427 protein-coding genes, 7 tRNA genes and 1 riboswitch (2 of these 435 running past the window's edge) are annotated in these 460,316 nt (G+C 68.6%); of the genes, 274 read left to right on the top strand and 160 right to left on the bottom strand.

Going from position 1 to position 460,316, the window contains the following annotated elements:
- Positions 1–62, top strand: partial view of an ABC transporter transmembrane domain-containing protein gene (locus HD599_RS01165; RefSeq protein ID WP_184232875.1) — the 3' portion only. It extends 1,753 nt beyond the left edge of the window; only the last 62 of its 1,815 coding nucleotides appear in the window; the start codon falls outside the window, past its left edge; the stop codon is at positions 60–62.
- A 65-nt stretch (positions 63–127) separates the two neighbouring features.
- Here the strand turns inward: HD599_RS01165 and HD599_RS01170 are convergent, their stop codons facing one another.
- From HD599_RS01170 to HD599_RS01180, 3 genes are all read right to left on the bottom strand, one after another.
- Positions 128–538, bottom strand: a complete 411-nt coding sequence (locus tag HD599_RS01170; protein ID WP_184232877.1) for a hypothetical protein — start codon at positions 536–538, stop codon at positions 128–130.
- 189 nt (positions 539–727) lie between these two features.
- A complete protein-coding gene (locus HD599_RS01175; protein WP_184232880.1) occupies positions 728–1,045 on the bottom strand; it encodes an MGMT family protein in 318 nt (105 codons plus the stop codon).
- A 12-nt stretch (positions 1,046–1,057) separates the two neighbouring features.
- The gene (locus HD599_RS01180) at positions 1,058–1,510 is read right to left on the bottom strand and encodes a GNAT family N-acetyltransferase (RefSeq protein WP_184232881.1); all 453 of its coding nucleotides are present in this window, start codon (positions 1,508–1,510) and stop codon (positions 1,058–1,060) included.
- Positions 1,511–1,620: 110 nt separating this feature from the next.
- Between HD599_RS01180 and fabG the strand changes: the two genes are divergently transcribed.
- The 3 genes from fabG to HD599_RS01195 all read left to right on the top strand — a co-directional run bounded on the left by fabG (position 1,621) and on the right by HD599_RS01195 (position 4,778).
- Entirely contained in the window at positions 1,621–2,385 is a 765-nt protein-coding gene (gene fabG, locus HD599_RS01185) for a 3-oxoacyl-ACP reductase FabG (RefSeq protein ID WP_184232884.1), read from the top strand.
- Between the two features lie 114 nt (positions 2,386–2,499).
- Entirely contained in the window at positions 2,500–3,714 is a 1,215-nt protein-coding gene (locus HD599_RS01190) for an NADP-dependent isocitrate dehydrogenase (protein ID WP_184232886.1), read from the top strand.
- Positions 3,715–3,812: 98 nt separating this feature from the next.
- A complete protein-coding gene (locus tag HD599_RS01195; RefSeq protein ID WP_184232888.1) occupies positions 3,813–4,778 on the top strand; it encodes a malate dehydrogenase in 966 nt (321 codons plus the stop codon).
- Between the two features lie 190 nt (positions 4,779–4,968).
- On the opposite strand, the gene HD599_RS01200 is transcribed toward HD599_RS01195, so the two are convergent.
- The gene (locus tag HD599_RS01200) at positions 4,969–5,799 is read right to left on the bottom strand and encodes an SDR family NAD(P)-dependent oxidoreductase (RefSeq protein WP_184232890.1); all 831 of its coding nucleotides are present in this window, start codon (positions 5,797–5,799) and stop codon (positions 4,969–4,971) included.
- A 73-nt stretch (positions 5,800–5,872) separates the two neighbouring features.
- On the opposite strand from HD599_RS01200, the gene HD599_RS01205 reads away from it, so the two are divergent.
- Positions 5,873–6,460: a TetR/AcrR family transcriptional regulator gene (locus HD599_RS01205; RefSeq protein ID WP_184232892.1), complete on the top strand. Its 588-nt coding sequence runs from the start codon at positions 5,873–5,875 to the stop codon at positions 6,458–6,460.
- A 50-nt stretch (positions 6,461–6,510) separates the two neighbouring features.
- Here the strand turns inward: HD599_RS01205 and HD599_RS01210 are convergent, their stop codons facing one another.
- The gene (locus HD599_RS01210; protein ID WP_184232894.1) at positions 6,511–7,143 is read right to left on the bottom strand and encodes a DUF1345 domain-containing protein; all 633 of its coding nucleotides are present in this window, start codon (positions 7,141–7,143) and stop codon (positions 6,511–6,513) included.
- A gap of 80 nt (positions 7,144–7,223) precedes the next feature.
- On the opposite strand from HD599_RS01210, the gene HD599_RS01215 reads away from it, so the two are divergent.
- A complete protein-coding gene (locus HD599_RS01215; protein WP_184232896.1) occupies positions 7,224–7,922 on the top strand; it encodes a ribonuclease H family protein in 699 nt (232 codons plus the stop codon).
- A 56-nt stretch (positions 7,923–7,978) separates the two neighbouring features.
- Here HD599_RS01215 and HD599_RS01220 read toward each other — a convergent pair whose 3' ends face one another.
- The 4 genes from HD599_RS01220 to HD599_RS01235 all read right to left on the bottom strand — a co-directional run bounded on the left by HD599_RS01220 (position 7,979) and on the right by HD599_RS01235 (position 11,371).
- The gene (locus HD599_RS01220; RefSeq protein ID WP_184232898.1) at positions 7,979–8,464 is read right to left on the bottom strand and encodes a hypothetical protein; all 486 of its coding nucleotides are present in this window, start codon (positions 8,462–8,464) and stop codon (positions 7,979–7,981) included.
- A gap of 87 nt (positions 8,465–8,551) precedes the next feature.
- A complete protein-coding gene (locus tag HD599_RS01225; protein ID WP_184232900.1) occupies positions 8,552–10,057 on the bottom strand; it encodes an FAD-dependent oxidoreductase in 1,506 nt (501 codons plus the stop codon).
- The gene (locus HD599_RS01230) at positions 10,054–11,010 is read right to left on the bottom strand and encodes an FAD:protein FMN transferase (protein WP_343061819.1); all 957 of its coding nucleotides are present in this window, start codon (positions 11,008–11,010) and stop codon (positions 10,054–10,056) included. The genes HD599_RS01225 and HD599_RS01230 overlap by 4 nt, the downstream gene beginning before the upstream one ends.
- Positions 10,904–11,371 carry an FMN-binding protein gene (locus tag HD599_RS01235; RefSeq protein WP_184232902.1) on the bottom strand — a complete coding sequence of 156 codons (468 nt, stop codon included), beginning with the start codon at positions 11,369–11,371 and terminating at the stop codon, positions 10,904–10,906. The genes HD599_RS01230 and HD599_RS01235 overlap by 107 nt, the downstream gene beginning before the upstream one ends.
- Positions 11,372–11,572: 201 nt before the next feature.
- Here HD599_RS01235 and HD599_RS01240 point away from each other — a divergent pair, with 201 nt between their 5' ends.
- The 11 genes from HD599_RS01240 to HD599_RS01290 all read left to right on the top strand — a co-directional run bounded on the left by HD599_RS01240 (position 11,573) and on the right by HD599_RS01290 (position 26,153).
- A complete protein-coding gene (locus HD599_RS01240; RefSeq protein WP_221420412.1) occupies positions 11,573–15,202 on the top strand; it encodes a S8 family serine peptidase in 3,630 nt (1,209 codons plus the stop codon).
- A gap of 322 nt (positions 15,203–15,524) precedes the next feature.
- Positions 15,525–16,769, top strand: a complete 1,245-nt coding sequence (locus HD599_RS01245; protein ID WP_184232904.1) for an extracellular solute-binding protein — start codon at positions 15,525–15,527, stop codon at positions 16,767–16,769.
- A 52-nt stretch (positions 16,770–16,821) separates the two neighbouring features.
- Positions 16,822–17,757, top strand: a complete 936-nt coding sequence (locus tag HD599_RS01250; RefSeq protein ID WP_184232906.1) for a carbohydrate ABC transporter permease — start codon at positions 16,822–16,824, stop codon at positions 17,755–17,757.
- A 1-nt stretch (position 17,758) separates the two neighbouring features.
- The gene (locus tag HD599_RS01255; protein ID WP_221420413.1) at positions 17,759–18,634 is read left to right on the top strand and encodes a carbohydrate ABC transporter permease; all 876 of its coding nucleotides are present in this window, start codon (positions 17,759–17,761) and stop codon (positions 18,632–18,634) included.
- On the top strand, positions 18,635–19,807 hold the full coding sequence (locus tag HD599_RS01260; protein ID WP_184232908.1) for an ROK family transcriptional regulator: 1,173 nt from the start codon (positions 18,635–18,637) through the stop codon (positions 19,805–19,807). It begins immediately after the preceding gene.
- A gap of 71 nt (positions 19,808–19,878) precedes the next feature.
- The gene (locus tag HD599_RS01265; RefSeq protein WP_184232910.1) at positions 19,879–21,168 is read left to right on the top strand and encodes an extracellular solute-binding protein; all 1,290 of its coding nucleotides are present in this window, start codon (positions 19,879–19,881) and stop codon (positions 21,166–21,168) included.
- 123 nt (positions 21,169–21,291) lie between these two features.
- The gene (locus HD599_RS01270; RefSeq protein WP_184232912.1) at positions 21,292–22,200 is read left to right on the top strand and encodes a carbohydrate ABC transporter permease; all 909 of its coding nucleotides are present in this window, start codon (positions 21,292–21,294) and stop codon (positions 22,198–22,200) included.
- Positions 22,197–23,033, top strand: coding sequence for a carbohydrate ABC transporter permease (locus tag HD599_RS01275; RefSeq protein WP_184232913.1), 837 nt, complete (start codon positions 22,197–22,199; stop codon positions 23,031–23,033). The genes HD599_RS01270 and HD599_RS01275 overlap by 4 nt, the downstream gene beginning before the upstream one ends.
- Complete coding sequence (locus HD599_RS01280) at positions 23,030–24,490, top strand: glycoside hydrolase family 3 protein (protein ID WP_184232915.1); 1,461 nt, start codon at positions 23,030–23,032, stop codon at positions 24,488–24,490. Before HD599_RS01275 ends, HD599_RS01280 begins: the two co-directional genes overlap by 4 nt.
- The gene (locus HD599_RS01285; RefSeq protein ID WP_184232917.1) at positions 24,487–25,395 is read left to right on the top strand and encodes an ROK family protein; all 909 of its coding nucleotides are present in this window, start codon (positions 24,487–24,489) and stop codon (positions 25,393–25,395) included. Before HD599_RS01280 ends, HD599_RS01285 begins: the two co-directional genes overlap by 4 nt.
- Positions 25,383–26,153, top strand: a complete 771-nt coding sequence (locus HD599_RS01290) for a glucosamine-6-phosphate deaminase (RefSeq protein ID WP_184232919.1) — start codon at positions 25,383–25,385, stop codon at positions 26,151–26,153. The genes HD599_RS01285 and HD599_RS01290 overlap by 13 nt, the downstream gene beginning before the upstream one ends.
- A 13-nt stretch (positions 26,154–26,166) precedes the next feature.
- Here the strand turns inward: HD599_RS01290 and nagA are convergent, their stop codons facing one another.
- Together nagA and purU are read right to left on the bottom strand one after the other, a co-directional pair.
- Positions 26,167–27,309 (bottom strand): N-acetylglucosamine-6-phosphate deacetylase, encoded by a 1,143-nt coding sequence (gene nagA, locus HD599_RS01295; protein WP_184232921.1) that lies wholly within the window; start codon positions 27,307–27,309, stop codon positions 26,167–26,169.
- Positions 27,310–27,342: 33 nt separating this feature from the next.
- On the bottom strand, positions 27,343–28,200 hold the full coding sequence (gene purU, locus HD599_RS01300) for a formyltetrahydrofolate deformylase (protein WP_184232923.1): 858 nt from the start codon (positions 28,198–28,200) through the stop codon (positions 27,343–27,345).
- A gap of 94 nt (positions 28,201–28,294) precedes the next feature.
- Here purU and HD599_RS01305 point away from each other — a divergent pair, with 94 nt between their 5' ends.
- Positions 28,295–29,518, top strand: coding sequence for an MFS transporter (locus tag HD599_RS01305; protein ID WP_184232925.1), 1,224 nt, complete (start codon positions 28,295–28,297; stop codon positions 29,516–29,518).
- 305 nt (positions 29,519–29,823) lie between these two features.
- Here the strand turns inward: HD599_RS01305 and HD599_RS01310 are convergent, their stop codons facing one another.
- Positions 29,824–31,293: an MFS transporter gene (locus tag HD599_RS01310; protein ID WP_184232927.1), complete on the bottom strand. Its 1,470-nt coding sequence runs from the start codon at positions 31,291–31,293 to the stop codon at positions 29,824–29,826.
- Between the two features lie 58 nt (positions 31,294–31,351).
- Between HD599_RS01310 and HD599_RS01315 the strand changes: the two genes are divergently transcribed.
- The 5 genes from HD599_RS01315 (at position 31,352) to HD599_RS18140 (ending at position 34,946) form a co-directional block, all read left to right on the top strand.
- Positions 31,352–31,924, top strand: coding sequence for a TetR/AcrR family transcriptional regulator (locus tag HD599_RS01315; protein ID WP_246376062.1), 573 nt, complete (start codon positions 31,352–31,354; stop codon positions 31,922–31,924).
- A gap of 5 nt (positions 31,925–31,929) precedes the next feature.
- Positions 31,930–32,010: riboswitch (ZMP/ZTP riboswitch) on the top strand.
- A gap of 44 nt (positions 32,011–32,054) precedes the next feature.
- The gene (glyA, locus tag HD599_RS01320; protein WP_184232931.1) at positions 32,055–33,341 is read left to right on the top strand and encodes a serine hydroxymethyltransferase; all 1,287 of its coding nucleotides are present in this window, start codon (positions 32,055–32,057) and stop codon (positions 33,339–33,341) included.
- A 91-nt stretch (positions 33,342–33,432) separates the two neighbouring features.
- Positions 33,433–34,308, top strand: a complete 876-nt coding sequence (locus HD599_RS01325; protein ID WP_184232933.1) for a bifunctional methylenetetrahydrofolate dehydrogenase/methenyltetrahydrofolate cyclohydrolase — start codon at positions 33,433–33,435, stop codon at positions 34,306–34,308.
- The gene (locus HD599_RS01330) at positions 34,301–34,789 is read left to right on the top strand and encodes a YbaK/EbsC family protein (protein ID WP_184232935.1); all 489 of its coding nucleotides are present in this window, start codon (positions 34,301–34,303) and stop codon (positions 34,787–34,789) included. Before HD599_RS01325 ends, HD599_RS01330 begins: the two co-directional genes overlap by 8 nt.
- A gap of 34 nt (positions 34,790–34,823) precedes the next feature.
- On the top strand, positions 34,824–34,946 hold the full coding sequence (locus HD599_RS18140; RefSeq protein ID WP_281381779.1) for a hypothetical protein: 123 nt from the start codon (positions 34,824–34,826) through the stop codon (positions 34,944–34,946).
- 133 nt (positions 34,947–35,079) lie between these two features.
- On the opposite strand, the gene galK is transcribed toward HD599_RS18140, so the two are convergent.
- Both galK and galT read right to left on the bottom strand, forming a co-directional pair.
- Positions 35,080–36,240, bottom strand: a complete 1,161-nt coding sequence (galK, locus tag HD599_RS01335) for a galactokinase (protein ID WP_184232937.1) — start codon at positions 36,238–36,240, stop codon at positions 35,080–35,082.
- Complete coding sequence (gene galT / locus HD599_RS01340; RefSeq protein ID WP_184232939.1) at positions 36,237–37,337, bottom strand: galactose-1-phosphate uridylyltransferase; 1,101 nt, start codon at positions 37,335–37,337, stop codon at positions 36,237–36,239. Before galT ends, galK begins: the two co-directional genes overlap by 4 nt.
- A gap of 62 nt (positions 37,338–37,399) precedes the next feature.
- On the opposite strand from galT, the gene HD599_RS01345 reads away from it, so the two are divergent.
- The 4 genes from HD599_RS01345 to HD599_RS01360 are packed head-to-tail and all read left to right on the top strand — an operon-like array spanning position 37,400 to position 40,612.
- The gene (locus HD599_RS01345; protein ID WP_184232942.1) at positions 37,400–38,215 is read left to right on the top strand and encodes a DeoR/GlpR family DNA-binding transcription regulator; all 816 of its coding nucleotides are present in this window, start codon (positions 37,400–37,402) and stop codon (positions 38,213–38,215) included.
- A gap of 9 nt (positions 38,216–38,224) precedes the next feature.
- The gene (locus HD599_RS01350; protein ID WP_184232944.1) at positions 38,225–39,148 is read left to right on the top strand and encodes an aldose 1-epimerase family protein; all 924 of its coding nucleotides are present in this window, start codon (positions 38,225–38,227) and stop codon (positions 39,146–39,148) included.
- A 4-nt stretch (positions 39,149–39,152) separates the two neighbouring features.
- Positions 39,153–40,211: a VIT1/CCC1 transporter family protein gene (locus HD599_RS01355; protein ID WP_184232946.1), complete on the top strand. Its 1,059-nt coding sequence runs from the start codon at positions 39,153–39,155 to the stop codon at positions 40,209–40,211.
- Between the two features lie 5 nt (positions 40,212–40,216).
- Positions 40,217–40,612 carry a hypothetical protein gene (locus HD599_RS01360; protein WP_221420574.1) on the top strand — a complete coding sequence of 132 codons (396 nt, stop codon included), beginning with the start codon at positions 40,217–40,219 and terminating at the stop codon, positions 40,610–40,612.
- A 9-nt stretch (positions 40,613–40,621) separates the two neighbouring features.
- On the opposite strand, the gene HD599_RS01365 is transcribed toward HD599_RS01360, so the two are convergent.
- From HD599_RS01365 to HD599_RS01395, 7 genes are all read right to left on the bottom strand, one after another.
- The gene (locus tag HD599_RS01365) at positions 40,622–41,992 is read right to left on the bottom strand and encodes a hypothetical protein (protein WP_184232950.1); all 1,371 of its coding nucleotides are present in this window, start codon (positions 41,990–41,992) and stop codon (positions 40,622–40,624) included.
- 204 nt (positions 41,993–42,196) lie between these two features.
- A complete protein-coding gene (locus tag HD599_RS01370; RefSeq protein WP_343061820.1) occupies positions 42,197–43,504 on the bottom strand; it encodes a M20/M25/M40 family metallo-hydrolase in 1,308 nt (435 codons plus the stop codon).
- On the bottom strand, positions 43,501–44,232 hold the full coding sequence (locus HD599_RS01375; protein WP_184232952.1) for an HpcH/HpaI aldolase family protein: 732 nt from the start codon (positions 44,230–44,232) through the stop codon (positions 43,501–43,503). The genes HD599_RS01370 and HD599_RS01375 overlap by 4 nt, the downstream gene beginning before the upstream one ends.
- Before the next feature lie 3 nt (positions 44,233–44,235).
- The gene (locus HD599_RS01380; RefSeq protein ID WP_184232954.1) at positions 44,236–44,940 is read right to left on the bottom strand and encodes an RraA family protein; all 705 of its coding nucleotides are present in this window, start codon (positions 44,938–44,940) and stop codon (positions 44,236–44,238) included.
- The gene (locus tag HD599_RS01385) at positions 44,937–45,713 is read right to left on the bottom strand and encodes an amino acid ABC transporter ATP-binding protein (protein ID WP_343061821.1); all 777 of its coding nucleotides are present in this window, start codon (positions 45,711–45,713) and stop codon (positions 44,937–44,939) included. The genes HD599_RS01380 and HD599_RS01385 overlap by 4 nt, the downstream gene beginning before the upstream one ends.
- Positions 45,710–46,654 carry an amino acid ABC transporter permease gene (locus tag HD599_RS01390; protein ID WP_184232956.1) on the bottom strand — a complete coding sequence of 315 codons (945 nt, stop codon included), beginning with the start codon at positions 46,652–46,654 and terminating at the stop codon, positions 45,710–45,712. The genes HD599_RS01385 and HD599_RS01390 overlap by 4 nt, the downstream gene beginning before the upstream one ends.
- A 43-nt stretch (positions 46,655–46,697) precedes the next feature.
- Positions 46,698–47,624: a transporter substrate-binding domain-containing protein gene (locus tag HD599_RS01395; RefSeq protein WP_184232958.1), complete on the bottom strand. Its 927-nt coding sequence runs from the start codon at positions 47,622–47,624 to the stop codon at positions 46,698–46,700.
- 156 nt (positions 47,625–47,780) lie between these two features.
- Here HD599_RS01395 and HD599_RS01400 point away from each other — a divergent pair, with 156 nt between their 5' ends.
- Complete coding sequence (locus HD599_RS01400) at positions 47,781–48,704, top strand: amidohydrolase family protein (protein ID WP_184232960.1); 924 nt, start codon at positions 47,781–47,783, stop codon at positions 48,702–48,704.
- Here HD599_RS01400 and HD599_RS01405 read toward each other — a convergent pair.
- Entirely contained in the window at positions 48,701–49,258 is a 558-nt protein-coding gene (locus HD599_RS01405) for an Lrp/AsnC family transcriptional regulator (RefSeq protein WP_184232962.1), read from the bottom strand. The genes HD599_RS01400 and HD599_RS01405 overlap by 4 nt on opposite strands.
- Before the next feature lie 98 nt (positions 49,259–49,356).
- On the opposite strand from HD599_RS01405, the gene HD599_RS01410 reads away from it, so the two are divergent.
- Positions 49,357–50,082, top strand: coding sequence for an HpcH/HpaI aldolase family protein (locus HD599_RS01410; protein ID WP_184232964.1), 726 nt, complete (start codon positions 49,357–49,359; stop codon positions 50,080–50,082).
- 38 nt (positions 50,083–50,120) lie between these two features.
- On the opposite strand, the gene HD599_RS01415 is transcribed toward HD599_RS01410, so the two are convergent.
- Positions 50,121–51,320: an MFS transporter gene (locus tag HD599_RS01415; RefSeq protein WP_184232966.1), complete on the bottom strand. Its 1,200-nt coding sequence runs from the start codon at positions 51,318–51,320 to the stop codon at positions 50,121–50,123.
- Positions 51,321–51,412: 92 nt separating this feature from the next.
- Here HD599_RS01415 and HD599_RS01420 point away from each other — a divergent pair, with 92 nt between their 5' ends.
- Together HD599_RS01420 and HD599_RS01425 are read left to right on the top strand one after the other, a co-directional pair.
- Positions 51,413–52,606 (top strand): aminotransferase-like domain-containing protein, encoded by a 1,194-nt coding sequence (locus HD599_RS01420; protein ID WP_184232968.1) that lies wholly within the window; start codon positions 51,413–51,415, stop codon positions 52,604–52,606.
- A 12-nt stretch (positions 52,607–52,618) separates the two neighbouring features.
- Positions 52,619–53,755 carry an amidohydrolase family protein gene (locus tag HD599_RS01425; RefSeq protein ID WP_184232970.1) on the top strand — a complete coding sequence of 379 codons (1,137 nt, stop codon included), beginning with the start codon at positions 52,619–52,621 and terminating at the stop codon, positions 53,753–53,755.
- Positions 53,756–53,836: 81 nt separating this feature from the next.
- Here the strand turns inward: HD599_RS01425 and HD599_RS01430 are convergent, their stop codons facing one another.
- Positions 53,837–54,265 (bottom strand): BLUF domain-containing protein, encoded by a 429-nt coding sequence (locus tag HD599_RS01430; protein WP_184232972.1) that lies wholly within the window; start codon positions 54,263–54,265, stop codon positions 53,837–53,839.
- Between the two features lie 275 nt (positions 54,266–54,540).
- On the opposite strand from HD599_RS01430, the gene HD599_RS01435 reads away from it, so the two are divergent.
- Positions 54,541–56,466, top strand: coding sequence for a SpoIIE family protein phosphatase (locus tag HD599_RS01435; protein ID WP_343061822.1), 1,926 nt, complete (start codon positions 54,541–54,543; stop codon positions 56,464–56,466).
- Positions 56,467–56,503: 37 nt separating this feature from the next.
- Here the strand turns inward: HD599_RS01435 and HD599_RS01440 are convergent.
- Positions 56,504–56,576: transfer RNA gene (locus HD599_RS01440), tRNA-Lys, on the bottom strand.
- 24 nt (positions 56,577–56,600) lie between these two features.
- Between HD599_RS01440 and HD599_RS01445 the strand changes: the two genes are divergently transcribed.
- The 3 genes from HD599_RS01445 to HD599_RS01455 all read left to right on the top strand — a co-directional run bounded on the left by HD599_RS01445 (position 56,601) and on the right by HD599_RS01455 (position 58,941).
- Positions 56,601–57,230 (top strand): DNA-directed RNA polymerase subunit beta, encoded by a 630-nt coding sequence (locus HD599_RS01445; RefSeq protein WP_184232976.1) that lies wholly within the window; start codon positions 56,601–56,603, stop codon positions 57,228–57,230.
- A gap of 320 nt (positions 57,231–57,550) precedes the next feature.
- Positions 57,551–58,108, top strand: coding sequence for a sigma-70 family RNA polymerase sigma factor (locus HD599_RS01450; protein ID WP_184240166.1), 558 nt, complete (start codon positions 57,551–57,553; stop codon positions 58,106–58,108).
- Complete coding sequence (locus tag HD599_RS01455; protein WP_184232978.1) at positions 58,105–58,941, top strand: anti-sigma factor; 837 nt, start codon at positions 58,105–58,107, stop codon at positions 58,939–58,941. The genes HD599_RS01450 and HD599_RS01455 overlap by 4 nt, the downstream gene beginning before the upstream one ends.
- Before the next feature lie 529 nt (positions 58,942–59,470).
- On the opposite strand, the gene pstB is transcribed toward HD599_RS01455, so the two are convergent.
- The 8 genes from pstB to HD599_RS01495 all read right to left on the bottom strand — a co-directional run bounded on the left by pstB (position 59,471) and on the right by HD599_RS01495 (position 68,497).
- Complete coding sequence (pstB, locus tag HD599_RS01460) at positions 59,471–60,250, bottom strand: phosphate ABC transporter ATP-binding protein PstB (RefSeq protein ID WP_184232980.1); 780 nt, start codon at positions 60,248–60,250, stop codon at positions 59,471–59,473.
- Positions 60,251–60,278: 28 nt separating this feature from the next.
- Entirely contained in the window at positions 60,279–61,364 is a 1,086-nt protein-coding gene (gene pstA / locus HD599_RS01465) for a phosphate ABC transporter permease PstA (RefSeq protein ID WP_184232982.1), read from the bottom strand.
- Positions 61,364–62,302, bottom strand: a complete 939-nt coding sequence (gene pstC / locus HD599_RS01470) for a phosphate ABC transporter permease subunit PstC (RefSeq protein ID WP_184232984.1) — start codon at positions 62,300–62,302, stop codon at positions 61,364–61,366. The genes pstA and pstC overlap by 1 nt, the downstream gene beginning before the upstream one ends.
- A 134-nt stretch (positions 62,303–62,436) precedes the next feature.
- Positions 62,437–63,483 (bottom strand): phosphate ABC transporter substrate-binding protein PstS, encoded by a 1,047-nt coding sequence (locus HD599_RS01475; RefSeq protein ID WP_184240168.1) that lies wholly within the window; start codon positions 63,481–63,483, stop codon positions 62,437–62,439.
- A gap of 195 nt (positions 63,484–63,678) precedes the next feature.
- Positions 63,679–64,659 (bottom strand): NUDIX hydrolase, encoded by a 981-nt coding sequence (locus HD599_RS01480; RefSeq protein ID WP_246376064.1) that lies wholly within the window; start codon positions 64,657–64,659, stop codon positions 63,679–63,681.
- Positions 64,660–64,706: 47 nt separating this feature from the next.
- A complete protein-coding gene (locus tag HD599_RS01485) occupies positions 64,707–66,884 on the bottom strand; it encodes an RNA degradosome polyphosphate kinase (RefSeq protein ID WP_184232986.1) in 2,178 nt (725 codons plus the stop codon).
- Between the two features lie 49 nt (positions 66,885–66,933).
- Positions 66,934–67,791 carry a mycothiol synthase gene (mshD, locus tag HD599_RS01490; protein WP_184232988.1) on the bottom strand — a complete coding sequence of 286 codons (858 nt, stop codon included), beginning with the start codon at positions 67,789–67,791 and terminating at the stop codon, positions 66,934–66,936.
- 13 nt (positions 67,792–67,804) lie between these two features.
- Positions 67,805–68,497 (bottom strand): winged helix-turn-helix domain-containing protein, encoded by a 693-nt coding sequence (locus tag HD599_RS01495; protein WP_184232990.1) that lies wholly within the window; start codon positions 68,495–68,497, stop codon positions 67,805–67,807.
- A gap of 51 nt (positions 68,498–68,548) precedes the next feature.
- Here HD599_RS01495 and HD599_RS01500 point away from each other — a divergent pair, with 51 nt between their 5' ends.
- From HD599_RS01500 to HD599_RS01515, 4 genes are all read left to right on the top strand, one after another.
- Complete coding sequence (locus tag HD599_RS01500) at positions 68,549–68,806, top strand: hypothetical protein (protein WP_184232992.1); 258 nt, start codon at positions 68,549–68,551, stop codon at positions 68,804–68,806.
- A gap of 162 nt (positions 68,807–68,968) precedes the next feature.
- Entirely contained in the window at positions 68,969–69,565 is a 597-nt protein-coding gene (locus HD599_RS01505) for a heme-binding beta-barrel domain-containing protein (RefSeq protein ID WP_184232994.1), read from the top strand.
- Positions 69,558–70,646 (top strand): CAF17-like 4Fe-4S cluster assembly/insertion protein YgfZ, encoded by a 1,089-nt coding sequence (gene ygfZ, locus HD599_RS01510; RefSeq protein ID WP_184232995.1) that lies wholly within the window; start codon positions 69,558–69,560, stop codon positions 70,644–70,646. Before HD599_RS01505 ends, ygfZ begins: the two co-directional genes overlap by 8 nt.
- Positions 70,647–70,650: 4 nt before the next feature.
- Positions 70,651–71,763, top strand: coding sequence for an FUSC family protein (locus HD599_RS01515; protein ID WP_343061823.1), 1,113 nt, complete (start codon positions 70,651–70,653; stop codon positions 71,761–71,763).
- Positions 71,764–71,835: 72 nt separating this feature from the next.
- Here HD599_RS01515 and HD599_RS01520 read toward each other — a convergent pair whose 3' ends face one another.
- Complete coding sequence (locus HD599_RS01520) at positions 71,836–72,303, bottom strand: GNAT family N-acetyltransferase (RefSeq protein WP_184232998.1); 468 nt, start codon at positions 72,301–72,303, stop codon at positions 71,836–71,838.
- Entirely contained in the window at positions 72,303–73,094 is a 792-nt protein-coding gene (locus HD599_RS01525) for a class I SAM-dependent methyltransferase (protein ID WP_184233000.1), read from the bottom strand. Before HD599_RS01525 ends, HD599_RS01520 begins: the two co-directional genes overlap by 1 nt.
- Before the next feature lie 59 nt (positions 73,095–73,153).
- On the opposite strand from HD599_RS01525, the gene HD599_RS01530 reads away from it, so the two are divergent.
- The 3 genes from HD599_RS01530 to HD599_RS01540 all read left to right on the top strand — a co-directional run bounded on the left by HD599_RS01530 (position 73,154) and on the right by HD599_RS01540 (position 78,368).
- A complete protein-coding gene (locus tag HD599_RS01530; protein ID WP_184233002.1) occupies positions 73,154–73,897 on the top strand; it encodes a phosphoglyceromutase in 744 nt (247 codons plus the stop codon).
- 253 nt (positions 73,898–74,150) lie between these two features.
- Positions 74,151–76,205 carry an acyltransferase family protein gene (locus tag HD599_RS01535; protein ID WP_184233004.1) on the top strand — a complete coding sequence of 685 codons (2,055 nt, stop codon included), beginning with the start codon at positions 74,151–74,153 and terminating at the stop codon, positions 76,203–76,205.
- A gap of 87 nt (positions 76,206–76,292) precedes the next feature.
- Positions 76,293–78,368 (top strand): acyltransferase family protein, encoded by a 2,076-nt coding sequence (locus HD599_RS01540; protein ID WP_184233006.1) that lies wholly within the window; start codon positions 76,293–76,295, stop codon positions 78,366–78,368.
- A 103-nt stretch (positions 78,369–78,471) separates the two neighbouring features.
- Here HD599_RS01540 and phoU read toward each other — a convergent pair whose 3' ends face one another.
- Positions 78,472–79,125 carry a phosphate signaling complex protein PhoU gene (phoU, locus tag HD599_RS01545; RefSeq protein WP_184233008.1) on the bottom strand — a complete coding sequence of 218 codons (654 nt, stop codon included), beginning with the start codon at positions 79,123–79,125 and terminating at the stop codon, positions 78,472–78,474.
- Positions 79,126–79,291: 166 nt separating this feature from the next.
- On the opposite strand from phoU, the gene HD599_RS01550 reads away from it, so the two are divergent.
- Together HD599_RS01550 and HD599_RS01555 are read left to right on the top strand one after the other, a co-directional pair.
- Complete coding sequence (locus HD599_RS01550; RefSeq protein WP_184233010.1) at positions 79,292–80,446, top strand: sensor histidine kinase; 1,155 nt, start codon at positions 79,292–79,294, stop codon at positions 80,444–80,446.
- The gene (locus HD599_RS01555) at positions 80,443–81,123 is read left to right on the top strand and encodes a response regulator transcription factor (RefSeq protein WP_184233012.1); all 681 of its coding nucleotides are present in this window, start codon (positions 80,443–80,445) and stop codon (positions 81,121–81,123) included. The genes HD599_RS01550 and HD599_RS01555 overlap by 4 nt, the downstream gene beginning before the upstream one ends.
- Positions 81,124–81,173: 50 nt before the next feature.
- Here the strand turns inward: HD599_RS01555 and HD599_RS01560 are convergent, their stop codons facing one another.
- Entirely contained in the window at positions 81,174–81,740 is a 567-nt protein-coding gene (locus HD599_RS01560) for a DNA modification methylase (RefSeq protein ID WP_184233014.1), read from the bottom strand.
- Between the two features lie 201 nt (positions 81,741–81,941).
- Here HD599_RS01560 and ispD point away from each other — a divergent pair, with 201 nt between their 5' ends.
- Genes ispD through rlmB form a run of 3 tightly spaced genes read left to right on the top strand, consistent with a single transcriptional unit; the run spans position 81,942 to position 85,615 of the window.
- Positions 81,942–83,117: a 2-C-methyl-D-erythritol 4-phosphate cytidylyltransferase gene (gene ispD, locus HD599_RS01565; protein WP_184240175.1), complete on the top strand. Its 1,176-nt coding sequence runs from the start codon at positions 81,942–81,944 to the stop codon at positions 83,115–83,117.
- Positions 83,118–83,174: 57 nt separating this feature from the next.
- Positions 83,175–84,593, top strand: coding sequence for a cysteine--tRNA ligase (cysS, locus tag HD599_RS01570; RefSeq protein ID WP_184233016.1), 1,419 nt, complete (start codon positions 83,175–83,177; stop codon positions 84,591–84,593).
- A complete protein-coding gene (rlmB, locus tag HD599_RS01575) occupies positions 84,590–85,615 on the top strand; it encodes a 23S rRNA (guanosine(2251)-2'-O)-methyltransferase RlmB (protein ID WP_184233017.1) in 1,026 nt (341 codons plus the stop codon). Before cysS ends, rlmB begins: the two co-directional genes overlap by 4 nt.
- A gap of 299 nt (positions 85,616–85,914) precedes the next feature.
- Here rlmB and HD599_RS01580 read toward each other — a convergent pair whose 3' ends face one another.
- Both HD599_RS01580 and HD599_RS01585 read right to left on the bottom strand, forming a co-directional pair.
- Complete coding sequence (locus HD599_RS01580; protein ID WP_184233019.1) at positions 85,915–87,189, bottom strand: DUF4032 domain-containing protein; 1,275 nt, start codon at positions 87,187–87,189, stop codon at positions 85,915–85,917.
- A 91-nt stretch (positions 87,190–87,280) separates the two neighbouring features.
- A complete protein-coding gene (locus HD599_RS01585; RefSeq protein ID WP_184233021.1) occupies positions 87,281–88,381 on the bottom strand; it encodes an ABC transporter ATP-binding protein in 1,101 nt (366 codons plus the stop codon).
- Positions 88,382–88,675: 294 nt separating this feature from the next.
- Between HD599_RS01585 and HD599_RS01590 the strand changes: the two genes are divergently transcribed.
- The 4 genes from HD599_RS01590 to HD599_RS01605 all read left to right on the top strand — a co-directional run bounded on the left by HD599_RS01590 (position 88,676) and on the right by HD599_RS01605 (position 92,661).
- Positions 88,676–89,545: a DsbA family protein gene (locus HD599_RS01590; RefSeq protein ID WP_343061824.1), complete on the top strand. Its 870-nt coding sequence runs from the start codon at positions 88,676–88,678 to the stop codon at positions 89,543–89,545.
- Positions 89,546–89,591: 46 nt separating this feature from the next.
- Complete coding sequence (gene nadE / locus HD599_RS01595) at positions 89,592–90,416, top strand: ammonia-dependent NAD(+) synthetase (protein WP_184233025.1); 825 nt, start codon at positions 89,592–89,594, stop codon at positions 90,414–90,416.
- Positions 90,417–90,587: 171 nt separating this feature from the next.
- Positions 90,588–92,213: an MDR family MFS transporter gene (locus tag HD599_RS01600; protein ID WP_184233028.1), complete on the top strand. Its 1,626-nt coding sequence runs from the start codon at positions 90,588–90,590 to the stop codon at positions 92,211–92,213.
- On the top strand, positions 92,206–92,661 hold the full coding sequence (locus HD599_RS01605) for a MarR family winged helix-turn-helix transcriptional regulator (RefSeq protein WP_184233030.1): 456 nt from the start codon (positions 92,206–92,208) through the stop codon (positions 92,659–92,661). Before HD599_RS01600 ends, HD599_RS01605 begins: the two co-directional genes overlap by 8 nt.
- A gap of 3 nt (positions 92,662–92,664) precedes the next feature.
- Here the strand turns inward: HD599_RS01605 and HD599_RS01610 are convergent, their stop codons facing one another.
- Together HD599_RS01610 and HD599_RS01615 are read right to left on the bottom strand one after the other, a co-directional pair.
- The gene (locus HD599_RS01610) at positions 92,665–93,876 is read right to left on the bottom strand and encodes a polysaccharide pyruvyl transferase family protein (RefSeq protein WP_184233032.1); all 1,212 of its coding nucleotides are present in this window, start codon (positions 93,874–93,876) and stop codon (positions 92,665–92,667) included.
- 54 nt (positions 93,877–93,930) lie between these two features.
- Positions 93,931–95,268, bottom strand: coding sequence for an aminotransferase class III-fold pyridoxal phosphate-dependent enzyme (locus HD599_RS01615; RefSeq protein ID WP_184233034.1), 1,338 nt, complete (start codon positions 95,266–95,268; stop codon positions 93,931–93,933).
- A gap of 98 nt (positions 95,269–95,366) precedes the next feature.
- On the opposite strand from HD599_RS01615, the gene pnuC reads away from it, so the two are divergent.
- From pnuC to sufU, 3 genes are all read left to right on the top strand, one after another.
- Entirely contained in the window at positions 95,367–96,047 is a 681-nt protein-coding gene (gene pnuC, locus HD599_RS01620) for a nicotinamide riboside transporter PnuC (protein ID WP_184233036.1), read from the top strand.
- A gap of 99 nt (positions 96,048–96,146) precedes the next feature.
- On the top strand, positions 96,147–97,454 hold the full coding sequence (locus HD599_RS01625; protein ID WP_184233038.1) for a SufS family cysteine desulfurase: 1,308 nt from the start codon (positions 96,147–96,149) through the stop codon (positions 97,452–97,454).
- Positions 97,451–97,903, top strand: coding sequence for a Fe-S cluster assembly sulfur transfer protein SufU (gene sufU / locus HD599_RS01630; protein WP_184233040.1), 453 nt, complete (start codon positions 97,451–97,453; stop codon positions 97,901–97,903). Before HD599_RS01625 ends, sufU begins: the two co-directional genes overlap by 4 nt.
- A 1-nt stretch (position 97,904) precedes the next feature.
- Here the strand turns inward: sufU and HD599_RS01635 are convergent, their stop codons facing one another.
- Together HD599_RS01635 and HD599_RS01640 are read right to left on the bottom strand one after the other, a co-directional pair.
- The gene (locus HD599_RS01635; RefSeq protein ID WP_184233042.1) at positions 97,905–98,087 is read right to left on the bottom strand and encodes a hypothetical protein; all 183 of its coding nucleotides are present in this window, start codon (positions 98,085–98,087) and stop codon (positions 97,905–97,907) included.
- Positions 98,088–98,145: 58 nt separating this feature from the next.
- Positions 98,146–98,913, bottom strand: a complete 768-nt coding sequence (locus tag HD599_RS01640; RefSeq protein ID WP_184233044.1) for an EAL domain-containing protein — start codon at positions 98,911–98,913, stop codon at positions 98,146–98,148.
- A 208-nt stretch (positions 98,914–99,121) separates the two neighbouring features.
- On the opposite strand from HD599_RS01640, the gene HD599_RS01645 reads away from it, so the two are divergent.
- Both HD599_RS01645 and HD599_RS18250 read left to right on the top strand, forming a co-directional pair.
- Positions 99,122–99,937: an alpha/beta fold hydrolase gene (locus HD599_RS01645; protein ID WP_184233046.1), complete on the top strand. Its 816-nt coding sequence runs from the start codon at positions 99,122–99,124 to the stop codon at positions 99,935–99,937.
- Positions 99,934–101,322 carry a diguanylate cyclase gene (locus HD599_RS18250; RefSeq protein ID WP_184233048.1) on the top strand — a complete coding sequence of 463 codons (1,389 nt, stop codon included), beginning with the start codon at positions 99,934–99,936 and terminating at the stop codon, positions 101,320–101,322. The genes HD599_RS01645 and HD599_RS18250 overlap by 4 nt, the downstream gene beginning before the upstream one ends.
- On the opposite strand, the gene HD599_RS01655 is transcribed toward HD599_RS18250, so the two are convergent.
- Positions 101,319–102,209: a serine/threonine-protein kinase gene (locus HD599_RS01655; protein ID WP_184233050.1), complete on the bottom strand. Its 891-nt coding sequence runs from the start codon at positions 102,207–102,209 to the stop codon at positions 101,319–101,321. The two genes, HD599_RS18250 and HD599_RS01655, sit on opposite strands and share 4 nt — an antisense overlap.
- A 55-nt stretch (positions 102,210–102,264) precedes the next feature.
- Between HD599_RS01655 and HD599_RS01660 the strand changes: the two genes are divergently transcribed.
- Positions 102,265–102,696: a hypothetical protein gene (locus HD599_RS01660; protein WP_184233052.1), complete on the top strand. Its 432-nt coding sequence runs from the start codon at positions 102,265–102,267 to the stop codon at positions 102,694–102,696.
- An 88-nt stretch (positions 102,697–102,784) separates the two neighbouring features.
- Positions 102,785–103,774, top strand: coding sequence for a zinc-binding dehydrogenase (locus HD599_RS01665; protein ID WP_184233053.1), 990 nt, complete (start codon positions 102,785–102,787; stop codon positions 103,772–103,774).
- A 6-nt stretch (positions 103,775–103,780) separates the two neighbouring features.
- On the opposite strand, the gene HD599_RS01670 is transcribed toward HD599_RS01665, so the two are convergent.
- From HD599_RS01670 to HD599_RS01685, 4 genes are all read right to left on the bottom strand, one after another.
- On the bottom strand, positions 103,781–104,710 hold the full coding sequence (locus HD599_RS01670; protein WP_184233055.1) for a hypothetical protein: 930 nt from the start codon (positions 104,708–104,710) through the stop codon (positions 103,781–103,783).
- Between the two features lie 108 nt (positions 104,711–104,818).
- Positions 104,819–105,379: a cysteine hydrolase family protein gene (locus tag HD599_RS01675; protein WP_184233057.1), complete on the bottom strand. Its 561-nt coding sequence runs from the start codon at positions 105,377–105,379 to the stop codon at positions 104,819–104,821.
- Positions 105,380–105,410: 31 nt separating this feature from the next.
- Positions 105,411–106,427 carry a zinc-dependent alcohol dehydrogenase gene (locus HD599_RS01680; RefSeq protein ID WP_184233059.1) on the bottom strand — a complete coding sequence of 339 codons (1,017 nt, stop codon included), beginning with the start codon at positions 106,425–106,427 and terminating at the stop codon, positions 105,411–105,413.
- The gene (locus tag HD599_RS01685) at positions 106,427–107,491 is read right to left on the bottom strand and encodes an SDR family NAD(P)-dependent oxidoreductase (protein WP_184233061.1); all 1,065 of its coding nucleotides are present in this window, start codon (positions 107,489–107,491) and stop codon (positions 106,427–106,429) included. The genes HD599_RS01680 and HD599_RS01685 overlap by 1 nt, the downstream gene beginning before the upstream one ends.
- Before the next feature lie 88 nt (positions 107,492–107,579).
- On the opposite strand from HD599_RS01685, the gene HD599_RS01690 reads away from it, so the two are divergent.
- From HD599_RS01690 to HD599_RS01705, 4 genes are all read left to right on the top strand, one after another.
- The gene (locus HD599_RS01690) at positions 107,580–108,134 is read left to right on the top strand and encodes a TetR/AcrR family transcriptional regulator (protein WP_184233063.1); all 555 of its coding nucleotides are present in this window, start codon (positions 107,580–107,582) and stop codon (positions 108,132–108,134) included.
- A gap of 40 nt (positions 108,135–108,174) precedes the next feature.
- The gene (locus HD599_RS01695; RefSeq protein WP_184233065.1) at positions 108,175–108,600 is read left to right on the top strand and encodes a PGPGW domain-containing protein; all 426 of its coding nucleotides are present in this window, start codon (positions 108,175–108,177) and stop codon (positions 108,598–108,600) included.
- Between the two features lie 155 nt (positions 108,601–108,755).
- The gene (locus HD599_RS01700) at positions 108,756–110,489 is read left to right on the top strand and encodes an ABC transporter ATP-binding protein (RefSeq protein ID WP_184233067.1); all 1,734 of its coding nucleotides are present in this window, start codon (positions 108,756–108,758) and stop codon (positions 110,487–110,489) included.
- Positions 110,486–112,537, top strand: a complete 2,052-nt coding sequence (locus tag HD599_RS01705) for an ABC transporter ATP-binding protein (protein ID WP_184233069.1) — start codon at positions 110,486–110,488, stop codon at positions 112,535–112,537. Before HD599_RS01700 ends, HD599_RS01705 begins: the two co-directional genes overlap by 4 nt.
- Before the next feature lie 238 nt (positions 112,538–112,775).
- Here the strand turns inward: HD599_RS01705 and HD599_RS01710 are convergent, their stop codons facing one another.
- Both HD599_RS01710 and HD599_RS01715 read right to left on the bottom strand, forming a co-directional pair.
- The gene (locus tag HD599_RS01710) at positions 112,776–113,216 is read right to left on the bottom strand and encodes an EVE domain-containing protein (protein WP_184233071.1); all 441 of its coding nucleotides are present in this window, start codon (positions 113,214–113,216) and stop codon (positions 112,776–112,778) included.
- Positions 113,203–113,571 carry a VOC family protein gene (locus HD599_RS01715; RefSeq protein ID WP_184233073.1) on the bottom strand — a complete coding sequence of 123 codons (369 nt, stop codon included), beginning with the start codon at positions 113,569–113,571 and terminating at the stop codon, positions 113,203–113,205. Before HD599_RS01715 ends, HD599_RS01710 begins: the two co-directional genes overlap by 14 nt.
- A 63-nt stretch (positions 113,572–113,634) precedes the next feature.
- On the opposite strand from HD599_RS01715, the gene HD599_RS01720 reads away from it, so the two are divergent.
- Positions 113,635–114,069, top strand: a complete 435-nt coding sequence (locus HD599_RS01720; RefSeq protein WP_184233075.1) for a MarR family winged helix-turn-helix transcriptional regulator — start codon at positions 113,635–113,637, stop codon at positions 114,067–114,069.
- Positions 114,070–114,163: 94 nt separating this feature from the next.
- Here the strand turns inward: HD599_RS01720 and HD599_RS01725 are convergent, their stop codons facing one another.
- The 8 genes from HD599_RS01725 to HD599_RS01760 all read right to left on the bottom strand — a co-directional run bounded on the left by HD599_RS01725 (position 114,164) and on the right by HD599_RS01760 (position 126,394).
- A complete protein-coding gene (locus tag HD599_RS01725; protein WP_184233077.1) occupies positions 114,164–116,503 on the bottom strand; it encodes a sulfatase-like hydrolase/transferase in 2,340 nt (779 codons plus the stop codon).
- Between the two features lie 96 nt (positions 116,504–116,599).
- Entirely contained in the window at positions 116,600–117,562 is a 963-nt protein-coding gene (locus tag HD599_RS01730) for a hypothetical protein (protein WP_184233079.1), read from the bottom strand.
- Positions 117,563–117,599: 37 nt separating this feature from the next.
- Entirely contained in the window at positions 117,600–121,232 is a 3,633-nt protein-coding gene (locus HD599_RS01735) for an OmpA family protein (protein WP_184240699.1), read from the bottom strand.
- Between the two features lie 136 nt (positions 121,233–121,368).
- Positions 121,369–122,343, bottom strand: coding sequence for a class 1b ribonucleoside-diphosphate reductase subunit beta (gene nrdF / locus HD599_RS01740; RefSeq protein ID WP_184233081.1), 975 nt, complete (start codon positions 122,341–122,343; stop codon positions 121,369–121,371).
- A gap of 31 nt (positions 122,344–122,374) precedes the next feature.
- Positions 122,375–124,480, bottom strand: a complete 2,106-nt coding sequence (gene nrdE, locus HD599_RS01745; protein ID WP_184240177.1) for a class 1b ribonucleoside-diphosphate reductase subunit alpha — start codon at positions 124,478–124,480, stop codon at positions 122,375–122,377.
- A gap of 23 nt (positions 124,481–124,503) precedes the next feature.
- Positions 124,504–124,920: a class Ib ribonucleoside-diphosphate reductase assembly flavoprotein NrdI gene (gene nrdI / locus HD599_RS01750; protein ID WP_184233083.1), complete on the bottom strand. Its 417-nt coding sequence runs from the start codon at positions 124,918–124,920 to the stop codon at positions 124,504–124,506.
- A gap of 19 nt (positions 124,921–124,939) precedes the next feature.
- Positions 124,940–125,161, bottom strand: a complete 222-nt coding sequence (nrdH, locus tag HD599_RS01755) for a glutaredoxin-like protein NrdH (protein ID WP_184233085.1) — start codon at positions 125,159–125,161, stop codon at positions 124,940–124,942.
- Between the two features lie 114 nt (positions 125,162–125,275).
- Positions 125,276–126,394: a zinc-binding alcohol dehydrogenase family protein gene (locus HD599_RS01760; protein WP_184233087.1), complete on the bottom strand. Its 1,119-nt coding sequence runs from the start codon at positions 126,392–126,394 to the stop codon at positions 125,276–125,278.
- Positions 126,395–126,512: 118 nt separating this feature from the next.
- Here HD599_RS01760 and HD599_RS01765 point away from each other — a divergent pair, with 118 nt between their 5' ends.
- The 5 genes from HD599_RS01765 to HD599_RS01785 all read left to right on the top strand — a co-directional run bounded on the left by HD599_RS01765 (position 126,513) and on the right by HD599_RS01785 (position 132,225).
- Positions 126,513–127,028: a TetR/AcrR family transcriptional regulator gene (locus tag HD599_RS01765; protein ID WP_184233089.1), complete on the top strand. Its 516-nt coding sequence runs from the start codon at positions 126,513–126,515 to the stop codon at positions 127,026–127,028.
- Positions 127,029–127,157: 129 nt separating this feature from the next.
- Entirely contained in the window at positions 127,158–127,733 is a 576-nt protein-coding gene (locus HD599_RS01770; protein WP_184233091.1) for an RNA polymerase sigma factor, read from the top strand.
- Positions 127,730–128,677, top strand: coding sequence for a CU044_5270 family protein (locus HD599_RS01775; protein ID WP_184233093.1), 948 nt, complete (start codon positions 127,730–127,732; stop codon positions 128,675–128,677). The genes HD599_RS01770 and HD599_RS01775 overlap by 4 nt, the downstream gene beginning before the upstream one ends.
- Positions 128,677–129,591, top strand: coding sequence for a class A beta-lactamase (gene bla, locus HD599_RS01780; protein WP_184240179.1), 915 nt, complete (start codon positions 128,677–128,679; stop codon positions 129,589–129,591). The genes HD599_RS01775 and bla overlap by 1 nt, the downstream gene beginning before the upstream one ends.
- A 69-nt stretch (positions 129,592–129,660) precedes the next feature.
- Positions 129,661–132,225, top strand: a complete 2,565-nt coding sequence (locus HD599_RS01785; protein ID WP_184233095.1) for a transglycosylase domain-containing protein — start codon at positions 129,661–129,663, stop codon at positions 132,223–132,225.
- Position 132,226: 1 nt separating this feature from the next.
- Here the strand turns inward: HD599_RS01785 and HD599_RS01790 are convergent, their stop codons facing one another.
- Both HD599_RS01790 and HD599_RS01795 read right to left on the bottom strand, forming a co-directional pair.
- The gene (locus HD599_RS01790; RefSeq protein WP_184233097.1) at positions 132,227–133,372 is read right to left on the bottom strand and encodes an SGNH/GDSL hydrolase family protein; all 1,146 of its coding nucleotides are present in this window, start codon (positions 133,370–133,372) and stop codon (positions 132,227–132,229) included.
- Complete coding sequence (locus HD599_RS01795; protein WP_184233098.1) at positions 133,369–133,950, bottom strand: TetR/AcrR family transcriptional regulator; 582 nt, start codon at positions 133,948–133,950, stop codon at positions 133,369–133,371. The genes HD599_RS01790 and HD599_RS01795 overlap by 4 nt, the downstream gene beginning before the upstream one ends.
- Positions 133,951–134,012: 62 nt before the next feature.
- Between HD599_RS01795 and HD599_RS01800 the strand changes: the two genes are divergently transcribed.
- The 6 genes from HD599_RS01800 (at position 134,013) to HD599_RS01825 (ending at position 140,841) form a co-directional block, all read left to right on the top strand.
- Positions 134,013–134,576 (top strand): GNAT family N-acetyltransferase, encoded by a 564-nt coding sequence (locus HD599_RS01800; protein ID WP_184233100.1) that lies wholly within the window; start codon positions 134,013–134,015, stop codon positions 134,574–134,576.
- A 22-nt stretch (positions 134,577–134,598) separates the two neighbouring features.
- Complete coding sequence (locus HD599_RS01805; protein ID WP_184233102.1) at positions 134,599–134,958, top strand: VOC family protein; 360 nt, start codon at positions 134,599–134,601, stop codon at positions 134,956–134,958.
- Between the two features lie 10 nt (positions 134,959–134,968).
- Positions 134,969–135,607 carry a dihydrofolate reductase family protein gene (locus HD599_RS01810; RefSeq protein ID WP_184233103.1) on the top strand — a complete coding sequence of 213 codons (639 nt, stop codon included), beginning with the start codon at positions 134,969–134,971 and terminating at the stop codon, positions 135,605–135,607.
- A gap of 683 nt (positions 135,608–136,290) precedes the next feature.
- Positions 136,291–136,953 (top strand): hypothetical protein, encoded by a 663-nt coding sequence (locus HD599_RS01815; RefSeq protein ID WP_184233105.1) that lies wholly within the window; start codon positions 136,291–136,293, stop codon positions 136,951–136,953.
- Positions 136,954–136,982: 29 nt separating this feature from the next.
- Positions 136,983–138,116, top strand: coding sequence for a hypothetical protein (locus HD599_RS01820; protein WP_184233107.1), 1,134 nt, complete (start codon positions 136,983–136,985; stop codon positions 138,114–138,116).
- A gap of 55 nt (positions 138,117–138,171) precedes the next feature.
- Positions 138,172–140,841 carry a phosphoenolpyruvate carboxylase gene (locus tag HD599_RS01825; protein WP_184233109.1) on the top strand — a complete coding sequence of 890 codons (2,670 nt, stop codon included), beginning with the start codon at positions 138,172–138,174 and terminating at the stop codon, positions 140,839–140,841.
- 3 nt (positions 140,842–140,844) lie between these two features.
- Here HD599_RS01825 and HD599_RS01830 read toward each other — a convergent pair whose 3' ends face one another.
- Both HD599_RS01830 and HD599_RS01835 read right to left on the bottom strand, forming a co-directional pair.
- Complete coding sequence (locus HD599_RS01830; protein ID WP_425489149.1) at positions 140,845–141,171, bottom strand: helix-turn-helix domain-containing protein; 327 nt, start codon at positions 141,169–141,171, stop codon at positions 140,845–140,847.
- 46 nt (positions 141,172–141,217) lie between these two features.
- Positions 141,218–141,907: an alpha/beta hydrolase gene (locus HD599_RS01835; RefSeq protein WP_184233112.1), complete on the bottom strand. Its 690-nt coding sequence runs from the start codon at positions 141,905–141,907 to the stop codon at positions 141,218–141,220.
- A gap of 95 nt (positions 141,908–142,002) precedes the next feature.
- On the opposite strand from HD599_RS01835, the gene arfB reads away from it, so the two are divergent.
- Positions 142,003–142,425, top strand: a complete 423-nt coding sequence (arfB, locus tag HD599_RS01840; protein ID WP_184233114.1) for an alternative ribosome rescue aminoacyl-tRNA hydrolase ArfB — start codon at positions 142,003–142,005, stop codon at positions 142,423–142,425.
- 51 nt (positions 142,426–142,476) lie between these two features.
- Positions 142,477–142,944, top strand: a complete 468-nt coding sequence (locus HD599_RS01845) for a hypothetical protein (protein WP_184233116.1) — start codon at positions 142,477–142,479, stop codon at positions 142,942–142,944.
- Positions 142,945–142,976: 32 nt separating this feature from the next.
- Here the strand turns inward: HD599_RS01845 and HD599_RS01850 are convergent, their stop codons facing one another.
- Positions 142,977–143,426, bottom strand: a complete 450-nt coding sequence (locus tag HD599_RS01850; RefSeq protein WP_184233118.1) for a GNAT family N-acetyltransferase — start codon at positions 143,424–143,426, stop codon at positions 142,977–142,979.
- A 55-nt stretch (positions 143,427–143,481) separates the two neighbouring features.
- Here HD599_RS01850 and HD599_RS01855 point away from each other — a divergent pair, with 55 nt between their 5' ends.
- From HD599_RS01855 to HD599_RS01880, 6 genes are all read left to right on the top strand, one after another.
- A complete protein-coding gene (locus HD599_RS01855) occupies positions 143,482–143,838 on the top strand; it encodes a hypothetical protein (RefSeq protein ID WP_184233120.1) in 357 nt (118 codons plus the stop codon).
- A 290-nt stretch (positions 143,839–144,128) separates the two neighbouring features.
- Positions 144,129–144,752, top strand: a complete 624-nt coding sequence (locus HD599_RS01860; protein ID WP_184233122.1) for an MSMEG_1061 family FMN-dependent PPOX-type flavoprotein — start codon at positions 144,129–144,131, stop codon at positions 144,750–144,752.
- Positions 144,753–144,769: 17 nt separating this feature from the next.
- Entirely contained in the window at positions 144,770–145,699 is a 930-nt protein-coding gene (locus HD599_RS01865) for a PDR/VanB family oxidoreductase (protein WP_184233124.1), read from the top strand.
- 82 nt (positions 145,700–145,781) lie between these two features.
- The gene (locus HD599_RS01870; protein WP_184233126.1) at positions 145,782–147,164 is read left to right on the top strand and encodes an NAD-dependent succinate-semialdehyde dehydrogenase; all 1,383 of its coding nucleotides are present in this window, start codon (positions 145,782–145,784) and stop codon (positions 147,162–147,164) included.
- A 34-nt stretch (positions 147,165–147,198) separates the two neighbouring features.
- Positions 147,199–147,603 (top strand): DUF1801 domain-containing protein, encoded by a 405-nt coding sequence (locus HD599_RS01875; protein WP_184233128.1) that lies wholly within the window; start codon positions 147,199–147,201, stop codon positions 147,601–147,603.
- A 130-nt stretch (positions 147,604–147,733) separates the two neighbouring features.
- Positions 147,734–149,014 carry a serine/threonine-protein kinase gene (locus tag HD599_RS01880; protein WP_184233130.1) on the top strand — a complete coding sequence of 427 codons (1,281 nt, stop codon included), beginning with the start codon at positions 147,734–147,736 and terminating at the stop codon, positions 149,012–149,014.
- 8 nt (positions 149,015–149,022) lie between these two features.
- On the opposite strand, the gene HD599_RS01885 is transcribed toward HD599_RS01880, so the two are convergent.
- The 3 genes from HD599_RS01885 to HD599_RS01895 form a co-directional block, all read right to left on the bottom strand.
- Entirely contained in the window at positions 149,023–149,685 is a 663-nt protein-coding gene (locus tag HD599_RS01885; RefSeq protein ID WP_184233132.1) for a hypothetical protein, read from the bottom strand.
- 135 nt (positions 149,686–149,820) lie between these two features.
- Positions 149,821–151,548: a glucose-6-phosphate isomerase gene (gene pgi / locus HD599_RS01890; protein WP_184233134.1), complete on the bottom strand. Its 1,728-nt coding sequence runs from the start codon at positions 151,546–151,548 to the stop codon at positions 149,821–149,823.
- A 105-nt stretch (positions 151,549–151,653) separates the two neighbouring features.
- The gene (locus tag HD599_RS01895) at positions 151,654–152,154 is read right to left on the bottom strand and encodes a MarR family winged helix-turn-helix transcriptional regulator (RefSeq protein WP_184233136.1); all 501 of its coding nucleotides are present in this window, start codon (positions 152,152–152,154) and stop codon (positions 151,654–151,656) included.
- 112 nt (positions 152,155–152,266) lie between these two features.
- Here HD599_RS01895 and HD599_RS01900 point away from each other — a divergent pair, with 112 nt between their 5' ends.
- Positions 152,267–153,202: an NADP-dependent oxidoreductase gene (locus tag HD599_RS01900; protein WP_184233138.1), complete on the top strand. Its 936-nt coding sequence runs from the start codon at positions 152,267–152,269 to the stop codon at positions 153,200–153,202.
- On the opposite strand, the gene HD599_RS01905 is transcribed toward HD599_RS01900, so the two are convergent.
- Complete coding sequence (locus HD599_RS01905; protein WP_184233140.1) at positions 153,199–154,062, bottom strand: alanyl-tRNA editing protein; 864 nt, start codon at positions 154,060–154,062, stop codon at positions 153,199–153,201. The genes HD599_RS01900 and HD599_RS01905 overlap by 4 nt on opposite strands.
- A 118-nt stretch (positions 154,063–154,180) precedes the next feature.
- Between HD599_RS01905 and HD599_RS01910 the strand changes: the two genes are divergently transcribed.
- Genes HD599_RS01910 through HD599_RS01925 form a run of 4 tightly spaced genes read left to right on the top strand, consistent with a single transcriptional unit; the run spans position 154,181 to position 156,596 of the window.
- Positions 154,181–155,473, top strand: coding sequence for a DUF4407 domain-containing protein (locus tag HD599_RS01910; protein ID WP_184233142.1), 1,293 nt, complete (start codon positions 154,181–154,183; stop codon positions 155,471–155,473).
- 38 nt (positions 155,474–155,511) lie between these two features.
- Positions 155,512–155,730, top strand: coding sequence for a hypothetical protein (locus HD599_RS01915; RefSeq protein WP_184233144.1), 219 nt, complete (start codon positions 155,512–155,514; stop codon positions 155,728–155,730).
- Positions 155,731–155,746: 16 nt separating this feature from the next.
- Positions 155,747–156,184 carry a VOC family protein gene (locus HD599_RS01920; protein ID WP_184233146.1) on the top strand — a complete coding sequence of 146 codons (438 nt, stop codon included), beginning with the start codon at positions 155,747–155,749 and terminating at the stop codon, positions 156,182–156,184.
- 49 nt (positions 156,185–156,233) lie between these two features.
- Positions 156,234–156,596 carry a DUF2200 family protein gene (locus tag HD599_RS01925; RefSeq protein ID WP_184233148.1) on the top strand — a complete coding sequence of 121 codons (363 nt, stop codon included), beginning with the start codon at positions 156,234–156,236 and terminating at the stop codon, positions 156,594–156,596.
- Between the two features lie 28 nt (positions 156,597–156,624).
- Here the strand turns inward: HD599_RS01925 and HD599_RS01930 are convergent, their stop codons facing one another.
- The gene (locus tag HD599_RS01930) at positions 156,625–157,191 is read right to left on the bottom strand and encodes a small multidrug efflux protein (protein WP_184233150.1); all 567 of its coding nucleotides are present in this window, start codon (positions 157,189–157,191) and stop codon (positions 156,625–156,627) included.
- Between the two features lie 161 nt (positions 157,192–157,352).
- Here HD599_RS01930 and HD599_RS01935 point away from each other — a divergent pair, with 161 nt between their 5' ends.
- Both HD599_RS01935 and HD599_RS01940 read left to right on the top strand, forming a co-directional pair.
- Entirely contained in the window at positions 157,353–158,576 is a 1,224-nt protein-coding gene (locus tag HD599_RS01935) for a sensor histidine kinase (protein ID WP_343061827.1), read from the top strand.
- Positions 158,573–159,175 carry a response regulator transcription factor gene (locus tag HD599_RS01940; RefSeq protein WP_184233154.1) on the top strand — a complete coding sequence of 201 codons (603 nt, stop codon included), beginning with the start codon at positions 158,573–158,575 and terminating at the stop codon, positions 159,173–159,175. Before HD599_RS01935 ends, HD599_RS01940 begins: the two co-directional genes overlap by 4 nt.
- 395 nt (positions 159,176–159,570) lie before the next feature.
- On the opposite strand, the gene HD599_RS01945 is transcribed toward HD599_RS01940, so the two are convergent.
- The 6 genes from HD599_RS01945 to msrB all read right to left on the bottom strand — a co-directional run bounded on the left by HD599_RS01945 (position 159,571) and on the right by msrB (position 166,100).
- Positions 159,571–163,428: a YobI family P-loop NTPase gene (locus HD599_RS01945; protein ID WP_184233156.1), complete on the bottom strand. Its 3,858-nt coding sequence runs from the start codon at positions 163,426–163,428 to the stop codon at positions 159,571–159,573.
- A 523-nt stretch (positions 163,429–163,951) separates the two neighbouring features.
- Positions 163,952–164,025, bottom strand: a tRNA-Thr gene (locus HD599_RS01950).
- A gap of 68 nt (positions 164,026–164,093) precedes the next feature.
- Positions 164,094–164,498 carry an SRPBCC family protein gene (locus tag HD599_RS01955; RefSeq protein ID WP_184233158.1) on the bottom strand — a complete coding sequence of 135 codons (405 nt, stop codon included), beginning with the start codon at positions 164,496–164,498 and terminating at the stop codon, positions 164,094–164,096.
- Between the two features lie 16 nt (positions 164,499–164,514).
- The gene (locus tag HD599_RS01960; RefSeq protein ID WP_184233160.1) at positions 164,515–165,156 is read right to left on the bottom strand and encodes a LysE family translocator; all 642 of its coding nucleotides are present in this window, start codon (positions 165,154–165,156) and stop codon (positions 164,515–164,517) included.
- On the bottom strand, positions 165,153–165,701 hold the full coding sequence (locus tag HD599_RS01965; protein ID WP_246376066.1) for a nitroreductase family protein: 549 nt from the start codon (positions 165,699–165,701) through the stop codon (positions 165,153–165,155). Before HD599_RS01965 ends, HD599_RS01960 begins: the two co-directional genes overlap by 4 nt.
- Positions 165,702–166,100 (bottom strand): peptide-methionine (R)-S-oxide reductase MsrB, encoded by a 399-nt coding sequence (gene msrB / locus HD599_RS01970; protein ID WP_184233162.1) that lies wholly within the window; start codon positions 166,098–166,100, stop codon positions 165,702–165,704.
- A 56-nt stretch (positions 166,101–166,156) separates the two neighbouring features.
- On the opposite strand from msrB, the gene HD599_RS01975 reads away from it, so the two are divergent.
- The 3 genes from HD599_RS01975 to HD599_RS01985 all read left to right on the top strand — a co-directional run bounded on the left by HD599_RS01975 (position 166,157) and on the right by HD599_RS01985 (position 174,017).
- Positions 166,157–166,627, top strand: coding sequence for a GNAT family N-acetyltransferase (locus HD599_RS01975; RefSeq protein ID WP_221420417.1), 471 nt, complete (start codon positions 166,157–166,159; stop codon positions 166,625–166,627).
- A 163-nt stretch (positions 166,628–166,790) separates the two neighbouring features.
- On the top strand, positions 166,791–172,940 hold the full coding sequence (locus tag HD599_RS01980; RefSeq protein ID WP_184233164.1) for an HtaA domain-containing protein: 6,150 nt from the start codon (positions 166,791–166,793) through the stop codon (positions 172,938–172,940).
- Between the two features lie 81 nt (positions 172,941–173,021).
- The gene (locus HD599_RS01985) at positions 173,022–174,017 is read left to right on the top strand and encodes a DUF2332 family protein (RefSeq protein ID WP_184233166.1); all 996 of its coding nucleotides are present in this window, start codon (positions 173,022–173,024) and stop codon (positions 174,015–174,017) included.
- Between the two features lie 10 nt (positions 174,018–174,027).
- Here the strand turns inward: HD599_RS01985 and HD599_RS01990 are convergent, their stop codons facing one another.
- The gene (locus HD599_RS01990) at positions 174,028–175,134 is read right to left on the bottom strand and encodes a heme/hemin ABC transporter substrate-binding protein (RefSeq protein ID WP_184233168.1); all 1,107 of its coding nucleotides are present in this window, start codon (positions 175,132–175,134) and stop codon (positions 174,028–174,030) included.
- Positions 175,135–175,309: 175 nt separating this feature from the next.
- Between HD599_RS01990 and HD599_RS01995 the strand changes: the two genes are divergently transcribed.
- The 5 genes from HD599_RS01995 to HD599_RS02015 all read left to right on the top strand — a co-directional run bounded on the left by HD599_RS01995 (position 175,310) and on the right by HD599_RS02015 (position 179,145).
- Complete coding sequence (locus HD599_RS01995; RefSeq protein ID WP_425489172.1) at positions 175,310–175,645, top strand: DUF3263 domain-containing protein; 336 nt, start codon at positions 175,310–175,312, stop codon at positions 175,643–175,645.
- 4 nt (positions 175,646–175,649) lie between these two features.
- The gene (locus tag HD599_RS02000; protein ID WP_184233172.1) at positions 175,650–176,222 is read left to right on the top strand and encodes a LytR C-terminal domain-containing protein; all 573 of its coding nucleotides are present in this window, start codon (positions 175,650–175,652) and stop codon (positions 176,220–176,222) included.
- 236 nt (positions 176,223–176,458) lie between these two features.
- Positions 176,459–176,665, top strand: a complete 207-nt coding sequence (locus HD599_RS02005; RefSeq protein ID WP_184233174.1) for a cold-shock protein — start codon at positions 176,459–176,461, stop codon at positions 176,663–176,665.
- Between the two features lie 241 nt (positions 176,666–176,906).
- Positions 176,907–178,535 carry a chaperonin GroEL gene (gene groL, locus HD599_RS02010; RefSeq protein WP_184233176.1) on the top strand — a complete coding sequence of 543 codons (1,629 nt, stop codon included), beginning with the start codon at positions 176,907–176,909 and terminating at the stop codon, positions 178,533–178,535.
- Positions 178,536–178,650: 115 nt separating this feature from the next.
- Positions 178,651–179,145 carry a hypothetical protein gene (locus HD599_RS02015; protein ID WP_184233178.1) on the top strand — a complete coding sequence of 165 codons (495 nt, stop codon included), beginning with the start codon at positions 178,651–178,653 and terminating at the stop codon, positions 179,143–179,145.
- Positions 179,146–179,191: 46 nt separating this feature from the next.
- Here HD599_RS02015 and HD599_RS02020 read toward each other — a convergent pair whose 3' ends face one another.
- The 3 genes from HD599_RS02020 to HD599_RS02030 all read right to left on the bottom strand — a co-directional run bounded on the left by HD599_RS02020 (position 179,192) and on the right by HD599_RS02030 (position 181,898).
- Positions 179,192–179,482 carry a WXG100 family type VII secretion target gene (locus HD599_RS02020; protein ID WP_184233180.1) on the bottom strand — a complete coding sequence of 97 codons (291 nt, stop codon included), beginning with the start codon at positions 179,480–179,482 and terminating at the stop codon, positions 179,192–179,194.
- Positions 179,483–179,526: 44 nt separating this feature from the next.
- Positions 179,527–181,137, bottom strand: coding sequence for a sensor histidine kinase (locus HD599_RS02025; protein ID WP_184240187.1), 1,611 nt, complete (start codon positions 181,135–181,137; stop codon positions 179,527–179,529).
- A gap of 68 nt (positions 181,138–181,205) precedes the next feature.
- Positions 181,206–181,898, bottom strand: a complete 693-nt coding sequence (locus HD599_RS02030; protein ID WP_184233182.1) for a response regulator transcription factor — start codon at positions 181,896–181,898, stop codon at positions 181,206–181,208.
- A gap of 154 nt (positions 181,899–182,052) precedes the next feature.
- Here HD599_RS02030 and folP point away from each other — a divergent pair, with 154 nt between their 5' ends.
- Together folP and HD599_RS02040 are read left to right on the top strand one after the other, a co-directional pair.
- The gene (folP, locus tag HD599_RS02035; protein ID WP_184240189.1) at positions 182,053–182,859 is read left to right on the top strand and encodes a dihydropteroate synthase; all 807 of its coding nucleotides are present in this window, start codon (positions 182,053–182,055) and stop codon (positions 182,857–182,859) included.
- Positions 182,859–183,623, top strand: coding sequence for a pyrimidine reductase family protein (locus HD599_RS02040; protein WP_184233184.1), 765 nt, complete (start codon positions 182,859–182,861; stop codon positions 183,621–183,623). The genes folP and HD599_RS02040 overlap by 1 nt, the downstream gene beginning before the upstream one ends.
- A gap of 40 nt (positions 183,624–183,663) precedes the next feature.
- On the opposite strand, the gene HD599_RS02045 is transcribed toward HD599_RS02040, so the two are convergent.
- From HD599_RS02045 to HD599_RS02055, 3 genes are read right to left on the bottom strand one after another with little or no spacing between them, the layout of a single operon-like run.
- On the bottom strand, positions 183,664–185,325 hold the full coding sequence (locus HD599_RS02045; protein WP_343061830.1) for a DNA repair helicase XPB: 1,662 nt from the start codon (positions 185,323–185,325) through the stop codon (positions 183,664–183,666).
- A gap of 9 nt (positions 185,326–185,334) precedes the next feature.
- Positions 185,335–187,200, bottom strand: coding sequence for a helicase-associated domain-containing protein (locus HD599_RS02050; protein ID WP_184233186.1), 1,866 nt, complete (start codon positions 187,198–187,200; stop codon positions 185,335–185,337).
- Positions 187,187–187,453 carry a multidrug ABC transporter ATPase gene (locus HD599_RS02055; protein WP_184233188.1) on the bottom strand — a complete coding sequence of 89 codons (267 nt, stop codon included), beginning with the start codon at positions 187,451–187,453 and terminating at the stop codon, positions 187,187–187,189. The genes HD599_RS02050 and HD599_RS02055 overlap by 14 nt, the downstream gene beginning before the upstream one ends.
- A 67-nt stretch (positions 187,454–187,520) precedes the next feature.
- On the opposite strand from HD599_RS02055, the gene HD599_RS02060 reads away from it, so the two are divergent.
- Complete coding sequence (locus tag HD599_RS02060) at positions 187,521–187,904, top strand: cold-shock protein (protein ID WP_184233190.1); 384 nt, start codon at positions 187,521–187,523, stop codon at positions 187,902–187,904.
- Positions 187,897–188,433, top strand: coding sequence for a DUF3027 domain-containing protein (locus HD599_RS02065; protein ID WP_184233191.1), 537 nt, complete (start codon positions 187,897–187,899; stop codon positions 188,431–188,433). The genes HD599_RS02060 and HD599_RS02065 overlap by 8 nt, the downstream gene beginning before the upstream one ends.
- Here HD599_RS02065 and HD599_RS02070 read toward each other — a convergent pair.
- Positions 188,430–188,651: a DUF2530 domain-containing protein gene (locus HD599_RS02070; RefSeq protein ID WP_184233193.1), complete on the bottom strand. Its 222-nt coding sequence runs from the start codon at positions 188,649–188,651 to the stop codon at positions 188,430–188,432. The two genes, HD599_RS02065 and HD599_RS02070, sit on opposite strands and share 4 nt — an antisense overlap.
- 144 nt (positions 188,652–188,795) lie before the next feature.
- Entirely contained in the window at positions 188,796–189,905 is a 1,110-nt protein-coding gene (serC, locus tag HD599_RS02075; protein ID WP_184233195.1) for a phosphoserine transaminase, read from the bottom strand.
- 122 nt (positions 189,906–190,027) lie between these two features.
- Here serC and HD599_RS02080 point away from each other — a divergent pair, with 122 nt between their 5' ends.
- From HD599_RS02080 to HD599_RS02105, 6 genes are all read left to right on the top strand, one after another.
- On the top strand, positions 190,028–190,720 hold the full coding sequence (locus HD599_RS02080) for an iron-dependent transcriptional repressor DtxR (RefSeq protein ID WP_184233197.1): 693 nt from the start codon (positions 190,028–190,030) through the stop codon (positions 190,718–190,720).
- A gap of 244 nt (positions 190,721–190,964) precedes the next feature.
- The gene (locus HD599_RS02085; protein ID WP_184233199.1) at positions 190,965–191,828 is read left to right on the top strand and encodes a C40 family peptidase; all 864 of its coding nucleotides are present in this window, start codon (positions 190,965–190,967) and stop codon (positions 191,826–191,828) included.
- 333 nt (positions 191,829–192,161) lie between these two features.
- Positions 192,162–192,659 carry an HNH endonuclease gene (locus HD599_RS02090; RefSeq protein ID WP_184233201.1) on the top strand — a complete coding sequence of 166 codons (498 nt, stop codon included), beginning with the start codon at positions 192,162–192,164 and terminating at the stop codon, positions 192,657–192,659.
- 301 nt (positions 192,660–192,960) lie between these two features.
- Entirely contained in the window at positions 192,961–193,656 is a 696-nt protein-coding gene (locus HD599_RS02095; protein ID WP_184233203.1) for a CHAP domain-containing protein, read from the top strand.
- 441 nt (positions 193,657–194,097) lie between these two features.
- Complete coding sequence (locus HD599_RS02100) at positions 194,098–196,632, top strand: rhamnogalacturonan lyase (protein ID WP_246376067.1); 2,535 nt, start codon at positions 194,098–194,100, stop codon at positions 196,630–196,632.
- Between the two features lie 68 nt (positions 196,633–196,700).
- Positions 196,701–196,775 (top strand) — tRNA-Arg (locus HD599_RS02105).
- Between the two features lie 17 nt (positions 196,776–196,792).
- On the opposite strand, the gene HD599_RS02110 is transcribed toward HD599_RS02105, so the two are convergent.
- Both HD599_RS02110 and HD599_RS02115 read right to left on the bottom strand, forming a co-directional pair.
- A complete protein-coding gene (locus HD599_RS02110) occupies positions 196,793–197,230 on the bottom strand; it encodes a DUF488 domain-containing protein (protein WP_184233205.1) in 438 nt (145 codons plus the stop codon).
- A 17-nt stretch (positions 197,231–197,247) separates the two neighbouring features.
- On the bottom strand, positions 197,248–197,790 hold the full coding sequence (locus HD599_RS02115) for a DUF488 domain-containing protein (RefSeq protein WP_221420418.1): 543 nt from the start codon (positions 197,788–197,790) through the stop codon (positions 197,248–197,250).
- 198 nt (positions 197,791–197,988) lie between these two features.
- Between HD599_RS02115 and HD599_RS02120 the strand changes: the two genes are divergently transcribed.
- Both HD599_RS02120 and glsA read left to right on the top strand, forming a co-directional pair.
- On the top strand, positions 197,989–198,633 hold the full coding sequence (locus tag HD599_RS02120; protein ID WP_184233209.1) for a dual OB domain-containing protein: 645 nt from the start codon (positions 197,989–197,991) through the stop codon (positions 198,631–198,633).
- Positions 198,634–198,771: 138 nt separating this feature from the next.
- Positions 198,772–199,701, top strand: coding sequence for a glutaminase A (glsA, locus tag HD599_RS02125; protein WP_184233211.1), 930 nt, complete (start codon positions 198,772–198,774; stop codon positions 199,699–199,701).
- Positions 199,702–199,855: 154 nt separating this feature from the next.
- Here glsA and HD599_RS02130 read toward each other — a convergent pair whose 3' ends face one another.
- Complete coding sequence (locus tag HD599_RS02130; RefSeq protein WP_184233213.1) at positions 199,856–200,098, bottom strand: DUF3072 domain-containing protein; 243 nt, start codon at positions 200,096–200,098, stop codon at positions 199,856–199,858.
- A gap of 185 nt (positions 200,099–200,283) precedes the next feature.
- On the opposite strand from HD599_RS02130, the gene HD599_RS02135 reads away from it, so the two are divergent.
- The 3 genes from HD599_RS02135 to HD599_RS02145 all read left to right on the top strand — a co-directional run bounded on the left by HD599_RS02135 (position 200,284) and on the right by HD599_RS02145 (position 202,019).
- Entirely contained in the window at positions 200,284–201,330 is a 1,047-nt protein-coding gene (locus tag HD599_RS02135) for an alcohol dehydrogenase catalytic domain-containing protein (RefSeq protein ID WP_184233215.1), read from the top strand.
- Between the two features lie 138 nt (positions 201,331–201,468).
- Entirely contained in the window at positions 201,469–201,744 is a 276-nt protein-coding gene (locus HD599_RS02140; protein WP_184233217.1) for a DUF2277 domain-containing protein, read from the top strand.
- The gene (locus HD599_RS02145; RefSeq protein ID WP_184233219.1) at positions 201,741–202,019 is read left to right on the top strand and encodes a DUF1905 domain-containing protein; all 279 of its coding nucleotides are present in this window, start codon (positions 201,741–201,743) and stop codon (positions 202,017–202,019) included. The genes HD599_RS02140 and HD599_RS02145 overlap by 4 nt, the downstream gene beginning before the upstream one ends.
- A gap of 85 nt (positions 202,020–202,104) precedes the next feature.
- On the opposite strand, the gene HD599_RS02150 is transcribed toward HD599_RS02145, so the two are convergent.
- The gene (locus HD599_RS02150) at positions 202,105–202,512 is read right to left on the bottom strand and encodes a VOC family protein (RefSeq protein ID WP_184233220.1); all 408 of its coding nucleotides are present in this window, start codon (positions 202,510–202,512) and stop codon (positions 202,105–202,107) included.
- Positions 202,513–202,529: 17 nt separating this feature from the next.
- Between HD599_RS02150 and HD599_RS02155 the strand changes: the two genes are divergently transcribed.
- The 11 genes from HD599_RS02155 to HD599_RS02205 all read left to right on the top strand — a co-directional run bounded on the left by HD599_RS02155 (position 202,530) and on the right by HD599_RS02205 (position 213,692).
- Positions 202,530–203,219, top strand: a complete 690-nt coding sequence (locus HD599_RS02155) for a GntR family transcriptional regulator (protein ID WP_184233222.1) — start codon at positions 202,530–202,532, stop codon at positions 203,217–203,219.
- 97 nt (positions 203,220–203,316) lie between these two features.
- Positions 203,317–204,288: a sugar phosphate isomerase/epimerase family protein gene (locus tag HD599_RS02160; protein ID WP_184233224.1), complete on the top strand. Its 972-nt coding sequence runs from the start codon at positions 203,317–203,319 to the stop codon at positions 204,286–204,288.
- Complete coding sequence (locus HD599_RS02165) at positions 204,285–206,018, top strand: dihydroxyacetone kinase family protein (protein ID WP_184233226.1); 1,734 nt, start codon at positions 204,285–204,287, stop codon at positions 206,016–206,018. The genes HD599_RS02160 and HD599_RS02165 overlap by 4 nt, the downstream gene beginning before the upstream one ends.
- A complete protein-coding gene (locus HD599_RS02170; RefSeq protein ID WP_184233228.1) occupies positions 206,015–206,500 on the top strand; it encodes a ribose-5-phosphate isomerase in 486 nt (161 codons plus the stop codon). Before HD599_RS02165 ends, HD599_RS02170 begins: the two co-directional genes overlap by 4 nt.
- A complete protein-coding gene (locus tag HD599_RS02175) occupies positions 206,500–207,501 on the top strand; it encodes a 4-hydroxythreonine-4-phosphate dehydrogenase PdxA (protein WP_184233230.1) in 1,002 nt (333 codons plus the stop codon). Before HD599_RS02170 ends, HD599_RS02175 begins: the two co-directional genes overlap by 1 nt.
- Positions 207,502–207,534: 33 nt before the next feature.
- Positions 207,535–208,866, top strand: coding sequence for an MFS transporter (locus HD599_RS02180; protein WP_184233232.1), 1,332 nt, complete (start codon positions 207,535–207,537; stop codon positions 208,864–208,866).
- Entirely contained in the window at positions 208,863–209,780 is a 918-nt protein-coding gene (locus HD599_RS02185; protein ID WP_184233234.1) for an amidohydrolase family protein, read from the top strand. The genes HD599_RS02180 and HD599_RS02185 overlap by 4 nt, the downstream gene beginning before the upstream one ends.
- Positions 209,777–210,517: a triose-phosphate isomerase gene (locus tag HD599_RS02190; RefSeq protein ID WP_184233235.1), complete on the top strand. Its 741-nt coding sequence runs from the start codon at positions 209,777–209,779 to the stop codon at positions 210,515–210,517. The genes HD599_RS02185 and HD599_RS02190 overlap by 4 nt, the downstream gene beginning before the upstream one ends.
- A gap of 133 nt (positions 210,518–210,650) precedes the next feature.
- On the top strand, positions 210,651–211,622 hold the full coding sequence (locus HD599_RS02195) for a tripartite tricarboxylate transporter substrate binding protein (RefSeq protein WP_184233237.1): 972 nt from the start codon (positions 210,651–210,653) through the stop codon (positions 211,620–211,622).
- Positions 211,619–212,164 (top strand): tripartite tricarboxylate transporter TctB family protein, encoded by a 546-nt coding sequence (locus tag HD599_RS02200; RefSeq protein ID WP_184233239.1) that lies wholly within the window; start codon positions 211,619–211,621, stop codon positions 212,162–212,164. Before HD599_RS02195 ends, HD599_RS02200 begins: the two co-directional genes overlap by 4 nt.
- Before the next feature lie 10 nt (positions 212,165–212,174).
- The gene (locus HD599_RS02205; protein WP_184233241.1) at positions 212,175–213,692 is read left to right on the top strand and encodes a tripartite tricarboxylate transporter permease; all 1,518 of its coding nucleotides are present in this window, start codon (positions 212,175–212,177) and stop codon (positions 213,690–213,692) included.
- A 65-nt stretch (positions 213,693–213,757) separates the two neighbouring features.
- On the opposite strand, the gene HD599_RS02210 is transcribed toward HD599_RS02205, so the two are convergent.
- Positions 213,758–214,552, bottom strand: a complete 795-nt coding sequence (locus HD599_RS02210) for a siderophore-interacting protein (protein WP_184233243.1) — start codon at positions 214,550–214,552, stop codon at positions 213,758–213,760.
- A 207-nt stretch (positions 214,553–214,759) separates the two neighbouring features.
- On the opposite strand from HD599_RS02210, the gene HD599_RS02215 reads away from it, so the two are divergent.
- The 4 genes from HD599_RS02215 (at position 214,760) to pstS (ending at position 224,561) form a co-directional block, all read left to right on the top strand.
- On the top strand, positions 214,760–222,076 hold the full coding sequence (locus tag HD599_RS02215) for an Ig-like domain-containing protein (RefSeq protein WP_184233245.1): 7,317 nt from the start codon (positions 214,760–214,762) through the stop codon (positions 222,074–222,076).
- 28 nt (positions 222,077–222,104) lie between these two features.
- On the top strand, positions 222,105–222,743 hold the full coding sequence (locus tag HD599_RS02220; RefSeq protein WP_343061832.1) for an S-ribosylhomocysteine lyase: 639 nt from the start codon (positions 222,105–222,107) through the stop codon (positions 222,741–222,743).
- The gene (gene mtnN, locus HD599_RS02225) at positions 222,740–223,444 is read left to right on the top strand and encodes a 5'-methylthioadenosine/S-adenosylhomocysteine nucleosidase (RefSeq protein WP_184233247.1); all 705 of its coding nucleotides are present in this window, start codon (positions 222,740–222,742) and stop codon (positions 223,442–223,444) included. The genes HD599_RS02220 and mtnN overlap by 4 nt, the downstream gene beginning before the upstream one ends.
- Positions 223,445–223,529: 85 nt before the next feature.
- A complete protein-coding gene (gene pstS / locus HD599_RS02230) occupies positions 223,530–224,561 on the top strand; it encodes a phosphate ABC transporter substrate-binding protein PstS (RefSeq protein WP_343061833.1) in 1,032 nt (343 codons plus the stop codon).
- 44 nt (positions 224,562–224,605) lie between these two features.
- Here the strand turns inward: pstS and HD599_RS02235 are convergent, their stop codons facing one another.
- Entirely contained in the window at positions 224,606–224,872 is a 267-nt protein-coding gene (locus HD599_RS02235; RefSeq protein ID WP_184233251.1) for a hypothetical protein, read from the bottom strand.
- A 616-nt stretch (positions 224,873–225,488) separates the two neighbouring features.
- Between HD599_RS02235 and HD599_RS02240 the strand changes: the two genes are divergently transcribed.
- A complete protein-coding gene (locus tag HD599_RS02240) occupies positions 225,489–225,707 on the top strand; it encodes a hypothetical protein (RefSeq protein ID WP_184233253.1) in 219 nt (72 codons plus the stop codon).
- Here the strand turns inward: HD599_RS02240 and HD599_RS02245 are convergent, their stop codons facing one another.
- Positions 225,708–226,082: a PLD nuclease N-terminal domain-containing protein gene (locus HD599_RS02245; protein ID WP_184233255.1), complete on the bottom strand. Its 375-nt coding sequence runs from the start codon at positions 226,080–226,082 to the stop codon at positions 225,708–225,710. It lies immediately after the preceding gene.
- Positions 226,083–226,285: 203 nt separating this feature from the next.
- On the opposite strand from HD599_RS02245, the gene HD599_RS02250 reads away from it, so the two are divergent.
- A complete protein-coding gene (locus HD599_RS02250; protein WP_184233257.1) occupies positions 226,286–226,717 on the top strand; it encodes a helix-turn-helix transcriptional regulator in 432 nt (143 codons plus the stop codon).
- A gap of 59 nt (positions 226,718–226,776) precedes the next feature.
- Positions 226,777–227,451 carry a lysophospholipid acyltransferase family protein gene (locus tag HD599_RS02255; RefSeq protein ID WP_184233258.1) on the top strand — a complete coding sequence of 225 codons (675 nt, stop codon included), beginning with the start codon at positions 226,777–226,779 and terminating at the stop codon, positions 227,449–227,451.
- Here HD599_RS02255 and HD599_RS02260 read toward each other — a convergent pair.
- The gene (locus tag HD599_RS02260; protein WP_184233260.1) at positions 227,448–228,002 is read right to left on the bottom strand and encodes a dihydrofolate reductase family protein; all 555 of its coding nucleotides are present in this window, start codon (positions 228,000–228,002) and stop codon (positions 227,448–227,450) included. The genes HD599_RS02255 and HD599_RS02260 overlap by 4 nt on opposite strands.
- Positions 228,003–228,167: 165 nt before the next feature.
- On the opposite strand from HD599_RS02260, the gene HD599_RS02265 reads away from it, so the two are divergent.
- Positions 228,168–231,590 carry a lamin tail domain-containing protein gene (locus tag HD599_RS02265; RefSeq protein WP_184233262.1) on the top strand — a complete coding sequence of 1,141 codons (3,423 nt, stop codon included), beginning with the start codon at positions 228,168–228,170 and terminating at the stop codon, positions 231,588–231,590.
- 221 nt (positions 231,591–231,811) lie between these two features.
- On the opposite strand, the gene HD599_RS02270 is transcribed toward HD599_RS02265, so the two are convergent.
- A complete protein-coding gene (locus HD599_RS02270; RefSeq protein WP_184233264.1) occupies positions 231,812–232,354 on the bottom strand; it encodes a hypothetical protein in 543 nt (180 codons plus the stop codon).
- 92 nt (positions 232,355–232,446) lie between these two features.
- Here HD599_RS02270 and HD599_RS02275 point away from each other — a divergent pair, with 92 nt between their 5' ends.
- On the top strand, positions 232,447–232,797 hold the full coding sequence (locus HD599_RS02275; RefSeq protein ID WP_184233266.1) for an iron chaperone: 351 nt from the start codon (positions 232,447–232,449) through the stop codon (positions 232,795–232,797).
- 63 nt (positions 232,798–232,860) lie between these two features.
- On the opposite strand, the gene HD599_RS02280 is transcribed toward HD599_RS02275, so the two are convergent.
- Positions 232,861–234,630 (bottom strand): glycosyl hydrolase family 18 protein, encoded by a 1,770-nt coding sequence (locus HD599_RS02280; protein ID WP_343061835.1) that lies wholly within the window; start codon positions 234,628–234,630, stop codon positions 232,861–232,863.
- Positions 234,631–234,897: 267 nt separating this feature from the next.
- On the opposite strand from HD599_RS02280, the gene HD599_RS02285 reads away from it, so the two are divergent.
- The 3 genes from HD599_RS02285 to HD599_RS02295 all read left to right on the top strand — a co-directional run bounded on the left by HD599_RS02285 (position 234,898) and on the right by HD599_RS02295 (position 241,404).
- Positions 234,898–235,893 carry a YeiH family protein gene (locus tag HD599_RS02285; protein WP_184233268.1) on the top strand — a complete coding sequence of 332 codons (996 nt, stop codon included), beginning with the start codon at positions 234,898–234,900 and terminating at the stop codon, positions 235,891–235,893.
- A 214-nt stretch (positions 235,894–236,107) separates the two neighbouring features.
- The gene (locus HD599_RS02290; RefSeq protein WP_184240197.1) at positions 236,108–240,061 is read left to right on the top strand and encodes a Pls/PosA family non-ribosomal peptide synthetase; all 3,954 of its coding nucleotides are present in this window, start codon (positions 236,108–236,110) and stop codon (positions 240,059–240,061) included.
- An 8-nt stretch (positions 240,062–240,069) separates the two neighbouring features.
- Complete coding sequence (locus HD599_RS02295; protein WP_184233270.1) at positions 240,070–241,404, top strand: M1 family metallopeptidase; 1,335 nt, start codon at positions 240,070–240,072, stop codon at positions 241,402–241,404.
- Here HD599_RS02295 and HD599_RS02300 read toward each other — a convergent pair.
- Positions 241,374–241,913, bottom strand: coding sequence for a 4'-phosphopantetheinyl transferase family protein (locus tag HD599_RS02300; RefSeq protein WP_184233272.1), 540 nt, complete (start codon positions 241,911–241,913; stop codon positions 241,374–241,376). The genes HD599_RS02295 and HD599_RS02300 overlap by 31 nt on opposite strands.
- A 5-nt stretch (positions 241,914–241,918) precedes the next feature.
- Positions 241,919–243,253 carry a coiled-coil domain-containing protein gene (locus HD599_RS02305; RefSeq protein ID WP_184233274.1) on the bottom strand — a complete coding sequence of 445 codons (1,335 nt, stop codon included), beginning with the start codon at positions 243,251–243,253 and terminating at the stop codon, positions 241,919–241,921.
- Between the two features lie 82 nt (positions 243,254–243,335).
- Between HD599_RS02305 and HD599_RS02310 the strand changes: the two genes are divergently transcribed.
- Together HD599_RS02310 and HD599_RS02315 are read left to right on the top strand one after the other, a co-directional pair.
- A complete protein-coding gene (locus tag HD599_RS02310) occupies positions 243,336–247,085 on the top strand; it encodes a DEAD/DEAH box helicase (protein ID WP_425489150.1) in 3,750 nt (1,249 codons plus the stop codon).
- Entirely contained in the window at positions 247,085–247,246 is a 162-nt protein-coding gene (locus tag HD599_RS02315; protein WP_184233279.1) for a hypothetical protein, read from the top strand. The genes HD599_RS02310 and HD599_RS02315 overlap by 1 nt, the downstream gene beginning before the upstream one ends.
- Before the next feature lie 431 nt (positions 247,247–247,677).
- On the opposite strand, the gene mscL is transcribed toward HD599_RS02315, so the two are convergent.
- From mscL to HD599_RS02330, 3 genes are read right to left on the bottom strand one after another with little or no spacing between them, the layout of a single operon-like run.
- Complete coding sequence (gene mscL / locus HD599_RS02320; RefSeq protein WP_184233281.1) at positions 247,678–248,151, bottom strand: large conductance mechanosensitive channel protein MscL; 474 nt, start codon at positions 248,149–248,151, stop codon at positions 247,678–247,680.
- 55 nt (positions 248,152–248,206) lie between these two features.
- The gene (locus tag HD599_RS02325) at positions 248,207–248,539 is read right to left on the bottom strand and encodes an FmdB family zinc ribbon protein (protein ID WP_184233282.1); all 333 of its coding nucleotides are present in this window, start codon (positions 248,537–248,539) and stop codon (positions 248,207–248,209) included.
- 28 nt (positions 248,540–248,567) lie between these two features.
- A complete protein-coding gene (locus HD599_RS02330) occupies positions 248,568–249,146 on the bottom strand; it encodes a 5-formyltetrahydrofolate cyclo-ligase (RefSeq protein ID WP_184233284.1) in 579 nt (192 codons plus the stop codon).
- Positions 249,147–249,184: 38 nt separating this feature from the next.
- Between HD599_RS02330 and galU the strand changes: the two genes are divergently transcribed.
- From galU to HD599_RS02350, 4 genes are all read left to right on the top strand, one after another.
- Positions 249,185–250,075, top strand: coding sequence for a UTP--glucose-1-phosphate uridylyltransferase GalU (galU, locus tag HD599_RS02335; RefSeq protein ID WP_184233286.1), 891 nt, complete (start codon positions 249,185–249,187; stop codon positions 250,073–250,075).
- Positions 250,076–250,077: 2 nt separating this feature from the next.
- On the top strand, positions 250,078–250,731 hold the full coding sequence (locus tag HD599_RS02340; RefSeq protein ID WP_184233287.1) for a GNAT family N-acetyltransferase: 654 nt from the start codon (positions 250,078–250,080) through the stop codon (positions 250,729–250,731).
- Between the two features lie 76 nt (positions 250,732–250,807).
- Positions 250,808–251,728 (top strand): hypothetical protein, encoded by a 921-nt coding sequence (locus HD599_RS02345; protein WP_184233289.1) that lies wholly within the window; start codon positions 250,808–250,810, stop codon positions 251,726–251,728.
- 50 nt (positions 251,729–251,778) lie between these two features.
- Positions 251,779–251,851: transfer RNA gene (locus HD599_RS02350), tRNA-Ala, on the top strand.
- 52 nt (positions 251,852–251,903) lie between these two features.
- On the opposite strand, the gene HD599_RS02355 is transcribed toward HD599_RS02350, so the two are convergent.
- Positions 251,904–252,812, bottom strand: coding sequence for a DUF4349 domain-containing protein (locus HD599_RS02355; protein WP_246376069.1), 909 nt, complete (start codon positions 252,810–252,812; stop codon positions 251,904–251,906).
- 169 nt (positions 252,813–252,981) lie between these two features.
- On the opposite strand from HD599_RS02355, the gene HD599_RS02360 reads away from it, so the two are divergent.
- Both HD599_RS02360 and HD599_RS02365 read left to right on the top strand, forming a co-directional pair.
- On the top strand, positions 252,982–253,197 hold the full coding sequence (locus HD599_RS02360; RefSeq protein ID WP_184233291.1) for a hypothetical protein: 216 nt from the start codon (positions 252,982–252,984) through the stop codon (positions 253,195–253,197).
- Between the two features lie 63 nt (positions 253,198–253,260).
- A complete protein-coding gene (locus tag HD599_RS02365) occupies positions 253,261–254,247 on the top strand; it encodes an aldo/keto reductase (RefSeq protein WP_184233293.1) in 987 nt (328 codons plus the stop codon).
- Positions 254,248–254,265: 18 nt separating this feature from the next.
- On the opposite strand, the gene HD599_RS02370 is transcribed toward HD599_RS02365, so the two are convergent.
- From HD599_RS02370 to HD599_RS02380, 3 genes are all read right to left on the bottom strand, one after another.
- Positions 254,266–255,747, bottom strand: coding sequence for a hypothetical protein (locus HD599_RS02370; protein ID WP_184233295.1), 1,482 nt, complete (start codon positions 255,745–255,747; stop codon positions 254,266–254,268).
- 122 nt (positions 255,748–255,869) lie between these two features.
- On the bottom strand, positions 255,870–256,601 hold the full coding sequence (locus HD599_RS02375; protein ID WP_184233297.1) for an alpha/beta fold hydrolase: 732 nt from the start codon (positions 256,599–256,601) through the stop codon (positions 255,870–255,872).
- Positions 256,602–256,812: 211 nt separating this feature from the next.
- The gene (locus HD599_RS02380) at positions 256,813–257,673 is read right to left on the bottom strand and encodes an SIS domain-containing protein (RefSeq protein WP_184233298.1); all 861 of its coding nucleotides are present in this window, start codon (positions 257,671–257,673) and stop codon (positions 256,813–256,815) included.
- A gap of 184 nt (positions 257,674–257,857) precedes the next feature.
- Between HD599_RS02380 and HD599_RS02385 the strand changes: the two genes are divergently transcribed.
- From HD599_RS02385 to HD599_RS02435, 11 genes are all read left to right on the top strand, one after another.
- A complete protein-coding gene (locus HD599_RS02385; RefSeq protein WP_184233300.1) occupies positions 257,858–258,769 on the top strand; it encodes an isoaspartyl peptidase/L-asparaginase in 912 nt (303 codons plus the stop codon).
- Positions 258,770–258,791: 22 nt separating this feature from the next.
- Positions 258,792–259,610 (top strand): SDR family NAD(P)-dependent oxidoreductase, encoded by an 819-nt coding sequence (locus HD599_RS02390; protein WP_184233302.1) that lies wholly within the window; start codon positions 258,792–258,794, stop codon positions 259,608–259,610.
- Positions 259,603–260,709: a membrane dipeptidase gene (locus tag HD599_RS02395; RefSeq protein ID WP_184233304.1), complete on the top strand. Its 1,107-nt coding sequence runs from the start codon at positions 259,603–259,605 to the stop codon at positions 260,707–260,709. The genes HD599_RS02390 and HD599_RS02395 overlap by 8 nt, the downstream gene beginning before the upstream one ends.
- Positions 260,706–261,893, top strand: coding sequence for an amidohydrolase (locus HD599_RS02400; protein ID WP_184233306.1), 1,188 nt, complete (start codon positions 260,706–260,708; stop codon positions 261,891–261,893). The genes HD599_RS02395 and HD599_RS02400 overlap by 4 nt, the downstream gene beginning before the upstream one ends.
- Entirely contained in the window at positions 261,890–262,921 is a 1,032-nt protein-coding gene (locus tag HD599_RS02405) for a ketopantoate reductase family protein (protein WP_184233308.1), read from the top strand. The genes HD599_RS02400 and HD599_RS02405 overlap by 4 nt, the downstream gene beginning before the upstream one ends.
- Before the next feature lie 100 nt (positions 262,922–263,021).
- Positions 263,022–264,281 (top strand): aminotransferase class I/II-fold pyridoxal phosphate-dependent enzyme, encoded by a 1,260-nt coding sequence (locus HD599_RS02410; protein ID WP_221420421.1) that lies wholly within the window; start codon positions 263,022–263,024, stop codon positions 264,279–264,281.
- On the top strand, positions 264,278–264,658 hold the full coding sequence (locus tag HD599_RS02415; protein WP_221420422.1) for a Rid family hydrolase: 381 nt from the start codon (positions 264,278–264,280) through the stop codon (positions 264,656–264,658). Before HD599_RS02410 ends, HD599_RS02415 begins: the two co-directional genes overlap by 4 nt.
- A gap of 53 nt (positions 264,659–264,711) precedes the next feature.
- Positions 264,712–266,289, top strand: a complete 1,578-nt coding sequence (locus HD599_RS02420; protein ID WP_184233312.1) for an ABC transporter substrate-binding protein — start codon at positions 264,712–264,714, stop codon at positions 266,287–266,289.
- Between the two features lie 109 nt (positions 266,290–266,398).
- On the top strand, positions 266,399–267,349 hold the full coding sequence (locus tag HD599_RS02425) for an ABC transporter permease (protein ID WP_184233314.1): 951 nt from the start codon (positions 266,399–266,401) through the stop codon (positions 267,347–267,349).
- Positions 267,346–268,308, top strand: a complete 963-nt coding sequence (locus tag HD599_RS02430) for an ABC transporter permease (protein WP_184233316.1) — start codon at positions 267,346–267,348, stop codon at positions 268,306–268,308. The genes HD599_RS02425 and HD599_RS02430 overlap by 4 nt, the downstream gene beginning before the upstream one ends.
- A complete protein-coding gene (locus HD599_RS02435) occupies positions 268,305–269,984 on the top strand; it encodes a dipeptide ABC transporter ATP-binding protein (protein ID WP_184233317.1) in 1,680 nt (559 codons plus the stop codon). Before HD599_RS02430 ends, HD599_RS02435 begins: the two co-directional genes overlap by 4 nt.
- A gap of 256 nt (positions 269,985–270,240) precedes the next feature.
- Here the strand turns inward: HD599_RS02435 and HD599_RS02440 are convergent, their stop codons facing one another.
- The 5 genes from HD599_RS02440 to HD599_RS02460 all read right to left on the bottom strand — a co-directional run bounded on the left by HD599_RS02440 (position 270,241) and on the right by HD599_RS02460 (position 276,228).
- Positions 270,241–271,677 (bottom strand): amidase, encoded by a 1,437-nt coding sequence (locus HD599_RS02440; protein WP_184233319.1) that lies wholly within the window; start codon positions 271,675–271,677, stop codon positions 270,241–270,243.
- A gap of 21 nt (positions 271,678–271,698) precedes the next feature.
- Entirely contained in the window at positions 271,699–272,736 is a 1,038-nt protein-coding gene (locus tag HD599_RS02445) for an NAD(P)-dependent oxidoreductase (RefSeq protein ID WP_184233321.1), read from the bottom strand.
- Between the two features lie 29 nt (positions 272,737–272,765).
- Positions 272,766–274,001 (bottom strand): amidohydrolase family protein, encoded by a 1,236-nt coding sequence (locus HD599_RS02450; RefSeq protein ID WP_184233323.1) that lies wholly within the window; start codon positions 273,999–274,001, stop codon positions 272,766–272,768.
- A complete protein-coding gene (locus HD599_RS02455; RefSeq protein ID WP_184233325.1) occupies positions 273,998–274,732 on the bottom strand; it encodes an FCD domain-containing protein in 735 nt (244 codons plus the stop codon). Before HD599_RS02455 ends, HD599_RS02450 begins: the two co-directional genes overlap by 4 nt.
- 287 nt (positions 274,733–275,019) lie before the next feature.
- Positions 275,020–276,228 (bottom strand): MFS transporter, encoded by a 1,209-nt coding sequence (locus tag HD599_RS02460; protein ID WP_184233327.1) that lies wholly within the window; start codon positions 276,226–276,228, stop codon positions 275,020–275,022.
- Between the two features lie 234 nt (positions 276,229–276,462).
- Here HD599_RS02460 and HD599_RS02465 point away from each other — a divergent pair, with 234 nt between their 5' ends.
- Positions 276,463–278,913, top strand: a complete 2,451-nt coding sequence (locus HD599_RS02465; protein ID WP_184233329.1) for a ribonucleoside-diphosphate reductase subunit alpha — start codon at positions 276,463–276,465, stop codon at positions 278,911–278,913.
- A 141-nt stretch (positions 278,914–279,054) separates the two neighbouring features.
- Positions 279,055–280,053 (top strand): ribonucleotide-diphosphate reductase subunit beta, encoded by a 999-nt coding sequence (locus tag HD599_RS02470; RefSeq protein ID WP_184233331.1) that lies wholly within the window; start codon positions 279,055–279,057, stop codon positions 280,051–280,053.
- Between the two features lie 908 nt (positions 280,054–280,961).
- Here the strand turns inward: HD599_RS02470 and HD599_RS02475 are convergent.
- Positions 280,962–281,035, bottom strand: a tRNA-Met gene (locus tag HD599_RS02475).
- 138 nt (positions 281,036–281,173) lie between these two features.
- Between HD599_RS02475 and HD599_RS02480 the strand changes: the two genes are divergently transcribed.
- Entirely contained in the window at positions 281,174–282,202 is a 1,029-nt protein-coding gene (locus HD599_RS02480; RefSeq protein WP_184233333.1) for a hypothetical protein, read from the top strand.
- A 105-nt stretch (positions 282,203–282,307) separates the two neighbouring features.
- On the opposite strand, the gene HD599_RS02485 is transcribed toward HD599_RS02480, so the two are convergent.
- On the bottom strand, positions 282,308–283,462 hold the full coding sequence (locus HD599_RS02485; protein ID WP_184233335.1) for a thiolase family protein: 1,155 nt from the start codon (positions 283,460–283,462) through the stop codon (positions 282,308–282,310).
- Positions 283,463–283,843: 381 nt separating this feature from the next.
- Between HD599_RS02485 and HD599_RS02490 the strand changes: the two genes are divergently transcribed.
- From HD599_RS02490 to HD599_RS02560, 15 genes are all read left to right on the top strand, one after another.
- Positions 283,844–285,574, top strand: a complete 1,731-nt coding sequence (locus HD599_RS02490; RefSeq protein ID WP_184233337.1) for a carbon-nitrogen hydrolase family protein — start codon at positions 283,844–283,846, stop codon at positions 285,572–285,574.
- Entirely contained in the window at positions 285,571–286,440 is an 870-nt protein-coding gene (locus tag HD599_RS02495) for an ABC transporter permease subunit (RefSeq protein WP_184233339.1), read from the top strand. The genes HD599_RS02490 and HD599_RS02495 overlap by 4 nt, the downstream gene beginning before the upstream one ends.
- Positions 286,437–287,468, top strand: coding sequence for an ABC transporter permease subunit (locus HD599_RS02500; protein WP_184233341.1), 1,032 nt, complete (start codon positions 286,437–286,439; stop codon positions 287,466–287,468). Before HD599_RS02495 ends, HD599_RS02500 begins: the two co-directional genes overlap by 4 nt.
- Entirely contained in the window at positions 287,465–288,238 is a 774-nt protein-coding gene (locus tag HD599_RS02505; protein WP_184233343.1) for an ABC transporter ATP-binding protein, read from the top strand. Before HD599_RS02500 ends, HD599_RS02505 begins: the two co-directional genes overlap by 4 nt.
- Positions 288,235–288,954 carry an ABC transporter ATP-binding protein gene (locus HD599_RS02510; protein ID WP_221420423.1) on the top strand — a complete coding sequence of 240 codons (720 nt, stop codon included), beginning with the start codon at positions 288,235–288,237 and terminating at the stop codon, positions 288,952–288,954. Before HD599_RS02505 ends, HD599_RS02510 begins: the two co-directional genes overlap by 4 nt.
- Positions 288,955–289,033: 79 nt before the next feature.
- Positions 289,034–290,200 carry an ABC transporter substrate-binding protein gene (locus tag HD599_RS02515; RefSeq protein ID WP_184233345.1) on the top strand — a complete coding sequence of 389 codons (1,167 nt, stop codon included), beginning with the start codon at positions 289,034–289,036 and terminating at the stop codon, positions 290,198–290,200.
- Positions 290,197–291,006: an SDR family oxidoreductase gene (locus HD599_RS02520; protein WP_184233347.1), complete on the top strand. Its 810-nt coding sequence runs from the start codon at positions 290,197–290,199 to the stop codon at positions 291,004–291,006. The genes HD599_RS02515 and HD599_RS02520 overlap by 4 nt, the downstream gene beginning before the upstream one ends.
- Positions 291,003–291,779 (top strand): SDR family oxidoreductase, encoded by a 777-nt coding sequence (locus HD599_RS02525; protein ID WP_184233349.1) that lies wholly within the window; start codon positions 291,003–291,005, stop codon positions 291,777–291,779. The genes HD599_RS02520 and HD599_RS02525 overlap by 4 nt, the downstream gene beginning before the upstream one ends.
- 57 nt (positions 291,780–291,836) lie before the next feature.
- On the top strand, positions 291,837–293,696 hold the full coding sequence (locus HD599_RS18255; RefSeq protein WP_184233351.1) for an FAD-dependent monooxygenase: 1,860 nt from the start codon (positions 291,837–291,839) through the stop codon (positions 293,694–293,696).
- 27 nt (positions 293,697–293,723) lie between these two features.
- Positions 293,724–294,467: a maleate cis-trans isomerase family protein gene (locus tag HD599_RS02535; protein ID WP_184233353.1), complete on the top strand. Its 744-nt coding sequence runs from the start codon at positions 293,724–293,726 to the stop codon at positions 294,465–294,467.
- 13 nt (positions 294,468–294,480) lie between these two features.
- Positions 294,481–294,783: a Dabb family protein gene (locus tag HD599_RS02540; RefSeq protein ID WP_184233355.1), complete on the top strand. Its 303-nt coding sequence runs from the start codon at positions 294,481–294,483 to the stop codon at positions 294,781–294,783.
- On the top strand, positions 294,780–295,406 hold the full coding sequence (locus tag HD599_RS02545) for an isochorismatase family protein (protein WP_184233357.1): 627 nt from the start codon (positions 294,780–294,782) through the stop codon (positions 295,404–295,406). Before HD599_RS02540 ends, HD599_RS02545 begins: the two co-directional genes overlap by 4 nt.
- Complete coding sequence (locus HD599_RS02550; RefSeq protein WP_184233359.1) at positions 295,403–296,107, top strand: SDR family oxidoreductase; 705 nt, start codon at positions 295,403–295,405, stop codon at positions 296,105–296,107. Before HD599_RS02545 ends, HD599_RS02550 begins: the two co-directional genes overlap by 4 nt.
- Positions 296,107–296,985: an alpha/beta fold hydrolase gene (locus tag HD599_RS02555; RefSeq protein WP_184233361.1), complete on the top strand. Its 879-nt coding sequence runs from the start codon at positions 296,107–296,109 to the stop codon at positions 296,983–296,985. The genes HD599_RS02550 and HD599_RS02555 overlap by 1 nt, the downstream gene beginning before the upstream one ends.
- Complete coding sequence (locus HD599_RS02560; RefSeq protein WP_184233363.1) at positions 296,978–298,195, top strand: MFS transporter; 1,218 nt, start codon at positions 296,978–296,980, stop codon at positions 298,193–298,195. The genes HD599_RS02555 and HD599_RS02560 overlap by 8 nt, the downstream gene beginning before the upstream one ends.
- Here the strand turns inward: HD599_RS02560 and HD599_RS02565 are convergent.
- Positions 298,140–298,940, bottom strand: a complete 801-nt coding sequence (locus tag HD599_RS02565; protein WP_184233365.1) for an IclR family transcriptional regulator — start codon at positions 298,938–298,940, stop codon at positions 298,140–298,142. The two genes, HD599_RS02560 and HD599_RS02565, sit on opposite strands and share 56 nt — an antisense overlap.
- A gap of 231 nt (positions 298,941–299,171) precedes the next feature.
- Between HD599_RS02565 and HD599_RS02570 the strand changes: the two genes are divergently transcribed.
- From HD599_RS02570 to HD599_RS02585, 4 genes are all read left to right on the top strand, one after another.
- Positions 299,172–300,755 carry a long-chain-fatty-acid--CoA ligase gene (locus HD599_RS02570; protein WP_184233367.1) on the top strand — a complete coding sequence of 528 codons (1,584 nt, stop codon included), beginning with the start codon at positions 299,172–299,174 and terminating at the stop codon, positions 300,753–300,755.
- 73 nt (positions 300,756–300,828) lie between these two features.
- On the top strand, positions 300,829–301,869 hold the full coding sequence (locus tag HD599_RS02575; RefSeq protein WP_184233369.1) for a PLP-dependent cysteine synthase family protein: 1,041 nt from the start codon (positions 300,829–300,831) through the stop codon (positions 301,867–301,869).
- Positions 301,869–303,170: an NtaA/DmoA family FMN-dependent monooxygenase gene (locus HD599_RS02580; RefSeq protein WP_184233371.1), complete on the top strand. Its 1,302-nt coding sequence runs from the start codon at positions 301,869–301,871 to the stop codon at positions 303,168–303,170. Before HD599_RS02575 ends, HD599_RS02580 begins: the two co-directional genes overlap by 1 nt.
- A 2-nt stretch (positions 303,171–303,172) precedes the next feature.
- Positions 303,173–304,633, top strand: coding sequence for an aromatic amino acid lyase (locus HD599_RS02585; RefSeq protein WP_184233373.1), 1,461 nt, complete (start codon positions 303,173–303,175; stop codon positions 304,631–304,633).
- A 22-nt stretch (positions 304,634–304,655) separates the two neighbouring features.
- Here the strand turns inward: HD599_RS02585 and HD599_RS02590 are convergent, their stop codons facing one another.
- The 3 genes from HD599_RS02590 to HD599_RS02600 form a co-directional block, all read right to left on the bottom strand.
- Positions 304,656–305,138 carry a GNAT family N-acetyltransferase gene (locus HD599_RS02590; RefSeq protein WP_184233375.1) on the bottom strand — a complete coding sequence of 161 codons (483 nt, stop codon included), beginning with the start codon at positions 305,136–305,138 and terminating at the stop codon, positions 304,656–304,658.
- Positions 305,139–305,295: 157 nt separating this feature from the next.
- Entirely contained in the window at positions 305,296–309,093 is a 3,798-nt protein-coding gene (gene hrpA, locus HD599_RS02595; protein ID WP_184233377.1) for an ATP-dependent RNA helicase HrpA, read from the bottom strand.
- A gap of 12 nt (positions 309,094–309,105) precedes the next feature.
- The gene (locus HD599_RS02600) at positions 309,106–309,531 is read right to left on the bottom strand and encodes a cyclophilin-like fold protein (protein ID WP_184233379.1); all 426 of its coding nucleotides are present in this window, start codon (positions 309,529–309,531) and stop codon (positions 309,106–309,108) included.
- A 100-nt stretch (positions 309,532–309,631) separates the two neighbouring features.
- On the opposite strand from HD599_RS02600, the gene HD599_RS02605 reads away from it, so the two are divergent.
- From HD599_RS02605 to HD599_RS02660, 12 genes are all read left to right on the top strand, one after another.
- Positions 309,632–310,519, top strand: a complete 888-nt coding sequence (locus HD599_RS02605) for a helix-turn-helix transcriptional regulator (protein ID WP_184233381.1) — start codon at positions 309,632–309,634, stop codon at positions 310,517–310,519.
- 24 nt (positions 310,520–310,543) lie between these two features.
- Entirely contained in the window at positions 310,544–311,110 is a 567-nt protein-coding gene (locus tag HD599_RS02610) for a DapH/DapD/GlmU-related protein (protein ID WP_184233383.1), read from the top strand.
- 209 nt (positions 311,111–311,319) lie between these two features.
- Complete coding sequence (locus HD599_RS02615) at positions 311,320–312,033, top strand: hypothetical protein (RefSeq protein WP_184233385.1); 714 nt, start codon at positions 311,320–311,322, stop codon at positions 312,031–312,033.
- Positions 312,026–312,322 carry a transcriptional regulator gene (locus tag HD599_RS02620; RefSeq protein WP_184233387.1) on the top strand — a complete coding sequence of 99 codons (297 nt, stop codon included), beginning with the start codon at positions 312,026–312,028 and terminating at the stop codon, positions 312,320–312,322. Before HD599_RS02615 ends, HD599_RS02620 begins: the two co-directional genes overlap by 8 nt.
- A gap of 17 nt (positions 312,323–312,339) precedes the next feature.
- A complete protein-coding gene (locus tag HD599_RS02625) occupies positions 312,340–313,245 on the top strand; it encodes an ABC transporter ATP-binding protein (RefSeq protein WP_343061840.1) in 906 nt (301 codons plus the stop codon).
- Positions 313,245–313,997, top strand: coding sequence for an ABC transporter permease (locus tag HD599_RS02630; RefSeq protein ID WP_184233389.1), 753 nt, complete (start codon positions 313,245–313,247; stop codon positions 313,995–313,997). Before HD599_RS02625 ends, HD599_RS02630 begins: the two co-directional genes overlap by 1 nt.
- A gap of 213 nt (positions 313,998–314,210) precedes the next feature.
- Entirely contained in the window at positions 314,211–315,635 is a 1,425-nt protein-coding gene (locus HD599_RS02635) for an NtaA/DmoA family FMN-dependent monooxygenase (RefSeq protein ID WP_184233391.1), read from the top strand.
- Positions 315,636–315,702: 67 nt separating this feature from the next.
- The gene (gene msuE, locus HD599_RS02640) at positions 315,703–316,275 is read left to right on the top strand and encodes an FMN reductase (protein ID WP_184233393.1); all 573 of its coding nucleotides are present in this window, start codon (positions 315,703–315,705) and stop codon (positions 316,273–316,275) included.
- Between the two features lie 8 nt (positions 316,276–316,283).
- The gene (locus HD599_RS02645; protein WP_184233395.1) at positions 316,284–316,592 is read left to right on the top strand and encodes a rhodanese-like domain-containing protein; all 309 of its coding nucleotides are present in this window, start codon (positions 316,284–316,286) and stop codon (positions 316,590–316,592) included.
- Positions 316,589–317,734, top strand: a complete 1,146-nt coding sequence (locus HD599_RS02650; protein WP_343061841.1) for an FAD-dependent oxidoreductase — start codon at positions 316,589–316,591, stop codon at positions 317,732–317,734. The genes HD599_RS02645 and HD599_RS02650 overlap by 4 nt, the downstream gene beginning before the upstream one ends.
- A gap of 69 nt (positions 317,735–317,803) precedes the next feature.
- Positions 317,804–319,120 (top strand): aminotransferase class V-fold PLP-dependent enzyme, encoded by a 1,317-nt coding sequence (locus tag HD599_RS02655; RefSeq protein WP_184233397.1) that lies wholly within the window; start codon positions 317,804–317,806, stop codon positions 319,118–319,120.
- An 89-nt stretch (positions 319,121–319,209) separates the two neighbouring features.
- The gene (locus tag HD599_RS02660; RefSeq protein ID WP_184233399.1) at positions 319,210–319,770 is read left to right on the top strand and encodes a GrpB family protein; all 561 of its coding nucleotides are present in this window, start codon (positions 319,210–319,212) and stop codon (positions 319,768–319,770) included.
- Between the two features lie 91 nt (positions 319,771–319,861).
- Here the strand turns inward: HD599_RS02660 and HD599_RS02665 are convergent, their stop codons facing one another.
- The 3 genes from HD599_RS02665 to HD599_RS02675 are packed head-to-tail and all read right to left on the bottom strand — an operon-like array spanning position 319,862 to position 322,699.
- Positions 319,862–320,860, bottom strand: coding sequence for an ABC transporter substrate-binding protein (locus tag HD599_RS02665; RefSeq protein ID WP_184233401.1), 999 nt, complete (start codon positions 320,858–320,860; stop codon positions 319,862–319,864).
- A 31-nt stretch (positions 320,861–320,891) separates the two neighbouring features.
- Positions 320,892–321,671: an amino acid ABC transporter ATP-binding protein gene (locus HD599_RS02670; RefSeq protein WP_184233403.1), complete on the bottom strand. Its 780-nt coding sequence runs from the start codon at positions 321,669–321,671 to the stop codon at positions 320,892–320,894.
- Entirely contained in the window at positions 321,668–322,699 is a 1,032-nt protein-coding gene (locus HD599_RS02675; RefSeq protein WP_184233405.1) for an amino acid ABC transporter permease, read from the bottom strand. Before HD599_RS02675 ends, HD599_RS02670 begins: the two co-directional genes overlap by 4 nt.
- Before the next feature lie 173 nt (positions 322,700–322,872).
- Between HD599_RS02675 and HD599_RS02680 the strand changes: the two genes are divergently transcribed.
- Positions 322,873–324,795 (top strand): FAD/NAD(P)-binding protein, encoded by a 1,923-nt coding sequence (locus tag HD599_RS02680; RefSeq protein WP_184233407.1) that lies wholly within the window; start codon positions 322,873–322,875, stop codon positions 324,793–324,795.
- Between the two features lie 60 nt (positions 324,796–324,855).
- Here HD599_RS02680 and HD599_RS02685 read toward each other — a convergent pair whose 3' ends face one another.
- Positions 324,856–326,244, bottom strand: a complete 1,389-nt coding sequence (locus tag HD599_RS02685; RefSeq protein WP_184233409.1) for an FAD-binding oxidoreductase — start codon at positions 326,242–326,244, stop codon at positions 324,856–324,858.
- A gap of 120 nt (positions 326,245–326,364) precedes the next feature.
- Here HD599_RS02685 and HD599_RS02690 point away from each other — a divergent pair, with 120 nt between their 5' ends.
- The 7 genes from HD599_RS02690 to HD599_RS02720 all read left to right on the top strand — a co-directional run bounded on the left by HD599_RS02690 (position 326,365) and on the right by HD599_RS02720 (position 333,517).
- Positions 326,365–327,012 (top strand): GntR family transcriptional regulator, encoded by a 648-nt coding sequence (locus HD599_RS02690; protein ID WP_184233410.1) that lies wholly within the window; start codon positions 326,365–326,367, stop codon positions 327,010–327,012.
- Entirely contained in the window at positions 327,009–328,529 is a 1,521-nt protein-coding gene (locus HD599_RS02695) for an MmgE/PrpD family protein (protein WP_184233411.1), read from the top strand. Before HD599_RS02690 ends, HD599_RS02695 begins: the two co-directional genes overlap by 4 nt.
- Before the next feature lie 80 nt (positions 328,530–328,609).
- Positions 328,610–329,518, top strand: a complete 909-nt coding sequence (gene prpB / locus HD599_RS02700) for a methylisocitrate lyase (RefSeq protein ID WP_184233413.1) — start codon at positions 328,610–328,612, stop codon at positions 329,516–329,518.
- A 33-nt stretch (positions 329,519–329,551) separates the two neighbouring features.
- Complete coding sequence (locus tag HD599_RS02705; protein ID WP_184233415.1) at positions 329,552–330,676, top strand: bifunctional 2-methylcitrate synthase/citrate synthase; 1,125 nt, start codon at positions 329,552–329,554, stop codon at positions 330,674–330,676.
- A gap of 114 nt (positions 330,677–330,790) precedes the next feature.
- The gene (locus HD599_RS02710; RefSeq protein ID WP_184233417.1) at positions 330,791–331,732 is read left to right on the top strand and encodes a MetQ/NlpA family ABC transporter substrate-binding protein; all 942 of its coding nucleotides are present in this window, start codon (positions 330,791–330,793) and stop codon (positions 331,730–331,732) included.
- A 97-nt stretch (positions 331,733–331,829) separates the two neighbouring features.
- Positions 331,830–332,858, top strand: a complete 1,029-nt coding sequence (locus HD599_RS02715) for a methionine ABC transporter ATP-binding protein (RefSeq protein ID WP_184233419.1) — start codon at positions 331,830–331,832, stop codon at positions 332,856–332,858.
- A complete protein-coding gene (locus tag HD599_RS02720) occupies positions 332,858–333,517 on the top strand; it encodes a methionine ABC transporter permease (protein ID WP_184233421.1) in 660 nt (219 codons plus the stop codon). The genes HD599_RS02715 and HD599_RS02720 overlap by 1 nt, the downstream gene beginning before the upstream one ends.
- Before the next feature lie 48 nt (positions 333,518–333,565).
- Here HD599_RS02720 and HD599_RS02725 read toward each other — a convergent pair whose 3' ends face one another.
- The gene (locus HD599_RS02725; protein WP_184233423.1) at positions 333,566–334,321 is read right to left on the bottom strand and encodes an MBL fold metallo-hydrolase; all 756 of its coding nucleotides are present in this window, start codon (positions 334,319–334,321) and stop codon (positions 333,566–333,568) included.
- 22 nt (positions 334,322–334,343) lie between these two features.
- Between HD599_RS02725 and HD599_RS02730 the strand changes: the two genes are divergently transcribed.
- Positions 334,344–336,227, top strand: a complete 1,884-nt coding sequence (locus HD599_RS02730) for a thioredoxin domain-containing protein (RefSeq protein WP_184233425.1) — start codon at positions 334,344–334,346, stop codon at positions 336,225–336,227.
- A 7-nt stretch (positions 336,228–336,234) separates the two neighbouring features.
- Here HD599_RS02730 and HD599_RS02735 read toward each other — a convergent pair whose 3' ends face one another.
- The 5 genes from HD599_RS02735 to HD599_RS02755 all read right to left on the bottom strand — a co-directional run bounded on the left by HD599_RS02735 (position 336,235) and on the right by HD599_RS02755 (position 341,419).
- Positions 336,235–337,113, bottom strand: a complete 879-nt coding sequence (locus HD599_RS02735) for a sulfurtransferase (RefSeq protein ID WP_184233427.1) — start codon at positions 337,111–337,113, stop codon at positions 336,235–336,237.
- Positions 337,114–337,122: 9 nt separating this feature from the next.
- A complete protein-coding gene (locus HD599_RS02740) occupies positions 337,123–337,737 on the bottom strand; it encodes a hypothetical protein (RefSeq protein ID WP_184233429.1) in 615 nt (204 codons plus the stop codon).
- Between the two features lie 101 nt (positions 337,738–337,838).
- Complete coding sequence (locus HD599_RS02745; RefSeq protein WP_184233431.1) at positions 337,839–338,420, bottom strand: CoA-binding protein; 582 nt, start codon at positions 338,418–338,420, stop codon at positions 337,839–337,841.
- Positions 338,421–339,713, bottom strand: a complete 1,293-nt coding sequence (locus tag HD599_RS02750; RefSeq protein ID WP_184233433.1) for an O-acetylhomoserine aminocarboxypropyltransferase/cysteine synthase family protein — start codon at positions 339,711–339,713, stop codon at positions 338,421–338,423.
- 65 nt (positions 339,714–339,778) lie between these two features.
- Positions 339,779–341,419 carry a dolichyl-phosphate-mannose--protein mannosyltransferase gene (locus HD599_RS02755; RefSeq protein ID WP_343061844.1) on the bottom strand — a complete coding sequence of 547 codons (1,641 nt, stop codon included), beginning with the start codon at positions 341,417–341,419 and terminating at the stop codon, positions 339,779–339,781.
- Positions 341,420–341,458: 39 nt separating this feature from the next.
- Here HD599_RS02755 and rsmI point away from each other — a divergent pair, with 39 nt between their 5' ends.
- From rsmI to HD599_RS02785, 6 genes are read left to right on the top strand one after another with little or no spacing between them, the layout of a single operon-like run.
- A complete protein-coding gene (rsmI, locus tag HD599_RS02760; RefSeq protein WP_184233434.1) occupies positions 341,459–342,274 on the top strand; it encodes a 16S rRNA (cytidine(1402)-2'-O)-methyltransferase in 816 nt (271 codons plus the stop codon).
- A 30-nt stretch (positions 342,275–342,304) separates the two neighbouring features.
- Positions 342,305–343,894, top strand: a complete 1,590-nt coding sequence (metG, locus tag HD599_RS02765; protein ID WP_184233436.1) for a methionine--tRNA ligase — start codon at positions 342,305–342,307, stop codon at positions 343,892–343,894.
- A gap of 16 nt (positions 343,895–343,910) precedes the next feature.
- Positions 343,911–344,864 (top strand): TatD family hydrolase, encoded by a 954-nt coding sequence (locus HD599_RS02770; protein WP_184233438.1) that lies wholly within the window; start codon positions 343,911–343,913, stop codon positions 344,862–344,864.
- The gene (gene rsmA, locus HD599_RS02775; RefSeq protein ID WP_184233440.1) at positions 344,864–345,715 is read left to right on the top strand and encodes a 16S rRNA (adenine(1518)-N(6)/adenine(1519)-N(6))-dimethyltransferase RsmA; all 852 of its coding nucleotides are present in this window, start codon (positions 344,864–344,866) and stop codon (positions 345,713–345,715) included. Before HD599_RS02770 ends, rsmA begins: the two co-directional genes overlap by 1 nt.
- 9 nt (positions 345,716–345,724) lie before the next feature.
- Positions 345,725–346,660, top strand: a complete 936-nt coding sequence (locus tag HD599_RS02780; protein ID WP_184233442.1) for a 4-(cytidine 5'-diphospho)-2-C-methyl-D-erythritol kinase — start codon at positions 345,725–345,727, stop codon at positions 346,658–346,660.
- Between the two features lie 41 nt (positions 346,661–346,701).
- Positions 346,702–348,276 carry a molybdopterin-dependent oxidoreductase gene (locus tag HD599_RS02785; RefSeq protein WP_184233444.1) on the top strand — a complete coding sequence of 525 codons (1,575 nt, stop codon included), beginning with the start codon at positions 346,702–346,704 and terminating at the stop codon, positions 348,274–348,276.
- Here HD599_RS02785 and HD599_RS02790 read toward each other — a convergent pair.
- The 3 genes from HD599_RS02790 to HD599_RS02800 form a co-directional block, all read right to left on the bottom strand.
- Complete coding sequence (locus tag HD599_RS02790; RefSeq protein ID WP_184233446.1) at positions 348,273–349,787, bottom strand: glycosyltransferase family 39 protein; 1,515 nt, start codon at positions 349,785–349,787, stop codon at positions 348,273–348,275. The genes HD599_RS02785 and HD599_RS02790 overlap by 4 nt on opposite strands.
- Positions 349,788–349,895: 108 nt before the next feature.
- The gene (locus tag HD599_RS02795) at positions 349,896–350,588 is read right to left on the bottom strand and encodes a hypothetical protein (RefSeq protein WP_184233448.1); all 693 of its coding nucleotides are present in this window, start codon (positions 350,586–350,588) and stop codon (positions 349,896–349,898) included.
- Positions 350,589–350,685: 97 nt separating this feature from the next.
- Positions 350,686–352,077, bottom strand: coding sequence for a glycosyltransferase family 87 protein (locus tag HD599_RS02800; RefSeq protein ID WP_184233450.1), 1,392 nt, complete (start codon positions 352,075–352,077; stop codon positions 350,686–350,688).
- Positions 352,078–352,241: 164 nt separating this feature from the next.
- Here HD599_RS02800 and HD599_RS02805 point away from each other — a divergent pair, with 164 nt between their 5' ends.
- Both HD599_RS02805 and HD599_RS02810 read left to right on the top strand, forming a co-directional pair.
- Positions 352,242–353,483 (top strand): molybdopterin-dependent oxidoreductase, encoded by a 1,242-nt coding sequence (locus tag HD599_RS02805; RefSeq protein WP_246376073.1) that lies wholly within the window; start codon positions 352,242–352,244, stop codon positions 353,481–353,483.
- The gene (locus tag HD599_RS02810) at positions 353,480–353,923 is read left to right on the top strand and encodes a hypothetical protein (protein WP_184233454.1); all 444 of its coding nucleotides are present in this window, start codon (positions 353,480–353,482) and stop codon (positions 353,921–353,923) included. Before HD599_RS02805 ends, HD599_RS02810 begins: the two co-directional genes overlap by 4 nt.
- A 749-nt stretch (positions 353,924–354,672) precedes the next feature.
- Here HD599_RS02810 and HD599_RS02815 read toward each other — a convergent pair.
- From HD599_RS02815 to HD599_RS02845, 7 genes are all read right to left on the bottom strand, one after another.
- Positions 354,673–355,347 carry a class I SAM-dependent methyltransferase gene (locus HD599_RS02815; RefSeq protein WP_184233456.1) on the bottom strand — a complete coding sequence of 225 codons (675 nt, stop codon included), beginning with the start codon at positions 355,345–355,347 and terminating at the stop codon, positions 354,673–354,675.
- Positions 355,344–356,024, bottom strand: a complete 681-nt coding sequence (locus HD599_RS02820; RefSeq protein WP_343061845.1) for a TIGR04282 family arsenosugar biosynthesis glycosyltransferase — start codon at positions 356,022–356,024, stop codon at positions 355,344–355,346. Before HD599_RS02820 ends, HD599_RS02815 begins: the two co-directional genes overlap by 4 nt.
- Before the next feature lie 48 nt (positions 356,025–356,072).
- Entirely contained in the window at positions 356,073–356,729 is a 657-nt protein-coding gene (locus tag HD599_RS02825; RefSeq protein WP_343061846.1) for a glycosyltransferase family 2 protein, read from the bottom strand.
- Entirely contained in the window at positions 356,726–357,775 is a 1,050-nt protein-coding gene (locus HD599_RS02830; RefSeq protein ID WP_184233458.1) for an NAD-dependent epimerase/dehydratase family protein, read from the bottom strand. The genes HD599_RS02825 and HD599_RS02830 overlap by 4 nt, the downstream gene beginning before the upstream one ends.
- Entirely contained in the window at positions 357,772–358,590 is an 819-nt protein-coding gene (locus HD599_RS17860) for an MTAP family purine nucleoside phosphorylase (protein ID WP_184233460.1), read from the bottom strand. Before HD599_RS17860 ends, HD599_RS02830 begins: the two co-directional genes overlap by 4 nt.
- 85 nt (positions 358,591–358,675) lie before the next feature.
- Complete coding sequence (locus HD599_RS02840; protein ID WP_184233462.1) at positions 358,676–359,596, bottom strand: hypothetical protein; 921 nt, start codon at positions 359,594–359,596, stop codon at positions 358,676–358,678.
- 114 nt (positions 359,597–359,710) lie between these two features.
- On the bottom strand, positions 359,711–360,223 hold the full coding sequence (locus tag HD599_RS02845) for a molybdenum cofactor biosysynthesis protein (RefSeq protein WP_343061847.1): 513 nt from the start codon (positions 360,221–360,223) through the stop codon (positions 359,711–359,713).
- Positions 360,224–360,261: 38 nt separating this feature from the next.
- Between HD599_RS02845 and HD599_RS02850 the strand changes: the two genes are divergently transcribed.
- Both HD599_RS02850 and HD599_RS02855 read left to right on the top strand, forming a co-directional pair.
- A complete protein-coding gene (locus HD599_RS02850) occupies positions 360,262–362,067 on the top strand; it encodes an ABC-F family ATP-binding cassette domain-containing protein (RefSeq protein ID WP_184233464.1) in 1,806 nt (601 codons plus the stop codon).
- Between the two features lie 121 nt (positions 362,068–362,188).
- Positions 362,189–362,680: a hypothetical protein gene (locus tag HD599_RS02855; RefSeq protein WP_184233466.1), complete on the top strand. Its 492-nt coding sequence runs from the start codon at positions 362,189–362,191 to the stop codon at positions 362,678–362,680.
- On the opposite strand, the gene HD599_RS02860 is transcribed toward HD599_RS02855, so the two are convergent.
- Positions 362,661–363,152, bottom strand: a complete 492-nt coding sequence (locus HD599_RS02860; protein ID WP_184233468.1) for a MarR family winged helix-turn-helix transcriptional regulator — start codon at positions 363,150–363,152, stop codon at positions 362,661–362,663. The genes HD599_RS02855 and HD599_RS02860 overlap by 20 nt on opposite strands.
- A gap of 80 nt (positions 363,153–363,232) precedes the next feature.
- Here HD599_RS02860 and HD599_RS02865 point away from each other — a divergent pair.
- The 3 genes from HD599_RS02865 to HD599_RS02875 all read left to right on the top strand — a co-directional run bounded on the left by HD599_RS02865 (position 363,233) and on the right by HD599_RS02875 (position 365,997).
- Positions 363,233–363,304 (top strand) — tRNA-Gln (locus tag HD599_RS02865).
- A gap of 237 nt (positions 363,305–363,541) precedes the next feature.
- The gene (glmU, locus tag HD599_RS02870; protein WP_184233470.1) at positions 363,542–364,975 is read left to right on the top strand and encodes a bifunctional UDP-N-acetylglucosamine diphosphorylase/glucosamine-1-phosphate N-acetyltransferase GlmU; all 1,434 of its coding nucleotides are present in this window, start codon (positions 363,542–363,544) and stop codon (positions 364,973–364,975) included.
- 47 nt (positions 364,976–365,022) lie between these two features.
- Positions 365,023–365,997: a ribose-phosphate diphosphokinase gene (locus HD599_RS02875; RefSeq protein WP_184233472.1), complete on the top strand. Its 975-nt coding sequence runs from the start codon at positions 365,023–365,025 to the stop codon at positions 365,995–365,997.
- 3 nt (positions 365,998–366,000) lie between these two features.
- Here the strand turns inward: HD599_RS02875 and HD599_RS02880 are convergent, their stop codons facing one another.
- Positions 366,001–366,366: a hypothetical protein gene (locus tag HD599_RS02880; protein ID WP_184233473.1), complete on the bottom strand. Its 366-nt coding sequence runs from the start codon at positions 366,364–366,366 to the stop codon at positions 366,001–366,003.
- Positions 366,367–366,417: 51 nt separating this feature from the next.
- Between HD599_RS02880 and HD599_RS02885 the strand changes: the two genes are divergently transcribed.
- The gene (locus HD599_RS02885; RefSeq protein ID WP_184233475.1) at positions 366,418–367,782 is read left to right on the top strand and encodes a CoA transferase; all 1,365 of its coding nucleotides are present in this window, start codon (positions 366,418–366,420) and stop codon (positions 367,780–367,782) included.
- Positions 367,783–367,846: 64 nt separating this feature from the next.
- Here HD599_RS02885 and gndA read toward each other — a convergent pair whose 3' ends face one another.
- Positions 367,847–369,301 carry an NADP-dependent phosphogluconate dehydrogenase gene (gene gndA / locus HD599_RS02890; RefSeq protein WP_184233477.1) on the bottom strand — a complete coding sequence of 485 codons (1,455 nt, stop codon included), beginning with the start codon at positions 369,299–369,301 and terminating at the stop codon, positions 367,847–367,849.
- 247 nt (positions 369,302–369,548) lie between these two features.
- Between gndA and HD599_RS02895 the strand changes: the two genes are divergently transcribed.
- Genes HD599_RS02895 through HD599_RS02910 form a run of 4 tightly spaced genes read left to right on the top strand, consistent with a single transcriptional unit; the run spans position 369,549 to position 373,325 of the window.
- Complete coding sequence (locus HD599_RS02895) at positions 369,549–370,070, top strand: gluconokinase (RefSeq protein ID WP_221420426.1); 522 nt, start codon at positions 369,549–369,551, stop codon at positions 370,068–370,070.
- Between the two features lie 30 nt (positions 370,071–370,100).
- Positions 370,101–371,510 carry a GntP family permease gene (locus HD599_RS02900; protein WP_184233479.1) on the top strand — a complete coding sequence of 470 codons (1,410 nt, stop codon included), beginning with the start codon at positions 370,101–370,103 and terminating at the stop codon, positions 371,508–371,510.
- Positions 371,511–371,514: 4 nt separating this feature from the next.
- Entirely contained in the window at positions 371,515–372,288 is a 774-nt protein-coding gene (locus HD599_RS02905; protein ID WP_184233481.1) for an SDR family oxidoreductase, read from the top strand.
- Positions 372,288–373,325: an L-idonate 5-dehydrogenase gene (locus HD599_RS02910; RefSeq protein ID WP_184240226.1), complete on the top strand. Its 1,038-nt coding sequence runs from the start codon at positions 372,288–372,290 to the stop codon at positions 373,323–373,325. The genes HD599_RS02905 and HD599_RS02910 overlap by 1 nt, the downstream gene beginning before the upstream one ends.
- Before the next feature lie 3 nt (positions 373,326–373,328).
- Here the strand turns inward: HD599_RS02910 and HD599_RS02915 are convergent, their stop codons facing one another.
- Entirely contained in the window at positions 373,329–374,042 is a 714-nt protein-coding gene (locus tag HD599_RS02915; RefSeq protein WP_184233483.1) for a FadR/GntR family transcriptional regulator, read from the bottom strand.
- A gap of 226 nt (positions 374,043–374,268) precedes the next feature.
- On the opposite strand from HD599_RS02915, the gene HD599_RS02920 reads away from it, so the two are divergent.
- The 7 genes from HD599_RS02920 to HD599_RS02950 all read left to right on the top strand — a co-directional run bounded on the left by HD599_RS02920 (position 374,269) and on the right by HD599_RS02950 (position 384,392).
- A complete protein-coding gene (locus HD599_RS02920) occupies positions 374,269–374,883 on the top strand; it encodes a 50S ribosomal protein L25/general stress protein Ctc (RefSeq protein WP_184233485.1) in 615 nt (204 codons plus the stop codon).
- 20 nt (positions 374,884–374,903) lie between these two features.
- A complete protein-coding gene (gene pth / locus HD599_RS02925) occupies positions 374,904–375,497 on the top strand; it encodes an aminoacyl-tRNA hydrolase (RefSeq protein ID WP_184240228.1) in 594 nt (197 codons plus the stop codon).
- A 79-nt stretch (positions 375,498–375,576) separates the two neighbouring features.
- Entirely contained in the window at positions 375,577–376,521 is a 945-nt protein-coding gene (locus tag HD599_RS02930; RefSeq protein WP_184233487.1) for an NAD-dependent epimerase/dehydratase family protein, read from the top strand.
- 55 nt (positions 376,522–376,576) lie between these two features.
- Positions 376,577–380,221 carry a transcription-repair coupling factor gene (gene mfd / locus HD599_RS02935; RefSeq protein ID WP_184233488.1) on the top strand — a complete coding sequence of 1,215 codons (3,645 nt, stop codon included), beginning with the start codon at positions 376,577–376,579 and terminating at the stop codon, positions 380,219–380,221.
- Between the two features lie 84 nt (positions 380,222–380,305).
- Entirely contained in the window at positions 380,306–380,971 is a 666-nt protein-coding gene (locus HD599_RS02940) for a pentapeptide repeat-containing protein (RefSeq protein WP_184233490.1), read from the top strand.
- Between the two features lie 285 nt (positions 380,972–381,256).
- Positions 381,257–381,790, top strand: a complete 534-nt coding sequence (locus HD599_RS02945) for a hypothetical protein (protein ID WP_184233492.1) — start codon at positions 381,257–381,259, stop codon at positions 381,788–381,790.
- 160 nt (positions 381,791–381,950) lie between these two features.
- Entirely contained in the window at positions 381,951–384,392 is a 2,442-nt protein-coding gene (locus tag HD599_RS02950) for a phosphoketolase family protein (RefSeq protein ID WP_184233494.1), read from the top strand.
- An 11-nt stretch (positions 384,393–384,403) separates the two neighbouring features.
- Here the strand turns inward: HD599_RS02950 and HD599_RS02955 are convergent, their stop codons facing one another.
- Positions 384,404–385,150, bottom strand: coding sequence for a hypothetical protein (locus HD599_RS02955; protein ID WP_184233496.1), 747 nt, complete (start codon positions 385,148–385,150; stop codon positions 384,404–384,406).
- A gap of 206 nt (positions 385,151–385,356) precedes the next feature.
- On the opposite strand from HD599_RS02955, the gene arfA reads away from it, so the two are divergent.
- Positions 385,357–386,862 (top strand): arabinosylfuranosidase ArfA, encoded by a 1,506-nt coding sequence (gene arfA, locus HD599_RS02960; RefSeq protein WP_184233498.1) that lies wholly within the window; start codon positions 385,357–385,359, stop codon positions 386,860–386,862.
- A gap of 37 nt (positions 386,863–386,899) precedes the next feature.
- On the opposite strand, the gene HD599_RS18260 is transcribed toward arfA, so the two are convergent.
- On the bottom strand, positions 386,900–387,736 hold the full coding sequence (locus tag HD599_RS18260; RefSeq protein WP_184233500.1) for a CPBP family glutamic-type intramembrane protease: 837 nt from the start codon (positions 387,734–387,736) through the stop codon (positions 386,900–386,902).
- Positions 387,737–387,807: 71 nt separating this feature from the next.
- Here HD599_RS18260 and HD599_RS02970 point away from each other — a divergent pair, with 71 nt between their 5' ends.
- On the top strand, positions 387,808–388,935 hold the full coding sequence (locus HD599_RS02970) for an MrcB family domain-containing protein (RefSeq protein WP_184233502.1): 1,128 nt from the start codon (positions 387,808–387,810) through the stop codon (positions 388,933–388,935).
- Between the two features lie 94 nt (positions 388,936–389,029).
- On the opposite strand, the gene HD599_RS02975 is transcribed toward HD599_RS02970, so the two are convergent.
- Complete coding sequence (locus HD599_RS02975; RefSeq protein ID WP_184233504.1) at positions 389,030–389,308, bottom strand: hypothetical protein; 279 nt, start codon at positions 389,306–389,308, stop codon at positions 389,030–389,032.
- A gap of 122 nt (positions 389,309–389,430) precedes the next feature.
- On the opposite strand from HD599_RS02975, the gene HD599_RS02980 reads away from it, so the two are divergent.
- The 4 genes from HD599_RS02980 (at position 389,431) to HD599_RS02995 (ending at position 393,867) form a co-directional block, all read left to right on the top strand.
- The gene (locus HD599_RS02980) at positions 389,431–389,976 is read left to right on the top strand and encodes a hypothetical protein (RefSeq protein ID WP_184233506.1); all 546 of its coding nucleotides are present in this window, start codon (positions 389,431–389,433) and stop codon (positions 389,974–389,976) included.
- A 120-nt stretch (positions 389,977–390,096) separates the two neighbouring features.
- Positions 390,097–391,377 (top strand): FAD-binding oxidoreductase, encoded by a 1,281-nt coding sequence (locus HD599_RS02985; protein ID WP_184233508.1) that lies wholly within the window; start codon positions 390,097–390,099, stop codon positions 391,375–391,377.
- A 43-nt stretch (positions 391,378–391,420) separates the two neighbouring features.
- A complete protein-coding gene (locus HD599_RS02990) occupies positions 391,421–392,179 on the top strand; it encodes a nucleoside triphosphate pyrophosphohydrolase (RefSeq protein ID WP_184233510.1) in 759 nt (252 codons plus the stop codon).
- 251 nt (positions 392,180–392,430) lie between these two features.
- On the top strand, positions 392,431–393,867 hold the full coding sequence (locus HD599_RS02995) for an HNH endonuclease signature motif containing protein (protein WP_184233512.1): 1,437 nt from the start codon (positions 392,431–392,433) through the stop codon (positions 393,865–393,867).
- Between the two features lie 264 nt (positions 393,868–394,131).
- On the opposite strand, the gene HD599_RS03000 is transcribed toward HD599_RS02995, so the two are convergent.
- The gene (locus HD599_RS03000; RefSeq protein ID WP_184233514.1) at positions 394,132–395,187 is read right to left on the bottom strand and encodes an ABC transporter permease; all 1,056 of its coding nucleotides are present in this window, start codon (positions 395,185–395,187) and stop codon (positions 394,132–394,134) included.
- Positions 395,184–396,113: an ABC transporter ATP-binding protein gene (locus tag HD599_RS03005; RefSeq protein WP_184233516.1), complete on the bottom strand. Its 930-nt coding sequence runs from the start codon at positions 396,111–396,113 to the stop codon at positions 395,184–395,186. Before HD599_RS03005 ends, HD599_RS03000 begins: the two co-directional genes overlap by 4 nt.
- A gap of 82 nt (positions 396,114–396,195) precedes the next feature.
- Between HD599_RS03005 and hisS the strand changes: the two genes are divergently transcribed.
- The 18 genes from hisS to HD599_RS03090 all read left to right on the top strand — a co-directional run bounded on the left by hisS (position 396,196) and on the right by HD599_RS03090 (position 414,622).
- Positions 396,196–397,491 (top strand): histidine--tRNA ligase, encoded by a 1,296-nt coding sequence (gene hisS, locus HD599_RS03010; RefSeq protein ID WP_184233518.1) that lies wholly within the window; start codon positions 396,196–396,198, stop codon positions 397,489–397,491.
- A gap of 182 nt (positions 397,492–397,673) precedes the next feature.
- The gene (locus HD599_RS03015; protein ID WP_184233520.1) at positions 397,674–398,573 is read left to right on the top strand and encodes a hypothetical protein; all 900 of its coding nucleotides are present in this window, start codon (positions 397,674–397,676) and stop codon (positions 398,571–398,573) included.
- A gap of 223 nt (positions 398,574–398,796) precedes the next feature.
- Positions 398,797–400,077, top strand: coding sequence for a phosphopyruvate hydratase (gene eno, locus HD599_RS03020; protein ID WP_184233522.1), 1,281 nt, complete (start codon positions 398,797–398,799; stop codon positions 400,075–400,077).
- 10 nt (positions 400,078–400,087) lie between these two features.
- Positions 400,088–400,594 (top strand): FtsB family cell division protein, encoded by a 507-nt coding sequence (locus tag HD599_RS03025; protein ID WP_184233524.1) that lies wholly within the window; start codon positions 400,088–400,090, stop codon positions 400,592–400,594.
- Positions 400,591–401,088 carry a DUF501 domain-containing protein gene (locus HD599_RS03030; RefSeq protein WP_184233526.1) on the top strand — a complete coding sequence of 166 codons (498 nt, stop codon included), beginning with the start codon at positions 400,591–400,593 and terminating at the stop codon, positions 401,086–401,088. Before HD599_RS03025 ends, HD599_RS03030 begins: the two co-directional genes overlap by 4 nt.
- Positions 401,073–402,371: a S8 family peptidase gene (locus HD599_RS03035; protein WP_425489151.1), complete on the top strand. Its 1,299-nt coding sequence runs from the start codon at positions 401,073–401,075 to the stop codon at positions 402,369–402,371. The genes HD599_RS03030 and HD599_RS03035 overlap by 16 nt, the downstream gene beginning before the upstream one ends.
- 63 nt (positions 402,372–402,434) lie before the next feature.
- Positions 402,435–403,757 carry an FAD-dependent oxidoreductase gene (locus HD599_RS03040; protein WP_184233528.1) on the top strand — a complete coding sequence of 441 codons (1,323 nt, stop codon included), beginning with the start codon at positions 402,435–402,437 and terminating at the stop codon, positions 403,755–403,757.
- 55 nt (positions 403,758–403,812) lie between these two features.
- Positions 403,813–403,885, top strand: a tRNA-Leu gene (locus tag HD599_RS03045).
- A 357-nt stretch (positions 403,886–404,242) separates the two neighbouring features.
- Positions 404,243–404,707: a DUF7882 family protein gene (locus HD599_RS03050; RefSeq protein WP_184233530.1), complete on the top strand. Its 465-nt coding sequence runs from the start codon at positions 404,243–404,245 to the stop codon at positions 404,705–404,707.
- 127 nt (positions 404,708–404,834) lie between these two features.
- The gene (locus HD599_RS03055) at positions 404,835–405,476 is read left to right on the top strand and encodes a TetR family transcriptional regulator C-terminal domain-containing protein (RefSeq protein WP_184233532.1); all 642 of its coding nucleotides are present in this window, start codon (positions 404,835–404,837) and stop codon (positions 405,474–405,476) included.
- A 12-nt stretch (positions 405,477–405,488) separates the two neighbouring features.
- On the top strand, positions 405,489–406,823 hold the full coding sequence (locus HD599_RS03060) for an MFS transporter (protein ID WP_184233534.1): 1,335 nt from the start codon (positions 405,489–405,491) through the stop codon (positions 406,821–406,823).
- The gene (locus tag HD599_RS17775; protein ID WP_343061849.1) at positions 406,823–408,067 is read left to right on the top strand and encodes an amino acid deaminase/aldolase; all 1,245 of its coding nucleotides are present in this window, start codon (positions 406,823–406,825) and stop codon (positions 408,065–408,067) included. The genes HD599_RS03060 and HD599_RS17775 overlap by 1 nt, the downstream gene beginning before the upstream one ends.
- Before the next feature lie 5 nt (positions 408,068–408,072).
- A complete protein-coding gene (locus HD599_RS03065; protein WP_221420603.1) occupies positions 408,073–409,380 on the top strand; it encodes a D-arabinono-1,4-lactone oxidase in 1,308 nt (435 codons plus the stop codon).
- Positions 409,377–410,825, top strand: a complete 1,449-nt coding sequence (locus HD599_RS03070; RefSeq protein ID WP_425489152.1) for a GH1 family beta-glucosidase — start codon at positions 409,377–409,379, stop codon at positions 410,823–410,825. Before HD599_RS03065 ends, HD599_RS03070 begins: the two co-directional genes overlap by 4 nt.
- 182 nt (positions 410,826–411,007) lie before the next feature.
- Entirely contained in the window at positions 411,008–412,072 is a 1,065-nt protein-coding gene (locus tag HD599_RS03075; protein ID WP_184233538.1) for an ABC transporter substrate-binding protein, read from the top strand.
- Positions 412,073–412,207: 135 nt separating this feature from the next.
- A complete protein-coding gene (locus HD599_RS03080) occupies positions 412,208–412,942 on the top strand; it encodes an ABC transporter ATP-binding protein (protein WP_184240234.1) in 735 nt (244 codons plus the stop codon).
- Entirely contained in the window at positions 412,939–413,748 is an 810-nt protein-coding gene (locus tag HD599_RS03085) for an ABC transporter permease (RefSeq protein WP_184233540.1), read from the top strand. Before HD599_RS03080 ends, HD599_RS03085 begins: the two co-directional genes overlap by 4 nt.
- A 1-nt stretch (position 413,749) precedes the next feature.
- Entirely contained in the window at positions 413,750–414,622 is an 873-nt protein-coding gene (locus HD599_RS03090; RefSeq protein WP_343061852.1) for an ABC transporter permease, read from the top strand.
- A 5-nt stretch (positions 414,623–414,627) separates the two neighbouring features.
- Here HD599_RS03090 and HD599_RS03095 read toward each other — a convergent pair whose 3' ends face one another.
- The 4 genes from HD599_RS03095 to HD599_RS03110 all read right to left on the bottom strand — a co-directional run bounded on the left by HD599_RS03095 (position 414,628) and on the right by HD599_RS03110 (position 417,401).
- The gene (locus HD599_RS03095; protein WP_184233542.1) at positions 414,628–415,158 is read right to left on the bottom strand and encodes an adenine phosphoribosyltransferase; all 531 of its coding nucleotides are present in this window, start codon (positions 415,156–415,158) and stop codon (positions 414,628–414,630) included.
- A 100-nt stretch (positions 415,159–415,258) separates the two neighbouring features.
- The gene (locus HD599_RS03100) at positions 415,259–415,993 is read right to left on the bottom strand and encodes an ABC transporter permease (protein WP_184233544.1); all 735 of its coding nucleotides are present in this window, start codon (positions 415,991–415,993) and stop codon (positions 415,259–415,261) included.
- The gene (locus tag HD599_RS03105; protein WP_184233546.1) at positions 415,990–416,733 is read right to left on the bottom strand and encodes an ABC transporter ATP-binding protein; all 744 of its coding nucleotides are present in this window, start codon (positions 416,731–416,733) and stop codon (positions 415,990–415,992) included. Before HD599_RS03105 ends, HD599_RS03100 begins: the two co-directional genes overlap by 4 nt.
- An 8-nt stretch (positions 416,734–416,741) precedes the next feature.
- Complete coding sequence (locus tag HD599_RS03110) at positions 416,742–417,401, bottom strand: TetR/AcrR family transcriptional regulator (RefSeq protein ID WP_184233548.1); 660 nt, start codon at positions 417,399–417,401, stop codon at positions 416,742–416,744.
- Positions 417,402–417,503: 102 nt separating this feature from the next.
- Between HD599_RS03110 and HD599_RS03115 the strand changes: the two genes are divergently transcribed.
- On the top strand, positions 417,504–418,070 hold the full coding sequence (locus tag HD599_RS03115) for a LemA family protein (protein ID WP_184233550.1): 567 nt from the start codon (positions 417,504–417,506) through the stop codon (positions 418,068–418,070).
- Positions 418,071–418,104: 34 nt separating this feature from the next.
- Positions 418,105–418,998 carry a M48 family metalloprotease gene (locus HD599_RS03120; protein ID WP_184233552.1) on the top strand — a complete coding sequence of 298 codons (894 nt, stop codon included), beginning with the start codon at positions 418,105–418,107 and terminating at the stop codon, positions 418,996–418,998.
- A 110-nt stretch (positions 418,999–419,108) separates the two neighbouring features.
- Here the strand turns inward: HD599_RS03120 and HD599_RS03125 are convergent, their stop codons facing one another.
- Both HD599_RS03125 and HD599_RS03130 read right to left on the bottom strand, forming a co-directional pair.
- The gene (locus HD599_RS03125; RefSeq protein WP_184233554.1) at positions 419,109–419,687 is read right to left on the bottom strand and encodes a dienelactone hydrolase family protein; all 579 of its coding nucleotides are present in this window, start codon (positions 419,685–419,687) and stop codon (positions 419,109–419,111) included.
- Positions 419,688–419,740: 53 nt separating this feature from the next.
- On the bottom strand, positions 419,741–420,970 hold the full coding sequence (locus HD599_RS03130; protein WP_343061853.1) for a winged helix-turn-helix domain-containing protein: 1,230 nt from the start codon (positions 420,968–420,970) through the stop codon (positions 419,741–419,743).
- Between the two features lie 228 nt (positions 420,971–421,198).
- On the opposite strand from HD599_RS03130, the gene HD599_RS03135 reads away from it, so the two are divergent.
- The 6 genes from HD599_RS03135 to ilvA are packed head-to-tail and all read left to right on the top strand — an operon-like array spanning position 421,199 to position 427,603.
- The gene (locus HD599_RS03135) at positions 421,199–422,317 is read left to right on the top strand and encodes an ABC transporter substrate-binding protein (RefSeq protein ID WP_246376075.1); all 1,119 of its coding nucleotides are present in this window, start codon (positions 421,199–421,201) and stop codon (positions 422,315–422,317) included.
- Positions 422,318–422,327: 10 nt separating this feature from the next.
- Positions 422,328–423,275, top strand: coding sequence for an ABC transporter permease (locus HD599_RS03140; protein WP_184233558.1), 948 nt, complete (start codon positions 422,328–422,330; stop codon positions 423,273–423,275).
- A complete protein-coding gene (locus HD599_RS03145) occupies positions 423,272–424,090 on the top strand; it encodes an ABC transporter permease (RefSeq protein WP_184233560.1) in 819 nt (272 codons plus the stop codon). Before HD599_RS03140 ends, HD599_RS03145 begins: the two co-directional genes overlap by 4 nt.
- Positions 424,087–425,172 (top strand): ABC transporter ATP-binding protein, encoded by a 1,086-nt coding sequence (locus HD599_RS03150; RefSeq protein ID WP_184233562.1) that lies wholly within the window; start codon positions 424,087–424,089, stop codon positions 425,170–425,172. Before HD599_RS03145 ends, HD599_RS03150 begins: the two co-directional genes overlap by 4 nt.
- Positions 425,173–425,198: 26 nt before the next feature.
- On the top strand, positions 425,199–426,368 hold the full coding sequence (locus tag HD599_RS03155; protein WP_184233564.1) for an AI-2E family transporter: 1,170 nt from the start codon (positions 425,199–425,201) through the stop codon (positions 426,366–426,368).
- Entirely contained in the window at positions 426,365–427,603 is a 1,239-nt protein-coding gene (ilvA, locus tag HD599_RS03160; protein ID WP_184233566.1) for a threonine ammonia-lyase, read from the top strand. The genes HD599_RS03155 and ilvA overlap by 4 nt, the downstream gene beginning before the upstream one ends.
- A 79-nt stretch (positions 427,604–427,682) precedes the next feature.
- On the opposite strand, the gene greA is transcribed toward ilvA, so the two are convergent.
- Together greA and HD599_RS03170 are read right to left on the bottom strand one after the other, a co-directional pair.
- Positions 427,683–428,171 (bottom strand): transcription elongation factor GreA, encoded by a 489-nt coding sequence (greA, locus tag HD599_RS03165; RefSeq protein WP_184233568.1) that lies wholly within the window; start codon positions 428,169–428,171, stop codon positions 427,683–427,685.
- A 65-nt stretch (positions 428,172–428,236) separates the two neighbouring features.
- A complete protein-coding gene (locus tag HD599_RS03170; protein ID WP_184233570.1) occupies positions 428,237–428,656 on the bottom strand; it encodes a DUF4307 domain-containing protein in 420 nt (139 codons plus the stop codon).
- 61 nt (positions 428,657–428,717) lie between these two features.
- Here HD599_RS03170 and mca point away from each other — a divergent pair, with 61 nt between their 5' ends.
- From mca to HD599_RS03210, 8 genes are all read left to right on the top strand, one after another.
- Complete coding sequence (gene mca / locus HD599_RS03175) at positions 428,718–429,593, top strand: mycothiol conjugate amidase Mca (protein WP_184233572.1); 876 nt, start codon at positions 428,718–428,720, stop codon at positions 429,591–429,593.
- Positions 429,590–429,910 (top strand): hypothetical protein, encoded by a 321-nt coding sequence (locus HD599_RS03180; RefSeq protein WP_184233574.1) that lies wholly within the window; start codon positions 429,590–429,592, stop codon positions 429,908–429,910. Before mca ends, HD599_RS03180 begins: the two co-directional genes overlap by 4 nt.
- Positions 429,911–430,005: 95 nt before the next feature.
- Entirely contained in the window at positions 430,006–430,794 is a 789-nt protein-coding gene (locus HD599_RS03185; protein ID WP_184233575.1) for a DUF1684 domain-containing protein, read from the top strand.
- Positions 430,795–430,834: 40 nt separating this feature from the next.
- Positions 430,835–432,328 carry an ABC transporter substrate-binding protein gene (locus tag HD599_RS03190; protein ID WP_184233577.1) on the top strand — a complete coding sequence of 498 codons (1,494 nt, stop codon included), beginning with the start codon at positions 430,835–430,837 and terminating at the stop codon, positions 432,326–432,328.
- A gap of 54 nt (positions 432,329–432,382) precedes the next feature.
- The gene (locus HD599_RS03195; RefSeq protein WP_184233579.1) at positions 432,383–433,345 is read left to right on the top strand and encodes an ABC transporter permease; all 963 of its coding nucleotides are present in this window, start codon (positions 432,383–432,385) and stop codon (positions 433,343–433,345) included.
- Complete coding sequence (locus HD599_RS03200; protein WP_184233581.1) at positions 433,342–434,196, top strand: ABC transporter permease subunit; 855 nt, start codon at positions 433,342–433,344, stop codon at positions 434,194–434,196. Before HD599_RS03195 ends, HD599_RS03200 begins: the two co-directional genes overlap by 4 nt.
- Positions 434,193–434,996, top strand: a complete 804-nt coding sequence (locus HD599_RS03205; RefSeq protein WP_184233583.1) for an ATP-binding cassette domain-containing protein — start codon at positions 434,193–434,195, stop codon at positions 434,994–434,996. The genes HD599_RS03200 and HD599_RS03205 overlap by 4 nt, the downstream gene beginning before the upstream one ends.
- Complete coding sequence (locus HD599_RS03210; protein ID WP_184233585.1) at positions 434,993–435,751, top strand: ABC transporter ATP-binding protein; 759 nt, start codon at positions 434,993–434,995, stop codon at positions 435,749–435,751. Before HD599_RS03205 ends, HD599_RS03210 begins: the two co-directional genes overlap by 4 nt.
- 216 nt (positions 435,752–435,967) lie before the next feature.
- Here the strand turns inward: HD599_RS03210 and trhA are convergent, their stop codons facing one another.
- Positions 435,968–436,705, bottom strand: a complete 738-nt coding sequence (trhA, locus tag HD599_RS03215; RefSeq protein ID WP_184233587.1) for a PAQR family membrane homeostasis protein TrhA — start codon at positions 436,703–436,705, stop codon at positions 435,968–435,970.
- A gap of 65 nt (positions 436,706–436,770) precedes the next feature.
- Between trhA and HD599_RS03220 the strand changes: the two genes are divergently transcribed.
- The 3 genes from HD599_RS03220 to phoH2 all read left to right on the top strand — a co-directional run bounded on the left by HD599_RS03220 (position 436,771) and on the right by phoH2 (position 440,210).
- Positions 436,771–437,556, top strand: coding sequence for an isoprenyl transferase (locus tag HD599_RS03220; protein WP_184233588.1), 786 nt, complete (start codon positions 436,771–436,773; stop codon positions 437,554–437,556).
- Positions 437,556–438,680: an aminotransferase class V-fold PLP-dependent enzyme gene (locus tag HD599_RS03225; RefSeq protein WP_246376077.1), complete on the top strand. Its 1,125-nt coding sequence runs from the start codon at positions 437,556–437,558 to the stop codon at positions 438,678–438,680. Before HD599_RS03220 ends, HD599_RS03225 begins: the two co-directional genes overlap by 1 nt.
- Positions 438,681–438,857: 177 nt before the next feature.
- Complete coding sequence (gene phoH2 / locus HD599_RS03230; protein ID WP_343061857.1) at positions 438,858–440,210, top strand: RNA 5'-3' helicase PhoH2; 1,353 nt, start codon at positions 438,858–438,860, stop codon at positions 440,208–440,210.
- A 560-nt stretch (positions 440,211–440,770) separates the two neighbouring features.
- Here phoH2 and HD599_RS03235 read toward each other — a convergent pair.
- Genes HD599_RS03235 through xseA form a run of 5 tightly spaced genes read right to left on the bottom strand, consistent with a single transcriptional unit; the run spans position 440,771 to position 444,997 of the window.
- On the bottom strand, positions 440,771–442,177 hold the full coding sequence (locus HD599_RS03235) for a class II fumarate hydratase (protein ID WP_343061858.1): 1,407 nt from the start codon (positions 442,175–442,177) through the stop codon (positions 440,771–440,773).
- Positions 442,178–442,211: 34 nt separating this feature from the next.
- A complete protein-coding gene (locus HD599_RS03240) occupies positions 442,212–442,811 on the bottom strand; it encodes a carbonic anhydrase (protein WP_184240245.1) in 600 nt (199 codons plus the stop codon).
- A 38-nt stretch (positions 442,812–442,849) separates the two neighbouring features.
- Positions 442,850–443,530, bottom strand: coding sequence for a DUF4245 family protein (locus HD599_RS03245; protein ID WP_184233590.1), 681 nt, complete (start codon positions 443,528–443,530; stop codon positions 442,850–442,852).
- A gap of 2 nt (positions 443,531–443,532) precedes the next feature.
- Positions 443,533–443,751 (bottom strand): exodeoxyribonuclease VII small subunit, encoded by a 219-nt coding sequence (locus HD599_RS03250; RefSeq protein WP_184233592.1) that lies wholly within the window; start codon positions 443,749–443,751, stop codon positions 443,533–443,535.
- Between the two features lie 13 nt (positions 443,752–443,764).
- Complete coding sequence (gene xseA, locus HD599_RS03255) at positions 443,765–444,997, bottom strand: exodeoxyribonuclease VII large subunit (protein ID WP_246376078.1); 1,233 nt, start codon at positions 444,995–444,997, stop codon at positions 443,765–443,767.
- A gap of 105 nt (positions 444,998–445,102) precedes the next feature.
- Here xseA and HD599_RS03260 point away from each other — a divergent pair, with 105 nt between their 5' ends.
- Genes HD599_RS03260 through HD599_RS03275 form a run of 4 tightly spaced genes read left to right on the top strand, consistent with a single transcriptional unit; the run spans position 445,103 to position 449,072 of the window.
- Positions 445,103–446,155, top strand: coding sequence for a 4-hydroxy-3-methylbut-2-enyl diphosphate reductase (locus tag HD599_RS03260; RefSeq protein WP_184240247.1), 1,053 nt, complete (start codon positions 445,103–445,105; stop codon positions 446,153–446,155).
- Positions 446,152–446,703: a DUF6264 family protein gene (locus HD599_RS03265; protein WP_184233596.1), complete on the top strand. Its 552-nt coding sequence runs from the start codon at positions 446,152–446,154 to the stop codon at positions 446,701–446,703. The genes HD599_RS03260 and HD599_RS03265 overlap by 4 nt, the downstream gene beginning before the upstream one ends.
- A gap of 6 nt (positions 446,704–446,709) precedes the next feature.
- Positions 446,710–447,930 (top strand): sensor histidine kinase, encoded by a 1,221-nt coding sequence (locus tag HD599_RS03270; protein WP_184233598.1) that lies wholly within the window; start codon positions 446,710–446,712, stop codon positions 447,928–447,930.
- Positions 447,927–449,072, top strand: a complete 1,146-nt coding sequence (locus HD599_RS03275) for a hypothetical protein (protein WP_184233600.1) — start codon at positions 447,927–447,929, stop codon at positions 449,070–449,072. Before HD599_RS03270 ends, HD599_RS03275 begins: the two co-directional genes overlap by 4 nt.
- Here the strand turns inward: HD599_RS03275 and fbaA are convergent, their stop codons facing one another.
- Entirely contained in the window at positions 449,073–450,098 is a 1,026-nt protein-coding gene (gene fbaA / locus HD599_RS03280) for a class II fructose-bisphosphate aldolase (protein ID WP_184233602.1), read from the bottom strand.
- A 241-nt stretch (positions 450,099–450,339) separates the two neighbouring features.
- Here fbaA and glpX point away from each other — a divergent pair, with 241 nt between their 5' ends.
- Positions 450,340–451,272: a class II fructose-bisphosphatase gene (glpX, locus tag HD599_RS03285; protein WP_184240249.1), complete on the top strand. Its 933-nt coding sequence runs from the start codon at positions 450,340–450,342 to the stop codon at positions 451,270–451,272.
- Between the two features lie 4 nt (positions 451,273–451,276).
- On the opposite strand, the gene HD599_RS03290 is transcribed toward glpX, so the two are convergent.
- Positions 451,277–452,764, bottom strand: a complete 1,488-nt coding sequence (locus HD599_RS03290) for a serine hydrolase (RefSeq protein ID WP_184233604.1) — start codon at positions 452,762–452,764, stop codon at positions 451,277–451,279.
- Positions 452,765–452,873: 109 nt separating this feature from the next.
- Between HD599_RS03290 and HD599_RS03295 the strand changes: the two genes are divergently transcribed.
- Positions 452,874–454,436, top strand: a complete 1,563-nt coding sequence (locus HD599_RS03295; RefSeq protein ID WP_184233606.1) for a helix-turn-helix domain-containing protein — start codon at positions 452,874–452,876, stop codon at positions 454,434–454,436.
- A gap of 47 nt (positions 454,437–454,483) precedes the next feature.
- On the opposite strand, the gene HD599_RS03300 is transcribed toward HD599_RS03295, so the two are convergent.
- Entirely contained in the window at positions 454,484–454,945 is a 462-nt protein-coding gene (locus HD599_RS03300; protein ID WP_184233608.1) for a PCC domain-containing protein, read from the bottom strand.
- Entirely contained in the window at positions 454,942–455,925 is a 984-nt protein-coding gene (locus tag HD599_RS03305) for an adenosine deaminase (protein ID WP_343061859.1), read from the bottom strand. Before HD599_RS03305 ends, HD599_RS03300 begins: the two co-directional genes overlap by 4 nt.
- A gap of 291 nt (positions 455,926–456,216) precedes the next feature.
- Between HD599_RS03305 and add the strand changes: the two genes are divergently transcribed.
- The 3 genes from add to HD599_RS03320 form a co-directional block, all read left to right on the top strand.
- Positions 456,217–457,248 (top strand): adenosine deaminase, encoded by a 1,032-nt coding sequence (gene add / locus HD599_RS03310; RefSeq protein WP_343061860.1) that lies wholly within the window; start codon positions 456,217–456,219, stop codon positions 457,246–457,248.
- A 209-nt stretch (positions 457,249–457,457) separates the two neighbouring features.
- A complete protein-coding gene (locus HD599_RS03315) occupies positions 457,458–458,672 on the top strand; it encodes an amidohydrolase family protein (protein ID WP_184233612.1) in 1,215 nt (404 codons plus the stop codon).
- A 53-nt stretch (positions 458,673–458,725) separates the two neighbouring features.
- Positions 458,726–460,316: the 5' portion of an ABC transporter substrate-binding protein gene (locus tag HD599_RS03320; protein ID WP_184233615.1), read on the top strand. 14 nt of this gene lie beyond the right edge of the window; only the first 1,591 of its 1,605 coding nucleotides appear in the window; it begins with the start codon at positions 458,726–458,728; the stop codon falls past the right edge of the window.

The raw sequence follows: 460,316 nt of genomic DNA on the forward strand, positions 1-460,316 counted from the left end.
TGATCGCGGGCACCGGGCGGTTCGCGCAGCTGCACGCGGCCTGGCGCGAGTCGCTGGTCTGACCGTCACAGCGCATTGAGCCTGTCGAAATCCTGAGGGTTTCGACAGGCTCAACCCGCTGCGGGGCTCAACCACCGTCGAACGCGTACGTGAACTCGCCCTTCACGAACACCGTCCACGACCCGCAGACCGTTCCGTCGCCCGGCATGGTCTCGGGCCACCAGCCCACGTCGAGCGCGGGCGACCCGTCGATCTTGCCGGCCGCGCACCCGTCGCCGGCGGGCGGGGTGTCGCTCTCGTAGCTGAGGATCGTGCCCGGCCCGTCGGTCACCGTGCGGATCCGCAGGTTCGCGGCATCCTCGGGCACGAACTCGGGCGGGGCGAACGCGGGTTCGTGCGTCGCCGACGCCTCGGCGTAGCTGGCGAAGACCTGCTCCTTCTCGCCCGCGGCGAGTACGTCGATCAGGGTGCAGCCGGCGAGCGAGGCGGCGAGCACCACGCTCCCGAGGGCGGCGGTGCAGAGTCGTGCGGTGGTCATGCGTCAAGTCAAGGCGGATGCCGCGTCCGGCGGATCGGTCAGACGACTGATCGCGGGGGAGCCGGGAGGATGATGTGTACGCGGATTGAGTTTGTCGAAATCCTGTTAGCGGAATACCTCGGTCGCAGGCTCCCTCGGCGCTGGGGTCGCGAAATCGCTGGCGCGATTTCCATAGCTCCACCGCGCTACTCACCCACCGGGCACGTACCGCGCCCGCGCCAGGTCCACGCGGAACGCGTCGTTGCTCCACTTCAGCGGCGTGGCCTCCGCGCGGTAGTGCTGCAGTGCCTCGGGCTCGTGGTCCACCGGCGGGTGCCCGCTGGCGCGGATGACGCGCCACCACGGCTGGTCGTGCCCGTAGTGCGACATCACCTGGCCGACCGCGCGGGCGGCGCGCGACCCGAACGCCGCGGCGACGTCGCCGTAGGTCATGACCCGTCCCTCGGGTATCGACCCGACGACGTCGAGCACGCGCGAGACGAAGTCGTCGCTCGGGATGGCGGCCATCGAGCCGGCGCCCTACAGGTCCAGGGCGCCGATGTTCTCGCCGTACTGGGTTTCGCCGATGATGCGGAAGCCGACCGCGAGGAAGAACTCCTCCGGTCCGTCTTCGCCGGGTTCCCAGATCACGGTGAGGCGTTCGAAGCCGCGCTCGCGCGCCTCGTCCGCGAGCGCGAGCACCGCGAAGCGGCCGACGCCGAGACCCTGTGCGTCGGCGGCGACGTTGATGCGCCAGACGCAGCTGCGGAACTCCTCTTGGGGATTCTCCGGGTCGAAGTTGCCGCGGATGAAGCCGACGACCGTGTCGTCGTCGAGCACGACGCGGGGCCACGAGGTGCTCGGATTGATGTACGCATCGGCGATCGCGTACGACGTGGGGGTGACGAACTGCTCCTGCCCGGGACGCAGAGTGAGCCCGTTTGCGGCCACGATCGTCTTGGCCGACAACTCTTCAAGTCTCAACTCAGGCATGCTCACAGGCTAACCCGCGGCGGGCGGGAACGCACGAGATTACTTCCACTGCCCTCTTCGCTGTGAGATCGTTGGCGCACACAGCAGAGTCGATGTGGGGAGAGCAGCGCATGAGCGGGACGCCGGAATCCAAGGTCGCCATCGTCACCGGAGCGGGCCGCGGAATCGGTGCCGCCATCGCGCAGCGCCTCGCCGCCGACGGCCACCTCGTGGCCGTGCTCGACCTGCGCACCGAAGACACCGAGGCCACGGTCGATGCGATCCGGGAGGCGGGCGGCGACGCGATAGGTCTGGGGGCGGATGTCGCGAATACGGCCGACGCGAACGAAGCCGTCTCGCGGGTGGCTCTCGAGCTCGGCCCGCCGACGGTGCTCGTCAACAACGCGGGTATCCTGCGCGACAACCTGCTGTTCAAGCTGACCGACGACGACTGGGACTCGGTGATCGACGTGCACCTGCGCGGAGCGTTCGTGATGAGCCGGGCCGTGCAGACCCACCAGGTCGCCGCGCGCTGGGGCCGCATCGTCAACCTCTCCAGCACGTCCGCGCTGGGCAACCGGGGCCAGGCGAACTACGCCGCGGCGAAGGCCGGCATCCAGGGGTTCACCAAGACCCTCGCGATCGAACTCGGGCCGTTCGGCGTCACCGTGAACGCGATCGCCCCCGGGTTCATCGCCACCGAGATGCTGCGCGGCACCGCCGAGCGCCTCGGGCTGACGCTCGACACGTTCCTCGCGGAGGCGGCGACGACGATCCCGGTGCGCCGCACCGGAACCCCCGACGACATCGCCGCGGCAGCCGCGTTCTTCGCGAGCGACGAGGCGTCGTTCGTCTCGGGCCAGGTGCTGTACGTCGCCGGCGGGCCGAAGGCGTGAGCCGCGGCATCCGGCCCTCGCCTTCGTCCACAGGTATCTCGACGTCGAGACAGTTTCGAGAGCGAGTAGGCTTGTTGTCGCAACCCAGCTCGGCTCATCAATGAGGAGAATCGTTTGTCCAAGATCAAGGTAGAAGGCACCGTCGTCGAACTCGACGGCGACGAAATGACTCGCATCATCTGGCAGGCGATCAAGGACACCCTGATCCACCCTTACCTCGACATCAACCTCGAGTACTACGACCTCGGCATCGAGCACCGCGACGCGACCGACGACCAGGTCACGATCGATGCGGCCCACGCGATCCAGAAGCACGGCGTCGGCGTCAAGTGTGCGACCATCACGCCCGACGAGGCGCGCGTCGAGGAGTTCGGCCTGAAGAAGATGTGGAAGAGCCCGAACGGCACGATCCGCAACATCCTCGGCGGAGTCATCTTCCGCGAGCCGATCATCATCTCGAACATCCCCCGTCTCGTTCCCGGTTGGAACAAGCCGATCATCATCGGCCGTCACGCCTTCGGCGACCAGTACCGTGCCACCGACTTCGTCTTCAAGGGCAAGGGCAAGCTCACCGTCGAGTTCACCCCCGAAGACGGCTCCGAGCCGATGAAGTTCGAGGTCTACGACGCCCCCGACGACGGCATCGCGCAGGTGCAGTACAACCAGGACGCGTCGATCCGCGACTTCGCGCGCTCGAGCCTCAACTACGGCCTCAGCCGCAACTACCCGGTCTACCTGTCGACCAAGAACACGATCCTCAAGGCCTACGACGGCCGCTTCAAGGACATCTTCGAGGAGATCTTCGAGACGGAGTTCAAGGAGCAGTTCGAGGCCGCCGGCCTCACCTACGAGCACCGCCTCATCGACGACATGGTCGCCTCGGCCATGAAGTGGGAGGGCGGCTACGTCTGGGCCTGCAAGAACTACGACGGCGACGTGCAGTCCGACACCGTGGCGCAGGGCTTCGGTTCGCTCGGCCTCATGACCTCCGTGCTGTCCGTCCCGGACGGATCGGTCGTCGAGGCGGAGGCCGCCCACGGCACCGTCACGCGGCACTACCGCCAGCACCAGGCCGGCAAGCCCACGTCGACCAACCCGATCGCCTCGATCTACGCCTGGACCCGCGGCCTCTCGCACCGTGCGAAGCTCGACGACAACCCCGCGCTGGCCGAATTCGCCGCCACGCTCGAGGACGTCGTCATCAAGAGCGTCGAGGCCGGCCACATGACGAAGGACCTCGCACTCCTCGTCGGACCGGACCAGAAGTGGGAGACCACCGAGGAGTTCCTCGACACGCTCGACAAGGCGCTGGCGGCGCGCCTGGCGTAAGCCCCGCCGAGGTTGAGCCTGTCGAAATCCCTTCCACGTCTGACGTCGCGAGGGTTTCGATAGGCTCAACCCGCTTAAGGGCCGCTTAAGCTCGAACCATGAGAATCACCGTCACGGGCGCCGCCGGCCAGATCGGTTACGCCCTGCTCTTCCGCATCGCCTCCGGCGCGATGTTCGGCCCGAACACCCCCGTCAGTCTGCGCCTGCTCGAACTGCCGCAGGCCCTCGCCGCGGCCGAGGGCGTCGCGATGGAACTCGACGACTGCGCCTTCCCCCTGCTGAGAAGCATCGACATCACGGATGACGCGGCCGAGGCCTTCGACCGGTCGAACGTCGCGCTGCTCGTCGGGTCGCGCCCCCGCACCGCCGGCATGGAACGGGCCGACCTGCTCAGTGCCAACGGCGCCATCTTCGCGCCGCAGGGACGCGCGATCAACGACAACGCCGCCGACGACGTGCGCGTGCTCGTGGTCGGCAACCCGGCCAACACCAACGCGCTCATCGCGAGCGCGCACGCGCCCGACGTGCCCGACGCCCGGTTCACCGCGATGACGCGTCTCGACCACAACCGCGCGGTGGCGCGGCTGGCCAAAGCGACCGATTCCGCCGTGGCATCCATCTCGCACCTCACGATCTGGGGCAACCATTCGTCGACGCAGTATCCCGACCTGTCGCACGTGCTCGTCGACGGGGACAGCATCGACGTCGACCGCGAGTGGCTGGAGAGCGACTACATCCCGGCCGTCGCGAACCGCGGGGCCGCGATCATCGCGGCGCGCGGGTCGTCGTCTGCGGCATCCGCTGCCAATGCCGCTGTCGACCACATGCACGACTGGGTACTCGGCACCGCGCAGGACGACTGGACCTCGGCGGCCATCACCTCGGACGGCTCGTACGGCGTGCCCGCGGGGCTGATCAGCTCGTTCCCGGTCACGTCGACCGGCGGCGACTGGCAGATCGTGGAGGGCCTCGACATCGACGAGTTCTCGCGCGCCCGCATCGACGCCTCGGTCGCCGAACTGGGCGAGGAGCGCGCCGCGGTCGAGGCGCTCGGGCTGCTCTAGGCCCGCGCCGCTCGCACACGCCCGCCCCCGCGCCGCTCGCATAACCTCGCGCGGTGTTTTGTCGCCCGCGCGCCCGAATCTTCAGGCGCGTCGGCGACAAAACACCGCGCGACCGGGGGCTACGCGCGAAGCCACCGCGCGACCGCCACGCAGCGCCGCGCGAGCCCCGACCGACCGCGCCGCCGCCGGGCTAGCCGACCTTCGCGGCCTCCCGCGCTGCCTCGCGCCCGGCCGAGCGCTCGCCGACCACGCCGCTGACGATCGCGACCCGCTTGCGCGTGAGGAACCGGGGGAGCGCCGTCGTCAGGGCGTTCAGGCGTCCCGACTGCACGCTCGGACGCCGCCCGCCGCGGTCGAGCACGCGCATCGCGGTCTGCACCACCTGCTCGGGCGTCTGGTAACTGCCGTTGTAGGCGCCGCCGTCGAGCGCGTCGAAGAATTCGGTGCGGGTGAGCCCCGGCGACAGGGCGAGCACACGCAGCCCGGTGCCCCTGGACTCGAACCAGAGCGCCTCGGTGAAGCTCAGCACGAACGCCTTGCACGCGGAGTAGACGGCCATGCCCGGGCTCGGCATGTAGGCCGCCAGGCTGGCGACGTTGACGAGGATGCCGCGTCCGGCGGCCCGCAGGGGCTCGATGAACGCGCGTGTGATGTCGACCAGGTTCGCGACATCCACGTTGATCTCGTCGGTGAGCCGGGCGGGGTCTTCCTCGTGGAACGCGCCGTCGGTGCCGAAGCCGGCGTTGTTGACGAGGCCGGTGATCGTCAGGCCGCGGTCGGCGACCTCGGCTGCGAGGGTGCGGCCGGCGCCGGGTGCGCTCAGGTCGAGGGCGATCGGGGTAGCGCGGATGCCGTGGGCCGCCTCGAGCTCGGAGGCGAGCACCTGCAGGCGGTCGAGCCGACGCGCGACGAGCACGACGTCGGATCCGCGGCGGGCGAGCTCGCGGGCGAACGCGGCGCCGATGCCGGAACTGGCGCCGGTGACGATGGTGGTCTGGTGGGTGAAGTCGATTGCGGTCATGTCTGCACTATACGCACGACCTTGCACCGGGTGCAAGTAGCTGCGTTAAGCGCAAAACGGGTACTGTGGGGGAATGCCCGTTCCACCCACGCTGCGTGAGCGCACCCGCCGCGCGGTAAACGCGGAGATCACCGCCACCGCGATGCGCCTGTTCGCCGAGAACGGCTTCGAGGCCACGACGGTCGACCAGATCGCCCGCGAGGCGGGAATCTCGCGGCGGTCGTTCTTCCACTACTTCGGCAGCAAAGAAGATCTCGTACTGGGCAACACGGTCGAGCTGGGCGAGAGGGTGCGCGCCGCGCTCGAGGCCCGCCCGGCGGACGAGTCGGCGTGGCAGGCCCTGCGCGAGGCATTCATGGTGCTGCAGGCCGACGGCATGCCGAGCACCGACGAGCTGGCGCTCGCCCAGCTGTACCACGACGCCCCCTCACTGCGCGCGCGGCACCTCGAGAAGCACCTGCGCTGGCAGGAGCTGTTCGCCCCCGACGTTCAGCGTCGGCTCGGTCTCCCGCCGACGGAGCGACCGGACCCGCGGGCGCGCGCACTGGTCGCAGCCGCGCTCGCCTGCCTCGACGCGACGATCGACGCCTGGTACGAGTCGGGCGGCAGCCTCGATCCGGTGCAGCTCTTCGACGACGCGATCGCGACGATCCGCGCGTAGGCGTGCTCGCCGTCGGGCCGCGGGGTGGCGAGGCGCGACGCGGCCGCGCGCTAGCCCGACAGGCCCGCGATCAGGTTGATCGTCGTCGCCAGCACGAACGACCCGAAGAGGAACGACAGCAGCGCGTGGCCGAGGGCGGCCGAGCGGATGTCGGACCTGCTGATGTTCGTATCCGACACCTGGTACGTCATGCCGAGAGTGAACGCGAGGTAGGCGAAGTCGGAGTACCGGGGCGGTTCGTCCTGGTTGAACGAGATGCCGGTTCCGTGGGCGTAGTAGAGGCGCGCGTACCGCAGCGCGTAGAGCGTGTGCAGCAGGATCCACGACAGCGCGACGCTCACCACCGCGAGTCCGGCGAGCACCGCCTCCTGTGCACCGTGCGCCATCGACGCCTGCACGAGCACGAAGCCGACCGAGAACAGGCTGGCGATGCTCAGCATCAGGATCAGCACGTCGGTGACCCCGCGTTCCGGATCTTCGCGGCTCGCGTGCTCCTCGGTCTGCGCGGCGTCGTACCCGCCGAGGCGCAGCCACACCCGCAGCGAATAGGCGAGCGCGGCGGCCGCCCAGCCGACGGTCGGCGCGAACTCCCACCAACCCGCGGCACCCACGGCGACGGCGGCGATCGTGCCGACGACGAGCATCTCGACGAAGCGGGTGGCGGTGAGGTGGCGACGGATCATGGTCTGATTACACCACCGGAGTGCGGCACTCTAGGGTTGATCGTTGCGGGGTTTCGAGACCCGCGAGGGAAGGCATCACCATGACAATCCGCGTCGCCGCCGACGGTTCAGCGCTCGGCAACCCCGGCCCGGCCGGCTGGGCGTGGTACGTCAACGACGGCTGCTGGGCGGCCGGCGGGTGGAAGCACGCCACGAACAACCAGGGCGAGCTGATGGCGGTGCTGCAGTTCTTCCGCGCCACCGCGCACCTCGACGACGACCTGCTGATCCTCTGCGACAGTCAGTACGTGATCAACTGCGTCACCAAGTGGATGTCGGGCTGGAAGAAAAAGGGATGGCGCAAGGCCGACGGCAAGCCCGTGATGAACGTCGAGCTGCTCAAGGAGATCGACGAGGCCATCGTCGGTCGTAAGTACACGTTCGAGTGGGTGAAGGGGCACGCGAACCACCCGCTGAACGAGGCGGCAGATTCCCGCGCCCGGGCGGCGTCCGAAGCGTTCCAGCGCGGACTGCCCGTCGACAGCGGCCCCGGCTGGGTGCGCGACGGCGACGCCGACACCGCGGCCCCCGTGGTCGCCTGGGCCCCGGTCGCCGAGCCGGTCGCCGCGCCCGCCCCAGAACGGGCCCCCGCGCCATCCCTCTTCGACTTCGACGAGCCCGACGAGCCGGCCACGGTCACCGTGACCGCTCGCCTCACCCCGCAACAGCACGAGCGCCTGCTCGCGCTCGCCTCCCGCGAGGGAGTGAGCGTCGAGCAGGCGCTCGCCGGGTTGGTCTAGAGCAGGCGCTCGCCTAGTTGGTCTAGAGCAGGCGCTCGCCGCGTCGGTCGAGACGCTTACGGGCAGGTGGTCTGCAGCTGCTCCATCGCGTCCTGCACGGCGGTGGCCGAGTCCATGACCACCGTCTGGTCGGCGTTGGTCGGGTCGTTCGCGTAGTCGGCGATGACCGCGCTGAAGTCGGTGAGCGCGGTGGTCGCGTCGTCGGCGACGGCGCGCACGTCCTCGTTCGTGACGTCTTCGGCGGTGTCGCCGAACGCGGCGGCGAGCGAGGTCACGGCGGCGGCCGCGGCATCGGGGTCGGTCTGGATCGTCGAGAGGCCGGACTGCAGCTCGGTCAGGGTGTCCTCGACTCCGGCCTTGAGAATCTCGCAGGATTCCTCGGCGGTCTGCGGTTCCGCGGCGACGGACGTCTCGTCGGGCGCCGAGCTGGAGGAGTCTCCGGAAGCCTCGTCGGACCCCCCTGCGCTGCAGCCGGTGAGCAGGAGTGCGGCGAGAGCGATGCCGGCCAGTGTGGAGGCGGTTGTGCGTCGTGAGGTAGCCAAGATTCTCCCTGGGGTCGGTGTGCGGGCGCGTTGCCCGCCCCTCCAACCTATCGGTGTCCTATGCCCGACCCTCAACCGGTGGAGCGATCAGTACCCCGAGAAGTAGTCGGCCGTGACCCGCTTCACGCCGAGAGACCGCAGGGCGGCACGGATGTCGGAGACCATCGCCGGCGGACCGGAGACGTAGACGCGGCGGGAGGTCACGTCGGGAACCGTCTGCTGCACGAGGTCGCCCGAGACGCGTCCGTTGCCGGCCCAGGTCCAGTTCTGCGGAAGTCGTTCCGGCTCCGTCGGGCTGACCAGCACGACGCGCACGCCGGTCTTCTCGAGCAGCTCGCCGTACCCGATCTCGTCGTTGTGGCGCACCGAGTAGACCACCACGATGTCGCGGTCGATGCCGAGGGCGTGGTCGTGCGCGATCTGGCTCGCGAACGGCGTGATGCCGATGCCGCCGGCGATGAGCACGACGGGCACGGACGTGTCCTTCGGCAGCGCGAAGTCGCCGCCGATGCCGGTGGCCCGCACGGTCGCGCCCGGTTCGAGTTCGAGGAACGCGCGCTTGAAGCTCGACGGCTTCTCGGGCACCGAGAGCGCGACAGTGAGCGGCCCGTCGGTCGTCGGTGCGGAGGAGATGCTGAAGATGCGGCGGCTGCCGCGGAAGTCGGCGCGGTGCGGCACCGTCAGCTCGAGGTACTGCCCGGCGCGGAAACTCGCGGGACGCGTGGGCCGGAACGCGAACTCCCACGTCGTCGGGGTGAGCTGCCGCTTTCCGTCGTAGGCGAGGCGGATGCCGCGGCGTTGCCCGAACGCGAAGGCCACGAGGTTGCCGACCACGAGGGCCAGTTCGGGGGTATTCGTGAACGGCCCGATGCTGAACACCGTGGAGAACAGCACCGCGACGACCGCGGCGACGGTGAGCTGCTGCCAGCGGCGCGGCGGCAGGGTCAGCGGTTCGCTCAGCATAAATCCGGCGAGGAACACCAGCGGAAACTGCGTGAACGTGGAGGTGAGTGCTCCCGCGACATCCTGCCCCGACGAGACCAGGCGGATCATCACCAGGGCCGCGGCGATCACGACGAACGTCACGCCGACCGGCAGCCGACGGGAGCGGTAGAGCACGAGGAACGCGCCGATCGCGGTGAACGGCAGCAGCACTCCGGTGGCCACCCACCACACGGCGTAGTTCAGGCCGAGCAGGGAGACGATGACGACGCCGATCGCGGCGGGGTTGAAGATGTGCCGGCCGCGGATCGCGAGCAGGTACTTCGAGGCGCTGGCGATCGCGGCCGCGGCGGCGACGCCGAGCAGGTCGGGCACGGCGGCGCTCGGGTAGAACAGGAAGAACAGCAGGAATCCGGTGATGAGCGCGGATTCGGGGTGCGCCTTGACGCGGAAGACGAGCGCGAACAGCCAGCTCGTCGTGACCGTGACGACGAGCGCGACGGCGAGCGACGCGAGCAGGTCGGTGACCGGGAACGCCAGTTGCCCGACGAGGGCCAGCACGACGGCGAGTGCCGCGATGGCGACGAGCGCGATCAGCACGAGGCGGTACATCGTGACCTTGCCGGTAAAGCTGTCGAGTGCACGTCTCATGCGAACAATTCTCCATTCAGGGTGGGCGAGTGATCGACGCGGCCGTCGGCGAACATGCGCACGAACTCGAAATCGAAGGTCTGGGCGAGCCGGCCGGGCTCGGCGAGGAACAGCGCGGTGGCGAGCCCGTCGGCGACGAGCGCGGTCGGCGCGATGGCCCAGGTGGCGATGACGCGGCGCACCGGCAGTCCGGTGGTCGCGTCGATGATGTGGTGCAGTCCGTCGCCCCACGCGCGGCGGTTCGACGCGGAGGCGCAGAGCGAGGCGCCGGCGAGCTCGACGATGCCGATCGCCTTGGTGGTGTCGAGCGGGTGCTCGAGGCCGACGCGGATGGGGGAGGAACCGGAGTGCAGGATGTCGCCGCTCGCGTCGACCACGAACCCGGCGATGCCGTGCCCGTCGAGGATCGCGCCCACGAGGTCGACCAGATATCCCTTCCCGGCCGCGCCCACGTCGAGCATGATGGGGCGCACGGTGGAGAGCTCGTGCCCGTCCCAGGCGAATGCGTCCTCCCAGCGCGGCACGGAGGCGCGCTGCGCGGCCGGCGTCAGGCTATAGCCGCGGTCGTATCCCATGGTCTCGAGCGTGCGGCCCACGAGCGGGCTGAGCGCGCCATCCGTCGCTTCGTAGAGGTTTTTATACAGCTCGAAGAGCGCGGCCGCGTCGTCGGGAAACGCGTAGCTGCCCGCCGTGGCGGCGATGCGGGCGACGAGCGAGTCGTCACGGAAACGCGAGTAGGTGCGGTCGAAAGCCTCGACGCGGGCGGCGATCTCCTCGACGGCATCGGCACCCAGGGGCTCGACGGTGTCGATGCTCCACTGGGTGCCGATCGCGGCGAAGCGGTGGCTAGCTGGCAGCGTCGGCCTTGATCTCTTCGATCGCGGCGTTGAAGCCGTCGCTGGTGAGCGAGGAACCGGCGACCTTGTCGACCGAGATCTCGTCGATGTTGACACCCTCCACGACGTCGGCGATACCGTCGGCGAACGCGGTCTGGTAGCGCTTCGAGTTGGGGTTGTCGCCGTCGCCCACGACCTCGACGGCCGTGATGACGCCGTCGGCCAGCGTGACGGTGACCTCGACGTTCTCGGTGCCGTTGGGGCTCTGGTAGTCGGCGTCTTCGGTGTACGTGCCGTCGGCGTAGCTGCCGGTGGTGGCGGCATCCGTGCTGTCGGTCGTCGATTCGGAGGAATCGGTCGTACCGGTGTCGGTCGTCGTGGTGTCACCCTCGGCGGCGCTGCTGCAGCCAGCGAGAGCACCCACGAGAGTCAGTCCGGTGAGGATGGCGAAGGGGTACTTTGCGCGTTGGTTGTTCATACAACCATCATTACCGGGCTTCTCATGTTTTCCCTATGTGATCACCGAACAACCAGCGCATGTACAGCAACACGAAACACGAATTTCTCACTTCACCCCTGTTCGGGGGGTGCATACCGGGTTAGGGTGAGCGGGTGCGCAGGCCCGACTGCCTCAATGAGTCCACCTTTTGACAAGAACTTTTGACCGAAGGAATCACCCTTGAGCAAACCGCCCGGCGGCCGCGTGGCCACGTCGTCCATCAGAAAAGCAGTTTCCACGATCGCGACAGCCGGGCTCCTCGCCTCCGCTCTCGTCGTCGGCACAGCGGCCGCCGCCTCGGCAGCCCCGATCGTGCCGGGCGGAGTCGGTCAGACCAGTTTCGAGCCGGGCCGCTACATCGTCACCCTCGCCGAAGACGCCGTCGCCACTTACGAGGGCGGCACCAGCGGGTACGAGGCGACGACGCCCGACGAGGGCGACCAGCTCAACGCCCGCCGCGCGCCCGTGCAGAGCTACAGCGACTACCTCGAAACCAAGCAGCAGGATGTCGCGGCGGCCGTCGGCGCCACGATCGACTACTCGTACACGATGGCCCTCAACGGCTTCGCCGCCGACCTCACCGCGGCCCAGGCCGCCGAACTCGCGTCGAACAAGGACGTCGTCGCGCTGACCCCCGACGAGCTCAAGCACATCACCGCGGTGCAAAACCCTGTGCCCTCGACCGAGTTCCTCGGCCTCGAGGGTGACGGCGGCGTCTGGGCCGCGACCGGCGGTGCCGAAACCGCGGGCGCCGGCGTGGTCGTCGGAGTCCTCGACACCGGCATCGCCCCCGAGAACCCGGCGTTCGCCGGAGACCCGCTCACGACGGTGGCCGGCGACGAGCCGTACCTCTCCGCCGAGAACACCATCACGTACACGAAGGGCGACGGCGACACCTTCACCGGAACCTGCCAGACCGGCGAGCAGTTCGTCGTCGGCGACTGCAGCACCAAGATCGTGGGCGCGCGCTACTTCGTCAACGGGTTCGGCGAAGCGAACCTCGGCGACGCCACGACCGGCACCGGCGAGTTCGTCTCGCCGCGCGACGGCGACGGCCACGGTTCGCACACCGGCTCGACCGCCGTCGGCAACTACGGCACCGAGGCCGACGTGCTCGGCCGCGACTTCGGCACCATCTCCGGAGTTGCCCCCGCCGCCAAGATCGCCGCCTACAAGGTCTGCTGGTCGGGCCCCGACGACGGCGCCACCACCGACGACGGCTGCACCACGACCGACATGCTCGCCGCCATCAACCAGGCGGTGCGCGACGGCGTCGACGTGCTGAACTTCTCCATCGGCGGCGGTGCCGCCGAGACGACGTTCTCGCCGACCGACGAGGCGTTCCTCGGCGCTGCTGCCGCGGGCATCTTCGTCGCAGCGTCGGCCGGCAACTCCGGCCCCGGTTCCTCGACCCTCGACAACGCGTCGCCGTGGATCACCACCGTCGCCGCGTCCACGATCCCGAGCTACTACGGCACCGTCACCCTGGGCGACGGACAGTCCTTCGTCGGCGCGAGCATCACGGTGACCGACCCGGTCGCGGGCGGCCTCGTCAACTCGACGGCGGTGGCCGCTGCGGGAGACGCGGGAGCGGATGCCGCCCTGTGCGCGCCCGGCAGCCTCGACCCGGCGCTCGTGCCGGCCGACACGCTCATCGTCTGCGACCGCGGGGTCGTCGACCGCACCGCCAAGTCCGCCGAGGTCGCCCGGGTGGGTGGCATCGGCATGGTGCTGATCAACCCGACGCCGAGCTCGATCGACCCCGACGCGCACACCATCCCCACGGTGCACGTCGACGCCCGGTTCCGCACCCCGATCGTCGAGTACGCGGCCACCCCCGGCGCCACCGTCACGCTGAGCGCCGGCAACTCGACCGACTACACGCCGCCGACGCCCGCGCTCGCCGGGTTCTCGTCGCGCGGTCCGGTCCTGGCAGACGGAAGCGACATCCTGAAGCCCGACATCACCGCACCCGGTGTCGCGATCCTCGCGGCCGGACCCAACCAGGCCGAGGGCACTCCGACATTCGAGTTCCTCAGCGGAACGTCGATGTCGAGCCCGCACATCGCCGGCCTCGCCGCGCTCTACCTCGGTGAGCGCCCCACGGCGACACCGGCCGAGATCAAGTCGGCGATGATGACCAGCGCGTACAACACGGTCGATGCCGACGGAGTCGAGATCACCGACCCGTTCGCGCAGGGTGCCGGCCACGTGGACCCGACGAAATTCTTCGACCCGGGCCTGCTCTACCTCAACGGTCCGACCGACTGGCTCGGCTACCTGCAGGGCATCGGGTACGACGCGGGAGTGGAGCCGATCGACGGCAGCAACCTCAACCTCGCCTCGATCGCCATCGGAACGCTGACCGCGCCCGAGACGATCACCCGCACCGTCACCTCGACCCAGGCCGGCGTCTTCACCGCCTCGGTCGCCGGACTCGACGGCATCACCGCCACCGTCGAACCGACGACGCTCGAGTTCGCGGCCGCCGGGGAGACGAAGAGCTACACGGTGACGCTGGCCCGCACGGACGCGCCGCTCGACCAGTTCACTACCGGCTCGCTCACCTGGACCTCGGGCGAGACCACCGTGCGCAGCCCGATCGCGGTGCAGCCCGCCACGATCGTCGCACCGGCCGAGGTCGACGGAACCGGCGTCACCGGCTCGGTCGACGTGAGCGTGACCCCGGGCGGCGACGGCGACATCCCGCTCACCACCTCGGGCCTCAGCCTCGGCACCCTGCTGCCGGACGCGACGGGCGACGCCCCCGGCCACTCCGGTTCGGGCGTGAAGGGCGACGAGGTCACCTACGACGTGACGGTGCCGGAGGGCGCGGAGTTCGCGCGCTTCGACCTCGACTCGATCGACGACACGGCCGACCTCGACCTGATCGTCTACCAGCTGGATGCCGCGGGGACGCCGGTCGCCGGGTGGCAGTCGGCCACGGGTGCGGCCGACGAACGCGTCGACCTCGTCGCTCCGGAGGCGGGCGCGTACCAGATGATCGTCAGCGTGTTCGCGGCCAACCCGTCGACCGCGTGGGACGCCACGGCCACCTCGGTGCTGCCGGGCGGCAGCCCGCTCACGCTCACCCCCGCGGTGATCGCGGGGCAGCAGGGAGTGGCGACGACCTACACGGCGTCGTGGGCCGACCTCGAACCGCAGTCGCGGTACCTCGGTCTGGTGAACTACGGCGACACGGGCGCGGTCACCGCGGTGGCGGTGACCACCGGCGAGGCTCCGGAGCCCACGGCCCCGGTCAACGTGACGCCGCCGACCATCACCGGCACCCCCGCCCCGGGCAGCACGCTCACCGCGTCGCCGGGTGAATGGGACACCGAGGGCCTCGCCTTCACCTACCAGTGGCAGTCGAACGGTGCCGACATCGCCGGGGCCACGGCCGCGACGTACAAGGTGGCCAAGGCCGACCAGGGTGCGGTCATCACGGTGGCGGTCACCGCGACGGCCGAGGGCCTCGACCCGACGACCGCGGTCTCTGCGGGTGTGACGGTCGCCTACACGTCGACGACCAAGCTGTCGGTGAACCGCTTCCTCGCGTTCTCGTGGCAGCAGCTCTCGGCGACGGTCACGGTGAAGAGCGGATCCCCGGCCCCCGCCGAGGGCACGGTCACCGTGACGGTGAACGGCAAGCCCGCCGACGTCGCCCTCACTGCGGCGAACAACGGCACCCTCACCTACACCCTGCCGAAACTCGGGGCAGGCGTGTACGTGGTGAAGGCGAGCTACGGCGGCAGCCCCACCGTGCTCGGCTCGCAGAGTTCGAGCTCGCTCGTCTGGGTGATCTTCTAGACCGCCCCGCCCCACAGAATCCCGCCCCGGCGGGCGTCGCGACTCCCAGTGCGCGACGCCGGCCGGGGCGGGTCTGCGTTAAGGGTGAAATCCGATCACATCACCGGCAGGTTTCCGGGTGTAACGGATTTGTAAACAGTCCTAACGAATGTGCGCGAAACTCTTGCGGTGCAGGGGTTCGTAAGGTTCACTAACAATCACATCTTCGCCGGAGGCTCGTCGGAGGTCCCTGTCTCAGCGTCGATTCGGCGCTCGACAGCACCCAGAACCACACATCTCGGACCGTCCAGGCACCGGGATCCCGCACAGACAAGAGGACAGAATGAAGAAGTCGTTCCGGATCGGCGCGGTCGTTGCCACCGCGGCCATCGCATCCATGGCACTCAGCTCCTGCGGTTTCAGCGACAGTTCGGGAGGCGGCGGAGACGCCAACACACTCGACCTCCTCGTCCCCTCCTACTCCGACGGCACGCAGGCGCTCTGGGAGGACGTCATCGCGGGCTTCGAAGACGAGAACCCCGACATCACCGTCAACCTCGAGGTGCAGTCGTGGGACAACCTGAACGACGTGGTGACCACGAAGGTGCAGGGCGGCAAGGCCCCCGACATCATGAACGGCGGCCCGTTCGCCGGCTTCGCCGCCGACGACCTGCTCTACCCGGTGTCCGAGGTCACGTCGGAGGACACCCGCGCCGACTTCCAGGAGTCGTTCGTCGCGAGCGCCTCGGTCGGCGATACCCAGTACGGCCTGCCGCTCATCGCCTCGTCGCGCACGCTCTTCGTGAACAACGACCTGCTCGCCCAGGCCGGCGTCGAGGCGCCGACCACGTGGGACGAGCTGCTCGAAGCCGGCAAGGCGATCAACGCGCTCGGCCTGCCGTCGACGTACGGCTACGGCCTGCCGCTCGGCTCGGAGGAGGCGCAGGCCGAGTCGGCCATCTGGTTCATGGGCGGCGGCGGAACGTTCGGCGACGCCGACGCGATCACGATCGACACCCCCGAGAACCTCGAGGCGGCCACCTTCATCCAGAAGATGGTCGACGAGGGCGCCACCCAGCCCGACGCCGGAGCCACCGACCGCACCCCGCTCATCGACGTTTTCATCCAGGGCAACATCGGCATGATCGAGGGCCTCCCGCCCACCGTCGGCCAGATCGAAGAGAAGAACCCCGACCTCGACTACTCGATGGTGCCGATCCCCACCAAGGACGGCCAGCCCTTCACGCTCGGCGTCGCCGACCACCTGATGGCCTTCACGAACGACGGCGACAAGCAGGAAGCGATCACCAAGTTCTTCGACTACTTCTACACGCCCGAGGTCTACGTGAACTGGGTCACCACCGAGGGCTTCCTGCCCACGACCGTCTCCGGCGGCGAGCAGCTCGCCGACGACGAGAAGCTCGCGGTATTCCTCGAGGCGCTGCCGAGCGCCGAGTTCTACCCGAGCACGAACCCGAACTGGTCCGCGACGGATGCCGCTTTCAAGAGCCTCGTCGGACAGCTCGCCCAGGGCAAGGACCCGCAGGCCGTGCTGACCGAGATCCAGGCGAAGAGCGACGAGGGCTGACGTCCGCGTCACCCGTCCCCGCGACATCCCGAACCACACAGGAAGCACCACGATGACCAACGCACCACTCGCGCCGGAGGCGACCACGCGTCGCCCCCGGCGGGCGGCGGGCCGCTCGTCACGCGACCTGCTGCTCGCGCTGCCGTGGATCGCGCCGTCGCTCGTGCTCATCTTCGGCGTCGTGCTGTTCCCCGCGGCGGTGATGTTCTACAACTCGACGCGTGACATCAGCCAGTCGGGAGTCGACCGCGGCCCGGCCGGCTTCGACAACTACCTGACGCTGCTCGAGTTCGACCCGATCTGGGGCGTACTCGGCCGCACCCTGGTCTGGGTCGTGGCCGTGGTGCTCTTCACCGTGCTGCTCTCGCTGGCCCTCGCACAGTTGCTGAACAAGGCGTTCCCGGGCCGGCAGCTCGTGCGCATGGCCGTCATCGTGCCGTGGGCCGCGAGCGTCGTGATGACGACGCTCGTGGTCTACTACGGCCTCGACCCGTTCTACGGCATCATCAACGAGGGGCTCGTGCAGCTCGGCATCCTCGACACGCCCTACGGCTTCACCAAGAACGCGACCTCGGCGTTCGCCTGGTCGATCGGCATCGCGGTGTTCGTCTCTCTGCCGTTCACGACCTACACGATCCTCGCCGGGCTGCAGACGATCCCGGCCGACGTCTTCGAGGCGGCGAAGATCGACGGGGCCGGCCGTCGCCACACCTATTTCGCCATCGTGCTGCCGCAGCTGCGTAGCGCGCTCGCCGTGGCGATCCTGATCAACATCATCAACGTGTTCAACTCGCTGCCGATCCTCAAGGTGATGACCGGGTCGATCCCGGGCTACGACGCCGACACGGTGATGACGCTGATCTTCAAGTACATCCAGACCGACCACCGCATCGACGTCGCGAGCGCGCTCAGCGTCGTCGGATTCCTGATGGTGCTGGTGATCGTCGCCCTGTACGTCAGAATCGTCAAGCCGATGCGGGAGGTGTGAGATGACCGACACCACGCACGTGCGCCGACGCCGCTACACCGCCGACCAGGTCGGTGCCGGGGCCGTCGCCTGGCGGATGCTCGCGGGCGCCGTCGTGCTGCTGATCTTCGTCGCACCGTACCTCCTCATGTTCGTGAGCTCGCTCAAGTCGAAGAGCGAGATCCTGCAGGTGCCGCCGACGTTCCTGCCGACCGAATGGCACCCCGAGAACTACGTCACCATGTGGTCGACGCCCGAGACCCCGCTCGTGCAGAACCTCATTTCGACCATCGTGATCGCGGTCTTCGCGACGCTGCTCGTGCTCGCCGTGGCCCTCCCGGCCGCCTACTACACCGCCCGGTTCCGGTTCCCGGGGCGGCTGGTGTTCCTCTTCCTGGTGATCGTCACGCAGATGCTGCAGCCCGCGGTTCTCACCTCGGGCCTCTTCCGGGAGTTCCAGTTCCTCGGAATCAGCGACACCTGGCTCGCGATGATCCTGATCAACGCGGCCTTCAACCTGTCGTTCGCGGTCTGGATCATGCACAGCTTCTTCGCCGGCGTGCCGAAGGAGATCGACGAGGCGGCGCAGCTCGACGGCGCCGGCCGCTGGACGGTGCTGCTCCGCATCAACCTGCCGCTCGTCTGGCCGGGCATCGTCACCGCGATCGTCTTCACCTTCGTCTCCTGCTGGAACGAGTTCGCCGCCTCGCTCGTCATCCTCTCCACCGCCGGCAACCAGCCGCTGTCGGTCGCCCTCACCAAGTTCGTCGGGCAGTACGCCACCAGCTGGCAGTACGTCTTCGGCATTTCGATCGTCGCGATCGTGCCGGTCGTGATTCTCTTTATGCTCATCGAGAAGCGCCTTGTCGGCGGTCTCACCGCAGGGAGCGTGAAGTAGATGACCACCCGGAAACCCCCGTTCGCACCGCAGCGCACCCACGGCCTGGCCGGTGGTCGCGCCCTCCGCCCGAGCAGCAAGGTGCTGCCGGAACACGCCCGCGGCCACAACCGCTCGCTCGTGCTGCAGACCCTCTACCTGGCCGGCGAACGCAGTCGCGCCGACATCGCCCGCGAGACCGGCCTCACCCGCGTCACCGTCTCCGACCTGGTGGCCGAGCTCATCGCCGAGGGACTCGTGCTCGAGTTGGGTCCGCGCGAAGACGCCCGCCCCGGCAAGCCGGCGACCCTGCTCGAACTGAACGCCCTCGCGTTCCACATCATCGGCATCGACCTCAGCGAGTTCGCGATCTTCCGCGGGGCCGTCCTCGACCTGCGCGGGCAGATCATCTCGCGTGCCGAGATCCCCCTCGAGAACAGCACGGGGGCGGATGCCGCGGCCAAAGTCGTCGCCCTGGTCGAGCGCCTCGTGGCGGCTGCCACGCTGCCCATCCTCGGGGTCGGCGTCGGCTCCCCGGGTATCGTCGGCCTCGGCGGTGTCGTGCTCACCGCGCCCAACCTCGGCTGGGTCAACGAACCGCTGCAGCAGTCGCTCGCCGAACGGTTCGGTCTGCCCGTACTGGTCGCGAACGACGCCAACGCCGCCGCCCTCGCCGAGCACAGCTTCGGCGGTGCCGACAGCGACATGATCCTGATCAAGATCGGGCACGGTGTGGGTGCCGGTCTGCTGCTCGACGGCAGCCCGTTCTTCGGCGGGCGGTTCGCCGCCGGGGAGATCGGACACGTGGTCGTGGGTACCGACGGCGGTGCCGAGTGCGTGTGCGGAAAACGCGGGTGCCTGGAGACGTGGTTGGCCACGCCGAGGCTCGACGCGGCGTTGGCTGCGGCCGCGTCATCCGACGAACGCACGACGATTTTGACGGAAGCGGGTCAACGCCTCGGCATTGCGCTCGCCCCGGTGGTGGGAGCGCTCGACCTAGCCGAGGTCGTGCTGAGCGGTCCGACCGAACTGCTTGATGGCGTGCTGGGAACGGCCGTCATCGAGACCCTCCGCGCGAGAACGATGGCCGAGTACCACGGCGGTCTGATCCTGCGGATGACAACCCTCGGAGAGGACATCGTGCTGCGCGGCGCCGCAGCGATGGTGCTCTCCGGCCAGCTCGGGGTCTCCTGACCGCGGGCACGCACCGGCGACTCGTCCACCCGGACCGTCGCGTTCCATCACGTTCTACAAAGGAGTCAGAAATGAAGAAAAGGACAGCAGCGGTCGCAGCAGCCACCGTTGCGGCTCTCCTGTTGGCGGGGTGTTCGTCGAACGACGCACCCGCCGAAGCCGGTGGCGACGACATCACCCTGTGGCTGAACGGCGGTGACACCCCGGACGCGCTGCGCGACTTCCTTAAGACAGAGTACGCAGACGCGACCGGGGGCACGCTTACTATCGAAGAGCAGTCGTGGACGGATGCTCTCGCAAAACTGACCACGGCACTGCCTGATGCCGAGAATACCCCCGATGTCGTGGAGATCGGCAACACGTGGGCGCCCACGTTCACCAATGCCGGGGCGTTCACCGACCTCAGCGACATGTACGACGATCTGGGCGGCGACAAGCTGCTGCCCTCGTTCGTCGAGGTCGGTTCGGTGGACGGCGCCGAGTACGCCCTGCCGTACTACTTCGGCTCGCGCTATGTGTTCTACCGCAAGGACGTCTGGGAGCAGGCCGGCCTCGCCGTGCCGACGACCCTCGCCGAGTTCAACGAGGCCGCGGCCGCCTTGAGGACGGCCGACCAGAGCGGCTTCTACATCGGCGGCGAAGACTGGCGCAACGGCGTCTCCTGGATCTTCGCCAACGGCGGAGAGCTCGCGGTCAAGGACGGCGACGAGTGGTCGTCGACGCTCTCCGACCCGAAGACGGTCGAGGGGCTCACCCAGCTGCAGACCCTGTTCGCCGACGCGTCGCTCGCGCCGGTCACCGAGGCCGACAGCACGCCGTGGGTCAACATCAACAACAACGAGTCGACGGGCAAGCCCGAAGCCGCCACGATCATCGCACCCGGGTGGGCGCACTGGTCGATCGGCGACCTCGCCCCCGACCCCGCTGACTCGACCAAGACCGTGGCGACCTGGAACGACGCGACCTTCGGCACCTTCGTGCTTCCCGGTGTCGACGGCGGTGTCGCCCCCGTCTTCGCGGGCGGCTCGAACATCGCCATCTCGGCCGCGAGCAAGAACCAGGACGCGGCCAAGGAGCTGATGACGATCATCTTCTCCGACGAGTACCAGCAGCTGCTGGGCGAGAACGGCCTCGGACCGGCCAACCTCGACTTCGCGTCGTCGCTCGGCGACGACCAGTTCGCGACGGCTCTCATCGAGTCCGCCGCCGAGTCGAAGCTGACCCCCGCCGCGCCCGGCTGGGCCGCGGTCGAGGGCTCCGGCCTGCTCGAGGAGTTCTTCGGCAAGGTGAACGGCGGCGGAGACGTCGAAGCGCTCGCCGAGGAATACGACGGCAAGATCGACGAGCTGATCAACGGATAGTTCCTCCCCAACCGGTCCCTGAGCCTGTCGAAGGGTCCCGTCGACAGGCTCGGGGACCGGCATCCGCCCTGCCCTTCGGCAGGCTCAGGGACCACACACACACGAAAGGAGGAAGCCCCCACCATGGCCCTCACCGTCGAACGCCGACGCACCAACCGCGCGCCGTACCTGCTTCTCATCCCGGCCGTCGGCATCCTCCTCATCGGCATGGGCTACCCGGTCGTCTGGCAGGCGATCACCTCCCTGCAGGAATACGGACTGCAGCAGCAGTTCGGCAAAGCCGCCCCCTTCGTCTTCCTCGAGAACTACATCGAGCTCGCCACGAACGCGAGTTTCTGGGCGGTCGTCGCCAAGTCGATCGCCTTCTGCCTGATCACCGCCGTGGCGACCCTCGCCATCGGCCTCGGACTCGCCCTGCTGATGAACGTCGTCGGCAAGGCGCCGCGGCTGATCCTGCAGATCGCGCTGCTGCTGGCCTGGTCGATGCCGGTGGTCGCCGCGATGACCGTGTGGATCTGGCTCTTCGACCGCCGCCGCGGCGCGGTCAACTACCTGCTCGACCTCATCCCGGGCGTTGACATGAACAGGTTCAACTGGCTCGAGACGCCGACGACGTTCTTCATCGTCGCGAGCGTCATCGTCATCTGGATGTCGGTGCCGTTCGTCGCCTTCTCCAGCTACGCCGGTCTCACCCAGATCTCGGAAGAGGTCATGGAGGCCGCGCAGCTCGACGGCGCCAACGGCTGGCAGCGCTTCTGGGGCATCATCCTCCCGATGATCCGCCCCGTCATCGCGATCGTCTTCCTCCTGCAGATCATCTGGGACCTGCGCGTCTTCACCCAGATCACCATGCTGCAGGACGCCGGTTCCAAGTCGAGCGAGTTCGACCTGCTCGGCACCTACATCTTCAAGCTCGGCACCAAGGCGCAGGACTTCGGGATGGCGTCTGCCGTGTCGATCCTCGTGTTGGCGATCACCATCGTGCTGAGCTGGTTCTACATCCGCAGCCTGCTGAAAGAGGACGAGGCATGAGAGCCCGTACCGCGCGCACGATCTTCGGCGCACTGGCGATCGTCATCGCCGTCATCTGGGTGTTCCCCGTCTACTGGATGGTGAACTCTTCGCTGCTGCCCAACACCACCCTGCTGTCGTTCGTCCCGACGTTCGTTCCGTTCGGCGGATCGCTGAACAACTTCACGGCCGCGCTCGCCGACGGCGAGTTCTACGCGGCGCTCGGCATGAGCGTCTCGATCACGCTCATCGCGGTGTTCTTCTGCCTGATTTTCGCGTTCCTCGGCGCGGTGGCGATCAGCCGCTTCCGGTTCCGCGGCCGCAAGAGCTTCATCATCGCGGTGCTGGTCGTGCAGATGCTTCCCGCCGAGGGGCTGTTCATCGCCCAGTACAAGATGGTGGCCAGTGTGCACCTGCTCGACTCGGTGATCGGGGTCAGCGTCATCTACATCGCAGCCGTCGTGCCGTTCACGATCTGGATGCTGCGGGGATTCGTCGCGGGAGTGCCCGCCGATCTCGAGGAAGCCGCCATGGTCGACGGCCTCAGCCGGTTCGGCGCGTTTATGCGCATCACCTTCCCGTTGCTCGCACCCGGGCTCGTGGCATCCGGGGTCTACGCGTTCCTGCAGGCGTGGAACGAGTTCACCGTCGCCCTCGTGCTGCTCCCGTCGGAGGCCGCGCAGACGCTGCCGCTCTGGCTGCGCGGATTCGTGCAGGCGAGTGCCACGCGCGAGACCGACTGGGGCCAGGTGATGGCGGCTTCGACGCTCGTCGCCGTGCCGGTGATCGTGTTCTTCTTGATCGTGCAGGGCCGGCTGACGTCGGGCCTCGTGAGCGGGGCGGTGAAGGGATGAGCGGGGTATCGGTCCCTGAGCCTGTCGAAGGACTCGGAGGAGGGGCGCTTCGACAGGCTCAGCGACCGCAGCGCCCTGCCACCCGCGTCCTCCTCCCCGGGTTCGTCGGCACCGAGCTGCCCGACTGGCTCGCCGCCCGGCTGCGCGACGGCCTCGCCGGCGTCTGCCTCTTCGGCGAGAACGTGGAGTCGCGCGACCAGCTGCGCGCCCTCACCGCGGCGATCTACACCGCCAACCCGCACGCGCTCATCGCGATCGACGAAGAGGGCGGCGACGTCACCCGGCTCTACCAGTCGGTCGGTTCCCCATTCCCCGGCAACGCGCTGCTCGGCCGTATCGACGACCTCGACTACACCGCCCTCGTCGCGACGGCGGTCGGCCTCGAACTGCGCGACGTGGGGGTCAACCTCAACTTCGCGCCCGACGTGGACATCAACTCGAACGCGAACAACCCGGTGATCGGGGTGCGCAGTTTCGGCAGCGACCCGGCACTCGTCGCCCGGCACAGCGCCGCGTGGGTGGCGGCGCACGAGGCGACCGGCGTCGCGGTGAGCGCGAAGCATTTTCCGGGGCACGGCGACACCGCCCAGGACTCGCACCTCGCGCTGCCCGTCGTCGACCTGCCGCTCTCCGCCCTGCGCGAGCGCGAACTGCTGCCGTTCGAGGCGGCGGTCGCGGCCGGTGCGAGCAGCGTGATGAGCTCGCACATCCTGCTGCCCCAGCTCGACGCCGAGAACCCCGCTACCTTCTCGCGCACCATCCTCGACGGGCTGCTGCGCGGCGACCTCGGTTTCACCGGCGTCATCGTGAGCGACGCGCTCGACATGGTCGGTGCGAGCGGCGAGACCGGCATCCCGGCCGCGGCCGTGCGGGCGATCGCCGCCGGCTGCGACCTGCTCTGCATCGGCACGAAAAACACCGACGCCCAGCTCGACGACATCGAGGCCGCGCTCGCCGCCGCGGTGGCCGCGGGGGAGCTCGACGCCGCGCGCTTGGCCGACGCCGGCGACCGGAACGTCGCCCTCGCGGTGGCGCTGCGTGCGACATCCGCCCCGCCTTCTTCGCCGACGGTCTTCGACCTCGACCGTGCCATCGCCGCCTTCGCCGTCGCACCCGGTGCCGTCGCCCGGAGCGAGCGCACCGTGGTCGCGATCGAGACCGCCGCCAACATCGCGGTCGGCGTCTCGCCGTGGGGTCCGCCCGCCGACGCCCGTGTGCACCGCGGCGACCCGCTGCCGCCCGTCGCCGGGCAGCTCGTACTCGTCGGCAAGAACAACCACGCGCACGAGTGGGTGCGCGAACTCGTCGACGCCGCCCGGCGCGACCACCCCGCGACGCTGGTGGTCGACATGGGCTGGCCCGACACCGACCGGCGCTACGCCGACGTCGCGACCTTCGGCGCATCGCGGCACGTGGGCGAGGCGCTCGCCGCCTGGCTGGAAGGGACAGCACCATGAGGATGGGTATCGACATCGGCGGCACGAAGACCGAGGCGGTGACCGTCGCCGACGACGGCACGGTCGTCGACCGGGTGCGGCTCGCCACGGGATTCGGCGCCGAGGCCGTGATCGCGTCGACCGTCGACGCGGTCGGGCGGCTGACCGCGGCGAGCGGCGGCGCGAGGTTCTCCAGCGTCGGCGTGGGAATTCCGGGGGCGGTGGATGCCGCGACCGGACGCGTCTCGCACGCGATCAACCTCGGCCTCGACCGTCTCGACCTGGGCGAGTTGCTCGCCGCGGAACTCGGCACGCCCGTGCGCGTCGAGAACGATGTGAACGCTGCCGCGCTCGGCGCCTTCCACCTGCTGGAACAGCCGGCCGCGGCATCCATGTCGTATCTCAATCTGGGCACCGGCCTCGCCGCCGGTCTCGTGCTGCGCGGCGAACTGTGGCGCGGCGCCCGCGGCGGTGCGGGCGAGATCGGGCACATCCTGGTCGACCCCGCCGGCCCGCTCGACCTCGACGGCCAGCACGGCGGGCTCGAGGCGATGGCCTCCGGGTCGGGGATCGCGCGCCAGTGGGCCCGCGGCGACGGCAACGCGGTGAGCGCCGTGCTCGACGCGGCCGACGCCGGCGACGAGCGTGCGGTCGAGATCAGGCGGCGGCTCTACGAGGGCGTGGCACACTCGGTGCGCATCCTCGTGCTGACCGTCGACGTCGACCTCGTCGTCATTGGCGGCGGTATCGCCGGGCTGGGCGACCGCGTGCTCGGCGGCGTGTTCGAGATCCTCGACTCCTGGAGCGCGCAGTCGCCGTTCATCGAATCGCTCGGCCTCGCCGAGCGTCTGCGCCTGCTTCCGGCCGGCGCGCCCGTCGCCGCACTCGGCGCCGCACACCTGGGAGGCACATCGTGGCCGAAGTAGTCATCGTCCCGTCGGCGGCGGAGGGCGGATCGATCCCGGCCGCCGCCATCGCGGCGCTCGTCACCGCGAAGCCCGACGCCGTGCTCGGACTCGCCACCGGCTCCACGCCCCTGACCACCTGGCAGGCGCTCGCGGGCCGCGGGCTCGACCTGTCGCGCGTGCGCGGGTTCGCGCTCGACGAGTACGTCGGGCTGCCGGCCGGGCACCCCGAGAGCTACCGCTCGGTGATCACGCGCGAGGTGGTCGAGCCGCTCGGCCTCACGCCCGCGCTCGTGCGCGTGCCCGGCGACGACGGCCTGCCGCTCGAGGGTGCCGGCGATCGCTACGAGTCCGACATCCACGCCGCCGGCGGCATCGACCTGCAGATCCTCGGCATCGGACGCACGGGGCACATCGGCTTCAACGAACCCGGCTCCTCGCTCGCGTCGCTCACGCGGGTGAAGACGCTGACCGAGCAGACCCGCATCGACAACGCGCGCTTCTTCGACTCGGTCGACGACGTGCCGGTGCACTGCATCACGCAGGGGCTCGGCACGATCCTGCGGGCGCGGCACCTCGTGCTGCTCGCGTTCGGTGCGGGCAAGGCGGCGGCGATCGCGGCCGCGCTCGAGGGACCGGTCTCCGCGTCGACCCCCGGGTCGGTGGTGCAGTTGCACCCGCGCGTCACCGTGGTCGTCGACGAGGATGCCGCGGCCGACCTCGCGCACGCGGACTACTACCGCTACGCCTGGGCGAACCGGCTCGACTGGGAGCGTTAGGCCGCTTTAGTGCCTAGACGACCTTCGTGCCGTCCGCCCAGACTCCGGTGACCTGCCAGGCGTGGTCGAGCAGCACGGCGTCGGCGGCGAAGCCGGGGGAGAGCAGTCCGAGCCGGTGCTCGTACGCGATGGCCTTGGCGGGGGTGTGGGTGAGCGCTTCCACCGCGGCGCGGGGCTCGACGCGCGACCGGGTGATCGCGTTGCGTAGGGCCGCGTCCTGCGTGAGGGTCGAGCCGGCGATCGTGGGGGTGCCGCGCAACCGCGCGATCCCCTCGTGCACCGTGACGGTGAGCGAGCCGAGCGTGTAGTCGCCGTCGTGCGACCCCGCGGCGGCCATCGCGTCGGTGACCAGCGCCACGCGACGCGGCGCCGATGCGAAGACCATCGCCGCGACATCCGGATGCACGTGTTCGCCGTCGAGGATGAGTTCGATCGTCACGCGCTTGTCTTCGAACGCGGCGACGACGGGGCCGGGGGCGCGGTGGTGGATGCCGGGCATGGCGTTGAAGGCGTGGGTCAGGATGCGGGCTCCGCGGTCGAACGCGCGCTTCGCGAGGTCGAAATCGGCCTCGGTGTGGCCGATGGCCACGGCGACCCCGGACTCGACGAGCACGTCGATCGACTCGAGCGCGTTCGGCAGTTCGGGGGCGAGGGTGATCTGCCGTAGCGTGCCGCGGGCGGCGCCGATGAGTTCCTCGATCTCGTACGGCGCGGGGTCGCGCAGGAACTCGCCGTTGTGCGCGCCGCGACGGCCCGGGGCGAGGAACGGCCCCTCGAGGTGCGATCCGAGCACGAGCGGATCGGCGTCGGCGATGTCCGCGATCTCGGTGAGGCTCGTGCGCAGGCTGGCGAGCGGGTTTGCGACGAGGCTGATCACCGAGCGGGTGGTGCCGTGCGCGCGGTGGGTGGCGAGGGCCGCCGCGATCTCGATCGGGCCGGTGTCGTACGAGTGCCCGCCGCCGCCGTGCCCGTGCAGGTCGATGAACCCGGGGACGAGCCAGTGCCCGCCGACGTCGACGCGCTGGGCGTCGCGGGGGAGTTCCGGCAGCTGTCCGCTGCCGGTCGACAGGATCGTGTCGCCCTCGACGAGCATCCAGAAGTCGTCGACCTGGCCGTGCGCGTCCAGCTTGCGGGCGTGTTCGAAGAGCGTGCTCATGCGCTCAGCTTAGGGAGTGAGTCGCCGTCAGAACTACCTGAAAATGATCGTGCGGGCGCGGTCGAGAAGCACGCGGTGCTCGGAGAACCACTTCACCGCCTGGGTGAGGGTGCGGCTCTCCTCGTCCTGACCGATCGAGACGAGCTCGGCCGGGGTGCGCGAGTGGTCGACCCGCACCACGTTCTGCTCGACGATCGGTCCCTCGTCGAGGTCGCTCGTCACGAAGTGCGCGGTAGCGCCGATGAGTTTCACGCCGCGGGCGTGTGCCTGCTTGTACGGGTTCGCGCCCTTGAATCCGGGAAGGAACGAGTGGTGGATGTTGATGGCCTTACCGCCCAGTGCCGCGCACAGCTCGGGGGAGAGGATCTGCATGTAGCGGGCGAGCACGACGAGTTCGATGTCGTGCTCCTCGACGACCTCGAGCACGCGCTGCTCGAAAGCCTTCTTCGACTCGGGGTCGGTCACGGCGCGGTGCTCGAACGGCACCCCGTAGAACTCGGCGATGTCGGCGAGGTCGGGGTGGTTGCTCATCACCAGCGGCATGTCGATCGCGAGCTGGCCGGCGCGCTCGCGGTAGAGCAGGTCGTTGAGGCAGTGCCCGGCCTTCGAGACGAGCACGAGGGTACGCAGCGGGCGGCCCACAACGTCGAGCTGCCAGGTCATGGCGTAGCGGTCGGTCACGGGGGCGAGCGCGGTTTCGAACTGTTCCCGCGATGCCGCGGACTCGACCTGCAGGCGCATGAAGAACGTGCCGGTGTCGTCGCTGGAGAACTGCTGCGACTCGGTGATGTTGCCCTGCGCTTCGACGATTGCCCCGCTGATGGCGTGCACGATGCCGGGTCGGTCTTCGCAGACGAGGGTCAGGATCCAGTGCGTCGAAGTGTCAGTCACCGCTCCAGAGTATTCTGGAAAAGTTGCCCAGCTTGTACACGGCAGCCCGCCGGACGGCGCACGCTCCACAGAAAACTCCGAACGGACCTCCCCGTTGACTTCGCGCGACACCGCACCGACCACCACCCAGCCGTTCCCCTGGGTGGGCCTCCTCGTGCTCGCCGGGGCGATCTTCGTCTCGGTCACGAGCGAGTTCCTGCCGACCGGACTGCTGCCGGACATGGCCCGCGAGCTCGACGTCTCGGAGTCTCGGATCGGCCTCCTGGTCACGATCTTCGCGGGAACCGTGGTGCTCACGACCACCCCGCTCGCCGCCCTGACGCGCCGCTACTCGCGCAAGTACCTCGTGGTCGCCGTTCTCCTCGTCGTCGCGACCGGTAACGTGCTCGCGGCCCTCGCCCCGACCTACGAGATCCTCATCGGCGCGCGCATCATCGGCGGTCTCGCGCACGGCCTCTTCTGGGCGGTCGTCGGTGCCTACGCCGCCCACCTCGTGCCCAAGCACCAGATCGGCCGCGCCGTGGCGATCACGAGCGGCGGCGGCACCGCGGCCTTCGTGCTCGGTGTGCCGCTCGGCACCGCCCTCGGCCACGCTCTCGGCTGGCGTCTCGCGTTCGCGACGATCGGCATCGTGGTGCTCGTGCTCGCCGCCCTGGTGCTGCGCTTCCTGCCGGCGGTCAACCACCACGTGTCGCTGGCCACCGGCGAGATCGCGCTGCCCGCCCGCAAGGACCGCAGCCTCCCCGCCGTCGTCATCCTGCTCGTGATCATCATCATCGTGATGACCGGCCACTACCTCTTCTATACGTACATCACCCCGTGGCTGACGGAGGTGGGCGGCTTCGACGCCGACTCGATCCCGATCCTGCTGTTCCTCTTCGGTGGCGCGGGTGCCGTCGGACTCGTCCTCGCCGGCCTGGTCAGCGACCGCTTCCCGCGCGGAGGTCTGGTCGTCGCGACCGCCATCGTCGCGGCATCCGTTCTGGCCGTCGGCTTGTTCTCGGGCTCGCAGGTCGTCGTCATCGTGGCGTTCGTGCTGTGGGGCGTGCCGTTCGGCGGGGTGCCCGCGATGCTGCAGGCGCGCATGCTGCACACGGCGTCGGTGCGTCTGCGCGACCTCGCCTCCGCGCTCTACACGACGGCGTTCAACTTCGCGATCGGCTTCGGCGCCTTCGTCGGCGGCCTGCTGCTCGACGGCGCCGGCCTGATCGTGCTGCCGTTCTGGGACGCGGCACTGATCGGCTTCGGCGTCCTGTTCATGCTGCTGACCAACGCGTGGCTGACGGCGCGGGCGCGGCGGCCGCGGGCGGTCAAATAGCCCGGTAGCGGGCCGGGCCGGGTCGGGCCGGATGCGCACCGCGGTCACGGTTCGCAACTCAGGCTGGATCGGCCGGTCGGGCCCCGCGCGGCGGTTGCGGGCCCGGAATCCCGGGCTACCGGCATCCGTGAACTACATTCTGCCTGAGTTGCGAACACGGGCGAGCGGCGGAGTCCGGGATGCCGCGGCGAGCTGCCGCCCGGACCCGCTGGCGCGCGCGGCCGGTTAGTCAGCGCCGCAGAAGTGTCACAAATGGCCCCACCCCGATGCCGGGTGGGGCCATCTGTGACACTTCTGGTGGGCGACTAGCCCATGTGCACCGCGGTGCCGCCCTTGAGCAGGTCGTCCTTCGACGGCCGGATCAGGAAGAACGCGATCGGTGCGGCGAGCAGCATCAGGGCCGCGGCGCAGACGAACGCCGCCGAGTAGCCGCTGACCAGCGCGCCGAACTGCGCGGTGGGCGACGAGGCGTTGTCGGCGAGGTAGCTCGAGATCGCCGAGGTGTAGAGCGCGGTGAACAGCGCGGTGCCGATCGATCCGCCGATCTGCTGGGTGGCGGTGACCGCGGCGCTCGCGACGCCGGCGTCGTGGTCTTCGACCCCGGCCAGTGCGACGTTCTGCAGCGGCACGAAGATCGCGCCGAGACCGATGCCGAGCACGACGAGGCCGGGCAGCACCTCGAGCAGGTAGTTGCCCTCGACCGTGATGAACGACAGGTAGAAGAGACCGGCGGCCGCGAGGATCGGGCCGACCGTCATCGGCAGGCGCACGCCGATCTTGGGCAGCACGTTCGACAGGATGCCGACCGTGACCATGATGACCGCGGTCATCGGCAGCGAGGCGAGTCCGGAGAGCAGCGGCGAGTAGCCCAGCACGATCTGGAAGTAGAAGATCAGGAAGAGCAGGCCGCCGAGCAGGGCCGAGCCGGTGAGGGCCGAGACGAGGAAGGCGCCACCGCGCACCTTGTTCACGATGACGCGCAGGGGCAGCAGCGGGTTGGAGACGCGCGACTCGACGAGGACGAACGCGGCGAGCAGCACGACGCCGAGCGCCAGCAGGCCGATCGTGTCGAGACGGCCCCAGCCCTCTTCGGCGCGGGAGAACCCGAACACGAGCGAGGCGAGACCGGCGACCACGAGGACCGTTCCCGGGATGTCGTACTTGGTGTTGCCGTGTGCACGGCTCTCGGTCATGAACACGAGTGCGCCGATGATCGCGACGATCGCGATCGGCACGTTCACGAGCAGGCACCACTCCCAACTGGCGAACTCGGCGAGGGCGCCGCCGAGCAGCAGGCCGACGGCGGCGCCACCGCCGCCGATCGCGCCGAAGACGGCGAACGCCTTGATGCGCTCCTTGCCGCCGGGGAACGTGATGGTGAGGATCGCGAGTGCGGCCGGGGCGAGCAGTGCGGCGAAGACGCCCTGCAGCGCTCGCGCGGCGAGCAACATCTCGGTGTTGACGGCGAGGCCGCCGATCGCGGAGGCGATGGCGAAGCCGATCATGCCGACGATGAAGGAGCGCTTACGGCCCCAGTAGTCGGCGACGCGGCCGCCGAGCAGCAGCAGAGAGCCGAATGCGAGGGCGTAGATGGTGACGACCCAGGTGCGGTCGCCGTCGGTCATGCCGAGTTCGATCTGGGCGTCGGGCAGAGCGATGTTCACGATGGTTCCGTCGAGGATCACCATGAGCTGGGCGAGCGCGAGGACGGCGAGCAGCCACCAGCGATGGGTGGGTGCGGGGGTCGCGGGTGTTTCGGGCAAAGGAGAAGACATTAAGAGAGCGGGATCCTGTCGTACGAACTAGTTGGTTGGGTTAGGTATGATCATACTCATGAGAAGTGACGGAGAAGCGACACGGGCCAGAATTCTGGATGCCGCAGCCCACGAATTCGCCGAACACGGCCTCGCCGGGGCCCGGGTCGACCGCATCGCGGCCGCGGCCAGCGCCAGCAAAGAGCGCCTCTACGCCTACTTCGGCGACAAGCGTTCGCTCTTCGTCGCTGTGCTCACCGACCACATGCAGGACATCACCGACTCGATGCCGATGTCGCCGCGCGATCTCGTCGGCTTCGTCGGCGGCATCTTCGACTTCGCCCAGGAGAACCCGGAGCACTTCCGCATGATGCAGTGGGCGAAGCTCAGCGGCGACCTCGACCTGCTGCCCGAGGTGCCCGCGGCCGTCGTCGAGCGGGACGCGCGGGTCATCGCCGAAGCGCAGGCGCTCGGTCTGGTCGACCCGGAATGGTCGCCGCGAGAGCTCTTCGGCCTGCTCTTCGCCCTCGCGACATCCGAGGTCTATTTCCCTCTCGCGGACACGGATTCGGCCGACCTCGCCAGCAAACGGGCCGCGGTCGTGCGCGGAGCGGCGAAACTCATCGCTGTGCCCGACGCCGCCGTCCGCTAGACTTTTCGAGTCGCAACTGGCGTTGAGATGGGTAACCATCAGGGAGCGAAGACTCATCGATTTGGCCGTACGCCTGGGCCGAACGGATACCGTTAGTTCTGTCCGTTCGTCACCGCAAGGAGTCCCGCCAGTGTCCTCTTCCTTCAACTCCCCGCTCTCCGAGGTCGATCCCGAGATCGCCCTCGTGCTCGAACAGGAGCTCGGCCGCCAGCGCGGCACTCTCGAGATGATCGCGAGCGAGAACTTCGTTCCCCGCGCCGTGCTCGAGGCCCAGGGCTCCGTGCTCACCAACAAGTACGCCGAGGGCTACCCCGGACGCCGTTACTACGGCGGCTGCGAATTCGTGGATGTCGCGGAGAGCCTCGCCATCTCGCGTGCGAAGAGCCTCTTCGGCGCCGCGTACGCCAACGTGCAGCCTCACTCCGGCGCCTCCGCCAACGCGGCCGTGCTTGCCGCGATCGCCAGCCCCGGCGACCGCATCCTCGGCCTCGAGCTCGCGCACGGTGGACACCTCACGCACGGCATGAAGCTCAACTTCTCGGGCAAGCTCTACGAGGCGCACGCCTACGGCGTCGACCCCGACTCCTTCCTCGTCGACATGGACGTCGTGCGCGAGAAGGCCCTCGAGACTCGTCCCCAGGTGCTCATCGCCGGGTGGAGCGCCTACCCGCGCCAGCTCGACTTCGAGGCGTTCCGCGCCATCGCCGACGAGGTCGGCGCCAAGCTCTGGGTCGACATGGCCCACTTCGCCGGACTCGTCGCGGCCGGCCTGCACCCGAACCCCGTGCCGTTCGCCGACGTCACCTCGTCGACCGTGCACAAGACCATCGGCGGGCCCCGTTCGGGCTTCATCCTGAACAACGACCTCGACATCCAGAAGAAGATCAACTCCAACGTCTTCCCCGGCCAGCAGGGCGGCCCGCTCATGCACGTGATCGCCGCCAAGGCGACCGCGTTCAAGCTCGCCGGCGAGCCGGAGTTCAAGGACCGTCAGGAGCGCACCGTCCGCGGCGCGCAGATCCTCGCCGAGCGCCTCACGGCCCCCGACGCGAAGGCGGCCGGCATCGACGTGCTGACCGGCGGCACCGACGTGCACCTCGTGCTCGTCGACCTGCGCAACTCGGCCATCCACGGCCAGGACGCCGAGGACATCCTGCACTCGGTCGGAATCACGGTGAACCGCAACGCCGTTCCGTTCGACCCCCGCCCGCCGATGACCCCCTCGGGCGTGCGCATCGGTACACCCGCGCTCGCGACGCGTGGCTTCGGCGACGCGGAGTTCACCGAGGTCGCCGACATCATCGCGACGGCTCTCAAGCCGACTCCGGATGTCGCGGCTCTCCGCGCGCGAGTGCTCAAGCTCACCGACGGATTCCCGCTGTACGAGGGCCTCACCTCGCCCGGCAGCTGGGCGTAACCCTTTCCTCCCCTTCGACAGGCTCAGGGACCGCACGGTAGCTGAGCCTGTCGAAGCGTCTCGACCGTTTCCGACGACTTAGGACATACCCATGACCGCAACAATCCTCGACGGCGTCGCCACGGCATCCGCCGTCAAGAACGAACTCAAGGAGCGCATCTCCGCGCTCAAGGCGAAGGGGATCACCCCCGGCCTCGGCACCCTGCTCGTCGGCAGCGACCCGGGCTCGCTCTCCTACGTCGCCGGCAAGCACCGCGACTGCGCCGAGGTCGGCATCGAGTCGATCCGCGTCGACCTGCCCGAGACGGCGACAGCCGAGGAGGTGCGCGCCGCGATCATCGGGCTCAACGAGAACCCCGCCGTCACCGGCTACATCATCCAGCTGCCGCTGCCCGCCGGTCTCGACGAGAACGCGATGCTCGAGCTGATGGACCCCGACAAGGACGCCGACGGCCTGCACCCCACCAACCTCGGTCGCCTCGTGCTCGGCGTGAGCGGCGAGCTCGACTCGCCCCTGCCCTGCACCCCCGCCGGCATCGTCGAGATGCTCGGCCGCTACGGCGTCAGCATCCCGGGCAAGCACGTCGTCGTGATCGGCCGCGGCCTCACGGTCGGCCGCCCGCTCGGCCTGCTGCTCACGCGCAAGGGCGTCGACGCCACGGTGACGCTCACCCACTCGCGGTCGGTCGACCTGGAGGGCTACGTGCGCCAGGCCGACATCATCGTCGCCGCGGTCGGCGTCGCGGGACTCGTGAAGCCCGAATGGGTCAAGCCCGGCGCTGCCGTGCTCGACGTCGGGATCACCCGCGTCGTCAACGAGGAGACCGGCAAGGCGCGGCTCGTCGGCGACGTGGACCCCGGAGTGGCCGAGGTCGCCGGGTTCCTGTCACCCGTTCCCGGCGGGGTCGGACCGATGACGCGCGCCATGCTGCTGGTCAACGTCGTGGAGGCTGCGGAGCGTGCCTGAGCATCCCGCCGTCGTGCGCGTCGAGGCGGCGCTGGTCGAGGCCGGCGTCGAGACGCAGGTCGTGTGGCTCGACGGGGCCGCGAAGACCGCCGTCGAAGCGGCATCCGCCCTCGGTATCTCGGTCGGGGCGATCGCGAACTCGCTGGTCTTTCTGCTCGACGGGGAGCCCGCGCTCATTATGACGTCGGGCGCCCACCGCGTGGACACCGCGTGGCTCGGCGAGCGGGTCGGCGGCGAGTTTTCGCGCGCTGACGCCACGACGGTGAAGACGGCGACCGGGCAGGTCATCGGCGGCATCGCGCCCGTCGGACACCCGGCGCCGCTGCGCACGTTCGTCGATGAGGCGCTCGCGGAATTCCCCGAGATCTGGGCCGCGGCGGGGCACGCGCACACGGTGTTCCCGCTGTCCTTCGACGAGCTGGTGCGCATCACGGGCGGCACGGTGACGCCGGTCGCGCCTGCCGCCTCTCCGGCGGATTGAGCCCGTCGAAATCCCTCCCCGGTAGGCTTCACCCATGACTTTCTCCTCCGGCAAGATCATCCTCGGCATCGCCGCCGCGCTCGCTCTCGTCCTGGCCGCCGGCTTCATCGCCGTCGCGTTCTTCGACGTGAACCTCTTCGGGGTCGACCTCACCTAGTCGCGAGCCCCGGTCGACAGGATGCCGCGGCCGACGCCGGCCGATCGGCCCTGTCGAGCGTGCGGAACGCGTGTCTCGTCCTGTCGAAGCGGCGAGCGCGAGGGTTTCGACGAGCTCAACCCGCTGGGGCGGGTCAGCTCTCGCGCACCGCACCGTCTGCCGCGCTGACCGTGAAGGTGACCGGCTGGCCGAAGCCGTGCTCGGCGAAGGCGCCGTCGAGGGCGACCTGAAGGCGCGACACCGACTCGGACGCGATGAGCGCGATCGCGGCGCCGCCGAAGCCGCCGCCGGTCATGCGGGCTCCGACGGCCCCGTTGGCGATCGCGGTCTCGACGGCGAGGTCGAGCTCGGGTACCGAGATCTCGAAGTCGTCGCGCATCGAGCGGTGCGAGGCGTCCATCAGGTCGCCGATCGCCGTCGGTCCCTCTTCGCGCAGGGCGCGCACGGTGTCGAGCACGCGCTGGTCCTCGGTGACGACGTGGCGCACGCGGCGGAACGTCTCGTCGTCCAGCAGTTCCTGCGCGCGGGGCAGGTCGTCGACCGAGAGGTCGCGCAGCGCGGGAACGCCCATCACGCGGGCGCCCTCCTCGCACGAGGCGCGGCGCGAGGCGTAGCCGCCGGTCGAGTGCGAGTGGCTCACGCCGGTGTCGATGATCAGCAGCTCGAGCCCGGCCGCGGCGAAGCCGAGGTCGACGACCTGCGCTTCGAGCGAGCGGCAATCGAGGAACACCGCGGAATCCTGCTTGCCCAGCAGCGACGCCGACTGGTCCATGATGCCGGTGGGGGCGCCGACGGCCTTGTTCTCGGCGAGCTGTCCGATCTTGGCGAGGGTCGGGCGGTCGAAGCCGAGCTGCCAGACGTCGTTGAGCGCGAGCGCGACCGCGCTCTCGATCGCGGCGCTCGACGAGAGGCCGGCACCCACGGGCACCACCGAGTCGATGTAGATGTCGACGCCGGGCACGCCCGCGAGGTCGCCGCCGAACTCGCCGATCGCCCAGGCGACGCCGAACGGGTAGGCGCTCCAGCCGCTCAGCGCGGAGGGCGCGAGGTCGGCGATGGCGATCTCGGCGACCTCGTCGGCGAACGAGCTGGCGATGCGCAGCACGCCGTCTTCGCGCAGGCCGAGCGCGAGCACGGTGCGCTTGTTGATCGCGAACGGCAGCACGAAGCCCTCGTTGTAGTCCGTGTGCTCGCCGATGAGGTTCACGCGGCCGGGGGCGGACCAGATGCCGTGCGGTTCGTAGCCGAACAGCTCGGTGAAGTCGGCTTTTACGTCGTCTCTGATGTCGCTCATACTCGTGCGATTCCTTCTCGAATGAATGCTGCTGTTGCTTCGGGTGTCACGTCGCCGATCCAGGCGCCCATGGCGGCCTCGGACCCGGCGAGGTACTTCAGTTTGTTCTCGGCGCGACGCGGCGAGGTGACCTGCAACATTAGACGGATGTCGTCACGTGCGACGGTGACCGGCGCCTGGTGCCACGCCGCGATGTACGGCGTCGGGGTGTCGTAGAGCTTGTCGATACCGCGCAGGAGCTTCAGGTACAGGCCCGCGAGCTCGTCGCGCTCCTCGCCGTTGGTCGCCGCGAAGTCGGGGATGTGACGGTGCGGCAGCATGTGCACCTCGATGGGCCAGCGGGCCGCGAACGGCACGTAGGCGGTCCAGTGCTTGCCGCTGATGACGACGCGCTCGGAGGCGCGCTCGCTCTCGAGCACCGACTCGAACAGGTCGGGGCCGAACTTCTCGATCGACTCGATCAGCCGCTTGGTGCGCGGCGTGACATACGGGTACGAGTAGATCTGACCGTGCGGGTGCAGCAGCGTGACGCCGATGGCCTCGCCGCGGTTCTCGAACGGGAACACCTGCTGGATGCCGGGCATCGCCGAGAGCGCGGCGGTGCGGTCGGCCCACGCCTCGATCACGGTGCGGGCGCGCGACTCGGTCTGGCTGCCGAACGACCCCTCGTGCTCGGGGCTGAAGCAGACGACCTCGCAGCGGCCGATCGACGGCAGGGTGCGGCCGAGCCCGATCCGGTCGAGCTCGTCGAGGGAGAACTCGGTGCCGAGCTGCGGGCCGAACGACGGCGAACGGTTCTCGAACACGGCGACGTCGTAGTTGCTCGGCACCTCCGAGGGGTTGTCCGGCGTCGTGGGGGCGAGCGGGTCCTGGTCGGCGGGTGGCAGGAACGCGCGGTTCTGCCGGGCGGAGGCGATGGAGATCCACTCGCCGGTGAGCACGTCCTGCCGCATCGTCGCGGTCGCCGGACGCGGGTCGAGCGGGCGGGCGTCGGCCGAGCGCTCCGGCCCGAGCGTGGTGTCCGCGTCGTCGAAGTAGATGAGCTCGCGGCCGTCCGCGAGAATCGTGGGGCGTTTCACGATCGCCGAATCTGTCATGCTATTACGATAACGAAAGTTGACCTTTTTATTTCGCAAGTAATCGCAAGGAGCAAACGACGATGGCGGATGACGCGGCGCCCACGATCGTCCGACGCGAGCGACTCCTCCAGGAGGTCGTCGACCGCGGCTTCCTGCGCGTGGCCGACGCGAGCATCGAGCTCGGGGTGAGCGCCGTCACGATCCGCTCCGACCTCACCGCGCTCGAGCTCGCGGGCAGCATCGTGCGGGTCCACGGCGGGGCGATGCCGCGCGGCGCCGAGGGGGCGAGCGAGTCGTCGTTCGAATCGTCCCTCGCCCATGCGGCGGCGGCCAAGCTCGCGATCGGGCGGCGTGCGGCATCCATGGTCCTGTCGGGGCAGAGCGTATTACTCGACGTGGGCACGACCGCGCTCGCCGTGGCCCACGCCCTCGCCCGGCGCACCGACCTGCACGACGTGCTGGTCGTGACGAACGGGCTGTCGATCGCGCTCGCGCTGGAGCCGGGCATCCCGCGGCTGACGGTCGTCGTGACGGGCGGCACGCTGCGTCCCCAGCAGCACTCGCTGGTCAACCCGTTCGCCTCGGCGTTCCTGGAGAGCCTGCACGGCGACATCGCGTTCATCGGCTGCAACGGCGTGGACCCCGAGGTCGGCGTCACCAACGTCAACCTGCCCGAGGCCGAGGTGAAGCGGCGCATGATGCAGTCGGCCGCGCGGCGGGTGCTCGTCGCCGACGCGTCGAAGCTCGGCAGCCGCCGGCTCGGCAACGTGGGCCCGCTCTCCGACTTCGAGTCGCTGGTCACGGCGGGCGGCCCCGAGGCGGCCGTCGTCGAGCGGCTCGAGGGCGCCGGGCTGCACGTGATCGACGCGGACGTCGATAGCCCTGTAGCTCGCTAGGCTGATCGCATGCGCGCCCCCACCGGAGAACAATTCGTCCTGACCCGTAGCACCGCCGCCGGGTCGTCCACGGCGATCATCACGGAGGTCGCGGCATCGCTGCGCACCTTGCAGATCGACGGCGTGGACCTCACAGAGCCGTACCCGGCCGAGAAGACCCCGCCGTTCGGCGACGGCATCGTGCTGGCACCGTGGCCCAACCGCGTCGAAGACGGTATCTGGCTGCTCGACGGCAAGCGCCAGCACCTCGACATCACCGAGCCGGCCCGGCACAACGCCATCCACGGCCTGCTGCGCTCGACCGCCTACCGCGTCACCGACCAGTCCGAGACCGCCGTCACCCTCGCCGCGACCGTCTACCCGCAGCACGGCTACCCGTTCATGGTCGACACGACCGTGACCTACCAGCTCGTCGAGGGCGGCCTCACCGTGACCCACGGCCTGCGCAACGCGTCGACGGCCGCCGCGCCGGTCGGCGTCGGCACCCACCCGTTCTTCCGCATCGGCGACGTGCCGACCGAGGACCTCGTTCTGCGCCTCAACGCGTCGACGCGGTTCGAGACCGACGACCGGCTCATCCCCGTCGCCGAGAACCCGGTCGAGGGCACGAAGTACGACCTGCGTGACGGCCAGCGCGTCGGCGACCTCTGGCTCGACGACGCGTTCGGCGGAGTCGTCCCGGTCGACGGCGAGAGCGTTCACTCGCTCACCGCGCCCGACGGCCGCCGCGTCGAACTCTGGCAGGACGAGAGCCACCCGTTCGTGCAGGTCTTCACCACCCGCAAGTTCCCCAAGGACGGCGGGCTCGGCCTGGCCGTCGCGATCGAGCCGATGACCGCGGCACCGAACGCGCTCAACACCGGCGCGGGCCTCAAGTGGCTCGAACCCGGCGAGCACTGGGTCGTGCGCTGGGGCATCCGGTACTCCGCGTAACCCGATGACGACATCTCCCGCCACGATCCGGCGCTGGCGCAAGTACCTGGCCGACGAGCGCGCCGAGGCGGCGGTCTACCGCGACCTCGCCGGCCGCCGCACGGGGGAGGAGCGGGAGATCCTGCTCGCGCTCGCCGACGCGGAGGCCAGGCACGAGACACACTGGCTCGAGCTGCTCGGCGACGACGTGGGCAAACCGTTGCGGGGCGACATCCGGACCCGTCTTCTCGGCTGGCTCGCCCGGCGCTTCGGTTCGGTGTTCGTGCTCGCCCTCGCCCAGCGCGCCGAGGCGCGCTCGCCGTACGAGGACGACGCCGACGCGACGGCGACCATGGCGGCCGACGAGCGCATTCACGAGGAGGTCGTGCGCGGTCTCGCCACCCGCGGCCGCAACCGGCTGTCGGGCACGTTCCGTGCCGCGGTGTTCGGCGCGAACGATGGGCTCGTCAGCAACCTCGCCCTCGTGCTCGGCATCGGGGCGACCGGGGTATCCACGCCGATCATCCTCGCGACGGGTCTCGCCGGCCTGCTCGCCGGCGCGCTGTCGATGGGCGCGGGGGAGTTCGTGTCGATCCGGTCGCAGCGTGAGCTGCTCGCCGCCTCCAACCCGAACCCCGAGACGCGCACCGCCCTGCCGTTCCTCGACGTCGACGCCAACGAACTGTCGCTCGTCTACCGCGCCCGCGGTATGACCGAGGAGGAGGCGACCGCCCACGCCGCCGAGGTGATGCGCGACCTGAGCGTCGACCACTCCGTCGGCGACACGGTCGACGACCACGAGGAGATCGGCTCCAGCCTCGGAGCCGCCGTCTCGAGCTTCCTGTTCTTCGCCTCGGGCGCGATCATCCCCGTGCTGCCCTACCTGTTCGGGCTGCAGGGCGTCGCCGCGGTCGTCGTCTCGTCGACGCTGGTCGGGCTCGCGCTGCTCGGCACCGGCGCCGTCACGGGTCTGCTCTCGGGCGGCCCGCCGCTCAAGCGCGCGCTCCGCCAGCTGGCGATCGGCTTCGGCGCGGCCGGCGCGACCTACCTGCTCGGCCTGCTGTTCGGGGTGAGCGCCTCGTGATCTCGATGCAGCTCGCCCGCGCCCTGCGCGACTCCGGACTGGTCTGGCACCCGCGCCGCGGCGACAACTTCCGCATCGACCGCATCGAGGCCGACGACGAGGTCTACACGCTCAGCGACATGACGGTGGAGGCGCACGAGTTCTCGAGCGGCACCGTGCTCGGCTTCAACGGCACGACCGAGTGGGCGCTCGACTCGGTCGCCCTCGACGACGCCCTGTGGTTCCCGCGAGAAGACCAACTGCGCGACATCCTCGGCCCGGCTTTTCGCACTCTGCGGCACGAGACCGCCTTCACGGTGACGGCCGTCATCGACGGCGAGTCGAAAGAATTCGAGGCGGATGACGCGGCCGACGCCTACGCCCGGGCCCTGCTCGCGTTGCTCGACGCGGTTGCCGGCTGACGCACCGCGCTAGACCGCCGTTTCGTCGACGAGCAGCTCGTCGAGCGCGACCTCCTCGGCCGGCGGCCGCTGCAGCAGCTCGACCAGTCCGACGGCCAGCGCGGCCAGCACCGCGGTCCACAGGGTGAGGCCCGGGCTGAGCGGGCGCGCCAGCAGAATGACGGCGGCGCCGACCACCGCGATCGCCGCGCGCACCGGTGTGCGAGCCCGGTAGAGCCAGAAGCCGAAGCGCCCGGTGGTGATGCCGCGCTTCTCGGCGGCGGTGCGGACGATGGCGGCACCGCTGACCGCGAACGCCCGGCCGGCGCTCGGCACCCGGAACGGCCCCGCCAGCCAGGCCACGAGAGCGACGGTGACGGCCAGCACGAGGGCCGCGATGGTGCTAGTGCGGATCAGTGTCGTCAGCTGCTGGTAGATCTCGACCGCGACATCCGACGGCATATAGGCGGGGGAGACGGCGCCGACGAAGAACACGCGGCCCACCGCGATCGCGGCGAGGCAGACGACCAGCGCGAGGGCGAGGGCGCCGCCCGCCCAGACCAGCGCGAGGGAGCGGCGGCGGGCGGCCAGAACGCCCGCGGCGAGGACGACGAGCACGAGCCAGGGCAGCCACAGCCCGATGGCGACGACGGCGTCATAACCGAGCTGCGCCCGGGTGACGGAGTCGGACTTCGCGATGACGATCGTGCGGTCCAGCTCGGGCAGGTTCGCGGCGAAGGTCAGCCCCTGGTCGACGAGCAGCGTCTCGACCCGGTCGAGCACGGGAGCGAGACGGATGCCCACTTCGCCCCCGGGGCCGAGCGAGACCGCTCCGGTATCGTCGCCGTGGATGGCGGCGACGATCTCGCGGTGACTCGTGCGCAGGGCCTCCTCGAAGATGTCCCCGAACGCGTCCGAGGCGACGAGGGTCGACACCGTGTTGCGGATCAGCGAGCGGATGCCCTGCACGACGGTGCCCTCGAGCGAGCGCAGGGTCGTGGTCGCGACCGGCCCCAGCCCGAGGTCGACGATGCCGTCGAACACGTCGCCGGTGATCTGCTCGATGTCGACCTGGCTGTCGATCACGGCGACGACCTCGTCGGTGACGAACGCCTGCACCGCACGGTCGCGGGCGAGAGGCGCGAAAGTCGAGACGAACACCTCGGTCTGCAGCAGCTGCGTCTGTGCCCAGTTCGCCGCGACGGCCACCGGGGCGAGCAGCGAGCCGACCACGATCAGCACGACGGAGGCGAGGGTGCGTCCCCACGCGCCTCGTTTCTTCGTGGCCGTCGGCCGGGCCTTCGTCTCGCGCAGGAACACGTTCTCGTCGCGCAGCGAATCGTTCTCGGCACGCAGCGCGTCGACGAGTTCCTGCAGCTGGGCGGTGGTGAGGCGGGCCATAACGGCATCAGCGTAGGGCCGCGCGCGATCGCGGGATCTCACACGGAACGGGTGGGCGGTCGCGCCCGACAGGGGCGTGCGGTGGCCTCGATGCCAGCCGACCACCGCTCGCCCAACAGGACGCTCGCCGGTCTAGCCGCCCGATCGTCCTGTCGAACGGGCGACGGGCGCGATCGGTCCTGTCGAGCGTGCGAGGAAATGCGGCTAGCTGCGCCGCAGCAACCGCGCGACGACGTCCTCGCCGAACTCGAGCGCCTCGAGCGGCACGCGCTCGTCGACTCCGTGGAACATGGCGGGGAACTTGAAGTCCTCCGGCAGTCTCAGCGGGATGAAGCCGTACCCGGTGATGCCGATGCGCAGCAGGGCTTTCGCGTCGGTGCCGCCGGGGATCAGGTGCGGCAGGATGACGGCGCCGGGGTCGACCTCGGAGATGACGGCCTGCAGCTCGTCGATCAGCGGGCTGGTGACCGACGACTCGAAGGCCGGCAGGTGGATCTGCTCGGTGACCTCGACGCGGTCGCCCGCAGCGTCGCGGACCGCCGCGAGCACCTCGTCACGCCGCCCGGGGATGTACCGGACGTCGACCGTCGCGGTCGCGACATCCGGCACCACATTCGCCTTGCTGCCCGCCGAGATGATCGTGACGTTCGAGACGTCCCGGAGTCCCGCGCGGATGCGCGGCGCGCTCGGTCCGACGAGGCTCGCGAGCTCCTCGGGGGTCGCGTCAGGCCCGACGCCGGCGAGCTCGCGCAGGCGCTCGAGCAGGATCGTGGTCGTGTTGCTCAGAATGAGGGGCCACTGGATGTCGCCGATGCGGGTGATCGCCGCGGCGAGGGTCAGCGTGGGATTGTCGACGGCGGGCAGCGAGCCGTGTCCGGCCTGCCCGCGGGCGACGAGGTCGAGCCAGAGCACGCCCTTCTCGCCCGTGTTCATCAGGTAGGCGCGCTTGCCGTCGACCGTGACGCTGTAGCCGCCACCCTCGCCGACCGCGTTGACCACGCCCGCGAAGACCTCGGGGTGCGCGTCGACCATCCAGTCGGAGCCGTACTCGGTGCCGTCCTCCTCGTCGGCGAAGAAGACCAGCACGATGTCGCGCTGCGGACGGAAGCCCTCGGTGTGCAGCCGGCCGACCGCGGCCAGCATCATCGCCACGAAGTTCTTCATGTCGACGGCGCCGCGGCCCCAGAGCATGCCGTCGGTGATGTCGCCGTCGAACGGGCCGTGGGTCCAGGCGGAGGCGTCGGCCGGGACCACGTCGAGGTGGCCGTGCAGCATGAGCGCGGGCAGGGAGGGGTCGGTGCCGGTCCAGCGCGCGACGAGGTTGGTGCGCCCGGGCGCCCGCTCGTAGCGGGTACTGCCGATGCCGTACGAGGCGAGGATCGTCTCGACGTAGTCGGCCGCGGCCGACTCGGGCTCGGCGCGCCCGCCGCCGTAGTTGGACGTGTCGATGCGGATGAGGTCGCGCGCCATCCGCACGACGGGTGCGAGGTCCTCGTCGCGCGGCTGGGTCACGGCAGCAGCTTCTTCGCGTCGTCGAGGGCGCCGCTGAAGGCGAGGCGCAGGGCGGCGAACTCCTGGCGGAGACCGATCGTGTGGGCGCCCTCCTCGATCGCGATGCGCTGCTCGACCTCGCTCCAGGCCGGCATCATCCACGGCTTGCCCGCGGCGGCCGCGGCACGGCCGATGCTGCGCAGGGTCTGTTCCTCGAACTCGCCGACCTGGTAGCCGCCACCGCCGCGGCGGGCGAACAGGTCGCCCGGGCCGACGAAGACGCCGTCGACGGTGTCGAGCGCGAGGATCGCCTCGATGTCGTCGAGCGCCGCCGGGTCTTCGATCATCGGCAGGCACAGGGTCTTCGTGTTCTGGACGTCGGACCAGTCGGCGTCGAAGCCGATGTAGTCCATGGTGCGGCCGCCGGCCAGGCTGCGGTCGCCGAGCGGCGGCAGTTTCGCGAGGCCGCAGACCTCGGCGGCCTGGGCGACGTCGAGGATGTGCGGGATGATGATGCCGTCGGCGCCGAAGTCGAGCGCCTGCTGGATGGGGGAGCGTTCGGGCGCGCCGACCTTGACCAGCACGGTGAGGCCGAGGAGCGACGAGAACGGGATGATGCGGTTGAGGTCGGCGAGGTCGAAGTTGCCGTGCTCGACGTCGAAGATGACCGTGTCGTAGCCGGCACGGGCGACGATCTCGACTCCGGCGACGTTGGGCGTCGAGAACCAGGCGGCGAATTTGGGGCTCATGGGTCAGGCCTTTCCTGCGCTCGCGAGAGCGTCGAGTTCTGCGAGGTCCTCCGGCGGGAGGATCTGTTCTGCGAGTGAGATTCCTGCGCGCACCTTGGCCATAACGGGCGGTTCCCAGGCCATCATGCCGCGCACGCGGTCGACGAGGGCTTCGAGCACGGCGGGCTCGGCGAAGAGCACACCGTTCTCGTCGGCCATAGCGATCATGCCGGGGCGCACAGTGACGCCGCCGACCGAGACGGGCACGTTGATGGCCCCCTGGATCGGACCGGCCGAGAAGCGCGTGGTGAGCGGGGCGAGCCCTGTGGCGTAGACCGCCATGCCCGACTGACGCAGCTCGACGACGTCCGTGACGGTACCGCTGACCGCGGCTCCGACCGCTCCGAAGGCGGAGAGCGAGAACGAGACGCCGCCGCCGAGGGCCGCGTGCGTGGTGTTGTGGCCGTTGTCGATGACGACGAAGTCGCCCGGCCGCACGAGCTTGGTCAGGTAGTGCACCATGCGCGAGTCGGTCGCGACCAGCTTGACCGTGATGACGCGGCCCACGGTGAGTTTCTCACCGCCGACAATGTTGTGGATGCCGCGGGCGAAACCCTCTTCGAGGATGTGGCCGAACGTGGGGAGGTCGAGTCCCGCGAGGGTCTCGATCAGCTCCCGCGAGACCTCGGGGATATCGGTGACGATCCGCACGTCGGGGGAGACGCTCATACCGCGATCCCCACGCTGCCGAGGAACGAGCGCAGGCGCTCGTTGGTGCTCTGCTTGAAGATGTATTCCGGCGTACCGACCTCGCGGATCGCGCCCTCTGTCATGAACACGACGCGGTCTGCGACATCCCGGGCAAAGCCCATCTCGTGCGTGACGACGATCATCGTCTGGCCCTGCTGCGACAGCGAGCGCATGACCTGCAGCACATCGTCGACGAGCTCGGGGTCGAGCGCCGAGGTGGGCTCGTCGAAGAGCAGGATGTCGGGCGCCATCGCGAGCGAGCGGGCGATGGCGACGCGCTGCTGCTGTCCGCCCGAGAGCTCGGAGGGGTAGTGGTGCGCGCGGTCCGCGAGACCGACGCGGTCGAGGAGGGCGAGCGCCTGCTTCTTCGCCTCGGCAGGCTTGATGCCGCGCACGTGGGTGGGGGCGTGCGCGATGTTCTGCAGCGCGGTCATGTGCGGGAACAGGTTGAACTGCTGGAACACCATGCCGAGGCGGCGGCGCTGGGCGGTGATCTGCGTCTCGTTGAGGTGGTGCAGCTTGCCGTTGGTCTCGTCGTAGCCGAGCAGTTCGCCGTCGAGGTAGATCGAGCCGCTGTCGATGGTCTCGAGCTGGTTGAGTGTGCGCAGGAAGGTCGACTTGCCGGCGCCGGACGGGCCGATGAGTACGACGACTTCGCCGCGGGCGACGTCGAGGGAGACGTTGTCGAGCACGAGCGAGTGCCCGAAGGACTTGCTCACCTCGTGGGCGCGAAGCAGGGGGAGGGCGTTCACTGGTTGTCTCCTTCCACGGAAGCGGGAACCTTGGCGGCGGTCGGTGTCGCGGGGTCGACGGGACGCGGCGGCTTGGACTTGACGCGGCCGACGACGCGGCGGTTGAAACCGCGGCCGAAGCGCTTCTCGAGACGCGACTGCAGGAAGTACAGGACGCTCGTCATGAACAGGTACCAGATGCTGGCGACGATGAGCAGCGGAATGACCTTGCCCGTCGTGACGTAGATGCCCTGGGCGGAGTAGAACAGGTCGGCGACCGCCATCACCGAGACGAGCGATGTGCCCTTCAACATGATGATGATCTGGTTGCCGGTGGGGGGAACGATGGCGCGCATGGCCTGCGGCAGGGTGATCTGCAGGAAGCTCTTACGCGACGAGAGGCCGAGCGACTGGGCGGCTTCCTTCTGGCCGTTGGGCACGGAGAGCAGTCCGCCACGCACGACCTCGCACATGTACGCCGCTTCGTTCAGGCCGAGGCCGAGGAGGGCGGCGAGCACGGGGTTGATGAGGTCGTTCGTCGACGCGCTGAAGAACGGGTCGGCGCCGGGCAGGCCGAGTTCGACGCGGGGGATGAAGATCGCGATGTTGTACCAGAAGATGAGCTGCACGAGCGTCGGGGTGCCGCGGAAGAACCAGACGAAGAAGTCCGCGACGGCCTTGACGAGCTTGTTCGGCGATAGACGGGCCGCGGCCAGGAGGATACCGAGCACGATGCCGATCGCCATGGCGCCGATCGTCAGATAGATCGTGGTCCAGAGGCCCTGCAGGATGGCGGGGAAGAAGAGGTACTTCGTGATGACGGGCCACTCCACCGTCGGGTTGGTCACGAACGTCCAGAGCACGGCCGCGGCCAGGGCTCCGACGACGATCGTCGCGATCCATTGGCCCGGACGGCGCCGGCGCCGGGCGGTCGACACGTCGACCGGTGTTAGCTCGCTCATCACTACCTCTTTCTTCCCCGCTATCGGTTACTGCGGTGGTTCGTTACTCGTCTTCGGCCAGGTTGAAGCCGAACTCATCCATGGCGTTCTCTTCGATGCCGTACTTCTCGAGCAGGAAGTCGTAGGTGCCGGCGTCCTTGAGCGCGTTGAACGTGTCGAGGAGGACGGGGACGATCGGGGCTTCCTTGGGTGCGAAGGCGCCGACCCAGAACGGCGGGAAGCCGTTATCGGTTGAATTGGCACCGGAGATCTCGAGGGTGTCGTCCTGCGACACGTAGTACGTGAGCGGGATCTGCGACGAGAACGCGGCGTCCGCGCGGCCGGACTTCACCGCGAGGATCGCGGTGTCCTGGTCGGCGAACAGCGAGATGTCGATGGGGGTGTCGCACTCGGCCTGCTGGGCTTCGAGCACCTTCTGTGCTGTTCCGCCCTGCAGCGTGGCGATGGTGTGGCCGCAGGTGTCGTCGAGTCCCTCGATCTTGTCGTCGGCGGTCTTCTGCTGGAGGAACACCACGTACTCGGCGATCCAGACGGCGAAGTCGTAGTTGGCCTGCGTGGCGGGGATGTCGGACAGGGGCGAGATGCCGGCGTCGTACTTGTCGCTCTCGAAGCCGGTGTAGATGTCGGCGCTGGTGGGGGCGACCTCGAGGTCGATCTCGATGCCGAGAGCGGCCTCCATCGCGGCGACGGTGTCGAAGTTGATGCCCTCGTAGGTGACGCCGTCTTCGCCCTTCTGCGAGTAGGGCGGCAGGGTGATCGTGGCGAGACGCAGCACGCCGGACTCCTGAATCTCCGCCGGGAGGGAGTCGTGCAATTCCTGGCTGAACTCGGGCAGCGGCATGCCGCCCTCGGTCGGTTCTGCGCTGCTGCTGGTGTCGGTGTCGGCACCTGCCGCGCAGCCCGCGAGCATGAACAGTGCGGCAGCGGTGGCGGTGGCGACTGCCACGCGGGACTGGATGCGAGTGGCCATGCGGCCCTCCTTCTCATAAATTGCGAATGTGATTCGGTGCTGGTGGTATGCACAACCTAGGGCATATTTGTTTCGTTCGTGTGACAAATTTGCCTGGATAACCTCACCTTCTTAGATCTACAATGGGCAAACCCTTAGTTCGGAAGGAATCGCGCAATGAGCGGCACTTGGTATGACGGCCCGATAATCGATGCCCACACCCACCTGTGGAACCTGACGGAGAACGACCACTACCCCTGGCTGCGACCCGCGGGCAACTTCGGACCGAAGGGCCGCCTCGACGCTCTCAAGGGCAAGAACTACGTTCTCGACGACTACCGCCGCGACATCGCCGGCACGGGAGTCGTCGCCTCGGTGCACATCGAAGCGCTCTGGGAGACCGCGGCAGATCCGGTGAACGAGACCCGCTGGCTCGAATCGCTCGGCTCACCCGACCTCGCCTCGCGCTACGTCGCCGCCGCCACGTTCGGCGTCGCCGGAACGCGTGCCGAGCTCGAGGCGCAGGCCGCTTTCGACCGCGTGCGCGGCATCCGCCAGGTCATCGCCTGGACGCCCAATCCCGAGCGCCGCATGGCCGCCGAGGCGGACATCACCCGTCGGCCGGAGTGGCGCGAGGCGATCACCACCCTGCTCGACCTCGACCTGCACCTCGAGCTGCTGATGTACCCGCACCAGGCACAGAACGTGGCCGAACTCGCGGCCGACTTTCCGACGCTGCCCATCGTCGTCAACCACATCGGCAGTCCCATCGAGCAGGATGACGCCGGGCTCGAGCTCTGGCGCGACGGGGTCACACTCATGTCGGCGCAGTCGAACGTGCTCGTCAAGCTCTCGGCCGCCGCGGCCTACCCGACCGAAAAATCTGTCGACGCGATGCGCCCCTTCGCCGACCACCTCGTCGGCTCGTTCGGGGCCGACCGCGTGATGGTCGGCAGCGACTTCCCGGTGGGCACCCTCGTCGGCTGGAGCTACGCGACCTACATGGACGCCTACCGCGCCGTGCTCGAGGGCAACTCACGCGACGAGCAGGCCGCGATGTTCCACGACACGGCCGCCCGCCTGTATCGGATGGCGGTCTAGACGTCGTGCTTGGAAATCGCCCTCAGCATGCGCTCCGTGACGTTCTCGGGTTCGGCGTGCACGAGGGCGATCGAGGTCACGGTCTGCTGCACGCCGGCGATGTTCCACACCTCGTTCGCGAGGATCTGACGGAGGTCGTCGAAACCGTGGGCGCGGATCTTCACCACCATGTCGTTGCTGCCGGTGACGACGCTGATCTCCTCCACGCCACGGATCTCGAGCAGGTGCGAAATAACGACGCTCTGGTCGTGGCCGATCGCCGCGACGATGGACAGGTAGGCGACCGTCGAGTTGCCGAGGCGCTCCCAGTCGATGTCGACGCTGAAGCCGCGGATGACGCCGCGCTGCTTGAGGCGCGCGATTCGGTCGGCCACGGCGGGCGACGACATTCCGAGAATGTCCGCCAGCTTCGACTGCGGGATTCGCGCGTCGCGCGACAATTCGACCAGCAGTTTCGTGTCGATCGCGTCGAGCTCGACGCTCGGACCGCTCGGCAGAATGCGCTGGGCGAGCGTCTTGAGCGGGGAATCGCTGATCGGCGGAACTGCGGCCATCGGATGGTCTCCTTCTTCACCTTAAAAAATGCCCCTCGTCGGGCGCAAACTCATTATAAATCGATAGCCGGGAGGCAGTGATGACTACCGTATCCAAGTTGACAGAGTCCCGAGGCGCATGGATGATGCTCGGCGAACCCGGCCTCACCGCCCGCATCGCCGGTGCCGGATTCGACTGGATCCTGCTGGACCAGCAACACGGTGCGATCGGCCCGGACCGTCTGGTCGGACTCGCCCGTGCGCACGACCACGGCGCCTGCGAGCTCGCGGTGCGCGTGCCGTCGGCGGATCCCGCCGCGATCGGCCGCGCGCTCGACGTGGGTGCCTCGATCGTGGTCGTGCCGCTCGTGCAGACCGCCGACGAGGCGCGCGCCATCGTCGCCGCGGCGAACTACCCGCCGGTAGGCGGCCGCAGCTGGGGTCCGCTGACCCCGCTCTGGGGAGCGCCGACCCCGGATGCCGCGTCCGCGAAGCCGCGCCTGTGGCCGATGATCGAGACGCGCACGGCCCTCGACCAGCTCGACGAGATCCTCGCTGTCGAGGGACTCGACGCCGTCTTCATCGGACCGTACGACCTCTCGCTCGCCCTCGGTATGACCCTCGCCGAGCTGCTCGCCGACGACCGCGGGCCGCTCGCCACGATCGTCGCGGCCTGCCGGAAGGCGGGTGTGGCCTGCGGTGCCTTCGCCGGGTCGCCGGCCAACGCCAAGCGCCTGGCGAAGTTCGGCTTCGGCCACCTCGCCGTGACGACCGACCTCGGCATCATCGACGCCGGTACCGCGTTCGTCCTGCCGGGATGGGGCGCGCCACGCACGCTCTACTAGTCGCCGTCGGCCGGGTGCTCGGCGCCGTGGGCGGCCGGTCAGACGCGGTCGACCGTGTCGCGCAGCCGGGGCGCGAACGGCAGCAGCACGAGGCCGAACACCGCCGTGACCACGAGCGCGCCGATCGCCGCGGGCACGACGCCCGTGACGTTGCCGACCGCACCCACGGTGAGCACGACCGCCGCGGCGACGGCGTAGGTGATCGCCCCGTACGCGGAGGAGAGAGCGCCCTGTCGCGCCGGGCTCGCACCACGCGAGAGTGCGACGAGGCCGGCGCGGTACGAGATGCCGATGCCGATGCCAAGGGCGGCGAACCCGGCGAGAGAGAGCGGCGGGGAGTCGACGACGGCGCCGGCCGCGATGCCGAGCGCTCCCACCGAGAGGAGCACCACTCCCGACATCCACGGCACGACCCTGGCCAGGTGCGGGCTCGCCAGCTGGCCGGCCGCGCTCGAGCCGAGCATCAGGGCCGGTCCGACGGCCCGTACCAGCGGGGAGTCGAGCTCGGCGAACACCGTGGCGCCGAGCACGATCGCGACGCTCACTCCCGCCCAGGCCACGCACCCGGTCGCGAGGTAGCGCGCGTCGGAGAGCCGCAGTCGCAGCTTCTCGGGCACGCCGGCGACGGTCGCGAGGGCGAGGCGGTTGGGGGCACGGCGCACGCGCAACACGATGGACGCCGCGACGAGCACGACCAGCACCGCGATGCCGTGCCAGAGGAACACCTCGTGCGTCGCGGCGCTGCCGCGGAGTTCGATGACGATCTGGGATGCCGCCGTGCCGACGACCGCTCCGACGAGGTTGCCCGTGGCCGAGAGCGCGCGCCCGCGGGCGCCGATCGCGGCGACGACGAGCGCGGCCGCGGCCCCGGTCGCGAGGCCGCCCGCGACACCGGCGACCATGCGCCCCACGAGCACCGACCACTCGGTCGAGAGCGAGAGCAGCGCGTCGGCGCCGAGCGCGACCGCGAGCGCCGCGAGCAGCAGGCCCGTCGCGTGCCGGGTGAGGCTCGGCCGAGCGAGCACGACGAGCGCGATCACGAGCACCGTCACGTAGAACACGAAAGTCAGCGACAGCACGAAGGGCTCGAGACGCAGAACCTCGCGATACACCGGCAGCAGAGGGTTGACCGCGTTGGTGCCGGCGAGAAGCAACGAGAAGGCGACGGCGACGATTCCGGCCTGCGCGAGTGCCCAGAAGCGAGATTCGGGCGCGTCTACGGTATTGGAATCGGTCATAAACTTAACTATAGAAGGTTTGCTTCCTCGACGGTTTTACATAGTAAGGTTCGTTCCAACGTTTCTATGAAATACCCAGATCGGTGACCATCATGAGCTTGACCTTCTCGCGGCGTATGGAACGCGTGCGCCCCTCCGCGATCCGCGACCTGCTCGCCCACGGCGCCGATCCCCGCCTGATCTCCTTCGGTGGCGGCTACCCCGACCAGCGTCTGTTCCCCGTCGCCGAGCTGCGTTCCGTGTTCGACAGCGTGCTCAGCGACGCGACCGGCAGCGCGGCTCTGCAGTACACGACGTCGGAGGGTCTGCCCGCGCTCCGGGCCGCGATCGCCGACCGCCTCGCCGCCAAGGGAACGCCGACCGCCGCGGACGACGTGCTCATCGTGCAGGGCGGCCAGCAGGGGCTCGACCTCGTCGGCAAGCTCATGCTCGATGCCGGCGACACCGTCATCGTCGAAGACCCCACGTTCCTAGGCGCGCTCATCGCGCTCAACCCGTTCGAACCGCAGTACGCCACCGTGCGCATCGACGACGAAGGAATGGACGTCGAGCACCTCGAGACCGTGCTCGCGCGTCATCCCGAAACCAAAATGATCTACACGGTCCCCGACTTCCACAACCCGACCGGCGTGACCATGAGCCTCGCGCGTCGCACGCGGCTCATCGAACTGGCCAACCAGCACGACCTGTTGATCCTCGAGGACACCCCGTACCGCGAACTGCGCTACGACGGCGAGCACCTGCCCACGCTGCGCAGCCTCGACACCGAGGGCCGCGTCGTGCACCTCGGCAGCTACTCGAAGATCCTCGCGCCGGGCATGCGGCTCGGCTGGGTGATTGCCGATCCCGACGTGCTCGCGCGCCTGACCCTGCTCAAGCTCGCCGCCGATACCCAGTCGTCGACGCTCAACATGTCGGCGATCCTCGCCTACACCCAGCAGTACGACCTCGACGCGCACATCGAGCGACTCGTCGACGCGTACCGGATCAAGCGCGACCTCATGCTCGCGACCATCGACGACACCTTCCCGGCCGGCATCGAACGCACCACCCCCTCGGGCGGCCTGTTCACCTGGCTCACCTTCCCCGAGGGCTTCGACAGCACGGCCTTTATGAAGGATGTCGCACTGCCCGAAGCGCGGGTCGCCTACGTCCCGGGCGCCTCGTTCTTCGCCGTCGACGTCAAGACCAACCACGCGCGGATCAACTTCTCCGGACTCAGCGAAGACGACATCGTCGACGGCATCAGCCGTCTCGGCGCGCTACTCACCACCCACCTCAAGTAAGGGAGCACCACGATGACCACCCTCTCCGACGCGATCGAGGCCCTGCCGCTCGTCGACCACCACGTGCACAGCATCCTCCCGTCGTCCATCTCGGAAACCGAGTTCATCGACGCGATCACCGAGGCCGACCACGCGTTTTCGCGCGAGACCGCGTTCGACACGCAGCTCGGCTTCGCGCTGCGCCGCCACTGCGCGCCGATCCTCGGGCTGCCGGCGTTCGCCACCGGCGAGGAGTACCTCGCCAAGCGCGCCGAGCTCGGCTACGAGGAGACCACCCGCCGCCTGCTGCGGGCCTCGGGCATCTCGGACTACATCATCGACGGCGGCTACCTGCCCGAGCAGCTGCTGCCCGTCGACGAGTTCATGGGCCTGGCAGACGCCACCCCGCACACCATCGTGCGCCTCGAGACCGTCGCCGAGGCGGCGATGGACGGCGCGACCTCGTACGCCGACTTCCTCGAGCGCCTCGCGGCCTCGCTCGCCGAGAAGGCACCGACCGCGATCGGCTACAAGTCCGTCGCCGCCTACCGCTGCGGGCTCGACCTCGCCCCCGAGCGCCCCACGGCCGACGAGCTCGCCACGGCCGCGTCCGACTGGTTCGACCTCGTGCAGTCGTCGGGGTCCATCCGCCTGGTCGACAAGGTGATCGTGCGCCACCTCATCTGGTGGGCGCTCGCCGACGAGAAGTCGGTGCTGCAGATTCACGCCGGCTTCGGCGGCACCAACCTGATGATGGAGACCGCGAGCCCGGTGCTGATGCAGAAGCTGGTCGCGGCGACGCAGCACACGGGCGGACGCATCGTGTTCCTGCACTGCTACCCCTACGCCCGCGAGGCCGGATTCCTCGCCCACCTCTACCCTCACGTGTACATGGACGTCGGCGAGGCGCTGAACTACGTCGGCGCGAACGCCGTCGGCCTCGTGCGCGAGAGCCTCGACCTCGCCCCGTTCAACAAGGTGCTGTTCTCCAGCGACGCGTGGGGCCTGCCCGAGCTGGTCTACCTGGGCGCCAAGCTCTGGCGCGACGCGACCTCCGTGGTGCTCGGCGAGTACGTCGAGCGCGACGGCTGGCCCGAGTCCGAGGCGCTGCGCGTCGCGACCCTGACCGCGTCGGGCAACGCCGCGGTGCTGTACGGGCGCAGCTTCTAGGCCGCGCACCCGCCGATTGCCACGAATCGACCCATCCCGCAGCGGGATAGGTCGATTCGCGGCATCCGGGCTAGGCCCGCTCTAAACGCGGCTGAACCAGTAATCCCGCAGCCACTCCAGGAGCCGTTGCGCCTCGTCGTTGCCGCTCGCGAGCCGCACCTCGCCGGTGCTTGCGTCGAACATGTCGTCGTACCCGGGCAGGGCCGTGATCGAGTCGTCGGTGAGCGGGCGGAATCCCATGGTCCAGTCCGGGAACTGGCGTTCGGTGATCGGTTCTTCACTGACCACGTGGATGCCGCGATGGCGCGGATCCGCGGCGATGACCGTGAACCGCGCCGCCAGCTGCTCGTCGGGGCCCTCGAGGATCTGGATGAAGCGGCCCCGGTGATAGAGCAGGGCCCCGGTCAGGTCGTGGCGCACGTTGTTCGCGCGGGCCTGGACGAGGATCGCGGCGATCTCCTCGTCGGTCATGTAGGCCGCCGCGGCGCTCACGTAGGCGATGGATTTCATGCGATTCCCCGAGTATTCATCAGGCGAGTCTTGCCGCTTTGGCGGCACCGGACTACGCCCACTACTGGGGCCGCGTCTGCGCTGCCAACCCCGATTCCATTTGTGGTGACTAAGATTCAGCAAGAGCGGGACGAGGGGGATCGAATGGCGTTCGTCACAATCGACACCGGGGTGGCGCAGGACCTGTCGGCTGCCAGGGCGACGTGACCTCCGTATCCGCGCATCGCGTCGGGGGCGAAGCGCCCGGTCGACGGCCGCGACTGCGGTTGCGGACGGTGCTTCTCGGAGCGTCCGTTCTCGTCGTGATCTTCTTTCTGTCTTCGACATCGATCCTGCTGCGCCCCCCGGACACCGCGTGGTCGGCATGGTGGCCGGCGAGCGGAGTCGCGATCGGCGTGGCGGCACGGTGCGAGAAGCGGTGGCTCTGGTCCGTCGTAGCGGCGATAGGCGTCGTGTCCGCGTTGGCGAGCGTCGTCGGCGGTCGTGAGCTCGTGCTGGCGGCCTGGATCGGTGCGGCGGTCGCTGCCGAGGTGTGGGTCGGAGCCACGGTGCTGCGACCACGACCCGACCGTGAGCCACGGCTCAACACCGCGGGTGATCTCTACCGTCTGCTCCTCTGCGCGCTCGCCGCGTCGGTCGCCTTCGGTGTTATCGGGGGGACAGCCGTGGCCGTGCTCCGTGGAGGCGACAGCTACCTCCCGGCCCTCCTCGCCTCGGTCCCCGCGCACGCGGCCGGAGTGCTCCTCATTGCCCCGCTGCTGATTCCACGCAGTCGGGAGCCGGGAAGTGCCAGCCGCGTCGAGTCCACGCTGGTCTGGATCGCGCTGGCCGTCGTCATATTCCTCTGTTTCGGGGTCAACGTCGGACTCCCCGTCGCGTTCCTGGTCAGTGTGCCGTTGACCTGGGGTGCGACGCGGCTCGCACCCCGCAGCGCTCTCTGGTTGATGGTCGTCACCGCCATCGCGGTGACGACGCTCAGCCTCGTCGGACGCGGACCCTTTTCATTCGGCGGACTGGCACCCGGCGTAAGCGTCCTGATGGTCCAGCTGTTCAACCTGTCGTTCGGGCTCGTCGCCCTCACGCTGATCGTGTTGACCGCGCAACGTCGGCGCCTGAGCGAGGCTCTGGAGGAGAGCGCCGGCTTGTTCCGTGCCGCGTTCGACCACTCACCGCTCGGCTATGCGGTGGTCACGAAAACGCCCGCGGGACCGGTAGTCGACCAGCTCAATTCCGCCGGCCGCGACCTCCTCGGACTGCGTGACGGCGACCCGGTGCACATCATGGAGCATCTCAGCGACGACAGCTGGGTCGAGCTCGGTGCGATTATCGGTACGCACGGCGACGTCCGTCGTACGCAGTGGCAGGGCGCCATGACCCTCCAGGACGGTCGCAGCATTCAGGCGCTGATTTCCACCCTGCCGAGCGACCTCGTACACGACAGCCTCGCCATCCAGTTCTTCGACATCACCGAGCAGCAACGCGCGCAACACGCCGCGCGCGAGGATCTGTTGCGCGCCGGCGAAGTGCAGCAGGCGCTGCTCCCGAAAGACCTGACACCGCTCAGCGGATACGACGTCGCGGGAGCGTGCGTTTCGGCGAAAACGGTGGGCGGCGACTTCTACGACTGGTATCGGGTCACGGGCGGACTCGCCTTCTCCCTCGGCGACGTCATGGGCAAGGGAGTGGGGGCGGGGATGATTGCCGCCACTGCCCGCGCCGCGCTGCGGAGCGCACGCCACGTCGACGATGTCACCGTGGCTGTCGCCCGCGCCGCCGACACCCTCAATATCGATGCTGCCAGCGCGGACTCGTTCGCCACCCTCGTCCACGGCCGCCTCCGGGCGGACACCGGTGAATTCGACTATGTGGACGCCGGACACGGTCTCGCAATCATCCTGCGCGCCGACGGCACCATCGGGCGGATGGCCTCGTCGGACGTACCGCTGGGAATCGATCTCGGCGGCGACTGGACGACACACTCGGACGTCCTCCACCCCGGCGACACGCTGATCGCCTTCAGCGACGGAGTCTTGGACCTCTACGACGGCACTCTGGCCACGCTGGACGATGTCGCCGATCTCGCCCGCGAGTCGGCGTCGCCCGCCGAACTCGCCTCGCGGCTCACCGAACTCGCGCGTCAGGTACCGGAGCTCGAAGACGACTGCACGGTTCTGATAGTCCGACGGGTCAGCTCGGAATGAAATACGGGATCCGCGCTTTCGCGCGGATCCCGAGGGGTGGGCCCCGTCGGGCTCGAACCGACGACCCACGGATTAAAAGTCCGATGCTCTACCAACTGAGCTAGAGGCCCCTGCATTAAATGTAGCGTGTAGTCGTGACCGATGAGTTCCATAAGCCGACCCAGTACTCGGGCGACAAGTTCGACACCTACGAGGGTGGCGAAGATCCCGCGCAGATTCTGCGGGTTGCGCATGACACCGCGCACGCTCTCGTCGCGCGCGCCCGAGCCAGCGACGACCCCGCCGTCGTCGACCGGCTCGTCGCGTACACCGACGAACACGGCGTCGACGCGCTCTCCGAGCTGTGGGCCCGCTCGAGCGCGAAGAGCCTGCCGGGCGCTCTCTGGCGTATCTACCTGCTGCGTCTGCTGATCCGCCAGGACTCCGAGAACATCGCCTACCTGTTCCAGCGCGGCACCGAGGTGCTCGGCACGATCGACGCCGTCGTGGCCGGCGCCCCCATGCCCACGGGCCCCGACGAGATCACCGAGCTCGCGGACGAGATCCTCCGCGGCCTGTTCCGCGGCGACTTCGCCACCGCCCTCGACCGCGCCGCCGCCTTCTGCCGCATCACCTCGGCCGGCTGCACTAGCGTCGCGGACGACGTCGACATCGTCACCCCCGAGCGCGCCACCGAACTCACGCGCCGCGCCCTGCGCCTCACCCTCACGGGCGACGAGCTCAGCACGTGCGCGCGGCTCGACCGCGCCGGCAACCTCGACTAACCACGCCGAACCCCGCCGCTGAGAGCGAACAGCGGCTGCGGCATCCGTCGTCTGGCTGACAAGCCACACGAAGAATGTAAAATGGATGTCGCCGGGCCGCGGTAACCCCGGGCTCCACTAATAGCCGCTTCGAGCGGCCTTGCGCCGAGAGGCGTTCTGCGGCCCGGCACCTACGAAACCCGGCACTTCGAGACCCGGCACCTACGAGACTCAGGGCATTTGCGAAATACATTCCGAAACGCTCCAATCCGTTTCCGGCTTCACGCCGAATCACTGACATGCTTAAGCTCGTGACGAGAGAGACCGACAGCGAGGACTATATGTCCGACGCCACCGCGACTCTCGATGAACTTCTTGCGCTTGTCGCGCAGGGAGATCAAGCGGCTTTCGCACGTTTGTACGACCAGATCGCCCCGCGGGTTCTGGGTCTCGTCCGGCGACTGCTGCGTGATCACGCTCAGTCCGAAGAGGTCACCCAGGAGATCTTCTTGGAGATCTGGCAGAACGCGACTCGGTACGACTCCGCGAAAGGCGGAGCGTCCACCTGGATCATGACAATGGCCCACCGACGCGCTGTCGACCGGGTTCGTGCTTCGCAATCGTCGCGTGACCGCGACACCAAAATCGGCATCCGTGACTACGATGCCGCCTACGACAATGTCTCAGAAACCGTGCAGGTCCGCGTCGAACACGAAAGGGTGGAAAAAGCGATGCTTCGATTGACCGAACTCCAGCGCCAAGCCGTCTCTCTCGCGTACTACGGCGGATACAGCCACAGTGAAGTTGCAACCCTCCTCAGCGTTCCCATCGGAACGGTGAAGACTCGTCTCCGCGACGGAATGATCCGTCTGCGCGACGAATTGGGGGTGGCGTCATGACCGACGACAAGCTGACTCCTGCCGACGACGTCGCGACCCTCACCGGCGCGTACGTTCTCAATGCCCTCTCCGCCGAGGAACGACTGGCCTTCGAAGCCAAGCTCGGCGAATCCGAATCTTTGCGCCACGAGGTAACCGAATTGGCCGACACCGCAGTACTGCTGGGCCGTGCCGTCGCACCGGTCGAGCCACCGGCGGCCCTCAAGGCCAGCATCATGGGGCTCATCGCCTCCACGCCGCAGCTTCCCGCCGTGGCTCCCGTCGTCTCCATTACGAGCAAGGCGGATGCCGCGGCAGCCGTCGAGGCTCCCGCCGCTGTGGCGTCGGCCACGCCGACGTTCTCGCCCGCCGCCCGTAAAGCGCAGGTGCGCTGGTTCATGCGTCCCGCGGCGCTGCTCGCCGGGGTCGCGGCAGCGTTCGTACTCTTCGCCGGCGGCGGACTCCTCGTCACGACGCTGAACGACGCCCAGACGCAGCGCGTGCAGGCCGACGGCCTCGCAGCCATCACGTCGGCCGACGACAAGCAGCAGGCGGTCGCGGACGTCAGCGGCGGCGGATCCGCCACCCTCGTCTGGTCGAACGAGCTGCAGAGCTCGGCGGTCATCGTCGACGGTCTCGCGACGCTTCCCGACGGCAATGTCTACGAACTCTGGTACATCGACGGCGAGGGCCCGCGTTCCGCCGGCACGTTCACGGTGAGCGAGGACGGCTCCACCTGGCGCGTGCTCGACGGCGAAATGCGCGCCGGCGACACGGTCGGCGTCACGGTCGAACCGGCGGGCGGCTCCGAGCAGCCGACGACGGACCCGATCGTCGCGATCGCCAGCGCGTAACTTCTCCACCATGCAACGCCCGGCCCCGTGCCGGGCGTTGCGTCGTTAAGCGCCGCCCGGATGCCGCGAATCGACCCATCCGCACGGCAAACGGGTCGATTCGCGGCAACCCGGCGCGTGATGGGCGGCGGTGTTCGTCATTCAGGGTGGATGGCGCGGCGAGGCGGCGTCTGCCGCGTGACGACGGGGGTTCGCGGTCGTCGGGCTCTGCGCCATCCTGAATCATGAACGGCGGGTGGTATCGCAACTCAGGCAGGATCGCCCGGCTGGCGTGGTGAGCCGCGGGAAAACGGGCCCCGGCGGGCGGGCGACGCGAATCTGCCTGAGTTGCGCAGACGTGTGGCGCAGCGAGGTGGCCGCGCGCAGGTTTGTCGCGCACGCGCCCGTTCGTACCGCCGCGCCCGTGACGAACCGCAGCGCGCACGACGAACCGCAGCGCCCACGACGACGCTGAGCGCCGCACACCGCGCCGCAGCGCACGAACGGCCCGCCGATGTCGACGGGCCGTTCTGTGGTGCGAGGTGCGGGGTTATCCGAACTTGCCGGAGACGTAGTCCTCGGTGGCCTGCACGCTGGGCTTGGAGAACATGGTCGCGGTGTCGTCGTACTCGATGAGCTTGCCCGGGGCGCCGGTGCCCGCGATGTTGAAGAACGCGGTCTTGTCGCTGACACGGCTGGCCTGCTGCATGTTGTGCGTCACGATGACGATCGTGTAGTCGGTCTTCAGCTCTTCGATGAGGTCCTCGATCGCGAGCGTGGAGATCGGGTCGAGGGCCGAGCAGGGCTCGTCCATCAGGATGACCTCGGGGGCGACGGCGATCGCGCGGGCGATGCAGAGTCGCTGCTGCTGTCCGCCCGAGAGGCCGGAGCCCGGGAGCGCCAGGCGGTCCTTCACCTCTTTCCAGAGGTTGGCGCCCTGCAGGCTCTTCTCGACGAGGTCGTCGCCCTCGCTCTTGGTCATGCGGCGGTTGTTGAGCTTGACGCCGGCGAGCACGTTGTCGCGGATCGACATCGTGGGGAACGGGTTCGGCCGCTGGAAGACCATGCCGACCTGGCGGCGGACGAGCACGGGGTCGACGCCGGCCGCGTAGAGGTTGTTGCCGTCGATGCGCACCTCGCCCTCGACGCGGGCGCCGGGGATGACCTCGTGCATGCGGTTGAGCGTGCGCAGGAAGGTGGACTTGCCGCAACCGCTCGGGCCGATGAAGGCGGTGACGGTGCGGGGCTCGATCGTCAGGGAGACGTCTTCGACAGCCTTGAACTTGCTGTAGTAGACGTTGAGGTCGGTGACTTCAATGCGCTTAGACACGTTGTTCCTTAGTTTTTGCCAGCCGAGGCTAGCGACCGAGCTTGGGGGAGAAGATGCGGGCGATCAGGCGGGCGACGAGGTTGAGCACCATCACGATGACGATGAGGGTGAGCGCACCCGCCCAGGCGCGGTCGAGGTAGGGCTGCACTTCGACGCCGGGGCTCGAGTACTGCGAGTACACGAACACGGGGAGCGCCATCATCTGGTCGCGGAAGACGTCGTAGTTCATGCTCGCGGTGAAGCCGGCGATGATCAGCAGCGGCGCGGTCTCGCCGATGACGCGGGAGATGGCGAGGGTCACACCGGTGGTGATTCCGGCGATCGAGGTCGGGATGACGATCTTGACGATCGTGAGCCACTTCGGCACACCGAGCGCGTAGGAGGCCTCGCGCAGCTCGTTCGGCACCAGCTTGAGCATCTCCTCGCTCGAGCGAACGACGACCGGGATCATCAGCAGCGACAGGGCGATGGCGCCGCCGAAGCCGAACCGGATGCCCGGGTCGTCGAGGATCAGGGCGAAGAACGCGAAGGCGAAGAGACCGGCGACGATCGACGGGATTCCGGTCATGACGTCGACGAAGAACGTGATGGCGCGGGCGAGCGGGCCGCGGCCGTACTCGACGAGGTAGATCGCCGTGAGCAGGCCGATCGGTACCGAGATCAGCGTCGCGGTGCCCGTGATGAGCAGCGTGCCGACGATGGCGTGCAGGGCGCCGCCACCCTCGCCGACGACGTTGCGCATCGACTGCGAGAAGAAGTCGATGTCGAAGCGCGGCAGGCCGTTGACCAGCACGGTGAAGAGCAACGACACGAGCGGCAGCAGCGCGATGATGAACGCGGTGACCACGAGCGACGTGACGAGGCGGTCGCGGGCCTGGCGGGCGCCCTCGACGAGGTAGGTGACGACGAAGAGCAGGATGTCGAACAGGATCGTGCCGAGGAAGATCGCCGCGGCGATGTTGTACTCCCCGCCGGTCGCACCCTGCACGAAGCCGAAGACGACGAGCAGCACGACCCAGCTGCCGCCGAGCAGGACCCAGGGGGTCCAGCGGGGCAGGCGTCCGGTGGTGAGCGCGTTGGCGATGTCGACCGACGGGGTCGCAGTGGTGGTCACTAGTTCGCTCCAGAGAACGCCTTGCGGCGGTTGATCACATAGCGGGCGATGGAGTTGATGATGAGCGTGATGACGAAGAGGATGAGGCCGGTCGCGATCAGCGCGTTGACGCCGACGCCGTGGGCCTCGGGGAAGTTCAGCGCGATGTTTCCGGCGATCGTCGACGGGTTATTCGAGCTGGTGAGCACGAAGTTGATGACCAGCGCGGGGGAGAGCACCATCGCGACCACCATGGTCTCGCCGAGGGCGCGGCCGAGGCCGAGCATCGCCGCGGAAATCATGCCGGGGCGACCGAAGGGCAGCACGGCCATCTGGATCATCTCCCAGCGGGTCGCGCCGAGGGCCAGTGCGGCTTCCTCGTGCAGCGTCGGCGTCTGGAGGAAGACCTCGCGGGTGACGGCGGTGATGATCGGGATGATCATGACGGCGAGCACGATCGCGACGGTGAGGATCGTGCGTCCCGTGCCGGAGACAGGCGGGGCGAAGAGCGGGAACCAGCCGAGGTTGTCGACCAGCCAGTTGTAGAGCGGGGTGATCGCGGGGGCGAGCACCTTGATGCCCCAGAGGCCGAAGACGACCGACGGCACGGCGGCGAGCAGGTCGATGATGTAGCCGAGGCCCTGGGCGATGCGGCGCGGCGCGTAGTGCGAGATGAAGAGCGCGATGCCGATCGAGATCGGGAGGGCCATGAGCAGGGCGAGGAAGGCGGCCCAGACTGTGCCGAACGCGAGCGGGGCGACGAAGGCCCAAAAGCTCGACGGCGAACCCTTGAGCTCGGCCGGGTCGACGACCAAGGCCGGGATGCTCTGCGCGATGAGGAACACCGCGACGGCCGCGAGTGCGGCGAGGATGATGATGCCGGCGGCGAGGGTGCTGCCGGTGAAGATGCGATCGCCGAGCCGGAGCTTGGGCTTAGGCGACACTCGTGCTGTCGTCATTCGTGGTCCGGAACCCGTCTGTTTGGAGGATGGTACGTGGAGCGTGTGGCGAAACTTCCGCCAGCCAAGTCTGTCGGGCTGCGAGCCGCCGTGCAACGCACGGGGTCCGCAGCCCGACTGACGTGGGGTGTTACTTAGAGCTTGATCGACTCAAGCGCGGTTGCAACCTCGGCCGAGAGCTCGGCGGAGAGGGGGGCGGCGCCGGCAGCCGAAGCAGCCTCGGCCTGTCCCTCTTCGCTGGTCACGTAGGAGAGGTAGCCGTGGACGAGAGCGGCTTGCTCGGCGTCCTCGTACTCCTGGCACGCGATGAGGTAGCTCACGAGAACCAGCGGGTACTGCGACGGGTCCTCGGTGTTGCGGTCGAGCTTGATCGCGAGGTCGGTCGCTTCGCGGCCCTCGACGAGCGGCGAGCCGTCGACGACGGCTGCAGCAGCCTCGGGGGAGTAGGAGACGAACTCGTCGCCGACCTTGAGCTTGGCTACACCGAGGTCACCGGCGGCGGACGCGTCAGCGTAGCCGATGGTGTTCGAGCCGTTGGTCACGGCGTCGACGACACCGGCGGTCTTCGCGGCTGCTTCTCCACCGTAGGCGGCGGGGAAGGGGTCAGCTGCCGGGTCGACCCAGACGTCGGGAGCAACCTTGCCGAGGTAGTCGGTGAAGTTCTTGGTGGTACCCGAGTCGTCCGAGCGGTGCACGGCGGTGATCGGAGCCGAGGGGAGCGTCACGTCGGGGTTGAGTGCAACGAGAGCCGCGTCATCCCACGTCGTGATCTCGCCGCGGAAGATGTGTGCCAGCGTCGCAGCGTCGACGTTGAGCTCGTCGACGCCCTCGACGTTGAAGATCACGGCGATCGGGGAGATGTAGGCCGGGACCTCGATGTAGCCGGTGTCGGGAACGCACGCGGCGAAGCCGCCCGCGATCTCGTCGTCGCTGAGCGACGAGTCGGAGCCCGCGTAGGCGACGCCGCCGGCGATGAACGCCTCGCGACCCGCGCCGGAGCCGTCGGGGGAGTAGTTGATGGTGACGTCGGGGTTCGCGGTCTGGAACGCTGCGATCCAGGCGTCGGACGCCGCGCTCTGCGACGAAGCGCCGGAGCCGTCAAGGGTGCCGGAGAGGGTGCTCTCGGACTCGGAGTCGGAGGGGGTGGTGCCCTCGTTGGAGGCGCACGCGCTGAAAAGCATGGTGCCGGCGATAGCGATGGCAGCGACGCTGCCAAAACGCTTGAAGTTCGATGTTGCCGTCTTCACGGGTTTCCCTTCGGGAATGTTTGCGATTACAGGATGAGGGCCGGTGCCGACCCGAGAGACGACGCTATGCGCGTGGGTTAACCAGAATCGCCCCGTGAGGTGAACGGGAGGTAAACGAGCTTGGAAGTTTTAGGCGCGGGCCGGGCCGTGCGACTCCACGGCGACGATTCCGTGGTTTGTGAAATCGCGTGCCACGTGGATGACGGCGTACTCGCCGGTAGAGAGTTCGGCCGCCCGGCGCAGGGCGGAGTCGCTCGGCGTGCCGGTGGCTCGGGCGATCTCGAGGATGATCTCGGGCAGCACGGGGCCGTGGCTGCAGAGCACCGCGGTCTCCTGGCGCTTGAGGCGCTTGGCGACGACCTTGTCGACACGGGCGGCGCCGTACTCCCACGCGTCCTGGCTGATGCTGTCGGTGTCTTTCACGGGCAGCCCGAGACGGCCGGCGAGCGGGGCGATCGTGGCGAGGCATCGGGTGGCGGTGCTGCTGATGAGTTTGCGCGGCGCGAAGGCGGCGATCGCCGGCGCGACGCTGAGAGCCTGGTCGGCTCCGCGCTGCATGAGCGGGCGGGTCGCATCGGCGCCGTCCCACGTGGAGGGCGGCACGGCGGTGCCGTGGCGCAGGGCGATGATGGCGAAGGTGCGGGCGCGTCCGGACTCGAGCCGTTCGGCGAACCGGTCGATCACGTCGATGTCGTGCGCGTAGCTGAGCTTCTTGCGCACCTTCTCGAGCGGCACCCACTCCACCGAGGAGATCTCGGCGTTGGGTGTGAACGTGGAGAGCTGCAGGGCGTGGTCGTCGATCTCGCTCGACCAGTAGTAGACGATCTTCTCGCGGCCGCTGGGCAGCGTGTACTCGACCGTGCCGAGCGGGGCGCCCAGCGTGATGGCGAGGCCGGTCTCCTCGGCGATCTCGCGCACCGCGGTCTGCGGCAGAGTCTCGCCCGGGTCGAGCTTGCCCTTGGGCAGCGACACGTCGGCGCGGTCGCCGCGGTGCACCAGCAGAATGCGGGCCTTGCCGTCGACGAGACGCCAGCACACGGCGCCCGCCGCGAGAACGGGCATGGTGGCGTCGCTCACCGGGAGGTCTTCGATCGTTCGGCCGCGGTGCATGACGTCATAGGAACATTCTGCCGGTACCGGGTCACTTTCCGGGCCGCCTAGCGTGAGGTGGTCCGTCGGCGCTGCGAGATGCGCTTCATGATCACGTTCTGCATGTCGCGCAGGGGCTCGCCGGTGTCGGTGCGCGAGTGCCGCGTCCACTCGCCCGACTCGTCGAGCCACCACGAGGCGGTGTCTTCGGCGAGGGCGAGCTCGAACAGCTCGTCGATCTGGCGCAGCTGGTCGGGAGCGACGAGGCGCACGAGCGCTTCGATGCGGCGGTCGAGGTTGCGGTGCATCATGTCGGCGCTGCCGATGTACACCTGCGGGTCGCCGCCGTTGACGAACGAGAAGATACGGGCGTGCTCGAGGTAGCGACCGAGCACCGACCGCACCCGGATGTTCTCGCTCATTCCCTCGACCCCGGGGCGGATGCCGCAGATGCCGCGCACGACGAGGTCGACCGGCACGCCGGCGTTGCTCGCGTGGTACAGCGCGTCGATGATGGCCTCGTCGACGATCGAGTTCATTTTGAGACGGATGCCGCTGGGGAGGCCGGCCTTCGCGTTCTCGGTCTCGTTCCTGATGTGCTTGAGCAGTCCCTTGCGCAGGTGCAGGGGTGCGACGAGCAGGCGCTTGAACTTCTTCTCGATGGCGTACCCGGAGAGCTCGTTGAACAAGCGGGTGAGGTCCTTGCCCACGACGTCGTCGGCGGTGAGCAGGCCGAGGTCTTCGTAGATCCGGCTCGTCTTCGGGTTGTAGTTGCCCGTGCCGATGTGGCTGTAGTGCTTGAGCACGCCGTGCTCCTGGCGGATGACGAGCGCCAGCTTGCAGTGCGTCTTGAGCCCGACCAGCCCGTAGACCACGTGCACGCCGGCCTTCTCGAGCTTGCGCGCCCAGTTGATGTTCGCGGTCTCGTCGAAGCGGGCCTTGATCTCGACCAGAGCGAGAACTGCTTTGCCCGACTCGGCCGCGGCGATGAGCGCCTCGACGATGGGGCTGTCGCCGCTCGTGCGGTACAGCGTCTGCTTGATCGCGAGCACGTTGGGGTCGGCCGCGGCCTGTTCGAGGAACGTCTGCACGCTCGTCGAGAACGACTCGTAGGGGTGGTGCAGCAGGATGTCGCCCTTGGCGATCGAGTTGAAGATGTTCGGCGCCGAGTTGGGCTCGTTCGGCAGCAGGTCGACGCTCGTGGTCGGCACGTGCTTCACGTACTTGAGCAGCGGGCGGTCAATGCGGCTGAGCTGGAACAGGCCGCCGAGGTCGAGCGGCGCGGGGAGGCGGTAGACCTCCTGCTCGGTGATGTCGAGCTCGCGCACGAGCAGCTCGAGCGTGAGGTCGTCCATGTCCTCGGTGATCTCGAGGCGGATCGGCGGGCCGAAGCGGCGGTTGAGCAGCTGCTTCTCGAGCGCCTGGATCAGGTTCTCCGACTCGTCCTCGTCGACCTCGACGTCTTCGTTGCGGGTCACGCGGAACTCGTGGTGCTCGAGGATCTCCATGCCCGGGAAGAGCTCGCTCAGGTGGTTCGAGATGAGGTCTTCGATGGGGATGAAGCGCAGCCGCCCGCTGCCGTCGTTGGGCAGCTGCACGAAGCGCGGCAGCATGTTCGGCACCTTGAGGCGCGCGAACTCGACCTTGTCGGTCTTCGGGTTGCGCACGCGCACCGCGAGGTTGAGCGACAGGCCCGAGATGTAGGGGAACGGGTGCGCCGGGTCGACGGCGAGCGGCATCAGCACGGGGAAGATCTGCGTCGAGAAGATCTCGTGGGCGCGGTCGCGGTCGGCCTGCTCGAGGTCGCTCCAGACCTCGATGTGGATGCCGGCCTCGTCGAGCGCGGGCTTCACGTGCTCGCTGAACGCGACGGCGTGGCGGTGCTGCAGCTCGTGCGCGCGGGCGCTCACGGCCGCCAGGACGTCCTCGGGGGCGCGGCCCACGTTGGTGGGGACGGCGAGCCCGGTCGCGATGCGGCGCTTCAGGCCGGCGACGCGCACCATAAAGAACTCGTCGAGGTTCGAGGTGAAGATCGCGAGGAAGTTGGCCCGCTCGAGCAAGGGCAGCGACTCGTCTTCGGCCAGTTCGAGCACCCGCTGGTTGAACGCGAGCCAGCTCAGCTCGCGGTCGAGGTAGCGGTCGTAGGGCAGGGTGCCGTCGTCGATGCTCGACGATTCGTCGATGTCGTACTCGTCGAGCGACTCGCTCGGCGCCAGAGTGTCGGTGATCGGGTTTTCGCTGTCCATCCCGCCATCATCCCATCCCCGTGTGAATCAGGGATGAACAACTTCGGGCTCAGACGGCGGCGTACTGGATGTCGACCGCGTGGTCGGTGAAGCCGAACGACCGGTACAGCCGCACGGCGGCGGTGTTGTCGGCTTCGACATACAGAGAGGCAGTGCGGATGCCGCGCTCGGCCAACCGGTGGAGGCCAGCCTCGACGAGGTGACGGCCGAGTCCCGCACCCTGACGGTCGGGCGAGACACCCACCACGTAGAACTCGCCGATCCCGTGCTCGACCTTGAGCCAGCAGTAGCCGACGAGCTCGTCGCCCTCGCGCATCAGAAGGAAGTCCTCCGCGTCGAACCAGGGCTCGGCGGCGAGCACGTCGAGGTCGGCGCGGGTGACGCGGCCCTGTTCGGGGTGGTGGGCGAAGGCGCGGGCGTTGAGGTCGAGCCACGCGTCGGCGTCGTCGGGGAGACGGATTGAGCTCGTCGAAATCCCGGTGTTTCGGGCGGGGGTTTCGACAGGCTCAACCCGCTGGGGCGGCTCAACCCGCTGGAGCCGCAACTGCAGCAGCTCGCGCACCGGCTCGAGGCCGTGGCTCGCGGCGAGGGCGCGCGCGGCTTTGTGGTCGCCGTGAGCCCAGACCTTGAGGCCCGAGGGCACGCGCTCGAGCAGCGCCTCCAGCAGCTGGGTGCCGTGTCCGTGGCGGCGCGCGTCGGGGTCGACGACGAACTCGGCCTCGTCGGACGACACGAGAGCCGCGGCGACGTCGCCGACCGCCAGGATCTGCCGGGCACCGGTCGCGAGCTCGACCAGGCTGCCGTCGGAGAACGGGGGCTGTCCGTCGGCGCGGGTGGCGCGCTGGATGAGCACGTCGAGCCAGTCGGGACGAGTGGTGAGGGTCTCTACTTCGGCGCGCTTCGACAAGCTCAGCGACCGATCAGTTGGGGAGGGGAGACGGGAAGCGCTCGTTCTCGTCCTCGTAGACGTTGAAGCGGTAGCCGACGTTGCGCACCGTGCCGATGAGGGACTCGAGGTCGCCGAGCTTGGCGCGCAGGCGCCGCACGTGCACGTCGACGGTGCGGGTGCCGCCGAAGTAGTCGTAACCCCAGACCTCGCTGAGCAGCTGCTCGCGGGTGAACACGCGCGACGGGTGCGTGGCGAGGAACCGGAGGAGCTCGAACTCCTTGAAGGTCAGGTCGAGCGGCTTGCCGTGCACCTTGGCCGAGTAGCTCGCCTCGTCGATGACGACGCCGGAGGCCTGGATCTTGGTGCTCGACTTGTCCTGCGCCTGCCGTCCGATCGCGAGCCGGATGCGCGCGTCGGCCTCGGCGGGGCCCGCGCCCTCGAGGATCACGTCGTCGACACCCCAGTCAGCGGAGACCGCCGTGAGGCCGCCCTCGGTGAGGATGAGGATGAGCGGAACGGTCACACCCGTGGTGTTCAAAATCTTGCATAACGACTTGGAACTGGCCAGGTCGTAACGCGCATCGATGAAAATCAGGTCGCAAGTGGGCGCAGTAATGAGCGAAGCCGGCTCGGCCGGAATTTGTCGAGTTTTATGACTGAGTAGCCCCAATGCGGGGAGAACGTCATTGTCGCCCGCAGAGGTCAGGATAAGCAGCTGCGCCACGGGTCCTCCAAAGTGCCTGCGGACAGTCTACAAGCGCCTTAAGATTGCAGTGTGACCTGGCAGCTGGCAAGCATCCTCCCCGTGTGGGCCCTCTCGATCGTCGGAGCGGTTCTGATCGGAGTGATCGCCGCGCCGGAGAAGTACTTCACCTGGATCCCGATCGTGTTCGCGGCGACCGTGCTCGTAGCGTTCGCGATCCAGCTCGGGATCCGTCGCAAAGAAGGCTTCGTCACGCGGGTGATGACCTCGACCGGCGGTTCGCTGATCGTGCTCGCCGCGGCATCCGGCATTCTGCTCGCCCTCGCGTAGGGCAGGAGTTAGGCTGACTCTATGGTCATCGCCTTCGAACTCTTCTTCACCGGACTCCTCATTCTGGCGAGCCTCGCGATCGGGTACACGTCGATCGTCGTGCTCTACAACCTCTTCCGCGGCCAGCGCTGAGCGCTCGTCCCTCTCGACTGAAGCCGCCCCGTGATTGAGCTCAACGCCGATCTTCCCGCCGAAATCGTCCCCCTCTCCTGGCTCATCGGGCTGTGGGAGGGCACCGGCGTCGTGCACTACGCGGTCGGCGACGAGATCCGCGAGCACGAGTTCGGGCAGCGCCTGAGCTTCACGCACGACGGTCTGCCGTATTTGAACTACACGTCGTACACCTGGTCTCTCAACGACGAGAACACCCCGCACGTCTCCGAGACGGGGTATTGGCGCCTCAGCCGGCCGTCGCACGACGGCGATTCCGGCCCGGGGATGCTGCCCGGCGTCGGGCCGAAGCCGTTCTCCACGGCGACCGAGGTCGAGACCCTGCGCAATGCCAACGACGGCTTCGACATCGAGGTGTCGCTCGTGCACCCGCTCGGCGTGAGCGAGCTGTACGTCGGACAGATCAAGGGACCGCGGATCGACCTCGCGACCGACGCCGTGCTGCGCACCGCCTCGGCAAAGGAGTACAGCGCGGCTACACGCATCTACGGCCTCGTCGACAGCAAGCTGCTGTGGGCGTGGGACATCGCGGCGCTCGGGCAGGACCTGCGCACCCACTCGTCGGGGAGCCTGAGCAGAGTTGAGTGATTTCTTCGAGGCACTGCCCGGTGCCGTCGGTTCGCCGCCGCAGCACTACGGCAACCCGCTCGGCGAGCAAAAGATACTCGTCGACGGCAGCGCGGTCGTCGACCTGGGCCACCGCGGCATCGTCACGGTGTCCGGTTCCGACCGGTTGACCTGGCTCGACTCGCTCACCTCGCAGTCGATCGCGGGTCTGCAACCGGGCGACTCCGGCGAGACGCTGCAGCTGGACATCAACGGCCGGCTCGAATACGCCATCCGGGTGGTCGACGACGGCGACACCGCGTGGCTGCTGGTCGACGCGGACGAGGCCGCGGGCCTGCTCGCCTGGCTCAGCAAGATGCGCTTTATGCTGCGGGTCGAGCTCGCCGACCGCAGCGCCGACTTCGCGACGATCGGATCGCTGGGCACCCCCGCGATCGAGGCTGCCGCACCGAACGGGGTACCGCTGGTGTGGCACGACCCGTGGAGCTCCGTCGTGCGCGGCGGGCACCAGTACGCCCAGGTCGCCGAGCACCCCGGTGCCGAGTGGTCGTACAGCGAGACACTCGTCGCGCCGTCTGCCCTGGCCGCGGCATCCGCCCTGCCCGTCGCCGGCACGCTCGCCCTCGATGCCCTGCGCATCGCGGCGTGGCGCCCGCGCCTCGCCACCGAGGCCGACGAGAAGACCATCCCGCACGAGCTCGACTGGCTGCGGTCGGCGGTGCACCTCACCAAGGGCTGCTACCGCGGACAGGAGACGGTCGCCAAGGTGCACAACCTCGGCCACCCGCCGCGCCGCCTCGTGATGCTGCACATCGACGGGTCCGACGGCGTTCTGCCCGCCCCGGGAGACCCCGTGGCGGTGCACGATGCCTCAGATATCGCGGATGCCGCGATCGGCACGGTCACCTCGTCGGCTCTGCACTACGAGCTGGGGCCGATCGCCCTCGCCGTGATCAAGCGCGGCACCGAGCACGATGCCGAGCTCGCGATCCTGTCCGACGGAATCCGCATCGCCGCGGCACAAGAAGTGATCGTGCCGCGCGACGCGGGTGCCGAGGCGAACGTGCCGCGGCTGCCGCGTCTCGGTGCCGTCCGCCGCTAGTCCCGTGACGTCCCCGTCGGCCGACCGGTTGCGGCGCTTCGACCGCGCCATGCGCCGTCGTCTCGATCTGAAGATCGCGGCGACCCGGGCGTACAACTCCGTGCCGGCCGCGGTGCAGATCGTCGCGGGCGTCGTGGTGAGCTACTCGATCTCGCACTACCTGCTCGGGCACTCGGTGCCGTTGCTGTCGATCACGGTCGTCATCTCGACCCTCGGGTTCGGCCGCGATGCCCGGCCGCGGCGGGTGTTCGACTCGGTCGTCGGCATCCTCATCGGCATCCTGTTCAGCGAGCTGCTGTTCACGCTGCTCGGCAGCGGGGTGTGGCAGCTGGCGCTCATCCTCTTCCTCACCTTCGTGGTGGCGCGGTTCGCCTCGCCCAGCGCCGCCTTCGCCGCGGCCGCCGGGGTGCAGTCGATGATGGTGATGCTGCTGCCCGACCCCGACGGGGGAGTGCTCACCCGCAGCATCGACGGACTCATCGGCGGGCTCGTGGCGCTCGCCGTGACCGCGCTCGTGCCGCGCGACCCGCGCGGGCTCGCCCGCCGCGACGCCGGACGCCTGCTCTCGACGCTCGCCGAATCCTTCCAGGCGCTGCTCGACGGCCTGCGCCACGGCGACGAACCGGCTGCCTCGCTCGCGGTCGAGCGCCTGCGCCGCACCCAACCGCTCATCGACGACTGGAGCTCGGCGCTCGACTCGGCGATCTCGATCGCGCGCATCTCGCCGTTCCTGCGCCGGCACCTGCCGTCGCTGCGTCAGCAGGCGCGGGTGCTGCAGGGGCTCGACCTCGCCGCCCGGCACCTGCGGATCATCGACCGGCGCGTCTCCTTCCTGCTTCGCGACGGCATCGAGCGCCCCGAACTGGCCGCGCTGCTCGGCGAGTTCGCCGCCGGCATCGAGATGCTCGGGGCGAGCATCGACGACCCCGCGCGCTTCGACGACGCCGCCGCGGCGTTCGAGAAGATCGCACCCCGTCTCGCGCCCGACCTGATCGTGCCGGGGGCTCCCGTCACCGAGACGATCATCGTGCTGCTGACCCGGCCGCTCGTCGTGGACCTGCTCGTCGCCTCGGGGCGTCCGGCCGACGAGGCGCGGGCGCTGCTGCCGGAGGTGTAGGGGGTCGCGCTGTATTGTCAGCGCCGCGCGGCCCGTCAACCGGCAGCGCGACGCCGATCGCGCAGCGCGCGCCTACCGCGTCGCGAAGTAGACGAGCCGATCGTCGCGCCGCGTCTCGACCATTCCCGCCGTGAGCATCGTGCGGTGCGAGGCGGGGTTGTCGACCAGGGCGTCAGCGACCACCGACGTAGCCCCGTTGTCGAGAGCGATCCGGATGGCGGACGCGAGGGCCTCCGCGGCGAAGCCGTGCCCCCGCGCGCCCTCGATCAGCCCGAAGCCGAGCTCCGCCACCCCGTCCTCGGGCGGTCCGAAGAACCCGATGCCGCCGATGTACGCGCCGTCGTCCGACCGCACGACCGCGTACAGGCCGAAGGGAGCCGGGTTGCCGTTCCGCTCGAACGCGTCGATGAACAGCGGCAGCACGTCGAGCTCGTCGGCAAACGGGTACCCCGGCGCCCAGTTGTCCGACGGCAGAGGTGTCTGCGCGAGCACCCGTCGCGCCTCCTCGAGGCCGAGCGGCACGATGGATACGCTCGCCATCAGCGTCCCCACGAGAAGCCGAGCGGCGCGACCGCGTCCCACTTCACGGTCAGCTCGCCGAGCCGCCAGCGTGACTTCGTGCCGAGCACCGGCCATCCTTCGTCGCGCAGGCCCGCGACCGTCGCGATCCAGCGCTGGCTCGGCGCGTAGGTCGACAGCGCGGCGTTGTACTGCCAGTGCTTGTCGAGCGCGAGCAGGAAGGCGTGCACCTTCTCACCGGCGACATTGCGGTGGATCAGCACCTTGGGCAACCGCTCGGCAACGATCGACGGTTTGTCGAGACCGTCGAGACGCAGCGAGACGGTGAAGCTCTGCGGGCCGTCGGCCGCGACATCCACCCAGCTGGCAACCCGGCCCACCTCGTTGCAGGTGCCCTCGACGAGCACGCCGCCCGGCTGCAGGCGGTCGACGACCCGGTGCCAGTTCTCGAGCACCTGGCTCTCGTCGTACTGGCGAAGGACATTGAAGGCCCGGATGACGGTGGCCCGACGATCGCCCGGGAGCGGCACCTCGAACCCGCCGAGACGGAAGCTCACACCGGGTTTCGCCGAGAGGGAGGCGAGTTTCACCCGGGCGGGGTCGATTTCGATGCCGATCAACTCGACGTCGGGGCGCACGGCCGAGAGACGGTGGTGGAGTTCGAGCGTCGTGGTGGCGGACGCCCCGTAGCCGAGGTCGACGACGAGCGGGTCCTGCGCGTGGCGGAGGGCCGGCAGAGTGGCGATCCAGCGGTCGATGCGGCGCAGCCGGTTGGTGCCCGTCGTGCCGCGCGTGATCGAACCGATGGGCATGGGTTCCAGCCTAGGGTCTGGACAGGCTCGACCGGCGTCGCGATGGATAAGCTGATCCCATGACTTACACGCTCATCCTCCTGCGCCACGGCAACTCCGACTGGAACCAAAAGAACCTCTTCACCGGCTGGGTCGACGTGCGACTGAGCGACCAGGGCGTGGACGAGGCGAAGCGTGCCGGCGAGCTGCTCGCCGAGTCGGGCCTCAAGCCCGAGATCCTCTACACGAGCGTGCTGACCCGCGCGATCCAGACCGCGAACCTCGCGCTCGAGGTCGCCGACCGCCTGTGGATCCCGGTCAAGCGCACCTGGCGTCTCAACGAGCGTCACTACGGCGCGCTGCAGGGCCTCGACAAGGCGGAGACCCTGGAGAAGTTCGGCCAGGAGAAGTTCATGGAGTGGCGTCGCAGCTTCGACGTGCCGCCGCCCGTGCTCGAGGACGACGCCGAGTACAGCCAGGTGCACGACGAGCGCTACATCGGTATCGACGGCGAGATCCCGCGCACCGAGAGCCTCGCGCTCGTCATCGACCGCATGCTGCCCTACTGGGAGAGCGACATCACCGTCGACCTCAAGGCGGGCAAAACCGTGCTGGTGACCGCGCACGGCAACTCGCTGCGCGCGCTGATCAAGCACCTCGACCACATCAGCGACGCCGACATCTCCGAGCTGAACGTGCCCACCGGCATCCCGCTCGTCTACGAGCTCGACGAGAACTTCGTGCCGATCAAGCCCGCGTACTACCTCGACCCCGAGGCTGCTGCCGCCGGCGCCGCCGCGGTCGCGAGCCAGGGCAAGAAGTAGCGTCGACGCCTCATGCGGGTCGTCCGGCTTCGGCCGGGCGGCCCGCGTCGCTGTTTTCCCCGTAGTTTCCTCGCCGTGCCGATTCTGAGGGCCGCTAATCGAGGAACTAGGATGTCCAAGTGCCCGAAGAGGTTCGTCGTACCACAGGCGTCTCCGAGGAAATCTGTGTCGGCTCGACTCGTGTCAGCGGAACGTATGTCAGAACGCTTGCGTCCTGCTTGGGTGACCAAGTCATGGCCGGGATAGAGGAACGATGACTGGACCAAAGCGGGATTTCCGCACTGATCTGCAGGCGCTCCGCGCCGTAGCGGTGCTGGCCGTGATCGTCAACCACATGTGGCCCGAGGTCCTGCCCGGCGGCTACATCGGCGTCGACGTCTTCTTCGTGATCAGCGGATTCCTGATCACGTCGCACCTGCTCCGCGAGTCGCGGAGCACAGGCAAGATCCGACTGGGCGCGTTCTGGGCGCGTCGCGCCCGCCGTCTGCTGCCCGCCGCGCTACTCGTACTCGCGGTCTGCGCGGTCTTCACCGTCGTGAAAATGCCCCTTCCCCAGTGGGAAAACGAGCTGTACCAGATCGGCGCCGCCGCGGTCTACGTGCTCAACTGGCTCCTCGCCTCGAACTCGCTCGACTACTTCGCCCAGGGCGAGGCCCAGACCCTGGTCACCCACTACTGGTCGCTGTCGGTCGAAGAGCAGTTCTACATCGTCTGGCCGATCATCCTCCTGGTCGTCGCCTGGCTCACCTTCCGTCGGGCCAAGCGCACGCAGGTCGTCGTCACCGCCGTCGTCTTCGCCGGTATCGCGCTCGTCTCGCTCGCCTGGGCCGTGTACTCCACCGCCCAGACACCGTCTGCCGCGTATTTCCAGACCACGGGCCGCGCGTGGGAGTTCGCCGCCGGTGGACTCGTCGCGCTGCTCCCCGTCTTCAGCGAGACGATCCGCCGCCGCCTCAGCGCGTTCGTCTGGCTCGGCTGGGCGCTCATCTTCGGCAGCGCCGTGCTGTTCGACTCGCAGTCGGGCGTCCCCGGCCCCGCAGCCCTCATCCCCGTGCTCGGTGTGGTTCTCGTCATCGCGATCGGCGAGGCCGACCACACCTGGTCGACGCGGGCGCTCACCTCGTTCCGTCCCGTGCAGATCATCGGTGACGTGAGCTACTCGGCGTACCTCTGGCACTGGCCGCTGATCGTCGCCGCCCCCGTCATCCTGTCTCGGCCGATCGGCACGCCGGAGAAGCTCGTGCTGCTCGCCATCACCCTGGTTCTCGCGCTGCTCACCAAGCGTTTCGTCGAAGACCCGGTGCGCCTCGGCCCGCTCGCGCGCACGCGCCCGCGCTGGATCCTCGTGATGACAGTGGTCGCGATGGCCGTGGTCGTCGTGCCGTCAGCCGTCGGTGTGCTCGCACTGCGCGACCGTGGCGTCTCCGCGACCGCCGAGCTCGTCGCCGCGTCGAAAGACCCGGGGGAGTGCTTCGGTGCCCAGGCCGAACTCGGCACCGCAGACTGCTCCGACTCCCGCGAACTCGACGACCAGGGGTACCTGCTCGCCAACGGCCAGTTCAACCTCATCTCCAGCACGACCGGCGGCACCGTCTGCGAAGACGTGACCACGGCCAACGGGTTCGTCAAGACCTGCTCGTTCGGTGTGCCGGAGGGGTCGCAGGACCTCGACATCGCGATCGTCGGCGACTCGCACGCCGAGATGTGGTCGGGCTCCCTCGACACCGTGGCACCCGTGCACAACGCGCGCATCCACACCTTCCTCAAGGGCGGCTGCACGGCGACCGCGGACCCCGCGGTGGGCACGATCAGCACGGACCCCGCCTACATTGCCGAGTGCCACGCCTGGCGCACGGACATGATCGCCAGGCTGGTCGACGACCCCGACATCGACATCATCATCACGACGGCATGGTCGGACCGCTACACCGTCAACGGCCAGCCCGACCCCGGCACCGGGTATGCCGACGCGTGGAACCAGTGGCTCGACTCGGGCAAGCGCGTCATTCTCATGGCCGAGCCCCCCGTGCTGCCCGTCGACATCGTCGACTGCATCCTCGACTCGTGCACCGTGCCCGTGGAGAGCCTCGACACCGAGTCGGGACTGACCCGCGCCGCGGCGATGATCGACAACGAGAACTTCAGCGTGGTCGACTTCTCCGACGTGTTCTGCGACGACGTCTGCTACCCCGTCGTCGGTGGAATCCCCGCGTACTACGACAGCAATCACCTCACCGAGGCGTTCACGCGCTCGTTCGGCGAGGAATGGCTCAACGACGAGCTGACACAACCGTTCGTGCAGCAGTAACCGTCGGGCGGGTCATGAGGTGTTCTCAGGGACCGCTACAATGAGCCAGCGCCGGAGAGGGTCGTCGTGGCCGGAATAAGGGGAACGATGAGTGCACCGAAGCGGGACTTCCGCACAGATCTACAGGCGCTGCGCGCCGTAGCTGTGCTCGCGGTGATCGTGAACCACATGTGGCCGGACGTGCTGCCCGGTGGCTACATCGGCGTCGACGTCTTCTTCGTGATCAGCGGCTACCTCATCACCTCGCACCTGCTCCGCGAGTCGCGGAGCACCGGCAAGATCCGTCTGGGCGCCTTCTGGGCCCGTCGTGCCCGCCGCCTGCTGCCCGCCGCGCTGCTCGTGCTCGCCGTGTGTGCCGTTTTCACCGTCATCCGGCTGCCCATGCCCGTCTGGGAGAACTCGCTCTACCAAATCGGCGCTGCCGCCGTCTACGTGCTGAACTGGCTGCTCGCCTCCAACTCGCTCGACTACTTCGCCCAGGGCGACGCGCAGACCGTGGTCACGCACTACTGGTCGCTGTCGGTCGAAGAACAGTTCTACCTCGTCTGGCCTCTCATCCTGCTGGTCGTGGCCTGGCTGACCTTCCGCCGCGCCAAGCGCACGCAGGTCGTCGTCACCGCTGTGGCCTTCGCCGGCATCTTCCTGCTCTCGCTGGCCTGGGCGACCTACGGCATCTCGCACACGCCCGCCGCGACCTATTTCCAGACCACCGCCCGGGCGTGGGAATTCGCCGCGGGCGGTCTCATCGCCCTGCTCCCCGTGTTCAGCGAGGTCATCCGCCGCCGTCTGATCCCGCTGGTCTGGGTCGGCTGGGCGCTGATTCTCGGCAGTACCGTGCTCTTCGACGGGCAGTCCGGCGTCCCCGGCCCCGCCGCCCTCATCCCGGTCGTCGGTGTCGCGCTCGTCATCGCCATCGGCGAGGTCGACCACGCCTGGTCGCCCAAGCAGCTCACCGAGTTCCGCCCCGTGCAGATCGTCGGCGACGTGAGCTACGCGGCCTACCTCTGGCACTGGCCCCTCATCGTCGCCGCCCCGTGGGTGCTGCACCGCGCGATCAGCGACCAGGACAAGTTCACCATCCTCGCGATCACGTTCATCCTCGCCCTCCTGACCAAGCGTTTCGTCGAGGACCCGGTGCGCCTCGGCCCGCTCGCCCGCGTGCGCCCGCGCTGGATCCTCGTGATGACCGTCGCCGCGATGGCCGTGGTGCTCATCCCCACGGCGGCCGGCGTGTACACGCTGCGCGACCGCGGCGCCTCGGTGGCCGCGGAACTCGCCGCGGAATCGCGCGACCCGGGCGAGTGCTTCGGCGCCCAGGCCGAACTCGGCACGGCGGACTGCTCGGACTCGCGCGAGCTCGCCGACCGCAGCTATCTGCTCGCCAGCGGCCAGTTCAACCTGATCTCCAGCACCACCGGCGGGACCGTCTGCGACGACATCCCGATCGACAACGGCGTGCTTCGTTCCTGCTCGTTCGGCGAGCCGGAGGGCGAGCAGTCGCTCGACATCGCGATCGTCGGCGACTCGCACGCCGAGATGTGGTCGGGAGCGCTCGACACCATCGCCTCCGTGCACGACGCGCGCATCCACACGTTCCTCAAGGGCGGGTGCGCCGCGACGGCCGACCTCGCCGTGGCAGCCGCGGTCTCGAGCCCCGAAGAGGTGGCCGCCTGCAAGATCTGGCGGCCCGCGATGATCCCCATGATCGCGGAAGACCCCGACATCGACGTGGTCATCACCACCGCGCGCGCGAACATCTACACCAGCGGCGGCCAGCCCGACACGGGCGAGGGCTACGTCGAGGCGTGGAACACCTGGCTCGACGCGGGCAAGCACGTCATCGTGATCGCCGACACCCCGGCCTTCTCGACCACGGCTGCCGGCTGCGTCGCCGAGACGCAGAGTTCCAGCACCGACGAGTGCACGATGCCGATCGACGGGGTCAGGGCCGAAACCGGCCTCAGCCTCGCGGCGGAGTCCATGGACAACGAGAACTTCAGCTATGTGAACTTCGAGTCGGTGTTCTGCGACACGGTCTGCTACCCCGTGGTCGGCGGTATCCCCGCCTTCTTCGACAGCAACCACCTCAGCGAGTACCTCACCCGCTCGTTCGGCGACGAGTGGCTCTACGACGAGATCTCGGCGGCGTACGCGGCCGAGTAGTGGACGACGGATGCCACGCCTCGAGTCGTGAGGCGTGGCATCCGTCGTTAACGAGGATTGAGCCTGTCGAAATTCCACTCGACAGGCTCAGTCCGCGACAGTGCTAGCTGGAGGCGACGACCCAGTCGCCGGTCGCCAGGTACTGCACCTTCTTGGCGATCGAGACCGCGTGGTCCGCGAAACGCTCGTGGTAACGCGAGGCGAGGGTCGCGTCGACGGTATCGACCGCCGCACCCTTCCAGGTCTCGCCGAGGACCTTGTCGAACACGCTGAGGTGCAGAGCGTCGATGCGGTCGTCGTCGTTGCGGATCTCCTCGGCGAGGCGGGTGTCTTCGGTCGTGAGCAGCTCGACGAGCTTGTTCGCGATGGCGACGTCGAGGGCGCCGAGCTCGGCGAAGGTACCGCGCAGGCTCTTCGGCACGACCTTGTCGGGGAAGCGGTAACGGGCGAGCTGGGCGATGTGCTCGGCCATGTCGCCCATGCGCTCGAGCGACGCCGAGATGCGCAGCGCGCTAACGACGATGCGCAGGTCGCGGGCGACCGGCTGCTGGCGGGCCAGGATGTTGATGGCGAGCTCGTCGAGCTCGAGTGCCGCGACGTCGATCTTCTCGTCGTCGGCGATGACCGTCTCCGCGAGGGAGACGTTGGACTCGTTGAATGCCCGAGTTGCGTTGTCGATCGACACCGCGACCAGGGCCGCAATCTCAACGAGGCGCTCCTGAACTTCTCGGAGCTCCTGCTGGAATACCTCGCGCACGTTTTCGTCCCTTTCGTGGCGGGCATGGTTCATCCCGCACAGTTCACGCCAGACTGCCCTCGTCAGGTAAACGGAGGGTGTTGACGACCTGAACAGTGTGCAAAGTGCACTGGCGGCAGGTCGTCAGCTGCGAGGTCAGCCTCAAGATGTAACTAACCTAGTCGCTATGGACTCCGAATGGCTGGTGCCCTTGTCGCTTGTCTTCGGAACTGTTGTCGGAGCCGGCATGGTCGCGATCGTCGTACTGGCCGCACGCCGCGGGCAGCGCGCTGTCGACGTCGTCAGCCCGACCGTGCCCGACGGTGTCGACCAGGTGATCGACGCGCTCGAGTCGGCGGGCGTCGTTCTCGACCCGTCGAACAACGTCGTGAAGGTGAGCCCGGGCGCGCTCGCGTTCGGCCTCGTCGCGCACCAGGCGCTCGTGCACCCCGAGCTGGTGTCGATCGTCGACAAGGTGCGGCGCACCGGCCAGACACTCACCGAAGAAGTGCATCTGGCCCGCGGCCCGTTCGGCGACGCGAACCTCTACCTGTTCGTACGGGTGGCACGGCTCGGAGCCCGCTACATCCTGCTGCTGGCGGAGGACCGCACGGAGGCCTACCGCCTCGACGACGTGCGCCGCGACTTCGTGGCGAACATCAGCCACGAGCTCAAGACGCCCATCGGCGCGGTGAGTCTGCTCGCCGAAGCCCTCTCGTTCGCGGCAGACGACCCCGACCAGGTGCGCAAGTTCGCCAAGCGCCTCTCCAAGGAATCCGAGCGCCTGGCCCGCATCACGCAGGAGATCATCGAGCTCTCCCGCCTGCAGGCCGCCGACGCGTTGGCCAAGCCCGAACTCGTCTCCATCGACCACGTCGTCTCGCTCGCCATCGACCAGAACCACGTCGTGGCCGACGCCAACTCCGTGGCGCTGGTGAGCGGCGGCGACCACGGCGCGACCGTCTACGGCGACGAGTCGCTCCTCGTGGTCGCGCTGCACAACCTGATCGCCAACGCGATCCAGTACTCGTCGTCGTCGCCGGCCAGGGTCGGCATCGGCGTCAGCAACTCGGGCGGCATCGTGGAGATCGCCGTCACCGACCAGGGGGTCGGAATTCCCGAGGAGGATCTCGACCGGGTGTTCGAGCGGTTCTTCCGCATCGACCCCGCTCGGAGCCGCAACACCGGCGGGTCGGGTCTCGGCCTGAGCATCGTCAAACACGTAGCCCACAATCACGGTGGTGACGTTCGGGTCTGGTCCCAACTGGGCAGCGGATCCACGTTCACCATTCGACTGCCAGAGGCGACAACCGCCGAGGCCGGTACTGGAGAAGAGAAATGACCACGATCCTCATCGTCGAAGACGAGCAGTCGCTCAGCGAACCGCTCGCGTACCTGCTCGAGCGCGAGGGGTACGAGACGACGATCGCCGCCGACGGCCTCGCCGCCGTCGCCGAGTTCGACCGTGCGGGCGCCGACCTGGTGCTCCTCGACCTCATGCTCCCGGGGCTATCCGGCACCGAGGTCTGCCGCGAGATCCGCACTCGCTCGAACGTGCCGATCATCATGCTGACCGCGAAGGACAGCGAGATCGATATCGTCGTCGGACTCGAGCTGGGCGCCGACGACTACGTCACCAAGCCCTACTCCACCCGCGAGCTGCTGGCCCGCATCCGCGCCGTGCTGCGCCGCCGCATCGAAGCCGAGGACGACCACGAGTCGATCCTCGAGGCGGGCACGGTCCGCATGGACGTCGAGCGCCACACGGTGAGCGTCGACGGCGCCGAGACGGCGATGCCGCTCAAGGAGTTCGAGCTGCTAGAGCTGCTGCTGCGCAACTCGGGACGCGTGCTCACCCGCGGCCAGCTCATCGACCGCGTCTGGGGCGCCGACTACTTCGGCGACACCAAGACCCTCGACGTGCACATCAAGCGCATCCGCTCGCGGATTGAGAAGGTGCCGTCGGAACCGACAATGCTGGTTACGGTGCGCGGCCTCGGCTACCGGTTCGAAGCGTAGTTAACCGACGAAGGCCGGCTCGAGATCGAGCCGGCCTTCGTTGTTGTCGCCTACTCGGCGGTGTCGGTGGACTCCGGCGACGGAGTCGAGGTCGAGGACGGCGTCGGCGTGGCGCTATCGGTCGGCGTGGCCGTCGCGGTGGGAGCGACCGGCAGCAGCGTCGAGTACTCGGGCAGGCTGCCGTCGAACACGGGAACGAGCAGCTCCTGGCCGGGCACGTCTCCGTACTGGGCGTAGACCGGGAAGGTGCCGCCGACCTGCGTGTCCGCGCCGACGAGGGTCACCTTGTCTTCGTCGGGCTGTCCCACGGACTTCGACGAGTTGGCCGGAACGTAGAGACGCTCGTCGACCTGCTCGTCGGAACCGTCGGCGAACTCGAACGTGACGAAGATGCCGTCGTCGCTCGTGTTGATCGCGGTGAGGACCAGGTTGAGGTCTTCGCCGTCTTCCGAGATCGCGAGCACGTTGCGCAGCTCGATATCGCCCAGGTCGGCGCTGACACCGTCGCTGGGGTCGTACTGGATCAGCGTCGCCTTCTCGGAGAAGAGCGAGCAACCGGTCGTGCCGAGAAGGACAGCGCCGATGAGGATGGCGGATGCCGCGCCGCGAGCGTTCACTGGAGCCTCCAGGGCAGAATATTGACCAGAATCGCGCGGCTGACCGCACAGACCTGCTGGAGCTTCAGTTTAGTCAAAGAGGCCTCCCGATGCGGAGTAAGGCCACCCTTACCCGCGGAGCGGGGTGATAAAGTCGGGCCGTTCCATTGACCTCCGACGACAAGGTATCCGCGTGTTCCAGCAGGCTCTCCTCCCCGTCGGATCCCCCTCGTGACCGCCCCCGTCGTCGCGGTCGTCGTGGTCGCGGCCGGCAGCGGAACCCGTCTTGGTGCCGCCGAACCCAAAGCCTTCGTGCCGGTGCGCGGCAGGTCGATTCTCGAACACGCACTCTCCGGCGTCTTTCTAATGGCGGATGCCGCCCAGGTCGTCGTCGTCGCACCCGCCGAACGGCTCGAGGTCGCCCGTGAGCTCGCCGAGCGCGTGGCCGGTCCCGCCGCCGCGCACGTGACCGTCGTCGCGGGCGGAGACACCCGCCAGCAGTCGGTCGAGGCCGGACTCGCTGTGCTCGAGCCGGGAATCGAGATCGTGCTGGTCCACGATTCCGCGCGGGCGTTCACCCCCGCCAGCCAGTTCGAAGCGGTCGTCGCCGGCGTGCGCGCGACAGGGGGAGGCGTCATCCCGGGTCTCGCCGTCGCCGACACGATCAAACAGCTCGATTGGACCGGCGCTGTCGAACGCACCGTCGACCGCTCGCAACTCGTCGCCGTGCAGACGCCGCAGGGATTCCCGCGTGAGGGGCTGCTCGCGGCCTACGCGACCGCGAACGAGGACTACACCGACGACGCCGCGGTCTTCGCGGCCGCGGGGCTGCCCGTCACCGTGGTCGACGGCGACCCGCTCGCGTTCAAGATCACGACGCCGTGGGATCTGCGCCGCGCGGAAGCCATCGTCGACGAGAACGCCCCCGCGTCGGTGTCGCGTACCGGCATCGGCATCGACGTGCACCAGTTCGACGAGCTCGTGCCGCTCTGGCTGGGCGGGCTGCACTGGCCCGACGAAGCCGGCCTCGCGGGCCACAGCGACGGCGACGCGGTCGCGCACGCGGTGTGCGACGCGCTGCTCTCCGCTGCCGGACTCGGCGACATCGGCGGCAACTTCGGCACCGACGACCCGCGCTTCGCCGACGCCCGCGGCGACGTCTTCGTCTGCGCTACCGTGCGTCTCGTCACCGACGCCGGGTTCTCGATCGACAACGTCGCCGTCCAGATCGTGGGCAACCGCCCGAAGATCGCGCCGCGTCGCGCGCTGATGGAGGAGCGGATGAGCGCGATGGTCGGTGCGCCGGTCAGCGTCTCGGCGACCACCACCGACGGTCTGGGCTTCACCGGCCGCGGCGAAGGCATCACCGCGATCGCCACGGCGCTGCTCCGCCGCTAGCCCCGCCCGCCCGACACACTGCGCCGCGCGCCCCGCCACGCCGATAAACTGGCGCGCGTGACTGTGCGCCTCTACGACTCCAAACGCCAAGAAACCACCGACTTCGTGCCCCTCGAGGCCGGCAAGGTGGGGCTCTACGTCTGCGGACCCACCGTGCAGTCGTCGCCGCACATCGGACACCTGCGTTCGGCCCTCGTCTACGACCTGTGGCGTCGCTGGCTCGGCTACCGCGGATTCGACGTCACCCTCGTGCGCAACGTCACCGACATCGACGACAAGATCCTCGCGAACGCGTCGCCGACCGAGGGCGACGGCGAACAGTGGTGGGCCCTCGCCTACCGGTACGAGCTCGAATTCACGGCCGGATACGACCGCCTCGGCATCCTGCCCCCCACCTACGAACCGCGGGCGACGGCGAGCATCACCGAGATGCAGGCCATCATCCAACGCCTGATCGACAACGGCCACGCGTACCCCGCCGCGGGCGACGTCTACTTCGACACCGCCTCGTGGCCCGCCTACGGCGAGCTGACCAACCAGAAGCCGGCCGACATGGTCGCGGCATCCGACGCCGACCCCCGCGGCAAGCGCGCCCCGCAGGACTTCGCGCTGTGGAAGGGCCACAAGGCCGACGAGCCCGCCTCGGCGTCGTGGGTCTCACCGTGGGGAGCGGGGCGTCCCGGCTGGCACATCGAGTGCTCCGCGATGAGCTCGCGCTACCTCGGCGCCAACTTCGACATCCACGGCGGCGGCCTCGACCTGCGGTTCCCGCACCACGAGAACGAGCTCGCCCAGTCCACCGCGGCCGGCGACGCGTTCGCGAACTACTGGGTGCACAACGGCCTGGTCAACGTGAACGGCCAGAAGATGTCGAAGTCGCTCGGCAACTCGATCTTCGCGGCCGAGTTCCTCGACCTCGCCCGACCCCTGGTGGTGCGCTACTACCTCGGCGCCGCCCACTACCGGTCGACCATCGACTACCACGACGGTGCGCTCGTCGAGGCGGAAGCCGCCCTCGAGCGCATCGAGGTGTTCCTCGACCGGTCGCAGCGCCGCATCGAGAACACCCGTTTCGCCGCGACCGGACTGCCGGTGGTGCCCGACGAGTTCGCCGAGGCGATGGACGACGACCTGGCCGTGCCGCAGGCGCTCGCCGTGCTGCACGAGCGTGTGCGCAGCGGCAATGCCTCCCTCGACAGCGAGGATCTGGCGCTCGTCGCCACCATCCGCGCCGAAGTCGTCGCCATGACCGAGGTTCTCGGAATCAACCCCGACGCGCCCGAGTGGGCCACTGTAAGCTCTGTACCGGCGGAACGGGCACTGGCTTCCCTCGTCGAACGGCTTATTGCCGACCGTGAGCACGCACGGGAGACCCGCGATTTCAGCGCAGCTGACCGCATTCGTGATGAACTAGTGGCCGCGGGCATCTCTATTGAGGACACCCCGTCCGGCCCCCATTGGAGTATTGAGTCGTGAAGAACCCAGGTAACAAGTCGCGCGCAGGCGCCGTACGCAAGACCAGTTCGGGCAAGCAGGTCGGCTCGGGCGGCCAGGGGCGTCAGGCGCTCGAGGGCAAGAAGCCCACCCCCAAGGCCGAGGACCGTCCGTACCATCCCGCGGGCAAGCGCAAGGCGGCCAACGAGCGCTTCGAGGCGGCTGGCGGACGCAAGCCGTCGCGTGGCAAGGAGGCGCCCGGCGCCGAGCAGCGCCCGCAGCAGCAGCGTCGCGCGAAGTCGAGCGACGAGGTCGAGGTCGTCACCGGCCGCAACTCGGTGCTCGAGGCGCTCCGCGCGAACATCCCCGCGACGACGCTCTACATGGCGACCCGCATCGAATACGACGACCGCGTCAAGGAGGTCGTGAAAATCGCGACCACCCGCGGCATCCCGATACTCGAGGTCATGCGCCCCGAACTCGACCGCCTCGCCGGATTCGACTCGGTGCACCAGGGCCTCGCCCTCAAGGTGCCGCCGTACGTGTACGCGCACCCGCTCGAGCTGCTCGAGAAGATCGAGAAGTCCGGCCGCGTGCCGCTGCTCGTCGCCCTCGACGGCATCACCGACCCGCGTAACCTCGGCGCGATCATCCGTTCGGTCGCCGCGTTCGGCGGTCACGGCGTGATCCTGCCGCAGCGTCGCTCGGTCGGCCTCACCGCCTCGGCGTGGAAGACCTCGGCCGGTGCCGCGGCCCGCACGCCCGTCGCGATGGCCACCAACCTCAACGCGACGATCAAGGAATACAAGTCGCGCGGCGTCTTCGTGCTCGGCCTCGCCGGCGACGGCGAAGTGTCGCTGCCCGACCTTCAGCTCGCCAAGGAGCCCGTTCTGCTCGTGATCGGCAGCGAGGGCAAGGGCCTCTCGCGCCTCGTCACCGAGAACTGCGACGCCATCGTCTCGATCCCGATCAACGCCTCGACCGAGTCGCTCAACGCCGGCATCGCCGCGTCGGTCGCGCTCTACGAGGTCAGCCGGCTGCGTGCCGCGGCCAAGAAGAAGTAGCTTCTCCGCACGTCGAGCTCGTCGGGCCTCCGGGTCCGGCGCGCTTCGTCGTTGCGGGCGTTCGTGGGGCGGGCCGCGTTCGTCATTCAGGATGCCGCGGGCCGGCGGGCGCGGGAAGCCGCGGAGTCTCGCGGGTCGGCGGGGCACCGCGGCCGATCTGGCCTGAATGATGAACGCCGGACGGGCGGGTGTGTCGCAACTCAGCCATAACCCTCAGTTGCAGACTCCTTCGGCGCTGGGTCGCGCAAACGATGGCGCGTTTGCCATAGCTCCACCGCGCGGGCTCAACCCGCGATTGGTCAGACCGTGGAACGCCAGTCGTCGGCGACGACGTCGACCGGCAGGGTTATCGCGCCGGTCGGCGGGTCGATGACGGTGGCCTCGTCGCGGCGGTGGCGCAGCACGTTCTCGACATAGCTCGACACGGCCTCGGCGAGCGGGATGTCGCGACCCATGTTCTGCGACATGTACCAGCGGTGGTCGAGCAGCTGGTGGAAGATCTCGGCCGGTTCGAGGCGGCCCTTGAGTTCCTTCGGGATGGCGCGGATGACTGGTTCGAACACCCGCTGCGCCCACTCGTGTGCGACGACCTCTTCGTCGAGGTCCTGCTTGCCGAAGCTCGCGGTGTACGAGTCGAGGTCATTGAGCAGGCGGCGGGCCTGGTTCTCCTGGGCGTCGAGGCCGGTGAGGCGCAGCAGGCGGCGCGAGTGGTGGCCGGCGTCGACGACCTTCGGCTGGATGCGCACCTTGGTGCCGGTCTCGTCGGTCTTGATCGCGAGTTCTTCGATGTCGAACCCGAGGTCGTTGAGGCGCTGCACGCGGTCGTTGATGCGCCAGCGCTCCGACGAGTCGAACTGCTCGGAGCCGGTGAGCTCCTTCCAGAGCGTGCGGTACTGGTTGACGATGCCGTCGCTGATCGCGATCGGATCCACTTCCTCGGCCATCTTGCCGCCGGCCTGGAGGTCGAACAGCTCGCCGGCGATGTTCACGCGGGCGATCTCGAGGTCGTTCTCGCGCTGCCCGTTGGAGAGACCGTCGTAGAGCTGGCCGGTCTCGGCGTCGACGAGGTACGCGGCGAACGCGCCGGCATCGCGGCGGAACAGGGTGTTGGAGAGCGACACGTCGCCCCAGAAGAAGCCGACGACGTGCAGGCGCACGAGCAGCACGGCGAGGGCGTCGACGAGCCGCGTCGCGGTATCGGGGCGCAGGGTCTGGGAGAAGAGCGCCCGGTAGGGGAGCGAGAACTTGAGATGCCGGGTGACGAGCGACGACTCGAGGTCCTCGCCCTCCGTGGTCGTGCGGTTGGTGATGACCGCGATCGGGTCGACGCACGGGATGTCGAGACGCTGCAGCGTGCGCAGCATGTCGTACTCCTTGCGCGCCAGCTCGGCCGATGTCTCCTTGATCGCGACGACGTAGCCGCTCAGGTTGACGAAGCGCACGAGGTGGCGCGAAATGCCCTTGGGCAGGGCGGCGATGGTGTCTTCCGGCCAGACCTCGAGGGGGAGGTTCCACGGCAGGTCGAGGAGTGCCGGGTCGACGGTGGCCGCGGTGATGTTGAGTGAGCCGCTCATGGGGTGCTTCTCCTTAACGTGGATCGAGCCTGTCTCGATCTCCCGACATTCGTCAGTAGATCTCGACAGGCTCGATCAACGGATGGTTCGACTAGCTTGCGACGACGGCCTTCTTGCTGAGGCGCAGGCCGGACTCGGTGTTGAACACGTGCACGTGGTTCGGCTCCGGGAGGACGAAGACCTTGTCGCCGGCGTTCGGGTGCGAACGGCCGTCGACGCGCGCGACGATGTCGACGCGGTTGCCGTCGATCTCGGTGTGTCCGTAGAGGTAGCCGTCGGCGCCGAGCTCTTCGACCAGGTCGACGTCGACGGGGAGGCCCTCGCCGGTCGGCGAGACGCGGATGTCCTCGGGGCGGATGCCGATGGTGACCTTCTTGGCGGTCGCTTCACCGAGGGTGTCGCGGTCGACAGCGGCGATGGCGGTACCGAACTTGAGACCGCCGTCGACGACGTCGGCGTCGAACAGGTTCATGGCCGGCGAACCGATGAAGCCGGCGACGAAGACGTTCTGAGGCTGTTCGTACAGGTCGCGGGGCGTTCCGACCTGCTGCAGGACGCCGTCCTTGAGAACCGCGATGCGGTCGCCCATGGTGAGGGCTTCCGTCTGGTCGTGGGTCACGTAGACGGTGGTGACGCCGAGGCGGCGCTGCAGCGAAGCGATCTGCGTACGGGTCTGCACGCGCAGCTTGGCGTCGAGGTTGGAGAGCGGCTCGTCCATGAGGAACACCTGCGGCTGGCGCACGATGGCGCGGCCCATGGCGACGCGCTGACGCTGTCCACCGGAGAGCGCCTTCGGCTTGCGGCCGAGGTAGGGCTCGAGGTCGAGGAGCTTGGCTGCCTCGAGAACGCGGGTGGCGCGCTCGTCCTTGCCGATGCCGGCGATCTTGAGCGCGAAGCCCATGTTCTCGGCGACGGTCATGTGGGGGTACAGCGCGTAGTTCTGGAAGACCATCGCGATGTCGCGGTCCTTCGGCGGGACGTCGGTGACGTTGCGGTCGCCGATGAGGATGCTGCCGTCGTTGACCTCTTCGAGGCCGGCGAGCATTCGCAGAGAGGTGGACTTACCGCAACCGGAGGGGCCGACGAGGACGAGGAATTCGCCGTCTGCGACCGAGAGGTCGAGCGCGTCGACTGCGGGGCGGGTGGAACCCGGGTAGAGGCGGGTTGCCTTGTCGAAAGTGACTGATGCCATGACTATTAATGCTCCTTCACCGGCAGGTACGTGCCGGACGATCCGAGTGAATGGAAAGTGACCCGAGGGCCACAAATGTCATTATGGCACTAACCCGCGCTCAGCGGTCGTTTGGGCGATTCCCAGAATGCGCTCCTAAGATCGAAAAAGGCCGTAGTTTCCTATGGGGTGCGGTCGCCGACTTTTCTCCCCTCTAAATCCCGGTCCTTGCGAGGTTCAATGACGTACGGCGTTTCTGGCAGCAATCGCCAGAGCAAAAACGAGCGACGCGAAGTCGCGCGCGAAAAAGCAAAAGTGCTCCGCGACAACCAGCGCAAGAAGGACCGCCGCACCAAGGTGTTCCTGCAGGGCGGCGTCATCGTCGTCGTTCTCGCGATCGTCGCGGTCGTCGCTTTCGCGATCGTCACCACGATCAAGCCGGCCAGCCCCGGCCCGCGCAACATGCTCAGCGACGGCATCCTCATCGGCGAGGGTTTCACCGCCACGCGCACCGCAGCCCTCGAAGCGGGGGAGACGCCCGTCGCCAACGAGCGCGACGAGGATTCCGACACCATCCGCATCCAGATGTTCGTCGACTACTTCTGCCCGATCTGCGGCGAGTTCGAGAAGGCCAACGGCGACCAGCTCTCCACCTGGGTCGAGAGCGGTGCCGCCGAGGTCGAGATCTTCCCGATGGCGATCCTTGACCGCCTGTCGAACGGCACGAAGTACGCCACCCGGGCCGCCAACGCCGCCGCCTGCGTCGCGGACAATTCGCCCGACAGCTACTACGACTACAACACGATCCTCTTCGAGAACCAGCCGGAAGAGGGCACCGACGGTCTGACCGACGCCGAGCTGATCGACCTCACGGTCGAGGCCGGCGTCTCGAGCCCGAAACTCGTCGCGAACTGCATCGAAGACCAGGAGTTCAAGACCTGGGTCGCCGACGCGCGCACCCGCGCCCAGAACGGCCCGATCCCGAACAGCAACGTCGACGCCGTCGCCGGAACCCCGACCGTGATCGTCAACGGCGTGAAGTACACCGGAGCGCTCAACGACGCGAAGGCTTTTGCCGCCTTCGTGATCCAGGCCGAGAATGACGACTCCGCCACGACGTCGACCTCCACCCCTACTCCGGCTCCGGCCGAGACCGCGGCACCCGCCGAGACCCCCGCACCGTAGGCCCGTCGGTTCGCATGGTGGGCCCCGGTGGCCGTAGCGTTGCACCATGAGAACTGAACAAGCCAGCATCATCCGCGAACTCGGCGTCGTCGCCGAGATCGACGCCGCCACGGAGATCGACCGACGCGTCGGATTCCTCGTCGACTACCTGCGCACCACCGGCGCCCGCGGGCTTGTTCTCGGCATCAGCGGCGGGCAGGACTCCTCGCTCGCCGGCCGGCTCTGCCAGCTCGCCGTCGAGAAGCTCGCGGCCGAGGGTGCCACGGCCGAATTCGTCGCCGTGCGCCTGCCCTACGCGGTGCAAGCCGACGAGGAGGACGCGCAGCTCGCCGTGAAGTTCATCGCGCCGACCCGAGTCGTCACCTTCGACATCAAGCGCGGCGTCGACGGCGTCGCCGCCGAGTACACCGACGCGGTCGGCACGCCGATCAGCGACTTCACCAAGGGCAATACCAAGGCCCGGATGCGTATGGTCGCCCAGTACGCGATCGCCGGCGACAGCGGGCTGCTGGTCGTCGGTACCGACCACGCCGCCGAGGCGGTGACCGGCTTCTTCACCAAGTTCGGCGACGGCGGTGCCGACGTGCTGCCGCTCTCCGGACTGAGCAAGCGCCAGGGCCGCGCCCTGCTCGAGCAGCTCGGAGCCCCCGAGCGCCTCTACCTCAAGGCGCCGACCGCCGACCTCCTCGACGACAACCCCGGCCAGACCGACGAGAACAACCTCGGCATCGCCTACGCCCACATCGACGATTTCCTCGAGGGCAAGGATGTCGCGGACGCCGTCGCCGACGCGCTCGTGGCGCGCTACCGCTCCACCGAGCACAAGCGTCAGCTGCCGGTCACCCCGGCGGACACGTGGTGGCGTGCATAGAAAACGGGGTCGACCTGCCCGCGGCATCCATTGGTTGACATTTGACAACTAAGTCGTATAGTTGACATAGATCAACTGATTGTGGCCCTCACTGCTGAGCACTCGCTCGCGTGGGGGCCATCGTCGCGAATGGGGAAACTTCACGTGTCACAGACCACCACACCACCCGCTATGACCCACCGGCAGGTGTTGGAATCGCTGTCCGGCCTGCTCGCCGGGCTCTTCGTCGCCGTGCTCGCCTCGACCGTCGTGTCGACGTCGCTGCCGAAGATCATCTCCGACCTCGGCGGCGACCAGACCGCCTACACCTGGGTGGTCGTCTCCACCCTGCTCGCCACCACGGTGAGCACGCCGATCTGGGGCAAGCTCTCCGACCTCTTCAACCGCAAACTGCTGGTCCAGCTCGCGATCGTCATCTTCGTGGTCGGGTCGGCGCTCGCCGGCCTCTCGCAGGGCACCGACACCCTCATCGTCTGGCGCGTGCTGCAGGGTCTCGGCGCCGGCGGCGTGATCTCGCTCGTGCAGGTGCTGATCTCCGACATCGTGAGCCCGCGGGAGCGCGGCCGCTACGTCGGTCTGCTCGGAGCGGTGCTCGCGGTCGGCACGGCCGGCGGCCCGCTGCTCGGCGGCGTGATCACCGACACGATCGGCTGGCGCTGGAACTTCTACGTGGCGGTGCCGTTCGCGGTGCTCGCGCTCATCCTCATCCAGCGCACCCTCACGCTGCCCAAGCGCCCCAAGCGCAAGGTCTCGATCGACTACTTCGGCGCGGTGCTCATCGCCGCCGGCGTCTCGCTGCTGCTGATCTGGGTGTCGCTCGCCGGCAACCAGTTCGAGTGGGGCTCGCTCACCTCGTGGGTCATGGCCATCGGTGCCGCCGCACTGCTGATCGCCGCCGTCATCGTGGAGATCTCGGTCAAAGAACCGATCCTGCCGATGAACCTGTTCAAGAACCGTAGCTTCACCCTGGTGGTCGTCGCGAGCCTCACCGTCGGTGTCGCGCTCTTCGCCTCGTCGGTGTTCCTCAGCCAGTACTGGCAGCTCAGCCGCGGCGCCAACCCGACCCAGTCCGGCCTGCTCAGCCTGCCGCAGGTCGTCGGCTCGCTCGTCGCCTCCACCGTCATCGGGACGCTCATCAGCCGCAGCGGCAAGTGGAAGCGCTGGATGGTCGTCGGTGCGGCGCTGCTCACCGTCGGCCTCTCGCTGATGTCGACCATCCGGTACGACACCGAGATCGTCTACGTGTCGATCTACCTCGCGCTCATGGGCCTCGGTCTCGGCATGGTCATGCAGAACCTCGTGCTCGTCGTGCAGAACTCGGTCGACGTGCGCCAGGTGGGTGCGGCCAGCTCGGCCGTCGCCTTCTTCCGCAGCCTCGGTGGAACGCTCGGCGTCTCGATCCTCGGCGCCGTCCTCGCCTCGCAGGTCGGCAGCCACATCACCTCGGGCATCTCGAGTATCAGCGCCTCGCCGGCCGAATTGAAGTCGCTCGCCTCGGGTACGATTCCGGACGTGAACTCCCTGTCGACCCCCGTGCGCGTGCTCGTGGAGTCGGCGTACGGCCAGGCGATCGGCGAGATCTTCCTCATCGCCGCCCCGCTCGCGCTCATCACCCTGCTCTGCATCGTCTTCCTGCCGAACGCCGAGCTCGGCACCAAGACCGGCGTGCAGCAGCTCGCCGAGACCGAGGCCGAGCTGGCGCTCAACGTCGCCGGCGGAGAGGCCATCATCCCGACGACGCTCACCCGCCCGGTGCCCGTGGTCGAGAACGCGACGAAGAAGACCGACGATGCCTGATTCCCGGGAATCCGACGCGGCCCGGGAGGCGTTCGCTCTCGACATCGAGGAGGGCGTCGCCGGGCTGTACCGGGCGAGCAAGGCGCGCGTGAAGCGACTGGTCGAGCACCTCGACCCCGACATGCAGACGGCCGGCTACCTCGTGCTGCGCTACGTGATGGCGCACGGTCCGATCCGGGCCGGAGACATCGCGGCGGGACTCACCATGGACAAGAGCGCCGTCAGCCGCCAGCTCACCGTGCTGCGCGACAGCGGCCTGATCGAGGCGCGGCCCGACCCCGAAGACGGGCGCGCGAGCCTCGTCGTCGCGAGCGAGAAGGCCAACGAGCGCCTCGACGAGTTCCGCGTCGACCTCAAGGCCGACTACCAGCGCATCCTCGCCAGCTGGGACGCCGCCGACATCGAGGCGTTCGCCCGGCTTCTCGGCAAGTTCAACGAATCGCGGTAGCTCCTAGTCGCGACCCTCGACGAAGGCCTCGGCGACCCGGTCCCACCACGCGGACGACTCGGCGCGCTTGGCCGCCGCGATCTCGAGGCCGCGGGAGCGGATCGCCGCGCGGTCGTTCCAGACGGCGGATGCCGCGGCCGGCCCCGCGCCGGCCACGAGCTCCGCGGCGGGAACCAGCCCGCGCTGCCCGAAGTTGCCGAGGGCACCCGTGAGCTTCGTGGTGGTGTAGTCGTCGACCGGGATGCCGATCGTCGGCACGCCTCCCGACACGGCGAAGACCGCCGGGTGGTACCTGCTGCTGAGGATCAGTTCCGCGCCGCGGGCGAGAGCCGCGGCATCCACCGAGTGGTTCGGCAGAACCGTCGCGGTCGTCGATGTCATGCGGGCGGCGACCTGCTCGTGGATCACCGTGTCGCCGCGCACCTCGCCCTCGACGAGCGAGCCGAAGTGGGCGAAGAAGATGATCTCGAGGCCGGTCGTCGCGACGATCTCGTCGAGCAGCGCGGCCGTGTGCTCGACGAAGAGCTCGCGCGGCTGGTCGCCGGTGTGCGTCGACAGCGAGACGAGGCAGTAGGGCGACCGGTCGGTGGTCTCGGTGATGCGCTCGGCGAGGAAGCTCGCGTCGTCGACGGTCTTGTTCAGCAGTTCCTCGGGAACCCCGAGCTCGAGGCACAGGTCGTACGAGTCGCTCTCCCGCAGGCCGACGAACTCGGCCGAGGAGAGCAAGCGGGCGACGAGGTCGCGGTCTTCGCCCTCGAGGTGCGGGCCGATGGTCTGGCCCGAGACGACGAGCGGCTTGCCGAGCAGTCGCGCGATCTCGCCGATCGTGCCGCGCTCGAAGATGTGCGACGGCCAGGTCGACGCCATGTTGCCGCCGCCGGAGATGGCCACGCCGTCGCTCGCGCGGATCGCCTCGATTACCGCGAAAGCGCTGTCGCCGGGCTCGAGCAGGCCCTGGTCGCCGGCGGCCGTTCGCAGCACGAGGTCCATGCGCTCGTTGCGCTCGGCCGACGAGGTCTGGGTGCGGAAGCCGATGTTCGGCACCGCGTCGACGCCGTAGCGTTCGGTGGTCTCGGCCGGGTTCGACGAGACCGCCGTGATGTCGCTGATGCCGCGGGCCACCATCTGGTGCACGAGCTCGTCGAACATGGCCTCGTCGCCGACGTGGACCATGTCCTCGAGAACTCCGACGTCACCGATTACAACAATTCGCAACTTCTACTCCGCAGGCGTTGGGGGGTCTCCCGCACGCCGCGGGACCAGACAACGTTAGTCGACCTGAGCTGCCAAGGCGGCGAACGCTTCCTCGAGGACGGATGCCGCATCGTCGATGAGTTCCTCGCTGATCACGACGCTCGGCATGATGCGCATGACCGAGTCCCAGCTACCCGCGTCGAGCACGATGACGCCGTGCGTCGTGGCGTACTTCAGCACGAAGGTCAGGGCTTCGGGGTTGGGCGTCTTCGTGCCGGGCAGTACGAACTCGATGCCGAACATCGCACCCTTGCCGCGCACGTCGCCGACGAAGTCGAAGCGCTCGGCCCAGTCGCCGATGCGCGCCCAGAGCATACGCTCGACGTTCTGCGCGGCCTCGAGCAGGTTGTCGCGCTCGATCAGGTCGAAGACCGCGAGGGCGGCCGCGGTCGAGACCGGGTTGCCGCCGAAGGTGCCGCCGATGCCGCCGGGCTGCACCGCGTCCATGATCTCGGCGCGGCCGGTGACCGCGGCGAGCGGGAAGCCGCCCGCGATGCCCTTCGCCGTGGTGACGAGGTCGGGCACGACGCCGTGGTGCTCGATCGAGTACCACGCGCCGGTGCGGGCGATGCCGGCCTGGATCTCGTCGGCGACGAACACGATGCCGTTCGCGGTGCAGTATTCGCTGAGGGCCGTGAAGTAGCCGGGCGCGGGGATGACGATGCCGCCGTCGCCCTGGATCGGCTCGACGAAGAACGCCGCGATCTCGCTCGCGCCGATGTGCGTCTCGATGTAGTCGATCGTCTTCGCGGCCGCCTCCTCGCCGGAGAGCCCGTCGCGGTAGGGGTAGCTCACCGGCACGCTGTAGATCTCGCCGGGGAACGGGCCCATGCCGGCGCGCTCGGGCCAGGGGCGGTAGGTCATCGCCATGGTGAGGTTGGTGCGGCCGTGGAACGCGTGGTCGAGCGCGACGATGGCGCGGCGGCCGGTGAACTTGCGCGCGATCTTGACCGCGTTCTCTACCGCCTCGGCGCCCGAGTTGACGAGGATCGAGCGCTTTTCGAAGTCGCCGGGCGTGATCTCGGCGAGCTTCTCGGCGACCCGCACGTAGTTCTCGTACGGCGTCACGGTGAAGAGGGTGTGGGTGAGCTTCGAAGCCTGGGCGGATGCCGCGGCGGCCACGTCCTCGTTGGCGTGGCCGATCGTGGTGACGCCGATGCCGCAGCCGAGGTCGATCAGCTGGTTGCCGTCGACGTCGACGAGGATCGCTCCCGACCCGTGGTCCATGTAGATGTTGGCGAGGGTGCCCGCGCCACGCGAGACGCTCTTCAGGCGGCGCTCCTGCAGGGCGACCGAGTTGGGTCCGGGGAGTTCCGTGAGCAGCTTGCGTTCCTGGGGCACCGAGAATGTCATGCGTTCAACCCTACGACCGGAGTCATGGAATGGCGGGCACTCCCGCTACGTTGTAGCGATAGTGCCCGCCGCCCGGCGGGGTGAATCAGGGGGAAGCCGTGTCGATCATCCACTGGCTGTTCGACGCCCAGCTCGTGATCGGCGACCAGACCGTGCTCTGGCGCGAGATCATCGGCAACGTCTTCGGGCTCGCGAGCGCGCTCGGCGGAATGCGCCGCAAGGTCTGGGCCTGGCCGGTCGGCATCGTCGGCAACGCCCTGCTCTTCACCGTCTTCCTCGGCGCGGTGTTCGGCACCCCGAACCCGGTCAACCTGCTCGGCCAAGCCGGCCGCCAGGTCATGTTCATCGTCGTCTCGGTCTACGGCTGGTACTCCTGGAAACACAGCAAGAATCCGGATGGCGCGGCCGTCGAGCCGCGCTGGGCTGGCACCCGGTCGCGGATACTGCTGGTCGTCGCGCTCGTCGGCGGCACCGCCATCCTGACGCCCATCTTTTCTGCACTGGGTTCGTACGAGCCGGTGTGGGCCGACGCCTGGATCTTTATGGGGTCGCTGCTCGCCACCTACGGCATGGCCAAGGGCTGGGTCGAGTTCTGGCTGATCTGGGTCGCGGTCGACCTGGTCGGCGTGCCCCTGCTGTTCGGCGCCGGCTACTACGCCTCGGGGCTCATGTACGTGTTCTACGGCGCATTCACGCTCGTCGGGTTCTTCGTCTGGGCGCGGGCGCGCACCAAGCCGAAGGTCGCGGTCGAGTTCCCGGATCCGACACTGCAGCGGTAGTCCGCGGCTCATCGCGGCTCATCGCGGCTTGTCACGCTCTCGGGCGAACGTCAGCGCCCGCGCGTAGAGTCGTTGGTTGACGAAAGTTGGCTTTCCCCCATGACCCTCATCCCGCCCGTGACCCGGCTCGACGCCCTCAGTGACGTCGAGATCCGCGGCATCCGCGCCGATTTCCCGATCCTCTCGACGGAGGTGAACGGGGCGTCGCTCGTCTACCTCGACTCGGGTGCCACCTCGCAGAAGCCGGTGCAGGTGCTCGACGCCGAGCGCTCGTTCTACGAGCGCGACAACGCCGCGGTGCACCGCGGGGCACACACGCTCGCCGCACTCGCGACCGAGTCGTTCGAGGACGCCCGGTCGACCGTCGCGCGCTTCGTCGGTGTACGCGAGGACGAGATCGTCTGGACGTCGAACGCCACCGAGGGCATCAACCTCATCGCCTACGCGATGTCGAACGCCAGCCTCGGCCGCGGCGACGAGGCATCGGCCTCGCTGCGACTCGGCGAGGGCGACGAGATCGTCGTCACCGAGATGGAGCACCACGCCAACCTGATCCCGTGGCAGGAACTCGCGGCGCGCACCGGAGCGACGCTGCGCTACATCCCCGTGCACGACGACGGGTCGCTCGTGCTCGACGACCTCGACGAGATCGTCAACGAGCGCACGCGCGTGCTCGCCTTCACCCACGTCTCCAACGTGCTCGGCATCGTGAACCCCGTCGACGTGCTCGTCGCGCGGGCCCGGCAGGTCGGCGCGCTCACCGTGCTCGACGCCTGCCAGTCGGCGCCGCACCTCGCGCTCGACCTCGTGGCGCTCGACGTCGACTTCGCCGTGTTCTCGGGCCACAAGATGCTCGGCCCCACCGGCGTCGGCGTGCTCTACGGGCGCGGCGCCCTGCTCGCCGCCCTCCCGCCGTTCCTCACCGGCGGTTCGATGATCACCACCGTCACGATGGAGAAGGCCGAGTACCTCGAAGCGCCGCAGCGGTTCGAAGCCGGCACGCAGCGCGTGTCGCAGACGGTCGCGCTCGCCGCGGCGGTGCGCTACCTGTCGGCGGTCGGCATGGACCGCATCGCCGAGCACGAAGCGCGGCTGGGCGAGCGGCTGGTCGCCGGTCTCGCCGAGATCCCCGGCGTGCGCGTGCTCGGGCAGCCCGCGGGCACGCACCGGGTCGGACTCGCCAGCTTCGACGTCGCCGGCGTGCACTCGCACGACGTCGGGCAGTTCCTCGACGACCGCGGAATCGCCGTGCGCGTCGGGCACCACTGCGCCCAGCCGCTGCACCGCCGCCTCGGCGTCACCGCGTCGACCCGCGCGAGCGCCTACCTGTACACGACCGAGAACGAGGTCGACGAGTTCCTCGCCGGGGTCGCCGACGTCACCACTTTCTTCGGAGTTTCGGCATGAGTTCGTCCGACCTGCAGGCGCTCTACCAGGAGCTGATCCTCGACCACTCGCGTCATCCCCACGGCTTCGGCCTGCAGGAGGGCGCGGCCGCGTCGTCGCACCAGGTCAACCCGACCTGCGGCGACGAGGTCACCCTCGAGCTGCACATGCAGCCCGGAACGGACATCGTCTCGTCGGTGCGCTGGGAGGGTCACGGCTGCGCGATCTCGCAGGCCTCGGCGTCGCTGTTCACCGAGATGGCGGACTCGCTCACGCTCGACGACCTCGACTCGCGCATCGAGCTGTTCCGCACCGCGATGCGGTCGCGCGGCACGATCGAGCCCGACGAGGAGCTGCTAGGCGACGCCGCGGCACTCGGCGGGGTCTCGAAGTACATCGCGCGGGTCAAGTGCGCGATGCTCGCCTGGGTCGCGGCCGAGCACGCGATCGCGCAGGTTCGCGCGGCGTAGCTTAGGGCAGACGCTGGCGCGTCTGCCATAGCTCCACCGCGCTGAGTTGCGAGCGGGTGCGGGCGGCGTTGCCCGCGCTCGACAGGATGCGCGGCTCGCGGTCGGGCGATCCGTCCTGTTGAGCGCGCGACCGGCGCGATTCGTCCTGTCGGGCGGAGTAGGTGCGTGGCACCGTGTTCGTCATTCGGGCCGGATGGGGCGCGCGGCGCAACCTCGCCGCGCGAATCCGGCTCAGCCGGGGCTCAGCCCTGGCGCGCCAGCAGCGAGTCGAGTTCCTCGGGCGTCGACGGGGGAGCGATGAGGAAGCCCTGCGCGCGGTCGCAGTGCAGTTCGCGGGCGTGCTCGAGGTGCTCCGCGCTCTCCACGCCCTCGGCCACGACGCGCAGGCCGCGGTGCAGGGCGTTATCGACGATCTCGGTGAGCTGCGGTTCGACGTCGCGCTGCACGAGCGACTTGTCGAGCTTCACCTCGGTGGCGGGCAGGGTGCGCAGCTGGTCGATGGTGGAGTGCCCGGTGCCGAAGTCGTCGACCGAGATGCCGACGCCGAGCGACGAGAGCGCCTCGAGGCTGGCCCGGGTGGTCACGCTCGTCTCGACCGGGCTGGACTCGGTGATCTCGAGCGTGAGGTGGTGCGGGTCGAACGACACGGCCAGCAGCGTTTCGGCGACGAGCTCGACGAACGCCGACTGTTCGAGCTGCAGCGCGGAGACGTTCACCGACACGTCGAGTTCGAAACCGCGGCGGTGCCACGCCTCCGCCTGGCCGGCGCCGGCCTTGAGCATAAAGGCGCCGAGCGCGTGGATCAGGCCGTTTTCCTCGGCGAGCGGGATGAAGTGATTCGGCGCGAGAAGGCCGCGGTGCGGGTGTACCCAGCGGCAGAGGGCTTCGACGCCGACGACGTGTCCGCTGTGCACGTCGATCTGCGGCTGGAAGTAGGCGACGATCTCACCGCGGTCGACGGCGCCGGAGAGCTCGTCGAGCAATCGCGCGTCCTCAGTCGAATGGTGCAATCGACAGTCCCCCGGTAACCGCGGAAGCTCCGCTCCACACAGCGTGCACCACGGTCGCCCCCGGGTCAAACTCGACGGGCAACTCACAGAAAGAGAAAGACTGTCAAGCCCTGACTAGGCTTTGGTAACCCGGTTCCGCGCGATTAGCCTGAACGAGCCGACGGCGGGGTTGCCGGTTGCGCGCCGCCAACCCAGAGGACCCGAGACGATGACACCCGCTGCCACCCTCGCCACCGTCGAGCGCCGCAATAACGTGCGCGTCCTCGGGAATCCGGCCGGACGCCCGATGGTGTTCGCCCACGGCTTCGGCTGCAGCCAGGAGATGTGGCGACTCGTCGCCCCCGCATTCGCCGCCGACTACCGCGTCGTGCTCTACGACCACACCGGCGAGGGCGGCTCCGACCTCTCGGAATACGATCCCGCCAAGTACGACAGTCTTGACGGCTACGCCGACGACATCCTCGACATCGTCGCGGCCTACGAGCTCGAGGACGTCGTCTTCGTCGGCCACTCCGTGAGCGGCATGATGGGTGTGCTGGCGAGCCTGCGCGCGCCCGAGAGCTTCGGCGCGCTGATCCTCGTCAGTCCGTCACCGCGCTACATCAACGACGGCGACTACATCGGCGGTTTCGAGAAGGCCGACATCGACGGCCTCCTCGACTCCCTCGACGCCAACTACCTCGGCTGGTCGGCGACGATGGCGCCGGTGATCATGGGCAACCCCGAACGGCCCGAGCTCTCCGACGAGCTGAACGCCCAGTTCTGCGCGACCGACCCCGTCGTGGCACGCCAGTTCGCCCGCGTCACCTTCCTCTCCGACAACCGGGACGATCTCGCCGACGTGACGACGCCCGCGCTCGTGCTGCAGTGCGCCGACGACCTGATCGCGCCGGTCACCGTCGGCCAGTACGTGCACGCCGAAATCGCCGGCAGCACGCTCGTGATGCTCCCTGCGACCGGCCACGTGCCCCACCTCTCGGCACCCGACCAGGTGATCACGGCCATCCAGGAGTACCTGGCGTGAGCGACGACTGGGAAGACCTCTACCGACAAGCACCATGCGGACTCTTCACGAGTGACGACGACGGATCGATCGTTCGCGTCAATGCGACGCTGCTCGACTGGCTGGGGCTCAGGGAGTCCGACGTGGTCGGCCGCTCGTTCCGCGATTTCCTCGACACCGGCAGCCAGCTGTTCTACGAGACCCGCTACCTGCCGGCGCTGCGGCTGCGCGGCGAGGTCAAGGAGGTCGCGCTCACGCTCGCCCTCCCCGACGGAGGCCGGCTGCCCACCCTCATCAATTCCGCCGTGACGCTCGGCGACGACGGCGAGGTCGCGCGCGTCAGCAGCGCGCTCTTCGACGTGAGCGAGCGGCAGGACTACGAGCTCGACCTGCTCACGGCACGGCGCTCGGCCGAGGCGTCCGAGGGCCGACTGCGGCTGCTGCGGGACTCCGCGACCGCATTCGCCGCCAGCGCCGAGGAGGACGACGTGGCCGAAGCGCTCGTCACCGCCGCCCGGGCCTCCTATCTCGCACGTTTCGTCGCCGTCTACCTCGCCGACGACGACGGCAGCCTCCGCTTGGCGGCGGGGGAGTCCCCGGTCGACGAGATCCTCCCCGACGACGCGAACCGACCGCAGTGGCGGGCCTTCGAGAGCGGCGAACGGCTGGGCATCGTGGTGGGCGACGAGGGCGAGGATGCCGCGAGCCTGGCGTTACGCGCGGCGCGGTTGACCGAGCTGGTCGCCCTTCCCCTCCTCGACGATTCCGGGCCGATCGGGTCGCTCGTCTGCTTCTTCCCGCGCACCCGCTCGCTCACCGACGACGACGACGAAGTGCTCGCCGCCGTCATGCGGCAGGCGGCGACGGTGCTCGCCCGCGTGCGCCTACAGCGCGAACTCGCCCGGCTCGCCCTGCACGACCAGCTCACCGGGCTCGGCAACCGCGTGCTGCTCGAGATCCGCATGCGCGAGTCGCTCGCCGCGGCCCGCCGTCAGGAACGCGCCCTCGCCCTCATCGTGCTCGACCTCGACGGGTTCAAGGCGATCAACGACCGCTTCGGCCACGCCGCCGGAGACGACGTGCTCGTCGGGGTGGCGGAGCGGTTGCGCGCCAGCGTGCGGGCGGGCGACGTCATCGGACGCTTCGGCGGCGACGAGTTCGTGATCATCTGCGCCGACGCCGACGAGGAAGCCGCAGAGATCGTGGCTAAGCGTGTCGTCGCGGCGATCGAGAATTCCCCCGAGGGGAAGCAGCACCTCGCGGTCACCGCGAGCGTCGGGGTCGCCGTCTACCTCGCCGGCTCGGTACACCCGGCGACGGGCGACGACATCTTCACCGCGGCGGACTCGGCGATGTACCTGTCGAAGTCGCTCGGCAAGAACCGCGTGACGGTCGCCCGGGTCTAGCCCCGGTCGTCCGCGACCGGCGGGGTCGACGCGCGCAGTCCCGCGCGGATGTCGCGCAGCAGCTGCGTGGCAGACGGCCTCTGCGCGGCGTCGCGCCGCGTCATCCGGCCGATCAGGCCCGCCCACGGCTCGGGAACGCTCGCCGGAATCGGCGGATCCTCGCTGCGCCGCAACAGGGCCGAGTCCATCGCGTTGCCGGGGAACGCCCGGGTGCGGGTGAAGCACTCGAGCATCACGAGGCCGAGCGAGTAGATGTCGGTGGCCGGCGTGAGCTGTTCGTTGAAGGTCTGCTCGGGGCTGAGGTAGGCGGCGGTGCCGAGGGTAGCGGCGTCCGCGTCGCTGACCGTGTCGGCCTTGATCGCGATGCCGAAGTCGGTGAGGCGGGCGCGCACGCGCGACGAGGCGGTGCCGTAGTCGGTGAGCATGATGTTGGCCGGCGAGATGTCCCGGTGGATGACGCCGCGAGAGTGCACGTACTCCAGCGCCTCGGCGACCTCGAAGCCGATCTCGGCGATCTCCCGCGCGCTGAGCTCGCGCTCGGCGACCGTGCGGCGGACGGTGCTACCGTGCACGAATTCCATGACGAGGAAGGGGCGGATGTCGTCGGGCGACGACCGGTCGATGCCGACGTCGGAGATCGACACGACCCCGTGGTGGTTGAGACTCGCGAGAACACGCACCTCGTCGCGGAACTGGTCCATGTTGGCCTTGTCGCCCGCGGCGAAGAGTTTGATCGCGACATCCCGTTTCAAGATCTCATCACGGCCGCGGTAGACGAGGGCGGCCCCGCCGCGCGCGAGCAGCTGCAACGGCTGGTACCGCTCGCTCAGCAGCGGCGCATCCAGTTCCGGCTTCTCTTCGGCCGTCGTCACGGTGTCGTCCCCCATGTTGTCGATTCTAGAGACAAGTGGTCAGGGTGCCAGCCGTAGAATCACGAGTGCTATGGATGGGACCCCGCTCACGGCCGCGCCGCGGCTCTCGATCCACCGTCCCCTCGTCGGGCCGGTGCAGGTCTTCCTGCCCTACGGTGACGGAGATTCCACCCGCGAGTGGTTCCGCGCCGTGACGAACGCCCCGGCGATGAAGCTGCGCTGGGAACACTCCGCGCCCGCGCACTGGGTGGTCGGCCGCGACCGCTTGGTCACCGTCGCCTTCGCGATCGTCGAGAAGTACGGCTACGTCGACCTGCACATGGACTACCGGCTGAGCGAGAAGTGCGGGCAGAAGTGCATGTCGTCCGTGAACCCGAACTGCACCTGCTCCTGCCTCGGCGCGACGCACGGCGGTGCCAGCCGGCTCAACTTCCTGCCGATCGCCGAGGTGGTCGGGCTCACCGGCACCACCGTGCAGACCCTGCGCACACTCACGCGCTGACGACCCGTGCAGGCGACTTTCGAGGAATGAACCGGGTTCACCCAGCCCGGGGGAGTAGGACTGTGACCAGAGACCGAGAGGAGCCGCCGTGCTCGCCGTGAACGTAGACCACCCCGGTGGGCCCGAGGTGCTCGTCTGGCGTGAGACGGATCCCCCGGTCGCCGGCCCCCGCGACGTCGTCATCGACGTGCACACCGCGGGCGTCAACAATGCCGACCTGCTGCAGAGGCGAGGCCACTATCGGGTGCCGCCCGAGGCATCCACGATTCTGGGCCTCGAGGTATCGGGCATCGTCAGCGCCGTCGGCGACGAGGTTCACGAGTGGAGCGTGGGCGACCGGGTCTGCGCGCTGCTCGCCGGCGGCGGCTACGCGGAGCAGGCCGTCGTCTCGGCCGCTCTGGTTCTGCCCGTTCCCGAGCGGGTGAGTCTGACGGATGCCGCGGCTCTTCCCGAGGCCGTGTGCACGGTGTTCTCGAACCTGGCCATGACCGCGAACCTCGGGCATGGGCAGACCCTGCTGGTGCACGGCGGGGGCAGCGGAATCGGCACGATGGCGATCCAGTGGGCGAAGGCGATCGGCGCCCGGGTGATCGTGACCGCGGGCAGCGAGGACAAGCTGCGGCGCTGCTGGGACCTCGGAGCCGACGTGGGGATCAACTACCGCGAGCAGGATTTCGTGGCGGAGACGCTGCGGGCCACCGAGGGTCGCGGCGCCGACGCCGTGCTCGACATCGTCGGGGCGGACTACCTGGCTCGCAACATCGAGTCGCTCGCGCCCGACGGGCACCTCGTGGTGATCGGCAGCACGGGCGGGTCGGCCGAACCGGTGCTCGACCTCGGCGCGCTCATGGCCAAGCGCGCCAGCGTGTCGGCGACGACGCTGCGGGCGCGCCCGCACGAGCAGAAGGCGGCGATCGTGCGCGCCGTGCGTGACTCGGTCTGGCCGCTGATCGAGGCCGGACGCATCGCGCCCGTCGTCGACGACCTGATCCCGATGGACCGCGCGGTCGAGGCGCACCGACTGCTCGAGAGCGGCCACACCTTCGGCAAGGTGCTGCTCAGCCGGCCCGCTCACTGACGCGCCTCAGATCAGAACGCCCTGATCCGCCCACCGTAGAACGCGGAGCGCTCGGAGGGTGTTCCAGCGGCTGGGGCGCCCCGGCCCCTCGTCGAGGTCGGAGGTCTGGCCGGTCTCCTGCGCGTAGCTGAGCGGCCAGCGCCCGTCCGCGTGCCGGCGCGCGCGCACGAACTCGACCGCCTCCTCCATGCGCGGGTCGACGTCGGCGCCCGCCGCGCGGAAGTAGTCGAGGCCGCGCAGAACGTCGTAGTGCCAGCGCGGCGGGAACGAGAAGCGCGTCCAGCCCCTGTCGATCAGCTCGCCCGTCGACAGGGACCGCAGCAGCCGGCGTTCGAGCAGGTACTCCTCGCCGCGGGCGACAGCCTCGGCGATGCCGTTCACGGCTCCGCCGGCGCGCTCGTATTCGCGCAGGCCCTCGAGCGCGCAGATCGTGCTGTGGAACGACGAGCGGTCGCTGTCGGGCAGGTAGCAGTTCCACCCGCCGTCGGCGAGCTGCTCGTCGACGAAGCGCTGCGCGATGTCGTCGCTCGGCTCGCCGAAGTAGCTGCCGGCCGCGAGCACGCGCCCGTTGATGCACGCCTCGACTTCGCCGTCGAAGAACTGTTTCGCGCCGAACTCCTCGTCCCAGCGCACCCGGTCGCGGGTGAGGGCGACCGACCGGGCGACGGCTGCGCTCGCCGGGTCGGGCTGCAGCAGGTACAGGGTCTGCAGCGCAATGACGTTGTGCCGCCAGTGGTCCGCGGGGGAGTCGCCGCCCCAGTTGCCGTCGGGCCGCTGCTCGGCGAGGAGCGCGGCGCCCTGGCCCTCGGTCGCGATGCGCGCGCGTTCGGCGGCGACCGCCTCGGGACGCGCGTCTACGAGATCGCGCAGCACCTGATGCCGCACCGCGGGGTCGCCGTCGAGGAGCCAGGTGATCACCGCCGCGTCGCTGCTCATGGACACCGAGGGTAGGGCCGACGCGCCCGCCCGGCAAGGGGCCGGACTCCGCGGCATTCTGAACGGACAAGGGCCCGGGCGTCGACCCGGGCCCTTGTCGTGCGACGGTTAGCGTGCGGCCAGCGTGGTCAGGATCTGCGCCGTCGTGCCCGTCTCGCCGAGCGCCGGGAAGACGCGCGTCGTGCTGCCGGTCTGCGCCTCTTCGCTCATGTCCGTCATCGCGTCGGTCGCGAGCGTCACGTGGAAGCCGAGGTCGTAGGCCTGGCGGGCCGTCGACTCGACGCCGAAGCTCGTCGCGATGCCGGCGACGACAACCTGCGTCACGCCGAGGTCGCGCAAGGTCTCGGCGAGCCCGGTGCCGATGAACGCGCCCCAGGTGCTTTTCGTGACCAAGATGTCGCCGGGTTTCGGCCCGAGCTCCGGCACGATCTCGGTGAAGCCGTCGGGCTGCGGGCGCGCCGGCCGCGCGTAGTCGTTACGTCCCGGCTGGCCGCCGTCGAGCGCGGCCAACACGACCGGAAGCCCGGCCGCGCGGAAGGCGTCGGCCAACGACGCGGTCGCGGCGACGATCTCGCCGATCGGGCGGATCAGCATGGGATTGCCGACGAGCCCCTTCTGCAGGTCGATCACGACGAGCGCGGTCTGGGGGTCGAGTGTGGTGATGGGCATTGCTCTCCTTGTACAGGGGTCGGATGACGCGCTAGTTGTCGAACGTGACCATGACCTTGTCCGCGGCGCCGGGGGTGGCCGCGACCCGCAGTGCCTCGTCGACGTCGTCGAAGGCGAAGGTGTCGCTCACGATGAGCGCGTACTTCTCCCAGTTCGCGATGATGTCCTGCGTCACCTCGAAGATCTCGGTGGGGTAGCCCATCGAGAGCAGGATCGTCACCTCGCTGCCGAGCAGGTCGCCGAAGTCGACGGGCAGCGGCTTCTTGTGCACCGCGACGATGCCGAGCTTGGCGCCGTGCTTCGCGGCGCCGAGCGCGGTCTCGACGACGCTCGGCGCGCCGGCCGCGTCGAGGAAGATGTCGGTGGCGGGCTTGGCCTTGCCCCGGCGCGAGGGACCCGCGCCGTGGATCTCGATCAGGCGGGCGACGACGTCTTCCTCCGCCGAGTTGATCACCGCGTCGGCTCCGACCGCGAGGGCCTTCTCGAGCCGTGACGGGATGATGTCGACGACGACCACGCTGGCGGCTCCGAGCGACTTGTAGCCGATCGTGGCGCCGAGGCCGATCGGGCCGGCACCGAAGACGACGACGAGGTCTCCGACCTTCGGTTCGGTGCGGTTGACGGCGTGACGGGCGACCGCCATCGGCTCGTTGAGCGCGGCGACCGCGAACGGGATGTGCTTCGGCACGATCGCGACGCTCGTACCGACCACGGCGTCCTCGATCAGCAGGAAGTCGGCGAGGGCGCCGGTCGTGCCGCCGCTGCCGATGATGCCGCTCGGCGCCACCATCGGGTTGACCACGACGTGGTCGCCGAGCTCGATGCCCGACACCTCGCTGCCGACCTCGACGACCTCGCCGGCCGGCTCGTGGCCGAGCGGTGTGCGTCCCTCGAGCCCGGGCAGCCCGCCGATGGCGATGTACATGTTGTCCGAGCCGCAGATGCCGCAGGCACGCATTTTCAGCAGGATGTCGCGGGGCCCGACACTCGGCGTGGGGACCTCGACGACCGCTGTCTGACCGGGCGCGGTGACCATTGCGAGGCGCATCAGGCGACCGACCATCCGCCGTCGGAGGGCAGGATGACGCCGTTGACGTTCACACCATCGTCGCTCAGCAGGAAGGTGATCGACGCCGCGAGGGCCTCGGCCTCCGCCGCGTCGGGCAGGATCGCCATGGCGCCGCGCACCCGCTCGGCGCCGAGCGCCGACGCGAAGGTCGCCTCGATGTTGGTGATGGTGGGTCCGGGGGCGACCGCGTTGACGCGGATGCCGCTCGGTCCGTACATAAACGCGCTGCTCTTGGTGAGGCCGGCGACCGCGTGCTTCGACGCGGTGTAGGCGACACCGGCGGCGGAACCGCGCAGGGCGGCCTCGGAGGCGACGTTGACGATCGAGCCCTTGCCCTGGGCGAGCATGGCCGGGATGACGGCGCGGGACAGCTTCATCGTGCCGGTGACGTTGATCGCGAAGACGCGGTTCCAGACGGCGTCGGTGACCTCGCCGACCGGGGTCATGTCGTCCATGATGCCCGCGACGTTGGCGAGCGCGTCGATGCGGTCGCCCGCGGCGGCGACGATCGCGGCGATCGACTCGTCGCTCGTGATGTCCCCGGTGACGGCGACGACGCCGGTCGGGAACTCGGCGACGAGCTCGTCGAGGCGCTCCTGCGAGATGTCGACGGCGATGACGCGGCCGCCCTCGCGGGCGACGCGGGAGGCGGTGGCGCGGCCGATGCCGGAGCCGGCGCCGGTGACGATGACGGTCTGGCCCGAGAAGCGGCCGCCGTCGATGCGCTCGACCCATTCGGGACGCTCGACGGTGTCGGCCTGCTCGACGTCGGCCGCGGCATCCGCCACGACCTCGGTGTCGCTGCTGGCCGGCACGTCGCCGGCGGCGGCGCGGGCGACGAGGTCGGCGACCATCTGCTCGGTGAATGCGCCCTTGCTCAGCTTGATGAGGCGGCGCAGGGCGAGGCGGCTGACGGGGCGCAGGGCCTCGGGGGTCTGGCCGCCGGTGGCGAGCATTTCGCGGATGAGCTGCCCGCCGACGGGGTGTTCGATCCACTTCGCGATCGAGGTGTCGCCGGTGAGCGGCTGGGGTGATGAAGCCATGGTCTTCCTAACTCTGGGGGTGGTGAGCGCGGGCGGCGGACGGCCGGAGCCGACAACCGGACAACGTTGTCCGGAGTAGGCTACACCCATGACCTCCACGCCGAAACCCAACCGCGGTCCGAGCGCGGGGCCCGGCAACCGCCGGGCCCTCATCGCCGCCGCCCGGGAGGTTTTCACCTCGGACGGCTACGCCGCTCCGCTGAGCGCGGTGGCCCGTCGCGCGGGCGTCGGACAGGGGAGCCTCTACCGGCATTTCCCGACCCGGGTGGCGCTCGCCGTCGCCGTGTTCGACGAGAACATCAGCGAGCTCGAGAACGTCGCGCGGCGCCCCGAGACGAGCCTCGACGACCTGCTCGAGCGCATCATCGAGCAGGCGGTCGTGTCGACCGCGCTCATCGACCTGGTCAGCGGGGAGCGCGCCGACCCGTGGGTGCGGCACCTCGAGACGCGAATCACCTCGGTCGTGTCGCAGACGATCGACCGCGAGAAAGAGGCCGGGCGCATCAACGCCTCGGTCGCGGTCGACGACGTGCTGCTCGCGATCTCGATGCTCGCGGGGCTCGTCGCGCGCACCCCCGCCGAGGAGCGCAACGCCGTCGCCCACCGGGCGTGGTCGCTGCTGCACCGCACGTTCGCGCCGTAACCCCTTCGCGGTCGCGGGCACGGGGGCGTACCCTGTGCGCATGACCGAGATCCCCGCCGCCGCTGATCAGTCGGGCACCGCCCGGTCGTCTGCCAGCGCTCAGCCGTCGTCCACCGTTCAGCCGTCCACTGCCGATAGGGTCGGTGCTGCCGTCGGCCGTGCCGCGGGAACGGTGGCGCGCGGCACCCGCGAGACGATCCGCCGTAACCCGACCGCCGACCGGGTCTACCGCACCGGGGTCGGCGTCGTCGGCGGCGGAGCCGTGGCGCTCGGGGTCGTGATGATCCCGCTGCCCGGTCCGGGTGCGCTCGTCGCGCTGGGCGGACTCGGCATCCTGTCGACGGAGTTCGAAGGGGCCAAGAAGGTGAGCCGTCGGGCGAACTCGGTGGCGAAGAAGGGTTTCGACGCCGCAAAGGCCGCCCGCGCGCGGCGCAAGAGCTCGCGCGAAGGTGACACGTCGGAGTAAGTTCGCCCGCGGCATCCATCGCCCCTCGAATGTCGGTGGCGGATGACAGTATGACCTCACTTGATGGCGGCACCGAAAGAGTTGAAAATGGTTCGGTCGGCCCGACGATTCGGCACACCGCTGTCCCCGCATCACATCACCGTCCGGAGAACTCCATGCTCGGCAAACTCCTCTTCCGTTACCTGAAGCCCTACCGCTGGCAGCTGGCCGGCGTGCTCGTCTTCCAGTTCGCGGCCGCGCTGGCCTCGCTCTACCTGCCGACGCTCAACGGCGACATCATCGACAGGGGCGTCGCGACCGGCGACACCGGCTACATCTGGTCCACCGGCGTGCTGATGCTCGTCATCTCGCTCGGCCAGATCACCGCATCGGTCATCGCCACCTACTTCGCCGCCCGCGCCGCGATGCAAGCCGGCCGCGACATCCGCAACGACGTCTTCGAGAAGGTGAGCGCGTTCTCCGAGCGCGAGGTCACGCACTTCGGCGCCGGGTCGCTGATCACCCGCAACACGAACGACGTGACGCAGGTGCAGATGCTCGCGATGATGGGCGCCACGATGCTCGTCTCCGCGCCGCTGCTGGCGATCGGCGGAATCATCATGGCGCTGCGCCAGGACCTCGGCCTCAGCTGGATCATCGCCGTGGTGGTACCGGTTCTGCTGCTGCTCGTCGGCATCATCATCTCGCGCATGGTGCCGCTGTTCCGCACCTTCCAGACCCGCCTCGACGCCGTCAACCGCATCATGCGCGAGCAGCTCACGGGTATCCGCGTGGTGCGCGCGTTCGTGCGCGAGCCGATCGAAGAGAAGCGGTTCGGCGCCGCCAACACAGACATCATGGATGTCGGACGCCGGGTCGGTTCGCTCTTCGTGCTGCTCTTCCCGCTGGCCATGCTCGTGCTCAACATCACCGTGGTCGGTGTCATCTGGTTCGGCGGCATCCGGGTCGACAACGGCGACATCGAGATCGGCACCCTGTTCGCCTTTATGCAGTACATCGGGCTGATCCTCGGCGGAGTGCTGATGGCGAGTTTCATGACGATCATGATCCCGCGAGCCGCCGTCTCGGCCGAGCGGGTCAGCGCCGTGCTGGCGAGCGACACCACCCTCGTGCGCCCGTCCGAGCCGGTCACCGAGTTCCCCACGCCCGGCACGGTCGAGTTCCGCGACGCGGGGTTCATCTACCCGGGCGCCGAGAAGGGCGTGCTCGGCGGCATCTCGTTTGCGGCCGAGCGTGGCGAGACCGTCGCCATCGTCGGCTCCACCGGCGCCGGCAAGACCACCCTCGTCTCGCTCATCCCGCGCCTCTTCGACGTCACGAGCGGCTCCGTGCTCGTCGGCGGCGTCGACGTGCGCCACGTCGAGCTCGACCTGCTCTGGACCGGCATCGGACTTGTACCGCAGCGCCCGTTCCTGTTCACCGGAACCGTCGCGTCGAACCTCCGGTTCGGCCGCGAAGACGCCACGGACGACGAGCTCTGGCGCGCGCTCGAGATCGCGCAGGGGCGTGACTTCGTCGAAGAGATGGACGGGCAGCTCGAGGCGCGCATCGCCCAGGGCGGCACGAACGTGTCGGGCGGCCAGCGGCAGCGGCTCGCGATCGCGCGTGCGATCGTGCACCGTCCCGCCATCCTCGTCTTCGACGACTCGTTCTCCGCCCTCGACCTCACCACCGACGCCCGGTTGCGGCAGGCGCTCTGGCGTGAGCTGCCCGAGGTGACCAAGATCGTCGTCGCGCAGCGCGTCTCGACCATCACCGACGCCGACCGCATCGTCGTTCTCGACGACGGCGCGATGGTCGGCATCGGCACGCACGACGAACTGCTGCTCTCGAGCGACACCTACCGCGAAATCGTCGAATCCCAGCTGGGAATGGAGACCCGCGCATGACCGCCAACACCCCGGCACCAGAGCTCAGCGAAGACGAGAAGCGCGAGCTCGAACTCGCCGAGAAGGCGCGCATCGCGTCGGACTCCTGGGACAGCGTCGCGCCCGGCAAGGCGGCGAACTTCGGTGCGAGCTTCAAGCGGCTCATCGGCCTGCTGCGCCCGCACGCGTTCGCGTTCGCCTTCGTGTCGCTGCTCGGCACCATCAGCGTCGTGCTCACCGTGGCCGCGCCGCGCGTGCTCGGCGAGGCGACCAACATCATCTTCGAGGGCTTCATCTCCGCCCAGCTGCCGCCCGGCGTCAGCAAGGCCGACGCCGTCGAGCAGCTACGCGCGGCCGGGCAGGACGACCTCGCCACGATGGTCGGTGCCATGCAGATCAACCCCGGCGAGGGCGTCGACTTCGGGCGACTGACCCAGGTGCTCGTGCTGGTGCTCGCGCTCTACATCGTCGCTTCCGTGCTCAGCTGGCTGCAGGGCTACGTGATCAACGTGATCATGGTGCGCACGATGTGGCGCCTGCGCGAGTCGGTCGAGGCGAAAATCAACCGCATGCCGCTGTCGCACTTCGACAAGGTGCAGCGCGGCGACCTCCTCAGTCGGGTGACCAACGACATCGACAACATCACGCAGATGATGCAGCAGTCGCTGTCGGGCGCGCTCACCGCCGTTCTCACCGTGGTCGGCGTGCTCATCATGATGTTCTCGATCTCGTGGCAGCTCGCCCTGGTCGCGCTGGTCAGCCTGCCGCTCATGGCCGTGATCTTCGGCATCATCGGCCCGAAGTCGCAGAAGGCGTTCGGCATCCAGTGGCGCAAGATGGGGCTGCTCAACGCTCGCGTCGAGGAGTCGTTCTCGGGTCACGCCCTCGTCAAGGTCTTCGGTCGCGAGCAGGACTCGCACGATAAGTTCAAGGCCGAGAACGAGGAGCTCTACCGGGCCAGCTTCAAGGCCCAGTTCCTGTCGGGCATGATCATGCCGGGCATGATGTTCATCGGGAACCTGTCGTTCGTCGGCATCGCGGTGCTCGGCGGTCTTATGGTCGCGAGCGGCCAGTTGCGTCTCGGCGACGTGCAGGCATTCATCCAGTACTCGCAGCAGTTCACCCAGCCGCTCTCCGAGCTCGGCGGCATGGCGGCCGTCGTGCAGTCGGGAACCGCCTCGGCGGAGCGCGTCTTCGAACTGCTCGACAGCGAGGAGCAGGAGCCCGACGCCGCCGACGCCCCGGCCCCCGTGGACGGCGACGGCACGATCGTGTTCGAGAACGTGGCGTTCTCGTACACGCCCGAGCACCCGCTGATCCGCGACCTGTCGTTCTCGGTGAAGCCCGGGCAGACGGTCGCGATCGTCGGTCCGACCGGCGCGGGAAAGACCACCCTCGTCAACCTCATCATGCGGTTCTACGAGCTGAACGGCGGGCGCATCCTGCTCGACGGCCAGAACATCGCCGACCTGCGCCGCCGCGACGTGCGCGCCCGCACCGGCATGGTGCTGCAGGATCCGTGGCTGTTCGCCGGCACGATCCGCGAGAACATCCGCTACGGGCGGCAGGATGCTACCGACGAGGACGTGCTCGAGGCGGCCCGCGCCACCTACGTCGACCGCTTCGTGCACTCGCTGCCCGACGGCTACGACACGATGCTCGACGAGGAGGCGTCCAACGTCTCCGCCGGCGAGAAGCAGCTCATCACCATTGCGCGCGCATTCGTCGCCCAGCCCTCGGTGCTCATCCTCGACGAGGCGACCTCGTCGGTCGACACCCGCACCGAGTTGCTGTTGCAGCACGGCATGGCGGCGCTCCGTCAGGGACGCACCTCGTTCGTGATCGCGCATCGGTTGTCGACGATCCGCGACGCCGACCTCATCCTCGTCATGGAGGCAGGCGACATCGTGGAGCAGGGCACGCACGAGCAGTTGATCAAGGGCGAGGGCGCCTACTACCGCCTCTACAACTCGCAGTTCGAGGGAGCTACCGACATCGACGCGGAGTTCGCGGCGACCGCGGGCGACTTCGAGCCGGAGCCGGAGCCCGAGCCCGTCACCGAGAAGTAGCTAGTCGCCGCGCAGTAGCTATCGCCGCGCAGTGGCTCCTCGCCGGGCGCGCGCATCGGTGTCCTGCCCCGCGCCCGCGCCCTGTGGCGCCGTTGTCCGCGGCATGCGGCAAACAGATGTGCGAAAACGCTATGCCACCCCAGCGTGGCATAGCGAATTCGGACAATCCGTTGGCGGGGCGACATCCGTCACTCCGCCAGGATCGGGCTGGTGAAGGCGGCCGCGGTCTGCGTAGCGATCAGCGCCCGACGCGTGCACCCATGGCGTCGGCGATCACCGCGAAGTCGGCCGCCGGAATGGTGAACAGTCCGCGGCGGAACGGCATGCCCCAGTGCTGCTTGTCGGTCACGAAGCTCAGCAGCGGCACGAGCGGCTTGGCGTCCGCCGGAGTCGACTCCTCGTACTCGACGTCGAGGCGCCACGGGCGGAAGTCGTCGCTGACCACGGCCTGGTACGACTCGGTGCCGGTCACCACTCCGAGCGCGGTGAACTGCTGCACCGGGGTGCCGCCCTGCAAGGAGGTGCGGGGAGAGTAGAACACCATGTGGTCGCCCGCGGCCATGTTCCGCAGGCGGGTGTTCGCGCCGTGGTCCGACTGGGTGAATCCGCCGCGGACGGCCGTCTCCACGTGGTCGAGGCTGACCGTGTCGATCCAGTACCGGGGCTCAGGCGCGGTCATGCAGGGTGATCCGGTAGCCGTCGGGGTCGACGAGCGTGAAGGTCAGGCCGAACGGGCCGTCGACCGGGGGCGACGCGATCTCGACTCCGGCGTCGACGAGGGCGTCGTGGATGGCGCGGGCCTCCGTCGCGTGCAGCCAGAGTGCCACGCCCGCCCCCACCTGCGAGACGGCGTCGAGGTCGGTGCCCGGCGCGATCTCGCGCACGGCGAACGGCGCGGGAGAGGTCGCGAAGACAACGGCGTGCGGCGGAGAGAACGACGCGCGCACGAGACCGAGGTAGCGCTCGTAGAACTGCGCCGAGCCCTCGAGGTCGCGCACCTGCAGGGAAATGAAATCGGGTCCGGTGACCGGCATGGTGTCCTCCTTGATTGCATGTCAGTTAGTTGACATACATGAACTGTATGTCAGACTACTGACATGAGTCAAGACGGCATTCACCTCGACACGTCGCTCGGGTACCTGCTGAAGGAGGCGTCGAGCGCGCTCCGCACCTCGATGGAGGCGGTGCTCCGACCGCTCGGGATGACCATCACCCACTACTCGTGTCTCGAGCTGCTCGCCCAGCGGCCCGGCCTGTCGAACTCCGAGCTCGCCCGCGGCGCGTTCGTCACCCGGCAGTCGATGAACGTGCTGCTGCAGTCGTTGGAGGCCGAGGGACTCGTCTCGCGCGCCAGCACCGCCGAGTCGGGTCGCGTGCTCCCGACTGAGCTCACCGCGGCGGGACGCCGGCAGCTGGCCGTCGCCAGCGCCGCGGTCAGGTCGGTCGAGGACACCATGCGCTCGGGCCTCGACGCCGACGAGCAGGCTCAGCTGCGCCGCCTGTTGGCGAGCTGTATCTCGTCGCTCGGCTGAGGCGTCGGCCGCGGCATCCTGTCTGCTCTGGTGTGGGGCGACTGCGGCGCGGCGCGCACGGGCAGTCGTCCGGCACCACCGCAGACCCGGGGGATCAGTCGCGAGACAGCGCCGCGGCGTAGTGAGCCTCCACGTCGACGTACACGTCGTCGGCGATGTCGAACACCACCTTATGGATCGTGCCGTTGCTGAACTCGAAGCGCGACCCCACGTACCGCGTCGACACCGCGTCGCCGCTGTCGTAGCCGATGCACAGGCCCTCGCCGCAGAGCGAGAAGTGCCCGAGCACGGTGCGGATCTCCGCTTCGCCCGCGAGGTTCTCGTCGACGTACAGCTTGAGCGGGCCGATTCCCTCGCGGAACTCGCCCATCCGCTGCTTGGTGAACTCGACCCCGAGGATGTGGCGTCCCGAGGTCGGCACCGGGGCGGAGATGAGGTTCTCCGGCGGGATGCCGAGGAAGTTGTAGACGTAGTGCACGCGGCCGTCCTTGATGAAGAGCGCGTGGCCGCCGAACCTCGACCCGTGCGCGAAGATCACGCCCTCGGTCTGGCTGGTCAGGTCGACGTCGGCAAGCACCTTGTAGGAGACACCGTGCGTGTTGGCGGCCGACCGCTCGGGCACCTCGGACGTGCCGGGGTAGTAGGTGTACTGCCCGCTCGGCGGCACGGGCACCTTGAACTCCATGCCGACGAAGGTCTCGAAGTCCTTCGCGTTGCCGATGATCTGCAGGTCGTTGAGGGGCAGCACGTGGTTGGCCTCGGCCTCCGCGAACCAGAGTTCCTTCAGCTCCTCGACCTTCTCCGGGTGCTGGTCCGACAGATCGACGGCCTCGGCCCGGTCCACGTCGGTGTGGAACAGCTGCCACTTGTCGTCGTCGAACCGCCCGCGGCCGGCCATGGGGCCGTGCTCGGTCACCGCCTTCCAGCCGTCGTGCCAGATGCCGCGGTTGCCGAGCATCTCGAAGTACTGCGTGTGCTTCTCGGTCGGAGCCCCCGCGGAGTCGAAGCTGTACCGCATCGATACCCCGGCCAGCGGGTTCTGTTCGACCCCGTTGTAGGTCGCGGGCATCTGCACGCCGCACGCGTCGAGGATGGTCGGCACGATGTCGGTCGAGTGGTGGTACTGGTTGCGAACCTCGCCCCGCGACGCGATCCCGGCCGGCCAGTGGATGACGAGCGGGTCGCACACACCGCCCTGGTAGACGTAGCGCTTGAACATCCGGTACGGGGTCGAGAACGCCGCCGCCCAGCCGGTGGGGTAGTGGTTGTAGGTGTCGGGGCTGCCGAGCTGGTCGACCATGGTGAGGTTCTGCGCGAGGTCGTCGGGGTAACCGCCGAAGATCTTCCCCTCGTTGACCGACCCGTTCAGGCTGCCCTCTCCCGACGCCCCGTTGTCGGCGCAGTAGAAGATGATCGTGTTGTCGAGCTGTCCCGATTCCTCGAGGTAGTCGACGATGCGGCCCACCTGTGCGTCGGTGTACTCCGAGAAGCCCGCATAGACCTCGGCCATGCGCGAGAACATCGCCCTCTCCTCGGCGTTCAGCTCGGCCCACGGCCGCACGGTGTCGGTCGGGTTGAACGTGCCGTCGGGCATCGGGTTCAGCTCGGTGAGCTGGGTTCCTTCGGGCAGGATGCCGCGTTCGATCATGCGCGGAAGGACCCACTCGCGGTACGCCTCATAGCCGTCATCGAAGGCGCCCTTGTACTTGTCGATGTACTCCTGCGGGGCGTGGTGCGGGGCGTGGTTCGCCCCGGGGCAGAACCAGAGGTACCAGGGCTTGTCCGGTTCGGTCTGCTTCGAGTCGCGGATCATGCGCAGCGCCTGGTCGGCGAGGTCCTTCGACAGGTGGTACCCGTCGTCCGGCAGGTAGGGCTGGTCGATGTAGCGGTTGTCCTCGGCGAGCGAGGGGAACCAGTTGTTGGTCTCGCCGCCGATAAACCCGTAGAAGCGGTCGTAGCCCTGGGCGAGCGGCCAGTTCTTCTTCGAGGAGCCCGCGGTCCACTCGTCGATCGGCACGTTGTGGTTCTTGCCGACCCAGAAAGTGCTCCACCCGGCATCCCGCAGAATATTGGCCATCGTGGCGTTCTCGGGCGGGATATGTGAGTTGTAGCCCGGGAATCCGGTGGACGACTCGGAGATCGTCGCGAAACCGTTGGAGTGGTGGTTGCGCCCGGTGAGGAAGGTGGAGCGCGTCGGCGAACACAGCGCGGTCGTGTGCCACTGCGAGTAGGTGAGGCCGCCGGCGGCGAGACGGTCCATCGTCGGCATCTGTATGCGGCCGCCGAACGGCGACCAGGCGGCCTGCCCGGTGTCGTCGTAGAGCACGACCAGCACGTTCGGCGCGCCCTGCGGCGGCTTCGGCGGGATGAACGCCTCCCAGTCGGGGACCGAGTCCCTCACGTCCAGTTTGATGTGTCCTGTGAATTCGGCCACGGTCGTGCTCCCATCAGAGTCGGTGTGCTCCGACGGTAGGCAGGGCGAGCGGCCCGTCGATTCACCCGGGGAGGGCGACCGGCGGGCCGCGGGTGGTCACCCCACGAAGTCACTCCCGTTCCACACCGCGTCGAGTCGGGTCGCGAAGGCGCTCGACGCGATGCGGTCGGGAGTGTAGAGCAGGGCGAGTTCGTCGCCCAGGGTGCTGACCCCGGCCACGAGGCCGCCCGGCGCGACGAGTCGCGCCCAGGCGTAGTCGCCCCGCCCGGTCGGGGCGACAGCGATACGTGTCGCCGAGAACGGGGTCGGGGCGAGCACGGTTTCGATCGGCAGCACGGAGATGTCGCCGAGCGCCCGCTCCACGAACACTCCGCCGGCCTCGTCCCAGACGAGTCCGGTCCAGGCGAGCTTCGGGGCGTCGGGGGTGCCGTCGGCCACGCGCACGCCGAGCCGGTAGCCCGCGGTCGCATCCGTCGCGGCCCGACCGAGGATCACCGGGTCGTTCTCCGGGTCGACGGTCGCGACCGAGGGCGCGATCCAGACCTCGCGGCCCAGGAACGGCAACGGCGAGGTGACCAGCCCGCCGGGACCGGGCAGCGCCGGCGGCGTCCAGAGCGGCAGCAGCCCGCCCGCGGCCCGCACGCCGGCGAGAGCGGCGGCGAGCGAGGGTGCGAGATCCTGCCGCACACCGACCGCGAGGGGCACGCCCGCCCCGGCCTCGCCCTCGGGCCGCTGGTTGGGGATCGAGGTGAGGTGCATCGGCGGCACCTCGCCGCCGGCCACCGCGAGGGTCGTCTCGGTGGCGAGGCCGAGGGCCGAACCGAGCATCGCGGTGCGCATCTCGTCCTCACCGAGGGTCGAGAGCAGGTTGAAGTACCCGCCCACCTCGGTGATGTTGAGCGGCGCGGGCACCCGCGAGGGGATCACGTCGCCCTGGGTGGCGAGCCGGCGCAGCAGCATCGCCTGCGCCTGCTGGATTTCGGGGCTCGCCGCCCCGCGGATCACGTCCGTGAGAGCGAGCAGCAGGGCGTCGCCCGCTGCGCTGTCGGTGGTGGTCATGGTCGTCGTCCTTTTCTGTCGGAGATCTCTGTCGGTCTCAGTAGGTGAACTTCACGTCGGCCCGGCGCAGCGCCGGATAGTCGCCGGGAGCTCCGGCCAGCACCCCGCCCTCCGCGGCGCTCGCCGTGATGCCGAGCGTGGCGAGGTGCGCGATGACCGCGGCCGCCCGGTCTTTCGCGAGGGTGGCGTTGTGCGCGGGTGTGCCCTCGGGCGAGGCGTACCCGCGCACGACGGCGCCGGTCGCGTTCGCCGTCTTGGCCGCGGTCGCCGCGGCGGTCAGCGCCGGAAGTTCGGTGCTCGCGGGTGCGACGTTCAGCGACGCGCTGTTCAGTTTGAAATGAACGGATGCCGCGGCCGGCCCCGCCGGCGGCGTGGGGTTCGGCGTGGGAGTGGGGGTCGGCGTCGGGGTCGGTGTGGGCGTCGGAGTCGGCTTCGGTTCCTCCTTCTTCTCGCCCTTCTTGTCGCCGGTGTAGATCGACGCGGAGGTCTCCATCGCCTTCACGGCCAGCTGGGTCGCCGAGGCGAGGGCGTCCTTGCGGGCAGCCTCCGCCGTGTCGAGTGTCTTGCCGGTGAGGGTGCCGAGGTTGCCGGCGTTGGTCAGCGCGGCGACGTCGAAGCTCTTCTGCTGGCTCGCCGCGGCCACGAGGGCCGAGGCGAGCGAGCTGTCGGCCGTGACGGGGTTCATGTTGAAGTTCTGGATCTGCGGCGTGAGCGACCCGAGCGTCGACGGCGCCGTGAGCCCTGCCGCGAGCGGTGTGGTCGGCATCGAGACCGTGCCGATCTCGGTGGCCTCGTCACCGGGGCTGTCCTGCCAGTTCCAGAACCGGGTGAGGTCGATCTTCTCGGCCGAGGTGCAATGGCCGAGCACCGCCTCGCCGAGCACGCCCTTCGTCGGCAGCGCGATGCGCGACCGCGGGCCGTCGAATCCGTCGGTGTGGAAACGGGTGAGGGCGTCCTGGATCGTCGCCGTCGTGAGCTTCGGGGTGCCGTCCTCGTTCTCGCCCATCCGAGCGGTCATCTCGGCCGGGATCTGGAAGGGCAGCACGATCGAGTTGCCGTAGTAGCCGAGCACGTTGTTCGTGACGCAGGAGAGCAGCGGCACGGGATCGCGCTCGGCGCCGTTCTCGTCGGGCGGCAGGGTGATCTCGTAGCGTTCGAGCATGACTGTGCGTTCCTCGGGCGTGATCGAAGCGAACACCGCGATGCTGCAGGTCATCGTGTTGCGCGTGACCCACTGCAGCGTCTTGTCGATCTCGAGAACCGAGGCGTAGCTCAGAACCGGCGGGATCGTGCGGGCGGCCACGGGGTAGACCCCGGTCGGCAGTTCGACGCCGTCGAGGGTCGATGCCGACAACTGGCCGGCGCCCGGCAGCATCGCCGCGAACGAGGCGACCTCGGGCCCGCCGAGTTCGCGTTCGAGCCGGTCGACCGAGTACGAGCGGCTCACCGACGGCGATGCCTTCACCGCGCCGACCAGGGCGTCGGTCAGCGGCCCGGAGAGCAGCGCCCCGAGATTGCCGAGGTCGGAGACGATCGGGGGTGCGAAGGTGTAGTCGAGCCGGCGGAACCGGCGGGTCAGTTCGAAACCGACGATGTCCTGCCGCGCGAACGCGGGCGGCAGCGAGACGGACGCCGTGAACTTCGCGAAGCCGGAACCGCCGCGGTGCTGTCGGAGCGAACCGAATAGCTGCTCCTCGCTGTGGAAGGCGGCGGCGGCGCTCGGAAGGGCATACGCGGAGTCGCCGCTGAGCTTGACCGGTCCGACCCGCAGTCCGCGCTTGCCCACGACCGTCACCCAGAGGTCTTCGAACGGCAGAACCGTGGAGGAGAGCTCGACGTTGACGATGTCCTGCGCGGGCGCCGTCGAACTGCCGACGGTCGACGCCGGGTCGGCGGCGAAGTCGGCGATGAGGGCGAGTCCGCGACGGTGGCGGGCGGGCACGACGCGGTTCAGGATGTCGGCGTGGCCGAGGAGCCGCTCGAAGCGGTCGAGCACCTGGCCGCGGGTCGACGGCGCGACGGTGAGTTGCGCGGGCTGGCCCGCGGGCAGGAACCGCACGACGTCGAGCGGTACCATGCAGACGAGGTTGACGCCCTCGGCCACCGTGGAGACGTCGAACAGGCGCTGCACCTCCCAGTACTGCATGGTGAGGGCGCGCGTCTTGTTGTGGTTCGTGATCACCTTCGTGACGATGTCGTTGGTCTCGCTCGCGGTGGCGAGGCGCATTGCCGTGCGGGACGAGCTGCGCCGTGCTGCCGCCTGGCGATTCACCGACGAGTGGGTGCGCTGTGCGACATCCGACGTGGAATTGCGGGCTCCGCTCATCCAGGTGGCCGTGTTGCCGGAGGCGCTCGACGTGCCGAAGCTCGTGGAGACGCCGCCGGCGGCGCAGCCGAACGGGAAGATTCCGCCGCCGCCCGCCGCGGCGGCCACCGAGAACGAGCTCGCCTCGGAGTCGTAGTGCGAGCCGCCGGACGCCACCTCGTTGAAGGCCGAGGCGAACGTGGCGGTGGCGGAGGTGTCGTCGCGCTCGGCGAAGCTCATCGACTCGCTGGTGTCGAGGCGTTCGGTCTCGATCACGCTCGTCGACGAGGTGCGTTCCATCACGGCGATGCGTTGCTGCTCGCCGGGTGCGAGGGGCAGCGAGTAGACGAGGTCGCCGAGCGCGAGGCCGAGCGGCGTCCAGCGCTGCGCCATCGTGACGACGTAGCCGATGGCGAGCGAGCCGGCGATCGGCACCCCGCCGAACGGACGGTCGGCCGCGATGCCCGTGCGGAACGCGTCGACGCTGATCGGCCGGTCGACGGGCACGCGCTGCGTGAGCCGGAACCGCACCTGGTCGAGCCCGCCGGCGAGGGTCGCCGCGGGGGAGTAGGGGCCGTAGTAGTTGAGATCGAACCCGCGGCCGCGGCCGAAGCCGAAGCGCACCGACGGCTGGCTGAGCGCCGGGTCGGTGAGCCGGAACAGCACGCCGTAGGGAAACCGGTCGGAGGACTGGTCCTTGGCGAACACGATCTGACAGTCGTTCTCGCCGATCGCCAAGGCCGGCGCGGCGAGCTGCTCGTCGGCCGTGCCGGTGCCCGCCTCGTCGACGACCGCGCGCAGCGACTCGATGACCCCGAGCGGCAGCGGTGTGACCGGCTGCGGCAGGCGAATCGGCGGCAGCACTCCGCTGGGCTGCAGGTCGGCCAGCGCTGTCGCGAGAGTGCGGACGCCGTCGCCCGAGGTCACGCGCAGACCCGCGACCGCCGCCGCCCGGCGCGCGGACTGGGGGATGGGCAGCACGAAACTGCCGTCGTCCGCGGTGATCGCGCTGGCGAGCCGCGCGTCGGCGGTCGTCGCGGCATCCGTGATCAGGCTCACCTGCACCCGGCTCGCCGGCGTGTCGTCGGGCTGGTCGAGGCGGCCGAAGACCTGGGGCGGCGACTGTTCGCCGGGCGGGGCGAGCGTGGCCATCGTGCTGACCAGGTCGTCGAGGGCGTCGAACATGCGCTGGTCGTTCTGCGACTGCAGCTCGACGAACTGCTTCGCGAGGTCGTTCGTGACCTCGTCGTCGCTCGCGGTCCAGATGGGCGAATCTGCGCTGATCGCCCACGGCAGCGCGAGCTGCAGCTCCTCTGCGCGCTGTCCGTCGGCGTTCGCCCCGTTGGTTCTGCTCGAGAATGGCATGGCTCCTCCAGCCGGTCGGTGGTACTCGATACGGGGAAGGAGCGCCGGCCGGCCGCGGTGATACATGCGGGCCGAAAACAAGAAAGTGGATGGCGGGCGTCGCGCCCGCCATCCACTGACGACTGTAGATCGACTTTTAGAAGTCCCAGTCCTCGTCTTCGGTGACCACTGCCTTGCCGATCACGTACGACGAACCCGAGCCCGAGAAGAAGTCGTGGTTCTCGTCGGCGTTCGGCGAGAGGGCGGAGAGGATCGCCGGGTTCACGTCGGTGACCTCCTTGGGGAAGATCGCCTCGTAGCCGAGGTTCATCAGCGCCTTGTTCGCGTTGTAGTGCAGGAACTTCTTGACGTCTTCGGTCAGGCCGACCTCGTCGTAGAGGTCCTGCGTGTACTCGACCTCGTTCTCGTAGAGCTCGAAGAGCAGCGCGTAGGTGTAGTCCTTGATCTCTTCGCGGCGCTCCGGGGTCTCCTTCTCGAGGCCCTTCTGGAACTTGTAGCCGATGTAGTACCCGTGGACTGCCTCGTCGCGGATGATGAGGCGGATCATGTCGGCGGTGTTGGTGAGCTTGGCGTGGCTCGACCAGTACATCGGCAGGTAGAAGCCCGAGTAGAACAGGAACGACTCGAGCAGGGTCGAGGCGACCTTGCGCTTCAGCGGGTCGTCACCCTGGTAGTAGTCCATAACGATCGCTGCCTTCTTCTGCAGGTTCTCGTTCTCGGTCGACCAGCGGAAGGCGTCGTCGATGTCCTTCGTGTTGCTCAGCGTCGAGAAGATCGACGAGTAGCTCTTGGCGTGCACCGACTCCATAAACGCGATGTTCGTGTAGACGGCTTCCTCGTGCTGCGTGATCGCGTCGGGGATGAGCGAAACGGCGCCCACGGTGCCCTGGATCGTGTCGAGCAGGGTCAGGCCGGTGAACACGCGCATGGTGAGCGTCTGCTCGGCCGGCGTGAGCGTGTTCCAGGACTGGATGTCGTTGGAGAGCGGGATCTTCTCGGGCAGCCAGAAGTTGTTGACGAGGCGGTTCCACACCTCGACGTCTTTCTCGTCTTCGATGCGGTTCCAGTTGATCGCGTCGACGTGGGAGAGCAGTTTGATCTTGTCGGTCATTTCGTGATTCCAGTCGTCGTGGGGAGAAGGGTTAGAGCATGCACGAAACGCAACCGTCGACCTCCGTGCCCTCCAACGCCATCTGGCGCAGGCGGATGTAGTAGATCGTCTTGATGCCCTTGCGCCACGCGTAGATCTGCGCCTTGTTGATGTCGCGGGTCGTCGCCGTGTCCTTGAAGAACAGCGTCAGCGAGAGGCCCTGGTCGACGTGCTGCGTCGCCGCGGCGTAGGTGTCGATGATCTTCTCGGAGCCGATCTCGTAGGCGTCCTGGTAGTACTCGAGGTTGTCGTTCGTCATGAACGGCGCCGGGTAGTAGACGCGGCCCAGCTTGCCTTCCTTGCGGATCTCGATCTTCGCGGCGATCGGGTGGATCGACGACGTCGAGTTGTTGATGTACGAGATCGAGCCGGTGGGCGGCACCGCCTGCAGGTTCTGGTTGTAGATGCCGTGCTGCATGACGGACGCCTTGAGCTCGGCCCAGTCGGCCTGCGTCGGCACGTGCACGTTGCTGTTCGCGAACAGCTCGGCGACGCGCGCGGTGGCGGGAGCCCACTCGGCGTCGGTGTACTTGTCGAAGAACGCTCCGCTGGCGTACGTGGAGTCCTCGAAGCCGTCGAATGTCGTCGCCTGCTCGATCGCGATGCGGTTGGAGGCGCGCAGGGCGTTGAACAGCACCGTGTAGAAGTAGATGTTCGTGAAGTCGATGCCCTCCTCCGACCCGTAGAAGATGCGCTCGCGGGCGAGGTAGCCGTGCAGGTTCATCTGGCCGAGGCCGATGGCGTGCGAGCGGTCGTTGCCGTCTTCGATCGAACGCACGGACGAGATGTGGCTCTGGTTGGAGACGGCGGTCAAGCCGCGCACCGCGGTCTCGACCGTGAGGCCGAAGTCGGGCGAGTCCATGGCCAGCGCGATGTTCATCGAGCCGAGGTTGCAGCTGATGTCCTTGCCGATCTCGTTGTACGAGAGGTCGTCGTTGTAGGTCGTCGGGGTGTTGACCTGGAGGATCTCGGAGCACAGGTTCGACATGTTGATGCGGCCCTTGATGGGGTTCGCGGCGTTCACGGTGTCTTCGAACATGATGTACGGGTAGCCGGACTCGAACTGGATCTCGGCGATCGTCTGGAAGAACTCGCGCGCCTTGATCTTGGTCTTTGTGATCGCGGGGTTGTCGACCATCTCGCGGTACTTCTCGGTGACCGAGATGTCGCCGAAGGGAACGCCGTAGAACTTCTCGACGTCGTACGGCGAGAAGAGGTACATCCACTCGTCGTTCTTGGCGAGTTCGAACGTGATGTCGGGAACGACGACGCCGAGGCTCAGGGTCTTGATGCGGATCTTCTCGTCGGCGTTCTCGCGCTTGGTGTCGAGGAACCGCATGATGTCGGGGTGGTGCGCGTTCAGGTAGACCGCGCCGGCGCCCTGGCGGGCACCGAGCTGGTTGGCGTAGCTGAAGGAGTCTTCGAGCAGCTTCATGACGGGGATGATGCCCGACGACTGGTTCTTGATCTGCTTGATCGGCGCACCGGCCTCGCGGATGTTGCTCAGCAGCAGGGCCACGCCGCCGCCACGCTTGGAGAGCTGCAGCGACGAGTTGATGCCGCGCGAGATCGACTCCATGTTGTCCTCGATGCGGAGGAGGAAGCACGAGACGAGTTCGCCGCGCTGCGCCTTGCCCGAGTTGAGGAAGGTCGGGGTGGCCGGCTGGAAGCGGCCGGACAGCATCTCTTCGACGAGGTTGATCGCGACCGACTCGACACCGGCGGCCAGGCCGAGGGCGGTCATCACGATGCGATCTTCGAAGCGCTCGAGGTAGCGGTCGCCGTCGAAGGTCTTCAGCGTGTACGACGTGTAGTACTTGAACGCGCCGAGGAAGGACTGGAAGCGGAACTTCTTCGAGTAGGCGAGGTCGTTGAGTTTGCTGACGAACTCGAACGAGTAGCTGTCGAGCAGCGTTCCGTCGTAGTACTCGTTCTCAACCAGGTAGTCGAGGCGTTCACGCAGCGAGTGGAAGAACACCGTGTTCTGGTTGACGTGCTGGAGGAAGTACTCGCGAGTCGCCTCGTGGTCCTTCTCGAACTGGATCTCGCCGTCGGGGCCGTAGAGGTTCAGCATCGCGTTGAGGGAGTGGTAGTCCATCTGTACGCGGCCGGGAGCCTCGATCACTGAGCTGTCCAAAATTCTTCCAATCTGTCATCGACGGCGGAGACGTCGTCGGGTGTTCCGAATACTTCAAAGCGGTAGAGCAGGGGCACGGCGCACTTGTACGCGACGATGTCGCCGGCCAGGCAGTAGGCGGCGCCGAAATTGGTGTTGCCGGCGGCGACGACGCCCCGGATGAGGGAGCGGTTGCCCTGCTCGTTGAGGAACTGCTTCACCTGCTGGGGCACGGCCGAGGAGTTCGAGCCGCCGCCGTAGGTGGGCAGCACGAGCACGAAGGGCGAGTCGACCTTTAAGGTCGGTTGCTTCACGCCGTCGATGTGGCTGTGCAGCGGGAGGCGGGTGGCCGGCCGGCCGAGCTTCTCCGCGAAGCGGTGTGTGTTTCCCGATGAACTCGAGAAGTAGACGATCTCGGTCACGCCGCTATCCCCGCCGATCTCAGGAGGCGATGAGGGCGATCTTGTCGGGGCGGAACCCGCTCCAGTGGTCGTTCTCGGTCACGACGACCGGCGCCTGCAGGTAGCCCAGCTGCTTGACGGTCTCGAGCGCCTTGTCGTCGACGGAGACATCGAAAACCGTGTACTCGATGCCCTTCTTGTCGAGGGCGCGGTAGGTGGCTGTGCACTGCACGCAGGAAGGCTTGCTGTAGACCGTGATCATTCTGGGTTTTTCCGTTCTTCGAGAAAGATCAGACTACATGTTGTGCTCCCTCTCGTCACCCGCCACTACGGATAGTGGTTCAACTGCTGGCGTGTCGCGGCGTGTCGTGAGTGCTCAGGGCAGGGTGACGACCAGTTTCCTGGCCGAAACGCCCACGCGCATGCGGTCGATGGCGCCTTGAATCTGGACGAGACCGTTCCCCACGATCTCCGGCTGCGGTTCGGCCCGGTGGCTGCCGTCGGCGAGGGCGGCGGGCAGGTAGGCGGTCCAGAGCATCTCTCCGACGTCGTTGTGCATGATGGTGCTGCCCCACACGAAACGGGCCCGGATGCCGCGGCTCACGCATTTCACCTGGAGCGCGATGTTGCCGCCGACCAACCGCGCCATCAGCGAGATGCGCGAGACCGAGAAGCCGCTTCGTCGCGGCTGGTCGTAGAACGACACCGACGGGCTGGTCAGGGCCACACGCCGCGCTCCCGTGGCGGCGGCGATTGCGACACACGGCTCAGCCGAGCCGACCGCGATCGCCACTACGCCGACGACCCGCGACCCGCGGGCTGCGGTCGCGACCTTCGCGACCGCAGCCGGGTCGCGATAGTCGACGACGTCTGACGCGCCGAGCTTGCGCATCAGCTCATGGTTGCTCGGCGACGCGGTGGTGATAACCCGGTAGCCGGCAGCGCGTGCGAGTTGGATCGCGTTGCTGCCCACGCTCGTCGAGCCTCCCCAGACGACCACTGTTTCGTCTCGCTGTGCTGCCCCGGGGGACGGGTGGGCGAGTCCGAGTTGGTCGGACTGGAACAGGGCGGCCGCGGCGGTCGATACGGCGAGCGGCAGCACGACCGCCTCCTCGAACGGCATCGCGTCCGGCAGCGCGGCGGCGAGCCTCTCCTCGATGACGACGAATTCTTGGAAGCCGCCCTCCGCCGTGTGGTCGCGACCCTTCTCCATGCCCACCGCGTAACCCAGCACACGGTCGCCCGCTTGAAAGCGCGTCACCGAGCGACCGACTGCGACGACATCGCCCGCGACATCCTCGCCCAGTATCGCGGGATAGCTGAGCCACCCGTACATCAGCCGGCCATTCGACTGGGTGATCGCGTCGAGCGGGTTGACGGCCAGCGCGCGCGTCCTAACGACGAGCTGCGTGTCGCCGGCGACGGGGTACGGCGACTCGCGCACCGCCAGGTCTGCGTAGGGCGAATCGATCCAGGCGGCGGTATTGGCGGTCATGGGGTCCTTTCGGCTAATGGCACGACGTGTCATCACCATGATGACACGAAATGTCATCTACGCTGGACAGATGACCAGATGGGCCCCGGACGCAGCGCTACGACTCGAAGAATCGGCGATGCACCTCTTCGAGCAACAGGGATACGCGGCGACGACAATTCCGCAGATCACCGCCCACGCCGGGCTGACCACACGCACCTTCTTCCGGCACTTCGCTGACAAGCGTGAGGTGCTCTTCCTGCGCGACCGGGAATTTCTCGCGGTGGTGCGGCAGTCGCTCGTCAGCCTGCCCGCCGGTCTCGGGCCGGTCGAGCTGGTGCGGGAGGGGCTCGCCGCGATCTCCCCAGCGTTCGCTGCGTGGCGGGAGCCGGTGGCGCGTCGACGCGCGATACTCGCCGCCGAGGACCAGTTGCGGGAGCGGGAGCTGCTCAAATCGGCACGACTCGGCGATGCTGTGTCCGACGCCTTAGTCGAGCGCGGCGTGTCCGGCGCCGACGCCCGACTTCTCGCACCGCTCTCTGTGCTGGTGTTCAACGCGGCACTCGACGACTGGCTCGATGCCGACGACGAGTCGGCGCTCGCCGATCATCTCGCGTCCACCTGGTCGCGGCTCGCCGGGCTGGCTGCGGGCTAAACGTTATGCCGTGCGCCGTTCCGGATCGGTGCGGCGGAGCATGAGGGTCGTTGTCGTCCGGCGGCCGCGGATTACGCTGGGACGAATGGCCGGCAGTGAACCTTTCGCGCTCTGCCGGACAGTACAGGCATGAGCATCGAGACGAGCGACGCCGAGTACTGGCGGGTGGCGCTCACCGACGACGGCGACAGCTTCGCCGCGGTGTTCGACCGCCACCAGCACCGGGTGTTCCGTCACAGCCTCGCCCTCGTGCCGACCTTCGACGATGCCAAGGATGTCGTTGCCGTCGCTTTTCTCGAGGCGTGGCGCAAGCGCTCGAGCGTACGGTTCGTCGACGGTTCGCTGCTGCCGTGGTTGCTCGTCACCGCGACGCACGCCGCACAGAACATCTCCCGGTCGGCCCGTCGCCACCGGGCCCTGCTCGACCGCATCCCGCCGTCGCCCGACATGCCCGATCCCGCCGATTCGTTCGACGACGGGCCGGCCATGGCGGCACTGCGGTCGCTGTCGCAGAACCATCAGAACATCGTCACTCTCTGCATCATCGAGGGGCTTCCGGTCGCCGAGGCCGCCCGTGTGCTGCGGGTGCCTCCCGGCACCGTGAAATCGCGGCTGCACTTCGCCAAGAAGGCGCTCGCCACCCAACTCGAGCACCACCGCCCACCCTCCACCCTGACCGAGGCCATCGAATGGACACACCGATGAACGACCCGAGACTGCAGCCGGACCAGGTGCGCGCGATGCGCGCCATGCTCGTCGCCCACGTCGAGGAGGGCGCCGCACCCGCCCGCCGCCGGTACGCCGTGCGTGCCGGGTTCGGCGCGCTCGCGGTCGGCGCCCTTGCCGCGGTCGTCGCCGTGGTCACCGTGGTCGTCTCCCCGGGCGACCCGGCCGACTCCCCGAATGCCCCGGGCATGTTGCGCGCCGCCGCGGACGCGACGGCCGACCCCGAGCCCGCCGACGGACAGTTCCTCCGCATCGCGACCAGCGCCTCGCACCTCGCGATCACTTCGGTCGACGGCAGCGTCGACACGGCGATCGGCTACGTCGACTCCCAGGTACGCGACGTCTACCTCGCCGCGGACGGCACCGTCGAACCGGTGGCGACCACCACGTCGGTCGAGCCGACGGTGTTCTTCGGCGCCGGCGCGCAGCAGTTCGCCGCGGAGTCCTGGAACGGCGACGACGACGTGGTCGTGGTGCCGGCGTCGCTGGGCGCCGACCTGACCCGTCCGGTCGAGGACCAGTCGGCTATCCCACGTGATCCCGACGCGCTCCTCGTCTACCTCATCGAGTACCGCTACCAGGCAGGGTCGAGCGACGAGAACGTCTTCGCCCACGTCGTCGGTCTGCTGCGCACCGGCAACGTCGCGTCCGACCTGCGTGCCGCCCTCTACCGGGCGCTCGCGCTGATGCCGAGCATCGTGATCACCGAGGAGGAGGCGACCCTCGACGGCCGCGAAGGGACGGCGATCGGACTGCGCGGCGCCGACGGCGACACCCGGCAGGAGATCGTCATCGACCCGTCGACCGGCGAGTACATCGGGGTGCGCCGCGTCACGATCGACGGCTTCGGCGAGATACCGCCGGGCACGGCCCTCGAGTACACCGCCCTCAGCACCTCCGTCGTGGACTCGGTGCCCCGATGATGCGCGCGAGAGTGACCCTCGTCGGCATGGTGCTCGCCGCGGCCGTCCTGGTCGCCGGCTGCACCAGCCCCGAACCGGCGACCCCGTCCAGCAAGCCGGCCGAGCCGACGCCGATCCCGACGATCACGGCCGCCGCCTCCGACGCGGCCTTCGGAGGGCTCGAGGCGACGTTCGACGCCCGCCTCGGCGTCTACGCGATCGACACCGGCACGGGCGCCGAGGTCGTGTACCGGGCGGACGAGCGGTTCGCCTATGCCTCGACGTTCAAGGCGCTCGCCGCCGCCGCGGTGCTGCAGAAGAACGACCTCGCCGACCTCGACCGGGTCGTCACGTACTCGAGCTCCGATCTCATCACCTACTCGCCGGTCACCGAGCTGCACGTGGCCGAGGGCATGACGCTCGGCGAAATCACCGAGGCGGCCGTGCGGTTCAGCGACAACACCGCGGGCAACCTGATGCTCGACGAACTCGGCGGGCCCGAGGGGCTCACGGCGGCGCTCGCCGACATCGGCGACGACGTCACGCAGGCCGTGCGCTGGGAAGCCGGACTCAACGACGGCGTGCCGGGCGACCCGCGCGACACCACGTCTCCGCGCGCGTTCGCCACCGACCTGCGCGAGTTCGCTCTCGGCGACGCGCTCGACGCCGACAAGCAGGCGCTGCTCATCGACTGGATGACCGGCAACGCGACCGGCAGCACGCTGATCCGGGCGGGCGTTCCGGCCGACTGGGTCGTCGCCGACAAGTCCGGCAGCGGCGGTTACGGCGTGCGAAACAACATCGCCATCGTCTGGCCCCCGGATGCCGCACCGATAGTCATCGCCGTGCTGTCGACGCGTGACTCGCCCGATGCCGCCCGCGACGACGCCCTCGTCGCGCAGGCCGCCGCCGTGGTGGTCGACGCCCTGAAGTAACCCCGCCCCTCACTCCCGCCCATCGCGGCCCCGCCGCGCTCATTTCCACGCCACCGAAAGGGGTCTCCTTTGCGCGCCCAGAAACTCCGCCGCACCGTCACCGCACTGCTCGGCTTTACCGCCTTCTCCGCCCTCGCGGGCGTGCTCGTCGCGGCGTCGCTCACACCGCTCGTCGCGGTCGCCGGCGTCACCGCCACGAACACGGTCGGCATCTTCGACAGCCTCCCCGAGTTCATCGAGCTCGGCGACCAGCCGCAGAAGAACGCGATCTTCGCGGTCGAGGGCGTCGACGCTGCCGGCGCGCCCGTCTACCGGCAGATCGCCCAGGTCTACGACCAGAACCGCGAGGAGGTCGGCTGGGACGCGGTGTCGCAGTTCCTCAAAGACGCGACCGTGGCCGGCGAAGACCGCCGCTTCTACGAGCACGGCGGCGTCGACCTGCCGGGTGTCATCCGCGCGGCGGTGGAAAACGCGTCCGGAACCTCGCAGAGCGGGGCGTCGACGCTCTCGATGCAGCTGGTGAAGAACATCTACATCCAGGACGCACTGCAGCTGCCGACCGACGAGGCGCGGAAGGCGGGCATCGCCGCCGCGCAGGAGGCGACCCTCGACCGCAAGCTCAAAGAGATGAAGCTCGCGATCGGCCTCGAGAAGAAATACACGAAAGACGAGATCCTGCTCGGCTACCTCAACATCGCCGGGTTCGGCGGCAACAACTACGGCGTGCAGGCCGCAGCCCAGAGGTACTACGGCGTCTCGGCGGCCGACGTGACTCTCGCCCAGGCCGCCTCCCTCGTCGCGATCGTGCAGGAACCGGGCGCGCGCGGTCTCGACGACCCGGCCAATTACGCGGCGAACCTCGAACGCCGCGACGTGATCCTGAGGAACATGTTCGTCGAGGGCACGATCGACCGCGCCCAACTCGACGAGGCGCTCGCGGTTCCCGTCGACGAGACGACGGTCGTGCTCGCGCCTTACACGAACGGGTGCATCGCGGCCGACCCGTACGCCACCTACTTCTGCGACTACGTCACCGCGCTCGTGCCCGAGCTCGAGTCGCTCGGCGGCACCGCGAGCGAGAGGGCGGCCAACTGGAAGCTCGGCGGCTACAAGCTCTACACGACGCTCGACCTGCGACTGCAGACCGTCGCCCAGGACACGGTGACGGCGCAGGCGCCCGCGACGGAGACCCGTCTGGCGCTGGGTGCGGCCGCCGTCTCGGTGCAGCCGGGCACCGGGCGCATCCTCACGATGGCCCAGAACACCCGGTTCGACAACACCGAGTTGGGCGGCGGGCCCGGCACGACGAGCGTGAACTACACCACCGACCGGCCGTACGGCGGATCGCGCGGTTTCCAGGCCGGCTCGACCTACAAGGTGTTCACGCTGATCAACTGGCTGCAGAACGGTCACGGTCTGAACGAGGTCGTCGACGGCAACGGCCGCACCGTGCAGCAGGCCGCGTTCGCGAACAGCTGCCCGAACAGCAGCACCGGCGGCGGCGTCGAGGACGGACCGTTCGGCGGACCCTGGCCGTTCAAGAATTCGTCGGGGGAGCGCGGCTCCCGCAGCGTGATGGATGCGACCGCGGCATCCATCAACGGAGCGTATGTCTCTATGGGTCTGCAGCTCGACCAGTGCGAGACGAAGCGCATCGCACAGGCCCTCGGCGTGCACACCGCCAACAACGTCGACGACCCGGCGACCACCGACATCGTCGAGAACCAGCTCGGCTCCAACCCGTCGGCGATCATCGGTACGAACACCGTCGCGCCGCTGACCATGGCCGCCGCCTACGCGGGGATCGTGAACCACGGCACCTACTGCGCCCCGGTCGCGGTCGACTCGCTCACCGACGCCGACGGCGTCGCGCTGCCGGGACAGGCGCATGCCTGCAGCCCCGCGATCACGTCCGAGGCCGCGGCGACGACCGCGTACGCGCTCGAGAACGCCATGGCCCGCTACGCCGGCAACCCACGCGACGGCGTGCCGATCCTAGGCAAGACCGGCACCACCGACGATTTCGACCAGACCTGGTTGATGAGCTCGACCACCGCGGTGACGACGGCGGTGTGGTTCGGCAACGTGAGCGGCAAGTACGACCTCACGCGCTATCCCGGCGGCATCAACAACCGGCACACCATCGCGAAACCGATCAACGCCGCGGCGAATGCGTTGTACCCGGGCGGTGCGTTCGATGCGCCATCCGCCGGTCTCGTCTCGGCGCCGGGAATCGCGCTGCCGTCCCTCGTCGGCGGCAGCGTGGAGAACGCCCGGTCGATTGTCGAGGGGCTGGGGCTCGTCTACTCCGACGGCGGGCAGGCCGATTCGACCGCACCCGCGGGCACGGTCGTGTCGCCGGGCGACGGGACGACCGTGACCCGCGGCAGCACGGTCGCGGTGGTGACCAGCAACGGTGCGCTCGTCGACATGCCCGACCTGCTCGGCAGCGAGGCCGGTGCCGCCTCGTCGACGCTGACCGCTGCCGGTTTCGCGGAGGTGAAGCTCGTCTGCGTGGCGTTGGGCGAAACGGAGCCGGGCGTCGGAACCGTCGTGTCGAGCAACCCGGCCGCGGGCGCGGCGGCTCGCACGTCGGACGGCGCGACGCTCGGTGTCGGCAAGGCGGCGTGCTGACCTACGCGGCGAACGGCCCCGTCGCTGCGAACGCGTAGTCGGCGAAGCGTTCGCCGATCAGGCGGTGCGACGCCGTGTCGGGGTGCAGCGCGTCGGGCAGCGGGTGCACTTCGGCGTCAGCCTCGCCGAACAGGGCAGTGCCGTCGAGGTAGTACAGGTTGGGGTCGGCGGCCCGGCGCTCGACCAGCGAGGCGAGAGCCTCGCGGATCACCCGCAGCGTCAGCTTGCCGCTGTTGCGGTCGTCGGGGTCGCCGGTCGCGATGAAGCGGATCTGGCCGGTGCCGAAGCTCGCCGGGTCGAAGCCGCCGGGGCCGGGGGTGTCCTCGTGGATGCCGCAGAAGATCGGCGAGACGAGCACGATCGGCGTGGTCGGGTGGCCCTCGCGGATGGTGTCGAGGAACCCGTGCACCGCGGGTACGAAAGTGCGCAGCCGCATCCCGTCGAGGTTGACGACGTTGATGCCGAGCTTGACGCTGATCAGGTCGGCCTCCGAATCGCGGATGACGCGCGCGACGAACGGGTCGACGAGGGCGCTGCCGCCGAAGCCGAGGTTGCGCAGGTCGACGCCGCCGCGGCGGGCGGCAATCGCGGGCCAGATCTCGGTCGGGGTGCTCGCGTTGGAGCCGTGGCTGATCGAGCTGCCGTGGTGCAGCCAGACGCGGCCGTCGGGCGCGACGGTGTCGACCGGGGCGTCCGCGCGCAGTTCGACGAGTTCCACCGTCTCGTTGTGCGGCAGCCAGAGTTCGACGCGCTTGTCGCCCTCGGGCAGCGCGAACGTCGACGCGTGGGCCTCGCCCGGCAGGAACTGGGCGGCACCGGTCTGCAGGTTGATCTGCGTGACGTCGCCGCCGTCGAGGGTGTCGCTCGCGAGCGGTTCGCCGTCGACGACGAGGTCGACGTGCCCGCGCGGGCGGTCGGCGCCGAGGTAGGTGACGCGGCTCGGGTGGGTGACGAGCGTGATTTCGCGCGCGGCGGTGGTCACGACGACGCGCACGCCGGAGGGCTGGGCCTCGACCATCAGCAGTTGCGGGTCGGGATACGTGTCGCGGACCCACTCCGGCAGGCGGTGCGGGCGGATGCCGCGGGGCGTGGTCTCGAAGTCCGTGACGCCGTGCAGGTGGTCGGGGGTGATGGGGATGGTGATCATGAGTTCTTTCCGGTGCTGGGCCAGGCGGCGAGGAGGCTGTCGAGCGCGTCGAGGGCGATGCGCCACGAAGTTTCGGGGGCCGGCTGGCTGTGGTCGAAGCTTCCGATGCGCTCGAGAGCGATGAAGCCGTTGATGGTGCTGCCGAGCAGGCGGATGGCGTGCACCCGGTCGGTCGGCGAGAGTCCGTAGCCGCGCAGCACGGCGTCGGTGAGCGCGACGAACCCGCGCGCCGCGTCGGAGTCGACGGCCGCCGCCCCCGCGCGCCGCTCGAGCGACTGCCAGAGGCCGGGGTTCGAGCGCGCGAACTCGCGGTGTGCGTCGGCGAACCCGTGCAGCGCCTCGCTGCCCGAGCGGCCGGCGACCGCGAGCGAGGCGGCCCGCGCGAGCTCGCTGAGGGCGAGCGCGGTGATGCCGTCGCGCAGGGCGGCGAGGTCGCGCACGTGCGAATACAGGCTCGGCGTCTTCACCCCGAGCCGACGGGCCACGGCCGACAGGGTGACGGCGTCGAAGCCGATGTCGTCGGCGAGGTCCGCGGCGTCGGCCACGACGACGGCCGCGGTCAGGGGTGATCTGCTCATCGTGCCAGCCTATACCCATTAGGAAATATCCGACAGTGCATAGGCGGTGCGAGACTGGTCGGGTGATGACCGACCTGCACCTCCCCGTCGACCTCGAGACACGTTCGGCACCCGTCACGCTGCGGCGGGCGACCGAGAACGATCTGGCCGCGCTGATGGCGCTGCTGTCGGACGACCCCGTCAGCGCCTCCCGCGGTGACGTCGCCTCGCCCGACGACGAGCGGCTCTACCGCGACGGTCTGCTCGCGGTGCTCGGCGAGCCGGGCAACGAGCTCCTCGTGGTGACGGACGCCGCGTCATCCGTCATCGGCACCTTCCAACTCACGCGCATCCCCGGCATGGCACGCCGCGGCTCGACCCGGCTGCTCGTCGAGGCGGTGCGGGTGCGCAGCGACCTGCGCTCGGCCGGCATCGGTGCGGCGATGATGCGATGGGTCGTGGATGTCGCCGCCCCGACTCTCGGCGTCGGGCTGGTGCAGCTCACCTCCGACGCCGCGCGCGTCGACGCCCACCGTTTCTACGAGAGGCTCGGGTTCGAGCGCTCGCACCTCGGATTCAAGTACTACGTCGCCGCCGGCCCCGGTCGATTGCTCCTGTCGCCGCCCGCGCCGCCGGTGCTACGGTAGGCGCCAGAAAGCGAGGCGCATCGTGGCAGTGACGGGCATCGGCGGGCTGTTCTTCCGCAGTGCCGACCCCGACGCGCGGGCCGCCTGGTACCGCGAGCACCTCGGCATCGAGGCCGGCCACGCGGGCATCTGGCAGCAGGATGCGGGCATGACGGTGTTCGCCCCGTTCCCCGCCGACAGCGACTACTTCGCCGCCGACCAGCCGTTTATGCTCAACCTCCGCGTCACCGGGCTCGACGCGCTCGCCGTGACGCTCGAAGCCTCCGGCATCCCCGTCGAGCGCCGTGACGAGTGGGACACCGACGACTACGGGCACTTCGCCCGCATCCACGACCCCGAAGGACTGCCGATCGAGCTCTGGGAGCCCCCGGCACAAGCGTAAGGAGATCCCCGTGACCGGTCGGATTCTGATCGACCTCTTCACCACGCTCGACGGCGTCTCGCAGGCTCCGGGAGGGCCCGAGGAAGACCCTGAGGGCGACTTCGAGTTCGGCGGCTGGCAGGCGCCGTTCGTGAGCGAGACCGACGGGGAGCAGATCATCGCGGGCATCCGGGCGACGGACGCCCTGCTGCTCGGGCGCAAGACCTACGACATCTTCGCCGGGTACTGGCCGCACGAGCTCGAGGGCCACGACTCCGAGATCGCGCGCAAGTTCGACGGGATTCCGAAGTACGTGGCCTCGCGGCACACGCCCGACCTGCCCTGGCGCGACTCCCACCTGCTGTCGCGCGATCTCGCGGCGGAGATCGCCGCGCTGCGCGAGCGTCACGCCGAGACGCACGTGATCGGCAGCATCGACTTCGCCCGCACGCTCGTCGCCGACGGCCTGTTCGACGTGCTCAACCTCTGGGTCTACCCGGTCGTTCTCGGCGCGGGCAAGCGGCTGTTCGACCCGTCCGGCTCGCCGGTCGGCCTCGAACTCGTCGAGGCGTCGGCCCCGACCGAGAAGGGTGCGGTGTTGCTGCGCTACCGTCCCACGGGAAAGCGGCCGACGACCGGCGACATGAGCGAGCCCGACCGCGGCGCGTAGACGTCTAGCGCCGCGAAGCCCGCGCGCCCTTGTCGCTGGTGGTTCGATGCTCTGGATCGCCAGAGAGCGGCCCATTCGAATAATTCGAAGGGTACTTGCCCGACCGAGCTAAATTCCTCAGAGCCTTGGCCCGCAGTATTTCAGCGAGCTCTCGGGAGCGTTTGCTGTAGCCAGTCATTCTCGCCACCTTTTCTTCGGTTTCGTCACGCTTCGTGACGAGATCGCGCCCGCCACGGCCAAAGCCATTTCACTATCTTCGTCCTGGCCCAAGGGACATCAATCAGGGAGATCAGCACGGATAGTCCCAGTTCAGACTCGCGAGGGTTTCTGCTGATTGCCAGGCCAATCGCCCACGAGAAGCGAGTCCACCACTGATCACGACCCACCCACTGGCGCGCTTTGCTCGCATTGACGGCGCCGATGACCGCCGCGGTGACAGCGCCAGCAGCCGCGATGACGGCTGCAACTAGCGTCGCCACGCTCTCGGCGGAGGGAGCTGCTGCAACGGCCAAGTCGAAGTCATTGCGACAGATTGCCACGGCCGGTCGTACTCATGTCTCAAACTTCACTGATGCGCGGTCTCACCCGCAAGATCAAGCTCGCCCCTGTGGATCAAGAGTGCCGCGTGACTCGATTCTGAGAATCCCGCACCTTCGCCCGCACTTCTCTGTAGCGTCACTCCCGTGACGATGTTCTCCGAGATACCTCCGGGCTGGCAGCCCGACAACGCGTCCCGGGCACCGCTGGTGCTCGTCAACGCGGTCGCGTTCTCGAAAGGGTCGAAGCCGCCGCCCGACCAGTGGACGCACTTCGCCAAGCTCCGCCCGGTCCCGTGGAAGCTGTTCACCGGCTTTCTCGCCATCGCGCTCGTCTGCGTCTGGGGCATCGTCAACATATTCGTGCAGTACCCCGACACCTGGAGCGACAACCTCTTCTTCATCGGCGCGATGGCGCTCGGCGCGGGATTCTTCGGCTGGGCGGTCATCAAGTCGGTGCTTTCCTATCCGGTACGCGCCGGCTGGCCGAGCCTCCACGGCCTCGGCATCGGGGAGTCCGGCATCGCCCTGCGTCTCGGCGGCGGCGATTCCGACATCCCGTGGGAGGCCGTCACCTCGGTCAGGGCCACGGTTACCAACGAGCTCAGCGACGACAAGGCCCACATCCCGGTCTTGCGGATCGAGCACTCCGGCACCGCCGTCGACTTCAACACCCAGATCCTCGGCGCTTCGCCGGTCGTGGTCTACCGGGCGCTGCTCTACTACTGGCTCAACCCCGCGAGCCGCGAAGAGCTCGGCACGACCGTCGCGCAGCAGCGCATGGACGGCTGGGTCGCGCAGATCCAGTGAGCACGCCTACCCTCTGTAGCGGGGGAATCATGACGCTAGATCTACGCTGGCTCGCCGCGCCCGACTCCGAGGTCGCCGCGGCGATGGCGGCCGTGCGACGCGACTCGCGACCGAAGTGGGTACCGACCCGGCGTCAGGTGCTCGTGCACGTGAACTACAGCCTGATGCTCTGGTACCTCGGCATCGCCTTCGTCACCATAGGCATCAGCGTCGACGTGCAGCACGACGGCAGCGCCGACGCGGCGGACATCGGCGCGCTGGTGGCCGCGGTCGCCGTGCTCGCCGTCTGGCTCGTGGGCACGTTCTGGCTGCATCGCTGGGCGGCTCGTCCTCCGTCGCCGAAAGTGCAGATGGGCGGATGGCGGCAGGATCTGACTGCTCTCGCCAACGGGTACGAGCCGCAGCCGAGGGAGGCGGCGGGTTTCACCTCCCTGATCACGTCGGGCGCGGGGCGCCCGCGTGCATACCCGCGCTTCGCGTCATCCGGAATCGAATTCGGCAACCTCATCGACCCCGGCAGCCGGTCGGCCGACTGGCACTACCTCGCCGTCACCCTGCCGGCGCCGCTGCCGCACCTCGTGCTCGAAGCCACCGCCAACGGCAGCGACCTGCCCGCCGGGGTCGACCGGTCGCAGCGCTTGACGTTCGCGGGCGAGTTCGACCGCGCGTTCCGCGTGTACGCGCCGGCCGAGTACGAGGCCGACGCGCTGTACTTCCTCACCCCCGACGTGATGGCGGCGCTCGTCGACGACGCGGCCGGGTTCAACGTCGAGATCGTCGACGACACGCTCGTCTTCTTCACGTCCGAACCGGCCGACTTCGGCAGCGCCGCGACCTGGGAGCGCGTCGCCGCGATCCTCGGAAACGCCGCCGCCCGCATCGTCGACAGCGCGACGCGCTACCGCGACGAACGGGTGCCCGGGCAGGAGGTGCCGCTCGTGATGCAGGAGATCCGCCACCGGATGGACCACCCGAGCGTGCCGTGGATCGCCCCGGAGCCCCGCATCGGCGTCGACGGCCATCGGCTCGACATCACCGACCGGCGCCACGGCGTGTGGTCGGTGCTCGGTGCGGTCGGCTGGTTCGTGCTGCGCACCGCGCTCTACGCGGTGCCGGGCATCTTCGCGTTCGCCGGGTTCATGTCGATCGTCGACGGCCGATAGCGTCACTGGACGACGCGTGTTCTCGGCCGCTCGCGGGTGTCGATAAGTTAGAACCGTGACCAACTCTTCTCTTCCGGGATCCGCCGTGTCCGATTCCAGCCGTGACGACACCCGAGACGCCGTCGACAGTGCCCTGCGATCCGACGTCAGTCTGCTCGGCGGACTGCTCGGCCAGGTGCTGCACGAGTCGGGCGGTGAGGATCTGCTGCACGACGTCGAGAAGCTGCGCGAGCTGGTCATCGACGCCTACGAGAGCGAGCGCAACGCGTCGATCGAGGACGCCGAGAAGCTCGTCGCAGCCTTCACGCCCGAACGGGCCGAGCAGGTCGCCCGGGCGTTCACCTGCTACTTCCACCTGACGAACCTCGCCGAAGAGCACCACCGCGTCCGGGTGCTGCGCAATCGGGAGGCGGCATCCGGGCTCGTCAAGGACTCGATCCCCGCGGCGCTGGCCAAGCTCACCGACGAGCTGGGCACCGAGCAGGCCGCGAGCCGGCTGGCCGACCTGCGCTTCCACCCCGTGCTCACCGCGCACCCGACCGAGGCCCGTCGCCGGGCCGTGTCGAGCGGTATCCGACGCATCAGCGATCTTCTGGGCGAGCGGGATGTCGCGACCGACGGCACCGTCACCGGGGCTGACATCGACCGGCGCCTCCTCGAAGAGATCGACGTTCTCTGGCGCACGTCGCCGCTGCGCACCACGCGCCCCACGCCCCTCGACGAGGTGCGCACGGCCATGAGCATCTTCGACCAGACGCTGTTCGAGGTCGTCCCGCGCGTGTACCGCCTGCTCGACGACTGGCTCCTCGGCGACGAGGCCGGCTCGAAGGCGTCCGTCGCCCCCGCGTTCTTCCGCCTCGGCAGCTGGATCGGCGCCGACCGCGACGGCAACCCGTTCGTCACCGCCGAGGTGACCAAGGAGGCCGCCGGCATCGCCTCCGAGCACATCCTGCGCGGGCTCGAACGCGTCGCCACCCGCGTCGGCCGCTCGCTGACCCTCGGCGACGCCGACACCCCGCCCACCGCCGAGCTCGTCGCGCTCGCCGACGAGCAGAACCGGGTCGCCCCGCATCTGGCCGCCCAGGTCGGAACGCGCGCGCCGCTCGAACTGCACCGCCGCGTGCTGCTCGTGATCGCCGGCCGCATCGCCGCGACCCGCAAGCAGCACGACGACCCCATCGCCTACCCGTCGGCCGCCGACCTGCTCGCCGACCTGCGCGTGCTGCAGGACTCGCTGCGTGCCGCCGGTGCCCACCGCAGCGCCAACGGCGAACTGCAGGGCCTCGTCTGGCAGGTGCAGACCTTCGGATTCCACCTCGCCGAGATGGAGGTGCGCCAGCACTCGCAGGTGCACCGCGAAGCACTTCGCGAGGCGACGGCGGGCGGCGAACTCAGCCCGATGACCGAGGAGGTGCTCGAGGTCTACCGCACGATCGCGTACCTGCAGAAGCGCTACGGCGTGCAGTCCTCGTCGCGCTACATCGTGTCGTTCACCCAGTCGTCGGCCGACATCAAGACGGTCTACGACCTCGGCGCCATCGCGCTCGGTTCAGCCGAGGCGGCGCCCGTGCTCGACGCCATCCCGCTCTTCGAGACCTTCGCCGACCTCAACGCGAGCACCACGATCCTCGACGAGATGATCCAGCTGCCCGAGGTTCAGGCGCGTCTCGCCGCGACCGGCCGCAAGCTCGAGGTGATGCTCGGCTACTCCGACTCGTCGAAGGATGTCGGACCCGTGTCGGCCACCTTCGCCCTGTTCGACGCCCAGTCGCGTATCGCGACCTGGGCGCGCGAGAACGACATCGAACTCACCCTCTTCCACGGCCGCGGCGGTGCGCTCGGCCGCGGCGGCGGACCGGCCAACGAGGCCGTCCTGGCCCAGCCGCCCGGATCGGTCAACGGCCGCTTCAAGGTCACCGAGCAGGGCGAAGTGATCTTCGCGCAGTACGGCGACAAGATGATCGCCGCCCGCCACATCGAGCAGATGGCCGCGGCCACCCTGCTCGCCTCGGCGCCCTCGAACGAGGAGAACAACGCCGCTGCCGCCACCCGCTTCGCCTCGATGGTCACCACCATGGACGAGGTGTCGCGCGTCCGCTTCTTCGAACTCGTCAAGGCACCCGGCTTCGCGCCGTGGTTCGCCCAGGTCACGCCGATGGAAGAGATCGGCCTGCTCGCCCTCGGATCCCGTCCGGCCCGCCGCGGCCTCTCGGTCGAGTCGCTCGAAGACCTGCGCGCGATCCCGTGGGTGTTCGCCTGGACCCAGGCCCGCATCAACCTCACCGGCTGGTTCGGTCTCGGCTCGGCGCTGGCCGCGGTCGGCGACGTCGACGAGCTGCGCACCGCGTACGCCGAGTGGCCGCTGTTCGCGTCGATGATCGACAACGTCGAGATGTCCCTCGCCAAGACCGACGGACGCCTGGCCGCGCGCTACCTCGCGCTCGGCGACCGCGACGACCTCGCTACGCTCGTCACCGCCGAGATGGACCTCACCCGCGAGTGGGTGCAGAAGGCGACCGGCCGCGACGAGATCCTCGAGAGCCGACCCGTGCTGCGCCGCGCGGTGCGCCTGCGCAGCCCGTACGTCGACGCGCTCTCGCTGCTGCAGCTCCGCGCCCTGCGCGCGATCCGCCAGCCGGGTCAGAGCGACCCGAGCGACCCCGACCACCAGCTGCTGCTGCTCACCGTCAACGGAATCGCGGCCGGACTGCAGAACACCGGATAGGCACTACGCGGCGAGTGTGAACTCGCCGCGTGACGCCGTCGCCGACCGGAGGCGGTCGGCGACTCCGTTCGTCAGATCGAGCAGGGTCGTGTCGAGCGATTCGCCGAGGGCGGCGAGGATCTCGCTCGACGGCTCCTTATGGCCGCGCTCGATCTCGGAGAGGTACTGCGGCGACACGGCCGCGCGCGCCGCGACGTCGCGCAGGGTCTCGCCGCGCTCGGTGCGGATTCCGCGCAACTGCTCGCCGACGAGGTGCCGCCAGAGGCGCTCGGGCCGGGTCGAGGCGGTGGCTTGCGACGCGTCATCCATAAGTCGGTCCTTTTCGCTCATGCGGCACAGTCAACCGCTGCGGGGTGCCGGCCGCGACGGGTTTCGCTCACAGCAGACGGCGCAGCTGCTCGACCACGAGGTCGGGGCGCGAGATAAACGGGTGGTGCCCGGTCGGCAGCTCGACGGAGCGCATGGCCCGGGCCGCGTGCTCCCGCTGCAGCGCGACCGAGGTGCTGCGGTCCTGCCCGCAGACGAGGTAGGTCGAATCGATACCCTGCCAGCCGGCGGCGGATGTCGGAGTGATGAAAGCCTCCGCGGACTGCGGGGCGACCCGGTCCCATCCCCCGCTCACGGCCGCGGCATCCGCGTCCTGCATAAAGCGCGCGCCGAACGACGCCGCGTCGTAGCCCGCGAGGCCGAGCGTGCCGTCGCCCAGGTCGGCGATCGAGACCGGGTCGCTCTCGCCGCTCATGATCGCGGCCTGCGCCTGGCCGACGTCGGGCAGGTAGGACGAGATGTAGAGCAGCCGGGCGATCGCGGGGTGCTGGCCGGCCTCGGCGACGACGGTGCCGCCGTAGGAGTGGCCGACGACGATCGTGTCTCCGCCTCGGTCTAGTGCCTCGCGCAGGGCTGCCGCGTCCTCGTGGAGTCCGCCCCTCGACGCGGTCTCGCCGCACGACGGCAGCGCGAGGGACCTGCTCTCGATTCCGGTCTGCTCGCGCAGCAGGGCGGCGGTGGGCTGCCACCACCACGCCCCGTCGCGCACCAGGGCGCCGTGTACGAAGAGCAGTTCCATTCGATTCCTTCCGTCGGTGATCCGACGCTACGGCCGATTCGCCGATCGTGCTCGCGAATCTGCTGACAGCAGCGAGACCGTGCGACCCTTGACGCATGGACCTCGAGGTGACCCCGCGCCTGACGATCCCTGCCTCCGAGCTGCAGTGGAAGTTCTCGCGCTCGTCGGGGCCGGGCGGCCGGCACGTCAACACCTCGGACAGCCGCGTGCAGCTGACGTGGAACGTGCAGGAGTCTGCCGCGCTGGACGACGATCAGCGTGCTCAGCTGCTCACCCGCCTCGGCCGGCGTCTCGTCGGGGGAGCGGTCGCCGTGACGGTGTCGGCGCAGCGCTCGCAGCTGCGCAACCGCGAGACCGCGCTCGACACCCTCGCCGATATGGTGCGCACGGCGCTGGCGCCTCCGGGCCCGCTGCGCCGTGCGACGAAGCCCACCCGCGGGTCGGCACGCCGCCACCTCGCCGCGAAGAAGCAGCGCTCGGCCACGAAGCAGCAGCGGCAGCGGCCGACGGGGGAGTAGCTCGCCGCAACCCGCTTGTCGGCGCCACCGTGGTCGGGCAGCGTGGATGTCGTGGGCTACTTCATCTTGGTCATCGCTCAGACCGCCGCGCTGCCGGTCATCAGCGGAGTCGTCGAGCTGGCCGTGGCCGGCGGCGATCCCGTGGCGGTCGTCGGCAAGTGGTGGGTGTTCTGGGGCGTCGGAACGCGACTGCTGGTCGCCGGCATCGCGCAGGTATCGGGCAAGGGGCCGACCGCCGCGATTCTCGGGGCGAGCACTCCGAGCGTGCAGGTCGTGCAGCTGACGCGTGAACTCGGCACCGCCAACATCGGGATGGGGTTCGCCGGTCTCCTCGCTCCCATCCCGGGCTGGGCGGTGCCCGTCGGGCTCGCCGGTGGTGTCTTCCTCTTCATCGCGGGCGCGATGCATGTCGCGAAGCGCGGCAAGAACGCGCGGGAATCGCTTGCCACGTGGACCGACCTCTTGGTCGGGGTCGTCGTGGTCACGCTCGCCGTCTATACCCTCGCCGCGACGGGCTGACACCCGCGGGTGGTCTGGGAGTGGATGCGGGACTAACGGACGAACCTCAGTTCGCCCGAGGGCGCCGTGCCGCGACGCGTGAACCCCGCGCGTTCGAGCACGCGCTGCGAGGCGGCGTTGTCGCGGTGCACGGTCGCGGCCAGTTGCCCCGGGGTGAGGTCGACGGCGTGCTCGACGAGGCGCCCCGCGTACCCCTTGCCCCAGTGCTCGGGAGCGATCCAGTAGCCGAGCTCGGTCTCGTCGCCGTGCACCGTGAGGGCGAGCAGCCCCACCCGGGTGTCGTCCGCCGACGCGATGAACCAGCGCAGCCCGTGGTCGGGGGTGCCGCCGTCGAGGGCGGTGTCGAACCGCTGCCGCACGTAGTCGTCGCTCCACGGGGCGCCGTCGCCGACGAAGCGGATGACGCGGGCGTCCTGGGCCAGCGCGCGGAAGAACTCGCGGTCGTCCGGGGCGAGCGCGTGCACGCTCAGCTGCTCGGTCATGGGGCCAAATTACACGGGGTAGAAACGGCACGCGCGACCCGAGTAGCTTCGCGCCATGACAAACCTCACGGAAAAACTGGCTGAATCGGTGCCCTCCTGGGGCGCGAAGCTCGCGTACGGCGAAACAGTGACGCTGAACGGTCATGACATCATCCCCGTCGCGCTCGTCGTGTTCGGGTTCGGCGGCGGGGAAGGCTCGGGCGACATGCCTGACGGCGAGTTCGGTCCCGCGAAACGCGGCGAGGGCAGCGGCGGGGGAGGCGGCGGATACGCCCTGCCGATCGGCGCCTACGTCGGCGACGCGAACGGGCCCACGTTCCGGCCGAACCCGATCGCGCTCGCCGTGATCGCCGTGCCGCTCGTCGCGGCCGCGGGGCTGTCGATCGCGCGCATCATACGCGCCACGCGGTAGACCGGCCCTGCCGGCCCCCTGCCGGCCCCCTGCACAAGCCCGCCCAACAGGACGCGCGGGGCGGAACCGCGCATCTGATCCTGTCGAGCGCGCGTTGGGGCCATTTCATCCTGTCGAGCGGCGCCGACGTGCGGCACGCGATCTGTGCCGCAGGCACAGCATCTCTCGATTCTGCGTGCCGCCGGCCCAAGAGCGGCGTGACGATGCGCGAATAGGCTGAGACGAGCATCGCCTACCCTTGATGCGCATCGTTTCCGCGACCCCGAGAGGGCCGACCCCGAAAGAGCGCCGTGAAGACCGAATTCCGCAGGCTCACTGAGACTGACCTGCGCGAGACCCTCGGGTTCCCCGGGCAGCCGGTCTACGACAAGATCCTCGACCACCTCGATCGCAACTGCCTCGCGTTCCTGGCCCACTCGCCCTTCCTCTGCCTGTCCACCTCCGACAGCGCGGGCAACTGCGACAACTCGCCCCGCGGCGACTACCCCGGCTTCGTGCGCGCCCTCGACGACCGCACCCTCGTGATCCCCGACCGGCTGGGCAACAAGCTCGCCGACTCGTTCACCAACATCCTCGACAACGGCCACGTCGGACTCGTCTGCTTCGTGCCCGGCATGACCGAAACGCTGCGCATCAACGGCACCGCGTACATCACCGACGACCCCGGCCTGATGGCGATGCTCGAGCAGGACCACGTCACCCCGACCCTCGCCACCGTGATCCGCACCGAGCAGGTCTACCTGCACTGCGGCCGCGCGCTGTTGCGCTCGGGCCTGTGGGATCCCGAGATGCAGGACCTCGCGAAAGAGCTCCCCACCTCGGGCACCTTCTGGGCCGAGGCCTCCGGGTACGCCCCCGAGGTCGCCGGTCTGATCGACGAGGGCATGGTCGGCGCCTACGAGACGTTGTACTAGTGCCCAGTAGAAAAGGCATGCTTCCGCTCGTCGTGAAGCGCATCGAGTCGCAGTCTGCCGGCATCCTCAGCATCGAACTCGGCGACCCCGACGGCGTGCCGCTGCCGCCGTGGGAAGCCGGCGCCCACATCGACGTGCAGCTCGTGACCCGCCAGCAGCGCCAGTACTCGCTCTGCGGCGACCCCGCCGACCGCGGCACCTACCGCATCGCGGTGCTGCGCGAGGAGTACTCCCGCGGCGCCTCGATGTACATCCACGAGTACCTGCGCGAGGGCCGCACGGTGCACGCGAGCGCGCCGCGCAACCTGTTCCCGATCGCCCCGGCCGACGAGTACCTGCTGCTCGCCGCCGGAATCGGCATCACGCCGATCCTGGCCATGGCGAACGAGCTGGAACGCCGCGGTGCCACGTGGTCGATGAACTACGCGATTCGGGATGGCGCGGACCTGCCGTTCCGCGCCGACCTCGACGCCCTCGGCCAGAAAGTCACGATCAACTCGCCCGACCGCGCCGGAAGGCTCGACCTCGAGTCGTACCTCGCCGAGCCCCGACCCGGTGTCGCGGTCTACACCTGCGGTCCCGCACGCTTCACCGACGCGGTGCTCGAGGCGATGCGCGAGTGGCCGCGCGGCAGCCTCCACCTCGAGCGCTTCGAGCCCAAACCGGCCGTCGTGCGGGCGAACGAACCGTTCACCGTGCGGGTCGAGGGCACGGACGTCGCGGTCGAGGTGCCGGCCGACCGGTCGATGCTCGCGGCGCTCAACTCGGCCCGGGTTCCCGTCGCCGGGTCGTGCCTGCGCGGCATCTGCGGTTCGTGCGCGGTGCGCGTGGTCGACGGCAAGGCCGAGCACCGCGACTCGCTCACGAGCGACGAGGACTCCACGACGATGTACCCGTGCGTCTCGCGAGCGCTGACGCCCGAGCTGGTGATAGCGGCGCCCGAGTAGCCCGGCCCACTCAATCACCGAAAACGCCCCGCTCGTGGGAAAGTGGATCATCCGACAACCACTCCGAGTGAGGACACGCACGATGAGCCAGTATTCCGTGGTCGACCCCGCCACCGGCACGACGGTGAGCGACTACCCGACGATCTCCGCAGACGAGCTCGAGGCGGCACTCGCGGCCGCGTCATCCGCCTATCAGGACTGGTCCCGCAAGACCACGGCGTCCCAGCGCACCGCACTCATCGCCCGCGTCGCCGACCTGCACGAAGAGCGTGTGCAGGAGCTCGCCGAGATCGTCGTGCGCGAGATGGGCAAGCCGCTCGACCAGGCCGTCGGAGAGGTCGAGTTCGCCGCCGCGATCTACCGCTACTACGCCGACAACGGCGAGGCGTTCCTCGCCGACGAGCCGATCACCCTCGCCGAGGGCAGCGGCAGCGCGTTCGTGCGCCGCGTCGGCGTCGGCGTGCTGCTCGGAATCATGCCGTGGAACTTCCCCTACTACCAGGTGGCCCGGTTCGCCGGCCCGAACATCGTCGCGGGCAACACCATCGTGCTCAAGCATGCTCCGCAGTGCCCCGAGTCGTCCGCGGCCATCGCCGCGATCTTCGCCCAGGCGGCGGAGGAACTCGGCGTGCCCGCCGGCGTGTACACCAACGTCTACGCGACCAACGAGCAGGCCGCCACGATCATCGCCGACCCGCGCGTGCAGGGTGTCTCCGTCACCGGCTCCGAGCGCGCGGGAGCCGCCGTCGCCGAGATCGCCGGCCGCCACCTCAAGAAGGTCGTGCTCGAGCTGGGCGGGTCCGACCCGTTCGTGCTGCTGTCGACCGATGATCTGGATGCCGCGGTGCAAGATGCGGTGAACGCGCGTCTCGACAACAACGGCCAGTCCTGCAACGCCGCGAAGCGCTTCATCGTGACCGACGCGCTCTTCGACGACTTCGCCGAGAAGTTCACGGCCGTGTTCACCGCCGCGCAGCCCGCCGACCCGATGGCCGACGGCACGCTCCTCGGCCCGCTCTCGTCGGCCGCCGCGACCGAGCGCCTCGACGAGCAGCTGCAGCGCGCCATCGCCCAGGGCGCGACCGTGCTCGCGAGCGGCGAGGTGACGGGCAACTTCTTCCCGCCCGCCGTGCTCACCGACGTCACCCCCGCGATGGACGCGTACCACGAGGAGTTCTTCGGCCCCGTGGCCGCGCTCTACCGCGTGCACTCCGAGGAGGAGGCGATCCGCCTCGCCAACGACACCCCCTTCGGCCTCGGCTCCTACGTCTACACGACCGACGAGGCACAGGCCCTGCGGGTTGCCGACGCGATGGACGCGGGCATGGTCTGGATCAACCTCGTTCTCGGCGACGCCGCCGAGCTGCCGTTCGGTGGCGTCAAGCGCTCGGGTTCGGGTCGCGAGATGGGCAAGTTCGCGATGGAGGAATTCGTGAACAAGAAGCTCGTCCGCATAGCGGGTTGAGCCTGTCGAAACCCCACGCACTACAATTTCCGGCATGAACGAGCCGACGCTGCTCTCGGGCGGCAACCCGCAGATCCCCAAGGGCGAGGGCGACGGGCCCGTGCGCGACTACATCGCCGCGATGCCCGGCTGGAAGCACGCCCTCGGCCAACGCCTCGACGACCTCGTCGTCGCAGCCGTGCCCGGCGTGCACAAAGCCGTGAAGTGGAACCAGCCCTTCTACGGCGTCGACGACGGCTGGTTCCTCTCGTTCCGCTGCTACACGCACTACGTGCAGCTCACCTTCCACAAGGGAACCTCGCTCCGCCCGATGCCGCCGAAGCCCTCGAAGCACGCCGAGGTGCGCTATCTCGACATCCGCGAGACCGACGTGCTCGACGAGAAACTACTCAGAGAGTGGATGACGCAGGCCAGCGTCATCCCGGGTGAAAAAATGTAGCGACGGCTACAGGCAGTCGATCGCGTCGTCGGCTGAAACGGGCGATTGCTACTGACAGTCACAGGTTACCCTTGGCTAGCTGGAGTCGCCGCAGGACGCGACCAGTGACAGCCCGCAGGAAAGTTTGAACATGACGCCGGACGACACGGTCCCCTATTCGCGACTCAACGACCGGTACCAGATCCTCAGCCTCATCGGCTCGGGTGGGATGGCGTCGGTCTACGAGGCGCGCGACGAATTCCTCGACCGGCTCGTGGCCGTCAAGCTGTTCGATTCGAACCTCGGCGAGATCGTGGATGCCGCCAACCAGGAGCACGAGCTCAAGATGCTCGCGCGTCTGAACCACCACGGTCTCGTCACCCTGATCGACGCGGGGATCGTCGAAAACAAGAACCCCGCGCTCTCCCGCATGTTCCTCGTGATGGAGCTGGTGAGCGGACCGACGCTGCTGTCGCTCACGGCCCAGCGGGCGCTCTCCGGGCAGGAGATCGCGCAGCTCGGCTTCGACCTGGCCGAGAGTCTGCAGTACATCCACGCCAACGACGTGATCCACCGAGACGTGAAGCCGGCGAACGTGCTCATCGTGGACTACGTCGAGAACGGCGACCGGCCGCGCGCCAAACTCGCCGACTTCGGCATCGCGCTCGTCACCGGGGTCGTCGCCGATCCCTCCGAAACGCTCGGCACGGCCGCCTACCTCAGCCCGGAGCAGGCGATGCGCGACGTCATCGAGCCGTCGACCGACATCTACTCGCTCGGGCTGTGCCTGCTCGAGTGCTTCACGCGCGAGCTGACCTTTCCCGGTACCCAGCACGTCAGCGCCGTCGCGCGGTTGATCAGCGATCCCGTCATCCCCGACAGCCTGCCGAAGCCGTGGTTCGACCTGCTGACGGCGATGACCAGCCGCGAACCGGGCGACCGCCCGACGAGTGCGGAAGTCACCGCGGCTCTCGGCGAGCTCATCGGCTTCGAGCGCGACCGTGCGAACGGGCGGGCCATCGCGCCTCCGGTCGTTGTCGCCCCCGTCGAGACCGATCCCGAGGTGTTCGACCGCATCGCGCGCATCGCGTCGCGACTGCTGACCGCCTCGATCGTGATCATCGCGTCGCACGGTGGCGACGACCGCCTGCTCGCGGTGCACGGCATCGACCCCGACTCGGTCGACCGGCTCAACGTCCTGGCGGATCCGCAGCACGGGGTGTCACCGCTGCGCAGGGGAGTCGGCGCCATGGCTCGGGTCCACGGGGCGCTGATCCGCTCGGACGACGGTGTTCCCCGTGCCGCGTTCTGGGTGCTCGACCCGCAGCCTCTCGTGCTGTCGGCGTTCGACGACCAGAACCTCGCCGACATGGTCGCGCTCGTCGCCCGTGAGGTCGACCGCCTGCCGGCCCCCGCCCCGCGGCGGATCTAGGCCGGTCGCTACCCCTCCACGTCCGGTACCAGCGGCGTCACTTCCCAGACCACGGGCGCGGTGTAGAACGGGTTGACCGCGGGGTCCGGTTCGGAGAACGCGAGCGGGCTCAGGTTGTGCCACTGCAACCCGGCCAGGGTGGAACCCTCGGGTGCGGTGTAGAGCACGCAGCCGATGTACTCGTTCGGTCCGCGGTCCTCCTCCAGGTCGAAGCGCCCGATTTCGAACGGGCAGGGAGCGTCCGACGTCAGCGATCCCGCGAACTCCTGTTCGACGATGTCGCCCTCCGAGCCGTCGTCGAGCAGCGGGCGCAGCAGCGGCACGGACGACGCGCTCACGTCGCCGGTCACCCAGCGGTACTGCATCACCGCGAAGAACGGGGTCTCGCCGGCGAACTGTTCGCCGTTGTCGAACTGCTCCCAGTAGGACGCGTCGCCCTGGGCTACCCCGATGACGGTCGTCTCGATCGGGTCGTCCGGCTCGCCGGTGGGGTCGGTGATCGGCAGCGTGACGATGTCGCCGGCCGCGAGCTGTTGCCCGGGCGTCGCCGTCGGCGCCGTCTGGGCCGGCATCTCGACCGTGTCGAACGGCATCGCGGGCAGTGCGTCGTCGTCGGTGCCCGAGCAGCCGGTGAGCAGTGCAACGACGGCCACGGCAGCGGTGATGGTCAATGTACGAATTCTCATGTATCCCCCTCCGTCCAACCTTTCAGCCCAGCCGCGCAAAAGCAAGCGGGCGAAAAGACGAGGGGTGGATGCCGCTGGCCGAAGCCCGCGTCATCCACCCCTTTTATCGGGCTGACGTAATTACTTGCGCAGCTCGAGGTACTTCGCGATGAGCGACTTGCTCGACGAGTCCTGCGATTCGAGAGCGGCCGCGTCGCCGGCGACGGCCGGGGTGATCTGCAGCGCGAGCTGCTTGCCGAGCTCGACACCCCACTGGTCGAACGAGTCGATGCCCCAGACGGTTCCCTCGACGAACACGATGTGCTCGTACAGGGCGATGAGCTGGCCGACGACGCTCGGCGTGAGGGCCGGAGCGAGGATCGACGTGGTCGGACGGTTGCCGGCGAACTCGCGGGCGGGCACGACGGACTCCTTGGTGCCCTCGGCGCGCACCTCGTCGGCGGTCTTGCCGAACGCGAGCGCCTTGGTCTGCGCGAAGAAGTTCGCCATGAACAGGGTGTGCACGTCCTGGCCGGGCTCGACGCCCGCGCCGTCGCCGGTCGCGTCCTTCAGCGGGTGCGCGGGGTTCGCGACGGCGATGAAGTCGGCCGGGATCAGCTGCGTGCCCTGGTGGATCAGCTGGTAGAACGCGTGCTGGCCGTTGGTGCCCGGCTCGCCCCAGAAGATCTCGCCAGTGCCGGTCGTGACGGGGGAGCCGTCCCAGCGCACGCTCTTGCCGTTCGACTCCATGGTGAGCTGCTGCAGGTACGCGGGGAAGCGGTGCAGGTACTGCGCGTAGGGCAGCACCGCGTGGCTCTGGGCGCCGAGGAAGTTCGTGTACCAGACGTTGAGCAGACCCATCAGCACGGGCACGTTCTGCTCGATCGGGGTGGTGCGCACGTGCTCGTCGACGGCGTGGAAGCCGGCGAGGAACTCGCGCCAGTTGTCGGGGCCGATGGCGATGACGACGGAGGTGCCGATGGCGGAGTCGACCGAGTAGCGGCCGCCCACCCAGTCCCAGAAGCCGAACGCGTTCTCGGGGTCGATGCCGAACGCGGCGACCTTGTCGAGCGCGGTGGAGACGGCGACGAAGTGCTTGGCGACGGCGCCGGTGCGGGCCTCGTCGCTGTCGTCGAGGGCACCGGCGGCGGAGAGCTCGGCCCACAGCCACTCGCGGGCGAGGCGCGCGTTGGTCAGGGTCTCGAGCGTGCCGAAGGTCTTCGACGCGACGATGAACAGCGTGGTCTCGGGGTCGAGGCCCACGGTCTTCTCGTAGACGTCGTTGGGGTCGATGTTGGAGACGAAGCGGATCTCGAGGCCGGCCTGCACGTAGGGCTTGAGCGCCTCGTAGACCATGACGGGGCCGAGGTCGGATCCGCCGATACCGATGTTGACGACGGTCTCGATGCGCTTGCCGGTCACGCCGGTCCACTCGCCCGAGCGCACCTTGTCGGCGAACGCGTAGACCTTGTCGAGCGTCGCGTGAACGTCGGCATCGACATCCTGTCCGTCGACGACGAAGCCCTTGGGGGGCACGAGGCCTTCGCCATCCTTGGGGCGGCGCAGCGCCGTGTGCAGGACCGCGCGGTCCTCGGTGACGTTGATGTGCTCGCCGCTGATCATGGCCTGGTAGCGCCCGGCCACGTCGACGTCGTTCGCGAGCTGCACGAGGTGCGCGACGATCTCGTCGGTGATGAGGCCCTTCGACAGGTCGACGGTGAGGTCGGCGGCCTGGAAGGTGTAACGCTCGGCGCGGGCGGCGTCGGTGTCGAACCAGGTGCGCAGGTCGGGCGAGAAGCCGTCGGCTATCGCAGCGAGGCTCTTCCAAGCATCGGTGGCAGTGGGATCGACGGGGGCGAAGTCATTCAAGGGATTCTCCTGTGGTGCCGGGCAGTACGTAGCTCGCGACTCTCGCGTCGGTGCGAGGCGGACCGTGTTCAACCCTAGCCCTGTGACGCCGGCCGTGAGCCGTCGTCAGGTGGCCTTGCGCCGCCGCGGTGCCGCCGAGCGCGGCGGCGACGCGCGCATGTGGTCGCGCACCCGGCCGAGCACGTCGGCGAGGTTCTCGACGTCCTTAGTAGTCAAGGGCTCGAGCAGCAGCTCGTTGAGCACGGCGATGTGGCCGGGAAAGACGGTGGTGAGGATGCCGCGTCCCTGTTCGGTGATCGTGACGGTCGTTCCGCGCTCGTCGTCGACGGAGGGTGCGCGGGTCACGAATCCGCGCTGCTCGAGCAGCTGAGCTTGGTACGTCAGACCGCTGCGGCTGTAGACGACGCCGTCGGCGAGGTCGGTCATGCGGTGGCTGCCGGTCGGCGAATCGCCCAAGCGCGCCAAGAGCTGGAATTGCACGTAGCTGAGGTCTCCGGCGTCCCGCAGCTGCTGCTCGACCGTGTGCCGCAGCAGGCTGCTCACCTCGATGAGCGAGAGGTAGGCGTCGAGCTGGGTGGGGTCGACGGACTTCGGGGATTTGGCCATGGCGATAGGTTACCAGTTGCTGCGAAATCAAAGCACTTGCTACGAACTCGAAGCACTGCTAGTGTCCTTCCAAGTGCTTCACATTCGAAGCAATGAGAGAAGGAAGATCATCATGAAGGCAGTACGTTTCCACGAGTTCGGCGGCCCCGAGGTTCTGCGCTACGAAGACGCCGACCGGCCCGTCGCCGCTTCGGGCGAGGTCCTGGTCCGCGTCGCAGGCTCCGCATTCAGCCCGGCCGACGCCGGCATCCGCGGCGGCACCCTCCCGTTCCCGGTCGCTCTCCCGCACGTTCCCGGGTACGACGTCTCGGGCACGATCGCCGCGATCGGCGACGGGGTGACCGGGTTCCAGATCGGCGACGCGATCGTCGGGTTCCTCCCGATGGCGGGGAGCGGATCGGCGGCGGAGTACGTCGTCGCACCCGCGGACGTGCTCGTCTCCGCGCCATCCGCCATCGACCTCGCCGACGCGGCGTCCCTGCCGTCGGTCGCCCTCACCGCCTGGCAGGCGCTCTTCGACCTCGGCGGTCTCGAGGCCGGCCAGCGTCTCCTCGTCGTCGGCGCCGGGGGAGCGGTCGGCGGTTACGCCGTCCAGCTCGCCAAGCGCGCCGGCGCGTACGTCATCGCCACGGCGAGCCCGCGCAGCCGTGCCGCGGTGGCGGCGCACGGTGCCGACGAGGTCGTCGACCACACGACGTCGACGGTTCTCGAATCCGTGACCGAGCAGGTGGACGTGCTGCTCAACCTCGCGCCGATCAGCGAGGCCGAGTTCGCGGCTCTCGTGCCACTGGTGCGTGACGGCGGCATCGTCGTGGCCACGACCGCGTGGATGACCACCCCCGGCGACGACGAGCGCGGTGTGCGCACCGGGGGAGTCTTCGTCCGATCCGACGTCGACCAGCTGGCCCAGCTCGTCGCCCTCGTCGACAGCGGCGAACTCACGGTCGACGTCGCCGAGCGCGTCCCGCTGAGCGAACTCCCCGCGGTCCACGAGCGCGCCGCCGCCGGACGGCTGCACGGCAAGGTCGTCGCCGTACCCGAGGCCTAGCGGGTGCTCGTCGTCATCGTGAGCTCGCGGGCGCCGTCGATATCGTTGGTGGCGAGCGACACCGTGATCTGGTCGAGCTGGTGGATGTCGGTCAGATGCGTGCCGCCGCAGGGGATGTCGGTGCGGCCGCCCTGCAGCTCGCAGACCCAGGTGCGCCGGGCCGACAGCTCGGGGGCGTCCCGCTCGATGCGGATCGCGCCGCCCGCGCTGCGCCACTGCTCGAGCAGGGTGTTCGCCCGCAGCTCGACGGCCGCGAGGTCGTCGAGCGTGGCGGGCGTGAAGCCCTTCTTCCGCAGCGACTTGCCGATGCGGTACACGTCGACCGAACCGTTCGCGTCAATGCGCGAGGTCGCGATGGCGAGCGCGTCGAAGGCGGGGTTGCCGAGCGCGTCGGTCGCGACGGGCTTGGTCCACGCGTCCGCGAGCGCGGCGTCGAGGGCGAGCGAGGCGAGGTGGCACGCGGTGTGCCCGGCCGAGAGCGCCCGCCGGTACTCGCCGTCGACCCGGATCTCGACCGTGTCACCGACCGCGGGCCCCGGCCCGTCGACGATGTGCGCGACGACGAAGATCCAGCCCTCGGTGCCGCCGCGAACGGGCAGGTCTCGGCCGAGATACAGAACTCCCTCGTGGATGACGCCGGTGACGGCATCCCGAATCTCGAACTCGTCGCTTCCCGAGACGAGCACCCCGTGGTCGGCCGGCTGGTCCGGCCACGCGGTATCGACGGGGTGGAACGCGGTCTCGTCGAGAACGACCGCCGCGCGGCCGTCGGCCCGTGGTTCGATGTGCAGCACCGTTCCGGTCGACGTCAGCGCGCCATCCGGGTACGTCACTCGGGTATCGGAGGTGGGGAGAGCCATGCTCTCAGGGTAGACGGGCGTCCCGGTAGCTTCCGGTTTGGTGGTGCTATCTTTACCTCTTCCCAACGAGGGCCGCCTGCCACCGTGGCGTCCCCGGACCGACGTCGAGGAGCATCCGATGACACAGCGCTACCTCCTAGCCCGCCTGGGCGGCGCACGCGTCGACACCGTGGCGACGTCGGCGGCCGACCGCCAGTTCTCCGTCGCCATGGCGAGCATCATGCTCATCACCGCGACCGTCGGCGGCATCTCGCTCTGGTTCGGGCTCACCACCGCGCTGCATCTGAACGGCTGGGTCGCGTTGCCGATCGCCCTCGCCTGGCTCGTCGCCATCTACGTGATCGACCGCACCTTCACCATGCAGCTCGTGAAGCAGGACCGCTGGTACAAGAACGTGCTGATGGCCGTGCCCCGGCTCCTGTTCGCCGCTGTCATCGGTGTCATCGTCTCCACCCCGGTCACCCTCGAGGTATTCGCCCCCGAGATCGAGACGCAGCTGCTCGTCATGCAGGGCGAAGCGCGCGACGCCTACAACGAGCAGCTCGAGAAGGATCCGGTGCTCGCGACCGAGGACGACCTGCGCGCGACGATCGCCGAGAAGCAGGCAATCCTCGAACAGACGCAGCCCGACCCCACGACCGACCCGGCCTACGCGGCAGCCAAAGCAGCGTCCGACGCGGCGGCTATCGAGGCAAAGGCGGCGTCCGACGCGGTCGTCGCGGAATCGAACGGCACCGGCGGCTCCGGCATCATCGGCGTCGGACCCCGCGTGCAGATCGCCCAGCAGGCGAACGAGATCGCGCAGGCCAAATACGCCGCGCTGCAGCAGAAGACCGACGAAGCGCTCGCCGCCGCGCAGGGCAACCTCGCCGGCTCGCTCGTGACCGCGCAGGCGCAGGCGGAGATCGACGTCGCCGACGCACGCGACGACCTCGAGGTCGTGCTCGACCGCAAGGAGCAGCTCCAGGCCGAGAACGACGCCGCGGTCGCCTCGAGCGACGGCTTCCTCAACCGTCTCACCGCCCTCGAGCGCCTGGGAGCGTCGAGCCCGTCCGCGGCCACCGCGCACTGGCTGCTCTTCGGCTTCTTCTTCCTCCTCGAGATCCTGCCCGTCTCGATCAAGCTGCTTCGGCTCTGGTTCAACCGTTCGGTGGTCGACGAGGCAGGCAGAATGCAGGATGACGCGACGCTCGAGATCGCGCGACTGGAATCCCAATCGCGCATCGACGAGGCCGCAGCGACCGCCACACTGCACCGTCGAGGCCTCGACGCCCGCATCGCCGTCGGCACCGATCGCGAGGAGCATCGCGAGCGCGCCGGCCTCCTGCGCAACGAGATGGCGGACCGCGACGCGCAACCGCGGCCGGCCGCGTCCACCCCCGCCGAGATCGAAGGCATCCGCACGCCGTAAAGGTTGACTCCACGCCGGCGACGGGACCACACTCAAGCGTGACAAAAAACGCCGCTGCCGCCCGCTACCCCTCGTCGTGGGCCGCCTTCGTCGGCATTTCCGGTCAGATCTTCATGGCGCTCGCCGTGCTGCTCGGCGCCGCCGGACTCGTCATCTATCTCTCGGGCAACGAGCTCGCACTAATGCTGATTATCGTCGGCTTCGGCGTGTTCGTCTCGGCAATCGGGCTTCTCACTGCCGCGAGGGGCGCTCGCTAACCAAGGAGTAGTGCGCATGGGAATCACCCAGTTCGACCACGTCGGAGTCACCGTGCGCGACCTCGACCTGGTTACCGACTTCTTCGTCGCACTCGGCCTCGAGATCGAGGGCCGCCAGTTCGTCGAGGGCGAGTTCATCGACACCGTCATCGCGATCCCCGACTCCCGCACCGAAATCGTCATGCTGAAAGCGCCGGGCGGCGGAACCGGGGTGGAGCTGTCGAGCTTCGTCCGCCCCGATCCCGTGGAAGGGTCTCCCGCGGCGGAGGCGAACGAGCTGGGGCTGCGCAGCCTGGCGTTCCAGGTCGACGACATCGACGCGCAGGTCGAGCGCGTGGCCGAAGAGGGCTACGGCCTGGTCGGCGGCATCGGGCAGTACGAGAACATCTGGCGCATGGCCTACGTACGCGGGCCCGAGGGGATCATCGTCGCGCTGGCCGAGCGCATCGGCTGACGCGCCCGCGGCGGTTGCCGCAGCTCTATCGCGTGCCTACTCTGGAGCCGTGTCCAGAATCTTCGGAACCCCGTTCGCCTCCGTGTACCCGCTCTATGTCACGAAGGTGGAGCGCAAGGGTAGGACGAAGGCCGAACTCGACCGGGTGATCACCTGGCTGACCGGCTTCGACGGGGCCGCGCTGCAACGTCACATCGACGAGGGCACCACGTTCGAGCAGTTCTTCGCCGAGGCTCCCATGAACCCGAACGCTGCTCTCATCACGGGCGTCGTGTGCGGCATCCGCGTGGAAAATATCGAGGACCCGCTCATGCAGCAGATTCGCTATCTGGACAAGGTGGTCGACGAGCTGGCGAAGGGCAAGGCGTTGGAGAAGATCCTGCGAACACCCGTCGCGGCCGTCGCCCCGTAGGCGACAGCCGCGACAACACGGGGTTCGATCAGCCGGCGTTGTGCAGAACGCCGCCGACGACGACGCCGAACAGGGTCGACCAGAGCACGATGGCGATGGCCTGCCAGAACAGCACGCGGGCCTTGTGTACGCCGACGCCCACGAGCATCGTCGAGGTGAACTGCGTCGGCAGCAGCAGGGGGCCGAGCAGGCTCACGCCGGGAACGCCGTAGCGGTCGAGCGCGCGCTGGAACTTCGCCTTGCGGGCGGCCTTGCGGTCGGAGACGGCGTAGTCGTCCTCCATCGCGCGCAGCGACTCGTCGGCCGATACCAACCGCGTACCGCCGGTGGCGGGCACCGTCTCGCGCACGCTGCGACGGTTGACGATCGCCGACCGGGCACCCGAGCTCAGCAGAACGAGCACGAGCACCGACAGGAAGTTGCCGATCGCGGCCGAGACGACCGCGACGACGGGGTTGAGCCCGCCGATGATGCCGATCGTCGTGGCGCCCTCTCCTTCTACGAAGGGAACGGCGCCGGCGAGGGCGACGATGAGGGGTTGGACGAACTCGGGAACCTGGGCGACCAGGTCTTGGAACGTCGCGATGAGATCCATTGAATAACTCCTTTTCTGATGGGGCGGTGTCGGGCTTACCCCGCCGTTGTGGATACAGTTCAGCGCGTTCGCGACGGCGCCGGCAGTGTCGTACTGTCACCACTTTCCGGGGGTTTCTCCCGCGCCATCCATGACAAATGTCAGGCACCTACAGTGGTGGTGTGACTACAGAAACCCGGGGCTCGCAAGCCCACGAACCGCGATCGCTGCCCGTGCTGGCGACGGCGCGCGGGGTCAACGCGGCGTGGTGGTACACGGCGGTCGGGATCGTGTTCTTCGACCTGGTCGTCGTCTTTTCGTGGGCGGCGACGCTCCTGCAGCTCGGTGCGCAGGACGGCGCGGTTATCGCGGTGACGGTTGGCGGACTGCTGTGGATCGTTTCGACCCTGCCCCCGCTCCTCGCCTACCGGCATCGTTCCGGCGAACCCGCAGCGATGCGGTGGCGCGCTGTTCTCATCCCGGTCGTGATCGCGGTCGCCTACGGCGTGCTGGCCTTCTCGCTGTCGGGACTCTGGCTGTTGCTGGTCGTGCCCCTGGCGCAGTCGCTGCAGCTGCTCGACTGGCCGCGAACGGTGCGGCTGCGCATGGTGCTGGTGGCGACGGCGCTGCTGGTCTGCCTCTGGGTGATCGATGCCAACGGCGCGTTCTCAGCGGCCCTCTCGAATACGGACGGCTACCTCGCCAGCGGCCTACTCGCAGTCATCGTTCCCCTCATTACGGTGCTGTCGCTGTGGTGGTGGGACGTTCTGATCGCCCTCGACCGTGCCCGCGTCTCCGAGGCGCGGCTCGCCGCGACCCAGGAGCGGCTGAGCGTCGCGACCGACGTGCACGACCTGCAGGGGCATCACCTGCAGGTGATCGCGCTGCAGCTTGAACTGACCGAACGGCTGATCGGCGCCGGCGACCAGCCCGCCGCCCTCGAGCAACTGCGGGCCGCCCGCGTCAGCGTCGACGAGGCCCGGCAGGGAACGCGCGACCTCGCGACCCGATTCCGCTCGGTGCCGCTGCGCGACGAGCTCGCCAACGCACGCGACCTGCTGCGCGCCGCCGGCATCGCGGCCGAGACCGTCGTCGGTGCGGGCACGGATGACGCACCGGCATCCGTCTTCGGTCCCGTCATCCGCGAGACGACGACGAACGTGCTGCGACACGGCGGCGGCAAGCACACCACGCTCAGCCTTTCGCGAACGGCCGACGCCTGGCGGTACGAGATTACGAACGACATGGATGACGCGGGCCCGTCGCCCTCGGACGGGATCAACCCGCGCAGGGAGCACACGGGTCTCGACGGCCTGGCCCGCCGCGCCGAGGAGGTCGGGGGAGCGCTCGAGATCGTCCGCGGCGACGGGTCGTTCACGGTCGTCGTCACGGTGCCTGTCTCATGATCCGAGTGCTGATCGCCGACGACGAGGGCATGATCCGCTCGGCGCTGGCCGCGCTGCTGCGGCTCGAGGGCGACATCGACGTGATCGCCGAATGCTCGGACGGCCTCGAAGCAGTCGAGGCGGCCGAACGGCTGAAGCCCGACGTCTGCCTGCTCGACCTCGAGATGCCGGGGCTCGACGGGGTCGATGTTGCCGAGCGTCTGCGGCGCACAGTCACGACGCGCTTCGTGATCGTGACCCGGCACGCGCGACCGGGCGTGCTGCGGCGGGCGCTCGCCGCGGGGGTGTCCGGGTTCCTGCCGAAGTCGCGCGAAGCCGGGGAAGTCGCCGCGGTGATCCGCCAGGTGGCGGCGGGCGCGCGCTACATCGATCCGGAGATCGCCGCGGACGCGCTCAGCGACGAGCGGTGCCCGCTGACGAATCGCGAACTAGACGTTCTGCGCCTGGGCCAGCACGGCGAGACGACCGCGCAGATCGCGCGGTCACTGCTGCTGGCTCCGGGGACGGTTCGCAACCACATCTCGACGATCCTGACCAAGCTGTCGGTGGAAACGCGGCAGCAGGCCGTGATTATGGCGCGGGAGCGCGGGTGGACTTAGCTCGCCCATGCAAACAGGGACTTCGCAATTTACAACGCGGTCGTGCGAGCCAAAAGTCACGGCGGACTGCAGTTTGCTGAAGTGCCGCAACCCAATAGCCGGGAAGTTCAGGTTGAAAATACAAGCCTGGAGGCGGCGGGAGCGTCGCAGCAGTGCTTTTCCCGAGTGCGGATACAGAGGTTAGTGAAGCGTTCGCCCTGCCTGATTGATGTCGATACGCCGAGTTTGATGCAGTACGTCAATCAATCCTCATCGGTGCGCAGACGCTAAGCCAGGCTTATCCGCATAGAGCAGGGCCCGGTGAGGGGTAATTCTTGGCCGACAATCACGTTCGCCATTCGGGGCCGGTCGCAACCGGCCCGTCGCGTGAGCGCTGAGATCAGGGCGTGACGTCCTTACAAATGACGCATGGACAGCCGGATATGACCAGCTGAGTGATCAACCTTAGTCACGACGCCAAGTTCTTTGAGACGTGCGGCAAGGGCAGCCATACTCGGGCTTTCACGGAATTTCGGGCGCTTGCGTGTTGGATGCGCGATCGTCGCGTAGTCGCCGCCCACCGTACCGAGGATGGCTTGCAGATCGGTGAGCGAGAGCTGTGGCAGTAGTGACTGGAGGAGACCGACAACTCGGTCGGCATCGAGTCGATCCGCCAGTAGAGTCACGTCAGACTTAGGAAGCGATCGTCCGTGAGCTACTACCCAGTCAGCCAACTCCCGAACAGTTGCAAGCGACGCACCGGTTGCGAATTCACCGAATCGGGATACGACGACGTCTCGCGCGCTGTCATCCACGAGATCGCTCGAAAAGAAGTTGCTCAACTGCGTCACGGGAAGTTCCGTTGGCGTCATAAAGGAATCAAAGGCGGTCATATTGATCGCTAGTTCTCGACCTGACCAGTCGTCCGGGTCGAGCCGTTCAAAGCTTTCCGCATTGCCATCGATGACGTCGGACTCAATGAGACGACCGACCAGCTCCCCGCGTTCTTGCGGAACGAGATTCGCGCTGATGTATTTTTTTAGCCGCAGACTTTCGGCAAGTTTCGCGCGGACTGCAGCCGACGGGATCTCAGACGAGGCGGCAATAACAGCCAACGCCAACGCTCGCTTTTCGTCCTCCTCGTCCTCAGGCGCGGGCGCGTCAAGTATGAATCCGAACGTTGTAAGCAATCCGCCGAGCGCGTCGTCGAGTCCGATTTTGTTGAAGTAAACGAGCACATTGGCGTACGTCGCCGAAAATCGCCGTATGCGAGCAAGCTCTGTCCAAATGTCCGCAGTGACAAGTGCGAGCTCTTTCAGGACGACGTTAGGCGCCGCAGCGTCGACAACCTCGCTCAATGTGTCAGCGGCAACGCGTTGCAAATCGCTGAGCAATGAAGCGAAGTTTGTGTCGGTCCGGATGGTGGGCTCTCCAGGTAAGAGGGTCCTGAGATAGCCTCCAACTTCGTCAAGCACTCGCGAGTAGACAAGCGGGCTCGCTTCGCGAATGTCATCGAGTGCGATGCTGACCGACCTATTGTTAAGTGCCGACAGAAGGTTCTCGCGAGTGAGTTTGTAAGATCCACTCTCGGCCAAAGCGCGAGCAACTTTAGTGCTAGCGCTGGATAGTGAGGCGATTTGCGCGTGGGCAGCAGCGACGAGATCGGCTAACAGCTGCGCTTGGTTGTCCGCAATCTCTGGGTCGTTGAAGGCCGGTAGGTCAAGGAACCGCGATTCAATCAGAGGAGCCAACTCAGCTGGGACCTCATAGCTGATCTCGCCATTGAGATTACTGAGGGCAATATCTAGCAGCGGCAGTCGACGCTCGTCGTCGAGCGGTGCCCCCACACAGAGCAGCGTAAATACCCCGTCCCAAGATCGCGTGAGGCGTGCGACGAGAATCTCTGCATGTTGCCCATTCTCAAGGTATGCGTCGACCAGGGCCTTTTCTTCGACGCCGTAGTTGGCGAGTTGCTCGACGAACAATTCGGTTCGACTGTCGTCTTCAAGGGAAAGCAGGTGATCGAGGATGGAAAAGTTCAGCGAGGATTTCTCTTTGAGCAACGCGACACCGCGCTCGCGCAGAATGTCTTCCACGTCTTTCGGGCTCAATACAAAGTTCAGATCGGGTCGGTTCCGGTCAACGTGCCGTAGCAGGAACATCGTTGCCTCGCCACCAAGGAGCCCGTCATGGAATGTCGACGTATAGAGCGTGAAGTCCGCGTCAATATATCCGTTGCGGACCAGCTGGCGGGCGAGCTTCGATTTCATTGTCGTTTCGACTGCTGAATCGAAAGGCAGATCCGACACCGTGATCGACTTACGCGCGGCGAGCTCGCTGAGACCTGCAATTCGAAGAAATTCTAACTCGTCGACTTTCTCGGCTATCTTGCGGCCGATTGCTTCGCGTTGAGCGGCTAGCCATGAGGCCGCGTTCAGGGGATCACCAACGACAGCTGCGATGTCTTCCTTTGTAAATTTTGCGGTTCGAGGAAAGAGGTTCCCCCAGCCCTGCACTCGAATCTGATAAGTGAGTTCGAGTGTTCCATTCGTGGAGGCGAGGTTCTCCCAGAACGACGCTGTGTGCAGCGCAGGCCTGTCGATTACATTGCCTTCGAGCGTCATCGTGAGTGAGTTGTCATGACTCTGCGCGTGCCGGACGAAGCGATTGATGTGCGTCTCTAACAGTTGACCGAAGGAGTTTGCGCGGGGAGCAATCGTACGACGAGAGGACAGTTGCCTTCTGAGATCACGCAGACTCGCCTGACGCTCGGCTATGGCCTTATTGACGAATTCGCGACTCGCCTCGTAGAGATGATCGAGATCACTCTCTCCAATCTTGATCTTTTCGAAATCCGCGAGGTGGGTGCTTTTGTATAGCGTCATCGCAAGGAGTCCATCATCGGTCAGATCCAACTTGCTATTGACGATGATCCTCTCGCGAAATATAGCGAATTCATTGCGGATGTTCTTTATCAGGCGCATGTCCGCGACGTGACTGGCCGCGAGCGTGACGAGCGCCACCGAAACCTCATGACCGTCAATGCTTTTCAGCGTGTCGTGCAGCACATTTCGCGCGCTTCGATGGGTGACGAATGGGACAACCGGGATGACTAAATCGAAGAACTTCGTACGGTTCGCCCGAGCAATCTCCGCTTGTGCAGCATCGGGATCCGCCTCGACAATTACACGGCTTCGAGCCTTTTTCTGGCCTTTCTCCGCCTCGTTTCCTTTCTCCGCCTCGTTTCCTTCCTCCGCCTCGTTTCCTTCCTCCACCCCGTTTCCTTCTTCTTCTGCTGCAGCGCGTGCACCCAACTCGTCAAAAATGCTGTCCTTGATCGCGTAGATGAAGCGGATTTGCCGTCGTTTCAACTGCTTCGCGGCATTTAGGAGTGCGTTGAGAGACCGAAGCGTCTCGAAAATATGCGGCTCATCGAATCGGTCGATGTCCTCAAAAACGACGATGTTCACATGAGTCGTCTCAAAAAAATAGACAATTTCGTCCAAGTACTCATCAAAGAAGGACGCCGACTTCGTGGACAACGAAATTGTTGTTGAACCGGCCGAGATGCTCTCGATATGAATGCGATTGTGGAGAACTTTTCGCGCATTCAAAATGAATAAGATCAACACGACGTAGAGCGGGACGTTGATCCAGTCGACAAGGTCCGACGGAACTCGAGCGAGAGCGGCCAGCGACGTCGACCACCCGACTAGATAAAACGCGATGGTCAGCGGTGCGGCAACGAATGAGGCTAGGCCCAACTCACGCCAGAAGCGGAATCGCGTGACACGGCGATATCTGGATCCAGGCATGCGAACCGGATCTTGACTGTAGAGCAGCTGCTTGACGATCTCCTTTTGGATGCGATTCGTCTTTGTGGATGCTGTCTTCGCGACGCTGTCGTCCGGTGCGATTTCGTCCGCGAACCCCAACGTGGAGAGCGAAATCGAAATCGCTTGCTTGCGATGACGGCTAATTACATGTTGAAGAATGCTGCTCTTGCCCACTCCATAACTTCCGGTGAGGGCGATGTTGGTGATCGGAATACGCGAGGTGCTCGTCAATGCAGATTGGATTGCCGCGAAATACAGGCCGTGGTGATCAGGCTCATATCCGGGAGTGAGTGGCAGCAGTAACGGCGCAGTCTCACCGGGGCCAGGCCTGCTGCGCAGAGGAGACGAAACTGAGCGGAGAGCACCCAGAAGTTGATAAATCCAACCAACGTGCGTTCGGTCAGGATCATTGGCTGAGCGTGCGGGCGAATCCTCCATGTTGCCACTGATTATGACTCACCTCAGCCCCGGGACGTAACCATTGTTATCCGTGCCTGTCTAAACGACCGCGCCGGACGGCTCGACAACGCTTGAAGGTTTACCAATCTCTGGTAGCACGCGTCAACGTGGGGGCCGTACGTGGACGAACGTTGGCAAGGAAGGAGCCTTCGGCCTCAAACCATGCAATCGGCGGCGGAATAGATCCAGGATGTCTTGTCGCGCCCTTGGCGTTGTGCGCTAATCGCCTCGCAGTTGGAGCGCGGGCTCGATTATGCGCCGCAACAAGCGGCGCCTTGACACAATTGCCGCTGTCGGCCAATGGTATTGCTTGCTTTTTGGAGTTGACTGGCGGCTTCACGGAGATCCCCGGGTTGCTAGCTATCGCGGTGGTTCGGAACTGTACCTGACGGCCTGACTTGACAGGCGGATTGGCTGTGCCGCACGACCCGACGCACTCGGATGAAAATGATCCGTCATGCGGGCTCTTTGAAAAGCGCCAAATCGTTGGCCCTTTTCAAAGAGCCCCCTGTCGGATTCGAACCGACGACCCCCGCTTTACAAGAGCGGTGCTCTGGCCAACTGAGCTAAGGGGGCGGATGATGCAGGTCAATATTACTTTGCGACGCGAGCGCTTCGCGCCGCGAACGAGGGAGCGAGAACCCCTACGCGCCGAGCTCCTCCGCCACGGTGTCGAGCACCGAGGTCCAGTGGGCGAGCATCTCTTCCCTTTCAGAGGCGGAGGCGAGGCGCTCCTGGTGGAAACCAATCGTCGTGCCCGAGGCGGCCGGGGTCAGCGTCACCTGGAAGGTCGAGTCGTGGTCCCAGTCCTCGGGCTGCCACGTGATGCGCAGGCGCATCTGCGCGGTCAGGCTGCGGATCTCGCCGCGCACCCCGTCGCTCGTCTCGAAGGTGTCGCCCTTGCGGTTGCCGAGAGTCGCGTCGCCGAGCCAGGTCTCCACCCCGTCGACGATGAAGTACTCCCAGACATCCTCGAGCGGAGCATCGACGGTACGCCGAACCCCCAATTCCCAGCCGGCGTCCTTGGTGAGTCCAGTCGTGTCGTCCATCACTCAAGTATTAGCGCTACTTGGCGACGATCGCCAGCCGGACCCCGAAGCCGACGAGCGCGGCACCGGTCACGCCGTCGATCCACTTGCGTACGGTGTCGCGCTCCAGCCAGCGCCGCACACCGCGCGCGCCGAAGATGATGAGCGTGAACCAGGCGGCGGTCTCGACCCCGTGCACGGCGGCGAGCAGCACGCCCATGACGAGCTCGTTCGCGCCGGCCGGGATGAACCCCGGCAGCACCGCCACGTAGAACGCGCCGACCTTGGGGTTGAGCAGGTTCGTCAGCAGGCCCTTGCTCCACGCACCCCACCAGCCACGGGGGAGTGCTCCGTCTGCCGAGGCGAGAGCCGCGGCATCCGTCCTCTTGATCACCCTCGTGTAGATGAGACGGGCGCCGAGCCAGATCATGTAGGCGGCGCCGACGATTCGCAGCACGGTGAAGGCCACCTCCGACGCACGCAGAAGAGCGGCGAGACCCGCGGATGCCGCGACTCCCCACACGAACGCGCCCGAGATGATCCCGATCCCGGTCGCGATCGCCAACCGGTGTCCCTGCACGAGCGCCGAGCGCAGCACGAGCGCCGTGTCGAGGCCGGGCGTGATGGTGAGCAGCGCGGCCACGACCGCGAACGACAGCAGGGCGGCCGTGACGGTCATGTCAGCGTGGTGAGGTAGCGGCCCGCTTCGAGGCGCTTGCGCTTGTCGCTCTTCGTCTTGTCGGGCAGGCCGCCGACGTAGAGCCAGCCGAGCAGCTGCTCGTTCGGGGCCAGCTCGTGCATACGGTGCACGGGTTCGGTGCGGGTGAGGATGCCGGTGCGCCAGAACACGCCCCAGCCGGCTTCGTCGAGAAGCAAGCTGAGGGTATGGGCGACGCCGGACGCGACGGCCTCCTGCTCCCAGGCCGGAACCTTGAAGCTCGGTTTGTGGGTGAAGACGACCGCGATCAGCAGTTCGGCGCGCAGCGGCTTCGACGCGGCCTTCTCGGCGTCCTTGCCGGTAGCGCCGCTCGCCTCGGCGAACGCGGCGCCGAGGCGCACGCGGGCGTCGCCGCGCAGCTCGATGAGGCGCCACGGCTTGAGGCCGGAGTGGTCGGCCACGGTGGCCGCCGCTTCGACGAAGGGCAGCAGTTCGAGCCGGCTGGGCGCGGCAGACGTCACCTTGGAGTGCGACTGCCGCCGCATCACCGCGTCAAATGCCGACAACTACTCTTCCTTGAAGCCGAGGGAAAGCGAGTTCATGCAGTACCGGTCGCCCGTGGGGGTCTGGTACGCGTCGTCGAACAGGTGGCCGAGGTGCGAGTCGCACGTGGCGCAGCGGATCTCGGTCCGCGTCATCCCGAGGCTCTTGTCGACGACGAGGGTGACGGCGTCGGGGTTGACCGACTCGTAGAAGCTGGGCCATCCGCTGCCGGAGTCGAACTTGGCACCGCTCTTGAAGAGCTCAGCGCCACAGGCGCCACAGGTGTAGATGCCGTCGCGCTTCTCGTCGAGCAGGGCACCCGACCAAGGGCGTTCGGTGCCGGCTTCGCGCAGGATCTTGTACTGCACGGGTCCGAGCTCGGCGAGCCACTCTTCCTCGGTCTTCACAATCTTGGTGGTCATGGTGGTTCTCCTTTGACGAGCGGGAAGAGGTCTTCCGCTCTATTAAACTCGGGACTATGCCCGATTGTTCCATCGTCCACAAACAGTGGGGCGAACTCACAACCTCCGAACTCTATTCGCTGCTGAAGCTGCGCACCGACGTGTTCCTTGTCGAGCAGAAGGTCGACGAGGAAGAGCTCGACAACCGTGACCAGCAGGCGGAGCATTTTTTCATTCGGGATGACGCGGGCACGGCCGCCTACCTCCGTGTGCTGTTCGACGATGAGCCCGAGCATCTCGACGCCCACCGTGTCGTCGGGCGCGTGGTCGTGCGTGCCGACCGCCGCGGCGAGGGTCTCGCGAGAGTGTTGCTGGACAGGGTCTTAAGCCTCTACGGACACGAGGCGATGATGCTCCATGCTCAGGAGTACGTCGTTCCGCTGTATGCCAAGGCGGGGTTCGAGGCCTTCGGAGAGCCCTATCTGGAGGCCGGAATCCCGCACGTTTCCATGTATCGGGCAGGCGCAGCTAAGGGTGCACTTACTTAATCTTTGACAACGGCGGATAACTCAGCTTAGGGTTCACTAAGTAAGCACAGCCTTAGCTTACTAAAACCCCGCGCTGATTCCGGCCTACCCACTCGCCACCGCTCTGTCCTCGGACAGCGCGCGCGGGTGCGGCATCGCGCTGCACCCTGGAGTGAAGAATCCCGTGAATACAGCAGTCACCTCGCGCTTGGCTCGATGGGTCGCCGGCGTCGTCGCCGTAGCGCTCGTCTTCGGCGGCAGCCTCGTCGCGATCGCGCCGGCCAGCGCCGCGCCGTCCACCATCACCGGCGGAAGCCTGAGCTGGGGAGTGGACGCCGGCTACCGCTCGGTCTTCACCACCCGCGCCCAGGCCGGCGGCGCGACGCTCGACGCCGCGACCGACACCTTCTCGTTCCCGGCGGCCACGTCGTCGACCTATGACGTGGCGACCCGCACGGGCACGCTCACCTTCACGGGCAACGCGCGCATCGGCTACTTCGCCGGCGCGCCCATCCCCGGAACCACGGCGGGCAACTACTTCTACATCTCCAACCCGGTCGTCACGCTCGCGGGCGACACCGGCACGGTCTCCGGCCTCACCGCCGGCGATTCGCACAGCATCAACCCCGAGCTGCCGACCGCCGCGCTCGCGCAGCGCACCGTCGCGAACCTCGACCTCACGGGCATGACCCCGGTCGTCAGCTCCGACGGATCGTCGATCACGCTCACCGCCGTGCCCGCCACCATCACCGAGGCCGGCGCCGCGACGCTGGCGAACTACGGTTCGGCTTCCGACGCGGCCGCGACCAAGCGGGCCGTCGGCTCCGCGCTCGACCCCGTCACGATCACGCTCGCCGTCGTCGCACCCGTGGTCGCCACGGCCACCACCACGACGCTCGTCGCCCCCGCGACCGCGACCGTCGGCACCGCCGTCACCCTGAGCGCCACCGTCGCCCCGACCGCCGCCGCCGGAAGCATCGAGTTCTTCGACGGCACCACGTCGCTCGGAACCGTCCCCGTCGCCTCGGGCGCCGCCTCGATCTCCGCCCCGTTCACCGTCGCCGGCACCAGCAGCGTGACCGCGGTCTTCACCCCCACGGATGCCGCGGCCTACGCCGCGTCCACCTCGACGGCCGCGACCACGGTCGTCAGCGCTGTCGCGGTGCCGACCGTCGCCGTCTCGAAGACCACCCTGTCTGCGGACGGCGAGACCATCACCGTCACGGGTTCCGGTTTCCTCCCCGCGGGCACCGCGACCAACGGCACCCGTCCGCCGCTCGCGGGCAAGTTCGCCGGCGCGTATGTCGCCTTCGGGAAGTACGCGGATGTCTGGAAGCCGAGCGCGGGTGCCGCGTCGAGCGTGCGGAAGAACGACTCGGCCAACACGAAGTGGCTCGTCAGTGCCGCGGACGTCGCGACCATCGACCCGTCCGGATCCGGCGCGGGCGCCGTTCTCAACGCCGACGGCACCTTCTCGGTGACGATGACCGTGAAGCCCGGGTTCACCGGCGAGCTCGAGACCGGCAACTACGGCATCTACACCTACGGCGGCGGTGGCGTGGTCTACGCACCGTTCGAGACCTACACGCCGATCACCTTCGTCGAGGTGCCGGTTCCCACCGTCGCCGTCTCGAAGACCTCGGTCAGCGCCGCGGGCGAGACGATCACCGTGACCGGGTCGGGTTTCCTTCCCGCGGGCACCGCGACCAACGGAACGCGTCCGCCGCTCGCGGGCAAGTTCGCCGGCGCGTACGTCGCGTTCGGCAAGTACGCCGACGTCTGGAAGCCCAGCGCGGGTGCCGCGTCGTCGGTGCGTAAGAACGACTCGGCCAACACGAAGTGGCTCGTCAGTGCCGCGGACGTCGCGACCATCGACCCGTCCGGATCCGGCGCGGGCGCGGTGCTCAACGCCGACGGCACCTTCTCGGTGACCATGACCGTGAAGCCCGGATTCACCGGCGCGCTCGAGACGGGCAACTACGGCATCTACACCTATGGCGGCGGTGGCGTGGTCTACGCACCGTTCGAGACCTACACGTCGATCACGTTCGTCGAGGTGCCCGCACCCGTGGCCGTCGAGACCACGACCGTGCTCACCGCTTCTCCCGCCTCGGTCACCGCGGGCCAGACCACGACGCTGACGGCAACCGTCGCGCCCGTCGCCGCGGGAACCGTCGCCTTCTCCGCGAACGGTGCCGCCCTCGATACCGTCACGGTCGTCGGGGGAGTCGCGACACTGACGACCGGCGCGCTGGCCGCGGGCACGACCGCATTCACCGCCGCGTTCACGCCGGTCGATGCGACGCTGTTCACCGCGTCATCCGGAAGCCTGTCTGTCGTTGCGACGCCCGTCGTCGCCCCGACCGTCACCGGCCTCGCCTGGGGCGTCAAGGAGTCGTTCCGCAACTACATCCTCGGCCCGATCGCCCAGGGTGCCATCACGCCCACCGGTGCGACGGTCGACACCAACGGCCTCTTCACCTTCCCTAGTAAAACCGGCGGCAGCTACGACACCACGAAGGGCACAGGCACCTCGCTCTACAGCGGCTCGGTGCGCTTCACCGGCCACAACGGGGCGCTCGACATCACGCTGAGCGACCCGGCCGTGCGCATCACGAGCGCCACGACGGGATCGCTGTCGGTGAAGGTCAACGGTGGCGCGGCCATCGTCTTCGCCACCCTCGACCTCTCGGGAGGCGTCAAGACGATCACCGAGGCGAACCTGAGCTTCGCCGGCGTGCCCGCCACGCTCACGGCAGAGGGCGCGATCGCCCTCGGCAGCTACGCCGCCGGCGACGCGGTCGACCCCGTGAGCTTCGGCATCGACACGACGGTGACGACTCCCGAACAGCCCGCTCCGACCGCGACCACCACGACGCTGACGGCGGCCCCCGCCACCGTCGTCGCCGGTTCGACCACGACGCTCACCGCCACGGTCGCGCCGACCGCCGCCGGAACGGTCACGTTCCGTTCGGGTTCGACGATCCTCGGCTCGGCGCCGGTCGCCAGCGGCAAGGCCACGGTCACCACGGCCGCGCTGACCGTCGGCACCAAGTCGTACAGCGCCAGCTTCGCCCCGAGCTCGACAGCGTTCGCCGGCTCGGCCGGCACCGTCACGGTGACGGTCGCCCCGGCGCCGTCGCTCCCCGTCGACCCGACCGTGCCCGTTACTGCCGGACTCGACTGGGGAGTCAAGAAGTCGTTCCGCGAGTACATCGTCGGGCCGATCGCCAACGGCGCCATCACGCCCAGCGGCGTGACCGCCACCGCGACCGGCTATGGCTTCGCCAGTAAGACCGGCGGCAGCTACGACCAGGCGACCGGAAAGGGAACCGCACTCTACTCGGGCGCCGTGAACTTCACCGGCCACAACGGAGCGCTCGACCTCACGTTCAGCAACCCGAGCGTGCGGGTCACGAGCTCCACGGCGGCGTCGCTCATCCTGACCGTGAACGGCGGCTCCCCGGTCACCTTCGCGACGCTCGACCTGGGTGCCGCCACGAAGACCACGACCGACTCGACGATCCGCTACGCGGCGTCCCCCGCGGTGTTGACCGCCGAGGGTTCGGAAGCCTTCGGCGGCTTCTACGAGGCCGGCGAGAAGCTCGACGCGGTGACCTTCGTGATCACCCCGGCGGCCGTGCCCGGCCCGGTCGAGCCGACCCCGCCGACGGTCACCGCCACCACGACGAAGCTCACCGCTTCGCCGGCCACGGTCGTCGAGGCATCCACCGCGACACTCACCGCCAGGGTCTCCCCGGCGACCGCGGGCACCGTCACCTTCCGCTCCGGCACCGAGGTGCTCGGCACCGCCAGCGTGAAGTCGGGCAAGGCCACCGTCACCACGGAGGAACTGACCGCGGGAGTCGTGCGCTACACCGCCACGTTCAAGCCCACCTCGGCGCTCTTCGGCGGCTCGACCGGTTCGCTGGCGCTCACCGTCTCCGCGGCACCCGTGCCCGCCGAGCCCGAGGCGCCGAAGGGCGGCCTCGACTGGGGCATCAAGCAGTCGTTCCGCGAGTACATCGTCGGCCCGATCGCCAACGGCAGCATCGACGTCGACGGGGCCACCTTCACGAACGGCATCGTCGGCTTCGCACCGACGACCGACGGCACCTTCGACGGCAGCACCGGCACCGGGGTTTTCGCCGGATCGGTGCACTTCACCGGCCACGGCGGACTGCTCGACATCACGCTGGCCGACCCGGTCGTGCGCATCGACAGCGCGACGGCAGGCTCACTGCTCGTCGACGTGAACGGCACCGAGCGCGTCTCCTTCGCCACGCTCGACCTGAGCGCTGCAACGACGACGGCGACGGATGACGCGGTCAGCTTCACCGGCATCCCCGCAACTCTCACGGCAGAAGGCGCCGCCAGCTTCGACGGGTTCTACGAAGCCGGCACCGAGCTCGACCCGGTCGACGTGCAACTCGCCGTGTCGTCGGGCACCACCCCGCCCGACCCGACGACGCCCGGCGAGCCCGAAGAGCCCACGGCTCCCGAGGCCCCCGCCGTCACCGCGACCAGCCTGGCGCTCACGGCGTCGCCGGTCACCGTGAACGTCGGCGGCTCGACCGTGCTCAGCGCCCATGTCACCCCGGCCGCCGCCGGCGCCGTCAGCTTCGCCATGGGTCAGACCACCCTCGGGTCGGTCGCGGTCAGCGGAACGGGGGCGGCGACCCTCACGGTCGACAACCTGCCGGCCGGCGTGCAGACGTTCACCGCCGCCTTCGCCCCGTCGGACGCGAAGCTCTTCGGAGCTTCGACCGCGACCGCCGCTGTCTCGGTCGTCGAGAAGACGGTCGGCGCGGGTTCGCTGACCTGGGGCGTCAAGGAGTCGTTCCGCTCGTACGTGACCGGGCCCATCGCCAAGGGCGCGATCACCACGTCCGGCGTCGGTTCCTCCGGCGGACAGTTCACCTTCGGCCAGTCGGCCGGCGGCAGCTACGACTTCGCCACCGGCCTCGGCACCTCCGCCTACAGCGGATCGGTGCGGTTCACCGGCCACGCGGGTCTCCTCGACATCACGCTGAGCAACCCCGTCGTGCGCGTCGACAGCGCCACCCAGGGAACCCTGCTGGTGAGCGTCAACGGCGGGGCCTCCACCCCGTTCGCCACGCTCGACCTCGCGTCGGGCAGCCGTTCGACGCCCGACAACACGGTGAGCTACGCGGGCGTCCCCGCCGCGCTCACCAGCCAGGGCGCCGCGGTGTTCTCGCTGAACGGCTCGGGCTTCTACGCGGTCGGTTCGGCGCTCGACCCGGTCAGCTTCGTCATCGGAGCGGTCAGTTCCCCTGCCACCCCGTCGCCGACCACGATCGCCGCGTTCGCGGCGGCCCGCACCGCGGCCGCCACCCCGCCGGCGACCACGGGCATCACGATCGCCGAGGGCGTCGAGCTCGTCGAGGGCGGAGAGGTCACCATCACGGCGACCGGCTTCCAGCCGAACGAGACCGGCATCCTCGTGGTCATCTACTCGACGCCGACGGTGCTCAGCACCAACGCGACGGCCGACGCCAGCGGAACCGTGACCTGGACGGGCCGCCTCCCCGTGGGCCTGACCGGCCAGCACACGCTGACCTTCCAGGGCTCGGTCAACCGCGGCGTAGAGATCACGATCGCCACGGCACCCGCCGCCGCGATCGTGGGCTGTGTGGTGGATGACGCGACCATCACCTGGGGCTTCAAGGAGTCGTTCCGCAGCTACATCAGCGGTTCGATCGCCAACGGCGAGTGGACCGTCGCCGACGGCGCCACCTACGAGGTGCCGAACTTCGGCTGGAGCGCCGGCACCGGAGGCTACGACGCCGAGACCGGCGAGGGATCGCTGGCGTTCGCCGGGTCGATCGCCTTCACCGGCCACGGCGGCGTGCTGAACACCACGGTGTCGAACCCGCAGGTGCGCTTCATCGACGCCGACAGCGCCGTGCTGCTGCTCGACATCTCGGGCACCACGCAGGATGGTGCGGTCGTCGACACGAAGGCCGTCGAGTTCGCCGGCATCGACCTCGCGGGTGTGCTCGAAAACGACGGGGGAGCGGTGACCATCACCGCCGCCCCGGCCGCGCTCACCGACGCGGGTGCCGCGGCGTTCGGCACCTACCCGGCCGGGGAAGCGCTCGACCCGATCACGATCGCCTTCTCGACCGCGGCCGACTGCGCCGTGGCCGCCGAGGACGAGCCCGTGACGACGGCCACCGCCGCGCCTGAGGACGAAGCGGCCGCCCCGGTCGCCGCCACGACCGACCTCGGCTGGATCATCTGGGTCGTGCTCGCACTGCTCGTGATCGCCGTCATCGTGTTGCTCGTGATCGTGCTGCGCCGCAAGAAGTAACCGACGGGAGGAGGGCGTCGGCCGGGTTCTGTGCGAACCGGTCCGGCGCCCTCCTTCTTTAATGAGTGGCAGGATGCTGCGGTGGGCGAAAACGACGAGACGACGGCCGAGTGGTACCTCCGTTTCGCCCGCGGCGAGGCCCACGGCCGCTCGGAGATCTACGAGCGCTGGGCGCTCGGCGTGGCCGCGGAACCGCGGCTGATCGCGCTTCTGGACGAGTTGCCCGCCCAGAAGCGGCATCCGCCCCTCCTCTTCGCCGTCACGCGCCTGCTCGGGGCCCCCGACGGAGCATACGAACCGTGGCGGGACTGGACGATCGCCCACTGGCCCGAGGTGCGCGCCGAAGCGCTCGTGCGGCTCACCCAGACCAACGAGCCGTTGCGTTGCGCCGCTCTGCTGCCCGCGCTCGCGCTCATCCCGGGGCCGCTCGCCCTGCTCGAGGTGGGCGTGGCGGCCGGGCTCTGCCTCTACCCCGACCGGTACAGCTACAGCTACGACGGCGGTGCGCCGCTGCACCCGGCCGACGGACCGAGCGCCCTGCTGCTCGAGTGTTCGACGAGCGGCGAGGTGCCGCTGCCCGCCGCGCTACCCGAGGTGGTCTGGCGGGCCGGCATCGATCTGGCGCCGCTCGACGTCGCCGACCCCGCCGATGACCGCTGGCTCGAAACGCTCATCTGGCCCGAACAGGCCGCGCGGCTCGAGCGCGTGCGGGCGGCAATCGCCATCGCGCGTGCCGATCCACCCCTACTAATAGAGGGGGACGTGACCGACGCACTGCCTGCCCTCGCGGCTCAAGCTCCCGCCGACGCGACGCTCGTCGTCATCTCGAGCGGGGTGCTGGTCTACGTCGCGCGTCCCGGGCGCGAACGCTTCGTGTCGGCCGTACACGCCCTCGACGCGCGCTGGGTGTCGCTCGAGGCGGCAGGGCTGTTCCCGACCGTGGTCGACGGCATCGGCCGCGCCACCGGGCTGACGCACGAGGAGCTGCGCGGCCGGTTCGCGCTCGCGCTCGACGGCGATCCGCTCGCCTTCGTCGCGCCCCACGGCGACCGCGTCGACTGGCTGGCCCGGCCCTGATGCGAGTGCTCTACGGCGCGTAGATCGCCCGCGCCAGAGCGTCGAGCACGAGCGGCGTCCGCGGCCCGAAGCTCAGGATCTCGCCGTCGGCCATATCGACGAAGCGACGATTCTGTCCCGCCGTAGTGAGTCCGATCACGGGCTTCGTCTCGATCAGCCCGTCCACGCCGCCGGCGCTCTCGATGCCGTCGGTCATCACGAGGATGAGGTCGGGGTTGCCCGCGACGAGCGCCTCGTCGGTCATGGGCTTCATGCCGTCCCAGCCGATCTCGCCCGCGACATCGATGCCGCCGACGCCCTCGATCAACTCGTCGGCGCCCGACTCCTCGCCGAACAGGTAGTAGATGCCCGATCCGCCCCGTAGATAGAGGAACAGCATGCGCACCTTGTCGGCGTCGTCCTGCGGCGCGACGGCGGCGATCTCCGCGATCGTGTCCGCGATCTCGGTCTGCAGGCTCGCCGCGAGCAACTCGCCCGCCGGAACCACGCCGAGCGCGGCCGCGACCTGCCGCGCCAACTCACTCACGCCGTCCATGCTCGGCGCGGTGTCGACGTAGACCACGTCGATGCCCGCCTCGCGCAGCTGCAGAATGACGTCGGTCGGGCCGATCGTGCCGTCGGTGATGAGCACGGTCGGGCGCAGCGCGAGCACCGCCTCGGTCGACACCGAGTGCCCGCCCGAGGTGATCAGCGGCAGGTCGGCCGCCTCGGGGAACGTCGTCGACACGTCGCGCCCGACGACACTGTCGCCCAGCCCCAGGCCGAAGATGGTCGCCGCGATCGACCCCGAGATGTCGAGGCCCAGAATGCGGTCGGTCGATTCGACCGTGATCGGGATGTCGCCCCCGAGGTCGTGCGAGGTGACAGTGGCCGGCAGCTGCTGTTCCGGGTCGGTCGCGACCGGCGTGATCGCGGCATCCTCGAGCACCGCTGTCGACGGGCCCTCGACGACGCGCGGGTCGTCGGCCAGGTCGAGTTCCGCGAGCGGTACCGACTGGTCGGCCGCCGGGGTCTCCGCCGCCGGCGCACCGGCATCGCTCGCGCAGCCGCCGAGCAGTGCGACGACGATCGCGGCCGAGAGCAGCGCGCCGAACGACGCGGGGCGGGGGAGTGTCATGCGGGAATCCTGTCGGCCGGGTGCGGCCACGAGGCCTGGATCGTCTATTTAGGATACCCTAAGTTCTCGCGCCCGGGGAGGCCGCGCCTGCGAACTGCCGCGTCATTGGGCGGTCGCACGGTTTCGCTGTCATAGGCTTGCGCAGAACGTGAGGGGTACAACCGTGGCCACGAGTGTGGAGTCGGCGAGTCTGCAGTCAGACCAGCCCGCCGCCCGCGCCCTCTCGGAGCGGGACCAGGCAGTTCTCGACTTCGAACGTCAGCTCTGGCGTCACGCCGGGGCGAAAGAGGAGGCGATCCGCGAGGTCTTCGGCCTTTCTGCCGCCCGGTATTATCAGATACTGAACACCGTGATCGATTCGCCGGCCGCTGTGCGCCACGATCCGATGCTCATCAAACGCTTGCAACGGGCGAGAGATGAACGAGTGACCGCCCGAGCTGCGCGATCACTCGCGAGTCCTCGCCCCGTGGACCGAGCAGGTAGCACCCTGCCAGACGAAACGACTGATTAGAACTATGGCCAGTTACCCGAAAGACCGGTTCGACGACCTGCCCAAGGACCTCGTTCGCGTCGGTGCCCACCGCGCCCCCAAGAAGCGCGGCGGCGGCTGGATCGGTTTCGCCTGGGCAGCACTCGCCACTCTGGTGCTCATCGTCGGCGGCCTGTTCACGCTCTCTCTCGTCGACCCGAGCATCCGCTTCGAGTTCCCCGGCCTGCCCGCAGCGAGCGAGCCGAGTGCGACGCCCACCGACGCCACCACTCCCACCGCTTTGCCCCTGACCGACCCCGCGCTGATCGATCCCGCGCGCGGCATCACGATCACCGTGCTCAACGGTTCGACCGTCGTCGGCCAGCAGGATGTCGCGGGCGCGGCACTCACCAGCCTCGGGTGGCCCGTGGGAAGCCTCACCACCGCGTCGACCAGTGACATCGAAGAGACCATCGTCTACTACAGCAACCCGGCCGACGAAGAGATCGCGCGCGGACTCGTGCAGGCCCTCGGCGTCGGAGACGTGCGCGAGAGCACCGCGTTCGTCGGTGCCCCGATCACGATCGTCCTGGGCGCCGACTACGCGCCCACGCCGTAGTCGCGAGCCGGTCTCGGCTGCCCTCACGGGGCATCCGATCGCTCTATAAATACAGAGCAGCGTTCACAAAAACGGGCCCGAACGGCCACTTGTGTTACCAATGTGTTTAATCCTTGTTTATTCATGTCGCAGGGGCCGCAACCCCCTCTTTTCCGCGCATCTGCCCGGTTACGATCTGGAATTGTTCGCACCGCGCATGGTGCGGGCGTCGAGATACACGCACCAGGGAGCAACACATGGCGAACGGAACCGTGAAGTGGTTCAACGCTGAAAAGGGATACGGATTTATCACCGTGGAGGGCGGGAGCCAGGACGTCTTCGTCCACTACTCCGCCATTGACATGGGGGGATACAAAGTTCTCGAAGAGGGTCAGAGCGTGACCTTCGAAATCGGCACCGGCAGCAAAGGCCCACAGGCGGAATCGGTGCGTCTCGCGCAGTAGCGCGACACCTTTTCCGCTCGCGACAATGACCCGTGTAATGCGGGTCATTGTTGTGCGCCCGGAGAGTTGACCGTCGATCCTCCCCGAGTGCCCCGTCGCTTTCTTGCACTCGTCCCTACCGAGTGCCCCGTCGCTTTCTTGCACTCGTCCCTACCGAGTGCTAATTTTGTGTCTGGCACTCGCATGGTTCGAGTGCTAAAGAATTCGGTAGGCAGACGTCCGGGAAGGACGAGAAACACACATGGCAAAGATCATTGCTTTCAACGAAGAGGCCCGTCGTGGCCTCGAGCGCGGCCTGAACATTCTGGCCGACGCCGTCAAGGTGACGCTCGGCCCGCGCGGCCGCAACGTCGTGCTCGAAAAGAAGTGGGGCGCGCCGACCATCACGAACGATGGTGTGTCGATCGCCAAGGAAATCGAACTGGACGACCCGTACGAGAAGATCGGCGCCGAGCTGGTCAAAGAGGTAGCCAAGAAGACGGATGACGTCGCCGGCGACGGAACGACCACCTCGGTCGTCCTCGCCCAGGCCCTCGTTCGCGAAGGACTCCGCAACGTCGCTGCCGGTGCTGACCCGATCAGCCTCAAGCGCGGCATCGAGAAGGCCACCTCGGCCGTCATCGAGGCACTCATCGCCTCCGCCAAGGAGATCGAGACCAAGGAAGAGATCGCGGCTACGGCTTCCATCTCCGCCGGCGACCCCGAGATCGGCGCACTGATCGCCGAGGCCATCGACAAGGTCGGCAAGGAAGGCGTCGTCACCGTCGAGGAGTCGAACACCTTCGGCACCGAGCTCGAGCTGACCGAGGGCATGCGCTTCGACAAGGGTTACCTGTCGGCATACTTCGTCACCGACCCCGAGCGCCAGGAAGCGGTCTTCGAAGACCCCTACATCCTCATCGTCAACGGCAAGATCTCCAACATCAAGGACCTCCTGCCCATCGTCGACAAGGTCATCCAGTCGGGCAAGCAGCTCCTCATCATCGCCGAAGACGTTGACGGCGAGGCTCTCGCGACTCTCGTTGTGAACAAGATCCGTGGCATCTTCAAGTCGGTCGCCGTCAAGGCTCCCGGCTTCGGCGACCGTCGCAAGGCGCAGCTGCAGGACATCGCCATCCTCACCGGTGGCCAGGTCATCTCCGAGGAGGTCGGTCTCAAGCTCGAGAACGCCACCCTCGACCTCCTGGGCCGCGCCCGCAAGGTCGTCATCACCAAGGACGAGACCACGATCATCGAGGGCACCGGCGACGCCGACGCCATCGCGGGCCGCGTCAAGCAGATCCGTGCCGAGATCGAGAACACCGACTCCGACTACGACCGCGAGAAGCTGCAGGAGCGCCTGGCCAAGCTGGCCGGCGGCGTTGCGGTCATCAAGGCCGGAGCCGCGACCGAGGTCGAGCTCAAGGAGCGCAAGCACCGCATCGAGGACGCCGTCCGTAACGCGAAGGCTGCCGTCGAAGAGGGCATCGTCGCCGGTGGTGGCGTCGCCCTCATCCAGGCCGGCAAGATCGCCTTCGAGTCCGCCGCAGTCACCGACCTCGTCGGCGACGAGGCGACCGGCGCGAACATCGTCCGCGTTGCCATCGACGCACCGCTCAAGCAGATCGCGCTCAACGCCGGTCTCGAGCCCGGTGTCGTCGCTGACAAGGTCCGTCACCTCCCCGTCGGCCAGGGCCTCAACGCCGCGACCGGCGAGTACGTCGACATGCTGGCCGCCGGCATCAATGACCCGGTGAAGGTCACGCGCTCGGCTCTGCTCAACGCTGCATCGATCGCGGGCCTGTTCCTGACGACCGAGGCTGTTGTCGCCGACAAGCCCGAGAAGAACCCCGCTCCGATGGGTGACCCGTCGGGCGGCATGGACTTCTAAGTCCTAGCAGTTCAGAAAATGGGCGGTCTCCTCACGGAGGCCGCCCATTTTTCTATCCCTTTCTGAGATCTCGTCGTCTGGCATACTGGTGCCGCCCTCGACTCGAAAGGACCCCATGCGCAGTCCTCGCGCCCAGCACGCAGCCGTCGCCGCACTCGTCATCCTCGCCTGCGCGGCATGCACCCCGGGTGCCGCCGAACCCGCCGCATCGCCCACACCCAGCGCCACCGTCGACCCGACCACCGAACCCACGGCCGAGCCCACGCTCCCGCCGGGCGGAGAGTCCTACGGCACGCTCGAGGAACTGCGCGTCGCGCTCACCGGCGCGGGCATCGACTGCCCGTCGCTCGTCGACCCGGCCGGTATCCCCGACGCCACCGAGTCCGGTTGGTGCCCCGACTACCAGTGGGGTCTCTCGATCTACCCCACCGTCGAAGCGCGCAACCACGTGCTGCAGCTCAACGTCGACAGCCAGGAGCCCCAGCCGTTCCTGGTCGGGACGAACTGGCTGCTCGCCTCGGCGTCGCAATACCCGTTGGAGGAACTCGGCCAAGTCGGCGGCGTGCTCGGCGGAATCGTCTGGCAGTCGCCGGAGCCGTTCCCGGAGTAGCTCGCGCTTAACGGAGCCGCCGCGAGCTCCGTAAACCGCCCCGCCCCTACCGCGCGAACAACCGCGTGTTCGCCGCCTCCGTCTCCGCGTAGGTCTGACCGGCGTGCGTGAGCACCTGGTTGAGTGCGGTGAGGTCGTCGCTCACCCGCTGCTCGGTCGCGTGCCACGCGGCAGCGGCGCCTTGGAAGGCCGCCGCGGCGGGGCCGCCCCACGTGGCCTGCAGGTTCGCGAGCTGGCCGTGGAGCGCGGCCACCTCGCCCTGGATACGCCCGATGGTGCCGCGCATCGTGGAACTCGCGTTGAGAACTTCGTCACTGTCTACCTGGAATCTGGTCATGGCAGTAGACGGTAGTCACGCGTGCGACCCTCTAGGGGTGTGCGTCAGGAAGTGGGGACTTCGGGATTCTCCACAAGCGGCTGGTGCAGAGGAAGGATGACGCGGAACGTCGCTCCTCCGCCGGGCGTCTCGACGACCTCGACCTCGCCCTTGTGGGCGGCGACGATCGACGCGACGATCGCGAGACCGAGGCCCGAGCCGCCGGTGTCGCGGTTGCGCGACGAGTCCGCGCGCCAGAAGCGCTGGAAGATCTTCTCGCGGATCTGCGGCGGGATGCCCTCACCGTGGTCGATGACCGAGATCGCGGCGACGCCCTGCGAGCGGTCGGTCTCCACACCGATCTCGATAGGGGTACCCGCGGGCGCGAATCGCATCGCGTTACCCATCAGGTTGGTGATGACCTGGCGGATCTTGTTTTCTTCGGCGAGCACGACGGCACGCGGTGCCGCGGGCGGCGGGAGGATCACGCCGATCTCCGTCGAGTCGGCGGGCGTGACCCGGGGGCGACGGCGGAGTCGGGCGAAGGTGGCTCCCGCGAAGGCGATAGGCCCGGTCGCGAGCGCCGACCGGCTGTCCGTGGGGACTGCTGCCGCGGCATCCGGGGTCTCGTCGTCGGCAACCGGCAACGGCGCTACCTCGGTCACGATGACCCGGACCTCGCGCCCGGGCGACGAGGCCATCGCGTCGAGCGCGGCGTCGTTGGCGAGCGGGATGAGGTCGACCTCGGCGAGCTGCAGCGGCTTCGCCTCGTCGATGCGGGCGAGCTCGAGCAGGTCGGTCACGAGTTCACCCATGCGGATGGCCTCTTTTTCGATGCGCTCCATGGCCTGGGCCACGTCTTCGGGCTTCTGCAGTGCGCCCATGCGGTACAGCTCGGCGTAGCCGCGCACCGAGACGAGCGGGGTGCGCAGTTCGTGGCTGGCGTCGCCGACGAAGCGGCGCATCTGGTCGATGGTCTTCGCGCGGTCGGCGAAGGCGCGGTCGATCTGGCTGAGCATCGCGTTGAGCGAGCGGTTGAGCCGGCCGACCTCGGTGTTCTGGTTGGCTCCGCTGAGGCGCTGGGTGAAGTCCCCGCCGGCGAAGCGGGCAGCCGTCGCCTCGACCTCGCGCAGCGGGTTGAAGGTCGAGGTCACGAGCAGGCGGGTGACCGAGGCGCCGAGGATGACGACGGTCAGGCCGAAGAACATAAAGATCGCGGCGTACTGGTTGATGAACTTGTCGACCTCGTTGAGGTTGTAGCCCACGACGATGTTGATGAAGTGGCCCGACGTAGTCGAGTACGGGCTGCTGACGACACGCCAGTGGCCGCCGCCGGGTTCGCTGTCGACGGTGAGGGCGTCGTCTGTCGACCACCTCTCGACATCCATGAGTTCGGATGACGCGGGCCGTTCTTCATCGGACGCCTTGTTCGAGCACAGCAGTGTGTCGTCCTCGACGACGCTGATGTAATACGGCGTGAGACCGGCGGCGACCTGGCAGCGCAGGGCGCCCTCGGGGGTCTCGGTGAAGGCGATGACCTGGTTGTCGATCGCCTGCAGCGCCGCGTTGATCTTGGTGTCGGTGTCCGAGGTGAGGTACGACCGCAGGACGGACATCGACCCGAGACCGGCGACGAGCAGGCCGAGCGTGAGCAACAGCACGCTCACCGCGGTCATTTTGGTGCGCAATGACGTCGCGTTCCACTTCGTGGTGAACGCGTCGGTCAGGTGGGTTTTGCTGGAGCTCACGCTCGCGAGGTCTTCAGCATGTAGCCGAAACCGCGCTTGGTCTGGATGATCGGCTCGGCCGAGAGGTGGTCGAGCTTGCGGCGCAGGTAGCTGATGTAGCTCTCCACGATGCCGGCGTCGCCGTTGAAGTCGTACTCCCAGACGTGGTCGAGGATCTGTGCCTTCGACAGAACGCGGTTCGGGTTGAGCATGAGGTAGCGCAGCAGCTTGAACTCGGTCGGGCTGAGCTCGATCTGCTCGGATCCGATGGTCACCTCGTGGGTGTCCTGGTCCATGGTCAGCTCGCCGGCGCGGATGACCGCCTCTTCGTCGTCCTGCATCGTGCGGCGCAGGATGGCCTTGATGCGGGCGACGATCTCGTCGAGGCTGAACGGCTTGGTCACGTAGTCGTCGCCGCCCACCGTGAGGCCGGTGATCTTGTCTTCGGTGTCGTCCTTCGCCGTGAGGAAGAGGATCGGTGCGGTGTAGCCGGACGCGCGCAGGCGCTTGGTCACGCCGAAGCCGTTGATGTCGGGCAGCATGACGTCGAGGATGATGAGGTCGGGCTCTTCCTCCAGCACGGCGGAAATAGCGCCTGCTCCATTGCCTACCGCTCTCACCGCGAAGCCGGCGAAACGCAGGCTCGTGGTCAGAAGGTCGCGGATGTTGGGCTCGTCGTCAACGATCAGGATCTTGGGGCCGTCAGTCATGTGACCAGTATCTGCGAGTTGTCTGGAGTTTGTCTGGGAGTGGTGTGTGCCAATCGAATGAGGCAGCCAAGCGCCCGGCCACGGCACAATAAACGTTGACGATACGAGAGGGAGCAACGTGGGGGCAAGCGTGTTCGACAAGCGGGTGGCGGTTATGGCGATCGTCAACCGCACACCCGACTCGTTCTACGACCGGGGTGCCACCTTCGCCCTCGACAAAGCCGTGGAGGCGGCACTCGTCGCGGGGGCGAACGGCGCCGACCTCGTCGACATCGGGGGAGTGCCGTTCGGGCGTGGCCCCGCCGTCTCGCTGCAGGAGGAGATCGACAGGGTGGTGCCGGTCGTGGAGGGTATCCACGCGGCATCCGACATCGTCGTCTCTGTCGACACCTTCAACGCCGAGGTCGCCCGCCTGAGCATCGCCGCCGGCGCCGGAGTCATCAACGACACGAGCGGCCTCTTCGACACCGACATGGCCGCGGTCGTGGCCCAGAGCGACGCGACCCTCGTGCTGACCCACAGCCTCGCGCCGCCCCGCAGCGAGCCGCCGCGTCCGGAGTACGGCGACGTGGTCGCCGAGGTGGTGGAGTTCCTCGTCGACCGGGTCGCGCGTGCCGAGGCCGCGGGTATCCCGCGCGACCGGCTCATCGTCGACCCCGGGCACGACCTCAACAAGAACACGCTGCACTCGCTCGAGATCACCCGACGTCTCGAGGAGATCGTGGCGATCGGACTGCCGACGCTGGTGGCGGTCTCGCGCAAGGACTTCGTGGGCGAGGTGCTGGATGCCGCGAAGGAAGACCGACTGGAGGGGTCGATCGCGGCCGCGGTGGTCTGCGTCTTGAAGGGTGCCCGCATCGTGCGCATGCACGACGTCGCGGCGGCGGTCGCGGCGATGCGCATGACCGAGGCGATCCTCGGCGACCGCGAACCGGCGTACCTGCGCCATAACATAGGCTGATGGAGCCCCGCATCGATCAGCTTTGGCCCGAATTTCTCGACGACCTCGGCGATGACGAGATCGTCGCCGACCTCGCCGCCCCGGGCGGGCCGTGGTTGCGGGTGAACTTCGTCTCGAGCGTGGACGGAGCCGCGACCACCGCCGGAGTCTCGGGCGGCCTGGGCGATGCCTCAGACAAGCGCATGTTCGAGTTGCTGCGTCGCGTCAGCGATGTCGTGCTCGTGGGCGCGGGGACCGTGCGCGACGAGGGCTACGGTCCGCTGCGGGTGAGCGACGAGTCCGCGGCCTGGCGGGTTGGCCGCGGTTTGCCGCCGCACCCGGTGTTCGCGATCGTCTCGGGGTCGCTCGACCTCGACCCGACCTCGACGATCTTCACGGAGGCACCCGTGCTGCCCGTGATCGTCACGACCAATCGGGCGACCGCCGCGAAGCTCGCCGCCTTCGACGGGCTGGCCGACGTGATCGTCGCCGGGCAGACGTCGGTCGACATGCCGCTCGCTCTCGCCGGTCTGCACGAGCGCGGCCTGCTGCACGTGTTGAACGAAGGCGGACCCTCGCTGTTCGGCTCGCTCGCCGCGGCCGGCGCGGTCGACGAGCTCTGCCTCACCGTCGCGGCGCGGCTCGAGGCCGGGAATGCGCGGCGGATTTCGCACGGAGACCTCGACGTGCCGGTGCAACTAGAGCTCGGCCGGGTGCTGCGGCACGAGAGCACGCTGCTGTTGCGGTACACGCGGGCCGTCCCTGAGCCTGTCGAAGGGGCGTAGCGCGCGAGAACCGCTTCGACAGGATCAGCGACCGGGGAGCCTACGCGGCGGCGTCGAGCGTGTCGGAGTCGAGAATCGTGTAGCTGTACCCCTGCTCGGCGAGGAACCGCTGGCGGTTCTGCGCGAAATCCTGGTCAACGGTGTCGCGCGCGACGAGCGTGTAGAAGTTGGCGGGCAGGCCGCTCTCCTTCGGGCGCAGCAGGCGTCCGAGGCGCTGCGCCTCCTCTTGGCGTGACCCGAAAGAGCCCGACACCTGGATAGCGACCGTGGCCTCGGGCAGGTCGACCGAGAAGTTCGCGACCTTCGACACCACGAGCACCTTGAGCGTGCCTTCGCGGAACGCCTGATAGAGCCGCTCGCGCTCGGCGACGGGCGTCGAGCCGGTGAGTGCCGGGGCGTCCAGTGCTTCCGACAGCTCGTCGATCTGGTCGAGGTACTGGCCGATCACGAGGATCTGCTCGCCGTCGTGCTTCTTGACCAGCCGCTTGACCACGTCGAGCTTCGCCGGGGCGGTCGCCGCGAGCCGGTAGCGCACGTCGTCGGCCGACGCGGCGTACTCGAGGCGGTCCTGCTGCGGCAGGTCGATGCGTACTTCGTAGCAGGATGCCGGAGAGATGAAGCCCTGCGCCTCGATCTCCTTCCACGGGGCGTCGAAACGCTTCGGGCCGATCAGGCTGAACACGTCGCCCTCGCGGCCGTCCTCGCGCACGAGCGTGGCCGTGAGTCCGAGACGGCGGCGCGCCTGCAGGTCGGCGGTGAGCTTGAACACGGGCGCGGGCAGCAGGTGCACCTCGTCGTAGATCACGAGGCCCCAGTCGAGCGCGTCGAGCAGCGCGAGGTGGGCGTACTCGCCCTTCCGCTTGGCGGTGAGCATTTGGTACGTCGCGATAGTGACAGGCTTCACGTCTTTGACGAGGCCCGAGTATTCGCCGACTTCCTCTTCGGTGAGGGTGGTGCGCTTGAGCAGCTCGTTGCGCCACTGGCGTGCCGATACCGTGTTGGTCACGAGGATCAGGGTGTTGGTCTTGCCGACCGCCATCGCGCCGGCGCCGACGAGCGTCTTGCCCGCGCCACAGGGCAGCACGACGACGCCGGAGCCCTGCTCGAAGAAGCTGGAGACGGCATCGTTCTGGTACGGGCGCAGGTGCCAGCCGTTGTCGAGCAGCGAGATCTCGTGCGGCGTGCCCGGTGTGTAGCCGGCGAGGTCCTCGGCGGGCCAACCGATCTTGAGCAGCTCCTGCTTGAGCTGACCGCGGGCCCAGGCCTGCACGACGTAGGTGTTGTCGCCGCGGCGCTCGAACAGCAGGGCCGCGACCTTCTTGCCACGGGCGATCTCCGCCAGCACCGCGGCATCCGTCGCCGTCAGCAGCAGGACGCCCTCGGCGTCGCGCTCGATCACGAGACGCCCGTAGCGTCCGACGGTCTCGGTGATGTCGACCGAGACGACCTGCGGGATGGCGTACTTGGAGTACTTCTCGAGCGTGGCGAGCATGTCGGCGGAGGTGTGCCCGGCGGCGCGCGCGTTCCAGAGGCCGAGCTTGGTGATGCGGTAGGTGTGGATGTGCTCCGGCGCCCGCTCCAGCTCGGCGAAGACCGAGAGGTCGTGGCGCGCGTCGTCCGCGAGCGGGTGCGCCACTTCGAGAAGGACCGTCCGGTCACTCTGCACGATCAGCGGGCCGTTGGGTGCTTCGGGCGAATTCACCTCGACAGCTTAGACCGCGCTGCTGACCGAGGTGATGCGTGAGAGCGGGAGCGTGCGTTCGATGTCGGCCTTGCGGTCGCGGGCTCGCAGACGGCCGCCGCCGAGCCCGGTGGGTTCGAGAACATAGTCGACGGATGACCCGTCCTGCACGGTCACCGTCACGGCGATGGTCAGTCGTGCCTTGACGGCGGCGTCGAGCTGGCGTTCCATCCAGGCGCGGTCGTTGTCCTGCTCGGCCTCGGGCGCCACCTCGCGCAGCCGGGAGACGATCTCCGCGGCGACGTTCGCCACCGGCTGCCGCACGGGAGGCGCTGCCTGCGGGCGGGCGAGCGCGTGGGTCTCGCCGTCGGCGTTCTCGGCGGCGACCGGGTAGCGCGCCTCGCTCAGCGCCCAGAACACGACGCTCTCGTCGTAGCGGCTGACCGCACGGCCCATCGCGTCGCGGTGCAGCGACAGCGCACTCAACGACTGGTCGACGAGGATCGCGCCGAGCAGATTCTCGTCGGTCGAGCGCACGTAGCTGCGCCCGCCCTCGATCGAGCCGACCCGCACCAGACCGTAGCGGGCGGCCGCCTCGGCGATGAGATAGGAGAGCGGCTGCGGAATGCCGGTGAGAGAGATGGTGCCGAGAAAGTCGGTGATGGATGACGCGGTCTCGCCGAGCGCGAAGGCACGGTTGACGCTCGCGGGCGATACCCGGTAGCTCGACGCGAGCGCGTGGCTCTCGACCGCGGCGATGGTTCGCAGCCGGGCGTCGAGCCGCGGGGCGAGCGGGCCGGGGGAGACGATGGAGAGGTCGTTCTGCACGTACACCTGCTCGACCTCGCGCGGCAGCATCGTGGCCATGGCGGCGGCCGCGGCATCCGGCCCCTCGGTCAGCAGTAGGCCGCCCGGGGTCGACGGGGTGGCTCCGGCGATGACGCCGAGCAGTTCCGCGGCGCGCACGCGGGCGACGACCCGGTCGTGCATCCACTGGCCGCCGGCGGGGTAGAGCCAGGCGACGAGGGAGACGAACTCTTCGTCCCAGCGGTCGTGCGTGCGGCCGGCGAGCAGGGTGCGGATGTCGCGGGGGAGCTCGGCCAGCCAGGCGCCGGCGAGGCGTGCCCAGACGTCAGGCGTCGACTGCTGCATCCACGGGCCGGCGTCGGTGGTCGGCACCCACTGCGTGCCGTCGAGCACGAGCAGTCCGGAGCGCACCGCGATGCCGTGCAGCGCGGCGACCTGGTCGAGCTCGATCGACGCGGCTGTGGCGAGGCGCTTGAGGTCGGGAAGCGCGAGGCCGCCCTTGGCGAGCTCGCGGGCCGGTTCGTGCTGGTGTTCGGAGACGAGCTCGACGACGGCCATGGTGGTAGCGAAGGCGTGTTCGGCGGCGAGGGCGTCGGTGGCCCGCTCGTCGATGGCCGCGGTGCCGTCGTGGCTCGGCTGCCACGGGCGGGCGAGTTCGGCGAGGGTCGGCAGGTCGAGCAGCGGCCACTCGGCGAGCTGGTCGACGACGGCGTCCCAGGCGCGGAATCCGCTGTCGTCGCGGTCGACGAGGCCGAGGGACTCGGCGGTCGCGAGGTGCTCGGCGATCTGCGCGGCATCGGCCGGCGCACCGAGAGCGGCGCGGCGGTCGGCGATCGCGGCGGCGTCGGTCGCGGCATCCGCCCCGCTCATCTCGGCGACGACGCCGAGGGTGGTCAGTGTCGGGCGGTCGAGAGCGGAGAGTGCGCTCTGGATCGACGTGCGGTCGAGGAGTTTGTCGGCCAGGTCGAAGAAGTCGCCGATGCCGACGTCGCGCACCGAGCGCGCGCGCAGCAGCGTGACGAGGTCGGTGTCGTTCGACGCGCGCAGGCGACCGGCCAGCGCGAGTGTGGAGCTGCTATTTGCCGGCATCCCGGGCCGCGCGACTCTTGCGGATACCGCTCACGACGACGAGCACGATGACCAGAAGGAAGCCGATCGGCAGCCCGACGTAGGGGAGCAGGATGATGGCAGGCCAGATGCCCTCGCCGAAATTACGCACGCCGAGGCCCGTGCCCGCGATGATCGCGATAATCGACAGAATTGACAGCCCTACTGCCGACGCGAGCATGTAAGCGATGATGCGTTCGTTACGATTGACGATTACTGGGGATTTATCTGCCACAGTCACAAGGATAGGGCCACAGTGGTGCCTCTACGATTGAGCGCACCATTCATAAGGGAGTTACGCGATGCCAACCGGCAAGGTTAAGTTTTACGACGAAGAGAAGGGCTTTGGCTTCATCAGTGCGGATGACGGCCAGGAAGTCTTTTTGCACGCGTCCGCGCTCCCGGCGGGAACCGTGGGAATCAAGGCGGGCATGAAGCTCGAGTTCGGTATCGCCGACGGTAAGAAGGGTGCGCAGGCACTCTCCGTGCGCGTGCTCGACACGCCTCCGAGCCTCGCCAAGCTCAACCGCAAGCCGGCCGACGACATGGCGATCATCGTCGAAGACCTGGTGAAGCTGCTCGACGGCATCGGCTCGAACCTCAAGCGCGGCCGTTACCCCGACAAGAGCCACAGTGGCAAGATCGCGCAGATGCTGCGCAAGGTTGCAGACGAACTCGATGCCTGAGTCCATCGCTCTTCCCTCCAAGTTCGAGGTTGCTTACGCCGCCCTGCTGGAGATCACTGACGCGTCGACCGTGGGCGACCCCGCCGGCGAGACCGACGAGGGCGACGGCGTCGTCTCCGTCCTCTTCGACAGCGCCATGGCCGGGTACCCCGGCTGGAAGTGGACGGTCAGCGTCGCCGAGGTCGAGGGCGAAGCGCCGACCGCGCTCGAAGTGGAACTCATGCCGGCCGAAGGCGCACTGCTGTCTCCCGACTGGGTGCCGTGGAGCGACCGCCTGGCCGACTACAAGGCCGCGCAGCTCGAAGCGGGCGAAGAGGTCGAGGGCGACGAGTCTGCCGACGACAATTCCGAATCGGACGATGACGACGACGACATCGACGACGAAGAAGAAGACGACGACGAGACGGATGACGACGAGTCCGACGACGAGGACGAAGACGCCGACGACGTGATCCATGTCGTGCACGGTGGCGACGTCGACGGTGTCGACATCGACAACCTCGACGAGTCGGACGACGAGGCGAACTAGCTGTTTCGCCGCCGGTGCTGGGTGTAGACGAGGCCGATCAGGCCGAGCACTAATCCCACCGTGCAGGTGGCGATGAGCCAGGGTTCCGGCACGACGATCAGCACGATAACCGTGCCGACGAGCCAGAGGGCCAGACCGGCGAGCACCGCTTTGCGGTCGTCGGTCGTCACCGGGGCAGGGTCGGGCCGGCGTTCGGAGTCCTTGAGCCAGAGCCGCATGGCGCCAGCCTACTGATCCCTAAAGCGGGTTGAGCCTGTCGAAACCCTTGTTAAGAGGGTTGAGCCTGTCGAAACCCCGGCGTAGGGGGATTTCGACAGGCTCAATCCGCTATTAGCGGCTCAATCCGCTTTTTGCAGCCCTGCCTAGAGCGCGCCCACCACGTAGTCGATCGACGCGATCAGCTGGCGCACGTCGCTCGGCTCCACGGCGACGAAGGTCGCGACGCGCAGCTGGTTACGGCCGAGCTTGCGGTACGGCTCGGTGTCGACGATGCCGTTGGCGCGCAGCACCTTGGCGATGTTCGCGGCGTCGATGGCGTCGTCGAAGTCGACCGTGACGACCACCTGTGAACGGTCCTCCGTATTGGCGACGAAGGGCGTCGCGAAGCTGGCGGCATCCGCCCATTCGTAGAGGGCGCTCGACGACTCCTTGGTGCGGGAGTCGGCCCACGCGAGCCCGCCGTTACCGTTGATCCACTCGACCTGGTTCTCGAGCAGCAGCAGCGTGGAGAGCGCCGGGGTGTTGAGCGTCTGGTTGAGGCGCGAGTTGTCGATCGCGTTCTTGATCGACAGGAACTCGGGGATGTAACGGCCGCTCGCCGCGATGCGCTCGACGCGCTCGATCGCGGCGGGGGAGAAGAGCGCGAACCACAGGCCGCCGTCCGAAGCGAAGTTCTTCTGCGGGGCGAAGTAGTAGACGTCGGCCTGGCTGGCGTCGAAGTCGATGCCGCCGGCGGCGCTCGTCGCGTCGATGACGGTGAGCGCGCCCGGGTCGCCGTTCACGCGGGTGACGGGAGCCATGACGCCGGTCGACGTCTCGTTCTGCGGCCACGCGTACACGTCGACGCCCTCGAGCACCTCGACCTGCGAGCGGGTGCCCGCGGCAGCGTTGATGATGTGCGGGGCGGTGAGCCACGGGGCGCCGGCTGCGGCACCGAACTTGGAGCCGAACTCGCCGAACGTGAGGTTCTCGCTGCGGTTCTCGATGAGGCCGAACGCGGCGGCGTCCCAGAACGCGGTCGAGCCGCCGTTGCCCATAACGACCTCGTAGCCGTCGGGGAGGCGGAACAGGTCGGAGAGACCGGTGCGCACGCGGCCGACGAGATCCTTCACCGGCGCCTGACGGTGGGACGTGCCCATGATGGATGCGCCGGCACCCGCGAGGTACGCCAGCTGTTCGGGACGGACCTTGGAGGGTCCGCAGCCGAAACGGCCATCAACGGGCAGGAGGTCACTGGGAATCACGATCGTCATTCGTTAATTCTATTGGCCGAATCGGTGACGGTTTTGTGGCTCGGCTGCGCAACGGCAGTGAGAGGCGTTATCAAACAGTTAGTCTTGGGTCTTAAAGTAACGCGCGCCAGCTGGAGGCCTCGATGACGGATCTTGTTGATACCACTGAAATGTATCTGCGTACCATCCTCGATCTAGAGGAGGAGCACATCGTGCCCCTGCGCGCCCGCATCTCCGAGCGCCTCGGCCACTCCGGCCCCACGGTCTCGCAGACCATCGGACGTATGGAGCGCGACGGCCTCGTGGTGGTCGAGGGCGACCGCCACCTCGAGCTCACCGTCGAGGGACGCAGCAAGGCCGTGCACGTGATGCGCAAGCACCGCCTGGCCGAGCGACTGCTCGCCGACGTGATCGGCCTCGACTGGGCCTACGTGCACGACGAGGCCTGCCGCTGGGAGCACGTGATGAGCGAGCAGGTGGAGCGCCGCATCCTCGAGATGCTCGGCAACCCCACCGAATCGCCCTACGGCAACCCGATCCCCGGCCTCGACGAACTGGGCCACGAAGCGGCTCCCGCGTTTATGGACGGCGTCGTCAACCTCGTCGAGCGCGTGCATGGAACGACCGAATCCGTCAGCGGCGTCATCCGTCGCCTCGGCGAACCCGTGCAGTTCGAGCCGGAGCTTCTCCAGCAGCTGCAGAGTGCCGGCGTGATGCCCGGTGCCACCGCGACCATCTCCGCCGCGGGGTCCTACGTCTTCATCGCTGTCGACGGTTTCGGCGAGGGCCTCGAGCTGCCCAACGAGGTCGCCGTGCACATTTTCGTCGGGGTCTAAATCTCGGAGTCTAGATTATTTATCGATTCAACTTGTTCACAGGTTGCGTCTGAATTATCACGAAAAGGTGACAAAGCGCGTTTTGTCCCCTAGGGTCGTAAAGTCCTCCCGACCAGAAATGCCGGTCATGGACCCAGCACATGACGTCTCGTTCACCTTTCTCATGCTGCCGGTACGTGAATATATATACGAAACGTGATTGGGCAACGACCTAGAGTTGCCGAGACGCAGGAGGTTAAATCTCTTGACCAAAGTAGGACCACAAAACCCGGCGGAAGACCCGACACAGTTTGCTTCTCGCCGAGCCGCACGTAAAACCCGCCGAGCCGGATCATTCCGCGAGCGTTCCGCTGCTGCTGCCGCAATCCCGAAGCCGGCCGCTGGCACCGCCGTTCTGAGCGTTCCCGCATTCGCCGCGACCGCAGCCAAGAAGAAGCGCAAGTCCAGCCTGCTGAGCACCGCCGTCATCGCGGTCGTCGTGCCCGGGCTCTTCGCGACCGTCGCCCTTCCCGCCTATGCATTCGCTCCCGTCGCCGACACGGCCGACATCGAGGCCTCGCAGGCGCTCGAGGAGTACAAGGCCACCGACGCGCAGACCGTGCTCGTCGACGCCGGCGCAGCCACCGGAACCGTCGCCCGCGACTCGTTCACCGCAACTTCCACCGAGGAACTCGCCGCGGAACGCCGCCGCGTCGCCCTCGCCGCCAGCTACTCCGCGTATACGGGCCCCACCGCGAGCGACTACCTCGCCAACCCCGCGTACCCGACCTTCGACCTCAACTCGGTCGCGGGCGTCGGCCAGCAGTACCTCGGCACCCCGTACGTCTACGGCGGCGCGACGCCCTCCGGCTTCGACTGCTCCGGCTTCATCCAGTTCGTCTACGCGCAGTTCGGTGTCGCCCTCCCTCACTCGGTGAGCGGCCAGGCAGCGGCAGGAACGAAGATCGCTATCGCCGACGCAGTGCCCGGCGACATCGTGATCATGTCGGGCCACGACGGCATCTACATGGGCAACGGCCTCATCATGGACGCCCCGCGTGCCGGCGGCGTCGTCAGCATCCGCCCCATCTGGACGACCTCGTACTACATCGTGCGCATTGGCATTTGATTTACTGACGCGAAACAGACTGTTTACCTGCAACGGCGGGCCACTTAGTTGTGGTTCGTCGTTTTTGGGTTAACCTGTAGACCTTGGAGTTCAACGAGTTCTAGGAGAGCCGATGTACAGCGAGCGCGACATCCAAACCACGGATGTTTGCGCCTGTCTGCCCATACGGCACAGCGGATCGCGGTGCGTATTTATACGCGCGCGCACCAACCAGGCACTGTCTCACTGACAGTGCCTTTTTGTTTGTCCGCTCGCTTCTAGAACGACGGGGCAGCCCCGAGAAACGCATGTCGAATGCCTGCAAGCCGTGCAGGCGCTTTCGGAAGGATGACGATGCGCACTTTGGTACTGAACGCGGGCTACGAGCCCCTGGGCGTTGTGTCCTTCAAGCGAGCGCTTGTGCTCGTCATGAATGAAAAAGCGACGATCATCGCATCGGATGGCGAGCATCCGGTCTTCGGTCTGTCGGGGGCCTGGGACCGGCCGTCGGTGATCATCCTGCGGCGCTACGTGCGCATCCCGAGCGGGCGCAGCGTGCCCGTCTCGCGACGCGGCGTGCTGCGGCGGGACAACAGCCGGTGCGGCTACTGCGCCGGACCGGCCTCGACAATCGACCACATCACGCCCCGGTCGCGCGGCGGCAAGGACAGCTGGGAGAACCTCGTCGCGTGCTGCCTCAAGTGCAACAACGTGAAGGGAAACCGCACGCCGAGCGAGATGAACTGGCGGCTGCGGGTGATTCCGCGGGCTCCCCATGGGGCGTCATGGATGGCGCGGGGAATCGAACGCGCGATGCCCGACTGGGAAGAGTACCTGGCGCCCGCGGCGTAGCCGACCGGTCGCTGCGCTTGTCGAAGCGGGTTGAGCTTGTCGAAACCCTGTCTCGCAGGTGGTTGAGTAGGCCGCCCGCGGCCGTATCGAAACCTCTGTCGCGAGTCGAGCCTGTCGAAACCCCTCGGTCGCTGAGCTCGTCGAAGCGCCCCTTTATAACGAAAAGGTCTCGCGCGTACCCCGATTCGCCCCTATGCTCGACCTAGCTAGACGTTCCCGTTCCCTTTGAAGGGTCTCCTCTGTGGTCGATCAGCCCGTGTTGTCTACACGCCGCGCGATCCGACCGAGCCGCCTTCCCAGTGTGCGCAAGCAGGTGACGACGGTGCTCGTGCTCGGCGCCGTCGCGATGATGGTGGCCCCGATGGCGCTGCCGGCATTCGCCTTCGCCGAACCGGAAGAGGAGACGATCCCGGTCGCCGATGTCGAGACAGTGACGGTCTCGGTCGACGCGGGCGCGTCCGTCGGGTCGATCGCGCGTGACAGCTTCTCGTCGACCAGCGTCGCCGACCTCACCCGCGCTCGCGCCGAAGCGGCTGCCGCTGCGGCCGCTGCCACCCGGATCGCCGCCGCGAGCTACGTGCCCTCGAGCGTGCCGCAGGCCGGCGACGACTATCCGTGGCGTGACGGCCCGACCACGAGCCTCTCGCCGCTGCGCTACGTCTACCGCCAGTGCGTCGACTTCGTCGTCTGGCGTCTCAACCGCGACGTCGGCAGCGTCACGGCCCCCTTCGCCTACACCTGGGGCTACCTCACCCCGAACGGCGGCAATGCCCGCGACTTCAAGCGGGCGTGGGAGGGCCACGGCTGGCCGATGAACAACTCGCCCGTCGCCGGCGATATCGCATGGTGGTCGAACAATCACGTCGCCTACGTGAAGGCGGTCAACGCGGACGGCACCGTCGACCTCGAGGAATACAACAACATCCCGTTCACGTACAGCACGCGCACGATCCCCGCGACGAGCGTCGAGCTCTTCCTGTCGCCCCCGCCGCGCTAGCCCCGTTGCCGGTGGTAGCGGGTTGAGTCTGTCGAAACCCTCGGCGCCGAAGCGGGTTGAGCCCGTCGAAACCCTCGCGCCCGAAGCGTGTTGAGCCCGTCGAAATCCCCGTGCGCTGACCTTTGTTTCCCACGCGCCCGTTCGTGCCCCCGCGTGCGCCACAAACCTCAGCGCCCTCCGCACAAACCTCAGCGCGCTCGACGACGCTGAGCGCCGCACACCCCGGACCCCGGACCCCGGACCCCGGACCCCACACCGAGCCTCCGCGCCGCCGGTGCCTGCGCAGTCCCGGGACGTCTGCGCATCGGCGCCGCGCCGCAGTCGTCCCGTCGATGCGCAGGCAGCGCGGGCGATCCGCCGCCGCGCTCTTGACCACCCCCGAATGAGGGCCATAGACTTCCCACAGGAACGGTAAACGTTTTCCCGCAACCTGGAGGTTCAATGTCGAATCTGTCCGCACGACTACCGCTGCGCCTGGCCGCCCTCGCGACCGGCGTCGCCCTGATGGTGGGAGGCGCGACCGCGGCTTCCGCAAACGGCCCGGGCCACGGCCCCGGCCATGGGGGAGGAAAGCCCAGCACCGGAGCCCCCGCCGGCACGCCACAACTCGAAGCCCTCGATCGCGGCCTGGTCGCGGCATCCACCGCCGACGGCGTTTTTCTGAGCTGGCGGCTGCTCGTCAACGAAGCGACCGGCGCGAGCGAGACCGGCCTCACCGGCAGCGACTTCGTCGTCTACCGCGACGGCCAGGCGTTGGCCACCGTCACCGACAGCACCAACTATCTGGATGCCGCGGGCACACCCGCCGCCACGTACACGGTCGCTGCCGTGAAGAACGGTATCGAGGCGAAGCCCAGCGACCCGGTGACGCCGCTCGCCCAGGGCTACGCGGAGCTTCCGCTGCAGAAGCCCGTCGACGGCGTGACTCCCGTGGGCGAGGCGTACACCTACTCGGCGAGCGACATGACGGTCGGCGACGTCGACGGCGACGGAGAGTACGAGTACACCGTGAAGTGGGAACCGTCGAACGCGAAGGACGTCTCGCAGATCGGCTACACCGGCAACGTCTTCGTCGACACCTACCGGGCCGACGGAACGCTGCTCAACCGCATCGACCTCGGCGTGAACATCCGGGCCGGGGCGCACTACACGCAGATGCTCGCGTACGACTACGACGGCGACGGCAAATCCGAGATGCTGCTCAAGACGGCTCCCGGCACGACGACGACGAACTACACGACCGGTAAGACGAGCCCGATCACGCTGCCCGCGGAGGACGTCGCCGCCGGCTACACCAACGCCGACGACTACCGGGTGAGCAAGGACGGCTACTACGAGCACCTGGTCGGGGTGTTCGAGGGGTGGACCGAGCACCCCGAAGTCGTCGCGGGCAACTGGCCGGCCACGCTCGAGGAGGCGTTCGGCGTGCCCGTCACGCACGAGTACCCGCTCGCGCGCGAAGACGCCGAGGAGCTCGTCGACTACTTCATGGACGTCTACGCTCCCGCCCGCAGCGCCCGCAACGTGCTGCGCACCTTCGAGGGCTTCATCCTGAGCGGTCCCGAATACCTGACGATGTTCGACGGGGCCACCGGCAAGGAACTCCAGACGATCCCGTTCACCACCGACCGCGTCGACGACGGGCTCATGTGGGGCGACTACGCGATGGCGCGCATCGAGCCGGGCAACCGGGTCGACCGTTACCTCGGCGGCGTCGCCTACCTCGACGGCGTGCACCCGAGCGCGATCTTCGCCCGCGGCTACTACACGCGCACCACGGTCATGTCCTACGGCTGGGACGGTAAGAAGATCACCACCCAGTGGAACGTCGACAGCGGCTTCCCGCCGATGACCAACCCGTTCAACGACTCCCCGCACGGCCGCGACGGCAGCGACCCGGTCTACGGTTCGATCACCACGCAGGGCTTCCACTCGCTCAGTGCGGCGGACGTCGACGGCGACGGCAAGCACGAGATCGTCTACGGATCCGCCACGCTCGACGACGACGGCAGCCTGCTCTACAGCTCGTCGGCGACCCTGCCCGCCGGAAGCGCGGCGCCGGGAACCGAGGCACGGCTCGGGCACGGCGACGCGATGCACGTCACCGACATCGACCCCGCCCGCCCGGGACTCGAGATCTTCACGGTGCACGAGGGTGCGACCTACGCTCCCTACGGCTATGCACTGCGGGATGCCGCGACCGGCGACGTGCTCTACGGCGAGTACAGCGGCAAAGACACCGGCCGCGGCATGGTCGGCGACGTCGACCCGACCGTCCCCGGTCTCGAGACCTGGGCCATCGGTCTGCGGTCGGCGGCGGGTGCTTCGCTCGGTGCCGCGCAGCCGGGGACGAACCAGAGCATCCGCTGGGCGGCCGACGGCACGACGCAGCTCGTGAACGGCACCGCCGACGCCGACGTGACGATCGACTCCTGGACCGCCGGCACGCTCCTCACCGCCGCCGGAACCCGGACGAACAACGGCACCAAGGGCACGGCGAACCTCGTGGCCGACGTGTTCGGCGACTGGCGCGAGGAGTTGCTCGTTCGCACGGCGGATTCCAGCGCCATCCGGATCTATATCTCTACCGAGGTGACCGATCGCAAGCTGTACACGCTCATGCACGACAAGCAGTACCGGGCTGAGGTCGCGCGTCAGAACGTGACGTACAACCAGCCGTCGTACCCCGGCTTCTACCTCGCGTCGGACACCGACTTCGCGACCGTGCCGCTGCTGACCGTGGCGGTGACGCCGGCGGTGCCGACGTTCCGTGACAAGAGGGGGACGCGGGACGACAGCTACACGATCCCGTCGACGCCGGGCGTCTCGTATCTCGTCGACGACAAGGTGAAGAAGGCGGGCACGTACAAGGTCGGCCGGTCGTCGACCGTGACCGTGACGGCCGTGGCAGCCGACTGGTACTTCATACCGGTGGATGTCGCGAGCTCCTGGTCGCAAACGTACAAGAAGCGCTAACGAGTCGGGGCCGCCGCTGCCAGAGCGGCGGCCCCACCCAGCGCTCGCGCGCTAAACTCGTTTCGCTGGCCTCTGTAGCTCAATGGAAGAGCAAGTCCGTCCTAAGGATTAGGTTGGGGGTTCGAGTCCCTCCAGGGGCACCAATAGGCATTATCCCGCGTCAAAGGTGTTCGATCTCGACCGAGCCCCAAGCGCTTGCGAGGTACTCGGCGAGTATTCGGCGATGACAATGGTGCGCAGACGACTCACTGCAGAGCAGAACAGTATTTTGCATCGCGTCAGGAGACAAGACCTTTTCGATCTCTCTTTCCGCCATTAACGCCTGATACTCGTATGCATAGTCCTGCCAGCTCATACCGTGCTTCTTATAACTGTCCAACATTGGCTTCGTTGGAGCGAGGCGCAGGTCGTGAAAATATGTGACGTCGTTAAGCTCTCGTAAGAAATACTCCAAGTCGTCCCTCTTTGCGAATCCTGCGAGTTGCGACACATTGTTCAGTCTCACGTCAACTAATCGGGTTGCGCCTGAGTCTGAAATCCGCCTGAAAAAGGTCCGAGCCGTTTTTTGAGTGAAACCTATCGTGTAGATCTTTGTCATCGCCCCCAGATCTTCGTTCAAGTTAGTGTCCAAGTCTTCGCGGTGAAGGCGATCTTCTCTTCTTGTCTTTTCAAGGCTTGAATTACCAGTTCCTGCTTGTCATGAAACAGGTCGGCCTCTCCGAGTCCAAATGATTTCATCAATCGCTCCATTGCTTCGTTGTGCGTTTCTAAGCGACCGTCGGCGTGAATATGCGTGACGTGTATTCCCTCGTTTTGCAACACTCTCGAAACCAGGATTGTCCGGTGGCAATCGAGCGGCTCCTGCTCGGCACACATTATCGCGATGGATTCCGTGGCAGCACCTACCCTCAAGCGCTTTATTCCATTCCTGAACAAGTCTGTCCCCGCTAGTCGGTCGTATTGCACCCGGCCGTCGACGTAGCAGGAAGGGTCACGTGATCGAGCTCCCAACTCATCGCCCAAGAACACGTACTTGATCCCGTTTTCGCGAAGTTTCCGTTTGAGCGCTTCTCGGTTGAATTGTGGGGTGAACTGGCTCGCGGGTACGGAGCGCACATCGGCAACGGCAGTCACATCGTTCGCAAGAAGCAATGACACGAAACGATCGATGTCATGAGTCGAATGCCCGACAGTCATCACATTGTGAATATTCCTCGTCCTTCCATCACGTGCGGCGTTTTTCGAACTCGTCGTTCTTCAGCGCTGCCAGCGTAGCGGTGGACTAGGGTGCCCGTGAGAAGTGTCCCCCACTCGGGGTTCTATCGACACGGACAATCAAGACATATGCTCACAAACGTGACCACAACGATGTTAGTCCTCGCAAATTCCTACAAGATGAAACGACGCTGCTTGGCGGGACTTGATGAATCCAATAACTGGGTACGTGCGGTCGAAAACCCGGGCGGACTCGGGATTGAGAGCACGCGGCTGTGGATTGGCGGAGAGCAAGTGCAACCGGGTGATTCGATTCGTCTCGGGTTGGGTCTTGGGGTCCCGCTTCGGCATCAATCGGAGAATGTCCTCCTTATCAACTCCGAGATAAGCCGTGCTGAGCCACTCACGTCTGTCGAGCTCGAACAACGCCTCGAATACATTCACGCTCAACTGCCCGCCTTCGCTATCGTTCCGCGTACCTTCGTGGATGAGACGGAGTATGACGCAGGCGTGGTAGGTCAGTCGCTGGCACTTCTCTTCACGGAAAATCTAGTTATGTCTTGGGAGACGAATTCGTCAGGGGTTCTCCGCCCGCGCGCCATTTTCATGACTGAACAAGGCGGGTGGAACCTTCCTTATACGGGTGAGCAGTGGGCTGGTTTCCCAGACCGCACGGCAGGGTCACGAATGCAGTTCGGGCCCTGCTTCGTCACAATTTCTGTCGGAGAGTTGATGCCGGATTCGACCCGGCATTACATCTTGGCTGCGGGCGTAATCGCTCAGTAGCTAAGGCCTGCCAGAGGCGATGGAATTCAGGTCAGTTTCTGCGTCTGAGCTGACTTTCTTGGGCCCAAGAACGACCGTCGCACGAGTTGGTTTGGCAATCGCGGGCAGTCCCACAGCCGCGTTTGCTTGACTGGCCGGATGACGCCTGCCGAAGACGCCCTCGCCCGCTACGACCTCGCTGCCCTCGACCGGCGGTTGCGCGGCACGGACGGCGGAGAAGTCGACGACAGTATTCCCGAGCTGGCGAAGGCCGATCCGTCGCTATTCGGCGTCGCTACGGTGACGTCGGAGGGCGACATCCATTCGGCGGGGGATTCGCGCGTTCCCTTCTCCCTGCAGTCGGCCGTCAAACCGTTCGTCTACGCGCTCGCGCTTATGGACCGCGGCGACGACGTGCTCGAGGCCGTCGGCACCGAGCCGACCGGTCAGGCGTTCGATGCGATCGTGTTCGAATCCGAGACCGGCCGACCGCCGAACGCGATGGTCAACGCCGGGGCCTTGCTGACCGCGAGTCTCGTCAACGGGTCGACCGCCGACGAGCGCTTCGACCGGATCCTGTCGGGGTTGTCGCAGATCGCCGGCCGCGACCTCGCGGTCGACGCGGACGTCGCCGGGTCCGAGCGCCTCCTCGGCGACCGCAACCGCGCGCTCGGCTACCTCATGCGATCGGCGGGCACCCTCCATGTCGAGGTGGATGACGCGATTTCCGTCTACGCGCGGGCGTGCTCGGTGCTCGTCGACACCGAGGTGCTCGCGATGATGGGCGCCACGCTGGCGTTCGGCGGCCGCAACCCGGCGACCGGCGTGCAGGCGCTCAGTCGCGAGCTCGTGACCGAAACGCTCAGCGTGATGGCGACGTGCGGCATGTACGACGGTTCCGGTCGCTGGTTGCGCCGCGTCGGGCTGCCCGCCAAGTCGGGCGTCTCGGGCGGGATGGTCGCCGCCGCGCCCGGGCGATTGGGCATGGGCGTCTACAGCCCGCCGCTCAATGAGGAAGGGAACAGCGTGCGCGGGGTGCTGGCCAGCGAGCAGTTGTCGGACGAGCTCGGGTTGCATGTGTTCGGGTAAAGGGTTTCGACAGGCTCAACCCGCTGGGCGTTTCGACGGGCTCAACCCGCTGGGGGTTTCGACAGGCTCAACCCGCTGGAGGTTTCGACGAGCTCAATCCGCTCAAGGGTTTCGATACGGTCGCTGAGCGACCTACTCAACCACCGGGTTTTCGTTACTGGCCGCGGCCCGTCTTTGCCTGCAGGCGGTCGATGTGCTCGGACGCCTCGGCCTTCGTGAGGTCGGCGGAAATCTCTTCGCCGGCCTCGCGGGCCAGGGTGTCGAGGTAGCTGCGCTGTGCCGCGGTCATCGGCTCGTCGCCGGTGACCCAGTCGGACGGGTCCTTCGCAGCGGGGTTGGGGTCGTCGGTCTTCGCGCCGAGAACGTCGGGGTGGTCTTCGATTGGTGCGTCAGTCATCCGTCCACGGTAAGCGGGCGGATGGCGCGGGGCGAGGCCTTGCGTCGGGTCGTGCCATGCGCGAAGAGTTCAACCCCCGGCATCCATGCAACACATGTCGTTCATAATTGGGGAGGCGGGATCGACTGCTCCCTGCCTACCGCAATCCGCGGCAGACCTCTCGATCCGCCAGAAAAGAAGGACCCGTGAAAGCCCTGCGTTACGTCGAAGTCGGTAAGCCGCCGGTAGTCGTCGACATCCCGATCCCCACCCCCGGACCCGGACAGGTTCTGCTCAAGGTCACCGCGGGTGGCGTCTGCCATTCCGACGACTGGGTGATGAACCTGCCCGAGAAGGACTATCTCGAACAGAATTACCCGCTGCCGTTGACCCTCGGCCACGAGGGCGCCGGAATCGTGCACGAGATCGGCGAGGGAGTCGACTCCACCCTCAAGGTCGGCGACGCCGTCGCGGTCTACGGACCGTGGGGCTGTGGCCGCTGCCACAACTGCTCGCAAGGCATGGAGAACTACTGCACCAACGCCGCCGCCGAGGGAATCCGCCCTCCCGGTCTCGGCAGCCAGGGCTCGATGGCCGAGTACATGATCGTCGACGACGCCCGTCACCTCGTGCCGCTCGGCGACCTCGACCCCGTGCAGAACGTCTCGCTCACCGACGCCGGCCTCACCCCGTACCACGCGATCAAGCGCTCGTTGCCGAAGCTCGGCGCGGGCACCTTCGCCGTCGTCATCGGAACGGGCGGGCTCGGGCACGTCGGCATCCAGATCCTCAAGGCGCTCTCGGGCGCGACCGTCATCGCCCTCGACGTCAACGACGAGAAGCTGAAGCTCGCAACCGAGGTCGGTGCCGACGTGGTGCTGATCAGCGACGCGGCCGCGGCCGACAAGATCCGCGAGATCACCGGCGGGCTCGGCGCCAACGCCGTCTTCGACTTCGTCGGTGCGAACCCGACGATGGCGCTCGCCCAGAGCGTGGCCGCCGTCGATTCGGATGTCACGATCGTGGGCATCGGCGGGGGAATGATGACCTTCGGCTTCGGGGCGATCGCCTTCGACGCGGCCGTGCGCATTCCCTACTGGGGCTCCCGCTCCGAGCTGATCGAGGTACTCGACCTGGCCCGTGCCGGCAAGATCCACGTGCAGACCGAGACTTACAGCCTCGACGACGGCCCCCAGGCCTACGAAGATCTGGCGGCGAACAGCATCCGCGGTCGCGCGGTCATCGTTCCGTAGTCGAGTATGCCGCGCGGTCGTCTCGGCGGCCGCGCGGCTTCGCGGGCGAGGTCGGCGACTCCGAGGGTGATCAGCGCGATGCGCGGTTCCATGCGGTTCTGTCTATCGTCGAACGGACGCCGTCGCTACCCTCGACGTATGTGTCGGAACATTCATCCCCTCAACAATTTCGAGCCCGCCGCCACTGACGACGAGGTGCACGCCGCCGCACTGCAATTCGTGCGCAAGATCAGCGGATCGACGAAGCCGTCGAAGGTCAACGAAGAGGCCTTCAACCGCGCCGTCCACGAGATCGCCCACATCTCCCACCACCTGCTCGAGGACTGGGTGACCAACGCCCCGCCGAAGAATCGCGAGGTCGAGGCCGCAAAGGCCAAGGAGCGGTCGGCGAAGCGGTTCGCGACCGCGTCGTGAGCTCCCCGCTGGACCACACCTTCGTCGCGCCGATCGGCGTCGACGTGAAGGGCGAGATCTGGTCGTGCATCGAGATGCCAGGGTCGGCGGAATTCTTCGGTACCGGCAAGTCGGTGCGCGTGGTCGGCACGATCGACGACGTGCCCGTGACGGGCGGTTTTATGCCGACCGGTACCGGCGGCCACATGTTCTCGGTGAGCGCGAAACTACGAAAGACGCTGGGCAAGGATGTCGGAGACGAGGTCGTTATGCGGCTGACGGAGCGGCTGGCGTAGAGCGCGGTCGCTGAGCTTGTCGAAGCGGGGGTTTCGACAGGCTCAACCCGCTGCTGGGAGGTTTCGATACGCGCCGTCGACGGTGCTACTCGACCACCGGCGGGCCGACGATCTCGATCTTGGTGTTGCTGGGCTCGGTGGTGAGGAAGAACGCGTTGTCACCGCGGCCCGCGCGGAAGATCGACGAGTCGCCCGGACCGTTGAGTTCGCGCTCGCAGGCGCGCAGATCGTCGGTGCGGAAGCAGACGTGGTGCAGCCCTTCGGGGTGCGTCCGCAGCCAGATCGCGACGGGAGCGTCGTCACGCACGGGCTCGACGAGCTGGATGAATGCGTTGCCGGCGTCGAGGTAGACCAGCCGCACGCCCGGGTCGGTCGCGATCTCGTCGCCGACCACGGGGAACCCGAGGGCGTCGCGATAGTAGGGGATGGCGGCATCCGCGTCTCTGACGGCAATGCCGACGTGGTCGAGTCTGCCGACGTGAGAGGAGATCATGGACATAGGATATGCGCATGCCTATAGGATCCACGGGACGCCCAGCGGCAACGCGACAGGTGCTCGCCGACCACGTGTACGACGAGCTCATGGTCGCGCTCGTCGACGGCCGTCTCGGTGCGGGGGAGCCGCTCAACATCGACGCGCTGTCGCGTGAGATGCAGCTGTCGCAGACGCCGATCCGCGAGGCTCTGGCCAGGCTGGAGTCCACCGGGCTCGTCGTGCGCGAGGCGCTCAAGGGGTACCGCGTCGCCCCGCTGTTCAGCGCGGTCGAGCTCGACGAGCTGATGGACGCCCGTTCGGTGCTCGAACCCGAAAACGCGTTCCGGGCCTGCGCCGAGTCGGCGACCGAGCTGATTCCCCAGCTCGAGCGGTCGATCCGCGACCTGGCCGAGTTCAAGGACAACCAGTCGTCGAGCATCCGCCCGTACTGGCAGGCAGACGAACGGTTCCACCGGCTCATCGCCGAGGGCGCCAAGAACCGCTTCCTGCTGTCGGCCTACACCGCGCTCGGCGGGCACGTGCAGCGCTTCCGTCTCTTCGGCGGCCTCGGCGTGAGCGACGCCGACTTCGCGATCGCCGAGCACACCGACATCCTCACTGCATTCCAGGCCGGCGAAGCCGAGCTCGCGCGCGAGAAAATGGCCGATCACATCGCCATGGTGAAGCATCGGGCGATCTCCGACGAGGCCCACCTCCACGCCTGAGCCGGCCGCACGCCTTGACATTCTCTCTTCGAGCGGGAATCCTATAGGAAAGATGATTTGACCGCGGCCCAGCCGTGCGACCACAACGAGGTGTCGAATGCCCTATACGAGCGACAACTGGCCGATCGCGGCCGCGCTGCTGCAGTCCCCGGGAACCCTGGCCGACGGGACGTCGGTGCAGAATGCCGACGTGGGGGAGTGGCTCACGACGCTGGCCGATGTCGCCCGCGTGGGCTTCCGCCACCTCGACCTCACCGACAGCTGGCTGCGCATCGCCGACCTCAGCACCGAGCGGCTGATCGAGTTCGAGCTGGCCGCCACGTCGGTCGGGCTCAGCGTGCCGTCGCTCTCCGTCGTGCGCCAGAGCGTCATCGACCCCGTCGACGGCGTCGCCAACCTCGAGTACGCCCACCGCACCATCGACGCCGCCGCGTCGATCGGCGTCGAGGTGCTCTCGATCGGGCTGCATCGAGCGCTGACCGCGGAGCAGCGCGAACAGCTCTGGTTCTGGACCGCGCCCGGTGCCTCCGACCCCGTCGGCGACCCCGAGGTATGGAAGCTCGCCGTCGAGCGCATCCGCGACCTCGGCACGCACGCCGCCGAGAACAACATGGTCGTCTCGCTCGAACTCTACGAAGACACCTACCTCGGCACGGCCGACAGCGCCGTCAACCTGGTGCAGGACATCGGACTCGACAACGTCGGCATCAACCCCGACATCGGCAACCTCGTGCGGCTGCACCGGCCGATCGAGAAGTGGCAGGAGATGCTCGCCAAGACCCTGCCGTACGCCAACTACTGGCAGGTGAAGAACTACTTCCGTGACGAAGACCCCGTCACCGGTGCCGTGATCTCGATCCCCGCGCCGCTCGAACTCGGCTTCATCAACTACCGCACCGCCGTGCGCGACGCGCTGTCGCTCGGCTTCCAGGGCGTGCTCTGCTGCGAGCACTACGGCGGCGACGGCCTCGGCGTCAGCGCCACCAACATGCGCTACCTGCGCACGCTCCTCCCCGACGCCGCCGAGCAGCCGGTCGAGGCCGCCGTCACCGAGGGGGCCGCCTCATGACCCGCCTGCTCAACAAGCCCGAGACGTTCGCCGACGAGGCCATCGCCGGTTTCGTCGCCGCCAACCGCCAGTACGTGCGGGCCGTCGACGGCGGCGTCGTGCGCGCCACCCGCATCCCCGCCGGACAGGTCGCCGTCGTCGTGGGCGGCGGCTCGGGCCACTACCCGGCCTTCGCCGGACTCGTCGGTCCTGGCCTCGCCTCCGGCAGCGCGTGCGGCAACATGTTCGCCTCCCCGTCCGCCGGCCAGGTCGTGCGCGTCTCGCAAGCCGTCGACCGCGGCGCGGGCGTGCTGCTCACCTTCGGCAACTACGCCGGCGACGTGCTCAACTTCGGCCAGGCCCGCGACCGCCTCGTCGCCGACGGCATCGACGCGCGTATCGTCGCCGTCACCGACGACATCGCCAGCGGCTCGGTCGACGAGATCGCGAAGCGCCGCGGTATCGCCGGCGACCTCACCGTCTTCAAGGTCGCGGGAGCCGCGGCCGAGGCCGGCGCCGATCTCGACGAGGTGGAACGCCTCGCGAACCTCGCCAACGACCGCACCCGCAGCCTCGGCGTCGCCTTCACCGGCTGCACGCTGCCCGGCGCATCCGACGAACTGTTCACCGTGCCCGAGGGCATGATGTCGCTGGGCCTCGGCATCCATGGCGAACCCGGTATTTCCGAGATGCCCGTGCCGACCGCCGACGGCCTTGCCGACATCCTCGTCGACAGGCTGCTGGCCGAGCGTCCGAGCGGCGCGTCGGACCGCGTCATCCCGATTCTCAACGGCCTCGGCGCCGTAAAGTACGACGAACTGTTCGTGCTCTTCGGCGCCGTCGCCCAGCGGCTCGAAGCCGCCGGCCTCACGATCGTCGCCCCCGAGTGCGGCGAACTCGTCACGAGCCTCGACATGGCCGGCGTCTCGCTGACCCTGTTCTGGCCGGATGACGCACTCGAGGCATTCTGGACGGCGCCCGCCGACACCCCCGCGTTCCGCAAGGGATCGATCGAGCGCGAGCTCGACACGGATGCCGCGGCCGGCGCGGGCCGCGTCGACCTGCGCGGCGCCACCGCCGAGTCGGAGCAGCACCGGGCCGCGGCACCCGCCGGCCTCGCCCTGTTCGTCGCCGTGAAGGAGATGATCCTCGAGAGCGAGGAGGAGTTCGGTCTGATCGACGCGATCGCCGGCGACGGCGACCACGGCATCGGGATGTCGCGGGGAGTCACCGGCGCGGTCGACGCAGCCCAGCGCGTGGTCGACGAGGGTGCGGGCGTCAGCGCGTTGCTCATCGAAGCGGGCGACGGCTGGGCCGAGCACGCCGGCGGAACCTCCGGGGCTCTCTGGGGCAATGCGCTCCAGGCCGCGGGCCGCTCGCTCGGCGCCGCATCGTCGCTCGACGCGCACTCCGTGGTCGACGCGGTCGCCGCGGGACTCGCCGCCATGCAGTCCATGGGCAAGGCCGAGGTCGGCGACAAGACCATGATCGACGCGTTCACCCCGTTCGCCGACACCCTCGCATCCCGCGTCGACGCCGGCGACAGCGTCGCCGCGGCGTGGACCGCCGCGGCCGAAGCGGCGACCGCCGCCGCCGTCGCGACCGCCGACCTGCGTCCGAAACTCGGGCGCGCACGCCCCCTCGCCGAGAAGAGCCTCGGCCACCCGGATGCCGGAGCGATCTCGCTCGCCCGCATCGCCACCACCGTCGGACGCGCCGCGTTCGCGACCAGCACGAAGGACCAGTCATGACCGAACCACTGCGCATCGTCATCGGCAGCGACGACGCCGGAGTCGACTACAAGGAGATCCTGAAGAAGGATCTGCTGGCCGACCCCCGCGTCGCGTCCGTCACCGACGTCGGAGTCGACGCCGACGGCCACACCCCGTACCCGACCGTGGCCATCGCGGCCGCCGAACTGGTCGCGGCCGGCGACGCCGACCGCGCGCTGCTCTTCTGCGGCACGGGCCTCGGCGTCGCCATCTCTGCGAATAAGGTGAAGGGGATTCGCGCGGTCACCGCGCACGACAGCTTCTCGGTCGAGCGCAGCGTGCTGAGCAACGACGCGCAGGTGCTCACCATGGGCCAGCGGGTAATCGGTATCGAGCTCGCCCGCCGACTCGTGCGCGAGTGGCTCGACTACCGCTTCGACCCCGCCTCCGCCTCGGCCGCCAAGGTCGACGTGCTCACGAACTACGAAGAATCCACCGCAACGACAGAAGGAACACTCTGATGGCCTCCGCAACGACAGTCCGCCCGAAGATCGCCCTGACCCTCGGCGACCCCGCCGGCGTCGGCCCCGAACTGGCCGCCAAGCTGCTCGCACGCCCCGAGACGCTGCAGAAGGCGGAGGTCTATATCCTCGCCGACCGCAGCGAGCTCGCCGACGCCGAGGCCGCGGCCGGCGTCACCATCCCGCTCGCCGACGAGCCCACCCCCGGATTCGCCGTGCTGCTCGACGACAACTCGGCCCCCGCCGAGCCGATCGTCAAGCAGAAGGTCAGCGTCGAGGCCGGCGCGCGCGTGAAGCACCAGCTGCTGCGCGCCCTCGCCATGGCCCGTGACGGCAAGATCGGCGCGATCGTCTTCGCGCCGCTCAACAAGACGAGCCTGCACCTCGCCGGCATGCACGAGCAGGACGAGCTGCGCTGGTTCGCCACCGAGCTCGGCCACACCGGCGTCACGAGCGAGCTCAACGTGCTGCCCGGCCTGTTCACCGCCCGCGTCACCTCGCACGTGCCGCTGTCGCAGGTCGCCGAGAACATCACGCAGCCCGCCGTCGTCGCCGCCATCAACCTGCTGCACGAGACGCTGCGCGACGCCGGCAACCCCGCACCGCGCCTCGGCGTCTGTGCCCTGAACCCGCACGCGGGCGAGAACGGCAACTTCGGCCGTGAGGAGATCGACATCATCGCCCCCGGCATCGAGGAAGCCGTCGCTCTCGGCATCGACGCGAAGGGTCCCTTCCCCTCCGACACCATCTTCATCGCGGCCAAGCGCGGCGACTTCGACGGCGTCGTCACGATGTACCACGACCAGGGTCAGATCGCGATGAAACTCATCGGCTTCGACAGCGGCGTCACCATTCAAGGCGGGCTGCCGGTCGTCATCGCGACACCGGCCCACGGCACCGCGTTCGACATCGTCGGAAAGGGCGTCGCCAACCTCGGCGCCACCGCCCACGCGTTCGACCTCGCGGTCGAGATCGCCAGCCGCCGGCCGACATCCGACTAGTCACTCACTCCACTTAATAGACAAGGGCGTCTCATGAGCAGCACACCGACCCGTCGCAAGACCAATATCCGCGTCCAGGTGTTCGCGATCCTCTGGATCATCGTGGTCCTGAACTTCATCGACCGTGCGACGCTCTCCGTCGCGCTGCCGTTCATCAGCGAAGAGTTCGACCTGAGCCCCGAGATCCAGGGCGTCATCCTCGGGTCGTTCTTCTGGACCTATCTGGTGTTCCAGATCCCGGGCGGGTTCCTGCTCGACCGGTTCGGGCCGCGCAAGGTGATCGGTGTCGCCGGCACGGTGTGGGGCCTCTTCCAGGTGGCCGGCGGGTTCGTGACCGGCGGCTGGATGCTGGCGTTCACCCGTCTGGGACTCGGGGCAGCCGAGGCACCGGTCTCGCCGTCGGGCGCGAAGCTCAATTCCGCCTGGCTGCCGCCGAAGGAGCGCGCCAGGGGAGCGACGTTCGTCGACGCCGCCGGCCCGTTCGGTTCGGCCATCGGCGGTGTCTCGGTCGCGATGCTCATCGGCATCTTCGGCGACTGGCGCTGGGCGTTCATCGTCACCGGCGCGCTCACCGTTGTCGTCTCGATCCTGTACTTCCTGTACCTGCGCGACACCCCGAAGGAGCACCCGCGGGTCAACGAGGCCGAGGCCGAGTACATCGCGGGGTCGATGGCCGACGTGGCAGACGTCTCCAGCGGACCGCTGCCGCGAGCCGCCGACTACCTGCGCTCGCGCTCGTTCTGGGGAATGATGATCGGCCGTCTCGGCTGGGCCACCGTCTGGTGGGGCATCATCTCCTGGACGCCGTCGTACCTGTCGAGCTCGCTCGGCTTCGACCTCGCCGCGCTCGGCTGGGGAACGTTCTTCGTCTACGGCATGGGCGTGCTCGGCCAGATCGTCGCCGGCATCACCGCCGACAAGCTGCGACAGAAGAGCACCCGCTACAACCTGATCATGAAGGTCATCTTCGGCATCTCGGGAGTCGGCACGGCCGTCGCGATCTTCACCTTGCCCGGCGTGACCGACGGCTACGTCGCCCTCGTCCACCTCGCGCTCGCCGTCTTCTTCATCAACTTCGGCGGGCTGTACTGGGCGATCCCTGCCTGGCTCGCCCCGAAGGCCCAGGTCGGACGCATCGGCGGCGTCATGAACGTGGCCTCGAGCGGCGGCGGCGGACTCGCCCCCGTCGTGATGGGCTTCGCCATCGGCGCGAGCGGCGGAAATTTCGCCGGGTCGTTCGTCTTCCTCGGTGTCGCAGCGGTGTTCTACCTCGTCGGCTCGCTCATCATCAACTTCGAGAAGCCCCTCGCGACCCGTCGCGGCGTCGACACCGCCGCCGGCACCAAGGCGGACGCACTGGTATGACCGCGTACACCGGCAAGATCGTCGACGCGCACCACCACTTCTGGCAGCCCGCCCTAGGCAAACAGCCCTGGCTGCTGCCCGACGCGCACATCCCGTTCCGGTACGGCGACTACGAGTCGATCAAGCGGGAGTACCTGCCGCCCGACCTGCTCGCCGACGCCGCAGGCTTCGACGTGGTCGGCACCGTCACGATGGAGACGGAGTGGAACGCCGACGACCCCGTGGGCGAGATCGAGCACATCGAGGGCGTCGCGCGCGAGTACGGGCTGCCGAACGCCGCCGTCGCGCACGCCGTGCTCGCGGATCCGGGCGTGGAGAGCGTCATCGCCGCGATCGCCGAGCACGGGATCGTGCGCGGCGTGCGCAACAAGCCCGGTCAGGCGGCGAGTGCTGCCGCGGCATCCACGCACCCCAGTCTTCTGTCCGACCCGCAGTGGATCGCCGGATTCGAGACGCTCGCGACGTACGACCTCGACTTCGAACTGCAGGTGGCCTGGTGGCACCTCGACGAGGCGCTCGCGCTCGCCGAGTCGCACCCCGGGCAGACGATCATCCTCAACCACGCGGGGCTGCCCTCCGACCGGTCGCGCGAGGGACTCGACGGCTGGGCCGCGGCAATGCGGCGGTTCGCCCGGGCGCCCAACGTAGCGGTGAAGATCTCCGGCATCGGCCAGCCCGACCGCCCGTGGACCGTCGCCGACAACCGCGAGATCGTCGAGACGGTCGCGGACACCTTCTCTGTCGACCGCATCATGTTCGCCAGCAACTTCCCCGTCGACGGGCTCACCGGCAGCTACGCCGACATCTACGGCGGCTTCGTCGAGATCACGCGCGACTGGTCGGACGACGAGCAGACCGCTGCGTTCTTCGGCAACGCGGTGAAGTACTACCGACTCACCGGACTGGCGACGTGACCACGTACATCGGCGTCAGCACCAAGGCCTACCTCGGCTGGCGGCAGAGCCTCGACTGGATCGACCGCGTGCGTGACCAGCTCGTCGCGCGGCCGCTCGGCGACGACGTGCGCCTGTTCGTGATCCCGAGCTATCCCGTCATCCCCGCGGCGATCGAGCGGCTCGGGCCGCTCGGCGTGCTGGTCGGGGCGCAGAACGTCTCGACCGCGGCCGGCGCGCTGACGGGCGAGGTGAGCGCGGAGCTGCTCGGCGAGCTCGGCGTCGACCTGGTCGAGGTCGGCCACGCGGAGCGGCGGTCGCTGTTCGACGAGACCGACGAGATCGTGCGGCAGAAGACGGCCGCGATTTCGGGCGCGGGGATGACGCCGCTGCTGTGCATCGGCGAGAGCACCCTCGGCGAGCCGGACGCCGCCGCGGCCACCTGTCTCGACCAGGTGATCGCCGCGACCGGGGGAGACGCGTCCCTCGCCGCACGGCTCGTGCTCGCCTACGAACCGGTGTGGGCCATCGGAGCGGCGCAGCCCGCCCCGCCCGCATACATCGCCGCCGTCGTGGTGGCGCTGCGCCATTCGCTCGAGGGGCGTTTCGGCGCGCCATCCGTGCCCGTCGTCTATGGCGGAAGTGCCGGACCCGGGCTGCTCTCGCGCCTGCCCGAGGTCGACGGGCTGTTCCTCGGACGGTTCGCGCACGACCCCGCAAACCTCGCCCTCGTGCTCGAGGAGGCGCGGTCGCGGTAACCCGCTACTTGCAGAGGCGGCCAACCTCTGCGATACTCACATCCAATATCCCATAGGATATTCGATCTGCGACGAAGCTTCAGGCTTCGAAGCGATTACGGCTTCGGCCTGAACAATCAAAGGAGATTAGACAATGAAGTCCACCACAATCACCCTCGCGGCAGCCGGGTCCGCAGCCCTCCTCCTTCTCACCGGCTGCAGCGGTGCCGGCGGCGGAACCACGGCCGACGGCGAGTTCGCCCCGAACGGCGACGTGCGCATGATCGTCCCCTTCAGCGCCGGCGGCGGCAGCGACACCTCGGGCCGCGCGATCGCCGCGGGCCTCGAGGCCGACACCGGCGTCAACATCAGCGTCGAAAACCGCGAGGGCGGATCCGGCGCCGTCGGGTACTCGCACTTCCTCGCGCAGAACGGCAAGGACAACTATCTGCTCGCCGCCGAGACCGCGCTGCTCGCCCTGCCGCTCACGCAGGACGTGCAGTTCAGCTACGAGAGCTTCACGCCGATCATGAAGCTCGGCGACGACTTCACCCTGCTCGTCGTGCCGGCCGACTCCGACTACGACACCTGCGTCGACGTGGTCGACGACGCCAAGGACAACCGCGTGGTCGCCGCCGTGTCGGGCGCGACCAGCCTCGACGAGATCGTGTTCACCCTGGTCGAAGACGACCAGGACGTCGAGTTCGACCGCGTGCCGTTCGAGTCCGGCAGCGAAGTGCTGGCCTCGCTGCTCGGCGGCAAGGTCGACATCGCGTCGCTCAACCCGAGCGAAGTACTCGGCCAGATCGAGTCGGGCGACCTGAAGGCGCTGTGCGCGTTCGCGGACGAGCGCTACGAATTCGAGGCACTCGCCGACATCCCCACCGCCATCGAACAGGGCATCGACGTCTCGTTCGCCCAGTTCCGCGGTTTCATCGCCCCCGGCGAGATCAGCGACGACGCCAAGGAGTACTGGATCGCGGCCGGCGAAGCGTTCGCCGAGACCGAGGCCTACGACACCTACATCGCCGACAACCTGCTCCAGCCCAACGCGGTCTACGGCGACGAATTCGTCGAGTACCTCGCGGGCAACACGAGCGACCTCGAGAAAGTGTTCGCAGAATGACAGCCGTTTCCCGTGTCGCCATCGGTACCAGCGTCCTGCTCGCCCTGATCGGAATCGGGGCCGTGATCGGCGGCCTCGGCTACGGGGTCATCGAGGAGGACGGGCTCATCGGGCCCGGCTTCCTCCCGACCCTGGCCGGCGGCCTGGTGGCGGTCTTCGCCATCGGCGACGTGATCGGACGCCTGCGCGCCAAGCCCACGCTGAGCGAGGCCGAGATCATCCTCGGCGCCGACGCGGGCGAGGTGCTCGCCGAGGAGAAGGCGGCCGAGTCGGACATCGACATCTTCGGCCGCGACCAGAAGCAGCGCACGCGCATGCTGGTCGCCGTCCTGGCGATCCTCATCGTCACCCTGCTGCTCGTGCCGGTGCTCGGCTTCATCATCTCGTTCGCGCTCATGCTGCTCGCGATCGCGATCTTCGTGGAGAAGCGCAAGTGGCTTCCCGCGCTGGCCGTGACCGCGGCCGCCCTCGCGGTGACTTACCTCATCTTCGTCGTGCTGCTGCGGGTCCCGCTGCCGCAGGGCCTCATCGGAATCATCTAAGGAACAGGTCATGTTCGACAATCTCGCACTCGGTTTCGCGACCGCGTTCACGGCGGAGAACCTGCTGTGGTGCCTGGTGGGCGTCGTGCTCGGCACCGTGATCGGGCTTCTGCCCGGACTCGGCTCCACCACCGGCGTCGCCATCCTTATCCCGCTCACCCTCACGCTCGAGCCGGTCACCGCGCTCATCATGCTCGCCGGTATCTACTACGGCGCCCAGTACGGCGGCACCATCACCTCGGTGTTGATCTCGACACCGGGGGAGGCGGCGAGCGTGGTCACCACGCTCGACGGCTACCAGATGGCGCGCAACGGCAGGGCCGGCTCGGCACTCGCGATCAGCGCGATCGGATCCTTCGTCGCGGCGATCATCTCGCTCGCGCTGCTGATGACGATAGCCCCGGCACTCGCCGCCCTGGCCCTGAACTTCGGGCCGGTGGAGAACCTGTCGATCATGATCCTGGGCCTCATCATCGTGGTGAGTTTCGCGGGCGGTTCCCTCGCCCGCGGTCTCATGATGGCGGCCACCGGACTCCTCATCTCCACGGTCGGCGTCGCCACCGGCTTCAGCGACGCGCGCTTCACCTTCGGCAGCATCGACCTCCTCGGCGGCATCCCGTTCGTCGAGGTGATGATCGGACTCTTCGCCGTCGGCGAGGTGCTGCACCAGATCCGCGTCGGAGCAGCGGCCCCCATCCGCACGCGCTTCCGCGACATGGTCATCTCCCGCAAGGAACTGAAGAAGAGCGCCGCGCCGATTCTCCGGGGTAGCGCGATCGGCTTCGTGCTCGGAATCCTTCCCGGTGCCGGCTCGACCCTCGCCTCGTTTATGGCGTACGGCATCGAGAAGAAGGTCTCGCCCAACAAGGCGAACTTCGGCAAGGGAGCGATCGAGGGCGTCGCGGCCCCCGAGGCGGCGAACAACTCGGCGGCCAACGCCAACTTCGTGCCGACGCTCGCGCTCGGTATCCCCGGCGGCGGTACCACCGCGGTGCTGCTCGGCGCGTTCACGATCTACGGTCTACAGCCCGGTCCGCTGCTGTTCGAGACGCAGCCCGCGCTCATCTGGGGTCTGCTCGTGTCGTTCTTCATCGGCAACGTGATGCTGCTCGTGCTCAACCTGCCGCTCGCGCCGGTGTTCGCGCAGATGCTGCGCATCCCGTACGGCTACCTGTACCCGATCATCCTGCTGACGAGCTTCGTCGGCGCCTACGCAGTGAGCAACAACATGTTCAGCGTGCTGCTGGTGCTGATCTTCGGCATCGTGGGCTGGGTCATGAAGGAGCTCGACCTGCCGATGGCTCCGCTCGTGCTCGGCCTCGTGCTCGGCCCGCTGTTCGAGAAGTCCCTCGTGCAGACGTCGGCACTCGGCGAGGGTAACTTCGGCATCCTGTTCTCCAGCCCGATCGCGATCACCATACTGTCGTTCGCGGCCATCTTGACGTTCGCGCCGATCATCACGCGCCGGGTCGTCGCGGCCCGTCGCACGTCCGAGGCAACCAAGCCGAAGGTGGATGCCGCGAGCTGACGTCCCGGTTTCGACAGGCTCAACCCGCCATAGGCGGATTGAGTCTGTCGAAATCCATTTAGGCCTCAGTGCTTCCAGAACCCGCTGAACGTGATGCGGCTCTTCGGCAGGCCGAGGCGGTGCAGGTGGCGTCGGCCCTCGGTCGCGAGCTTCGACTCGCCGATCACGAAGCCGTAGCCATGGGGGTCGACGTCGGAATGTGCCTTCAGCGCCTCGAGCGCCTTGACCCCGGCGACGGTGCCGGTGTCCTCGCGCACGATCCAGGAGACGGTGACGCCGGCGGGGCCGACGAGAGTGCGGCGGTCGCCCAGGGTGGGGACCTCCTGGATGACGCGGCCTACGGCGTGCGCGGGCAGGGAGCGCAGGATGCCCGCGACAGCGGGAAGCCCGCTCTCGTCGGCGACGATGGTGACCTCGGACGCGTCATCCGGCTGGTCGTAGATGATGCCCTGGTCGAGCACGGCCATCTCGTCGCCGGGCTGCACGGAGCACGCCCAGATAGCGGCCGCACCCTCGAGCTCGCCGGCGGCGTTGCGGTGCACGACGAATTCGATGTCCATCTCGCGGTCGGCGGGGCGGTAGTCGGCGACCGTGTAGTTGGCGCAGTGCGGGCGCAGGTCTTCGGGGATCGCGAGCCACTGCTTGTACCACTTGGCGCCGGTCAGGTCGGGGAGGGTGAATAAGGCCTGCCCGGGCTTGCGCATGAACAGGCGGAACCAGTGGTCGTACCCCATCCACGGGAAGTCGGCGAGGGAGTCGCCACCGATCGTGACGCGCTGCAGGCTCGGAGTGACGAGTCCGCTGCGGATCACCGTGGCCCGGAAAAGCTGTGGGTTGTCGGGGGTACGGATTCTGGCCATTTGAGAAGGTTAGCCTAACCTCGCCTTGCAGTCACGAGGCAAACTGAGCAATCTGTACCCTCTACGGGGGCTGGGGTACATCGGGATTTTCGCTACACAATGGTGCGTATAGATTTTCGCGGGGTTCCACAGCATGGAGGCTCCCGAAACCCGCTAGGCGTGTGTACCCGGTCCATGGTTGCTCAGCGCTCGAACGAATGAGACACCATGAGTACTCCGTCCCTCGGCCTCGGTTCCCGGCTGCGTCGCAGCGTCGCACCCGCCGTCCTCCTCCGGTCCGTCGCCGGCGCCGTCGTCGCGATCGTCGCGATGCCGGTCGTAGCGGTCCTCGCGCTGTGGGGTCTCAGCGGCATCGCCCCGACCCTGGCGAGCACGGGCCCGGGCGCCATCGCGCTCGGCGCGAGCAGCAACGTCGTCCTCTACGGTGTCTCGGCGCTGGGACTCGTCTTCGGCGTCCTCCTGGTCGGATTCGTCAACGCCCACGCCCAGTCGGAAACCCGTCGCCCGCTGCGTCTCGCGTTCGCGCGGGCTCTCCGGGCGTACCCGCGGCTCCTGCTGGCGTTGCTGCTCGGAGGCATCGGTGTCGTCGCCGGCATCCTGCTCTGGCCGTTCATCACGGTCGCCATGGTCGTCGTCTCCGTCGTGCTGCTGGCGCGCGCCCGCCGGTTCACACCGGCCGCGCGGCGCGCCCTGCTCTGGGCGATTCCGTTCGCGCCAGTCGCCGCACTGATCGCGCTTGTCGTCGCGGCGTTCCCCACGATCCTGTCAGCGCCGCGATCGTTGCGAGAGTTGCTCGGCCTCGCCCGCACGCAGGTGAGGTCCGGGTACCGCTCCCTCATCGTCTTCGCTCTGATCGCGCTCGCCGCCGGCGTCGGACTGAGCTTCGGCGGAGCCTTCGCCGCCGCGGCCGTCGATCCCAGCAACTCGGAAGAGATCACCGGCGCGTACCTCGCATCGATCGGCGTGCTCGGCCTCGCGCTCGTGCTGCTGCAGCTGATCGTAGGCACGGCGATGGCGACAGTGATGATGGATGCCGCTCCGCCGGCACCCGCGCGCGGTGCACGCGCGAGCCTGCGTTCCATCGGAGCGCTGATGTCCCGCGGTTCCCGCCCCGCAGTCGGGCGCACCGCCATGGTCGTGGTGCTCGCGCTCGTCGCGACCCTCGCGCCGATGCCCGCGTTTGCCCAGACGCCTCCCGTGGTCACACCGGCGGTGCCGCAGCTGGACCTCACCGTCGACGGCATCGATGCCTCGCCGCTCGTGACCGCGGCGGTGACCGTGGTCGACGCCAGTCCGGCCGGTACCGTGCAGTTCGTCGACGGGGAGACGCCGCTCGGCACCCCGATGACCCTGGCCGTCGATCCCGCCGACGCATCCCGGTTCACCGCGGTGCTCGACCCCCTTCCCGTGCTCGCCGAGGGAAGCCACGAGATCAGCTTCGTCTTCACCCCGGCCGATGCGACCGTCTACTCGGCGCAGTCGGCCCCGAAGACCTACGTCGTCGGCTCGACCCCCGTCGCGGTGGCGGTCGAGCCCGCTGTCGAGGAGCCCGTCGTCGAACCCGCGCCCGCCGCAGAAGTGACCGGGCCCGAGACCGCGGCAGGCATCCCCGCTCCCGCGGTCGAGACAGCGGTCCCCGCGGAGGACGTTCCCGCGACCGAAACGCCCGCGGCAGAAGCAGACCTTCCCGCGGCAGAAGCAGACGTTCCCCCGGCAGTAACGGACGTTCCCGCGGCCGTAACCGACGCTCCCACGGCAGAGACGGAAATTCCCCCGGCAGTGACAGACGCTCCCGCGGAAGAGACGGAACTTCCCGCGGCAGAGGCGGAAGCTCCCGCGGCGGACGCCAGCGCGCCCGAGGCAGAAGAAAACGTGCCCGGGTCACCCGCAGACGTGCCCGCGGCACAATCTCCCGCGGCCGAAATCCCCGCGGCAGAAGTTGCCGTTCCCGCGGATGCCGTGCCGGTTCCGGCGGCAGAAGACGAGTCGCCCGCGACGGACAGCAGTCCCGTCGAAACACCGAGCATCACCGCGCCCTTCGCCCGTGTCGCGGCCGCCGACGACTTCACCTTCGTGACCGCGGAGATCAAGACCTTCACGCTGGGCAGCGACTTCGAGGTGAGCGTGCAGGTACGCGCGCCCTACGGCGACGACGACGCCGACGCTCCCGGACGCGTCAGCGTCTACGCCGACGGCGTGCTCTTCGCCGAGATCGACCAGACACCGACCGGCGAGTACGTCGGACTCTCCACGGCGACGCTGGCGGCCGTGCCCGCCGAGGTGCAGTTCGTCTACGAGGGCGAGCCGGGCTTCCTGCCATCGCAGCTGACGATGCCGGTCAACCCGGCGCTACCGATCTCGCAGACCTACTTCACGAACCACACGTTCTTCCCCACTGACTACGACATGACCTGGGGCGACACCAACACCGTCACCGTCACCGTCGTCTCCGACTACGACGAGCCCCGCGTGCTCGAAGTGCTGCAGCTGGTGAACGGATACGACCTGGTCCCGTTGTTCAGCGTCCCCTTCACCATCGTCGACGGTACCGCCGTCGTCACTGCGGATCTCACCAAGAAGCTCCCGGGCGGCGAGCCGACCTACACGCTGCGCGTCCCCGCGACCGACATCGCCAGCGAGGCGGGAACCGACTACTTCACGAAGAGAATCGCTGCCGTCGCCACCACCACTACCCTCGCCGCGACGGACGCCGCGGGCGCTCCCACCGCCGGTGCCGTCGGCCAGCCGATCACTCTCACCGCCGCCGTCGCATCGCCAGCCTCGGATTCGACTCCGACGGGCGGGTTCGTTCGCTTCACGATCAACGGCCTGCTCGGTGCTCCGGTCGCGGTCGACGCACAGGGAATCGCGACGACAACGTACACGCCTACCACCCGGGCGACGGTGGCCGTGACGGCCGACTACCTGCCCGACAACCGGTTCGCCGCCTACCTGGCGTCGTCGGATGCGCTCAGCCTCAACCCGGGCGGCATCGCCACCCAGGCGCCGACCGCCGTCTGGAGTGGTGCGCTGACCGTGTCCGACACGCGCCTCACCGTGACCTACCCGACCGGCGACGGAATCGCCTCGCCCACCGGCACGGTCACGATCCTCGACGCCGCGGGCACGCCGGTGCGGATCTCGATCGCGGGCGGGGCGGCACAGACCTCGTTCGCCCTCTACGGAGGAACGACCACTCTGCCGATTCCGTCTGCCGGCGGCATCCTTAACTACTCGGTGTCATACTCCGGCGACACGATCTACTCCCCGCGCACCGACCGGCTGCCCCCGGTCACCGTGCTCCCGCCGACGGTCGCCCTCACGGCGCCGGCACCCGCGTACTTCACCGAACGCACGCCGTTCACTGTCGCGGTCGGCAACGTCGACGCGGCGCTCGTGCACGACGTCACGATCTACGCCACCCTCCAGGGTGGTGCGCCCCACAGCCTCGGTACCGTGCGAATCAACTCCGCCGGCGTCGGCACCACCACGGCCGTGTTCCCCGAATCAGGCGACGTGACGGTGACCGCCGTGGTGAGGTTTACCGCGACGAGCGGCATCGCGGCCGCGACATCCGTGCCTCAGATCGTGATCGTGCCCGAGCCGGCCGCACCCACGGTGAGTCTCGAACTCGCGAGCTCGACCATCTTCGGCGTCGGTCGCCGCGACATCGGGCTGCGCGTCGCCGTCGACTTCGGCCGCGAACCCGCATCGATCACGGGCGGGGCCGTGGCGGTCATCCGCGACGAACTCGGGGTGAAGGTCGGAAGCGTGACCCTCGACTCCCGGCTCGGCGGCTGGGGAATCGTGAGCCTGAGCCGCGCCAGCACGACGAGCCTCACCGCCACCGTCGTCTACGGCGACGACGGCGAGACTGCCTCGAGCACACCGATGATCGTGAGCGTGCCGCCCCGCACGACCAGCACTACCGTCTCGAGCACGCAGTCGCCGACCACGGCCGGCAACACCGTGTCGATCGAGGTGGCGGCGGAGGTGTCCGGCACCCCGCTCGACTCGACCGCCAGCATCCCCGTCACCGTCGAACTGAACGGCGAGACGCAGACGCTCGAGCTCGCACGAACCGAGGAAGAGCGCGACTACGGCTGGCTCGGGTCCACCGCCTTCCTCGAGGGCACCGCCGAGTTCGCGATCGCCGACGCGGGGGCGTACACGCTGCACGTGACCGGCGACGGCAACGGCACCGACGTATCGCCGATCGACTACCGCCGCACGATCACCATCGACCGGCACACCAGCGCGATCGTCGTGCGGGGCACCGACGCCGTGGTCGGCGGAAAACCGTTCAGTCTCACACCGGTCGTCTCGGCGACCGACGCCGGAGGCCGCGCTCCGACGGGCACGGTCGCGGTGACCCTGTACCCGTCGTTCCAGCGTTGCGAGGTGGCGGTCGGCGCCTCGTGCGACTTCCCCGCGGGCGCCGCGGTCAGCGGCACGAACTCTTTCGCCGTCAGCTACTCGGGCGACGCCGACCACCTGCCGCGTGCGACCTCCGGCGAGTTCAGCGCCGCGGCCCGTACGACCGCGATGACCACGGGCTTCGGCACGGCAACGGACAAGTGGGTGGTGGGCGAGCGGGTCACGGCCAACTGGGTCGTCACCACCTCCGGCACCGCGGCACGGGGCTGGGTCTACGTCACCGCTGGCAACCAGCGATGCGGCGCCGCCGTCGCCGACGGCCACTGCGATTTCACGGTGCCGGAGAACTCCCTCTCCTTCGAAGACGCCGGACAGACCTATACGTTCGAGTTCGTGTCCGGCGACGACGCCCCGTCCAAGAAGGTGAGCGGCAGTGCCGTGTGGCGCGACTGCGTCTTCGTCTACGCGTATGTCCCCGTCGATGTCAGCGCCGCCGAGCCCTGCGTGGCCCGGGGACAGAAGGGAGTCTTCCCGGGCAGCACCGTGTCGTTGACGACCAACCTGATTCCCGACAACTACGTGTTCGACGGCTGGACCCTCAACAACAAGCCCGTGACCGGTACGAAAACCGTCGGCCGCACCACGTCGTTCGTGGTGAAGAGCGGCGGCATGTTCACGTACGACACGAAGTGGGCACCCGTCTGCTTCACGCTCACGGTCTCGCCGAACAACGTCGCCACCCGGTCCGAAGCCAAGGGGTCGATCACCGTCCTGAACCAGCCCAACTGCGCGAGCCCGTTCGGACCCACCGCGGAAGAACTGAAAGAGCTCGCCGCCGGCAAGCCGCGGTACGCGAAGGGAACGGTCGTCGACGTTCGGGCGGACCCGCAGACCTACAACCCGGCGGGAAACCAGCCGTTCTTGCAGTACACGGTCGTCTCGTTCGACGGCGTCGTGCCCGAGCCGGCCTACCGGGACTTCGGGCGGGTCACGATGAACGGCGACCGTGCGATCTCGGCAGTATTCGCCGTGCCCGACTGCTCCCCGTTCACCCTGCTCCAGACCCGCGGAGGCACGGCCTCGGTCGTGTCGTCTGCGCGCCCGGCATCGAGCGGAGCGCTGAAGCCGGCGACCGGCGCGTGCACGACGCCCGACGGCCGGGCAGGATACGTGCCCGGCACCAAGGTCGTCGTGGAGTCCGTCCCCGATTCCGGCGCGGTGTTCGACAAGCTGGTCACCGCCGGGGCCTTCCCTGCGGTGCGCGACACCTTCCCGAGGGTCACCACAACCCCGCAGAAGACGGGCGAGCCTGTCCGCACATCCGTCGAGATCGGGCTCCGAGCCGCGACGGTCGCCTGGTCGACATTCTCGTACCGGGACTGCGTGACCGTTGTCGTCCGCGATACCAGTCCCGCCCAGAGTTCGAGCGGTGCACGTCTCGCCGCCCTCGATCCCGCGCAGATGTGCGCCGCGCCGAAGACCAGCGCGGTCACCACGGAGAGTACGTGGCAATCCACCTACCGGACGTGGACCACGACCTATTCGGTGCTTTCGAACGCCACGGTTCGGGCCGTGGCAGACTACCCCGCCGCGAGCGGTATCAAGCTCTCCTACCTGAGCTGGTCGGTCAGAGTCGGCGCGACAACCCTGAAGTCCGCCGATCGCATGAACTTCATGGACGCGTATCAGGGCGGCATACACCCGGCGCTCAACTACGTCGGCCAGGACGGTGAGAAGGAAGGCCCGTATATCGACCTGGCCCTCCTCGGCCCGTCCGAACGGGTCGTGTACGTCGATGGCGTCATCGGGGCATACAACTGCACGAAGCCGTACGTCGAGAACCCCTTCGGCGTCGCATACGGCCAGCGCGCGTTGTACAGCACGATGCAGAAGTGCAAGGAGGACGGATTCGTGCTGCCGAGCGATCAGGTCGAACTGCGCGCCGCGAAGCCCACGAGCGGCTCCCTGACCCCGGTGTGGTCGTTGTCTGGCGGTTCGTCGAACGACGGCCGGTACTACTACCCGGGGAGCACGATCCAGGTCGCGGGCAACTCCCGCGTGGCCCTCGAGTACTGCGCCAACCTGCCGCTCACCGTGCGTCAGCGGGACGACTCGGGCACGTTCTCGGTGCTGAACGCGAGCCAAGCAGCCGCGCTCATCATGGACACCGGCGGGTGCGCCCCGATGCGCACGCGGCCGGGCGGCACGGTGCAGACCGGGCTCACGGTCGCGGCGGCCTACCAGTACAGCCTCGTCAACCCGGCAGCCGGCATGCCGAAGTTCGTGGTCGACGGAGCCGGAAATTCTGCCGCTGCCACCCTCGACATCGCCGTGAACTGCGTCACGGTGAACACCGGCGACCGTACCCGTGCCGAGACCCCTGCCAACTGCCCGGGCGGCGGCAGTAACCGCTATCTCAAGGGCACGGTCATCCAGTTCAACGGCGACGTGCGCGACGACGAAGGACTCGAGGGCTGGACGGGTGTCGACGAGCAGAACGGCGTCACCGCGTGGGTCATGGCGGAGACCGACCGCTGGGTCGAGGTGGACATCGACTACCCGAGCTTCTGGGAGAAGGTCGGCAACGCGTTCAGCAATCTCGCGGGCCGCATCGTCTCGGTGGCGGTCACCATCGCCACCGGCATCGTGCTCGCCAAAGCCATGCTGGTCAAGATGGCGAGTTCGGCGCTGAAGGGGATCGGCGCGATCGTGATGATCGCCGGCGGCGGCGACGGCATGCTCAACGCGATGACGAAGTTCGACAACGGCGTCTCGGCGATGATCAACTCCGCGCAGTTGCTCAGCACGTGCCTCAACACGTCGGCGCGGGGCCCGGGCAACCTGACCGACCTGCCGAGCGGCGCACTGGGCTCGGTGGGTGTCGTCGCCGTGAACGGCGGCATCTCGGCTACCAACGCCGGGCTCGCGAAGTACGGGGAACTCGCGTCGAAGACCCAGGGCATGAGCTCGGCGTTGGGCGATGCCGCGACGGTGCTGTCCTACGGCCGTACCCTCGTCGACGGATTCGGCAGCAATGTCAACATGTATTCGAGGGACGCGACCGAAGTGTGGACGACCATGGGCAACGACCTGGGCGGCTGCATGTCGTCGGGGCTCGAGTCGAACTTCAAGCTCGCGACCAGTTGAGCGCGCGGCGGCGGTTAGGCTCGCGGGAATGAACCCCGTACTGACCGCCGTCGCCGTGCTCGCCCTCGGCGCGATCGCGGTCGCGGCAGCTGCCGCTTCACGAGGCGTCACGCCGCAGCTAATCGCGGAGCATCCGACTAAAATCGTGCCGGGCGGCCCCCGGCCCCCACCGACTGGACGGAGAACGCTCATGACCGAGCAGAACGCACCCAAAATGAAGGTCGAATCCTTCAACCTCGACCACCGCGCTGTCGCGGCCCCCTACATTCGTCTCGCCGACCGCAAAGAGCTGAAGAGCGGGGGAGTCATCACCAAGTACGACATCCGCTTCACGCAGCCGAACGTCGCGCACCTCGAGTCCGACGCCGTCCACTCCATCGAGCACCTGTTCGCCGAGAACTCGCGCTCGCACTCCGACCGTATCGTCGACTTCTCGCCGATGGGATGCCGCACCGGCTTCTACCTGATCCTCGACGGTGAGTCCGAGGTCGACGACGTCATGGACCTCGTCGAGGCCACGCTGAACGACATCCTCGCGGCCACCGAGGTGCCCGCCGCCAACGAGGTGCAGTGCGGATGGGGCGCCCACCACACCCTCGAGGGTGCGAAGTCCGCGATCGAGCCGTTCCTGGCCGCGCGTTCCGAGTGGTCACGAGTAATGGCGTGACGTCGTCGCGCGCCATCGTCGTCACGGCGATGGCTGACGAGCTCGGCCCGCTGCTCGAGCGCGCCACGGAGGTCGGCGAAGAGACCGGCATCGCCGGCGGCTTCCGTCGCGACGCCGTGCTCGGCGGCGTGCCCGTCGTGTTCGTGCAGAGCGGTGTCGGCATGGTCAACGGTGCGATCACGGTCGCGGCCGTGGTCTCCGCCGAGCAGGCCGCCGGTCACACCATCGACCTCGTGGTCAGCGCCGGGACGGCCGGCGGCATCGGCCACGGCATCGTCGTCGGCGACGTGGTCGTCGCGAGCGAGTGCATCTCCGGTGACGCCGACGCCCGAGCCTTCGGGTACGTGCTCGGCCAGGTGCCGCGCATGCCCGCCACATATCCGAGCGACCCGCGCGTCCTCGAGATCGCGGTGACCCTGCCGAACGTCATCCCGGGTCTCATTCTCTCGAGCGACACCTTCGTCACGCCCACGCGTGCCGAGGTGATGCGCCTCAACTTCCCGGGCGCGAGCGGTGTGGACATGGAGTCGGCCGCCATCGCGCAGACCAGCTTCCGCTACGGGCTGCCGTTCGTCTCGGTGCGCGGCATCTCCGACGGGGCCGACGAGTCCGCGGCATCCAGCTTCAAAGAGAACGTGGTGATCGCCGCCGACCGCTCGGCCGACGTCGTGGTGTCGATTCTGGAGCGCCTGCTTAGATAGCGCCTGCTTAGATAGCGCCTGCTTAGATAGACGGATGCGCTCCTCGTTCACCTCTCGTTCACTTTCCGTTCTCACGATCGCTACGGTGGGCGCGCTGCTCGCCGGGTGCGCGACCAACGAGGCCGGGCAGATCGAGAGCGACCTCGTCGGAACGATCAACGGTGCGGGGTCGTCGGCCCAGTCGGCGGCGCAGGACGTGTGGATCTCCGACTTCCAGCAGAACAACTCGCGCGTCACGGTGAACTACGAGCCGTCGGGCTCGGGCGCCGGCCGGGAGCAGTTCATCGCCGGCGGCGTCGCCTTTGCCGGGTCGGATGCCGCTCTGAGCGATGACGAGCTGGCCTCCGGGGAGTTCGCGCGCTGCGTCGACGGAACCCAGGGGATCAACGTCCCCGTGTACGTGTCGCCCCTCGTGCTCATCTTCAACGTGGAGGGCGTCGAGACCTTGCGCCTCGACGCGGCCGCCATCGCCGGCATCTTCTCCAACACGATCACGCGCTGGAACGACCCCGCGCTCGTCGCGCTCAACGAGGGCGTCTCGCTGCCCGACGCCGCCATCACGGCGGTGCACCGCTCGGACGACTCCGGCACCACGAAGAACTTCACCGACTACCTCTACGCCAACGAGCCCGAGGTCTGGGGCAACGAGGCCGCCGACGGCTTCCCGTTCGACGGCGAAGCGGCACAGGGCAACGCGGGCATCGTCAACGCGGTCGCCGACGGCGTCAACGCGATCGGCTACGTCGACGCCTCGCGTGCGGGCGACCTCGCGGTCGCGCAACTCAAGGTGGGCGACGAGTTCGTGACCTACTCGGCGGATGCCGCGGCGGCCATCCTCGACGAATCACCGCTCGTCACGCGTTCCAACCCCAACGACATCGTGGTCGCCGTCGACCGCACGAGCACGGCATCGGGCGTGTACCCACTGGTTCTCGTGAGCTATCTCATCGCCTGCCAGCAGTATGACGACGCGGACGAGGCCGAGCTCGTGCGATCGTACGCCGAGTGGGTCGTCAGCCCCGAGGGGCAGGCGCTCGCCGCCGAGGAAGCCGGATCGGCTCCGCTCTCGGACGAGTTCTCGGCCACGGTGATCGCGGCGGTGGAGTCGATCTCCTGATCTCGTGGATGGGCCCGCCTCCCTGCGGAGGCGGGCCCATCGGTTCACAGGATGCGCGAGATGTTCGCGCGAAGGAGTTCGTACTCCCTCTGGCGTTCGGCCCGGGCCTGGAGGGCCGCGAGACGGACGGCGTGCTGTTCGTGGGACTCGGCCCTGACCGGCCGGCGTCCCCACTTGATCAGCGCCACGCCGATGTGCAGCGCGGTTCGGTCGAGCAGCCCCACGCGGCGCACTGGGTGCGACTCGGGGGAGCGGACAGTGTGGGGCGGGTGTTCGGGGCGGACGGGTTGCGTCGCCAGTTGCGTATGCATGGTGGTATTTCCTTGAAATCGGGTCGCTGAAAACCAGCGCGGGCCGCGCTCAGCGTCGAGACGCGGGCGGCGAGGGGGAACGGCGCAGGACGCGCCGCGAACGGGGTGTGACCTCGGGGCAGAGTCTCTGCCGGGTCGGGCTTCGTCAGCGTCACCACCGTCTGAACGGTGGCGGAATGGCTACCCGATCAGGAGGTGAAGACGCCGACGAAGCCGGCGATGTTGCGGAATGCTGCTGGTGCAGTTCGTCGGTCAAACATTGGTCGGCTCCTTTCGTCGATTGGCGTGGGTTCACCGTAGCGGTGCGGGCAATCTGAGCGCAACCCTGAATTCTCAGCGGGGTACGTGTATGGTGTTGGTACTGGGCATCGAGAAATCTGCCCCCGCCGCCTATCTGACACAGGGCCGCACTTCAGATTTCAATCAGAACCGCTATAGACGGCAATCCGCCGTGAAGCGTGTGACACCCTTCGCCGATACATCGGCTTAATCCTCGAGGCCGCAACGTTCATTCGAATGTTGCCCGGCTCTCTTGAGCGCGACATCTGCTAGCCGGATTCGCCGCTAACACTATGACTCTGCGAATCAGAGCACCAAACGAAAGCAAGACAGCATCATGAACACCACCATTACCCGTAAGAACGTCGAATTCATCGTCGGCGGCTACTCGATCCTCGCGACCGACCCCATGTTCTACTCGCGTTCGCGCGAGCTCTCCGCCATCCGCGACAACGCCGCGATCCATGGCATCTACGACATCAGCGAGGCCGACTTCGACTTCGCGATCGCCGAGCGTTTCGGCGCCGGTTCCGCCTACGAATTCCCGACCGCGTAACTAGTCCGTCTGGGCGCGCTTCTCGTTGAGCTGCGCTTCCAGACGCTTGATGCGGTCCTGTTTCTCGTGGAACTCGATCTCGCGCTCCAACGCCGCCAGCTCCTCCTCGGTCGAGCGCGGACGGAAGCCGTACTCGGGCCCGGCCTGAGGCTGCTCGTACCGGCGCGGATCGCCGAACGTGCCACGGTCGACCGGCTTGTCGTAGCCGTGGCCCACCGCGAACCACGCGATGCTGCCGATCACGGGCAGCAGCACCACCAGGATGATCCACACCATCTTGGGCAGGTGCTTCACGCGCGACTCGTCCATGACGACGATGTCGATGATCGCACCGAGCACGAGCGCGAAGAACAGCGCCGACAGCAGTATGTACATGAGGATGAGTCTAAACATCGGCGGGTTGCCGACGCTAGAGCGGGTTGCCGAGCCTCTGAGCCGTTCGACAGGATGGCGCGGCCGGCGCCGCTCGATTCGTCCTGTCGATCGGCTCATCGGCGCGATCGGTCCTGTCGGACGCGCGGGTCGATAGACCAGAAGCGGGCTGTCGGCCGCCTTCGCCCCGGGTGTACCCTCGTGCCATGAACCGGCAGGAGCTCGAGAACCTCGCGCACCTCCGGCGCGCGCGCGACCTCATCGACCGCGACTACGCGCGTCCGCTCGACGTGCCCGAGATGGCTCGGCGGGCGCTGATGTCGCCGGCCCACTTCTCCCGGCAGTTCCGCGCCGCCTACGGCGAGACGCCCTACAACTACCTGATGACCCGCCGGATCGAGCGCGCCATGGCCCTTCTGCGCGCGGGGGAGACCGTGACTTCGGCCTGCATGGCCGTCGGGTCGACGTCGCTCGGCTCGTTCAGCTCCCGGTTCACCGAGATCGTCGGCATGACCCCGAGCGCCTACCGTGCGAGCACCCACCACGCGGTCGCCCTGATGCCCGCGTGTCTCGCCAAGGTGCAGACCCGGCCGAGCCGGATCCGCGAACCGCGGGCGACGGTCGGCGCGGTCGACTAGCGAATAAGTTTCTCGACCGGCGGACCCCGCGCCTCCCAAGACTGGATAGTCTGGGGCTGATGTTCTACTGGTTCATGAAAAACCTCGTTGCGGGGCCGTTGTTACGCACGCTGTTCCGTCCCCGCCTCGAGGGGGTCGAGAACATCCCTCGTGACGGTGCCGTGATCCTCGCGAGCAACCACCTGTCGTTCATCGACTCGGTCATCCTCCCGCTCGTGATCAAGCGGCGCATCTACTTCCTCGCCGCGAGCACCTACTTCACCGGCAAGGGCCTCGGCTCGTGGGCGGTGAAACACTTCCTGCGCGCCACCGGCATGATCCCGATCGACCGTTCCGGCGGCAAAGCCTCCGAGGCCTCGCTGCAGGCGGGCATGAGCGTGCTCAGCAAAGGCAATGTGCTGGGCATCTACCCCGAGGGCTCGCGCAGTCGCGACGGCAAGATGCACCGCGGTCGCACCGGTGTCGCCCGCATGGTGCTCGAATCCGGCGCCACTGTGATCCCCGTCGCCATGATCGACACCGACAAGGTCATGCCGAGCGACGGCAAGGGTGTGAAGATCCAGCGCATCGGCATCTCGTTCGGCGAGCCCCTCGACTTCAGCGAATTCGCGGACCAGACCACCGATCACACCACCTTGCGCATCATCACGGACAGGATCATGGATGCCATCCGTGCGCTGAGCGGACAGGCGTACGTCGACGAATACGGCGTGCAGAGCAAAAAGAAGAGTTAGAGCGCTTCGTAGCGCAGGTAGACCACCCCGTTCGGAAACCGCCGTTCGTCGAGCAGCCGCAGCGACGCGAGCGAGCCGGACGGCAGGAACGGCGTGCCGCCTCCGACGATCACCGGGCTGAGATACAGCGCGTACTCGTCGACCAGTCGGGCGGCGATCGCCTGGGCCGCGATGTCCGGGCCTCCGATTGAGATGTCGGATGTCGCGACGGACTTGAGTCTGCGCACGGCGTCCGCGTCGAACGCGCGCTCGATGCGGGTGCGGGGTGTCAGCGGCTCGGCGAGGGTGGTCGAGTACACGACCTTGTCGGCGGCACGCCAGATCTCGGCGTAGTCGCGGACCACCGCGGGCTCGTCGGCGATGTCGAGCGTCTGCCAGACGTGCATCACGTCGTACATGCGTCGGCCGTAGAGGTAGGTGCCGACCGACCGTTCGAGCGCGTTGACGTGCGCGTGCACCTCCTGGGTCGGGGCACTCCAGTCGAATTCCCCGTTTTCGTCGGCGATGTAGCCGTCGAGGGACATGATTCCCGAATAGATGAGCCGCGCCATGGCGACCAGTGTGCGCTGCCGGGGCGGAGCGGGGCAAGGGGCCGCGGCATCCCGCACCGGCGTGTTGTTTGCCGCACGTTTACCGACGGTTTTCTCTGATACCCAACACTTTCGTGGCACCCGTTCGGGGCTTCCCCTCACTTTCGCGAAGGCACCCACTTTTCTATGCGCACTTTCCGACGGCCCATCGTGGCCGCCCTCACCGGCCTGGCACTCGTGGTGCCGCTCTCCGCGGTCGCGGCGCCGGCGCTCGCCGTTCCCGCCCTGCCCACCGTCGCGATCAACGAGATCGAGTCGAACGGCGACGCCACCGACTGGGTCGAGCTCGTCAACACCGGAACCGACCCGGTCGATATCTCGGGCCTGATCTTCAGCGACAACAAGGACGAGGACAAGGTCGTCATCCCTCCGAACACCGTGCTGCCCGTCGGCGGGTTCTACGTCATCGACGAACCCGCGCTGACGTTCGGTTTGGGCGGAGGGGACTCGGCACGCCTGTTCACGGCCGACAACCTGACGCTGATCGACTCCTACGTGTGGACGGCGCACGCGGCCGTCACGTACGGGCGCTACCCCAACGGCACGGGCGCCTGGATCGCGACGGATGCCGCGACCAAGGGTGCGCCGAACACGGCGGTCCTGCCGAAGGTCGCGATCAACGAGATCGAGTCGAACGGCGACGCCACCGACTGGGTCGAGCTCGTCAACACCGGAACGACATCGGTGGACATCTCGGGTCTGATCTTCAGCGACAACAAGGACGAGGACAAGGTCGTCATCCCGGCGAACACCGTGCTGCCCGTCGGCGGGTTCTACGTGATCGACGAGCCGGCGCTGACGTTCGGCCTGGGTGGCGGCGACTCCGCGCGCCTCTTCACGGCAGACAACCTGACGCTGATCGACTCCTACGTGTGGACGGCACACGCGGCCGTCACGTACGGGCGCTACCCGGACGGCACCGGCGCGTGGACGTCGTCGACCGTCGCGAGCAAAGGTGCGGCCAACCCGTCGGCGGTCGTGGTGACCCCGACGCCGACCCCCACGCCGCCGACGACGCTCCCCGCGCTGCGCATCAACGAGGTCGAGTCCAACGGCGGCACGCCCGGCGACTGGGTCGAGCTGTACAACTCGGGGTCGACCGCGGTCGATATCTCGGGCTACGTCTTCCGTGACAACTCGTCGGCGGCGGACCACGCGTACCTGATCCCGGCGGGATCCTCCGTCGCAGCCGGCGGCTACTTCCTGCTCGAGGAGGCGGCGTTCGGGTACGGACTCGGCGCTCCCGACTCCGCCCGCCTGTTCGCGGCCGACGGTGTCACCGTGGTCGACGAGCGCAGCTGGACGGCACACGCCATCCCCACCCTCGGCGTCTGCGGCACCTCGTTCATCGTCACCACCTCGTCGACGAAGGGCGCGGTCAATGACTGCAGCCCGCCCGTACGCATCAACGAAGTCGAGTCGAACGGCGACACCACCGACTGGATCGAACTGAAGAACAACGGGGCAGCCGCGGTCGACCTCGGCGGCTTCATCCTCAAGGACAACGGCGACAAGGACTCCTACACGTTCCCGACGCCGACGACGCTCGCGGCCGGCGCCTACCTCGTCGTCGAGCCGGTGTTCGGATTGGGCGGCGGCGACTCCGCGCGCCTGTTCGCCGCCGACGGCACCACGGTGATCGACAGCTACACCTGGACCGCCCACGCGACGACCACCTACGGCCGCTGCCCCGACGGCACCGGCGAATTCGCCACCACGGCGGCGTCGACCAAGGGCGCGGTCAACGCGTGTGTCGGCGACGTCGTCACGAGCCCGTGGCCCGGCGCCGAGACGGTGACCGCCGTCGACGCGCAGAATACCTACGCGAGCAACCTCAGCGGACTCGCCTACGAGACCGCCGTTTCGGGCGACGTGCTCTGGGCCGTGCAGAACGGACCGGGCACGCTGTTCCGACTGACGGAGAACGGATCCACCTGGGCCTCCGATTCCAGCAGCGGCTGGGGGAGCGGCACGGTGCTGCACTACCCGAACGGCACCGGCAACGTCGACGCGGAGGGCGTGACCCTCACCGCGGCGGGCGCCGTCGGCGGGTTGTTCGTCTCGAGCGAGCGTGACAACGACGCGGGCAGCGTGAGCCGCACCTCGGTGCTGCGCTACGACGTCACGACGCCCGCGACCGTGCTGAACGCGACCATGGAGTGGAACCTCACCGCGGACCTGCCGACCGTGGGTGCGAACCTCGGCCTCGAGGCGATCGCCTGGGTGCCCGACTCGTTCTTGGTCGGGGAGGGGCTGGTCGACGAGACCACCGGTGCCGCATACAACCCGGCGGCCCACGCGAATCACGGTACGGGGCTGTTCTTCGTCGGTCTCGAGGCCGGCGGCGTCTACGCCTACGCGCTCGACCAGGTGACGGGCGGATACACCCGCATCGCCACCGTCACGACCGGCCTCGGCGGCGTCATGGACCTCGAGTTCGACGCCGAGAACGGCGCGCTCTGGGCGGTCTGCGACGACACCTGCAACGGCCGCTCGGCCGTGCTCGAGGTCGGCGCCGACGGACACTTCGCGACCGCGACCGTGTACGAGCGTCCCGCGGGCATGCCGAACCTCAACAACGAGGGCTTCGCGATCTCCCCGCAGTCCGCCTGCGTCGCCGGAGCGAAGAGCGTGTTCTGGGCCGACGACTCGAGCACCGGTGGCTTCGCCCTGCGAGCCGGCTCGATCGACTGCACCGTGGTGACGGAGCCGACGCCTGAGCCGACGCCCACGCCGACGCCCACGCCCACGCCGACGCCGACGCCCAAGCCCACCCCGGTCCCGACGCCCACCCCGACGCCGGTGCCGACTCCGACTCCGACTCCGACGCCCACCCCGGAGCCCGAGGAGCCGGGAACGACCCCGACGCCCACCCCGGCGCCGACCCCGACCCCGGCGCCGACCGTTCCCCCGGTCGATCCGGAAGTTCCCCCGGTCACTCCGACGGTGCCCCCGGTCGAGCCGACACCGGCACCGACGGTTCCCCCGGTCGATCCTGAGGTTCCCCCGGTCACTCCCACGGTTCCCCCGGTCGATCCGGAGGTACCCCCGGTGGAACCGACTGTTCCCCCGGTCGGTCCGGAAATTCCCCCGGTCGAACCGACTGTTCCCCCGGTCGGTCCGGCGCCGAGCGACGGTGCGCCCGTCCCGGTCTCCGAGACACTGTTCACCGAGGCCGCCCGCGGTCCCGTCAGCTCCCCGTCCAGCGCGACCGAGGGCGGCAGCATCACGATCACGGTCGGCATCCAGTACGCCGGCGAGACGGTCGACGTCTGGGTGCACTCGACGCCGGTGCTGCTCGGCACGACGGTCGTGCGCGCCGACGGCACCGTGCGCGTCACCCTGCCGGCGGGCCTCACCGGCGAACACCGCATCGCGGTCGTCGCCGAGGACGGGACGCTCATCGGCTGGGACAACGTGTCCATCGCCGCGACGGAGACGCTCGCGAGCACGGGCGCGGACCTCGGCGGTCCGATCCGGGCGGCGCTGATCCTGCTTCTGGCGGGCGCGGGGCTCCTGGTGCTCCGACGTCGGCAGGCAACGGCGTAACCCCGGCGTTCCGGGTCGCGGGATCGCTATGCCACGTCAGCGTGGCATAGCGATTTCGCGCATCCGTGAGCCGCGCACCGTACCCGCGCAGACGTGAGCTGCGAAGCCGGCCGCGCGAGTTCGCCGCGCGTTGCCACGAATCGACCGATAGCGCGCGGGTGCGGGTCGATTTGCGGCATTCGGGCGGGGCGCCGGCCGCGGCATCCCGAGTCTGTAGTCGGTCAGTCGGTCTGCCAGCCGAGGAAGCGGCGGTCGAGATTGCCGACATCGCGCTGAACGGCGCGCATGCGGGCGGCCCGAGTGTCGGCCTCGGCGGATATCGCGACGAGCATGTCGAGGCGCGCGTCCAGCACGGCGCCGATCTCGGTCCACGCGTCGGCGCGGGCGTCCTCGGCGACGGAGGAGACTAACTGGGCGTCGTCACGGAGCCGCAGCAGCTCGGCGGCGAGGGCGCGGTAGATGTCCGCGCGCTGGCGGAGAGTCTGCAGGTCGGCGGGGCGGTAGTCGTGCTGATGGCGCAGCGCCCCGAACGCCTGCGCGGCGGCGCCCTCCTCGACCTCCATGCGCTCGGCGGAGGCGGACTGCTCGTCGGCCAGGCGGCGCAGCTCGTCGCGGACGAAGCCGGGGAGGTCGAGCGACGCGAGGGACTCGTCGCGGCGCAGCGTGCCGACGATCAGGTGGTTCTTCGCCATCAGCGTCAGCGCCGACCGGGCGATCAGCACGCCTTCGTCGATGGCGCGGGCGGAGTGCTGCGCCGGGATCATGCGCTCAGTCTGGGACCGGAACGGGTGCCGCGGCAAGGCCGGGTGAGGGTTCCGCTATCGTCGGCCGCGTCATCCTCTGCATAGTTGTCGACATGGCTGAAAAATTCGCGACCATCGACGAATACCTCGCGGCCCTCGACCCGGATAGCCGCGCGATCATCGAGCGCGTCCGCGAAACGATCCTCGCGGCGGTGCCGGGCGGCGAAGAGAAGTTCCGCTACCAGATGCCCGCCGTGATGCTGGACGGTCGGTATGCGATCCACTACGCGGCGTGGAAGAAGCACGTGGGGCTGTATCCGGTGCCGGTGCTGGAGGGCGAGCTCGAGGAGGAGCTGGCTCCGTACCGTTCGGGCAAGGACTCGGTGAACTTCGTGCTCGAGAAACCGATCCCGTACGACCTGATCGGGCGGGTGGCGGCGGCGATCGTGGCGCTGCGGCGGTAGCGGGCGGACACGACGACGGCCCCGGTTCGCGGAAGAACCGGGGCCGTCGCTGTCACGCGGGTGTTACGGGGTCACTCCCCACGGACCGTACTGGACCGCGCCGGGGACGTCGCCCTTGGTCCACCACTTGGCGGTGTACGAGACGCCGTTGTACGTGGTCTTCGTTCCCACCGTGTAGATCGTCGTCGACGACCAGGCGGCGATCGGCAGGGGTGCCCCCGAGCAGGTGTTCACGAACTGCCACGGGTCGGACGTGCCGGGCTTGTCACCCTTGGTCCACCACTTGGCCTTGTAGATGCTGCCGTTGATCGACGCCTCGATGCCGACCGTGTAGACCTTCGACGCATCCCAGGCCGCCACCGTGCAGGTGCCGGGGGTCGGGGTGGGCGTCGGGGTCGGCGTGACCGTCGGGGTAGGCGTCGGCGTCGGCGTAGGCGTGACCGTCGGCGTCGGCGTCGGAACCGGGGTCGGCGTAGGCGTCGGAACCGGGGTCGGAACCGGGGTCGGCGTAGGCGTCGGCGTCGGCGTCGGGGTCGGGGTCGGCGTCACCACCGGCCCGCTCGACCCGGCCAGACCCGCGGCCAGGGCGTTGATCAGCGTGCCGTCGCGGTTGCCCGAGAGGTCCCACCACATCGCGCCGCCGAGGCCGTTGGCGACGATGTACTTCGCCTTGTTCGCGACCGACTGGGCGTTGTCGTAGCTCCACCACTGGTCGCCGTTGCTGCGCCAGGCCGATCCGCTGATCGCGTCGTAGTACTCGGTGCCGAGCGTCTTGATGTCGTCGTAGTTCGACATGCCCCAGCCGTTGGTGCCGGCCGCTGCGCCCGTGGCGACTCCCCACGGCTTGCTCGAGGGAGCACCCTGCCAGCCGAGGCCGTACATCGGGATGCCCATGCCCAGTTGGGCGGGATCGACGCCGGCCTTCGTGTACTCCTTGATCGAGGCATCCACACTGAACCGGTCGGCGACGTTACGCGTGTCGGTCGGGTCGGCGTAGAGGTTGCTCTGGTGCCCGGTCTTGGTCGACGCCCATGCGCCGTAGAGGTCGTAGCCCTGCACGTTGGCGTAGTCGAGGTACTCGAAGATCTCGGGGTTGTTCCAGCCGCCGGCCTTGATGGCGACCGGGTTCGCCGGTACGAACGCGCTCAGCGTGTAGTCCTTGCCGGTGATCGCGCCGTAAGCGTCGAGCTGGGTGCGGAACTCCTTGAGCAGCAGGCGCAGGTTGTTCGCGTCGTTGACGGTGTCGACGCCGTTGCCCGCGAGGCCGGTGTTGGTGCCGGGCCACTCCCAGTCGATGTCGATGCCCTCGAAGATGCCGGCGGCAGCGCCGACGCCGCCGCGGCCGTCGATCACGGGCAGATTCCCCTTGATGTACAGGTCGATGCACGAGGAGACGAGCTTCTTGCGCGAGGCGTCGGTCTTGGCGGCGGCCGAGAAGTTCTTCGACCAGGTCCAGCCGCCGAGCGAGATGACCGGCTTGAGGTTCGGGTTGAGCGTCTTCAGCTTCTTCAGCTGGTTGAACGAGCCGGCGAGCGGGGCGTTCCAGACGTCGGCGACCCCGTCGATCGAGGTGGCGGCCGTGTAGCTCTGCCCGTAGTCGGCGAACGCGTCGCCCTGGCCGCTGGTGTTGCTCTCGAAACAGCTCAGCGTGTCGGCGCTGATGTTGCCGAACGCGTAGTTGAGGGCCGTCAGATTGGCCGCGACCCCCGAGGTCTGGAGGTCCTTCATCCTGTAGTTCAGTCCGTACACGCCCCACTGGGCGAAGTATCCGACGTTGCGGTAGCCGTTGAGGCCGGTCGCCGACACGGCGGTCGCGGTCGTGGGTGCAGCCACGGCCGTTCCTACGGTCAGCGTCGAAGCGATCAACGCTCCGCAGGTGATTGCGGCGGCGCCCAGAACGCGCCACGTTTTTTTAGATGTCAATTACAGTCCCCCGTCATTCGTCAGTAGGCATCGGGTGGGCGGGGACGCCACTGCCTACGGCTCAACCTAAGCCATTCGCAACACAAAGTCGTGGTCGGGTGACAGACCCTCACCTGAAGTGGGGGTGTGCGTCGGCTGTGTGCCCGCTGCACACCGAGGGTCGTCTACGGTCGAACCATGCGACTTCTCCCCGGTATCGCCGTCGCGGCCGGCGGGCTCGCCCTCGCGTATCTCGCGCACCTGCTGCTTCCGGCCGTGCCGATCCTGACGTTCTGCGTGCTGTTCGGTCTCATCCTCGGCCAGATTCCCGCGGCGAAGCCTGCTCTGGATGCCGCTCTGAAGCCCGGTCTCGCGCTCGCCGCGCGCCGCTTGCTGCGCATCGGGATCGTGCTGCTCGGCCTGAGCCTCAGCCTCGTCGACATCGTCGACCTCGGTGCGCCCACCCTGATCGCCGTGGTCGTCGTGGTGGCGCTCACCTTCTTCGGCACGCTCGCCCTCGGCCGACTCGCCCGCCTGCCGGGCGACCAGCCGTTGCTCATCGCCGCCGGCTTCTCGATCTGCGGCATCTCGGCGATCGGCGCCATGTCGGCGGTGACCCGCAGCAAGCCCAGCGACATCGCCGTACCCGCCGCGCTCGTCACACTCTGCGGCAGTCTCGCGATCGCCGTGCTCCCGCTGCTGCAGGCGCCGCTCGGGTTCAGCAACCTGCAGTTCGGCGCGTGGGCCGGGGCCAGCGTGCACGACGTCGGACAGGTCGTCGCCGTCGCGCAGACCGCCGGGGCCTCCGCGCTCGCCCTTGCCATCGCCGTCAAGCTGACCCGCGTCATCCTGCTCGCACCCCTCGTGGCCGGAGTGGGCCTGTACCGCCGTCGTACGGAGAGCGGCGGGCCTGATGCGGCCGTCGCCGCGCGGCCGCCGGTCGTGCCGCTGTTCGTGGCCGGATTCCTGGCGGCGATGCTCGCGCGCACGGTGCTGCCGGTGCCCGAGATCGCGCTCCAGACCGCGAGCGTCGTGCAGACCGTGCTCTTCGGGCTCGCGCTCGTGGCGCTCGGGTCGTCGATCCGGATCGGCTCGCTCGTGCGCACCAGCGGGCGCTCGCTGCTCGTCGGCCTCGCGTCGTGGGTGCTCGTCGCGGCGCTGGCCTGGGTCGCGGTGGTCCTGACCACCGCGTAGGCCGCCTCTCGGGCCGCGAGTTGCCGCGAATCGACCCGTCGGTGGTGGCTATCGGTCGATGAGCGGCAACGCGGTGGATGGACGGCGGGGCACGGCGTGACACAGCCCCGGCCGGCCTCGTTTGCCGCCCGTTCACCTCGCCTCGCTACACTCGCGGGATTCGTCGTCAGCACAGCCCCGAGGAGCTTTCGTGACCACCCCGAACGCCCAGGGCATGCTCGCCGGGTCCGCCCGAACCACCCCCGAGCGCACGCTCATCGACGTGTTCCGCGCGTCGGTCGTCGACTTTCCCGACGCCGTGGCGCTCGAAGACGCGCAGGGCGGCATCAGCTACCGCCGGCTGGAGAAGCTCGTGGCGGCGCAGGCGGCCGAGCTCGGGCGGGCGGGCGTACGACGCGGCGACCGCGTCGGGATCCGCATCGCGTCGGGGACCCGCGAGCTCTACGTGTCGATCCTCGCCGTGATGGCCGCGGGCGCCGCCTACGTTCCCGTCGACGCCGACGACCCGGAGGAGCGCGCGCAGCTCGTGTTCGGCGAGGCCCGCGTGGCCGGCGTCGTCGGCGCAGGGGGAGTGTTCGAGCCGTCGGTCGCTGAGCCTGTCGACGCGGCGCCAGAAGCACCGGCGCCCGACGACCTGAACCCGCTGTTCCTCGAGCCGACGGTCGCTGAGCCTGTCGAAGCGACGGTCGTGGGGGACGAGACCGGGGACGAGCCCTTCGACAGGCTCAGGGACCCCGAGTCTGCGACCCCGACCCCCGACGACGACGCCTGGATCATCTTCACCTCGGGTTCGACGGGCGTGCCGAAGGGCGTCGCCGTCAGCCACCGCTCGGCGGCCGCGTTCGTCGACGCCGAGGCGCGGCTCTTTCTGCAGAAGACCCCGATCGCGCCGGGCGACCGCGTGCTCGCGGGCCTGTCGGTCGCGTTCGACGCCTCCTGCGAGGAGATGTGGCTGGCCTGGCGAAACGGCGGCTGCCTCGTGCCCGCACCGCGCTCGCTCGTGCGCTCGGGCGTCGACCTCGGCCCGTGGCTGATCGCCCACGGCATCACGGTCGTATCGACCGTGCCGACGCTCGCCGCGCTCTGGCCGGAAGAGTCGCTCGAGCAGGTGCGCCTCCTCATCTTCGGCGGCGAAGCCTGCCCGCCCGAACTCGTCGCCCGTCTCGCCGCCCCCGGCCGCGAACTCTGGAACACCTACGGCCCGACCGAGGCGACCGTCGTCGCGTGCGGCGCCCTGCTCGGCGGCCCCGGCCCCGTGCGCATCGGCCTGCCGCTCGACGGCTGGGACCTCGCCGTCGTCGACGCCGCGGGCGACCGCGTGGCCGAGGGCGAGACCGGCGAGCTGATCATCGGCGGCGTCGGCCTCGCGCGCTACCTCGACCCGGCGAAGGACGCGGAGAAGTACGCCCCGTTCGAGTCGCTCGGCTGGCAGCGCGCCTACCGCAGCGGCGACCTCGTGCGGTTCGACGCGGAGGGTCTCGTCTTCGTCGGACGTGCCGACGACCAGGTCAAGCTCGGCGGGCGCCGCATCGAGCTCGGCGAAATCGATGCCGCGTTACAGGCGCTCGAGGGAGTTGCCGGAGCGGCATCCGTCGTTCAGACCACGCCCGCGGGCAACCACGTGCTCGTCGGCTACCTCGCCCTCGTCGACGGTGTCGACTTCGACCGGAACGCTGCCAACGAACGCCTCCGCGAGGAACTGCCGGCGGCCCTCGTGCCGCTGCTCGCCGTGGTCGACTCGCTGCCCACCCGCACGTCGGGCAAGGTCGACCGGGCGGCACTGCCGTGGCCGTTGCCGGCATCGGATGTCGCGGCCGACCTCTCGCCGACGACCCAGTGGCTCGCGGGAATCTGGTCGAGCATCCTCGGGGCGAGCGTCGGTGACGCCGACGACGACTTCTTCGCGCTCGGCGGGGGATCGCTCTCGGCCGCCCAGCTGGTCTCGGCGATCCGCGAGCGCTACCCGCGCACCCTCGTCTCCGACATCTACGACTACCCGCGCATCGGCTCGCTCGCGGACGAGCTCGACGGCCGCGAACCCCCGGTCGAGACCGTGGCGCGCGACGTGCGGCCCACACCGCTGCGCAGCCAGGTCGCGATGACGCTGCTCGGTATCCCGCTGCAGGTGCTCGCCGGCATGCGCTGGCTGGTCTACCTCGGGGTGGCGAGCAACCTGCTGCCCTTCCTGCCCGACGTGTCGTGGTGGTGGATCGCCGCGGGATTCGTGCTCTTCGTCACGCCTCCGGGCAAGATGCTCGTCTCGGTCATCGCCGCCCGCCTGTTGCTCGCCGGTGTGAAGCCGGGCAACTACCCGCGCGGCGGTTCGGTGCACATCCGGCTCTGGCTGGCCGAACAGGTCGCGCTGCTCGTCGGCGCCGCCTCGCTCGCCGGTGCCCCGTGGATCAGCTACTACGCCCGCGCGCTCGGCGCGAAGATCGGCCCCGGCGTCGACCTGCACGCCCTGCCGCCGGTCACCGGGATGCTCACCATCAGCGAGCGCGCCGCCGTGGAGCCCGAGGTCGACCTCGCCGGGTACTGGATCGACGGCGACGTGCTGCGCCTCGGTGCCGTGCACATCGGCGCGGGCGCGCGCATCGGCTCGCGCAGCACCCTGCTCGGCGGCGCCAGCGTCGGCCGCGGGGCGATCGTCGAGTCGGGATCCGCCGTCTCGGGCCGCGTCCCCGCCGGCGAACGCTGGGCCGGCTCGCCCGCCGCCCGTGTCGGCGCCGCCCGTCCTACCTGGCCGATCGAACGCCCGCCGCGCGCCACCCGTTGGCTCGTCGCCTACTCCGTCGGATCGCTCGTGATGTCGGCGATCCCCGCCGCGGCGGTCGTGCTCGGCGCGCTCGTGGTCGGCGCCGCCGTCGCGGGAGCGCCCGATCTCGGGTCCGCGCTGCTGCCCGCCGCGGCATCCGTGCCCCTCGCCGTGATCGTGGCCGGTCTCGCCTACGCGGCCCTGGTCGTGGCATCCGTGCGCCTGCTCTCTATCGGTCTGCGCGAGGGCCACTACCCGGTGCGCAGCCGGGTGGGCTGGCAGGTCTGGGCGACCGAGCGTATCCTCGACGCGGCCCGCACGCTGCTGTTCCCGCTGTACGCGAGCCTCATCACGCCGGTCTGGCTGAGGATGCTCGGGGCCAAGGTGGGCAAGAACGTCGAGATCTCGACGGTGCTTCTGGTGCCCTCGCTCACCACGATCGCGCAGGGCGCGTTCCTCGCCGACGACACGATGGTCGCCACCTACGAGCTCGGCGGCGGCTGGGTGCGCATCGGCCGGGCCAAGGTCGGGCGGCGGGCGTTCCTCGGCAACAGCGGAATCACCGGCCCCGGCCGCACCGTGCCGCGCAACGGTCTGGTCGCCGTGCTCTCGGCCACGCCGAACAAGGCGAAGCGCGGCTCGTCGTGGCTCGGCAACCCGCCGGTGCGGCTGCGGCGCACGGTGACCGACTTCGAAGAGGGCCGCACGTTCCTGCCCGCCACCCGCCTGCGGTTCGCGCGCGCCGGCTGGGAGATCCTCCGCATCGTGCCGGTGATCGTCACGGCGTGGATCGCGCTCGGCGTTCTCGTGTCGCTCGCCGCGCTGTCGCTCGCGCTGAGCCCGCTCTGGGCCGTCGCGCTGTCCGGCGTCGTGCTGCTCGCCGCCGGAGCGGTCGCCGCCGGCGTCACCACCGCCGCCAAGTGGGTACTCGTCGGGCGCATCGACGGCTCCGAACACCCGCTCTGGTCGTCGTTCATCTGGCGCAACGAGGTGGCAGACACCTTCGTCGAGATGGTCGCCCGCCCGTGGTTCGCCTCCAACGCCGCGGGCACCCCGGCGCTCGCGGTCTGGCTCCGCACGCTGGGCGCCTCGGTCGGCAGGGGCGTCTGGTGCGAGAGCTATTGGCTGCCCGAGGCCGATCTCGTGACCCTCGGCGACGGCGCCACGATCAACCGCGGCTGCGTCGTGCAGACACACCTGTTCCACGACCGGGTGATGCAGCTCGACACCGTCGCGCTCGCCGCGGGCGCGACTCTCGGCCCGAACAGCGTGATCCTGCCCGCGGCATCCATCGACCAGGCGGCCACGGTCGGCCCCGGCTCGCTCGTAATGCGCGGCGAGCGGGTGCCCACTAGCACGATCTGGTCCGGAAACCCGATCGCTCCGTGGAAATCCCCACCGTGGAATACTTGAGCGCACACATGCCTCATAACCCGCAGCCGTCCCATGGTTCCGCCTCGGCGGGCGATCCCTACCTTCCGACGAGCGGCAACGGCGGCTACACGGTCGCGCACTACGACCTCGAGCTGACCTACCGGGTCGAAACCAACCAGCTGCGCGCCGTCGCCACCATCAGCGCGATCGCCACGATGGACCTGGAGAAATTCAGCCTCGACCTCGCCGGGCTCAGCGTCGAGAAGCTCACCGTCGACGGTGACCGCCCGCGCAAGTCGAACCAGGCCGCGCGCAAGATCAACGTCACCCCGGTCGCGCTCATCCCGGCCGGCGACCCGTTCGAGATCGTCGTCCGCTACGGCGGATCCCCGCACCCCGTGCGCAGCCCGTGGGGCGACGTCGGCTGGGAGGAACTCGCCGACGGCGTCATCGTCGCGAGCCAGCCCTCCGGTGCGGCATCCTGGTTCCCCTGCAACGACCACCCGAGCAGCAAGGCCACGTACCGCATCTCGGTGAGCTGCGAGGCGCCGTACACGGTCGTCGCCAACGGCACGCTGAGCGGCAAGAGCACGCGCTCGGGCCGCACCACCTGGGTGTACGACATGAAGCAGCCGATGGCCACGTACCTCGCGACCGTGCAGATCGGGCGCTACACGAAGCGCGACCTGCACCAGGGCGTGCTGGCGCGCCAGCTCTACTACCCGCCGGAGATCGCCGGCAACGTCTCCACCGACTTCGGCCGCCTCGACGACATGATCGCGGTCTTCGTCGAGAAGTTCGGCCCGTACCCGTTCGACTCGTACAGCGTCGTCGTCACGCCCGACGAGCTCGAGATCCCGCTCGAGGCCCAGGGCCTCGGCATCTTCGGCCGCAACCACGTCGACGGCGCGCACGGCAGCGACCGGCTCATCGCCCACGAGCTCGCGCACCAGTGGTTCGGCAACAGCCTCACGGTCGAGAGCTGGCGCGACATCTGGCTGCACGAGGGCTTCGCCTGCTACGCCGAGTGGATCTGGTCCGAGGGCAGCGGCGGCCAGTCGGCGCACGACAACGCCGTCGCCTACCGCGCCCGGGTGAAGGCCGCGCCCAAGGACTCGCTCATCGTCGGCGACCCCGGCGCGAAGGACATGTTCGACGACCGGGTCTACAAGCGCGGGGCCCTCGCCCTGCACGCGATCCGCCTCTCCGTCGGCGACACGGCGTTCTTCGCCGCGCTCCGGGCGTGGGCGCGTGTCTACCGCCACGGCAGCGTCACGACCGCCGACTTCGTGGAGTTCTTCTCCAACCACACCGGCAGCGAAGAGATCGACGGGATCGTCGACCGCTGGATCTACAAGGCCGCGGTCCCCGACCTCAGCTGAGCGACGACCCCGACGAGATCCGGGCCGGCGTCGAACAGACGAATGGATGCCGCGGCCGACGCCAGCGCGCCCTCGGCGTCGACCGTGACCTCGACCTCCCGCGGATCCCGTCGTAACCCGCGCCCCTCGGCTTTCAGCAGCGCCTCTTTAGCCGCCCAGAGCCTCGCGCGGTCCTCGGCGCCACGCAGCCCGGCCCGCTCGCGCGCGGTGAAGGCCACGTCGTCGAAGCCCGCGCTCGCGACCCGCTCCACCGACTCGATGTCGACGCCGACGGGTGCGGTCAGCGATCCCGCGACCGCCACCCGTCCGCCGGCGCGGCTGAGGCTGAGGAACACCCGGCCGGGGGCAGTCGCTTCCGGCTGCCCGTGGTCGGTGCCGCCGCAGTGCGCGCAACGGTGCTCGACCGTGACGTCGCCCGGGTCCACCCCGAGCAGGCGCGCCGCCACCTCCGCGAGCAGACCGCGGTCGTCGTGGCCGCTGTCCCGCAGCAGGACCGTCGCGTCATCCATGCCGGCTAGCGGTGCATCGCGTCGTACTGCGCGAGCGCGTCGCCGTCGCGCGCGTGGGTGACCGCGCGGCGGGCGGCGTCGAGCGCCTCCACGGGGTCGGCCTCCGCCTCGGCGAGCATCAGCTGGCGCTCCGCCTCCGACAGCCGGGTGCGCGCCTCGGCGCCGACGCGCCGTCCGCCGCCGTCGATCCGCTGGCGCAGCGACGAGATCTGGCTGTTCGCCGACACGAGCGTGCCGACGAGCGCGGCGCGCGCGTGCTCGAGCCGCTGCGACTGGTTGCGGGCGCTCGCGAGCGCGGTGTCGAGGGTGGCCACCGCGGAGGAGAGCTCGTCGAGCCCGGCGACCGGGTTGCGCTGCCCCGTGCCGACGACCGACGACCGCGCCGCCTCTACGTCGGCGATCGCGGCGATGATCGCGGCCCCCGTGTCGGCGTCGGGCGCGGCCTCGCGCTGCACGCGCGCCTCGGCGAGGTCGGCCTGCGCCGAGACGACGAGGGCGTCGAGGGCGGATGCCGCGGCGTCGAGTTCGGCGGCGCGGGACTCCACCCCGTCGATCACGGTGATGGCGCGGCGCAGTGCGTTCTCGCTGTCTTCGAGCAGGCCCGCTACCGTGTTCACCCCCGAGGGCGAGATGCGGGTGGTGGCATCGTCGATGCTCTCCTGGGCGTCATCCAGAGCACTGGTCGCGGTATCGACCGCGGTGCTCTGCGACGCGACGAGCTCGGGCGCGTAGTCCCGGCCGAGCCTCTCGACCGTCGACGCGGCGGGCGCGAGGCGGCTGCGCGCGGCGATGATGCGGGCCTCGAGGGCGGCGATCAGGGCGGGGGAGTCCGCCTCGGTGCCGCGCAGACTGGTGAAATCGCGGTCCTGGCCGGAGACCGCGGCGATCGCGGCCTCGCACAGGGCGGTGATCTGCAGCGTCCACTCGCGCTTCTTCTGGGCCGACTCCGGCACCGAGTCGTCAAGCGCCTGCTGCAGCCGGAACGCCTCGGCGAGCTTCGCCCGGGCCGTCGCCATCGTCTCGGCGAACGGAGCCGTACGGGTGTCGCCGAACTGGGCCTGCGCGAAGCCGAGCTCGTTCTCGCCGGCCTTCACCGCCTCGTCGGCACGCACCAGCAGGATGTTCGCCCGGGTGCGCAGGGCGGGCAATCCGCTCGCGCTGGAGGGGAGCGCTCCTGAGCGTCGGCGGAAGAGCAGCACGATGCCGCCGGCGAGCAGCAGGGTAACGATCACGGCGACGGTCACCACCGCGACCACGGCACCCCGGGCCACGTCGTCGCCGGAGATCGAGGCCGAGATCAGCGTGTGGGGGAGGGCAGCGTGAGCATTCGGGAGGGACACGCGAGCATTTTACGGCCGACAGACTGGAAGAAACCGGCGTATCCTCCCCACTTTTTGCGGTAACCGCGCTTAAGGTTGCCCTGTGTGGCGTGCCGAGAGAACTGAAACAGACTTCCCAGGAGAAGACGAGCTGGGTGCTGCCCACGCTCGCCGCCAAGTCACGGCGCCTCACGCGCTGAGTCTGGGGGACCCCAGCTTCGAGGCGGGAAACGTGGCCGAACCGGTCTGGACCGCCTGGCGCGGTGAACTGGCGAGCGTCGGCGGCCGGTCGCCGCTGCTGCACTTCGTCGACTCGCCCCGCACCCGGATCGAGCTCAGCACCACGCACCCCGGCGGTCTCGCCCAGTTCATCACCGGCAAGACCACCCTGCTCTCCAGCCTGATCCGCGACGACCTCGCCCTGCGCAGCGCCAAGGTCGCCGCCGGCCTCATCGCCTCCAAGGGGCTCGAGCTCGCGACCGCCCGCGGCATCGACTCCGTACACCTCGGCATCGGTATCGCCGAATGGCAGTTCGAGGGCACCGAGTTCCGCGCCCCCGTTCTGCTGCGTCCGCTCGCGATCCGCCGCCACGGCCGCGACTTCGAGGTCAAGCTCAAGGGCCCGGCGTTCCTCAACCCCGAACTCGCCCGCGCCCTCGAAGCCCAATTCGGCCTCGGCCTCGACGCCCAGGCGTTCGTCGCGCTCACCGACGACGACGGCACCTTCAAGCCCAACCCCGTGATCGACCGCCTGCGCGGACTCACCAGCCACCTCGAGTGGTTCAACGTCAGCCCGCGTCTCGTCGTGTCGTCCTTCGTGGATGTCGCGACCACCATGGTCGCGGACGCCGCCGACCTCGAGCACCCCGTGCTCGACGCCATCGCCGGCAACCCCGCCGCCAAGTGGAGCGTGCAGGAGTCGTTCGTCGCCGTCGAGGCCCAGAGCGCCGACGTGCGGTCGCCGCAGACCGACACGCTGCTGCTCGACGCCGACGCCGAGCAGGAGAACGTGATCGCCCAGATCGCCGCGGGCAACTCCCTCGTCGTGAAGACCCTGCCGGGAACCGGCGGCACGCAGACGATCGTCAACGCCATCGGCAGCCTCGTCTCGCAGAACAAGCGCGTCCTCGTGGTCAGCGCCCGTCGCGCCTCGCTGCACGGCATCGCCCAGCGTCTCGCCGACATCGGGCTGCCCGGCGTCGCCGTCGCGCCGCGCACGCTCCGTCGCGACATCATCCGGTCCATCTCGCGCAACGAGAAGTCCAAGGCCCCCAAGGTCGAAGAGGTGGATGACGCCCTGGTGCGCCTGCGCAAGGTGCTGCTCGACTACCGCGGGGCACTCGGCAAGCCCGACCCCGTGCTCGGCATCTCGGTGTTGGAGTGCGTGACCGAGCTGTCGCGCCTCGCCCTGCTGCCCAACCCGCCGGCCACCACGGCCCGCCTCTCGCGCTCCTCGGTCGAGTCGCTCGCCCACGACCGCCAGCGCGCCGCCGAGACCATGGTGTCGGCCGCGCAGCTCGGCGAGTTCCGCTACGGCCCGGGCGACTCGCCCTGGTACGGCGCGCAGTTCCCGACCAGCGACGACGCCGTGCGCGCCCACGAGCTCGCGAAGAAGCTGTCGAACGACACGCTGCCCCGCCTGCTCGAGCGTGCCAACGCTGTCATCAGCTCGACCCACATGCGCCCGTACGCCACGATCCACGAGCTCGGCGTCTACCTGCGGCTCCTCACCGACCTACGCGACACGCTCGACAAGTTCTTGCCCGTGGTGTTCGACCGCCCCATCGGGGAACTGGTCACCGCGACATCCGCCCGCAAAGACAGCCCGAACATGTCGGGTGCCAACCGCCGCCGCCTGAAGAAGCTCGCCCGCGAGTATGTGCGCCCCGGCGTGCACGTGAGCGACATGAACGAGGCGCTCCTGCGCATCCAGCAGCAACGTGTGCTCTGGCAGCGTTTTGTGACCGAGGGTGTCTCGCCCGAGGTGCCCGTGGGCATCGCCGACGTGCGCGTCGCGCTGCAGCAGGTCGAGCAGGATCTCTCCACGCTCGACGAGCCGCTCGGCTTCGACACGCGCGAGACCGCTCTCTCGAACCAGCCGATCACGGCGCTGCTCGACGACCTGCGCGAGCTCGCCGCCGACTCCGACGTGCTGCACAACCTGCAGGAGCGCACGACGCTCATGAAGACGCTGGCCGCTCTCGAGCTCGACCCCCTGATCACCGACCTGGCCCAGCGCCACGTGCCGGAGGAGCAGGTGGGCGCCGAGCTCGAGCTCGCCTGGTGGCAGTCCGCGCTCGAGTCGCTGCTCGCCGCCGACCGTGCCCTGCTCGGTGCGAATACCCCCGTGCTCGACCGTCTCGAGGCGGACTTCCGTCTCGTCGACGAGGCGCACGCCTCGGGCAGCGCGCAGCTGCTCGCGTGGCAGCTCGCCGAGAACTGGAAGATCGGGCTTGTCGACTGGCCCGACGAGGGCAGCCTGCTGAAGAAGCTTCTGCTGCGCCCGTCGCTCGACGCGTTCGACCTGCAGACCACCGCGCCCCACCTGTCGCGCACCGTCGCGCCCGTGTGGCTCGCCTCGCCGTACGAGGTGTCGACGATCGCCGACTCCCTGCCGTTCGACACCGTGATCCTCGTCGACGCCGGCGCCACGACCATCGCCGAGAACGCCGGAGCGATCCGCCGCGCCAAGCAGGTCGTCGCGTTCGGCGACCCGGTCACGCAGACACCCGCCGCCTTCACCGTGGCGATCGACGAGCACCAGGACCCTTCGAAGCCCGCCGACGAAGAAGCGCTCGACGCCCTGCACGAGCAGTCGGCGTTGTCGCGGCTCGGCAACCTGCTGCCGACGTTCTCGCTCACGCGTAGCTACCGTCCCGGCGGCGAAGACCTCGCCGAGCTGGTGAACCGCCGCTTCTACGGCGGCCGCATCCAGTCGCTGCCGTGGGCCGGAAGCTTCCTCGGCCACGGCTCGCTCGCGATGGACTTCGTGGTCGACGGCCACGGCCTCCCCGACAGCTACACGGGCGCCGTCGAGAGTGTCGACGCCGAGGTGAACCGGGTCGTCGAACTCGTGCTCGCCCACGCCGCCGAGCGCTCCCGCGAGTCGCTCATGGTCATCACCGCGAGCCCGCTCCACGCCGTGCGCGTGCAGCAGGCAGTGCTCACGGCCGTCACGACGCGCCCCGAGCTCAACGACTTCATCATCGGCGACCGCCCCGAACCATTCGCCGTCATGACGATCGACCAGGCCGTCGCCGAGAGTCGCGACCGCGTCATCTTCTCGATCGGCTTCGGCCGCACTCCGCACGGTCGCGTGCTGTCGAACTTCGGCGTGCTCGGCCAGCCCGGCGGAGAGCGCCTGCTCGCCGTCGCGATGACCCGCGCCCGCCGCTCGATGGTCATCGTCACCTGCTTCGAGCCAGCCGACATCGACGACTCGCGCATGAGCCACGGTGCGATCGCCCTCGCGGAGATCCTCGCCGAGGTCGACGCGCGTCTCGCCGACGTGCCGCTGCCCGACGACAGCGACCCGATGCTCGTCGACCTGGCCCGCCGCCTCGAGAACCACGGCGTCAACGTGGCCCTCGGACACCGCGGCAAGCTCGGCCTCGTCGCCTCCCACGGCGGCATCTGCGTCTCGGTGGAGACCGACGCGATCCTCGGCCAGAGCACGCTACGCGAGTCGCTGCGCCTGCGCCCCGAGCTGCTGCGCCGCCTCGGCTGGCACTACCTGCGCGTGCACGCCTTCGAACTGTTCAGCGACCCCGACGCGGTCGCGGGCCACGTGTGCCACATGCTCGGTATCGACACGAGCCCGCACACCGAGCCGATCACGATCATCCAGCAGTAGTGTCCCCGAACGACGAACAGAAGCCGCGCCCCAAGCGCCGCCGGGTCACGACCGAACCCCCGCCCGGAAGCGACCCGCACCCGCAGCCCGAGGAGCCCCGTTCCTCCGGCACGGAGAACGACGCCCGCCTCAAGGCCGACAAGCCGCCCCACTGGGGCTAGCCGCGCCTCGCGTCGGCGGGTCTCGCTTCAGCGGGCCCCGCGTCAGCGGGTTGAGCCTGTCGAAACCCCAACCGTGGTCGCCCTACGTGATCGCGTGCGTTGTACGGCGCTGAGCGACGTCGCGATCGCGGAGGTTTGTGCGGGGCGCGCTGCGATTTGTCGAGCGCGCGGCCGCACGACCGGGCGCGCGCGCGACAAACCTGCGCGAGGCTGTGGGGTCACGCCGCGGGCGCGCGTCCGCGTGCGACCGGCCCCGCGTCCCGCCGGGTGCGATGCACCCCCGCGTCACGTCGGCCCCGATGCGCCCCGAACGTGCCGTCGGCCGCGCCATCCCGAGCCCAGTCTCGCTGCCTTAAATGACTATCGCGCCCGAAAGTTCGGGCGCGATAGTCATTTCACGGCGCGGAAGCCGCGGGGCAGTGCGGGCAGGGCTAGCCGACGACGTCGCTGTGCTTGCCCTTGGGATCGGAGATCGCCGACGAGGACGCCGAACCGGAAGCGATCAGGTTCCTGATCTCGATCAGCAGCTCGACCTCGCTCGGCTCCTTGGCGGGGTCTTCGACGCCGGCCGCGATCTCTTCCTTCTTCTTCTGGAAGGACAGCTTCTTCAGGTAGTTGATCGGGATGATCAGCGCGAAGTACACGACCGCGGCGACCAGGACGAACTGGATCACGGCGGCGATGACGACACCGAACTTGATGATGGCCTCGCCGCCGTTGGTGGTGGGGATGGCGACGTCGAGCGCGTCGTTGAGGCTCTCGGCGTTGAACAGCGCGCCGATCGCGGGGTTGAAGACACTGTTTACGATCGCGTTGACGATCGCGGTGAATGCGGCGCCGATGACGACCGCGACGGCCAGATCGATCACGTTTCCGCGGAGGATGAACTCCTTGAAACCCTTCATACGAAAACTCCTTCTGCGGGGTAAAGAGCGAGTGGCGCTCGTTACCTAGTCTCGCCTACGCGGCGGGTTTTGCAGAAGGCGCGCTCGAGGGAGCACTCGCGGCGGGGGCCGCGGCCGGCGCTGCCGCCGGGGCTGGTGCCGGAGTCGACGCCGGGGCGGAGGAGTCGGCGGACGTCGTCTTTTTGCCCGGGGCGTCCGAGGTCTTGCTCTCGGAGCGGGAGTCGTTGCGGTAGAAGCCGCTGCCCGAGAAGCTCACGCCGATCGGCGAGAAGACCTTGCGCACCGGGCGGCCGTCGGTCGGCGAGACCGTGAGGTCGGACTCGGTGAACGACTGGTAGACGTCGAAGGTCTCGTCGCTGTCGAGGTACTTGTAGGTATAGGTAGGCACGAAAAAGCTCCTGGGAAAGAGGGCGACTCTAGAAGGTGGTGATGCCGCCTGGCGTGACAACGCCGTTGACTCGCTGATCGTGCACTTCGCTGGGCACGCTGTCGACAAGTTCATTGTCGAAGATCACAGCATAGACCGGAGGGCAGCGTTCCATGCTGCCGAGAGTCTTGTCGAAGTACCCGCGTCCCCAGCCCATGCGCATTCCCGTGCGGTCGACGGTGGCCGCCGGCACGATGATGAGGTCGACGTCGTTGATGGCGATCGGGCCCAGGACCTCGGTCGTCGGCGTCGGCATGCCGAACACGTCCTCGTCCTCGTCCTTGCCGTCATAGGGCGCCCAGTCGAGCAGCCCGTCTTCGCGCGAGATGGGGAGGAGCACACGAATGCCCTGATCACAGGCCCAGTGCAGGAACTCGCGGGTGCTCGGTTCGTCGGGCGTCGACAGGTACGCGGCGACCGAGGTGACGCCCATGCCGGTCGTCAGCGATTCGAGATGGCGGGTAACGGCCTCGGTCGCGCGTTCGCGTTCGACGGACGTCACGGTGCGGCGTCGCTCTCGCAACTCGGCACGCAGTGCCCGCTTTTCATGGGTGATGTCATCGGACATTCTGCAATCCTACGAGGTTGCCCGGTAGCCTAGGCCGTATGGCATCCAGAATCACAAAAGCAGTCATTCCCGCGGCCGGACTAGGAACGCGATTCCTTCCCGCCACCAAAGCTATGCCGAAGGAGATGCTCCCGGTCGTCGACAAGCCGGCCATCCAGTACGTGGTGGAAGAAGCAGTAGCTGCGGGACTCACCGACGTTCTACTCATCACCGGCCGCAACAAGACGGCCCTCGAGAACCACTTCGACCGCGCGACCGAGCTCGAGGCGAACCTCGAGAAGAAGGGCGACGTCGACCGCCTGCACAAGGTCGAGTTCTCGAACGACCTCGCCGACATGCACTACGTGCGTCAGGGCGACCCCCGCGGTCTCGGCCACGCGGTGCTGCGTTCGCGCATGCACGTGGGCAACCAGCCGTTCGCCGTGCTGCTCGGCGACGACCTGATCGACGAGCGCGACGTGCTGCTGTCGCGCATGATCGAGGAGCAGAACAAGCGCGATGCCACGATCATCGCGCTCATGGAGGTCGACCCCGAGGTCGCCCACATGTACGGCGTCGCCACGATCGAGGCCACCGGCAGCCCCGACGTCGTGCGCGTCACCGACCTCGTCGAGAAGCCTGCCCAGGGCACCGCCCCGTCGAACTACGCCATCATCGGCCGTTACGTTCTGCAGCCCGACATCTTCGACATCCTCGACAACACCGAGCCCGGCAAGGGCAACGAGATCCAGCTGACCGACGCGCTCCGCACCCAGGCGAAGAACAACGTCGCGGGCGGCGTGTACGGCGTCGTCTTCCGCGGACGCCGGTACGACACGGGCGACCGGCTCGACTACATCAAGGCGATTGTGCAGCTCGCGGTCGAGCGCGAGGACCTCGGCCCCGAGCTTCGTCCGTGGCTGAAGGAATTCTCAGCCACACTGGAATAACAATGCCGACACTCATCCCCACCCTGCGCGACGGGGACATCACGATTCGCCCGATCCGTCTTCGAGATGCCAAGGCGCTCGAACGCGAACTTCTCGAGAACCGTGCTTGGCTGCGCAAGTGGGAGGCGACCAACCCGGTTGGTCCGATGAGTTTCGACGTGCGGGCGAGCATCCGCCACCTGCAGTCCAACGCGCGAGCCGGGCTCGGTCTGCCGTTCGTGATCGAGTACCAGGGCGAGCTGGCCGGGCAGCTCAACGTCTCGTCGATCAGCTACGGCTCGGTGTCGATGGCGACGATCGGCTACTGGGTCTCCGAGCGGTTCGCCGGCAAGGGGCTCACCCCCACCGCCGTCGCGCTCGCGACCGACCACTGTTTCTACACGGTCGGCCTGCACCGCATGGAGATCTGCATCCGGCCCGAGAACGAACCCTCCCTGCGCGTCGTCGAGAAGCTCGGCTTCCGTTACGAGGGACTGCGTCGCCGCTTCATCCACATCAACGGGGATTGGCGCGACCATTTCTGCTTCGCCCTCACCGTCGAAGAGGTGCCGAGCGGCGTCCTCCGTCGCTGGCGTGACGGCCGGGTTCCCGCCGAGAACGCCGTGGTGCCGAGCGACGACCGGGTCAAGGCGCAGCGCCCGCTCGTCACCGGCTGAAGCTAATTCGGCGATTCCTTGCGAACACGCCCCGCGGCATTCGTCGAATCCACCCCCGCACTCGTACCGTAGGCACATGAACGTATCGGGTGGACTCAGCAGCGGCGTGATGCTCGCGCTCGCGGCCGGGCTCTGGCTCGTCTACCTGATCCCGACCTGGCTCAAACGCCGCGAGTACCTCGCGACCGAGCGCAACGCGGTGCGGCTGCAGCAGACCCTGCGCATCCTCGCCGAGAGCGCCGAAACCCCGGTCGAGGTGCGCGCCGAGACGTCGGCCCGCAGCGTCGCCGCATTCCAGCGCAGCCTGCTGCAGCAAGAGCAGCTGGCTCTCGCCGTCGAAAAGGCTCGGGATGCCGCGACGGCACGCACCGCGACCCGCCAACTCGCGCAGGCACAGCCCGCCCTCGCGGCCGTCGTCGCCTCTCGCTCCGTGGCCGCGCAGCGCCTCCGCCGTACCCGCGTCGCAACCTCCGGCGTGCTGCTGTTGTCGCTCGTCGGTCTCGTGGTGCAGCTCGTCTTCGTGGTGACCACGGGTATGGGCGCCGCCGCCCCCGCCGTGCTCGCCTTCGCCGGCGTCGGCGCGATCACCTCGTTCGCGATGCTCGGACGCCTCTCGGCGGTCAGCCGCGCCCGCGCCGCCGCGCTCGTACAGCCCGTCGCCCGGGTCGAGCGCCGCACCGCCCCCGTCGTGCGCCAGCGCGTCGCCCAGCCCGTAGCGCCGAAAGCCTGGACGCCGGTTCCCGTGCCCAAGCCGCTCTACCTCTCGAAGCCCGCCGTCGAACCGGTGGTCATCGTCGCCGACGAGGTCGCCGCGGAACTCCGCGAGGCCGCGGCCGCCGCCGAGCGTGCCCGCCGCGCCGCCGAAGCCGCACCCGTGGTCGAACCGATCCCGATCACGCGTCCCAGCCGGTTCGCATCGATGGGCATCGTCGACGAGCCGACGGGTGCCGCGCCGGACCTCGACGCCGTGCTGCGCCGCCGTCGCACCGCGAGCTAGCGTTCGGATCGAATCCGCCCCGCGGTCGTGATAACGTAGCTACGCAACACGGGCCCTTGGCGCAGTTGGTAGCGCGCCTCGTTCGCATCGAGGAGGTCAGGAGTTCAAATCTCCTAGGGTCCACAGGTTGTAGAAAAGCCCCGCCGGCAACGGCGGGGCTTTTCGCTTGTTCCGGTCAGATCGCCGCGTCGATACCCGGGATCTCGTCCTTCGCCGCGTCGGATCGGGCGACGGCCCGGCGGCGCTGGCGGCGTAGCACCAGCAGCACCACGAGGACGGCGACGCCCGCGACGACGGCCCACGGCAGCAGGACGCCGAGGGCGACGAGCAGGAAGCCGACGAAGTCGACGAACGCCGTCCACCCGGTCTCCAGTCCGCTCCAGAACGTGTCCGGCGAATCGACCGGGGCGTCCGCCTCGGAAATGAGATTGAGGTCGAGCGTCGACATGCTGACCTGGTCGGCGAGCCCGCGACGCTGCGCCTCCATCGACTCGAGCTCGCCCTGCCGCTCGCTGATCGCGGTCTCGAGCTTGATGAGCACCTCGGTGTCGGTGGCCGTCGCCAGCAGCGCGGTCAGCCGGTCGACCGACGCCCGGCTCGCCGTGATGCGCGCGTCGAGGTCCTGCGTCTGGGTGGTCACGTCGACGGAGCTCAGCGACACCTGCTCGGTCTCGCCGAGCGTCTTCAGCTCGTCGAGGGTAGCGGTGAGTTTCGCCGACGGTATGCGCAGCGTGAGCGTCGCCGACCCGCGGTCGCCCGGCGTGGGGGCCGTCTCGTTCCTCGCGTCGACGCGTCCGCCGGCCGCCTCCACGATTCTGACGGCGTCGGATGCCGCATCGAGGGGTTCCTCTGCCGTGACGGTGACGAACCCCGTCGTGACGATCTGCCGGTCCTCGTCGCGCGCGCCGACGAAGCCGGAGCTGTCGGAGCCCGCCTCGCCCTCCGCGGGCGCGGGCGCCGGCTCGACGACGGACTGGTCGGACGACGACTGGCCCGACGACTCGTCGGACGCCGACATGCCGGTGCTGCAGCCGGCGAGCGACAGGGTGAGCAGCAGCAGTGCTGTGGGAATGATGCGCCTCATGATGCGACCGTAACGACGCCGAAGCGCGCACCGCTACCCAACGTTCGTCACGATTCGTACGTCACTCGGCGGCGGCGCTGAGAGTTTGCCAGTTTCTGCTGTCAAGGTCTGGAGCCCGTTCTGCGCCCGTCCTAGTGTCGTTCTCGACGGCTCGATCAAGGGAGAAATCATGGGCGTGTTCGACAACGCGAAAGACGCGGCCGAGGCAACCGGCAAGAAGATCGGCGAGTGGGCTGACGACACGAAGGAGCGCATCAGCGACAAGGTCGACGAAGTCCAGGCCGATGCCGAGGTGAAGAAGGCCGAGGGCGACGTGCGCAAGGCGGAGGCCGAGCGCGACGCCACCGAGGCGAAGAACGAGTACAAAGAAAAGCTGCGCGACTAGGGCGTCTGCGCAATGGGATCGGCCCGAATGGGCCGATCCCATTTCTTTGCCTAAGCTCGCCCCATGGACACTCGCAACGTAGCGCGCATCGGCAGAGACCTCTCGGTCATCGGACTCGGCACCTGGCAACTCGGTGCCGACTGGGGAGACGTGTCGGAAACCGACGCGCGGGCGGTGCTCGACGCCTCGGTCGAGGCCGGGGTGACGGTGTTCGACACCGCCGACGTGTACGGCGACGGCCGCAGCGAACAGATCATCGGCGGGTACCTCGCCGAGAACCCCGGGCACGACATCTTCGTCGCCACGAAGATGGGGCGCCGGGAAGAGCAGGACCCCGCCAACTTCACGCTCGCCAAGTTCCGCGAGTGGACCGACCGTTCGCGCACCAACCTCCACGTCGACACCCTCGACCTCGTGCAACTGCACTGCCCGCCCACCCCGGTGTTCTCGACCGACGCGGTCTACGACGCCCTCGACACCCTCGTGGCCGACGGTGCCATCGCGCGCTACGGCGTCAGCGTCGAGACGGTCGACGAGGCCCTCGCCGCGATCGCGCACCCCGGTCTCTCCAGCGTGCAGATCATCGTCAACGCCTTCCGACTCAAGCCGCTCGAGCGCGTGCTGCCCGCCGCGGCCGACGCCGGCATCGCCGTGATCACCCGTGTGCCGCTCGCCTCCGGCCTGCTCAGCGGCAAGTACACCGCCGAGACCACCTTCGCCGCGAACGACCACCGCACGTACAACCGGCACGGCGAGTCCTTCGACGTGGGGGAGACCTTCTCCGGCGTGGACTTCGAGACCGGTGTCGCGGCCGCCCGCGAGTTCTCCGCGCTGGCGGATGCTGCCGGCCTCGCCCCGGCGGTCGCCGCGCTCGCCTGGCTCGCCCAGCTCGACGGCGTCACCACCGTCATCCCCGGCGCCCGCAACGTCGAGCAGGCCAGGGGTAACGCATCGGCCGGTTCGGTGCCGCCGCTCGACCCGTCCTTCTCGGCGGGCGTCACCGACATCTACGACCGTTACTTCCGCGAGGCGGTGCACGGGCGCTGGTAGCGGTCGGCGACTGCACGGTCACTCCTCGATCCGGTAGCCCGAGACGCTGTCCACCCCGTCGACGATGAACCAGCCGTCTCCCGCGTCGATGCCCGCCATCTCCACGGCGCCGACAGTGAACGCGTCGTCGTCGAGCGGTCGCGCATGACCGTCGCAGGCGGAGGTGCCGGCCCCGGCGCTGAACTCGTGGAGTTCGCCGGGGTCGTCGCTGCCGGGCACCCGGGCCCGGAACGGTTCGCGGTCGGTCTCGCACGCGACCCGGGCGCGAGCCGGCGCCGTCGTGGTCTCGCCGCTCAGGACGTCGACCATCGTGAGCGTTCCGTCGATGCTCACCGGCTGCCTGGCGAGGGTGCTGCGGAACTCCGACGTGTCGACGGGGTAGATCGAGTCGTCGCTGCCGAGGGGTAGAGTCCAGCGTTCGGCACCGGTCTCGGGGTCGACGCCGAGCAGGGTCGCGTCGACGCCGTGCACCGTTGCGGTGACGTCATCCGGGTCGCTGCGGTCGACGGTGAAGCTGCCGGCGTCATACCGGCACAGCGGCAGCGTCTGGTGGATGAGGTCCGACGAGACACCGGCGGGCCCGCACCACGGGTCGGCCGCGGGCATCCTCCACACGGTCGTGCCGTCGGCGCGCCGCAGTGCGACGGTGACCGAATCGGTGAGCGGGTACTCGGCGACCGGGAGCGCGTCTACCTCCGGCCGGCTCGGCGAACCCACGCCGATGACCACGTCGAGTCCGGGCCGGTCGATCCACTGCCAGCCGCCGTCGACGCTGTATCCGGCACCGAAGACGTCGGCGTATGCGCGTTGCCAGCTGATGGCGCCGTCCACCGCGTAGCCCACCTGTTCGGGGTCGTCCGCGGTGCGGCCGCCCGCCGAGAATACGTGTGTGGCGATGTACCAGGCGCCGGCCGGCAGCCCGGCGGCGGAAGGGTCGCGCGCGAGACGCCCGGAGTCGGGGTCGAGGCGGTAGGTGTGCCGCGGCCCCTCCGTGTCGTCGTCGAGCCAGCCCTCGACGCAAATGTCGGCGCCGTCGGCACACTGCGCGGGCGAGCCGCGGGCCTGCACGACCGGATTCTCGATAGCGAGGTGTTGTCCGGTGCGCGGCTCGGCGACGACGAGCCGCTGCCACCACCCGGTCGGGTCGGTCTCGTCGTCTTGCAGGTAGCCGACGAGTTCGTCGTCGCCCGCGCTGGCGGTGGCGACGTTCAGCCAGTCGTAGCGGTGCCCCTGGATCGCCACCCCGTCGCGCCAGAGCTCGACACCGGTCGCGACATCCCACGCCACGATCTCGAGCCGGTCGTCGCCGGAGTTCACGTACGACAGCACCACGTCGTCGACCACCGCGGCGGAACCGACCAGATCGACCCGGTTCGACCAGACCGGCTGTGCGGGCGTTACAAGATCGGAGCGAACGTCGCCGCACGCCGTCAGCCCGAGGAGAATCCCGGAGAACAGCGCGATCAGCAGCACACCCAGCGCCGTCCGACCACCGCCCATTCGCACAGCCCCGCTCCCGTCGCCCACGCGGCCGGATGGCCGCCGGACGAGTGTGACGGGAACTAGGGTCCGCGAACGCCGCGCGAGCCGATCTGTGCAGAACTACAACCTGTGGAGAACCGTCAGTGCGCGGCGAGCCACTCGCGCAGCAGGCTGAGAGTCTCGTCGGGACGGTCGCGGTGCGGGGAATGGCCGGCGCCCGGGACGACCCGGTAGGCGATGTGCGCGTTGGCGGCCACCAGGGCATCCGCCGTCTCGGTCGGGAGCATGCTGTACACGGCGTGGTCGCCGCCGACGATGAGCGTGGGCACGGTGATCTCGACCGTCTCGTCGAGCACGTTCCACGGGGTGTTGTCGGCGACCGTGCGCTCCACCATGTGGGCGGTCGCCTTGCTCACGGCGTCGGACTTGTGGGCGACGTCGACCGGGTCCCACGTGGGGCGCAGCTTTTCGAAGCCCTCCAGGTCGAGGGTCAGCTCGGCGAGCTCGCCGTTCAGCAGCTCGGGCAGTTCCGACGAGTCGAGCGCGAGCGCCGGGTCGATCAGCACGATCCGCTTCGCGAACCCGGGGCGGGCGGCCGCGACCACGGCCACGGCGCCGCCGAGGGAGTGGCCGATCACGACGTCCCAACCGCGTCCTGGGAGGTCGGCCGCGTAGTCGGCGAACCGGTAGCTGGTCGCGACCGGGCCGTCGCCGTTTCCGCGGAGGTCGACGGCGGTGACGAACCAGCCGTCGCTCGCGAGCGCCTCGCCGACGCGCCACCAGGTCGCGCCGCTCGAGGTCAGGCCGTGCAGGAGGAGCGCGCTGCGCTCGGACGACGGATCGCCCCAGTGAGTCGTGGGAAGGTCGAGCATCCCGCTACGCTACCGTCGGCCGCGCCATCCACTCGTCACTATTGCCTAGCGTGGCAGGAAGTCGGCGAGGGCCGTCAGATACGCGGGCCCGTCGTTGGAGCCGGTGGCGGCGTAGCGCGCTCCCGCACGGTGGTTGAGTAGGCTGCCCGCGGCCGTATCGACACCCGGTTTCGATATGCGGACTCCTTCGTCGCTCGCTATCGACCACCGCCTACGTGGTGCGGGGCCGCCGCAGTTCTTCGAGCGAGTCCATGCGCTCGAGCGCGGGGGAGCCGAGGCGCTGCGCGACCGCGGGCACCAGCGACTCGACGGCCGCGAACAGGCCGGTCATGCTATCGAACAGCGCGGCCTCGACGGCCAGGGGGATGACGACGTCGGCCAGCTGTGAGACGGGCGAGAGCCACACGTCGGTGAACAGCACGATCGCGCAACCTCGCTTCTTCGCGAACTCGGCGAGTGTCAACGCGAGCGGGTCGTAGCGGCGGAAGTCCATGATGACCACGACGTCGCCCTTGCGTGCGTCGAGGATGTATCCGACATCGAGGCGCAGCGCGTCGTCGACGAAGTACGTTCGCGGGCGCAGGTGGCGCAACTGCAGCTGCAGGTAGCGCGCGGCGAGATGGCTGAACTTGCCGCCGGAGAACAGGAGCGTGCGCGCCGGGTCGGCGAGCAGTGCGACCGCGCGGTCGAACTCCGCCGTGGGCACCGTCTCCCGTACCCGCCGTACGAGATCGGCGCGGAGGTCGAGCGCGGACCCGACACCGTCGGAGCCGTCGGAGGGCGCCCACTCGTCGTGGTGTGCGCGGCTGGCCGGACTCGCGTGCCGGGAGGTCAATTCCGCGCGGAGGCGTACCTGCAGATCGCTGTATCCGGCGAAACCGAGGTGGGTGCAGAAGCGCACCACTGTCGCGGTGCTCGTGCTGGCCCGCGCGGCCAGGTCGCTCACCGTGGACAGGCCGGCGCTTGGGTAGTCCGAGCGCAGTACCCGGGCGATCCGCAGCTCCGACGGGCTCAGGTCGGGCATCTTCGCCGCGATCGTCTCGGCGACGGTGGGGTTCTCGGGTGCGGGCACGCAGCGGTCCTCGGAGGGGCTCGGGTCGGGACACAGCGAACGCTGTGTTTCTCTCACCGTACCCGCCTTCGAGCGCGGCGAATGTGAAATAGATGTTACATAAACCTGTGAACGACATCAGCGCGCAGGTTTTGTGCCATTGTGTTTAACAACACCCGTTGTATTTGTCGATCGAAAGACCACAGTGACCACCATCTGGGCGCCCGTCGCCACCTCCTCTAGCTCGCTCGCCATCCACGGCGGAGCGGGAGCCCGACCCAGTCTCCTCAACGACGACGAGAAGGTCGAATACCACCAGGCGCTCGAGCGGTCGCTCCTCGCGGGCAAGGCGGTACTCGACGCCGGCGGCTCCGCGATCGACGCCGTCTGCGCCTCCGTCATGGTCATGGAGGACTCGCCGCTATTCAACTCGGCGCACGGTGCGGCGCTCAACGCGGACGGGCTCGCCGAGCTCGACGCCTCGGTCATGCTCGGCTCCGGCGAGGCCGGCGCGATCACGGGTTCGACGATCGCCCGCAACCCCGTGCTCGCCGCCCGCGCCGTGATGGAGCGCACGAGCCACGTGCTGCTGATCGACCCCGACGAGCGACGTCTCGCCGAGTGGGGCATCGAGACCGTCGAGCGCGACTACTTCATCACCCCAGCCCGGGTCGCACAGCTCGCGCGCCTGCAGGCCGAGAAGTCGACCGGTCCGAAGCACGGCACCGTCGGCGCCGTCGCCCGCGACATCCACGGCAACCTCGCCGCCGCCACCTCGACCGGGGGCACCGCGAACCAGTTCGTCGGCCGCGTCGGCGACACCCCCGTGATCGGCGCCGGCACCTGGGCCGACAGCGACGTGGTTGCCATCTCGTGCACCGGCCAGGGCGAGTACTTCCTGCGCCAGGCCACAGCGCACGATATCCACGCCCGCATGACCTACGGCGGCGCGGACCTGCGCACCGCTGTCGCCGACACCATGGGGGCGCTCGGCGACCGCGGCGGACTCGGCGGCCTCATCGCGCTCGACGCCGCGGGCGACGCGGTGCTCGTCTTCAACACCGAGGGCATGTTCTGCGGCCACCTCGACAACGGAGAGGTCCGCACCAATGTCTGACACAACCAAGGGAGTTACCAGCATGAGCCACGTAGTCATCACCGGAGGCGCCGGCGGAATCGGCCAGGGCATCGCCCGCGTCTATGCCCGTGCGGGCTGGGCCGTCACTCTCGTCGACTTCCGTGAAGACGCCGTCGCCGCCGCGGCCGACGCCCTGCGTGCGGAGCCGGGCGCCAGCGACGTCTGGCACACCACGGCCGACCTCACCTCGGCGACCGACCCCGGCGACGCGATCGCCGCCGCCTGGGCGAACGCCCCCGTCGACGTCGTCGTGAACGCCGCGGGCATCTACCCCTCGACGCCGCTCCTCGACCTCACGGCCGACATCTGGGACGCGATCCAGGATGTCAACGTGCGCTCCGCCGTGCTCACCACCGTGGCCTTCGCGCGCACCGCGGTCTCCGCGGGCCGCAGCGGCAGCGTCGTCAACATCACCTCGGGTGCCGCCCTGCGTGCCCGCCGTGCCGCAGCGCCGTACTCCACCTCCAAGGCCGCGCTCGAGATGTTCACCAAGGCGAGCGCGCTCGAACTCGGCGAGCACAACATCCGCGTCAACGCGGTGTCGCCCGGCTTCGTCGGCGTCGACAGCCCCGTCAACCCGTACCTCAAGGAATACCGCGCGCAGGCCGACGTCAACCCGCTTGGCCGCGCGGGCGAAGCCGAGGACATCGGCGAGGCGGTGTTCTGGGTCGCCGGGGAGAAGGCGAGCTGGGTCACCGGCACCATCATCCGCGTCGACGGCGGCTCGAGCACGGGCAACAGCAACCTTCCCCGCTCCTGGCCGACCATGTCGCTCGGCTCCAAGGGCGAGGTCGCCGCGGGAGACGCCGTCGGTGTCTGATCTCCACTACGCCGCGGGGCGCGACCGCCTGACCCGTCCGCTCCCCGCACTCGAGCCCGCGCTCGCCGAGCGCGCGGCCCGACTTCTCGCCGGCACCGTCGGCTCGCTGCACGACCACCCGGTCCGCTTCCCCGACCCGCTCACCGCCGACACCTGGGCGCGCCACATGGCGGCCGGCGTCGACGTGCTCGCGGTCGAGGAGCTGACGGCGTCCGGCCTCGGCACGGTTGTCGCGAACTGCTTCTCGCAGCCCGACCTCGGTTTCGTGCGCGGCTGGGCCGCGTCGATGCGCGGGCAGCTCGCCGCGGCATCCGGCCTTCGTCTGGTTCTCGAGATCGGCGATCTCGGTAACGGCGCCACCGGCGTGCTGCTGGGGCTCGAAGACCTCGGACCCGTCAGCACGCTCGACGACATCGACAGGCTCTTCGCCGACGGCATCCGCGTGGCGGGCGTCGCCTACAACTCCGGGTCGTCGCTCGGCTGCGGGCTGGCGCAGGACGACACCGGGCTGACCGACTTCGGCCGCGCCGCCGTGGCGCGCGCGAACGAGCTCGGCATCCTGCTCGACGTCTCGCACGCCGGCGACCGCACCTCGCTCGAGGCCATCGCCGCCAGCGGGCGCCCCGTCGTCATCAGCCACGCCGGCGCGCAAGGCGTCTGGAACTCGTCGCGCATGATCCCCGACTCGGTGATCCGGGCGTCCGCGGCCAGCGGCGGCATGATCGGCATCGAGGCCGCACCCGGATCGACCCGCGTCGACCCCGCCCGCCCCGACCACACGCTCGACGACGTCGTGCGGCACATCGAGTACTGCGCCGACCTCGTCGGCATCGACCACGTCGGCCTCGGCGCCGACACCTTCTACGGCGACCACGTCGGCCTCTACCGTGCGCTGGGTTCCAGGGGCGCGGCATTGCCCGACGGTGCCGTCGCCTTCGACGGCGACCTCGTCGCGGGCGCCGAGAACCCCACCGAGTTCGCCCCGCAGGTCTGCAGCGCGCTGCTGCTCGCGGGGTGGAATGACGCCGACATCGCCAAGGTGCTCGGCGAGAACCTCGACCGCGTGCTGCGCGCGACCCTGCCCGGAGCCGCCGCGTGATCGCCTACGACGCCGTCGCGTTCCGGCGTGAGCTGCACTCCGCGCCCGAGGTGGGACTCGACCTGCCGCGCACCCGCCGCCGCGTTCTCGAAGCGCTCTACGGACTCGGCCTCGAGATCACCGAGGGGCGCGACTCCAGCTCGATTGTCGCGGTTCTCCGGGGCGGGACGAACTCCGGCCGGCGCAGCGTGCTGCTCCGCGCCGACATGGACGCACTACCGGTCGAGGAGCGCAGCGCCCTGCCGTGGGCGTCGCGCAACGGCGCGATGCACGCGTGCGGGCACGACCTGCACACCGCGATGCTCATCGGCGCGGCCCACGCCCTCGCCGCACGCCGTTCCGAGCTGGGCGGCGACGTGGTCTTCGCGTTCCAGGCCGGTGAAGAGGCGCTCAACGGCGCCCGCATCATGATCGCCGAGGGTGCGCTCGACGCCGCCGGCCCGCTCCCGATCGCGGCTCTCGGCCTCCACGTGCGCGCCGACGCGCTGCCCGGCGGCGTCTTCGGCTTCCGCGACGGCGTCGTCACCGGCACGGGCACTTCGGTGCGTGCCGACTTCTTCGGCCGGGGCGGTCACGGCTCGGCTCCGCACACCGCGGTCGACCCGATCCCCGCCCTGCTCGAGGGCCTGACCGCCGTGCAGGTTGCCCTCGCCCGCGAGATCGACGCGTTCGACTCCGTCGTGTTCACCCCGGGGTCCGTTCACGCGGGTACCCGCCGCAACGTCATCCCCGACGCCGCCCACTTCGAAGCGACCCTGCGCACCTTCGACGAGAGCGTGCGGCAGGACGCCGTGCGCATCATCGGACGCGTGCTCGCGGGCGTCGCCGCGGCACACAACACACGGGTCGAGGTGCTCATCGAAGACGGCTACCCGTCGGTGGTCAACGACACCTCCGAGACGACTTTTGCCAGCGGCATCCTCACCCGGCTTTTCGGTTCCGAATCACACGAACGGATGCCGCACGCCGAAGCCATGACGGAGGACTTCTCCCGCTTCGCTCAGCGCATCCCCGCGTTCTTCGCGTTCCTCGGGGCGTGCCCGCCCAAGGTCGACTGGCGTACCGCGCCCTCCAACCATTCCTCCGAGGCGGTTTTCGACGACGCGGTGCTCAGCCGCGGAATCGCGTTCGAGACCGAGTGGGCCGTCGCCCGCCTCGCCGACCAGACAGAAGCGACCCCATGACTGACACCACCGCGTTCCCCTATACCGTCGTCGGCGGCGGCGCGATCGGCGGCATGCTCGCCGCAGCCCTGCTCGACAACGGCGTGCCCGTGCAGATCGTCGACGCGGACCCGGCGCACGTCGCCGCGATCCGCGCGGGCGGGTTGCGCGTGGTGTCGGCTGAGGGCACACGCACTGCCTGGGTGCCGGCTTTCGGGCTGGATGACGCACCCGCCGTCTTCGGACCGGTACTGCTCGCGGTCAAGGGCCAGGCCACCGGATCCGCGATGGCCTTCATCGCGCCGAGACTCGCGGCCGACGGCTTCGTCGTTTCGATGCAGAACGGGCTGAACGAGGACGAGATCGCGTCGGTCGTCGGCGCCGAGCGCACCGTCGCCGCGTTCGTCGACCTGTTCGCCGACGTGATGGAGCCCGGCGTCGTGAAGGACGGGGGACCGGGAGCGATGTCGCTCGGCGAGCACGCGGGCCGCTTCGACAGCGCGCGCGTCCTGAAGCTGCGCGACGACCTGCGCCTCGCCGGCCACGCGGTCGTCACCCCCAACGTGCTCGGATACCTCTGGTCGAAGCTCGCCTTCGGCACGATGTCGTCGGTCACGGCACTCGTCGACGCCGACATGTACGACGCCGTCGACCGTCACCGGCCGACGATGCACGGGCTCGCCGCCGAGGTTATCGAGGTCGCCGACGCGCTGGGCATCCCGCTCGAGGACTTTGACGCCTTCATCGTCGCCGCCTACCGCCGCGGCACCGACCCGGCAGTGACCGACGCGACCACCGACGGAGTCGTGGCCTGGTTGGCGTCGCAGCCCAAGCTGCGGTCGGGAGTGTGGCGCGACGTGGCGGTGCGCCGCCGCAAGACCGAGGTCGTCGCGCACTTCGCGCCGGTGATCGCCCACGCGGCGGACCTCGGCATCGAGGTGCCGCTGCTGCACGAGCTGCTGCGGCTGATCGCCGCCATCGAGAACGGCGAGATCGTCCACGACGACGCCCATCTCTCGGCGCTCGACGCCCTCGTTACCGGATCGTGAAACGGATGCAGGTTCCCGACACGTCGCCGAAACAATCGGATGGTAAACATATTACAAGTCGATTGTAAACAATAAGCAAAACCCAAGAACAGGTCCCATCGTGACAGACAGCACCACCAGCACCACGGCAACGCCGGTCCGCCCGGCCGAGAGCGCGCGCCTGCGCCGCATGCACATGCCCGAGCGCGCCGCCGTCATCGGCACCTCCGTGCGCGAAGCCGACCGCGCCCTCAACCTCAACGGCGGCGGCGGGGGACTCCTCGACACCACCCACTTCGACACCGTCCGCTTCCCGCCGCCCGCGTGGGCAAAGGACGTCATCAACTCCGTCATCGAGGACGGCGAGAAGGCGTATACCCCCTACCGCGGCAACCCCGAGGTGCTCGCCTCGCTGACCGCCCCCGTCTCCGAGTTCCTCGGCACCGACGTCACGGTCGCCAACCTCGCGCTCACCCCCGGCACCCAGGCCGGCCTGTTCACCACCCTCTCCGCGATCATCGACGAGGGCGATCTCGTTATGCTCGCCGACCCCGAGTACGTATTCGCCGAGCGCATGCTCGCTTTCCTCGGGGCCCGCGTCGTGCGGATCCCGCTGACCTTCCACGACGCGGAGCCGACCTTCGACCTCGACGCCGTCGAGGCGCTGCTGCCCGAGAAGCCCGTGCTGTTCATGTACTCGAACCCGAACAACCCCACCGGGTCGGTCTTCACCGAGGCGACGATCGAACGCCTCGCCGAACTGTCGCAGCGCGGCGGGTTCCGCGTGCTCGCCGACGAGCTGTACTCGCGTCTCGTCTACGAGGACGTCACGTTCACCCACATGCTGTCGATCCCCGGCATGAGCGACCGCTGCATCACCATGCTCGGCCCGTCCAAGACGGAGTCGCTCAGCGGCTACCGCCTCGGCGTCGTCGTCGGCCCGCCCGACGTGATGGAGGCCGTCGAGCAGACGCTCGCCGCCACCTCGCTGCGCGCACCCGCCTACGCCCAGCACCTGCTGAGCCACTGGCTCGTCGAGGACGAGGAGTTCGTCGCCGATCGCATCCTCGACCTGGCCGCGCTCCGCGACCTCACCCTCGAGAAGCTGCGCACCGTTCCCGGCCTCACCATGACCCCGCAGGGCGGCACCGCCTATCTGTTCGTCGACACGAGCGCGCTCGGCGTCAGCGACCAGGAGGTCGCCAAGGCCCTGCAGCAGGAGGCCGGCGTCATCGTCTCGCCCGGCTACCAGTTCGGTCCCACCGGAGTCGGCCACTTCCGCGTCTGCTACGCCCGCGACGAGGCCGAATGGGCTCTCGCGCTCGACCGCATGGTCGCCAGCCTCTCCGCGATCGCGGAGCGACAGGGCGTGACCGCGTGAGCGGCGCGACCCCGGTGGTCACGACGCAGGCTCCCGCCCCGGCCGGCCCGTACAGCCAAGCGATCCTCGCCGGCGGCTTCGTGTTCATCGCCGGCCAGACGCCCAAGCTGCTCGACGGCACGCGGCTCCTCGACCGCCCGTTCGACGAGCAGGTGCGCCAGACGATGGAGAACCTCAGAGCCGTCGCCGTCGCGTCGGGCGGAACTCTCGCCGACGCCGTCAAGGTCAACGTCTTCCTCCGCCCCGGCTGCGACGTCGCCGCCTTCAACGCGATCTACGAGACGTACGTCTCGCACCCGCTTCCGGCCCGCATCACGACGATCTCCGACCTCGCCGTGGGCGACGTCGAGATCGACGCCGTGCTCTGGCTCGGCTGATCCCCACGATTTCCACCCGCACCACACCCTTCCACCCAACTAGGAGCACACAGATGAAATTCAGGACCCGGTTGGCTAGCGTCGCGCTCGTCGCGACCGCAAGCCTCCTGCTCGCCGCATGCGCGCCGAGTGACTCCAGCACGTCCGGCGACAGCGAGACCCCCGTCGCGGGAGGCACGCTCAGCTACGCGATCGCCGCCCAGCCCGGCACCGGCGGACTCGACCCGATCGTGGCGTCGAACGCCGCGAGCAACGGCTACCTCTCGCAGATCTACGAAACCCTCCTCGTGAAGAACGACGAGGGCGAGATCGAGCCCGGCCTCGCCGAGAGCTACGAGCAGCTCGACGACCTGAACTACACCTTCACCCTGCGTGACGGCGTCGAGTTCAGCGACGGCACCCCGCTCACCGTCCAGGACGTCGTCTACAGCTTCAACACCTGGCTCGCGTCGACCAGCACCCGCAAGCAGTTCCTCGCCGGCGTCGACACGATCACCGCCATCGACGACAAGACGGTGCAGTTCACCTTCTCGACCGTCAACGCCACGTTCCTCAACGCCGTCTCCAGCCGCACCACGTTCTACATCCTGAACGAGGCGTGGTACTCGGCTCTCACCCCCGACGAGCGCCAGCGCCAGGCGCTCGGCACCGGAGCCTTCGCGCTCGACAGCTGGACCGACAACGTGTCGCTCAGCCTCGTCAAGAACGAGAACTACTGGCAGGAAGGCCTGCCCTACCTCGACGGAATCGACTTCCAGATCGTTCCCGACGAGACCGCCCGTCTCGCGCTCACGCAGCAGGGCTCGACGGATGTCGCATCCTTCACCGATGCGGCAGTGGCCAACCAGGCCGCCGACGCCGGGTACACCGTGGGAGACGCTAGCTACACCCGCAAGATCAGCATCTACATCAACCCGACGACCGGCCCGCTCGCCGACCTGAACGTGCGTCGCGCGCTGTCGCTCTCGCTCGACCGCGACCAGATCGTCGACCTCGCAGCCGGCGGCAGCGGAGCTGTCTCCCTCACCGTCGTCGTCGGCGACCCGGCGTCCACGACGCCCGACGCCGACACCCCGTACTACACGCGGGACATCGACGCGGCGAAGGAACTCCTCGAAGAGGCCGGACAGCCGAACCCGACGATCCAACTCTCCTACCCCAGCGACTACACCCCCGAGGACATTCCCGTCTTCGAGGTCATGAAGGAGCAGGCGGCCGAGGCCGGCATCAACATCGAGCTCGTCGCCACCCCGTGGGCCGACATCTCGCGCATCTTCACCTACGGCGAGAGCTGGACCGACATGGTCGCCATCTGGAACGTCGTGAACGTCGACCCGGCCGGCTACTTCAACCAGTTCCTGCTCGACGAGGGCCAGATGGCCTACTTCGACGGGAACCCGGACGCCGACGAGGCCCGCGCCCTCCACCAGGAACTGCAGACCACGACCGACCCCGAGACCCGCGCCGAGCTCACGGTGGCCCTGGACAACGAGGTGGCCGACAAGGTCATCAAGCTGATCCCGCTCGCCAAGGCGCAGCTCATCGAGGTCTGGGACGACACGAAGATCGGCGGCTACTCCACCGATCCGTACAGCTCCCGCTGGAAGCTCAAAGAGCTCTACCTCAAGTAGCAATACCCCGCAGTAACCGCGCAACGTGGCCGGGAGACATCCTCTCCCGGCCACGGTGCGTATCCACAATCAACCAGTCGACAACGACGCAAGTTCTCAGGAGACGACCATGGTGAGATATATCGCCAGACGCATCGGAGAAGCGGTCTTCGTGCTCTTCGTACTGTCCGTGCTCGTCTTCCTGATGGTGCGGATCATGCCGGGAGACCCGGCAGCCGCCTTCATGGACCCGAGCAACCCCGACCCCTCGGTGCGGGCGGAGATCTACGCGCAGCTCGGCCTCGACCGGCCGTGGTTCGTGCAGTACTTCAGCTGGATCGGCGGCATCTTCACCGGCGACTTCGGCCGATCTCTCACCCAGCCGTACACGGTGGGCGAGCAACTCGCCACGCGCTTCCCGGTCAGCCTCGAGCTCGGCGTGATGGCGACCATCATCGGCGTCGCCCTCGGAATCCCGATCGGCATCGCCTCGGCCGTGCGCCGCGGCAAGCTCGTCGACAACGGCTCGCGCATCCTCACGTTCCTCCTCCTCTCGGTGCCGCCCTTCCTCGTCGGAACCGTTCTGCTGCTGATCAACTCGCGCACCACCAAGTTCCGCCTGCTCGGGTTCGTCACGTTCGAAGACGACCCGGTCGGCCACTTCACCAAGCTCCTGCTCCCGGCGCTGCTGCTCAGCCTCGGACTGCTGGCGCTCGTCGCCCGGTACACCCGCGGCATGCTGCTCGACACGTTCAGCCAGGACTACATCCGCACCGCGCGCGCCAAGGGCGTGCTCGGCAACGGCATCGTCACCGGCCACGCCCTGCGCAACGCGATGGCGCCCGTTATGACGGTGGTTGGCGTGCAGCTCGCGTCGCTCATCGGCGGCACGGTGATCATGGAGAACGTCTTCGCCCTGCCCGGCATGGGCAGCCTGCTCATCAACGCCGTGAACACGAGCGACTACACGACCATCCAGGCCTGCGTGCTCATCATCGGCGCCCTCTACGTCGCGATCAGCCTGATCGTCGACCTCCTCTATCCGCTTGTCGACCCGAGAATCCGCGTGGTGCGCTCATGACCGTGACAGTGAAGCAGAAGTCCCCGCGCGCGGGGCGCACGAAGGTGGCCACCGAGCTCAAGCTCGGTCTCGGCATCCTCGTGTTCATTTTCGTCGCGTCGGTCGTGGCCGCCGCGTTCCCGCCGTTCTCTCCCACCGCGATCGGCGACGACCCGTTCGCCCTTCCGGGCGGAGAGCACCTGCTCGGCACCGACAACCTCGGGCGCGACACCTTCACGCGCCTGTTCATCGCGGCGGGCACGACGCTGATGATCTCGGCCGCGGCGACGCTCATCTCCGCGGTCTGCGGAACGGCGCTCGGCCTGATCGCGGGCTACCGGGGCGGCATCGTCGATTCGATCATCATGCGCGGCTCGGACGTGCTGCTCGCCATCCCCGCCATCCTCATGGCACTCATCGTGCGCGTCATCATCGGGCCGGGCATCATCCCGCTCATCATCGCCATGGGCATCATCTACACGCCCACCTTCGCGAGGGTCATGCGCGCGCCGGTGCTCGCCATGCGCGACCGCGACTTCATCGTCGCCGCCCAGCTCGCCGGGACCCCGGCGCCGATCATCGCGATCAAGCACATGCTGCCGAACGCGCTCACCCCGCTCATGGTGCAGGCCGCCGTCACGGCGTCCGAGGCCGTGCTGCTCGAGGCCGGACTGAGCTACCTCGGCCAAGGCGTGCAGCCGCCGAACCCCTCGGTCGGCATGATGATCAGCGAGTTCCAGAAGTACGTGCAGGACAGCCCGCTGCTCGTCATCCTGCCGGGCATCGTCATCGTGGCGATCGCTGCCGGCTGGAACCTCATCGCCGACGGCCTGCAGCGCACGTTCTCGCCGCGTCAGCGCGACACGTTCGAGTTCCTCCTCCCGCGCCAGCCGATCTGGCGCCGCATGCTCAACCCGTTCATCGGAGCGGGCCGGCCGGCGAAGAACGGCCTGGTCGACACCAAGAAGGGCCTGAAATGACCGCCCCCGCACTCCAGATCGACAACCTGTCCATCGGCTACGGCGCCGCCCTCGCCGTCGACGGCGTGAGCATCACGGTGCAGCCGGGCGAGATCGTCGGCGTCATCGGCGAATCCGGCAGCGGAAAGTCGACCATCGCCATGGCCGCCCTCGGCCTGCTGCCCTCCTACGCCGAGGTCTCCGCCGACCGTTTCGACATCGACGGCGTCAGCACCATCGGCCTCGATGAGACCGCCTGGTCGCAGATCCGCGGCATGGACGCGTCGATGATCTTCCAAGAGCCGATGTCGGCGCTCAACCCGAGCATGACCGTCGGCGCGCAGATCGCCGAGGCGCTCACCATCCACGGTGTGACGGCGAAGAACGACGCACGTGCGAAGACCTTCGAGCTGCTCAACCTCGTGCATATGCCGAGCCCCGAGGTCCGCATGCGCCAGTACCCGTTCCAGCTCTCGGGCGGCCAGCGCCAGCGCGTCATGATCGCCATGGCGATGGCCGCGTCGCCGAAGCTGCTCGTCGCCGACGAGCCGACCACGGCGCTCGACGTGACGGTGCAGGCGCAGATCCTCGACCTCATCGTCGAACTGCGCAACCGTACCGACATGGGCGTGCTGATCATCTCGCACGACCTCGGCGTCATCGGCCAGCTCTGCGACCGCGTCTTCGTGATGTACCGCGGTCGCGTGGTCGAGTCGGGCGTCACGCAGCAGGTGCTCACCGCCCCGCAGCACCCCTACACCGTCGCCCTGCTGGAGAGCGTGCTCGCCGGCCAGCAGGCGCCGCGCACAATGCTCCCGACGATCCGCGCCGACATTCTGGACGCCGACCCGGCCGCCACGGTCGACGACGTCATCGAGGTGCACGAGGCGCCCGTCGTGGCCGCGGCCCGTCCCGAGCCCCGCGCCGACGACGTGATCGTGCGCTTCGACTCGATCGTCAAAGACTTCACCACCCGCGGCAACGTCATCCGCGCCGTCGACGACGTGTCGCTCGAGATCCGTCGCGGCGAGACGTTCGGCGTCGTGGGGGAGTCCGGGTCCGGCAAGTCGACCCTGTCGCGCATCGGAACGCTGATCGAGCGCCCTACCTCGGGCACGATCACGTTCGACGGCATCGACGTCACCCATGCGAGCGGCCGTGCGCTGCGCCAGTTCCGGTCGAAGATCCAGGTGGTCTTCCAAGACCCGAACGACTCGCTCGACCCGCGCTACTCGGTCTTCCGCTCGGTCGCCGAGCCGCTGCGCACCCTCAAGCTGTCGCGTGACGAGACGTACGAGCGTGTCATCGCCTCGCTCGAGAGCGTCGGTCTGTCCGGCGACACCGCGCGACGCCTGCCGCACGAGTTCTCGGGCGGCCAGCGCCAGCGCATCGCCATCGCCCGCGCGATGGTCACGAACCCCGAGTTCGTCGTGCTCGACGAGGCGACGAGTGCGCTCGACGTGTCGGTGCAGGCGCAGATCCTCAACCTGCTGCTCGAACTGCAGGAGCGCACCGGGGTGACCTACCTGTTCATCTCGCACAACCTCGCGGTCGTACGTCACCTCGCGCAGCGCATGGCGGTGATGCGCGGCGGCAAGATCGTCGAGGTCGGCGACTCCGAAGCGGTGTTCACCGACCCGCAGGACGAGTACACCCAGCGACTCCTCGAGTCGATCCCCAAGCTCGCTGCGGTCTAGACCGCAGCGCGACGAAGGGCCCCGGAGCTGTGTCCGGGGCCCTTTGGCGTGCGCGTCGCGCGGCCGTTCACGGCTCGCAAGCCATGACGTGCGCCGGCTGGCCAGTTCGGCACGGCGCGTCGCGCGCGCATGCCGCACCAACTGGCCAGCTGGCATGCGAGGCCGCACCTCACCCCCGCCGGCTGGCCGGTTGGGCACGGTCGGGTCGCCAGCCGGTCGCGCGAACCGGCCAGCTGGCAATTACCCCGTCGAGGGCCTAGAAGGGGCGCGCCGAAACCGGGATCGCGCCCTGTGCCTCGAGCGCGAGAGCCAGCCGCAGAGCGAGGTCGTCGGTGTCGGCGGCGGTGATCACCTGCAACCCGATGGGAGCACCGTTGGCGCCGATACCGACGGGCACGGTGACGGATGGCGCACCCGCCAGGTTCGCGATGCGGGTCAGTGGCGCGACCGCGGCCACCCCTTCGTACACCTGTCCCTGTACCTTCGTGGGCGGCGGTCCCTCGGCGGGGATCTCGGTGGTGGAGAGCGTCGGAGCGATGACCACGTCGACGCGCTCGAACCACTCGGCGATCTCCCTGCGCAGCTGGCGGCGACGCTGCTGGAAGCGGCCGTACTCCTGCATGGTGATCGCGCCGGTCTTCTGCAGGCGGGCGGTGAAGTAGTCGCTGAAGATCTCGGCGTTGGCCTCGGTGTCGCCGAATTCGAACAGCGACCACGGGTCGGCCGAGCCCGCGCCGACGAAGATCTCGTTCGCGCCCGCGTCGAGTTCGATCACGTCGTCGAGTTCGACCAGTCCCTCGTCGGCCACGAGACGGTCGACGGCGGCGCGGCAGGCCGCTGCGACCTCGTCGGTGGCACCGGCGTTGTCGAGGTAGGGCACGTAGGTCACGCGCAGGCCACGTAGATCGATGGCGGGCAGTGCGGGCTCGAGCTTGCGCTGGGGCACCGCGGCCGAGAACTGGTCGCCCGCGATCGGGCCCGACATGATGTCGACGAGGCGCACAGTGTCGAGCACGTCCCAGGTGAGCACGCCGACCGTCGAGGTCTGTGAGAGCGCGCGGTCGCGTTCCGGCACCACGCCGAAGGTGGTCTTGTAGCCGATCAGCCCGGTGATCGACGCGGGGATGCGGATCGACCCGCCGCCGTCCGAACCGGTGGCGAACGGGACCATTCCGCTCGCGACCGCCGACGCGGATCCGCCACTCGAACCTCCGGGGGTGATGCCGGTGTTCCACGGGTTGCGCGTGGTGCCGGTCGCGTCGCTCTCGGTGAGCAGGCCGCTCGCGAACTCGGGGGTCGCCGTCTTGCCGATCGGGATGGCGCCGGCAGCGCGCAGCCGCGCGACGTAGGGTTCGTCGCGCGCTGCGGCCGCGGCATCCTTGTGAAGGAGGCTGCCGTATCTGGTGGGCATGCCGGCGCAGTCCTGGGTGTCTTTGACGGCGAACGGGACGCCGGCGAGCGGGCCGAGCTCCTCGCCCCGTGCGACGGCGGCGTCGACGGCCCGGGCCGCGGCCTCGGCCGAGTCCCAGTCGAGGTAGACGAAGGCGACGAGTTCGTCGTTCAGCGCTTCGACCCGACGGCGGCTGACCGCGAGCAGGTCGACCGCGGAGATGCGGCCCGCGCGGATGTCGGCGGCCAGGTCGAAGGTGGTCGTGCGTTGGATCAGGTCGTCGGCGAGTGCCACGGTGCTCATTTCAGGGAGGTTGTGCGGTGATCAGTAGCCTGCGGTGCGCTCGTAGACGTGGGCGAGCTCCGCCCCGTCGAGGTAGCGGCGCAGGTTGTCGACGAAGATGTCGGTGATGAGGCCGTTCTCCGCGTCGACGGTGGAGGCGGAGTGCGGGGAGACGATGACGTTGTCGAGTTCCCAGAAGGGCGAGTCGGCGGGCAGCGGTTCGGTGGCGAACACGTCGAGCGCGGCACCGCCGAGGCGGCCGGACTGCAGAGCCTCGAGCATGGCCGGCTCGTCGATGACACCGCCGCGGGCGATGTTGACGAGGATGGCGCCCTCGGGAAGCAGGCCGATGCGCTCCCGGGTGATCATGCCGTTGGTCTCGTCGGTCAGCGGCATGCAGAGAACGATCGCGTCGACCGTAGGCAGCAGCGCGTCCATGTCCGCGACGCTGGCGAGGGTCCCGGCTTCGGGCAGGTCGTAGCTGCGCCCGTCGCGGCCGATGGCGACGGTGTCGACGCCGAGGGCGGTGAGGCTGCCCACGGTGCGCTTGCCCACGTGGCCGAGCCCCACGACCATGACGCGCTTCCCCGCGAGCTGGCGCGTGGTGTAGCGCTGCCAGTGGTGCCTCGCCTTGGTGGCGGTCAGCAGCGGTACCTCTTTGATGAAGTGCAGGATGCCGGTGAGGGCGAATTCCGCGAGCGGGATCTCGTGCACGCCGGACGCCGTGGTGAACACGATGTCGCTGGTCCCGAGGTCTGTCTTGGTGACGAACTGCCCGATGCCCGAGCTGGTGCCCTGCACCCACTTCAGGTTCGGGGCGTTCTGGGGGAGCTTGGCCGGTTCGAACCAGTCGAAGTCGAAGGCGACTTCGGCCTGCGCCAACATCGCGCGCCAGCGGGCCTCGCCGTCGGCGTCGAGAACCGGGTGGCGGCCCTTGTGGTCGGCGACGTACTGCGACGCGGGGATGAGTGCGGGGTCGTGCAGCACACGCACCCGCGGGTCGACGGCCGCGATGCGCTGCACGTGTTCCGGCTCGAGGGGCGAGGCGATGAGGACATTGACGGGGTCGGGCGAGGTCACGGTGGTTCCTTGGGGCTCGAGGTGCGGTGCTAGCGGGCGGGAGTGTGGAGCGTGCCGCCCGACATGACCAGCCGGATGTTGCGCAGGCTGCGCAGGTCGGTCAGGGGGTCACCGTCGACGGCGATCAGGTCGGCGGAGAGACCGGCCCGAACCCTGCCCGTCTGGTCGCCGAGACCGTGGTGGTCGGCGGCGCGGCTCGTGGCGGAGAGGATCGTGTCCATGGCGGAGGGGCCGCACTCCGAGATGAGGGCCATCTCTTCGGCGATGCCGTCGAACGGGGTGCGGTGCCAGCCGGCGTCGGTACCGGTGACGAAGTTGACGCCGGCGAGCTGCAGGCGGCGGAACTGTTCCATGCCGTTGTCGAACTTGCGCTGCCAGCCCGCGATCGCGTCGGCCGGGCCGCCCGTGTCGACGAGGTGGTCGAGGATGAACTTGCGCACGGAAACCGTCGGGCTCACGTAGATGCCCGAGCGCGCCATCCGGTCTGCCATCTCTTCGTCGAATTCGCTGGCACCTCGGCCGTCTTTCGCGAAGCCCGCGTGTTCGATCTGGTCGGCGCCGGCGGTGATCGCCATGCCGATCGCGACCGAGCTGAGGCAGTGCACGGTGACCTTGCGCTCGCGGGAGTGCGCTTCGTCGACAATCGCGTTCAGTTCGTCCTGCGAGTAGGCGGGCATCCACGGCCGCGTGTTCGGGGTGCCGCCGCCGGTGCCCATGACCTTGATCCAGTCCGCGCCGGCCTTGACGAGCTCGCGCACGCGGCGGCGCACGCCGTCGACGCCGTCGGCTTCGCCACCGAAGAACCAGCAGTGCCCGCCGGTGATCGTGACGGGAGGGCCGCAGAGCAGCATGCGCGGGCCGGACGCCCAGCCGCGCTCGACCGCGCGTCGCAGGTCGAACGCGGTGTCGCGGTACGAGCCGGTGTCGCGCACGGTGGTGATTCCGCCGGAGAGAGCGATGCTCGCGGCGCTCGCCGAAGCGGCGACGAGCGCGCCGGCCGGCTCGAGCACGGCCTGCTCGGCGGGGGTCGCGTCGGCGGCGAGGTTGAGGTGCACGTGCGAGTCGATGAGCCCTGGAAGCACGGTGTGCGCGCGGTGGTCGAGCACGGTCGTCGCCGACTCGATGGCACGGGCCGCCGCATCGCCGGTCAGCACACTCTCGATGCGGCCGCCGCGCACGACGACGGTCGCATCGGCCAGTGGCGCGTCGCCCGAGCCGTCGATCAGCCGGCCGGCGCGGACGACGGTCAGGTCTGCGGCGCTCATTGGGCGGGGGAGGAGGGGGCGGTCTCGTCGGTGAGAGTCGGGAAGTTGGCGCGGTCGGCGATCGGGTAGGTGAGCACGAGGCGGTCGTATGCGCCCGAGGCGTGGGCACGGATCTCGGCCACCGCTTTCGCGACGTCGCCGGAACGGATGTACTCGAGCAGCTGCGTGTGCTCGGCCACGGCGATCGTCAGGTAGTCGCGGTTCGCCGCCGCGCGGGTGAGCAAAAACAGGAGCATCTGCGAGCGGATGGTGTTCCAGGCGTTGGTGAGGCGGTCGTGCTTGGCGGCCTGGTAGATGCCGTCGTGGAACTTGATGTCGAGCTGGGTGAGCCGGTGCTCGTCGTTGGCGGCGACCGCGGCTTCCATCTCGCGGATCACCGATTCGAGCTGGGCGAGGTCTTCGGCGGTGGCGTGCGTCGCGGCCCGCTCGATCGCGAAGGTCTCGAGGGTGGTACGTAGCGTGGTGAGCTCGAGCAGGTCGCTGACCGAGAGCTTGACGACGGAGGCACCGCGGTGCAGCTCGGTGGAGACGAGTCCCTCCTGGCGGAGCAGCACGAGCGCCTCGCGAACCGGGCCGCGGCTCACGTCGAGCTGGTGCGCGATCTCCGCTTCGCCGAGGCGGTCGCCCACCTTGAAGACACCGTCGAAAATGGCTTGGCGGATGCTCTCGACCACTTCTTCGGAGAGGCCCGCGCGTTTGGCGGGACGGAATCCGGGCATTGCAGTCGTCACGTTTCCTCCGCTGAGTTTTTTGTTAACAATTTGCAATCTAGCAGGATGACGCGGGGCAGTCCAATCTGCGAGTGGCGTGGCGCGGGCGCGGAGGGTCGTGGAAGCCGCATCGTGATCGGCGGCAAAATGCTGTTGCCGCCCGTCGGGAGGGACATTTTGCCGCCGATCACGCGTCGCCGGAGCCGATGGCGGCGTAACTGCTCGCGGATTGAGCCGGTCGAAATCCTGTCGAACGGGGTTTCGACAGGCTCAACCCGCCCAAGAGGCTCAACCCGCCTCAGGAACGCCTAAGACGGCTGAATAGGGATCGGCGCCGTGTCGGGCAGCGACGTCAGTTCGCGGCCGCGCAGGTCGGGGTGCCAGCTGCGCAGTAGCAGCGGGATGAGGAAGCCGACGAAGGCGAGCGAGGCCGCGATGGCGAATCCGCCGATTGCCCCGTTCGCGTCGATGAGGAAGCCCGCGAGCGCCGACCCCATGGCCGCGCCGATCAACTGGCCCGTGCCGACCCAGCCGTACGCCTCGGCGGTGTCGCTGAACTTCACGGTCGCCGAGACGATCGCGAACATCACCGCCAGGGCGGGGGCGATGCCGATGCCGGCGATGAACAGCGCGATCGCGAGCCACCAGAAGTCGAGCGAGGCGAGGGTCAGAGCCATTCCGGTGAAGACCGCGAACATGCGACGCGCCATAGCCCAGGGTCCGACGGGCAGGTGCCCGAGGGCGAGGCCGCCGGCGAGCGAGCCGAACGCGAAGACCGCGAGGATGATGCCCGACTCGGCGCCGTGGTCGCCGAACGTGGCGACGACGCTCGCCTCGACCGCCGAGCACGCGCCGATCAGTAGGAAGCCGGTGATCGTGGAGAGCAGCACGGCGGGTTTCTTCAGCACGACCCCGAGACGGCGCTTGCTGCGCGGGATGCGCACTCGCCCGACCTCGGGCGAGAGGATGAACCAGAGCCCGCCGCCGACCATGAGGAATCCGGCGAGCACGATCGCGAGCGTGGTGGAAATCTGCACGGCGACGAACGTCGTGATCACGGGCCCGGCGACCCAGATGATCTCCTGCGCCGAGGCGTCGAGGGAGAACAGCGGGGTGAGCTGCTTCGAGTTGACGAGCTTGGGGTAGATGGTGCGCACGGCCGGCTGGATCGGGGGAGTCGACAACCCGCCGATGAACCCGACGACCATGTACAGCCACACCGGCATCACGATGAACGCCATGCAGAAGATCGAGAGGGTACAGACCACCATCGTGAGCACGAGCACCTTGCGCATGGTCCAGCGGCCCATCCAGCGGCTGGTGAGCGGGCCGGCGATCGCCTGGCCGATGCTGGTCGCGGCGAGCACGAGCCCCGCGGCGCCGTACGAGTCGTGGATGCGCTCGATGTGCAGCAGGTACGCGAGCGAGAGCATTCCCGAGGGGAAGCGTGCGGTTAACTGCGCAGCGATGATCCGGGCTACCCCCGGCGTTTTCAACAGACTTGCGTAGCTACTCACCGACCCAGTCTAGGGAGTTGCCGCGGCATCCCGCCCCTCTCTGGGGGTTGCAGAAACGAGTGTCGGATGCCGCGGCTAGCCTGTGGACAAGTCGTACAAGTTATCCACACCTGTGGAGGACACGCCCACTATATGTAGCGCTATGTGCGACGACTGCCACCAATATATAGTGGTGGAACAGCCGGGCCGGCGACATCAGTTCGCGGCCAATTCTGGGCATTTTGAGGAGCATTCGTGGGAATCACAGTAGTAAAGCGCAACGGCGAGCGAGAGCCGTACGACGCCAACAAGATCAACCTCGCGATCGAGCACGCCACCTACGGCCTCGATGACAACATCACCTGGGTCACGCAGATCGCGTCGGAACTCGAGCTCACGCTCTTCGACGGCATCACCACCCAGCAGCTCGACGAGGCAGTCATCCAGGTCGCGCTGCAGAACGTCAAGGACGACCCGGCGTTCGACGTCGTCGCCGCGCGTCTCCTCCTCAAGACGATCTACAAGCGCGTGCTCGGCGACTACTCCGGCGCCGACGAACTGAAGGCGCTGCACGCCAGCCACTTCGAGGCCAACGTGCGCCGCGGCGTCGAGGAGGGCCTTCTCGACACCCGCCTCACCAGCCTCTTCGACTTCTCGAAGCTGTCGGCCGCCCTCGAGCCCGCCCACGACGAGCTGCTCAAGTACATCGGCGTCGTCACGCTGAACAACCGCTACGGCATCAAGGGCCGCAACGGCGACGCGCTCGAGGTCCCCCAGTACTTCTGGATGCGCATCGCGATGGGCCTCTCGCTCAACGAGCAGAACCCCACCGAGCACGCCATCGCCTTCTACGAGAAGATGTCCCGCCTCGAGTACCTCGCGGCCGGATCCACCCTCGTCAACGCGGGCACCGCGTACCCCCAGCTCGCGAACTGCTTCGTTATGGAGATGCAGGACGACATGGAGCACATCGCCAAGACCACGCGCGATGTCATGTGGCTCACCAAGGGCACCGGCGGAATCGGCCTCTCGGTCACCAAGCTCCGCGCGCAGGGTTCGCCCATCCGCTCGAACAACACCACGTCGACCGGGCCGATACCGTTCATGCACACCATCGACTCGATCCTCCGGGCGGTGAGCCGCGGCGGAAAGAAGTTCGGCGCTCTCTGTTTCTACATGGAGAACTGGCACATGGACTTCCCGGAGTTCCTCGAGCTGCGCAACAACTCGGGTGACCCGTACCGCCGCACCCGCACCGCCAACACCGCGGTGTGGATCAGCGACGAGTTCATGAAGCGCGTGCAGAACGACCAGGACTGGTACCTGTTCGACCCGCTCGAGGTCGCGGACCTCAACGAGCTGTACGGCCAGGAGTTCTCGACCCGCTACAACGAGTACGTCGCGAAGGCCGAAGCCGGCGAGATGCGCATGTTCAAGAAGATCGGCGCCCGCGAGCAGTTCAAGTCGATCCTCATCTCCCTCCAGACCACGAGCCACCCGTGGCTCACCTGGAAGGACACGATCAACAACCGTGCGCTCAACAACAACACGGGAACGATCCACCTCTCCAACCTCTGCACCGAGATCACGCTGCCGCAGGACGAGGACAACGTCTCGGTCTGCAACCTCGCGTCGATCAACCTGTCGCGCCACCTCGACGACGCGTCGAAGCTCGACTTCTCGAAGATCGAGGAGAGCGCCCGCCTCGCCGTGCGCCAGCTCGACAACCTCATCGACATCACGCGTTCCAGCGTGAAGGAGGCGGACTTCTCGAACCAGCAGAACCGCGCCGTCGGCCTGGGAGTCATGGGTTTCACCGACATCATCGAGCGCATGGGCATCAGCTACGAGAGCGAAGAGGCCTACGACCTGATCGACGAGATCATGGAGCACGTCTCCTACGCGGCGATCGACGAGAGCGCGAACCTCGCTCAGGAGCGCGGCGCCTACGAGAACTTCGCCGGCTCGCGCTGGGCGCAGGGACTCGTCCCGCTCGACACGATCGCCCTCACCGAGGCCGACCGTGGCCAGGAGATCAAGGTGAACCGCAAGTCGCGCCTCGACTGGGACGCCCTGCGCCTCAAGGTCAAGGGCGGAATGCGTAACGCCACCCTCATGGCCATCGCGCCCACGGCATCCATCGGTCTTGTCGCCGGCACCACGCCCGGCTTCGACCCGCAGTTCTCGCAGATCTTCAGCCGTGCCACGTCCAACGGCAAGTTCCTCGAGGTCAACCGCAACCTTGTGAACGACCTGCAGAAGCTCGGCATCTGGGACTCGACCAAGGAGAGCATCCTGCGCAGCCAGGGCGACATCCAGAACGTCGCGTCGATCCCCGACCACATCAAGGCCACGTACAAGACGAGCTTCCAGCTCTCGCCGTACGCGTTCCTCGAGGTCGCGGCCCGTGCCCAGAAGTGGATCGACCAGGCCATCAGCCGCAACATGTACCTCGAGACCCGCGACGTCGGCGACATGATGGACATCTACATGAGCGCGTGGGAGCGTGGAGTCAAGACCACGTACTACCTGCACATGAAGCCGCGTCACACTGCCGAGCAGTCGACCGTCAAGGTCAACAAGTCCGAAGACATCGAGTCGGGTGTCAAGAAGGGCTTCGGCGCCGGCAAGGCAGCAGTAGGTGCAGCGGATGCCGCGGCTCCTGCCGCGCCGCGTAAGGGCTTCGGCTTCGGAGGTGCAAAGTAATGAACCCGGACGAGTACTACGTACCCACCGACCCGATGGACGACCTGCAGTGCGACAGCTGCCAGTGATTCGAGACGGTCGCTGAGCGACCTCCTCATCAACCATTTGCGCGTCACACGTCTTCACTAAGGAAAAGAATTTATGGGAATCCTCGGCACCGGCCTCCAAGACGGCCTGCTTCTCAAACCGATCAAGTACCAGTGGGCGATGGACCTGTACGACCAGGCCGTCGCGAACACCTGGTTCCCGAACGAGATCCAGCTCGGCGAGGACATCGCCGACTTCAAGAAGATGTCGGACGAAGAGCGCCACGCGGTGACCTTCCTCATGAGCTACTTCAACCCGAACGAGCTGCTCGTCAACAAGGCCCTGGCCTTCGGCGTGTACCCCTACGTCTCGGCGGCGGAATGCTCGCTGTACCTCGCAAAGCAGATGTGGGAAGAAGCCAATCACTGCATGAGCTTCGAGTACGTGCTCGAGACCTTCCCCATCGACCGGGAGGCCGCGTACAACTCGCACGTCGACATCCCCTCGATGGCGCGCAAAGAAGAGTTCGAGATGAAGTACATCCGTCGGATGACGGAGCAGACGATCGACATCAGCACGACCGAGGGCAAGCAGGACTTCGTCCGCAACCTCGTCGCGTACAACGTCATCCTCGAGGGCGTCTGGTTCTACTCGGGCTTTATGGTCGCCCTGTCGTTCCGCCAGCGGAACCTGCTGCGCAACTTCGGTTCGCTCATGGACTGGGTCGTGCGTGACGAGAGCCTGCACCTCAAGTTCGGCATCAACCTCATCCTGACCGTGCTCGAGGAGAACCCCGAGGTCGGCACCGAGGAGTTCGCGAACGAGATCAAGCAGATGATCCTCGACGCCGTGGAGATGGAAGAGGAATACAACCGCGACCTGCTTCCCAACGGCATCCTCGGTCTCAACGCCACGTACATCAACCAGTACGTGAAGTACCTCGCCGACCGCCGCCTCGAGGAGCTCGGATTCGACGCGCACTACAACGTGTCGAACCCCGCCAAGTGGATGGCCGCCGCGAACGACACCCTGCAGCTGGTGAACTTCTTCGAGTCGACGAACACGTCGTACGAGTCGAACGCCTCGGCAACGGTGGGCGCGAAGAGCGAGTAGCGCTTCCTTTCGGTGGTTGAGTAGGCCGGCCACGGCCGTATCGAAACCCGGTTTCGATGCGGTCGCCGTGCGACCTGCTCAACCACCGCTCTGCGTTAACCGGCGACCAGCACCTTCACCACCGCGACCGTTGCCGCCACTACCGCGATCAGCACGCTCACGAATGCGAGCCGCTTCGGCCCGGGCCGCCCGCGGATCCGCTCGGCTGCCGCCCCACCGGGCCGAGCAGCTCGAACAGCCGGCGGGGGAGGCGGGCGACGTGATCGGCATTCGGGCGAGGTGTCCCAGTGCGGAGGAGCGTCATCCGTCGACGGTACGGACGGCGGCTATGCCGGCGCCATGGAACATCTATGACTCGGTGCTAGCCTCGGGCGTGGCCTTCAAGCGAGTAGAACTCAAACATCCGGCTCGATCGATCGTGCTCGTGGGTGTCGGGGTGTTCGCAGTCGTGCTCGCGGTGGTGCTCGTCGTGCAGCAGCCGAGCGGGAGTGACGCCGTCTCTAGCGTTCTTGCGGCGCTCGCGTGCGGATTCTACGGAGCCGCCGCTTTCACAGCGCTGTCGGCAGGGTTTCCTTCGTACAACCGACTTCGGGAGGTGGCGGGTGCCGACGGCCAGACGCGGGTTCGCCGGCGAAGGGCAGTGCTCGCGCGCAATATCCCCGCGATTGTCGACGACGAGCTGGACGAAACTCGACAGTACGCATCGCGCTACCTCGACTTCCAGCCCTACCAGGCGGGTTTTATCGTGCCGCTGGGGCTCGGCGCCATCGCGCTGGAACTGTCGCTCCCTGCGTCGAACGGAATGATGGCGGTCATCCGGATCATAGGAGTCGTCGCGGGAGTGGCCTGTGTGGTGGTGGGTCCGCTCATCCTGCGTGTGCAAAGCAGCCGACTCCGGCGCTTTCTCGACGCGACGGCAGGATTCGAACCTGCGAATGACGGGTTATGAGTCCGTTCCCTTTGACCACTTGGGCACGCCGCGATAGATCCAGCGTAGGTCGCACCCGGCCGGCAATCGCGGATGTTACCCGCGGCTACCTCGTGTGACCTCGCGAAACATTGCCGCTGAGAATCGCTCAAGCTCTAGCGGGTCGTGAGTAAACCGTGTTGAGTGGCATCCATGTCAACACCGGCCTCTTCCGCCCGACTTCGTAGCGCGATCTGGAAGGCCGCGGCTTTGATCTTCGTCGTATTCGCGATAACGATCGGCAGCACGGGCGTGGCTTTTCTCATCGCGCAAGAACTTCCGGACGCGAGATCCGGCTGGGCCTTCATGGCGGGAATCGCGCTGCTCGCGCTCGGCTTGGCGCCTGTGATCGGCGCAGTGCTCCTCGCAGTGCACGCCGACGACCCGTGGCAGCGCGACGGCCAGCGCCGAATGCCGAGGACGGTGATCGTCGTGGCTTCAATTGTTGTCCTCGCCAGTCTCGTCCTTATCGTCGTGACTGCGGTGACCGGGCGTGCAGGACTGGTCGTGGCAGCATCGATTGCCGGGGCGCTGTTGCTTTTCTGCGGAGCCATCGGATTCGGTGAATGGGCGAGGCGGCGCAATGCACTGGCTTTCACCGCCCTCCGCCAGATGGAATATTCAGCCGAGGCCTCCCCGCCTCCTGGATACCGTGGGATCGTCACGACGACGCTCATCACCTTCGTCGTGAGCAGCGTCATCCTCTCGGGGCTCAACCTGGTCATCGACGACGGTGACGACGGCGGGTGGTTGTGGCCGGTGCTTCTCGGCCTGGGATTCGGTTTCATCGGCGGGTCAATAGCGGCGTTCATCCGGTACTGGCCCGCGACCGAGCGCTACCGCGCGATATTCCACGGGGATACCGCGACTCAAAGGAGAGTGGCGAAGGCTGTCATCGGCTCCACAGTCACGGATCTCGACGACCGAGAGACGGCGATTGCTGCTCGCTACGCCCGCATTTTCATCGACTATCAGCCGGTATTGGTGTTGCAGACGGCACTGATCTTCCCAGCGCTCGTTCTGATGCAGAGTCCGGCGATAATCGGCGGAGGGTCGCCGTGGTTTGTTATCGCGATGATTGGAGTCGTCATCGTCCTGTACGCCGTGCTCCTTCCGCTGCATGTGCGTCAGCTCGGCCGTGCGAAGACGTTTCTCGCCGACCACCCCATCGAGGCGCGCTGAGCTTTGTCGCGCACGCGCCCGCACGAACGACCGCGTGCGCCACAAAACACCGCGCGCCCGACACAAACCTCCGCGAGCGCAACGTCGCTCAGCGTCGTCACACCACTAGAGGCGCTCGATGAGCGTTGCGTTCGCCATTCCGCCGCCCTCGCACATGACCTGGAGGCCGAGGCGCCCGCCGGTCTGCTCGAGGGTGCCGAGCATCGTGGTGAGCAGGCGCGTGCCGCTCGAGCCGAGGGCATGGCCGAGGGCGATCGCCCCGCCGCGCGGATTCACGCGCTCGGGGTCGGCTCCCACCTCGGCCTGCCAGGCGAGCGGCACCGACGCGAAGGCCTCGTTCACCTCGAACGTGTCGATGTCGTCGATCGTCAGGCCCGCGCGGTCGAGCACCTTGCGCGTCGCCGGGACCACGCCCATCAGCATCTCGATCGGGTCGGACCCGGTCACCGCGAAACTGTGGAAGCGCGCCCGGGCACGCAGGCCCAGCTGCTCCGCGCGCTGCTCGCTCATGATCAGCACCGCCGAGGCGCCGTCGGTGAGCGGCGACGAGTTGCCTGCCGTGATGCGCCAGTCGATCTCCGGGAACCGTCGCGCCGTCGCGGCATCCTCGAACGCCGGCTTCAGCGCCGCGAGCGACTCGGTGGTCGTCCCGGGGCGCAGGGTCTCGTCGTCGGTGCGACCGTCGACGGCGATCACTTCATCGGTGAAATCGGCGGATGACGCGAGCCGGTGCGACCGCGCCGCGTAGGCGTCGAGCTGCTCACGACTCAGCGCCCACTTCGCCGCGATAAGTTCGGCCGAGACGCCCTGGCCGACCAGCCCCTGCGGGTAGCGGTCGGCGACGCGTGGCCCGTACGGGTCGGCACCGAGCGTCGCGGCGCCGATCGGATGGCTGCTCATCAGCTCCACTCCGCAGGCGATCACGACGTCGTAGGCTCCGGCGATCACGCCCTGGGCAGCGAAGGCCGCCGCCTGCTGGCTCGAGCCGCACTGCCGGTCGACCGTGGTCGCGGGTACCGACTCGGGGAAGCCCGCGGCGAGCACCGCGTTGCGCGCGACGTTCACCGACTGCGTGCCGATCTGGGAAAGACACCCGGCGATCACGTCGTCGACCGCGCCCGGGTCGATGCCGGTGCGCGCGACCAACTCGGACAGGGTGTGCGCGAGCAGGTCGACCGGGTGCCAGTGGGCGAGCCGCCCTCCGGGCTTGCCCCGGCCGGACGGTGTGCGGAGTGCGTCAACGATGACTGCGGTCGTCATGTGAGCACTCTAGCCCCGCGCCATCCCGGCCGAAATTATGCGAGAGCCTGTCATTTCGGCCGGCCCAAGATTTCGGCCGCGTAAATTCTGGCGGGCTCCGAGGCGCTCCGAAATCGCGCTCGACGTGCTCCGCGCATCCGTGTTCGCCGTCCGGATCGGAGTCAGTTAGTCGACAAGTGTCGAATCAGCCGCGGAATCCCGCGGATTCCTGTCGTCAGATCGGCAGTGCGCGTACGTCCGGTTCGGCACAACGCCATGTTTCGGTCAAATTACGGCGGTTTTGCGAAAACCGGAGACGGTTTGACGCTTGGAATAAGCGCTGTCTACGCTCTCAATATCTCAAAATGAGAATCTGATTTACACAATATGGAAAGTTTGAGAATGCTGACAGCCTCTTCTTCCGCCGACTCCCCGGCACCCGGTTCCGTACGTGTGGCCACCGCGCAGTTCTTCTCCGGCGAAGACGTCGACGCGAACCTGCAGACGGTCGTCGGCTACATGCGGGAGGCCGCTGCGGCGGGAGCCCGACTCCTCGTCACCCCTGAGAACTCCAACCGCGTCCGCACCTTCGCCGACCGCGACGACTGCTTCGCGAAGAGCGAGACCATCGACGGGGCGTTCGTCTCCGGTATCCGTGCCGAGGCCGCTGCGCTCGGCATCTTCGTCGTCGTCGGCGTTGACCTGCGCGCCGAGACAGCCCCGCACGTCAACATCGCCCAGGTGCTCGTCGGTCCGACGGGCGACATCCTCCACGTGCACCACAAGACGGTCTTCTGGGACTACGAGTACACGCTGTTCACCCCGGGTACGAAGCAGCTCGAAGTGATCGACACCGAGATCGGCCGCCTCGGCCTGCTCATGTGCGCCGACGGAATCGTCCCCGAGGTGCCCCGCGTGCTCGCGCTCAAGGGCGCCGAGATCCTCTGCAATTCGCTCAACTCGCGGGGACCCGACGAGATGCGGGTGCACGAACCGCTGCGGGCCATCGAGAACCACGTGTGGCACGTCGCATCCAACACCGTGGGCGGGCCCGCCGACGGCTACCCGTGGACGGGCGGTTCCCAGGTCATCAGCCCGCTCGGCGACATCCTCGCGAACGCGGGAGAAACCGACGAGGGTCTCGTCTGGGCCGACATCACCCCGGCCACCTCGTTTCCCAAGAACCTGGCCGACATCGGTTTGCTCGACGACTTCCGCCGTCCCGACCTCTACGCCGAGCTGGTGGCCCCTGTCGAGGCGCACGCGGTCGACTACGGACCGGTCGCCGACGGCGCGCCCTCCCGGCCGCTGAAGGTCGCGACGCTGCAGGTCTCCTGGTACCACGCCCAGTCGTGGACCATCAGCCGGGCCGTCGGCCAGATCACCTACGCCGCTGGCCGCGGTGCACAGCTCGGCGTTCTGCCAGAACTCTTCTGCTTCGCCCCGGGCGAGGTCGAGGCGGATGTCGCAGCCGCAGCCGCCCTCTCGGAAACGGTGCTCGCCACCATCACCGCTGCCGCGGCCGAGGCGGGCCTGTGGGTCGTCGTGAACCTCGTCGAGGCCGACGGCGACGCCTACTTCTCCACCGCCTACCTGGTCTCCGGCGGGGGAGAGATCGCCGCGAAGTACCGCAAGGCGCACCTGTCGGAGGCCGAGCGTGCATGGGCGACCGCCGGCGACGAATTCGTGGTGGCCGAGACCCCCGTCGGGTCGATCGGCCTCATGATCGGCAACGAGATCTGGCTGCCGGAGATGGCGCGCATCCTCACCCTGCGCGGTGCCGAGGTCATCGCGCACCCCACGAGTTGGGACCGCGTCGAGGCCGCGACCCAAGCGGCCACCGAGCGCACCGAGGAAAACCGCACCCACCTCGTGTCCACGTCCCGCACCGACAACCCGGCCGGAATCGGCAGCCAGATCGTCGTCGCCGACCGTTTCATTCCCGGTCAGCCTGTTGCTCTGATGCGCTACCCGACCGCCATCTGGTCGCGTACCGGCTTCGAAGAGAACATCTTCTACGAGCTCGACCTCACCGACGCGCACAGCAAGGTCCAAGGCTTCCACCTCGACCCCGTCGGCACGCGCAACCCGGCTCTGTACGACTCCTTCCTCGAATCGGTGGTGAACGCGTGATCATCCAGCCCCTCGTCAGCGGACTCGCGATCGGCGGCATCTATGCCCTGCTCGCGGTCAGCTTCCTCCTGACCTACCGGGTCTCGAGCGTGCTCAACTTCGCGCAGGCGGAGTTCGTCATGCTCGGCGCGTTCGTAGCGTCGACGGTGGCCGGGGTCGCCGGAATCCCGCTCGTCGCGGCAGCACTACTCGGAGTCGGTGCCGCGGCCCTGCTCGGAGTACTGATGGAACGCGTCACTTACCGGCCGTTGCGCAACAAGTCGCACGCCTCGCTCATCATCTCGACGGTGGCGGTGGGCATCATCCTCGCCCAGGCGGCACAGCTGATCTGGGGCCCCAACCCCCGCACGCTGCCGTCGCTGGTGCCGAACGTGTCGATCGACTTCCTCGGATCGCGGGTCAGCACTGTATCGCTGTTCCTGATCGTCGTATCGGTGGCCCTGATCGTCGCACTGCACTACGTGCTCACGAAGACGCGCCTCGGCCGCCAGCTCGAGGCGACCTCGGTCGACCCCGACACGGCCCAGCTGATGGGCATCCGCACCGGCCGCCTCGTGATCATCGCCTTCGCGATCAGCACCGGCCTCGCCGGCGCCGCGGGAATCCTCGTCGCTCCGATGTTCTCGGTGACCGTCCACCTCGGCGCGCTCATCGCGCTCAAGGCCTTCGCCGCCTGCGTGATCGGTGGCTTCGGCAACCTGCCCGGAGCGGCGATCGCGGCCGTCGGTCTCGGCGTCGTCGAGAACCTCGCCGGAACGTTCATCGGCACAGACAGCAAAGACCTCATCGCCTTCGGTCTCATGATCGCGTTCCTGATCGTGAGACCACAGGGAATCTTCGGGGCGAAAGTGGGGGAGAAACTGTGACAACGACGACCATTGAGCCGACGGCGACCCGGCCCGTGCCCGGCGCATCCCGGCTCGCCACCATCGGATCCTGGCTGGTGTGGCCCCTGTTGATCGCCGTCGCCCTCGGCGTCGCGTTCGGCATCGACAACAACTACTGGCTGCAGGTCGCCGTGAACGCGGAGATCATGATCATCGCGGCCGTAGGTCTCTACGTGACCTTCGGGCTCAGCGGCCAAGTCTCGCTCGGCCAGGCCGGCTTCTACGCCATCGGCGGCTACGTGGTGGGGCTCCTCGTCACAAAGCTCGGATTCGAGTTCGGGCTCGCCCTGGTCATCGGCGTCATCCTGAGCGGGCTCGTCGGTCTCGGTCTCGGCATCCCGTCACTGCGGCTCCGCGGCAACTACCTCGCCCTCGCCACCCTCGGCTTCGGCCAGGTCGTCGGTCTGATCCTCGTCAACTGGACGTGGCTCACCGGCGGCGCCAACGGCATCCGCAACATCGTCGCCCCCGTGGTCGCCGGTTTCGAACTGCGAACGGTGCCCGACTGGGCCGTGTTCATCGGAATCCTCGCGGTGCTCTCGATCTTCGTGGTCACCCGCATCCGCAACTCGTCGTTCGGCCGTGCCATGCAGGCCGTGCGCGACAGCGACGTGGCAGCGTCGTCCATGGGCGTCTCGCTCAGCTCGGTGAAGGTGCTCGCGTTCGTCGTCGGCGCCGTGTTCGCCGGGCTCGCCGGAGCACTCAACGCCGGGTTCATCACCTATGTCAGCCCCGGCACCTACGACCTCGGCCTCTCGGTCACGATCCTCGCCATGGTCGTCGTCGGGGGAGCGTCGAGCCCGTGGGGCGCCGCGATCGGAGCCGTCCTGCTCACCTTCCTCCCCGAGATCCTGCGGCCGGTTCAGGAGTACTACCTGCTGATCTACGGCATCCTCCTGCTCGTGATGGTGGCCTTCGCCCCCGGCGGCATCTGGAACTTCCTGAAACTCATCGTCTCCCTCCCCGTACAAGTCGCCACTCGCATTCGAAGCGGAGCACAGTCATGACCCAGGCACTCGTCATCGACGGCCTCACACGCCGATTCGGCGGAGTCACCGCGCTCAACGCGGTGAGCTTCACGGTCCCGCTCGGCCAGACCCGCGCGCTCATCGGTCCCAACGGCAGCGGCAAATCGACACTGATCAACTGCGTCTCGGCCGTCGACCGCTGGGACGACGGCAGCATCACGCTCGCCGACCGTGTCATCAAGGGCAAGGATCCCGTCGGCGCCGCCCGTCGCGGCATCAGCCGCACCTTCCAGACCCTGCGTCTCTTCGACGACATGACCGTGCTCGAGAACGTGATGGTCGCCATGCACCACTCGCGCGGCTACGGACTGCTCGCAGCGATCGCCCTCGCCCCCAAGTACCGCGCAGCCGAGAAGCGGATGCGCGAACAGGCGCTCGAACTCCTCACCCTCGCGGGCATCGAGAGCGAGGCGAACCGCGAGGCAGGCACCCTGCCCTACGGCCACCGCCGTCTCGTCGAGATCGCCCGAGCCCTCGCGCTCGGTCCGAACCTCCTGCTGCTCGACGAGCCCGCCGCCGGACTCAACGACACGGAGACTGCCCGCCTCGCCGAGCTCGTCACCCGCGTCGCCCGTCCCGACCTGTCGATCCTCGTGGTCGAACACAACATGGAGTTCGTCTCCTCGGTCGCGAGCCAGGTCACCGTTCTCGACAACGGCAACATCATCGCCGAGGGCACCCCGGCCGAGGTGCGCGAGCACCCCGAAGTGCTCCGCGCCTACCTCGGAGCCAGTGAGGACGACAAATGACGAACATCCTCGAGATCAACGATCTCGTACTCAGCTACGGCGCGGCCGCCGCCGTTCGCGGCATCAACCTGCACGTCGCCGAGGGCGAAGTCGTGACCCTGATCGGAGCGAACGGCGCCGGCAAGTCGACGACCCTCAAGGGCATCGTCGGACTCGTCAAACCGAGCGGCGGCAGCGTGACGTTCGCGGGGGAGCCGACGGCCAAGCGCCGCACCGACTGGCTGGCACGGCACGGCATGAACCTCGTGCCCGAGGGGCGCAAGGTGTTCGCCGCTCTGACCGTCGCGGAGAACCTCGACGTCGCGGCATCCGCCAGCAACCTTCGCGGCCACGCTCTCAAAGAGCTGATCCGTGAGATCTACGGAATCTTCCCCCGTCTCGACGAGCGCAAAGACAGCCTGTCGTGGACGCTCAGCGGCGGCGAACAGCAGATGCTCGCGATGGGCCGAGCGCTCATCGCCAAACCGCGCCTGCTGTTGCTCGACGAGCCGTCACTCGGACTCTCACCCAAACTCGCCACGGAAGTGGTGCAACTCATCAGCCGGTACAGCCGTGATCACGGACTGTCCGTGCTGCTCGTCGAGCAGAACGCCCGTCTCGCGTTGAGCGCCTCCGACCGCGGATACGTCATGGAAACGGGACGCATCGTGGCGGAGGGCTCCGCCGACGACCTGCAAGACAACCAAGAAGTAAGGAGGGCGTATCTGGGGTCTTAAGCCGCCGCCCGACCCGCGCCGCAGACCCAAGCTCCACCCTCCCATGCACCTCATCACCGCACGATCAGAAGGAATCCCAATGGCATTCACCACCCGAAAGACCGTGGCGTTCTTCGCCGCGGCCACCGCGCTCGTCGCGCTCGCCGGTTGCTCGTCGGCCCCCGCGGCCAGCGGTGACGACGACGGACCCAAGGCCGACATCACCATCGGCGTCGCACTGCCGACGACCGGAGGATCGGCCGTTCTCGGCCTCCCGATGTCACAGGGCCTCGAGATGGCCGTCGCGGCCATCAACGCCGACGGCGGCATCGACGGCGCGAACATCGTGCTCGTGCAGGAGGACAGCGGCGCGGACGACGCGTCGGCGCTCAACGCCTTCAACCGCATCACCAGCGAGAACCCGGCCGCCGTCATCGGCTTCCCCGTCTCCACCCAGGGCTTCGCGGTTATGACCCAGGTCGACCGCACCGGAATCCCCGTGATCATGGGTGGCACCAACTCGAAGCTCGCCGCGGGCAGCGACTACGCCTTCTCGATGACCGCGAGCGACGCGATCACCACGACCGCCGCCGTCGAGTTCGCCGCCGAGACCCTCGGCGTCGAGAAGATCGCCCTGCTGCGCGAGAGCGGAGAGCTCGGAACGGGCGCGTCCGAGATCGTCAACGAAACCGCGGAGGACCTCGGCATCGAGGTCGTCGACGAGGAGATCTTCCAGTCGGGCGACGTCGACCTCGCCACGCAGGCCAACAACCTGCGCGGCTCCGACGCCGACATGCTGTTCGTGTACGGCCAGCAGGCCGACTACATCGTGGTCGCCAACGCTCTCGCGACCGCGGGCGTCAAGCTGCCCACGTTCATCGCCGGTCTGCAGGGCGGCACGTACGCCCAGCTGAACTACGACGGCTTCGACACGATCTACAACCGCAACCAGTGCGTGCCGTCCGCGGCGGTCGACAACGACCTCGCCGCCTGGTCGGCCGACTACGAGGCAGAGTACGGCGAGGCTCCCACCGAGTACGCCGCCATCGCCTACGACGGCATGAACCTGCTCGCCGACGCGCTCACGACGGCCGGCACCGACCCCGAGGCGCTGAAGACCGCGCTGCAGGAGCTGCCGTCGTCCGAGGGTATCTGCGGTGTTCACGAGGGCACCGAAGAGGGCAACCTCTCGTTCGGCGTGACCCTGGGCCACTACGAAGACGGTGCCTACGTCACCGACGAGTCGCTGAGCGTCGACCCCAAGTGACCCACACCGTCATCACGGGAGGGGCGTCGGGGATCGGAGAATCCCTGGCGCTCCGCCTGGCCGCCACCGGCCAGCGAGTATCCGTCCTCGACCGCACCGCTCCCGAGAACTGCCCGTGGTGGGCAGCCCTCGACGAGTCGTCGCGCGGAGCCTGGGTCGTCGTCGACATAGCTGACGAAAAGGCGGTGGCAGCCGCGATCGACGAGATCGGCGCGGTACCCATCGACGGCCTCGTCACCTGCGCCGGCGTCGCATCCCGCGAGAACGTGCTCGACGTGACGACGGAGGAATTCACCCGCACCATGTCGATCAACCTCGGCGGCACACTCGCCGCGGTGCAGGCGGTCGCCCGTCACCTCGTGGCGGGCGACCGTCCCGGCAGCATCGTGACCGTAGCCTCGACGGCGGGAATCGGTTACGTGGCCGGTCTCGGCGTCGCGTACCACGCCTCCAAGGCCGCAGTGCTCGGCGTGACCTGGTCGCTCGCGGGCGACCTCGCCAAGTACGGCATCCGGGTGAACGCGATCGCTCCCGGCGTCGTACGCACCCCGATGACCGTGGGCCAGCGCGGCGCACAGGGCGAGGAGCGACTCGGCCGACGGGCGCCGGCCGGCCGGCTCGCCGAGCCGGACGAGCTCGCGGCCGCCGCCGCGTGGCTGTTGTCGTCGGCAGCCGGCTTCACGACCGGCCACGTGCTGCCCGTCGAGGGCGGGCAGGTCGCGTCGGCGGGAGCCCCGCTCGCGGGCTACGAGCCCTCCCCGATCGACAGCCGCGACATCCCCCACCTCGCTAGGAGCACCTCGTGAACCACGTCCTCGTCACCGGAGGAGCCTCGGGCATCGGGGCCGGCACGGCCCAGCTGCTCGCAGCGACCGGGTCGCGCGTCTCGGTGCTCGACCGTACATCGGCAGACGGCATCGACTGGTGGCACGCGCTTCCCGACGGGCTCCGTGGCCACTGGGCCACCGTCGACGCCTCCGACACCGTCGCGCTCGTCGCCGCGGTCGACGAGATCGCGGCCGACGGCCTTACCGGACTCGTCGCCTGCGCCGGCATCTCGGTGAAGGAGCCGTTCGTCGACTCCAGTATCGAGGCGTGGACGGCCACCCTCATGATCAATGTGCTCGGCACCGCGATGGCATCACGCGCCGCGGCCCAGGCGATGATCGCGAACGGGAAGGGCGGCGCTATCGTGACCGTCGCATCGACCGTCGCCTTCGGCCACGTGGCCGGGCTCGGCTCGCACTACCACGCGTCGAAGGGCGCGATCGTGGCGCTCACCCGCGCCATGGCCGGCGAACTCGGGCAGCACGGTATCCGAGTGAACGCGGTCGCCCCCGGGCTGGTGCGCACCCCGCTCACCGAGTTCATGCGTCAGACCCAGGGTGAGGACGGTCTCACGCTGCGAGTGCCGCTCCGCACGATGGCCGACCCGTCCGACGTCGCCGACGCGATCGCTTTCCTGCTCTCCGCCGACGCGTCGATGATCACCGGGCACATCCTGCCGGTCGACGCCGGCCAGCTCTCCGTCGCCGGCATGCCGCTCGACGGCTTCCCCGACATCTCCGTCCACGGCTGACCCGGATATTTCCGGGCCTCGTCAACCACTCCGAACCACAAGTTAGAAGGTGCCATCGTGACCAGCGATTCGCAGCCAACCATCGTCATCGCGGGCATGGGCCCGGTGGGCATGACCGCCGCGTTGTCCCTCGCTCTCGCCGGGATCCCGGTCACCGTGCTCGAAGCGGGCGACGACCTCTCGACCGAGTCGCGGGCATCCACGTTCCACCCGCCGAGCCTCGAGATCCTCGACGAGCTGGGCGTCGCCGACGAGCTGATCGCGACCGGGCTCAAGGCGCCGGGCTTCCAGTACCGCGGCCACAGCCGCGAGCTGATCGCCCACCTCGACATGGAAGCACTCGCTGAGGACACCCGTTTCCCGTTCCGCATCCAGAACGAGCAGGGCAACGTCACCCGCATCATCAGACGCCACCTCGAGACGATGCCGCACGTCACGCTGCGCTACAACGCCCCGGTCGAACGCGTCGAGATGGGCCGCGACAAAGCCTATGTCTTCCTCCCCGGCGACGGCCGTGAGCCGTCGTACACCGCCGACTGGGTCCTCGCCGCCGACGGCGCCGGTTCCCGCGTCCGCAACTCGCTCGGCATCGCGTTCGAGGGCGTCACCTACCCGGAGCGCTTCCTGGTCGCGTCGACCACGCACGACTTCCTCGAGGACTTCGACGACCTGGCCTACGTCAGCTACATCTACGACCCCGACGACTGGGGAGTGCTGTTGCGCACTCCCAAGCATTGGCGCGTGCTGTTCCCCATCGAGCAGGACGAGACCGACGCGCAAGCGCTGGACCCCGCGCGCGTGCAGGAGCGCCTGCAGGGCGTGATCGCCCTCGACGAGCCGTACGACATCGCGCACAGCACGATCTACAAGGTGCACCAGCGCCTCGCCGCCACCTTCGGCCTTGGCCGCGTGCTGCTGGCCGGCGACGCCGCCCACATCAACAACCCCCTCGGCGGCATGGGCATGAACAGCGGCATCCACGACGCGCACGCCGCCGTCCAGGCGATCCGCTACGCCCTCGACGGGGGAGACCCCGCCCGCGCCGTGGAGACCTACGCGACCGTGCGCCGGGACGCGGCGGCCGGCGACGTCCAGCAGACCACGCAGAAGAACTACGACGAGATGCGCGAGCGGGATGCCGCCCAGCGCACCGGTCGCAAGTCGGAGATGGCCGACATCGCCGCCGACCCGGTGCGCCTGCGCGCCTACCTCCGCGGCAGCTCGATGATCGCCTCGTTCGAGGTCTCCAAGCGCCGCATGACGCGTGGTCTGACTCCGGTGCGCCCCGCGGGGCAGCTCCCGGCCGGACGCCGCCTCTCCGATCTGATCCGTGAGGGGGCGATCACCGGGGCCGTCCTCGACGCGCCGGCCGCGGCATCCGTCGCCTATCTGGAGCCGCACCACGCGCAACTGCTCGCCGACCCGTTGCACACCGTCACTGCCGCGAGCGTGGCTCCCGTCATCGTCGGTGTCGGCGATGAGATCACGGATGCCGCGGCAGTCGCCTCGGCGACCGTGGCACTCGAGCGGTCCGATGCCGCCGCGGTGGAGCTCGCCGACCACGGTGACACTCCGATCGGCGTCGTCGCCGCGGCGGTCGCTGCCGCCCATGCCACTCGCCGCGACATCCTCGTGCTCGCGACCACCGGTCCTTTCGCCGACGACCCGGTCGTCGCGGCGATCGAGCGCGGCGCCGAGTACGTGGCAGCCGGGGCCGATCTGCTCGGCCTCGTCGGAATCACCGATCTCGCCGACCTGCACGCCGTGCACCAGGCGGTGCCACAGGTGCCGCTCGTGCTCGTGACACCGCCCGGCGTCGAACTCGCGAGCCTGCAGGAGCTCATGCTCGCCGGAGTGCGGCTCGTCATCGCGGGCGGCCGGGTCGCAACACCCGCCGCCCTTCTGGCCGGCAACTGACCACCCTCGAATCGCAAGGACACCCCCATGGTTAGCATTTCCTCCCCCCGGGCCCAGTTCGGGCTCATCCTGCCCTCGACCAACACCGTGGTCGAGGCCGAGTTCAACTGGATGCGCGTGCCCGGCGTCTCGTGGCACACCGGTCGCATCTTCATCCCCAACCCCGTGCTCGACGACGACGCATCGTTCGTCGCATTCCTCGAGAGCCTGCGCGAAGAGATCGGCGCCGCGGTGAAGGGCGTCATGACGGCAAAGCCCGACTACCTCGTGATGGGGATGTCGGCCGAAACGTTCTGGGGAGGCAAAGAGGGCGCCGCCGAATTCACGAAATGGATGAACGACCTCTCCGGCCTCGAAGTCACGACCGGAGCCGCCGCCTGCAGGGCGGCGCTCGACGCGTACGGTGCGAAGCGCATCGGCGTGATCACTCCGTACCAGCCGGTCGGCGACCAGCAGGTCGTCGACTTCTTCACCCAGATGGGCTACGAGGTCGCGGCGATCCACGGCCTCAAGTGCGACACCGCCACCTCGATCGGCGACGTCACCCCCGAGGAGATCAAGGCGGCCTTCCGTGCCGTCGACGGACCCGACGTCGACCTGCTGATCCAGGCCGGGACCAATCTGCCCGCCTCGATCGTGGCCGCGGAGATGGAGGTCGAGCTCGGCAAGCCCGTACTCGCGATCAACACGGCGACCGTCTGGCACGCCTACCGAACCAATGGAATCGACGACCAGATCGAGGGCTTCGGCTCGCTGCTGGCCGAGCACTAAGGAGACACCGGAAATGACCGTACACATGGGAATGCTGACCCTCGTGGAGACCTCGACTCTCGCCGACCGGGAGTCGATCCGCGACGGGCTCGAGGCCCTCGTCGGAGTCGTGCCGGGACTGGAGAAGGCCGACGTGCACTTCGACCTCGGGCTGAAGGACGGAAACGCGGCGCTCGTCTTCGCGATGACCTTCGACAGCGAGGAATCCTGGCGGGGCTACGGCGCCCACCCGGCGCACGTCGCCGTGATCCAGGAGCGCATCGCGCCCGTGCTCGCCTCGAAGTCGTTCGTCCAGATCGACGGACCGCTGGCATGACGGACGACGCCGCAGACTACGAAGCAGCGGGATTCGCCGGGCGCCTGCCGTTCGGCACACGACCCGCCCTCGTGCTGGTCGATCCCGCGGAGGCGTACGTCAACCCGGAGTGCCCGCTCTACGCGGGCGTCGAGGACGCGGCTGCCGCGATGCGCGACCTGCTCGCCGTCGCGCGTGCCGCGGGGATCCCGGTGCTGATCACGCGTGTCGTGATCGGGCCCGCCGACGGCGGCATCTTCCGCCGCAAGGTGCCCGCGCTCAGGTGGCTCGATCCCGAGAGCCCGTTCTCGGGCTACATCGAGGGACTCGAGCCGATCGACGGGGAGACCGTCGTCACCAAGCAGTACCCGAGCGCATTCGCTGGTACCTCTCTGGCCGCGACGCTGACCGCTCTCGGGATCGACACCCTGCTCATCGCCGGTCTCAGCACGAGCGGCTGTATCAGGGCGACCGCGACCGATGCGATGCAATCGGGTTTTGTACCCGTCGTCGTGCGCGAGGCCGTCGGCGACCGCCTGCCCGGACCGCACGAGGCGAACCTCTTCGACATCCAGGCGAAGATCGGCGAGGTCGTCTCCCTCGCCGCCGTCACCGACTATCTCGACGGGGCGCGGTCGGCGTGACCCGACACGTCGTCGTCATCACCGGGGGAGCGGGCGACATCGGTCGCGCGCTCGCCGCGGAGTACCTCGCCGCAGGGAGCGAAGTCCATCTTGTCGACCGGAACCCCGACGTGATGCAGATCGCGGCGGATTCCGGTGCGACCGGCCACGTCGTCGATCTGACCGACGCGGATGCCGTCGCGGTGCTGGGCACGATCGTTCGGGTCGACGTGCTCATCACCGCGGTCGGCGCGTGGCCGTTGCTCGCCTTCGACGACCTCACCCCGCGGGTGTGGGCGTCGCAGATCGACATCAACCTCAACTCCACGTACTACGCCGTCCACACTCTCCGCCACGGCCTGCGTGCGGCGGTCGGGTCCGTCGTCGCCGTCTCATCCGCGGTCGCGCTCAAGGGGCACCCGCAGATGGCGTCGTACGCCGCCGCGAAGGCCGGCGTCATCGGAATGGTCAAGGCGCTCGCACTCGCCCTCGGTCCCGACGGTGTGCGCGTGAACGCGGTCGCACCGGGGCTCGTCACCACACCCGCGCAGCAGGAAATGTGGGGCGCCGAGCGGTCCGCGGCATTCCGTGCCACGCGCGCGCTCGACCGGGATATCGCCACCGCCGATGTCGTCAGCAGTGTCATGTTCCTCGCCTCCGCGGGAGCGTCGTCCATCACCGGTCAGACGCTCGTTGTCGACGGCGGGACGGTGTTGCACTGATGGCCGTCATCCCCCGCCCCAAGACCCCGGGACTCGCGCGTATCTCGACGGAGCTCGTCACGATCGAGACCGCCGACGGGTGGGTCCTCGACGCTCTGCACTACCCCGCTCGGGAATCGCGGACCGTCCTGCTGCATCTGCACGGCAAGGGCGCGAACATGCTCGGCGTGCAGGCCAGATTCCTGCCGGAGATGCTGCCCACGGTCGCGCACCTCTCGCTCAACATGCGCTGCCACGATCTCGCCTACAACACCGACCGGGGGGACCGACCCGTCGCCGGCGGCATGTACGAGCGGCTCGACGACGGCAAGGTCGACATCGCCGCCGCTATCTCCTTCCTCCGCGGGGAGGGATACGAATTGATCGTCGTCTGCGGCCACTCCTCCGGCGGGTACTACGCGGGGGAGTACGGCGTCACCGGCGACCCCGTCGCCGGCCGTGTCCTGCTCTCCCCGCTCTTCACCAACACCACCGCGCTGGGCTGGTGGTACCCCGGCGACGGCGAACTCGAGGCGGCCTTGACGCACGCCCGTGCGCTCGTCGACACTGGCCGTCCCGACGAGATCATCGCGTTGCCCTCCTGGTATTGGGCGATTTCGGCTCGGTCGTTGCTCGAGCGTGCCGCGCAGCCGGAAGGACTCTGGCTCGACGCCGTCAACCGCGACTCCTCGCCCGTGCTGATGATGTGGGGTGAGACCGAGGACCGCAACGCGGCCTGGAGCGGTCTGCTCGCGCAGATCGACGCTCCGGCGGTCGGTGGCCCGATCGATGGCAGCGACCACTGGTACGGCGGATACGAGACGGTCGTGGCCGACGCGGTCGCCGGGTTCGTCTCCGGTCTCACCGGCGTCCCGGTCGCGGTTCGCGCGAGTGAATAGGACTCCGTCGGCGCCGTTCGCCATCGCGATCGCCGTCGCCACCACCGTGTGCGGGGTGCTTCCCGTGTTTCTCGCCGGGAGTCTGTCCGTGCAGGCGACGGCGGACCTGGGGCTCACCGCCGCCATTCTCGGCATCGTCATCGCGGTGTTCTGGGCGTCATCGTCCCTCTTCTCGGCCCGCGCCGGCCGGGTGGCCGAGGTGTGGGGCGTGCGGCCGACGCTCGCGCTCGCCGTGTCGCTCGCGCTCGTGGCGATGGTCGGAGTCGCTCTCTTGTCGCCGTCGTGGCACTGGTTCGCGGGATGGATGGTTCTCGCGGGTGCGGCCAACGGATTCGGCCACCCGCCATCGAACGCGCTCATCCTCGCGGCCGTTCCCGCCGGTCGGACCGGTGCGGCGTTCGGCGTGAAGCAGGCCGCGATCCCGATCTCGACCCTGTGCGCCGGGCTCGCCGTTCCCCTGCTCGCACTGACGTTCGGGTGGCGGGCCACCTTCGTCGTGGGCGCCGCTCTCTGCATTGCCGCGCTGGCCACCATCCTGATCGCCGTTCCGAGACTCCCCGTCCGCGCGAAGGCGGCGAAGGGGCAGGCCGGAATCACGGGCCCGCTGCGTCGCTACTTCTCGCTGATGGCCGTCTCCGGTTTTCTCGGGGTCGCCCAGGCGAACGTCGTGGGCGGTTTCACCGTCGCCACCGCCAGCGAACGCGGGTTCGGGCCGGCCGAGGCAGGGTACATCGTGGGCGCGGCGAGCGTGGCCGGCATCGTCGTGCGTATCGCCGTCGGCATCGCGGCCGACCGCGGCATCGGAGGCACGATGAGCACGGTCGCGCTCATGCTGTTCCTCGGTGCACTGGGTCTCGGCGGAATCGCCTTCGGCAGCGGGCCGGTCTTCATCGCCGGATGCGTACTCGCGTTCGGTGCCGGCTGGGGCTGGAACGGGCTCGTGCACTACACGATCGCCCAGCGCGCCGGCGCGTTCACCGCGTCTGCCACGGGGCTCGTACAGGGCGGTGCCTACGCGGGCGGAGCCGTCGGTCCGCTCCTCTTCGGCGCGCTGGTGTCGCACTCCGGCCTCGGGGTCGGCTGGGTCGCGGCGGCGACCTGCGCGGTCGCCGCCGCGATCGTGGCGTATGCCGCTTCACGGCTGGAGGGTGGGCTCAGCGGGACCGGCCCGGCGAGCTCTCTTCCGCCATCGCCCGCGAGATCTGCTTAGCGGCCTCGATGATCAATTCCGTCGTACGAGCGCGCTGCGTCTCGTCGACCCGGTAGATCGGTGCGGCCGTGCCGACGGTCGCGATGACGTCGCCTCCCACCGTGATGGCAGCGGCGACACCCCAGATTCCCTCGTCGACCTCTTCGAAGCTCTCGGTGAAGCCCCGGTCGCTGATCTCCTGAAGGGCCTCGTTGCTCAGCCGCGGCATCCGGTCTCTGTCGATCACATCGGAGAACCGGGAGAAGTAGGATTCGCGGTCGTTCTCGTTCATCGAGGCGAGCAGCAGCCGCGACATCGAGCCGGAGTGCAGCGACATCGCCTGTCCACGCTCGAACTGCAGGCGCACCGGCTGGCGGGACTCGACCCGCTCGACGCAATAGCTGTACCACCCGCTGCGGCGGCTGACCAGGACCGTCTCGTCGATCTCGTCGCGCACCGCGGTCATAAACGGCAGAGCCACCTCGGCGAGGGGTGCGCGGGCGACGCTCGCCGCCTCGGCGAGGCTCTGGGCGAGGTCGGTGACGCGGTAGCTCTTGCCGCCGGCGGAATCGAGCAGCCCGACCTCGCGCAGCAGACCGACGTAGCGGTAGACCATCGACTGCGGCATATCGAGGTTCGCACTGAGATCCGCCACGGTCCAGGTCGGGGTGCTGACGGTGAAACTCAGCAACAACTGCAGGAGTTTGCGGCTGCTCTCGGCGCCCGGCACCTTTTTCGGCAGGGTGGGTTCGTCCGCGGCCGTCATGGGCGCGCCTCTTTCCGAGGCAGCGAGAGTGAGAACATGATTTATATATTATGCAATTAGCTGGGATCGTGCTCGCCAGACGCCGTGACACGCGCGACCGGGCACTCCGACCATCGCGCCGCTCCGAATAGGCAGAGAACGAAAACAATGATCGAGTTGACCCTGCTTATCGCGGCAGCGTAGCGTGCAAAGCGGGGGATGCGAATCTGCGTCACTGTCGACAGGAGAACCATGACGAACCCGGCCTATCAGACGCTTTCCGTGGCTGCCATCCTCAAGGAATCGGCCGAGCGCACGCCCGACGCGATCGCGATCGAGGTCGGCGGGGAAGAGATCAGCTACTCCCGGCTCTGGGACGAGACGCGCGCATACGCGGGCGGACTCCGGGCTCGCGGCGTCGGCCCCGGCCACGCGGTCGCCATGCTCGTTCCGAACGTCGCCGACTTCCCCCGCGTCTACTACGCGATCCTCAGCCTCGGCGCGATCGTCGTGCCGGTGCACGCGCTGCTCAAAGCCGACGAGATCGAGTTCGTTCTGCGCGACTCCGGCTCGCGCATCCTGGTCTGCGCGGCCCCGCTGCTCGAGCAGGGCGCCTGGGGTGCCGTGCAGGCGGGCGTGCCCGTATTCTCCGTACTCTCGCCCGAACCGTCCGAGGGCATCCCACAGCTCGAGGCGCTCGCCGCCGACGCCGAGCCCATCGACACCTACGTGCCCCGCTCGCCGCTCGACACCGCGACGATCCTCTACACGAGCGGCACCACCGGCCGCCCCAAGGGTGCCGAGGGCAGCCACTTCTCGCTCGTCGAACAGGCGAACACCCTGCTGCTGAACACCTTCGACCTGCGCAGCGACGACACGATCCTCGGCTGCCTGCCGCTCTTCCACACCTTCGGCCAGACCTGCACGCTCAACACCGGCTTCCGCGTGGGCGCCAAGCTCGTGCTGCTTCCCCGCTTCACCGGCGATGTCGCCCTGCGCGCACTCATCGACAGCGAGTGCACCGTCATCATGGGTGTGCCCACGATGTACATCGCGCTGCTCGAGGCCGCGAAGCACACCGACGAGCGCCCGAAGCTGCGCTACGCCGTCTCCGGCGGTGCGTCGCTGCCCGTCGCGGTGATCGAGCGCTTCAAAGAGGAATTCGGCGTCGAGATCTACGAGGGCTACGGCCTCACCGAGACCTCGCCGGTCGCGAGCTTCAACCACGTCGGCCGCGAGCCGCGCGCCGGCAGCATCGGGCAGGCCATCTGGGGCGTCGACGTCGAGATCGCCAAGTCCGACCTCGAGGAGTCGATCGAACTGCTGCCCGTCGACGAACTCGGCGAGATCGTCATCCGCGGCCACAACCTGATGAGCGGCTACCTCAACCGCGACGACGAGTCGGACAAGGCGGTCGTCGACGGTTGGTTCCGCACCGGCGACCTCGGCACCAAGGACGCCGACGGCTACCTGTGGATCGTCGACCGCAAAAAAGACATGATCCTGCGCAACGGCTATAACGTGTACCCCCGCGAGGTCGAAGAAGTCATCAGCAGGCACCCGGATGTCGCGAGCGTCGCGGTTTTCGGTGTGGCCCACGAGGTCCACGGCCAGGAGGTCATGGCGTGCGTCGTGCTCTCCGGAGACGCGACGGTCGAACCGCAGGCCCTCGTCGAGTGGACGAAGGAGAAGGTCGCCGCCTACAAATATCCGCGTCGCGTCGAGATCGTCGAGAGCCTGCCCCTCGGCCCGAGCGGCAAGGTGCTCAAGCGCGAACTCGTGGCGAAGTACGAGACTGCCGAGAGCGAAAATGTGGAGTCGCCCGCGCAAGTGTGACGCCGGATGTCACGGAGCGTCACGAATCGACACACGAGTTCGCGTCGGGAATGGCGCGCCTTAGTGTCGTCGGATGACCATTATCGGAGACGCCAGAGGGGTGCGCCAGGCAGGCAATGCCGGCATCCTTTCCTCCGTGACCGACCTCATCGGAAACACCCCGATCGTCGAGTTGCACAACCTCGCGGCCGGGTTGGACTGTCGGGTACTGGTGAAGCTGGAGAGCCGTAACCCCGGAGGATCGTCGAAAGACCGGATCGCACTCAACCTGATCCGCACCGCCGAGGCCGACGGCTCGCTCAAGCCCGGCGCCACGATCGTGGAATCGAGCTCCGGCAACACCGGAATCGGCCTCGCCCTCGTCGGTCGCCTCACCGGACACCCCGTCATCATCATCCACAGCGCGTTCATCTCGGCCGAGAAGCGTGCGCTGCTGACCGCGTACGGTGCCGAGCTGATCGAGGCCGACTGGGAGGCGGGCCCAGAGAACCCGCAGAACGCGCGGGCCATCGCCGACCGCATCGCGGCCGAGATCCCGAATGCCTGGCGCTCGTCGCAGTACGTCAACGAGGCGAACCCGGCCGCGCACTTCGCCACCACCGGCCCCGAGATCTGGGAGCAGACCGACGCCACGGTGACGCACTTCGTCGCCGGCATCGGCACGGGCGGCACCGTCACCGGCACCGGCCGGTTCCTCAAGAGCATCAGCGGCGGAGCCGTGCGCGTCGTCGGCGCGAACCCGGTCGGATCGACCTACGGCGGCGAACCGGCGAGCACGATCATCGTCGACGGCGTCGGAACGCGCTGGCCCGAAGAGAACTGGCCCTCGATCTTCGACAAGACCGTCACGGACGAGATTTTGACGATCCCCGACGCCGTCGTCTACGACACCGTGCGCCGACTCGCGGTCGAGGAGTCGCTGCTCCTCGGCCCGTCGTCGGGACTCGCGGTCGCCGCGGCACTGCAGGTGGGGCGTACCGCCCCCGCCGGCTCGGTGATCGTGGTGATCGCCCCCGACGGCGGCGGCAACTACCTGAGCAAGGCATTCAACGACAACTGGCTCGACACCGTGGGCGTCAACGCCGACGGTTTCGCCGACGGATCGGGCGACTGATGGCACTGCAGCACTTCGGATGGTTCCTCGGCGCGGGCTTCGGCGTGCAGGGCTGGGGCGACCCGACCTACGGCGTCGGCTACGACTGGAAGAAGCCGGCCGTCTACCAGGACGCCGCGCGCGTCTTCGAGGCGGCGGGCCTCGACCTCTTCATCATCGAAGACGGCGTGACCGTGCCCGACACGTACGGCGGCACCGCCGAGGTCAACCTCCGGGACGCGCGGTTCGTACCCAAGCACGATCCGCTTCCCCTCGTGCCGTATCTGCTGGCCGCGACATCCAAGCTCGGAATCGTGCCCACGCTCAGCGCCAGCTTCTACGAGCCGTTCACCGCGGCCCGCCTGCTCGCGACCCTGCAGCACTTCGCCGACGGCCGGCTCGGCTTCAACGTCGTGACGAGCGGCAGCGACATCGCCGCCCAGAACTACGGCCTCGACAAGCAGATCGAGCACGACCTGCGCTACGACCGCGCACAGGAATGGGTCGATGTGGTGCGCAAGCTCTGGCGGTCGTGGGACGCCGACGCGATTCTCGAGGACACCGAGCGCGGGGTGTTCGCCGACTTCGAGAAGGTACACACCATCGACCACAAGGGCGAGTTCTTCCAGGTGCGCGGGCCGCTCAACACGGCGCCGCTCGCGAGCGAACCCGTCATGGTGCAGGCCGGAGCCTCGGGACGCGGGCAGCAATTCGCCGGCAACAATTCCGACGTCATCCTGCAGCTGGCTTCTACCCCCCAGCGCATGGCGGCCTACCGTTCGTCGATTCGGGATGTCGCGGCCGCGGCCGGCCGCAACCCCGACGACATCACGGTGCTGTTCGTGGTCAACCCGATCGTGACCGCGAACGACGAGGAGAGCGCCGCCGTGCGGGCGCGCCGCGCCGAACTGACGCAGGCCGCGATCGACGAGGCGCTGCAGGGGGTCTCGTACCTCTCGGGCGTGGACTTCAAGAAATTCGACCTCGACGAGCCGCTGCCCGAACTGACGACGAACTCCAACCAGGGCACGCTCGACAACTTCGTGAGATCGGCGCCGTCCGGGTCGACGCTGCGCGAGATCCTGCAGGCGCGCGCCAACAAAGACGGTCTCGCGGTCATCGGCACGGCCGACCAGATCGCCGACCACCTCGGCTCGCTGGCCGACGAGGTGGGCGGCGACGGATTCCTCTTCACCGGGCAGGTGCACCCCGCGCACGTGCACCGTACGCTCGACCCGCTGGTTCCCGCGCTGCGCCGCCGCGGACTGCTGCGCGAGGAGCTCGGCGACGGAGGGCTGCGCGCCAACCTGGCAGACTTCTAGCCGTGCCCATACTCTCTCGCCAAGCGATCACCACGGCCGATGTCGTCGCCGTCTCCCGGGAGGCGGCCCGCGTCGGGTTCGCCTCGATCCTCGAGCGCGACCTGCAGGCGTCGCGGGACGTCGTGGAGGACGTGCTGGCCGCGGGCCTCCCGGTCTACGGGCTCAACACCGAACTCGGCGCCGGGCGCAACGTCGTCGTGTCGAACGACACGCTCGAGGAGTACCAGCGCCGCACGATCCGCAACAGCGGCGGGGGCATCGGTGCGCCGCTGTCGTTCGAGCAGACGCGCGCCGTGATCTTCGCGCGGCTGGCCGGGTTCAGCCGCGGGGGCGCGGGCGTCACCGTCGCGCTCGCGGCGCAGTACCGCGAGCTGCTCAACCGCGACGTGTACCCGCTGGTGCCCCGCACCGGTTCGGTCGGCGCCGCGGACCTGACCCAGCTCGCCGCGATCGCGGCCGTCGCCACCGGTACCGGGTTCGCGTTCGTCGACGGCGCCGTGGTGCCGGGTGCCGACGCCCTCGCCGCCGTGGGGCTCGAGCCCGTCACGCTGCAGCCGCACGAGGCGATCGCCGCGCTCAGCGCCAACAGCTACAGCATCGGCGTCGCGTCGCTCGTGCTCGACGACCTGCGCGGCCTGGCCAGAGCTGCCGACCTCACCGTCGCCCTCTCGCTCGTCGCGCTCGCGGGACACGGGGCCGGCGGCAACCTCTCGCCGTTCGACGAGCGGATACAGGCCGCTCACGCGGTCGGCCCGCAGGCGGTATCGGCCGGGCGCATCCGGTCGCTGCTCGCGTCGTCGTCGCTCGCCGCCGGGGTCACCTCGACCCAGGACGCGATCTCGTTCCGCTCGGTACCGCAGGTGCACGGGTCGTTCGGGGTCGCGATCGCGCGGCTGTCGCAGGCACTGGAGCTGGAACTCAACTCGCGCACCGAGAACCCGCTCGTCGACGTCGCATCGCAGTCGCTGGTGTCGGGCGGCAACTTCTTCGCCCTCGAACTCGCCCTCGCGCTCGAGAACCTGCGCGTCGTCGTCGGTCACGTCGCCGCGATGAGCGAGCGCCGCATCTCGCAGCTGTCGACGCTCGGGGTGGCGCTGCGGCGGTCGGGCTCGGCGGTCGTTCCCGGGCTGCTCTGGTATTCGGCGGCGGCGGAGCTCAGCGAGATCCGCCACCTCGCCGGTGCGGTCACGCTGTCGGGATCGTCGCTCTCGGAGGGCGTCGAGGACCACTCGTCGAACGCGGTGCTCGCGCTGCAGGCGCTCGAACGCTCGGTCGAGCTGCTCGGCTCCATTCTCGCGATCGAAGCCGCGTGCGCGGTCGAGCTGATCGAGGTCGGGGAGGCGGACGCGGGGGAGCTGCTCGCACCGGTCGTCGCGGATGTGGGCGAGTCGCTGCGGTTCGAGTCGCCGCTGGCGGACCGCGTGAGCGCGGTGCTGTCGCGGCTGGTGTCGTTCGGCCGCTGAGCCTGTCGAAGCACTGTCGCTCCTAGGCCAGCTCCTTGCGGAACGCCAGGTACCCGACCGCCTCGTAGTCGCCGTCGAGGTCGAACTGCGGCTCGTAGCCCAGGCTCAGGTAGAGCGCGACGGCCTCGGGCTGGCGCGCGCCGGTGGTGAGCGCGACCTCGCGGTAGCCGCGGGATGCCGCTTCCCGTTCGAGTTCCGCCATCACGATGCGGGCGAGACCCTGCCGGCGGTGCAGCGATGACGTCCACACCCGCTTGATCTCGGCGGTCGCGTCATCCGTTCGCTTGAAAGCGCCGCCGGCGACGACCTCGCCGTCGCGCACGACCAGGAAGAACGTGCCGCCGGTCTCGGGCGCGAAAAGTTCGGCGGGGTAGCGGGTGAGTTCCACGGACGACGGGATGCCGTCGTTGGTGCCGTAACGGTCGTCGTATTCGCGCGCGAGCTCGTCTAAGAGCGGACGGGCGCGAGGGTCGTCGTAGCGGGTGTAGAGGAACTGGTGAGGCACGAGACGACGGTAGTCGCCGCTGCGGTGTCGCGCCAACGCGGGGGTTCACACACCGTCATCCTCGCCCGACAGGACGAATCGCGCTTTTCGCCCGCTCGACAGGTCGGATCGGACGATGCGGCGCCGCGCATCCTGTCGAGCGGTAGATGCGCGGGGCTCAGCCGCCGGCGAGCACCTTCGTGATGCGCTGCAGCGACACCGGCTCCGCGGTGGGCAGGTGCTGGGCGAAGAGCGAGACGCGCAGCTCCTCGAGCATCCAGCGGGCATGCCGCAGGTGCTCGGGGGCGTCCACGGGCAGCGGCAGGTCGCCGCCGGCCGAGATGTAGCGCTGCGTCGCCTCCTGCACCTCGAGCAGCCACGCGCGGTCGCGGCCGAGGTTCTCGGCCAGACGCGTGATGCGGTGCGAGAGCGCCGCGAGGTACACGGGCAGCCGGCGCAACTGCGCGGTGCCTGTCGCCGCGACGAAGCCGGGATACACGAGGTCGCCCACCTGCTCGCGCGCGTCGGAGAGCGGCGACAGCAGCGCCATGCTCGATGTCTGCGAGATGAGTTTCTCGGCGGCGCGCGCCGCGAGCAAGATCGCGCTCACCTGCGCGACCGTGGCGAACAGCCCGTCGACGATCGTGGCCGACACCCGGTCGCGGGCGGCCTCGAACTGCGCCCTGGTGAAGATCGCCTCGTCGCCCAGCACCTCGTCGATGCACGCCGCCATGCAGTCGGCGAACAGGTCGTTGGTCGACTTGTAGGGGCTCGTCGCGAGTGACAGTTTCTCGGCCGCCGTGAGGTGCTGCTGCACGTACGCGGTCGGTGCGGGGATCGCCAGCAGCAGCATCCGCCGCACGCCGGCCTTCATCGCCTTGGCCTGGTCCTCGGGCGTGCTCTGCAGCCGGATGGCGACGGTCTTGCCCTCGTCGACGAGAGACGGGTAGGCCCGGATGACGCCGCTGCCGTGCGTGGTATCGAGCACCCTGGGCAGCTCGTCGAAGTCCCACGTGGTCAGCCCGCCGCGTTCGAGGTCGCTCTTCGGGGTGACCGACGCCTTCGCGACGCTCGCGCGCACCGTCGACTTGAGCTGCACCTGCAGCGAGCTGAGGGTCTTCGACGACGCGGTGACCTTGCCGCGCTCGTCGATCGCGGCGAAGGTGACCCGCAGGTGGGCGGGCACGCGCTCGATGTCGAAGTCCGAGGCGTCGACGGTCGTGTAGGTCTGGCGGCGGATCTCCTCGGCGAGGTACTGGGCGAGCGCGAGGTCGGTCGCGGCGGGGGCGGCGGCGAGCAGCTTGCGCGCCCAGTCGCCCGCGGGCACCACGTTGCGACGGATCTCCTTCGGCAGGCTCTTGATGAGCGCCGTCACGAGATCCTCGCGGAATCCCGGCACCTGCCAGTCGAAACCGTCGGGGTGCAGTGAGGCGAGCAGGGCGATCGGCACGTTGACGGTCACGCCGTCGTCCGTCGCGCCCGGCTCGAAGCGGTAGGTGAGCGCGAGGCGCTGGTCGCCCTGGTGCCAGACGCTCGGGAACGCGTCCTCGTCGACGGTCGCTTCCGGCTCGTCCACGAGGTTCTCGGCGGTCATCGTCAGGAAGCCGGGCTGCGTCTGCCGCTCCTTCTTCCACCAGCCCTCGAAGGACTTCGTCGACGCGACATCCGCCGGAATCCTGCGGTTGTAGAACTCGAAGATCGCCTCGTCGTCGAACAGGATGTCGCGGCGACGCGTGCGCTCCTCGAGCTCGGCCAGCTCTTTCCGCAGCGCCCGGTTGGCCCGGTCGAAGTCCCAGTCGCGCCCCTTGAGCGTCTCGGCCACGAGGTCGCCCTCGACCAGCGCGTGACGGATGAACAGCTCGCGCGCGTACGCCGGGTCGATGCGCGAGAACTGCACACGGCGCTTGAGCACGATCGGCACGCCGTACAGCGTGACCCGCTCGTAGGCGACGATGGCGCCCTGGCGCTTCTCCCAGTGCGGCTCGGAATAGCTGCGCTTCACCAGGTCGCCCGCGATCTGCTCGGCCCACGCGGGGTCGATCGCGCCGTTGACCCGGGCGAACAGCCGCGAGGTCTCGACGAGCTCGGCGCTCATGATCGCGGCGGGCTGCTTCTTCGCGAGGGCCGAGCCGGGAAAGATGACGAAGCGCGACTGCCGTGCCCCGACGTAGTCCTTCTTCGCGACGTCCTTCAGCCCTATCTGGCTGAGCAGGCCGGCCAGCAGGGAGCGGTGGATGCCGTCGGGGTTCGTGTGCGGTTCGCCGACGTGCAGGCCGAGCTGTTTCGCGAGGCGGGTGAGCTGCTTGTAGACGTCCTCCCACTCGCGGATGCGCAGGTAGTTGAGGTACTCGGAGCGGCACATGCGGCGGAACTGGTTGCCGCTCAGCTCGGTCTGGCGTTCCTTGATGTAGTCCCAGAGCTTGAGCAGGCTGAGGAAGTCGCTCGTCGGGTCGGTGAACCGGGCGTGCGCCTGGTCGGCCTGCGGGCGCTTCTCGAGCGGGCGCTCTCGCGGGTCCTGGATGGAGAGGCCCGCGACGATCGCCATGACCTCGCGCGTGGTGCCGTGTTTCTTCGACTCGATGATCATGCGCGCGAGACGCGGGTCGATCGGCAGCTGGGAGAGCTGCTTGCCGACCTGGGTGAGGCGCGGGGTCTCGCCGGCGCCCTCGACCGCGCCGAGCTCGCGCAGCAGGTCGAGGCCGTCCTTGATGCCGCGGGAGTCCGGCGGCTGCAGGAACGGGAACCGGGCGATGTCGCCGAGACCCAGGGAGATCATTTGCAGGATGACGGCGGCGAGGTTCGTGCGGAGGATCTCCGGTTCGGTGAACTCGGGCCGCTTGGCGAAGTCCTCTTCGCTGTAGAGGCGGATGGCGATGCCGTCGCTGGTGCGTCCGGAACGGCCGGAACGCTGGTTCGCCGACGCCTGCGAAATCGCCTCGATCGGCAGGCGTTGGATCTTGGAGCGCACGCTGTAACGCGAGATGCGCGCGGTGCCGGCGTCGATGACGTACTTGATGCCGGGCACGGTGAGGCTGGTCTCGGCGACGTTGGTGGCGAGCACGATGCGGCGGCGTGTGCCGGCCTGCGTCGGCGGTTGGAAGACCTTGTGCTGGTCCGCGCTCGACAGGCGGCCGTAGAGAGGGAGTACCTCGGTGTTCGGCAGGTTGCGGCCGCGGATGGCGTCTTCGGCGTCGCGGATCTCGGCCTCGCCGCTGAGGAAGACCAGCACGTCGCCGGTTCCCTCACGGGCGAGCTCGTCGAGTGCGGCATTGATGCCCTCGATCGGGTCGAGGTCGACGTCGGGGGCGTCCGCCTTGTCGACACCGGTCCCTGAGCCTGTCGAAGAGCGCTTCGCTTCGACAGGCTCAGCGGCCGATTCCGCCACCAACGGCCTGAAACGCACCTCGACCGGGAACGTGCGCCCCGAGACCTCGATGATCGGGGCGTCGTCGAAGTGCCGGGAGAAGCTGCCCGGGTCGATGGTCGCGCTGGTGATGATGATCTTGAGGTCGGGCCGCCGCGGCATGAGCTGCTTGAGGTAGCCGAGCAGGAAGTCGACGGTGAGGCTGCGCTCGTGCGCCTCGTCGATGATGATCGCGTCGTACTTCTTGAGATCGCGGTCGCGGTGGATCTGGTTGAGCAGAATGCCGTCGGTCATCAGCTTGATCTTGGTACCGGCGCCGACGCGGTCGGTGAAGCGCACCTGGTAGCCGACGAGTTCGCCGACCTCCTGGCCGAGCTCCTCGGCGATGCGCTCGGAGATCGTGCGCGCGGCGATGCGGCGCGGCTGCGTATGGCCGATGCTCTCGTACCCCATCGAGAGCAGCATCTTCGGGATCTGCGTCGTCTTGCCGGAGCCGGTCGCGCCCGCGATGATCACGACCTGGTTCTCGCGGATGGCGCGCTCGATGTCCTCCCGGCGCTGGCTCACGGGGAGGTCGGGCGGGAAGGAGATCACAAAGGGCTGGTCAGACATCGGCCCTCAAGCTTAAGCTGCGCCGCCGTCGCTCGTCGGCGCCGTGTCGATCGTCGCGACGCAGTCGGACGCACACCCGGTCAGCACGTCCATGCCGTTCGTGACTTTGCCGATCAGAACCACGCCGCCGTCGGGGACTGCGCGACCCTCGCTGAGGAACACGATCACGCTGCGGCCGTCGGGCCAATACGCGACGTCACCCGCTTCGTAGTCGAATTCCCGCACACCCTCGATGTCCATGGGCGTCGACAGTCGGGCGACTTGCGCGGTGCCCATGCGGTCGTCGAACTCCAGTCGCTCCCCGAGCAGCGAGGCGACCGAGGGCGGCGAGATGGAGAGCTGGGCGTGGGGATGATCCACGTCGGGGAGTGCGCACGCCGACGCGGTCAGCAGAACCGTAATGGCGGATGCGAGGAGAAGAGAGATTCGGTGGGTCATGTCAGCAGCAAAGCCGTCGCGCGGACGTGGCGGGAGTCTCTGCACTGACGTGTCCTGTCAGGGCACCCCGGCACACCAGCGGCAGACCTACCATGAGTCCATGGACGACCGAGTGGAGATCCGCGAATTCCTGATGTCACGTCGTGCTCGTGTCGAACCGGCCGACGTCGGGCTGCCGCCGGGCGGCGACCGCCGGGTGCCCGGGCTGCGACGCGGGGAAGCCGCGATGCTCGCCGGAGTGAGCGTCGAGTACTACGCGCGGCTGGAACGCGGAGCCGTCGGCGGGGCTTCCGAGGCGGTGCTCGACGGGATTGCGCGGGCCCTCCTGATGGATGACGCGGAACGCGAACACCTCTACCTCCTGGCCAGACGGGCCGTCGGTGTCGGAAATCAGGCCAGGGCGAAGTCCAATACGGCCAAAGCGTGGGCGCCGGCCCCGAGCGTTCAGTGGTTCCTCGACTCGATGGACACGGCGGTCGCGATGGTCGGCAACGGCCGCACCGACCTGCTCGCGTGGAACCGGCTCGGCGGAGCACTGATGCACGAGATGATCCAGACCGCCACAACCGCGCCCCCGAACTTCGCCCGATTCCTATTCCTCGAGCCCGTCGCCCGTCGGTTCTATCCGGACTGGGACACCGCGGCAGGCATGAACGTGGCGATGCTGCGCACCGAAGCCGGACGCGATCCGCACAGCAAAAAACTGCACGACCTCGTCGGAGAACTGTCGACGCGCAGCGACCACTTTCGGCAGTTGTGGAGCAGGCACGACGTGTGGCACCACGCGACCGGCACCAAGGCGTACAACCACGCGGTCGTCGGCGATCTCACCCTGCACTACGACGGTCTCGATCTGGTGGCCCAACCGACCGCGCAGGTCACCGTACTCACCGCTGAGCCCGGATCGGCCGACCACGAGAAGCTTGTGCTTCTCGGCGCCTGGGAAGCCTCGCGCGCCGAACGGTCCGCGATGTCCGCCGAATCCTGAACCGGAAGACAGGGGAACTGGTCCATGCAACTCGATCAATTGCTCGATGCGCTCAATGCATCGCGAACCATCACGGCGGGGTCACCGCTGCACCTCGCTATGCACGCCGTGAGCCAAGACGCCCTGAGAGTCACCGGCGAACTCAACGCGGGCTATCACGAACCGGAACGAGTGCGTGAGCTGCTGACGCACCTCACCGGCCGGTCAATCGATGAGTCGGTGACAGTGTTCCCGCCGTTCTACGCAGACTTCGGCAAGAACATCGTCCTCGGCAGGGGCGTGTTCATCAACGCGGGATGCACGTTCCAAGACCAGGGCGGCGTCACCATCGGCGACGACTGCCTGGTCGGACACAACGTGGTGTTCGCCACGCTCAACCACGACCTCGACCCTGCCCACCGCGCCGATCTGCATCCGGCGCCCATCTCCGTCGGTCGAAACGTGTGGATCGGATCGAACGCGACGATCCTGCCCGGGGTCACGATCGGAGACGACGCGGTGGTCGCTGCAGCGGCAGTCGTCACGAAAGACGTGCCGGCCGGCGCCGTCGTCGTCGGATCGCCGGCTCGAGTGGTCCGCACAGTCGTATAGCCCGCCCTGCGGGGGCGCGGGGCGAGATCGCGGGGTCACGTTCGCAACTCAGGCTGGAATTCCGCGCGCCCAGTCACGCCCGCAGAACAATGCGGATCGGCGCGGCGCCGGCCGCGGCATCCACTCATCCAGCCTGAATTGCGAACAGTCGGCGGGCAAAGCAAGCAAACCAATTGACGTCGCAGAGTGGTTTGCGCTACAAAGTTGACATGACGAACGACAGAGACCGGGTGGATGCCGCGGGCCGCACCCCCGCGGACCAGACCGACGCCGACGCGCCGCTCGACCCGGCCGCGATGTACGCCCTGCTGCAGAACCAGCAGCGCAGCGTCGAGACGCAGATGGGGGCCTTCGTGCCGTACATCACGCTCGCGTGGGGACTCACGTGGCTGCTCGGCTTCGGCTCGCTCTGGCTGATCGACGGGCTGCGGCCCGCGTTCTCGCTGCCGCTCGGCATCGCCGTGCCCGTGTTCATCGGCACGATCCTCGTCAGCGGCGGGTTCTCGGCCTGGCTGGGCATCCGCAGCGGTCGGGGGATGCGCGGCAACACCGCCTCCGCCTTCACCGGCACCGTCTACGGCGTGACCTGGTCGATCGGCGCGACGGCGCTCGCGGTGCTCGGCGGTGCTCTGCGCGCGCAGGGCATGAGCGCAGAGCTCTCCAACTTCTACTACCCGAGCGCGTACGTGCTGTTCGCCGGGATCATGTACATCATCGCCGCGGCGATCTGGCACGCCATCCCGTCTCTGATCGGCGGGTGCTGGCTCGTGGTCATCGCCGTCGTGGCGCCGTTCTTCGGCTACCCGCACCACTACCTGTTCCTCGCGGTCGCCGGCGGAGTCGCCTTCATCGCGCTGTCGGTCCACGGCAGTCTGCAGCAACGCCGGGTGCGTGCCGCGGCGGGCGGTGACAGCCGTGGATGAGCTCGACCCGGTCATCCACGCCCAGGCCCGCCTGCGCATCATGGCGGCGCTCTCGACCCTCGAACTCGACGGTTCCATCTCGTTCCCGCGCCTGCAGGAACTGCTCGACATGACCGCCGGCAACCTGTCGACCCACCTGCGCAAGCTCGAGGACGCCAGCTACGTCGACATCACCAAGACCCACAAGGGTCGCACCCCGATCACCTACCTCGGCCTGAGCAAAAAGGGCCGGCGGGCGTTCGAGGACTACATGGACACCCTGCGCACCGTGTTAGGAGAACAGCCGTGAGCATTGATGGAACAGCCGTGAGCATTGACGGAACAGCCGTGAATACCCTCGCCCGTGTCACGAACGTCACCCGCCGCTTCGGCGAGGTGACCGCGCTCGACGACGTGAGCCTCGAGATCCGCTCGGGGCAGATCGTCGGACTGCTCGGCCCGAACGGGGCCGGTAAGTCCACGTTGCTCACCCTGCTGCAGGGACTGCGCCGGCCGACCTCCGGCACGGTCGAGTTGTTCGGCGGCTCGCCGCAGGTCGCGGCCAACCGCCGGTTGCTCGGCTGCACCCCGCAGGCGACCGCGCTGCCCGAGACGCTGCGGGTGGGCGAGGTGATCGACTTCGTCGGGGTGCACTTCGCCGACGCAGTGCCGACGCCGGAGCTCGCGGAGGAGTTCGGCCTCGGCGACCTGCTGCGACGCCAGACCGGGTCGCTCTCCGGCGGCCAGAAGCGGCGGCTCAGCGTCGCGCTCGCCTTCGTCGGACGCCCGAGACTCGTGCTGCTCGACGAACCGACCACCGGGCTGGATGTCGACGCCCGCCACACGCTCTGGGAGGCGATCCGCCGCCAGCACGACGCCGGCGCGACCGTCGTCATCACGAGCCACTACCTCGAAGAGATCGAGGCGCTCGCCGACCGCGTCGTCGTCATCGACCACGGCCGCGTGCTCGAAGACGACAGCCTCGCGACGGTCATCGCCCGGGTGAGCCTGCGCCAGGTGACGCTCGAGTCGGACCGGCTCGATCTCATCGAGAATCTGCCCGGCGTGGTCCGAAGCCGGGTGGATGCCGCGGGCACCACCTTCTACACCCAGGACTCCGACGCTCTCGTGACCGAGCTCGTGCGTTCCGGGCTGCCGTTCGCCAACCTCGCCGTGCGCGGCGCCACCCTCGAAGAAGCGTTCCTCACCCTGACCGAGAAGGAGCTCGTCTGATGAGCGTCTCGACTCTCACCCTCGCCCATGCCAAGTACTCGCTGCTCGAGACCGCGCGCGTGCCGATCGCCGTCATCGGCTCGCTCGTCTTCCCCGCGCTCTCGCTCCTCTTCTTCGTCGTGCCCCAGCGGGCGGTCGCCGAGAACGCGGAGTGGGCGACGCAGGCGGTCATCTCGCTCAGCGTGTTCGCCGTGCTCGCCAACGCGCTCTTCGGCTTCGGCCTGAACATCGCGCAGAGCCGCGAGCAGCCGTGGGACCCGTATCTGCGCACCCTCCCCGCGCCCGGCATCGCCCGTGTGCTCGGACACGTGTTCTCCACCGGCCTCGTCGGCGTGGCGGCGATCGTGCCCGTCGTGGTGCTCGGGGCCCTGCTCACCGCGGCCGAGGCGAGCTGGTGGCGTGTCCTGCTGGGATTCGTCGCGATCGCGGCATCCGCCCTGCCCTTCGTCTTTATCGGCATCAGCGTGGGCTACTCGATGCCGGCCAAGGCGGCGATCGCGGTGGTGCAGGTGCTGATGTTCGGGCTCGCCTTCGGCGGGGGGTTGTTCCTGCCGCCAGCGGTGTTCCCCGACTGGCTGGACGCGATCTCGCGGTTCCTCCCGTCGCGGCACGCCCGCGAGATCGTGGTCTGGGCGGTGCAGGGCGGCGAGCTGCCCGTCTGGGCGGCGGTCGGCTGGCTGCTCTGGACCGTGCTCGCACTCGGGCTGGCGCTGCTGCTGTTTCGGCGCGACGAGGGACGCCGGTACCGCTGACCGCTCCGCTCCCCTCCGGCCGCCTCACCCGCCCTCACCCCGCCCGACAGGATGCGGCGCGCGACTCGCCGCGATCGGTCCTGTCGAGCGGGCGACGGGAGTGAATCGTCCTGTCGAACGCGCGGCCCCGCCACTGTTGCGCTTTGGGTCGTCTCTTTACCCCGTGTGACGCCCCCGCTCGACCCCCGGGCCGCGGGTGCCTAGCGTCGAATCGTGACAGAAAACCGCGAACGACGGCTCGTGCTCGGCACGACGGTGCGCACGCTCGGTGCGTGGCCGGCCGGATGGCGCTATCCGGGCGCCCACCGCGACCCGGCCGGCGACCCCGCGGTGTTGACGCGCACGGCGCTCGCCGCGGAGGCGGCCGGTCTCGACTTCCTGTTCTTCGGCGACTGGCTCGCGACCTCGGCCGAGTTCGAGCACACCGACCCGTACCTGCTCGCCCGCGTCGAACCGTTCGCGGCGATCGGCTACCTCGCCGCGGTCACCGAACGCATCGGGCTCATCGCCACGGTCAGCTCCTCGCACTCCGAGCCGTACACGACCGCCCGCTCGTCGGCCTCGATCGACCTGCTGAGCGGCGGCCGCGTCGCCCTCTGCGTCGCCACCGGCGCCGAGGCCCGCTCGGCCAGCAACTTCGGCTGGACCGTCGTGCACAGCGACACCGACCGCTTCGCCGCGGCCGGCGAGTTCATCGACATCCTCCGCGGACTCTGGGACAGCTGGGAAGACGACGCTTTCGTGTCGGATGCTGCGACCGGCCGTCTCATCGACCCGTCGAAGCTCCACCCCCTCGGGTACGTCGGGCAGCACCGGGCGTCGAGCGGACCGCTCAACGTCATCCGCCCGCCGCAGGGCCACCCGCCGATCGCCGTGGTCGGCGGTTCGCCCAACGCCCGCCAGCTCGCGATCCGCGACGCCGACCTGTTATTCGCCAGCCCGCGCACCTTCGACGAGGCTGTCGCGCAGTACGCCGAGGCGAAGGCGCTCGTCGCGCGGGAGGGGCGCGACCCCGACGGGTTCCGCATCGTCACGCCGATCCTGCCGATCGTCGCCGAGACGCGCGAAGGAGCGTGGGAGATCTACGACCGGCTCGTCGCTCTCGTGCCGGTTCCCGACGAGCAGCCCGACGACGGCCTGGTCGGTCTGCCGAGCAACCGCAGCGTCCGCACCCTCGCGAGCGTGCTCGGGGTGCCGCTGTCGAGCGTCTCGCTCGACGACGCCGTGCCCACGCGGGTCGCCGCCCGGTTCAGCTCGCTCGGCAAGCAGCTCGTCGACGTGGTTCGGGGTCGCTCCGGTCGTACCATCGCGGGGGAGCGGCCCATCACCTACCGCCACCTGCTCGTCGGCCACGCCGTCGCGGCGCCCGTGCTCGTCGGGTCGGCCGTCGACGTCGCCGCGCACTTCGAGACCTGGTTCCGCGCCGAAGCCGTCGACGGGTTCACCGTGCTCTCCGCGTTCTCGGCCGGCGCCGAGGGCGAGGCCGATTCCTTCGGCGCCTTCGCCGAGCTCGTGGTGCCGGAACTGCGGCGCCGCGGGCTGCTCCGCGACGACTACGAGGGCGCCACCCTGCGCGACCACCTCGACCTGCCCGCGGTGCCCAACGGGCACCTGCGCATCCAACTCCAGCCGCTCTGACTTTCCACCCACCGATCCGACCAGCCCCCGCCATCCGGCCCGCCCTCAACCGTTCTAGGATTCCCTCATGACCAAGCCACTGAAGGTCGTCGCCGTTTCCGGCAGCCTCCACTCGCCCTCCAAGACCACCGCGCTGGTGCGCGAGATCCTGGCGTCGATCGGATCGCACGTCGAGGTGGACGCCCACCTCATCGAGATCAGCGAGATCGGCCCCGAGTTCGCCGGCGCCCTCACCCGCGACCAGCTGCCCGACTCGGTCGAGCGGGAACTGCGCCTCGTCGAGAGCGCCGACCTGCTGATCGTGGCGAGCCCCGTCTACCGCGCGTCCTTCACCGGCCTGTTCAAGCACTTCTTCGACTTCGTCGGGCAGTACGCGCTCGTCGACACCCCCGTGCTGCTCGCGGCGACCGGCGGCAGCGACCGGCACGCGCTTATCCTCGAGCACCAGTTCCGTCCGCTGTTCGGTTTCTTCCAGGCGCTGACCCTGCCGATCGGCATCTACGCCAACAACTCCGACTTCGAGAACTACGCCGTGACGTCGCTGCAGCTGCAGGAACGCATCGACCTCGCGATCGCCCGCGCCCTTCCCCTCGTGCGGCACAGCGTCGTCGAGACCGCATCCATCTCCCACCAGATCTGAGAACCGACATGACCGAAATCGCCCCCACCTCCGCCGCCGACGCCCGCGACCGCATCGAGAAGGGCGCGCTGCTCATCGACGTGCGCAGCGACGCGGGCCGTGCCGCCTCCGGCGAGATCGACGGCGCCACCGTCGTGCTCAAGGACGAGGTGGAGGCGTTCGCCGCCGGGCTCGACAAAGACCGGGAGGTCGTGATCTTTTGCGGCACCACCGCGGGCTCCGGCCCCGTCGCCGACTGGCTCGACAACGCCGGATTCACCGCGGTGTCGCACGTCGACGGCGGGTTCGAGTCACTGCGCGACGCGACCCAGGCGTGAGCACGACCGAGCGGCGCGAGGTCGTCGTCATCGGCGGGGGCGCGATGGGCTCCGCCACGGCCTGGCAGCTCGCCCGGCGCGGACGCGACGTGCTGCTGCTCGAACGGTTCGAGCCCGGGCACGTGCAGGGCGCGTCCCACGGGGCGTCGCGCAACTTCAACCAGGCCTACTCGCACCCCGACTACGTCTCGCTGCTCGTCGAGGCGCTGCCGCTCTGGCGTGACCTCGAGGCGGCTACCGGCAGCACGCTGCTCGACACCACGGGCATCGCCAACCACGGCGCGAACCCCGCCTTCGACGCCGTGCACGCGGCACTCGCCGCCGCCGGCATCCCGGCCGAGTTCCTCCCGGTCGAGGAGGCCGAGCGCCGCTGGCCCGGCATCCGCTTCGATTCGCGTGTGCTCTTCACCGAACAGTCGGGCCGCCTCCACGCCGACCGCTCCGTCGCCGCGCTGCAGAGCGACGCCGCCGCGAACGGCGCCGAGGTGCGCCACGGCGCGAGGGTCACCGCGCTGACCGTGGTCGGCGACGACGAGGTGCGCGTCGATGTCGAGGGCCGGGATGGCGCGTACCAGGTGACCGCCCGGCGCGTGGTCGTCACCGCGGGCGCCTGGACCGGGAAACTGCTCGCGGGGGTCGCCACCCATCCGACGCTCGTCGTGACGCAGGAGCAGCCCGCGCACTTCCGGGTGCGCGACGAGTCGATCGTCTGGCCCGGGTTCAACCACGCGCCCGCCGCCGGCAACCCCGACTACGACTACTGGTACTCCGGCGTCTACGGCATGTTCACGCCGGGCGAGGGCGTCAAGGCGGGCTGGCACGGCGTCGGCCCCGTGGTCGACCCCGACGCGCGCAGCTTCGCTCCCGAACCCGTGCAGCTCGCCGCCCTGCAGCGCTACGCCGCCGAGTGGCTGCCGGGCGTCGACCCCGACGCCTTCGCGCCCATCAGCTGCACCTACACGACCACTCCCGACTCGAACTTCGTGCTCGACCGCACCGGCCCCGTCGTGATCGGCGCGGGTTTCTCGGGGCAGGGCTTCAAGTTCACGCCGGTCGTCGGTCGCATCCTCGCGGACGCCGTCGACGGGCTGCCGACGCCCGCGATCTTCTCACTGGGGGCTCCGCGCCTCGCCGCGTCGTAGTATTTCGCCGCATTTCCCCGCGTTACGCGGCTCCTGTCGTCGACCGCCGCGGGTGCCTAATCTGAGGCTATGAGCGACTGTCCCCTGCTTCCCGTTGTCGGAGGCGACCTCCTGGTTCCCACCGTCATGGGAAGCGAGGTGCGTTACACGAATCTCGATTACGCGGCCAGTGCGCCCGCCCTCGAGGTCGTCGCGGAACACGTCGTGCGCGTGCTCCCGCTCTACGCGAGCGTGCACCGCGGTGCCGGCTACGCCTCGCAGGTGTCGACATCGGTCTACGAGAGCGCCCGCGTCATCGTCGGCGACTTCGTCGGTGCCCGCCCGGGCGACGAGGTGATCTTCACCCGCAACACGACCGACTCGCTCAACCTGCTCGCGTCGATCGTCCCCGGCGAGACCGTGTTCCTCGACATCGAACACCACGCCAACCTGCTGCCCTGGGTCGAGAAGGGCGGACGCGTCGTCGTCTCCGCCGACACGATCGAGCAGACCCTGCTGCGCGTCGACGAGGAACTCGCCCGCCGCCCCGCGGCCCTGCTCACCGTCACCGGTGCCAGCAACGTCACCGGCGAGACCCTGCCGCTGCGCCAGCTCGCGAACATCGCACACCGCTACGGCACCCGCCTCGCCGTCGACGCCGCGCAGCTGCTTCCTCACCGCCGCGTCAACCTGCAGTTGCAGGGCATCGACTACCTGGCGTTCAGCGGTCACAAGGCCTACGCCCCGTTCGGCGCGGGTGTGCTCGTCGGACGCACCGATTGGCTGGATGCCGGTCCGGCGTACCTCCGCGGCGGTGGAGCGGTCACGAGCGTCTCGGTCGAGAAGACCGAGTGGCGCACCGGCCCGTCCCGTCACGAGGCGGGATCGCCGAACGTCGTCGGCGTCGCCGCGCTGGCCCGGGCCATCCAGGCGCTCGACCAGCTCGACGAGACCGAGTGGACCGCGCACGAGGCCGGCCTGCGCCAGCGCCTCGTCGACGGCTTCGACCAGTTGCCCGAGGTGCGCGTGCACCGCATCTTCTCCGACTCGACCGACCCGGTCGGCGTCGTGAGCTTCACCGTCGACGGCGTGGATTCGCGTCTGCTCGCCACCTACCTCTCCGCCGAGTGGGGCATCGGCGTGCGCGACGGCAAGTTCTGCGCGCACCCGCTGCTGCGCCGCCTCGGCATCACGGAGCCGGCGTTGCGCGCCAGCTTCGGCCTCGGCTCGACCGACCTCGACGCCGACCGGCTGATCGAAGCGGTCACCGCATTCCTGCGCGTGGGCCCGACCTGGAACTACGACCTCGTCGACGGCCACTGGGAGGTGCGCGACGACACGCGTCCGCGTCCCGAGTGGGCGCCCGAGCTGGCGGCGACCGTCGGCTTCTACGGCTGCGCCGCCTGAGTCCGTTGTCGCGGATCGAGCCGGTCGACATCCGGCTCTGCTGAGGGGTTTCGACGAGCTCAACCACAGACGAACGCGATAATTAGTGGGTGAGCACCGACAGAAAGCCTCGCCGCCCGGATGTCACCGACATCGACCTCGTCGGCGGCAACGAGAAGCGCCACCTCGAGGTCGTCGCCTACGACGAGCGCTGGCCCGCGGTCTTCGGGGAACACCGCGACCGCATCCTCGAAGCATTACACGCGGCCGAGGTCGACGTCGAGCACATCGGTTCCACGTCGGTGCCGGGGCTCGCCGCGAAGCCGATCATCGACATCGTCGTCGCGGTCGACGACATCACCGCCGAGGAGGACTACCTCGAGCAGTTCCTCGCGGCGGGCTACGTTCTGCGCGTTCGCGAACCGGGACACCGCCTCGTGCGCACCCCCGACCGCGACGTGCACGTGCACATCTACGAGAAGGGTGCCGAGGCCGTCGAGAAGTACCTCCGGTTGCGCGACCACCTGCGCACCGATGCGGACGACCGCGAGCTGTACGCCAGCACCAAGCGTGCGCTGATCGGACAGGGCTTCGACGACATGAACGCGTACTCGGATGCGAAGACGGATGTCATCGCGGGGATTTTGGAACGAGCCGTAAAAGCAGATTGAGCCTGTCGAAATCCCTCGTGAGGTTTCGACAGGCTCAACCCGCCAGAACGTTTTCGATACGCGCTGCGGACGGCGCTACTCGACCACCGGGCTAGCTCTTCGGCAGGCCCGGCGGGTTGATCGCGCTCTCGGTGACCGACTCCGAGGTGAGGCCCCAGCGGTCCAGCACCTCCTCGTATTCGCCGCCCGAGATCGCCTCGTTCAGCACGATGCCGACGGACTCGATCAGGCCGTTGTCCTTCGCGGTCGCCGCGGCGATGTCCGCCGTGAGCGGCCAGCCGCCGTTGACTGTGCCGACGAGCTTGGTCTCCCCGTCGACCGCTGCCGCGTAGGCCGCGGTCGCGTTCGGTCCGAAGTTGGCGTCGGCACGGCCCGACTTGAGCGCGAGCGCTCCGCTGGCGGTGTCGTCGAAGTAGAGGTACTCGACCGGGTCGAGGCCCGCTTCGATGTTCTCGGCGTCCCACGCCTGGAGGATCTTCTCCTGGTTGGTGCCCGAGCCGACGATGATGCGCAGGCCCGCGACATCCTTCGCCTCTGTAATCGAGTCAATCGACGAGTCGCTCTTCACGTAGAAGCCGAGCAGGTCTTGACGGTACGATGCGAAGTCGTAGAGTTCTTTGCGCTCGTCGGTGACCGTGACGTTCGACAGGATCAGGTCGTACTTGCCCGACTGGATTCCGAGCGGCCAGTCGGCCCAGGCTGCGGGCTGGATGTTCAGCTCGAGGCCGAGTCCGTCGGCGATGAGCTGGGCGAGGTCGACCTCGTTGCCGATGAGCGTCGTGTCGTCGTCGGCGTAGAGCGCGAGCGGGGCCGCGAACGGCGAGGTGACGACGGTGAGCTTGCCGTCCTCGATCGGCTCGAACCCGCTCGCCTCGAGCGACGCGACGGCCTCGGGGATCTCGTCGAGGTGGATGCGGTCCTGGTCGGCCGTCAGGTTGAACTCGGGAGCGTCGCCCGTGGCCGGGGTGGTTCCCGACGCTTCGGCGTCGCCGCCCGTGGTGCCGAGCGCGAAGGCGGTGATGCCTCCGCCGACGACGACCACGACGGCCGCGGCGCCGATGACGGCGAGGGTCTTCTTTCTGAGTGCCATGAGGGTTTCCTTTGCTGTTACTTGGTGGTGGTCAGAGGACGTTGCCGAGAAATTCTTTGGTGCGTGGATGACGCGGGGTGCCGAGTACCTCGCCCGGGGTGCCCTGCTCGAGGATCACGCCGTGGTCGATGAAGATCACCCGGTCGGAGACGTCGCGGGCGAAGCCGATCTCGTGCGTGACGATCACGAGCGTCGTGCCGAGCTTGGCGAGGTCGCGGATCACGTCGAGAACCTCGCCGACCAGTTCGGGGTCGAGGGCCGAGGTCGGCTCGTCGAACAGCAGCACCTTGGGCTGCAGCGCGAGGGCGCGGGCGATCGCGACCCGCTGCTGCTGTCCGCCGGAGAGCTGACGCGGGTAGGCGTCGGCCTTGTCGCCGAGACCGACCCGATCGAGCAGTCCGGCCGCGAGTTCGCGGGCGTCCGCCTTGCTCAGTCGCTTGAGGGCGACCGGTGCCTCGACGATGTTCTGCAGCGCGGTGAGGTGCGGGAACAGGTTGAAGTTCTGGAACACCATGCCGACCTGCGTGCGCCGGCCGAGGATCTGCTTCTCCTTGAGCTCGTACAGCTTGTCACCGCGGTGCTCGTAGCCGATCAGCGCGCCGTCGATCGTGACCCAGCCGGCGTCGACGGTCTCGAGGTGGTTGATCGTGCGCAGCAGCGTCGACTTGCCCGAGCCCGACGGACCGAGGATCGACACGACCTCGCCCGGCTCGATCGTGAGCGACACGTCGTGCAGCACGTCGACGCCGTTGTAGCTCTTGTGCACGTTGCGGATCTCGACGAGACCCGTGGTCAGTGTTGCGGTGCTCATTTGCCGGCTCCCTTACTGCCGGATGACGCGGGCTTCGGTTCCTCGTCGAGGCGGGCCCACTGCACGGCGACCCACGTCTTCGCCTTCTGGATGGGTGTCGGTGGCAGCACGCGCGCTGCCCCACGGGCGTAGAAGCGCTCGACGTAGAACTGGGCGATCGACAGCACCGTGGTGAGGATCGCGTACCAGACCACCGTCACGAGCAGCATCGGTATGACGTCCTGGTTGCGGTTGTAGATGACCTGCGCCACGTAGAACAGTTCGGAGAGCGCGATGACCGAGATGATCGACGTGCCCTTGAGCAGGCCGATGATCTCGTTGAAGGCGTTGGGCAGAATCGACCGGGCGGCCTGCGGGAGGATGATGCGCGTGATGCGTAGGTGCTGCGGGATCCCGAGGGCGGCCGCGGCTTCGAGCTGGCCCTGGTCGACCGAGAGGATGCCGCCGCGGATGATCTCCGCGGAGTACGCGGCCTGGTGCAGCGAGAGGCCGAGCACGGCGGCGGCGAAAGCGCTCACCAGCACCACGGTCTCCGCTTCGACGAAGTACTCGGTGGTGAACGGGATTCCGAGGCCGATCGTGGGATAGAGGTAGCCGAGGTTGAACCAGACGAGCACCTGCACGAGCAGCGGCACCGAACGGAAGAACCAGATGAACGCCCAGGCGAACCCGCTCAACAGCGGCGACTTGGAGAGGCGCATAAGCGCGAGCACCCCGCCGGCCACGAACCCGATCGAGCCGGCGACGACGGTCAGGATCAGCGTCATCCCGAGCCCACGCATGATGGCGGGCGAGAAGAAGTACGTGCCGAACGTGGGCCAGTCGTAGCCGGGCGTGGTGAACAGCGACCAGATCAGCTGCAGGATGACGAAGCCGGCGATCGCGGAGAGGATCCAGCGCGCCCAGTGGCGGGTGCGCACGACGGGAAGGGCGCCGAAGTCCACCGGTCCCTGAGCCTGTCGAAGGGCGGCTTCGACAGGCGTCCCTTCGACAAGCTCAGGGACCGTTGTCTGCTTGATGTCGGTCATGACAGTTCCTTCTCGAAGTGGTGGTGGATGACGGGTCCGCTCGGGGCGAGCGCCGTGTCCCGAAGCTAGGCGGGTGGCATTTCGGCCGGCAAAATCCCCGCTTCACACTTCGTCATCACGTCACGCGGCGTCATTTTCGTTTTCTCTCCACCGTGATCGGGGAGTGTGGGGGCATGCCAGAAGCCACCGCCGCGACGCTCTCCCTCGCCGTGCTCGGCGCCGGGCCCCGCGGTGTCGGCGTCCTGGAGCGGCTCGCCGCGAACCTCGCGCAACTCGACCCCGGGCGCGATGTGGTCGTGCACCTCGTCGATCCGCACCCGCCGGGCGCCGGACGCATCTGGCGCCGAGCCCAGTCGCCGCTGCTGAAGCTGAACTCGATGGCGCGCGACGTCACGATGTTCACCGACGAGTCCTGCACCATCGACGGCCCCGTCCTCCCCGGACCGTCGCTCGTCGAGTGGGCCGCGCAGGTGCGCTCGGGCGAGATCGACCTGACGATCGACGACCCGGTGGTCGCGCACGAGCTCGAGCACCTCGCCGCCGACTCCTTCCCGACGCGGCGGCTGCAGAGCGAGTACCTCGCCTGGTTCTACCGGCGTGCGGTCGCGGCCCTGCCGGCGACGGTGGTCGAACACGGGGCTGTGGCCGTGCGGGTGGATGACGCAGCCGACGGCACCCAGACCGTGACACTCGACAGCGGGGCGACGCTCGACGTCGACATCGTGCTGTACGCGCTCGGCCACACCGGCGCGGCCCCCGAACCGCAGCACGCGGCCCTCACCGAATTCGCCCACGAGCACGGTCTGCTCTACATCGCCCCCGACTTCACCGCGGACGCCGACACCAGCGCGATCGTCGCGGGCGAGCCGGTGATCGTGCGGGGCATGGGCCTCGCCGCGGTCGACCTCACGGTGCTGCTCACCGAGGGGCGCGGCGGCCGGTTCGTGCCGTCATCCACCCTGCCCGGCCAGCTCGACTATCTGCCGAGCGGCGACGAGCCGCATCTGCTGCTCGGGTCGCGCCGGGGCGTGCCGTACCACTCGAAGATCAGCTCGACCCTCGCCGGGCCCCGACCGGACGCGCGGTACTTCACCGCCGCGGTCGCGAAGGAGCTCGAGGCGTCCAACGACACGCTCGACTTCCGCGGCGACGTGTGGCCGCTCATCGCGAAGGAGCTGCTGTGGGGGTACTACCACGAGCTCTTCGTCGGGCACCCCGACCGGGTGCGGGTGCCGTGGGAGTCGTTCGTGCCGTTCCTCGACCGGTATCGCTGGAACAGCTCGCGGCTGCGGGCCGCAGTCGACGCCGCGGTTCCGAACCCGGTCGACCGGCTCGACCTCGAGCGCTTCGACCGGCCGCTCGACGGGGAGCGCGTCGCCTCGCGCGCGGAGCTGCAGGACAAGCTGCGCTACCACATCGGCCTCGACCTGCACACCCGCAGCGCTCCCGAGCACAGCGCGACGCTCGGCCTGTTCACCTCGGCGCTCTACGCGCTGTTCGACCTCGGCACGATCGTCGACAGCCCCAAGTGGACGGCGCGGTCGCGCGCCTACGACCTGCCGGTGTGGTGGCAGAACTACTTCAGCTACATCGCGAGCGGCCCGCCCGCACACCGGCTCGACGAGCTGCTCGCGCTGTCGCGCGCCGGCGTCGTGGAGTTCCTCGGACCGGATCTGACCGTGCGCGCGCACCCCGCACCGTACTTCGCCGCATCGTCGCCGATCGTGGACGGCGAGGTCAGGGCCCGCGTGCTCGTGGACGCGCGCCTGCCGGTGACGACGTCCCGGCACAGCGACAACCCGGCGCTGCGTTCGCTCGTCGAGTCGGGCGTCGGCGGGGAGGAGCTCGTCGCAGACGCGGACTTCACCGGCTCGACCGGGCGGCTCGTGGTGCGGGTCGGCGACGCGCGGGTGATCACGCCGGACGGGTCGCCGCACCCCCGGCGCTTCGCGGTCGGGCCGTATACCAACGCCCCGTTCGTCGGCGCGTTCTCGCGGCCGGGGACGAACGCGGTGTCGTTCCGCGAGAACGACCGCGTGGCCAGGGCCGTGCTCGAGCTGGCGAGGTCGCTCGCGCGTGAACTCTCGCCCGCCTGAGCGGATCGAGCTCGTCGAAAACCTTGTGTCCGGGTGTCGACAGGCTCAACCCGCCTCGGGCTAGAAGCCCTTTCCCGGGTTCAGCGTTCCCGCGGGGTCGAGCGCCGTCTTGATCGAGGTGTGCATCGCGAGCACGCGCTCGCCGAGTTCCGCGCGGGCGCCGTCGAGCCTGAGCAGGCCGACGCCGTGCTCGCCCGTAACGGTGCCCCCAAGGGCGCGGCAGTCGTCGACGATGCTGTCGAACGCGAGCTTCGCCCGGGCCCGGGCCGCATCGTCGCCCTCCGCGACGATGATGAGCGGGTGCAGGTTGCCGTCGCCCGCGTGGGCGATGTTCGCGATGACCACATCGTGGAGTGCGGCCGTGGCCTGGATGCGCGCCAGCATCTCGGGAACCGCGGACCGCGGCACGCAGATGTCCTCGGTGAGCACTGGGCCGAGACGCTCGAGGGCCGGGTAGGCGAGCCGGCGGGCGAGGAACAGCCGCTCGACCTCGGCCGCATCCGTCGCCCTCTCGACTCCCGTTCCGCCGGCCGCCTCGAAGATCGCGGCGAGCGTGTCGGCGAGCTCGTCGCCCGTGGACCCGCGCTCGTCGACCTTCGCCAGCAGCAGGGTGTCGGCGCCGTGGGGGAGGCCGAGGCCCTGCCAGTCGTCGACCGCGCGCAGGCAGGTGCTGTCGATCAGTTCGAGGGCCGCGGGCACGATTCCCGCGCGCGACACGGCCGCGACCGCCTCGCCCGCCGACGTCAGCGAGGGGAAGTAGCCGATGATCGCCCGTTCTTCACGCCCGTCGAGCGGCAGCAGCGAGAGGGTGAGCCGCGTGATGACGCCGAGCGTTCCCTCCGAGCCCACCATCAACGCCGTGAGGTCGTACCCCGTCACACCCTTCGCGGTGCGGCGGCCGAGTTCGACCACGGAGCCGTCGGCCAGCACCACCGTCATCCCGAGCACGTAATCGCGGGTGACGCCGTACTTCACGCAGGCGATGCCGCCCGCGTTGGTCGCCGCGTTGCCGCCGATGGTCGAGATGCGGAAGCTGGCCGGGTCCGGCGGGTACCAGAGGCCGTGCTGGGCGACCGCTTCGCGCAGGTCGTTGTTGATGACGCCGGGCTCGACCACGACGTACCGTTCGTCGACGTTGACCTCGACGATCGCGGTCATCAGCTCGAGCGACAGCACGATGCAGTTGGCGACGCTGTTGGCGCCGCCCGAGAGTCCGGTACCCGCCCCGCGCGGCACGACACGGATCCCCGCTCCGGCGGCAAAGGCGACGACGGATGACGCTTCCTCGGTAGAGCGGACGAGCACGACCGCGAGAGGGGCCGTGAAGGGCGCCCATTCCGCATCGTCGTGGCTGTAGGCGGCGAGCGCGGCGGCGTCGGTGAGCACCCGGGAGGGATCGACGAGGCGGCCGAGATCGTCGGCGAGGGGGAGCGTGGTGGTGGAAGTCATGACAGCAAAAAACTACACCCGGCATCCGCGCTCGCCCTCGTGCATACACCGGGCCCCGATTCTGACGTCACATAGCCGAAGTGGCTAGTCTGTGTATACATCCACGACGGAGGGGGTCCTATGCGTGCCAGCGACCGGGCCTACTCCGTGCTGCGCGAGGAGATCCTCGACGGCGTGCTCGCGCCGGGCGTCGTGCTCGCCGAGGTCGAACAGGCCGCGCGGCTCGGGGTCTCCCGCACACCGCTGCGCGAGGCGCTCTCCCGGCTGACCGCCGACGGCCTGGTCTCGTCGCACGCCGGGCGCGGTGTCGTCGTCACCGAGGTGTCGATCGCCCGCATCGGCGAGCTCTTCGAGGTCCGGGCCGCGCTCGAGGAACAGGCGGCCCGGCTCGCCGCCCGCCGCCGCGACCCGGCGGTCTTCGAGGCGCTGCGGCAGGACCTGCTCGGGGCGAACGAGCTGCTCGAGCGCGACGATCCGGCACGGCACGAGTACTACGCGCTCGTCGCGCGCCTCGACGCCGCGATCGACGACGCCGTGCAGAACCCGTTCCTCGTCTCCACGCTCGCGGGGGTGCGCACGCACGTCGCCCGCATCCGCCGCCTCTCGCACGACGACCCCGGGCGGCTGCGCGAAGCCGCCCGCGAGCACCTCATGATCGTCGACGCGATCGTCGACGGTTCGGAGTCACTCGCCGCCCACGCCACCCAGCTGCACCTGCACCGCAGCCTCAAGAACATCCTCGGCTCGATCGAAAGGAACCCCCGATGAAGCTCCACCCCGTGCGCGTCTACGCGAGCGACGAGAACCTGCCCCGCGAGCAGCAGCTGGCCTGGAAGATCGCGGAGGTCGCCGCCGACCCCGTCACGGTCACCCCCGAGGTCACCGACATGATCATCAACCGCATCATCGACAACGCGGCGGTCGCCACGGCGAGCCTCACCCGCGCGCCCGCGGTGGCGGCGCGAGCGCAGGCGCAGGACCGCCCGCACCAGCGGGTTGAGCCTGTCGAAACCCCCGGCGGCTCCACCGTCTTCGGCGTCGACGGCCGCTTCCAGCCCGAGTGGGCGGCGTGGGCCAACGGCGTCGCCGTGCGCGAACTCGACTACCACGACACCTTCCTCGCCGCCGAGTACTCGCACCCGGGCGACAACATCCCGCCGATCCTTGCGGTCGCGCAGCACCGGGGCAGCACCGGCGCCGAGCTGGTCGCGGCCATCGCGACGGGCTACGAGATCCAGATCGACCTGGTGAAGGCGATCAGCCTGCACGCGCACAAGATCGACCACGTCGCCCACCTCGGCCCGAGCGCCGCCGCCGGCATTGGAACCCTGCTGGGCCTGCCCGTGGAGACGATCTTCCAGGCCGTCGGCCAGGCGCTGCACACCACGACCGCCACCCGCCAGTCGCGCAAGGGCGAGATCTCGACCTGGAAGGCGCACGCCCCCGCGTTCGCCGGCAAGATGGCGATCGAGGCGGTCGACCGTGCCATGCGCGGACAGACCAGCCCGACCCCGATCTACGAGGGCGAAGACGGCGTCATCGCCTGGCTGCTCGGCGGCACGGAGGCCCGGTACGAGGTGCCCCTGCCCGAGCGCGGTGAGGCCAAGCGCGCCATCCTCGACAGCTACACCAAGGAGCACTCGGCCGAGTACCAGGCGCAGGCGTGGATCGACCTGGCCCGCGCGCTGGGTGCGACATACCCCGCCCTGCGCGATCCGGCGAACGTCGTGGCGGCCGTGCTGCACACCAGCCACCACACCCACTACGTCATCGGCTCGGGTGCGAACGACCCGCAGAAGTACGACCCCACCGCGAGCCGGGAGACGCTCGACCACTCGATCCCGTACATCTTCACCGTCGCGCTGCAGGACGGCGAGTGGCACCACGAGCGCTCGTACGCTCCCGAGCGCGCCGCCCGCCCCGACACCGTCGAGCTGTGGAACAAGGTCACCACGCGCGAGGACGCCGAGTGGACGCGCCGCTACCACTCCATCGACCCCGCCGAGAAGGCGTTCGGCGGACGCGTCGAGATCGAGCTCGCCGACGGCACCCGCATCGTCGAGGAGATCGCCGTCGCCGACGCGCACCCCCTCGGGGCCCGGCCGTTCGCCCGGGAGCAGTACGTCGCCAAGTTCCGCGCGCTCGCCGAGGGTGTGCTCGACGACGCCGAGATCGAGCGCTTCCTCGCGCTCGTGCAGCGCCTGCCCGAGCTCACCGCCGAGGAGCTCGGCGGCCTCACCGTCACCGTCGCCGGCCTGCCCGTCGGCCCCCGCGGCCTCTTCTAACCGTCACGCGGGTTGAGCCGGTCGAAACCGCCATCAGGTTTCGACAGGCTCAACCCCCGGACACCCCGAAAGGACACCCCATGCTCTACACCTCCGTCACCCCCGCCGACAAGCGCGCCGCCCTGCGCGCCGCCCTCGCGAGCGGCGAGCTGCTGCGCTTCCCCGGCGCGTTCAACCCGCTCTCCGCGCGCCTCATCGGCGAGAAGGGCTTCGAGGGTGTCTACATCTCCGGCGCCGTGATCAGCGCCGACCTGGGACTGCCCGACATCGGGCTCACCACGCTCACCGAGGTCGCCGGCCGCGCCGCCCAGATCTCGCGCATGACCGACCTGCCGACGCTCGTCGACGCGGACACCGGTTTCGGCGAACCGATGAACGTCGCCCGCACCGTGCAGCAGCTCGAAGACGCCGGCGTCGCGGGACTGCACATCGAGGACCAGGTCAATCCGAAGCGCTGCGGCCACCTCGACGGCAAGGCCGTGGTCGACGCCGACACCGCGATCAAACGCATCCGTGCCGCGGTTGCCGCCCGCCGCGACCCCAACCTGCTGATCATGGCACGGACCGACATCCGTGCCCTCGACGGCCTCGACTCGGCCATCGACAGGGCCAAGGCCCTGGTGGATGCCGGAGCCGACGCCATCTTCCCGGAAGCGATGGTCGACCTGACCGAGTTCGAGGCGGTGCGGGCCGCGGTCGACGTGCCGATCCTCGCCAACATGACGGAGTTCGGCAAGAGCGAGCTCTTCACCAACCGGCAGCTCGCCGACGTGGGCGTCAACATCGTGATCTATCCGGTGAGCCTGCTGCGCCTCGCGATGGGTGCCGCCGAACGCGGGCTCGACACGATCCTCGCCGAGGGCAGCCTCGAGAGCCGCGTACCCGAGATGCAGACCCGCGCCCGCCTCTACGAGCTGCTCGACTACCAGAGTTACGGCTCGTTCGACGACGGAGTTTTCAACTTCACCCTCGACGGCAATCGCGGCTAGCTTTAGACGACGAGCACGGAGCGAGGGAGCACCATGAGCGACACAGAAATCCGCAAGGGCCTGGCCGGCGTCGTCGTCGACACGACCGCCATCTCCAAGGTCAACCCCGAGACCAACTCGCTGCTCTACCGCGGCTACCCCGTGCAGGAGCTCGCCGAGAAGTGCACCTTCGAAGAGGTGGCATACCTGCTCTGGAACGGCGACCTGCCGACCCCCGAACAGCTCGCCGAGTTCGAGACACTGGAGCGCTCGCAGCGCGCGCTGGGCCCCACGGTCAAACGGGTCATCGACGACCTTCCGCTGACCGCGCACCCCATGGACGTCGTACGCACGGCGGTGAGCGTCATCGGGGCGAGCGACCCGGATGCCGGTGTGTCGACACCCGCGGACAACCTGCGTAAATCGATCGCCCTGTTCGCCCAGCTGCCGGCGATCGTGGCCTATGACCAGCGTCGCCGCCGTGGGGAACACCTCGTCGAGCCGCGGGACGACCTCGGCTACTCGGCGAACTTCCTGCACATGACGTTCGGCGACGTGCCCGACCTCGTCGTGGTGAACGCGTTCGACGTGTCGATGATCCTCTACGCCGAGCACTCGTTCAACGCGTCGACGTTCACCGCCCGTGTGATCACCTCGACCCTCGCGGACCTGTATTCCGCGGTGACCGGCGCGGTCGGCGCGCTCAAGGGCGCGCTGCACGGCGGCGCGAACGAGGCCGTGATGCACGTGTTCGACGAGATCGGCACGGCCGACCGCGCCGTCGCGTGGCTCGACACGGCGCTCGCCGAGAAGCGCAAGGTCATGGGATTCGGTCACCGTGTGTACAAGAACGGCGACTCGCGGGTGCCGACCATGAAGGCGGCGCTCGACACGCTCGTCGCGGAGTACGACAGCCCCGAGCTCGGCCACCTCTACGAAACCCTCGAGGCGGCGATGGGGGAGCGCAAGAACATCAAGCCCAACCTCGACTACCCGAGCGGCCCCGCCTACCACCTGATGGGGTTCGACACCCTCACCTTCACGCCGCTCTTCGTGGCCGCGCGCGTCACCGGCTGGACAGCGCACATCATGGAGCAGCTCGAGGCGAACTCGCTGATCCGTCCGCTGAGCGAGTACGTGGGGGCGGAGGAACGGCACATCACGTCCGTCGCGGATTGAGCTCGTCGAAATCCCCTCCGTGCGTAACGCAACGGAACAAACGAGCGCCCGCGCACCAGACTTGGCACCCTTGAGAGCACACAGCAGCACTATCTGACTCTTAAGGAACCACCCATGTCTAACCAGACACCCCTCGTCGCCGCGCCCAAGAAGCGCGGCCGACTGATCGCCGTCATCGTGATCGCCGTCCTCGTCGTCGCCGCGATCGTCGTCGCCATCTCCGTCGCCGTCGGTTCGAACAGCAACTCCTCGGGCCTCGGCTCCGAGAGCGACCCCGTCAAGCTCGGCGTCGTCGGCGCGAGCGACCCCTACTGGGACGTCTTCAAGGACGCCGCCGAAGAAGAGGGCATTTTCGTCGACATCAGCGACTTCACCGACTATGCGCAGCCGAACCCCGCGTTGACCGAGGGTGACCTCGACCTCAACCAGTTCCAGCACATCATCTACCTGGCGCAGTACAACGTCTCCGCCGACGAGGACCTCGCGCCCATCGGTGCGACCGCGATCTACCCGCTGTCGCTCTACTCGACCAAGTACACCTCGGTCGACGACATCGAAGAGGGCGAGACCGTCGCCATCCCGAGCGACGCGAGCAACCTCGCCCGCGGCCTCCTCGTGCTGCAGGCCGCCGGCCTGGTCGAGCTCGAAGACGGCGGCAGCCCCTTCTCCACGGTCGACGACGTACTCGACACCTCCAAGGTCGAGGTCATCACGCTCGAGGCAGCCCTCACGCCCACCTCGCTCCCCGACGTCGCCGCCGCGATCATCAACAACGACTTCGTCGAGGACGCCGGCCTGAGCTTCGACGACGCGATCGCCACCGACGACCCGACCGACCCGAGCGCGCAGCCGTACATCAACATCTTCGCCGCCCGCGCGGAGGACAAGGACAACGAGACCCTGCTCAAGCTGGTCGACATCTTCCAGAACACGACGGCCGTCACCGACGGTGTCGTCGAGGTCTCGGGCGGAACCGCCGAGCTCGTCCAGACCCCGGTGAGCGAGCTCGAAGAATCGCTGGCCAGCGTGCAGGACGACTACGCGGCAGCACAGTAACCCGCTCCACAGCAGCACACCCGGTCGGGATGCCGGCAGCCACACCGCTGCCGGCATCCCGCCGCGGCCGTTAACGACGAACAGGCGAACACCACCCATGTCCATCATCCAGATCACCGACGTCACGAAGGTGTTCCCCGCCCGGAGCAAGGCGGAAACCCCGCTCGCCGCTCTCGACGGCGTCAGCCTCGACATCGAGAAGGGCGACATCTACGGCATCATCGGCTACTCGGGCGCCGGCAAGTCGACGCTCGTGCGGCTCATCAACGCCCTCGAGAAACCGACCTCCGGCAGCGTCGTCGTCGACGGCGTCGAGGTGAGCGCCCTGCGCGAGTCCGCCCTGCGCAGCGTGCGGCTCGGCATCGGCATGGTCTTCCAGCAGTTCAACCTCTTCAACTCGCGCACCGTGTGGGGCAACATCGAGTACCCGCTCACGGTGGCCGGCGTCCCGAAGGAGCAGCACCAGGCGCGCATCTCCGAACTGCTGCACTTCGTCGGCCTCGTCGAGCACGCCCACGCGTACCCCGACCAGCTCTCCGGCGGACAGAAGCAGCGCGTCGGCATCGCGCGGGCACTCGCCACCTCTCCCGCCATCCTGCTCGCCGACGAAGCGACGAGCGCTCTCGATCCGGAGACCACCCGCGAGGTGCTCACCCTGCTCAAGCGTGTCAACGAGGAGTTCGGCATCACGATCGTCGTGATCACCCACGAGATGGAAGTGATTCGCTCGATCGCCCACAAGGTCGCCGTGATGGAGAAGGGCCGCATCGTCGAGCGGGGGGATGTCTTCGACATCTTCTCCGCGCCCGTCGCGGAGGCGACGAAGAGGTTCGTCTCCACGATCGTGACGTCGGTGCCGGAGGGGGATTCGCTCGATGCACTGCGGCTGCGTCATCCGGGCCGCATCGTCACCTTCTCGTTCGCCGACGGGAGTACCGCCCAGTCGGCGGTGTTCCTCACCCTCGGCGACGCCGAGGTCGGCTTCGAGCTGATCTACGGCGGCATCAACGAGGTGCAGGCCAAGACGTTCGGCCACCTGACGCTCGCCCTCACCGGCGACGACGCCAGCATCGACGGGGCGCTCGCGCGCATCGCCGAGGTCGCGACCGTGACGGAGGTGAAGTGATGGACCGCCTGATCGAACTGCTGCCCGACCTGTGGGTCGCCTTCGGCGAGACTCTGTACATCGTCGGTATCGCCATGCTCGCCGGCGGGTTCGCCGGCCTCGTGCTCGGCCTCGGGCTCTACGTGACGCGGCGGGGGAGCATCCTCGAGAACAAGTGGGTCTTCGGGGTGTTGAACTTCATCGTCAACACGTTCCGGCCGATCCCGTTCATCATCTTCATCGCCGCCGTGCAACCGCTGGCCCGTGTCGTCGTCGGCACCGGTATCGGCAACAACGCGCTGACCTTCGGACTCGCCCTCGCGGCGACGTTCGCGATCAGCCGCATCGTGGAGCAGAACCTGCTCACCGTGCAGCCCGGCGTGATCGAGGCGGCACGTTCGGTGGGTGCGGGACCGTTCCGCATCATCGGCACGATCCTGCTGCCGGAGGCGCTCGGGCCGCTGATCCTCGGCTACACGTTCATCTTCGTCGCGGTCACCGACATGTCGGCGGTCGCCGGCCTCATCGGCGGCGGCGGGCTCGGCAACTTCGCGATCCAGTACGGCTACCGGCTGTTCAACCCGTGGGTGACCTGGGCCGCGGTGGTCATCATCATCGTGCTGATCCAGGCCGCGCAGCTGCTCGGCAACTGGCTGGGGCGCCGGGTGATGCGGCGGTAGATCCTTCGCAGCGGGTTGGGCTTATCGGAACCCCGGGTTTCGACAGGCTCAACCCGCGAGGATCACCCTGACCCCGGGCGGCGTCTCCACCAGCAGCCCGCTGCCCTCGAACGCCCGCTCGAGCTGCTCCCGGGTTTCGCTGAAATGCTCCCAGTGCTCGGTGTGCAGGCCGACCACGCGGGTGGCCTGCAGAGTGGATGCCGCGGCCGCGGCATCCGTCGATGTCAGGGTCAGCGCGCCCTCGATGCGTGGCACGCGGGCGGCACCCGCGAACAACACGGCGATGTCGACGCCGCCGAAGTGGTCGGCGATCTGCTCGACCAGGGCGAGCGACGCGTTGTCGCCGCTGACGTAGACCCGCGGGTGCCCCACGGCCTCGAGCACGAAGCCGGTCACCGGCCCGACGAGCGGCTCGCTGCCGGGAGGGCCGTGCAACGCGGGCACGGCGGTGACCGTGACTCCGCCGATCGCGACCTCCTCCCACGAGTCGAGCCCCTCGACCGAGCCGCCGAAGAGCGCGCTCGCGGCCTGCATCGTGCTGAGCGTGCGCACGCCGGTGGCGATGAGCTCGAGGCCCTCGTAGTCGAGGTTGTCGCGATGGGCGTGGTGCGACAGCAGGATCAGGTCGACCGCGGGCAGATCCGCCCGCTCGACAGCGGGACCGACGGTCTTGACGAGCGTCGAGCTGCCCGGCTCGGAGTAGACGCCGGGAGGGTCGAACGTGGGGTCGGTCACGATCGTGAGACCCCCATACTCGATAATCGCCGTGGGTCCACCGATGTAGGTAATGGCTGTCGTAGGCACACAGCGAGCCTACGCTTTAGGCATGGCCAATCGACTAGCGTCCGCTGTGAGTCCGTACCTCCGATCGCACGCCGACAACCCGGTGGACTGGTTCGAGTGGGGGACCGAGGCATTCGACGAGGCCCGCCGCCGCGAGGTGCCCGTGCTCGTGTCGATCGGCTACTCCACCTGCCACTGGTGCCACGTGATGGCGCGCGAAAGTTTCAGCGACCCCGTGCTCGCGTCGTACCTGAATGACAACTTCGTCGCGATCAAGGTCGACCGCGAGGAGTATCCCGACGTCGACGCGAGCTACCTCGCCGCCGCCAGCGCCTTCACGTCCAACCTCGGCTGGCCGCTCAACGTGTTCGTCACACCCGGCGGCGAGACGTTTTACGCCGGCACCTACTTCCCTCCGCAGCCTGTCGCCCCGCACCCCGCGTTCCGCCAGGTGCTCGAGGCCGTGAACGACGCGTGGACCCATCGCCGCGCCGAGGCCGAGGGCAACGCCGCCCACATCGCCGGCGCGCTGCGGGCGCTCGGCGACCGCGAACCCGGACCGCTGCCGGGCGCGGCCGAGTTCGACGCGATCGTCGCGGAACTGCTGCATTACGAGGACACCGAGTTCGGCGGCTTCGGCGGCGCCCCCAAGTTCCCGGTCGCCACGGTCGTCGACCTCCTCCTCGACCGGGGCAGTGTGGGGGATGCCGCGGCGCAGGCCCTCGGCGAACGCACCCTCGCGGCGATGGCCGACTCACCGCTGCGCGACCGCATCGAGGGTGGCTTCTTCCGCTACTCGACCATGCGCGACTGGAGCGACCCGCACTACGAACGCATGCTCTACGACAACGCGCTGCTGCTCGGCGCGTACTCGCGCGTGGGGCGTCACGACGTGGCCGAGGGCATCGCCTCGTTCCTCATCTCGGTCATGCAGCAGGAGGGCGGCGGTTTCGCCTCCGCGCAGGACAGCGAGAGCACCGTCGACGGTGTGCGGGTCGAGGGCGGGTACTACGCGCTCGACGTCGACGACCGCGCGGCGCAGGCGCCGCCGGCCCTCGACCGCAAGATCCTCACCGGCTGGAACGGTCTCGCGATCGAGGCACTCGCCGCCGCGGGCAACCGGCTCGACCGCCCCGAGTGGGTCGCCGCCGCCCGCCGCGCCGCCGACTACCTGCTCGAGAACCACGTGCTGCCCGACCGGCTCGTGCGCGCCTCGATCGACGGCACCGTCTCGGCCGCGCGCGCGACGCTCGAGGACTACGGCATGTTCGCGGGCGCGCTGCTCGAGCTCGCGCTGGCGACGGGGGAGGCCCGCTACGCGGTCGAGGGGCGCGCGCTGATCGACGCGGCGCTCACCTCGGTCGCTGAGCTAGTCGAAGCGCCCGGCCCTTCGACAGGCTCAGGGACCGCCTTCACCGTCCCCGGAGGCGCCGACCCCGTGCTCGCCGCCCACGGACTCGCCCTCGCGAGCGACCCGAGCGAGGGCGCCTACCCGAGCGGGATCAGCGCCATGGCCGCCGCCGCGCAGCGCCTGTACTCGCTCACCGCCGACCCCCGCTACCTCGCCGCCGCGACCGACGCCATGGCGGGGTTCGCCCCGCTCGCGGTGCAGCGTCCGATCGCGTTCGGCGCCGCGCTCGGCGTGATGAGCGCGCTCGGCGCGGAGTCGAGCCAGCTCGTCGTCGTGACCGGTACGCGGTCGCACGACGGGGAGGACGTGGCATCGGTCGCCCGTGCCTGGCAGCGGTCGGGTGCCGTGGTCGGCGTCGTGACGGCGGAGCAGGCGCTCGTATTCGCCGACGCGGGGTTCGAGCTGTTCGAGGGCCGGGTGAGCCGCGACGGTCTCGCGACCGCCTACCTCTGCCGCGACTTCGTCTGCGCGTTGCCCGTCACGGATGCGGCATCCCTCTTGGCAACCCTGCCGTAGGCGGGGACTACGCCGCCGTGACCACCACGGGAGCCTCGGGGTCGGCGACCCACTCGTTGAGCGAGCCGTCGAAGATCGCCACGTCGGTGTGGCCCAGCAGGGTGAGGGCGAGCGCGTCGGACGACGAGGCGATGCCGCCCGCGCAGTAGGTGACGACGCGGTCGAGTTCGAGCAGCGGCGCGAAGGTCGTGCGCAGCGTCTCGAGGGGCAGCAACGCCTTGGTGTCGCGGTCGACGATGCGGCCGGCGGGGATGCTGAGGCTGCCGGGGATGTGGCCGAGCCGCGAGCGGTGGCCGTCCTCGCCGGTGAACTCCTTGGGCGGCAGTGCGCAGAGCAGCGGGCCGTCCTGCGCGACGATCGCCTCGACCTCGGCTTTGTCTGCCCAGAGCTCGGGGCGCTCGGCGGTCACGGTGAATCCGCCGACGGCGGGTTGCACGTGGCCGACCTCGAGCTCGCGTCCGTCGAGCTTCCAGCTCGTGAGGCCGCCGTCGAGCACCGCGACGTTGTCGTAGCCGAACGAGCGGAACAGCCACCAGATGCGGGCGGCCCACTGCCCGACGACCGCGTCGTAGGCGACGACGGTCGTGTCGTTGGTGATGCCGAGCGCGGAAGCGGCCGCGGCGAACCGGGCGGCGTCGGGGCGGGTGAACGGGTACGGGCCGTTCGGATCGGCGAAGTCCTCGAGCGCGTCGGCGAAGACGGCGCCGGGGATGTGCCCGGTGACGAGGTACTCCTCGTGCCCGCTCAGGTAGCCCGCGTGCCCGCCCGGCGCCAGATACGGCAACGCCGTCGCGTCGAGAACCACGAGGTTCTCGCTGCCGAGGTGGTCGGCCAGCCACTGGGTGCTGACGACGGGTGAAGAGAGCAGCGGGCCGGGAGAAGTCATGGCTTCACGCTACTTCGATGCCCCGGCCTCCGCGCGGCCGGCCGCAACCTGCCGTAACGCGGCGCCGCCGCCGGTCTGCACGACGAGCACGACCCACCCCGCGGCGAGGCAGAGCTGGCCGATCACGCCGACCGGGAAGAAGATGTGGTTGCCCAGGAACAACACCGCGCCGACCAGCACGAGCAGCGCGCCGGGCACCCCGCGCAGACCCAGCCGCGTCACGGCGAATCCGACGGCCACGGCGCAGGCCAGCACGAAAGCGACGCTGCCGATCATCCCGAGCCCGTCGCCGAACCGGAACATCGTGCCCATGCCCTCGTGCCCCTCGTGGGTGAGCGCGCCGGCGCCGATGCCCGCGAGGATGTCGAGCGCGGAGTAGAACGCGGCGTAGACGAACGCCAGCGTGCCGACGAGCCAGCTGAGCCACGCGGCGTGCCCGCGCACGAGCAGCCAGGGCGCGAAGCCGAGCAGCGGGAACACCGCGAGGATGCCGATGTGCAGATCACGCCAGTACCGGGCGGATGACGCGTCGAGATCGGTCGGGTGCGTGACACCGACCGCCGCGAGAACGAGCGGCGGGATCGCCACGGCGAGACAGAGCAGGACGATGCGGCGCGGGAACATGCCGCCATGCTAGGGCCCCGATGTCAGAGATGGCCCCATCCCGGCGGGGATGGGGCCATCTCTGACACTTCTGCGCTGGTTGCAGCGGGGCGGCCCGCCGGCTAGCGCACCGTCTTGCGCGAGGTGATCACGCCGGTGTCGAAGCCGAGCAGGTGCAGTCCGCCGTGGAAGCGGGCGTGCTCGACTTTGAGGCAGCGGTCCATCACGACGGTCAGGCCCTTGCTCTCGCCGTAGATCGCGGCGTCCTGGTTCCAGATGCCGAGCTGCACCCAGACCGTCTTCGCCCCGACCGCGAGCACGTCGTCGATGACAGACGGGATGTCGCTTCCCTTACGGAACACGTCGACGATGTCGGGCACCTCGGGCAGCGAGGCGAGGTCGGGGTAGGCCTTCTGGCCGAGGATCTCGGTGGCGTTCGGGTTGACGAAGTACACGCGGTAGTCGCTCGACTGCAGCAGGTAGGTGCCGACGAAGTAGCTCGAGCGGGTCGCGTTCGGCGAGGCGCCGACGATCGCGATCGACTTCGCGGCGCGCAGGATCTTCAGGCGTTCCTTGGCGCTCGGTCCGACCCAGGTGCGCTGCGACTTCAGCAGCTTCGCGAGCGGGGAGCTGGCGGGCAGCTCGCAGGAGAGCCCGTTCGAGAGCTGGGTGGTGACCGTGTCTTCCACTGTGGCGGTGCTCATTTACTTGCCTTCCGTTGCGGCGTTCAGAGCCTGGTCGAGGTCGTAGATGATGTCGTCCGGGTCTTCGATTCCCACGCTAATACGAACCAGGCCGGGCAGCACGCCCGCTTCGCCGAGCTGCTGCTCGGTGAGCTGGGCGTGGGTCGTGGATGCCGGATGGATGACGAGGGTCTTCGCGTCGCCGATGTTCGCGAGGTGGCTCGCGAGGTCGACCGACTCGATGAACTTCTGGCCGACAGCGCGGCCGCCGGCGACGCCGAAGCTGAACACCGAGCCGGGGCCCTTCGGCAGGTACTTGTTCGCGCGCTCGTGGTGCGGGTGCGCGGGCAGGCCGGCCCAGTTGACGAACTCGATGCGCGGGTCCGCGTCGAGCCACTCGGCGACGATGCGCGCGTTGTCGACGTGCGCCTGCAGGCGGAACGGCAGCGTCTCGACGCCCTGGGCGAGGAGCCAGGCGGAGTGCGGGGAGAGCGCGGGGCCGATGTCGCGCAGCTGCTCGGCGCGCAGGCGGGTGAGGAACGCGTACTCGCCGAAGTTGCCGTGCCAGTTGAGCCCGCCATAGGAGGGGACCGGCTGGTCGAACAGCGGGAAGTGCTCGTTGGCCCAGTGGAAGCGGCCGCTCTCGACGACGACGCCGCCGAGCGTGGTGCCCGCTCCGCCGAGGAACTTGGTGGCGGAGTGCACGACGACGTCGGCGCCCCACTCGATCGGACGGCTGAGGTAGGGGGTCGCGATCGTCGAGTCGACGATGAGCGGGATGTTGTGCGCGTGGGCCACGTCGGCGAGGCCCTCGATGTCGGCGATCTCGCCCGACGGGTTGGCGACGATCTCGGCGAAGATCAGCTTGGTCTTCGGGGTGATCGCGGCCGCGTAGTCGGCGGCGTCGGAGGAGTGCACGAAGGTGGTCTCCACACCGAAGCGGCGCAGCGTGACGTCGAGCTGGGTGATCGATCCGCCGTAGAGGTTGGCGGAGGCGACGATGTGGTCGCCCGCGCCGGCGAGCGACGCGAAGGTGATGAACTGCGCGCTCAGACCGCTCGCCGTGGCGACGGCGCCGAGTCCGCCCTCGAGGGACGCGACCCGCTCTTCGAACGCGGCGACGGTGGGGTTACCGAGACGGGAGTAGATGTTGCCGTATTTCTGGAGGGCGAATCTGGCCGCGGCATCCGAGGTGTCATCGAAGACGAACGCGCTCGTCTGGTAGATGGGGAGGGCACGTGCGCCGGTGACGGCGTCGGGGATGTTACCCGCGTGAATTGCCCGTGTTCTAAATCCGTATTCGCGATCAGCCATGCGTTCACGCTAGCCGAGCGACCCTGAGGCGACGGACGGCCGCGTAACACGGAGCCACGAACGGGCTAACGCCAGGTCGGCAGCCACCAGCGTGCCGCGATCCAGCGCGCGTCCAGCTGCATGCCGGTCCACAGCGGCCAGAAGTACACGCTGAGCGCCACCGCGACGGCGAGGAAGACGCCGACGATCACGATGCCGCGCGTGCGTCTGCCCGGATCCTTGGTGCGGTCGCCGAGGATCAGCCCGATCACGAGCGTGAGCCCGAGGATCATGTAGGGCTCGAAGGCGATCGTGTAGAACTGGAACACCGTGCGGTGCAGGTACATCAGCCACGGCACGTAGCCCGCGACCATACCCATGAGGATCAGCCCGACCTTCCACTCGCGGTACCGGGCCAGCCGGTAGACGAGGTAGAGGATGGCGGCGGTGGCCGCCCACCAGATGAGCGGATTGGCGATGCCGGTGATCGATTCGCCGCAGGTCGTCGCGGCGCAGCCGTTCTCGCCCATGGCGCTCGACTGGTAGAACATGCTCGTCGGCCGCACCATAAACAGCCAGGTCAGCGGGTTGGCCTGGTAGCTGTGGGGCCGGGTTTCGCCCACGTGGTATGCGTACACACTGGTCTGGAAGTGCCACCAGCTCTGCCACGACAACGGCACCCACGAGAGCATGCCGGTCCAGGCGTTGCCGGCCTCCTCGGCCCAGTGCCGGTAGTACCCGTTGTCGGTGGTGAACCAGCTGATCCAGGTGGAGAGGTGCGCGGCGGCCGCGATCGGCACGGTGAGCAGGAAGCTCACCGGCGCCTGCTTGAGCAGCGTGCCGGACCCCCAGAAGAAGACGCCGGAGCGACGGCGGGCGAGCGCGTCGACGACGAGCGTGTAGACCGCGAACGCGGCGAGGAAGTAGAAGCCGCTCCACTTGACCGCGGAGGTCAGGCCGAACGCGAGGCCCGCGGCGAGCAGCCACGGGCGCCACCACAGCGACGGTCCCCAGTCGGTGCCCTTTCCCGCGGCGGTACGCGCGGCGAGCCAGAGGGTGAGCCGCCGTTCCGCCCACGCCCGGTCGAGCAGCACCGCACCGAAGCCGAGCAGCGCGAAGAACATCACGTAGTTGTCGAGCAGCGCGACCCGGCTCATCACGATCGCGTTGCCCTCGATGGCGAACAGGCCGCCCGCGATGATTGCGAGCAGCGTCGAGTCGAACAGCTTCTTCGCGATCACCATGAGCAGCACGACGGCGAGGATGCCGACGAGGGCCGTGCTGATGCGCCATCCCACACTGTCGTCGGCGCCGAAGAGGGCCATGCCGGCGCCGATGATCCACTTGGCGAGGGGCGGGTGCACCACGAACGACGGGTCGCTGAGGAAGATGTCGGTGTCGCCGGCGTTGAAGCTCGTGTCGGCTTCGGCCGGCCAGGAGGCGGAGTAGCCGAGGTTCCACAGCGTCCACGAGTCCTTCACATAGAAGGTCTCGTCGAACACGAGCGAGTGCGGGGAGCCGAGGTTCCACAGCCGGGTGACCGCGGCGACGAGCACCACGATCGCGGGCGCGCCCCAGTTCCACAGCCGGCGGCCGAGCGTCGTCGACTGCGCGCGCAGCCACCACGCGTCGAGCCGCGTCATCGGGGCGGGTGCGGCGGGCTCTTCCCGGTCTTCCAGCATCGTCTCGAAGTCGTCGGCGCGGGATTCGGGCGCGGGGTTCGTCACCCGGCCATCGTACTTTCCCGCGCGATGGGACAATGGCACGTGATCATTCTTGCGGCGACCCCGATCGGCAACCTCGGCGACGCCTCGAAGCGGCTGATCGAGGCGCTCACCAACGCGGAGACGATCGCGAGCGAGGACACCCGCACCACGATCCACCTCATGCGTGCCCTCGGCATCGAGAACCGGCCGCGCCTCATCGCCCTGCACGAGCACAACGAGTCGCAGAAGGCGGCCGAGATCGCCGAGCTGGCGAGAGAGAGCGACGTGCTCGTTCTGTCGGATGCCGGTATGCCGGCGATCAGCGACCCCGGATTCCCCCTCGTGGCCGCCGCTGCCGCGGCGGGCGTGACCGTCACCGCGATCCCCGGCCCCTCCGCCGTGCTCACCGCGCTCGCCGTCTCGGGCCTGCCGACCGACCGCTTCAGCTTCGAGGGGTTCCTGCCGCGCAAGAGCCGCGTCGCCTACTTCACCGCGCTCGTGCGCGAGCAGCGCACCATGGTGTTCTTCGAGAGCCCGAACCGGCTCGGCGACGCGCTCGCCGACCTCGCCACGGCGCTCGGCGACGACCGCCGCGTGGTCGTCTGCCGTGAGCTGACCAAGCTGCACGAGGAAGTGAAGCGCGGAACCGCCCGGGAGCTGGCCGACTACTTCGCCGAGGGAGCGAGGGGCGAGATCTGCATCGTCGTCGAGGGCGCCGTCCCCGCGACATCCGACCTTCCCACCGGCATCGAGCAGGTTCTCAAGCTCGTGACGGAGGGGTCGCGGCTCAAGGAGGCCGCCGCCGAGGTGGCCGAGGAGACCGGCCTGAGCAAGCGCGACCTGTACGAGGGTGCGCTGGCTGCACGGGCGCGGTAACACTCGCAACCACCGTTTAGGATGTAACGCATGGCCGCCGGTGATTCCTTTTACATTGCGACGCCCATCTTCTATGTCAACGACGTACCGCACATCGGTCACGCGTACACCGAAGTTGCGGCCGACGTACTCGCTCGTTGGCACCGTCAGAGCGGTGACGACACCTGGCTCCTGACCGGAACCGACGAGCACGGCCAGAAGATCCTGCGCACCGCCGTCGCGAACGACACGACCCCGCAGCAGTGGGCCGACAAGCTCGTCGAGGAGTCGTGGCTGCCGCTGCTCGAGACGATCAACATCCAGAACGACGACTTCATCCGCACCACGGACAAGCGTCACGAGGAAGCCGTCACGATCTTCCTGCAGAAGCTCCACGACGACGGCTACATCTACTCGGGCGAGTACGAGGGCTACTACTGCGTCGGCTGCGAAGAGTACAAGCAGCTCGACGACCTCATGGAGACCCCCGACGGCGACTACGCCGGCCAGCTGGTCTGCAAGATCCACTCGCGCCCCATCGAGGTGCTCAAGGAGAAGAACTACTTCTTCCGCATGAGCGACTTCCAGCAGCGCCTGCTCGACCTCTACGAAGAGCGCCCCGACTTCATCCAGCCCGAGAGCGTGCGCAACGAGATCCTGCAGTTCGTCAAACAGGGTCTCTCCGACCTCTCGATCTCACGCTCCAGCTTCGACTGGGGAATCAAGATCCCGTGGGACCACTCGCACGTTCTCTACGTCTGGTTCGACGCGCTCCTCAACTACATCACCGCCATCGGCTACGGCGTCGACAACGACGAGTTCCAGCGTCGCTGGCCCGCGACGCAGCTGGTCGGCAAGGACATCGCCCGCTTCCACGCGGTGATCTGGCCCGCCATGCTGATGGCCGCGGGACTCCAGCCGCCGAAGCAGGTCTTCGGCCACGGCTGGCTGCTCGTCGGCGGCGAGAAGATGTCGAAGTCGAAGCTCACCGGTATCGCGCCGAGCCAGATCACCGACACGTTCGGCGTCGACGCGTTCCGCTACTACTTCATGAGCGCGATCAACTTCGGCCAGGACGGCTCGTTCAGCTGGGAAGACCTCGCGGCGCGCTACCAGAGCGAGCTCGCGAACGGCTTCGGCAACCTGGCCTCGCGCGTCATCGCCATGGTCAACCGCTACTACGACGGTCTCGTGCCGGCACCCGCCGAGTACACGGCCGACGACCTCAAGGTGCAGGCCGTCGTGCGTGCTGCTGCAGACAACGCGGATGCCGCGATCCAGTCGCTCGCGATCCACGACGCGCTCGCCTCCATCTGGACGATCGTCGACGAGCTGAACGGCTACATCACCCTGCAGGAGCCCTGGGTCCTGGCGAAGACCGAGGAGACGCGCAAGCGCCTCGGCACCGTGCTCTACACCGCGACCGACGGGCTCCGCGCGCTCGCGGTGCTGCTCTCTCCCGTCATCCCGGAAGCAACCGCCAAGCTCTGGACCGGCCTCGGCGCCGCTGCCGGACTCGGCGAGCTGACCGACCAGGTGATCGTCGACGCCGGCCACTGGGGCCAGCTGCCCGTCGGCAGCCGGGTCGGAACCCTCGAGGCCCTCTTCCCCCGTATCGAAGTAACCGAAACCGCAGGATAAACGTTTGGAGCGTGTGATGTCCGAGTCCAGCTACGCCCCCGTGCCGCAGGCACTGGTCGTCGGAATCTACGACAACCACACGCACTTGGACCCGTCGGGAGTTCCCGGCAGCGAAGAGTTCGACTACCACGACCACCTCGACAAGGGGTCGAGCGTCGGCGTCCGCGGCGTCGTGCAGGTCGGCACCGACCTCGAGTCGTCGCTCTGGTCGGCCGAGCTGGCCGCGATCGAGCCGCGCGTGCTCGCGGCCGTCGCCATCCACCCCAACGACGCTCCCCGCTACGCCGCAGAGGGCCGCCTCGACGAGGCTCTCGCCACGATCGACGAGCTCGCCTCCCGCCCGCGCGTGCGCGCCATCGGCGAGACCGGGCTCGACTACTTCCGCACGGCGGAGGACGGCCGCGGCGCGCAGCACGCCTCGTTCGAGGCGCACATCGAGATCGCCAAGAAGTACGGCCTCGCCCTGCAGATCCACGACCGCGACGCGCACCACGACGTGTTCGAGACGCTGCAGCGCGTCGGCGCCCCCGAGAAGACGGTGTTCCACTGCTTCAGCGGCGACGCCGACCTCGCCCGGGTCGCGATCCAGAACGGCTGGTACCTGTCGTTCTCGGGCACCGTCACGTTCAAGAACGCCGTCGACCTGCGCGACGCCCTCGAGATCACCCCGCGGCACCTGCTGCTCGTCGAGACCGACGCGCCCTACCTGACGCCGCACCCGTTCCGTGGCCGGCTCAACTCGCCGTACATGCTCCCGCACACGCTGCGCGGCATGGCCGCCCACCTCGGCACCGACGTCTCGATGCTCGCCGCCCAGATCACCTCGAACACCGAGCAGGTCTACGGCGCCTGGGACGCGGAGCCCGTGACGGCCCCGCGCGACGCCTACACCGACGAGACGTTCGAAATGCCTCCCATGACCGGAGCGATCAGGCTCCCGCAACTGCCCACAGAAGAGAGCACCACCTAGTGGCGACACTGCTCGGCCCCGCCGAAATCCGCGATCTGGCCGAGCTGCTCGACATTCAGCCGACCAAGAAGCTCGGTCAGAACTTCGTGATCGACGCCAACACCGTGCGCCGCATCGTGCGCGTCGCCGGCGTCGTCACGGGCGAGACCGCCGTCGAGATCGGCCCCGGCCTCGGCTCGCTCACCCTCGGCCTGCTCGAGACGGGCGCCGACGTCGTCGCGGTCGAGATCGACAAGCGCCTCGCCGCGCAGCTGCCGATCACGGTCGCCGAGATGCAGCCCGAGGCGAAGCTCACCGTGATCACCGAGGACGCCATGAAGGTGACCGAGCTGCCGCAGTCGCCGAGCGTGCTCGTCGCGAACCTGCCGTACAACGTCTCCGTCCCCGTGCTGCTGCACTTCCTCGAGCACTTCCCGAGCCTCACCCGCGGCCTCGTGATGGTGCAGGCCGAGGTGGGGGAGCGCCTCGCCGCCCCTCCCGGTTCGAAGGTCTACGGCGCCCCGAGCGCCAAGGCGGCCTGGTACGGCAACTGGAAGACCCACGGCAAGGTCAGCCGCCAGGTGTTCTGGCCGGTGCCGAACGTCGACTCGATCCTCGTCGGTTTCGACCGCGAAGAGCTGCCCGGCACGGAGGAGGAAAGGCTCGCGACCTTCGCCATCATCGACGCCGCCTTCCAGCAGCGCCGCAAGATGCTGCGCCAATCACTGTCCGTCGTGCTCGGCGATTCGGCAACGGCATCCACCCTGATGGAAGCCGCCGGACTCGCTCCGACGAGCCGCGGCGAGGAGCTGACAGTACTCGACTTCCTCGCCATCGCTCGAGCGGCAAAGGCTGCCCCCGGCCTCGACTAGGTTGGTCATATGACCACCTCGGCCACTCCAACCGCGGTGCACGTACGCGCGCCGGGCAAGATCAACGTCTTCCTCAAGGTCGGTTCGCTGCTCGAGGACGGATACCACGACGTCGCCATCGCGTACCAGGCGGTGTCGCTCTACGAAGACGTGCGCGCGTACTCCGCCGACGACTTCTCGGTCGAGGTGACCGGCACGGTCGAACTCTCCCGCGTGCCCACCGACGGCTCGAACATCGCCATCAAGGCGGCCCAGCTCCTCGCCCGCAGCACCGGCTACCGCGGCGGCGTGCGGCTGCACATCGACAAGCACGTGCCCGTCACCGGCGGCATGGGCGGCGGGTCGGCGGATGCCGCGGCAACACTCCTGGCCTGTGACACCCTCTGGGGAACCCAGGTCCCGCGGGAGCGGCTGCTCGAGCTCGCCGCGGAGCTCGGCGCCGACGTGCCGTTCGCGCTCACCGGCGGAACCGCCATCGGCACGGGCCGCGGCGACCAGTTGAGCCCCGCGCTGGCCAAGGGGAACTTCCAGTGGGTACTCGCGGTCGCCGACTTCGGCCTCAGCACCCCGGCCGTGTACCGCGAACTCGACCTGCACCGCGACCGTCACGCCCAGGACATCTACCCGGCCACCACGGCGCCCACCGTCGACGCGAACGTGCTGCAGGCGCTCCGGGCCGGCGATCCGCACATGCTCGCCGACACCCTGTACAACGACCTGCAGGCTCCCGCGCTGCACCTCGAACCGTCGCTCTCCGCCGTGATCGAACTGGGCGAGCAGAACGGCGCCCTCGCCGGCGTCATCTCCGGCTCGGGACCCACGGTCGCTTTCCTCGCCGCCGACCTCGACTCGGCGCTCGAGCTGCAGATCGCGCTCAGCGCCGCCAAGCTGACGGTCGTGCGCGCCACCGGACCCGTACATGGAGCTCGCATCATCGGTGCGTAAAATGCCCGAAGGGGGCTAGCGTACTAATCGGAGGGCTCGCCATGGACAGGCGCAGTGAAACACGGTGGGCCGCTCTCGTCGGCGTCATCTCGGCCGCCGTCACCCTGGCCCTCGCCGAAGTCGCCGCCCTCGTTCTCGCCCCGGCTTCGAGCCCGCTGCTCGCCGTCGGATCCCTCGTCATCGACCTCGTGCCGGCCTGGCTCAAGAACCTCGTCATCGACCTGTTCGGCACCGCCGACAAGATCGTGCTGCTCGCCACACTCGGGCTCGTCGTACTGGTGCTCGCCGCCGTGATCGGCGTGCTCGAGTACCGCAGACCCCCGTTCGGCATCGTCGGGCTCGTGCTCGTCGGCCTCATCGCGACGCTGGCCGTCATCACCCGCGCCGAGGCGACCACCGTCTGGGCCGTGCCGACCGTGCTCGGCATGATCGGCGGCGTGGTCGTACTGCGGGTCGCGGTCGACCGGCTGCACCGCTGGTCGCTCGCCGCGACGCGGGCCGCAGAGATCCGCGGGGCCGTCTCGGCCCCCGGAAGCGCGGCAGCGGTCAGCCGGCGCGGCTTCCTCACCGTCGCGGTGGGGGCTGCCGCGGCATCCGTCGTCGTCGGAGTCGCCGCACGCGCCATGAACGCCGGTACGACGGCCGTGAACGCCGTGCGGGCCGCGCTCAAGCTCCCGGCGCCGGCCGTCGTCGCCCCGCCCATCCCCGTCGGAGCCCAGCTCGACATCGACGGCATCTCGGCGCTCGTCACCGACAACGCCGACTTCTACCGCATCGACACCGCGCTGCAGGTTCCCGTGATCGACGCGAACCAGTGGAAGCTGCGCATCACCGGCATGGTCGAGGAGGAGATCGAGATCTCGTTCGAGGAGCTGCTCGCCCTTCCGCTCGTCGAGACCTACGTCACGCTCATGTGCGTCTCGAACGAGGTCGGCGGTCAGCTCACCGGCAACGCCAAGTGGCTCGGCTACCCGATCCGGTCGCTGCTGGAGCGTGCGCGACCCCTGTCGGGTGCCGACGTCGTGCTCTCCACCAGCCAGGACGGCTGGACCGCGACCACGCCGCTCGAGGTACTGCAGGACACCGAGCGCAACAGCCTGCTCGCCGTCGGCATGAACGGCGAGGCGCTGCCGCTCGAGCACGGCTTCCCGGTGCGCATGGTCGTGCCGGGCCTCTACGGCTACGTGTCGGCGACCAAATGGGTCGTCGAACTCAAGGTGTCGACGTTCGCCCAGGAATCGGCCTACTGGACCGACCGCGGCTGGTCGGCGAAGGGCCCCGTGAAAACGTCGTCGCGCATCGACGTGCCGAGCTTCGGCGCCTCGATCGAGCCGGGTACGGTGGCGATCGCGGGCGTCGCCTGGGCGCAGCACGTCGGCATCGAGCGCGTCGAGGTGCGCGTCGACAACGACCCGTGGCAGGAGGCGACTCTCGCCGAGCCGATCTCCACCGACACCTGGCGCCAGTGGTTCATCGAGTGGGAAGCCACCTCGGGCGACCACGTGCTCGAGGTGCGAGCGACCAACGCCGAGGGCGACACGCAGAAAGAGGAGCGCGTCGACGTCATCCCCGACGGCGCCGAGGGCTGGCACACCGTGCAGGTGCGGGTCGCCTAGTCCCGCTCGTAGCGCAGGACGTTGACCTCGGAGAGGTTCCAGCTGTCGACGAGGTGCCAGCCGACCGTGGCGAGCGTCGCCGTGGTTTCCGGGCGCACGTCGCGCGAGACGCTCGTGATCAGGTAGACGACGTCGGCCGTGGTCAGGCGCGTCAGCCCCTCCTCGAGCGGGATGCGGGTCTCCCAGAGCTGGCCGGTCTCAGCCGCGGGAGTGCCGAGCGTGACGTCGGTCGTGCCGACGAAGGCGTCGGGGTACGAGTACGCGATCACCCGTGCCGAGGCGATGGGATGGCGCTGCACACCGCCGTAGACGATGGCGGTCTCCGCCCCCGGACCGTCGAGCGCACGCTGCTCCGCGATGAGGTCGGCGACGGCCGCCCACGACGTCTTCTCCTTAGCCTCGGGCTCGCGCTGCAGCGCGATCTGCGGTGCCGCGAGAGCGAGCAGCACGAGCAGGGCGACGAGCACGAGAGGTCGTGAGGGGATGCGGGCGATCGCGGCGGCGATCACGAGCGCCACGAACGGCAGGCACATCGTGAGATACCGCGGCGTGTAGATCGGGGTGATGGTGGCGCTCGTCACGAGCAGCAGCGCGGTGGGCAGCAGCAGCGCGGGCAGCAGCACCGAGGCGGCGGAAAGGCCGCGCGCGCGGCGCAGCAACAGCACCGCGCCGACGGCCAGGAGCGCCCAGCCGACCACCGCGAACATCGGGCTGGAGTAGAACCACTGGTGCTCGAACACGTTGCGCGGGGTCTTCGCTCCCGGGGTGTCCAGCCAGTGCAGCTGGCCGCTCTGGCCGATCACGGCGAGGGCGAACGGAACGACGACGGCGGTCGCGAGGGCGGTCCAGCGCAGCCAGCGGCCGGCGGGCGGCCAGGCGCGCGACTTGCTCGAGGCGAACCACCACGCCATGGTCACGGCGTGCGCGACGACGACGAGGGCGAGGTAGATGAAGACGAGGCAGGCGACCGCGACGGTCAGGGCGTACAGCGCCCAGAGCAGTCGGGACGAGCGGCGGGAGGCGACGACCAGCAGGATCGTGAGCAGCACGGCGAAGACCGCGGTGAGGGCGTACGAGCGTCCCTCGGTGCCGGCCCAGGTTGTGCGCGGCAGGAGGCAGAACACGAGGCCGGCGATGACGCCGAGGCGCGGCACGTTCTCGAACAGGCGCCCCAGCACGACGGTGAGTGCGGCGGCGATGCCGATCGCGATCGCGCTGGGCACCCGCAGTGCGACGGGGGAGTAGCCGAACAGGTCGAAGACCAGGTGCATCACCGCGTAGTACACGGCGTGCACGGCGTCGACGCTGCCGACCATGGCCCAGAGCTGGTCCCAGCTGCGGGTCGACGAGATGATCGTGGCGGCCTCGTCGTACCAGATCGACGGGGTGCCGATGCCGATCAGCGAGATGGTGAGGCCGAGGAGTCCGATGAGGACTGGGGCGACCGCGCGGTGGCGGTGGATGCCGGTGGTCGGGTGGAAGGCGACGCGTGCGCCATCGAGCATGGTCATTCGGTCACTCCTTCCTGTCGGTGCGAAACAGCGATCAGGCCCGCGCCGCTGTCGCGGGCGGGCCTGATCGGTCCAACGTGCTAGGTGTTGGTCTGTGCTGGGGCCGTGTTACTCGGCGGCCTTGGCGGTGATCTTCGCGATGCCGACGACGAGTTCGTCGGTGACGGCGTCGGTGCCGAAGGTCTCGTTGAGGAGGCCGGCGGCGTCGGGGCTGACGAGGACGGTGGTGCCCTCGAGGACGGCGTTGCCGTCGGCGTCGGTCTCGAGCGGGTTCAGGGTCGAGCCGTCGAGGTTGAAGATGTAGACGTCGGTGCCGACCTCTTCGCCGTTCGCGGTCACAGTGCCGGTCAGACGCGAGGTGCCCGGGTCGATGACGAAGTCGGACAGTCCGACGGTGATGTCGCCGCCGGTGAGGGTGATGCCGGAGCCTTCGTGGTCGATCTCGCCCTGAACGTAGGGACGGTAGTCCTCGGCCGGGTCGTAGTAGTCGACGTTGCCGCCGGTGATCGGGAAGGCGAGGGTGCCGGTGGCGGCGTCGAGCGTGGCTCCGCCGGTCACGCCGGGGGTGAGGCCGAGGGTGGTGAGGGCTTCGAGGAAGCCGGCGTCCAGGGTGACCTGGGTGTCGACGCCGTCGAGGGCGGGGATGGAGGCCAGCGGGGTGGGGTCTGCTTCGACCGTGGCGCTGGGCGAGGAGGACGACGACGACTCGGTCGACGTGGTGCCGGTCGAGCAGGCGGCGAGGCCTCCGACGAGCACGGTGGCTGCGGCGATACCGACAGTGACTTTGTAGAACTTACGCATGATGAAATCCTTTGATCGAAGTGAACTTTCGGTGATGTTGAGAGTTCGGCTTCGATGCGGAAACAGATTGGACTGTGTCGCGTCTGTTATCTTTCCGTTACATTCTGGTGACGGGTTCCGCGGCTTTCCGGGGTTTCGATTCTGTGCGGGGGCTGATGATCACCCATCCCGCGCGGCGGATCGACATCACGACGATGACGATGATCGCGACGACGGCGGCGACCCGGGCGAGGTCGACCGACGGAATCAGCAGGCGCTCGGTGAGGGCGAGCGGCACGGCGAGCCACTCCCACCGGCCGGTCATCGCGACCATCGGCACGAGCAACAGGGCGTACCAGGGGTAGCGCGGCGTCACGATCATCAGCACGCTGCCGATCATGACGAGCTGCCCGATCCACGGGTCGGACGGGTCCGATCTCCACCAGACGACGGCCCCGACGACGGCGACGAGCAACGCGGCGAGCACGAGCGACGCCGAGCCCGGCGCGATCAGCGAGAGCAGGATGAAGCGCGTGCCGGTCTCGTAGCCCTCCTCGGTGAGGTAGCCGGGCAGGTAGCCGAGAACCTGGATGCCGTCGGAGATCACGTAGGGGATGTAGAGCACGAGGAAGGCGGCGATGGAGATCAGGATGAGCCCCCACGGCCGCTTGCCGAGCAGCGCGGGCGCCCCGATCACCGGGATCAGCTTGGTGGCGATGGACACTCCGAGAGCGACGCCGCCCCAACCGCGCCTGCCCCGCGCCACCAGCAGGGTGGCGACCACGAGCAGCAGCGCGCTGACGATGTCGATGTGCGAGTTGGTGACGCCCTCGGTCGCCACGAGCGGGCTCCAGCCCCAGAGCGCGGCCCAGCGCGGGTCGCGGCCGGTGCGCCGCAGTTCGCCGAGCAGCAGCACGGTGATGCCGAGGCCGGTGAGCAGTCCGAGCAGTTGCGAGGGCCAGTACTCCGGGCTCGGTCCGGTGATCGCCCGCAGGCCCGCGAACACCAGCTCGCTCGCGGGCGGGTAGATCGTCGGAACCTTCGGGCGGTTGATCGCCGTGCAGAGCAGGTCGCCGCTGCCGAGCTCCTCGGTGGTCATGATGCGCGCGCCGGTGCACTCGCCGTCGACCGCGGCGGGGAACAGCCAGTCGGTGCGCAAGTGGGCGAGCGCGGGGTCGGCGGGCACGTAGCTGTAGGGGGAGATCCCGGCGTTCTGCACGATGCCGTCCCACGCGTACCGAGCCGAGTCGGTGCTGGTGTTCGGCGGGCCGGCCATCGCGGCGACTCCTATACCGAGCGAACCGACGAGCACCAGCACGATGGACGCCTTGGCCGACACCCGGCGCAGGCTCGCGAACGACAGGGCGAAGAGGGCCCAGAGGATGACGGTGGCCAGGACGAGCGGTTCGACCTCGCCCTCCTCGTACCTGTAGTACGGCAGCGCGGCCACGGAGACCGCGGTGAGCCCGGCGCTCAGCACGAGGAGTATCGTGGTGACAACGATTCGCATAGGCCCATCCTGTCCGATCGGGTCACGGCTCCGAACCATCATGACAGGTACGACTACAGATCAGTGTTGACAGAGCGGGGTGCGGCCGAATGATCATGGAGAGCGTTCAGCGTCTACTGAACGGGCTTCGGCGTTCCCTCGCCAGCCCGTCACGGAATCCGCGGATGGCGGTGGTCGTCGGGCGGCTGCTCGCGCTGGCCTTCCTCGTCTGCTTCGGAACGGGCATCTACAGCCACTTCCTGCAGGACCCGCTGCCCTGGATGGTGTTTCCCACCCGGCCGACATTTCTTTACCAGGTGACCCAAGGCATCCACATCACTGCCGGGATCGCCTGCTTCCCGCTGCTGTTCGCGAAGCTCTACATCGTCTTCCCGGAACTGTTCCAGACGCCGCTGGTCGGCTCGTTCCGCCACCTGCTCGAGCGGGCGTCGATCGCGCTGTTCGTGGCGTCGTCGCTCGTGCAGATCGTCATCGGCCTGATCAACACCTACCAGTGGTACCAGCTGTTCCCCTTCCCGTTCCGGCAGACGCACTACGCGCTGTCGTTCGTGATCATCGGCTCGCTCGCCATCCACATCGCGGTGAAGCTCGACCTGATCACCAAGTACTGGAGGAAGAACAAGCCGGTCGCTGAGCTTGTCGAAGCGCCCGAACCCGCTGAAGCTCCTGAGCCCGCCGACGCTTCGACGGGTTCAGCGACCGCGCGACCCAATCTCACCTCCGACCCCGTCCGCAACGCGATCATCCGCACCGAGGGCGTCACCGGCCGCCTCTTCGACTGGATCGACACGACCCCGCCCGCCGAACCCCGGGCCAGCCGGCGCGGCTTCCTCACCATCGTCGGCATCGCCAGCGCGGCCGTCGTGACCCTCACTGCGGGACAGTCGTTCAAGATCTTCGACGTCACCAACGTGTTCGGGCCGCGCAAGCAGGGCATCGGTCCGAACGGCCTGCCGGTAAACCGCACCGCCACCGCCGCAAAGGTCGTCGACGCGGCATCCGCCCCCGACTGGACCCTCACCGTCACCAACGGCGACGAGTCGAAGTCGTACTCGCGGGCCGACCTGCTGGCCATGCCGCAGACGGTCGTCGAACTTCCGATCGCCTGCGTGGAGGGCTGGAGCCAGACCGCCACCTGGAAGGGCGTGCGGGTCGGCGACCTCGTCGACTCGGTCGGGGCGAAGGGCGGCATCTCTCTGCGCGCCACCAGCCTCGAGCAGAACAGCTCGTACGCCGTGATGAACATGGGGCCGGAATACGTGCGCGACGACCTCACCCTCGTCGCCCTCGAACTCAACGGCGACACCCTCGACCTGGACCACGGCTACCCGGCCCGCATCATCGCGCCGGGGCGCCCCGGTGTGCTGCAAACCAAGTGGCTCACCAGCCTGGAGGTACTGTCATGACCGCCATCCGCCGCTGGCAGATCGCGCTGATCGCCCTCGGGCTGCTGCTCTTCCTCGTCGGCGGCATCACGCTGCTGAACGACGTCAACCCGAAGCGCTACCTCGGCATCGCGCTCTGGTTCGCCGGAGCGCTCGTGCTGCACGACGGCATCCTCTCGTTCGTCGTCTTCGGAACGAACATCGCCATGCGCAAAACCGCCCGACGGGTCAGGATGCCGCTCCCGGCGATCCTCATCGTGCAGGGGGCGCTGGTGATCGCCGGCATCATGACACTGATCGTCGTCCCGGCCATTCTCAAGAAGGGCATCGGCACGGGGAACGCCACGCTCCTGCCCCTCGACTATGGGCTGCACCTCGTGGTGTTCTACGGGGTGCTCGCGGCGGTGACCGTGGCGGCGCTGGCGGTGTACTTCGTGGTGCGGAGGCGGCGCGCGGCCTGAGGCTGCGGCGCCCGGGCTGGCCTGCGGTGCCTAGGGTTTAGCCCGCGTCATCCGGGGTCTAGCCGGCGTTATCCGCTCTCATCGGCGGCAATGTGCTCTTCCCGGGGGCGCGGAAGAGCATTGTGCCGCCACTGACGCCGCGCGACCCGCGCCGCTCGACCTCGAGGGCTGATCGCGATAGTGCGGTTATGCACGCTTCAGGTGCCGAATTCGGGACACAACTGCACTATCGACGCCCGTGTGGATAGTTCGCACGCGGATTGCTCCGGTTGCAGAGAATGTAGCGGTGCCGAGAGCCGAGGGACGCGAGAGGCCTCGGCATCTAAACGACGGGCCGGTAGCGCTCGCCCGCATCGATTCGCGGCAAATCGCGCGAATCCCGGTCGAACTACAGCAATATGCCGCGAATCGTCTCGCGCAGAAGGGGCAGGGCGCTCTAACCCGCACCACCGTCGTGCGGCCGGGAGCCGCGCCGCGGCAGCCTCCATCGCGCCGCAGGGAGCAGCGCGGCACCGCCCACCCGCTGCCGGGAGCGGCACGGCACCTCCATCGCGCGGCCCACGCCCGCGTCATCCAGCCCTCATCGGCGGCAAAATGCTCCTCCGGGGAGCCCGGAAGAGCATTTCGCCGCCACTGACAGGCTCAGCGACCCGCCGCGCCCACTCACGGGTGTCATATTGCTCTTCGAGAGCCCCGGGAAGAGCAATTCGCCACCCCTGAGCGAGGCAACGACCGGAGAATGCGCCGCCTCAGCGCGCGATGCGGCAGAAGGTGCGGCCGTCGAGCTCCCACGACTGCACGAGGCGCAGCCCGAGCGCGGCGGCGATACCGACGATGGGGCGCAGCCCGATCTCGGCCCAGGGGAACGTGGCGCTCTCGCCTCCGCGCGCGTCGACCAGGCGGCCGACGTAGGTGCTGTTGCGGTCGGCGTCGTCGTGCAACTCGACGACGATCTCGCCCGTGGGGCTGAGCAGTTCGACGCAGCGCGCGAGCATGGCGCTCACGTCGCCGCCGATGCCGATGTTGCCGTCGACGAGCAGGGCGGTCTGCCACTGTCCCTCGGCCGGCAGCGCCTCGAAGACGGAGCGCTCGAGCACGGGCAGCCCGGCCTCGGTCGCGATCTCGATCGCGGTGGGGGAGACGTCGACGCCGAGCACCACGAGGCCGAGGTCCATGGCGGCGCGCACCATGCGCCCGGGGCCGCAGCCGATGTCGAGCACGGGCCCGGTGACCGAGCGGAGCAGGGTGAGGTCAGCCTCGTCCGCGTCGGCGTTCCACCGTGCGACATCCATCGTCGACTTGCTCGCCTGGCCTTGATCGTTGTCGCGCAGTTTGAGCGTCACGACGTCGTTGCGGCGCAGTGCCACGGCGTACGGCTCGGCGCCGCCGGACCCGAAGGTGTTGAGGGGGAGTGCGATGCTCATCGTGCCACCGCCGCGAAGCTCTCGAGGGTCGCCGCGAACGAACCGTGCGGGGCGAGGGTCGCGGCGAGGTGGGCGTCTGCGATCTCGTCCACGTCGGTGAGGGCGGGCAGCAGGTGCACGCCGAGGCCGGCGTCGAGCAGCCGGTCGAGCTGGATGCGGCCGGTGTCGGCACGCGACATCGGGACGCCGCGGATCAGGTCTCCGCGCGGGTCGGCCATGCCGATCGCCCAGAAGCCGCCGTCGTTGGCGGGGCCGAAGAACGCGTCGATGTCGGTCGGCCAGGTCTCGAAGACCGGGGCGAGGTCGCTCGCGCGAAGCTGGGGTGTGTCCATGCCGACGAGGATCGTGGGGCCGCTGCAGGCGTCGAAGATCGCGGCGAGGCGCTCGTCGAGGTCGCCGGCGACCTGCGGCACGACCTCGTAGTCCTCGGAACCCGCGGGCGCGTTCACGCCGTCGAAGAGCAGGATGCGGCGCGCGGCGGGCAGCTCGGCCAGCGCCGCGAGCGTGTCGCTGATCGACGCGGCAGCCAGTTCGGCGGCCTGCTCGAGGCTGAGCGGCGGGTGCAGGCGCGTCTTCACCCGGCCGGGGATCGTCTCCTTGGCGATGAGGATGACGGTGACCTCGGGTGTGCCGTCAGGCAGGTCGAGCGGGGCGGGGAGTTCCAGAATTGGTGTCACACCACTCGTTCGGAGCGGGGCGGGGAACGGTTGCCTACCCGCGGCAGATTAGCGCTGGGCTCGCAGCAAGCGGCTCATGTCGAGCACGGCGGTGTAGGTGCCGCGGATCGTGCCGGTCACCTTCGAGCGCCCGATGCGCGGCGAGTAGGGCGCGTCGACCTCGAGGATGCGCCAGCCGGCGGCGTGCCCGCGCAGCACCTGCTCGAGCGGGTAGCCGCTGCGGCGGTCCTGCAGGTCGAGCGCCAGTAGGGCGTCGCGGTTCGCCGCGCGCATGGGGCCGAGGTCGTGCAGGTCGAGCTTCGTCGCGCCGCGCATCAGGGCGGCGAGCGCCCGGTTGGCGATGCGCGCGTGCAGGGGCCACGCGCCACGGGTGGTGGGGCGGCGCCGTCCGAGCACGAGGTCGGCGGCGCCCGAGGCGACGGGGTCGACGACGCGGGGCAGGTCGCGGGGGTCCATCGAGGCATCCGCATCGCAGAAAGCGACGACGGGCGCGCTGGCGGCGAGCAGCCCGGCGTGCGCGGCCGAGCCGAAGCCGCGGCGCAGCTCGGTCACGACGGTGGCGCCGTGCGCGCGGGCGACCTCTGCCGAGCGGTCGGTCGACCCGTTGTCGACGACGATCGCGCGGTAGCCCTCGGGCAGACGGCCGAGCACCCAGGGCAGCGCCTTCTCCTCGTTCAGGCAGGGGAAAACGACGTCGACGGTCACCGTCGCACCGCGGCCCGCAGCGGCGCGGTCGCGAATTCGCGCATCCCGGCCTCGAAGCTCATCGAGGGCTGCCAGCCGAGCTCGGTTTTCAGGCGGTCGGATGACGCGGTGATGTGCCGCACGTCGCCGAGGCGGTACTCGCCCGTGATCACGGGTGCCGGTCCGCCGGAGTGCTCGCTGAGCTGCTCCGCGATCTCGCCGATCGTGTGCACGACACCGCTGCCGACGTTGAACGCGCGTTCGCCGGTGGCGCGGGCGGTCCAGTCGATCGCGGCGAGGTTCGCGGCGGCGACGTCGCGGGAGTGCACGAAGTCGCGGCGCTGACGCCCGTCTTCGAAGACCCGGGGTGCGTCGCCGCGCTCGAGCGACGAGCGGAACAGCGAGGCCACCCCGGCGTACGGGGTGTTCTGCGGCATCCCGGGCCCGTAGACGTTGTGGTACCGCAGCGACGCGGCGATGCCGCCGGTCGAACGTGACCAGCTGGTCGCCAGATACTCCTGGCTGAGCTTGGAGATCGCGTAGACGTTGCGCGGGTCGAGCGGGGCGTCCTCGGCGATGAGCGCCGGTTCGAGCGGGCGGCCGTCGTCGTCGAGCGGGTCGAAGCGGCCGGCGTCGAGGTCGGCGACGCGGCGGGCGGCGGGACGCGTCGGTCCGGCGGCGCCGAGGTAGGCGCCCTCGCCGTAGACGACCATCGAGCTGGCCTGCACGAACCGGGTGATCCCGGTGCCGGCCATCGCCGCGAGCAGCACCGAGGTGCCGAACTCGTTCGAGCTGACGTAGTCGGGCGCGTCCGAGAAGTCGACGCCGAGACCGACCTTGGCGGCCTGGTGGCACACCACGTCGATGCCGTCGAGGGCGCGGTATACCGTCCCCTCGTCGCGCACGTCGCCCTGCACGAAGTCGACGCGTGCGTCGAGCACCGGGGGAGCGCCGTGCACGTCCGGCCGCAGGGAATCGAGCACGCGCACGTCGTCGCCGCGCTCGAGAGCCGCCTCGACGATCGCCGAGCCGATGAACCCGGCGCCGCCCGTCACGAGGAGTCTCACTGGTTCAACACCTTCGCGACCTCGGCGGGGTCGATCAGGTCGCGCCCCGCGTACTCGTCCGGAATCGCGCGGATGATGGTCTCGATCGCGGCGACGATGCGCGGCTGGGCCTCCTTGAGGCGCGAGAACACCAGCTCGGCGCTCAGCACCTCGCCCTGCTTCTCGTCGGCACTGACGCCGGCGTCGCTGTCGGTCACGTACGAGAGGTTGACGGTGCCGATGCCGAGCTCGGCGGCGAGCGGCACCTCGGGGTACAGCGTCATGTTGACGGTGTGCGCCCCCGCGGCGCGGAACCAGAGCGACTCGGCCCGGGTCGAGAACCGCGGCCCCTGGATGACGACCACGGTGCCCTCGTGGATGACGGTTTCGCCCGCCGACTGCAGCGCATCCGCCGCAATGGCATGGAGCACGGGGTCGAACGGGTCGGCGCTGCCCAGGTGCTGCACCGATACCAGATCGAAGAAGGTGTCGGCCCTGCCGTGCGTGCGGTCGATGTACTGGTCGGTCAGCACGAGGCTGCCCGGGGCGTAGTCGGGGCTGACCCCGCCGACGGCGGCGCTCGACAGGATGGCTTTCACGCCGAGGGACGCGAGCGCCCAGATGTTGGCGCGGTAGTTGATGAGGTGCGGAGCGACCGAGTGGTTGACTCCGTGCCGGGTGAGGAACGCGACGGTGCGGCCGCCGAGTTCGCCGACCGTGACGTCGGCGGGCCCGTACGGCGTCTCGATACGCCGTTTCTCGCTCGCTGCGGGGTCGAACAGGCTGTACAGGCCGGATCCGCCGATGACGGCGATCCGGGCGATTGGCTCGGTCATGTGATTCACCATTCCCAGAAAGTGGTTCGGAGCGGTGTGCTCTCCTTCTGGTTCGGAGGCCCGGGGTCTGCGGTTTGGTGGCGGCTCAACCCCGTTCCCGCAGTAGTCGTTCGAGCCTGCTCAGAAAACTCCGCGGCACACGCAAAGCGTCCGTGGCCACCGTGATGTAACGCCACTCGGCATCCGCGAAAAGCTGGCGTCGTTCGATGTCGTCGGCGTACACCCGCTCGTCCTCTCGGTGGATCTTGCCGTCGTAGTCGAGGGCGATTTTCTCCTTCACATAGGTGAGGTCGGGCGTACCCACGAAGAACCCTTGGAAGTACACGGTGTGGCCGATCACGGGTTCGGGCAGCCCTGCCCGCACGATGACGAGCCGCAAACGGGATTCCGGCGGCGAGTCCGTGCCAGCACGGGTCTCGGCGGCGGCCTGCCGTAGACGTGCCGCCCCGGGCCGACCCTCCGCGACGTCCGCCGCCGCGGTCAGCCGTTGCAGAGTGCTCGCTGGCGCTTTGCGACGCACGAGATAGTCGCCCGCGACGACCAGCTCGTCGACGCTCAGCACGGCAGCGAGTTGCACCCACACGAATTCGGCCGGGAGCGTCGGCAAGCCCTTCACCATGACGACAGCGGGCAGTTCCCTGAGACGGTGGCCGACAACCCCGGCCCGGCGAGGCACCGACGAAACCGCCACGGTGACGTCGAGGGCCGTGCGCTCGGCAAATTTCTGCGGGAGCGGGATGCCGTGGAGCAGCGCAGCCGTCACGTGGCTGAAGCGGAAGTCGGCGGGTGCGACGTGCAAGTATGCGCGGCAGCGGTGGAGAAGCTCGGCATCACGTCGCTCGAAGTAGCCGAGACCGTCGGGCAGTCGGAGCGGGAGTGCGCGTGTACCCCGGAACGGAGTCGTGAGATCGGATGCCGCGAGCCGCCGCCGCGAGATCCCGAGGCCTCTCGCGTCCCTGAACAGGAATTCGGGCCCCAGTTCCGGCGGAATATCGGCTTTCGGCACCGCTACATTCTCTGCTACCGGAGCAATCCGCGTGCGAACTATCCACACGGGCGTCGATAGTGCAGTTGTGTCCCGAATTCGGCACCTGAAGCGTGCATAACTGCGCTATCGCGATCAGCCCTCGAGAGCGAGCGTCGCGGGGCCGAGCGACAGCCGCCCCGAGGTCAACGGCTCGCAGCGCATGCCGCCGCGGCCGCGCAGCGCGCGGAACGCGCCATCCGCCAGCACCACGTCCATCCACGCGCACGGGTTCGCCGGCCGGTTGCCGCGGAAGCGCACGGGTCCGTCGCCCGAGTCGAGCGAGAACGAAGCGCCGCGCAGCTCGTCCACCGGGAAGCCTCGCAGCATGATGTTGCGACGTGTCGCCGCGGCATCCGGAGTCTGATCGAGCGAGAGCGCAGCCGTCACGTAGTCGAGCGACTCCATCGCCATGAGGGTGACGGATGCCGCTCGGTGGGCGGGCTTCGCGTAGTAGCGGTCGCCGACCACGCCGAGGCCGGCTCTAATCTCGATGCTCGACGGGGTCTCGGGGCCGTCGGCGGGCAGCGGGCCGTCGCCGGGGCGGCCCTCGTAGCGCGACCGCGGCGACGCGAGCAGGAGCTCGATCGTCACGGGAAAAGAGCGCACGCAGAAAGGCTACGGCCCCTACCGATAAACTGTGCCGAATGGCCCATCTTCTCGGAGCAGAATCCCTCCATCTCGAATACCCGACCCGCGTCATTTTCGACGACGTCACGATCGGAATCGACGAGGGCCAGCGCATCGGTGTCGTCGGCCGCAACGGTGACGGCAAGTCGACGCTCATGCGCCTGCTGTCCGGCCGCATCGAACCCGACGAGGGACGCGTCACTCGACGCGGCGGCATCACGCTCGGCATGCTCGACCAGGCCGACAACCTCCCCGACGAGCTGACCGTGGCCGAGGCCATCGTCGGCGACCGCCCCGAGTACGAGTGGGCGGGCGACGCGCGGGTGCGCGACGTCATCTCCGGTCTCGTCGGCGGCATCCCGTGGGAGGCCCGCATGGGCGAGCTCTCCGGTGGCCAGCGCCGCCGCGTCGGACTCGCCGCACTGCTCGTCGGCGACTGGGACATCATCTTCCTCGACGAGCCCACCAACCACCTCGACGTCGAGGGCATCTCCTGGCTCGCCGAGCACCTCAAGCGTCGCTGGTCGACGAACTCCGGCGGGCTCATGGTCGTGACTCACGACCGGTGGTTCCTCGACGAGGTCTGCACCGACACTTGGGAGGTGCACGACCGGATCATCGAGCCCTTCGAGGGCGGATACGCCGCGTACATCCTGCAGCGCGTCGAGCGTGACCGCTCCGCCGCCGCCTCCGAGTCGAAGCGTCAGAACCTCATGCGCAAGGAGCTCGCCTGGCTCGGCCGCGGTGCCCCGGCCCGCAGCACCAAGCCGAAGTTCCGCATCGACGCCGCCAACGAGCTCATCGCGAACGAGCCGCCGCCCCGCGACAAAGTGAGCCTCGCGAGCATGGCCATGCAGCGACTCGGCAAGGACGTGGTCGACCTCGAAGACGTCTCGGTCTCGTACCAGGACAAGACCACCGGCGAGACCAAGCAGGTCTTGAAGGATGTCACGTGGCGGATCGCTCCCGGTGAGAGAACGGGAATCCTCGGCGTCAACGGTGCCGGCAAGTCGACGCTGCTCAGCCTCGTCGCGGGCAGCCTGCTGCCCACGACCGGAAAGGTGAAGCGCGGCAAGACCATCAAGGTCGCGACGCTCACGCAGCAGCTCGGCGAACTCGAGGAGATCTGGAACGACCGCGTCAGCGACGTGCTCGGACGCCAGAAGAGCTCGTACATCGCCGGCGGCAAAGAGATGACGCCGAGCCAGCTGCTCGAGCGCGTCGGGTTCCAGAGCGCTCAGCTCTCGACCCGCGTCAAGGAGCTGTCGGGTGGCCAGAAGCGACGCCTCCAGCTGCTGCTCATCATCCTCGACGAGCCGAACGTGCTGATCCTCGACGAGCCGACCAACGACCTCGACACCGACATGCTCGCCGCCATCGAGGACCTCCTCGACTCCTACCCGGGCACCCTGCTCGTCGTGAGCCACGACCGGTACCTGCTCGAGCGCGTCACCGACCAGCAGTACGCGGTGCTCGAGGGCGGCATGCGCCACCTCCCGCGCGGCGTCGACCAGTACCTGGAGATCCGGGCCGCGCAGCAGAAGGCCGAGTCGGCGCCTGCTTCTGGCGGCAAGGTCGCGGAGAAGAAGGTCCCGAAGCTCGGCGGCGCCGAACTGCGCAACGCCCAGAAGGAATTCTCGGCGGCCGAGCGCAAGCTCGCCAAGATGAACGACCAGATCGCGCAGCTGCACACCAAGATGGCCGGACACGACCAGAGCGACTACACCGGTCTCGGTACGATCACGACCGAGATCCAGGGGCTCGAGGCGCAGATCGCCACGCTCGAGACCCGCTGGCTCGAGCTGGAAGACCTGCTCAACTAGGCCCCGACCCTCTTTCGTCACCCCGCGTACACCTCCCCGTAGCCCCGCGATCACCGACGAGCCACCCCGACGCGAGAGCGTGGGAGTGAGTTTTGTTCGGCAGCATCGTCAGGGGGCCAGCGTGTCTGGGGTACCCGGTTTCGTGTTCCTCGTCTTCGAGTCGGTGCGCGATCCGCGCTTCGCCGGCTGGGCGTCGTTCCGCGACGCGATCGACGCCGGGCACGTCGTCAGCGGTCCGCCGCTGCCCGCGGGCGAGACGCGGCCGGGCGGCACCGGCATCTGGCGCCTCGTCGCGCCGAACAACCGGGAGCTCGGCCGCAGCTGGAGCGCCTACCCCACGTTCGACGAGGCCCACGAGCACGTGGTGCAGCTGCAGCGCGACATCTCCGGTCTCACGGTCACCGGCGTGCGCGGATCGTCGTCGAGCCAGTACGGCTGGGTCGCCAGTCTCGGCGAGCGCCGCGTGATCACGTCCGGACGCTGGTTCGGCGCATCGTCGACGAGCCTGCAGTCGGCGGCCACCACGCTCGCCGCGTTCTGTAGCGGGGAGATCGCCGCGGAACCGGTACTGGCCGCGATGCCCGCCCGGGCCGTCAGTCGAAGTCGAGGCTGAGCTTGCGCAACAGCACCGCCAACCGCTCCTGGTCGGCGGGCGAGATCGCGTCGAGCAGCTCGGCTTCGGCGTCGAGCAGGCCGCTGATCGCGGCATCCACCCGCTCTTGACCCAGCGTCGTCATGGTGACGAGGATGCCGCGTCCGTCGTTCGGGTCGGTGCGACGTTCGACCAGTTTGCGTTCGACGAGCCGGTCGATGCGGTTGGTCATCGTGCCGCTGGAGACCAGCGTCTGCTGCAGGAGCGCCTTCGGGCTCAGCTCGTAGGGGGCGCCGGCGCGGCGCAGGGCCGAGAGCACGTCGAACTCCCACGATTCGAGATTGGATGCCGCAAAGGCAGTGCGTCGCGCCCGGTCCAGGTGCCGCGCGAGGCGGCCGACGCGGCTGAGCACCTGCAACGGGGCGAAGTCGAGATCGGGGCGTTCGCGCACCCAGGCATCGACGATGCGGTCGACTTCGTCGCTAGTGGGCATTGACCCATTATCTGCGGTTCGCGGGCGGGAGTCTCCGGCGGCCACGGTATCTGGCAGAATTGAGGCGCGCCTCGGCGCGGTCCGCCTTAGTGTAATGGCAGCACGACAGCCTTTGGAGCTGTTCGGTCTAGGTTCGAATCCTGGAGGCGGAGCAAAAAAAGGCCACTGACGTGGCTTTTTCTTTGCTCCGGCGTGAGACCAACCGCCATGGAGCGACCAGTGGGCGCCGAGGGCAAGAGCCAAAGATTCGGCTCTTTTTTCGCTCCGGCGAAGGTCATCGCTGTCATCGCCCGGGAGTGTGGTCGTCGATAAGCTCCGGCGTTCTGGACCCGGCCATGGATTTTGGATTTCGACAAGCTCGACCACCCGCATACGGCAGAATTACCCCCATGACCGACTCCCGCCTCGCCGTAATCGTTCTCGCCGCCGGCCAGGGAACGCGCATGAAGTCCGCGCGCCCCAAGATCCTGCACGAAATCGCGGGAGTGCCGCTCATCGGCCACGTTCTCGCCACGGCCCGGGCGCTCGACCCCGTGCACATCCTCGCGGTCGTCCGCCACGAGCGCGACGCCGTCATCGCCACGATCGGCGACCTCGGCCCCGAGGTCGTCATCGTCGACCAGGACGAGATCCCCGGCACCGGCCGCGCCGTCGAGGTCGCGCTGCACGCGCTGCCCGCCGACTTCGACGGGGACGTCGTGATCGTCAGCGGCGACGTGCCGCTGCTCGACGCCCAGACCCTCGGCGAACTGCTCGCCGCGCACCGGGAGGCGACAGCCGCGGCGACTCTGCTCTCCGCCATCCTCGACGACGCCACCGGCTATGGCCGGGTCGTACGCGACAGCGCCGGCTCCCTCGACCGCATCGTCGAACAGAAGGATGCCGCGGCTCACGAGCTCGAGATCACCGAGATCAACTCCGGCACCTACGTCTTCGCTGTCGGGGCCCTGCGCGAACAGCTCGCGCTCGTCGGCACCGACAACGCGCAGAACGAGAAGTACATCACCGACGTCGTCGGCCTGCTCCGCCAGACCGGCGCCCCGGTCGGCGCCGTCGCGGTCTCCGACGCCTGGCGCGTGGCCGGGGTCAACGACCGCGTGCAGCTCTCCGAGGCCGGGCTCCGCCTCAATCAGCTGATCGTCGCGCGCCACCAGCGCGCCGGCGTCACCATCCAGGACCCGGCCACCACGTGGATCGACGCCGACGTGAGCATCGAGCCCGACGTCGAGATCCTCCCGGGCACGCAGCTCAAGGGCGCGACGTCCGTGGCGACCGGCGCGAAGATCGGCCCCGACACCACGCTCGTCGACTGCGAGGTCGGCGCCAACGCCACGGTCATCCGCACCGACGCGACCCTCGCCGTGATCGGCGCCGGCGCATCCGTCGGCCCGTTCGCCTACCTGCGCCCGAACACCGTGCTCGGCGTGAAGGGCAAGATCGGCACCTTCGTCGAGACGAAGAACTCGACCATCGGCGACGGCAGCAAGGTGCCGCACCTCTCCTACATCGGCGACACCACGGTCGGAGTCGAGAGCAACGTGGGCGCCGGAACGATTACCGCGAACTACGACGGCGTGAACAAGAACAAGACGATCGTGGGGTCGCACGTACGCTCCGGGTCGCACAACGTGTTCGTCGCCCCGGTTACAATTGGCGACGGAGCATATACAGGAGCCGGCACGGTCGTTCGCAAGAACATCCCGGCCGGAGCGCTTGGCCTGAACGTTGCTCCGCAGCGCAACATCGAAGGCTGGGTCGAAGCGAATCGCGCGGGGACTGCGGCGGCACAGGCGGCCGCGGCATCCACCGCTGACGACGAGTAACGCCGGCTTCGCGAAACTCAAGCAAGGCGAAACAGAGAGCGGGAACCGTGTCCGAGATCAAGCAAACCGGACAGAAGAGACTGGTCATCGTCTCGGGACGCGCACACCCGGAGCTCGCCCACGAGGTCGCGGCCGCTCTCGAGACCGACGTCGTGCACACCGACGCCCGCACCTTCGCGAACGGCGAGATCTACGCGCGCTACGACGAGAGCGTCCGCGGAGCAGACGTCTTCGTCATCCAGTCGATGCCCGCCCCCCTCAACGAGCACGTGATGGAATCGCTCATCATGGTCGACGCGCTCAAGCGTGCCTCGGTCAAGCGCATCACGGTCGTGCTGCCCTTCTACCCGTACGGACGCCAGGACAAGAAGGGCCGCGGCCGCGAGCCGATCAGCGCCCGACTGATGGCCGACCTCTACAAGGCCGCCGGCGCCGACCGAATCATGAGCGTCGACCTGCACGCCGCGCAGATCCAGGGCTTCTTCGACGGCCCCGTCGACCACCTCTTCGCCATGCCCGTGCTGCTCGAGCACTTCAAGAAGCTCGACAACTCCACCCTGACCGTCGTCTCTCCCGACATGGGCCGCGTGCGCGTCGCCGACATCTGGAGCGACAAGCTCGGCGCCCCGCTGGCCATCATCCACAAGCGTCGCGACCCGCTGGTGCCGAACCAGGTCTCCGTGCACGAGATCGTCGGCGAGGTCGAGGGCCGCGTCTGCCTCATCGTCGACGACCTGATCGACACCGGCCGCACCATCGCCAAGGCCGCCCAGGCCCTCAAGGAGGCCGGCGCCCTCGGCGTCATCGTCGCCGCGACCCACGCCGTCTTCTCCGACCCGGCCGTCGAACTGCTGCAGAGCGAGTTCATCGACGAGGTCGTCGTCACCGACACCCTGCCGCTGCCGCCCGAGAAGCGCTTCCCGTCGCTCACCGTGCTGCCGATCGCCCCGCTGCTCGCCCGCGCGATCTACGAGGTCTTCGACGACGGTTCCGTCACATCGATGTTCGACGGCGCGGCGTAAGCCCTACGATCCGACGGTCACCCCGGACGGCAACCGCGCCGGACCGGGGATGAGCCCGAGCGACGCGATGTGGCCGTCGCCGCCGAACGCGCCGACGGAGTAGCACTCCCAGCCGGCGCCGCCGGGGCCGAAGAACTCGAAGCGGGCCTCGGAGCCGCTCGCCCCGTCGACTTCGTACGCCACCCACTCGGCACAGGCCGCCTCGGCGGTGTTCGACGCGACGGTCATCGTCGTGATCACCCCGGGCAGCACGAGCGCGACGAGCGCCAGCACGACGACCACGCGCATCACTGTGGTCAGGTGCTTGGAGCGCAGCGGCTTGCCGTCGCCGGCCTCGTAGCCGTTCAGCTCGGGATGTTCATCGCTCACCCGACGATTGTCGCAGGTCGCGCTGGGGGCGCGCGGGACTACGGTGAGCACATGCACAATCCGGTGTACGAATCGCAGTTCATCAGTTCCTTCCGCGGCGCCCTCGGCCTCGTGCCGCGAGATCTGCAGTTCGTCAGCGGGAACGGACTCGATTCCGCGTTCGCCGTCTCCGAGCTCGCGACCGTGAGCTTCGCGGTCGCCGCGTCGGCCGTGGCAGACCTGCGCGATGCGCAGGCAGGGCACGAGTCGGATGCCGCGGCCTACGTCACGGTCGACCGCGCCCTCGCCTCCCGCTGGTTCGGATCCGCGCTCACCCCGGTCGGCTGGCGGCTGCCATCGCCGTGGGACGCCCTGGCCGGCGACTACGAGTGCGCCGACGGCTGGATCCGCCTCCACACCAACGCCCCGCGGCACCGGGCGGCGGCCCTGCGGGTGCTCGGCGTCCCGGCGCAACGTGCCGCCGTCGAGAGCGCGGTGCGGGAGTGGACGGGCGAGCAGCTCGAGGCCGCGGTCGTCGGTGACGGCGGCTGCGCTGCCGTCATGCGGACCGCGGGAGAGTGGTCGCGTCATCCACAGGGCCTCGCCGTCGCCGACGAACCGCTCGTGGGCTGGGGCGCCGACGAGGCCGCGACGCCGAATGCCCGCTGGGTGCCGACCGTCGAGAGGCCGCTCGCCGGGCTGCGCGTGCTCGACCTCACCCGGGTGATCGCGGGGCCGGTGAGCACGCGGTTCCTCGCGGGACTGGGTGCCGACGTGCTGCGCGTCGATCCTCCGGACTGGGACGAGCCGGCGATCGTGCCCGAGATGACGCTCGGCAAGCGGGCGACGCGCATCGACGCGCGCGAGCCGGTCGGCCGTGATGCCTTGGAGCGGCTGATCGCCGGCGCCGACCTGCTCGTGCACGGCTACCGGCTGGGCGCCCTCGACGCGCTCGTGCCGGCGGACCGTCGCGCCGAACTGCGCCCGGGGCTCGTCGAGGTGTCGCTCGACGCCTACGGGTTCACCGGGCCGTGGGCCGGGCGCCGCGGGTTCGACAGTCTCGTGCAGATGTCGAGCGGAATCGCCGACGCCGGGATGCGCTGGGCCGGCACCGGCAGGCCGACTCCGCTGCCGGTGCAGGCGCTCGACCACGCGACCGGGTACTTGGCCGCCGCTGCCGCGCTGCGCGCTCTCACCCGGCTGCGGCGGGAGGGCGTCGCGACGTCGGCGCGGGTGTCGCTCGCGCGGGTCGCCGTCGAGCTGCGCGCCACCGGTCCGACGACGGGGGAGCCGAACGAGCTGCAGGCCGGGGCCCCGCCACAGTCGACGCACATCATGACGCCGTGGGGAGCGGTCGACCTGCTCGATCCGCCGGTCGAGGGGCTTAACTGGCAACGCGGCCCGCGGAACCTGGGTTCCGACGGGCCGCGCTGGTAGCACGGTCCGGTCCCTGAGCTTGTCGAAGGGACGGTTCGACAAGCTCAGCGACCGGCGCTGCCGACTAGTGCGAGTCCACCGACTCGATCTCGCTGCGGTCTCCGCTCCACAGCGTGTGGAACGTGCCTTCCTTGTCGACGCGCTTGTAGGTGTGCGCTCCGAAGAAGTCGCGCTGTCCCTGGGTGAGCGCGGCGGGCAGTCGGTCGGCGCGCAGGCTGTCGTAGTAGGCCAGCGACGACGCGAACACCGGCGCGGGGATTCCCGCGTGCGCGGCGTCGGCGACGACGTTGCGCCACGACTCCTGTGCCGTCGCGACGACGTCGGTGAAGAACGGGGCGGTGACGAGCGAGACGAGTCCCGGGTTCTCGGCGTACGCCTCGGTGATGCGGTTGAGGAAGCGTGCGCGGATGATGCAGCCGCCGCGCCAGATCTTGGCGATCTCGCCCTTCTTGATATCCCAGCCGTACTGCTCGGCACCGGCGACGATGGCGTCGAAGCCCTGAGAGTAGGCGATGACCTTGGAAGCGTAGAGTGCGAGGCGCACACCCTCGATGAAGCCGTCGACGTCCTCGACCGGGTTCGCGGTCGGGCCGGGCAGTGCCGCGGCGGCCGCGCGCTGGGCGGGCTTCGACGACACGGAGCGGGCGAACACGGCCTCGGCGATGCCGGAGACGGGGATGCCGAGGTCGAGCGAGGTCTGCACGGTCCAGACGCCGGTGCCCTTGCTGCCGGCCTGGTCGAGGATCACGTCGACCAGCGGCTTGCCGGTCTCGGCGTCGACCTGGCGAAGCACCTCGGCGGTGATCTCGATCAGGTAGCTCTCGAGCTCGCCCTTGTTCCACTCGGCGAAGATCTCGGCGATCTCGGCGGGGGTCTTGCCGGTGCCACGGCGGATGAGGTCGTAGGCCTCGCCGATCAGCTGCATGTCGGCGTACTCGATGCCGTTGTGGATCATCTTGACGAAGTGGCCGGCGCCGTCGGTGCCGACGTGGGTCACGCAGGGCTCGCCGTCGACGACCGCGGCGATGGACTTGAGGATCGGGCCGAGCGTCTCCCACGCTTCGGCGGAGCCGCCGGGCATGATCGACGGGCCGAGCAGCGCGCCTTCCTCGCCGCCCGAGATACCCGCGCCGACGAAATTGATGCCGGTCTCGCGCACGGCCTTCTCGCGACGGATCGTGTCGGTGAACAGCGCGTTGCCGCCGTCGACGATGATGTCGCCCGGCTCGAAGACCTCGGTCAGCGCGTCGATGACGGCGTCGGTGCCCTTGCCGGCCTGCACCATGATGATGGCGGTGCGCGGCTTGGTCAGCGACGCGGCGAACTCCTCGTAGCTGGAGGCGGGGATGAATTCGGCCTCGGGGTGCTCGTCGAGCACCGTCTGGGTCTTTTCGTACGACCGGTTGAAGATCGCGACCGTGTTTCCCTCACGGCTGGCGAGGTTGCGGGCGAGGTTGGAGCCCATCACCGCCATACCCACTACGCCGATGTTCGCCTGGGTCTGAGTGGCTTCTGCCATGGGGAATTTCTCCTTGCAATCACGCGGGAAAGTGGTTCTGTCGCGACGGATGACGAGCCGCGGCACGCCCTTTCAGACTACGGCAACGCTCGCGCGCGGTGCCGGAGTATGACGAGGCCCGATGGGGCCGAAGAGTTGCGCGACGCCCGATCCGTGCATACGATCGCTTATTAAGTCTGACTTATGCGCAAGTGCGCAGCTTGTTGTCAGACGTAATGGCGCGTCGACACCGAGCAAAGGAGCACACATGACCGCGAGCTACCCACCCATGATCGTGATGGGGGTCTCCGGTTCGGGAAAGTCGACGATCGGGCAGGCGCTCGCGGCCGCGTTAGGCCTCGACTTCATCGACGGAGACGACCTGCATCCGCGTGCCAACAAAGAGAAGATGGCCGGCGGGCACCCGCTGAACGACGAAGACCGCGCACCCTGGCTCGAGATTATCGCCGAGCGCATCGGTGCCGAACTCGCAGAGGGCAACCCCATCGTCGTGGCCTGCTCGGCGCTGAAGCGCCGCTACCGCACGCAGCTCATCTCCCACGCCCCCAGCGTCGTGTTCATCCACCTGTCCGGCCAGCGAGGCATCATCGCCGAACGCCAGTCGCACCGGAACCACGAATACATGCCCAACAGCCTGCTCGACTCGCAGTTCGCGACGCTCGAGCCGCTCGAGGCCGACGAACGGTCAATCGTCGTCGACCTCGCCCAGACTCCGGACGAAATGGTCCGGTTCGTGAAAGAAAAGCTCGCCGACTTCACTGTCGCCTGAGTTCAGCCCCATCCACCAGTTAGGACGAAGATGACCGACATTGAACTCGTGTGGCAGTTGCCCACGTGGGGATTGCTGCTGATCGCGCTCGGCGCGATCGCACTCCTGCTATTCCTTATCATCGGGGCCCGCATCCACGCGTTCCTCGCCCTCATCGTGGTCAGTTTCGTGACCGCGATCGCCACGGGCGTGCCGGCCAACCAGATAGTGCCGACGTTGACGCTGGGCTTCGGCTCCACGCTCGCGACGGTGGCGCTGCTCGTCGGTCTCGGCGCCATGCTCGGCCGCATGCTGGAAACCAGCGGCGGAGCACAGGTGCTCACCGACGCCCTCATCCGCAAGTTCGGCGAGAAGCGGGCGCCGCTGGCGCTCTCGATCGCCTCGCTCATGATGGGCTTCCCGATCTTCTTCGACGCGGGTCTCGTGGTCATGCTGCCAATCATCTTCGCCGTGGCCCGGCGTCTCGGCGGCTCGCTGCTGCTCTACGCGTTCCCCGCGGCGACCGCGTTCTCGGTCATGCACATCTTCGTGCCCCCGCACCCCGGCCCCGTCGCCGCGACCGGACTGCTCGGCGCCGATGTCGGCCTCGTGCTGGTGTTCGGTCTGCTGGTCGCCATCCCCACCTGGTACATCGTCGGCTACAAGTTCGGAACCTGGGTCGGCCGTAAGTACGACATCGCGATCCCGAACATCCTGTTCGGTTCCAAGGACGACGGCGTCGCAGAGGAGTTCAAGTCGGCGCCGAAGCTCGGCACCATCGTGTTCCTCCTCCTGCTTCCCCTCGTGCTCATCTTCATGAACACCGGCCTCAACGCCCTCGCGACCGCGGAGGTCGTCTCGCTCGACAACGGGGTCGTGCAGATCCTGCGCCTGCTGGGTGAGACCCCGATCGCGCTGCTCATCACCGTGTTCTTCGCCATGTGGCTGCTCGGCTGGAAGCGCAACAAGAAGGCGACGCTCGTCGAGAGCATCGTCGACAGCGCCCTCGGTCCGGTGTGTGCCATCATCCTCATCACGGGTGCCGGCGGAATGTTCGGCGGTGTGCTCCGCGCCAGCGGTATCGGCAACGCCATCGCCGAGTCGCTCGACGCCGTCGGGCTGCCGCTCATCGTCGCCGGATTCGTCATCGCGGCCATCGTGCGCGTCGCCCAGGGATCGGCGACCGTCGCGCTCACCACGGCCGCCGCCCTCGTGCAGCCGGTCGTGCAGAGCGACACCAGCCTCAACCCGGTGGAACTCGCCGCCATCGTGCTCGCGCTCGCGGCCGGTTCGGTCTTCGCGGGTCACGTCAACGACTCCGGCTTCTGGCTGGTCAGCCGGTTCTTCGGAATGGACACCCAGACGACGCTCAAGACGTGGACCGTCGGCCAGGCGCTCGTCGGTGTCTGCGGCTTCGTGTTCGCACTCGCGATCTTCCTCGTCGCCGGAGCGGTCGGCTAACGCCATGGGCTCGACGCTCTTCGACCTCACGGGCCGCATCGCGCTCATCACCGGCTCTAGCCGGGGCATCGGCAAGGCCATCGCGCGCGGCCTCGCCGAGGCAGGCGCCACCGTCGTGCTGCACGGCAAAGACGAGCGCCGTCTCGCCGAGACGACCGCCGAGTTCGAGGCGGAGTTCGGTGCTCAGACGGTGAAGTCCGTAGCGTTCGACGTCACCGACGCCGAGGCGGTGGCACGTGGCATCCGCACCGTCGAGTCGGAGACCGGGCCGATCCGCATTCTCGTCAACAACGCCGGCGTGCAGCACCGGGTTCCGCTTCTCGACCTCGCGGTCGAGGACTGGGACCGGGTGCTGCGCACCAACCTCACGAGCGCGTTCCTTGTGGGGCGGGAGGCGGCCCGCGGCATGATCGAGCGCGGCAGCGGCAAGATCATCAACATCGCCTCGGTGCAGACCGACCTCGCCCGCCCGACGATCGCCCCGTACACGGCGTCGAAGGGCGGCGTGCGCAACCTCACCCGGGCGATGACCGCCGAATGGGCGGAGCACGACATCCAGGTGAACGCGATCGCTCCCGGCTACATCCACACCGAGATGACGCAGAACCTCGTCGACGACGAGTCGTTCAACTCGTGGATCCTCGGCCGCACCCCGGCGCACCGCTGGGGAACGACCGCCGACATCGTCGGGCCCGCCGTGTGGCTCGCGTCAGACGGTGCCGATTTCGTGAACGGGCAGGTCATCTTCATCGATGGCGGAATGACGGTGGTGGTGTGATGCAGGAGGACACGAATCTCGCGGTGGTCGCGCACGGCAAGGACGACCTGCGGGTCGACGAGCTGCCCGCGCCGACGCCGGCTCCGGATGAAGCGGTGGTACGCATCGCGTACGGGGGCATCTGCGGGTCCGACCTGCACTACTTCACGCACGGCGCCGCCGGGGAGTCGATCCTGCGCGAGCCGATGATCCTCGGGCACGAGGTGGTCGGTACCGTCCACACGGCCGCGGCCGACGGCTCGGGCCCCGCCGTCGGCGCGACGGTCGCCGTGCACCCGGCCACCCCCAAGCCCGTCGAGGGCGTGCGGTACCCGGAGTCCCGGCCGAACCTCGCCCCCGGCACGACCTACCTCGGCAGTGCGGCGCACCACCCGCACACCGAGGGCGCCTTCGCCACCTTCGTCGCGCTGCCGACCCGCATGCTGCGCGTGCTCCCGGCCGGCCTGTCGTTGCGTGGTGCGGCGCTCGCCGAACCGGCGAGCGTGGCATGGCACGCGGTCTCCCGGGCCGGTGACGTCGCCGGCAAGTCCGTGCTCGTCGTCGGCACCGGTCCGATCGGCGCGCTCGTGATCGCCGTGCTCAAGCGAGCGGGTGCGAGCCGCATCACCGCCGTCGACCTCCACGAGACTCCGCTGCGCATCGCCCGCGAGGTCGGGGCGACCGACACCGTCCTCGCCACCGACGTCGATGCGATCTCGGCCGTCCAGGCGGATATCGCGATCGAATCGTCGGGCAACTATCGCGGCCTCGCCTCGGCCGTGCGCGGGGTCGTGCGTGGGGGCAGGGTCGTCATGGTCGGGCTGCTGCCGTCGGGCGAGCAGCCGGCGCTCATCAGCCTCGCCATCACCCGCGAGCTCGAGCTCGTCGGATCGTTCCGCTTCGCCGACGAGATCGACGAGGTGATCGCGGCTCTTGCCGACGGGACGCTCGACGTCGATCCCGTCGTGACGCACGAGTTCGCAGCATCCGACGCTCTCGAAGCGTTCTCGGTGGCGCTCGACGCGTCGGTCAGCGGGAAAGTTCTGCTGCGGTTCTGACCGCTAGTGTCCGGGGCGGGGCACGCCTTTCCAGATGTGCTCCACCTCGGACACGGTGCGCCGCATGATGCGGTCCATCGCGGTGCGCGCGTCGTCCTGACGCCCGCCCTGCACGGCGTCGGCCACGTCGACGTGCCACTGCAGCGCCTCCTCGTGGGGGCGGGAGGGCATGAGGCCGAGGGTCGTGCGTCCACGCAGGATGGCGGCGATCATGCCGTCCATGGCCGTGAACATCTCGTTGCCGCTCGCGCGCAGCACGAGCGAGTGGAAGTGGATGTCGAGCTCGAGGAAGGCGTCGAGGTCGCCGGCGCGACCGATGGTGCGCATGCGGGCGGCGGTGCCCAGCAGCTCGGCCGACTGCTCGTCGGCGGCATGCTGGGCGGCGAGCTCGGCGGCCATCGGCTCGACCGCGGTACGCAGCTCGGTGAGCGAGCGCAACTGGGCGCCCTGACCGGGCCCGGTGACGCGCCACGCCACGACCTGGGGGTCGAAAACGTTCCACGCGCTCTCGGGCAGCACGCGGATGCCGACGCGCTTCACACTGGTAACGAGGCCGAGCGACTGCAACACCCGCACCGCCTCGCGGATGACCGAGCGTCCGACCCCGAGCTCGATCGCGAGCTGGTCGGCGAGCACGGTCGTGCCGGGGGCGAGCCTCCCGTCGACGATGCGGCGACCGATGTCGTCGACCGCGCGACTGTGGAGACTGAAGGACATGGTTGAAGGATAGCCGGGCCAGCGAGGGCGAGATCGCGAAAGGCAGCCCCGCCGTGTAAGCTTGGCGGCTGTACTTCGGCGAGGGATGCATTGCATCCGTAATCGACGCGGTGGAGCGGGCATCGGCCATTCGGCCTCACGTCTTCCTCACGCTGACATATTGCGTTCGAGTTGAAAATTCACGTGGGCCACTGGTCCCGTCACAAGCGTTACAAGGAGATAAACCATGGCTCAGGCCGAAATCAGCAACCACCTCGTCACCGAGATCCGCGAGTCCTTCGGTAAGGGTGCGGCTCGCAAGATCCGCGCCGTCGGCAAGATCCCCGCCGTCATCTACGGACACGGTACCGAGCCGCAGCACGTCACCCTGCCGGGCCACGAGGTCAGCCTCATCCTGCGCAAGTCGAACCAGATCCTCGAGCTCGACATCCAGGGCAAGGTCCAGCTCGCGCTGGTCAAGGACGTCCAGAAGGACCCCGTGCGCCAGATCATCGAGCACATCGACCTCATCGTCGTGCGCAAGGGCGAGAAGGTCACCATCGACGTGCCCGTGCACCTCGAGGGCGAAGCCGCTCCCGGAACGACCGTCAACCAGGACGCCAACACCATCTCGCTCGAGGCCGAGGCTACCGCGATCCCCGAGTCGGTCTCCGTCTCGATCGAGGGCGCCGAGGACGGCACCCAGATCTTCGCCAAGGACCTCGTCCTTCCGAAGGGCTCGGCGCTGATCACCGACGAGGACACCCTCATCGTCTCGATCTCGATCGCCCAGGAGCAGGACCTCGGAGAGGACGCCGACGAGGCTCCCGCCGAGGAAGCTGACGCTCCCGCCGCCGAGTAACTACTCCTAAGTAGTCACCGCTGGACGAGAACCCCTGGCTTGTAGTCGGGCTCGGTAACCCCGGGCCCGGCTACGCCGGGAATCGCCACAATGTGGGCCAAATGGCCCTCGACGAACTGGCGCGCCGTATCGCGGCCCCGTTCAAGAGTCAGAAGACCAACGCGACCGTCGCCGAGGGGCGGCTGAGCGGCCAAGGCCCTCGCCTCATCCTCGCCAAGCCGAACACGTACATGAACGTGTCGGGCGGCCCGGTCGCCGCGCTCCTGCGTTTCTACAAGCTGGACGCCTCGAACCTCATCGTGCTGCACGACGAGCTCGACATCCCGTACGACACGATCAAGCTCAAGATCGGTGGCGGCCACGGGGGCCACAACGGCGTGCGAGACATCGCCGCCGCGATCGGCAGCCCCGATTTCGTGCGCGTGCGCATCGGCATCGGCCGTCCTCCCGGACGCCAGCCGGCCGCCGATTTCGTGCTGAAGGACTTCTCCTCCGACGAGAAGAAGACGCTGCCGAACCTCGTGTCGGACGCCGCGGACGCCGTCGAACAGGTCACCCGCGAGAGCCTCACGGCGGCGCAGCTGCGCTTCCACACGGCGGCCTCCGCGGACTGAACCGCGCTCGCTATAACACGGCCGGAGTCATCCCTCCGGGGGACTGACTTCCCTTCACCCCTCGCATACTGTTGAAGCCATGCGCGTTCTCCTGGCCGGAGCGTCCGGGGCAATCGGGCGCCATCTCATCCCCCTCCTCGTCGGAGCCGGACACTCGGTCACGGGCATCACCCGCCGCGCGTCGAACCTCACGGGCTTCCCCGGTTCGGTCGTCGTCGCCGACATCCTCGACCGGCCCGCACTGCTCGCCGCCGTCGACGGCCAGCGCTTCGACGCGGTGATCCACGAGGCAACCGATTTCACCCGGGTACCCCGGCGCTACTCCGACATGCGCACCACCAACCGTCTGCGCACCGAGGGCACGAGCGCCCTGCTCGCCGCGGCGCGTGCCACAGGGGCGACGCGGTTCGTCGCGGCATCCGTCTTCTACGGCTACGGCCTCGACGACTTCGGCGGCCGCGTGGTCGACGAGGAGGCGGGCTTCGGCGAGAAGCCCGGAGGAGCGGTCGACGCTGTCTTCCGCTCGCTGCTCAGCAACGAGCAGCAGGTGCGCGCGTTCGGGGGAGTGGCCCTACGGTACGGCCTGTTCTACCAGGGACGCGGCGCGATCCCCGCGGTGCCCGGCACCTGGACGGGAACGCTGCCGTTCGTCCACCTCGAGGATGCCGCTTCGGCCACGGTCGCCGCGCTGGACGCGCCCGCGGGGTCGGTCTACAACATCGTCGACGACGAGCCGGCGTCCTGGCGCGACGTGCAGGAGGCGCGGGCAGCGGCGCTCGGCGTGCGTGCGCCGGCCACCGTTCCGACCTGGCTATTCCGCCGATCGTCGCCGTTCTCGGCGGAGGTGCTCACCGCGACATCCGTCGTCGTCTCGAACGCCCGCGTCAAGAGCGAGCTCGGCTGGGCGCCCCGGTACCCGTCGTACCGCGAGGGCATCGCGGCCGCCGCGAAGGACGCCCCGGGAACCCGCGTGGTCACGGCGGGCGCATCGCGCCCCTCGGGCGCCGCGCACGGCTCCGTCTGACCCGTTCTGCCGCACCGCCCGGCCGAATGTCAGCGCTACCGCCTACACTGAACCGGTGATACTCGAAGGATTAATTACGGCGCTTTCGCGCGCCTCCACGTTCGAGAACGCACTCTCGTACGCCACTCGCGACGCCGAATTCTCCCTCGTCGACGGCCTCCGCGCCCCGCTCATCGCCGGCCTGCTCAACAAGCGCGGCGAGGGCAACCGCGGGGCCAAGGCCCTGCTCGCCATCGTCTCCACCGGCCGCGAGTCGGAGGCGCTGCGCGAATCGCTCGCGTCGGTGCTGCCCACCGCCGAGATCATCGAGTTCCCGGCGTGGGAGACCCTGCCGCACGAGCGACTCAGCCCGAGCAGCGAGACCGTCGGCAAGCGCATCGCCGCACTGCGCCGCCTCGCCGAGTGGCACGACGACCGCACGAACCCGATCGTCGTGGTCGCCAGCGTGCGCGCCGCCCTGCAGCCGCTCGCCGACAACCTCATCGAGACCCCCACGATCGACCTGGTGGCCGGCGGCCGCGGCTACAGCCTGCCGGGCATCACCACCCAGCTCATCGACCTCGCGTACTCGCGCGTCGACATGGTCACCCGCCGTGGCGAGTTCGCCGTCCGCGGCGGCATCCTCGACGTCTTCGCCCCCACCGACGAGCACCCGCTGCGCCTCGAGTTCTTCGGCGACGAGCTCGAGCAGATCCGCCCGTTCTCGGTCGCCGACCAGCGCTCGCTCACCGACACGGTCGACACCGCGCAGCTGCCCCCGAGCCGCGAGCTGCTGCTCAGCCCGGCCGTGCGCCAGCGCGCCCGCGAGATGCAGCACGAGTTCCCGGGCCTCGCCCAGATGCTCGCCAAGATCAGCGAGGGAATCCCGGTCGACGGCATGGAGTCGCTCGCCCCGGCGTTGCTCGACCGGCTCGTGCCCCTCACCCATTACCTGCCGGCGGATGCCGCGATCGCAGTGCTCTCTCCCGAAAAGGTCGCGACCCGGGCCGTGAGCCTCGTCGAGACGAACCGCGAGTTCCTCAGCGCCGCGTGGAACGCCGCGACCGCCGGGGCCGAGGCGCCGATCGACCTCGACGCCGGAGACTTCGTCACGCTCAGCGCGCTGCGCGAGTCGGCCGGCCGCCGTTCCTGGTGGACGATGAGCTCGTTCGACAGCGGTGCGGTGACCGACCTGGTCGCCCCGGCCGACGCGGGCGCCGAGCTCGCCGAACGGGTCGCCGCGACCCTCGAGGCCGACGACAGCTACGTGCGCATCGATGCGGCCGCGGTGCCGAGCTTCGCCGGCCAGCCGACGGGCGCCATCGACCACGTCGCCGACCTGCTGCACGACGGCTGGACCGTCGCGATCGTCGCCCGCGGCCAGGGGCTGGTCGAGCGCGCCGTCGACGTGCTCGGCGAGCGCGAGCTGTCGGGACGGCTGGTGGAGGAGTTCCCGGGCTCGGCCTCCGAGCTCGACGCCGGCGTCGCCTACCTGCTCAAGGCGTCCGTCGACCACGGCTTCGAACTGCCCGAGCTCAAGCTCGCGCTGCTCAACGAGAGCGAGTTCTACGGCCGCGCTGTCGGCTACGACTCGCGCCAGGTGAAGAAGCTCGCGAGCCGCCGTAAGAACGTCGTCGACCCGCTGCAGCTGAAGACGGGCGACTTCGTCGTGCACCAGACGCACGGCATCGGCAAGTTCCTCGAACTGGTGCAGCGCGAGGTATCCAGCGGCGGACGCAACGCGGTCAAACGCAGCCGCGAGTTCCTCGTCATCGAGTACGCGCCGAACAAGCGGGGGCTGCCGGGCGACAAGCTCTACGTACCCACCGACCAGCTCGACCTGCTCAGCCGCTACGTCGGCGGCGAGGCCCCGAGCCTCAGCAAGATGGGCGGCAGCGACTGGTCGGCCGCCAAGACCAAGGCCCGCAAGGCGGTGCGCGACATCGCCGTTGAGCTCGTCAAGCTGTACTCGGCGCGCATGGCGTCGAAGGGCCACGCGTTCCCGCCCGACACCCCGTGGCAGCGCGAGCTCGAAGACGCCTTCCCGTTCGCCGAGACCGTCGACCAGCTGACCACGATCGACGAGGTCAAGGCCGACATGGAACGGCCGATCCCGATGGACCGCCTGCTCAGCGGCGACGTCGGCTACGGCAAGACCGAGGTCGCGGTGCGTGCCGCGTTCAAGGCGGTGCAGGACGGCAAGCAGGTCGCCATGATCGTGCCGACCACCTTGCTCGTGCGCCAGCACATGGAGACCTTTGCCGAGCGCTTCGCCGGGTTCCCCGTGCACCTGCGCGCGCTCAGCCGGTTCCAGACCGAGAAGGAGTCGAAGGAGACCGTCGCGGGTCTCGCCGACGGCACCGTCGACGTCGTCATCGGAACGCACCGGCTGCTCAGCCAGAGCATCGCCTTCAAAGACCTCGGCCTCGTCATCATCGACGAGGAGCAGCGCTTCGGTGTCGAGCACAAGGACGCGCTGAAGAAGCTCAAGAACAACGTCGACATCCTCGCGATGACGGCGACCCCGATTCCCCGCACGCTCGAGATGGCGGTGACCGGCATCCGTGAAATGTCGACGCTGGCGACGCCACCCGAGGACCGTCATCCGATTCTCTCGTTTGTCGGCCCGTACAGCGACAAGCAAGTCTCCGCGGCGATCCGGCGCGAGCTGCTGCGCGAGGGCCAGGTGTTCTTCGTGCACAACCGGGTGTCGAGCATCAACCGGGTCGCCGCCCAGCTCGCCGAGCTCGTGCCCGAGGCACGCATCGCGATCGCGCACGGCCAGCTGCCCGAGTCGGTGCTCGAGCAGGTCATGGTCGACTTCTGGGAGCGCAAGTTCGACGTGCTCGTCTCGACCACGATCGTCGAGACCGGTCTCGACATCGCGAACGCCAACACGCTCATCATCGACCGCGCCGACAAGTACGGGCTCAGCCAGCTGCACCAGCTGCGCGGCCGCGTCGGCCGTGGTCGGGAGCGCGCCTACGCCTACTTCCTCTACGACGAGATGAAGCCGCTCTCCGAGACCGCGCACGAACGTCTGTCGACGATCGCCGCGAACAACGAGCTCGGCGCGGGTATGCAGATCGCGCTGCGCGACCTCGAGATCCGCGGCGCCGGCAACCTGCTCGGCGGCGAACAGTCCGGCCACATCGCCGGCGTCGGGTTCGACCTGTACCTGCGCATGATCGGCGAGGCGGTGTCGACGTTCCGCGGAGACGTCGCCGAGGGCCAGACCGAGCTGCGGCTCGAGCTGCCCGTCGACGCGCACATCCCCGAGGAGTACGTGGAGAGCGAGCGACTGCGGCTCGAGGCGTACCAGAAGCTCTCGACCGCGTCGGCGCCGGCGTCGAGCCCCGAGCAGATCGACCTGGTGCTCGAGGAGCTCGCCGACCGTTACGGCGAGCCGCCCGAGCAGGTGGTCAACCTGATCGCCGTGTCGCGCCTGCGCCGCATGGCCGTCAAGGCCGGGCTGAGCGAGGTCGTCGCGATGGGCAGCAACCTGCGCATCGCCGGGGTCGCGCTGGCCGATTCGATCCAGATCCGGTTGCAGCGCATGTACCCGGGCTCGAAGTACTTCGCGGCCAACGCGAGCGTTTCGCTGCCGATGCCCCGCGTCAACGGCGAACCGCTCTCGGACGCCGACCTCATCGAGTGGACCAGCACGCTGCTCGTCGCCATCTTCGGCGCCGAGATCGCCGAGGCGACACCCGCCGCCTAAGCGGCCGCTGTGCCTCACCCCGGTCGCTGAGCCTGTCGAAGCGTCCCTTCGACAGGCTCAGGGACCGACAACCGAAGGAACCCCATGGCCAAGCCCCGCCCCACCGGCACCCAGCCGCCGAAGCTCACCTTCAGCGCGCCCGGGCACGTGGCCGACGCCGACGCGCTCGAGCTGCGGCCGAGCGACCAGCGCGAGGGTGAGCGCTACTCCGACGCCGACCTCACCGACTACGACCTCAGCGGCACCACGTTTATGGAGTGCGAATTCGACTCGGTCACCCTCACCGAGGCACAACTGCGCGGCGCCCGTTTCGTGGACACCCTGCTCGCGGCATCCTTCGCCCCCACCCTGCGCGCCGGGCGGTCGTCGTGGCGTGACGTGATGATCCAGAGCCCACGCTGGGGATCGGCCGAGCTGTTCGACGGCGACCTCAACTCCGTGCATCTGCGCGGCGGCAAGATCGACTACCTCAACCTGCGCAGCGCGCGCCTGACCAACGTGCTGATCGAGGACTGCCAGATCGGCGAACTCGACCTCGGCGGAGTGCGCGCCGACCGGGTCGCGATCCGCAACTGCCGCATCGGCACGCTCGACCTCACCCGCGCGACCTGCGTCAACGTCGACCTGCGCGGTTCGGAGTTCTCCGTCGTCAACGGCCTCGAGGGCCTGCGCGGAGTCACCGTCGACGGCGACCAGCTCGCCGAACTCGCCCCCGTGCTCGCGGCGCATATCGGCCTCGTCGTCGAGTAGCGCACCAAACCCGAAGCCCCTCAGCACCGAACCTCTCGCAACCAACCTCCGCCACGAATAGGGTGCGATTATGAGCGAACGGATGCCGCGGCCGACGCCGCCCGCAGCGCCGACCTCGAACGCCTCCGCCGCATCGCCTTCGGGCGCACGTCGACGGACGACGAGGCGGCCGCTGCCGAGCAGGCGCAGCGCGAGCTGGCTCGGGCGGAGGCGGCCGCGGTCGCTGAGCCCGTCGAAGCGCCGGTCGCTCATCCTGTCGAAGCGCCCGAGCCAGAAACCACGCCGGTGCCTGAGCTTGTCGAAGGGCCGTTGCGCCGCCGCTTCCCCTGGCTCCGCCCCGCAATCGTCGGCCTCGCGATCGGCGCCGTCGTCGCCGGCGGTCTCGTCTGGACGCTTCAGCCCGCCGCCGTGTCTGCACCCGACGCCGTGCCGACGCCCGCTTCGACCGGCATGACCTACTTCCTCGGCGACCCGCCGACCTCGAGCGATGTGCCGGGCGACCTCGCCGCCGCGGAACTCTGGTTCGCCGACGAACAGACCGACGACGACCTGGTCGGGGTGGGCGACCTGCGTCCCGAGTTCGACCGCTCCAGCTTGCGCATGGTGCACGACGGCGCGCTCGCCCGCGTCTGGCTCGCGCGCCAGTTCGACGGCAAGCTCTGCGTCTACACGACCGAGACCGAGTCGCAGTCGACGGTCGGTTCGTGCGTCGACAGCGTCGAGTTCGAGCGCCGGGGAATCTCGGTCACCTCGAACGTGCTGACCGCCAGCTGGAACGGCTCCCAGGTGCGGGTCGTGTTGACGCAGCGGGCGGAGTAGGCCCGCCGCGCTGTGTTTTTCCGCTCCCGCGCCCGAATATTCACCAGCGCGGGCGAAAAAAGGCCGCGCCACCAGAAGGGGTCGGGACCGAAGTCCCTAGCCACCGCCGCCCGATCAGTGCATCCTGAGGGAAGCACACCACCCGCATCGGAAGGCAGTCATGAACTCCTGGCAGTATCGCGAACCGCAGCCCATCACCCCCGAGGCACTGGAGCAACTCAACACCTGGTGGCGCGCCGCCAACTACCTCTCGGTCGGCCAGATCTACCTGCTCGACAACCCGCTGCTGCGCGAACCCCTGACGCGCGACCACATCAAGCCGCGTCTGCTCGGCCACTGGGGAACCACCCCCGGACTCAACTTCATCTACGCGCACCTCAACCGCGTCATCCGCGAGCGCAGTCTCAACACGATCTACGTCACCGGCCCCGGTCACGGCGGCCCGGGCATGGTCGCGAACGCCTACCTCGACGGAACCTACAGCGAGGTCTACAACACCATCGAGAAGACCGAGGACGGCGTGCGCAAACTGTTCCGTCAGTTCTCGTTCCCCGGCGGCATCCCGTCTCATGTCGCCCCGGAGACACCCGGGTCGATCCACGAGGGCGGCGAGCTCGGCTACTCGCTCAGCCACGCCTACGGTGCCGCCTTCGACAACCCCGACCTGCTCGTCGCCACGGTGGTCGGCGACGGCGAGGCCGAGACGGGGCCGCTCGCCACGAGCTGGCACTCGAACAAGTTCGTCGACCCGGTCAACGACGGGGTCGTGCTGCCGATCCTCCACCTCAACGGCTACAAGATCGCCAACCCGAGCCTGCTCGCGCGCATCCCCGAGGAGGAGCTGCTGCAGCTCATGCGCGGCTACGGGCACACGCCGTACGTCGTCAGCGGCGGCTTCGACGGCGAGGACCCGCTGCTCGTGCACGCGCGCCTCGCCGAGACCCTCGACCTGGTGCTGAACCAGATAGCCCAGATCAAGGCGGATGCGGCGGCCGGCGTCCTGGACGAACGCCCGTCCTGGCCCATGATCATCCTGCGTACGCCCAAGGGGTGGACCTGCCCGAAAGAGATCGACGGCCACCCCGCGGAAGACAACTGGCGCTCGCACCAGGTGCCGCTCGCGAACGCGCGCGACACCGAGGCGCACACGCGGCTGCTCGAGGAGTGGCTGCGCTCGTACAAGCCGGAGGAGCTGTTCGACGAGGCCGGGGCGCCCGTCGAGCTCGCCACCGCGCTCGCTCCCGTGGGCGACCAGCGCATGAGCGCCAACCCCGTCGCGAACGGCGGGCTGCTGCGGCAGGCGCTGAAGCTGCCCGACTTCCGCGACTACGCCGTCGACGTGCCGGCGCCCGGCGGATCGGTGAGCGAGGCGACGGCCGTGCTCGGCGACTGGCTGCGCGACGTGATCGTGAAGAATCCGACCAACTTCCGCATCTTCGGGCCCGACGAGACCGCGTCGAACCGCCTGCAGGCCGTCTTCGAAGTGACCGACAAGCAGTGGGATGCCGGATCCCTCCCGATCGACAGCGACAACCACCTCGCCCGGGCAGGGCGTGTGGTCGAGATGCTCAGCGAACACCAGTGCCAGGGCTGGCTCGAGGGGTACCTGCTGACCGGGCGCCACGGCGTGATCAACTCGTACGAGGCGTTCATCCACATCGTCGACTCGATGTTCAACCAGCACGCGAAGTGGCTGAAGAGCTCGCGGCACATCCCGTGGCGGCGCCCCGTGTCGTCGCTCAACTACCTGCTCAGCTCGCACGTCTGGCGGCAGGACCACAACGGCTCCTCGCACCAGGACCCCGGCTTCATCGACCACGTGGTGAACAAGAAGGCGGACGTCGTGCGCGTCTACCTTCCGTTCGACGCGAACACCCTGCTCTCCACCTACGACCACTGCCTGCGCAGCGTCGACTACGTGAACGTCGTGGTGGCCGGAAAGCAGCCCGCGCCGAACTGGCTGACCATGGACGAGGCGATCGCGCACTGCACGCGCGGCCTCGGCATCCTCGACTGGGCCGGCACCGAGGTGGCCGGCACGGCGCCCGACGTGGTGCTCGCCGCGGCCGGGGACGTGCCGACGCTCGAGATGCTCGCCGCGGCATCCATTCTTCGGGAAAAGGTGCCGACTCTCCGAGTGCGCGTCGTGAACGTCGTCGACCTGATGCGGCTGCAGAGCGCGGGGGAGCACCCGCACGGCCTCAGCGACAGCGAGTACGACGCCGTGTTCACGTCGGGGCAGCCGGTGATCTTCGCGTACCACGGGTACCCCTGGCTGATCCACCGGCTGACCTACCGGCGCAACGGGCACAGCAACCTGCACGTGCGCGGGTTCATCGAGGAGGGCACGACAACGACGCCGTTCGACATGGTGATGCTCAACGACCTGGACCGCTACAAGCTCGTGATGGACGTGCTCGATCGCGTGCCCGGTCTCGCCGAGAAGGAGGGCGCGCTGCGGCAGGAGATGCAGGACTCCCGGCAGCGGGCGCGCTCGTACACGCGGGAGCACGGGGAGGACATCCCCGAGGTGACCGAGTGGGCGTGGGGCGATGCGGGTGCGGCGGCCGCGTTCGGCGATTCCGGCGGAGACAACGTCTGACCCCCAGCTCGCTAGTCAGTCGTCATGGTGATTGTCACATCGTTGCCGTCCCAACTCATCTGAGTTGACCGTCCGATGGATTGCCCGAACCCTACGGAGACCCCGGTATCGGCAAAGCCCTCGAAGGGAGCGCAGCTCGTTCCTGTGCCGACCGAGGCGTCGACGATCATCACGCATACCTCGCCGGTTTGTGACAGCCCGGCGTAGCCGCTGAAGAAGGGCGTCGTCACTAGAAGCCGCGTGGATTCGGGAATCACCATCGGATCTGGCGTTGTCGTAATCACGTCGTCCGGCTCTTGTGCTCGCTCGAACAGGGCTTGCGCCGCCTCGACATCGCCCGGCACTGCCTCGGGAATCTCGACCACCGTCGACCCCTCCTGAAACCGCTCGCTGGTGTTCGTTCCCGGGGTGATCGCTGAGGTCTGTTCAGTCGTCATGAGGCCGGCATACCCGAAGAAGGATGCCGCGGCCACGCCGATCCCGGCCACGAACGCAACGGCGGCGGGAACGATCCATGCGCGCCACGAGGCCGCGAGCCGGCGCAGGTAGCCGGGCTCGTCGTCCTCCCCGGGGTCATCCGCATGCTCGGCGGTCTCTTCGACAGCAGGGGCTTCGACAGGCTCTACCCGCCGGGCCGCGTCGAGCCGCTCGGACTCGTGCGTCGCGAGCTCGACCCGGGCCAGCGCCGCCGCAGCTTCCTCGTCGGGGCCGGTCGTCCTGCCGTAGGCGATGCGGCGCAGCTCGTCGAGGTCGGTCACAGGCCGAGCGTACCAATGCCGCCGGTCGCTGAGCCTGTCGAAGCGTCGAAACGCCCTTCGACAAGCTCAGGGACCGGTCGCTGAGCCTGTCGAAGCGTCCTAAAACTCCCCGCCCCGCACGGTGCTCGCCGCGGCATCCGCCCTCTCTGCTCTGAATTGCAACGTTGTACAGTGAATCGATACAACGACGTAGATGAAGGAGCGCAATGCCCCAGGCCAGCCTGACCCTCAACCCGCAGTTCACCATCGGAGCGGTCGACCGCCGCCTGTTCGGCTCGTTCATCGAGCACCTCGGGCGGGCCGTGTACGACGGCATCTATGAGCCGGGGCACGCGACGGCCGACGACCAGGGTTTCCGCGGCGACGTGCTCGCCCTCGTGCGCGAGCTCGGCGTGAGCACGATCCGCTACCCGGGCGGCAACTTCGTCTCGGGCTTCAAGTGGGAGGACAGCGTCGGCCCCGCCGAGAAGCGCCCGACCCGTCTCGACCTCGCCTGGCACTCGACCGAGACGAACGAGGTGGGGCTGCACGAGTTCTCCGACTGGCTCGGCAAGGCGGGCAGCGAGCTCATGCTCGCGGTCAACCTCGGCACTCGCGGGGTCGAAGAGGCGCTCGACTTGCTCGAATACACCAACGTGCCGTCGGGCTCGACGCTCAGCGACCAGCGCGTGGCCAACGGTCTGCCCGAGCCGCTCGGCGTGAAGATGTGGTGCCTCGGAAACGAGATGGACGGCCCGTGGCAGCTCGGCCACCGCAACGCCGACGACTACGGAAAGCTCGCGTCGATGACCGCGAAGGCGATGCGCCAGCTCGATTCATCGCTGGAGCTCGTCGTCTGCGGCTCCTCGAACCGCACCATGCCGACCTTCGGCTCGTGGGAGCGAACCGTGCTCGAGCACACCTACGACGACATCGACCTCATCTCGTGCCACGCCTACTGGGCCGAGAACAACATCGACCTGGGCAGCTTCCTCGCCGCGGGCCACGACATGAGCCTGATGATCGAGGAGGTCGTCGCGACCGCGGACAGCGTCAAGGCCGCCCGCCGCTCCGACAAGACGATCAAAATCTCGTTCGACGAGTGGAACGTCTGGGACATCAACCGCTTCGCCACCGAAGACGCCATCACCGGCATCGGCAACTGGCCCAAGGCGCCGCGCCTGCTCGAGGACCAGTACACCGTCGTCGACGCCGTGGTCGTGGGCAGCCTGCTCATCTCGCTGCTCAACCACGCCGACCGGGTCTCGTCCGCGAGCCTCGCCCAGCTGGTCAACGTGATCGCGCCGATCATGACCGAACCGGGCGGCCCCGTCTGGAAGCAGACCACCTTCTTCCCGTTCGCGGTCACCTCACGTCTCGCCGGCAGCACCGCGCTCACCTCGCGCCTGGTGTCCGACACCTACGAGACCTCGGCCTACGGCAGTGTCAAAATTGTGGATGCCGCGGCGACCACTGACGCTTTGGGGACGTCTGTCTTCCTGGTGAACCGCTCGGTCGACTCGGCGTCGACGGTCACGATCGACGTTTCCGGTCTCGGAAACGTCGCGGTGGTCGAGGCGGTATCGATCTTCGACGACGACATCCACGCCACGAACACCCTCGCGTCGCCCGACCGGGTATCGCTGCGCGAGGTCGCAACTTCACCCATCGTCGACGGCGTCCTGACGCTCTCCTTGCCGCCCGTCTCCTGGACAGCTATTCGCCTCGAGTAGCCGCCCTCGCCGCGGGTCGAGCCTGTCGTAACCCCACCTACGCTTTCGTCGCCCCCGCGACATCCACGTCACTCTCTGTCTTCTTCTTCACAACCGGCGCCCCGTTCCCCAGCTCCTTGTGCACCCCGAATACCACCACGGGAATCACCACCAGCGACCGCAGATCGAACAGCGCGTGCACGACGATCGCGACCACGATGCTCCCGGTGGCGAGGTAGATCGCCATGAAGATCGCGCCGAGAATGGTCGCGCCGACGATGCCGGGCAGCCCCTGGTACACGTGGAGCCCGCCGAAGATCACGATGCTCGCGACCACCGCCGCGATCGAGTTGCCGGTGACCCCGAAGATCAGCGCCGGCAGCGCGAGCCGGAAGAGCAGCTCCTCGACGACTCCCGCGTTGATGGCGAGTGCGGCGCCGTACTTCAGCTCGGCGCGGTTGCGGGGGAGGAGGGCGGCGACGTCGCCGATGGACATGACCTCGGTCTCGTTACGCGCGAGCACGATGCCGAGCAGCATGCCGACACCAATTGCTGCGACGAGCGCGATGCCCAACGTGGGCCCCAGCCAGCCGCTGTCGTCGAACGCCTGGCGACCGGCTCTGACGAAGTCCCAGTCCTCGACGCTGTCCCGGAACGGCGCGACGAACTGCCAGCTCAGCAGGAGCACCACAACCGCGGCCCCGCCGAAGTTCACGAACGATTCGCGCACCCACTTGCGCAGCACCTTCTGGCGTCGCTTGGTGCTCCGCATGCGCTTGAACCTGCGGTACTCGCGCCGGTCTTTGCGCACGGCACTGAACACCATGAAGCCGAGGAGGGCGAGGAAGAGTAGCGCGAGGAGGTAGGGGGTTAGCGGGGAGGCGGGGGTGAGCACCCGTCGAGTCTGGCGGACGGGGCTGGGAGAGGCCTACGGTGACTGCGCCTTCTCGGACCTAGGATTCAGGAATGCGTTCGACATTTGAGAAAATATTCCAATTGCAGCAATCCTGGTCGTCATCGAATACCGCAGAGATGGGCGCGCGCGGCAAGCTCGTGCGCAACACGCTTCCTGACTGGATCAGCGGCGAGCTGCACAACTTGCTGCACCAATTGGAATTCTCCCTCCCGGACATTCAGACTCAAGGTCGTGACGCCACTGGACGCAAGAGTGAAATCCCGTGGGTCCGAATTCATTCCGTGTCCCGCTCGCCCAACGCCACTGAGGGCTGGTACCTCGTCTATTTGTTCGATGCTTTCGGAACTGGGGTGACGCTGTCGATCAATCAGGGAACCACCCGTTGGCAGGATGGTGAGTATCGCGCGCGAAAGCCGGCGGAGCTGGAATCTCGTGTGGAATGGGCGCGTCAGAGCTTGGCTGAGGAAGAAAATCTTCGCGAGGGTCTTCTTAGATCTATCAAGTTGCCGACTCGAAAGTCGAAGCTCGGGGCTGGCTACGAACGAGGGAATGTATTTGCGATTAGGTACGGGGCTGGCGAGATTCCGGACGACAAAACCCTGTCCAGTGATCTGCTTTACATGACACGACTTCTCGCCACGCTATATGAGCGCTCGCACAATACACTTCAAATCCCAGGCGATCCGGCGCCAGAGATCCTCGATGCTCTGACGTCTGCCGATGTTTCCGCCGGAAAGTCTCGTGGGGGTGGTCTCTTCCGATTGACAGCCTCAGAGCGCAAGGCGATTGAGGATCGCGCTGTCCTGGTCACTCGTGAACACCTGCACCAATTTGGGTTCAAGACGAGGGACGTCGGCGCGACCAAGTCGTACGATATCGACGCGAAACGCGGCAGCGATCACCTATTCGTTGAGGTCAAAGGGACCGTTTCAGCCGGGGAGACGGTCATCCTCACGCGAAATGAAGTTGCGTTGCATAAGGACAAATATCCCAACAACATGCTGTCGATTGTCACTGACATTCGACTGGATAACACGGGGAAGATTCCAGTTGCCACTCAAGGGACACTCAAAATTACTTCGCCTTGGGCGATCGACGGGTCTGCACTGACCGCACTGTCGTTCGAATACACGTCCCCCGCGTTTACGGCGACATACTCGCCCCCGAATCCCTGCTGAATGTAAGCCAGGCTCCTTCCGGGGTCATCGGGCGAGATCGCCACGCCGCAACAGTCGAGTGTCGGGGTCGCCTCGGGCGAAGCGACAAGACACTTCAGTCGTCGAGTCGCCACTCCGCCACGAACTCCGTCACCGTCTTCGACTTCAGGTCTGCGTTGACTTGTTCCAAGAGGAAGTCGGGGGAACCGACATCCGCCGGTGTTCTCATAATTTCGGCGCCGGTGTCGCGACGGTAGACGACCAGATCGACGTTCGTGGGGATCTCGCCCGCGATCACCTGCACGGCCATCGCGCCGTAGCGGCGCCACTTGTGCCAGCCCGAGGCTCGTGAGGGGAGGAGCTCGGCGCGGAGGTAGTTCGAGGCCGGGTCCATGGGGTTAAGGGTAGCGAATAGCTCGATTACCTCGGTCGCAGACTCCCTCGGCGCTGGCGTCGCGAAATCGCTGGCGCGATTTCCATAGCTCCAGCGCGCAAGCTCAATCCACGAGCGAATGGATGTCGGTGGCCGGCGTTACCGTGCGAGCAACTCACGACGGATCCATGGAGAGAGGCGCAATGTCGCACCACGATTTCGACTTCATTTTCGGCGAATGGAACGTGCACAACCGCAAGATCGTCGACAACACCGACCCCGATTGCGACGAGTGGATCGAATTCGATGCGGCCGCACACGCTGAGCCGATCTTCGGCGGGGTCGGGCACTTCGACCGGATGTTCGTGCCGGCGTCATCCGTCGTCGGGGAATTCGAGGGGATCACCATTCGGCAGTTCGATCCCGAGGCCGGGGTGTGGCGGATCTGGTGGACGGCCAGCACGGCGCCGGGGCGCATCGACCCGCCGATGGAGGGGACGTGGTTCGAGGGCCGCGGGGTGTTCTTCGGCGACGACGTGATCGCCGGGCGCGCGGTGCGGTTGCGCTTCGTGTGGACGGTCGACGGGCCGGATCGCGCGCGGTGGGAGCAGAGCTTCTCGTACGACGGCGGCGACATCTGGACGCTGAACTGGGTGATGGACTTTTCGCGGAGACAGGAGGTCAGATAGTGAGCGTCGGTCGGCCGGAGCCGCGGGTGTCGGGGCCTCCGGGATGTCGTTGCCGCGGCATCCCGAGCGGGGATATTGTGGACCATGTTCACGTTTTCCAGGCGTGTACTGGGTGCGGCCGTGGCCGTCGCTCTGGTCTCTGGAGGGCTGACCGTCGCCGACGCGACGGGAGTGCAGGCAGCGCCCGGCGATCCGCTCTCTTTCTCCATCAGCGCATCTCCCGCGGCGGGCTTCAGTGCCGGCCAACAGATCACATTCACGTTCACCGCGACGAATTCGAGCGGGGCGGTTCTCGACTTTCCGGCGTCGGCCGCGGTCAGGGCCGTCTACGAGGGGCAGTCCGCGAGCCCGGCGCCGCCGTCGACCGGGTGCCAGCCGGGGGACTCGTTCGCCTACGCCACGTATTCGTTGGTGGAGTACAACTTCGACCTGCCGGACACCCTGGCGGCGGGCGCCTCGCTCACCTGCCAGATCAGCTACCCGGCCACCGCGTGGGACGTCTCGCATGGCGGAGCCTGGACCCGAGTGCACTACGAGCCCGACACGGCGTCGGGGGAGTGGGCGCCGGGTTGGGCGTGGAGGACGATCTCTGCGACGAGCCCCGCGAGTCCGGGGGTCTGGTTCTCGGGCACCCCGACGGTCGGGCAGAAGGTCTTCGCTCTCGAGGGCGGGTATTGGGGCGAATGGAACACGGCCACCACGTGGCAGTGGTACCGCGACGGGGTCGCCATCGTCGGTGGAACTCAAGACGAGTACATCATTGCCTCGGCGGACGCGGGCACGATCCTTAGTGCGACGATCGGCGGCCTGAATTACGAAGACGGCAGCGTCATCACGCAGTCGGGAACCATGACCCAGCGGGTTGTGCGCCCGATGTCGGCCCCGACGCCCGGAATCTACGGCACCGCGCAGGTCGGCGGCATCCTCACGGCGACGACGGGCACGTGGCGACCCGCGGCAGCGCTGACCTACCAGTGGTTCGCGTCGGGGGTGCCGATCGCTGGCGCCACGGCGAAGACGTTCACGGTCACGCAGGCGCAGCACGGCACTCTCATCACCGTGGCGGTCACCGGCACGCTGGACGGGTACGCGACGCTCACCAAGACGTCGGGGCACACGTCGAGAATCGTCGGCACGCTGTTCGGTCCGACCCCGGGGGTCTACGGCACGCCTAAAGTGGGGCGCCCATTGACTGCGGTGGTCGGAACGTGGACGCCCGGCACGACACTCGCGTACCAGTGGTTCGCTGGTGGAGTCGCGGTCTGGGGCGCGACGGCCAAGACGTTCACGCCCACGGCGGCGCAGGTCGGCAAGGTGATGGCCGTCAAGGTCACCGGGACGCAGACCGGCTACGCCAAGCTGACGAAGACGAGCGCGCCGAGCGCGAAGGTGGTGCGGTAGCCGTCATCTCCGCGGGCGCGAGAAGGGATGACAGGATGGACGCATGACTGAAGCCACGCGGCATCCCAAACTCGAAGAATTGATCGCGGTACTCGAGAAGCTGCGCGCGCCCGGGGGCTGCGCCTGGGACGCCGAGCAGACCCACGAGTCGCTCGTCACGTACCTCGTTGAGGAGACGTACGAGCTCGTCGACGCGATCGAGCGCGGCAATCGCGACGAGATGATCGAAGAGCTCGGCGACGTGCTCTACCAGGTCGTTTTCCACAGCGACATCGCCGCTCACACCCCGGGCGAAGAATTCACCCTCGAGGATGTCGCGGCGCACATGACCGCGAAGATGATCGGCCGCCACCCGCACGTTTTCGGCACTGATTCTGAGAAGGACTCCCTCAATATCCAGACCGGCTCGGATGTCAGCGGCATGTGGGACGAGTTGAAGAAGGCCGACAAGGGCGGGCGCACGAGCGTGCTCGACGGGATCCCGCAGGGCATGCCCGCGCTCGCGCTCGCCGACAAGGTGCTCGGTCGCGCCGAAAAGATCGGCATTCTCGACGCTTCCGCGCCCGCCGCTCTGCCCCTCGGATCGGAGGAGGAACTCGGGGGAGTGCTCCTCGCGATCGTGACCTCCGCACGGGCGGCCGGTCTCGATTCGGAGCGCGCCCTGCGAACGGTCCTGCGTGAGTTGCAAGACGAGATTCGGGATGTCGAAAAGGATCCATCGCTCCTGGACGGGATCGACGCCGGGGTCATCGGGGTGCCTGCGGAGACGTCTGCGCCTTCTTCGACTGCTTCGCCTGAGTAGGGCGCTTTTTCTTCTCGTCTCGGCGTCTCTTGTTTTCGCTTTTCGACCTCGCCCGCTTCTCCACTCTCATCGGCGAACTCTCCATCTCGCCACCTCTCTATCTCTCCATCTCTCCATCTCCCATAACCTCCGTCCCCGTCTCTCCAGGGGGCCTCGTCTCCTCTCCTCCACTTCTCCACAGCGGCGTACTTTTCTGCACCGGTTCGCGTCTTTTCTCTCGAACGTGTGTTCGATTCTGGGAAAATTGATGCATGTCAGAGACGCTCGCAACCCAGTTCGCTACCGCGGTGGCGGCGTTGTCTGCGGTGCCGACTTCCGTCTCGGTTTTCCGTGCGCTGGATGACGCGGCTCTCGTCTCGGTCGGTGGCAGCACCGCGGAGCTGAAGCGTCTCGCGGACACGCTGCTCGCGGTGGTGGCGGGGGAGATCGCATCCCGGTCGACGCGTTCTCATGGGCACGACGGGCTGGCGCAGCGGTCGGGGTACCGGTCACCGGAAGAGTTCGTCAAAGCGACCACCGGGGCTACCGGGCGGGAAGCGGTCACGGCGGTGCGGGTGGGGCGCATGGTGCGGGAGGCGGCGCTGGACGGGACGCCCGACCCGGCTACCGGCTCGGTGTTCTCGTCGGCGGAGCCGTGGTTGGTGCCGGTGGCGACCGCGGTCGCGGCCGGCACGCTCTCGGTGGCTGGCGCGGATGCGATCCGGGCGGGGCTCGGGGTGCCGACCGAGAATGTGCCTTCCGCGGCCCTCTCCGAGGCCGCTTCCACTCTCGTCGCGGAGGCCGCGACTCTCGACCCGGACCGTCTGCAACGGCAGGCCCGTGAACTGCGGGACGACTTGGACGAGGCGGGGATCGCCGACCGGGAACGTGAGCGGTTCGAGGCACGGTCGCTCAAGCACTACCGGCTGTCGAACGGGATGGGCAGTCTGGTCTGGGATCTCGATCCCGAGTCGTACGCGGTGGTCACGGAGCTGTACGACCGGGCGACGTCGCCGAAGCGGGGTGTCCGGTTCGTGAGCGGCCCGCATCAGGAGACCGCCGACCGCATCCTCAACGATCCGCGCAGTATCGAACAGCTCGCTTCCGACACTCTGCTCGGCCTGCTGCAGGCCGGCGCCTCGACGGACTCCGCCGAGCTGTTGGGCGACGGAGGCGCGGCGATCCGGGTCCTCGTCACCGCTCCCACTCTGGAATCCCGCACCGGCCACGGGCGGATCGAAGGCTCGCCCGACCCGGTCTCCATCGAGACCGTGGAACGGCTGGTCTGCAACGGGACCACCACCGCGGTGGTCTTCGACGACACCGGGCAGCCGCTCGACGTGGGTCGCGAACAACGGTTCTTCACCCGGAAACAACGCATCGCCCTGACGGTGAGGGACGGTGGTTGCCGGTTCGGGGCCTGCGACCGGCCGCCGTCGATGGCCGAGGCCCATCACATCCACCACTGGGCCAGGGACGGAGGACGGACGGACGTCAAGGACGGGATCCTGCTGTGCAAGTTCCACCACCTGCTGATGCATAATAACGGGTGGGAAATCGAACGGGAGGGGTCTGATTACTACCTGATCCCGCCGACCGACATCGACCCGCAACAGCGCCGCACCCTGATGCCGTCTAAGAGCGCGGCAATGCGCGACCTGCAGCGCGAACTGGCACCGCACCCCCGGCTGGAGGGAGCGCCAACATGAGCACGAGCATGAGCACGAGCACGAGCACGAGCACGAGCACGAGCACGAGCACGAGCATCCGGACCCGACCTTCAGCTGTAGCTCTGGAACTGTCACGTGATTCTCTGGCTAGCCACGTGTATCTCGATCCTTGCTGCCCTAAACCCGCGTTCTCGCTTTCCACGGTCGCTCGCACGGCCCTGCCCACGCCGTTTCAGAGCGACCGTCCACGTGACCTATTCATCCGTGCTGACATGAATCCGAAACTCGGATGTCCAGCGGCGGCTATGCGACCCGACTGCCCTTCGGCAGGCGACCGGTCGGAGTGTTCGTGCGCGACCACGCCCAGATCAAGGCACCGGCCGCGAGCGCCAAATGGAGAACCAGCCCCACGAACCACCCGGGCACCGTCGAGTCGATGACCTCGCGCGCTGAGGGAATGTTCTCGACCTCGCGGGAGCACTCGTCATAGTAGGTGTCGCTCGGCGGGATTTGCACTTGGCGCACGCTGTACTTGATCGACCCGAAGAGGTCCTGCGGATAGCCCGCCTGGTCGTAGGTCGTCGGTACGGCGTCCGCGAGCAGAACGTACGGGTTCGCTACGAGCACGCCCCAGAACAGATCGAAGCGCGGAGCCTGACTCTCGTAGAACTCGGGGTCGGCGCACTCCGTAGCCCGACCCTGGCTGTCGTAGTCGACACCGTAGATGTAGGTCGTGGTGGTGGTCGTCTGCACGGCGAGCCCGCCGAGACCGAAGGCAATCAGAGTGCCCACGCTGAGCGCGGCCACCGTGAGGTAGGTGAGAACGATGGAGAACAGGGGACGGGTCAGGATGCCGGACAGCCCGACACCGATCGCCGCGACCACACCCAGCTCGACGGCGAGCACCAGCGTCGACACGAGTACCGTCACCGGGCTGAGTCCGCCGAGGAAAGAGGCGTAGAGGATGAACGGCAGCGACACCACGAGGAAGGCAAGCGCCGTGATCCAGGCCGCGACGAACTTGCCGAGCACAAGCTGCCACGTGCTGATCAGCGTGATCTGCGTCGTGGCGAGCGTGCCGGCGTCACGGTCGCCGTTGATCGCGTTCCCGCTGAGCGCGGGCGCCACGAGAGTACCGAGAAGGAGGACGAAATAGATGATCGCCGAGTAGACACCCGCACCGGCCGCATCGCCCAGATTGCTTTCGCCGAAACCTGCGTAGGCGATCGTCAGCAGCACGGTCACGATCGCCAGAATCACCACATACGAGCCGAGCAGTACATATGACGAGACGCCTCGCACGCGCTGGCGCAGCTCGAGAGTCAGGATCACCCAGATACCAGAGAGGAAGGTGCTCATCGGTTGGCTCCCTTACTGAGATCGAGGAACGTGTGTTCCAAGTCGCCGACAGCCGGCGCGAACGTGCTGATCGCAACACCCGAACCGACAAGGGCGGTAAGCAGGTCGGATGCCGCCGCCTCACCACCGAGCGGAGTCAGCACCTCGAGCCGGTCCCGGGTGATCGCCCCCGGCGGCACGCCGTGGTCGAGCAGCGCCCGTTCCAGAGCGCCACCGTCCGCTGCCTTGATGCGCCAGAGGCGTTGCGTGAGACGGGATGCGGCCATGCTCTCGTCCGACGCGGTGACCCCGGCGCCGATGTACACGGCGGTGTCGGCCATTTCGTCGAGTTCCGACAGCACGTGACTCGACACCAGGATCGTCTTGCCCTCGCCGGCCAAGCGGCGCACCAGAGTGCGGAGGTCCACCCGCGCAGCCGGGTCGAGGCCCGACGCCGGCTCGTCGAGCAACAACACCGAGGGGTCGTGCACGAGTGCCCGCGCGAGACTGAGACGCTGCTTCTGGCCGCGCGACAGCACCCGGGTCGGCTGGTCGGCGAGGTGGTCAAGACCGACCACGGTCAACAACTCGGCGGCACGCGCGGCCGAGGCTGCGGCATCCATCGCGTAGAGACGGCCGGTGATCTCGAGGGTCGTGCGAACGTTGAGGGCGGCCCACGAGCCCAGCACGTCGGGCATCCAGCCGAGTTGGCGGCGCACGGCGGTGGTCTCGGTGAGCGGGTCGAAGCCGGCGATACGGATCGTGCCGGTGTCGGGTTTTAGCAGCGACGCGAGCATGAGCATCAGCGTGGTCTTGCCGGAACCGTTCGGACCGATCAGCGCGGTGACGCTTCCGGCCTCGGCGGTGAAGCTCGCATCGCGGACCGCGTGCACCTCGCCGAACGACCGGCCGAGGTGCTCGACAACGATGCCATGATTTTTCGTCATCTCACCAGAGTAGGTGGCCGGTCCCGTCGCCGCGTCAACCGCGAGGATGAGCGCGCACCGCCGCAACTGACACAATCGATGTATGGCTTTCCCCGTTGTTAACGCCCCGCGCGGCATGCGCGACTTCCTCCCCGCCGAGAAAGCGACGCGCGAGCGTGTGCTGGGCGTCATCCGCGAGAACTACCTCGCCCACGGTTTCGACGAGATCGAGACCCCGGTGATGGAGGACAGCGACCGCCTGCACGCGGGCCTCGGCGGCGACAACGAGAAGCTCGCGTTCGGCGTGCTCAAGCGCGGCCTCACCACCGACGACCTGCACCAGGCGACCGACGCGCTCGAACTCGCCGACCTCGGTCTGCGGTTCGACCTCACCGTTCCCCTCGCCCGCTTTTACGCGACCCACCGCGGAGAGCTGCCGAGGGTCTTCCGCGCCATCCAGATCGCCCCGGTCTGGCGTGCCGAGCGTCCGCAGAAGGGCCGCTACCGCCAGTTCGTCCAGTGCGACATCGACATCATCGGCGAGCCCGGCCCGCTGGCCGAGGTCGAGCTGATCTCCGCGACCGCCGCGACCGTTCGCGCCCTCGGTATCGACGGCTGCAGCATCCGCATCAACGACCGCCGCCTGCTCACCAGCATGCTGACCGTCCTCGGCTTCCCCGCGACGGAGCACTCCGCCGTCCTCATCACCGTCGACAAACTCGACAAGCTCGGCGTCGACGGCGTCATCGAAGAACTCAAGGACCGCGCCTTCCCGTCCGAGCCCGTGGCGGCGCTCGCCGACTTCTTGAAGCGCCCCGTGGCATCCATGGATCTCGGATTCGGCGAAGCCGGCATCCGTGCGTCCCTGCCCGAGGGCGTCGACGAAACCGCGATCACCGAACTCGCGGCCATCGGCGAGATGCTCGGCGAGGTCGACCGCGCGGTGCTCGAGTTCGACCCGTTCCTCGTGCGCGGCATGGGCTACTACACGGGCACGATCTTCGAGGTCACGCACCCCGAGTTCGGGTATTCGCTCGGCGGCGGCGGACGCTACGACGGCATGATCGGCCGTTTTTTGGGCACGGATGTCGCAGCCGCCGGCTTCTCCCTCGGCTTCGAGCGCTTGGTCGACCTCGTCGATCTTCCCGACGCCCTGGGTGCCGACGCGACCGCGCTGCTCTACGACGACCGCATCGCCCCGGCCACGCTGCTGGCGCTCAAGTCGGCCCTCATCGCGGCTGGCAAACGCGTGCGACTCGAGCGCAGCACCAAGAACACGCGCGTGCTGCTCGACCAGCTGGCGGCGTCCGAGTTCCGCCGGGTTGCCACGGTGAAGCCCGACACCACGACGATCGACGATCTAGAGTGGCGCGACCTGGCCCAGCCGACGCAGACGTAGCGCTATCTGGCCGAGCTGACGCGGAAGCGGCGCGACTCAAGCCAGCGCAGAAGTGTCAGAGATAGCCCTCGCGGACGCTCCGATAGCGCCATCTCTGACAATCGGGCCGCGCGAATACCAGCGCCTAGCCGCCCACTGGCCACAGGGCTAGAGTATGCCTCACATCCAACGAGGAGGCGGCCATGGCCTGGTTCAAGAAGAAGCCCACCGAACTCGAACGACTGGCCGGCATCGCCGACGACGTCCAACTCATCGCGATGCGCCGCTTCGGCGCCCGCGGCATGCCCGTCACCGTCCTCGATGGCACCTCGGGGCTGGACGCCGTGCTGACTACCGCGTCCGGCGACCAGTACCCGCTGCACAACCTCATCTCCCGGGCGATCGCCGGCGACCTCGACGATGTGCCGCGCCTCGTCACCCACCACGTCGACGCTCTGGTCGACGCGGCGGCCGCGCCCAATTCCGACCAGCTCAGCGACGACGACTGGCTCGAGAACGTGCGTGTGCGCCTGATGCCCGCCGACGCCGCGACCGCCGTCGGCGCCGGCTACGCGCGCACTTTCGCCGGCGGACTCGTCGAGATGCTCTGCCTCGACTACCCGACGCACATCACCTACCTCTCCGACGCCGCGCTCGAGGGGCGCGATCCCGTCGAGCTCGCCGCCGCGGGCCGCGCCGCTGTGATCGCGGATCCCGTGGAGAACTCGCAGGAGATCGATCCGGGCATCTGGCTCGTCCAGGGCAATTCGCCGTACACCGCGACCAAGGCGCTGGCCTTCGAACACCTCGCCGGTTCCGCGCTGCCCGCCGCACCGCACGGCATCGTCTTCGGCGTTCCGCACCGTCACATGATCGTCGCGCATGCCGTAGACAGCGTCGACTCCGTGGTGGCGATCTCGCGACTGGCGCAGTTCGTTGTCGCCCAGGCGACCGACAGCGCCCCGGGAGGGCCGCTCAGCTCGTCGATCTACTTCTGGTACGAGGGATCCGTCGACGTCGTCGGGTGGGTCAAGGATGACGGGAGCACAACGATCAGCGGCGACGGCCGTTTCGGAGAGGTGCTCGCCGGCCTCGCGAAGTGAGCAGAGCGGTTTCGCTCGGCGATTCGCTCGGCGATCCGCTCGGCGGTCCACGCAGTCCGCACTGCGGTTCAACCGACGGAGCGCGCCCTACGCCGAGCAGCGAGCCGAGCCGAGCGGGGCCCAACGCCCCTCTCCGTCACCACCCCGCAACCGCGAGTAAACCCGTCACGAGTAAGATGCATCACGGACAATCCACCATGTTTTTTACAAAGGAGAACCACCCGTGGCTTTGATCGAAGCAGTAGGCGCCCGCGAAATCCTTGACTCCCGAGGAAACCCGACCGTTGAGGTCGAGGTTTTGCTCGAGGACGGAACCGTGGCACGCGCCGCTGTTCCCTCCGGCGCATCCACGGGTGCGTTCGAGGCATACGAGCTCCGCGACGGTGACAAGAAGCGTTACCTCGGCAAGGGTGTCGAGAAGGCCGTCGACGCAGTCATCGACGTGCTCGGTCCCGCCATCGAGGGCTTCGACGCCGCCGAACAGCGCGCCATCGACGCCGAGCTCATCGAGCTCGACGGCACCGACAACAAGAAGAAGCTCGGCGCCAACGCCATCCTCGGTGTGAGCCTCGCGGTCGCCCGCGCCGCCGCCGACTCGGCCGACCAGCCCCTCTACCGCTACGTCGGTGGAGCAAACGCGCACGTGCTGCCCGTCCCCATGCTCAACGTCATCAACGGTGGATCGCACGCCGACTCCAACGTCGACATCCAGGAGTTCATGATCCTGCCCCTCGGCGCGGAGACCTTCAGCGAGGGCCTGCGTTGGGGTGTCGAGACGTACCACGCGCTCAAGTCAATCCTGCACAGCCAGGGCCTCTCCACCGGCCTTGGCGACGAGGGCGGATTCGCCCCGAACCTGTCCAGCAACCGCGCGGCACTCGACCTGCTGCTCGAGGCCATCACCGCCGCCGGCTTCACCCCGGGCAAGGACATCGCGCTCGGCCTCGACGTCGCGGCATCCGAATTCTTCACGGACGGTTCCTACGCGTTCGAGGGTGGCACGAAGTCCGCCGCCGAGATGAGCGCCTACTACGCCGAACTGGTCGAGGCGTACCCCCTCGTCACCATCGAAGACCCGCTGAACGAGGACGACTGGGAGGGCTGGGCCGAACTGACGAACACCATCGGTTCCAAGACGCAGCTCGTCGGCGACGACCTGTTCGTCACCAACCCGAAGCGCCTCGCGAAGGGCCTCGAGCTCGGCACCGCCAACTCGATCCTCGTCAAGGTCAACCAGATCGGTACCCTCACCGAGACGCTCGACGCCGTGTCCCTCGCGCAGCGCAACGGCTACACCGCCGTGATGTCGCACCGCTCGGGCGAGACCGAAGACACCACGATCGCCGACCTCGCGGTCGCGCTCAACACCGGCCAGATCAAGACGGGCGCCCCCGCCCGCAGCGAGCGCGTTGCCAAGTACAACCAGCTGCTGCGCATCGAGGAAGAGCTGGGAGAGTCCGCCGTGTACGCGGGTCGCAGCGCTTTCCCACGTTTCACCGCCTAGGGTCGAATCCATGGCACGACGGCAGCGCACGCAGAGAGTTCCCGTTGCGCTGCCGTCGATGGAAACGGCTCCGGAGAGTTGGCTGCGCAACATCCGGATGTCGGGTTTCACCTTCATGATGCTCGGCCTGGTGATCCTGGCCGTCATCGTGCTCGCACCGAGCCTGCGGCTCGTGATCGAGCAGCAGCAGCAACTCGCGGAGCTCCGCGCGGCGGTCGACGACAAAGAGGAGTCGGTCTCCGATCTCGAAGACGACGTCGCCCGCTGGAGTGACCCGGCCTATATCGAGTCCCAGGCCCGGTCGCGCGTCAACTACGTTTTCCCCGGCGACCTCACCTACCTCGTCGACGACGACCGCGGCGTCGAAGCGGCCACCGCCGACGGCGCCCCCATCAGCACCGAGATCCAAACCACCCAGGTCGACTGGATGCAGACGGTGGTCTCGTCTATTTTCACCGCCGGGCTCACGGATGCCACGGCCACAACACTCGAAAGCCCCGTGGTTCCCACCCCATGACAACCCCTCCGTTCGACCCGCCCACCGAGGCCGACATCGCCGCCGTCTCCCACCAGCTGGGGCGCCCGGCCCGCAACGTGATCGGCATCGCGGCGCGCTGCATCTGCGGCAACCCCACCGTCGTCGCGACCAAACCGCGCCTCGACGACGGCACGCCGTTCCCGACGCTGTACTACCTGAGCCACCCCGCGGCCACCGCGGCGATCTCGACCCTCGAAGCCACGCACGTGATGACCGAGCTGTCGCTCCTTTTAGAAGACCCGGATGTCGCGGCGCAATACACCGCGGCCCATAACGCCTATCTCGCCGACCGCGAATCGCTCGGCGACGTGCCGGAAATCGCGGGTATCTCCGCCGGCGGCATGCCGACCCGCGTCAAGTGCCTGCACGCCCTGGCCGGTCACGCCCTCGCTGCCGGACCCGGCGTCAACCCGATCGGCGACCTCGCGCTCGAGCGAGCGTCGTGGAGCCCGCTGGTGTGCGAGTGCGCGTAGCCGGCCGGCGGGTTTCGACAGGCTCGACCCGCTTCGGCGGCGCGGCCCGTTTCGTCGTCGCGATCCTGCTCGCCGCGGCATCCGTTCTCGTCGCGGCAACGCCCGCGCAGGCGGACTCGATCCGTGACCGGGAGTACTGGCTCGACGACTACGGCATCAGCGACGCCTGGGCGGTCACCGAGGGCAAGGGCGTCACGATCGCCGTCATCGACACGGGCATCGACGGCACCCACCCCGACCTGGACGGCGCGGTCGTCGGCGGGGCCGACTTCTCCACCCTCGGCTCGAGCGACGGCCAGACGCCCGTCGGCGACGGCGACAGCTCGCACGGCACGATGGTCGCCTCGCTCGCGGCGGGCCGCGGACGCGGAACCTCCGGCGTGATCGGCGCCGCCCCCGAAGCCTCGCTGCTCGCGATCTCGATCGGGTTCTCCGAGTCCGACGGACCGAACTCCGACGACCAGATCGCCGACGCCGTGCGCTGGGCCGTCGACAACGGCGCCGACGTGATCAACATGTCGCTCACCCGCAACACCCTCGACTGGCCCACCAGCTGGGACGACGCCTTCCTCTACGCGATGCAGAACGACGTCGTCATCGTCGCGGCCGCCGGCAACCGGGGGAGCGGCACCACCCAGGTCGGCGCCCCCGCCACCATGCCCGGCGTCCTCACCGTCGGCGGTGTCGACCGTTCGGGTCGGGCCAGCTGGGACGCGTCCTCGCAGGGCATCACCATCGGCGTCTCCGCCCCGAGCGAGCAGCTCGTCGGCGCTACGCCGGGCGCCGGCTACGTGCTCTGGGACGGCACCAGCGGCGCCACCCCGATCGTCGCGGGCATCGTCGCCCTCGTGCGCGCCGCCCACCCCGAACTCAGCGCCGCGAACGTGATCGAGCGCATCATCTCGACGGCGACCCCCGCGGGAGTCGCCGGCGCCGACCCGATCTACGGCTACGGGCTGGTGGATGCCGCGGCCGCCGTCTCCTCGGACGTCGACGAGGTCACCGCGAACCCGATGGGCGATCTCAGCGAGTGGATCCGCATCAACCGCCGGGCCGCGGCCGAGACCCCGACTCCCGAGACCCTCGCACCGACCCCGGGCGCCACCGTCGCCCCGGAGCCGGAGAAGACCGACGCGAGCCCGCTCGGCACCCTCCTGCCGACCGTCACCGAACTGCGCGACGTGGGCATTCCGCTGCTGCTTTTCACGGTTTTCGGCTCCGCGGCGATCCTCGTCATCGCCGCCGCAGCGCGACAATTTAGGGCATCGCGCCGAAAGGAGTAGATTGTCAGGTGGCTTCCACCGTCGTAGGTGACATTCATCCACCCTTTTTAGGAGAGCAAGACCGTGCCCAAAATCCTTATCGTCGGCGGCGGCTACGCCGGTTTCTATACCGCTTGGAAGCTTGAGAAGCAGTTGCGCGCAGGCGAGGCCGAGGTCGTTATGGTCGACCCGCGCCCCTACATGACGTACCAGCCCTTCCTCCCCGAGATCGCGGCCGGCTCGATCGACCCGCGTCACGCGGTCGTCCCCCACCACGCGCACCTCACCAAGACCGACATCGTCACCGCCAAGGTCACCGGCATCAACCACGCCACCAAGACCGCGACGATCGAGCCGCCCGTGGGCGAGCCCTACGAGCTGACCTACGACCAGATCGTCGTCACCGCCGGTTCCGTCTCGCGCACGTTCCCGATCCCCGGTGTCGCCGACGAGGCCATCGGCATGAAGAACATCGAAGAGGCGGTCGCCGTCCGCGACCGCATCCTCACCAATTTCGACAAGGCAGCGCTCCTGCCCGCCGGTCCCGAGCGCGACCGCCTGCTCACCTTCGTCGTCGTCGGCGGCGGCTTCGCCGGCATCGAGGCGTTCGCCGAGATGCGCTCGTTCGCGACCGCCCTCGTCAAGCGCTACAAGACGATCAAGTTCGAAGACACGCACTTCCACCTCATCGAGGCAATGGGCCGCATCATGCCCGAGGTGTCGCTGAAGACCAGCCTCTGGGTCATCAAGAACCTCGACGAGCGCGGCGCGAAAATCCACCTCGAGACCCAGCTGCAGTCGGCCGAGAACGGCGTCATCCAGCTGTCGACCGGTGAGACCTTCGAGAGCGACACCATCGTCTGGACCGCCGGCGTTATGGCGAGCCCGATGCTGCGCAACACCGACCTCCCCGTCGAAGAGCGTGGACGTCTGCGCGTCCAGGCCGACCTCCGTGTCATCAACGACGACGGTGTCGTGGCCGACGCCTGGGGTGCCGGCGACGTCAGCGCCGTCCCCGACCTCACGGGCAAGGGCGTCGGCGGTTTCTGCGTCCCGAACGCCCAGCACGCGGTTCGCCAGGGCAAGCTGCTCTCGAAGAACATCATCGCGGTGCTGCGCAACGAGACCCCCAAGGACTACTTCCACCAGCCCGCCGGAGCCGTCGCCGGCCTCGGTCTGGGCGTCGGAGTGTTCCAGAAGGGCAAGATCGGCATCACCGGATTCCCGGCCTGGGTCATGCACCGTGGCTACCACGGTCTCGCGATGCCCACGTGGGAGCGCAAGATCCGCGTCATCGGCAACTGGGTCATCAACCTCTTCGTCGGTCGCGACCTCGCGTCCCTCGTCGCGGTCGAGACCCCGCGTGCGGCGTTCGAAGAGTTCGCTTCGCGCCCGAAGGCCAAGTAACCCCTTCCCATACACTGACTGCGCGGGCCCATTCGGTCCGCGCAGTCGGCGTTAAGCCCCCGTAGTCCAATGGCAGAGACAGGCGACTTAAAATCGTTCCAGTGTGGGTTCGAGTCCCACCGGGGGTACTGAAGTTTCTGCAAGCCCTAGGTATCGACGGTCGACGTCGCTACCGTGAGGACAAGCAAATTTCCGACTTCTCTGGATGAAGCCGAGGCTTGCCCGCGATCCCCGCCCACGAAACCCGATTTGCGTGGTGGAGGCGGGGACCGTTCTGGAGGAGTCGTCCGGCGTCGTAGCGTGTCCAGCACTACGGCGCCGGACGGATTCTGGGCTTCCGCTCAGAACAGCGAAAGTTTTTCGTTTGAGGACCGCAATCGGGCGTAGCGTGAGCCGTGACCGGTCGTCGTCGATTCGGTCGGGCTGTTCCACTCAGACCCCGTGGGCTGGTTGCACACCTGTCTGAGGTCGAAAAGAGCGTCACCATGGGAACACTGAAGTACGACGACGTGTCCGTCGATTTCGACGACCGTCTCCTCGCACACCTCGAGATCGTGATCGTGCAGAAGCTGCGGCGGCACGAGGCGTTCCTGATGACCTGGCAACACGGCGACAGCGCGGCAGGCGGTCGCAGCGGCATCTGGCTGCACACCGGGGCGTCGCTGATGTTCCGGTTCGGCGGCCGAGACAAGGTGGTCGTCGACCACGAGTGGCTCGCCGCCCTCATGGTGTCGGCCAACTCTCCGATGGGCTTGGTGGTCAGCGGCGACGACGGCGGCATGCGTCATCCATCACACGACGACCACGACAACGATCACGGCGACGGCCGCGCCCACGACAACGGCCACGCGCCCCCGCCGAGCGATGACGACGGCCGGGCGGCCGCGCCGACGGACGGCCAAGACCCGGCGACCGAACCCGCCCCGGACGGCGACCACCAGCACGACTGACCCAACCGCAGGTTGCCGAACCGCGAACGACCTCCTAACGGGGGGAGCGGCTTTCTCTTGACAGCGTGACGAGCACTCCGCCATCCTGATCACGTGTCTGGGTCGCTTGACCCACAGGAGGGGTCTCGTGACGCGCATCTCTGCCAGCGATCGCCGTGCGGCACTGCTCGAAGCGGCCTTCCGCGTCATCGCCGCCCAGGGAGTGAGCGCCGCCACCACGCGCGCGATCGTCGCCGAGGCGGACATGTCGCTCGCGAGCTTCCACTACGCGTTCGAGAGCCGCGACGAGATGATGCGGCAGCTGATCGGCTCCGTCGTCGAGAACCAGGCCGTCGCCGCGTTCGCCTCGCTGCGGTACGGCAGCGATATCCGCACCGCGCTGCGCGACGGCCTGCAGGCCTTCTTCGACGTCGTCGTCGGCGACCCCGCCCGCGAGCAGACGATGTTCGAACTCATGCAGTACTCGCTGCGCACCCCCGAACTGCGCGGGCTCCCGCGCGAGCAGTACGCCTCCTACCGCAACGCGGTCAGCGGGTTGCTCGAGACCGCCGCCGCCGACACCGGCGTGACCTGGCTGTTGCCCGTCGACGACGTCGCACGCATCGTCGTGACGATCACCGACGGCATCACGCTCGCCTGGCTCGCCGACGGCGACACGGCGGCCGCCCACCGCGTGATCGAGGTCGCCGCGACCTCGCTCGCGAGCCTCACCCGGCCCCTCGCCGGCGATCCCACCCTCGTTCCACTCCGACACCCGACCAGCGCCTAGACAGTGGAGACCATGACAACGACGAATTCGACCGGCTCGGTAGCGCCCTTCTCCGAACCCACGACACGAGCGACCGGCGGCTGGATCGCCCTCTTCGCCACGGCCTGGCTGGGCATCTGGATGGCGCAGCTGACGCCGATCCAACTGCTGCTGCCGAAGCAGATCGAAGAGCAGCTCGACGCGACGTTCTGGATCGATAACGTCGTCGCGTTTGGCATCATCTCCGCGATCGCCGGCTTCTGCGCCTTGATCGCGTTCCCGCTCAGCGGTGCGCTGAGCGACCGCACGACCTCGCGCTTCGGCCGTCGTCGCCCGTGGATCCTCGGCGGCACCGTGCTCTTCGCCGTGTCGCTCGTGCTGCTCGGCCTGCAGTCGACCATGGTCGGCATCGGCGTGTTCTGGTCGCTCGCCCTCATCGGCTTCTGCGTGCTGACCGCCGCGATCACCGCGACGATCTCCGACCAGGTGCCGGTCAACCAGCGCGGTTTTGTCTCGGGCTGGGTTTCCGCGCCGCAGGCCGTCGGCACGATCCTCGGCATCCTGCTCGTCACGGAGCTCGCCCTCGCCACCCTCGTCGGCTACGTGCTCGTCGCGGTGCTGCAGATCGTGCTCGTGCTGCCCTTCCTTCTCTTCACCAAGGACGCGCAGCTGCCCGAATCGAGCAGACCCGCGGCACTGACCGCCCGCGCGCTGCTCGGCGGGTTCTGGATCAGCCCGCGCGCGTTCCCCGACTTCGGCTGGACGCTGCTCAGCCGCATCCTCGTCAACCTCGGCAACGCGCTCGGCACCACGCTGCTGCTCTACTTCCTGATGTTCGGCCTCAACCGGGGCGCGGGAGCGGAGGACGACCTGCTGCTGCTCACCGCCGTCTACATGGTGTTCTTCATCGCCTCCGCGCTCGGCGTCGGAAAGCTCAGCGACCGCATCGGCCGCCGCAAGGTCTTCGTCTACATCGCCGCCTACCTGCAGGGCCTCGCCGCGCTCATCCTCGCCTTCGTGCCCGACTTCACCATCGCGATCCTGGCCGCGGGCCTGCTCGGCCTCGGCTACGGGAGCTTTATGGCCGTCGACCAGGCGCTCGCCACCCAGGTGCTGCCCGACGCCCAGTCCCGCGGCAAGGACCTCGGAATCATGAACATCGCCACCGCCGTGCCCCAGGCCGTCGCCCCGCTGCTCGGCGCCGCCATCGTCGTGGTGTTCGCGGGCCTCGCGTCGACCGGTGCGCCCGTCGCCTCGGACGCCGGGTTCGCCGGTGCCGATGCCGGGTTCGCCGGACTCTTCGTCGCCTCCGCCGTCGCGGCCACCCTCGGCGGTCTCTCCATCATCCCGATCAAGAGCGTTGCGTAGTGAAACTCACCAGACCACACCTCACCCCGTGGACGGCTCCGGCGCAGTACTGGCCGCAGCTCGCCGAAGCGACCGCCGAACTCGACCCGCCCTACGGCGTGATCTCGTTGCCCGCCCTCGCCCACAACGCGTTCGACATGCTCGACCGGGCGAAGGGCACCCCGATCCGCGTCGCCAGCAAGTCGGTGCGCGTGCGCGGCGTGCTCGACGCCGTGCTCGCCCTGCCGGGGTATGCCGGCGTGCTCGGCTACACCCTGCCCGAGGCGAACTGGTTGGCCACGGACAGCGCCGACGGCGCCGCGATCACCGACGTCGTCGTGGCCTACCCCACGGCCGACCGCGCCGCGCTGCGCGAACTCGCGACGACACCGCACCTCGCGGCGCGCGTCACGATCATGGTGGACAGCGTCGAGCAGCTCGACTTCGTCGACTCGGTCATCGCTCCCGCGGCCCGCGAGCCGATCCGCGTCTGCCTCGAGCTCGACGCCTCGTGGGACAGCAAGGTGTTCGGCCACCTCGGCGTGCGCCGCTCGCCCGTGCACACCCCCGACCAGGCCCGGTCGCTCGCCGAGATCATCGTCGCCCGCCCCGGGTTCACCCTCGTCGGCATGATGGGCTACGAGGCGCAGATCGCCGGTCTCGTCAACCAGCCCGCCGGCAACCCGCTGCGCGGCGTCGCCGTGAAGTGGGTACAGCGTCAGTCCGCCGCCGAACTCGCCGACCGCCGTGGTGCGGCCGTCGCGGCGGTGCGCGGCATCGCCGACCTCGAGTTCGTCAACGGCGGCGGTACCGGTTCGATCGAGTCGACCGTGGCCGAAGAAGCGGTGACCGAGGTCGCCGCGGGCTCCGGCCTGTTCGGCCCGCACCTCTTCGACAACTACGCGCACTTCCACCCAACACCCGCCGCGTCGTTCGCCCTCTCCGTGGTGCGCAAACCGCAGCCGGACATGGCCGTGCTGCTCGGCGGCGGATGGATCGCCTCCGGACCGACGGCCGCCGACCGCAGCCCCAAGGTCGTCTGGCCCGACGGCCTCAAGCTGTTGCCGCTCGAGATGGCGGGCGAGGTGCAGAGTCCGCTCACCGGGCCGCCCGCGCGCGACCTCGCCGTCGGCGACCGCGTCTGGCTCCGCCACACCAAGGCGGGGGAGATCAGCGAACACCTCGACGAGTTCGCGATCGTCGGCGAGACGGGCATCGTCGAGACCCTGCCCACCTACCGCGGCCAGGGCAAGGTGTTCCTGTGAGCGCTCTGCTGCGGCCGGGTGCCCCGTGGAGCAACTGGGGCCGCTCGGAAAGCGCCCACCCCGCCCACGTGGCGACCCCGACGAGCGTCGACGAGATCGTGGAGATCGTCGGCTACGCCCGCGACAACGGGCTGACGGTGAAACCGGTCGGCGCCGGGCACAGCTTCACGGCGATCGCCGCCACCACCGGCATCCAGCTCGACATCGGCGCCGTCGACGGCGTACTCGCGGTCGACGGCAACCTCGTCACGCTCGCCGCCGGCACCAACCTGCACCAGCTTCCGGCGATGCTGGCACCCTACGGCCTCGCGCTCGCGAACATGGGAGACATCGACCGGCAGACCGTCGCGGGCGCCACCTCCACCGGCACCCACGGCACGGGACGGGAATTCGGCGGGCTCGCGACACAGATCAGGGCGGTCACCCTGGTGACGGCGGACGGCGGCATTCTGCGGGTGAGCGAGACCGAGAACGCCGACCTGTTCCCGGCCGCCCGGCTCGGACTCGGCGCGCTCGGCGTGCTCGTCGACGCGACGGTCGAGTGCGTGCCGGCGTTCCTGCTGAGCGCGGTCGAGACCCCCGAGAACTTCGACGCGGTCGTCGACGGATGGGAAGAGCGGGTCGCCGCCCACGACCACTTCGAGTTCTACGTCTGGCCGCACACCGACCGGGTGCTCAGCAAATACAACACCCGTCTCGCGCACCATGAGCCGCGGCATCCGGTCTCGAAGTTCGGCACCTGGTGGGAGGACGAGTTCATGTCCAACCGCGTGCTCGCGGCCAAGCTCGAGCTCGGGCGCATGCTGCCGAAGACCACGCCGGCCGTCAACCGGCTCGCCACCCGCATCACCGGCAACCGCAGCTACACCGACGTGTCGCACGAGGTGTTCGTGTCGCCGCGGCGCACCCGCTTCGTCGAGATGGAGTACGCGGTGCCGCTCGAGGTGGTTCCGGAGATCCTGCGGGAGATCCGCCGGCTCATCGACGCCAACGGGTGGATCATCTCGTTCCCGATCGAGGTGCGCGCCGCCGCCCCCGACGACGTCTGGCTGTCGACGGCGCACGGGCGGCCCACCGGCTACATCGCCCTGCACCGGTACTGGCGTGAAGACCCCACCGAGTACTTCCGTACCATTGAGCGAATCATGATGAACTACGGCGGACGACCGCACTGGGGCAAGATGCACACCCGTACCGCCGAGTCGCTGCGCGAGGCCTACCCGCGATTCGACGACTTCGTCGCCGTGCGCGACCGGCTCGACCCGCAGCGCCTGTTCGGCAACGCATACCTCGAGCGGGTGCTCGGAGCGTGAGCACCGCGAGCGAACGGTCGAGAAACCGCACCGGCCGCGAGTGGCTCGACAACCCGGCCGGACTCGGCGCGCTCGTGCCCGACGGGTTCACCCTGGGCGTCGCGACCAGCGCTTTCCAGATCGAGGGCGGCATCCTCGACGACGGCCGCGAACCCTCGACCTGGGACACCTTCATGGGGCAGGCCGGCCGCATCGCCGACGGTTCCGACGCCTCGGTCGCGACCGACCACTACCACCGCAGCGCCGAAGACGTGCGCCTGATGCGCGAGCTCGGCGTCGACTCGTACCGCTTCTCGATCGGCTGGTCGCGCCTGCAGCCCGGAGGAAAGGGCGGCGCGAGCCGTTCGGCCGTCGCGTTCTACGACCGGCTCATCGACGACCTGCTCGCGAACGGCATCAGACCGATGGCGACGCTGTTCCACTGGGACACCCCCGAGACCCTGCAGCACGCCGGCGGCTGGCTCGAACGGGACACCGCCTACCGCTTCGCCGAGTACGCCTTCCTCGCGGGGGAGGCGTTCGGCGACCGGGTCGAGAGCTGGGTCACCGTCAACGAGCCGGCGACCGTCACGCTCAACGGGTATGCCCTCGGCGTGCATGCCCCTGGGGCGACGCTGCTCTTCGACGCGCTGCCGTCGGCCCACCACCAGCTGCTCGGGCACGGCCTCGCGGTCGGGGCGTTGCGGGACGCGTCCGTCACCGGGAAGGTCGGCATCACCAACGTGCACTCGCCCGTGCAACCCGCCGGCGACTCGGAGGACGACGCGCTCGCCGCCGAGCTCTTCGACATCGTGCACAACCGGCTCTACGCCGACCCCGTGCTGCTCGGGCGCTACCCGCAGATCCCGGAGCCGTTCGAGCACCTCTTCGGCTTCTTCCGCGAGATCGAGCCCTCGGACCTCGCGGCCATCGCGGCGCCGCTCGACTTCTACGGACTGAACTACTACATGCCGACCCGGGTCGCCGCGGGTTCGCCGACGGATGCCGCCACTCCCGACGGCTTCTCGTCGGTGGCGAGCCAGCTCCCGTTCTCCCTCGAACCGTGGCCCGAGTATCCCGTCACCGGGTTCGGTTGGCCGGTCGCACCCGACTTCCTCGCCGTGACGCTGCGCGAGCAGGCGGACAGGTACGGAACCGCCCTGCCGCCCGTGGTCATCACCGAGGGCGGGGCGAGCTTCCCCGACGTCGTCGCGCGCGACGGCTCTGTCGACGACGAGGCGCGGGTGCTCTACCTCGCCGAGCACCTCGCGGTGGCGTTCGCCGGAGCGCCCGGCGTCGACGTGCGCGGCTACTTCGTCTGGTCGCTGCTCGACAACTGGGAGTGGGCCGCCGGTTTCAGCCAGCGCTTCGGGCTCGTGCACGTGGACTTCGCGACGCAGGACCGCACGCCGAAGCGGTCGTTCGGCTGGTTGCAGCGGCTGATCGGCGGGCGCAGCGGGGGTTGAGGAGGCCGCCCGCCGCAGTATCGAAACCATCGCCAGAACCGGGTTTCGGTACGCGGGCTCCTTCGTCGCCCGCTACCCAACCACCGGCCGATACCGAACCGTTACCGCGGTTAATCTGCGCGAAACGCGCTGTCTGTAGTGTCGCCTCCATCACACTCCCGTAAGAAACGAGGCATATCTTCATGTCAACCCGATTCAGCTTCACCGCTCGCCGCAAGGCAGCCCTCACGTTCGCCGCAGCAGGCGTCGTTCTCGCTCTCGCGGGTTGCTCCAGCGCGACCCCCGCAGCCGAGGGCGAGGCGGAAAGCCTCGGCGACCTCAGCCTCCAGCTCTCCTGGATCAAGAACGAAGAATTCGCCGGCGAGTTCTTCGCTCTCGACAAGGGCTACTACGCCGACGCCGGTCTCGGCGAGGTCACCATGACCGCCGGTCCCTCGACCGGTAGCGCAGAACTGCTCTCCGGCACCGTCGACGTCGCCCTCAGCGACGCCGTCTCGATCGGCACCGTCGTCGCCGGCGAAGAGGCCCCGCTCAAGATCATCGGCGCCACGTTCCAGAAGAACCCCTTCACGATCCTCTCGATCGCCGACGCGGGCAACATCATGACCCCCGAGGACATGGTCGGTAAGAAGATCGGCGTCCAGGCGTCGAACACCTCGCTGTTCGAGGCCCTCCTCGCCGTCAACGACATCGACCCCGCGTCGCTCGAGATCGTGCCCGTGCAGTACGACCCGTCCGTTCTCATCAACGGCGACGTCGACGGCTTCGTCGCGTACCTCACCAACGAGTCGATCTCCGTCGCAGCCCAGGGCTACGAGGTGACGAACCTCCCGTTCGCCGACAACGGCCTGCCGTTCGTCGCCGAGACCGTCACGGTCACCGACCAGACGATCGCCGAGGACCGCGAGAAGCTCAAGGCGTTCCTCGTCGCCGAGATCCAGGGCTGGACCGACGCGGTCAACGACCCCGACGCCGCAGCCGAGCTCGCGCTCGAGCTCAACGGTGAAGAAGCCGTCCCCGACATCGAGGCCTCCAAGGCCGGCGCCGCCGCTCAGGCCGAGCTGCTCGTCGTCTCCGACGAGACCGCCGAGAACGGACTCTTCACCATCAGCGAGGACCTGCAGGCAGAGACCATCTCGACGCTGGCCGCCGCCGGCATCGAGCTCGAGGCCTCCGACCTCTTCGACCTCTCGCTCCTCGACGAGGTCTACGAGGAGAACCCCGAGCTCATCGCCTACTCTGAGTAATCCGAGTACCGACAGGCTCAACCTCCGTTCAGAACAAAGGACTACCCCGTGACCACGACCACGGCTGTTGACGGTGCCCAGGGCCAGACCCTGGGCACCGGCATCCAGATCAGCGACCTGCACAAAGAGTTCCGCATGGGAACGAAGAGTGTCGTCGCGTTGGAGAACGCCAACCTGCACACCGACAAGGGCACCTTCCTGGCCCTTCTCGGACCGTCCGGTTGCGGGAAGTCCACCATCCTGCGCATCCTCGCCGGTCTCGAAGACCCGACATCCGGTACCACCCGGGTCGACGGCAAGAGCCCGACCGAGCTGCGTAAGAACAACGAACTGGGAATCGCGTTCCAGGACCACGCGCTGTTGCCCTGGCGCAGCGTGATGTCCAACATCCGCCTCCCGTTCGAGATCGCCGGTAAAAAGGCCGATCAGTCCTACATCGACGAGCTCATCGACCTCGTCGGGCTGCGCGGCTTCGAGAAGGCGAAGCCCGCACAGCTCTCCGGCGGTATGCGCCAGCGCGTCTCCATCGCCCGTTCGCTCGTGATGAAGCCGTCGGTGCTGCTGCTCGACGAGCCCTTCGGTGCGCTCGACGACATGACCCGCCAGCGCCTCAACCTCGAGCTGCTGCGCATCTGGACGCACAAGCCGGCCACCACGCTGCTCGTGACCCACGGCATCTCCGAGGCGATCTTCCTCTCCGACCAGGTCGCGGTCATGAGCCCGCGTCCCGGCCGTATCAAGGAGATCATCGACATCGACCTCCCGCGCCCGCGTCTCCCCGAGATGCAGCGCACCCCCGAGTTCCACGCCTACGTGGACCACGCTTCCGAGCTGCTGTTCGGCGCCGGCGGCGTCGCGATCGACGAATGAACGTCAGAAAGCGCGCCATCCCGTCCTGGGTCACGGGCATCGGCGGACTCGTCGTCCTCGTCGGCGTCTGGTGGATCCTCGCGCTGACCGTCTTCGGCCCGCGTGGTTCGGGCAACTACGCCCCGATCCCCACGCCTCCGCAGGTGATCGAGGCGCTCTTCACCGACGGTTTCGCCTATTACTGGCGCTCGTTCTCGGTCACGATCACCGAGGCCGGCATCGGCTACCTCTGGGGCAACGGCATCGCGCTCGTGCTCTCCGCCATCGTGCTGGTATTGCCCTGGCTCGAGGGCGTGCTCAACCAGATCGCCGTCATCACCTACTGCATCCCGATCGTCGCCATCGGCCCGCTCGTCCTGATCGTGCTCGGCGGCGCCCCGGCCCCCGGCGAACCGTCGGCGACCGCGGTCTTCCTCGCGGCGTTCTCGGTGTTCTTCACCACCGTCGTCGGCACCCTGCTCGGGTTGAAGGCGGCCGACAAGTCGTCGCTCGACGTCGTCACCGTCTACGGCGGGTCGAAGTTCACCCAACTGCGCAAGGTGCGCGTGATCGCTGCTCTGCCCGGCATCCTCAACTCTCTGCAGATCGCCGTCCCGGCGGCCTTCCTCGGCGCCGTGCTCGGCGAGTACTTCGGCAAGATCGACGTCGGAGTCGGCCCGATCCTCGTCGGCGCGGCCGTCACGCTCAATTCGCCACGCGTGTGGGTCATCTTCCTGCTCTGCGCCCTCGTCGCCATCATCGGCTACGCCCTGCTCGGCCTCGTCGCGCGTCTCATCGCGCCGTGGTCCACCGGAAAGGCGGCCTGACGTGTCCGAAGCCGTCCAGACCCAGGCGATCCTCGTCGCCGACCTGCGCAAGCAGATCCGCTCCACGGCGCTCAAGTCGCTCGGCCGCGCCGTGGGCAAGAGCGTGCTCATCGGGCTCGCCACCTTCGCGATCGTGCTGCTGATCTGGCTCGCCGTGCTCACCTTCTTCGGTATCTCGCCCTACATCGCGAAGGGCCCGCTCGACGTCTGGGACTTCCTCGTCGTCGACGCGGACGCCGCTGAAAACCGCGCGGTCCTGGCCGCCAATCTCGAGGTGACGCTGCGCCACTCGATCATCGGGTTCGTCGTCGGACTCGGCGTCGCGATCCTCGGCGCCATCCTGTTCCGCGTCTCCCGTGCTGCCGAGAGCGCCCTGATGCCGGTCGCGATGCTGCTGCGCTCGGTGCCGCTCATCGCCCTCGCGCCGGTGATCATCCTGATCTTCGGCAACGGCTCGCAGGCGTCGGTCGCTGTCATCGGCGGGATCGTCGTGCTCTTCCCGGCACTCGTCACCATGGTGTTCGGCCTCAAAGCCGCGTCGCCGCAGATGCTCGACGTGGTCGCGGTCTACGGTGGAAACACGCTCACGGCCGTGCGCAAGGTCGCGCTGCCCGGCGCGCTGCCGTCGCTGTTCGCCGCGATCCGCATATCGGTGCCCGGCGCCATCACCGGCGCGCTGCTGACCGAGATGCTCTCCACGGGCGACGGCGTCGGATTCTCGACGCTGCAGTACATCCCGCAGGCGAAGTTCAACGACCTCTGGGCGGCCGTCGTGGTCGTGACCGCGATCTCGCTGCTGCTCTACTTCTTCGTGCAGCTGATCGAGACGGTGGTGCTCACCCGCATGGGCATGAACACCGACCGCCGGAACTAGTTCTTCTACACCACTGACAGAGAGCGGATGTCGCGACCCTCGAGGTTCGCGCGCCCGTCCAGTTCCTCGAGCTCGAGCACCACGCTGACACCGGCCACCACCCAGCCGGCGCGCTCGATGAGGCGCGACGCCGCCGCGAGCGTGCCACCGGTCGCGAGCACGTCGTCGAGCAGCAGGATGCGGGTCCCGGGCGGGAAGTCGCTCGGCTGCACCTCGAGGCTGGTCGACCCGTACTCGAGGTCGTAGCTCTCGCTGATCACCTCGCGCGGCAGCTTGCCCGGCTTGCGGATCACGAGCACGCCGAGATCGAGGGCGTAGGCGGATGCCGCGGCGAGCAGGAACCCGCGGGCTTCGACCCCGGCGACCGCGTCGATGCGTCCCGCGAACGGCTCGACGAGCGCGTCGGTGACGGCGCGCAGCGAGGGGCCGTCGGCGAACACCGGGGTCAGGTCGCGGAAGGTGATGCCGGGCTTCGGGAAGTCCTCGATGATCGCCGTGTTCTCTGCGACGAGTCGTGCCGCCGTGCCATCCGTCATGCTGGTGTCCTTCGAATCGGGGCGCGTTCGCGCCCATCGATTCTGCCACCCAGTGGTTGAGTAGGAGCGCCACGGCCGTGGACGGCCCACTCAACCACCGTCACGCCGTGCGCCTCCGCAGCGTCACCGACCCGAGCACCACCGCGCCGAGCGCGAACGCCCCGATGATCAGCAGCTGGCCGGCGATGTATCCCGCGTCCTCGCCGTCGATCGCGACCGCGTTGAGCGCGTCGATCGCGTGCGACAGCGGCAACCAGTCCGAGATCGCGTACAGCACGTCGGGCATCTGGTCGCGGGGGAGCAACACCCCGCCGAGCAGCACCTGGGGGAACACGAACGCGGGCATGAACTGCACCACCTGGAACTCGGTGCGCGCGAACGCGCTGGCCAGCAGGCCGAGAGTCGTGCCGAGCACGGCGTCCGCGAGGGCGACGCAGACGAGAAGCCACAACGATCCGTCGATCTCCAGCCCGCAGACCCCGACCGCGAATGCCACGGCGATGCCGGCCTGCGCGACGGCGAGCAGCCCGAACGCGAGCGTGTACCCGAGGATGAAGTCGGCCTTCGACAGCGGCAGGCTGAGCAGCCGCTCGAGGGTACCCGACCGTCGCTCCCGCAGCGTCGCGATGCTGGTGATCAGGAACATGATGATGAACGGGAACAGCGCGAGCATCGCCGGCCCGATCTGCTGGAACACGGGGGTGTCGTCGAACAGCCAGGCCACGAGTCCGACCAGCAGGCTCGGCACCACCAGCAGCAGCGCCACCGTGCGCGGGTCGTGCCGTACCTGGGTGAGCACGCGGCCCGCGGTGGCGAGGGTGCGGGCCGGGTTCACGATGCCGCCCCCGCCCGGATCAGCGCGAGGAACGCGTCCTCGGCGTCGGTCGTGCCGGTCGCGCGCATCAGTCCGTCGGGGCTGTCGTCGGCGAGCAGTCTTCCCTCGCGTAGGAGCAGCAGCCGGCCGCACCGGGTCGCCTCGTCCATCACGTGGCTCGACACCAGCAGCGTCACCCCGCTCGCGGCCAGGCGCCGGAACAGCTCCCAGAGCTCGACGCGCAACACCGGGTCGAGCCCGACCGTCGGCTCGTCGAGCACGAGCAACTCGGGGGAGCCGAGCAGGGCCGCCGCGAGCGACGCACGGCTCGACTGGCCGCCCGACAGCGAGCCGGCGAGAGAGTCGGCCTGCGCGACCAGATCGGTCTCGACGAGCACGCGCTCCACGTCCGCGGGCGGGGCGCCGAGGATGCGGGCGAAGTACCGCAGGTTCTGCCGCACCGTCAGGTCGTCGTACACGCTCGAGGCCTGCGTCACGTAGCCGACGCGGTGGCGGAGACCGCGGCATCCCGCCGGCTCGTCGAGGACGGTGACCGTGCCGGCGGCGACCGTCTGCACCCCGACGATCGCGCGCATCAGCGTGGTCTTGCCGCTGCCCGACGGACCGAGGAGCCCGGTCACGCCGCCGCGGGGGAGCTCGAGCGAGAGATCGTCGAGCACGAGATTCTTGCCGCGGCGCACGCGCAGACCGTCGATGCGCACGGCGGGGGTGGCTCCATCGCCGGGCAAATAATTCACCATGTGCGGAATTATTCGCCCGCGCGCTCCGCGCTGTCAAGGGGTGCGACGCCCGTCAGATGCCAGTGCACGATCGGCCCGACGCGGCGCGCGACCTCCTCGGCCGTCGCACTCGCGAGCGGTTCGATCCGCAGCCCGTAGCGTGCGACGACGAGGCCGACGATCTGGCTCGCCGCGAGCGACGCCCGCAGCTCGGGGTCGTCGCCGCCGACCGACGCGGCGATGCGGGCGAGGATCTCGCGCGTGACGAACTGGCGCAGCATCACGGCCGCGAACTCCTGACCGAGGGCGGTGTGCAGCAGCCGGATGACGCGGCGATGCGCCGCGGGATCGTCGAGGGCGTCCACGACGGCGCGGACGAGGCTCACGCCGATCTCGTCGGCCGGGCCGGCGAGCACCGCGGCGACCAGCCGGTCCGGACGCACCGGCGCCCGCACGGTCGCGGCGAACAGATCGGCCTTCGTGTCGAAGTAGTGGTGCACGAGCGACGCGTCGACGCCCGCCCGCCGGGCGATCGCGCGCAGCGAGGTGGTGTCGTAGCCGTTCGCCGCGAATTCGGCCGCGGCGGCCTTTACGATCTGCGCCCGGGTGTCGACCGCGGCGCCCGTTTTACGGGGGCGGCCGCGGGGACGCCGCACGGTAGCGGCGGTGTCGTCCGGTTGCGCGCTCATGGCCAGAGTGTAGGCCGACAGCGGTCGCCGAGGAACCGCGAGTTCACCCAGAGCGTGCCGCATTTCCGTCGTAGCTGAGGTGGCCTCCCCTATAGTTACCCTATGGAAATCCTCATCGTCATCGGCGTCATCGTGCTGCTCGTCATCATCGTGGGCGTCTACCTGTGGACGACCTACAACGGTCTCGTCACCCTCAACGTCCGAGTGGACGAGGCGTGGAGCGACATCACGGTGCAGCTCAAGCGCCGTGCCGACCTGCTGCCCAACCTCATCGAGACGGTCAAGGGCTACGCGGCGCACGAGAAGGGCGTCTTCGAGGCGGTCACCAAGGCCCGCGCCGAGTCGATCAGCGCGTCGACCCCCGCCGAGGCGTCGGTCGCCGAGAACCACGTGCAGTCCGCGCTGAAGAGCGTCTTCGCCGTCGCCGAAGCGTACCCGCAGCTCCAGGCCAGCCAGAACTACCTGCAGCTGCAGGGCGAGCTCGTCGACACCGAGGACAAGATCCAGGCCAGCCGTCGCTTCTACAACGGCGGTGTGCGCGAGCTGAACACCAAGATCAAGACCTTCCCGAACACGCTCTTCGTGCGTGGCCTCGGCTTCACCGAGCGCGAGTTCTTCGAGGTCGCGGATGCCGCGGCGATCGCCGAGCCGCCGCGCGTGCAGTTCTAACGTCCCGATTCTCGTCCAAGCGGAGCAGTAAGCCATGTATCGCGCCATAGCCGCGAACAAGCGCAACACGATTTTCATCATCGCGCTCTTCGTGATCATCATCGCGGTGCTGGGGTTCGTCGCCAGCCTCTTCATGGGCGGCGACCCGTATCTCATCACCGGCGGCACGCTGCTCGGTGCGGGCGTCTACTCGCTGATCCAGTACTTCGCCGCGAGCGGCCAGGCGCTGGCGATCAGCGGCGCCCGCGAGATCCAGAAGCGCGACGACCCGCGGCTGTACCGCATCGTCGAGAACCTGGCGATCACGAACGGCATGCCGATGCCCAAGGTCTACATCATCAACGACGACGCGCCCAACGCCTTCGCCACCGGCCGCGACCCCAAGCACGCGGTCGTCGCCGCCACCACGGGCCTGCTCGCCATCATGGAGGACGACGAGCTCGAGGGCGTGATGGCGCACGAGCTCGGGCACGTGCAGAACTACGACATCCGCGTCTCGACCATCGTGTTCGGACTCGTCGTCGCCGTCGGCTTCATCGCCGACATCCTGCTTCGCTTCAGCTTCTTCAGCGGCGGCAACCGCAACAACAACAACGGCGGCGGCAACCCGATCCTGCTGGTGCTGGGAATCGTCGCACTCATCGTCTCGCCGCTCGTCGCGGGCGTCGTGCAGGCCGCGGTGTCTCGCCAGCGCGAGTACCTCGCCGACGCGACGGGAGCGATGACCACGCGTCACCCCGAAGCCCTCGCCTCGGCGCTCGGCAAGCTCGCCGCCTACGGTCGTCCGGTCAAGCGCCAGAATTCGTCGATGGCGCACATGTGGATCTCGGACCCGAACAAGCCCGGCCTGATCGACAAGCTGTTCAGCACCCACCCGCCTATCGCGGAGCGCGTCGAGCGCCTGCACAAGATCGGCGGCGGCTTCTAGCCCTTACAGCGGGTTGAGCCTGTCGAAACCCTCTACCGGTCCTCCTTCGCAGGCTCAGTCGGCGCCGGAGTCGCGAAATCGCTGGCGCGATTTCCACCGCTCCACCGCGCTCAACGACCGTCGACGAACGGCAGCACCCGCGACCACAGCAGCTCGGTCGCCCCGGCGTCGTATTCCTCGGGCAGCGTCGGGTCGGTGAACAGGTGTCCCGACCCCGGGTAGAAAAAGAGCTCGAGGATGCCGCCGGCCGCCGTCACATCGTCCATGGCCTGCTGCTCGACCGGATCGCGGAACGGGTCCTCCTCCATCTGGTGGCTCTGCGAGTCGACCCCGGCCGGCCACGCGGCCCCCTCGCCGAACCACCCGAGCGGGTTGAGCCCCGAGAACTGCAGCACGCCGCTGACAGCGCGCTTCGTGGCGACGTACACCGCGTCCGACGACCCCATGGAGAACCCGCCGACGACGAAACCGTCGGGCTCGTCGGCGACCGCGGCGAGGGCGCGCTCGAAACGGAAACCCTCGGGCTGCTCGTCAGCCCAGGCCATCGCGGGCTCGTACTCGTCGAAGACGCGTCCGTCGTAGAGGTCGGGCACGAGCACCCGGTGTCCCGCGGCACGGAGCCGGTCTGCCGCGTCGAGTTCGCCGCGGCGGATTCCGAGCGCGGAGTGGAAGATCACAACGGTCGTCATGCTGACCGATCCTGCCACCGATGGCGTCGCTCCAACAGGGCGAGAATTTCGGCTCAGCCCGCGAGGGCGACCGCGCCGGCGAGCTCCCGCGCCAGGTTTCCGCGATCGACCACCTCGATCGCGTCGAGGCCCTGCCAGTCGCGGGCGGCCTGCAGCAGCGGCACGATGCGCTGCTCGATTCCGGGCGGGGCCCATTCTTCGCGCCAGGACGACTGCACCCGCAGCACCCGGTTCTGCCGGTCGTTCTTGAGGTCGACCCGTCCGACGATGCGGTCGTCGAGGAGCACGGGCAGGCTGTAGTACCCGAACACCCGCTTCTCCGCGGGCGTGTAGATCTCGATGCGGTAGTGGAAGTCGAACAGCCGCTCGGCCCGCGGACGCGCCCAGACCACGGGGTCGAAGGGCGACAGGAGTGCTCCCGCATCGATTCGCCGCGGCATCCGGGCGTCTCTGTGCAGGTAGGCCTGCTGTTTCCAGCCCTCCACCGCGACCGGGACGAGCTCGCCGCTGTCCACGAGGTCGGCGGCGGCCGCGCGGGCCGGCCCCTGTTTGATCCGGTAGTAGTCGCCGATGTCGGCGAGTGTGCCGACGCCGAGCGCGCGGGCGCCGTCCGCGATGAGGGCGCGCACCGCATCGGTCTCGGAGACGGTGGTCGCGAGCACCTCGGCCGGCACGCGCTGCTCGGCCAGGGCGTAGCTGCGTTCGAACCGCACGCGTCCGTCGCTCACGACTTCGCCCCAACCGAAGAGGTACTCGAGCCCGTACTTCACGTCGGACCAGCCCCACCACGAACCGCGGCTCTTGTTCGCGTCGTGCTCGATCTCGCTCGCGGCGAGCGGGCCCTTCTCGGCCAGTTCGGCGCGCAGCCAGTCGAGCATGGGCTGGTTGTTCTGCACCCAGCCGTCGGGGTCTGCGGACTGGCGCGCACGCCGCGCGTCCATGCGCCACTGGAACAGCGGCCGGTTCGCCATCGGGATGATCGCCGCCTCGTGCGCCCAGTACTCGGTGTAGCGCGATTTCTTGCCGAACGTCAGCCGGTCGAGATCGGCCTTGTCGTAGTGCCCCAGGCGCGCGAAGACCGGCAGGTAGTGGCTGCGCTCGAACACGTTGACCGAGTCGAGCTGCAGCAGGCCGAGACGGTCGATGAGAGAACCGAGCTGCCGGATGCCGGTGGCGGCGACGGTGCCGTCGGCGGAGGAGCGCGCACGGCCGAAGCCCTGCGCTGCCAGCGCGATACGGCGGGCCTGGGCCGCGGACAGCTGGGACGACGTTGTGGTGGGCACGTGTCGAGACTAGCGAGGGGCGCCGACACACAGCGGATCGAGCCTGTCGAAATCGCTGGCGCGATGTCCATGAGCTCCACCGCGCACGCTCAACCTGCTGTTCGCCCTGCGTTCACCGGGGCGCCCCCGATTGGTACCGCGTGGACCGTAGCTTTCATCGAGGTCGTCCCGGTTCCCTTCTGCCCGCTCACAGCGCGGGCGGCCGGAGCGTCCATCTGGAGGAACCCCTTGTTCAGAAAGCGTCACCTCGCCGGCGTTGCGATCTTCGCCGCCGCGGCAATCACCCTCAGCGCATGCGCTAGCGACACCGCCACCCCCGCAGCGACCGACGTCGATGCCACCACCGCCACCAGCGCCGAGGACTTCGGCGGACTCGACGCTCTCATCGAGGCCGCGCAGGCCGAGGGCGAGCTCAACGTCATCGCGCTCCCCGACAACTGGGCGAACTACGGCGAGATCAAGGCTCTCTTCGAAGAGAAGTACGACATCATCGTCAACTCCGCCGACCCCGACATCTCCAGCGCCGAGGAAATCGCCGCCGCCGACAACCTCAAGGGCCAGGACACCGCGCCCGACGTCTTCGACCTCGGCACCGCCGTCACCCTCGCGAGCACCGACTACTTCGCGCCGTACCAGGTCGCGAACTGGGACGAGATCCCCGACGCCAACAAGGAGTCGACCGGTCTCTACGTGAACGACTACACCGGTTCGATGTCGATCGGCTACAACTCGAACGACGTGCCGAAGCCCGAGTCGCTCGACGACCTCCTCGGTGACGACTACAAGGGCGCTGTCGCGCTCAACGGCGACCCGACGCAGGCCGGCGCGGCCTTCGCGGCCGTCGGTCTCGCCACCGTGCAGCAGGGCGGATCGCTCGACGACTTCCAGGACGGCATCGACTTCTTCGAGCAGCTGAACGACGCGGGCAACTTCATCCCCGTCAACGCGACGCCCGCCACGATCGCCTCCGGCGAGACCAAGGTCGTCTTCGACTGGAGCTACAACAACCTCGCGCAGGCGTCCGTCGTCGACGGCTGGGAAGTCACCACGCTCCCGGGCGCCGTCTACACGAGCTTCTACAACCAGGCAATCAGCAAGGACGCACCGCACCCCGCGGCCGCCCGCCTCTGGCAGGAGTTCCTCTACAGCGCCGAGGCCCAGAACCTCTTCATCGTCGGTGGCGCGTACCCCGTCACGATCGACGCCATGAACGAGGCCGGCACCACCGACGAGGACGCCATCGCCGTGATCGGCAACCTCGACGGCGACATCGTCACCCCGACCGAGGAGCAGTCCGCCGCGGCATCCGCTCTTCTCGCAGAAAAGTGGGCTGCGGCCATCGGCTAGCAGCAACCCCATGACTGTCGCAAACGCGCCAGTCCTCGTACCGGGTGCTGCGGAGTCCGCTCCGCAGCACCCGGCCACCGGACCGGCCAGCTCTCCCCGGCGCCGAGCCCTCAGCGGGCTGGCCAAGTATCTGGGGCTCACGCCCTTCGCGGTCTACGTGGTGCTGTTCCTCGCCATCCCGACCGTGCTCGCCGTCACCACCGGTTTCTTCACCGAGGACGGCGCCTTCACCCTCTCCAACATCGCCGGACTCTTCGACGCGCAGGTGCTGAACACCTTCGCCGCGTCGTTCTGGGTCTCCGCGGTCACCGCCGTCATCGGCGCGGTCGTCGGAGCCGTCGTCTGCTACGCGCTGCTCGGTACGCGCGCCGACGGTGCCCTGCGCTCGCTCATCGACTCGGCCTCGAGCGTCCTCGCCCAGTTCGGCGGTGTCATGCTGGCCTTCGCGTTCATCGCGGCCATCGGCACCCAGAGCCTGCTCACGCTGTGGCTCAGCGACACCTTCGGCATCAACATCTACGAGAACGGCCCGTGGCTGTACCAGCCCGCCGGCCTGCTCGTCGTCTACACCTACTTCCAAGTGCCGCTGATGATCATCACGTTCCTGCCCGCCCTCGAGGGGCTCAAGGCACAGTGGGCCGAGGCCAACTCCACGCTGGGCGGCACACGCTTCACCTACTGGACCCGCATCGCCTTCCCGGTGCTCGCGCCCTCCTTCTTCGGCAGCCTGCTGCTGCTCTTCGCCAACGCCTTCTCGTCGTACGCGACGGCCGCGGCGCTGGTCAGCCAGGGCTCGCCGATCGTGCCGCTGCAGATCCGCGCGGCGCTCGTCAGCGAGACCGTGCTCGGCCGGGAGAACATGGCCGGCGCGCTCGCGCTCGGCATGGTCGTGGTGATGGTCATCGTGATGTGGGGCTATTCCGTGCTGCAGTCGCGCACGTCGAGGTGGCAGAAATGACAAAAAACGCCGTACGTCTCGGCACCGAGCCGAACCCCGTCGTCCGCTGGATCATCCTCGGCGTCGTCGGCCTCGTCTTCGCCTTCCCGATCATCGCGATGGTCGAGTTCACCTTCCGCGACGGGCTCTCGGGCGGGCACACGCTCGACCACTGGACCGGCCTGTTCAGCGAGGACGCCGCCCGCACCTACCGCAACCTGTTCACCGCCATCGGCAACTCGCTGCTGCTCGCTGTCGTCACGGTGGGCATCGTGCTCGTCGTGCTGCTGCCCACGATGATCCTCGTGCACCTGCAGTTCCCGCGGCTGCGTCGTGTGCTCGAGTTCATCTGCATCATCCCGATCACCGTTCCCGCGATCGTGCTCGTCGTCGGACTCGCGCCGGTCTACTCGGTCGTCGTCAGCGTGCTGGGCGGCTCGATCTGGACCCTGGCCTTCGCCTACGGGATCACCGTGCTGCCGTACGCGTACCGCGCCATCCAGTCCAACCTCGACGCGGTCGACGTGATCACGCTGAGCGAGGCCGGGCGTACGCTGTCGGCGGGCTGGGGCAGGGTGCTCTGGTTCGTGCTGCTTCCCAACCTGAAGAGGGGTGTGCTCGCGGCATCCTTCATCTCGATCGCCGTGGTGCTCGGGGAATTCACGATCGCCAGCCTGCTCAACCGGGTGAACCTGCAGACGGCCCTGTTGCAGGTCAGCTCGTCCGACCCGTACGTCGCGATCATCTTCGCGCTGCTCGCCCTGCTGTTCGCGTTCGTCCTCCTGCTCTCCATCGGCCGCATCGGCCGTGCCCGTCGCTCCGGAAGTGAATCATGACCCTCACCGCACCCACCCGCACCATGACCGCCGAGCCCGGCAGCGGCGCCACCGTCGCTCTGCGGAACGTCGTGAAGACGTACGGCAGCATGCAGGCGCTCTCGGGCATCGACCTCGAGCTGGCGCCCGGCGAGTTCATCGCCCTGCTCGGCCCCTCGGGCTGCGGCAAGACCACCGCCCTGCGCGCTCTCTCCGGCCTCGAGACCATCGACTCCGGCAGCATCCTCATCGACGGCGTCGACGTTGCGGCGACCCCGACGAACAAGCGCGACATCGGCATGGTCTTCCAGTCCTACTCGCTGTTCCCGCACATGACCGTGCTCGAGAACGTCGAGTTCGGTCTGCGGATGCGCAAGGTCGCCAAGGCGGACCGCCGCGAGCGCGCTACGGAGGCCCTGGAGATGGTCGGCCTCGGCGCGCACGGCGAGCGGTTCGCGCACCAGCTCTCCGGCGGACAGCAGCAGCGCGTCGCCTTGGCCCGCGCTCTCGTCACCCGCCCCCGCGTGCTGCTGCTGGACGAACCTCTCAGCGCCCTCGACGCCAAGGTGCGCGTGCAGCTGCGCGAGGAGATCCGCCGCATCACGCGCGACCTCGGCATCACCACGGTCTTCGTCACCCACGACCAGGAGGAGGCCCTCGCGGTCGCCGACCGGGTCGCGGTCATGCGCGCCGGCCGCATCGAGCAGATCGGCACGCCCGAGGAGCTCTACGCCACCCCGGCCAACCCGTTCGTCGCCGACTTCGTGGGCCTCACCAGCCGGGTCCCCGGCGAGGTGGTGGATGGCGCGGTCGTGGTGCACGGCGTCCGGCTGCCGCTCCTCGGCGAGCACCAGGAGAACGGTCCCGTGCTGACGTACATCCGCCCCGAAGACGTCGCGCTCGCCGCGAAAGACGATCCCGGCGCCATCCCCGTCACCGTCGTCTCCACGAGCTTCCTCGGGTCGCTGCGACGCACGCATTTCCTGCTTCCCGACGAGTCGCTCATCGCCGCCCAGCACGCGGTCGACGAGCACCCGGTTGTCGGGGCACCCGCTTTTGTGCGCCTGAAGCAGTCGGCGGTCGCGGCAAGTCCTCGCTCCTGATCGGGCTTGCCACCTAGACTCGGAAAATGCTGTTCCGCGCGCGCCGAGCCCCCGAGTCGATCAACCCGAAACCGAAGGCCGTCGCCACGCGCGACGTGGTCTCCGACACCCTGCCCGACGGCATGAAGATCGCCGGGGCGTGGGCGTGGCGCCTGCTCGCCATCGTCGGAGTGCTCGTGGTCTTCGGGCTGCTGGTCATCCAGCTGCGCGACATCGTGATCCCGCTGATGATCGCGGTTCTGATCGCGGCCCTCCTCGTGCCCGTGGTGCAGTTCCTCGTGCGGCACCGCTGGCCGAAGGCGCTCGCCGTCGCGGTCGCCCTGCTCGGCGCGATCGTCATCGTCGCGGGGCTGATCTACCTGATCGTCTGGCAGATCCGACAGGGCGCCGACGACATCCAGAACCGCTCGATCACCGCCTACGAAACGTTCCAGAAGTGGCTCAACACCACCTTCGGCATCGACTCGGCCCAGCTCAACGACTACATCGAGCAGGCGTGGACGGCCATCCAGGACGACAGCGCCGCGCTCTGGTCGGGCGCCCTCACCGTGGGTACGACCGCGGGCCACTTCCTCGTCGGCGCGCTACTCGTGCTGTTCGCCACGCTCTTCATCCTCATCGACGGCAAGGGCATCTGGAACTGGATCGTGCGCCTCTTCCCGCGCAAGGCACGCGCCGCCGTCGACGGCTCGGGCCACGCCGGCTGGATCACCCTCACCACCTTCGTCAAGGTGCAGATCTTCGTGGCCTTCATCGACGCGGTGGGCATCGGCCTCGGCGCGTTCATCCTCGGGCTCCCGTTCGGCGGCTTCCCCCTCGTCATCCCGATCACCATCGCGGTCTTCCTCGGTTCGTTCATCCCGGTGGTCGGCGCCGTCGTCACGGGCACCATCGCGATCTTCGTCGCGCTGGTCTACCTCGGCCCGATCCAGGCGCTGATCATGCTCGGCATCGTGCTGCTCGTGCAGCAGGTCGAGGGCCACATCCTGCAGCCGCTCGTGATGGGCGCCGCGGTCAAGGTGCACCCCCTCGCCGTCGTCTTCGCGGTTGCTGCGGGTTCGGGCGTCGCGGGCATTATCGGGGCCCTGTTCGCAGTACCGTTAGTAGCAACGCTCAACGTCATGGTGACCTATATTGCGAGCGGAAAGTGGCGTGAAACCACACGTCCCCAGCTGAAAGAAGCACTCAAGCAATGACTGAAACCTCCCTCGTTGGCCCCACACTGGCCGATTTCGAGGGAGCGCGAACCATCGTTTCCCGTGCGGCCGATGTCACACCCATGGAAACGGCGCGCTTCATGTCGGAGATCCTGGGATCCCCGGTATTCCTCAAGTGTGAGAACCTGCAGCGCACCGGGTCGTACAAGATCCGGGGCGCGTACAACCGTCTCGCCGGGCTGAGCCCCGAGGAGAAGGCGCGCGGCGTCGTCGCCGCGTCCGCGGGCAACCACGCGCAGGGCGTCGCCTTCGCGGCCCGTGAGCTGGGCATCAAGGCCACCATCTTTATGCCGGTCGGCGTCCCCCAGCCGAAGCTCGCCGCGACCCGCGGCTACGGTGCCGACGTCGTGCTGCGCGGCACCACGGTGGAGGAACCCCTGCGCGCCGCCGCCGAGTTCGCCGAGAAGACCGGCGCGGTACTCATCCCTCCGTTCGACCACATCGACGTCGTCACCGGACAGGGCACCGTCGCCCTCGAGATCCTCGACCAGGTGAACGACGTCGACACCGTGCTCGTGCCGATCGGCGGCGGCGGCCTCATCTCGGGCGTCGCGAGCGTGATGAAGCAGCGCGCCGCGCTCGAGGGCCGCACCGTGCGCATCATCGGCGTGCAGGCGTCCAACGCCGCGCCGTATCCGCTGTCGCTGCAGAACGGGTACATCACCGAGATCAAGACGCTGCCGACCATCGCCGACGGCATCAACGTGGCGAGGCCCGGCGTGCTCAACTTCGCCATGATCCGCGAACTGGTCGACGAGGTCATCACCGTCGACGACGACCTCATCGCCCGCGCGATGCTGCTGCTGCTCGAGCGCGGCAAACTGGTGGTCGAGCCCGCGGGCGCCGTCGGCATCGCCGCGATCCTGTCGGGCCAGGTGAAGGATGTCGGCAGGACCGTCGTCATTCTCAGCGGCGGCAACATCGACCCGATGATGATGGAACGTGTCATCAGCCACGGCCTCGCCGCGTCGGAACGCTACCTCAAACTGCGCATCCCGCTGCCGGACCGTCCCGGCCAGCTCGCGCGGATCGCGGCGCTCGTCGCCGAGGCGAACGCGAACGTCGTCGAGGTGCTGCACACGCGGCACAACGAGGGCATGCAGTTCAGCCAGGTCGAGCTCGAACTGCACATCGAGACGCGTGGGCCGGAGCACGCGCAAGAGGTGCTCAACCGGCTGCGCGACGAGGGCTACGAGCCGCGGGTGGACTTCTAAGCGGCTCGAGCCTGTCGAAACCCAAGGCGGGTCGAGCCTGTCGAAACCCAGGATTTCGACAAGCTCAATCCGGTGGGGCTTACGGGATGTACGTCTCCACCGCGAGGATCTCGACCGAGATCGACTTGCCGTTGGGGGCCGTGTAGCTCGACGATTCGCCGACCTTCATGCCCATGATGGCGATGCCGAGCGGGCTGCCCTCGCTGTAGACGTCGAGCTCGGCGTCGCCGACGATCTCGCGGCTGCCGAGGAGGAACACGCTCTTGTCGCCGAGGATGTTCGCGGTGATCACGGTGCCGGGCTCGACCACTCCGCTGGACGTGGGGGCCTCGCCGACGGTGGCGTGGCGCAGCAGCTCGGTGAGCACCCGGATGCGGGCCTCGATCTTGCCCTGCTCTTCCTTCGCGGCGTGGTAGCCGCCGTTCTCTTTGAGGTCGCCCTCTTCGCGCGCGGCCTCGATCTTCTTGGCGATCTCGAGCCGGCCCTCGCCTGAGAGCTGCTCGAGCTCTGCACTGCGGCGGTCGTACGCCTCCTGGGTCAACCAGGTGACTGAACTGTCGTTAGTCACAATGCTCTCCTATACAGATAAAGACCGGTCGGTACTGACCGGTCCTGGGGGCGAATCGGTCAAGACTATGTGAGCCAGCAGCGGTATATCAACCCGGTGACCGAAAGCTCGGTCGTGCGCACGTCGACGTCGATGGTGCGCACGCGCGTTTCGGCGGCCGGAACGCTGATGAGCTTCCAGCCGACGATGCCGAAGGTCGAGTTGAGCGCCTGCGCGGCGCACTCCATGCTCTCGCCCGGGTCGACGGTGAGCTGGAACTTCACGGTGACCAGCTGGTCGTCCACAACGGTGTGCCCGACATCCACGACTTCGAACTCGGCCGCGGGGGTGCCGCCGACGCCCACCCAGATCACCCAGGCGACGACGACCACGGCGACGATCGCGCCGGTGACGATTGCGATGACCCTGTTGCGGCGGCCCCGGCCGGGAGTGCGACCGTAGCGCGCGTCGAGATCGATCGCGTCGTGCTGCTCAGTCGTTGACACACATGCTCCAGATCGGGCGGGTATTCTTATCACCTAGGCTATTCGACCCGCTAGGAGTTCTGTGACACTGCGCCTGCTTGCGGTTCACGCCCACCCCGACGACGAGTCGAGCAAGGGCGCAGCGACCTACGCCTACTACCGCGACCGGGGTGCCGAGGTGACCGTCGTCAGCTGCACCGGCGGAGAACGCGGCGACATCCAGAACCCGGCCCTCGTCGCGACCGCGCACGCCGACCGCGACATGGGCGGCCTCCGCCGCATCGAGATGGCGCGCGCCCAGCGGGTGATGGGCATCGACCACCGCTGGCTGGGCTACCTCGACTCGGGGCTGCCCGAGAACGGCGAGGCGCTGCAGCCGCAGAGCTTCGCGATGACGCCGCTCGAGATCTCCGGAGTTCCGCTGGTCAAGGTCATCCGCGAGCTGCGCCCGCACGTCGTGATCACCTACGACGAGAACGGCGGGTACCCGCACCCCGACCACATCCGCACGCACGCGGTGACGATGTGGGCTCTGGATGCCGCGGCCGACGCCGCGCAGTTGCCCGAGTGGGGACCGCCCTGGCAGGTCAGCAAGGTCTACTACGACCGCATCATCAGCCCACAACGGTTCGCCGCCGTGTTCGAGGCCCTCGTCGCCGCGCAGCCCGAGCACCCGCTGCTGCCCGCGCTCGAGGAGATGCGGGGTTGGATGGGCGACCGGGCCGAGGCGAACATCACGACGCAGATCCCCGTCGGCGACTTCTTCGACGTGCGCGACGCCGCGCTGCGGGCGCACTCGAGCCAGGTGCCTGCCGACAGCCCCTTCTTCTTCTGGCCCAACGACATCCAACGGGCCGCCTGGCCGTACGAAGACTTCGAACTCGCCGTCTCCCGTGTCGACACACAGCTCCCGGAGACCGATCTGTTCGCCGGTATTACCGATGAGGACCCCCGATGACCTTTCTGACCGACGCCCCGCTCCGCTTCGGAGTGTGGCTGACCAGCACCGTGCCCTCGCCCAGCCCCACCGGGTACGGCGAGTACACGGGCGACGCCGACACCGTCACGCCCGGCTGGATCGGCTTCGCCATCACGTTCCTCGTCGCCCTCGCCACGGTGTTCATCGCGGTCGACATGGTCCGGCGCGTGCGCCGCACCCGGTACCGCGGCGAGATTCGCGAGAAGCTGCAGGCCGAGGCCGAGGCCACCGGTAGGACCGGGGCAGACGCCACCGGCACACCCGCCGGCGAAGGCACCCCGCCGCGCGCGGAGTAGGCACCCGGCGGAATAATCCGCCGCCCGACGGCGCTTGACATACGGCGACACACGATTGTGCAGCCGTACCCCATCAGCGTGAAAATGAGTACCCCATGACCTCGATTCCTGTCTCCGTCGACGCGCCCGCCGACGCCGTGCCCTCTGCCGTTGTGCCCGCCGAGTACGCCGACTGGCGCGCGTCGCGGCTCAGCGCCGTGGCGTCCGCCACCGGCAATCTCTCGCTCGTCGAGACCCGCTGGCTGCCCGCCGGCGTCACCGCAGCCGACGCGCTGCCCGCCGCGCTCGAGGGACTCGCCGACACGGTCACCGTGACCACGCTCAAGCGCCGCAACCTCGACACCGGCGAACCCGAAGAGGGACTGCGCTTCTGGGACGCGGCGTCTCCCGCCATCCGCGCCTTCGACACGATCACCGCGTTCGACTACGACCCCGACTGGGTCATCGAGGCGACGTTCACCCCCGTGGCCGGCGACCGGACCATCCCGTTCGAGCACATCAGGGACAACGGCGGCAGCCGCGAACTCGTCGTCCCCGGCGACATCCACTTCAGCCGTGACGGGGTCGACTACTCGCTCAGTGCCTTCGACGACGACGGCACCCTGCTGCTCGTCTTCGGCGACGCCACGAACCGGTCGACCGACCCCGCGACGCGCACGTACTCGTCGGGCCGCTTCCTGTTCGTGCAGCGCGCGGACGACGCGGGCTTCGGCGACGCCGGCACCGTGACCCTCGACTTCAACCGGGCATTCGTGCCCCCGTGCGGCTTCTCGGTGCAGTACAACTGCCCGCTGCCGCCCGCCCAGAACCGCTTCGCCGGAAACGTCGCAGCCGGAGAGCGCGAAGCCGTTTTCAGCGACGGCTTCGACATCTACGCCCTCTAACCCGCAGCATCCCCTCCACCACACAGCACCCAGGAGCATCATGAACAAGCCCATCGCGTTCGTCGCACTCGGCCTCGCGGCGTCACTCGCGCTCGCCGGCTGCGCGTCCGGCGCCTCGACCGACTCGTCGTCGGCCAGCTCGACCGTCGAGATCGGTTCGCTCTACGAACCGCAGAACCTCAGCAACGTCGCCGGCGGCGGCCAGGGCGTGACCGAGGCGTTCAACGGCAACGTCTACGAGGGCCTGTTCAAGCTCGCCGACGACGGCAGCGTCGAGCCGCTTCTCGCCGAGAGCAACACGGTCAGCGACGACGGCCTCACCTACACCTTCACGCTGAAGAGCGGCGTCACCTTCCACTCCGGCAAGGAGCTCACCTCGGCCGACGTCAAGGCGAGCATCGAGGCGGTCCTCGCCGAAGACTCGCAGTCCGCGCGCAAGAGCAGCTTCGGCACCATCGCCGGCATCGAGACCCCGGATGACGCAACCGTCGTCGTCACTCTCGAGGAGCGGTCGATCTCGTTCATCTACAACCTCTCCTACGTCTGGATCATCAACGCCGACGCGACCGACGGCGAGACCACCGAAGACGGAACCGGTCCCTACACGCTCGGCGAGTGGAAGCGCGGCAGCTCGCTCAGCCTCGAGGCCTTCGACGGCTACTGGGGAGACGCGCCCGCGACCGACGAGGTCGTCTTCAACTACTTCACCGACGCCACCGCGCTGAGCAACGCGCTGCTGACCGACCAGGTCGACATCGTGACGAGCGTGCAGAGCCCCGACGCGCTCACCCAGTTCGCCGACAACGCGGACTACGTGGTGAGCGACGGCGACTCGACCACGAAGGAGATCCTGGTCTTCAACGACCGCGTCGCGCCCTTCGACAACGTCTCCGTGCGTAAGGCGATCTACTCGGCGATCGACACCGAGAAGCTGCTCAACTCGATCTGGGGCGACTACGGAACGCTCATCGGCTCGATGGTCCCCCCCACCGACCCCTGGTACGAGGACCTCACCCAGGTGAACCCCTACGACCCCGCGCTCTCCGAGCAGCTGCTCGCCGACGCGGGCTTCGCCGACGGCTTCGAGTTCACCCTCGACACCCCGTCGTACGACCCGCACCCCGTGGTCGCCGAGTTCGTGAAGAGCGAGCTGGCCAAGGTCGGTATCACCGTCACGATCAACACCATCAGCTCCGACGAGTGGTACACCAAGGTCTACAAGGCGCAGGACTTCACCGCGACACTGCAGGAGCACGTGAACGACCGCGACGTCGTCTGGTACGGCAACCCCGACTTCTACTGGGGCTACAACAACCCCGAGGTCACCGCGCTCGTCGACCAGGCCGAGGCTTCCGCCACGACCGACGAGCAGACCGCCGCGCTCAAGCAGGTGAACGAGCAGATCGCCGAGGACGCCGCGAGCGTCTGGCTCTACCTCTACCCGCAGATCGTCGTGGCTGCGAGCGACCTCACCGGCTACCCGGTGAACGGTCTGAACTCGCAGTTCTTCGTCTACGACATCGCCCGTTCCTAGGCTCCCGCTAGCCGCCGGGTCATCGACCGCCCGGCGGCTAGCCTTGTCTCCAGCATGACTGTCTACCTCCTCCGCCGAAGCGCGTTCCTCGTGGTGTCGTTCCTCATCGCCATGGTCGCCATCTTCGTGCTCCTGCGCCTGCTGCCGGGAGACCCGTCGAACGCGCTGCTCTCGGTGACAGCCACGCCGGAGCAGATCGCCGCGGCACAGGCCCAGGTCGGCGCGGACCGTCCCGTGCTCGAGCAGTTCGGCGACTGGTTCGCCCAGCTCGCGCGGTTCGACCTGGGCGAATCGTTCATCAGCTCGCTGCCCGTCGGGCCCGAGATCGCCGCGCGTCTCGTCGTGACCGTGCCGCTCACGCTGCTCGCCTTCGCGCTGGCCCTCGTGATCTCGCTCGTCGCCGGCTTCGTCGCCGCGGTGAAGAGCGACCGCTGGTACGGCATCCTCATCTCCGGCCTCTCGCAGCTCGGCGTCGCGGTGCCGGTGTTCTGGGTCGGCATCCTGCTGGTCGGTGTCTTCGCCATCCAGCTGCGGCTGCTGCCGTCGAGCGGTTTCCCGCGTGACGACTGGGCCGACCCCGCCGAGGCCCTGCTGTCGCTCACCCTCCCCGTGATCACGGTGGCGATCGTGATGAGCGCGTCGCTCACCCGCTACGTGCGTTCGGCGACGCTCGACGTGCTCGGCAGCGACTACCTGCGCTCGGCCCGCGCCCAGGGCTCGGGCTTCGTCGAGGCGCTCTGGCGGCACGGGCTGCGCAACGGCGCCGTGCCCGTCATCTCCATTCTCGGCATCGAGCTCGCCACCACGTTCCTCGGCGCGGTCGTCGTCGAGAGCGTCTTCGGCCTGCCCGGACTGGGCAGCATGCTCCTCCGCGCCATCCAGCAACACGACTACCCGAACATCCAGGGTGTGCTCTTCGTGAGCACCCTCGTCGTGCTGGTGATCGGCTTCCTCGCGGACATCGCGCAGCGCCTCGTCGACCCGCGCCTGCGCACGAGCCTGTCGGGCAACCGGTGAGCGCCGTCATCGTGGCCGAAGCGGCCGTCACCCGGCGCGGGCCCCGCTCGTGGACCCTCGTGCTCGGCCTCGTGCTCGTCGGCATCATCGCCGCGATCGCACTGATCTCGCTGTTCTGGCTGCCGTTCGCCCCCGACGACACCACCGGCACCCGGCTCGAGGGACCCGGCGCGACCCACTGGCTCGGCACCGACAAACTCGGCCGCGACCTCGCCACCCAGCTGATGATCGGCGCGCGCATCGCCCTCGCCGTGGGCCTCGGCTCCGTGCTGGTCGGCGCGGTCGTCGGCATCGTGGTCGGACTCATCGCGGCCTTCGCGTCGTCGTGGCTCGACGACACGATCTCGGCCGGGCTCGACGTGGTGATCGCGTTCCCCGTGCTGCTGCTCGCGATGCTCATCGTCGCCGCCCAGGGCGCGTCGCTCGTCTCCGTCATCCTCGCGATCGGTCTCGCCATGTCGGCGGTCGTCGCGCGCCTCTCCCGCGTGCTCACCAAGCGCGTGCTGGGGGAGCAGTACGTCACGGCCGCCCGCACCTCGGGAACCCGCTGGCCGGGCATCGTCGTACGCCACATCCTGCCCAACATCTGGCCCACGCTCGGCGTGAACCTCGCCCTGCAGTTCGGGGTCGCCGTGCTCGCCGAAGCCAGCCTCTCCTACCTCGGCCTCGGCGCCCCGCCGCCCAACGCGTCGTGGGGCCGCCTGCTGCAGGAGGCCCAGGGCACCGTGATCACCGCCCCCGTCGGAGCGATCGCGCCCGGTATCGCGCTCGTGATGCTCGTCATCGGCGTCAACTTCGTCGCCGACGGCCTGCGCGACGTCGCCGACCCCACCCGGAGGCGGTCACGATGAGCCTGCTCTCAGTCACCGACCTCGGCGTCACCGCGCCCACCGGCCGGGCGCTCGTCACCGGACTGACCTTCGACCTCGAAGCGGGGTCCCGCCTCGGGCTCATCGGCGAGTCCGGATCGGGCAAATCGGTCAGCTCGCTCGCGATCACCGGGCTGCTCGGCGCCGGGCTGACCGCCAGTGGCAGCGTGCTGCTCGACGGCGTGCAGGTCGTGGGCGCCGCGGAGCGCCGGCTCGTGCCGCTGCGCGGGCGTGCGGCATCCGTGGTCTTTCAAGAACCGCTCACGGCCCTCGACCCGCTCATGCGCATCGGACGCCAGGTGCAGGAGCCGATCGCCCGGCACCGCGGACTGCGCGGGGCCGCCCTTCGCGCCGCCGCCGTCGAGGCGCTGGCCGAGGTCAGCCTCACCGACGAGCGCATCGCGAGGGCCTACCCGCACGAGATCTCGGGCGGCCAGCGTCAGCGCGCCGCGATCGCCATCGCGCTCGCGAGCCGCCCGAAGCTGTTGATCGCCGACGAGCCGACGACCGCGCTCGACGTGACGGTGCAGGCCGAGATCCTCGCCCTGCTCGACCGCCTCGTCGAGGCGCGCGGGATGGCGCTGCTGTTCATCAGTCACGATCTTGCCGTCGTCAGTGCGATGACGAGCGACGTCATCGTGATGCGCGACGGGCACGCGGTGAAGCGCGGCACGATGGACGCACTGCTCGCGGCGCCGAGCGACCCGGACAGTGCCGATCCATACGTGATCGAGCTCGTGCGCAGCGCCCGGGCGCTCGACGCGATGCTGGGGGAGAAATGACCGCGCCCATCCTGGAACTCCGCGACGTGAGCTACCGCTACCGACGCGGCGCCCTCGCCGTCGACGGCGTCTCGCTCTCGGTCGCCGAGGGTCAGAGCGTCGGCCTCGTGGGGGAGTCCGGCTCGGGCAAGACGACTCTGCTGCGCCTGATGCTCGGGCTCGCGCGTCCCACCGCGGGCGAGGTGCTCTTCGACGGAGCCGCGCTGCGGCCCGCGACGATGCGCTCGTTCCGCGCCTCGGTGCAGACCGTGTTCCAGGACCCGTACTCGTCGCTCGACCCCCGCCAGCGCATCGGGGCCATCGTCGCCGAGCCGCTGCGCTCCCTGGGCCTCGCCCGCGGGGCCGAGGCGGCCGGAATGGTCGTCGCCTCCCTCGCCTCGGTCGGACTGCCCGCGGACACCGTCGGCCGGTATCCGCACGAGTTCTCCGGCGGACAGCGCCAACGCATCGCGATCGCCCGCGCCACCGTCTGCCACCCGCGACTGCTGCTCGCCGACGAGCCGGTGAGCGCGCTCGACGTCACCACGCGGATCCAGGTGATCGACCTGCTGATCGAGCTGCGCGCGAGCGCCGGTCTCGCCGTGCTGATGGTGTCGCACGACCTCAGCGCCGTCGCGGCGCTCTGCGACGACACGGTCGTGCTGCAGGGCGGCACCGTCGTCGAGACCGGGTCGACCGCCGAGCTGCTGCGGTCGCCCGCGCAGGCGTACACGCGTCGGCTCGTCGACGCCGTGCCGCGTCTGCCCGCGGAGTAGTCGCGGAAGAGTTTTCCCGGGGCAAGTTTCCACGGGAAAGTCTTTCCCGGGAAACTTCCCGCGGCAAGTTTCCCGCGGTAATTTCCGCGTCATGTCTTGCCGCGGCACATTTCCCGCAGCAAGTTTTCCCGCGGCAAATTTCCCCGCGTCGAGTTCTCCCGCGGCAACTTCTCCCGCGGGAAAAGTCGCGCCCGCGGCATCCCGCAGTCTGACTTCCTAGAAGACCGGCGGATTCGTCGCGACGATGAAGATGCCGGTCCAGTGGCAGAGGAACGCGAGCAGCGTGAGCGTGTGGAAGATCTCGTGGAAGCCGAACTTGCCCGGGAACGGGTTGGGCTTCTTCAGCCCGTAGATCACAGCACCGACCGTGTAGAACAGGCCGCCGACCAGGATCAGCGTCATCATCGTGGCGTTGGCCTGGAAGAAGTCGACGATGAAGATGAGCGATGCGTAGCCGAGCAGCAGGTAGAGCGGCACGTAGAGCCAGCGCGGGGCGCCGATCCAGAAGACGCGGAAGAGGATGCCGAGTCCGGCGCCCGCCCAGACCAGCCAGAGCAGCAGCACCGACTTGTCGTGGGGGAGCGCGAGCACCGTGATCGGGGTGTACGAGCCGGCGATCAGCAGGAAGATGTTGGCGTGGTCGATGCGCTTGAAGACGGCTTTGGTCTTCGGCTTCCAGTCAATGCGGTGGTACAGCGCCGAGTTGCCGAAGAGCAGCAGCGACGACGCGACGAAGACGCTCGAGCTGATGCGGGCGGCGGCACCGTCGGCGGCGACGATCAGGATGACGCCCAGCACGCCGGCCAGCGGGAAGGTGCCCGCGTGGATCCAGCCGCGCCAGGTCGGTTTGACATCGATCTTCTCGAACTCGATCGCATCGTCGAGCAGCGGGACGTTGGGGAGATCAGCTCCGGGGTCGTCATCCACCGGGGGCACGGAGCTGTTCGTGGTCATGGGGAAAGCTTACGACAGCCGCCATTCGCACCTGCCGGTCGTCGAGATTGGGCTAGCGTAGGCCTGTGAAAGACAGGCAAGCTCCTCTCGGCCGCAACTTTCTCTACGGTCTTTACCAGAGACGGCTGCGCCGTAGTCTCGCGACGAACGCGATGCCGCAGCACGTGGCGATGATTTTCGACGGCAACCGCCGCTGGGCGCGCCAGCGCGGCCTCGAGACCGCCGCGCACGGCCACAGCGCCGGGGCGCTCAAGATCCACGAGTTCCTCTCCTGGTGCGACCAGCTCGGAATCTCCGTCGTCACGCTCTACCTGCTGTCGAACGACAATCTCGTCAACCGCCAGAGCGAAGAGCTCGACCAGCTGTTCGAGATCATCGCGGAGCTCAGCGAAGACCTCGCCGACACGAAGGACTGGCGCGTGCAGCAGGTGGGCACGAAGGACGGCCTGCCGCAGTCGCTCATCGACGCCATGGGTGCCGCGGAGAAGAAAACCGCCGCGAACACCGGCCTGCACGTCAACCTCGCCGTCGGCTACGGCGGCCGCCGCGAGATCGCCGACGCCGTGCGCAGCATCGTGCACCAGCACAACTCCGACGGCGGCAAGCTCGACGACCTCGCCGAGCTGCTCACGCCCGAGCTCATCGCCGAGCACCTCTACACGCAGGGCCAGCCCGACCCCGACCTCGTCATCCGCACGTCGGGAGAACAGCGGATGAGCGACTTCATGCTCTGGCAGAGCGCCCACAGCGAGCTGTACTTCGTCGAGGCGCTCGGCCCCGACCTGCGCGAGGTCGACTTCCTGCGCGCGCTTCGCGACTACGCCAAACGACAGCGACGATTCGGATCCTGATGACCATCGACGACTACGCCGACCAGTTCGGCGAAGAACCCGGCTACCTCAACTTCGCGCGCGTCGGCCCGGTCGGCCGCACCGTGCTCGAGGAGCAGCGGGCCCAGACCGACGTGCTCTCGCACGCCCGGTTCGGCAGTCTCGACGCCCTCGACACCGGCCAGGACCTCCGCGTGCGCGAGGCCGTTTCGGGCGTCACGGGGTTCCGTCCCGACCAGATCGTCTTCCAGCCGAACACGAGCCAGGGGCTCATGCACGCCATGTTCGGCATCACCGGCGGCGTCGCGCTGTCGGCCGGCGACTTCCCCAGCGTGCCGTACGCCGCCGACCGCGCGGCCGAGTCGCTCGGCGTGCTCGCCCCGCTCTGGCTCGAGACCGATCACGGCCGCATCACCCCCGGCAACCTGCGCGACCAGCTGACGCCGGCCATCACCGCCGTGGTGGTCAGCCTCGTCGACTTCCGCACCGGCTACCTCACCGACATCGAGGGCATCCGCCAGGTCATCGGCGACCGCCTGCTCGTCGTCGATGCGATTCAGGGCTTCGGTGTCGTGGATGCGCCCTACCAGGTCGCCGACGTCGTCGTATCGGGCGGGCAGAAGTGGGTCCGATCCGGCTGGGGAACCGGCTTCCTCGCCCTCAGCGACCGGGCCGTCGACCAGCTCACCCCCGTCTTCTCGGGCTTCACCGGCACGGAGCGCGACGACGCCCCCGTCGACGAGATCCTGCCGCCCGCCCGCAGTGCCAAGGCCTTCAGCGTGAGCAACCCCGATCCCGTCGCGCAGGCGCGGTTCGCTGCCGCCCTCGAGGAGATCGCCGTCGTCGGAGTGCCGGCCATCCGCGACCGCATAATCGAGAAGACCACGCGCATCATCGACCTCGCCGACGAGTTCGGCATCCCGGTGACCTCGTCGCGGGCCGAGAGCGAGCGCGCGGGGATCGTCGTCGTCACGCCGGCGGCCGACCAGCTCACCGTGCTCGTCGCCTCGCTGTTCAACCACGGCATCACCAGCACGAGCCGCGACGGGTCGATCCGGCTCAGCGCACACGTCAGCACCGGCGAGGACACCTTCGACATGCTCCGCGGCGCGTTCACCAGCTTCGGGTCGGCGATCAACGTTTAACCTGCCGGACACATTCGGCTGGGCGTGTCGATTATCGCGACCGGGGTTTCGAGGCTTAGCGTCAATTCCATCAGGTATGGCGCCTGGTCGAGACGGCCACGTAAGTTCGTTTCGTAACGTAATTGGCCGTCTTCGCAGACTGGATCCGAGTGCGCGTCACTCGGGGATGGAGTGCACGTGGCCCACAACGTTAGCCCCCAGCAGAACACCACCAGCGCGACGGATCCGAAGGCCGCTACGGCGGAGCGCACCTATGTGCTCGACACTTCGGTTCTGCTGTCTGACCCGAAGGCCGTTTTCCGTTTCGCGGAACACGCCGTGGTTCTGCCGGTCATCGTCATCAGCGAGTTGGAGTCGAAGCGCAACGACCCGGAGATCGGGTATTTCGCGCGCCAGGCCCTCCGCAACCTTGACGAACTCCGAGTGCAGCACGAAAGGCTCGACTTCCCCATCGCGGTGGGGGAGGGCGGAACCCTCCGTGTGGAGCTCAACCACTCCAACATGTCCGTCCTGCCGTCGGGCCTCCAGCTCGGCGACAACGACTCGCGCATCCTCGCGGTCGCCCTCAACCTCGCCAACGACGGACTCGCCGTCACCGTCGTCTCGAAGGACCTCCCGCTGCGGGTGAAGGCCGCCTCGATCGGCCTCGCCGCCGAGGAGTACCGAGCGGAGCTCGCCGTCGACTCCGGCTACACCGGGCAGGCCGAGATCACCCTCAGCTCCGAACAGATGAACCAGCTGTACGACAACGAACAGTTGGATTCGCGCACCGTGCAAGACATCCCGGTCAACACCGGCCTCGTCATCCACTCGGACCGTGGTTCGGCCCTCGGCAGGGTCACCGCGCGCGGCCAGATGCGCCTCGTGCGAGGCGACCGCGACATTTTCGGGCTGCACGGCCGCAGCGCGGAGCAGCGCCTCGCGATCGACATGCTGCTCGACCAGGAGATCGGCATCGTCTCCCTCGGCGGAAGCGCGGGCACCGGAAAGTCGGCCCTCGCGCTCTGCGCCGGTCTCGAGGCGGTGCTCGAGAAGCAGCAGTACCGCAAGATCATGGTGTTCCGCCCGCTCTACGCGGTCGGCGGCCAGGAGCTCGGCTTCCTCCCCGGCGACGCCGCCGAGAAGATGAACCCGTGGGCGCAGGCCGTGTTCGACACCCTCGGCTCGGTCGTCTCGCAGAACGTGCTCGACGAGGTGCTGGAACGCGGCATCCTCGAGGTGCTGCCGCTCACGCACATCCGCGGTCGCTCGCTGCACGACGCGTTCGTCATCGTCGACGAGGCGCAGTCGCTCGAACGCAACGTGCTGCTGACGGTGCTCAGCCGCATCGGGCAGAACTCGCGTGTGATCCTCACCCACGACGTCGCCCAGCGGGATAACCTCCGGGTCGGACGCCACGACGGCGTCGCCTCGGTCATCGAGTCGCTCAAGGGCCACCCGTTGTTCGGGCACATCACCCTCACCCGGTCGGAGCGCAGCGCCATCGCCGCGCTCGTCACCGAGATGCTGGAGTCGAACGAGCTGGCCTAGCCGTTTTCGCGGGTCGACTCGGTCGAGCCTGTCGAAACCTCCCGCGGTTTCGGCAGGCTCGACCTCGTTTCGCCCACTTCCGCCCCTCACATCGCGTGAGCCCGCCCCGCGGGTGGAGCTCGTCGAAATCCAGACACGGGATGCCGCAACCGACGCCCAACCCGTCGAATCCCCTCGCGGGTTGAGCCCGTCGAAACCCCGGGCGGGATGCCGGGGCCGACGCCTACCCCCGTGGACACGCTCCGCGAGCCGGTCGTCGCGCTCATTCGCGGCACAATGCTCTTCCGAGGGTTGGGGAACAGCATTGTGCCGCGAATCACGACGCCGTCCGTCCGCGAATCACGACGCCGTCCGTCGGCGAGTGCCGGCGCTGTACGACGCAGTCCGTCGGCGAGTGCCGGCGCTGTACGACGCAGTCCGTCGGCGAGGGGGCGCTGGACGAGACCGCGCGTCGGCGATCTATGGCCCGGGACGCGACCCCGCGCGGACATCGGGGCACCTGGCGCGAACGCGACGACGCCCGCCCCGGGAAACCGGGACGGGCGTCGTGACGTGAATCCCTAGCCGGGGTGCGTCATCGACAGCACGTCGAGGGCGCCGTCCAGCTGCTCCAGCGTGAGCTCGCCGCGCTCGACGAAGCCGAGATCGATGACCGCCTCGCGCACCGTGATCGACTGCTTGACGGCGTGCTTCGCGATCTTCGCCGCCGACTCGTAGCCGATGAACTTGTTCAGCGGCGTGACGATCGACGGGCTGGACTCGGCCAGCGCGCGGGCGTGCTCGAGGTTGGCCTCGAGTCCGTCGACGGTCTTGTCGGCGAGCAGTACGGTCGAGTTCGAGAGCAGGCGGATCGACTCGAGCAGCGCGGTGCCCATCACGGGGATGGCCACGTTGAGTTCGAAGTTGCCGGTCGCGCCGGCCCAGGCGATCGTCGCGTCGTTGCCGATCACGCGGGCGCCGACCATGATGACGGCCTCGGGGATCACGGGGTTGACCTTGCCGGGCATGATCGACGATCCGGGCTGCAGGTCGGGGATGCTGAGCTCGCCGAGTCCGGTGTTGGGGCCGGAGCCCATCCAGCGCAGGTCGTTGCTGATCTTGGTGAGCGACACGGCGATGACCCGCAGCGCGCCGGACGCCTCGACGAGCGCGTCACGTGCGCCCTGCGCCTCGAAGTGGTCGAGCGCCTCGGTGATCGGCAGTCCGCTGTCGTCGGCGAGCTGTGCGATGACCTTCTGCGGGAAGCCGGCCGGGGTGTTGATGCCGGTGCCGACGGCCGTGCCGCCGAGCGGCACCTCGGCGACGCGCACGATCGTGGCGTTGACGCGGTCGATGCCGAGGCGGATCTGGCGTGCGTAGCCCGCGAACTCCTGGCCCAGGGTGACGGGCGTCGCGTCCATGAGGTGGGTGCGGCCGGCCTTGACCGCGGTCTTCCAGAGCTCGGCTTTGACGTCGAACGCCGCCGCGAGGTGTTCGAGCGAGGGGATGAGGTCGCCCAGCAGCGCTCCGGTCACGGCCACGTGCACCGAGGTCGGGAACACGTCGTTCGACGACTGCGAGGCGTTGACGTGGTCGTTGGGGTGCACGGGCGACCCGAGCGCGGTGCTGGCAAGCGAGGCGAGCACCTCGTTCATGTTCATGTTCGACGACGTGCCCGAGCCGGTCTGGTACGTGTCGACGGGGAACTGGTCGTGGTGGTGGCCGGCGATCAGCTGGTCGGCGGCACCGACGACGGCGTCGGCGATGGCCTGGTCGATGATGCCGAGCGATCCGTTGACGATGGCCGCGGCGCGCTTGATACGGGCCAGCGCGACGATCTGGGCGGGCTCGAGTCCGGCGCCGGAGATCGGGAAATTCTCGACCGCACGTTGTGTCTGCGCCCCGTACAGGGCGGAGAGGGGAACGAGTACTTCACCCATGGTGTCGTGTTCGACACGGAACTCGGGTGCAGCGGGGGAGGTGGTCACGTCGTTGGGCCTTCCGTTGGTGTGTGGTGTGGGGCTAGAGATTGCCGACACGGATGTCGGGAACCGCACGGCCCTCGAGCAGCCGGTAGTTCGCTCCCACGACAGCAAGCGTACCCGCGGCGATCCCGTCGCTGATGAGCTCGGACGACTCGATGAGCTCGCGGATCGTGTCGCGCAGGTGCTCCCGTCCGACCTCGTGGGCGTCGAGGCTGGACGCCGCGATCGGGCCCTCGTCGGACCCGCCGACGCGGCGCACGGCCGGCACGATCTTCGAGATGAGGTGCGAGATGTGCGGGGGCAGCAGGGGTGCGTCTTCGTCCTGCGACTCGATGGCCGCGCGCACGGCGCCGCACTCGTCGTGGCCGAGCACCACGATGAGCGGCACCTTCAGCACGCTGACCGCGTACTCGAGCGAGCCGACGACCGAGTCGGAGATGATCTGCCCGGCGTTGCGCACGACGAACAGGTCGCCGATGCCCTTGTCGAAGATGATCTCGGCCGCGAGGCGCGAGTCGCTGCAGCCGAACAGGGCCGCGTCGGGCTCCTGCACGGTGGCGAGGGCGGCACGTCGTTCGACATCCTGCCGGGGGTGCAGCGGTGCTCCCGCCACGAAGCGCTCGTTGCCGCGCGCCATTTCTTCCCACGCCTTGGCGGGCGTCTTGTTTGCGTTCGTCACTCCGTGCCCTCCGCGGCGTCGATGCTGTTCTGGATGTCGGTGCTGAGAGAACCCGCGATGGTGCGGAATTCGTTGCTGTCGGCCGTGCCGTAGAGGACGAACGTGCTCTCACCCGCTTCGGCGACCATGGCGTACGCGAGGTTGCCGGGGTCTTCGGCGTCGCGGTGGTCGTAGAGCGTCCACTCGATACCGTCGACGGTCTCGGTTCCGGTGGGCAGGTTCTGGTCGAGCAGGGTGTTCAGCCACGTGGGGTTGGCGCCGATGCCCTGGCTGAGAGCCACGAACTGCTCGGCGGGGGTGATGAACCCGATGTACCAGGTGGAGATGCCGTCCTGCGCCTCGCCGAGGTCGGCGCTGTTGGCGGCCCACTGCGGCGGCAGCACCGGTACGGCGAGCGGCTCGTCGATGCCCGGCTGCGCCTGCTCCGCGACTGTCGCGTAGTCGACGGGTTCGGCAGCCGGCTGGCTGGGGCGCACGACCACGATGACGAGCAGGAGCATGAGCCCGACCGAGGCGACGAGCGACCAGATCAGGTTGCGCAGCGTCTGGTTGGCGCGGTGCTTGCGGGAGTTCTCCGCCTTGCGGGCGGCGGTCTCCTCCGGCGTCTCGGGGCGGCCGAGCTCGGCGACGATCGCCGGCGGCTTGACGCGGGTGGTGACCGGGGTCTTGTTCGCCACGGTCAGTCCGAACTCGCAGAGCGCGCGGCATCGAGCCGTGCCTTGGCGCCGAGCAGCCACTCCTCGCAGCGCTTGGCCGCGGCCTCGCCGCGTTCCCAGAGGGCGAGCGATTCTTCGAGGGTCGACGACCCCTGCTCGAGCTCGTGGACGACCCGGACGAGTTCGTCGCGGGCCTGCTCGTAGCTGAGGGCCGAGACGTCGGAGTTCTGTGCTGTTGCCACGGAAAGATTCTACCTAGCTCTCGATCGGAGACTCGTCGACTGTGGAATGGACGCGTCCGGTCGCGAGGGTGAGGACAAGCCCGGTGCCGACGGGGGCGTCGGCCACGTCGCGCAGTGCGGCACCCGAGGGCAGCTGCGCGATCGCGTAGCCGCGGTCGAGGGTGCCCTGCGGCGAGAGGGCGCGCAACTGGCCGGCGAGTTCGCCGACGCGGGTGAGCGACCGCTCCACGACCCGGTCGACCAGTTCGTGGCTGCGGGCCACCCAGCGCGTAAGTTCCTCGGCGCGCGAGTCGACGAGCGAGACGGGGTTGGCGAGCACCGGACGCGTGCGAAGCTGCTCGAGGCGGTCGATCTCGTGCGTGAGCAGGTTGGTGACGCGGGTGCCGATGCGCGATCGGGCCTGTGCCACTCCCGCGAGTTCCTCCGCGACATCCGGCACCACTCTCTTGGCGGCGTCGGTCGGGGTGGAAGCCCGCAGGTCGGCGACCTCGTCGAGCAACGGTCGGTCGGCCTCGTGGCCGATGGCGCTGATCAGCGGGGTCTCGCAGGCGGCCGCGGCCCGCACGAGCGATTCGTCGCTGAAGACCAGCAGGTTCTGGAAGTCGCCGCCGCCGCGGGCGACGATGATGACGTCGACCTCGGGGTCGGCGTCGAGCAGGCGGATGCCGGCGGTCACCTCGCCGACGGCGCGGTCGCCCTGCACGGCGGCGTGCGCCACCCGGAAGCGCACCGAGGGCCAGCGCAGTTGCGCGTTGCGCAGCACGTCTTTCTCGGCGTCGCTGTCTTTGCCGGTGACGAGCCCGATCATGGCGGGCAGGAAGGGCAGCGGCTTCTTGCGGTCGAGCGCGAACAGGCCCTCGGCCGCGAGCTGCTGGCGCAGGCGTTCGAGCCGCTCGAGCAGGTCGCCGAGACCCACGTGCCGCATCTCGAAGACCTGCATCGTGAGCGTGCCGCCCTTGACCCAGTAGTTCGGCTTGACGAGGGCGACGACGCGGTCGCCCTGCTTGAGGTCGGCGGGCAGTTTGGCCTTCACCGACGACCAGATCGTGAAGCCCACGGTGGCGTCGGCCTCGAGGTCTTTGAGCTTGCCGTAGACGTTGCCGCCGGAGACGCCCCACTGGGTGATCTCGCCCTCGACCCAGACCGTGCCGAGCCGGTCGATCCAGCCCTTGATCTTCGCCGACAGCAGGCCGACGGGCCACGGGGTGTCGACGGTGGGCGGGGCGTCCGGTGTGAACTCGACCAAGGTGTCCCTCCCATAAAAATCACGCACAGGGAAGTGCGTGCGTACGCCGCGTAGAATCTCTGCGTGAGCAATATCACTAACGGAAACGCCGCGGTGCATCTCGAGATGCCGCGCGTTCCCGCGCTGCGGAACAGGCTCAAGGATACCCCGGTGGCCGGGACCAAGCGGGTTCTCCTCGCGGCCCCCCGCGGCTACTGCGCTGGGGTGGACAGGGCGGTCATCGCCGTCGAGAAGGCCCTCGACCGCTTCGGCGCACCGGTCTACGTGCGTAAGCAGATCGTCCACAACATCCATGTCGTCTCCACCCTCGAGAAGAAGGGTGCCATCTTCGTCGACGACGTCGACGAGGTGCCCGAGGGTTCGCACATCGTTTTCAGCGCCCACGGAGTCTCGCCCGCCGTCGTGCAGGGTGCCGCCGACCGCCAGCTCGACGCGATCGACGCCACCTGCCCGCTGGTCACCAAGGTTCACCGCGAGGCCGTGCGCTTCGGCAAGCAGGACTTCGAGATCCTCCTCATCGGCCACCACGGCCACGAAGAGGTCGAGGGCACCATGGGCCACGCGCCCGAGCGCACCACCCTCGTCGGCAGCCCCGCCGACGTCGCGAACGTCGTCGTGAAGAACCCCGACCACGTCGTCTGGCTCTCGCAGACCACGCTCAGCGTCGACGAGACGATGGAGACCGTGCGTCTGCTGCGCGAGCGGTTCCCCAACCTGCAGGACCCGCCCAGCGACGACATCTGCTACGCCACGACCAACCGCCAGGTGGCCATCCGCAAGGTCGCGGCCGATGCCGACCTGGTCATCGTCGTCGGGTCGTCCAACAGCTCGAACACGATGAGACTCGTGGATGTCGCACTCGAATACGGCGCGAAGGCGGCGTACCGCGTCGACTACGCCAGCGAGATCCAGCAGGAGTGGCTCGACGGCGTCGTCACCGTCGGTGTGACCAGCGGCGCCTCGGTCCCCGAGGTTCTCGTGCAGGAGGTGCTCGACGACCTCGCCGACGCCGGTTACGGCGACGTCAGCCAGGTCGTGACAGCCGAGGAAGACCTCATGTTCTCGCTCCCCAAGGAGCTCCGCAAAGACGCCGACGGCAATTCCGACGAGCGCGGCCTCGGCGGCCGCGTGCGCAAACTCGATTGGCAGACCGCGTGAGCGACCAGCGCCCCCGACCCCAGTACGGCGAGTACGCGAGCGTCGACGAGCAGATCGCGGCCGGCGGTATCCCCGTCGAGGCCGGGCCCGTCGTCAGCCCGTCGCCCTCCTACTCGCCCGTGTCCGACCAGGGTCTGGTCGCGCCCGACCCCGCGACCCGCGTCGCCGGCGCATCTCCGGCACCCAAGCAGTGGGACTTCGCACTCAGCGTGACGCTGCTGATCTTCGGCGCCTACACCGTCGGGTCCTCGTTCGCCGGGCTGCTGGACTTCTCCGCCGTGCTGAGAGAGGTCTACGCGCAGGCCGGCTACGGCGAGTACACCAGCGACGGCCTCGCGGACAGTATCGGCATCGCCATCCTCGTCAGTCAGTCTGTTCTGTATCTCGCCACCCTCGTTCTCACGGTGCTGCGGATACGCGCCAAACGGGTGGCCTTCTTCGTCCCTCTCGTCGGCGGGGCCGTCGCCGGCATCCTGATGCTCGCACTGGTGCTCGTGGCAATGACCGCAGACCCGGCCCTGGCAGCCTGGGTCACCAGTCAGAGTTAGCCGCCGGTGTCGACGTCGGCGCGGGTCGCCATTCTTCCCCGCGGGGTCGCGTCGAGAGTCATCACCACCGCGGTGTCGCGTGCAGCATGGGGTGTCGCCCTCGCCATCCTCGTGCTCACGATCCCCGTGCTCGTCGACGTCCTGGTCGACCGCGGGCTGAGCGCGATGCTCTGGGCGCCGCTCTGTTGCCTCGCCGTCATGATCCTGCTGCTGGTCGCGAGCGGTGTGCGGCCCTCGACGGCGACCCGGGTGCTCTACCTCGCCGGAGGCAGCGCGAGCGCTCTCGTCTACGCGATCCTGCTGCTGTCGGCCGACCCCACGCTCAACGGCGAGGCGGGATTCATCCTCAACCGGCCGGCCATGGTGCTCGTGCTCGGCGGCGTCTCGATCGCGCGGCCGCTCGCCGGCCTGCGTTGGAGCCTGCTCGGCTACCTGCTGTCGCTCGCGGTCGCGGTCGTCTCGTCCCTCGTCGTCGGCGTGCCGATCGAGCCCGGCTGGGGGCCGACGATCGCGGTCGTCGTCTACGCGGGGGCCTTCGTGGCGCTCGTCGTCGTCAACGCCAACCAGAACAAGCAGATCCCCGACCTGGTGCGGCTCGAAGACGACACCCGGCGGCTCGCCATCGAGAACCAGTTCGAGCAGCGCGCGGCGGCCATCGTGCACGACACGGTGCTGAGCGACCTCACCGCGGTGATGAACTCCTCGGGTCCGATCGATGCCCGGGCGAGAGAGCGGTTCAGGGCGGATGTCGCGACCCTGCGTGACGCGGCGTGGCTACGCGAATCGGCCGACCCCGCCGCCGTCTCCCCGCACGACGCCGTGCTGCGCAACGCGCTCGAGGCGCTCGTGTCGGACTTCCAGTGGCGCGGACTCTCGGTCGACGTCACCGGAGACTCCAGTACCGTCATCCGGATCACCCCCGACGCCTCGGCCGCCCTCATCCTCGCCGTCCGTGCCTGTCTCGACAACGTGCTCAAGCACGCCGGCACGTCGTCGGCCGAGCTCGTCGTCTCGACCACCGACGAGGCGGTCACGGTCATGGTGGTCGACCACGGTGTCGGCTTCGACCCCGACGCGATCGCGGTCGACCGGCTCGGGCTGCGCACCTCGGTCGTCAGCCGCATCACCGCCCACCGCGGGTCGGTGCGCATCTGGTCGACGCCGGGCAGCGGCACCTCGGTGCTGATCAGCGTGCCGGGCGCCGAACTCGACGAGGTCGTGCCGTGAGCCGCGAGGCGCTGCGGGTTTCGCCGCAGCGGATCGACCCGCTCAGCTGGTACACCCGGCCGCTCGTGCCGATCTCGTTCGGCGCGCTCGCCCTCGTGGTCGCCCTCAGCACGATCGCCGCCACCTGGAATCTCGGCGACCGGGGCTGGCTCGACGTCGTGGCCATCGGCCTGATCGCGTTCGCCTGCCTGCTCATCCAGGTCTGGACCCGCCCGCTGCGCCCCGAGTTCGGCTTGCGCCAGGCGCTGGTGCCCCTGGGGCTCGCGCTCGCCGGGCTGGTGCTCTCCACGTTCAGCGCCATGGGCTCCGACATGCTCGTGCAGCACTGGTGGGCGCCGGTCGGGGTCGGCTTCATCATCGCGACCCTCGGCCCGTTCTCGAGCGTGCGGCAGGTGCTCTGCTACGGCATCACGCTCAGCGTCGCGACCTCGGTCTGCGCCTACTACGCCTTCGCCGGGCCGGACGAGGTGTGGCCGCCGGTGAGCCTCGCGTTCATCGCGGGCAGCGCCGTGGTGGTCGCGACGGTCGCCACCGCGACCTTCTGCTTCGTGGTGGTGTCGAGCACGCAGAAGCTGCTCATCGGAGCGGGGACGGTACCGCCGGCGTCGGAGGCCGCGAGCGAGGAGGCGGCCCGCCGGGTGGAGCGCCGCACGCTGGCCCGGCTCGGCAACCGGGTGGCGCCGTTCCTCGAGGGGATCGCCGCCGCGGGGGAGGTGACGGCGGCCGACCGCGCGCTCGCCGGACAGCTCGCGCGGCAGCTGCGCTCGGACCTGGTCAGCCAGGCCAACCGCACCTGGCTCGACTCGATCGCGCTGTTCGGGCGCATCTACGTGGTCGACCCCGACAACCGGGCCGACCGGATGAACTCGGCCCAGCGCACGGCGCTGCGGGCGCTGCTGATGGGCGTCATCGACAACCCGGCGGCCGCGATCGGGTCGCTCTTCATCGAACTGCGGGGCGAGGACGACGGCTCCACGGCCGTCGCCCTGAGCCTCGACTTCTCGCTGCCCGAGGGACGTCGCGCGATGATGCTCGCGCCGTACTACCTCACCCTGCAGACGACCGTCGAGTCGCTCAGCTGGGACCCCTCACGCGATCTCCTGAGATTCCAGGTTCCCGCGCGAGGGGACGACCAGGACTGATTACTTGCCGGAGTAGCCGGCGGAGCCGAGCTGCTTCGTCGCCTCGGCGACGCGGGCGGCGAGGGCGCTCTCGGCGATCTTTCCCCACGAGCGCGGGTCGTAGACCTTCTTGTTGCCGACTTCGCCGTCGACCTTGAGAAATCCGTCGTAGTTGCGCAGCACGGTGTCGGCGACGGACCGGCTGTAGGCGTACTGGGTGTCGGTGTCGATGTTCATCTTCACGACGCCGTTGGCGACGGCGAGGGCGATCTCCTCGTCGGTCGAGCCGGATCCGCCGTGGAAGACGAGGTCGAGCGGCTTCGGGCCGGTGCCGTACTTGGCCTGGATGCCGGCCTGGATCTCGCCGAGCAGCTCGGGCTTGAGCTTGACGTTGCCCGGCTTGTAGACGCCGTGCACGTTGCCGAAGGTGAGGGCGGCGATGTACCGGCCCTGCTCGCCGAGGCCGAGCGCCTCGACGGTCGCGATCGCGTCGTCGAGCGTCGTGTAGAGGTGTTCGTTGATGTCGTGGCTGACGCCGTCTTCCTCGCCGCCGACGACGCCGATCTCGACCTCGAGAACGGAGTTGATCGCCTTCATGCGCGGCAGGATCTCCTGCGCGATGCGGAGGTTCTCGTCGAGCGGGACCGCCGAGCCGTCCCACATGTGGCTCTGGAAGATCGGGTTGCGGCCCGCCTTCACCTCGGCCTCGGAGGCGGAGATGAGGGGGAGGAGGAAGTCGTCGAGGGCGTTCTTCGGGCAGTGGTCGGTGTGCAGTGCGACGGTGATCGGGTAGTTCTTCGCGGCCTCGGTGACGAAGGCGGCGAAGGCGAGAGCTCCGGACGCCCGGGCCTTGACGGTGTGGCCGGCGAAGAAGTCGGCGCCGCCGGTGGTGACCTGGATGATCCCGTCGGAACCCGCCTCGGTGAGGCCCTGCAGGATGCCGTTGATCGTCGACGATGACGACGCGTTGATGGCCGGGTAGGCGAAGCCCGAGGTCTTCGCCTTGTCGAGCATCTCGGCGTACTGCTCTGGGGTTGCGATGGGCATAACTGGCCTCCACTGGGAATACGAACGTTTACCGCTGGAAGTCTAGCGAGCCGGGTCTGGCGAACGGGAGCCGTCGGGACACGCGGGGCCTCGGCCGCCGGAGGCCCGCGGGTAGACTGGGGCTGACGTTGATTCGGCTATCGAATTTCACCACAGCGCCACGCAATCGACACCGAGGACGACAAATACCGTGAGCCCCGAAACCGGCACCCTCTACCAGCACCCCGACCGCAACCTCGGAATGGAGCTGGTGCGCGCGACCGAAGCCGCCGCCATCCGCGCCGTCCCGTTCATCGGCCGCGGCGACAAAAACGCCGCCGACGGCGCCGCCGTCGACGCCATGCGCAAGTTCCTCGGCACCGTCGAGTTCGACGGCCTCGTCGTCATCGGCGAGGGCGAGAAGGACCACGCCCCCATGCTCTACAACGGCGAGCACGTCGGCAGCGGCGAAGGCCCTGCCTGCGACATCGCCGTGGACCCGATTGACGGCACCTCGCTCACCGCGGCCGGCCGCCAGAACGCGCTCAGCATGATCGCCGTCGCCGACCGCGGCGCCATGTACGACCCCTCCGCCGTGTTCTACATGGAGAAGATTGTCACCGGCTTCGAGGGCCACGGCGTCGTCGACCTCAACCGCCCCATCGGCGAGAACATCCGCGCTCTGGCCAAGGCCAAGAACAAGGACGTCTCCGACATGGTCGTCGCCGTGCTCGACCGCCCCCGCCACGCGCAGCTCATCAACGACATCCGCGAGGCGGGCGCCGGAACGCGCCTGATGCTCGACGGCGACGTGGCCGGCGGCATCAACGCCGCCATGCACGGCACCCGCATCGACATGTGCGTCGGTACCGGCGGCACCCCCGAGGGCATCATCACGGCCTGCGCGCTCAAGGCCCTCGGCGGCCTGATCCAGGGCCGCCTGCTGCCCAGCGACGACGACGAGCGCCAGCGCGCCATCGACGCCGGGCACGACCTCGACCGTGTCCTCCACATCGACGACCTCGTCACCAGCGACAACACCTACTTCGTCGCCACCGGCGTCACCGACGGCCAGCTCGTCGACGGCGTGCGCAAGCACGGCCCCGCGATCCGCACCGAGAGCATCATCCTCCGCGGCCGCTCCGGCACCGTGCGTCGCGTGGTCGCCGAGCACCTCGCGGAGAAGTGGCTCTGACCCGCTACAGCGTCGGCAGGTAGTGCCGGGTCACGGGGGAGAGCCCCGTGACCGGCTTCTGCACCTCGATGTCGAGACGTTGGATCATCGCCGGCGTCGTCGGCGTCATCTCCATACGCAATTCGAGCGTGCCGGTCATGCCCGGGAGCGTCCAGGCCAGGTACGCGCCTGCGGTCGTCCAGGCGAGCCGGTCCGCCAGGGGAGCGCGGCTCTCCGTGAGCCCGCCGACCTCGGCGACCGCTTTCGCCAGGCGCCCGTCGCGCACCTCGGCCGAGACGTCGCTCAGCAGGTTGGGGCTGAACAGGGCCGCGGCCGCGGCCAGCGTGCCCGCGTCGACCGCCGCTTCGACGGCGACTGCGGCGTCGACCGTCGACGGCCAGAGCGCCACGGGACGCGCGGGCACGTCGAGCTCCTCGAGCACCGCGCGCAGGATCCCCGCGGCGGCGATGCCGGGACGCACGCCGTTCGTGTTCGCGAAGACCACGACGCCGAGACCGGATGCCGCGTGCCAGCGCATGTTCGACGACCAGCCGGGCAGCCCGCCGGCGTGCTGCACGATCGACCCGAACCGCACGTCCTGCTCGACGACGAGGCCCAGCCCGTAGCCCGACCCCTCGAGCCTCTGCACGTCGGGGAAGTCGGACGGCGACGGCGCGAACGTGTGGATGCGCTGCATCTCGCGTCGTGACGCGCGGCTGAGCAGCGCGTCATCCGTGTTCGACGGGTCGAAGGCGCTCGACAGCCAGGCGCTCCACCGGGCGATGTCGGTGATCGTCGAGAACATGCTCGCGGCGCACCCGCCGATTCCGGTGCCGACGAACGGGCGGTCGAACCAGGTGGCACCCTCGTCGAACGTGCCGAACCCGAGCGCGAGGTCGTGGTCGTCGCCGTAGCGCGCCGCGTCGTACCGGGTGTCGTCGAGACCGAGCGGATCGAGCAGGGTCTGCCGGGAGAAGTCGGCGAACGGCAGCCCCGACACGTTCTCGACGATGACGCCGAGCAGCCAGAAGCCGATGTTGGAGTACTGGTAGCCCGAACCGGGCAGGTCGGCGAAGTGCAGGCCCCGGCCCACCACCGCGAGGAAGTCCTCGCGGCTCAGGGCGAGCTCGTGGTCGGCCCAGCCGTTGTCCTCCGGCAGTCCCGACGAGTTGCTCATGAGCATGTGGATCGTGACGGGCAGCTCGACGCCCGCGTCATCCACCGGGTCGCTGAATTCCGGCACGTGGGCCGACACGCGGTCGTCGAGGGAGAGCAGGCCGCGGTCGCGCAGCACCAGGACGAGCGCCATCTCGAAGCTCTTCGACATCGAGGCTATGCGGTACACGGTGTCGAGCTGCGGCGTCCGTCCGTCGAACCGGTGCTCGCCGACGCCGTGCTGGAAGATCACGCCGTCGCGGTCGAAGACGCCGTAGTTGACCGAGGGCGAGACCACGGGGTGGGCGTCGAACCAGCCGCGCAGAGTCGACTCGAGGGCGGGGGAGAGGTCGGTCACGGGGATTCCTTCGAACGGCGGATACGCCCGTCCAGTCTCCCCCACTCGGCCGTGGGCGGTTCGCCTACACTCGATCTCACGGGGTCGGCCGTCGGCGAAAGGTGGGGGTGTGCGCGTTCTTGACCTGCTCGACCGCGCCGAACTGGGCCTGACCACCGTGTGGGCCGAACCGGCGATGCTCGAGCGCGACGTCAAGGGCTCGTACATCGTCGATCTGCCGAATCCCGGCCGGTTCCTCTCCGAGGGCGACCTCGTTCTCACCAGCGCGATCTGGGCCACCGGGCCCGAGAGCGCGGAGACCTATATCTCGGCGCTCGCCGACAAGCGCGTGGCCGTGCTCGTCGTCGGCACCATCATCGTCGGCGCGATCCCCGACTACATCGTCGCCGCGTGCAGCACCCGCGGCATCGTCCTGCTGACCATGTCGCAGGACGTCTCGTTCAAAGCCGTCTCGCAGTACATCGAGTCGACGCTCGCCACCGCCGAGAGCGCCGCGACGTCGCGCTCGGGCAACTTCACCCGCACCCTGCTCGACGGCATCGGCTCGGGCGGCGGGGTGCAGGGCGCGCTGCGCCTGTTCTACGACGAGTTCGCCACGGAGTGCTGGGTGCTCGAGTCGAGCGGGACCGTCTCGGCGGTCGTCGGCTCGGCGCCCGGCGTCGACGGCGTGGCCGCCGTCTGGAACCGCATGCTGGCGGCGGGCGACGGGGTCGCCGTGATTCAGGATGACGCGGGCCGCACTCTCTCCGTGTGGCCGGTCGTCACGGACAGCGTGAGGTCGATCGGCTACCTGGTCTGCGCCGGCGACCTCCGTGCGTGGCCGACCGACCTCGAGCGCGTCGTGCGGACGCTCCTCCTCGTGGTGCGCGTCGAGCTCGAACTCGTCGGCAACCGGCGGGAGGCGGAGGAGGCGCAGGGCGTCGAGTTCCTCGGGCACCTCGTCGCCGACACGCTGTCTCCCGGCGAGGCCTCGGCCCGTCTGCGCCTGCTCGGCGCCGACCCGCTGCAGCCGATGACCGCGGTCGCCGCGCAGGTCGACGACGGCGAGTACCCGTCGCGCGCCGTGCTCGAGGCGCTCACCGGCCTGCTCGGCGCGGAGGGCCGCGTGGTCGTCGCGTGCGACCTCGGCGAGGAGGCGGTGCTCCTTCTCGGGGGAGTCGAGGCGACGCCCGAGGAGATCATCGCCCACGCGGAGGCCGGTGCGCACCGGCAGCGCGCGCTGCTCGGCGATCGGACGCTGCGCATCGGCGTGAGCGAACGCACGACGAGCCTGAGCCAGTTGAGCGCCGCCGTGCGCTCGGCACGCGCCCGGATGCGCACCGCGTCGGGCGAGGGCGCCATCCTCTGGTCGACCCGGTCGACGCCGAGCTCGTACGACGCGCTGTTCGACCTGCTGCCCGAGCGGGTGAAGACGGCCTTCGGGCGCGGGCTGCTCGCGCCGCTGCTGGACTACGACGTGCGGCACGGGTCGGACCTGGTGCAGACCCTGCGGGTGTTCCTCGACGCGAGCGGCGCGTGGCAGCAGGCCGCGACCGAGCTGCACGTGCACGTCAACACGCTGCGCTACCGCATCGGACGCATCGAGGCGCTCACTCAGCGCGACCTGTCGACGATGCGCGACCGCGTCGACTTCTTCCTGGCGCTGTCGTTCGTCGCGCCCCCGGCGGATTGAGCTCGTCGAAATTCTGACCGATTGGGTTTCGACAGGCTCAACCCGCTCTAGTGCTCGAAGTACAGATTCGCCAAACCGTGCGCCGCGGCATCCGGCCGCCGTTCGAAGCGGGGTGTCAGCACCTCTTCGATCACGAGCTCGGTGACGTAGTGCACCGTGGCGGCGAGCAGGTGTCCGGCGTAGCCGTTCGCGGCGTACGCCTTCACCCCGACCGCGACGTGCACGTGCGGCAGCACCGCGCCGGTCGCCGGGTCGAAGGCGATGGTGCCGGAGCCGGTCCCCTCGACGCCCTCGAGGTGCACCGAATCGGGCAGCGGGGCGTCGTGGTCGGCGATCGGCGCGCAGGTGCCGATGAGCGAGACGCGGGTGAACGCGCCGAGGAAAACCGGCAGGTAGCCCTGCTCGATGCCGTGTTCTGCGCAGACGGCGCGGATGCTGTCGAGCACGTCGTCGCCGGGCTGCAGCACGACCGCGAAACGTCGGCCGGTGGTGATGGGGGTGCTGATCACGCGACTGCCGCCCTGACTTCGAGGCGCAGCGCCTCTTTTTCCGCCTCCGGGAGGAAGGACGAGGTGAACGAGTTCTCGGCGAGCAGGCCGAGCTGGGCCGGGGTGAGCGAGAGCTGCGTCTCGATCGCGGCGTAGTTGTCGTCGACGTAGCCGCCGAAGTAGGCGGGATCGTCGCTGTTGATGGACACGAGCAGTCCTTCGGCGAGCATCGCCGGCAGCAGATGGTCGGCGAGTTCGGGCGGCGCGGTCTTCAGGGCGATGTTCGACAGGGGGCACACGGTGAGCGGGATCTGCTCGTCGCGCAGGCGGGCGACGAGGTCGGCGTCCTCCATCGCGCGGTTGCCGTGGTCGATGCGTTCCACGCCGAGCAGGTCGAGCGCCTCCCAGACGTAGTCGGGACCGCCCTCCTCGCCGGCGTGCGCGACGCGGTGCAGGCCCTCGGCTGCCGCGAGCCCGAACGACTCGGTGAACAGCGACGGCGGGAAGCCCAGCTCGCTCGAGTCGAGCCCGACGCCGATGAACTGGTCGCGGAACGGCAGCGCGCTGCGCAGCGTCTCGGTCGCAGCGTCGCCGCCGAGGTGGCGCAGGAAGCACAGGATGAGGTCGGCCGAGATGCCGGTCGCGGCGGTGGCGTCGGCGATCGCCGCGGTCAGGCCGCCGAAGACCGTCGCCGGGGCGATGCCGTTCTGCGTGTGGGTCTGCAGGTCGAAGAACATCTCGGCGCGGCGCACTCCGGCGGCGGCGGCCCGGGCGAGGTATGCGCTGCCGAGGTCGTAGAAGTCCTCCTTGGTGCGCAGCACGGCGAGGTTGTCGTAGTAGATGTCGAGGAACGACTGCAGGTCGGTGAACCGGTAGCGCGACTTCAGCTCGGCGGGGTCGAAGGTCGGCAGGTCGATGCCGTTGCGGCGGGCGAGCGCGACGACGAGCTCGGCCTCCAACGATCCTTCGATGTGCATGTGCAGTTCGGCTACGGGGAGCACGGGTCGGTCCTCTCACTACGTGGCGCTTGTGGCGCCGGCCGGTCCAGAACGCCGGGCTGTGTCACCGAGCTAACCACAGCGGGCGCGCGGGTGATTCGGACGATCACCCAACCTTGACCGTGTCGGCGGCCACCGCGTTCGGCGAAACGACCAAACGCAATCCGGCCGATGCGCGGCCGAAACCGGGGCGAAACCTGTGTGGATGATCGCCCAAACGCCCGCCGCGCGCCGGGGCCGATCTTTGTCCTGCCTGTTATGGTGCGCGGCTCCCGCGCTTGTTTGACTGAGCCCGTGACCGAGACCCCGACCCGTGCCCAGACCCCCGACGCCTCGCTGACCGCGTTCATCGCGGGCATGCCCAAGGCGGAACTCCACGTGCACCTCGAGGGAACCCTCGAGAGTCCGCTGCGCCTCGAACTCGCGGCGCGCAACGGCATGGAGGTCTCCGTCGCCGAGCAGTCGTACACCGACCTCACCAGCTTCCTCGCCGCGTACTACCCGAACATGGACGTGCTGCAGACGCAGAGCGACTTCTACGACCTCGCCTACGCCTACCTCGTGAAGGCGGCCGGCCAGGGGGTGCGTCACACCGAGATGTTCTTCGACCCGCAGGCGCACACCAGCCGCGGCATCCCGTTCGTCAGCGTCATCACCGGCTACCACGAGGCGATCGTCGACGCGGGCCGTGCCCTCGGCATCCACGGACAGCTGATCATGTGCATTCTGCGCGACCACAGCGTCGAATCGGCGGCGGCGACTCTCGAGGAGTCGCTGCGTTACAAGCACTGGATCGTCGGGATCGGCCTCGACTCCGACGAGCGCGGCAACCCGCCGTCCAAGTTCGCCGTGGTGTTCGCCCGTGCCCGCGACGAGGGCTACCGCCTGACGATGCACTGCGACGTCGACCAGGAGAACAGCATCGAGCACATCCGCCAGGCACTCGAGGACATCGGGGTCGAGCGCATCGACCACGGCACCAACATCCTCGAGGACCCGCGCCTCGTGCAGCTCGTGATCGACCGGGGGATCGGGCTCACCTCGTGCCCGCTGTCGAATGCCATCGTCAGCGAGGGGTCGAAGTCCGGCGAGCTCCTCACCCTGCTGCGGGCCGGCGTCAAGATCACGGTGAACTCCGACGACCCGCCCTACTTCGGCGGCTACGTCGTCGAGAACCTCGTGCACCTCGCTGGCATCAGCGACATCACCCGCGACGAGCTCGTCCTGCTGCAGCGCAACGCCTTCGAGGTGTCGTGGCTGGCCGAGGCCGACCGCAGGGTCTTCCTGCGCGAGCTCGACGAGTACGTCGCGACGTGGTCGGAATGACCACTACTCAACAAGTCGCTGCCCGCATCTGGCTGTCGACCCACGAATCCGCCATCCCGTGTTTCAAACTCGTTAATATTTGGACTCAATCGGCTCACTTGTCAACAAGTGTCGGTAATGCGCGCTACGGTCGGAAGATCGCGCCACAGGTGGCACTGCTGCGGCGCCCGTCTTCCGGCGCCGGGCACACGAATGGAAAGACGTAACTCATGAGCACCACGCCTGCGAACAGCATCGACGGCATCGCCGTCTGGAACGGTCACGAGGCACTCGGCACCAGCACCCTGAGCTGGGCGGGCGACGCCATCCTGGCGGTCGAGCCGTCCACCGCCGACAGCGCGGCGCTCGCCGAGTACAGCATCATCCCGGGCCTCGTCGACACGCACGTGCACATCAGCGGCTATGCGGGAACCCGCACCGTCGACTGGTCGAGCTGGCCGATCGTCACGCCCGCGGAAGAGAAGACGCTGCACATCGCGGCAAACGCCCGCAAGGCGGCATCCATGGGCATCACCACCCTGCGCGACCTCGCCGGCGACGAGAACCAGATGGCCGTCGCCCGCGTCTTCGACGAGGGAATCCTGCCCGGTCCGCGACTGCTGGTCAGCGGCCAGGTCGGCATGACCGCCGGCCACGGCGACCTGTTCGTGCCGCCGCACTACCCGGTGCGCGACCGCCTCGCCGACAGCCCCGACGAGTGCCGCAAGCTCGTGCGCCACTGGGCCCGCGCGGGAGCGACCGGCATCAAGATCTACCTGAGCGGCGGAGTGCTCTCCATCGGCGACAAGGTCGGCTGGCGCAACCAGACCCTCGAGGAGATCCGCACGACGATCGACGAGGCGCACGCCCTCGGCTTGCCCGTCGCGGCCCACACCCACTCCGCGGAGGGCGTCGAGATCGCGCTCGCCGAGGGGGTCGACTCGATCGAGCACGGTACCGGCGTCTCCTCCAAGCACTGGGCCGAACTCGTCGAGAAGAACATCCCGGTCGCACCGACCCTGATGATCAACAACTTCATCGCCGACGGAACGGTCTCGTTCTCCGAGGAAGCGCAGCAGAAGGCGAAACAGGTCGTCGCCGAACGTGACGCCGGATTCGTCGGAGCGGGCGCCGCGGGAGTGCGTTTCGTGCTCGGCACCGACGCGAACGGCAAGTTCGTGGTGTTCGGCGACCAGTACGAGGAGATCCGCATGATGGCGGAGACCTTCGAGTGGACCGCCGAGCGCGCGCTCGTCGCCGCCACCTCCGACGCGGCCGACGTCGTCGGCATGGCCGCGAAGGTCGGCACGCTCGCCGAAGGCTTCGGCGCGGACTTCATCGTGATTAAGGGCCGTCCGTGGGAAAACATCGACGACATGCGCGTCGAGAACATCGTCGCCGTCGTCTCGCGCGGCGTCGTCGTCTCGGGCGAACTGCCCTCCTGATCCAGCTCCACCCCGCACCACACAGTGACCCATCACCCGAAAGGAACCACACAGTGAGCACCAAGAGAACTCGCCTTATGCGATGGGCGTCCCCCATCGGCGCGGTCGCGGCGATCAGCATCCTCGCCGCCTGCAGCAGCACCCCCGCCGAGACCGAGGTCCCCCTCGAGTCCGGCAAAGACACCATCGTCTTCGCCATCAAGGAAGACCCCACCTGCCTCGACCCGCAGCTGACCTCGCTCACGACGTCGCTGAACATCGGCCGCCAGGTCGTCGACTCGCTCGTCGACCAGGATCCCGAGACCGGCGAGATCGTGCCGTGGCTCGCCGAGTCCTTCGAGACCAACGACGACCTGAGCTCGTTCACCTTCACTCTGCGTGACGACGTCACCTTCAGCGACGAGACCCCGCTCACCTCCGAGGTCGTCCAGGCGAACCTCGACTCGCTCATCGCCCTCGGCCGCACCGCGCCGCTCGCGTCGCAGTACCTCGCCGGCTACGTCGACACGACGATCGTCGACGACCTCACCTTCACGGTGAACTTCTCCGCTCCGAACGCCGCCTTCCTGCAGGGCGCCTCGACCATGACGCTCGGTATCGTCTCCGCGGCGACCGCCGCCGAGGCCGCTGACGTGCGGTGCACCGTCGGCCCGATCGGCTCCGGCTCGTTCGTGTACGAGTCGTACACCCCCAACGACTCGGTCGTCATCGTCAAGCGCGACGGCTACGACTGGCCGTCCGAGCTGCGCGAGCACACCGGCGAGGCCCTCGTCGACACCATCGAGTTCCCCGTGATCGTCGAGAACGGCGTGCGCACCGGCGGACTCGAGTCCGGCGAGTTCGACATCATCCAGGACCTGCCGTACATCGACGAGGCCCGCTTCACGACCGACGACTTCAACCTCTACGCCAAGGCGAACACGGGTGTGCCGAACGGTCTGATCCCCAACACCACGCGTCCGATCGTCTCGGACGAGGCCGTGCGCAAGGCGATGCTGCTCGGCACCGACCGTGAAGAGATCAACCTCCTCACCGGTTCCGCGAGCGGCAACCCCGCCACCAGCACGCTGACCAGCTCCACCTCGGGCTTCACCAGCCAGGCCGACGCGATGGCGTACGACCCCGACGCCGCCGAAGAACTCCTCGACGACGCCGGCTGGGAGATGGGCGCCGACGGTATCCGCGAGAAGGACGGCGTGCCGCTGACCGTGACCGTCACCGCTTTCTACGCGCAGGACGTGCTCGAGGCCACGCAGATCCAGCTCAAGAAGATCGGCGTCGACCTGCAGATCAAGATCGTCACCTCCGGCGACTTCTTCTCGGCCATCGCGACGGGCGACTACGACTTCCTCGGAGCCGGCCTCACCCGCAGCGACCCCGACGCCCTCCGCGTGCTGTTCTCGCAGGCGTCATCCTCGAAGTGGGCCATTCTCGACGACGCCGAGCTCGAGTCGATCCTCATCGAGCAGGCCGGCACCGCCGACACCGACGCTCGCCAGGCCCTGATCGACCAGGCGCAGGAGCTCATCATCGACAAGGCGTACATCATCCCGCTGCTCGAGACGACGCAGCTCCACGCGTCCAGCTCGTCGGTCGACGGTGTCACCTTCGACTCCGCGTCGCGCATCCAGCTCTACGACGTCC

The organism is Conyzicola lurida, from assembly GCF_014204935.1.
Lineage (GTDB): Bacteria > Actinomycetota > Actinomycetes > Actinomycetales > Microbacteriaceae > Conyzicola > Conyzicola lurida.

Coding starts and splice junctions, on each gene's coding strand:
- HD599_RS03145 (WP_184233560.1), top strand. CDS start 423,272: ATGACAAAAAACGCCGTACGTCTCGGCACCGAGCCGAACCCCGTCGTC.
- HD599_RS01195 (WP_184232888.1), top strand. CDS start 3,813: ATGAGAATCACCGTCACGGGCGCCGCCGGCCAGATCGGTTACGCCCTG.
- HD599_RS03150 (WP_184233562.1), top strand. CDS start 424,087: ATGACCCTCACCGCACCCACCCGCACCATGACCGCCGAGCCCGGCAGC.
- HD599_RS02905 (WP_184233481.1), top strand. CDS start 371,515: ATGGGCTCGACGCTCTTCGACCTCACGGGCCGCATCGCGCTCATCACC.
- hisS (WP_184233518.1), top strand. CDS start 396,196: ATGGCTTTCCCCGTTGTTAACGCCCCGCGCGGCATGCGCGACTTCCTC.
- HD599_RS02540 (WP_184233355.1), top strand. CDS start 294,481: ATGACCGTACACATGGGAATGCTGACCCTCGTGGAGACCTCGACTCTC.
- HD599_RS01880 (WP_184233130.1), top strand. CDS start 147,734: ATGACGCCGGACGACACGGTCCCCTATTCGCGACTCAACGACCGGTAC.
- prpB (WP_184233413.1), top strand. CDS start 328,610: ATGCTCTACACCTCCGTCACCCCCGCCGACAAGCGCGCCGCCCTGCGC.
- galT (WP_184232939.1), bottom strand. CDS start 37,337: ATGACAGATTCGGCGATCGTGAAACGCCCCACGATTCTCGCGGACGGC.
- HD599_RS02970 (WP_184233502.1), top strand. CDS start 387,808: ATGCGTTCGACATTTGAGAAAATATTCCAATTGCAGCAATCCTGGTCG.
- HD599_RS02140 (WP_184233217.1), top strand. CDS start 201,469: ATGTGTCGGAACATTCATCCCCTCAACAATTTCGAGCCCGCCGCCACT.
- HD599_RS02685 (WP_184233409.1), bottom strand. CDS start 326,244: ATGACTTCCACCACCACGCTCCCCCTCGCCGACGATCTCGGCCGCCTC.
- HD599_RS01700 (WP_184233067.1), top strand. CDS start 108,756: ATGCTCGGCAAACTCCTCTTCCGTTACCTGAAGCCCTACCGCTGGCAG.
- nrdF (WP_184233081.1), bottom strand. CDS start 122,343: ATGACCGACAAGATCAAACTGCTCTCCCACGTCGACGCGATCAACTGG.
- HD599_RS02255 (WP_184233258.1), top strand. CDS start 226,777: ATGTTCTACTGGTTCATGAAAAACCTCGTTGCGGGGCCGTTGTTACGC.
- glpX (WP_184240249.1), top strand. CDS start 450,340: ATGGAGCTGGTGCGCGCGACCGAAGCCGCCGCCATCCGCGCCGTCCCG.
- glmU (WP_184233470.1), top strand. CDS start 363,542: ATGACCGACTCCCGCCTCGCCGTAATCGTTCTCGCCGCCGGCCAGGGA.
- HD599_RS02710 (WP_184233417.1), top strand. CDS start 330,791: ATGTCTAACCAGACACCCCTCGTCGCCGCGCCCAAGAAGCGCGGCCGA.
- HD599_RS01955 (WP_184233158.1), bottom strand. CDS start 164,498: ATGGACGACACGACTGGACTCACCAAGGACGCCGGCTGGGAATTGGGG.
- HD599_RS02220 (WP_343061832.1), top strand. CDS start 222,105: ATGAACCCCGTACTGACCGCCGTCGCCGTGCTCGCCCTCGGCGCGATC.
- HD599_RS01390 (WP_184232956.1), bottom strand. CDS start 46,654: ATGAGCGAGCTAACACCGGTCGACGTGTCGACCGCCCGGCGCCGGCGC.
- HD599_RS01820 (WP_184233107.1), top strand. CDS start 136,983: ATGACGCTAGATCTACGCTGGCTCGCCGCGCCCGACTCCGAGGTCGCC.
- HD599_RS01555 (WP_184233012.1), top strand. CDS start 80,443: ATGACCACGATCCTCATCGTCGAAGACGAGCAGTCGCTCAGCGAACCG.
- HD599_RS01270 (WP_184232912.1), top strand. CDS start 21,292: ATGGCCCTCACCGTCGAACGCCGACGCACCAACCGCGCGCCGTACCTG.
- HD599_RS01910 (WP_184233142.1), top strand. CDS start 154,181: ATGACACAGCGCTACCTCCTAGCCCGCCTGGGCGGCGCACGCGTCGAC.
- HD599_RS02735 (WP_184233427.1), bottom strand. CDS start 337,113: ATGACTTCTCCCGGCCCGCTGCTCTCTTCACCCGTCGTCAGCACCCAG.
- HD599_RS02030 (WP_184233182.1), bottom strand. CDS start 181,898: ATGACTGACGGCCCCAAGATCCTGATCGTTGACGACGAGCCCAACATC.
- HD599_RS02900 (WP_184233479.1), top strand. CDS start 370,101: ATGACCGACATTGAACTCGTGTGGCAGTTGCCCACGTGGGGATTGCTG.
- HD599_RS01835 (WP_184233112.1), bottom strand. CDS start 141,907: ATGGAACTGCTCTTCGTACACGGCGCCCTGGTGCGCGACGGGGCGTGG.
- nagA (WP_184232921.1), bottom strand. CDS start 27,309: ATGAGCACGCTCTTCGAACACGCCCGCAAGCTGGACGCGCACGGCCAG.
- HD599_RS01710 (WP_184233071.1), bottom strand. CDS start 113,216: ATGACCGCGCCTGAGCCCCGGTACTGGATCGACACGGTCAGCCTCGAC.
- HD599_RS02160 (WP_184233224.1), top strand. CDS start 203,317: ATGCCCTATACGAGCGACAACTGGCCGATCGCGGCCGCGCTGCTGCAG.
- HD599_RS02615 (WP_184233385.1), top strand. CDS start 311,320: ATGACGAACGACAGAGACCGGGTGGATGCCGCGGGCCGCACCCCCGCG.
- HD599_RS01400 (WP_184232960.1), top strand. CDS start 47,781: ATGAGCGGCACTTGGTATGACGGCCCGATAATCGATGCCCACACCCAC.
- HD599_RS01685 (WP_184233061.1), bottom strand. CDS start 107,491: ATGGCTTCATCACCCCAGCCGCTCACCGGCGACACCTCGATCGCGAAG.
- HD599_RS03120 (WP_184233552.1), top strand. CDS start 418,105: ATGTATCGCGCCATAGCCGCGAACAAGCGCAACACGATTTTCATCATC.
- HD599_RS02185 (WP_184233234.1), top strand. CDS start 208,863: ATGACCGCGTACACCGGCAAGATCGTCGACGCGCACCACCACTTCTGG.
- HD599_RS02155 (WP_184233222.1), top strand. CDS start 202,530: ATGCCTATAGGATCCACGGGACGCCCAGCGGCAACGCGACAGGTGCTC.
- nrdE (WP_184240177.1), bottom strand. CDS start 124,480: ATGGACTACCACTCCCTCAACGCGATGCTGAACCTCTACGGCCCCGAC.
- HD599_RS02645 (WP_184233395.1), top strand. CDS start 316,284: ATGACCGAAATCGCCCCCACCTCCGCCGCCGACGCCCGCGACCGCATC.
- HD599_RS01350 (WP_184232944.1), top strand. CDS start 38,225: ATGCGCGCCCCCACCGGAGAACAATTCGTCCTGACCCGTAGCACCGCC.
- HD599_RS01990 (WP_184233168.1), bottom strand. CDS start 175,134: ATGACACTCCCCCGCCCCGCGTCGTTCGGCGCGCTGCTCTCGGCCGCG.
- HD599_RS02065 (WP_184233191.1), top strand. CDS start 187,897: ATGCCTGAGTCCATCGCTCTTCCCTCCAAGTTCGAGGTTGCTTACGCC.
- HD599_RS02020 (WP_184233180.1), bottom strand. CDS start 179,482: ATGACCAGATTCCAGGTAGACAGTGACGAAGTTCTCAACGCGAGTTCC.
- HD599_RS02165 (WP_184233226.1), top strand. CDS start 204,285: ATGACCCGCCTGCTCAACAAGCCCGAGACGTTCGCCGACGAGGCCATC.
- HD599_RS01900 (WP_184233138.1), top strand. CDS start 152,267: ATGAAGGCAGTACGTTTCCACGAGTTCGGCGGCCCCGAGGTTCTGCGC.
- HD599_RS01280 (WP_184232915.1), top strand. CDS start 23,030: ATGAGCGGGGTATCGGTCCCTGAGCCTGTCGAAGGACTCGGAGGAGGG.
- HD599_RS01895 (WP_184233136.1), bottom strand. CDS start 152,154: ATGGCCAAATCCCCGAAGTCCGTCGACCCCACCCAGCTCGACGCCTAC.
- HD599_RS03110 (WP_184233548.1), bottom strand. CDS start 417,401: ATGAGCGCGCAACCGGACGACACCGCCGCTACCGTGCGGCGTCCCCGC.
- HD599_RS02510 (WP_221420423.1), top strand. CDS start 288,235: ATGACGAACATCCTCGAGATCAACGATCTCGTACTCAGCTACGGCGCG.
- HD599_RS02750 (WP_184233433.1), bottom strand. CDS start 339,713: ATGGCTGATCGCGAATACGGATTTAGAACACGGGCAATTCACGCGGGT.
- nrdH (WP_184233085.1), bottom strand. CDS start 125,161: ATGATCACGGTCTACAGCAAGCCTTCCTGCGTGCAGTGCACAGCCACC.
- HD599_RS01580 (WP_184233019.1), bottom strand. CDS start 87,189: ATGAGCGGCTCACTCAACATCACCGCGGCCACCGTCGACCCGGCACTC.
- HD599_RS02675 (WP_184233405.1), bottom strand. CDS start 322,699: ATGACCGACATCAAGCAGACAACGGTCCCTGAGCTTGTCGAAGGGACG.
- msuE (WP_184233393.1), top strand. CDS start 315,703: ATGACCAAGCCACTGAAGGTCGTCGCCGTTTCCGGCAGCCTCCACTCG.
- HD599_RS02630 (WP_184233389.1), top strand. CDS start 313,245: ATGAGCGTCTCGACTCTCACCCTCGCCCATGCCAAGTACTCGCTGCTC.
- HD599_RS01380 (WP_184232954.1), bottom strand. CDS start 44,940: ATGAGCGTCTCCCCCGACGTGCGGATCGTCACCGATATCCCCGAGGTC.
- HD599_RS02990 (WP_184233510.1), top strand. CDS start 391,421: ATGACTGAAGCCACGCGGCATCCCAAACTCGAAGAATTGATCGCGGTA.
- HD599_RS01645 (WP_184233046.1), top strand. CDS start 99,122: ATGACACCCGCTGCCACCCTCGCCACCGTCGAGCGCCGCAATAACGTG.
- pstC (WP_184232984.1), bottom strand. CDS start 62,302: ATGACGACAGCACGAGTGTCGCCTAAGCCCAAGCTCCGGCTCGGCGAT.
- HD599_RS01430 (WP_184232972.1), bottom strand. CDS start 54,265: ATGAAATCCATCGCCTACGTGAGCGCCGCGGCGGCCTACATGACCGAC.
- HD599_RS18140 (WP_281381779.1), top strand. CDS start 34,824: ATGACTTTCTCCTCCGGCAAGATCATCCTCGGCATCGCCGCCGCGCTC.
- HD599_RS01180 (WP_184232881.1), bottom strand. CDS start 1,510: ATGCCTGAGTTGAGACTTGAAGAGTTGTCGGCCAAGACGATCGTGGCC.
- HD599_RS02565 (WP_184233365.1), bottom strand. CDS start 298,940: ATGACGGCCGCGGACGAACCCACCCTGCCGAAAAAGGTGCCGGGCGCC.
- HD599_RS03190 (WP_184233577.1), top strand. CDS start 430,835: ATGAACAAGCCCATCGCGTTCGTCGCACTCGGCCTCGCGGCGTCACTC.
- HD599_RS01940 (WP_184233154.1), top strand. CDS start 158,573: ATGATCCGAGTGCTGATCGCCGACGACGAGGGCATGATCCGCTCGGCG.
- HD599_RS02235 (WP_184233251.1), bottom strand. CDS start 224,872: ATGCATACGCAACTGGCGACGCAACCCGTCCGCCCCGAACACCCGCCC.
- HD599_RS02995 (WP_184233512.1), top strand. CDS start 392,431: ATGTCAGAGACGCTCGCAACCCAGTTCGCTACCGCGGTGGCGGCGTTG.
- galU (WP_184233286.1), top strand. CDS start 249,185: ATGGCATCCAGAATCACAAAAGCAGTCATTCCCGCGGCCGGACTAGGA.
- HD599_RS01315 (WP_246376062.1), top strand. CDS start 31,352: ATGAGAAGTGACGGAGAAGCGACACGGGCCAGAATTCTGGATGCCGCA.
- hrpA (WP_184233377.1), bottom strand. CDS start 309,093: ATGTCTGACCAGCCCTTTGTGATCTCCTTCCCGCCCGACCTCCCCGTG.
- HD599_RS02265 (WP_184233262.1), top strand. CDS start 228,168: ATGCGCACTTTCCGACGGCCCATCGTGGCCGCCCTCACCGGCCTGGCA.
- HD599_RS02245 (WP_184233255.1), bottom strand. CDS start 226,082: ATGTACATACTGCTGTCGGCGCTGTTCTTCGCGCTCGTGCTCGGTGCG.
- HD599_RS03105 (WP_184233546.1), bottom strand. CDS start 416,733: ATGGTGAATTATTTGCCCGGCGATGGAGCCACCCCCGCCGTGCGCATC.
- HD599_RS01975 (WP_221420417.1), top strand. CDS start 166,157: ATGCCCGATTGTTCCATCGTCCACAAACAGTGGGGCGAACTCACAACC.
- HD599_RS01255 (WP_221420413.1), top strand. CDS start 17,759: ATGACCGACACCACGCACGTGCGCCGACGCCGCTACACCGCCGACCAG.
- HD599_RS01875 (WP_184233128.1), top strand. CDS start 147,199: ATGAACGAGCCGACGCTGCTCTCGGGCGGCAACCCGCAGATCCCCAAG.
- HD599_RS03315 (WP_184233612.1), top strand. CDS start 457,458: ATGAGCACCACGCCTGCGAACAGCATCGACGGCATCGCCGTCTGGAAC.
- msrB (WP_184233162.1), bottom strand. CDS start 166,100: ATGACCACCAAGATTGTGAAGACCGAGGAAGAGTGGCTCGCCGAGCTC.
- ilvA (WP_184233566.1), top strand. CDS start 426,365: ATGACTGAAACCTCCCTCGTTGGCCCCACACTGGCCGATTTCGAGGGA.
- HD599_RS03000 (WP_184233514.1), bottom strand. CDS start 395,187: ATGAGCACCTTCCTCTCTGGTATCTGGGTGATCCTGACTCTCGAGCTG.
- HD599_RS01345 (WP_184232942.1), top strand. CDS start 37,400: ATGGCGGATGACGCGGCGCCCACGATCGTCCGACGCGAGCGACTCCTC.
- HD599_RS01705 (WP_184233069.1), top strand. CDS start 110,486: ATGACCGCCAACACCCCGGCACCAGAGCTCAGCGAAGACGAGAAGCGC.
- HD599_RS02850 (WP_184233464.1), top strand. CDS start 360,262: ATGGCCCATCTTCTCGGAGCAGAATCCCTCCATCTCGAATACCCGACC.
- HD599_RS01480 (WP_246376064.1), bottom strand. CDS start 64,659: ATGCACCGCGGCCGAACGATCGAAGACCTCCCGGTGAGCGACGCCACC.
- HD599_RS02770 (WP_184233438.1), top strand. CDS start 343,911: ATGTCCGAGTCCAGCTACGCCCCCGTGCCGCAGGCACTGGTCGTCGGA.
- HD599_RS02285 (WP_184233268.1), top strand. CDS start 234,898: ATGCGACTTCTCCCCGGTATCGCCGTCGCGGCCGGCGGGCTCGCCCTC.
- HD599_RS01250 (WP_184232906.1), top strand. CDS start 16,822: ATGACCAACGCACCACTCGCGCCGGAGGCGACCACGCGTCGCCCCCGG.
- HD599_RS02290 (WP_184240197.1), top strand. CDS start 236,108: ATGCTCGCCGGGTCCGCCCGAACCACCCCCGAGCGCACGCTCATCGAC.
- HD599_RS02715 (WP_184233419.1), top strand. CDS start 331,830: ATGTCCATCATCCAGATCACCGACGTCACGAAGGTGTTCCCCGCCCGG.
- HD599_RS01455 (WP_184232978.1), top strand. CDS start 58,105: ATGACCGACGACAAGCTGACTCCTGCCGACGACGTCGCGACCCTCACC.
- HD599_RS02175 (WP_184233230.1), top strand. CDS start 206,500: ATGGCCTCCGCAACGACAGTCCGCCCGAAGATCGCCCTGACCCTCGGC.
- HD599_RS01215 (WP_184232896.1), top strand. CDS start 7,224: ATGACAATCCGCGTCGCCGCCGACGGTTCAGCGCTCGGCAACCCCGGC.
- HD599_RS01730 (WP_184233079.1), bottom strand. CDS start 117,562: ATGACCACCACCGACAGCGCAGCGGGCGACGCCCTGCTGCTCGCTCTC.
- gndA (WP_184233477.1), bottom strand. CDS start 369,301: ATGGCAGAAGCCACTCAGACCCAGGCGAACATCGGCGTAGTGGGTATG.
- bla (WP_184240179.1), top strand. CDS start 128,677: ATGCGCGCGAGAGTGACCCTCGTCGGCATGGTGCTCGCCGCGGCCGTC.
- HD599_RS02060 (WP_184233190.1), top strand. CDS start 187,521: ATGCCAACCGGCAAGGTTAAGTTTTACGACGAAGAGAAGGGCTTTGGC.
- HD599_RS02050 (WP_184233186.1), bottom strand. CDS start 187,200: ATGCCGGCAAATAGCAGCTCCACACTCGCGCTGGCCGGTCGCCTGCGC.
- HD599_RS01770 (WP_184233091.1), top strand. CDS start 127,158: ATGAGCATCGAGACGAGCGACGCCGAGTACTGGCGGGTGGCGCTCACC.
- HD599_RS03080 (WP_184240234.1), top strand. CDS start 412,208: ATGGGAACGAAGAGTGTCGTCGCGTTGGAGAACGCCAACCTGCACACC.
- HD599_RS01520 (WP_184232998.1), bottom strand. CDS start 72,303: ATGGCGAGCGTATCCATCGTGCCGCTCGGCCTCGAGGAGGCGCGACGG.
- HD599_RS02470 (WP_184233331.1), top strand. CDS start 279,055: ATGGGAATCCTCGGCACCGGCCTCCAAGACGGCCTGCTTCTCAAACCG.
- fbaA (WP_184233602.1), bottom strand. CDS start 450,098: ATGCCCATCGCAACCCCAGAGCAGTACGCCGAGATGCTCGACAAGGCG.
- HD599_RS02665 (WP_184233401.1), bottom strand. CDS start 320,860: ATGGCACTCAGAAAGAAGACCCTCGCCGTCATCGGCGCCGCGGCCGTC.
- HD599_RS01850 (WP_184233118.1), bottom strand. CDS start 143,426: ATGACCGAGCAGCTGAGCGTGCACGCGCTCGCCCCGGACGACCGCGAG.
- metG (WP_184233436.1), top strand. CDS start 342,305: ATGGCCGCCGGTGATTCCTTTTACATTGCGACGCCCATCTTCTATGTC.
- HD599_RS01245 (WP_184232904.1), top strand. CDS start 15,525: ATGAAGAAGTCGTTCCGGATCGGCGCGGTCGTTGCCACCGCGGCCATC.
- HD599_RS02895 (WP_221420426.1), top strand. CDS start 369,549: ATGACCGCGAGCTACCCACCCATGATCGTGATGGGGGTCTCCGGTTCG.
- HD599_RS01585 (WP_184233021.1), bottom strand. CDS start 88,381: ATGGCATCAGTCACTTTCGACAAGGCAACCCGCCTCTACCCGGGTTCC.
- HD599_RS02015 (WP_184233178.1), top strand. CDS start 178,651: ATGCGCAGTCCTCGCGCCCAGCACGCAGCCGTCGCCGCACTCGTCATC.
- HD599_RS02040 (WP_184233184.1), top strand. CDS start 182,859: ATGGAGCCCCGCATCGATCAGCTTTGGCCCGAATTTCTCGACGACCTC.
- HD599_RS02100 (WP_246376067.1), top strand. CDS start 194,098: ATGTCGAATCTGTCCGCACGACTACCGCTGCGCCTGGCCGCCCTCGCG.
- HD599_RS02805 (WP_246376073.1), top strand. CDS start 352,242: ATGGCGGTGGTCGTCGGGCGGCTGCTCGCGCTGGCCTTCCTCGTCTGC.
- HD599_RS02435 (WP_184233317.1), top strand. CDS start 268,305: ATGACCGCCCCCGCACTCCAGATCGACAACCTGTCCATCGGCTACGGC.
- HD599_RS03240 (WP_184240245.1), bottom strand. CDS start 442,811: ATGGCGCGCGGCAACGAGCGCTTCGTGGCGGGAGCACCGCTGCACCCC.
- HD599_RS03115 (WP_184233550.1), top strand. CDS start 417,504: ATGGAAATCCTCATCGTCATCGGCGTCATCGTGCTGCTCGTCATCATC.
- HD599_RS02745 (WP_184233431.1), bottom strand. CDS start 338,420: ATGAGCACCGCCACAGTGGAAGACACGGTCACCACCCAGCTCTCGAAC.
- HD599_RS02330 (WP_184233284.1), bottom strand. CDS start 249,146: ATGTCCGATGACATCACCCATGAAAAGCGGGCACTGCGTGCCGAGTTG.
- HD599_RS02195 (WP_184233237.1), top strand. CDS start 210,651: ATGAAGTCCACCACAATCACCCTCGCGGCAGCCGGGTCCGCAGCCCTC.
- HD599_RS02610 (WP_184233383.1), top strand. CDS start 310,544: ATGCAACTCGATCAATTGCTCGATGCGCTCAATGCATCGCGAACCATC.
- HD599_RS01235 (WP_184232902.1), bottom strand. CDS start 11,371: ATGAACAACCAACGCGCAAAGTACCCCTTCGCCATCCTCACCGGACTG.
- trhA (WP_184233587.1), bottom strand. CDS start 436,705: ATGACCACGAACAGCTCCGTGCCCCCGGTGGATGACGACCCCGGAGCT.
- HD599_RS01675 (WP_184233057.1), bottom strand. CDS start 105,379: ATGCCCATCACCACACTCGACCCCCAGACCGCGCTCGTCGTGATCGAC.
- HD599_RS02210 (WP_184233243.1), bottom strand. CDS start 214,552: ATGGCCAGAATCCGTACCCCCGACAACCCACAGCTTTTCCGGGCCACG.
- HD599_RS02300 (WP_184233272.1), bottom strand. CDS start 241,913: ATGGATGACGCGACGGTCCTGCTGCGGGACAGCGGCCACGACGACCGC.
- HD599_RS02365 (WP_184233293.1), top strand. CDS start 253,261: ATGGACACTCGCAACGTAGCGCGCATCGGCAGAGACCTCTCGGTCATC.
- HD599_RS02390 (WP_184233302.1), top strand. CDS start 258,792: ATGAGCCACGTAGTCATCACCGGAGGCGCCGGCGGAATCGGCCAGGGC.
- HD599_RS01865 (WP_184233124.1), top strand. CDS start 144,770: ATGCTTCCGCTCGTCGTGAAGCGCATCGAGTCGCAGTCTGCCGGCATC.
- HD599_RS03085 (WP_184233540.1), top strand. CDS start 412,939: ATGAACGTCAGAAAGCGCGCCATCCCGTCCTGGGTCACGGGCATCGGC.
- HD599_RS01540 (WP_184233006.1), top strand. CDS start 76,293: ATGAGTGCACCGAAGCGGGACTTCCGCACAGATCTACAGGCGCTGCGC.
- HD599_RS02000 (WP_184233172.1), top strand. CDS start 175,650: ATGGCCAGTTACCCGAAAGACCGGTTCGACGACCTGCCCAAGGACCTC.
- HD599_RS01765 (WP_184233089.1), top strand. CDS start 126,513: ATGCACCTCTTCGAGCAACAGGGATACGCGGCGACGACAATTCCGCAG.
- HD599_RS03030 (WP_184233526.1), top strand. CDS start 400,591: ATGACAACCCCTCCGTTCGACCCGCCCACCGAGGCCGACATCGCCGCC.
- HD599_RS01355 (WP_184232946.1), top strand. CDS start 39,153: ATGACGACATCTCCCGCCACGATCCGGCGCTGGCGCAAGTACCTGGCC.
- arfB (WP_184233114.1), top strand. CDS start 142,003: ATGGACCTCGAGGTGACCCCGCGCCTGACGATCCCTGCCTCCGAGCTG.
- HD599_RS03015 (WP_184233520.1), top strand. CDS start 397,674: ATGGCCTGGTTCAAGAAGAAGCCCACCGAACTCGAACGACTGGCCGGC.
- HD599_RS01905 (WP_184233140.1), bottom strand. CDS start 154,062: ATGGCTCTCCCCACCTCCGATACCCGAGTGACGTACCCGGATGGCGCG.
- HD599_RS03125 (WP_184233554.1), bottom strand. CDS start 419,687: ATGACGACCGTTGTGATCTTCCACTCCGCGCTCGGAATCCGCCGCGGC.
- HD599_RS03195 (WP_184233579.1), top strand. CDS start 432,383: ATGACTGTCTACCTCCTCCGCCGAAGCGCGTTCCTCGTGGTGTCGTTC.
- HD599_RS02600 (WP_184233379.1), bottom strand. CDS start 309,531: ATGACCCACCGAATCTCTCTTCTCCTCGCATCCGCCATTACGGTTCTG.
- HD599_RS03155 (WP_184233564.1), top strand. CDS start 425,199: ATGCTGTTCCGCGCGCGCCGAGCCCCCGAGTCGATCAACCCGAAACCG.
- HD599_RS01175 (WP_184232880.1), bottom strand. CDS start 1,045: ATGGCCGCCATCCCGAGCGACGACTTCGTCTCGCGCGTGCTCGACGTC.
- HD599_RS01415 (WP_184232966.1), bottom strand. CDS start 51,320: ATGACCGATTCCAATACCGTAGACGCGCCCGAATCTCGCTTCTGGGCA.
- HD599_RS01680 (WP_184233059.1), bottom strand. CDS start 106,427: ATGCGCCTCGCAATGGTCACCGCGCCCGGTCAGACAGCGGTCGTCGAG.
- HD599_RS02150 (WP_184233220.1), bottom strand. CDS start 202,512: ATGATCTCCTCTCACGTCGGCAGACTCGACCACGTCGGCATTGCCGTC.
- HD599_RS02480 (WP_184233333.1), top strand. CDS start 281,174: ATGTCAACACCGGCCTCTTCCGCCCGACTTCGTAGCGCGATCTGGAAG.
- HD599_RS01365 (WP_184232950.1), bottom strand. CDS start 41,992: ATGGCCCGCCTCACCACCGCCCAGCTGCAGGAACTCGTCGACGCGCTG.
- HD599_RS01795 (WP_184233098.1), bottom strand. CDS start 133,950: ATGAGCAGATCACCCCTGACCGCGGCCGTCGTCGTGGCCGACGCCGCG.
- groL (WP_184233176.1), top strand. CDS start 176,907: ATGGCAAAGATCATTGCTTTCAACGAAGAGGCCCGTCGTGGCCTCGAG.
- HD599_RS03025 (WP_184233524.1), top strand. CDS start 400,088: ATGGCACGACGGCAGCGCACGCAGAGAGTTCCCGTTGCGCTGCCGTCG.
- HD599_RS01210 (WP_184232894.1), bottom strand. CDS start 7,143: ATGATCCGTCGCCACCTCACCGCCACCCGCTTCGTCGAGATGCTCGTC.
- HD599_RS02180 (WP_184233232.1), top strand. CDS start 207,535: ATGAGCAGCACACCGACCCGTCGCAAGACCAATATCCGCGTCCAGGTG.
- HD599_RS01790 (WP_184233097.1), bottom strand. CDS start 133,372: ATGATCACCATCCCCATCACCCCCGACCACCTGCACGGCGTCACGGAC.
- HD599_RS02430 (WP_184233316.1), top strand. CDS start 267,346: ATGACCGTGACAGTGAAGCAGAAGTCCCCGCGCGCGGGGCGCACGAAG.
- HD599_RS02980 (WP_184233506.1), top strand. CDS start 389,431: ATGTCGGTGGCCGGCGTTACCGTGCGAGCAACTCACGACGGATCCATG.
- HD599_RS02080 (WP_184233197.1), top strand. CDS start 190,028: ATGACGGATCTTGTTGATACCACTGAAATGTATCTGCGTACCATCCTC.
- HD599_RS01920 (WP_184233146.1), top strand. CDS start 155,747: ATGGGAATCACCCAGTTCGACCACGTCGGAGTCACCGTGCGCGACCTC.
- HD599_RS02655 (WP_184233397.1), top strand. CDS start 317,804: ATGAGCGACTGTCCCCTGCTTCCCGTTGTCGGAGGCGACCTCCTGGTT.
- HD599_RS01360 (WP_221420574.1), top strand. CDS start 40,217: ATGCAGCTCGCCCGCGCCCTGCGCGACTCCGGACTGGTCTGGCACCCG.
- HD599_RS02535 (WP_184233353.1), top strand. CDS start 293,724: ATGGTTAGCATTTCCTCCCCCCGGGCCCAGTTCGGGCTCATCCTGCCC.
- HD599_RS01265 (WP_184232910.1), top strand. CDS start 19,879: ATGAAGAAAAGGACAGCAGCGGTCGCAGCAGCCACCGTTGCGGCTCTC.
- HD599_RS03050 (WP_184233530.1), top strand. CDS start 404,243: ATGGGAACACTGAAGTACGACGACGTGTCCGTCGATTTCGACGACCGT.
- HD599_RS01550 (WP_184233010.1), top strand. CDS start 79,292: ATGGACTCCGAATGGCTGGTGCCCTTGTCGCTTGTCTTCGGAACTGTT.
- HD599_RS03180 (WP_184233574.1), top strand. CDS start 429,590: ATGACCTTTCTGACCGACGCCCCGCTCCGCTTCGGAGTGTGGCTGACC.
- mscL (WP_184233281.1), bottom strand. CDS start 248,151: ATGAAGGGTTTCAAGGAGTTCATCCTCCGCGGAAACGTGATCGATCTG.
- HD599_RS01870 (WP_184233126.1), top strand. CDS start 145,782: ATGAGCCAGTATTCCGTGGTCGACCCCGCCACCGGCACGACGGTGAGC.
- HD599_RS01855 (WP_184233120.1), top strand. CDS start 143,482: ATGACAAACCTCACGGAAAAACTGGCTGAATCGGTGCCCTCCTGGGGC.
- HD599_RS01405 (WP_184232962.1), bottom strand. CDS start 49,258: ATGGCCGCAGTTCCGCCGATCAGCGATTCCCCGCTCAAGACGCTCGCC.
- HD599_RS02425 (WP_184233314.1), top strand. CDS start 266,399: ATGGTGAGATATATCGCCAGACGCATCGGAGAAGCGGTCTTCGTGCTC.
- HD599_RS01625 (WP_184233038.1), top strand. CDS start 96,147: ATGACCCTCATCCCGCCCGTGACCCGGCTCGACGCCCTCAGTGACGTC.
- HD599_RS01775 (WP_184233093.1), top strand. CDS start 127,730: ATGAACGACCCGAGACTGCAGCCGGACCAGGTGCGCGCGATGCGCGCC.
- HD599_RS03185 (WP_184233575.1), top strand. CDS start 430,006: ATGACCTCGATTCCTGTCTCCGTCGACGCGCCCGCCGACGCCGTGCCC.
- HD599_RS02695 (WP_184233411.1), top strand. CDS start 327,009: ATGAAGCTCCACCCCGTGCGCGTCTACGCGAGCGACGAGAACCTGCCC.
- HD599_RS03095 (WP_184233542.1), bottom strand. CDS start 415,158: ATGACGGATGGCACGGCGGCACGACTCGTCGCAGAGAACACGGCGATC.
- HD599_RS01690 (WP_184233063.1), top strand. CDS start 107,580: ATGACCTCCACGCCGAAACCCAACCGCGGTCCGAGCGCGGGGCCCGGC.
- HD599_RS01475 (WP_184240168.1), bottom strand. CDS start 63,483: ATGCTTTTCAGCGCGTGCGCCTCCAACGAGGGCACCACCCCCTCCGAC.
- HD599_RS02260 (WP_184233260.1), bottom strand. CDS start 228,002: ATGGCGCGGCTCATCTATTCGGGAATCATGTCCCTCGACGGCTACATC.
- HD599_RS02915 (WP_184233483.1), bottom strand. CDS start 374,042: ATGTCCTTCAGTCTCCACAGTCGCGCGGTCGACGACATCGGTCGCCGC.
- galK (WP_184232937.1), bottom strand. CDS start 36,240: ATGAGCGACATCAGAGACGACGTAAAAGCCGACTTCACCGAGCTGTTC.
- HD599_RS01170 (WP_184232877.1), bottom strand. CDS start 538: ATGACCACCGCACGACTCTGCACCGCCGCCCTCGGGAGCGTGGTGCTC.
- HD599_RS02405 (WP_184233308.1), top strand. CDS start 261,890: ATGACTGACACCACCGCGTTCCCCTATACCGTCGTCGGCGGCGGCGCG.
- HD599_RS03060 (WP_184233534.1), top strand. CDS start 405,489: ATGACAACGACGAATTCGACCGGCTCGGTAGCGCCCTTCTCCGAACCC.
- HD599_RS01635 (WP_184233042.1), bottom strand. CDS start 98,087: ATGACGAACACGGTGCCACGCACCTACTCCGCCCGACAGGACGAATCG.
- HD599_RS02930 (WP_184233487.1), top strand. CDS start 375,577: ATGCGCGTTCTCCTGGCCGGAGCGTCCGGGGCAATCGGGCGCCATCTC.
- HD599_RS03005 (WP_184233516.1), bottom strand. CDS start 396,113: ATGACGAAAAATCATGGCATCGTTGTCGAGCACCTCGGCCGGTCGTTC.
- HD599_RS02885 (WP_184233475.1), top strand. CDS start 366,418: ATGCACAATCCGGTGTACGAATCGCAGTTCATCAGTTCCTTCCGCGGC.
- folP (WP_184240189.1), top strand. CDS start 182,053: ATGGCGATCGTCAACCGCACACCCGACTCGTTCTACGACCGGGGTGCC.
- HD599_RS02860 (WP_184233468.1), bottom strand. CDS start 363,152: ATGCCCACTAGCGACGAAGTCGACCGCATCGTCGATGCCTGGGTGCGC.
- HD599_RS02810 (WP_184233454.1), top strand. CDS start 353,480: ATGACCGCCATCCGCCGCTGGCAGATCGCGCTGATCGCCCTCGGGCTG.
- HD599_RS01310 (WP_184232927.1), bottom strand. CDS start 31,293: ATGTCTTCTCCTTTGCCCGAAACACCCGCGACCCCCGCACCCACCCAT.
- HD599_RS01450 (WP_184240166.1), top strand. CDS start 57,551: ATGTCCGACGCCACCGCGACTCTCGATGAACTTCTTGCGCTTGTCGCG.
- HD599_RS02920 (WP_184233485.1), top strand. CDS start 374,269: ATGGCTCAGGCCGAAATCAGCAACCACCTCGTCACCGAGATCCGCGAG.
- HD599_RS01260 (WP_184232908.1), top strand. CDS start 18,635: ATGACCACCCGGAAACCCCCGTTCGCACCGCAGCGCACCCACGGCCTG.
- HD599_RS02005 (WP_184233174.1), top strand. CDS start 176,459: ATGGCGAACGGAACCGTGAAGTGGTTCAACGCTGAAAAGGGATACGGA.
- HD599_RS02130 (WP_184233213.1), bottom strand. CDS start 200,098: ATGACTGACGCACCAATCGAAGACCACCCCGACGTTCTCGGCGCGAAG.
- HD599_RS02545 (WP_184233357.1), top strand. CDS start 294,780: ATGACGGACGACGCCGCAGACTACGAAGCAGCGGGATTCGCCGGGCGC.
- HD599_RS01735 (WP_184240699.1), bottom strand. CDS start 121,232: ATGCCATTCTCGAGCAGAACCAACGGGGCGAACGCCGACGGACAGCGC.
- HD599_RS02295 (WP_184233270.1), top strand. CDS start 240,070: ATGCCTCATAACCCGCAGCCGTCCCATGGTTCCGCCTCGGCGGGCGAT.
- HD599_RS01760 (WP_184233087.1), bottom strand. CDS start 126,394: ATGACCGCCAATACCGCCGCCTGGATCGATTCGCCCTACGCAGACCTG.
- HD599_RS02740 (WP_184233429.1), bottom strand. CDS start 337,737: ATGTTCCCGCGCCGCATCGTCCTGCTCTGTCTCGCCGTGGCGATCCCG.
- HD599_RS02975 (WP_184233504.1), bottom strand. CDS start 389,308: ATGGACCCGGCCTCGAACTACCTCCGCGCCGAGCTCCTCCCCTCACGA.
- HD599_RS02275 (WP_184233266.1), top strand. CDS start 232,447: ATGGCTGAAAAATTCGCGACCATCGACGAATACCTCGCGGCCCTCGAC.
- HD599_RS02680 (WP_184233407.1), top strand. CDS start 322,873: ATGCCAGAAGCCACCGCCGCGACGCTCTCCCTCGCCGTGCTCGGCGCC.
- HD599_RS01615 (WP_184233034.1), bottom strand. CDS start 95,268: ATGACATTCTCGGTGCCCCAGGAACGCAAGCTGCTCACGGAACTCCCC.
- HD599_RS02690 (WP_184233410.1), top strand. CDS start 326,365: ATGCGTGCCAGCGACCGGGCCTACTCCGTGCTGCGCGAGGAGATCCTC.
- HD599_RS01605 (WP_184233030.1), top strand. CDS start 92,206: ATGCCTGATTCCCGGGAATCCGACGCGGCCCGGGAGGCGTTCGCTCTC.
- HD599_RS01830 (WP_425489149.1), bottom strand. CDS start 141,171: ATGAGCGAAAAGGACCGACTTATGGATGACGCGTCGCAAGCCACCGCC.
- HD599_RS02420 (WP_184233312.1), top strand. CDS start 264,712: ATGAAATTCAGGACCCGGTTGGCTAGCGTCGCGCTCGTCGCGACCGCA.
- HD599_RS01535 (WP_184233004.1), top strand. CDS start 74,151: ATGACTGGACCAAAGCGGGATTTCCGCACTGATCTGCAGGCGCTCCGC.
- HD599_RS02200 (WP_184233239.1), top strand. CDS start 211,619: ATGACAGCCGTTTCCCGTGTCGCCATCGGTACCAGCGTCCTGCTCGCC.
- HD599_RS02110 (WP_184233205.1), bottom strand. CDS start 197,230: ATGACAAAGATCTACACGATAGGTTTCACTCAAAAAACGGCTCGGACC.
- HD599_RS03225 (WP_246376077.1), top strand. CDS start 437,556: ATGACCATCGACGACTACGCCGACCAGTTCGGCGAAGAACCCGGCTAC.
- HD599_RS02490 (WP_184233337.1), top strand. CDS start 283,844: ATGCTGACAGCCTCTTCTTCCGCCGACTCCCCGGCACCCGGTTCCGTA.
- HD599_RS01375 (WP_184232952.1), bottom strand. CDS start 44,232: ATGAGCCCCAAATTCGCCGCCTGGTTCTCGACGCCCAACGTCGCCGGA.
- HD599_RS01205 (WP_184232892.1), top strand. CDS start 5,873: ATGCCCGTTCCACCCACGCTGCGTGAGCGCACCCGCCGCGCGGTAAAC.
- HD599_RS02170 (WP_184233228.1), top strand. CDS start 206,015: ATGACCGAACCACTGCGCATCGTCATCGGCAGCGACGACGCCGGAGTC.
- HD599_RS02515 (WP_184233345.1), top strand. CDS start 289,034: ATGGCATTCACCACCCGAAAGACCGTGGCGTTCTTCGCCGCGGCCACC.
- HD599_RS01930 (WP_184233150.1), bottom strand. CDS start 157,191: ATGGATCTCATCGCGACGTTCCAAGACCTGGTCGCCCAGGTTCCCGAG.
- HD599_RS02440 (WP_184233319.1), bottom strand. CDS start 271,677: ATGAGCACCGTGGCACTCGCCGACGACCTGATCCAACGCACGACCACC.
- serC (WP_184233195.1), bottom strand. CDS start 189,905: ATGACGATCGTGATTCCCAGTGACCTCCTGCCCGTTGATGGCCGTTTC.
- HD599_RS01720 (WP_184233075.1), top strand. CDS start 113,635: ATGAGTCAAGACGGCATTCACCTCGACACGTCGCTCGGGTACCTGCTG.
- HD599_RS01395 (WP_184232958.1), bottom strand. CDS start 47,624: ATGGCCACTCGCATCCAGTCCCGCGTGGCAGTCGCCACCGCCACCGCT.
- HD599_RS01715 (WP_184233073.1), bottom strand. CDS start 113,571: ATGCCGGTCACCGGACCCGATTTCATTTCCCTGCAGGTGCGCGACCTC.
- HD599_RS03075 (WP_184233538.1), top strand. CDS start 411,008: ATGTCAACCCGATTCAGCTTCACCGCTCGCCGCAAGGCAGCCCTCACG.
- HD599_RS02605 (WP_184233381.1), top strand. CDS start 309,632: ATGGACGACCGAGTGGAGATCCGCGAATTCCTGATGTCACGTCGTGCT.
- HD599_RS02555 (WP_184233361.1), top strand. CDS start 296,107: ATGGCCGTCATCCCCCGCCCCAAGACCCCGGGACTCGCGCGTATCTCG.
- HD599_RS01530 (WP_184233002.1), top strand. CDS start 73,154: ATGACTTACACGCTCATCCTCCTGCGCCACGGCAACTCCGACTGGAAC.
- HD599_RS02950 (WP_184233494.1), top strand. CDS start 381,951: ATGAACTCCTGGCAGTATCGCGAACCGCAGCCCATCACCCCCGAGGCA.
- HD599_RS02345 (WP_184233289.1), top strand. CDS start 250,808: ATGAACGTATCGGGTGGACTCAGCAGCGGCGTGATGCTCGCGCTCGCG.
- HD599_RS01325 (WP_184232933.1), top strand. CDS start 33,433: ATGACCGCAACAATCCTCGACGGCGTCGCCACGGCATCCGCCGTCAAG.
- HD599_RS02370 (WP_184233295.1), bottom strand. CDS start 255,747: ATGGGCGGTGGTCGGACGGCGCTGGGTGTGCTGCTGATCGCGCTGTTC.
- HD599_RS02355 (WP_246376069.1), bottom strand. CDS start 252,812: ATGAGGCGCATCATTCCCACAGCACTGCTGCTGCTCACCCTGTCGCTC.
- HD599_RS01670 (WP_184233055.1), bottom strand. CDS start 104,710: ATGAGCAGCGACGCGGCGGTGATCACCTGGCTCCTCGACGGCGACCCC.
- HD599_RS01225 (WP_184232900.1), bottom strand. CDS start 10,057: ATGAGACGTGCACTCGACAGCTTTACCGGCAAGGTCACGATGTACCGC.
- HD599_RS02720 (WP_184233421.1), top strand. CDS start 332,858: ATGGACCGCCTGATCGAACTGCTGCCCGACCTGTGGGTCGCCTTCGGC.
- glsA (WP_184233211.1), top strand. CDS start 198,772: ATGACGCCTGCCGAAGACGCCCTCGCCCGCTACGACCTCGCTGCCCTC.
- HD599_RS03140 (WP_184233558.1), top strand. CDS start 422,328: ATGACTGTCGCAAACGCGCCAGTCCTCGTACCGGGTGCTGCGGAGTCC.
- HD599_RS02485 (WP_184233335.1), bottom strand. CDS start 283,462: ATGACGACCGCAGTCATCGTTGACGCACTCCGCACACCGTCCGGCCGG.
- HD599_RS02240 (WP_184233253.1), top strand. CDS start 225,489: ATGAACACCACCATTACCCGTAAGAACGTCGAATTCATCGTCGGCGGC.
- HD599_RS02910 (WP_184240226.1), top strand. CDS start 372,288: ATGCAGGAGGACACGAATCTCGCGGTGGTCGCGCACGGCAAGGACGAC.
- HD599_RS02025 (WP_184240187.1), bottom strand. CDS start 181,137: ATGACCGCGGTGAGCGTGCTGTTGCTCACGCTCGGCCTGCTCGTCGCC.
- HD599_RS01695 (WP_184233065.1), top strand. CDS start 108,175: ATGACCGAGATCCCCGCCGCCGCTGATCAGTCGGGCACCGCCCGGTCG.
- HD599_RS17860 (WP_184233460.1), bottom strand. CDS start 358,590: ATGACCGAGCCAATCGCCCGGATCGCCGTCATCGGCGGATCCGGCCTG.
- HD599_RS01660 (WP_184233052.1), top strand. CDS start 102,265: ATGGATGGGACCCCGCTCACGGCCGCGCCGCGGCTCTCGATCCACCGT.
- HD599_RS01420 (WP_184232968.1), top strand. CDS start 51,413: ATGAGCTTGACCTTCTCGCGGCGTATGGAACGCGTGCGCCCCTCCGCG.
- HD599_RS02800 (WP_184233450.1), bottom strand. CDS start 352,077: ATGCGAATCGTTGTCACCACGATACTCCTCGTGCTGAGCGCCGGGCTC.
- HD599_RS02795 (WP_184233448.1), bottom strand. CDS start 350,588: ATGCGTAAGTTCTACAAAGTCACTGTCGGTATCGCCGCAGCCACCGTG.
- HD599_RS01200 (WP_184232890.1), bottom strand. CDS start 5,799: ATGACCGCAATCGACTTCACCCACCAGACCACCATCGTCACCGGCGCC.
- HD599_RS01485 (WP_184232986.1), bottom strand. CDS start 66,884: ATGGACAGCGAAAACCCGATCACCGACACTCTGGCGCCGAGCGAGTCG.
- HD599_RS02270 (WP_184233264.1), bottom strand. CDS start 232,354: ATGATCCCGGCGCAGCACTCCGCCCGCGCCATCGACGAAGGCGTGCTG.
- HD599_RS02785 (WP_184233444.1), top strand. CDS start 346,702: ATGGACAGGCGCAGTGAAACACGGTGGGCCGCTCTCGTCGGCGTCATC.
- HD599_RS02780 (WP_184233442.1), top strand. CDS start 345,725: ATGACCACCTCGGCCACTCCAACCGCGGTGCACGTACGCGCGCCGGGC.
- HD599_RS01655 (WP_184233050.1), bottom strand. CDS start 102,209: ATGGGGGACGACACCGTGACGACGGCCGAAGAGAAGCCGGAACTGGAT.
- HD599_RS02450 (WP_184233323.1), bottom strand. CDS start 274,001: ATGAGCGCCGCAGACCTGACCGTCGTCCGCGCCGGCCGGCTGATCGAC.
- HD599_RS02360 (WP_184233291.1), top strand. CDS start 252,982: ATGGGCGTGTTCGACAACGCGAAAGACGCGGCCGAGGCAACCGGCAAG.
- HD599_RS02705 (WP_184233415.1), top strand. CDS start 329,552: ATGAGCGACACAGAAATCCGCAAGGGCCTGGCCGGCGTCGTCGTCGAC.
- HD599_RS02940 (WP_184233490.1), top strand. CDS start 380,306: ATGGCCAAGCCCCGCCCCACCGGCACCCAGCCGCCGAAGCTCACCTTC.
- HD599_RS02090 (WP_184233201.1), top strand. CDS start 192,162: ATGCGCACTTTGGTACTGAACGCGGGCTACGAGCCCCTGGGCGTTGTG.
- sufU (WP_184233040.1), top strand. CDS start 97,451: ATGAGTTCGTCCGACCTGCAGGCGCTCTACCAGGAGCTGATCCTCGAC.
- HD599_RS01960 (WP_184233160.1), bottom strand. CDS start 165,156: ATGACCGTCACGGCCGCCCTGCTGTCGTTCGCGGTCGTGGCCGCGCTG.
- HD599_RS01285 (WP_184232917.1), top strand. CDS start 24,487: ATGAGGATGGGTATCGACATCGGCGGCACGAAGACCGAGGCGGTGACC.
- arfA (WP_184233498.1), top strand. CDS start 385,357: ATGCCCCAGGCCAGCCTGACCCTCAACCCGCAGTTCACCATCGGAGCG.
- HD599_RS01525 (WP_184233000.1), bottom strand. CDS start 73,094: ATGCCCATCGGTTCGATCACGCGCGGCACGACGGGCACCAACCGGCTG.
- fabG (WP_184232884.1), top strand. CDS start 1,621: ATGAGCGGGACGCCGGAATCCAAGGTCGCCATCGTCACCGGAGCGGGC.
- HD599_RS01600 (WP_184233028.1), top strand. CDS start 90,588: ATGACCCACCGGCAGGTGTTGGAATCGCTGTCCGGCCTGCTCGCCGGG.
- HD599_RS01275 (WP_184232913.1), top strand. CDS start 22,197: ATGAGAGCCCGTACCGCGCGCACGATCTTCGGCGCACTGGCGATCGTC.
- nadE (WP_184233025.1), top strand. CDS start 89,592: ATGAGAACTGAACAAGCCAGCATCATCCGCGAACTCGGCGTCGTCGCC.
- HD599_RS02790 (WP_184233446.1), bottom strand. CDS start 349,787: ATGACCATGCTCGATGGCGCACGCGTCGCCTTCCACCCGACCACCGGC.
- HD599_RS02340 (WP_184233287.1), top strand. CDS start 250,078: ATGCCGACACTCATCCCCACCCTGCGCGACGGGGACATCACGATTCGC.
- HD599_RS02570 (WP_184233367.1), top strand. CDS start 299,172: ATGACGAACCCGGCCTATCAGACGCTTTCCGTGGCTGCCATCCTCAAG.
- HD599_RS03205 (WP_184233583.1), top strand. CDS start 434,193: ATGAGCCTGCTCTCAGTCACCGACCTCGGCGTCACCGCGCCCACCGGC.
- HD599_RS02375 (WP_184233297.1), bottom strand. CDS start 256,601: ATGCTCGACCTTCCCACGACTCACTGGGGCGATCCGTCGTCCGAGCGC.
- HD599_RS03260 (WP_184240247.1), top strand. CDS start 445,103: ATGCCGCGCGTTCCCGCGCTGCGGAACAGGCTCAAGGATACCCCGGTG.
- HD599_RS03210 (WP_184233585.1), top strand. CDS start 434,993: ATGACCGCGCCCATCCTGGAACTCCGCGACGTGAGCTACCGCTACCGA.
- HD599_RS02205 (WP_184233241.1), top strand. CDS start 212,175: ATGTTCGACAATCTCGCACTCGGTTTCGCGACCGCGTTCACGGCGGAG.
- HD599_RS02730 (WP_184233425.1), top strand. CDS start 334,344: ATGGCCAATCGACTAGCGTCCGCTGTGAGTCCGTACCTCCGATCGCAC.
- HD599_RS02250 (WP_184233257.1), top strand. CDS start 226,286: ATGAACCGGCAGGAGCTCGAGAACCTCGCGCACCTCCGGCGCGCGCGC.
- HD599_RS02215 (WP_184233245.1), top strand. CDS start 214,760: ATGAGTACTCCGTCCCTCGGCCTCGGTTCCCGGCTGCGTCGCAGCGTC.
- HD599_RS02575 (WP_184233369.1), top strand. CDS start 300,829: ATGACCATTATCGGAGACGCCAGAGGGGTGCGCCAGGCAGGCAATGCC.
- HD599_RS02670 (WP_184233403.1), bottom strand. CDS start 321,671: ATGAGCACCGCAACACTGACCACGGGTCTCGTCGAGATCCGCAACGTG.
- HD599_RS01425 (WP_184232970.1), top strand. CDS start 52,619: ATGACCACCCTCTCCGACGCGATCGAGGCCCTGCCGCTCGTCGACCAC.
- HD599_RS02815 (WP_184233456.1), bottom strand. CDS start 355,347: ATGAGCATCGCACTCCCCCTCAACACCTTCGGGTCCGGCGGCGCCGAG.
- HD599_RS02580 (WP_184233371.1), top strand. CDS start 301,869: ATGGCACTGCAGCACTTCGGATGGTTCCTCGGCGCGGGCTTCGGCGTG.
- HD599_RS02070 (WP_184233193.1), bottom strand. CDS start 188,651: ATGCGGCTCTGGCTCAAGGACTCCGAACGCCGGCCCGACCCTGCCCCG.
- HD599_RS02505 (WP_184233343.1), top strand. CDS start 287,465: ATGACCCAGGCACTCGTCATCGACGGCCTCACACGCCGATTCGGCGGA.
- HD599_RS01945 (WP_184233156.1), bottom strand. CDS start 163,428: ATGGAGGATTCGCCCGCACGCTCAGCCAATGATCCTGACCGAACGCAC.